The organism is Pantoea sp. Sc1 (assembly GCF_000255315.1).
Lineage (GTDB): Bacteria > Pseudomonadota > Gammaproteobacteria > Enterobacterales > Enterobacteriaceae > Pantoea > Pantoea anthophila.
Map to the genome: position 1 here is coordinate 113,972 of NZ_AJFP01000001.1, position 461,373 is coordinate 575,344.

The window sequence follows — 461,373 nt, forward strand, 5'->3', positions numbered from 1 at the left end:
CGGCAGCGGATGACCGGCCGCCATCAGGGCGTGCATCCGCGGAATCAGCACCCACTGAAGCCATTGCAGCGGCTCAAGCGTATCGACGCAGAAGGGTTCACGACTCTCCAGCGCCTCCACGGCAGGCGGCGTGCTCTGCCAGAGCTGGTATTCACGCATCACCGCTTCCAACTGCTCCAGCCGCTGCGTAATCAATTGTTCAGGCGTCATGCGCCACCTCCGGCTAGCCGTCAAAAAATGGGCGGCAAGCATATCACTTGTTGGCACAGGCACAAAAAAAGGGAGCACTGTATAAACAGTGCTCCCGGTTCGTTTGCAGCCATCCTGCTACGTTAATGCTCCCTGCTCTTCCGTGACAACTTGTCCAGTGCGAACTCCTGTCGCGCATCGTCCTGATGATTCCTAAGCATCCTGGCCCGCCACCTCGTCCGAGGGGCTCCCGTTCTCCATCCTGGAGGTGTCCCTGACTCAATCCTGAGCGATCCTGTTTCATCCTGAAACCTTCCGTGTGCCGTAAGCTCCGTTACGTTCCTGCCTCATGGCTTACCATCATCCTGACGATATCTTTTTCCTGAGCATCCTGCAGTGGGAAATATTTTGACAGAACTCGTTACGCGCACAAGTGACTTACAGCTGAACTTTACAAAATGTGCGGCACAAATTCAGATAATCGCCATTAAGTTGATGATTCACAATATTTTTACATTGCAGCCTTCCGGATGGCTCAGATTTTATATAGCGATCTCTCACACCACATGTAAGAGATCTCTCACAAGCGAGGCGGCAAATCACTGCAATTCAGATGATAACCGGTTGTAATGACTTAAGAAACATCTCAAGATTTTCCGCAATAATCTGGCGCTGTTTACGGCCAGGCTGCTCCAGAATCACCTCGCCAGTCAGGTTAGAGAGGGAGACGATCTCCTCGTCTGACGCCGTCGTGGCGATAAACAGCGTCGGTGACTGTCGGAGGCGGCGCTGCATAACCAGATGCCCAATCAGGTTCTCCTGAAGCCGCAGGAAATCCTCTTCACTCCACACCTGCAACAGCGTCAGCTGATTCTCACCATGACGCGCCAGCATGTCGCCGGCAAACTGGGTGGTATAGAAGGCAGTGACTGACGGCTGCAACTGCAGATCCACGGCCCGCTCTACTCCATCCAGTGTCGGCGGCAGACTAAAAGGCTGCGGCTGCCAGATGACCTGCTCCTCGCGCTCCTCCAGCGCGCAGGGCGACGCGACGCCGGCGAGATCGCGGCTGGCCGGAGCATGACCCCTCTGCGCCAGCCAGTGCTGGCAGTAACGGGTGGTAAAGTCGCGCAACGCGGCGGCAGTTTGCTGCATCATTCATATTCTCACTTCTGATGGGTTACACTTAGCCACTTTGATGAATTCTGGTGGTAACCGCAATGACTACACACGAACAGGATCAGGCACTCAGCAACCTGACGCTGGGCAAGCCCACAGCCTATCACGATCGCTATGACAATGGCTTATTGCAGGCGGTGCCGCGCAGCCTGAACCGCGAACCTCTTGGCCTGTTTCCTGAAAGTCTGCCGTTTACCGGCGGCGATATCTGGACGCTGTATGAGCTCTCCTGGCTGAACAGCAAGGGGCTGCCGCAGGTTGCCGTGGGTGAAGTGGTGCTGGATGCGCATAGCCGCAACCTCATCGAGTCGAAAAGCTTCAAGCTCTATCTCAACAGTTTCAACCAGACCCGCTTTGCCGACTGGGGTGAGGTGCGTCAGACGCTGGAGCGCGATCTCCGCGCCTGTGCTGAAGGTGACGTGCGGGTGGCGCTGTTCCGTCTGAATGAAATCGAAGGACAGCCGATCGGCCATTTTGAGGGGACCTGCATTGATGAGCAGGATATCGCCATCGAGGATTATCGCTTTAACGCTGACTATCTGGCCGATGCCGCAGGCAGCGAAATCGTGGAAGAGACGCTGGTCAGCCATCTGCTCAAATCAAACTGCCTGATTACCCATCAGCCCGACTGGGGCTCGGTGATGATCCGCTACAAAGGTCCGCGCATTCACCGCGAAGCGCTGCTGCGTTATCTGGTCTCCTTCCGCCAGCACAACGAATTTCATGAACAGTGTGTCGAACGCATCTTTAACGATGTGATGCGGTTCTGCCACCCGGAAGCGCTGACGGTCTATGCGCGCTACACGCGGCGCGGCGGGCTGGACATCAACCCATGGCGCACGAATGTGCCTTTCTCGCCCGGTTTTTCGCGTCTGGTGCGTCAGTAGTTTGCGAGAGCTCTCGCAGGCTGCATGAAGGAAGCGCAGTTCCGCTTGAGCTGGGCGGGCCGACAAGGCTACTCTGGTGATGGCGGCAATCTGCGGGTTGCCGACCAGGGATTTTCGTCACTGCCGTTGCAGTGCCAACACGCACCCAGGCGGGTGTAAAGGAGTTCATTTGATTACCCATATCAGCCCCCTTGGCTCAATGGATCTGCTCTCGCAGCTGGAAGTCGATATGCTCAAGCGCACCGCCAGCAGCGACCTCTATCAGCTGTTCCGCAATTGCTCTCTGGCCGTGCTTAACTCTGGCAGCCAGACTGACAGCAGCCACGAACTGCTCTCCCGCTTTGAAAACTTCGACATCAACGTGCTGCGCCGTGAGCGTGGCGTCAAACTGGAGCTGATCAACCCACCGGAAGAGGCCTTTGTGGATGGCCGCATCATCCGCTCCCTGCAGGCGAACCTGTTTGCGGTACTGCGCGACATCCTGTTTGTCAGCGGCCAGCTCGCCATGCCGGGGCGCTTAACCGCGGGTGAAGAGAATGACTCCGCCACGATCACCAACACCGTTTTCTCCATTCTGCGTAATGCGCGGGCACTGCACATCGGTGAGTACCCCAACACCGTGGTCTGCTGGGGCGGTCACTCCATTAACGCGGTTGAATATCAGTATTGCCGCAATGTCGGCACACAGCTGGGCCTGCGTGAGCTGAATATCTGTACCGGCTGCGGACCCGGCGTCATGGAAGCCCCGATGAAAGGGGCCGCCGTCGGCCATGCGCAGCAGCGCTACCGTGACAGCCGCTTTATTGGTCTCACCGAACCCTCAATTATTGCGGCGGAACCGCCCAACCCACTGGTCAATGAGCTGATCATCATGCCGGACATTGAGAAGCGTCTGGAAGCCTTTGTGCGTATTGCCCACGGCATTATCATTTTTCCGGGCGGGGTCGGCACCGCCGAAGAGCTGCTCTACCTGCTGGGCATTCTGATGAACCCGCAGAACAAGGACCAGGTGCTGCCGCTGATCCTGACCGGACCGGAAGAGAGTGCCGACTACTTCCGCGTGCTGGATGATTTCATTGTTAACACGCTGGGCGAGCAGGCGCGTAAGCATTATCAGATCATCATTAATGATGCAGCCGAAGTGGCGCGTCTGATGAAGAAAGCGATGCCGCAGGTCAAAGAGAATCGTCGCGAAACCGGCGATGCGTACAGTTTCAACTGGTCCATCCGCATCGAGCCCGATCTGCAGATCCCTTTCCTGCCGACCCATGAAAACATGGCGAACCTCAATCTCTACACCAACCAGCCTCCTGAAAAGCTGGCTGCTGACCTGCGCCGGGCCTTCTCAGGCATCGTAGCCGGTAACGTGAAAGAGATCGGGATCCGCGAAATCCGTGAGAAGGGACGTTACCGGCTGCATGGCGATGCCGACATCATGCACCGCATGGATGAGCTGCTGCAGGGCTTCGTTGCTCAGCAGCGTATGAAACTGCCCGGCACCGCCTACATCCCCTGCTACGAAATCATTAAATAAACCAGGAGGCAGCCCGTCGGGCTGCCCGGACTCTCATGGCTCTTCATCTTGTTATTGTTGATGCGCTGAACCTGATACGCCGTCTTCATGCGGTTCAGGGCTCCCCCTGTGTCGAAGGCTGCGTCGCCGCGCTGCGTCAGGTCTTAGGCCACACCCGCCCGACGCACGCCGTGGCCGTATTTGATGGCGACGCGCGTCATCAGGGCTGGCGTCATCAGCTGTTAGCCGATTACAAAAGCGGGCGCCCGCCGATGCCTGAGGATTTGCAGGCGGAGATGCCGGCGCTGCAGGAAGCCTTTCGTGCCGCCGGGGTAAGCTGCTGGATGGCGGGCGAGGATGAGGCAGATGATCTGGCGGCGACGCTGGCGGTCAAAATGGCCCAGGCCGGCCATCAGGCCACTATTGTCTCCACGGATAAAGGCTACTGCCAGTTGCTGGCTCCGGAAATCCGCATCCGCGATTACTTCCAGAAGCGCTGGCTCGACCAGCCCTTTATCGACGCCGAATTTGGCGTTCCCCCGCAGCGGTTGCCCGACTTCTGGGGATTGTGCGGGATCAGCAGCAGTAAGATCCCGGGTATCAGCGGTATCGGCCCGAAAAGCGCGAAACAGCTGCTCGCAGAGTTTCACACGCTGGAGGGGATCTATCAGCAACTCGATAAGGTGCCGGCTAAATGGCGGGAAAAGCTCGCGGAAGGACAGCAGATGGCTGAAATCAGCCGTCAGGTCGCGACGCTGAAACGGGATCTGCTGCTGGCAGGCAATCTGAACACGCTGCGTTATCGTGGCTGAGTGCCGCAACACTCAGCCCGACGATTAACGTTCGTCGCGACGCCCCCCTGTGGCGGCCCAGATGCGACGGACGTGCACCGTCACCTCTTCGCGATCGTGATAGAGCTGACGCGCCTGGATCTGAGCGTTGATGCCGTTCTCATTCAGCCTCTCCTGAAGCATCGCCAGATTCTGCGTTACCTCTTCATAACGCTTTTTCATCGGCAACTTGAGGTTGAAGATCGCTTCACGGCACCAGCCGTTGACCAGCCAGTCGGCCATCAGATTTGCCACGCGAACCGGTTTCTCCACCATGTCACACACCAGCCAGCTGATATTGGTGCGTGGCGGACGGAACTTAAAACCGTCCGCTTTTTCGTGCATCACCTGACCGGTTTCCATCAGGCTCGGGGCCATCGGACCGTTGTCGACCGCGTAAACCATCATGCTGCGTCTGACCAGCTGATAGGTCCAGCCGCCCGGACAGGCACCCAGATCTACGGCGTACATGCCGCTGGCTAAGCGCTCATCCCACTCATCGGCCGGAATAAAGACGTGAAATGCCTCTTCCAGCTTAAGGGTGGAGCGGCTTGGCGCATCCGATGGAAACTTAAGGCGCGGAATCCCCATGTAAAACGGCGAGCTGTTTTCCGGCAGGGAGTAGCCGACATAACAGGTGCCTGGCGCGATGAAGAAGACATGCACCACCGGCCGTTTCGGGCTTTCGTAGTTGAGCAGGATCTTACTTTCACGCAGGGCCGCACGCAGCGGCACGGTAAACTTACGGCAGAATTTGGTCAGCTCTTTGGCTTCGTTGGTGTCCGGCACTTCAACACGCAGTTCGCCGCCCTTCTCAACAACGCCGGTCAGCATACCGACAATCGGCGTAATGCGATCCTCCTGCGGCAGGTCACGCAGCAGTTCGCCCACGACCAGCATCTGCCGGGCAAAGATCAGCTCCTGAAACGGCAGTTCCCGCACCAGACGCTCAGCATCTTCAAACTGATAGCACTCAAAGAGCACATAGCCGGCATCCTCTTTAACCCGCGGAAAACCGTAGACTTCACGTTCTGCCGCTTTGGCGCTGATTTCCGCCGCGCACTCTTTTTCAAAACCGGGACGACAATAGAGTAAAACTTTATTCATGGCGTTCTGCCTTTCGTTTAAGACGCAGCGCGCCAATCAACATCAATACCCAACCGGCGAGGAAACAGATTCCGCCCACGGGGGTGATAAAAACCCAAAACTTCAGATGCGACAGCGCCAGACAGTAGAGGCTGCCGCTGAACAGCACGGTGCCGAGCGCCATCAGCGCACTGCTCCAGTAAAACCAGATATTGGCACGGCGCAACATCGCCGCCCCCAGGCCCATCACCGCGAGCGTATGATAAGCCTGATATTCCAGCCCGGTATGAATCCAGGCCATTTCAGCCGCGCCCAGCGACTGACGTAAAACGTGGGCACCAAATGCGCCAAAAGCCACCAGCAGAAAACCGCTGATAGCCGCAAAAACAAACATGGCACGACTGGACATTAACCGATCCTCAGGGTGCTTTTGCATCGTAATGCAAACAAATCAAGATGTTATTGTTGGTAACGAAAGCGGAATTTTTCTTGTTCGGTTGCGGCTTTTGCCAGGATCCACTGTCGGAAGGCCGCTATTTTACCCAGTTCTGCCTGACTGTCATGACAAACCAGATAAAAAGCATTTTTACTGACTAAGACGTCGTTAAACGGACAGATTAACCGCCCCGCTTCGATTTCGCTCTGCGCCATGACGTTATTTGCCAGCGCCACGCCCTGACCATGAATCGCCGCCTGCAGCACCATGGCGCTGTGGCTGAAGATCGGCCCCTGCTGCACATTAATATGCTGCAGGCCGAGCTGCCGGATATAGGATTGCCAGTCACGGCGGGAGGCGTCATGCAGCAGCGTAAAGCGCGACAGGTCTATCGGCGTTTTCAGCGGATTATCGCCGGTCATCAGCGACGGTGAACAGACCGGCAGCAGATATTCGGCATAGAGTTTTTCCACCCGCAGCCCCGGCCAGTTACCGCGTCCGTAAAAGATCGCCACGTCAACATCGTCGGCCAGTTTCTCTTCGTCGCGGTCTACGGCCTGGATGCGCACATCGATCCCCGGATAAGCCATATTAAAGCTGGAGAGACGGGGAACCAGCCACTGAATGGCAAAGCTCGGCAGTAAACTGACGGTCAGCGCCCCCTTGGCGCTGCGCGCCTGCAGCTTGCGGGTCGCTTCGTTTATCGCCGAGAAGATCTCTTTGATATCGAGGTAGTAGCTTTGTCCTTCTTCGGTCAGTAATAACGAACGATTCCTCCGCCTGAACAGCTTTAACCCGAGAAAATCTTCCAGAGACTTTATCTGATGGCTTACAGCTGCCTGGGTGACAAACAGCTCTTCAGCGGCTTTGGTAAAGCTGAGATGACGCGCAGCCGCGTCAAAAACACGCAGTGCATTAAGAGGAGGAAGGCGTTTCGACATGGTTTTCCGTATCCGGATCGGCGAAAAATACGCGGGCTTATACAAAGCGTTTACGTATTAGAATTTTTAATCCGAGGCATTATAATTTGTCCGTTGAGGAACCACCAGCAAATACCTATAGTTGCCGCACTTCCTGAGCCGGAACGAAAAGTTTTTAGATTTGTGAGTGAGTTCGCAGATTTTCTGAAAGCTTTTGGCTTGTGGTCGTGATGTTGTGTTTGCAATTTTTTGATCCGACGATTGCGGATCGAACTCTTAATTCCTGTAGATTTACCCTGTCTGTCCATAGTGATTTTAAATAGCACCGCAAATTGCGGTGCTTTTTTTTGCTGCTTACTGGCCCATCTCAACCATCTCTTTGACGTCAGTACGGTTAATCTGCTGCTCGTTGCCATTCGCATCTTTATAGCTGATCATACCGGTATCATCATCAACCTTAGGCTTGCCATCAGCAACAATGGTGCGTCCATCATTGGTATGCATCACGTAATTGCTTGAACAGCCCGCCAGGGTAAAAGCCAGAGTACACACGGCCAGCACTGCGGTAAGTTTATTCATCTGCTATCTCCTTGTAGATTGATTGCATCAAACCACCCGCGTTACGCTAACCAGAGGCAGCCGATAAGTGAGATCGACCAGTGAACGTCCGATCGTTATGCGGGTTTGGTTCAAACCTTGCAATATTCAGCATAACGCGCTTTTCCAGCTTTGCCAGACGCCGACCACGCTTTCAGTGTGGTCCTGATTATTCACACTATGGGCCAGGCATGACCGCATTTAATCCCACCGCATTTCGCCAGCAGTTTCCCGCACTCGCCGACGCCGGTGTCTATCTCGACAGCGCAGCGACTACGCTGAAACCCCAGGCTGTTATTGAGAGTACACAGCAGTTTTACAGCCTGAGTGCGGGCACGGTGCACCGCAGTCAGTTTACCGCCGCGCAGGCTTTGACCCAGCGCTATGAGCAGGCGCGATCGCAGGTTGCCCGCTGGCTTAACGCCGCGGACGATCGTGAGATCGTCTGGACACGCGGCACCACCGAAGCGATCAATCTGGTGGCAAACAGCTGGCTGCGTCCGCGCTTACAGCCCGGCGACGAGATTGTGGTCAGCGAAGCAGAGCATCACGCAAACCTGGTGCCCTGGCTGATGGCCGCCCAGGCCTGCGGTGCGCGCGTGGTGAAATGGCCCTTAGGGCCGGACCGGCTGCCCGATATCGGCCTGTTGCCCACCCTGCTGAACCGCCGCACCCGCCTGCTGGCGCTCGGCCAGATGTCGAACGTCACTGGCGGTTGTCCCGATCTCGCCCGGGCGATTCAGCTGGCGCACGATGTGGGTGCCAGAGTGATGGTCGATGGCGCGCAGGGGGTGGTGCACTGCCCGCCCGATCTGCAGGCGCTGGATATCGACTTTTATGCCTTTTCCGGCCATAAAATTTACGCGCCGATGGGCATCGGTGCGCTCTATGGTAAAGCTGAACTGCTGGAGGCGATGGAACCCTGGCAGGGCGGCGGCAAGATGATTACCGATGTCGATTTCACGGGCTTTACGCCGCAGCCGGTGCCGTGGCGCTTCGAGGCAGGGACACCGAATGTGGCGGGCGTGGTGGGCTTAAGTGCCGCGCTGAGCTGGCTGTCGCAGTACGACCTGACGCAGATGGAGCGCTGGAGCCAGCAGCTGGCAACGCTGGCCGAGGAGCAGCTGGCGGAGCTGCCGGGTTTCCGCAGCTTCCGCTGTGGCAGTGCCAGCCTGCTGGCCTTTGATCTTGCCGATCAGCATCACAGCGATCTGGTGACGCTGCTGGCCGAACAGGGCATCGCGCTGCGGGCCGGTCAGCACTGTGCGCAGCCGCTGCTGGCGGCGCTGGGCGTCAGCGGCACGCTGCGGGCTTCTTTTGCCCCCTATAATAACCTGCAGGATGTTGATGCGCTGGTGCGCGCCATGAAGAGCGCCGTCGCGCTGTTATCGGAGTTTTGATTATGTGTTCATCGCTGTTAGCGCCACACCCGTTTGGCGAGCAGATTACCGTTGCCAGCCTGACAGAGCGTTTCAGCCACTTTCATCAGTGGGAAGATCGCTATCGTCAGCTGATTCAGCTGAGTCGTCAGCTGCCGGCTCTGCCGGAGGCGCTGAAAACCGCGGACATTGAGCTGAGCGGCTGTGAAAACCGGGTCTGGCTGGGCAGCCAGCTACGTGAGGATGGCGCGCTGCATTTCTACGGTGACAGCGAAGGACGCATCGTACGTGGCCTGCTGGCGGTACTGCTGACCGCCGTTGAGGGCCGGATGCCTGACCATCTGCTGGCAGACGATCCCCTGACGCTGTTTGATACGCTGGGACTGCGCGCTCAGCTCAGTGCTTCACGCAGCAGCGGCCTGCAGGCGCTGGCCGACGCGGTCCGGCAGGCCGCGCGTCAGGCGCTGACGGCATCCTGACGGGCTGCGCGCGCCAGAAATTTCTTCAGCGCGTGCGAAACGGCGACAAAGCCAAAGCTGGCGGTCACCATGGTGGCCGCACCAAAGCCAGACGAACAGTCCATTCTCTTTGGCCCTTCTGCCGTGGCGCGTGACGCACAGACGCTGCCATCCGCCTGCGGATAGACCAGCGCCTCGGTGGAAAAAACGCAGTCGATGCCCAGTTTTCCTTTGCTGTTTTTCACCACGCCCAGACCTTTCAGTCGCTCACGCAGCTTTGCCGCCAGCGGATCCTGGATGGTCTTCGCCAGATCGGTGACCTGGATCTGGGTGGGATCAATCTGCCCGCCTGCGCCACCGGTGGTGATCAGCGGGATCTTATTGCGGCGACACCAGGCGATCAGCGCCGCTTTAGGCCGCACGCTGTCGATCGCGTCAATCACGTAGTCGAAACCGGCTGCCATCAGTTCAGCGGTGTTATCAGGCGTAATAAAGTCATCAATGCAGATCACGTCACAGTCAGGATTGATGGCGCGCAGACGCTCAGCCATCACCTCTGTTTTCGCCTTACCGACGTTGCCCTGCAGCGCATGAAGCTGCCGGTTGGTATTGGTGATGCAGACATCATCCATATCAATCAGGGTAATTTTGCCAATGCCGGTGCGCACCAGCGCCTCTGCGGCCCAGGAGCCGACGCCACCGATACCGATCACGCAGAAGTGAGCGTCAGCAAACCGTTGCAGCGCATCCTGACCATAAAGACGCGCCGTGCCGCCAAAGCGCTGATGCCAGGCGTCGTTTAACACTTTCATAGTTGAACCTGTTACGTCGTGCGGGCCCGCAGGCCCGCAGAGAAGAAATCAGTTAGCGCCCAGAAGCAGTGAACCACTGTTGCCGTTTTGCGGGCTGGAGAACAGCGGCTGACCGGCCCCCGGCGCGGCTTTGAGCACCCAGACGCGTCCGTAGTGATTATAGAAGCCCGCCAGATGCGCCGCGTCCGGGCCGATACCCTGATAGATATCAAAGTGCTGCCCTTTAATCGCACCGCCCACGTCGAGGGCCACCATCAGACGCATCTCATACTTACCGTTGAATTTGCCCTTCTCATTCAGCTGTGGCACTTCAGCCAGCAGCACCGTGCCTGCCGGAATGATGGAGCGGTCAGAAGCCACAGAGGCTTTCGCCACCAGCGGCACCGCACTGGCACCGCGCACCGGCGTGAAAGGCTCCGCCTTAAAGAAGACGAAAGAGGGGTTTGTCTCCAGCAGCGCACGCACTTCCTGCGGCGAGTGCTCCTGCGCCCACTGGCGAATCGCCTGCATCGACATATCTTCGCGCTTCACTTCACCGCGATCGATCAGCTCCTTACCGATGCTGTGATAGCCCCAGCCATTTTTACCGGCGTAACCAAAGAAGCTCATCGGGCGACCATCGCCAAAGTCGACGTAGCCACTGCCCTGCACATCCATCATGAAGTTATCAATCAGCGAGTTGCTGTAGGCGATGATGTAGCGGTCATCGAGTGCGCCACTATAGATAGAGGCGCGGCTCGGGAGTTTTGCACCACGTTTACGCGGCGGCATGCGGTAAATCGGATACTGGAATTCACCCTGACGGGTGTAGCGCGCCTGCACCACCGGCGTATAGTAACCGGTAAACTGCACGTTACCGTAGTTATCCGTGCCCTCCATCTGCCAGGCGTTCAGCCCGTACTGACGAAGCTGGCGGGTGTCGGCGCCCGCCATCAGCCAGCTCTCAATCGCGCTGTAGGTGCCGTTCTGGCGGCCATAGAGCGCAGAGGAAGCGGACTGAATCTGACGAACCTGCTCGCCAAAGTCCCGGCCATTGACCGGCGCGCCTTTGGCATTGGGCTGATTCACCAGCGCCAGCGGCTGTTCCAGTTTGCCATCTTTATATTGCTGACCGCGATCGGTCGGTTTAGAGCTACAGGCCGCCAGCAGCGTAATCAACGCGCCAGTGAGTGCATACTTCACCCAATGTAATTTCATTCTCTTCTCTTTTTATAACTGTTCGCCCCGCGACGATAGCAAAGCCCCCGGCAGAATGAAATGCATCCGCTTTGACCTCGCGCGGAACAGTTCAATAATTAGCCAGATGGGGGAATCCTTCAGCAACTGGCTGTTAATTTGGCTTTTATCTGCAAAAAGGGGTTGCATCAATCAGCGCGGAGAGTATAGTGCGCTTCCACGGACGCGGGGTGGAGCAGCCTGGTAGCTCGTCGGGCTCATAACCCGAAGGTCGTCGGTTCAAATCCGGCCCCCGCAACCAATACTTCTGTAGCACTCTGGCAGAAGTGACAATGTGAAAAGTCGCAAAGCGCAAGACGGACGCGGGGTGGAGCAGCCTGGTAGCTCGTCGGGCTCATAACCCGAAGGTCGTCGGTTCAAATCCGGCCCCCGCAACCACATCTTTGCAGCGGTTTCACAGATGTCAGAAAATAAAAAGTCGCAAAGCGCATGACGGACGCGGGGTGGAGCAGCCTGGTAGCTCGTCGGGCTCATAACCCGAAGGTCGTCGGTTCAAATCCGGCCCCCGCAACCACTATTTAAACACCTGAAAGGGTGTTTTTTGTTTCTGCCCTTCCCCTTCTCTTCTGTTTTCTCTCTTTCCACGGCGAAAAGTCTGCGGATAACCGGGGCTACCCGCACGTTAATTAGCGATGCGCCAGCGCGGCCCCGCTCTCCACATAGGCTTTGATGCCGTTCAGAATCGCCTCCGCAACCTGATGCTGATAGCGGGTGGTGCGTAACTTCCGCTCCTCCTCCACGTTACTGATAAACGCCGTTTCCACCAGAATAGAGGGGATATCCGGAGCTTTCAGCACGGCAAATCCCGCCTGATCGACGGTGCGCTTGTGCAGATGGTTGATGCGGCCCATGCGATGCAGCACCTCTTTACCGAACTTCAGGCTGTCATGGATCGTCTGACGCTGCACCATGTCGAACATGGTGTGATCGAGATAGCGGTCACCGCTTTTGCTGACGCCGCCAATCAGATCGGATTCATTCTGCGTCTGAGCCAGAAAACGGGCCGCGGCGGAGGTTGCCCCGCTGGTGGATAAGGCAAAGACTGACGAACCGCGTGCCGCCCGGCTGGTGAAGGCATCTGCATGGATGGAAACAAAGAGATCGGCGCGCTGTTTGCGGGCTTTAGCAACCCTGACGCGCAGCGGAATAAAGACATCCTCATTGCGCGTCATGTACGCCTTCATGTTGGCCTCTTTATCGATCAGCGCTTTAAGCCGCCGTCCGATCTTCAGCACGATATCCTTTTCACGGGTCTTATATTTGCCGTGCGCGCCCGGATCCTCCCCGCCGTGCCCCGGATCGATCATGATGACAATCGGTCGATCGCGTCCCGCCCTGCCCGGCAGAGGGGCCTGAACCCCGGCGTCTTTCTCCAGCGCGCCCTGATTATAATCTTTCAGCAGCGCCAGCAGCGGATCGTCTTCCGCCTGGTTCTGGGTCGGATAGAGGTCCACCACCAGCCGGTGATTGATTCCGGCGACCGGGGCCAGATTAAAGATCTTCGGCGAAACGTTGCGCTTTAGTTCGAGAACGACGCGAACCGTGTCGCTGTCGAACTGGCCGACCCGGGCATGTTTAATAAAGGGATCATCGACCCGCACCAGTTTATTGACCCCTTTCAGGACCGGATTAAGGTGCAGGCCCTGAATATCTATGACCAGGCGTTCAGGATTGCTCAGCGCAAACTGCTTATATTTCAGCTCAACGCTGGACTCCAGCGTCATCCGTGAATAGGTCGATGAGGGCCAGATACGCACGGCCACAATGTGATTTTTTGCCGCCAGCCCGGTGCGGCTGACGCTTAACAGCAGTAAGGCGCCTGTCCCCTGTAAAAATCGTCTGCGTGAAAAATGGGAATTAACGTCTGACATGCCGCTCCAGCTGCTGAGTAATGTCTAAAAAAGCGCCAGTTAATAAAATGGCGGCGAAAACTTTATCCAATCCCCGGAATGATGTCACCCCGGAAAACCTAAATAATGCAGGCTGTTAGCGGCTTTGACACTCAGAAAAACGTAAATTTTCGTCAGGATTAAGGCTTGCAAAATGGCACGCAAAAGCATAAAAATACAAAAAATACGAATAAACATTCATTGAGGGTTGGCCGTGAAGGAACGTAGTACCGAGCTGGTTCAGGGGTTTCGCCATACCGTTCCCTATATCAATGCCCACCGGGGTAAAACCTTTGTCATCATGCTGGGTGGCGAGGCGATTGAGCATGAGAACTTCTCCGGCATCGTCAATGATATCGGCCTGCTTCACAGCCTGGGTATCCGTCTGGTGGTGGTCTATGGTGCCCGTCCGCAGATTGATGCCAGTCTGGCGCAGCAGCAGCTGGAGCCGGTTTATCATAAGTTTACCCGGGTGACCGACGCGCAATCCCTGGAGCTGGTAAAACAGGCGGCCGGCCGGCTGCAGTTAGATATTACGGCCCGCCTCTCGATGAGTCTGAACAACACGCCGCTGCAGGGTGCGCATATCAATGTGGTGAGCGGCAACTTCATCATTTCTCAGCCGCTGGGCGTGGATGATGGCGTGGATTACTGTCACAGCGGCCGCATCCGTCGTATTGATGAGGCGGCGATTCATCGTCAGCTGGATAACGACGCCATTGTGCTGCTTGGCCCGGTGGCGGTTTCCGTGACCGGCGAGAGCTTTAACCTGACCTCCGAAGAGGTCGCTACCCAGCTGGCGATCAAACTTAAAGCGGAAAAAATGATCGGCTTCTGCTCTGAGCAGGGCGTGCTGAACAGCGACGGCGAGATCATTTCTGAACTCTTCCCGAACGATGCGCAGGCCCGCATCGACGAGATTGAAAAGGAGGGTGACTACCTTTCCGGCACGGTGCGCTTCCTGAGGGGGGCGGTGAAAGCCTGCCGCAGCGGAGTCCGCCGCAGCCACCTGATCAGCTATCAGGAAGATGGCGCGCTGTTGCAGGAGCTCTTTTCTCGCGACGGTATCGGTACGCAGATCGTGATGGAGTCGGCAGAACAGATCCGCCGCGCCAACATCAACGACATTGGCGGCATCCTCGAACTGATCCGGCCGCTTGAGCAGCAGGGCATTCTGGTTCGCCGCTCACGCGAGCAGCTGGAGATGGAGATCGATAAATTCACCATCATTCAGCGAGATAACCTGACCATCGCCTGTGCGGCACTCTATCCCTTTATGGATGAGAAGATTGGCGAAATGGCCTGTGTGGCGGTGCATCCGGACTATCGCAGCTCTTCACGTGGTGAGATGCTGTTGCAGCGTGTGGCGCTTCAGGCACGGCAGATGGGGCTGGAAAAACTGTTCGTGTTAACCACCCGCAGCATCCACTGGTTCCAGGAGCGCGGCTTTACGCCGGTAGATATCGAGTCACTGCCGGAAAGTAAAAAAGAGATGTACAACTATCAGCGGCGCTCAAAAGTGCTGATGGCCGACCTCACCTGATTTTACCCCTCCGGGGGAGAGCGATCATGGATGTGAACTCTCCCCTCTCTTCTATCCTGCTGCGCTCAGTCGATCGACCAGACCACTGCGTCGCTGCGTCTGCAGCTGCACGGCGCGCTGAAACACACCCGGTTCGCTGTAGATGGTCAGCTGACGCCGCGCGCGCGTAATGGCGGTGTAAACCAGTTCGCGGGTCAGTACCGGCAGAGACTGGGTTGGCATGACCAGCGCAGTGTGGTCAAACTCCGACCCCTGTGATTTATGCACCGTCATGACCCAGGCGGTTTCATGTGAGGGTAAACGGCTCGGCTGAATCGCTTTGATCGTGCCATCCGGCAGCGGGAAAAAGACCCGGAGGTTGCCCTCATCATCACGCAGCGCAATGCCAATGTCGCCGTTAAACAGGCCGAGCGCGCTGTCATTGCGGGTGATCATCACCGGCCGCCCGGCATACCAGCGGCTACCGATGCCAGGCCGACGGAGGCGCTGCAACTGCATCAGCCGCTGTTCGATGCGCTGATTCAGCCCCTGTACGCCAAAGGGACCGTCTCGCAGTGCACAGAGCAGCTGATAACGGCCAAACGCCGCAATCACCTCTGCGGGTGAGGCCTGCTCCCTGATCAGCTGCAGGAAGGGCTGATAACCGGCGGCGACTTCATCCAGCATCGCCTGATAGGCTTCCGCACTGTCCAGCGGCTGATAGCTGACATCCTCATAGGCCTCAGCAAACACCGCCCTGACCTCCTCCGCGTTACCACGATTGATGGCTTTTGCCAGCAGACCGATGCCGGATGAGGCGTCAAAACGGTAACTTTTCTGCAGCAGGCAGATGCTGTCGCGCACCGTCGGTGCCTGCAGATCGTCACTGCCCTGCAGGGTGCAACCGGTCAGCAGGGCAAGCTGTTCTGCCCGCGCCTGGCTGTAGCCACTTTCGGTACAGCGGCAGATGTCGCCCAGTACCGCCCCCGCCTCAACCGAGGCCAGCTGGTCGCGATCGCCCAGAAACACCACGCGGGCATGCGGCGGCAGCGCGGCAATCAGTTTGGCCATCATCGGCAAATCGACCATCGAGGCTTCATCCACCACCAGCACATCGAGATGCAACCGGTTACCGGCATGATAGCGCAGGCGCTGGGTATCAGGTTGCGCGCCCAGCAGGCGATGCAGGGTCGTGGCTTCAGCAGGAAAACGCTGACGCTCTTCGTCACTCACGGCCAGATCCTGCAGTGCCCTGCCCAGGGATTCGGTCAGCCGCGCGGCAGCTTTGCCGGTCGGGGCCGCCAGCTGGATCCGCAGCGCGCCGGGATGCAGACGAATCAGCGCCGCGAGCAGTTTCGCCACGGTGGTGGTTTTCCCGGTGCCGGGGCCGCCGGAGATCACCGCCGTCTTGCGGGTCAGCGCCACCGCCGCCGCAATCTTCTGCCAGTTTTCCGGCTGGTCACCAAACAGGCTGTTGAGCACCTCACCGGCGGCACGCATATCCAGCGCGGAGGTCATCTCCTGAGCGGCAAAAAAGTCGGCAACCCGGCCTTCGCTGTGCCACAGGCGATGCAGGTAGAGACGCTGATTGCTCAGCACCAGGGGCGTCACCCGACTGCCGTCGCTGACCGCCGACCAGTCAGCAAGACGAGCTGACCAGTTATCGGGCGCACCAGCAGCCTGCCAGATCGCCTGAGCCAGTGCAGGCTGTCGGCCGGCGAACAGCCGGGCTTCACAGAGGTTGCTCAGCGGTAAACAGACGTGCCCCTCGCCCGCCTCGGCGCTGACGCAGGCCGCCGCGAGCAGCAGCGCAGGCTGTGATTCAGCGGCCACGAGGCGGGCAAACTGAATATCCAGCGGACGCAGGAGACGTTTGTCGACTGCCTGCAGCAGCAGACTCAGCATGTCACTCATCCTCTCTCTCCGTTCTTACCAAACAGTGCATCCATCTCCTCCACACACGCTGCGGAGGGGCGGGTAGCAAAAATGCCGTTGTCGGGCGAGCTGCCATCCATCCCGCGCAAAAACAGATAAAAGACGCCGCCAAAATCGCGATCGTAGCGGTAATCCGGCAGGCGATGGGTCAGATAGCGATGCAGCGCCAGCGTATAGAGCTGATACTGCAGATCGTAGCGGTGCCCGATCATCGCCTGCGCCATCGCCTCCTGGGTGTAAGCGCTGTGGCTTTCCCCCAGCCAGTTCGACTTGTAGTCGAGCAGATAATATTTTCCCTGCCAGCGGAAGACCAGATCGATAAAGCCCTTCAGCATGCCCCGCACCTGACGAAAGTCCAGGGAGGCAGCCTGCTGAGAGAGGCTGTCGTGCCGCCGCAGCAGCGCATCCAGCCCGGCTGCCGTCAGCAGATTATCGATCGGCAGATAGAACGCCATCTCGATCAGCCGTTCGCTGCTTTTGATCGCCGACAGCGTCAGCCCCTCCGCGTTGAGCGGGGTCTCTAACACCCGCGCGATCCACGCCTCCAGCACCGGCAACCAGCTCAGCGGGTAGCCATTGTGCTGCAGCTGATCTTCCAGCCAGATGCGGTCCGGCGGTTCAGTAAAGTCGATAGACTCAAACAGGCCGTGCAGAAACGTACCGGGTGCCGCACCGCGCGGAAAATGGTGCGGCGTCAGTGCCGTCTCTTCACCGCTCTCCTCTTCGCCCGCCGCGTCAATATCGAAGCTGGGCAATGCATCCAGCAGCGGGGAACTGTGGTGCTGCTGCAGGCCGGAATAACTGGTGACCCGCCAGACATCCGTTCGCGCCTGAGTCACGACGCGGCTGCTCAGGACGTCGTCGCCCGGCTGCGCATCCTGCCATCGTTCGCCGGGCAGCAGATCTGCCTCGACCAGCGCAATGCCCGTCCCGGTTAACGCCTGCAGAGAACGGCTGAGCTGCTGCGCATCGGCCGCCTCGCCTTTCTGAATCAGATAGCCGAGTGCGCTCTTGTGCAGGTCGCTTTCGCCCTCTTTTTTGCGCGTGCCTTTGATCAGCGGCGCAATCCCGACGCTGCAGTGATACACCGAGCGGGTCAGCGCCACATAGAGCAGGCGCAGATCCTCTGCCAGACGCTCCTCTTCCGCCAGCGCCAGGCTTTGTGCATCGCCCTGAACGTCCAGCAGAGCCGCAAAACTTTCGCGGTCGTGGTAAAGCGCACTGGCCGCTTCGCGGAATCCGGCAGCAAACGGCAGCCAGACCAGCGGGTATTGCAGCCCTTTCGATTTGTGGATGGTGATAATCTGCACCAGGTGGCGGTCGCTTTCCAGACGCAGCTGCTGGCTGGCGGCCTGGCTGTTCGGGCGGGCAATCTGCTGCGCCAGAAAACGCACCAGCGCGTGCGGGCTCTCCAGCTGCACTGAGGCTTCCTGCAACAGTTCCCCCAGATGCATCAGATCGGTCAGGCGCCGTTCTCCGTTCTCCGACGCCAGCATATTCTCCGCCAGCTGCCGTTTGATCATCACGTCGCGCAGCATCGGTAACACGCCGCGCTGGTGCCACAGCTGCTGCCAGACGGCAAACTGCTCGACCAGCGCATCCCAGTCGCGTTCATTCTGGCTCAGCGTTTCCAGCGTCGCCGCATCAATGCCAAAGATAGAAGTCGCCAGCGCGCTGCGCAGTAAGCGCTCCTGCTCCGGGGCCTGAATCGCCTGCAGCAGCCAGAGTAATTCACGCGCTTCCGGCGTGGTATAGACGCTGTCGCGGCTGGAGAGGTAGACCGAGGGGATCGCCAGCGCATTCAGCGCATCGCGGATTAAGGTGGCTTCATTGCGGCTGCGCACCAGCACCGTGATATCGGAAGCCCGCACCGGCTGCAGCGCCTCACCTTTTCCTGCAAAGGCGCGCCCCTGCTGTCCGGCCACCAGCCAGCGGCTGATGTCGGCGGCACATTGCTGCGCCATAAACTGCTGATAATCACTGCTGCCGACGCCCTCACCGGGTTGCAGCCAGAAGCGTAACGCCGGTTGCGGCTGCCCATCATAAATCAGTTTCAGTGACTGATTGGGTGCCGCAGGCTGCACCGGCTGAAAAGGGATTGCCGAGAACAGGAACGGTGACTCAAGCTGCGAGAAGAGGCGGTTAACGCTTTCGACCATTTCCGGCGAAGAGCGCCAGTTCGTATCCAGCGTGTAGTGAGCACTGACTTCGTTTCTGGCCCGCAGATAGGTAAAGATATCCGCGCCGCGAAAAGCGTAGATCGCCTGTTTCGGGTCACCGATCAGAAACAGCGCCTGCTCCGGCTGATTCACATAGAGCGTGCGGAAAATACGATATTGCTGCGGGTCGGTATCCTGGAATTCGTCAATCAGGGCGACCGGGAAACGCGCCCGGATGGTTTCCGCGAGCAGAACCCCGCCAGGCTGTTGCAGCGCCTCATCCAGCTTACTGAGCAGGTCGTCAAAACCTAACAGCGCCCGCAACCGCTTCTCGCGCTGAACCGTAGCGCGTACATCGATCAGCGCCTGAGCAATGATCACATCCCGCAGCGACAGCGGCTCTGCCAGAAACTGGTCGATGGCCTCAAACAGGGCGTGGCGTGGTGCTTCACCCTTTTTGGTTTTCTCCTCCAGCACCTGCTGGCCAAACCGCTCCAGCTCCTTCGGCAGCTGATAATCCAGCGTCTCACTGCTGGCCCACTGGGTGACTCTGGCGACCCAGTTGGGCAGATGTTTACTGCTGTAGCTGCGCTTATCCACGCCTGAGGCGCTGATGATGCCTTCAACGTCGCGACTCAGCGCCTGCCACTGCTGTTTGATGGCGTTGATGCGCGCCAGATTGCGGGCATGGCGGGAGGCCAGCGTCTCATCGGCCGCGGGCGGTCGTTTCAGTCCTGGCGTTTCGCCCTGGAGCCAGGGACGCAGCGTCTTCAGCAGGCTGTCCGGCCCGCTCCACTCTGCGGCGATAATCCGCGCTACATCCAGCGACAGCGGATAGCACTGGCGACGCCAGAAGTCGGCGGCGGACTGCTTCAGCAGCGCCTGCTCATCTTCGATCAGCTCCTGCTCAAACAGCATGCCCGACTCAAACGCATTCAGATTGAGCATCCGCTGACAGAAGCCGTGGATGGTAAAGATGGCGGCTTCATCCATCTGCCTTTCGGCGGCCAGTAGCTGCGCCGCGGCCTGACTCAGATCCGGCATCTGCTCCAGTAATCGCTGATGCATCGGATTGCTGCTTTTGCCGCGGATACAGGCCAGACGCAGCTGGTGGATGTTCTCGCGGATACGGCCGCGCAGCTCGGCGGTGGCGGCCTCGGTAAAGGTCACCACCAGAATCTCTTCAACCGAGAGCGGCCGGCTGTAGGCGTTTTCTTCGCCCAGCCCCAGCAGCAGGCGCAGATAGAGCAGGCCAATGGTAAAGGTTTTTCCGGTGCCGGCAGACGCCTCAATCAGCCGCTCACCCCTGAGCGGCAGCGTTAAAGGATTCAGCGATACGGGGGGTAACTGCGTCATTGGGTCTCACTCTTTACCGGCAGCGACTGCTGCAACTGCGCCACTTCATCCCAGGTTTTCCAGCCAGGCTGCCGGGCATAGTCAATTTTGCCATTGTTACTGCCCGCAATCTGCGAGGTCATGACCATGCCATTATGTTCGATAACCGCTTTACGGAAAAAGTCTGCCACGCTGGCCGGGGTGAGCAGCTGCACCTGCTCTATCACTTTCTGCCGGGTATCAAACGTCTCATTCTGACGATCGAAGTCACGGCTGTAACGATCGGCTTCTTCATCCAGCGTCTGGGGACGCTGCTGCAGGTCATTGATCATCGCCTGCTGATACTGCGCAAAATCGGCCTGGCTCATGTTGCGCAGACGTTTTTCCGCCTCGGGATAGAACGCCTGGTAACGCTGCAGCAGCCAGTCAGGTTGCCGGCTGTTACTCTGCAGCAGGAAGCCAACGCCCCACTGTCGGCCGACCGGCATCTGGAAGGCAAACACCGCATAGCCGAGCTGCTCTTTTGTGCGCAGCTGATTGTAGAACCACGGCTGCACGATCTGGCTCAGCATGGAGCTGTTGGCCATGCTCTGATATTCGCTGTAGCCCAGCGGAATATAGAGCGCGGCAAGCGCCGAGTCGGTACTGCTGCCCGGCTGCTGCAGATTGGCCTTCAGCGGTTTATCGAACGAGACATACTGACTCTGCCAGTCGCGGGTCGCGTGACTCTGCATCTGCTGTTTCAGTTCATGTCCCAGCTGCGTCACGCTGTCTGCACTGAGGTTGCCGACCACCAGCATCTCTGGCGTCGCATCGCGGAACAGCGCGTCGCGGTAAGCCGTCACCTCATCAAGCGTGATCGTGCTGACCAGTCTGCGGCGCGTCTCGCGCTGGGTATAAGGCAGCTGAGAGAGCATCTGCATCGGCTGAATCGCCTGTTCGAACGCCTTGCCCTTTTCCGCCGCCTCCAGCCGCTCCAGATACCAGGATTTTGCCTGCGCCAGTTGCTGCTCTGTCGGCTGGAAGTGGGCATACCCTTCGACCAGTTTCTTCAGCAGCACCGGCAGGCGCTGCGTGAAGCCGCTGGCATTGAACACCAGACCTTCATCTTCACCGGTTGAAAAGCTGATGCCGCCCACCGAAGCCTGCGAATTTAGCTCGTCCAGCGCCAGGCTGGAGAGGTAGTCATTCAGGCCGAACAGCACCTGCTGACGCGCATCGCTGATGGCGTGCCTGTTGCGTAAGGCCAGGGTGATCGCCGCCTTTGGCTCGCGGGCATAATAGCGGCTGGGCATCCAGTAAATGCGCATGCCGTCGTCGTTAGCCAGTCTGACCGGATGCTGCCAGGTTTTACCGTCAGCGGGCAGCAGCGTGAAGTCGTCCGGAATATAGGGGTTCAGCGCAGGCATTGCCAGCGCGATCTGACTGGCGCGCTGCTGCCAGTCAGCAAAGGTCTGCGGCGTGATTTTCTCTGCCTGATAAGGCGCGTCCACAAAGTAGGCTTTTTTGTTGTGCGGCTCCTGCGGGCTGATGTACCAGATACGCGCACGTTGCGGCGTCATCTCCTGCAGGCGGGCAGCGATCGCGGCGGCATCGTACTGATCGGCCAGGTAAGGCGCATCCAGCGTGTGTTCCACCGGCACCCGCAGCATGGTGTCGGCCAGCCACTCAATGTAATCCATATCGCGGGTGATGGAGGGATAGCGGAAGTCGAGTGCCAGTACGTGAGAGACCTCATCGAAATAGCGCTTATCGTCGCCCTGCTGACGCAGCAGATTGATGTAGCTGAATACCGCCGCCACCACTTCATCACGCTGCGCCAGGCCTTTATCCGTCAGGGAGACCGTAATGGCAAATACGCCGCTGTTACGTTCGGTCATCGGGTCGGCGCCGGCATTGACACCGTCCGCCAGCCCCTGCTTCTGCAGCCAGTCGGTCAGCGTATTTTTGCTGCGGTTACTGATTAAGTAGCTGATCAGCGTGTCCGTTTTACTGCGAAAACGATCGCTGTTGTTCCCGATGCGGAATTCAATTTTGAGCTGCTTGCGCGGCTGGGCGGGCACATAGTGAATGATGATGCCCTGCTGCGCATCGGTGACCACCGGCACGTTAATCTCCGGCACGCTGGCATGGTGATTTTTGATGCGGCCAAAGGTTCTGGCCGCAATCGACGCCATCTCCGGCAGCGGTTTGTTGCTGTAGATGACCGCCTTCATCAGGTTGGCGGAGTAATGCGTGTGGTAGAAGTCCAGTAGCGCCTGGTGCAGTTTACTGCCCGGCTTATCTTTCAGGGTCTCTAAATTACCGCCAGAAAAACGCGACGCCGGGTGTGCCGGGTTCAGGGTTTCGGCGCCGACCTGAGCCATGCGCAGGCCATCACGCGCGCGCGCCATGGTCAGCTCGGCATTGACGGCGTGACGCTCGCGGTCAGCGTTGACCGGATCCAGCAGCGGTGCCGCTACGGCATCCGCCAGGCGGTCGACCGCCGGTTCCAGCGCCGCATTTTCCACTTCCAGATAAAAGGCGGTGCGATAAGAGGCGGTGCTGGCATTGTGGCTGCCACCATGCTTTTTCAGGAACTCGGCCAGGTTGTCCGGCTGCGGGTAGCGCTTTGAGCCCATCAGCACCATATGTTCGAGGTAGTGAGCCAGTCCCGCCTGCTGATCGGGATCGTCCAGCGATCCAATCGGCAGCGTCAGCGCCGCCAGCGATTTCGGTGCCACCGGATCGGACACCAGCAATACCGTCAGTCCGTTATCGAGACGGATGGCCTGATAGCTTCGGGGGTCCTGGTCACTTTTGCGAATGGTATCGTTAACTGGCTGCCAGCCTGCAGATGTCTGCGCCAGGGCGGTGCAAGCCACCAGGCTCAACAGTAGTGCCGCTATCCAGCGTGCGTGTAGCCGCATGTAAACCCCTCTTGTTTCCCGATAAGCCGCCAATTACTGACGCGGCGGCTCAAAGCCAGGCAAAAATTTCTGTGTGTGTAGTCAGTCTGCAAAATGCGATCTGACCTGCTATTCATCATCCTGATGTGCGGCCAGCACCGGCAAATACCAGCGCTGCGCCGCCTCAGTGATCTGCTGCAGTTGCGCCTCATCCAGCACGCGGCAGAGCCGCTGCAGATAGGGGTCGCTGCCCTCTCCCTCCACCTGGTAGCTGCCAGACCAGGCCGTCAGCAGGCGATTGCGCGCCTTCAGCTGCGTGGCCTCATCCGTGAGTAACTGCTGGCTCTTTTTGTCGTAGCTGGCGGTCAGCCACGCACCGCCACTTTTGCTGAGCAGCATCAGCGGCTGACGCAACCCGTCGAGGTAACCGGCGATATAGTCATTCAGGGCGGCCATCGCCTCTGACTGCGGCACGGCAGGAAAACACCAGCGGCTCTGCTGGCGGCCATACATACGGCTGCTGCCGGTGCCGCCCAGCGCGCAGTAAATCAGATGCTCCAGCCAGAGCAGCAGGCCATCGTTCATGTTGAGGACGCCAGGCCGCCAGCGCAGGAGCCCGTCGCTCTGCACCTGCGTCAGCCAGCCGGTTAAGCTGACCTGCTCCAGTTGCAGATTCACTTCCCAGCTCTCGCCGTCGCTGCGCTGGTTTACCACTTCCGCCGCCACTTCCTGCATCTCATCACGCTGCGCCTGCCAGAAAAGTTCGCCAAATGCGCCGTAGGGCAGGTTACCGGCGGCGCGATGGTGCGCATAGAGCCGCTGGGTATCCTCACCTTCGACCAGGGCATTCAGCAACTGGGCATTGATCTGATAACGCTCCAGGTTGTCGAGCGCAAAAGGTTCGCTGTCGGGCAGCTCATCCTCCTCCAGCCAGAAGCTCACGCCGAGACGCTGGTGGAACCAGGCGCGAACCGGGTGCCGCCAGAAGCGCAGAAAGGCCTCTAAGGTGAGCGCATCAATGTCCGGGGCCGTCAGCGGCTGGACAAATTCGGGTTGCGGCTGCCCCGCCCCCTGGGCGGCAGGCAGCCACTCGCGGGCGAAGCTCTGCAGTCTGGCGGCAGGCTGGAAATTCTCAGCGGCAAACGGCATCCTGCTGTTGAGGTGCTGCAGATGCGCCCGCACCCGTCCGGCACTCTCATCCAGCTCCAGATGACCATCCCCCTCCAGGTAAAAACTCTGTCCAATGTAATCCAGCAGTTCTGTGACCAGCACCGAGGGATAGCGTTCCGTATTATCCTGAATCGCCCGGCCGATATAGCTGATATAGAGCTGCTGCTGAGCGGAGAGCATCGCCTCAAGAAACAGGTAACGGTCATCATCACGGCGGCTGCGGTCGCCTTTACGGGACTGCTGCTGCATCAGATCAAAGCCTAACGGCGCAAGCGTGCGCGGATAGACGCCGTCGTTCATCCCCAGCAGACAGACCAGCTGGAACGGTATTGAACGCATCGGCATCAGGGTACAAAAGTTGATCTGCCCGGCCAGAAAGCGCTGGCTGATGCGCTGCTGATCGAGCCGGCTGCGCAGGTCATCGCGCAGCAGCGCCACCGGGATCGCCTCCTCAAACCGCGCATCCATTCCGTACTGAATCAGTTGCTGCCACTGCTCTTCCACCAGCAGTAAAGCGGCCTCGGTTTCCGCGTCAGGCGTGAAGAAGGCGTTCAGCAGTTCCCGGCACATCGGCAGCCACTCCGCCAGCGGGCGGGGTTCCGCCAGCCGCTCACGCCAGTGATTCAGCCGCGCGAGCAGCTCAGCCAGATGGCCCGCCAGCTCCCCCACCAGGCCACTCGACTCGTCATAAGGCAGAATCCCCTCCCAGTCGCCATTGTGGCTCTCCATCGCATAACCCAGCAGCATACGCTGCACGCCAAAGCGCCAGGTGTGCTGGCCGGTAATCGGCAGTGAGAGAGCTTCAACGCTGGCATCATCCAGCCCCCAGCGAACGCCTGACTCGCTGACCCAGCGCCGCAGCAAACGCAGGCCGCTTTCATCAATGGCGAAGTGGGACGCCAGCGCCGGCACATCCAGCAGCGCCAGCACATCTTCTGAGACAAAACGGCTGTCCGGCAGCGCCAGCAGATGCAGAAACGCCACGATGGCCGGATGCGCCTGACTGGCCCGCCGGTCTGAAATCGCAAAAGGCAGATAGCGATCGGCGGGCGCATTGGCGAACACGGCCTGAATGAACGGTGCATAAGCGTCGATGTCGGCCACCATCACAATAATGTCGCGTGCTTTCAGCGTCGGATCAGCCTCCATCATCGCCAGCAGATGATCCTGCAGTACCTCAACTTCGCGCTGCGCACTGTGGCAGACCTGCACCACGATCGAACGATCCGCCGGATCGAGGAGGCGCTTGCGATCGCTGTGTGCCAGTTCCACCGCGTTCAGCCCGATGATGGCACTGTCCTGCAGATTGAGAAGATCGTACTGCATGCAGTGCAGCAGGTTGTCCGGCTCTACATCCACAAAGGCATCGATGTCGTCGCTGGCATCCATCTGGCTGAGCAGAAAGAGGTTGTCACGCCCCAGCTTGCCCCAGGAGGCCAGCAGCGGATTCGTCAGTTGCTGTTCACCGGCTTCGTTAAACAGCTGCGACGCCTGCTCTGCGTCCCGGAACAGTCCACGCGCCGCCTCAGCGTCATGGCGGCGGCGCTGACGGCTTTGCAGCTTCGCCAGGAAGGCATAGTCCTGAATGTCGCCCCAGTAGTCGCGGCAGGGATTGGTAAACAGCAGGTGGATGTCGATGTGACGTCCCAGCGCCTGCAGCGCCTGCAGATAGATCGGCGGCAGTGCGGAGATACCACAGATAAAGACCCGCCTGGGCAGGTTTTCCGGCGTGCTCTTCGCCTGCTCCAGCGTGCGGATAAATCGCGCATAGAGATTCGCGCGGTGCCATTCCGGCTGTCGCAGCGTGCGGGTGTAGCTCACCAGATCGCGCCACAGGGCGGCCTGCCAGCGCTGCGCTTCGCCCAGCCCGTCGATACTTTCGCCGCGCTCCCAGCTGTTGAGCCAGTCAGCACGATAGACCAGATACTGGTCAAACAGATCCGCCACACGGGAGCTGAGCTGAAACAGTTTGCGCTTGTCGCCGTCGTCATGGAGATAGTGACGTAAGGAGGTAAACTCCTCCTGCTCCAGCATCACCGGCAGCCGGTGCATCAGCTTCCAGCTCATGCTGGCCTTGCTGAAGGCACTCTCTACCGGGATGTCGGGCAGCACGCGCACGAACATCTCCCAGATGAAACTGGCGGGCAGCGGAAATTCGATGTTGGCTGCAATGCCAAAGGTCTGCGCCAGCTCCATCTGCAGCCACTGCGCCATACCCGGACTCTGCACCAGTATCATTTCTGACGCGAAAGGGTCATCCAGAGGATCATGTTTAATCACCGCAGCCGCGAGAATCTTCAGCACATCGAGCTGATTTGAGTGATAGACGTGAAACATGACAACTCCTGTGGTAACTCAGAACATGACTGCGGTATTGCGGCCCTGTCACTTTACCGCGTATCGCTGTTGAAACCCATCAAAAGGGCGTCCCGCAGGCGTTAACATCGCAGTCGGCTCAGGGAGGCATGACGCCCGAAGGGACCAGTGACGTCGGCCCGTTCCAGCATGCAGCCCGCGGGCCCCGGCTGCTGTTGCAGCGTGGATTGCCAGCCCGCAACCTCATGCCCCGCCAGGCGCTGTTCAGCCACGTACCAGGCCTCCTGCTGCGCCCACTGCTGACTGAATCCCCGCGCCAGAGCGCGATGATAGTGCAACAGCGTGCTGCTGCTTAATGCCATCAGCAACAGAGCAAATAACACCTCTGGCAGGGAGAAGCCTGCGCCTTTACAGACAGGCGGCGGGAGGTGTGAGCGGGCAGTAGTCAATCCAGCCGTGCGGCAACGCGCGGATCTGATTGTCCCGTAACCGGACCCACTGCCAGACCGCCATGCCACTGCCGCTGGCTTCCCCTTTAAGCAGACCTTCATCTTTTTCACTCCGTTGCAGGCAGCTGATCCAGCCCTGATGCGCCTCCTGCTGACAGCCTGAATCCGCATGTGCTGACCAGCTCAGCGTTAAGCCCCATTGCAGCGCAGACTGCGCCCGCCAGAAATCCTGGATAAACTGCTGTTCATCCGCCAGCACGCGCATACCCTGCTCTGACAGCCTGCGGCTGGCGTGCAGCGCCACGCTGCCCATCACCATGATCATCAGAACCATGCCCAGCGCGCTGCTGCCTCGCTGCTTCACAGGTTCTCTCCTTCTACCCAGCGCTCTGTCATTTCGTGCCAGCGTCCGGCCCGCCCCTGCAGCGTGATCCTGATCTGTCCGCCCTGTCGGCTGACGCTGAACTGCTCCACGCGCATAAACGCGGGGTCGGAGAGCCGCTCCCAGCCCGCAGCGTGACACTGGTCCACACCCCGCTGCATCTCCAGCTGCTGCTGTCGCAGGCGATAGCCGTAATAGTCACTTTCGGCATGGCCGACCCCTTCCCACTTTCCATTGCTGTTTTCATCCCAGCGCAGCAGCAGGCAGTTCTCCTGCAGAGTGAGTGCGCCACTGCCGCACTCGCCGTGACAGTAACCGGCACGCCGCACCGCCTTTTCCAGGGTAGCCATCATCTGCTGTAACTCCTGACGCAGTTGTGCCCGCTGCAGCATTGCGGCGTTCTCTGTCAGCAGCCGCGGCAGAAGCCGCCCGGCACTCAGCATCACGACCGCGCTGATGGCCAGGGCGACCAGCATCTCCGGCAGGCTGAATCCGGCGACTTTCAACGGCAGTTCTCCTCATCGTTCAGGCAAAGACGAATACGGGCTCTGGCGGAGATAATCAGCCAGATGCGCCCGGCAGCATTGCCCAGCTCAATGCTGCCCGCCCTGGCGACATTACGACGGCCATAGAAGCCCGGTTCACCGCGCAGCCCGTACAGCGTTACCCCGGCATGGGGAGCGATGAAATGGAGCCGTTTTCCCCCTTCACAACCGGCCGCAGGCAGGCGGCCTGCCCCGATACACCATGGGCTGCCCGGCTGCGACCACAGGATCAGGTCACGGTTTTGCCGGTTGGCCTGCGCACGCAGCCGCAACAGGAAGCCCTGCAGTTGCTGTGCGCTGTCGCGCAGTTGCTGCCGCTGTTGCCAGCGCTGCCAGCCATGCAGTGCGGCAAGGCTCAGCATGCCGGCAATCACCATCACCAGCAGCAGCTCCGGCAGGGTAAAACCCCGAACGTTTGCACTTTTCATGGCATCAGACTGGCGGGAATGAGCGGGTGAGACAAGGCGCAGCGTCACGGGCTGGAGAGGCTGTCGCAGAGAACCGGCGTGACAGACAGTCAATCTCAGGAAGCGTGCGCACGATGCCGCAGATGTTCAGGACAACAGGCAAAAAAAAGCCCCGGCGGAGTGCGCCAGGGCTTGATGTTTATCGCGGGTCAGATGGCGACGGGGGCTTTGATCGCAGGATGCGGATCGTAGCCTTCAATCTCAAAATCGTCGAACTGATAGTCAAACAGTGACGCCGGTTTGCGTTTGATAACAAGCTTCGGCAGCGGACGCGGTTCACGGGTCAGCTGCAGACGCGCCTGCTCCAGATGATTGCTGTAGAGGTGCGTGTCACCGCCGGTCCAGACGAAGTCGCCGACCTCCAGATCGCACTGCTGCGCCACCATATGCACCAGCAGCGCATAGCTGGCGATATTAAACGGCAGTCCCAGGAAGATGTCGCACGAACGCTGATAGAGCTGGCAGGAGAGCTTGCCGTTCGCCACATAGAACTGGAAGAAAGCATGGCAGGGTGCCAGCGCCATCTGGCTCAGTTCGCCGACGTTCCAGGCTGAAACGATGATCCGGCGGGAGTCGGGATCGCGCTTCAGCTGCTCCATCACCTGGCTTAACTGGTCAATTTCCTGACCGCTGGCCGTTCCCCAGCTGCGCCACTGTTTGCCATACACCGGGCCGAGATCGCCCTGCTCATCGGCCCACTCATCCCAGATGGAGACCTTGTTATCTTTCAGATAACCGATGTTGGTGTCCCCTTTCAGGAACCACAGCAGTTCATGAATGATCGAGCGGATGTGGCATTTCTTGGTGGTAACCAGCGGAAAACCATCCTGCAGATTGAAACGCATCTGGTGACCAAAAATTGAAAGCGTACCGGTGCCGGTACGGTCAGCTTTTGGCGTGCCTTCGTTCAGCACATGCTGCATTAAATCCAGATACTGTTTCATTTTTCCTCGCGAAATTGTGGCTGCGGGCGACGACGATACGCCCAGATCATCATAATTATACCGGCAATAATCATCGGCACAGAGAGGATCTGTCCCATACTGATACCGCCTTCAAACAGGCCCAGCTGAGCATCCGGCTGGCGGAAGAACTCAACGATAATGCGGAATGCGCCATAGCCGATCAGGAACAGGCCAGACACGCTGCCCATCGGACGGGGTTTACGGATAAACAGGTTCAGGATGATGAACAGCACTACGCCTTCCAGCGCCAGCTCATACAGCTGCGAGGCATGACGTGGCAGCACGCCGTAGGTGTTGAGCAGCGCCTGATATTGCGGATTGGTGGCGGCCAGCGCCACATCTTCGCTGCGGGAGCCGGGGAACAGCATCGCATAGCGGAAGTTCGGATCGACACGACCCCAGAGTTCGCCGTTGATGAAGTTACCGAGACGCCCGGCACCCAGACCAAACGGGATCAGCGGAGCTATAAAGTCGGAGACCTGGAAGAAATTACGTTTAGTCCGGCGGGCAAAAATCAGCATCACCACAATCACCCCGATCAGGCCACCGTGGAATGACATGCCGCCATCCCAGACTTTGAACAGATAGAGGGGATTTTCCAGGAAAAGCGGCAGGTTGTAGAACAGCACATATCCAATGCGTCCACCCAGGAAGACGCCCAGGAAACCCGCGTAAAGCAGGTTCTCAACTTCCTCTTTTTTCCAGCCGCTGCCAGGTTTGTTAGCACGGCGTACCGCCAGCCACATGGCGAAAACAAAGCCCACCAGATACATCAGACCGTACCAGTGAAGCGAAACCGGTCCAATCGAGAAGATCACCGGATCGAACTGCGGAAATGCAATATAGCCGTTATTCATCTTTCACCGTCTATTTTTCTACCCTGAAAAGGGGCGTTGTCAGGCACATAAATTAAGGCTGCGCATCATAGCACAGCCGGTTTTTTGAATTGTCGTGCAAATGTAAACACGAATAACGCGCAGAGGCAGAACGTGAAGAGCGTGAGCTCCCGTCCGGGACAGGACGAAAATTCAGCCTGTCAGGATGGCGCTTAGCGCCCGCCGCGAATCAGGCCACCCAGGCCGCGCCGCTCCATAAAGGCCGACACCAGATGGCGCACTTCGGTGGCGGTATGCGCATTCATTCCCTGCTCGCTGAGCTTCTGCGTTTCTTCGTGATCCAGATGACGCAGCAGATATTTCACCCGCGGGACGTTTTTACCGTTCATGCTGAGATGGCGATACCCCAGCCCGATCAGCAGTGCCACGCACATCGGATCGCCTGCCATTTCACCACACAAACACAGTTCAAGATTCGCGAGACGGGCTTCCTGCGCGATGGCATTCAGCGCGCGCAGCATCGCCGGATGCAGCGAGTCGTACAGGTTCGCGACGCGGGTATTGTTGCGGTCTACCGCCAGCAGATACTGCGTCAGGTCGTTGGTGCCGACCGAGATAAAATCGATCCGCGACGCCAGATGCGGAATCATAAACAGCATGGAAGGCACTTCGATCATCACCCCAATGCGCGGCGCGGGGATCGGGTAGCCCAGCATCTCCTCCACTTCGCGACCGGCGCGATCGATCAGCCGTTTCGCGTCGTCGATCTCATCGATGTGACTGATCATCGGCAGCAGAATGCTGAGATTGCCGGATGCCGCATTGGCACGCAGCATGGCGCGCACCTGCACCAGAAAAATTTCTGGCTGATCGAGCGTCAGGCGGATGCCGCGCCAGCCCAGGCAGGGGTTCTCTTCACTGATCGGCATATAGGGCAGCTGCTTATCCGCCCCGACGTCCAACGTTCGCAGCGTGACCGGCTTGTTGTGAAACAGCTGCAGCATGCCCTGATACTGCGCCACCTGCTCCTCTTCCGACGGGAAACCGTTCTGCAGCATAAACGGAATTTCGGTGCGATAGAGCCCGATGCCATCCACCCAGCTGCCGAGCGCCTGCTCATGCTCCGGGCTTAATCCGGCATTGAGCATCACCTGCACCCGCTCGCCACTTTTCAGTTCGCCCGGCTGATCGACAACCCCTTCCGCCATCCTGCTCAGCGCATTCTCTTCGCTGATCAGGCGCTGATACTCCTGCACCAGCACCGGCTCCGGATCGATCAGCAGCTCACCGCGATAGCCATCGACAATCAGCAGACGTTTGTTGAGCTGATGCGGCTGGATATCCGCGCCCATCACGGTCGGGATCCCCATCGCCCGGGTCAGGATCGCCGCATGGGAGTTGGCTGCACCATCCCGCACCACCACGCCTGCCAGCCGCTCCTGCGGCAGCTCAGCCAGCGTCGTTGCGGTCAGCTCATCGGCCACCAGTACGAAGCGTTCCGGCCAGGCGTTGGTGCCGACCAGCGAGTCATCAAGGTGAAACAGCAGACGCTGGCCCAGCACCCGCAGATCGCCTGCGCGTTCACGCAGATAGTTATCCGTCAGGCTGGCGAACTGCTTAGCAAACTTCTCGATCACCTGTCTGACCGCCCACTCGGCGACCGATCCGCGTTCGATCTCATCGAACAGATCTTTCTTCAGCCGGGCATCGGTCAGCAGGTGGGAGTAGAGATCGAAAATGGCCGCGCTCTCTTTCTGTGCGCTGGCGCTGAACCGTTTACTGAAGCGGCGAAATTCACTTGCGGCTTCGGTCATGGCGATCGACAGTCGCTCGCGCTCACGCTGCACATCCAGCGTGGAGGCGGCGGAAACCTGATCGAGCAGCGGCTGCGTCTCATCGACCCAGCCTGGTGCCACCGCCACGCCAGGCGCGGCCGCAATCGCGCGCACCCGCGTCTGCCGGAACTGACCAAACAGCTGGCCCATCTGAGACTGCGACAGCAACGCCGCCATCTGGGTCGCCAGGGTGACCAGAAACGACTCTTCGCTTTCATCAAACTGACGATGTTCGCGCTGCTGCACCACCAGCACGCCAAGAAGCTGACGGCGGCTGATAATGGGCACGCCGAGGAAGGAGCGATAGCGCTCCTCTTTCACTGCGGGGATATATTTGAAGCTGGGGTGGCTCTGGGCGTCCGCAAGGTTAATCGGCTCGGCCAGACGGCCCACTAAACCGACGATCCCCTCGTCAAACGCCAGCGTCACAGTGCGGCCACGCGGTTTTTTGAGTCCGCGCGTCGCCATCAGGTAATAGCAGCGACGATCGTGGTCGGCGAGGTAAACGGAACAGACTTCCGTTTCCATCGCCAGACAGATCTCATTGACCAGAATGTCGAGTGCTTCATTGAGACGCGGCGCACTCGCCACTTTTTCTACAATTTCGCGCAACTGAGTGAGCATAAAGGGCGTGGCCTATCCTCTCTTACGTCGATGGGCAGGATTGTTTCGCTGCCCCGCACTCTCCTGCATAGACATCACCACGCCAGCGAATTCCTTCATCACCCGGCGGTAGACGTCGCGTTTAAAGGAGACAACCTGACGCACCGGATACCAGAAACTGACCCAGCGCCAGCCATCGAACTCCGGCGTGCTGCTGTGCTGCACATTGATATCCGCGTCATTACACATTAACTGCAGAAGAAACCACTTTTGTTTCTGGCCGATACATACCGGCTTTGTGTCCCAACGCACCAAACGTTTTGGCAACTTGTAACGCAGCCAGTTACGGGTAGAGGCAAGTATTCGGACATCTTTCCGGTGCAATCCGACCTCTTCAAACAGTTCGCGATACATCGCCTGTTCTGCGGTTTCACCGGGATTGATGCCTCCCTGAGGAAATTGCCAGGAGTGCTGTCCAAAGCGCCTGGCCCATAACACTTGTCCCTGCCGGTTACAGATTACGATACCAACATTCGGGCGGTAGCCATCATCATCGATCACCGGACTACCTCAAAGCAAAATTTGAATAAGCTGATTGTTTCACACTCCTTACAGGCGGTAAACCACTGGATTCATGGGGGGTTGCGCCGTCTCTGTCGGGATAACTCACAGAAAATGGTAAAGTTATGAACAGTAATCAGAAAAATGATCGATCTTATTCACCTTTTCTGTGGATAGCTTTGTGCAGAACACGGGAGTTAACTGAATAACCTTTTCAGCGCACTCTGAACCGCTGAAAAGAGGCCGCATTTTATACCGTTGATTTAAAACATAATAACTTTAAGTTCGCCACGTTAAAGTGTTTCCAGTCAGGCGGATAAATTCACGCCCGCTGACAATTGGTTAAAATACCACCACACCGCTTTTTATCCACAGAGAATCGCTCAGGGTTAGGCCAGAGCGACGAAATTATGGTCAGATCGTGAAAAGTCAAGGCTGTAAATGGAACCAGTACCGCATCGGTAAGGGGGTTATCCCATTTTTCTGTGGATAAACGGGCTGGAGATCCTGTTCATTGTTGCGGGTAAGCCGGGATAACCCTGGCAGCCTGAGGGTGACATCCTGCGGATCCACTAAAAAAAGCACGATCTATCATGTTATTATCGAAGCCCGATAGGGTTTATTTCAGCCGCACAGGTTACCCTCTTTTTATTGTTCAAATTTTAACCAGCAAGAGTTATCAACATGAGTCACCCACCAGGCCCGCCTGAAAATGAAGCCAGCCTGCTGGCCCGGGCGCAGGAGTTAGCCGGATTAACACTGGAAACGCTGGCCGCTCACGCCGGGCTGCCTATGCCTGCCGATCTTAAACGCGATAAAGGCTGGGTCGGGATGCTGCTGGAGTGGCATCTGGGCGCCAGCGCAGGCAGCAAAGCGGAGCAGGACTTTGCCCATCTGGGTATCGAACTGAAAACCATTCCGATTGATGCACAGGGCAAACCGCTGGAAACCACCTTTGTCTGCGTCGCCCCCCTGACCGGCAACAGCGGCGTGACCTGGTCGAACAGCCACGTGCGGCACAAGCTGGCGCGGGTGTTATGGATCCCGGTGGAAGGCGAGCGTGAGATTCCACTGCGGCATCGCCGTGTCGGCGCGCCGCTGTTGTGGAGCCCGGATGCAGAGGAGGAGGAGATGCTGCGTCAGGACTGGGAGGAGCTGATGGATATGATCGTGCTGGGTCGCGTTGAGCAGATCACCGCCCGGCATGGCGCCTGGCTGCAGATTCGACCCAAGGCCGCCAACAGTAAAGCGCTGACGGAGGGCATTGGCGATCAGGGTCAGCCGATCATGACCCTGCCGCGCGGTTTCTATCTGAAGAAAAGTTTCACCGGCCCCCTGCTGGCGCGTCATTTTCTCCTCTGAACTGCCCCGCCCTGGCGTAAATGTCGCAATTTTGTGGGTGATCGGCGCAGCCATTGCGTATAATCGCCGTTTACTTTTCGTTTAGGATTGAATGTCGGTATGTTTGAGTGGATTTCCGATCCCAACGCCTGGCTGGCGCTGGGCACCCTGACCATCCTTGAGGTGGTGCTGGGTATTGATAACATCATTTTCCTGTCACTGGTGGTCGCGAAACTGCCTAAACACCAGCAGGCCAGCGCCCGTCGCATTGGCCTGATGGGCGCGATGCTGATGCGTCTGGCCTTACTGGCCTCAATCGCGTGGGTTGCCCGTCTGACTAATCCGCTGTTTACGCTGCTGGATCACCCCTTCTCGGCGCGCGATCTGATCCTGCTGTTCGGTGGCCTTTTCCTGCTGTGGAAATCGAGCATGGAGATCCATGAAACGATTGAAGGCAGCGAAGGGGAACACAATACCCGCGTTCACTCCTTCCTCGGCGCGATTGTGCAGATCATGATGCTCGACATTATTTTCAGCCTGGACTCCGTTATCACCGCCATCGGCCTCTCCGATCATCTCTTCATTATGATGGCGGCAGTCGTGATCGCGGTGCTGCTGATGATGTTCGCGGCGCGGGTTATCGGTGAGTTTGTCGATCGCCATCCGTCAGTGAAAATGCTGGCCCTCTCTTTCCTGATTCTGGTCGGTTTTACCCTGATTCTGGAGAGTTTTGCGGTCCACGTACCAAAAGGTTACATCTATTTCGCCATGTTCTTCTCAATGGCGGTTGAGTGCCTTAACCTGATGCGCAGTAAGAAAAAGCCCGCCTGATAAAGTCAAGGGCGAGCCTGCTCGCCCGGATATTTTCAGAATTCTGCGATTAATCCTGCCGGCAAAACCATTTATTACTACACTTTTTGCACTTGACGATTTGTGAGGGGAAGGCGTGATGAAAGGGCTGGCAGGATTAGCAGCGGTAGTGATAACCGCAGCGTTATTAAGCGGATGCAGTTCAGATTATGTGATGGCGACCAAAGATGGCCGCATGATTATGACCGAAGGCAAGCCGAGCATTGATAAAGAGACCGGCCTGGTGGAATACACCGATCAGTCAGGTCACGCAGTGCAGATTAACAGCGATGAGGTTTCAACGATCATTGAACGTTAAGTGCCTGATTTAATCATCTGCCACCCATTCTGCGCTGGCAGATGATTTCCCCGATTTTTCCCCCTTCCTTCCCCGCCATGGCTCGCGCTATAGTCCCTCAGGACACAACATTCCATTCGCTCTATTCCCGATAAAGAAAAGGAAGCTGGCAATGCACTATCATCGTATTCCCCACAGCACGCTGGAAGTGAGTCAGCTGGGGTTGGGCACCATGACGTTCGGCGAACAGAACAGCGAAGCTGACGCGCATGCTCAACTGGATTTGGCTATCCGTTCCGGCATCAACTTTATTGATACTGCCGAGATGTATCCGGTGCCACCGCGCCCGGAAACCCAGGGTCTGACCGAACAATACATTGGCAGCTGGCTGAAACAGCGCGGCAGCCGCGACAAAATCATTCTGGCCAGTAAAGTCGCCGGCCCTTCCCGTGGCAACGACGCCTCAATCCGTCCGGACATGGCGCTGGACCGTAAAAACATCCGTGCCGCCCTCGACGCCAGCCTGAAACGGCTGAACACCGACTATCTGGATCTCTACCAGCTGCACTGGCCGCAGCGCCAGACTAACTTTTTTGGCAAGCTCGGCTACCAGTACAGCGAAACCACCGCGCAGGTAACCCTGCTGGAGACGCTGGAGGCGCTGACCGAACAGGTGCGGGCAGGAAAGATTCGCTATATCGGGGTCTCGAACGAAACGGCGTGGGGGGTGATGCGCTATCTGCAACTGGCGGAGAAGCATGAGCTGCCGCGCATCGTCAGCATTCAGAACCCCTACAGTCTGCTGAACCGCAGCTTTGAAGTGGGTCTGGCCGAAATCAGCCAGCATGAGGGCGTTGAACTGCTCGCCTATTCGAGCCTGGCGTTTGGTACGCTGAGCGGTAAATATCTGAATGGCGCGCAGCCTGCGGGCGCACGCAACACCCTGTTCAGCCGCTTCACCCGCTACAGCGGTGAGCAGTCACAGCAGGCGATTGCTGAGTATGTGGCGCTGGCCCGACAGCATCAGATTGACCCGTCGCAGATGGCCCTCGCCTATGTGCGTCAGCAGCCGTTTGTCGCCAGCACGCTGCTGGGTGCCACCACCCTTGAGCAGCTACAGACAAATATCGACAGCTTCAATCTCACCCTGAATGCCGAGATTCTGGAAGGGATTGAGGCGATTCACCGTCGTTTTACCTACCCGGCTCCCTGAGTGCGACTGCCAGCTGCCGCAGAGGCGGCTGGCTTCTCTTACAGCGCGCGGCAGTAGAGCGAGACAGGCTTGTCGGGATACTCGAGCGCCTCTCCCGCCGCCTGCCAGCCAAACCGTTCGTAATACCCTCTGAACGCCGACCAGAGCCACAAGCGTGGAAAGCCCTGCGCCTTTGCATAGCCGATAACGTGCTGCTGCAGCGCCTCGCTGACTCCTCTGCCGCGCGCCGATTCATCCACATAGAGCGCCGCCAGCCAGGGGAAGAGATCCTGACGACTGATCAGATCGCAGCGCCAGAATCCCACTGTACCGATCGCCCTGCCCGCTTCCACGGCCACAAAGGTGACGGGAAACTCTGCCCCTGCCAGGCTGCTGTTAACTACGCTCGCAAAGAACGCCCGGCTGCTGGCCTCACCGAATGCCCGCCACTGCCAGTCAGTAACCTGATCGGCAAAGTGGGGCGCGTCGCTGAGCAAGACAATCTCCATCTCCCGCTCTCCTCTGAAAAACGCTGACGCGGTAAGCCCGCGTACAGGCCGTCCGGTCGTACTGTATCGCTTATTCGCCAATCTCCAGTGCCAGCAACGACTGAATGGTCTGCGCACGGCGGATTTCGCGCGGCTGGCCCTGTTCAAACAGCACTTCCGGGATTAACGGACGGCTGTTGTAGTTTGAGGACATCGAGGCACCATAAGCGCCCGTGTCGTGAAACACGAGGTAGTCGCCGACGCTGGCCGCCGGGATCGCACGCGGTTCTACCATACCGCCTTCCAGCTGGGTAAAGACATCGCCCGACTCACACAGCGGCCCCGCGACGACGGTGTCGATCGTCTGCCGATCATCAATCGCCCGCTCATCACCCGCCATCAGCGAGATGTGGTGATAGCTGCCATACATGGAAGGACGCATCAGGTCACTGAAACCGGCATCGACCAGCACAAAGTGACGGCTGCCCATCGATTTAACCGCCCTCACCTGAGAGACCAGCACACCTGACTCAGCCACCAGGAAACGGCCCGGTTCAATCTCCAGCTTGACCGCGTGCCCGAGATGCTGAGCAATCCGCTGCCGGGCCGCATCCCAAAGGCCGAAATAGTGATCGGTGTCGATCGCCTCTTCGCCATAGCGATAAGGGATAGAGAGGCCGCCGCCCGCAGAGATTGCCGTCAAATCCTGACCGGACGCCATAACCAGTCCGACCATCGCATCGCAGACCTGCTGCAGGTGCGCATAATCGACACCCGAACCGATATGCATATGGATGCCCACCAGTTGCAGGCCGTGCTGCTCAATGGCGGCCAGCGCCGCGGCTAAATCACCGTGCCAGATACCGTGCTTGCTGTTTTCGCCGCCGGTATTGGTTTTCTGGCTGTGACCATGACCAAAGCCAGGATTGACCCGCAGCCACACTGCGTGACCGGGTGAGACTGCGCCAAGCTGATGCAGCATATCGATTGAACCCGCGTTCACCGGAACCTTCAGCGCCGCAACCCGCTCCAGCGTCGGCTGGTCAAACAGATCGGCGGTAAAAACAATCTCATCGCCACCCGGCTGGTAGCCTGCCGCCAGCGCACGTTCGATTTCACCCAGCGAAACCGAATCCACTTTGACCCCCGCCGCCCGCATCAGGCGCAGGATATGAATATTTGAGCAGGCTTTCTGCGCAAAACGTATGACGTCAAACGCCTGCAGCTGCGCAATGCGCGCCTGAATAATCTGCGCGTCATAGGCCCAGAAAGGCCCGGCGTAACAGCGGGCCAGCGGCAGCAGATGAGCGGCGTTGAGGGCGGTTTCGGTACTCTGTAAGGAACGTGGCATAACAATTCTCCTGTGGCGATAGTTCCATTAAGCCAGAATCATGCCATAGCGAAAAATATCTGTTTTAATAGCGTCTATGCAGAATGGATATAGGGTGGCGACATGGCGAACATCAACTGGCGGCATATTGAAATTTTTCATGCGGTGATGACCAGTGGCAATCTGACTCAGGCCGCCACGCTGCTGCACACCTCTCAGCCGACGGTGAGCCGGGAGCTGGCGCGGCTGGAGCAGCAGCTGGGACTACAGCTGTTTGAACGGGTACGCGGCCGGCTGCAGCCGACGGTGCAGGGATTGCGCCTGTTTGAAGAGGTGCAGCGCTCCTGGTACGGTCTGGATCGCATTCGGGAAGCCGCAGAGGGACTTCGCCAGTTTCGTCAGGGCGAGCTGTCGATTGCCTGTCTGCCGGTTTTTTCTCAGTCGCTGCTGCCGCCGCTGTGTCAGCCCTTTTTAGCACGTTACCCCGATGTGAGCCTCAATGTGATCCCGCAGGAGTCGCCGCTGCTGGAGGAGTGGCTCTCAGCACAGCGCTACGATATCGGTTTAACCGAAACCCAGCACGCGCCGGCCGGTACCGATCGTCTCGCCCTGCTGACCTGCGATGAAGTGTGCGTTCTGCCACAGCACCATCCCCTGAGTCAGCGTGCCGTGCTGACGCCGCATGATTTCGCTGGCGAGCGGTATGTCAGCCTCTCGCGCAGCGACAGCTATCGTCAGCTGCTGGATGCGCTGTTTCAGGAGCAGGGGGTTGAACGGCGGCTGGTGATAGAGACGCATAGCGCAGCCTCGGTGTGCGCCATGGTCAGGGCGGGTACAGGCATTTCGATTGTTAATCCGCTGACGGCGCTGGATTACGCCGACAGCGGATTGGTGATGCGTAAGTTCAGCGTGGCAGTGCCGTTTACCGTCAGCCTGGTCAGGCCGCGGCACCGACCCGCGTCAGCGCTGGTCGATGCCTTTGTCAGCCATCTGCAGGAGCAGGTGACCGCCTTTCCGGCACGTATCGCCGCCCGCCTGGCTTAGGCGCGGACGCTGGCAGCCGGGCGGCCTGGTTTGCGGAAGGTCATCAGGCAGACCAGCAGGCCGATGAGCGCCAGCGCAGCCGCCGCGACCGGCACCGCCGTCAGGCCATAACCGTGACCGATGACCGCACCGCCGACCCAGGCACCCAGCGCATTGCCCACGTTAAAGGCCGCAATGTTCAGGGTGGAGACCAGATTAGGAGCCTCTTTACCGTGACGGACCACGTTGATCTGCAGGCCCGGTACCGTGGCGAAGGTGGCCATCGCCCAGAGGAACAGGGTAATCTCCGCCAGCCACAGCGCGTGGCTGGTCCAGCTGAAGAGCAGAGAGAAGATGGCGATCAGCGAAAAACTGAGGATCAGGCTGAATGAGACTTTCCAGTCGGCCAGTTTGCCGCCAAGGATATTCCCCACCGTCAGGCCCGCACCAATCAGGAACAGCGTCCAACTGACGCCGCGGTCGCTAATCCCGGTGATCTCTAACAGCAGAGGCGCGATGTAGCTGAACAGCGCAAACATCGCCGCCGCGAAGCAGACCGTCATCAGCAGAGAGAGCCACAGTTTTCCGTTAGCCAGCGCGCCAATTTCACTCGCCAGATGAACCGGCTTCTCCTGTTTGTTTGTCGGCAGGCTGACAATCAGGGCGATAAAGGCCAGCACACCGATCACCGCCACGCCCCAGAACATGGCCCGCCAGCCAAACATCTGACCGAAGCTGGTGCCCAGCGGCACGCCCAGCACGTTAGCCAGGGTCAGTCCTGTAAACATCAGGGCGACAGCGGAGGCCTGACGTCCGGCTGGCACCAGACTGGCGGCGACGACCGCACCGATACCGAAGAAGGCCCCGTGACAGAGCGCGGTGACGATACGTGCCAGCATCAGCAGGTTGTAGTTGTACGCCAGCGCGCAGAGCAGGTTGCCGACAATAAAGATCACCATCAGCAGAATCAGCGTTTTTTTACGCGGCAGTCTGGCGGTGAGCAGCGCCATAATCGGCGCACCGATCGCCACGCCCAGCGCATAGCCGCTGATCAGCCAGCCCGCCGACGGAATGGAAACCTGAAGGTCGCGCGCCACGTCAGGCAGCAATCCCATGATGACAAATTCGGTGGTTCCGATGGCGAACGCACTCAACGCCAGCGCCAGTAATGCAACAGGCATAACACTCTCCCAGTCTTATTTGCAGGTGAACCGCGCGGACACGCAGCCCCTCGACGCTTATTAAAATTTGATCTGCGTCACAGTGAGTATTACAGCACAGCCCGGATAAGCGACATAGCCTGCGTAGCGCAAAGGATTATTGCCGTTGCCGCAATAATCCTCGCCTCCTGATTCTCTCTCTCGCTATCTGAGGGGCAGCGGCTGTCCTATCTGCATCGCGTCAGGTTGCCATTTCCCGTTAACCGGTTACCTTTTTTATATGTGATTCATTAATTATTCCGCAACGTTGCCGATATATCCCTAATCAATTGCCAGGTGTAGTTATCAACTTCTGACGCAGGGAGAGAGAATGCAACGACTCATAGCCTTGATGGTCTTTGCTCTGACCGGCTGCTCGGTTGGTCATTATGAGTACAGTAAAGAAGCTGAAAAGCGGGTTGATATGACCGTGACCGGCATTCCGACCATACTGGGTATCGGCACGCTCGGCACCACCATCCCGCTGACGCCGGAGTACAGCCTGACCGCCGCCCATGTGGCGAAGTTTTCGCTTTATCGGGTCAAAGCCTGGCATCCGCAATGCGACCTGGCGGTGGTCTACCACAAAAACAGCGAAGCAAACCTGCCTCCCAGTTTCCGCAACAGCCATATCGGCGACAAGGTGAACCTCTACGGCTACAGCTTTATTTCGGCGATGCCGGTCAGTTCCAGCGGGCAGAACCTGATCAATACCACGCTGGCGAACAGCTGGAACAAGCCAGACTGCGTCGTGGTAGCGGCGAATGCAGGAGTGGTAAAAGGCATGTCAGGCGGTGCGGTTTATAACGCCTCTGACGATACGCTGGCGGGGGTGATTGTGGGCTACAGCAATAACATCGATGACAATGTCACCGGTAAGACGCTCTACAAGAACGTTGCGCTCTATGTGCCCTATTCCCGCTTTCAGACCTGGCTGGATCAGGCGATTAAATCCTAAGATTTTTTGTCGGGCAAACCAGGATGGTTGCCCATAGGATGTTCGGGCGGATTGAGCCATCTGTCTTCACGGGTTGCTTCGTAGTCCGGGTTAAGAGGGTAAGCAATACGATTTTCAGGCTTACTGGTCTCCCCCACCACTAAAAAGCGTGCCTCATGCTCACTGTTGTTTATAAAGGTGTGGCAAATACCAGTGCCCGCCGGAAAAGCCACGGCATCACCTGGCGACAACGGGTAAAGCTCACCGTTGATCCAGGCATCAGGATGACCTTCAAGCACAAAAATGAACTCTTCTTCTGCGCTTTCTGCGTGGGGATAAGACATGCGACGTCCGGGCAACAGCCTTTCATGATGAATGCCAAGGCGGGTTAATCCCAGCAACCTACCCAGTGGAGCACCAATCGACATGCGCTCATCGCTGTCGGCATAATGTTCGTTATCTTCACCTTCCAGCGCTTGCCAGTGGCGAATGCAGTCGGGACGTTGCATCATGTTTGCTCCTGGTTAAGGTATTCAGCCTGGCATAGGGAGCAGCACGGCTCAAGCATCGCGAGGCGAACAGCAGTGTCTGATTCTGGCATAGGTATAAAAAAAGCCGGGATATCCCGGCCTTTTCTGTTAACAGTCAGACTTACTTGCTGCCTGGACGCAGTGCCGGGAACAGGATGACGTCACGGATGGTGTGGCTGTTGGTAAACAGCATCACCATACGGTCGATACCGATACCCAGACCGGCGGTTGGCGGCAGACCATGTTCCAGTGCGGTAACGTAGTCTTCGTCATAGAACATCGCTTCGTCGTCACCGGCATCTTTGGCATTCACCTGCTGCAGGAAACGCTCAGCCTGATCTTCCGCATCGTTCAGCTCCGAGAAGCCGTTACCGATTTCACGACCACCAATGAAGAACTCAAAGCGATCCGTGATTTCCGGGTTCTCGTCGTTACGACGGGCCAGCGGCGACACTTCTGCCGGGTATTCGGTGATGAAGGTTGGCTGAATCAGATTCGCCTCTGCCGTCTCTTCGAAAATCTCCGTTACGACGCGACCCAGACCCCAGCTCTTCTCAACTTTGATGTGCAGTGATTGCGCAATCGCCACCGCTTTATCGAAGTCTTCCAGATCGGCCAGATCGGTTTCCGGACGATACTTTTTGATCGCTTCGCGCATGGTCAGTTTTTCAAACGGCTTACCGAAATCAAACTCCTGCTCACCGTAAGGCACCACCGTGCTGCCCAGCACATCCTGCGCCAGCGTGCGGAACAGGCTCTCGGTCAGCTCGATCAGATCTTTGTAATCCGCGTAGGCCATATAGAGTTCCATCATGGTGAACTCTGGGTTATGACGTGGCGAAATCCCTTCGTTACGGAAGTTACGGTTGATCTCGAACACGCGATCGAACCCGCCCACCACCAGACGCTTCAGGTAAAGCTCCGGGGCAATACGCAGATACATGTCGATATCCAGCGCATTGTGATGGGTGATGAAAGGACGCGCAGACGCGCCGCCCGGGATCACCTGCATCATCGGCGTTTCCACTTCCATAAAGTCGCGGCTCACCATGAACTGACGAATGCCGGCCATGATCTGCGAACGAATGCGGAAGGTATTGCGCGACTCATCGTTGGCGATGAGATCGAGATAGCGCTGACGGTAACGGGTTTCCTGGTCGGCCAGGCCGTGGAACTTGTCCGGCAACGGACGCAGGGCTTTGGTCAGCAGGCGCAGTTCAGAACAGTGAATCGACAGTTCGCCGGTTTTGGTTTTAAACAGCTTGCCGCGCGCGCCGAGGATATCGCCGAGATCCCACTTTTTGAACTGCTCGTTGTAGATCCCTTCCGCCAGGTCATCACGCGAAACGTACAGCTGAATGCGGCCACCCACATCCTGCAGGGTCACGAAAGAGGCTTTACCCATGATGCGACGGGTCATCATACGACCCGCAACACTCACTTCGATGCCGAGATCTTCAAGCTCTTCGTTGCTCTTCTCGCCATAGCTGGCGTGCAGCTGGTCAGAGAGGCTGTCACGACGGAAATCGTTAGGAAACGCCACGCCATTTGCACGCAGCACGCTCAGCTTTTCGCGACGCGTTTTCAGTTCGTTATTTAACTCAACGGCGGCGTCAGCGCTCTGCGGTTGTTGTTCAGACATGTCGGTTCCTTATAACCCTGCTTTTAAACTAGCTTCAATGAATCGATCCAGATCGCCGTCCAGTACCGCCTGGGTGTTACGCGTCTCTACGCCGGTGCGCAGATCTTTGATGCGGGCATCATCAAGCACGTAAGAACGGATCTGACTTCCCCAGCCGATGTCAGACTTGTTGTCTTCCAGCGCCTGTTTCTCAGCATTTTTCTTCTGCATCTCAAGCTCGTACAGCTTCGCCTTCATCTGCTTCATCGCCTGATCTTTGTTCTTGTGCTGAGAACGGTCGTTCTGACACTGAGTCACCGTTCCGGTCGGAATGTGGGTAATACGCACCGCAGATTCCGTCCGGTTAACGTGCTGACCGCCCGCGCCCGATGCGCGATAGACGTCAATACGCAGATCCGCCGGGTTGATGTCGATATCAATATCGTCATCCACTTCCGGGTAAATAAAGGCGGAGCTGAATGAGGTGTGACGACGGCCGCCGGAGTCGAACGGGCTCTTACGCACCAGGCGATGGACGCCGGTTTCCGTGCGCAGCCAGCCGAAGGCGTAGTCGCCTGACACGCGAATGGTCACGGATTTGATGCCCGCGACTTCACCTTCAGACTCTTCGATAATTTCGGTTTTGAAGCCTTTTGCTTCGGCCCAACGCAGATACATACGCATCAGCATGCTGGCCCAGTCCTGCGCTTCGGTGCCGCCGGAACCGGCCTGCAGATCGATGTAGCAGTCAGCGCTGTCATACTCGCCGGAGAACATGCGGCGGAACTCCAGTTCGCCCAGCTTGCCCTCAAGCACGTCCAGCTCGGCAACCGCTTCGTTGAAAGTCTCTTCGTCTTCCGCTTCGACGGCCAGCTCCAGCAGACCCTGCACATCTTCAAGGCCCTGCGCCATCTGATCCAGCGTCTGCACGATCGCTTCCAGCGAGGCGCGCTCTTTGCCCAGCGCCTGAGCACGCTCAGGTTCGTTCCAGACATCGGGCTGTTCCAGCTCGGCGTTTACTTCTTCGAGGCGTTCTTTCTTGGCATCGTAGTCAAAGATACCCCCGAAGAACGTCGCTGCGCTCACTGAGGTCCTGAATACGGTTTTTGACCGGGTTGATTTCAAACATGGCTTTAGCGTCTTTCTTATGTTCGATGGGACAGGAAATTTAACGCACAAGTTTACCCGAAACTGGCGGCAGTTTGTAGCGTTGAGACAGGGGGGATGCGGGAACGGCGTGACGCGCCGCATTTTCTTCCCGGCTGATGGCGCTGCAGCCCCGTCAGAGGAGACGACGGGAGGCAGTCAGGCATGCGCGCCTGCCATCATCGCAGAGGCGCAAACCTGACAGAACCTAGTTCAGCGGCCAGAGATGGTCGATGATCAGCTGTACCGAGCGGTTACCGCGATACTCGTTGATATCCAGCTTATAAGCCAGTTCGACCTGACGCACGCTGCTGTCGGGCCACAGTGTGGTATCGACATTAAAGGCGATACCGTCGATCAGCGGACCGCCGTCGAGCGGTTCGACCATTACTTTCAGATGCCGCTCGCCCACCAGCCGCTGTTGCAGCAGCTTAAACCGGCCGTCGAAGGCCGGTTCCGGGAACGCCTGGCCCCAGGGGCCCGCCTCACGCAGCATCTCAGCCGTCTGCAGCGAAAAATCCTGCGGTTGCAGGGCACCGTCAGACCAGATGATGCCCTGCAGCGATTCGCCGTCCAGCCACTCACCGACCAGGTCGGCAAAGCGCTGACGGAACTCCTCGTAGCGGTCCGTTTCCAGCGATAAGCCTGCCGCCATCGCGTGGCCACCAAACTTCAGCATCAGGCCGGGGTTCAGGGTATCCAGCCGCTCCAGCGCATCACGCAGATGCAGGCCGGCAATCGAACGTCCCGAGCCTTTCAGCGTGCCATCGCCCGCGGGCGCGAAGGCAATGACCGGACGATGAAAACGCTCTTTCAGTCGTGAGGCCAGAATGCCGACGACGCCCTGATGCCACTCAGGATGATAGAAGGCCAGTCCCAGCGGCAGATCGCGCTGCTCACGCTCCAGCGCCTGACACAGCGCCAGCGCCTCGCTCTGCATGCCCTGCTCGATCTCTTTTCGCGTCTGGTTGAGTGCGTCCAGCTCACTGGCTAACATCCGCGCCTGACTCAGGTCATCAGTCATCAGCAGCGCCACGCCCACCGACATGTCGTCGAGCCGCCCCGCGGCATTAAGCCGTGGCCCGAGCGCAAAACCGAGATCGCTGGCCGCCAGCTGACGCGCATCGCGATTCGCAATCTCCAGCAGTGCCCGGATGCCTGGCCGGCATTTTCCGGCCCGGATACGGCTCAGCCCCTGCCATACCAGAATACGGTTGTTAACGTCGAGCGGCACCACATCGGCGACCGTGCCGAGCGCCACCAGGTCCAGCATCCCGGCCAGATTTGGCTCGGCACGGGTAACGCCGAACCAGCCCTGGGTGCGCAGATGGGCGCGCAGCGCCAGCATCAGATAGAACGCAACGCCAACGCCCGCCAGCGCCCGTGAAGGAAAATCGCAGTCGGGCAGGTTAGGATTCACAATCGCCTCAGCGGCCGGTAAGGTCTCGCCCGGCAGGTGATGGTCGGTGATCAGCACTGGAATGCCGTGCTGATGCGCGTACTCCACCCCGGCGTGGGAGGAGATGCCGTTATCGACCGTCAGGATCATGGCGGCGCCCCGTGCACGCGCCTGCTCTACCACTTCCGGGCTGAGGCCATACCCATCTTCAAAGCGATTCGGCACCAGATACTGCACGTTACTGCCGCCCATACTGCGCAGCGCCATCACCGTCAGCGCGGTACTGGTCGCGCCATCGGCATCAAAGTCGCCGACCACCATGATGCGACGGCCATCCAGCAGCGCCTGATGCAGCAGCGCAACGGCGCTCTCAATCCCGCTTAAGGACTGAAACGGCAGCAGATTTTTTGCACCGCGCTCCAGCTCTGCGGCATCGCGCACACCGCGATGCAGATAGAGTCGCTTCAGCAGCGGCGGCAGGGTCGCCGGCAGCACATCGTCTACCGTCACCTCACGGCGACGGAGTTCCACATCCTGTTTTACCACCGATTAACCACCACGCTTCTGATTGTCCAGCACCTGCTTCAGCTCCTGCGGCGTCTGATAACCGGGGATCATCATGCCGCTGTCGGTGAGCATGGCCGGGGTGCCCTGAATGCCGAACAGCACGCCCAGTTTGTAGTGCTGAGCAATATCAATTTTGCAGCTGTCGGGCGCAGCCATCTTCGGCGCATTGCCTTTCATTGCCTCGTCAAAGGCTTTGTTGCGGTCGGCGCTGCACCAGATCGCTTTCATCGCCGGTGCGATCTGACCATTCAGCCCTTCCCGTGGAAACGCCAGGTAGCGCACGGTGATACCCAGTGCGTTGTAGTCCGCCATCTGCTCGTGCAGCTTGTGACAGTAGCCGCAGGTAATGTCGGTAAAGACGGTCACGACATGCTGCTCTTTAGGCGCTTTGTAGACGATCATCTCCGGCACCAGCGCCTCGACCTTTTTGTCGAGCAGCTTATTGGTGACGTTCACCGGCTGAGTGCCGCTGACGTCATACAGCGGGCCCTGAATCATATGTTTACCGTCGTCGGTCACGTAGAGCACGCCGCTCTCTGACAGCACGGTTTTGAACCCTGGCAGCGGGGACGGGCTGATCTCTGTCTGATTCAGCCCGAGCTTTTTCAGGGATTGCTGAATGGCGCTGTCATCGGCCTGAGCAAGACCGGAAAAGGCGCTGGCTAACAGGGCCAGCATGGCAAAATGCTTGTTCATCGTTGTCCTTATGGCCGCGGTTCAGGCTCGCGGATGGTGTTGTTGATGCAACTGACGCAGGCGCTCGGTGGCGACATGCGTATAAATTTGCGTGGTGGAGAGATCGCTGTGCCCCAGCAACATCTGTACGACACGCAAATCGGCGCCGTGGTTCAGCAGATGCGTGGCAAAGGCATGGCGCATCACATGGGGTGATAACTTTTCAGCGTCGATGCCCGCCAGCGTGGCGTAATGCTTAATACGATGCCAGAAGGTCTGCCGCGTCATCTGCTGCGCCCGATTACTGGGAAACATCACGTCCAGCGTCTGACCATTAAGCAGCCACGGGCGACCATGTTCCATATATTGCTCCAGCCAGTAAACCGCTTCTTCACCTAATGGCACCAGCCGCTCTTTATCACCTTTACCGATTACCCGGACGACGCCCTGACGCAGGCTGATGTCGCTGAGCGTCAGCCCCGTCAGTTCGGAGACGCGCAGGCCGGTGGCATAGAGCAGCTCCAGCATCGCCTTATCGCGCAGCTCCAGTGGGATATCGGTATTGGGTGCCTGCAACAGCCGCTCGACCTGCGCCTCAGTGAGATCTTTCGGCAGTCGCTGTGGCAGTTTGGGTGCCGAGAGCAGCGCACTGGGATCGTCGGGGCGCACTTTTTCACGGTACAGATACTGGAACAGGCGCCGCATGGCGCTGAGCAGCCGCGCTGAGCTGGTCGCCTTGTAGCCTCCTTCCAGCCGTTCAGCCAGAAACTGCTGCAGATCGGCTGGCGTCACGCTGAGCAGCGTCAGCTGGTGATGCGCCAGCCAGCCGGTCAGCGTCTGGAGATCCTGGCGATAGGAGGAGAGCGTGTTCTGCGCCAGATTGCGCTCAATCCAGAGCGCATCAAGAAACTGTTCTGTCAGTTCGCTGTCCTGCACGTTATCTCCGCCGTCTGGTGTAAAATCATGCTCATTATGCCTGATTCAGCAGCGCTTCTGGTACAATTGCGCCAAAGTCAGTATTTACAGAGTGTTATCTGCATGAAAATCGGTCTGTTTTACGGTTCCAGTACCTGTTACACCGAAATCGTGGCGGAGAAAATTCGCGATTTCATCGGCGACGAGCTGGTCACGCTGCATAACGTTAAGGATGATGACCCACGCCTGATGGAGCAGTACGATTTGCTGATCATGGGCATCCCCACCTGGGATTTTGGTGAGTTGCAGGAGGACTGGGAGGCGATCTGGACGCTGCTGCCCGCGCTGAATCTGCAGAATAAGATTGTGGCGCTGTATGGCATGGGCGATCAGATTGGCTACGGTGAATGGTTTCTGGATGCGCTCGGTATGCTGCACGATCTGCTGCAGCCGATGGGGGTACGTTTCGTAGGCTACTGGCCGCTGGAGGGCTATGAGTTCACCAGTCCCCGACCGCTTACTGCCGATGGCACACAGTTTGTCGGCCTGGCGCTGGATGACGTGAATCAGTTTGAGGTGACGGATGAGCGCGTTGAGCAGTGGTGCGAGCAGGTGTTAACCGAGACTGCCGGACTGCTGTAACCCTCTTCAGCCGTTGCGGCCGCCAGCCACCTACGGAGACGGCGCGGAATGCCCGGCAGAACCTGACCGGCCGCGGGTCAGTCGACATGCGCGCTTATGCCTCTTCGCCGTTAATGTCGCGCCCTGCTGAAGCAGCAGGCGCGCAACGCCCGCCATTCGTCAGGCTGCATAGCGTCCTGCATCAGCCACCAGCGCAGCCTGTCACCCTCTTCGCTCTTCGCCACCAGCAGCACGCCCGCCGGTAACCAGCGCAGTGGCTGAGTGGGACGCCAGCGTTTTCCCTGCCAGATCCAGCAATGGACACTTTCCCGCTCCAGCGTCCCGCGCCGCAGCCTCAGCCGCCGGCAGACACGACCGCCCTCCGCCAGCAACAGTAGGATCATTCCGCTCCGCATCAGCTCCCCACCCACGGGCAGCGCCATCAGCAGCACGCCCGAGATGGCAGCCACCAGCCAGACGCACAGCACCCCGCACGCCAGCCGGGAGGGCCGCAGCTTACATTGCCACCGGGCCGCGCTCATGGTTGCGCTGCTGGATGAGATTGACCATCCGCTTAAGCTCAGGATCCTTTGGCTCGCCGTGATTCATCAGCCAGTTGAACAGATCGGGATCGTCACTCTTCAGCAGCGCGACAAAGACCTGCTTATCGGTGTCGCTCAGCGTGTCATACTCAAATTTGAAGAACGGCATAATCGCCACATCCAGTTCCAGCATGCCGCGACGGCAGGCCCACTGAATACGTGATTTATCATTAATATCCATGCATCAGTTTCCACAGTTCACAACGTGGCGCTTAGTGTAACCTGGTTTAATACGGCTCGCAGGCGCTGCGTCGCATGCTGTGCAACCTGCCACATTTCAGGCGGCATATTTGCAGGGTTATCACGCCTTTTGTGCGACGTTTTCCGTAAACAGGTTGCATTGCCAGGCGGCTCTTTTAACATTGAAGACATTGTTCCGGATGAACCTTCTTACACAGGATATCTCCATGCCCACTTTTACTTTACCGCCGCGCCAGCCTGCCGCGTCGTCCCGTCTGCCGTTAACCCTGATGTCACTGGACAGCTGGGCACTGGTTTCGATTACCGGTGCGGACAGCACTGCCTACCTGCAGGGTCAGTTAACGCTGGATGTCGCGGCGCTGGATGCCGATCATCACTCCCCCGCCGCGCACTGCGACGCCAAAGGCAAAATGTGGAGCAATCTGCGTCTGTTTCATCGCGGTGAAGGGTATGCCTACCTGATCCGGCGCGAACTGCGCGACACCCAGCTGGCCGAGCTGAAGAAATATGCGGTGTTTTCAAAAGTCACGATGACGCCCGACGATGAAGCACTTCTGCTGGGTGTGGCTGGTTTCCAGGCGCGTGCTGCCCTGGCTAACCTGTTTGAGGCGTTGCCTGACAGCGAGAAGCCGGTGGTGCATCAGGGTGAAACTACCCTGCTGTGGTTTGCGCATCCGGCCGAACGTTTTCTGATTGTGACATCACCGGCCCAGGCCGACGTGCTGAAGCAGAAACTCAGCGAGGATGCACAGTTCAACGACAGCCAGCAGTGGCTGGCGCTGGATATCGAAGCCGGTATTCCGGTTATCGTTCCCGCCACCAGCGTGCAGTTTATTCCGCAGGCCACCAACCTGCAGGCGCTGGATGCCATCAGCTTTAAAAAAGGGTGCTATGCCGGACAGGAGATGGTGGCCCGGGCGAAATATCGCGGTGCTAACAAACGCGCCCTTTACTGGCTGGCGGGTAAGGCAAGCCATCTGCCTGAAGCCAACGCGCCGCTGGAGCTGCAGATGGGTGAGCGCTGGCGTCGTACCGGCAGCGTGCTGGCGGCTGTGCAGCTGGATGATGGCACCAGCTGGATTCAGGTGGTGCTGAACAACGATCTGGAGCCGGACAGCGTGCTGCGGGTTGAAGGCGATGAAGGTGGTCACCTGACGGTGCAGCCCCTGCCCTATTCGCTGGATGAGAGCTGAGTCACCTTCCGGCCCTGACGTCACGTCAGGGCCACATTCGCGAAGCGTCAGCGTACATAGAAGTAGATGGCGCAGAAATGACAGAGTGAGCCGCCCAGTACGAATCCATGCCAGATGGCATGATTGTAGGGAATGCGGCGTGCCACATAGAAAATCACCCCCAGCGAGTAGATTATCCCGCCTGCTGCCAGCAGCCAGATACAGGCTGGCGGCATAATCATGGCCAGCTGATAAACCACGATCAGCGACAGCCACCCCATACAGAGATAGGTCACCAGCGACAGCACTTTAAAGCGATGGGCAATGGTAAGCTTAAACAGAATACCGGCCAGCGCCAGCCCCCAGATTACCGCCATTAATCCATACGCCAGCGGCGTCCTGAGTCCCACCAGCAGAAACGGCGTATAGGTTCCGGCGATAAGCAGATAGATCGCGCAGTGGTCGAACGTTTTCAGCCAGGGCCGGACCGGGCCATCGGGAATGGCGTGATAGAGCGTCGAAGCCAGAAACAGCAGGATCATACTGCCGCCATAAAGGCTGTAGCTGACAAAGGTCAGAGTATCCGCCTGGCGCTCGATGGCCTGATGAAGCATCAGCACCAGGCCAGCGATGCCTGACAGACAGCCCAGACCATGACTGATACTGTTGGCAATTTCTTCGCCGAACCAGTCGTCCGCTGCGGGTCGTGGTTTGTGAGAAAGTATGGGGGTCATAAGTGTGTCCTGAACAGCGTAATCGCAGTGATAATATTCTCCAGCCGGGTTGATAACGATTTCAGTGTACACCTGTACGCTAAAATTATCTTATGAAATTCTGTAACCGTTAAACCGGCTGCTGAATCTGATAAACTGACCCCAGGTCAACCGTTCAACGAGTCATCCATGTTTTCGCACCGCGATCTCGCCCGTCTTAACGATCTGGAAATGCAGGTCTATCAGTTCATCATTAAACATCGTGAAGGCGTCAGTTATATGACCATCCGCGAACTGGCTGAGCAGGCGGGGGTCTCCACGACCACCGTGCTGCGCTTCTGCCGTAAGATGCACTGTGAAGGCTGGTCAGAATTTCGCATTCGTCTGCGCTTAGCCGAACAGCAGCATACGCCTCAGCTGAATACCGCCGGGGTGAGCGAGATGCTGAGTTTCTTTAACAGCATTAACAATCCGGCGTTTGAACAGCTCATCGCTCAGGCCGCACAGAAAATTGCTCAGGCTGAGCAGGTTTTCTTTATTGGCGTCGGCACATCAGGCAGCCTGGCGAAATATGGCGCCCGCTTTTTCTCTAACCTCGGTAAATTCAGCCACGCAATTGATGATCCCTATTATCCGATCAGTCCCGACCTCTATCAGAACGCGATTGCGATTATTTTATCCGTCTCCGGTGAAACCGAAGAGATCCTGCGTATTGCCAGCCAGTTCAGCCTGAACAAGTGCAGAATCATTGCGATAACGAATACGGAGAGCAGCTCGCTGGCGAAAATCGGCGATTTTACCCTCTGCTACCATGTGCCGATTATTCGTCTGGCAGACAATACGGACATTACGACACAGGTTCCGGTAACCTATATTATTGAGGCGATCGGCCGCCAGCTGCGAAAATAAAACAGCCTGTTTTTCACAGGTAACAAACGCCATTTCTCGCGCGGTGTTATATCGTGACTTTGATTATTGCCTTGCTACACTCATCGCAATTTCTTTATCCGGAACGGAGTGAAACATGAGTGCAGAATTGCAGTTACCCAAAGACTTTCTCTGGGGTGGCGCGGTGGCAGCGCATCAGGTTGAAGGCGGCTGGGATCAGGGTGGCAAAGGAGTCAGCATTGCAGACGTGCTGACCGGCGGCTCACATGGTGTTGATCGGGTCATCACCGATGGCGTGCAGCCCGGCCATTTCTATCCGAACCATCAGGGCGTGGAGTTCTACTCTCACTATAAAGAGGATGTCGCGCTGTTTGCCGAGATGGGCTTCAGATGTTTCCGCACCTCCATCGCCTGGACCCGCATCTTCCCGAACGGGGATGAGCAGCAGCCCAACGAAGCGGGTCTGCAATTCTATGACGATCTGTTTGATGAACTGCTGAAGTATGGCATTGAACCCGTCATCACTCTCTCTCACTTCGAAATGCCTTATCACCTGGTTAAAGAGTATGGCGGCTGGCATAACCGCAAAGTGGTCGACTTCTTTGTGCGCTTCAGTGAAGTGGTGCTGAAGCGCTATAAAGACAAAGTGAAATACTGGATGACCTTTAACGAGATCAACAACCAGCGCAACTGGCGTTATCCGCTGTTTGGATACTGCTGCTCAGGGGTGATCTTCACTGAACATGAGAAGCCTGAAGAGGCGATGTATCAGGTGATGCACCATCAGTTTGTTGCCAGCGCAAAAGTGGTGAAACTCGGACACGACATCAATCCGGACTTTCAGATTGGCTGCATGATCGCCATGGTGCCGGTCTACCCGTTCTCCTGCCATCCGGATGATGTGGCCCTGGCGCAGGAAGCGATGCATCAGCGCTACGTGTTCAGTGATGTGCAGATGCGCGGATACTATCCGGCCTATACCCTGAAAGAGTGGGCACGCAAAGGGTATGACATTCAGATGGACGCTGACGATGCCGAAACGCTGCGTCAGGGCTGCGCAGACTACGTTGGCTTCAGCTACTACATGAGCAACGCCGTGAAGACCGATGCCAGCGGCGTTGACGATCCGATTACCGGCTTTGAAGGCGTAGTGAAAAACCCGCATGTGAAAGCCTCCGACTGGGGCTGGCAGATCGATCCGGTTGGCCTGCGCTATGCCCTGAACGACCTTTATGAACGTTATCAGAAGCCGCTGTTTATTGTGGAAAATGGGTTTGGCGCGATCGATAAGCCGGGTGCCGACGGGATGATTAACGATGATTACCGCATCGACTATCTGCGCGCGCACATCGAAGAGATGAAGAAAGCCGTCAGCTATGATGGCGTCGAGTTAATGGGCTACACCCCGTGGGGCTGCCTGGACTGCGTCTCGTTCACCACCGGACAGTACGACAAGCGTTACGGCTTTATTCATGTGAATAAAAACGATGATGGCAGCGGCGACTTTTCCCGTGCGAAGAAGAAGAGCTTTGGCTGGTATCAGCAGGTTATCGCCAGCAACGGCGAAAACCTCTGACGCGGCCCGCCGCCGCGAAACGCCTCAGCGCCCACCGGCAGCGTCAATGATGCTGCCGGTCACGTATGAGGCCGCTTCACTGGCCAGCCAGACGATCGCTTCCGCAATTTCCTCCGCTTCTCCCCCTCGTCCCATCGGAATCGCACTGGCAAGCCGGTCTACTCTGCCCGGCTCGCCGCCGTCAGCATGCATCTCTGTATAGATGAAGCCCGGCCGGACACCGTTTACCCGGATGCCCTGCTGCGCCACTTCCAGCGACAATCCTCTGGTCAGGGTATCCATCGCCCCTTTTGAAGCGGCGTAATCGACATATTCGCCCGGTGCACCGGTGCGGGACGCCGCCGATGAAACGTTCACGATCGCCCCGCCCTGGCCGCCATGATGGGTACCCATCCGCTTAACCGCCTCCCGGCAGCAGAGAAAGGTGCCGATAACATTGGTGGCAAACACCTTTTGCAGACGCGCCGCATCCAGCTGTTCGGTGCGGCACTGCTGAAACAGAATACCGGCGTTGTTCACCAGCAGCGCCAGCGGTTCCGCCTGCTGATCGAGCTGCGCAAACATCGCCTTCACCGCCTCTTCATCCGCAATATCAGCCTGAATCGCAAAGGCTTCTCCGCCCTGCTGCCGGATTTGGCTGACCACCTCCTGCGCTTCTGCCTCGCGCTGGCGATAGTTCACCGCGACCCGATAACCGCGAGCGGCCAGCAGCCGCGACGTTGCCTGTCCGATGCCGCGGCTGCCTCCCGTAACCAGTGCCAGTTTCATACTGTTTCTCCATAAAAAAGGGCCGGAAACCGGCCCCTGGGGATGAGATTCTGCTGCCGCGATTTACTGATAGTCGCTGATCGGCACGCAGGAGCAGAACAGATTGCGGTCGCCAAAGACATCGTCAAGACGCTTCACCGTCGGCCAGTACTTATTGTGGCTGCCCGCCGGGAAGACCGCCAGTTCACGGCTGTAAGGGTGAGACCACTCACCGACAATTTCCAGCTGGGTGTGCGGTGCATTCACCAGCGGGTTATCGTCCAGCGGCCATTCACCGGCCGCCACCCGGTCAATCTCGATACGGATCGCCAGCATCGCATCAATAAAGCGATCCAGTTCGATTTTACTCTCCGACTCGGTTGGCTCCACCATCAGGGTGCCCGCGACCGGGAAGGACATGGTCGGCGCGTGGAAGCCGTAATCGATCAGGCGCTTGGCAATATCCAGCTCGCTGATGCCGGTCTGCTCTTTCAGCGGACGAATGTCGAGAATACATTCGTGCGCCACGCGGCCGTCGCGGCCGGTATAGAGTACCGGATAGGCGGACTGCAGGCGGCTGGCGATGTAGTTAGCATTGAGGATAGCGACCGAGCTGGCCTGTTTCAGCCCCTCGGCTCCCATCATACGAATGTACATCCAGCTGATAGGCAGGATGGAGGCGCTGCCAAACGGTGCAGCGGAAACCGCGCCCTGCTGCGTCAGCACACCGTCAATCTGCACCACGCTGTGACCCGGCACAAACGGAGCCAGATGCGCCTTGACGCCAATCGGTCCCATACCCGGACCGCCACCGCCGTGCGGGATGCAGAAGGTTTTGTGCAGATTGAGATGCGACACATCCGCGCCGATATATCCCGGCGTGGTGATGCCGACCTGCGCATTCATGTTTGCGCCATCCAGGTAAACCTGACCGCCATACTGATGAACAATCTGGCACACTTCCCGGATGGTCTCTTCGTAGACGCCATGGGTAGAGGGATAAGTCACCATGATGCAGGAGAGTTTATCACCTGCCTGAGCGGCTTTTTCGCGCAGGTCACCCAGATCAATGTTGCCCTGTTTATCACAGGCCACCACCACCACATCCATACCCGCCATCTGAGCAGAGGCCGGGTTAGTGCCGTGGGCCGAGCTGGGGATCAGGCAGAGATGGCGATCCCCCTCGCCGCGACTTTCATGATAGCGGCGGATCGCCAGCAGTCCGGCGTACTCCCCCTGCGCGCCGGAGTTGGGCTGCATACAGAGCGCATCATAGCCGGTGAGTTGCACCAGCCACTGTGAAAGCTGACCGATCATCTGCAGATAACCAGCGGCCTGTTCAGCCGGGCAGAAAGGATGCAGCTCAGCAAACTCCGGCCAGGTGATCGGGATCATCTCCGCTGCGGCATTGAGTTTCATGGTGCAGGAGCCGAGCGGGATCATCGCCTGGTTCAGGGCCAGATCTTTTTTCTCCAGGCTGTGCATGTAGCGCATCATCTCAGTTTCGCTGTGATGACGGTTGAAGACCGGATGAGTCAGAATGTCGCTCTGGCGCAGCAGGCCGGCTGGAATAGCGTGGCCTTCGCTGGCGACTTCGCTGTCGAGTTTGTCCAGGTCCGGACGCTGATCGTCACCCAGCAGAATAGCGAACAGCGTCAGAATATCTTCGCGGCAGGTGGTTTCATCCAGCGTGATGCCGACCGCGTTGTGAATATCGCTGCGCAGGTTAACGCCAAAGCTCAGGGCGCGGTTCAGCACGGCGGCTTTATCCGCCACCTCAACCGTTAGCGTATCGAACCAGTGCTGATGGCGCAGCGTCAGGCCGCCCTGCTGCAGGCCGGCTGCCAGAATCGTGGTGAAGCGGTGAATGCGTGAGGCGATACGTTTAAGTCCGGCCGGGCCGTGGAACACCGCATAGAGACCGGCAATGTTGGCCAACAGCACCTGTGAAGTACAGATGTTGGAGTTGGCCTTTTCGCGGCGGATATGCTGCTCGCGGGTCTGCATCGCCATGCGCAGCGCCGTGTTGCCTGCGGCATCGCGCGAGACACCAATGATGCGGCCCGGCATAGAGCGTTTATGCTCGTCACGGCTGGCGAAGAACGCCGCGTGAGGCCCGCCGTAACCCATGGGTACGCCGAAGCGCTGAGCCGAACCAAACACGATGTCCGCGCCCTGCTTACCTGGCGCTTCCAGCAGGACTAACGACATAAAGTCGGCGGCCACGCTGACGACCACTTTGCGCGCTTTGAGTGCGGCAATCAGAGCGCGGTAGTCGTGCGCTTCACCGGTGGTGCCCACCTGTTGCAGCAGCACGCCAAACAGATCGTCATGCTCAGGCGCTTTCTCTGCACGGTCGATAATCAGTTCAAAGCCGAACGTTTCTGCACGGGTTCGCACCACATCCAGCGTCTGCGGATGAATATCATCGGCAATGAAAAATTTATTCGCGTTTTTGAGCTTGCTGACGCGTTTTGCCATCGCCATCGCTTCGGCGGCGGCGGTCGCTTCATCCAGCAGTGAGGCGGAGGCGATATCCATGCCGGTGAGATCCAGCGTCAGCTGCTGGAAGTTCAGCAGTGCTTCCAGACGGCCCTGCGACACCTCAGGCTGATAAGGGGTGTAAGCGGTGTACCAGCCGGGATTCTCCAGCATGTTACGCAGGATCACCGGCGGGGTGATCACCGCACTGTATCCCATGCCGATCCAGGATTTGTAACGCAGATTCTGGCTGGCGATGGCTTTCAGTTCCGCCAGCGCCTGCTGTTCAGTGGCGGCTTCGCCTACCGCAGGCGGGCCTGGCAGTTGAATGTCGGCAGGCACAATGGTGCCGATTAACGCGTCCAGCGAACGGGCACCAATCGCGTCAAGCATCTGCGCCTGCTGCTCAGGTGAAGGACCGATATGGCGCTCAATAAAGGCACCGTTGTGTTCAAGCTGGCTGAGAGTCTGAGTCATTAGCAGTAAATCCTGAATCGGGCTGGGGAACCGGGGATCAAACAGAAGTCAGCGGCCTCTGCAGGAGGCCGCCTGACGATTACTCGTCGATGGAGGCTTTATAGGCATCCGCATCCAGCAGCGAGTCAAGTTCGGACGCGTCGCTGGCTTTCATTTTGAATAACCAGCCGCCGGCATAAGGCTCGCTGTTAACCTGCTCCGGTGAGTCGGTCAGCGCGTCGTTGACCGCCACAATTTCACCGCTGAGGGGCGCATAAATATCTGAAGCCGCTTTAACGGATTCCGCTACCGCACACTCTTCACCGGCTGCGAACGTCGCGCCCACTTCCGGCAGATCGACAAACACCATGTCGCCCAGTAGCTCCTGCGCATGTTCGGTAATACCCACGGTGTAGCTGCCATCCTCTTCTTTGCGCACCCATTCGTGGCTGTCGCGGTATTTCAACGTATTCGGCACATTGCTCATTGGCCATTTCTCCTGAATAAAATTTACTGAGCGACCGGCTTACCGGCGCGGACAAAAATGGGACGGGTGACCTGTACCGGCATCTGGCGGTTACGGATCTCAACGATGGCGGCGCTGCCGACGGAAGCGGGGACGCGCGCCAGGGCGATGCTGCAACCCAGGGTCGGTGAGAAAGAACCGCTGGTAATGATCCCTTCCTGCTGCTGTCCCTGCTCATCCGTGAAACGCACCGGCTGCCCGTGACGCAGCACCCCTTTTTCCGTCATGATCAGTCCCACCAGCTTTTCCGTTCCGCGTTCACGCTGTAGCTCCAGGGCTTCCCGGCCGATGAAATCGCGGTCTGCTGGCTCCCAGCAGACGGTCCAGCCCATGTTGGCGGCCAGCGGTGAGACACCTTCATCCATCTCCTGACCATAGAGGTTCATCCCCGCTTCCAGACGCAGGGTGTCGCGCGCGCCCAGTCCGGCCGGTTTCACCCCTGCAGCCAGCAGGCGCTGCCAGAACCCCGCAGCCTCGCCTGCGGGCAGCGCAATCTCATATCCCGCTTCACCGGTGTAACCCGTTGTAGCGATAAACAGATCGCCCGCCTGCACGCCGAAAAAGGGCTTCATCCCTGCGACGGCCTGACGCTGCTCTTCGCTGAACAGCGTCTGCGCTTTCTGCTGTGCCTGCGGACCCTGCACGGCAATCAGCGCCAGATCATCGCGTTCGGTCAGCGTAATGCCGTAGTGCTGCGCGTGCTGCGCTATCCAGTCGAGATCTTTCTCACGGGTCGCGGAGTTCACGACCAGCCGGAAGAACGTCTCGCTCATAAAGTAAACAATTAAATCGTCAATGACGCCACCCGAGGCATTGAGCATCCCGGTGTAGAGCGCCTTGCCGGGCTGGGTCAGTTTTGCCACATCGTTCGCCAGCAGGTAGCGCAGAAACTCGCGGGTGCGCGGACCGGTCAGATCGACAATGGTCATGTGGGAGACATCAAACATGCCGGCGTCACTGCGCACGACATGATGTTCATCCATCTGGGAGCCGTAGTGCAAAGGCATCATCCAGCCATGAAAGTCCACCATGCGGGCACCGCAGGCCTGATGCTGTTCAAACAGAGGTGTTTGCTGAGTCATAACCATCCTGTGCAGAAGCGAATGAGTACAAAAGCGCGCCGTCATACTGTGCCGACGCAAACGTTCTCCTGAGGCTGACGTTACCACCGAATCTGGCGATTAACCATAAGCAAATCGGGGTCGAAAGCAGAGGCACAGACTAACCAGGAATCGGAAGCGACAGGATAATAAACTGCATTTTTGTGATTAATCGCGCAATAAATGCAGGCTATTTAAATATACGCAGCAAATTTATGCGGCACGACGTCCAGGTTGTTAAAAAGATCCCGCCTTCTGCGCGCTTACGGATAAAAAAAGTAATGCGAAATCTCACGCAAAATTAGAATAAATCAAACGAGGAACCCTGCTGGTGCAGCGTTGCCTTTTTGTGGTGCAGAGGGGTTTGAGAAATAAAAAAAGCCAGCAGAAGCTGGCTTAGCAGAGCGGCAGATTCAGCGAAGCCAGGCGGGCAAATCGGTCAGGCCCATCGCCTGTTTCAGCATGATCGGTTTGACGCCCGGTAAACGGTCCGCCAGCTTCAGACCGACATCGCGCAGCAGTTTTTTCGCCGGGTTGTTGCCTGCAAACATTTCGCGGAAGCCCTGCATGCCCGCCAGCATCATGGCGGCGCTGTGTTTACGGCTGCGCTCATAGCGGCGCAGATAGAGGTGCTGACCGATATCTTTGCCCTGCTGATGGAGACGCCGGATCTCACCGATCAGCTCTGCCGCGTCCATGAAGCCCAGGTTAACCCCCTGTCCTGCCAGCGGATGGATGGTGTGAGCCGCATCCCCGACCAGCGCCAGACGGTGCGCCGCGAAGTTGCGGGCGTAGCGCGCCACCAGCGGAAACGTTTTGCGCTCGCTTTCCAGCTGGCAGAGGCCGAGGCGCATATCAAACGCCACGGAGAGCTGCTGGTTGAACAGCGCGTCCGGCATGGTTTCCAGCCGGCTGGCTTCCTGAGGCGACAGCGACCAGACGATAGAGCTGAGGTGTGGGTCCTGCATCGGCAGGAACGCCAGTATGCCGTCGCCGTGGAACACCTGACGCGCCACCGCGTCGTGAGGTTGTTCGGTGCGAACGTTAGCCACTAACGCATGGTGGTCGTAATCCCAGAAGGTCAGTGGAATATCCGCTTTGTTGCGCAGCCAGGAGTTTGCGCCATCAGCAGCAATCATTAAGCGCGCGCTTAGCATGCTGCCATCCTGCAACGTGATAAAGGCTTCGTTGTCACCAAATGCCACCTGCTGCAACTGCGAGGGCGCCATCAGCGTGACGTCACTGCAGGTGCTGGCACGTTGCCAGAGCGCGCTCTGGATCACCGGATTTTCGATAATGTGGCCAAGATGCGACAGGCCCTGCTGCTCATCATCAAACGCGATGGCTCCAAAACTGTCCTTCTCCCACACTTCCATACCGTGATAGGGGCTGGCGCGCAGGGAAAGGATTGTCGACCAGACATCCAGCTTCTGCAGCAGACGCTCACTGGCGGCATTAATTGCCGAAACACGGACGGAGGGTGACGCACTCAGCGCCAGGGGCGGCTCCGGCGATTTTTCCAGTACGGCGATGCGCAGTCCACTGCCCTGCAAGCCGCAGGCGACAGCCAGCCCCACCATTCCGCCACCGGCAATCACCACATCAAAAGTTTGCATCTGAGCCTCTTTGTTAACGATTAACCCAGCCAAGCGTGCGCTCAGCCAGTTGATTTCGTAGCCACGGCAGATGGTCCATCGCCAGCAGGCCCAGGTTACGTCCTGCCACCAGCGGGGCGTAACGATTGGCAAAGACGCGAACCAGCCCGTCTGTGATGCCAATGGTGGCGGCACGGTCGGACTGCCGGCGTTGCTGATAGTGATTCAGGACCGCATAGCTGCCAGGGTCCTGCTGTTGCCGATGGGCAGCGGCCAGCGTTTCCGCCAGCGACATCACGTCGCGCAGGCCCAGGTTAAAGCCCTGCCCGGCAATCGGATGCAGCGTCTGTGCCGCATTGCCCACCACCGCCACGCGATGCGTTACCGTCTGCACCGCCTGATGCAGCGCCAGCGGGTAGCATTCGCGCTGACCGGTGTGGGTGAATTTCCCCAGCCGCCAGCCAAAGGCGCGCTGCAACTCGCTGAGGAATTCAGCATCACTCCACTGCACTATTTTTTCGCGCTGCGACGCCGGATGGCACCAGACCAGCGACAGACGGTTCCCGGACATCGGCAACAGCGCCAGCGGGCCATGCTCGGTGAAACGTTCAAACGCCCGGCCCTGATGAGGCAGTGCGGTGGAGACGTTGGCGATAACCGCCAGCTGCTGATACGCCTCAGTCTGCCACTGGATGCCACAGGATGCCGCCAGTGCAGAGCGTGTGCCATCCGCCGCCACCAGCACTTTTCCGCTGAGTTGCTCGCCGTTGTCCAGCGTCACCTCAACCTGCTCATCACTGCGGGTTGCCTGGGTCACACGAGCCGGACAGCGCAACGTCACGCCCGGCGCTTTTTTCAGTTCAGCAAACAGTCGCTGACCGACGTCAAACAGCTCGACAACCTGCCCCAGCGCCGGAATCTCATAGTCAGCCGCCGCCATCGAGACAAAGCCTGCGTGGCCGCGGTCGGAGACATGGATATCAGTAATCGGCGTGGCACAGCTGGCGATGCGCTGCCAGAGGTTAATCGCCGCCAGCTGCTGGCAGGTGCCGGCTGAGAGCGCAATCGCCCGGCCATCAAAGCCGGGGTGCGCCCGGCTGGCAGGCTCGCTGCGCTCGATCAGCGTCACCGGCAGTTTGCCCTGAGTGAGATGGGAGATCGCCAGCGCCAGCGTGGCCCCGGTCATGCCGCCACCGGCAATCAGAATCGTCATGCCTGTTTAGCCGCCGCCATCAGCGCCTCAATCTCATCGGCCTCTTTCACGACGCTGTCGGTGAGATTTTCAATGCCCTCTTCGGTGATCACGATGTCATCTTCGATACGGATACCGATGCCGCGATACGCCACAGGGACATCCGCATCCGGTGCGATGTAGAGGCCCGGTTCAACCGTTAACACCATGCCCGGTTCCAGTATCCGGTCGCGGCTCGGCGTACCGTAGTGGCCAACATCGTGAACATCCAGCCCCAGCCAGTGGCCCAGACCATGCATGTAGAACTGACGATGCGCCTCTTCGGCAATCAGCGTATCGACGTCACCGTCGAGAATGCCCAGCTCAACCAGGCCGGTGATCATAATGCGTACGACTTCATCGTTGACTTCGCGAATGCTGATGCCAGGCCGGAACATCTCCAGCGCCCGGTTCAGTGAAGCCAGAACGATGTCATAAATCGCGCGCTGCGCCGGGCTGAATTTGCCGTTAACCGGGAAGGTGCGGGTGATATCACCGGCATAGCCGTGGAACTCGCAGCCGGCATCGATCAGCACCAGATCGCCGTCGCGCATTTCATTTTCATTTTCGGTGTAGTGCAGAATGCAGCCGTTTTCTCCGGCACCGACAATGGTGTTGTAGGCCGGGAAGCGCGCGCCATGACGGGCAAATTCGTGATGAATCTCTCCCTCCAGCTGATACTCAAACATGCCTGGCTGGCAGGCCAGCATGGCACGGGTATGGGCCAGGGCACTGATCTTCCCGGCGCGGCGCATCAGTTCGATTTCATCCGCATCCTTGAACAGGCGCATCTCATGCACCCAGGGACGCCAGTCGGTCAGGGTGGCAGGCGCGCTGAGGTTCTGGCGGAACCCACGACGCAGTTTTTCCAGGGCGCTGAACACCAGGGCATCGGCATGGCTGTAGTCACCCTGTGCGTGGTAGATCACATCCAGGCCGTTGAGCAGCAGGTGCAGCTGTTCGCCAATGTCGTCCCAGGGCAAGGCGCGATCCACGCCCAGTTTCGCAGGAGCCGCCTCCTGACCCAGCCGACGGCCAGACCAGATCTCTGCCGTGAGATCACGCACGCGGTTAAACAGCACGCTGTGGTTGTGATTCTCATCGCTTTTGATCAGGACCAGCAGCGCCTGTGGCTCGTTAAAACCGGTGAAATAGCTGAAATCGCTGCTCTGACGAAACGGATACTCGGTGTCATTACTGCGCGTCACTTCAGGCGCAGCAAAAATTAACGCGGCGCTGCCTGGCGCCATCTTCGCTAACAGCGCCTGACGGCGCTGCAGGAATCGTTCCAGTGAAATCATCTCTGCACTCCCTGTAAACTGACCGGTTAAACTCGTTGACCTGAAACGCCTGACTTAATGCAGCGTCGGCTTTTGCACTTCTGGCGCAGTGGGCTGTGGGCGGGTAAAGGTGTCATGACACAGCAGGGCTGCCACGCGCACATACTCAATCACCTCTTCCAGCGACTGCTCCAGCTCCTCCTGGTCTTCATCCTCTTCATAACCGAGCTGAGCGATGGTGCGCAGGTCATCAATGGCTTCGCCGGTTTCCCCGGTGACCTTATCCAGTTTAGGCTGTGTTACGCCCAGGCCGAGCAGAAAATGGTTCACCCAGCCCGCCAGCGCATCGGCACGGTCAAAGACGGTGATGTCATCATCAGCGGGCAGCAGCAGCTGAAACAGAAAGCCTTCATCTTCCAGCGTGGTCGCCGTGTGCGCGTGCAGTTCTGTCAGTGGCACTGCGAGAGAGTGAGAAAACGCCATGCCTTCGTTAGCCAGATCGTGGACCAGCGTCTTCCAGCTGGTGTCCTGGTTACCGCCGCAGAGGATCCCACTCAGCAGGCCGTGCATTTCTGCGGGCGTCATTCCAACACCCTGCTGTGAGAGCACCGCCGCAAGCGCGTTGTAATCGGGGGTTGCGTTCTGTAAGGACATAAGTTTTCATCGTCGTTGGCAGAATAAGTTCGTGTTATGCTACCACTAGCTGCCTCAAGGTTTCCAGAAAAGGGGTTGTATCTTATTTCGTGGGTCTATATAGTTGCCCGCCTCCCAAGCCATTGACTGCTAAGGGAGTTGCGAGCGAAGTAATCAGTCAGGAAGGTGGCATGTCTGCACAACCGGTAGATTTACAAATTTTTGGTCGTTCGTTAAGAGTGAATTGTCCGCCAGAGCAGCAAGATGCGCTCAATAGTGCGGCTGACGATCTCAATCAGCGGTTGCAAGATTTAAAAGTTCGCACTAGAGTCACAAATACAGAGCAACTGGTGTTCATCGCCGCGTTAAACGTCTGCCATGAGCTGGCGCAAGAGAAAGTGAAAACGCGCGATTATGCTGCTAATATGGAACAGCGTATCCGTATGCTGCAGCAGACGATTGAGCAGGCGTTAGTTGAGCAGGGTCGCATAACCGACCGCCAGGATGCGAAGTTCGAATAAAACTTCATGGTTGCTGTGCTACAGTAACGGTGAGGTAAATTTTCTCTGAGATGTTTGCAAGTGGGCCAGTCCCCTGAGCCGATATTTCGAAAAAACAGAATGTGACGCTCTGTAACCTGTGTGCATGCTCGGTCCGTCCGAGAAGCCTGATGGTTACGACGGCATGTTCACCTTGAACCAAGGGTTCAAGGGTTACAGCCTACGGCGGCATCTCGGAGATCTCCCTTTCAGCACTCCTGCTTTTTTCCCCCGACCGACATGTTATAGTCGCTGAACAGCGACTTATCCGGCGGGGAAATCATGTCTGAACCTTCCATCTCTGCACCTTCCATGTTACAGCGTCAGGAAATTCGCCAGCAGGTGCGTCATCTGCGCCGGGCGCTGACGGACGAGCAGCAGGCCCAGGCGGCCGAACAGCTTGCGGAGCTGGCCCTGAACTACGCCCCGCTCACTGCCGCACAAAACATTGCCCTGTTTCTGTCGGTGGATGGAGAGCTCAACACCCGTCCGCTGATTGCCCGGTTGTGGCATCTGAAAAAAACGGTCTGTCTGCCGGTTTTGCACCCCTTCTCTCCCGGTAATTTACTGTTTCTGCGCTATTCGCCCGATACCCCCTTGCAGACCAATAAGCTGCGTATTCCCGAACCGCCGCTGGATATCCGGCAATTGATCACTCTGGATCAGCTGGATCTGATGATGGTGCCGCTGGTGGCGTTTGATCACGCCGGACAGCGTCTGGGGATGGGAGGAGGCTTCTACGATCGCACGCTGCAGAACTGGCGGCAGCACGGCTTTTTGCCCGTGGGTCTGGCCCACGATTGTCAGCAGGTTGAAAGCCTGCCGGTGGCAGAATGGGATGTGCCTTTGCCGGCCGTAATGACGCCGTCAAAGCTGTGGCAATGGGAGTAGAGGAAGTAGTGTTACGGAATTTTCAGATGACTTAATCCCCTGTCCGGGCGCATATGTCTGCAATGAAACCTGAAGAGACGCGATTAAGCGCCTCTCCAGACGGGTAGCGCTTAGTAAAGTAAACGCGCGCGGATAGTCCCCGGAATAGCCTTCATCAGCTGCAGAGCTTTCTCCGCCACTTCCGGCTCAGCATCGATATCGATGACCACATAGCCCATAAATGGCGACGTCTGCAGATACTGAGCGGCGATGTTAATGCCCTGCTCGGCGAAAATCTGGTTGATCGCCGTCAGCACGCCCGGACGGTTCTCGTGGATGTGCAGCAGACGGCTGGCACTGATGCCGTGGATCGGCAGTGAGACTTCCGGGAAGTTGACCGCCGACAGGGTGGAGCCGTTATCGGAGTATTTCGCCAGCTTGCCCGCAACTTCAATACCGATGTTCTCCTGCGCTTCTTCTGTCGAACCGCCAATGTGCGGCGTCAGGATCACGTTGTCGAACTCACTCAGCGGAGAGATAAAGGGATCGCTGTTGGTGGCTGGCTCGACCGGGAAGACGTCGATGGCCGCGCCTCCCACATGCTTGCTGGCCAGTGCCTCGCACAGCGCCGGGATATCCACAACCGTGCCGCGAGAGGCGTTAATCAGCAGCGCGCCAGGCTTCATCTGCGCCAGCTGCTCCGCCCCGATCATATCCTGTGTCGACACGGTTTCCGGTACGTGCAGGCTCACAACGTCGCTCATGTTGAGCAGTTCCGCCAGATGGCGAACCTGAGTGGCATTACCCAGCGGCAGCTTGTTTTCAATGTCGTAGAAGAAAACGTGCATGCCCAGGCTCTCTGCCAGCACGCCCAGCTGCATCCCGATATGGCCGTAACCGATGATGCCGAGTTTTTTCCCACGCGCTTCGAATGAGCCTTTGGCATTCTTGTTCCAGATACCACGGTGCGCTTTGGCGTTCGCTTCCGGGATACCACGCAGCATCAGCAGCATCTCACCAATCACCAGTTCAGCGACCGAGCGGGTATTGGAGAATGGCGCATTGAAGACCGGAATCCCGCGGCTGGCGGCGGCCTGCAGGTCAACCTGGTTGGTTCCGATACAGAAACAGCCGACAGCGACCAGCTTTTCAGCTGCCGCAAAAATCTCTTCAGTGAGCTGGGAGCGGGAACGGATACCAATGAAGTGCGCATCACGGATGGAGGCTTTTAATGCGTCAGCGTCCAGCGCGCCCTTGTGAAATTCGATGTTGGTGTAGCCTGCAGCCCGCAGGTTGTCCAGCGCGCTCTGATGCACACCCTCCACCAGCAGGAACTTAATCTTATCTTTATCCAGTGATACCTTTGCCATTTCCCGATCCTATTCAGCATTCAATGAGGAGTACCATAAGCCAGCCTTCTGTCAAAATATCAAAAAAATCGCGTCGGGCAATACAAACGATTGCCCGGGAGCCAGCACGGCAACGGCTGGCAGCACCACAATGCCAGACAAAATCACGGGGTCAGGGTTGAAGAGAGAATGAAACCGTTGCGGATAACGGTTATGTGACATAAGTCACCAAATTTCACCCGGGCGAGAAAAGATGATTTGCAGGCAGAAATAAGCGGCGCCGTATCGACGCCGGACAGATCATTTTTTGATGGTTTTCACGCCATCCGGACCGCCTATCAGCGCAATATCGGCGCCGCGTGCGGCAAACAGGCCCACGGTGACCACGCCAGGCAAAGCGTTGATGCTCTTTTCCAGCGCAATCGGATCGAGAATAGTCAGATTATGCACGTCGAGAATGATGTTGCCGTTATCGGTGATGACATTCTGGCGATACTCCGGCAGGCCGCCCATTTTAACCAGCTCACGCGCAACGTAACTGCGCGCCATCGGGATCACCTCGATCGGCAGCGGGAAGCGGCCCAGCACATCGACCTCTTTAGAGGCGTCGGCGATACAGATAAAGGTCTGCGCCACCGCGGCCACGATCTTTTCACGCGTCAGCGCCGCGCCACCGCCTTTGATCATCTGCATCTGCGGGTTGATCTCATCCGCACCATCGACGTAAACCGACAGCAGATCGATCTCGTTCAGGTCAAACACCGGAATGCCCAGGTTTTTCAGTTTCAGAGTCGAGGCATCCGAGCTGGAGACGGCACCTTCGATCTGATGCCTGACTGTGGCAAGCGCATCGATAAAGTGGGCAGCGGTGGATCCGGTGCCTACGCCAACAACCGTCCCCGGCTGCACGTACTCAAGTGCAGCCCAGCCAACGGCTTTTTTCAGTTCATCCTGGGTCATGGTATGTTTAAAACCTGTGCGACAACGAAGTGCGCGTAGTATAAAACAAGGCTGGCTGAAAATGCTCGGCTGACCGACGCGGATTTAACGCTTTGGAAGCCAGCCCACAAAAAACAGGTGAGCCATCACAGGCGGCACTTTTGTGGCATAGTGACGTCCACCCTGAAGGAGAGAGAAGAATAATGAAACGCCCGGATTATCGAACGCTTCAGGCGCTGGATTCAGTGATCCGCGAACGCGGATTTGAGCGAGCCGCACAGAAACTCTGCATCACCCAGTCGGCGGTGTCTCAGCGTATCAAGCAGCTGGAGAACCTGTTTGGTCAGCCGCTGCTGGTGCGCACCGTGCCGCCGCGTCCGACCGAACAGGGCCAGAAACTGCTCGCATTACTGCATCAGGTCGAGCTGTTGGAAGAGGAGTGGCTGGGTGATGAGAACAGTGGAACCACGCCGCTGCTGCTGTCGCTGGCGGTCAACGCCGACAGTCTGGCGACCTGGCTGCTGCCCGCCCTGAAAGATGTGCTGGCCGACTCGCCCGTGCGCCTGAATCTGCAGGTGGAAGATGAAACCCGCACCCAGGAGCGTCTGCGCCGCGGTGAGGTGGTGGGCGCGGTCAGTATTCAGCCGCAGCCACTGCCCAGCTGCCTGGTGGACCAGCTCGGCGCGCTCGACTATCTGTTTGTGGCGTCGCGCGATTTTGCCGATCGCTTCTTCCCCAACGGGGTGACCCGCTCTGCCCTGCTGAAGGCGCCTGCGGTCGCGTTCGACCACCTTGATGATATGCATCAGGCCTTTCTGCAGCAGAATTTCGACCTCTCACCCGGGAGCGTGCCCTGCCACATCGTCAACTCATCGGAAGCCTTTGTGCAGATGGCGCGACAGGGGTCAACCTGCTGTATGATTCCGCATCTGCAGATTGAGCGCGAGCTGGCAAGCGGGGAGTTAATCGATTTGACGCCTGGCCTGTATCAGCGCCGGATGCTCTACTGGCATCGTTTTGCGCCGGAGAGCCGTCTGATGCGTCGGGTCACCGATGCGCTGATAGCGCATGGACATCGGGTGCTGCGTCAGGATGACGTGGCAGCCTGAAAACAAAAACGGGGCGAAAGCCCCGTTTTTGTTGCTGACAAATCGGGATAAAGAAGACTCTTACAACAACAGAAAAGTTAAACGCGCAGGGAGCAGGGTCAGAAGAGGAAAGCGTCCCGCGCCAGGGATGGTGCGGGCCGAGCGGCCAGAGATTGGCCTTAGCGACTTTCCGATCTGACCCTGTTTCCTGTGCAGGCACCGTCTCACAGCGAACCGGGCCAGGTTTTGTCAACAATTTCAAACGGGACATCAGCCCCGTTTTGCATTATGGCGCGTTGGGCTTGAGTTCAAACACCACATCGACCTGATCGTCAAAGTTAATGCTCTGCTGATCGTAGGTTTCCTGGGCTGAGGTATCGGCTGCTGCCGCCGCTTTATACATGCGGTTCATCGGCATCGGCTGATAGTTAGCGACCTGATAGCGGATGCTGTAGATCGGCCCCAGCTTCGCGTTAAAGCCTTCAGCCAGCTGTGAGGCCTGCTGAGTCGCATTCTTAATCGCCGCTTTACGTGCCTGCTCTTTGTAGCTCTCCGGGTTTGCCACGCCTAACTCGACGCTGCGCACCTCGTTCAGACCCGATTTCAGTGCGCCATCCAGCAGATCGTTCAGCTTGTCCAGCTGACGCAGAGTGACCTGAACCTGACGCACCGCGCGATAGCCTTTAAGGACAGATTTACCCTCTTTGGTGTAATCGTACTCTGGCTGGGTACTCAGGTTAGCCGCATCGATATCTTTCTTCTCAATGCCGTTTTTCTGCAGAAAATCGAAATATTGTGCAACCCGGCTGTCCGCCTGCTTTTTCGCATCGGCGGCATCTTTGGATGAGACATTCACCACGATAGAGAGCGTGGCGATATCGGGACGGGCATCGACTGTTGCCTTGCCTGAGGTCACCACGTGCGGCCCATTTGGTAACTCATCAGCGTGTACGCCAGGCAGTGCTCCGGCGCTCATGATTGCGGCCAGAGCCAATGCTTTCAGTTTCATGAAAGTCCTCCTTGAAAAGGTCACTATGACGGCTTCTAACCGGCGAAGCCCAGCAGCGCATCGGTATGCGCCATGCTTTGAGTGGTCATTATGGCAAAAGTTCGCCAGCGGTGCGGCAATAACCGCAGGCTGTTCGCGTTCTGTTCAGAAAGCGGCGATACCTTGGCGCGCCAGTTGCAGGGCAATAAACCACATCACTGCGCCGACCAGCAGGTTAATGATGCGCTGTGCCGTCGCAGTGCGCAGACGCGGTGAGAGCCACGCGGCCAGCAGGGCCAGGCCGAAAAACCACAGGACAGAGGCGCTGATGGTTCCCAGCGCGAACCACTGACGCGCCGCGGTGGTCGGCAACTGACCGCCAAGGCTGCCCAGCACCACAAAGGTATCAAGATAGACGTGCGGGTTGAGCCAGGTTACCGCCAGCAGCGTCGCCACGATGCGTCCCCTGCTCTGCCTGCGCGACGCCCCCTCAGCCAGATCGACATCGCCGCGAAAGGCGTGACGCAGCGCGCCCCAGCCGTACCAGAGCAGAAAGGCCACGCCCGCCCAGGTGATTGCCCCCAGCAGCAGCGGAGAGTGACTCAGGAGTGCACTTCCGCCGAAAATACCGCCGCAAATCAGCAGAATATCGCTCAGCGAGCAGAGCGCTGCCGTCATCAGGTGGTACTGCCGCTTTACCCCCTGATTCATGACAAAGGCGTTCTGCGGACCCAGCGGCAGAATCAGTGCGGCACCCAGGGCAAGTCCCTGAAAGTAGAGAGATATCACAGAATTATGTCCTCACATCGTCAGATGTGAAGCAGTATAAGAGGGGGCGATGATTAGCGGAAATTGAAAGAATTAATCTGCGATTAGCAAAATGAATGGGCGACCGGGGTCGCCCATAAAACGATTACTCCGGCTGGGCCTGTGGCGCGATTGTCTCTGGCGCGGCGGTCTCCGGCTTTTTAACACGGTGCAGATGCACATCCATCTGTGGATAAGGAATGCCAATCCCTTTTCCATCCAGCGCACGCTTAAAGTTCTTCAGCAGATCCCAGTAAACATCCTGCAGGTCTCCGCTGTTGCTCCAGCAGCGCACCACAAAGTTCATTGAGGAGGCCGCCAGCTCATTCAGACCCACCTGCACGCCTTTCTCCTGCAGAACACGGCTATCAGCATCAACTACTTCGCGCAGCAGCGTCAGCACCTGATCAACATCCGCATCGTAAGAGACACCAATGATAAATTCATTGCGGCGTACCGGCTCGCGCGAGAAGTTAACGATGTTACCGGTGATGATTTTACCGTTAGGCACCACCACCAGCTTGCCGTCAGCCGATTTGAGGGTCGTGGAGAAGATCTGTACGTTCATGACCGTCCCCATGATGCCGCCCAGATCGACAAACTCACCGGCCCGGAAGTGGCGGAAAATCACCAGCAGCACACCCGCCGCGAGGTTTGACAGGGAATCTTTTAATGCCAGGCCTACAGCCAGACCGGCTGCACCCAGAATAGCAATGACCGAGGTGGTCTGGACGCCGATACGCCCCAGTGCGGCGATAAGCGTGAACGCGATAATGCCATAGCGTACCAGCGCAGACAGGAAGTCAGCGACCGTGGTATCAATGTGACGCGCGCGCAGCAGACGATTGACCGCATTGGCGATGATGCGCGCAATCATCAGCCCTACCACGATAATCGCAATCGCGGCGACGATGTTTACCGCATAGCTAATCAGGAGTTCCTGATTTCGTATAATCCAGTTTCCCGCGTTGTTGATTTCATCGATCATGCCCGTATCCTGCATGTAACCATCCTGTAATTAAATCCCAAAGGGAATGAGACCAAATTGTCAGAACCGCTCTGACAATCCCTGACAAAAGGGTAAACAATAAATGCCGGTGTGCCAAACCTGCATGACCTTTGACATAAATCTGCTGAAAAAAAGGCAAAAAAAAGGCCCTTTCGGGCCTTTTTTATACGGTAACCACCAGAGTGTTACAGTACGTCAACAGCGTTAAGCTCTTTGAAAGCCTGCTCCAGACGGACCACCATAGACGCCTGGGCAGAACGCAGCCAGACGCGTGGGTCGTAGTATTTTTTGTTTGGCTTGTCGTCGCCTTCCGGGTTACCCAGCTGCGACTGCAGATAGCCTTCGTTCTTTTTGTAGTACTGCAGAATGCCGTCCCAGGTTGCCCACTGGGTATCGGTATCGATGTTCATCTTGATCACGCCGTAGCTGATAGACTCTTCGATCTCTGCTGCTGAAGAACCTGAACCGCCGTGGAAAACGAAGTCCAGCGCGTTGTGCGGCAGGCCATGTTTTTCACACACAAACTTCTGCGAATCACGCAGAATGGTCGGGGTCAGTTTTACGTTGCCTGGCTTGTACACGCCGTGAACGTTACCGAATGACGCCGCAATGGTGAAGCGCGGGCTGATCGCATGCAGTTTTTCGTACGCGTAGTTCACATCTTCTGGCTGGGTGTAGAGTGCAGATGCGTCCATGTGGCTGTTATCAACGCCATCTTCTTCACCGCCGGTGCAGCCCAGTTCAATCTCCAGGGTCATGTCGAGTTTCGCCATGCGCGCCAGGTATTTGCTGCTGATTTCGATGTTCTCTTCCAGAGACTCTTCTGACAGGTCGATCATGTGAGAAGAGAACAGCGGTTTACCGTTTTTCTGGTAGTACTCTTCACCCGCGTCCAGCAGACCGTCGATCCACGGCAGCAGTTTCTTGGCACAGTGGTCAGTGTGCAGAATTACCGGCACGCCATACTGCTCAGCCATCAGGTGAACATGGTGTGCACCCGAGATTGCACCGAAAATAGCGGCGCCCTGTGGTTTGTCAGTCTTGAAACCTTTACCCGCGATGAAAGCCGCACCACCGTTAGAGAACTGAATGATGATTGGTGCTTTAACTTTCGCAGCAGCTTCCAGTGCGGCATTGATAGAGTCGGTGCCGACGCAGTTTACGGCTGGCAGTGCGAATTTGTTCTCTTTCGCGACTTTGAAGATCTTCTGTACGTCATCACCAGTGACAACGCCGGGTTTTACGAAATCAAAAATTTTAGACATGATTGTGTCCTGTTTCGTGACCGTTGTTCCCCTTAAGGAACGTCGATTTAAACGCCCAGACGGGCAAGACTTCAGGCGATGCCGCAGGGCATCACCCCCAAAGGTTTACTGCTTCGCACGCTCTTCCAGCATGGCAACGGCAGGCAGTTTCTTGCCTTCCACGAACTCAAGGAACGCGCCGCCACCGGTAGAGATGTAGGAAATTTTGTCTTCGATACCGAACAGGTCGATCGCCGCTAAGGTGTCGCCGCCGCCAGCCACAGAGAACGCCTCACTGTCTGCAATAGCGTTCGCCACGATTTCGGTGCCTTTACGGAAGTTAGGGAACTCGAATACGCCCACCGGGCCGTTCCACAGGATGGTTTTCGCATCCTTCAGGATGGCAGCCATCGCCTGTGCGGTTTCGTCACCGAAGTCCATAATCTCTTCGTTATCCGCCACTTCCGAAACCTTTTTCACGGTCGCTGGTGCAGTTTCGGAGAATTCCGTGCCGACACGTGAGTCAGTCGGCACCGGAATACCGTGCTGATCGCGCAGGCCTTTCGCTGCTTCAACGAAGTCTGGCTCATACAGGGATTTACCGACTTTATTGTCGATAGCCACGAAGGTGTTCGCGATGCCGCCGCCGACAATCACGGTGTCCGCGATTTTCACCAGCGACTGCAGCACATCAAATTTGGTTGAAACTTTAGAGCCGCCTACGACAGCGACCAGCGGACGCTCAGGGTTGGTCATCACCTTGCCCAGCGCTTCCAGTTCAGCGGAGAGCAGCGGACCGGCACAGGCAACAGGCGCAAATTTGCCGACGCCGTGAGTAGAGGCCTGCGCGCGGTGTGCAGTACCAAACGCGTCCATCACAAAGACGTCGCACAGGGCAGCATATTTTTTAGACAGCGCTTCGTCGTCTTTCTTCTCGCCTTTGTTAAAGCGAACGTTTTCCAGCACCACCAGTTCGCCAGCGCCCACTTCCACGCCGTCGAGGTAATCTTTTGCCAGGGTCACATTGGTGCCGCTCAGCTTCTCTTTCAGGTAGTTCACAACCGGCAGCAGCGAGAACTCTTCGTTGTATTCACCTTCGGTCGGACGACCCAGGTGAGAGGTAACCATTACTTTCGCGCCCTGTTTCAACGCCGCTTCAATGGTGGGCAGAGAAGCACGGATACGTGCATCAGACGTCACTTTACCTTCTTTAACCGGTACGTTGAGATCTGCACGGATCAGCACGCGTTTGCCAGCCAGATCCAGATCGGTCATCTTAATTACAGACATGGTGAACCCTCTCGTTGATTCTCATAAGTTTTGCCAGACGCAAACCGCGTCTTACCTGAAACCGCTTGCGGCCATGGCTAACGTCGTGTCGAGCATTCGGTTAGCAAAGCCCCATTCGTTGTCACACCAGACCAGGGTCTTGATAAGGTGTTGACCGCTGACCCGCGTTTGCGTTCCGTCCACAATGGCGCTGTGCGGATCATGGTTAAAATCTACTGAGACTAACGGTAATTCCGTATAGTCAACTATACCACGAAATGCCCCCTCTGCCGCGCTTTGCAACAGGGTGTTAACCTCGCACGCCTTCACTGCCTGACGAACAGAAACGCTAAGATCAATAGCAGTCACGTTGATCGTCGGGACGCGAACCGCTATCGCCTCAAAGCGATCGTTGAATTTCGGAAAAATGCGGGTGATGCCCGCCGCCAGCCGGGTGTCGACCGGAATGATCGACTGGCTGGCTGCTCGGGTGCGGCGCAGATCGCTGTGATAAGCGTCGATCACCTGCTGATCGTGCATCGCCGAGTGAATCGTGGTGACGGTGCCGGATTCGATGCCAAACGCATCATCCAGCAGTTTAATCACCGGAATAATGCAGTTGGTGGTACAGGAGGCATTGGAGACGATGCGGTCGCTGGCGCTCAGATCCTGCTGATTAACGCCATACACCACGGTCGCGTCGAGATCGTTTCCGCCGGGATGAGAGAACAGCACTTTTTTGGCACCCGCCTGAAGATGCGCTTCGCCATCCGCGCGCGAACCGTAAACGCCGGTGCAGTCCAGTACCACATCAACGTCGAGTTCACGCCACGGCAGATCGGCAATCTCTGCACGGTGCAGAATGCGCAGGGTATCGCCCCCCACCCACATCACATCGCGCTCCTGCCGCACATCAAAAGCAAAACGGCCATGGCTGGTGTCATATTTCAGCAGGTGCGCCATCCCGGTGGCTTCCGCCAGCTCGTTGATCGCCACCACCGTAATCTCCGCCCGCCGGCCCGTTTCATATAACGCGCGCAGAACGTTGCGTCCAATCCGGCCAAAACCATTTATTGCTACCCGTACCGTCATTTCTCTCCTGCCACGTCAGACTGAAAAAAACGTGCCGTTAGCCTGAGCGTTTCACTGCATTTTGTACAGGAGATTCTTACCCGGCATTGTCCGAAACCAGGGCAAGTTGCCTGGCGACTGAAACGGTTCAGCTACAATAATGGAAGGAAGGAATAACGGGAATGACTGTGATCAATCTGACTGCTTATATTTAGATCTGCGTCACAAATTGAGGCGAAAACAGGTTATTACTACAGGAATAAAAGAGCGAGAGGGACGAAAAAGTCGTCCCTCTGCGTTTAGCGCCAGGCGGGTTCAGGCCCGCCTGACCGGTTTTTACGCCAGCAGCGCTTTGGCTTTCGCCACAACGTTGTCGACGGTAAAGCCAAACAGTTCAAACAGCTGATCCGCAGGCGCTGATTCGCCGAAGCTGGTCATGCCGACGATGGCCCCATTCAGACCGGTGTATTTGAACCAGTAATCTGCGATGCCCGCTTCGATAGCCACGCGCGCGCTGACCGCTTTTGGCAGAACGGCTTCGCGATACGCATCGCTCTGCTTGTCGAAGGCATCCGTTGAAGGCATAGAGACGACACGCACCTTACGACCTTCGCTGGTGAGTTTGTCCCACGCACCGACAGCCAGTTCTACTTCTGAACCGGTGGCGATCAGGATCAGCTCAGGCGTGCCGTCGCAATCTTTCAGCACATAGCCGCCGCGCGCCACGTTAGCCAGTTGCTCAGCGTCACGCGCTTGCTGCGCGAGGTTCTGACGGGAGAAGATCAGTGCCGTCGGGCCATCCTGACGTTCAATCGCGTATTTCCACGCCACGGCAGATTCAACCTGGTCACACGGACGCCACAGGCTCATGTTTGGCGTGGTGCGCAGGCTGGCCATCTGTTCAACCGGCTGGTGCGTCGGGCCATCTTCGCCCAGACCGATGGAGTCGTGGGTGTAGACCATGATCTGACGGATCTTCATCAGTGCCGCCATACGCGCAGCGTTACGCGCATACTCAACGAACATCAGGAAGGTGGCCGTGTAAGGCAGGAAGCCGCCGTGCAGCGCCAGGCCATTAGCGATAGCGGTCATACCGAATTCACGCACGCCGTAATGGATGTAGTTACCTGCCGCATCTTCATTGATCGGCTTAGAGCCCGACCAGACAGTCAGGTTGCTCGGCGCCAGGTCAGCTGAACCGCCCAGGTATTCCGGCAGAATTTTACCGAAGGCTTCAATCGCATTCTGTGAGGCTTTACGGCTGGCGATCTTCGCCGGGTTCGCCTGCAGCTGCTCAACAAATTTCTGAGACTCTTCCTGCCAGTTAGCAGGCAGCTCATTGCTGATGCGACGCTTAAACTCAGCGGCCAGTTCCGGGTGAGCCTGCGCGTAAGCCGCGAATTTCTCATCCCAGGCGGACTCTTTCGCCTGACCCGCTTCTTTCGCGTCCCACTCAGCGTAGATCTCTGACGGGATAACGAACGGTGCGTGGTTCCAGCCCAGCTGTTTACGGGTCAGCGCCACTTCGTCATCACCCAGCGGTGCGCCGTGTGAATCATGGGTGCCCGCTTTGTTCGGCGAACCGAAGCCGATGACGGTTTTGCACATCAGCAGTGATGGCTTGTCGCTGACGCTTTTCGCTTCGTCGATCGCTTTAGCAATCGCATCCGCATCGTGACCATCAACGCCGCGCACAACGTGCCAGCCGTAAGCTTCAAAGCGCTTAGCGGTGTCATCGGTGAACCAGCCATCAATGTGACCGTCGATAGAGATACCGTTGTCATCATAGAAGGCCACCAGTTTGCCCAGCTTCAGCGTACCCGCCAGTGAGCAGACTTCGTGCGAGATGCCTTCCATCATGCAGCCATCACCCATGAAGACATAGGTATTGTGGTCTACGATGTCATGACCCGGACGGTTGAACTGCGCGGCCAGGGTGCGCTCAGCGATAGCGAAACCGACCGCATTAGCGATGCCCTGCCCCAGCGGACCGGTGGTGGTTTCAACGCCGGCGGTGTAGCCATATTCCGGGTGACCTGGAGTTTTTGAGTGCAGCTGGCGGAAGTTTTCCAGTTCGCTCATCGGCAGATCGTAGCCGGTGAGGTGCAGCAGGCTATAGATCAGCATGGAGCCGTGACCGTTGGAAAGCACGAAACGGTCGCGGTCAGCCCACTGCGGGTTGGTCGGGTTGTGGTTCAGGTAACCGCGCCAGAGTACTTCAGCGATGTCCGCCATACCCATTGGGGCACCCGGATGTCCCGATTTCGCTTTCTGTACTGCATCCATACTTAACGCACGAATGGCGTTGGCAAGCTCTTTACGAGAGGGCATTTTCTACTCCAGGTCGGATTAATGCTTCGCGCCTTAACTTATTGTTATTAATGAGTTACCGGGCAAAACAAGGAAAAAGTTGCCCATCAATGTACATGAAAATCGGGGCAAAAGTACATGCTGTAAAACGCTAAATGTCACCGCTTCGTATGGCTTTTCCGGCCAACTCTGCTAGCAAAGTGCAGACTGGCAGGCTATAACCAAAACGTTTATTCACCTGGCACGGTTTCAGGTGTTTGTTTTTCTTACCTTGTTATGAATGGGATAGAGCATGAAAATCCAGAAAACGGTATTAGCGCTTGGACTGGCGACGCTGCTGAGCGGCTGTCAGGGGCTGGACAATAACGCGCTGATGCAGTCAGGCGCACAGGCCTATCAGGCTTACACGCTGAGCGACGATCAGGTTAAGCAGCTGAGCGATAAGTCCTGTGATCAGATGGACAAAGAGAATCAGATCGCGCCGGCTGACAGCCAATATCAGCAGCGTCTGAACAAGATTGCTGCCGCGCTGGGCGACAACATCAATGGCGTTCCGGCTAACTACAAGGTTTACCAGACGAAAGATGTCAACGCCTGGGCGATGGCAAACGGCTGTATCCGTGTCTACAGCGGACTGATGGATATGATGACCGACAATGAAGTCGAAGGGGTACTGGGCCATGAGATGGGTCACGTTGCGCTGGGCCACACCCGTAAAGCGATGCAGCTGGCGTATGCCACCACTGCGGCCCGCACGGCTGCCGCGTCGGTTGGCGGGGTGATCGGTTCGCTGTCGCAGTCGCAGCTGGGCGAACTGGGTGAGAAACTGGTCAACGCGCAGTTCTCCCAGTCGCAGGAGTCACAGGCGGATGACTACTCCTATGACCTGATGAAGAAGCGCAACATTAACCCCATGGGGCTGGTCACCAGCTTTGAGAAACTGGCGAAGCTGGAACAGGGCCGTCAGAGTTCAATGTTTGACTCCCACCCGGCTTCAGAAGCGCGCGCTCAGCATATCCGCGATCGCATTGCTGCCGACGCGAAATAAGAGACAATCAGGCGCATCATCCTTCAGGGCGATGCGCCTGATAACTTCCGGCTCTGGCTGATTCAGCGCTTAAATATCTGATCCACCATTGAGCCTAAATCGAGTTTATTCTCATGCAGTGACGCCTCATCCATGCGCCCCTGCGGTGACATCCTGTCGATCAGCTGCGGCAGAATCACCGCCAGCGTGCCTGCTGCGCCCTTAACGTCGGTTCCCAGCTTATCCGCCAGTGACTGCAGTTCCGCCTGACCAAACGCCGAGTGGATATCGCTGTGCGCGACCGGCTGATTGCTGCCGGTGCCAATCCACGAGCTAAAGACTTCACCCAGCCCGCCCTGCTGAAATTTTTGCAGCAGCACTTCAATGCCGCCCTGCTCCTGTACCCAGTGCCACACCGCCTGCAGCTGGCCGGGCAGATGCCCGTCACTCTGACTGCCCTGCAGTGAGCCCGCCAGTTCATCAAGAAAGCCCATGATTGCCTCCACGTCGAAAATTGATGTCACTAAGTTTAGTTGCTGATGTGCAGTTGCGCCTGAACCGCATGGCCGAGGCCAGCAGCCGGTCAGACAGGGTATTCGTCAGGAAAACGCAGAGGGGGAATGGCGGGAGACGGCAGCAAAGCCTGCCGGATTATCCCGGCAGACTTATCAGAGGGGTGCGGCAAATCAGCCCTTGTTGGCCGCCTGAACATGCAGCATATCCAGGGCCAGCGTCGCCGCGGCCAGCGCAGTTAAATCTGCATGGTCATAGCCCGGTGCCACTTCCACCAGATCCATACCCACGATGTTCATGCCCTGCAGGCCACGGATCAGTTTGGTCGCTTTATCGGTGGTCAGGCCGCCAATGACCGGCGTACCGGTGCCAGGTGCATGAGCCGGGTCCAGACAGTCGATATCGAAGGTGAGATAGACCGGCAGATCGCCGACGGTGCGTTTTACTTCAGCGAGGATATCGTCAACGCTGCGGTCATTGACCTGCGCCGCATCCAGCACGTTAAAGCCCAGGCTCCGGTCAAATTCAGTTCGGATACCGATCTGCACCGAGTGCTGAGGATCGATCAGCCCCTCTTTCGGCGCGGTAAAGAACATGGTGCCGTGGTCAAAGGTCGGGCCGTTGGAGTAGGTGTCGGTGTGGGCATCAAAGTGCACCAGCGCCATCTTGCCGAAATGTTTCGCATGCGCGCGCAGCAGCGGCAGCGTCACGTAGTGGTCGCCGCCAAAGGTCATCATGCGCTTGCCACTGGCCAGCAGTTTTTCGGCGTGCGCCTGTAATTTATCGGAGAGATCCTGTGAGTCACCGAAGGCGTAAACCAGATCGCCGCAGTCGACAACGTTCAGACGCTGACGCAGATCGAAATCCCACGGCCAGCGGCAGCCTTCCCAGGCCAGGTTGGTGGAGATCTGGCGGATGGCGCCCGGCCCCAGGCGGCTGCCCGGACGACCAGAGGTGGCAGCATCAAACGGTACACCGGTAATCACCCACTCTGCGTCGCTGTCATAAGGCTGGAAGTTCAGCGGAAAGCGCATGAAGCCGAAGGCGTTAGAGACCAGGGAGTTGTCGTACTGATTGCCAAGCGTGTTATACATAATTGCTCTCTCTATGCGTAAGTCGGGCCAGGCCCGCAAGCCATTAAGGTTGAGATAAAAAAAATCCCCTCCGCGTCGTTAGGCCCGACGAGGAAGGGATTGAGTGAGTCAGATTATCGGCATAGTCAGCGGCAACTGCAATATACGATTGCGGGCTGAACGATGCGATTACTCATCTTCTAAATAGGTGTATCCGTAGAGGCCGCTCTCAAACTCTTCCAGGAACTGGGCACGAAGCTCTTCGTCGAGATCGGACGCCTGCACCTGATTGCGGAACAGCGACATCAGCTGGTTAGGATCAAGCTGCACATAGCGCAGCATGTCTGCCACGGTGTCACCCTCATCCGACAGCTGCACTTCCACTTCGCCATTTTCGCGCGCGTAGACATCCACCGCCTCGGTATCACCGAACAGGTTGTGCATGTTGCCCAGAATTTCCTGATAAGCCCCGACCATGAAGAAGCCCAGCATCGGCGGGTTATCCAGGTCATATTCCGGCATCGGCATGGTGGTGGCGATACCGTCGCCATCCACATAGTGATCGATGGTACCGTCAGAGTCACAGGTGATGTCGAGCAGCACAGCGCGGCGTTCCGGCTTCTTATTCAGCCCTTCCAGCGGCAGAACCGGGAAGAGCTGATCGATACCCCATGCATCCGGCATCGACTGGAACAGCGAAAAGTTAACGTAGATCTTATCCGCCATTCGCTCCTGCAGTTCGTCGATGATCGGACGATGCGCACGGTTGCTCGGATCAAGATGCTGCTGAATATAGTGACAGATGCTCAGATAGAGCTGCTCAGCCCATGAACGCTGCTTAAGATCGTAAGTGCCGGAAGAGTAACCGGTATGGATATCGAACAGGTCCATCTGGCTGTCGTGCAGCCACTCACGCAGCGAACGGCGGGTATCCGGCTCATGCATCTCCTGCCAGGTTTCCCACATGCTGAGAATCGGGCGCGGCGCATCGGCATCCGGCGTTTCAGGTTCGCTGAACTCATTACGCTCCACGCCGATGATGTTAGAAACCAGCACCGTATGGTGTGCGGTCACGGCGCGACCGGACTCGGTGATCACCGTCGGATGCTCCAGGCCGTGCTCATCACAGGCGGCCCCGATGCCCCAGATCACGTTGTTAGCATACTCATTGAGGCCATAGTTGACCGAACAGTCAGACTGCGAGCGCGTGCCTTCATAATCGACACCCAGACCGCCGCCGACGTCGAAACATTTGATGTTTACGCCCAGCTTCGCCAGTTCGACATAGAAACGCGCCGACTCACGCACACCGGTGGCGATATCGCGGATATTGGACATCTGTGAACCGAGATGGAAATGCAGCAGCTGCAGGCTGTCGATGCGGCCCGCTTCGCGCATAATCTCAACCAGCTTCAGCACCTGCGTCGCTGACAGGCCAAACTTCGACTTTTCGCCGCCGCTCGACTGCCACTTGCCGGAGCCCTGTGACGCCAGGCGAGCACGGATACCCAGACGCGGCACCACGTTCAGACGCTCCGCCTCTTCCAGCACCAGCCGCACTTCGGTCATTTTTTCCAGCACCAGATAGACCTTGTGGCCCATCTTCTCGCCAATCAGCGCCAGACGAATATATTCCCGGTCTTTATAACCGTTACAGACGATCACCGTGCGGGTCTGACCCGCATGTGCCAGCACCGCCATCAGCTCCGCTTTCGAGCCAGCCTCCAGGCCCAGCGGTTCACCGCACTGGGTCAGGGATTCAATGACGCGTTTATGCTGGTTGACTTTAATCGGGTAAACCAGGAAGTAGTCACCGGTATAGCCGTAGGATTCACGCGCACGTTTGAACGCGCCGTTAATAGAGCGCAGACGATGTTGCAGGATCTGCGGGAAGCAGAACAACGCGGGCAGACGCTGGCCCTGTGCTTCGCGCTCTTTCACCAGCCGGGCTAAATCGACGCGCACATCCGGGCGATCCGGATCCGGGCAGACACTGATGTGGCCCAGTTCGTTGACGTCGTAATAGTTGTTGCCCCACCAGGCGATGTTGTACGTCCGCAACATTTTGCTCGCGTCCTGATCGTTCATTGCAACCTCCTGCATGGAGCGGAGTGCACCCTGTTCGCCAGCTGACGAACCTTTGATATTCTTCATGTCGTCAGACATCGCGAACCTCAATTTTCCGTTGAAAGATGAAACTGTTAACCGGCTTTATGGCCGCTAATCTGAAACGCAGATACCCCATTAAACGTCATGTCCTGTTCACCTGACGTTGCCGTCAGCGCGCTTCACGCATATGAGTTAAGTGTAAAACACCCTGGCCAGATCCGTTTAAACAGAGAACATTTACCCGATCTTTATTGACCATAGATAACCGGTCTCGTTCCACTGCGTGGACGCAGAGAAGAGACAAAGCCCTGAGAACAGAGGTAAAGATTAGCCAGCGCTCGTGTCGGTAAAATTACCGCATCGCAGATATTGTCGGCTGGAAAGAGAAACAGAGGGGAGGCAGGAGCGCGCCAGTGTTGCGCCAGAGCGCAGAGAACCGGGAGAAGAAAAAGCGTGGTTCATTACTTGTATCACCTCCGCATATGCCAGGGGCACATGGAGAACAACCAGGGTGAAAGCCAGAGCGGTGTCTGACGGGCGCGACGCACACAGTGGCGTCATCCTTGCTGCGGCTAGCGAAGCAGCGGCGTTTTATACCGTTTACGGCGCTAAAAAGCAAAAAGATTATCGGGTAATTCCGTGGAGTGTCAGCAAATTATGCCGATAAAGCTGACAGGTAAAATGCCGAAACAGAAAAAGGGCTGGTAATTGGTTTATCCTCTATCCTAAAATAGCCGTCCAGATGGTTTTCCATCTAAACAGGTTAATATCCAGGCGGTGTTGGCCTGCTGTGCTGACACAACCTCACTGCTCGCGGCTTTGCCTGAAGGGGCGTCAGGTCAGATAACCTCACTGGCGCTATGCAGTCGAATTCAAACCATATTTAAGGTAAAGAACAGAATGGCTAAACACCTTTTTACGTCCGAGTCCGTATCAGAAGGACATCCCGATAAAATCGCCGACCAGATTTCCGATGCCGTGCTGGATGCGATCCTGGAACAGGATCCAAAAGCGCGTGTGGCCTGCGAAACCTACGTTAAAACCGGTATGGTACTGGTTGGTGGTGAAATCACCACCAGCGCCTGGGTCGATATCGAAGAGATCACCCGTAACACCGTTCGCGAAATCGGCTATGTTCATTCCGATATGGGCTTTGATGCCAACTCCTGCGCCGTATTGAGCGCAATTGGCAAACAGTCTCAGGATATCAATCAGGGTGTTGACCGCACCGATCCGCTGGAACAGGGCGCGGGCGACCAGGGCCTGATGTTCGGTTATGCGACCAACGAAACCGACGTTCTGATGCCTGCACCGGTGACCTATGCACACCGTCTGGTTCAGCGTCAGGCAGAAGTGCGTAAAAACGGCGCCCTGCCGTGGCTGCGTCCGGATGCCAAGAGCCAGGTCACTTTCCAGTATGACGATGGCAAAATTGTCGGCATCGATGCGGTCGTGCTGTCAACGCAGCACGCGGAGTCCATCAGCCAGAAAGATCTGCAGGAAGCGGTGATGGAAGAGATCATCAAGCCGGTTCTGCCTGCCGAGTGGCTGAACGCCTCAACCAAATATCACATCAACCCGACCGGTCGCTTTGTGATCGGCGGCCCGATGGGCGATTGCGGTCTGACCGGTCGTAAAATCATCGTCGACACCTACGGCGGCATGGCGCGTCACGGTGGCGGTGCGTTTTCCGGTAAAGATCCGTCAAAAGTTGACCGCTCTGCGGCCTATGCAGCGCGTTATGTCGCGAAAAACATCGTCGCAGCCGGTCTGGCTGACCGTTGTGAAATTCAGGTCTCTTATGCGATCGGCGTTGCTGAACCGACCTCCATCATGGTGGAAACCTTTGGCACCGAGAAAATTGCGACCGAACAGCTGACGCTGCTGGTACGTGAATTCTTCGACCTGCGTCCCTATGGTCTGATTCAGATGCTGGATCTGCTGCACCCTATCTACAAAGAGACCGCCGCTTACGGTCACTTTGGTCGCGAACATTTCCCATGGGAAAAAACCGATAAAGCCGCCCTGCTGCGTGAAGCGGCTGGCCTGTAAGTTTTCCGGCTGATCATGAAACCCTGCCACGCCGGCAGGGTTTTTTATTGCCTTTTCAGTGGCTTTGCCTGCGTGCAGCACGGGCAGATTGTTCTCAGTTTTGCACTCTCTGCCCGCTCTCTCCTGACCGGATAAAACGCTTCTGCCCGACCTTCCCGCCGCTCCTCAGCAGGTTTTCTAATCTCAGCTACACTTCATTGCGCTTTTTCTGACAACAAAATGTTAACGATTACAAATTGAAATGCTTTGTTTATCTGACATTTAAGATTTAACGCACGTGGTTATTCTGTTCAAAATGCGTTATTTTCAGCGTCGTCTGATAGCCAATAAATAGAGCATTGTCAGAAACTTAATAAGTGCTATACCTCACTGGTTAATTAATCTTTACGGGTAAAATATGCTGAATTTCAGGGTTTCAGCGTGTGTAAGCGATTACACTGATGTGATCAGACTCACTTTTTTCCCGTAAAAGGTTTTTTAACATTGATAAAAACAATGATGGATAAACCTGGAGGCTAAAATGCCTGGCAATACACACAAAAGCAGAACTTCAAATAAGGCGATGACCTTATTTGTCTGCTTTCTGGCAGCCCTTGCGGGTCTGCTGTTCGGTCTGGATATCGGCGTGATTGCCGGTGCCCTGCCGTTTATCGCAAAGGACTTCAACGTTACCGCTCATCAGCAGGAGTGGATCGTCAGTTCCATGATGTTTGGTGCTGCGGTGGGGGCTATCGGCAGCGGCTGGATGTCCTCCCGCCTGGGCCGTAAAAAGAGCCTGATGGCCGGTGCGATTCTGTTCGTTATCGGTTCTCTCTGGTCGGCGATGGCGCCAAACCCGGAGATGCTGATCAGCGCCCGCGTATTGCTGGGTCTGGCAGTCGGTGTCGCCTCTTATACCGCCCCGCTTTATCTTTCTGAAATCGCTCCAGAAAAAATTCGCGGCAGTATGATTTCGCTCTATCAGCTGATGATCACCATCGGGATTCTGGGTGCTTACCTGTCTGATACCGCCTTCAGCTTTACCGGCAACTGGCGCTGGATGCTGGGCGTCATCACCATCCCTGCCCTGCTGCTGCTGATCGGTGTCTTCTTCCTGCCTAACAGCCCACGCTGGCTGGCAGCGCGTGGCAACTTCCGCGATGCACAACGCGTACTGGACCGCCTGCGCGACACCAGTGAGCAGGCAAAACGTGAGCTGGATGAGATTCGTGAAAGCCTGAAGATCAAGCAGTCTGGCTGGGGTCTGTTTACCAGCAGCAGCCACTTCCGTCGTGCCGTCTACCTCGGCATTCTGTTGCAGGTTATGCAGCAGTTTACCGGTATGAACGTCATCATGTACTACGCACCTAAAATCTTTGAAATTGCCGGCTTCGCCAACACCACGCAGCAGATGTGGGGTACGGTCATCGTTGGTCTGGTCAACGTGCTGGCGACCTTTATTGCCATTGGCCTGGTGGATCGCTGGGGCCGTAAACCGACCCTGATTCTGGGCTTTATGGTGATGGCTGCCGGTATGGGCGTGCTGGGAACGATGCTGCACTTTGGCATTACCTCGCCGGGCGCACAGTACTTCGCGGTAGGCATGCTGCTGATGTTCATCGTTGGCTTCGCGATGTCAGCCGGTCCGCTGATCTGGGTACTCTGTTCTGAAATTCAGCCGCTGAAAGGCCGCGATTTCGGTATCACCGTCTCGACCACCACCAACTGGATCGCCAACATGATCGTGGGTGCGACCTTCCTGACGATGCTGAATACCCTGGGCAACGCCAACACCTTCTGGGTCTACGCGCTGCTTAACCTGTTCTTCATTCTGCTGACGCTGATGCTGATTCCGGAGACCAAAAACGTCTCGCTGGAACACATCGAACGTAACCTGATGGCCGGTAAAAAACTGCGCGACATCGGTGCACGCGACTAACCGTTAAGCAATAAAAAAAGGGCGGGGTTTCTCAGGAAACCCCGCCCTTTTTATTGGTTCAGCCCCTTATCATACCGGGGTGACCCGCACGTCCGGCCGGGGCCGCGGCAGGCAGCAGATCGCCAGCGCCATGATAAAGATGGTAGCAGTCTGGTTATAGGGCAGCACCGAATCGGTCAGCCCGGTGATAAACAGCGCCAGCATCGGCAGCGCCGCCCCGCGCAGATCGCACTTCTTCAGCCAGCCCGCCAGCGTCGTCAGATAGAGCAGCGCCAGCGACAGCGTCCCCAGCCATCCCTGTAACGTCGTCACTTCGAGAAACTCGTTGTGCATGTTGTATTTGACGTTGGTGTAGCCTTCCACATTGAGCGGATAGTGTTTGATGATGAACTGGCGCGCCTCCGTAGTGCGCGCATCCGGCGTTGCGAAGCCGCCGTGATGCTCAATAAAGTTCATCGCTCCGCCCCAGATCGCCACGCGTGCACCCAGCGAGGTCGAGCTGTTGGAGCCAAAGTTCTCAATATCCTGCACCCCTTCCACCCAGCGGTTACTGGTCATCAGGATCAGCAGCGCCACGACGCCCACCGCCAGCGTGCCGACGCGCCAGTTAGTGAGCAGCGACAGCCGGTAACTCTGCACCACAAACAGCAGGCCTGTGGCGATCAGCGCAATCAGCGTCACGCGGGTCGCACACAGGTAGAGCAGCGCGAAGGTGACAGCCAGCACCACCACATCGGCAACCTTCCAGTAGCGATGCGTCTCAAAACGACTCAGCCACAGCCAGGCGCAGTAGATAAACAGAATCATGTAGGAGGACATCGACGCCGCTTCAGTCGTGAGTTTGATGCGGATGTTCGCGGTGTAGAGATGCTCATGAATACCGAAGCCCAGCGTAATCAGCAGTCCGATCAGAATGAGCACTTTCCCGATACGCAGTGTGGTCAGGGAAACCCGATCGCCATAAATAGCCAGGCTGAGGAGAATAAACGCGCCCAGCAACAGCCGCTTAGCGCCCAGCAGGTAGTTGCCGATATTGGTTATCGCATCGGTTGAGGGGGCGGTCTCAATCCCCTTAACGTGAAGGGCCCAGAACAGACGGATCAGGGCAAAGATAACCAGAACAGCGAACAGCGCGAGATAAAAACCCGCTCCCCTGAAGTCGATCCGTCTGCGCACCAGACCATAGAGTATGGAGGCAACGGAGAGATAGGAGACGAAGTAGAATATTTTTTGCGGCAGACCGGTAACAAACATATTCAGTGAGAGTGCCAGGCAGAGCGCAATCACGGAGAAATTAACCAGTAACGTTAATCCATTGCGTTCGGTTTTATTCGTCATGCTTAACCTCAGTAAGGCGATTAAGCACGGTCATCAGGTGCTTCATATAATTTTCCTCATAAAAACCGGTGATGCTCGCTTTAATAACCTGATGGTCAGGGAAACGGAAATCCCCGCTCATGGCGTTGAGAATAGCGGCCAGCGCCATGCTGTCATTGACAGGGTAGAGCTGACCATTGTGACCGTTCTGAATAATTTCCGCCGGACCGCTGATGCAGTCGGATGAGACGCAGTAGACGCCGCGCGACATCGCCTCCAGCAGGATCAGCGGGAACCCCTCAAAGTTGGAGGTCATGAGCAGACAGCTGACCTGTCTGATGTGGTGGAGGACATACTCCCAGGCGTTCTCCTGCCAGCCATGCCAGGTAATGCGATCCGCAATCCCAAGCTGCGCCGCGTAGTGCTGGCACTGCGCCAGATCCTCGCCATCTCCCACCATCTCCAGCGTCCAGGGGACGCTGACCTGCTGCAGGGCATCAAACAGATCTTTCAGCTGTTTCTGTCGCTGGAAGTGGATGCGCCCGATATAGAGAAACTTCAGCCCCTGCGGGCGGCCAATGACCACCTCAGTGCGCTTTACCGGGTTATAGATCACATCAACGTCTGTATCGCGCGCGCCCAAATCCACCAGCTGCTGTTTAATCTGCTGGCTGATGGCGAAATGGTGATCGGCCCGCAGCAGATAGTGGGGACGGTAACGTTCACGCGGGGGCAGATGCATCCAGCTCGACAGCATGATTTTACGGCCGGAGAGGCTGATGGCGCGGCGCGTCATCAGGCAGGGAATCGTATTCAGGGTCAGGACATGATCGGGCTGATAGCGGCGAAAAAAGGCGGCCATTCGCAGCGTATGAATCAGATTTTTTATCTTTTTGTTGCGCAGCGTGCAGACGCTCTCGGCTAAAACAGCGTTGGCGGTCCAGGCACGGGAGTGGCTCTCTTCGCCGCTGTTGATAATAAACAGCCCCGCTTCCGTTCCGGCCTCCGCATTCAGCGCGGTAATCAGCTGACCGGTCACATTCTCCATACCGCCGCGACCTGCCATCAAATCGGTCACCAGCACAATGCGCTGCTTCCTGATGTTATTATTTTTCATTGCGTTGTCCGTACACTGTGCCTGTCGCATCTCATCGGTTCACGCTGCAGTGAACCTTATCAATAGGATATTCTAAAAACGCCGATAACCATATTTAATCCGGAAATTTCCGCCGCTGCCGCGCCGGGTCTGCCCCCCCCTGTGGCCGCCGCCTGCCGTGCCGGAAACGGGGCGGCAGATTATAGCCACGCTGCTGCCATTTTCGCGGGTCAGGTTGAGTTCCCGGGCAGCGATGATTATCCTGAACGCCATGAAAACACCTCGTCTCCCTATTGCCCTGCAGCAGGCCGTGATGCGCTCGCTGCGCCAGTCGCTTGCGCGTGCCAATCAGGCCCTGAAAACGGACTACCCGGAACCTGCCCTGCTCTACCAGCAGCGCGGCACGGCGGCGGGCACGGCCTGGCTGGCCGCCTGGGAAATCCGCATTAATCCGGTGCTGCTGCTGGAAAATCAGCAGGCGTTTATTGATGAAGTGGTGCCGCATGAGCTGGCGCATCTGCTGGTCTGGAAACAGTTTGGTCGCGTTGCGCCGCACGGCAAAGAGTGGAAGTGGATGATGGAGCAGGTGCTGGGCGTGCCGGCGCGGCGCACCCATCAGTTTGAGATCGCTTCCGTGCGCAGCAAGACCTTTGCCTATCGCTGTCAGTGCCAGCAGCACCAGCTTACGGTGCGGCGCCACAATCGGGTGGTGCGCAAAGAGAGTGAGTATCGCTGCGTGCACTGCGGAAGCCTGCTGACCGCGGGCGAGTTTGTGCCAGCCTGAGACTAATCCCCATTCCGCCCTATTGGACATTCTGTTAACCTGCCGCCCTTTTTTGTACTGAACAGAAGCTGGAATATGTCTCGCATTTTAAGTCTGGCGGTGGCGTTGCTGTTTGCCCCTGCCGCTGACGCTATCAACCTGAATAACTATCATCAGAATAACTTTCAGCAGGCCAAAACCTTTGCTGCGGCGATTAACGCCGATGCACCGGGCTCCTTTTACTGTGGCTGTAAAATTACATGGCAGGGAAAAAAGGGCATTCCCGATCTCAACAGCTGTGGCTATCAGGTGCGCAAAAATGCGAATCGCGCCGCACGCATTGAGTGGGAACATGTGATGCCTGCGTGGGAGTTTGGACATCAGCGCCAGTGCTGGCAGGACGGTGGCCGCAAAAACTGCAACAAAGACCCCGACTATCGCCGCATCGAAACCGATCTGCACAACCTGCAGCCTGCGGTGGGTGAAGTAAATGGCGACCGCGGCAACTTCGCCTACAGTCAGTGGAACGGCAGCGAGAAGCAGTATGGTCAGTGTGAGATGAAGATCGACTTTAAACTGAAGCAGGCGGAGCCGCCTGCGCGGGCGCGGGGCGCGATTGCCCGCACCTATTTCTATATGCGCGACCAGTACCATCTGCGCATTTCACGCCAGCAGACGCAGCTGTTTACTGCCTGGGATAAGCTCTATCCTGTCACGCCGTGGGAGTGCGAACGCGACCAGCGGATTGCCAGGGTGCAGGGCAATCACAATCCTTATGTGCAGCAGGCTTGCCAGCGCTAAAATCCCTGCCCTACACTAGCTCTTTTCCCATGACGCCGCTGCAGCGCGGCGTCCGGTCTCAGGAACCTTATGCGCATACCTCGCATCTATCACGCCGCGCCTCTGAACATCGGCAGTGAAATTACTCTGGATGAAGATGCATCCAACCATGTGGGCCGGGTCCTCCGGATGACGGCAGGCCAGCGTCTGGAACTCTTTGATGGCACTAATCTGACTTTTGCAGCAGAGATCACGCATGTTGATAAAAAGCGTGTAAAAGTATCGGTCACAGAGAGCCAGCCGGACGATCGCGAGTCACCTCTGCATCTGCATTTAGGTCAGGTGATGTCGCGCGGTGAAAAAATGGAATTCACTATCCAGAAATCAATTGAACTGGGCGTGAACGTCATTACACCCTTGTTTTCCGAGCGCTGTGGCGTAAAGCTTGATGCTGAACGTCTGGCGAAGAAGATCCAGCAGTGGCAGAAAATTGCGATTGCCGCCTGCGAGCAGTGTGGCCGCAATCGCGTGCCGGAAATTCGTGAAGCGATGACGCTGGAAGCCTGGTGTGCGGAAGCGGACAGCGGTCTGAAGCTCAACCTGCATCCGCGTGCCAGCCAGAGTATTAACACGCTGCCACAGCCTGTGGAGCGGGTCCGGCTGCTGATTGGCCCGGAAGGCGGCCTGTCAGCGGACGAGATTGCGATGACGGCGCAGCACGATTTTACGGACATCCTGCTTGGCCCACGGGTTCTGCGAACCGAAACCACCGCGCTGACCGCCATTACGGCACTTCAGGTGAGGTTTGGCGACCTGGGTTAAGCGATACTTTCGGCGGTGAGAGAGCAGGCATAGTGTCCTGACTGTTCGGCCCACTGCAGACCGAACCGAACGAGGCGATCAACGCCTTACCGAGGAGATAATAATGATTAAGCTTGGCATCGTGATGGACCCTATTTCGTCCATCAATATTAAAAAAGACTCCAGCTTCGCCATGTTGCTGGAAGCACAGCGCCGTGGTTATGAAATTCACTACATGGAGATGCACGATCTCTCGATGCGCGGTGGCGTCGCCTCTGCCCGCACCCGCCTGCTGAGCGTTGAGCAGAATGCGGATAAGTGGTATCAGTTCGGCAGCGAGCAGGAGATCCCGCTGGCTGACCTGAATGTGATCCTGATGCGTAAAGATCCCCCTTTCGACACCGAGTTCATCTATGCGACCTACATTCTGGAGCGCGCAGAAGAGCTGGGAACGCTGATCGTGAACAAACCGCAGAGCCTGCGTGACTGTAACGAAAAGCTCTACACCGCCTGGTTTGCGGAGTTCACGCCTGAGACCCTGGTGACCCGCCGCAAAGAGCAGCTGCGCGCCTTCTGGCAGGAGCATGGCGACATCATCATGAAACCGCTGGATGGCATGGGCGGCGCCTCTATCTTCCGCGTGAAGCAGGACGATCCTAACTTTGGCGTCATCACGGAAACCCTGACCGAGCACGAAAGCCGCTTCTGCATGGCGCAGAACTATATCCCGGCTATCAAAGAGGGTGACAAGCGTGTGCTGGTCGTGGATGGCGAGCCGGTTCCTTACTGCCTGGCGCGTATCCCGCAGGGCGGTGAAACGCGCGGCAATCTCGCCGCCGGTGGGCGCGGTGAAGCCCGCCCACTGAGCGAAAGCGACTGGGAAATTGCGCGCCGTGTTGGCCCGACGCTGAAAGCAAAAGGACTGATTTTTGTCGGTCTCGACATCATCGGTGATAAACTGACTGAAGTTAACGTGACCAGCCCGACCTGCATTCGTGAAATTGAGGCTGCGTTCCCGATCTCCATCACCGGCATGTTGATGGATGCCATTGAGAAACGCCTGGGCTGAGCAAGACGCCGGGGCGAGGCTCCGTGATCAACCCAATACCGGTGCGGCCGTCGCGTGCCGGTTATTTTTTTGGTACATCGTGTGAGAATGAATTTACAACATCACTTTTTGATTGCCATGCCTTCATTGCAGGACCCTTTCTTCAAGCGTTCCGTGGTCTATCTCTGCGAACATAACGAAGAAGGTGCAATGGGACTGATCATCAATAAACCCATGGAAAACCTGACGGTTGAAGGCATTCTGAAGAAGCTGAAAATCTCTGCTGACGATCGCGACCCGGCCATCAGGCTGGATAAGCCGGTTTTCACCGGTGGCCCGCTGGCGGAAGATCGCGGCTTTATTCTGCACTCAGCGCAACGGACTTTTACCTCCAGTATTCGTGTCTCCGACAACACCGTCATCACCACATCCCGTGACGTGCTGGAGTCGATTGGCACCGCCTCTCAGCCCACAAATGTGCTGGTGGCACTGGGGTACTGCGCCTGGGAAAAAGATCAGCTGGAGAATGAGCTGATGGAAAATGCCTGGCTCACGACCCCAGCCAACAGCAATATCCTGTTCCAGACGCCTATCGCAGAGCGCTGGCGCGAAGCGGCGCGCAGTATCGGCGTCGATATTCACAACATGGCCAGCGACGCCGGACACGCCTGATGTCAACGCAAACACTGTTAGGTTTCGACTTCGGCACCAAAAGCATTGGTGTCGCCGTCGGTCAGCAACTCACCGGCAGCGCCCGTCCCCTGGCGGCGCTGAAAGCCCAGGATGGTACGCCAGACTGGCTGCTCATTGAAAAGCTGCTGAAAGAGTGGCAGCCCGATTTCGTGGTGGTGGGTCTACCCCTCAATATGGATGGCACTGAACAGCCGTTAACGGCCCGGGCACGAAAATTTGCCAATCGCCTGCACGGTCGGTTTGGCATCCGGGTCGAGCTACAGGATGAGCGCCTCAGCACCGTTGAAGCGCGTGCGGGTCTCTTCGAACGTGGCGGTTATCGTGCGCTCAGTAAAGGGTCGGTGGATTCACAGTCGGCCGCCATCATTTTGCAGGACTGGTTCGAGAACCACTACTGACCTGACGCGATCAGTCCGGCAGCCTCACGTGCCAGCCTGCTCTGCTCAAAGGTTTGCATACCGGCCTGTGCGCCGGTCTGCAACAGAGCAGGGATCTGGTGCATCTTGCCCTCCCGAATCAGATGAGTGATGCCCGGTGTCGCAACCAGGATCTCGAACAGCCCGATGCGCGATCCGGCAACGGCAGGCACCAGCCGCTGCGCAATGACCGCTTTCAGGCTGCCCGCCAGCTGCGTTCGCACCAGCGGTTTCTCCTCCGCCGGAAAGACATCCACCAGCCTGTCCACCGCCTGCGCCGCGCCGCGGGTGTGCAGCGTTGCCAGCACCAGATGCCCCGTTTCCGCCGCCGTCAGCGCCTGCCGGATGGTGTCGCTGTCGCGCAGCTCGCCCAGCAGAATCACGTCGGGATCTTCCCGCAGCGCCGCTCTGATGCCCAGTGAGAAAGAGGGGCAGTGCAGGCCGATTTCACGCTGCTGTATCAGCGACTGCTGGCTGTGGTGGATAAATTCAATGGGATCTTCCAGCGTGATGATATGGCGTGCATGCTGGCGATTCAGCGCATCCACCAGCGCCGCCAGCGTGGTGGATTTGCCGCTTCCGGTCGCCCCGGTGACCAGAATCAATCCATCCTGCTGCTCCAGCAGCGTCGGCACCACGGCGGGAAGCTGCAGGCTCTCCAGCGTGGGGCAGACCGCAAAGATAAGGCGCAGCGCCAGCGACAGGCCGTTGCGCTGCATAAACAGACTGGCACGCAGACGCTGGCCGTCGGCGAGACTCAGGGCGAAATCGATCTGCCCGTCACGCGCCAGCTGCTGGCGCTGGGGTTCACTGAGCCAGCGGGCCATAAACTCCGTCATCCAGGCGGCCGAGAGCGGGCCCTGCTGCGGAATCGCCTCCAGCCTCCCCTGCCGCCGCCAGTAGGGCAAATGTCCGCTGCAAAGGTGCAGATCGGCCGCATTATGCTTTACACTAAGCGCCACCATTTCATCCAGATTCATAATGTCTCCTGACTATGACCTCAATCCAGCACAACCTACAGCAAGTCCGGCAGCGCATTGCGGCCGCTGCCGCGCGTTGCGGCCGCGCACCAGAAGAAATTACCCTGCTTGCCGTCAGTAAAACCAAACCTGCGAGCGCGGTCGAAGAAGCCTTTACCGCGGGTCAGATTGCCTTTGGCGAAAATTACGTGCAGGAAGGGGTTGAAAAGGTTCAGGCGCTGGCCGCACATCCGGAACTGGAGTGGCACTTCATCGGTCCGTTGCAGTCCAATAAGAGCCGGCTGGTGGCGGAAAATTTTGCCTGGTGCCACACCCTTGACCGTCTGCGCATTGCCCAGCGGCTCAACGATCAGCGTCCCGCCTCACTGCCACCGCTGAATGTGTTAATTCAGGTAAATATCAGTGACGAGACGAGTAAATCTGGCATCATGCTGGAGGCCGTTTCCGGGCTGGCAGAGGCGATAGCGGCCCTGCCGCAGCTGCGACTGCGGGGATTAATGGCGATTCCGGCGGCGGAGAGTGACTACACGAAGCAGCTGGCGGTGTGTCAGCAGATGGCGGAAGCATTCCGTCAGCTGCAGCAGCACTATCCGCATATTGATACGCTTTCGCTGGGAATGAGCGATGACATGGAGGCGGCCATCGCCGCAGGCAGTACGATGGTGCGCATCGGCACCGCCATTTTTGGCGCACGCGATTATGCGCACAACTCACAACAATAACAGAGGAACTTCATGTTAACACTGACGTTTTTAGTAAAAACGCTGATCGATCTCTACGTCATGGTGCTGCTGCTGCGCATCTGGATGCAGTGGTCACGCTGCGATTTTTATAATCCCGTGGCGCAGTTCGTCGTCAAAGTCACGCAGCCGATTGTTAAACCGCTGCGCCGCATCATTCCGGCACTGGGGCCGATTGATACCGCCTCGCTGCTGCTGGCCTTTGTCCTGACGACGCTGAAATACCCGATTTTACTGCTGATTCAGGTGGGCGTATTCTCGGTTGATCCGACCAACCTGCTGGTCGGCCTGCTGTCGCTGATTAAATCGGCCGGTTATCTGGTCTTCTGGGTGATCATCATTCGCTCACTGATGAGCTGGATCAGCCAGGGTCGCGGCCCGGTCGACTACCTGCTGGTGCAGCTGACCGAACCGATGATGGCACCGATTCGCCGTATTCTGCCTGCCATGGGCGGTATCGATTTCTCCGCGATGATCGTCATTCTGGTGCTGTATGCCCTGAACTTTCTCGGCATGGACCTGTTCCCGGGTCTCTGGTACCTGCTGTAAATGAATCAAACTGGAACTGTTATGCAAAAAGTTGTGCTCGCCACCGGTAATCCCGGCAAAGTGCGTGAACTGGCGGAGCTGCTCTCCGCCTTTGGTCTGGATATCGTCGCTCAGAGTGACCTGGGGGTTGAGTCGGCGGAAGAGACCGGCCTGACCTTTATCGAGAATGCCATTCTCAAGGCGCGTCACGCGGCGCAGATCACCGGACTGCCGGCGATTGCCGACGACTCCGGCCTGGCCGTGGATGCGCTGGGTGGCGCGCCTGGTATCTATTCGGCGCGTTACGCCGGAGAAGATGCCAGCGATCAGCAGAATCTGGAGAAGCTGCTGCAGGCGCTGGAAAACGTGCCGGACGGTCAGCGTCAGGCGCAGTTCCACTGCGTGCTGGTCTATCTGCGTCATGCGGACGATCCTACGCCGCTGGTGTTCCACGGCAGCTGGGAGGGGGAAATTACCCGTTCCGCTGCGGGTGCCGGTGGCTTTGGATATGACCCGATTTTCTCTGTTCCGGCGCTGGGTAAAACGGCCGCTGAACTGAGCAAAGCGGAAAAAGGTGCCGTTTCTCACCGGGGTAAAGCATTGACGCTGCTGCTGGAAGCGATGCGTAATGCCTAATCTGCCGCCGTTAAGTCTCTATATCCATATTCCGTGGTGCGTTCAGAAGTGTCCCTACTGCGATTTTAACTCCCATGCGCTGAAGGATGAGGTGCCGCACGTTGAATACGTGCAGCACCTGCTGCGCGATCTGGAGATCGATCTACCGCTGATTCATGGCCGCGAAGTGCGCACCATCTTTATTGGTGGCGGCACCCCCAGCCTGCTGAGCAGCAGCGCGATGCAGATGCTGATGGATGGGGTGCGGGCGCGTCTGACGCTGGCTGCCGATGCGGAGGTGACCATGGAGGCCAACCCGGGCACCGTGGAAGCCGATCGCTTCAGCGCCTATCAGCGCGCCGGCATTAACCGTATTTCGATTGGGGTTCAGAGTTTCAGTCCGCAGAAGCTGCAGCGCCTTGGCCGCATTCACGGGCCTGACGAGGCGACCCGTGCCGCCCGGCTGGCACAGTCGCTGTCACTGCGCAGCTTCAACCTCGACCTGATGCACGGCCTGCCGGACCAGTCGCTGGAAGAGGCGCTCGACGATTTGCGTCAGGCGATTGCGCTCAATCCGCCGCACCTCTCCTGGTATCAGCTGACCATCGAACCCAACACCCTGTTTGGTTCCCGTCCGCCGGTGCTGCCGGATGATGATGCGCTGTGGGATATTTTCGAACAGGGCGATCAGCTGCTGCGGGAGGCCGGTTATCAGCAGTATGAAACCTCCGCCTACGCGAAGCCGGGTTATCGCTGTGAGCACAACCTTAACTACTGGCGTTTCGGCGACTATCTGGGGATCGGCTGTGGCGCACACGGCAAGCTGACGCAACCGGATGGCCGCATTTTACGCACGGTGAAAACCCGTCATCCGCGTGGATTCATGCAGGGAAATTACCGCGAGAAGCAGTATGAGGTGGCCGACAGCGACAAGCCGTTTGAATATTTCATGAACCGCTTTCGCCTGCTGGAAGCGGCACCGCGCGACGAGTTCAGCCGCTACACCGGTCTGTCAGAGCAGGCGATCCGTCCGCAGATGGATGCCGCGATCGCTGCGGGTTATGTGATGGAAACGGCGGATCAGTGGCAGATTACAGAGAAAGGAAAACTGTTTCTGAATTCGCTGCTGGAGCTGTTTCTGGCGGAAGAGTAACAAAGGCGCCTCAGCCCGGCAGGCTGAGGCGTGACACTATTTTTTCAGGGCGCCCGTAAGCTGCTTACGCTGATCTTCCAGCGAAATGACGCGATTACAGACCTCGTGACCGAAGTTCTGGAAATCCTGCTCCTGTTTGCTCCACTCAGCCTGAATCGACTGCTGCAGACCGCCAAGATTTCCCATAATCGCCTGCAGCGGATTGCTGCCGCCACTGCCCTGCTTACTGCCCATCTCATTCAGGCTATCCTGCATCACGCCGCCCAGCGTCGACTGAACCAGCCGCTCCCCTTCCGCGCGCACCTTATCGATCGCCTGATGGTGGAACGTCAGCCCGTCGTCACGGTGCTCGATGATGCGGTTCATCTGCTGTTTCAGCTGGCCATTCAGCGTGCTCAGGCGATTGCGGACGTTGCTGTCGGTGCCCAGTTTCTCCACGATCACCCGATCCAGTGCCGCACGTCCTTTCTCCAGACGTGAGGTCGCCCCGCTGTCGATCCACGGCAGATCGCGACGCAGCGCGTTCTGGTAATCGATCGCTTTCTGGCGTTCCGCTGTGCTCAGCGACACCTTCTGCCCGTTGAACTGAACGTCGCCCTGCGGCGAGATCTCAAGATTGCCATTGGCACCGACCACCTGCACGCTCTGCGGCTTAATCACCACATCATCCTGCGGCTTAACGCTGCATTCATAGGCTGCCTGAGCCTGGGTCGCTGCTGCCAGCAGCACAGCAAGAAGCGCTTTACGCATCATATCTACTCCCTAACATCTGGTGCGGAACCGTTCAGCAATCGGGCCTCAGCCCGACATCGTGTTTTTTAAAACCGGGCCGGCGGCCTGGCGTTCTGCCCCATCCGGGATGGCAGACCAGCAGCCTGACCGACCTGACCTTTAGTCCCACCAGACGTCGAAGAGTTCCGTCATCTGCACATCCTGCAGCTTGTGATCTTCCAGCCATTTGCGGACCAGAGCGCGATGCTCCTCGGTGCATTTGCCGGTTTTCTGCAGGCAGACCAGACCTTCCCACACCAGGTAACCGCTGCCATCAAAAGCCAGACCGTTAGGATCGATCGCTTCGTTGATGAACTGGTTGAGCGTCTCATCAATTTCACTTTCGCTGGTGCCTTCCGGGAAGCGCCAGGCAACCGAGAACCCCAGCTCCTGAAACTCATCAATGTGCAGTTTTTTGCGTAAACGGCGGCTGCGTTGTGTGGCCATTATTTCACCCTCTCAAACATTAAATCCCATACGCCGTGGCCTAAACGCTGCCCGCGCTGCTCAAACTTGGTCAGTGGACGCGTCTCAGGACGCGGCACATAATTCTGTTGCTCTGACTGGTTGCGGTAACCATCAATACTGTTCATCACTTCCAGCATATGCTCCGCGTAGGCTTCCCAGTCGGTCGCCATGTGGAAAACGCCGCCCAGCTTCAGTTTACGCATCACCAGTTCGGCGAAAGGCACCTGGACGATACGGCGTTTGTTATGACGCGCTTTGTGCCACGGATCGGGGAAAAAGAGCTGAACCATGCGCAGCGAGTTATCCGGGATCATCTTCTCCAGCACTTCCACCGCGTCATGACACATCACCCGCAGGTTCTGTACATCCGCCTCTTTCGCGGCGGCCAGACAGGCTCCCACGCCTGGCGCATGCACTTCAATACCCAGGAAGTTCTGATGCGGCGTGTTCTGCGCCATGGTGACCAGCGACGCGCCCATACCAAAGCCAATCTCCAGCGTCACCGGTGCCTCGCGGCCAAACAGCGCGACTAAATCGACCGGCTCCGGCTGGTATTCTACCCCCATGACCGGCCACAGGGTGTCCAGCGCCTGCTGCTGGCCTTTGGTTAAGCGACCCTGGCGGCGCACAAAGCTGCGGATCCGGCGCAATGGCCGCCCGTTCTCATCAAATTCTGGGGTGATGACGTCATTAATCATGTAAAAGCCTGCTGGTTAGCCTGTTCCGGGAAACGGGCATTATGCAAAGTTCATAAGCAGAAGCAAGCCTTTGCAATCTTCCGGTTTACACCCAGGTGCGCATGTGCTGGAATTCCTGCCTGAGTGTAGAGTAAACACGGAAATTTTCCTTCTTATGATGCAAGCGCCGCAGTTCGCGCAACAGGTGCTGGACTGGTATCAGCGCTTTGGCCGCAAAACCCTGCCCTGGCAGCTGGAGAAAACACCTTACAAGGTGTGGCTGTCTGAAGTGATGTTACAGCAGACCCAGGTTGCCACGGTTATTCCCTACTTCGAACGCTTTATGGCGCGCTTCCCCACGGTCAGCGATCTGGCGGCGGCACCGCTGGATGAGGTTCTGCATCTCTGGACCGGCCTCGGCTACTACGCCCGTGCGCGTAACCTGCACAAGGCGGCAAAACAGATTGTCGATGTTCATCAGGGCGAGTTCCCTGTGAATTTCGATGATGTCTCTGCCCTGCCCGGCGTAGGCCGCTCGACGGCGGGGGCGATCCTGTCGCTGTCACTGGGACAGCACTTCCCGATTCTGGATGGCAACGTCAAGCGCGTGCTGGCCCGCTGTTATGCCGTCAGCGGCTGGCCGGGTAAAAAAGAGGTCGAGAAGCGGCTCTGGCAGATCAGCGAAGAGGTCACTCCTGCTGCGGGTGTCAGCCAGTTTAACCAGGCGATGATGGATCTGGGCGCCCTGGTCTGCACCCGCTCGAAACCAAAGTGCGAAATCTGCCCGCTGAACAGCGGCTGTGAAGCCTATGCCAGCAGCAGCTGGGCCAGCTATCCCGGTAAGAAGCCTAAACAGGTGCTGCCGGAGCGCAGTGGCTGGTTCCTGATGATTCAGGATGGCGATGATGTCTGGCTGGAGCAGCGTCCCCCGGTGGGTTTATGGGGAGGGCTGTTCTGCTTCCCGCAGTTCACCACCGAAGCGGCGCTGAACGACTGGCTGGCGGCGCGCGGCATCCACGCCAGACCGCAGCAGATGACGGCCTTTCGTCACACCTTCAGCCATTTCCATCTCGATATTGTGCCAATGTGGCTGGCATGGCCTTCTGTCGGGGCGGCGATGGATGAAGCAGGCGGTCTCTGGTATAACTTAGCGCTGCCACCATCTGTGGGATTAGCTGCACCCGTTGAGCGCCTGCTGCACGAGCTGCGCCATCCCCGACAACTGGCTTTGGACAGTTGTGAGATTAATGAGGAAGAAGAATGAGCCGCACCATCTTTTGTACGTTTTTACAGCGCGACGCGGAAGGACAGGATTTTCAGCTCTATCCGGGCGATTTGGGTAAGCGCATTTACAACGAGATTTCGAAAGAAGCCTGGCAGAAATGGATGGCGAAGCAGACCATGTTGATCAACGAGAAGAAGCTCAACATGATGAATCCTGAGGATCGTAAAGTCCTGGAGAAGGAGATGGTCAACTTCCTGTTCGAAGGCAAAGACGTTCACATCGAAGGCTATACACCGCCAGAAGCGTAAATTTTCGGGCCTCATCGCTGGGGCCGGTTATCCAGGTCAGGCTTGCATTCCCAATGAATAAAAAATTAATCGCCCTGCTGGTGATAGCACCACTTTTGGTTTCCTGTTCCGGGTCGAAAAAACAGCAGTTCCACGAAGAGTGGGTAAAAGACACTAACGGCTTTGATATTCTGATGGGGCAGTTTGCTCACAATATTGAGAATATCTGGGGTATCAATGAGGTCCTGATCGCCGGGCCCAAAGATTACGTCAAATACAGCGACAACTATTACACCCGCAGCCACATCAACTTTGAAAGCGGTAAGCTGACTATCGAGACGATTTCGGGCACCGATCCCATGGCCAGCCTGCGTCAGGCGATCGTGACCACCCTGCTGATTGGCGACGATCCGGGCAATGTCGATCTCTACTCCGATGCCAACGATATCGTGATCAGTAAAGAGCCACTGCTCTATGGTCAGGTGCTGGATAACACCGGGCAGCCGATCCGCTGGCAGGGCCGCGCTGAAGCCTTTGCTGACTATCTGATCCAGCACAAACTGCAGCGCCGCACGTCGGGTCTGCATGTGATTTACACCATTACAATTCCGATGGTGCCGAACCACCTGGATAAACGTGCCCACAAATACCTGCCGATGGTGCGCAAAGCCGCCGAACAGTATGGTGTGGATGCGTCACTGATTCTGGCGATTATGCAGACCGAATCGAGCTTTAACCCCTACGCCGTGAGCCACTCCGATGCACTGGGCCTGATGCAGGTGGTGCAGCACACCGCCGGTGTTGACGTGTTCCGCATGAAGGGGAAATGGGGCAAGCCAAGCCGCAGCTATCTGCTGGACCCGGAGAACAATATCGATGCGGGCACCGCCTATCTGTCGCTGTTGCAGCGCAGCTATCTGGGCGGCATTCAGGATCCGCTGTCCCGCCGCTATGCGGTGATCACCGCCTACAACGGTGGTGCAGGCAGTGTTCTGCGCGTCTTCTCCAGCGATAAAGATCGGGCATTCGCGATGATTAACGACCTGCCGCCGAACAGGGTCTATCAGATCCTGACCAGCCAGCATCCGTCGGCGGAGTCGCGCCGTTATCTGTATAAGGTGAGTACCGCACAGCGGAGTTATCGCGGGTTCTGATTGGATCCGGGGGTGTTCGCTGCGCGAGCGGGCTATGAGAAGGTTTCGTTCGCCCAACAGGTTGGGCAGTTTCAGCTTCGCCTCTGCAGGCGACCGACAAGAGGGCGCCAGTCGCCGCGCCCCCTTGACCCCAGGCTCCGGCCTGCCTCAACGCCGCTTCGCGGTCCCTTCGCTTCTTCCGGATTTCTCACGGACCGGCAGGACGCGCCATCCCTGGCGCGACCCTGCCTCTTCGCGACATCCCTGTCGCTCGTCCTGAAATCCCTCATCCGCTCAGCGGCTCAGACGGCCTCCCTCCCCGCTGTTATCTCTTCTTCTACTGTTAAGAACTTTACTGCGGTGAGTTTTAAAGAATGTCTTTGGCTTCGGTGCAAACAGACAACGCTCCATTCAGGAGAAACGAAGATATCAAAGCCGGGGGTGTGGGAGAGGCATCCGGCGCGCTGAGGAGCAACCGGAGGCCAGGATGAGCCGACAGGACGTCGGCGAAAGGACGGCACGAGCCAGGGATGGCGAGTCCGGACGGTCCGTCGGCCGCAGGGCGTGACGAAGGTACCCCGCAACGCGGGGCGCAAAGGCTGCCGGACGCCGGGATTGTTAAGGGGCGGGCGTCCGCCCCTTGACGCGTCCGCCTGCACGGGCAGGCTGAAACTCTCTCACGCATGGCGGGCGAAACCTTCTCAGAGCCAGCCCACCGCCAGGCGGGCGAAAGAATCTCATAGCCCCTTCGCGCAGCGAAACTACCCCCTCACCATCATATTGGCCACCAGATACTTACGTCCCTGCTCATCCTCTTCGGTGTAAACGCCCTGCAGCTCTGGCGAGAAGCCTGGCAGCAGGTTCAGCCCCTCTTCCAGGGCCAGGAAGTAGCGCTGCACCGCGCCGCCCCAGATCTCTCCCGGCACCACGCAGAGCACGCCCGGCGGATAAGGCAGCGCGCCCTCGGCGGCAATCCGTCCTGCGGCCTCGGCTATCGGCACCAGCTCGACCTCACCGCGAATATACGCCTGATGGGCATCCTGCGGATTCACCCTGACCGGCGGGAACTCCGCGGCGCGGAACATCAGACGCTGCAGATCCTTCACATTGTGACTGACGTAAAGATCGTGCATCTCCTGACAGAGGCGACGCAGAGTGTAACCGGCATAGCGTTGCGCATTTTTACGGTAGATCGTCGGCAGCACTTCGGCCAGCGGCGCATCATCCCTGACGTGCTGCTCGAACTGCGCCAGCATCGCCACCAGATTCGCCATCTTCTCCGGGCTCTCTGCTGGCGTCAGCAGGAACAGGATCGAGTTGAGGTCGCACTTCTCCGGCACAATGCCGTTTTCGCGCAGATAGTTCGCCAGAATCGTGGCCGGGATCCCGAAATCACTGTACTCCCCGCTGGCGGCATCGATCCCCGGTGTGGTCAGCAGCAGCTTGCAGGGATCGACCCGATACTGATCGCGTGCATAACCGGCAAAACCGTGCCACTTTTCCTGTGGTTCGAAGCTGAAGTAGCGCAGATCGCGGGCGATCGTCTCCGTGGGCGCATCCTGCCAGCGCTGCCCGGCCACGTGCTCCGGCACAAACGGCAGGATCATTTCGCAACGCTCCAGGATCGCTTTACGCGCATCGATCCCCAGCGTGACGCACTCATCCCACAGGCGACGCCCCGCCTCGCCCTGATGCATCCGGGCGTTAATATCCAGCGCGGCAAACAGCGGATAAAACGGACTGGTTGAGGCGTGCAGCATAAAGGCGTTATTCAGCCGTTTGTGCGGGCAGAAGCGGCGCTGTCCGCGAATGTGATTATCTTTTTTGTGGATCTGCGAGGTCTGTGAAAAACCCGCCAGCTGCTTGTGCACCGACTGCGTGACAAAAATGCCGGGATCGTTCTCGTTCAGTTCTAACGTCAGCGGCGAACAGCCTTCCATCAGCGGGATAAACTGCTCATAGCCGAGCCATGCGGAATCAAACAGGATGTAATCACACAGATGACCGATGCGATCCACTACCTGACGCGCGTTGTAGACCGTGCCGTCGTAGGTGCCCAGCTGTATGATCGCCAGACGGAAAGGCCGCGCCTCTTCTGCGCGCTGGGGCGCAACCGCCGCGATCTGCTCGCGCAGATAGGCCTCATCAAAGCAGTGCGCATCAATGCCGCCAATAAAGCCGAAAGGATTGCGTGCCGCCTCCAGATAAACCGGCGTGGCCCCCGCCTGGATCAGCGCGCCATGGTGGTTCGACTTATGGTTGTTGCGATCAAACAGCACCAGATCGCCCCGGGTCAGCAGCGCATTGGTCACCACTTTATTGGCGCTTGAGGTGCCGTTGAGCACAAAGTAGGTTTTGTCGGCGTTAAATACCTTTGCCGCATACTTTTGTGCATCTTTAGCCGATCCTTCGTGGATCAGCAGATCGCCCAGTTTAACGTCGGCATTGCACATATCCGAGCGGAAAACATTTTCGCCATAGAAGTCATAGAACTGTTTACCCGCCGGATGTTTCCTGAAGAACGCGCCGCCCTGATGACCGGGGCAGGCAAAGGTACTGTTCTGCATATCAACATAGCGGGAGAGCGTCTCAAAAAAGGGCGGCAGCAGCGCCGCTTCATAGGCCTGCGCGGCCGCCTCCAGCGCAATCCACTCCTGCGGATCGCCATTCAGTTCCCCGCTGACGCCGGGCAGGTGCATCACCTCCTCTTCAAAGGCGTTGGCGACAAATACCGGCAGGTCGAACCCGGTATGACGCAGCAGTGTCAGTATGCCGCTGCGGGTATCCGCCAGCGAGACGACAACCGCCGCGACATCGGTAAAGTCGGTGTTATCCAGCGTCACCACGTCGCGCGCGGTGTTCAGAGTCAGACTGGGCGCCACAGCGGCGCTGGCAGCAATTTTCAGTGGAGTCATAAAGCGTCCCTAACGGCAGGGAGGACGTGCCCGTGGCACAATCATGGGGACAGCGCCCCGGCGAAGAATGTCAGTGAAAACCGTCAGAAGGCATTGTGCAGCCGTTGAAGAGCAGATAACCGGCCGCTGCCAGGCTGGCCTCACCGCATGGGGAACCGCAGCGTGTTCAGGAAAGAGGAAAAACCGGTGCGCGCCGGAAAGAGCGAACGGTAATCCGGGCGGGTGCGCGGTGAACCGGACATGGCGACGTCCTCTGTGATGTATAAACAGGGCCAAAAAGTGGCGGTCATGATGTCATCTTTTTTTACGTGGACAACCCGAGCCAGGCAATTATCCGGCAGGCCACAAAAAAGATAACACACTGTTTTTAATAAATAATTTATAGATAAAAATTAACAGCACGACTAATTATATGAAATATATGCAGATTTATGCAGAGAACGATCGGCGGCTGACGATGCGCGTGAGCGGGATTCACTGCCCCCTGGTCTGACCCTTGCCCTACCGCATTGCCTCTGCCGGGCGTACACTCATCCTCACTGTCACACTCCTGGAGGATGCATGTTCAAGGCACTGATCATTGAAAATGACGAGCAGGGTTACCGCGCCCTGCTCAAAGATCTCCCCGAATCGCAACTGCCCGACCACGATGTCACGCTCGACGTCAGCTACTCATCCCTGAACTACAAAGATGCCCTGGCTATCTGCAACAAAGGCCCGATTGTGCGCCAGTTCCCGATGGTGCCGGGTATCGACTTTGTGGGCCGGGTCACCGCCAGCCGCCATCCCGACTGGAAAGAGGGAGATATGGCCCTGCTGACAGGCTGGGGGGTGGGCGAAAAACAGTGGGGCGGCCTGGCACAGAAAGCCAGCGTCAGCGGCGACTGGCTGGTGCGCGTTCCCGCCTCTCTCACTCCGCTGCAGACGATGGCAATGGGCACGGCGGGACTGACCGCGATGCTCTGTGTGATGGCGCTGGAGAAACAGGGCATCACGCCTGACCACGGGCCGGTGCTGGTGACGGGTGCCAGCGGCGGCGTCGGCAGCTACAGCGTCAGCCTGCTGGCGCGTCTGGGATATGAGGTTATCGCCTCCAGCGGACGCGCCAGCGACCATGCCTACCTGATCGACACCCTGGGGGCGACCTCAGTCATCGATCGTGATGAGCTGTCACAGCCAGGCAAGCCGCTGGCAAAAGAGCGCTGGGCTGCCGCGATAGACAGCGTGGGCAGCCACACCCTGGCGAACGTGCTGGCCGCCACCCGGCGGGACGGCGCGGTAGCTGCCTGCGGTATGGCGCAGGGTCTCGACCTTCCTGCCAGCGTCGCCCCCTTTATTCTGCGCGGCGTCACGCTTGCCGGTGTGGACAGCGTGCTCTGCCCGGCACCGCTTCGCCAGCAGGCGTGGCAGCGGCTGGGTGAACTGCTGGATGGCGAACGGCTCAGCCGGCTGAGCCGGGTCATCCCGCTGAGTGAGGCGAAACAGGGCGCGCAGGATCTGCTGGACGGAAAAGTGCAGGGCCGGCTGATTGTCGACTGCCGCTGACGGCTTCTGAAGGCGCGCTTCGCGCCTTCAGAGCGTGCTTTGCTGCAACCGTCTGATAAGCCCCTCCAGCGCGAACTGCGTGCCCTGCTCCATCACCGATTTCGGATCGCCACTGAACTGGTGGCACTCCGCCTCATCCCGGCCGTCGGGCAGGACCCAGCCAAACCAGATGGTGCCTGCCGGGGTGCCATCTTCACCGCCATCCGGCCCGGCATAGCCGGTAATCGACAATCCCACCGGCTCACCCGAGCGTGCGCAGGCACCCTGTACCATCTCCCGCGCCGTCTGTTCGCTCACCGCCGTGTGCTGTTTCAGCGTGGCGGGATGCACACCCAGCAGACGGATTTTGGCATTATCGCTGTAGGTCACGAATCCGCTGGTGTAGAAGTCACCGCTGCTTTCCACCGCCGCCAGCGTCATGCTGATGAGCCCGGCGGTACAGGATTCGGCGGTCGCCAGATGCAGTCCGGAAGAGAGTAAAAGTGTGCCCAGTTGTTCAGCCGTTTGCGCTAATGATTTTGCCATTATGGTTTCCTTAATCGTCAGTCCGGAACTCCAGGTATAGCGCAAAATCCGTGAACAAATAGACGCAAGGCAATGTTTTTAAAGCGAAACGGTCAGATTGCCCGGCAGAAAACCAGGCCTTCAGTTGATCAAAGCGTCCTGCTGCGAAACAGGATGAGAGTAGTCCGCCAGCCTTCGTAAATCGGTGTTTATTCCTGTCGTGATGTCTCTCAGAGCCGCGATAAATAGCGGCGCGGATGAGCACCTGCTACGCCAGCGTCGTTACCTCCCTCGCCAAAAATGAGGTAACAGAGCAGCGAATCCTTTGATTACTTGTTAGTATTCACTTGCTTGCTGACATGCCAAAGACGGCGCTGCATAAAAGCCGCAAAAAAGCAGAACAGCACATTGAGCGAGACGCTGACCCGAGAAAATTGAATTAAAATACTGTTTTAAATAGCTTTATGAGTTCATAAACAACCACAGCGCACACTTTTTTAACCTGAATGCACTGGCATTTATCAATACGTAAGGAAGAGAGTTATGGCGCAAAAACCTGTGGTAGTTATTCACTACTGTATGCAATGCAACTGGCTGATGCGGTCAGCGTGGATGGCACAGGAACTTCTGCATACCTTTGCTGAGGATCTGGCGGAGGTGACGCTGAAACCCGGCACCGGCGGTGTGTTTGAGATCATGCTGGATGAGCATCTGCTGTGGGAACGTAAGCGGGATGGCGGCTTTCCTGATGCGACCACGCTGAAACAGCGGGTGCGCGACATCTGTTTCCCGGATCGCACGCTGGGTCACATCGATAAAAACAAAACGGAGATCGGCTAAGCTATCCGGCTCAGCTGTGAGTAATTTTCTCTGCCGCGTCGTGCAGGGCCGCAATCAGCGTCTGCAACGCGGCATCAGAGATATCTTCCTGCGCCAGCCGCTGGTTCAGGGCGACTTTCAGTCCGTAAATCGCCTGCTCGACGGCGGGAATGCTGCGATTGTTGACCAGAATCGCCAGCGTGGAGAGACGCGTGATCAGGCGGGAGACCGTTTCGCGGTTATCTGCCAGCAGCGCCTTACCGGCCGCCGTCAGGCGATACGCTTTGCGCGCGGCCTGAGCATCCAGTACCTCAATCGCCTCCATCTCCTCCAGCAGCGTCAGGTTGGGATAGATGATCCCCGGGCTGGGGGTGTACTCCCCTTTTGACAGCTCCTCAACCGACTTAATCAGCTCATAACCGTGCGCCGCATGCTGCGACAGAAAGTGCAGCATTAGCAGACGAATCTCACTCGCTTCCAGCATTTTTTCACGGCGTTTTCGCCGCCCGCTACAACCGCCTGTGCGGGCACTCGGGTCGTCAGCGGAAAAGGGCGTGGGGTGCTGTTTCATAGTCTGGCCTGCGAAAAAAGGAGCCTGATGGTAGTCTGCCGCCAGGCAAAACTCAATTGTCAGCGCCGGTTACTTCTGGTGCCAGTAGGCCACCGCCCGCACGAAGTCACTGTTGATACCGCGCTGCATCGTGAAGTAGTCGCAGAGCACCTTCACAAACTCACCTTCACCGGTCAGCCAGATAAAGTAATCCTCCGCCGGGAATGTCACCTGATCCAGCCGGGCAATCAGCTGGCTGAGCTGCGCGGTCTGCATCTGACCGCTGCCGAGCCAGTTCAGCGTCACGCCGGTGGTGTCCGGCAGGTAGTCACGGCCCGTTGCCTCATCGGTAAAGGCGTAAAGATGCAGGGCCTGCGCCCGGGCGTCGCGCTGACGACGTGAAAAGGCGGGCAGCCCGGTTTCGTCGCAGACATAGAGCTGGAAGGCGTAATCGGTCGGCACCACCAGCGAACCGCGTGGCCCGCCGATCACTAAGCGGTCGCCCGGCTTCGCCTGGGTTGCCCAGTCACTGGCGACACCCTGCTGATGAATATAGAAGTCGAGCGTCAGTGACGACTCGCCATCAAATTCCAGCGGCGTGTAGTCGCGGGCCGGTGGACGCTCGCCCTCGGGCCAGACAATCGCTCCATCGGTGATCTGCGGCAGCGCCAGTTCGACCCCTTCTGCCGTCGGGAAGAAAACCTTGATATGGTCATCGAAGCCAGGTGAGGTAAAGCCCGCCAGATCGCTGCCACTGAAGCGGATGCGCCAGAAGTGCCCGGCAATCTGAGTTTTGCTTTCGACCTGAATATGACGGAAACGCAGTTCGTTTCGTACGCGCTGCGGCACGCGCGGATTCGTTGATGCTGGCAAAATGTCTCTCCTGGAACGGGACAGATACCCGTTATTCAAAGGGTTGGCGATGATTAGTTAATAACAATCATTCTCATCTGAAGCCAGAAGATAAGCGATGATATATCTTGAGCACAATGACGAAAAATGCGATCCGACGGTTTAAGATATATTTTATACCGACGCGATGAGTGCAGGCCCTGGATTAAACAGAGAGCGGGAAGGCGTTAAGAACAAAGGTCAGCCGCAGAGCAGGCCTCGCCGGACGCGCAGCAGAGACGGCCGGAAACGAAGCGTCAGACGCGGCAGCGGCAAATCAGAGAAGAGCGGATGTGAACAGAAAGGGGTCAGGCTGTCCGGCTCCTGATGAGCCGGGCAACGTCTGCGCCGCCGGGGCTGGCCGCGCATTCACAGTTACAGGGTATCGCCGAATCCGGAGAAGCAGTGATTACTGCTGTTCTGTTCCGGCAGCTCACCATCACCCACAATTTCATGCCCGGCGCTCTGAGAGTGCGGATGCAGTCCGGCTGGCGGTGAGAAGGGTTCAGCCTGTTGTGCCATTGCCATAACGGGCAATGCCAGAATCAGTGAGATTATTAAGCGTCGCATAGGTGTCTTCGTTTGTGTTCTGGCCGTGAACGGCCTGAAATGCAGATGATTATTCCAGCCCTGCTACAGATGCACGATGATTAAAGTACGGCAGGGTTTCGGAAGAGAATTTTACGCCAGAACGGGGAGTTATTTTATAAAATCGTGCGGTTTATCACGGTTCACCGCACGAAAGATGCATCCGGCACGCCGCTGGCAGTGTGCCCTGCTCCACTGACTACGCCCGGGTGACCGGAATGGAAAAAACGCCGCTCAGCCAGTCGGGCTGACATTGCGTAAAATCGAGACTCAGCAGATCTTTGCCCTGACGGCGTGACACGCTCAGTCCGGGCAGATGCTGATAGTAGATATCTTCAATAAAACGCGTCAGCTGCTCCGGCCTGCCGCTCCAGCGGATACGCGCATAGAGGCCCCGCTCTTCGCGCCAGCTGACGGTATGCTCGCCCAGTAGCGCCGCATGCTGCGGCTCCAGCGCCTGAAACAGGCTGATATTCTGCTGGTCAGCCGAGCTGTGGCCGGGACCGTACTGAAAGCCTAACCACCCCTGCTTCACATGACTGCCCGCCAGCGCCACCAGCTGCCGCGCCTGATCGGCTACCCGGTGTTCGCGGTCGGCGATGTAATTACCGAACTGACACTCCCACTCCAGCGTCTCGCCGCAGAGAGGCAGTTCTTCCTCTCGCTCCACCAGCGTCGCGCGCTCATCCAGCGAACGCGCCAGTATACGGCCGTGAAAGTTTTTAACCGGCAGATGAGGAAAACGGCGAAACGCGCCGGGCGTCAGCGAGAAGTGCCCTTTGAATACGCGGGTGAAGTTTTGCTGGTTATCGAAGCCAAAGCGAACGGCGATATCAATAAGCGTCATGCGCGTCAGCCGGAGCGCCATGGCGGCCATTGTCAGACGCCGTTTGCGGGTATAGGCCGCCAGCGTCTGTCCGGTCATCTCCTTGAACATGCGCTGCATGTGCCATTTGGAGTAGCCCGATTTCAGGGTGATCTGATCGATATTGAGGTCGTCGGTAAGATTGGCTTCTATCCATTCGACTAAGTCGTGAATGTGCTGTTTTTTGATGGCCTGGCTGAGCATGATGGCGATTTACGACGCGGGTTAAGACTGAGAATTTCGTTACAAAAGAATAACAAAAATCGCGAATCGGTGTAAGGAAAGGGTATGGCGAACACGCCCATGCGGGGCGATTTCGCATTAATTGCTTAGGTTACTAACTAAAAAAGGCTGGCTCCCGCCAGCCTCCTGATGATTGAAAAAATCTGCGCCGCACTGAGCCTGCGCGTTAGCAGCACCCACCGCCGTTACCGGGACAATTAATGGCTGCGCATCCCCGCCGCCGTCATCATCATCCGGAACAGAGAGGCAACAACACCCAGCGCCAGTACGCTGGCGGCATAGATAAACACCAGCCACATGACGCGCTTCCACCAGGGCGCTTTCGCGTCATTGTCAGCTTTCGTTTCGTTGTGGCTTTTCATGCTGCTGAGACTTTTCATATCAATGATATCCTGCGTCTGCTTTGATTTTTCCACGGAACACGTAGTAGCTCCAGAAGGTGTAGCCCAGGATCATCGGGATGATCAGCAGGCTACCCACCAGCATAAAGGCCTGACTCTGTGGCGGTGCCGCGGCGGCCCAGATGGTCACTGACGGTGGAATAATATTTGGCCAGATGCTGATGCCCAGCCCGGAGAAGCCCAGGAAGATCAGCGCCAGCGTCAGCAGGAACGGAGAATAGTGCGCTTCACGTTTGATGGCGCGCACAATGCCCCACGAGCAGAGCAGCACCAGCACCGGAACCGGCAGGAACAGGAAGAGGTTTGGCGTACTGAACCAGCGATGCGCGATGTCGCCATGGGCAAACGGCGTCCACAGGCTGACAATCCCGATAACCACTAACAGGGCGATGACCAGCGGTGTCGCCAGCGCGGACATTTTGCGGTGCAGCTCATTTTCGGTCTTCATGATGAGCCAGGTGCAGCCCAGCAGCGCGTAGGCCACCACCAGACCGACGCCGCAGAACAGCGGGAACGGTGCCAGCCAGTCCATGGCGGAACCGGCGAAACGGCGTCCCTCAACCGGAATGCCATCCAGCAACGCGCCCACGGCCACACCCTGACTGAAGGTAGCGATGATCGAACCGGCAATAAATGACTTGTCCCAGAAAGCGCGATGACCTTCGACCGCCTTGAAGCGGAATTCAAAGGCGACGCCGCGGAAAATCAGACCAATCAGCATGGCGGTCAGCGGGATGGTCAGTGCATCGGCAATCACCGCGTAGGCCAGCGGGAACGCGCCGTAGAGGCCTGCCCCGCCCAGCACCAGCCAGGTTTCATTACCATCCCAGACCGGCGCGACGGTGTTCACCATCATGTCGCGCTCACCGGCATCTTTATTGAACGGGAAGAGCAGACCGATACCCAGGTCAAAGCCATCCATCACGATATACATCAGGGTTGCGAAGACGATAATCACAAACCAGATAATAGAAAAATCGATCATCTTAGTGGTCTCCATCCTTAAAGGTGGCAGCCGAAAGCGGACGCGCCGGCGTTTTCTTCTGACCGGGTCCACCCTCTTCGGTGATATGACCTTCGCCAGTAACCGGTCCCTGCTTAATCAGACGCATCATGTAGTGGTAGCCCACCCCAAACACCGAGCTGTAGACCAGAATAAAGGCCAGCAGACTGATGCTCATGTGAATGTCACCATGCGCCGACACCGCATCGATGGTGCGCTGCACGCCATAAACCACCCACGGCTGACGACCAATTTCGGTGGTGAACCAGCCAGCCAGAATCGCAATCAGACCCGATGGCCCCATCAGCAGCGCAAACCACAGGAAAGGACGCGACTCATAGAGACGTCCTTTGAAACGCAGCCAGAGGCTGACCACGCCCAGCGTAATCATCAGCAGGCCCAACGCCACCATCACGCGGAAGGACCAGAAAATGACGGTTGAGTTAGGACGGTCCTCTTTCGGGAACGACTTCAGCGCCGGAACCTGCTTGTCCAGGCTGTGCGTCAGGATCAGGCTGCCAAGGTACGGCACCTCCAGCGCATACTTCGTCCGCTCCTGCTCCATATCGGGAATACCAAACAGGATCAGCGGTGTGGCTTCACCCGGCGGGTTTTCCCAGTGCCCTTCAATCGCTGCAATTTTGGCAGGCTGATGTTCCAGCGTGTTCAGGCCGTGCGCATCACCGATCATCGCCTGAATCGGCGCGACAATCAGTGCCATCCACAGCGCCATTGAGAACATACGGCGGATAGCCGGATTGTTGTTGCCCTTCAGCAGATGCCAGGCCGCCGACGATCCCACGAAAAACGCGCTCGCGAGGAATGCTGCCACCGACATATGGAACAGCCGGTAAGGGAAAGAGGGGTTAAAGACGATTTTGAACCAGTCCTGCGGAACCACGATGCCATTCTGAATGATGTAGCCCTGTGGCGTATGCATCCAGCTGTTAGAGGCGAGGATCCAGAAGGTTGAAATCAGTGTTCCGAGGGCAACCATACAGGTGGCAAAGAAGTGCAGACCCGGCCCCACGCGATTCCAGCCAAACAGCATCACGCCCAGGAAACCCGCTTCCAGGAAGAACGCCGTCAGCACCTCATAGGTCAGCAGCGGGCCGGTGATACTCCCGGCAAAAGCCGAGAAGCCACTCCAGTTAGTCCCGAACTGATACGCCATAACCAGCCCTGAGACCACACCCATACCGAAGTTAACGGCAAAGATTTTGGACCAGAAATGGTAGAGATCGCGATAAGACTGATCGCGGGTTTTGAGCCACATACCTTCGAGTACGGCCAGGAAACTGGCGAGACCGATAGTGATGGCGGGAAAGATAATATGGAAGGACACAGTAAATGCGAACTGAATCCTGGCCAGATGAAAGGCATCTAATCCGAACATTGCTTACCTCTTTGCCACATAGAACACCATGTATTTACTTATAATTAACAACTTAAGCCTGATGCGCGGGTTTCTCTGCGCTTATTGAAATTCCCGCCGCAAATTTAAAACTATTTGCGACGCGGAAACAGAAACAGTGGGATGAATGAAAACTATAACAGTATTTGTTGATTCTGATCATTGTTTTTAGCAGGAATTACTTATTTAAAAATAAGGCTTAAAGGTTAATTTAAGCGCACTTATGTGTCGCTAATGTTACAGTAACACCACCCGTAAAAAGAGAGACTGGCCTGAGTCAGGCCTGCATGAAAAAAGGCTTCAACAGCCTGTTTTCAGGCACTATTTTGTTATAAACCCCACTCAGGTAAAGGTCAAAAATGAGAGAGGGAAAATTAAATCGCTTGGTTTTTTAACAGGTTAAAACCGCAAGCTTTTATCTCTGCCGCTTTGTTTGCTTTTTCGCATAACCCTGCTAATACCGCCATTAAAACCGCATAGAAAAACCGGGAAGAAAGCGATTTAAGCGCAGCTGTAAATGTTAATAAAATGAGTCAAAAAGCAGAGCTGAATTAAACGTCACACGCAGGCCGACGATTATTCCGGACCCGCGCGAGAAAAAACGGTTTAATAAGCGGCAACGGGCCGCTGGGGTTATTTGTGCCGCCGTTGCGCTCTGCCGTTCTGGCACAGAAGAGAATCCTTCACAGCGGATGCAGCCGGAGAACTGCGCGAGCGCCTGAAGAGTGAGTCGTCGCGTGGAGACGGAGGCCGGAAAACAGAGGGGAACTACTCTGCGGCGGATTTTTCGCGCTGCGCCAGAATCCGGCTCACGTTCAGCTCCAGCCAGTCAGCCAGCCCGACAACCTGCTCACCGACTTCGCGACCCAGCGGAGTCAGGCAATATTCCACATGCGGCGGCACCACGTCATAGGCGATACGCTGCACGAAGCCATCCTCTTCCAGATAGCGCAGGTTCTGCGCCAGCATCCGCTCACTGACGCCACCCACCGTCCGGCGCAGCGCACTGAAGCGCAGCGTCTGGCCCTGCAGCGCTAACAGGATCAGCACACTCCAGCGGCTGGTCACGCGCTTCAGCACGTCACGGGACGGGCAGTTGACGTTAAGCAGCTCACCCCGGCTAAATCTTTCACTCAGTTTTTCAGACATTTACTCCGCTCCGTGCAAACTAACAATTCTGTAAGTACTTACTAAAAATTAGTCTATCCCGTAGTCTGATTTTCACCAACCGTCACAGGAGAGATAACATGATTGCCGTAACAGGAGCTACCGGCCAGCTGGGCCGGTTCGTGATCGATGCCTTACTGAAAAAAGTCCCGGCGGGAGAGATCATCGCTGCGGTGCGTACGCCCGCCAGAGCGGCGGATCTTGCGGCGCAGGGTGTCACTGTCCGTGAGGCTGACTACAGTAAGCCAGAGACCCTCAGGGCCGCGTTTTCGGGCGTGGATAAGCTGCTGCTGATCTCCGGCAGTGAAGTGGGCCAGCGTGAAGCGCAGCACAAAGCCGTTATTGAGGCGGCGCAGGCGGCGGGTGTGGGTTTTATCGCTTACACCAGTCTGTTACATGCCGACAGCTCACCGCTGGGGTTAGCGATTGAGCACCGCGCGACCGAGGCACTGCTGCAGGCCTCTGGCATCCCCTTTGCGCTGCTGCGCAACGGCTGGTACAGCGAGAACTATGCAGCCAGCATTCCTCCGTCGCTGGCGCACCACGCTTTTATCGGTGCGGCAGGCGAAGGCCGTATCGCCTCGGCAGCCCGTCAGGACTATGCGGAAGCGGCGGCAGAAGTCATGATCCGTGACGATCAGGCCGGTAAGGTTTACGAACTGGCCGGTGATGAGAGCTACACCCTGGCGCAGTTCGCTGCGGAGATTGCCGCCCAGAGCGGCGAGAAGGTCGATTACGTCAATCTTTCACAGAGTGACTTCGCCGCAGCGCTGAAAAATGCCGGTCTGCCAGACGGCCTGGCGGAGATGCTGGCAGATTCCGACGCCGGCGCAGAGAAAGGCGGCCTGTTTGATGATTCCCGCCAGTTGAGTCAGCTAATCGGTCGCCCGACGACCACCTGGCAGGCGGTGATTGCCGCGACGCTGGCGAAACAGTAATGTTGATGGCAGGGGGCGGACAGCCTGGTCCGCTCCCTGCCCGTTTCCCTCCTTCTTCCGTTGGGTATGCCACTTTTTGCACCCTGCCAGGGCCTCTGGTTTCTTTACAAAATGTAAACAGACGCCTGTTTTCTTCAGCTTAAATTTTTTTCTTTAGTTACCTAAGAGATTCATCTGAAATGCGTTTTTTGTGAACAGCAGCATATTTGGTTGAATTGTCTGGAATTTATTCAAAAACCTCAATTAATAGACAATTTTTATTACGTTCATAGGCAATCTGCATTGTTGTTCCGCAGATTGAGAGGTCTATAATTTGTCCTTTGTGCAACCATGACCGCTCAGGAGGCCGCTATTAATACTTATCGCCAGCAACAAAATGCACTTGAAGAGGTTCGTGCCGGGGCGGAAGTTGAGTATCAATACGATCCCCATGAACTGAAACTGGATCGCATGCAGGATTCTGAACCGGAACCGGAGCTGATCGAAGGCCTGCCGGCGCCGGATGCGCTGACGCCTGCCGATCGTTATCTGGAACTGTTTGAACATGTCCAGATGTCGCGAATTTTCGAGGACAGCAAAACCTTCCCCGACTGTTCGCCAAAGTACGATCCGCTGGATGTGCTGATGCGCTATCGTCGGCAGAAACGCAGCAGCGACTTCGACCTGTCGCGTTTTGTCGCCGATCACTTTTATCTGCCTGGCGTAAATGAAAGCTTCTATGTCTCCAACCCGGATAAAACGCTCAACGAGCATATCGATGACCTGTGGCCGGTTCTGACCAAAATGCCACAGCAGCATATGCCGCACTCATCGCTGCTGCCGCTGCCTAAACCCTATGTGGTCCCCGGCGGACGCTTTGGTGAAACCTACTACTGGGACTCCTACTTTACGATGCTCGGCCTGGCAGAATCGGGCCGCGACGATCTGCTGCGTCATATGGCGGACAACTTTGCGTGGCTGATCGATAACTACGGTCATGTGCCTAACGGCAATCGCACCTATTACCTGAGCCGCTCTCAGCCGCCGGTATTTGCCCTGATGGTCGAGCTGTTTGAAGAAGATGGCGTGCGCGGTGCCAAACGCTATCAGGAACAGCTGATGAAGGAGTATCAGTTCTGGATGGACGGCGCCGGTTCACTGATGCCGAACCAGGCCTATCGTCATGTGGTGCGCATGCCAAACGGCTCACTGCTCAACCGCTACTGGGATGACCGCGATACGCCGCGTGATGAATCCTGGAGCGAAGATGTGGAAACCGCGCGTGAATCTAAACGTCCGGCCAGCGAGGTCTATCGCGACCTGCGCGCCGGGGCGGAATCGGGCTGGGATTACTCCTCGCGCTGGCTGCGTAACCCGAAACGGCTGTCGAGCATCCGGACGACGCAGTTCATCCCGATCGATCTCAACGCGTTTCTCTACAAGCTGGAACTGATGATTGCCACGCTTTCGCATGCCAAAGGCGAAGAGCTGACGGCGCTGGCGTGGCAGAAAAAAGCGGAAGCGCGTAAACGCGCCATCACCCGCTACCTGTGGGACAGCACCGCAGGCGTTTTCCGCGACTATGACTGGCGGCGTGAGCGTTTTGGGGCCTTTACGGTGGCGTCAGTCGTGCCGCTGTTTGTCGGGCTGGCTACACCGCATCAGGCACATCTGCAGGCAATCTCGCTGCGCCATCTGCTGCTGAGCAACGGCGGTCTGCTGACCTCTATGGTTGAAAGCGGCGAGCAGTGGGACCGTCCAAATGGCTGGGCGCCGATGCAGTGGATGGCCGTGGTTGGCCTGAATAACTATGGCGAAGAGACGCTGGCGAGTGAAGTGGCGGTTAACTGGCTCAACACGGTCAACAACTTTTATCAGCTGCACCATAAGCTGGTCGAGAAATATGACATCAGCGGCGATCGCGCCCGTCCGGGTGGCGGCGGTGAATATCCGCTACAGGATGGCTTTGGCTGGACCAACGGGGTAACCCGCAAGTTGATGACGATGTATGGTCATCTGATGGCAGACTGACACACAGAACAACATTGACGCAAAAAAGCCGGGGCATCCCGGCTTTTTTATGCAGACTGTTTCTGCGCTATTTCTTCGCTTCCGTGCCTGGCTGTGACGCCCGCTGCAGGAACTGCTGCGTCACTTCAGGCAGATGCTGCAACAGCCACTCCGCCATTGCCACTTCCTGGTCACGGATTTCGCTAAGGATCCGTACACCCTGGGTATCCCCTACCTGTTCTGCCGCCGCAATCAGGCTGGTATAGCTGGCGATCTCGGCATTCTCAAACACATAGCCGCTGATGGCGCCTTTCACCACTTCATCAGAGTTGAACATGCCGCCCACGGCCTGGCCGGTGGCGGCCATTTTGCCCATCGCATCTTTCATCACGGAATGATCGATACCGTGGCTGTCGAGCAGCTGTTCCAGCAATGTCAGCTGATGTTTTGTCTCGTCCAGATGCTGGGCCAGGCGCTGTTCCAGCGCCGGATAATGTTCAAGACGGCCCGACATTTTGCTCAGCATGCTTTCCGCTTGTTTTTCCATGGCATGCGCATCGCGCAGCCAGTCATGATAATGCTCAATTGCAGTCATGTGTCACTCCTTAAGAGACGGTAATCGACTCAGCGACCGAGGTCAGCTTTTCATCCGTTTGTTTTTCTTCATTCAGTGTCGCTTCCAGCAGCTCGGCGGCTTTGGTGTAGCCCAGCTTTAACGCCAGCGCATGCAGGGTGCCGTAAGTCGCAATCTCATAGTGCTCAACTTTCTGCGCTGCCCCGATCAGCCCCTGATCGCGGACTTCTCCCTTCTCGACCGAGTCGATGATCTCCTGCGCTTCCTCAACCAGACCTTCAAGCGCATGGCATTTCATACGTTTAATTTTAACTTCAGGTGTTACCTCTACCAGTTCGTCGAGGCGTTCAATCTGCACCCGGGTCTCTTCCAGGTGTTGATTAAACGCAGCAACAAGCGTTTCGTCACTGGCAGCACGCGCCATTTTAGGCAATGCACGGGTTATCTGTTTCTCAGCGCTGTATACATCGGATAAGTCATGGATGAACAGATCGTTTAACGTTTTCACTGTCATAAGATAGCCTCATTGATTAAAAAGCTGCGTCGGTAATAACGCAACGCCAGTCATATCGTTGACACATGGAAAGTCTAGTGGAGATTCTTAATATCGCACGCTTCGGTAGTATGAATTTGAGACAAAAGTGGCATGTAAAATGCATTTTCCTTTTTGCAGCAGCATGTTAGCTGAAAAGCATTTTCCACGTTACGGCTTCGCTCGCGACATCGGAATTTGTACAAGGTTATAAATCACTGTATACATTTCCGGAATCCGGCGCATAAAAAATGCACCAGGCAAAACTTCATCTGTACAAACTTTTATTAAACCGTATAGCTTTAACGAAACGGAAATAAAAAACCGGACAGGTAAACCCATCCGGTTTAATTAAGGATATCTGTTGCTGCCAGTCATTAAGCAGCGACATAATTCAGGGGGTAATTATCTTTAAGGAAAATTAAAGAGAATCTCTGTGGCCCGCTTAACCTGTTAACCTGCTGTGATGACAGCGCTTAAGGGTTTAGCTGCGGCGACTGACCTTACCTCCTTTGCGCCCTGCCTCAATAGCCCGCTCGGGGTCATTCTTAAAGTTCCCGCCGCTTTTCTGGCCGCCTTTGCGCCCGGCTTCAGCCGCACGCTCTTTGTCAGCCGCAAAGTTTCCGGCCCCACCACGATATTGAGTCATTCTGTGTTCCTCTTTGAATTAAAAATCAGAATTTGCACAGTTAATGCTTCATCAGGCCGATTCAGCAATCTAAATGTAGACAGAAAATCGGACCGATCAAGCGAGCCAAATAAAAATCCGTCATCGCTCTGGTTTATTGGTAGCTCTGCCCTCATCCGGATTGATAACGCATTTCAACTATCGCCTTTTCCTATTCAAAAAAGCGCACCGGCGTGTCAAAACTTTATAACCAAATTCGCCGCGCCCTATTAATCGATCTTTTTCGAAAAATGTCCAATTGAAAAAATCGTAAGCGAAGCGGCTGCAACATAACTTCTTCAATATCAGGTGGTGAAGATGATCAACAAACGATCAATTTCCCTAAGCGAAGCGCGAAATAAATCCAGGCCGCGTCTTTTCAGGATCAGAATTAAGCGAAGCGCACGGCATTATGAGCATCAGGTTTAAAATGGTGAATTTGATCAATAAATGATCAATTATCATGGTTTAACGAGAATTTTAATTAAAATCATAGGCCATTTCCGGCCCTGAAATTAATGACTAAGCGAAGCGGTATAATTTAAGCATGTGGACAGTGAAGGTGAGGCTTTCGGAATAGTACTAAAAAGTGTTTTCTGCGGAGGCTGGCATCAACCCTGCCGCTCTGCGACACAGGCAGGAGTGTGATGAAGTGTGAAAAGAGAAGATCAGGTGGGGTGTGCCGTTACGCCTGATGGAGAGCGCGCACAGCCGGGTATATCAGGTCACAGTAGTCGGGTAATGTCAGGATCAAAAGCCACACCGCGTTTGCCGTTTTTCTTGATGCGGTACATCGCTTCATCCGCGCGCGCCAGCGCGGTGTCGAAATCATCGCTGGCCTGCACCTGAGATACGCCCACAGAAGCCCCAATCATGGCGTGTCCGTTTGCCATCTCAAACGGCGTCAGAACGGCATCCAGGCAGGCATGGGCCAGCGCTCTGACCTGCGGATGAATGATGGCAAAGGGCAGCAACAGGACAAACTCATCCCCACCAAGCCGGCCGGTGATGACCGCTTCCGGAACGCTTTGCGTCAGCCGCTGACTCAGCTCAATGAGTACTTCGTCACCGCTGCGGTGACCCAGCGTGTCATTGACGTGCTTGAAGTTATCCAGGTCAATAAAGACGACACAGAGCGGCCCCTGCGCTTTGAGTTCGCAGAAGGCGCTTTGCAGTGCATGACGATTGTTGAGTAATGTCAGGGGATCGTGCAGCGCCAGCAGCGCGAGCTGCTCTTCATATTGCTTCTCTTTGGTCATGTCGATATGCGTGCCGATTACTTTGACCGGCTGCCCCGCGTCATTCCACTCGCTGACCCGGCCACGATCCAGTACCCAGGCGATGCTGCCGTTTTTGGCGATCATGCGATGCAGAGCCTCGTAGTAGGGCGCTTTCCCGGTGATGTGGTCGTAAAACGCGCGCAAAACCTCGTCTGCATCATCGGGATGCAGGCTCTCTTTCCAGGATTCAAACGTGGCGTCAGTCTCTTTCGGCTGGAAGCCCAGCATGGCCCCCCAGCGCCGGTTGAAGATCACCAGCTTGCCGCTGGGAATGTCCAGTTGCCACAGAAACAGCCCGGTGCCATCCAGCGCCGCATTGAGTTTTGTCCGGGCGTCATGCGCTATACGCTTCAGCCGCGCATTATGCTTTTTCAAATTCTGTATCTGCAGACGCAGCGCTTCTTCTGACATGACCGTAAGACAGGATTGAGAAAGGGGTATTGTGCCTGTCAGAGTGATTCTGTAAAGAGAGGCGTATAAAACACGATTAGTCGCGGCCAATTGCAGGCTGGGCAGAATATCAGGCGGTGGCAGTCTGGCATTACAGCACAGAGGCAAGACGGTAAATTAGTTTCGCCGTAAAATCTTTCTTGCGGGTGACCGGGTGAGTAAGGGAACGCGGGCAAATCAGTGGAGGGTTATGAGGTGGGATGTGGCGCTAAAAAGCAAAAACCCGCCAGAGGCGGGTTCTTTAAAGATGGTGCCCGAACCCGGAATCGAACCAGGGACACGGGGATTTTCAATCCCCTGCTCTACCGACTGAGCTATTCGGGCAACGGGGCGCATTAAACCAAAGCGGCCCGGCAGCGTCAAACGCTTTTCGCCAAAATCAGATCGACTGCCCGCTTTTCCATCAACCCGCCCGCTGTGGCTCTCCTGACACCAAAAACGTGACGGTCGTCAGGATAAATAGTCGTCAGCGAACCGGTAAAGACTCCATTGTGCCGCGCGGATGCCGATAAATAAGGCGAATCCCACACTAATAATAAGGATCGCTATGTTTTCCACCATTACATCAGGAATCGCTGCACGTCACAGCTGGCAGAAACGCGCACACTCAGCAGCCACGCTGAGCTCGCTTAACGGATCTATCGCCATGATCGAATTTTCGCCTGACGGCACCATTCTCAGCGCCAATACGCTGTTTCTGGCGCGTATGGGCTACACGCTGGCAGAGATAGAAGGCCAGCACCACAGCCTGTTCTGCACCGCAGAGCAGTTACAGTCGAAAGATTATCAGGATTTCTGGCTGCGACTGAACCGGGGAGAGAGCTTCAGCGACAAGTTCCTGCGCGTAGCCAAAAACAGCCGCCCTGTGTGGCTCGAAGCCAACTATGTCCCGGTGCAGAACCGACATGGCCGGGTGATCAAAATCGTTAAGCTGGCCACCGACATTACCGGCCATATCAACGACGCCCAGGAGCAGCGCGCCATCACGACCGCCATTGAGCGCTCTATGGCAGTGATCGCCTTTAACCTTAAGGGCGAGGTGCTCAAAGCCAATGATAACTTTCTGAAAACTATGGGCTACCGCCGCGAGGAGATCGAAGGTATCCATCACAGCCACTTCTGCTCGCAGGCGCTGCGCGACAGCCGGGAATACAGCGAATTCTGGCAGCAGCTCAACCGGGGTGAATTTGTCTCCGGTCAGTTTCCCCGCGTCAACAAAGCCGGTGAGACCATCTGGCTGCGCGCAACCTACAACCCGGTGTTTGACGAACAGGGCCGGCTCTACAAAATCGTCAAATTCGCGACGGATGTCACCGCTCAGGTGGAGAAGAATCAGCAGGAGCATGACGCGGCGCAGCAGGCTTATCACACCGCGCTGCAGACGGATGAGAGTACACGGCTGGGTGCCGATGTGATTGCCAGCAGCGTTCAGACCATGAATGCGCTGGCGGGGGAACTGCAGGGCATCTCCGGCGACATTACCGGCCTGAGCGAGTCATCAGATCGTATCGGCGCGATTGTCGAAGGGATCCGGCGCATTGCCGATCAGACCAACCTGCTGGCACTGAATGCCGCCATTGAGGCCGCAAGAGCGGGCAGCCATGGCCGCAGCTTTGCGGTCGTGGCAAACGAAGTGCGCACGCTGGCGGCAAACATCAACCGCGCGACTACCGACATCGAAAACCGGATCCAGCAAAACCACGTGCTGGCGAGCCGCGCGCTGAAGGGGATCGAATCGAACCTGAAGCGCGCGGATCAGGGCGTGCAGCTGGCCCAGGAAGCGGGCGGCGTCATCGCCGAAATCCGCGAAGGCGCAACCGATGTGGTGCGTGCCATCGGCCAGGTCGCCAGAACGCTTAAGGCCTGAGTGGCTGCGGGGGCTGTTGCCCCCTTTTACTGCGCGGTCTGCGCGGTCTGGGTGGCGGACACCGTCGCCTCTGGCGCGGGCGGGATAAAGATATGGTCCAGAATATCCCGCATCACCGGCGCAGCCGTCACCCCTTCCCCGCCGCCGTTTTCCAGAATCAGGGCCACCGCGACCTTCGGGTCGTTAAAGGGGGCAAAGGCGGTGTAGAAGATATGGTCACGCAACCGGACCGGGATCATCTTCGCGTTATAGGTCTGGTTCTGGCGCAGGCTGAAAACCTGCGAGGTGCCACTTTTCGCGGCGATGCCATAAGGCGCCGTGTGGAAATATTTATAGCCGGTGCCGTTAGGTGAGTTCGCCATGCCAAACATCGCACGGCGCACCAGCGCCCAGTAGGGAGAATGGGGATCGCCAATCTGCGTTTCGCGCAGCGGTGGATGGTAGTTCTCTACCAGGGTGCCGCGCTGGGTTTTCTCCAGCAGATGCGGCGCAATCACCCTGCCGTTGTTGATCAGCGCCACCATCGCTTTCACCATCTGAATCGGCGTCGCGATCCAGTAGCCCTGGCCAATGCCGACGGAGACCGTATCGCCCTGATACCACGGCTTTTTATGCACCTTCTGTTTCCACTCGCGGCTCGGCAGCAGGCCGTTATACTCCTCATTCAGATCGATACCGGTCGATTTGCCATAGCCGAACTGGCTGAGCATGGTGTGAATGCGATCGATGCCCATCATAAACGCCACCTGATAGAAAAAGGTGTCGGCAGACTCTTCAATGGCGCGCGTCACATCCAGCATACCGTGGCCCGTCTTTTTCCAGTCGCGATAGCGCCGGTCGGTGCCCGGCAGCGTCCAGGTCGGCGCGCCAAAGAATTGCGTCTGCGGCGTAATCACATGGGTCAGCAGTGCTGACATCGCCATGTAAGGTTTTACCGTCGAGGCGGGCGGATAGAGTCCCTGCGTGACGCGGTTAATCAGCGGCAGGTTTTTATCCTGCAGCAGCTTTTTGTAGGCCTGATAGCTGATGCCTTTGACAAACGGATTGGGGTCATAGCTGGGGCTGGAGACCATCGCCAGCACCGAACCGTCGTGCGGATCCTCAATCAGCAGCGCCGCACGCTGCCCCGCCAGGCGGCTTTCCACATACTGCTGCAGATGGAGATCCAGCGTCAGCGTCAGGTTCTTGCCTGCCACCGGCGGCACCTCTTTCAGCACCCGGACAATGCGGCCGTGGTTATCCACTTCCACTTCCTGATAGCCCGGCTTGCCGTGCAGCAGCGCTTCGTAATAGCCCTCAATGCCCTGCTTGCCGATATTATGGTCCGCCGCATAGTTTTCGGCGATCCCCTCTTCATTCAGGCGCTTGTAGTCGCTGTCGTTGATTTTCGAAACATAACCGACCACATGTGCCAGATCGGCCCCGTAGGGATATTCCCGATCCTGATAGGTCTCAAGGCTGGCACCGGTGAAGCGAAACTGATTCACCGCAAAGCGGGCGACCTCCTCTTCGGTCAGCTCCTCTTTCAGCACCACCGGCTTGTAGCGGCTGGTCTGCTTCAGCGCATGGCGGAAGGTGTCGATCTCATCGGGCGTCAGATCCACGAGCGGCGTCAGCTCGCGCAGCGTCGCTTCCATGTCGCTGATTTTATACGGCGTCAGCGTGATGGCGTACCAGCTGACGTTACGCACCAGCGGAATGCCGTTGCGGTCATAGATCAGCCCGCGCGTCGGCGCGATGGGGATCATCTTGATGTCGTTCTGATTGGAGCGCGTCTGGTAATAGCCGTGATCGCGCACCTGCAGACGGAAAAGGTTCACGCCAAGAATAGTGAAACAGAGACAGACCAGAGCAAAGGCAACTGCAGCACGGCGGGCAAAGAGCTTCTCTTCAGCTTCGAAGTTACGAAAATTCATCAGGGGGCATTATCAGGCGATTAATTATTATCTGTTGTTGCGCACCATAATAAAGCGCGTTCGCGGCGGTGCCAGCACGAAGATGCACAAGCCTCGGCAAAAGTGTGTCATTTGATGTGAATGTTACGGGACAGCGCGGGGGAGTGAGGCAGATCCTCCGGTTAAAGAGGATCTGAACAGATGGCGGACGACAGCGCCCGCCAGAGGGATTAATCACCCAGCAGGACAGATTCCAGTGCGATTTTAATCATGTCGTTGAACGTCGTCTGACGCTCAGCCGCTGTGGTCTGCTCATGCGTACGGATGTGGTCTGATACCGTGCAGATGGTCAGGGCTTTGGCACCAAACTCAGCGGCCACACCGTAGATGCCTGCCGCTTCCATCTCGACGCCGAGGATGCCATATTTTTCCATCACGTCGAACATCTGCGGATCCGGGGTGTAGAAAAGGTCGGCAGAGAAGATATTACCGACGCGCGCTTCAACACCCAGGTTTTTCGCCGCATCCACCGCGTTGCGCACCATGTCGAAGTCAGCAATCGCCGCGAAGTCGTGATCTTTGAAACGCATACGGTTCACTTTGGAATCGGTGCAGGCACCCATACCAATCACGATGTCACGCAGTTTGACGTCAGGACGCACGGCACCACAGGAGCCAACACGGATGATCTTCTTCACGCCGAAGTCAGTGATCAGCTCTTTGGTGTAGATGGAGCAGGAAGGGATACCCATTCCGTGACCCATGACAGAGACTTTGCGGCCTTTGTAAGTGCCGGTGTAGCCCAGCATGCCACGCACATTGTTCACTTCAACCGGGTTTTCCAGGAAGGTTTCTGCGATGTGCTTTGCACGCAGCGGATCGCCGGGCATCAGAACAACATCGGCAAAATCGCCCATTTCAGCATTGATGTGAGGAGTAGCCATGGTTTAAATCCTTATTAAAGTGCTGATTTACAGCATGTTCTTGCCATAGTCCATGTCGGACAGGCCAAAGTAGTGTGCAATTGTCTGACCAATATCGGCGAACGTCTCGCGGTAGCCCAGTGAGCCCGGCTCCACCTTTGGTCCGTAGATCAGAATCGGAATGTGCTCACGCGTATGCTCGGTGCCTTGCCAGGTCGGGTCACAGCCGTGGTCCGCGGTGAGGATCAGAATGTCATCTTCGCCGACCAGCTCCATCAGCTCAGGCAGGCGACGGTCAAACAGCTCCAGGCCGCCAGCATAACCGGCGACATCGCGGCGATGCCCCCAGGTGGAGTCGAAATCAACGAAGTTGGTGAAAACAATCGCCTGATCCGGCGCCGTTTTCATCTCCTGGATCGTCGCGTCAAACAGCGCATCCAGACCGGTCGCTTTGACCTTTTTGGTAATGCCCTGCTCCGCATAGATATCGGCGATTTTACCCACTGAAATCACATGGCCGCCTTTCTCATCCACCAGCTTTTTCAGCATGGTGGCTGAAGGTGGCTCAACCGCCAGGTCGTGACGGTTACCGGTGCGCTCAAACTGCCCCGCTTTGTCGCCCACAAACGGACGGGCAATCACGCGGCCGATGTTATAGCCCCCTTCCGTCAGCTCTTCACGGGCGATTTCACACAGCGCATAAAGGCGGTCGAGGCCAAAGGTCTCTTCATGACAGGCGATCTGGAACACCGAGTCTGCCGAGGTATAGAAAATCGGCTTGCCGGTTTTCATATGCTCTTCACCCAGCTGATCGAGGATCACGGTGCCTGATGAGTGGCAGTTTCCGAGGTAGCCCGGCAGGTCAGCGCGCTCCACCAGCTTGTCCAGCAAATCCTGCGGGAAGCTGTTCTCTTTGTCGCTGAAGTAGCCCCAGTCAAACAGTACCGGCACACCGGCGATTTCCCAGTGGCCTGACGGCGTATCTTTGCCCGACGACAGCTCGCTGGCGTAGGCGTAGGCGCCGGTGATCGTCGCCTCAGGGTCCAGACCGGCCGGGAAGCGACCGGTCGACAGCTCCGCGGCTTTACCCAGACCCAGCGCGGTAAGATTAGGCAGATGCAGAGGGCCTTTACGTCCCTTGTCTGCTTCACCTTTAAAACAGGCTTCAGCGATGTGACCCAGGGTATCTGAACCTGCGTCACCGAACTTATCGGCATCTTTACTGGAGCCAATTCCAAAGGAATCGAGAACCATAATAAAAGCACGTTTCATGCAAGTCTCCTGCGCATTGGCGCGTGACAAGTCAAAAAAAAGCGATCAGATCAGTATACCTGAATGCATCGCGGCTGGCACGGGTTACGGGCCAGTTAGCGGATATCGCTCACACGGCGATAGACAACCGGCGTCTCAGCCGGGGCGCTGTCACCCAGCACCAGCGCGGCTTTCACCGCGGCGGCGGCCTGCAGCCACTGCTCTTCGCTGCTGGCGTGAATCATCGCCAGAGGACGCTGTGCGTCGGCCCGTTCGCCCAGGGTGATCATGTCGCTCAGGCCGACGCTGTAATCAATGCTGTCGCTGGCACGCTGACGTCCGCCGCCCAGCGCGACCACAGCCAGCCCCAGCGCACGGGTATCCATACGGCTGACGATGCCTGGCTGGTCGGCATATACCGGTCTGCTCAGCATCGCCTGTGGCAGATAGGTGTCGTAGCGTTTGACAAAATCGGCCGGCCCCTGCTGAGCCGCAACCATGCGCCCGAAGCAGTCGGCCGCGCAGCCGTTGTCCAGCACTGCCATCAGCTTCTGACGCGCTTCGGCGTCGCTGGCAGCCAGTTTACCGGAGATCAGCATTTCACTGCAGAGCGCCAGCGTCACCTCGAGCAGGCGCGGATTGCGCTGCTCGCCAGTGAGGAAACGCACCGCTTCACGCACTTCCAGCGCATTACCTGCGGAGGAGGCGAGCACCTGATTCATGTCGGTCAGCAAAGCTGTGGTCTGACAGCCTGCGCCATTGGCGACGCCCACGATCGACTGCGCCAGCTGCTCAGAAGCGTCATAGGTTGGCATAAACGCGCCAGAGCCGACTTTCACATCCATCACCAGTGCATCCAGTCCCTCGGCCAGCTTCTTCGCCAGAATCGAGGCGGTGATCAGCGGAATGGAATCAACGGTGGCGGTGATGTCACGCGTGGCGTAGAAACGCTTGTCCGCCGGGGCCAGCGAACTGGTCTGGCCGATAATCGCCACACCCACCTGCTTAATGATCTCGCGAAAACGGTCATCGCTGGGGAAGATGTCGAAGCCCGGAATCGCCTCCAGCTTATCCAGCGTGCCCCCGGTGTGGCCCAATCCACGCCCGGAGATCATCGGCACATAGCCGCCGCACGCCGCCACCATCGGTCCTAACATCAGTGACGTCACATCGCCAACGCCGCCGGTAGAGTGCTTGTCCACCACCGGGCCGTTGAGATGGAGTGATTGCCAGTTGAGCACCGTACCGGAGTCGCGCATCGCCATCGTCAGCGCCACCCGCTCAGGCAGGGTCATATCGTGAAAATAGATGGTCATCGCCAGCGCAGCAATCTGGCCTTCCGAAACGCTGTTATCGCGCACGCCGTTGATGAAGAAGCGAATCTCCTCTTCAGTCAGCGCATGGCCGTCACGTTTTTTACGAATAATTTCTTGTGGCAGGAACACGAAAGCCCCCTGGTTCAGAAAAGATGCGGTGGGGAAAGGCGGTCAGCGACCGCCAGAAGGATCAGTAACCGGCTTTGCTGGTGTCGCTGTCGTGACCCAGGGTATTCAGCAGGCTCGCCAGCAGGCTGGAGGCACCAAAGCGGAAATGGCGCGCATCGGCCCAGTCGGCGCCCAGCGTCTCTTCCGCCATTTGCAGATAGATTGCGGCATCTTCCGCGGTGCGCACGCCGCCCGCAGGTTTAAAGCCAACCTGCTCACTGACGCCTTTATCCCGGATCACATTCATCATGATCTGCGCCACTTCGGGCGTCGCGTTGACCGGCACTTTGCCGGTAGAGGTTTTGATAAAGTCGGCACCGGCGTCGATGGCGATTTCTGACGCCTGACGAATCAGCGCTTCCTGCTTCAGCTCACCGGTTTCGATGATCACTTTCAGCAGCACATTCGCTTCTGCACAGGCCGTTTTACAGGCTTTGACCAGATCGAAGCCGACCTGACTGTTCCCGGCGATCAGCGCGCGATAGGGGAACACCACATCCACTTCATCGGCACCGTAGGCGATTGCGGCACGGGTCTCGGCCAGCGCAATGTCGATGTCATCATTGCCGTGCGGGAAGTTCGTCACCGTGGCGATACGAATCTCCGGCGTGCCCTGCTCGCGCAGCGTTTTACGCGCAATCGGAATAAAACGCGGATAGATGCAGATTGCGGCGGTGTTGCCAGCCGGGGATTTGGCCTGATGGCACAGGGCGATCACTTTTGCATCGGTGTCGTCCTCATTCAGGGTGGTCAAATCCATCAGTTTCAGGGCGCGCAGGGCGAGGTGTTTGATATCGGTCATGAGGCTCTCCAAAGAATCGGGGTGCAACCCACCGGCTCGCCGGCGGAATGTTATAATAATAACACTCTGAAGCGGCCTGATATGTGCCAGCAGTCACATAGAAATAAGAAATTGGTGCAAAATTACCACGCAGGCTGTGACAAAAATCGCAGATAACGCGGATTAATGGCCATTATACGTCACGCGATGCGATGTTACTATTATCACATTTATGGGCGCAGCGCCGGAAAGGCGGGATCGAGCCGGAACAGCTGCTGGCTGTTGTGCCACAGGGCATCGGCAATTTCTTCAGGTGACTCGTCACGCAGGCTGCAGAGCACCTCCCACACCCGACGCGCCCGTTCAGGACGATTGGGCTGGCCCTGAAAGCCCTGCAGCGGCATATCAGGGGCATCGGTTTCCAGCAGCAGCGAAGAGAGTGGCAGCTGCGCCACGGTCTGACGGGTTTTGCTGGCGCGCTCATAGGTAATGGTGCCGCCAACGCCAATCGCATAGCCCAGCCGGATAAAAGCCTGCGCCTGCTGCAGGCTGCCAGCAAAACCATGCACCACGCCACGGCGCGGCAGATCGTGACGACGCAGGATCTGCGCGAGTTTGTCATGCGTGCGCCGTGAATGCAGGATCACCGGCAACTGATAGGTTTTCGCCAGCTTAAGCTGCGCCTCAAGAAAGCGCTGCTGCTTATCAAACTGCGGATCGTCGCGATAGAGATCCAGCCCGATCTCGCCGATCGCCACCAGCTTACGCGGTCGCTGTTGCAGCAGCGTTTCAAGCTGGTCGAGATGGGAGGCCTGATGCGCTTCGATCACAATCGGATGCAGCCCCAGCGCGGCATATAAGGCCGGATGCGCTGCGGCCAGCGCAGAGACCCGCTCAAAGCGGCTGGCATCAATCGCCGGAACGATGATCTTCTCCACGCCCGCCTCAGCGGCGCGCGCCAGGCTGGCGGAAATGTCCCCCTCAAACGGCGGAAAGTCGAAGTGGCAGTGCGTGTCGATAAACTTCATGCCAGCGATCCTTTGTCGTAATGCTCATCGTTATCCGCCAGCGGCGGCGTGATAATCTGGCGGGTATCGGGCGCGTTCGCCACCGGGGCAGCGGGCGTGACGATGCGCGGCGAGGTCAGCGGTTCCGCATCGCTCAGCCACTGCCCCAGCGTCGCGAGGAAATAGCGGCCGCAGCGCCGTCCCAGATGATAATCCTGATTCAGTGAGCTGATGCGGCTGCCAAGCGCACTGCTGGCCAGCGCATGCGGCGGAAAGATTTCGATGATACGCAAATCATCGGGGGGATTCTCAATGAACTGCTGAATTTCCCGATAGCTCTGCTCGTGCCGGTTGACCACATTCACCATTGGCTGCAACGCGCCGGTACTGAGCCAGCGCTCCATCCGCCTGAACCATTTCGGCGTGTAGAACATCTGCGACGGCACGGTGCGGATCACCACGATGGTGTCAGCCCCGCGACGGGCCGCCTCCCGCACCGGAATGGCATCGCTGATGCCGCCGTCGAGATAGCTGATCCCCTCCAGATTGACCCCCAGCCGGTAAAAGCCGGGGATAGCGCTGGAGGCTTTGATCAGATCCAGCCAGTTGTCGGCAGTGGGCGTAAAGTAGCTAGGGGTGTAATCGTCACTGCGGCAGGCGCACATATAAAATTCGCGGCCGCTGGAGAACATCTGCTCTGCACTGCTCATCGCCAGCGGAAATTCACTGCGGGTAATCTCAATCAGCCAGTCGAGATCGATCAGATTTCCCCCGCGCACAAAGCGCAGCGGATCGAAAAAGAGTTTGCTGGTGGTATATCGGGTAATGACGCGCCGCGCATAGCCGGGCTGACCACAGACATAGGCAGAGAGATTTTGTGCACCGGCAGAGGTGCCAAGCATCAGATGAAACGGGTTAAATCGGGCGCGCTGAAACTCATCCAAAACACCGGCGGTAAAAATACCGCGCTGACCGCCGCCTTCACACACCAGGGCAATCTTCTGCGATTTAAAGGGGATCAGTGCCAGAGGTTCAATGGCACCAAGCGTGACAGGAATGCGTATACCCACTGTGCGAACCTCAGAAGGGCTCCGGGCAGGCTGGGGGAGCAATCCGCTTGCAGCGGCAGCATTCCGGAGAACCAGTCCTCTATTCCTTTAACCGGTAAACCTGCCAGGCAGGCTTACCACCGTCGCGATATGAAGGTGTCCCTCTCTTCACGTCTGTCGCTGACGATGACTGGTCTCCGCTCTATGCTTTGCGTTGCATTACACTGCAGGACTCATCGGCTAAAGCTTTTTACGGCCGGTAAACAGGCTGATGAGGAACAGGATAATACCAACAACGAAGACAACTTTAGCTGCCCATGCTGCTGTACCCGCTAAACCGCCAAAACCTAACGCTGCAGCAATCAGTGCGATCACCAGAAAAATAATGCCCCAACGAAACATAAGCCTCTCCTTACCCTATTTAAATTCGAACTGCTTATTTCATCCCCGGATGGGTCTCTTTTATTCGTGCGGCCACAACCGTGACCGCACTGCAGCCATTAAGATTTAACCGTCAGGTCATTCTTAACGCTTTTCACGCCTTCAATGGCTTTAGCGATGCTTTCAGCACGGTCTGACTGTGCCTTACTCGCCACATGCCCTGAAAGCTGAACAACGCCGTCGGTGGTTTCAACTTTAACGTTGCGCGACGGAACAATGTCATCCGCTAATAGCTTAGCTTTAATTTCGCTGGTCGTTGCGGCATCGCCCGCATAACCTTTCACAGAAGTGGTTTTGCTGTCTCTGACGTGTAGTTTGTCGCTGACGGATTTAACACCTTCGATTTTCTGCACCACAGCCACAGCCTTTTCAGCCTGATCCTGTGAGGTGACGAAACCGCTTAAGGTCACGACGCCCTGATGCGTTTTTACCGAGATATCCGTGCTTTTAATGGCGTCGTCATCCACCAGTGCCGCTTTGGCTTTGGCGGTGATGCCGCTGTCATCCATATAACCATCGACTTTTTTCATAGAACTATCGATTTTCGAACCCGCGCTGTCGGCAGTCTGAGACGCTTTCTGAGAAAGTGATTCGTCAGCCAGGGCGCTGCCGCTGATCAGTGTTGAGCCAATCATGGCAGCCATCAGGGTTTTAGCAATCTTAGTCTTGTTCATCGATATCTTCCTTCTATCAGTTAACTCACCCAAAACTGTGGGCGAAACAGCAGCACAGGTGCCGCTGCGTTACAGGACGTAAGGACAAGAGAAGTCTCTTTCGCCGTCCGATAGAATAATCATAGTCGGCATTTTGCGATTTGCCTGGCTAACTGGTTGATCGCACGTTAAAACAGCAGAAAAACAGGGTTTTTAGGAGGAGTCTGTAGCGGGGAAAACAGGGCCATTCCCTGCTGGAATGGCCCGGAAACAGCGCGATCAGTGCTCGCGCGTTTTGCGGAAACGAACGTCCGGATAACGTTCCTGGGTAATATTGAGGTTGACCATGGTAGGCGCGATATAGGTCAGATTATCGCCGCCATCGAGCGCCAGGTTAACTTCGTTTTTACGCTGGAAGTCATCAAACTTTTTCACGTCGTCGCACTCAACCCAGCGCGCCGTAGAGACGTTGATCGCTTCGTAGATCGCTTCGACGTTATATTCGCTCTTCAGGCGTGCGACGACCACGTCGAACTGCAGCACCCCGACCGCACCCACGATCAGATCGTTGTTGTGCACCGGGCGGAACACCTGCACGGCGCCCTCTTCCGACAGCTGAACCAGCCCTTTCAGCAGCTGTTTCTGCTTCAGCGGATCGCGCAGGCGGATACGGCGGAACAGTTCTGGCGCGAAGTTCGGAATCCCGGTGAACTTCATATTTTCACCCTGAGTAAAGGTGTCGCCGATCTGAATGGTGCCGTGGTTATGCAGGCCGATGATGTCGCCAGGATAGGCTTCTTCCACATGGGAACGGTCGCCCGCCATGAAGGTCAGCGCATCGGAGATCATCACATCTTTGCCAGTTCGCACCTGACGCAGCTTCATCCCCTTTTCATACTTCCCGGAAACCACACGCATAAAGGCGACGCGGTCACGGTGTTTCGGGTCCATGTTTGCCTGGATCTTAAAGACAAAGCCGGTGAACTTCTCTTCCTGTGCTTCTACAGTGCGGGTGTCGGTCTGACGTGGCATCGGACGCGGCGCCCAGGAGACCAGGCCATCCAGCATATGATCCACGCCAAAGTTACCCAGCGCGGTGCCGAAGAAGACCGGCGAGAGTTCGCCGCTCAGGAACGCTTCCTGCTCAAACTCGTGCGAGGCACCCTGCACCAGCTCCAGCTCTTCACGCAGCTGCGTCGCCAGATCTTCACCGACGGCGCTATCAAGTTCCGGGTTATTCAGCCCCTTCACGATGCGCACGTCCTGAATGGTGTGCCCTTTACCGGACTGGTAGAGATAGGTCTCATCTTTGTAGAGGTGATAAACCCCTTTGAACAGCTTGCCGCAGCCAATCGGCCAGGTGATCGGTGCGCAGGCAATTTTCAGCTCGCTTTCCACCTCATCCAGCAGCTCCATCGGATCGCGGATGTCACGGTCAAGTTTGTTCATAAAGGTAAGGATCGGCGTATCGCGCAGGCGGGTGACTTCCATCAGCTTACGGGTACGATCCTCGACGCCTTTCGCGGCATCGATCACCATCAGACAGCAGTCCACGGCGGTCAGGGTGCGGTAGGTGTCTTCCGAGAAATCTTCGTGACCTGGGGTATCCAGCAGGTTCACCAGGCTGTCACGGTAAGGGAACTGCATCACCGAGGTCGTAATGGAGATACCACGCTGTTTCTCCATCTCCATCCAGTCCGACTTAGCGTGCTGGTTAGAGCCGCGGCCTTTTACCGTACCGGCGGTCTGGATAGCCTGTCCGAACAGCAGCACTTTTTCGGTAATCGTGGTTTTACCGGCATCCGGATGCGAAATAATCGCGAAGGTGCGGCGGCGTGCCACCTCTTCTAAAAAGGGATTAGACATGAATTCTTCTCAATGGAGCAGCGCGGGTCACAGGCGCTGCTGATAAATCACGGTGGCCGGCAGAACCTTACCGGCGGGTAAACGGTGCCAGGACGATATTTTATCGTTGGCGGGTCAGCGCGAAGTTACATTGGCGTGAATTCCGGTTACCTGGTCAGCTTTAAGGCGGCATAGCATACAATATTTTGCGCGCGCGGCCTACAGGGGAAGGGGCGGGATTTAGCGGAGATAGCGCGCTGAAGAGTGGCTCTGGGCGGGGCTGACCCGCGCCCGCCCTGTTTTCGTTATCCCAGCACCTTTCTGACGCAGGCTTTGAAGATCTGCACGCCGATCTCCAGTGAGCTGAGGTCAAATCGCATATCGGGATGGTGCAGTCCTGGCGTCAGGTTGGTACCCAGCCCCCAGAACCCCGCTTTCACTCCCGGACGCTTCACCGGATAGTAGAAAAAGTCCTCGCTGCCTGGCGTCGTGCGGGCCGGCAGTGCACCCGCTTCGCCCAGTACCTCAACGATAGCGGCGCGGATCACCGCCGTGGCTTCATCATCGATCTCGGCCGCAGGCATCTCTTTCAGCACCCGGACCTCGGCGCTGGCCCCCAGCGCCGCCACGCTGTGGGTAATAGCGCGCGTGACCTGCTCTTTGAGCTGGGTCATCGGTCCATTCTCCTGAGAGCGCAGATCCCACACCACACGGGCTTCATCCGGCACCGAGTTCGTTACCCCGGCGTCACACAGGAAACGGGTCGCTTTAACGCTCCAGGTCAGGCCGGGAGAGAGATGCAGGGCGTTGACCGCCTGCACCGCCTGAACGGCGGCATCGAGCGCATTCACGCCCAGATGCGGACGTGCCGCGTGGGCAGGCTGGCCTTTAATCGTCGCTTCCAGCGTGCTGCAGGCGGAGTAAAGCACCGCAGGCACCGCCTGCCCCACGACGCACTCCTCCAGCGGACGCAGATGGAAGCCCAGAATCATCTCTACATCATCCAGCGCGCCCCCCTCGATCATCGACAGCGCACCGGCGCCCAGCTCCTCGGCGGGCTGAAACAGGATCTTCAGCCGGCCACGTTTCACTGTGCCCTCCTGCAGCAGAGCCGCGGCCGCCGTCAGCACCACCGACGAGTGACCATCGTGACCGCAGGTGTGCCGCGCGCAGGGGACACCGTCGATCACGTGTCCCAGTGCATCCATATCCGCCCGCAGCGCCAGCACCGGCCCCGGGACACCGCTGTCAATCTCCGCCACGATACCGGTGGTGTTGTTAATGTTGCGCGTCACCTTCAGGCCCGCTTTCTCCAGCTGATCAGCGATATAGGCCGAGGTTTTGAACTCCTGAAAACCGAGCTCCGGGATTTCATGCAGCGTGTGATAATGCTCCAGTACCTTAGTCAAAACGTTACTCCTGAATAAACAGACGCATAACAGACATGGCAATCAGCGCGTTGATGATGCTGACCAGCATCAGCAGCGGCCAGTATTTTTTGGGTACATCGGCCACACCCAGCAGCCGTCCCATATATTGCAGTTGCGATCCCATCAGAAAAATCGCCGGCGCCAGGATGGTGATATCTGCCCCGGTCAGCAGCCCTTTGGTCAGCAGGCTGACCGCCACGCCGGTTCCCGCCGACGACGAGAGCCAGGCCGTCAGCAGCACCGTGATCGCTTCACCTGGCAAGCCGAACAGCCCCATCACCGGCGCAAAAACATGGCCAAGGAACTGCATGATGCCCAGCAGATTCAGCACCTCCGCCAGCACATAGGCCATCACCACATTCGGCATCAGGTTGTGGATGGCGATATGAAAACCTTTCCGTGCGCCGGTAACAAATACGTCAAACGGATTGCTGCTGGCAGTAACGCTTTTATTTTCCATCGATAAAATCCTTCTTATAAACACTGTTTAGCACAGCGCGCGTGATGGCCGCACCGACAAATTTCAGCGCGAACATGACTAACAGCGGAATGATGATCGGCAGCGTCATTGAGGCAAAGAGTGCGGAACCGATGGCGAAGTAGTTATTGATTAACCCGGCCCCGGAATATTGCCAGGCGCTCATGACCACCACCTCTTTCTTACCGATCTGCTTCTGATCGGCCATCTCTTTCGTTAACGCTGCACCCGCGTCGGTGCTTTGCAGGTCGGTGATGAGTGCCAGCCCGCAATGCCCCGGCAGCCCCATCAGAGGTCTGAGTAAGGGCGTCAGCAGCCTGTGCGCCGCCCGAATCGCGCCGTAGTGGGTAAAGATCTCCAGCACGCCCAGCGCCAGCATGACGGTAGGCGTCAGCGACAGGGCGAACAGGAAGCCGGCTTTGGCACTCAGCCCGCCTGCGCCGAGAAAGGTGTTACTGGCGGGATCTTTCATGGTGCCAAAACTGCCGCCCAGCGTGGTGAAATCAAACGCGCCAAGCCATTTCAGACCGTCGACGTTATAAAAGAGCCCGGAAAAAAACAGAATGGCAAAAATTAACGCGACATAACTGCCTCTTGTCGCCGTCATTTTCATCGGTGTAACGCGGGTTTCATCTGACATGATTTTCTCCTGATCACCTGACCTGCCCCTGTTCCCTGTCGGGGCAAGTTTCAATATATGGAACTGAGTTCTAAGCAGGATTTATGCCAGTGCTGACGCAGTCAGCCTTTATTCCTGCCCTGTTTCGCCTCTCCGGCTCTCCCATCCCCGCGATATGCGCGACTGCACGGAAATTTATTTTGTTTCCGCTGCGAATGCGTGCCTGCTGGCCGTATCCGGTAGCCGCGCTCGTATGCCGCCATCAGGGCGATTGCACCAGCAGGATGCTGTACAGGTGCACTAGCGTGGTGCCATCCTCTCTGTTTCAGGCCGATAACCTGTAATACAAAATGAGAATTGGTCGCATTCAAATTGCTGAATAATTCTATTTAAATCAAACAGATAAATTTCCCCATTTTGCGAAAAAGGCTTCACATTACTAACATATCTGATGCATAATTCGCCGCATCTGCCTGTTTAATTAACATCTTCGTAAAAAGGACTCGGCCATGCTGACTGCTGAAATGACTGGACGTTTAAACGACCAGCTGAACCTGGAATTTTTCTCTGCCAATCTTTATCTGCAAATGAGTGCCTGGTGCTGTGACAAAGGCTTTGAAGGCGCCGCGTCCTTCCTGAAAATGCACTCACGTGAAGAGATGCAGCACATGCAGCGTCTGTTTGACTACCTGAGCGACACCGGCGCAATGCCGGTCCTGGGAACCATCGCGGCACCGCCGGTTTCCTTCAACTCACTCAATGAGATCCTGGAGCAGGCGCTGGAGCACGAGCAGCTTATCACCCGTAAAATCAATGAGCTGGCACATGCCGCCATGACCTCACAGGATTACTCCACCTTCAACTTCCTGCAGTGGTATGTTGCCGAGCAGCACGAAGAAGAGAAGCTGTTCAAAACCGTGCTGGATAAACTGGCGCTGGTCAGCAACAGCGGCAACGGTCTCTTCCTGGTCGACAAAGATCTGGGCCGCATGAGCACCGAGAACCACGCAGAGTAATCTCTGTAGGGACCACGGAGTCAGAAGACCGGGTCGCTGTGAGATCGTGCTTTCACAGGGAACAGGGTCAGATCGGAAAGACGCAAAAGCCGCCATCCCTGGCACGCTCGGCCCGCGCCATCCCTGGCGCGGGACGCTTTCCTCCTCTGACCCTGTTCCCTGCCAGCTGAACTTTAGCGTTGCTGTGCAGAAACTGATTGATTCGGCTTTGCCACCTCAACACAGCTACTGCAACCGGTAACTCGCCGCTTTCTCGCCATTCACCCACAGTTCACGATCTTCACCCGCAGGCAGTAACAGCGCGATCTCCTGCCAGGCAGGCTGATAATCACCGCGTTTTTCCACCGTCAGATCGATGCGCGTGGCGCTGCTGCACAACGTCCAGCTGAGCCACAGGGCGTTCCCCTGCTGCCAGCCGTGACTCTCACCATCATCGTCAAAGGTTTGCCCCTGCGTTGTTACCCCTTCAGGTGCAGGCCATATCTGCCACTGCCGCACCGTGTCGCGCCGCGCATCGGTCGTGCTTTCACACTCACCCAGCGGAATGACCGCACCGGCCCGCACCAGCAAAGGCAGCCGATCGAGCGGCGCATCCAGTGTGATCGTCTCGCCGCCTGCAAACGCCCTGCCGCTGTGCCAGTCATACCAGCCACCGGCATGACGGGGCAGATAGACCTGACGGCTGCGCGCGCCCTGCTCCACCACGCTGGCGACCAGCAGATCGCGACCCAGCATAAAATCATCACACTCCTCATAGGTTCGCGGGTCCTGCTCGTGGTCGAGGAAGGTCGGACGCAGCATCGGCTCATCTTCCGAACTGGCCAGCCAGGCCAGCGTGTAGAGATAAGGCATCAGACGATAGCGCAGCCGGATCGCCTCGCGGATCATCGGCGTCACCTCCGGGTACATCCAGGGTTCGTTCACCGTGTGGTCATCATTCCATGAGTGAATGGTAAAGCGCGGATGCATCACGCCATTCTGGACCCAGCGCACAAACAGCTCGGCATCGGGCTTATCGCCCGAGAATCCGCCGACATCGTGTCCGACGTTAAACAGCCCCGACAGGCTCATGCCCAGCCCCATGCGGATGTTGTAGCGCAGGGTTTGCCAGCTGGTGCGGTTATCCCCGCTCCAGGTCTGCACGTAACGCTGCATCCCGGCGCAGCCGGAACGCGAGATGAGATAGGGACGCTTGTTCGGGGCGAACTGCTGCTGCGCTTCCATGGAGGCGCGCATCATCAGCAGCGGCATCACCGGCCGGATATGCTTGATGGCGATCGGCTGACCAAAGCCGTGACAGCGTGCTTCGCCATCCCACACCTCATATTCGTTATTGTCGTTCCAGGTGGCGTCGATACCCTTTTCCAGCAGCTGCCGGGTGACGTTCTCCTGCCACCAGCGCACCGCTTCCGGATGGGTAAAATCGAGGTGCGAGCCCTCATCATCCCAGAACACCGAGCGCTCAGGGCGATCCTGCTCAGAGTCCCGAATAAACAGCCCCCGGGCCGCCACTTCCTGATAGCGCGGGTGATCCTGCAACAGACAGGGCTTGATGTTAGCCGCCAGCTTCATCCCGGCATCGTGAAACGCCGCGCTCAGGCCGTCGGGATTCGGGACTTTGTCATAGTTCCAGTGGAACACGTAGCGCTTGTTATTGATCGAGGTATAGCCGGAAGAGAGCTGGAACGAGTCGCAGGGGATCTCATGCTCGTGACACAGGCGGATAAAGGATTGCAGCTGCTGCTGCGCATCCGGCGCGTCGGTGTAGTGCATGGTCGAGCCGCTGTAGCCCAGGCTCCATTTCGGCTGAAACAGTGTCCGTCCGGTCAGGCGGACAAAGGCTTTGGTGACGTCGAGCAGCGTCGGGCCCAGCATCATATAGTAATCAAGGTCGCCCGCCTCAGCGCGGTAGCGGCGGTAAGGCAGATGGTAGTTATCCAGTTCGTTACCGAGATCCAGCCAGCTGCTGCTGAGGTTGTCATAAAACAAACCGAAGCTGACGCCATCGCGCTGCGTCAGGGTAAAGGGAATATGTTTATAGAGCGGGTCGGTGCTGGCGGCGTTGTAGCCCATCGCGTCGAGGTTGCGCATCTCAAAGCGCCGGTTGACGCGGTTCAGGTCGCCGCTCTTCTCGCCCAGACCGTAAACCCGATCCTGGGGCTGACGACGCTGATAGTGCTCCACCCCATCCCCGTGCGCATTGAGCAGATAGGCGCCGGTGTGACGGTCGGCGGTGAGCGGCTGCCAGCTCTCACCATCAAACTGCTCCCAGCTCAGGCAGAGCGGCTGATGCACCGTAACCCGCAGCCGTGACGTGCTGAGGCGCAGCTGCTGGGCATCGTGCTCAACCTGAAAGGGCGGCAGCGTAAAGCCGTCCAGCGCCTCACGATCCCGTCCCTGCCAGGGCACATCCGTAACCGGCGCAATGCTCCAGGTGCGGTCCAGCGCCAGCTCGCCATCGCGCTTCAGCAGAACGCGCATCAGCTTCTCCTCCAGCACGTAAAGCCGCAGGTGATGCCGCTCTTCGACCTTGAGTTCAACAAAGTGGTCGGCCTGCTGATGCAGCGTCCAGTTCTTCAGGGTTTTCATCTCGATATCCTTATGGGTTAGCCGGGCGCTGGCGTCGTTCGGCGATCAGCATCACCAGGAAAACGGCACCAATCAGGTCAAAAAAGCCCATCGCCACAAACAGCGGATTAAAGCCGATGGTGTCGGCGGTGACGCCGATAATCAGCGAGAAGATAAAGCTGGCAATCCAGGCGCAGGAGCCGCGCATGCCGTTGACCGTCGCCATCTGACGGCGATCGAACCGCTCTACCACCAGCGCACTGAGCATGCAGGAGATGACCTGATGCCCGAAGCCCCCGATGGAGATGAGCGCGATAGCCAGCAGGGGATCTTTCACCAGCGTCATCAGCGCCAGCGAAACCATTAACAGCGCGCCCGTCACCGAACTGGCGACAATCGAGTTGACGCGGGTAAAACCGAACCAGCGCACATAAATGCGGGTGAGATAACCGCTGGCGACGCTGCCAAGGTCAGCTGCGAGAAACGGCAGCCAGGCAAACATCACGATCTGCTTCAGATCCATGCCGCGCTCATTGGCGAGATAGAGCGGCACCCAGAAGCTCAGCACCGCCCAGGCGGGTTCAGCCAGAAAGGCCGGAATCGCAATACCGTAAAACTTCTTCTCTTTACCAATCACTTTCAGCGCTTTGAAGAACGGCAGCTTCTCGCCGATGGCTTCGTTGTCCTGATTGATAAAATCGCGCTCCTCAGCAGAAAGGCGCGGATGGCTCTGCGGAGCGTGATAGCCCCACCACCAGAAGAGCACCCACAGCAGCCCCAGGCTGCCTGTCAGCAGGAAGGCACCCTGCCAGCCAAAGTTGATGTGGGAAACGTAGATGATGGGCGGTGCCAGCATCGCCCCGATGGAGAAGCCGACGCCCGCCCAGCCTGCTGCCACCGGCCGCTCTTTTTTCGGGAACCAGTCACCAATCGCTTTGGCGTTGGCTGGCGTGGCGGCCGCTTCAGACGCCCCCATGACAAAGCGCAGCAGCGCCAGATGCAGCCAGCTTCCGGCCCCGGCGTGCAGCAGACAGGTGACCGACCAGACCAGCGCACAGATCAGGAAGCCCATTTTCAGGCCGATCACATCGATCAGCCAGCCGCAGACCGGCTGAAACAGGGTGTAGGCCAGCTGGAACGCCGCCACCACCCAGGAGTACTGTTCGGTACTCATGTTGAGGCTGGTTTTGAGTTCCGGTGCCAGAATGCCGAGTGAGTTGCGGGTGATGTAGTTAACGGTCACACCCAGCAGGAACATCCCCAGCATCCACCAGCGTAAATTTTTAATCACGCGCACCGTGCGTGAAGCACTGACGGGTTTGGTTGTCGATTCGAGGCTCATAGTGCCACTCCTGATTTCCATTGATAAATCACACCGCCTGCTGGCGTACCGCGTGTCCTTTTAGCGAACTTAGAAAAGTGCGAAACGTGGGTACAGCCTCTTTTTTGCAACTCTTTTCATGGCAGGCTGATTACCGGCAGGAAATGACACTGAAACGCCCATCTGACGCGATTCAGCAGGTTATGAAAAATTTTTCACTGGCAGATTTGAAGGCGATCACAGAATGAAACAAAGGCTGAAAGTAAGCGAAATTGCGGCGCTGAGCGGCGTTTCGATCAGCACGGTGTCACGGGTACTGGCGGGCAAAGCCAATACCCGCCCCGCCACCCGCGACAAGGTGATGGCCGTGGCGCAGCAGCAGGGTGTGCTGGATAACCTGCACAGCGGTCGCCTGCTGCTGAATAATCTGATGGTCTTCGCGCCGCCGCGTGCCTTCGACGTGCGCAGTGACATCTTCTACTACAAAGTGATTCAGGGGATAAGCCAGGCGGTGGAGCCGCACGAGGTACGGCTGCGCTACTCTCCGCTGGAAGAGGTGGAGAGTGACGCGGCGCTGTTTATCGACAAGATGCAGCAGACCGAAGCGGCAATACTGATCGGCATTGATGATGAGCACATTCATCAGCTGGCGGCGGAGATGAACAAACCCTGCGTGCTGATTAACGCCCGCGATCGCCGTATGCGGCTGCCTTCGGTTTCGCCGGATCATCAGCTGATTGGGGAGTTTTCAGCCCGCTACCTGTTTGAGCAGGGGCACCGGCAGATCCTGTCGCTGCACTGCCTGCGCCGCTACACCATGGAGCAGCGGCTGCAGGGCGTGCGTGACGCCTGGCATGCGATGAATCTGCGCTTCGACAGCCGTCAGCATCTGCTGACGCTGAACAGCTTCAGCAGCAATGAAGCGGCGGAACGGCTCGGTGAATATCTGCGCCACTGCCCGGACGTGCTGCGCCCGACCGCCATTCTGGCCAGCGGTGATTACATTGCCGCAGGTGCGGTCAGCGCGCTGGAGCAGGCGGGCCTGCGGGTGCCGCAGGATATTTCGGTCATGAGCATGGATGGCTTTAACCTGGCCGCCATCCACGATATTCCCCTGACCTCAGTGCAGGTGCCGCGTGATGAGCTGGGGGCCGCCGCCGTGAAAGTGCTGCAGGAGATGCGACTTAATCCTGCCACCCCGGCCGGCACCCTGCTACTGAATGGCCGGCTGGTGGTGCGCGAATCGGTGCGCCGCATCCGCGACAACCTCAGCCATGCGCCGGTTCAGCAGCATGGCCTTTACGACTGACCCAGCGTTTTCAGCCGCAGTTCCGACGGCTGAGGACGCCCGAACAGGAAGCCCTGGAACAGCGTACAGCCCTCATCGCGCAGCTTCATAAACTGCTCATCGCTCTCCACCCCCTCGGCCGTAATCTGGATATCCAGACTGCGACTCATGCCGGTAATGGCCCGGATAATCGCCAGCGCCTCACGGCTGTCCCCCATGTCGTTAATAAAGGATTTGTCGATTTTGATTTTGTCGAACGGGAAGGATCGCAGATAGCTCAGCGACGAATAGCCGGTACCAAAATCATCCAGCGCAATCTGCACGCCCAGCGCCTTGAGATTCTGCAGGGTACGGATATTTCCCAGCGAATCATCCAGCAGCACCGATTCGGTGATCTCCACCTCCAGCCGCGCCGGATCCAGCCCGGACTCCTGCAATGCGCCCTCTACCACCGGCACCAGCGAGCTGTTTTTAAACTGCAGCGGTGAGAGGTTAACCGACACCGACTGATTGCCTTCCCAGCTCGCCGCTTCGCGGCAGGCTTCATAGAGCGCAAACGCGCCCAGCATATGAATCAGGCCGGTCTCTTCCGCAATCGGAATGAAGTCATTGGGCATGATCAGGCCACGGATCGGATGATGCCAGCGCATCAGCGCTTCATAGCCAATGATGGTGTGGTGGTCGCCATTGGTGATGGGCTGGTAGTAGAGCCGCAGATGCCCGCCGCTGATCGCATCGCGCAGGTCATTTTCAATCAGGCGGCGGCTGCGTGCCACGTCGTCCATCTCCAGCGTGAAGTGTTCAAAGCGGTTACGGCCGTTGCGTTTGGCCTCATACAGCGCCATGTCGGCACAGCGCAGCAGCTGTTCCGGCGTGTTGGTGATGGTGGTGCTGAGCGCAATACCGACGCTGAGCCCGACCGAGAGGTTATGACCTTCGATGTTGACCGGCGGACGAATGGCCTCGATCAGCCGCTGCGCGACCACGCTCGCCTCGTCGCCGCTGGCAACCGACGGCAGCACGATGGCGAACTCATCACCGCCAATACGCGCCAGGGTATCCTGATCGCGCAGCACGTTGCGCAGCCGCTTCGCCACGCTGCGCAGCAGCTCATCGCCAATCTGGTGGCCCAGCGCATCGTTCACATTCTTGAAATTGTCCAGATCCAGGCAGAGCGCGGCGGTCTGACGCGGCGTCTGACCGGCGTTGCGCAGCGCTTCACTCAGGCGCTGGCGGAACAGGATACGGTTCGGCAGGCTGGTGAGGTTGTCATGGTGCGCCATGTGGTGAATGCGGGCATCTGCGGCGCGCTGGTCGGTCACATCTTCCACCAGCAGCATCAGATAGTTACGCCGTGCATCCTGACCATTAATCGCGGTGGCGCGGGTGTGCAGGATGCGCTCACCGCTGGCGGTCATCAGCAGCTGTTCACGCTCATGCATCCCCTCGCTGCGCAGCGCCACATCCGCCAGATTGTTGAAATAGTCGCTTAACTCAGGCGACATACACTCGTGCGGCCGTTTGTTGACGATCAGCGATTTCGACAGGCCAAACAGCTGCTGAGTACGGTCGTTGACCAGCAGAATCTCACGGGTAATGGCATCTTCGACAATCACGCAGGAGGGGATGTTGGCGATGATGTTATCCAGAAAGCGGGAGAGCGCCGTTTTCTGGGTACTCTGGGCTTCCGCCAGATCGCGGGCGCGCAGCACCTGCTGCTCCTGCTCACGGCGTTCCGTCCGGTCGCGGGTAATCTTGGCGAAGCCGATCAGCTTGCCGTCATCGTCGTGGATCGCGTCGATCACCACATGCGCCCAGAAGGCGCTGCCATCTTTGCGGTAGCGCCACCCCTCATCTTCGAAGCGGCCGGTTTTCAGCGCAATGCCGAGGTTGGCTTCCGGCGTTCTGTTCAGCCGCTCCTGAGCGCTGTAAAACAGCGAGAAGTGCTGACCCACGACCTCTTCCGCCCGGTAACCTTTGGCGCGCTCGGCACCGGCGTTCCAGTTCACCACCACGCCGTCAATATCCAGCATATAGATGGCGTAATCCGTGACGCCCTCCACCAGCAGCCGGAAGCGTCGCTCCTGCTCGCGCTGCTCATTGCGTACGCGCTGCTGTTCGGTACAGTCGCGGGTGATCTTGGCGTAACCCAGCAGCTTACCCTGATCGTCACGAATCGTGTCGATCACCACGTGCGCCCAGAAGGCGCTGCCATCTTTGCGGTAGCGCCAGCCCTCATCTTCAAACCGGCCGGTGCGATAGGCGATCTGCAGGTTCTGGCTGGGAACGTGATTCAGACGATCCTGCGCGCTGTAGAAGCGGGAAAAATGCTGGCCGACAATCTCTTCGGCTACATAGCCTTTGGCGCGCTGGGCGCCGGCGTTCCAGTTCACGACGTTGCCGTCGATATCCAGCATATAGATGGCGTAATCGGTAACGCCCTCCACCAGCAGACGGAAGCGCGCCTCCTGTTCCCGCTCTTTGCGCTGCTGCTCCTGCTGCCGGGTACAGTCGCGGCAGACCACAGCGAAGCCAACCAGCTGCGCCACATCATTGCGGATGGGATAGATCACCACATGCGCCCAGAAGGTGCTGCCATCTTTACGGCAGCGCCAGCCTTCGTAATCATAACGTCCCACGGTGGCGGCAATATCGAGTTCCCGCTGCGGCAGGCCGCGACGACGATCCTCTTCGTTGTAAAACACGGCGGCATGCTGACCCATAATTTCTTCTGGCCTGTAACCCAGAACGTTCAGCCCGCCTTCATTCCAGCTGGCGACGGTTCCGTCCGGTTTGAGCATGGCGATCGCGTAGTCGATCACGCTTTGTACCAGCATGCGATAGATGACATCAGAGTTATTATCCATTGTTATTTGCCTGCTGCTCGGTAGCCTGGTCATGGCTTAGGAATGTTCTTAATACATCTGCGGAGACTACAGCGGAAATGGGCTGTGAAGACAAGTGTATTAAGAAGAATAACTAATCTTAACAGGGGAGTTATCGGCAGCGGCGAGCAAATGTTCAATGGTGTCGCGATCGGGGCGAGCGCGCGCGGTTAAGGCGCAGAGCGGGATTCCGGGAAGAGGGGGGGAAAAGCGCGAGACGGGCTCGCGCGTCGTTATTCAGCAGCGTGTCTGATGCACCTTCCCTTATGGCTGCGGCTGCATGGCGGCAATCGGCTGCCAGATTTCTGTCAGTGCGCCCTCTTTACCGGTGAAGGGATCCTGGGTCGGCAGAGGCACTTTTTTCACCTGCTCCTGCGCCATTTTCAGTTTCGCTGGCTCATCGCGCAGTGTCTCGGGCGACATGCCACGCGGATAGGCTCCGACAACCATAAAGTCTTCACTGGCGCTGACCTGCCGGTGGCCGACGCCTGCCGGGATCAGCACCGCATCGCCGGCGCGCAGCGTCACCATCCGGCCACTGTCACCGCCAAACAGCACTTCCGCCCAGCCTTCAGCCACACCCAGCAGCTCATGGGTGTTGGGGTGGTAGTGGGTGTAAGGAAAAATCGGATAGCGCCAGGCGGGTGGCCAGCCGTTTTCTTCGAAGGTTTTCTCAAACCATGCGGCGATCTCCTCCTCTTCCGGCACCACGCGTGGCCAGATAATCAGAGGTAACGGGTTATTCGGCACGCCGCCCGACGGAATGGCGAGCATCAGGTGCTGAGGATTGTCAGACGCCCCGGCCGAAAAGGTGCCAGCGGCAAAAGACATCATCAATAACAGACTGGAGGATGGGGTACGCATGCAGGTTCTCCGCTTTTTTATCAGTGTGGCAAACCTGCGCCATAATGCAATGTGCGCCAGGCGACAGAATTGAGATAATTGACTGATATTGCTGACTAAAGCCAAATGCGGCGTTAACTACAGGGTGTTACCCGCCCTGCACCACCACGGGAAGCGGTTCTGACTACGGTAAAATGTTGCAAAATGTCAGGCCGCCCGGAGCAGGACTCTGGTCACGGTTCAACTGTTATATAAAAATCGCACAGATCTGTTTCTGATATCCTTGACTGTTATCTGTTCTAATCGCTAGCAGATCACAGAGAGGTAACCAATGGACGCTATTAAACAAATCCTGATTGACGAGATCGCCACGCTTAACCGCGAAGAACGTCGCGACAATTTGCCGCGCTTCAGCCTCTCGTTTCTGAAAAACCATCCCGGCCTCTGGGCGGTGATGTACCTGTGCTATGGCCTGTGCGTTGCGCTGATTTTCACGACCGAGATGCTCGGCTGGCCCGCCTTCTGGTTTGCGACCATCTTTGTCCTGGTGATGAGCCTGCTGATGCTGATGGACATCAACCCGAAATATCGCTTTGAGGATATCGACGCACTCGATCTGCGCGTCTGCTACAACGGTGAATGGTATTACGTTCAGCCGGTGCGCGAGCAGGCCGTTTCGCGGATTCTGTCGCTGCCTGAGACGCCGGAACGGGTGAAGAGCGGCATCCAGCGTCTGCTGTCGCAAAAAGGCGAAGTCGATTTTTATGATGTCTACTACCTGACCTGGGGCCATCAGGAAGCGGCGCGGGTTTAATCTGCCCCGCTTTCCGCCATTAACCGACCCAGCGTTTCGATTGCCGCCTCGGCCCGGCTGTCCCACGGCCAGGCGGTATTCAGCCTGAAGCAGTGACTGAACTGCTCGCCTGCCGAAAATAACTGTCCCGGTGCAATACTGATCCCCTGTGCCAGCGCGCGCTGATAAAGCCGGGTGGTATTGATCCGCTCCGGCAGCGTCACCCAGAGAAAATAACCGCCGAGCGCCTCGCTGAGTGTGGCCTGGGGTGGCAGCACCTTCAGGAGCGCCTGGCGCACCATCTGCTGTCGCTTCGCCAGGATCTGCCGCAGGCGCTTCAGGTGGGTGTCATAACGCCGTGTCGCCAGAAAATCCGCCAGCGCCAGCTGCATGGGCGCGCTGGTCGAGAGCGTGCTCATCAGTTGCAGCCGCTGAATGCGCTGCGCATGCTGTCCCGCCGCCACCCAGCCAACGCGAAATCCCGCCACCAGCGATTTTGAAAATGACCCACAGTGCAGCACGTTGCCCTGACGATCCCAGGCTTTGGCCGGCAGCGGCGCGACATCGCCTGTCCAGAGTTCGGCATAGACATCATCTTCAATCATCGGCACCTGATAGCGCGCCAGCAGCGCCACCAGTTGCTGTTTGCGTTCCGGGGTCAGGGTGACGCTGAGCGGGTTCTGCAGGGTGGTCATCAGCCAGCAGGCTTTTACCGGCCAGCGCTGCAGCGCCTCCTCCAGCTGGACGAGATCGATGCCCTGTTTTGCATCCACCGGGATCGCCAGCGCTTTCAGCTTGAGCCGCTCAATCGCCTGCAGCGCGCCATAAAAACCGGGATGCTCAATCACCACGTAGTCGCCCGGCTCGGTAAGGGATTGCAGGCTGAGATTCAGCGCCTCCAGCGCCCCGCTGGTGATGACAATTTCATCCGGTGACAGCGTGATGCCCTGACGCGCATAGCGCTGCGCCAGCAGCTGTCGCAGCGTGGCGTTACCGGGCGGCAGGTTATGCAGCGCATCGGTTGGCGTGAGGTGATGGGAGACATTCGCCAGCGAGCGCATCAGCTGACGCTGCGGAAACAGCGCGGGGTCGGGAAAGGCGGAGCCAAACGGCACAATCGCCGGATCGCGCGTTGCCTGCAGGACATCAAATACAAAGTCGTTGATATCCACCTGCTCGCTGATCGCCACGCTCATGGGCGCGGGTGCCAGCGCGCGGGGTGCGACGTAGTATCCCGACTGGGGACGGGAGACGATCCAGCCCTGGCTCTCCAGCAGCTCATAGGCGTGCAGCACCGTCATCAGGCTGACGCCCTGCTGCGCCACCTGCTGGCGCAATGAGGGTAAGCGTGTACCCGGCAGCCAGATGCCGGCCTCTATCTGCTGCTGAATCTCATCCATCAATCGCTGGTATTTCGCCACGGCTCATCTCTCCTTGTCTGACCGCGTGACTTTACCACGCGCGGCGGCCAATGACAGGCGGCATGAACCGCTTATACAGCCCCATTGCACTGATGCAACGCGCACGGGACGCTTTTTCAGCCCCGACGCGCGCGTCAGACCGCTGCCACCTCGGGCGTCAGCGGCCGATCGACATCCGCAATCAGGCCCGTGCTGGCCACCGTTTCTTCAGTTTCTGCCGCGACAAAGTCGGTCAGCTCCGGCACCCGCTCCGGCGGAACCGGCTTGCCCAGCAGATAGCCCTGCAGCGTATTGCAGCCCAAACTGGTCAGAAATGCCTGCTGTTCGGCGGTTTCTACCCCTTCAGCCACCACTTTGAGTTGCAGCGACTGCGCCAGCGCCACGATGGCCGACACGATGGTGGCATCCTCTTTCTGATGCTGCAGCTCGTTCACAAAGGCCCGGTCGATCTTCAGTTCGCTGGCCGGTAATCGCTTCAGATAGAGCAGGCTCGAGTAACCGGTGCCGAAATCATCAATCGAGGCTTTCACGCCCAGCCGGGTCAGCTCGGTCAGGATACGCACGCTCTCATCGGGATCGCGCATCGCGGTGGTTTCTGTCACCTCCAGGGTCAGCAGCTCGGCCGGAATCTGATGTTTTGCCAACGCCTCAACCACCGTCTCCACCAGATTCGACTGCTCAAACTGCAACGCCGAGAGGTTAACCGCCACCGACCAGTGCGGGTGCCCCTGAAGATGCCACAGGCGCAGCTGGCGGCAGGCTTCCTGAATCACCCAGTTGCCGATATTGACAATCATCCCGGTCTTTTCCGCCATCGGCAGGAATTTGTCGGGCGACAGCAGGCCGTGCTGCGGATGCTGCCAGCGCAGCAGCGCCTCAAAACCGAGGATCGGACCGCGCGGGGCGCAGAATTTTGGCTGGTAGAACAGGCGCAGCTCATCATTATCCAGCGCCTGCCAGAGATCGTTATTCAGCTGCAGCTGACTCTGTGCCTGAATATTCATAGAGGGCTGAAAGAAGGTATAGCCGTTGCGGCCATTATTTTTGGTGTGGTACATCGCCGCATCCGCATTGAACATCAGCTCCCGCTCATCCACCCCGTCACCGGGATAGACGGCAATGCCGAGACTCAGGGAAACCACCAGTTCATAGCGGGAGATATCAAATGGGCGGTCCACCGCTTTGACCAGCTTATCGGCGACGGCCGCGGCATCATTGGGATCGTCAATCTCCACCAGCAGCACGAACTCATCGCCGCCAAGCCGCGCCAGCGTGTAGTAGCCGGTCATCTGCTGGCTCATTCTCTCGGTTACGCCAACCAGCAGACTGTCACCAATATGGTGACCAAAGGCGTCGTTAACCGCCTTGAAGCCATCCAGATCCATAAACATCAGGGCGAACTGCGTCTGTTCACGGTTCGCTTTGTTGATCGCCTGCTCCAGCCGATCTTCCAGCAGGATGCGGTTTGGCAGCCGCGTCAGGTTATCGTGCAGCGCCAGCTGGGCCAGCTCGCGATTCGCCTCCGCCAGAGAGCTGGCGAGAATCGAGGTGCGCGCCTGCATCCGCGCATCCAGCATGGAGACCAGCAGCGTAATCCCCAGGATAGAGAGGGTGACCACGGTGACCAGAATCGCCAGCCAGTTACTGTTGACGCCCTGCCCCACCGAATGACTGTGCGCGGGAAACTCAGCGGCCATCATGCCGGTGTAGTGCATGCCCGCAATGGCAAACCCCATCACCACTGCGGCGCCAATCCGCAGCAGCGTGACCCGGCTGGTCTGCCCTTCGCGCAGGTTAAAGGCGAGCCACAGCGCCGCGCCAGAGGCCGCCAGGGCGATGATTACCGACAGCCCCACCCAGCCCCACTGCCAGACGATACCGGGCGAGAACATCAGGGCCGCCATGCCGGTGTAGTGCATCGCCACCACGCCGCTGCCGAGGATCAGCGCGCCGCCCGCCAGCCGCGGCCAGGGCAGATCGCTATGGCAGACCAGCCACAGCGCAAATATCGACGCACACACCGCGATGGCGGCAGAGAGCGCGGTCAGTGAGGCGTTGTAGCTCATCACCATATCCATGTTCATCGACAGCATGCCGATAAAGTGCATCGCCCAGATGCCGATCCCCATGGAAAAACCGCCGCCGAACAGCCAGACCAGCGCGACTTTGCCGGTCGAATGCACCACCCGCCCTGCCATATCCAGCGCGGTAAACGAAGCCAGCATCGCGACCAGAATCGAGACGATAACAATAAAAGAGTCGTATGAGGTCACTAACATAGTGCATTCCCGCGAAAAGCCGTGCTTGTGGTTAGACAGAGGAGAGTGTTCTTTTTGTTATCGGCACCGCCCGGCGGTTAATGAGCCGCGCAGGCTGCGTGCTTTCACTTACTCTGATTGCTAAAAACTATCATGACGTTCAGCCCGAGAGTGACGCCACCGGCTGCCGCCGTGAGGCGAAACGGAACGTGTCAACCCGGTCCGCCGGGGTCGGTTTACCCAGCAGATACCCCTGCAGGGCATCAAAGCCTAAGCTGGTGAGTAAATGCTGCTGCTCTTCGGTTTCCACCCCTTCCGCCACCATCCGCAGGTTGAGACTCTGCGCCAGCGTCAGCATGGCGCTGACCACCGTTGCATCTTCACTGCCGGGCCGCAGGCAGTTGATAAAGCTGCGGTCGATTTTGAGTTCGCAGGCATCCAGATCTTTGAGATGCAGCAGGTTGGCATAGCCGATGCCAAAATTATCAATGGCGACGCTGATACCCGCCTGCTGCAGTTCGCGGATGCGCTGCTGGCTGAACAGCGGGTCGCGCATGGCTATCGTTTCGGTGATCTCCAGCATCAGCGCGCTGGCTGGCAGCTGGAAGTGCGCCAGCGTCCGGGTCAGCGTGGTCAGCAGATCGCGCTGATGAAACTGCAGGGCGGAGAGGTTCACCGACACCGTCCAGTCACTGTGGCCCTGATTGTGCCAGCTTCTCAGCTGGCGGCAGGTCTCCTCGATCACCCAGTTGCCAAGCGCGACGATCTGGCCGGTCTTTTCGGCGCGCGGCAGAAACAGCTCCGGCGTCAGTAACCCGCGCAGCGGATGCTGCCAGCGCAGCAGCGCCTCGAATCCCAGTAACAGGGTGCCGCCGGAACTGAATTTGGGCTGATAGAACAGGCGCATCTGCTGGCGCTCTATCGCCTCCCACAGATCGTTCGCCAGCTCCAGCTGATGCTGGGTCGCATCGCTCATCGCCGGCTCAAACAGGCACCAGCCATTGCGCCCGTTGTGTTTGGTGTGATACATCGCCGCATCCGCATTGAACAGCAGCTCATGCCGGTTTCGCCCGTGCAGCGGAAAGATTGCAATGCCAGCGCTGAGTGATACGTGCAGCACATAGCGGTCAAGTTCAAAGGGGGTGCTGATCACCTTAACCAGCTTTTGCGCCAGCTGACGGGCCGGCGTGATATCCAGCGCCTCTGCCATCAGCACAAACTCATCGCCGCCCAGACGCACCAGCAGCATCGTGGTCGTGAGCTGGCTGCGCAGCCTCTCCGCGACTGCAACCAGCAGGCGGTCACCGACGTGATGTCCCCAGGTGTCATTCACCGCTTTGAAGCCATCCAGATCCATATAGAACACGGCAAAGCGGCTCTCCTGCAGCATCGCCTGCTTAATCGCCAGATCGAGCTGCTGCTCCAGCATGACCCGGTTCGGCAGCGCGGTCAGGTTGTCGTGCATCGCCAGCTGGCGCAGCTCCTGGTTGGCGCGATTGAGCCGCGCCGCCAGCCGTGCCGCGCGCAGCTGAGCGTCCAGCATGGAACTCAGCAGCGTGACGCTCAGAATAAGCAGGGTAATCAGCGTTACCCATACCGCCAGCCCCGGATTGCTGAGGCCATGCGGCTGCATGGTGCTGCTCGGGCTGAACCGTGCGGCGGCCATGCCCACGTAGTGCATACCGGCGATGGCGATCCCCATCACCAGGGAGGCCAGGCTGCGCATCAGCAGCAGATGCTGCTCCCCCTGGCGCAGATGAAACGCCAGCCATAACGCCAGCGCAGAGGCCACAAAGGCGATCAGCACAGAGAGGGCGACCAGCAGAGGATTCCAGTCAGGTCCCGGTTCAATCAGCAGCGCAGACATGCCGAGATAGTGCATGACCACCACCCCCGCGCCCAGGATCAGACTGCCGCGCAGCAGCCGGAAACGGGTGAGATGTACGCCTCCCACCGTCTGTCCGAAAGCCAGCATGGCGGCCAGAATCGCCACCAGCAGCGAGCCTGCCGTCAGTTGCACGTCATAGCGCATCGTCATCGGCATCATCATCGCCAGCATGCCGATAAAGTGCATGGCCCAGATGCCAATTCCCATAGCGGTGCCGCCGACCAGCAGCCAGAATCGGGCAGGCCAGCCCTGGGAGACCGCCACCCGTCCGGCGGTATCTAGGGCTGTAAAAGAGGCAACAAACGCCACGATCAGCGAAATGCCGATCAGGACGTTATCCCAGGTGATATGCAGCATGTGCCACTCCTCACCACCCGTGCTGAACGGGTGCTGTGTAAAGTCTGATAAGTCATCTGAAAACCCCCGCGGGGGTGAAAGTTATTTAATGCCGGTATTTCGCCAGGGATTATTTCCGGCAAAACCCGCCCGCCAGCGCAGGAGAACGATGCGCAGCATCCTGTTCCCGCATCCGCTAAGCGAGCCGGTAAATCGTTATTATGTCTGATTGATACAGCAACATATTACCGAAGCGGAAAGCCTGTACGCGAGGAAAAAAGCAGGGATTTCTGCTTTCCCGTTACGCTTACACGCCTTGCTATTACTGGGTTATCGGCTGAAGTGACCATTAGATTAGTGAAAAATAATCAGGAGCACTTCGCCAGACGCGTTAACTGTTCTATAGTAAGTAAAACTGATATAAATCAGCACCCTTAAGTCTGAGATTTTCTTAAGACAGCCCCGTTGCGGGCACAGCTTTATTTATTTCTTATTTTTGGGCCGAATCGTTAATTAATACCAGGTGAAAAAGCACTGACTCCTGATAATCCGTAAGGAAATATTATGAAACTCAAGCTTTTTCTGTGTGCTGCTGCGGGATTAACGCTGTCACTTCCGACCTTAACCCAGGCGGCAACCACCTCCGGGACCATCAATGCCACCCTCACGCTGACCACCGGTTGCCTGGTCAACGGTCAGTCCGCCACGGCAGGCGTTAACTTCGGTACGCTGAACTTTGGTAGCAGCGCCGCCACCTTTGATACGCTGAACGCCACCCTGGTGGGCGCCGCCGGTAACGGCATCTACGTGCGCTGCACCACCGGTCAGGACTATAACGTGGTGGTGACCAGCAGCAACGCGGCGCCAGCGACCATCTATGGCACCGCCTCTGCGTCACCGCGCTATTTGCTGCTGGGATCGGACAATGCGCAGGGCATCGCCTATACCCTCTACAGCGATGCCTCCTTCACTACCGCGATTGCCAACAATACGCCGATTGCCGCCAGCGGCACCAACGATCCGACGCTGGGCACCAACTACGCCATCTATGGCCGGGTGGTCGGCGGCGGCTTTAACCCGCTGATTCCGGCCGGAACCTACACCGATACCATTAACGTCGCCGTGAATTATTAACTGCTGCCGCAGGTCAATGAGGGTGGTTCTCTGGCGATCCTGCCTGATGATCGCACGTGCTTTGCCTCTGCTGACAGGGAGCGTCAGCGCCTGGGGGCTGCCCACCAGCACCTTTCAGGTCTCCGCATCGATCGTGGCAGGCTGCGTGATATCCGGTACTAATACCGGCGTTTTCGGCACGCTCAATTTCGGCACGCAGTCTGGCGTGGCGACAGCGACCGTCAACGCCAGCTTTCTGCAGAGCACGACCATCAATCTCGCCTGCACACCCGGCACTACGCTGAGCATGAGCATCAATCAGGGCAACAACTACACCACCACCCGCAACCTGAAGCTGCCCAATTTCAGCAATACCGTTCCCTATACGCTCTTTAGCAATGCCAGCCGCACCACGGTGATCCCGGTCAACCAGGCCGTGCCGCTGAGCTACAGCAATGCCGGTAACATTACGCTGCCGATCTATGGCCAGCTGCAACTTCCCGGCACCGCGCGCGCCGGCGTTTATACCGACACGCTGACCGTCACCCTGAGCTGGTGAGGCGATAAAAAACAAGGATATGATCATGAAGTCACTGTGCGCTCTGCTGCTGCTGAGCCCCACCCTGCTCTCTCCGGCCTTCGCCGCTAACTCGGTGATGATCTGGCCCATCGATCCCGCCATTAATCCTGACGAGAAAGCCAGCGAACTCTGGCTGGAAAATCGCGGTAACAGCACTACGCTGATGCAGATCCGCGTCTTCAGCTGGCAGCAGGTCAGCGGCCAGGAGCAGTATCAGACTCAGCAGCAGGTGGTAGCCAGCCCGCCGATGGTGCGGATGGAGCCGGGCCAGAAGCAGCTGGTCAGGCTGATTAAACAGACGCCGCCTGCGGCCGGTAAAGAGCTGGCCTATCGGGTGGTGCTGGATGAGATCCCGGCGCCGCGCAATCCCGGTGAGAATCAGGCCGGGCTGACGTTTCAGATGCGCTATTCCGTGCCATTGTTTGTCTATGGCTCCGGGCTGAACACCGACAGCGCCCGGCCGGAGTTGCGCTGGCAGCAGGTCAGCGACGGCGGCAAGCGCTGGCTTCAGCTGACTAACAGCGGCAGCGGCCACGCCCGGCTGAGTAATGTCACGATTGGCGGTCGCCGGCTGGGGGAAGGATTGTATGGCTATGTGCTGGCGGACAGCATGCATCGCTGGCCGCTCACCTCCCCGGTCAGCGGCGAGCTGAGCGCTGAGGTCAACAAGCGCCCGTGGCGCAGCGCGGCTCAGAAGTAAGTGCTGAATGAGACGCTACCCGCTTCATCCCTGTGCGCTGGCGGTTGCCAGCCTCTGCTACGCCTGCTCGCCGGATAGCGTGCTGGCGGAGACTTACTCCTCCCTGCCACCGCCGCCGAGCCTGCAGTCCCGCGACAGTGGCCAGCAATATATGCTGGAGCTGGTGGTGAATCAGCAGGCAGAGGGCAATATCGTACCGGCAGAGCAGCGCGACGGTCACTTCTGGCTGCGCAGCGGCGATCTGCAGCGTGCCGGTCTGCCGCGGGAAAAGCTGGGCCAGCAGCCGCAGGTCGATGTCAGCAGCCTGCCTCTGGTCAGGGTGGATTATGATGCTGCGCGGCAGCGGCTGCTGCTGACCGTGCCGCCAGAGTGGCTGCCCGGCCAGGTGATTGGCGAGGCGAAAAACGGGCCGCGCTATCCGGGACGGACCAGCAGCGGCGCGCTGCTTAACTACGATCTTTACGCCAGCCGCACCGACAACAGCGGCACCCGCCTCTCCGCCTGGAATGAGCTGCGGCTGTTCGGGGAGGCCGGACACCTCTCCAGCAACGGCGTCTGGCAGCAGCAGCTGGAAGGCAGTTCCTCTTATCAGGATGATGGCTACATCCGCTACGACACCTGGTGGAGCAACGAAGATGAAAATGCGGCGGTGAGCTGGCGGGTCGGGGATCTGGTCAGCGACTCGCTCGCCTGGGGCAGCAGCGTGCGGCTCGGCGGCATCCGCATCGGTCGCGACTTCAGCATCCGGCCCGATCTGGTCACCTACCCGCTGCCCGCCTTTTCCGGCCAGGCCGCCGTCCCCTCCACCGTGGATCTGTTTATTAATGGCTATCGCTCCAGCCAGGCGAACGTGCAGCCTGGCCCCTGGTCGCTGACCAATGTCCCGTTCGTCAACGGCGCGGGTGATGCAGTGATCACCACCACCGATGCAACAGGCCGACGCGTCACCACGACCATGCCCTTTTACGTCTCCAGTAACCTGCTGAAAGCGGGACTGTCGGATTACGCCTTTTCCGCCGGGGCGATCCGCGAGAACTACGGCATTAAAAATTTCGATTACGGACAGGCCGCCGCCAGCGGCGCGTATCGTTATGGCATGACCGACTGGCTGACGCTGGAGAGCCAGGCCGAAGGCAGCGAAAACCTGGCAATGGGCGGGCTGGGCGGCCAGCTGCGCGTCGGCAGCTGGGGGGTGGTAAACGGCGCGGTGGCGCAGAGTCAGCTGGATGGCGAGCGCGGCGGGCAGTACAGCTGGGGTTATCAGTACAACAACCGCTGGTTCAATTTCGGCACGCAGCAGACCCGGCGCAGCCGCGACTTTGGCAACCTGGCACTGGTCGGCAGCCGCGCCGGAAGTCAGGCAGATAGCCGCTTCGCGCTGTCGCGCCGCAGTGCGCAGTACAGCGCCAGCGTCTCACTGAACCGCTTTGGCAGCGTCGGCGCCGCCTTTATCGATATTACCGACGGTCAGGGCGACCGCACCCGCCTGTGGAATCTCTCCTGGAGTAAAAACCTGTGGGGCAACAGCAGCCTCTACGTCTCCGCCAGTCGCGATCAGCAGGAGAAGAGCTGGACCGGCGCGATCTCGCTGGTGATCCCCTTTGGTGAACAGGGCAGCGCCGCGATCAGCACCGAACGCGACCGGCGCGGCCGCAACAGCCAGCGCGTCTACGCCTCACGCGCCATGCCCAGCGACGGCGGATTCGCCTGGGATGCCTCCTGGGCGAATCAGAGCGGTGACAGCGGCGATTACCGTCAGGGCAGCCTGCGCTACCGCAACAACCAGGTTGACGCCTCGGGAGGCTTTTATGGCGACGACGACAACCTCACGCAGTGGGCCGATCTCTCCGGCGCGCTGGTGCTGATGGACAACAGCGTCTTTGCCGCCAACGCCATCAACGACGCCTTTGTGCTGGTGAAAACCCGCTACCCCGACGTCAACGTCCGCTACGAGAATCAGTCGATGGGACGAACCAACCCGCAGGGCTATCTGCTGGTGCCCACCATCAGCAGCTACTACCCGGCTAAATATGATATCGACACCCTGGATCTGCCCGCCGATATGACCACGCCGCAGGTTGAGCAGCGCGTTGCCGTCCGGCGTCAGAGTGGCTATCTGCTCAACTTCCCGGTGGAGAAGCTGCGATCGGCCAGCGTGATTCTGGTCGATGCGCAGGGCCAGCCACTGCCGGTCTCAAGCCAGGTCGTGCGGCCCGATCATCCTACAGAGTATGTGGGCTGGGATGGGATTGCCTGGATGGAGGCGCTGACGGTCAGCAATCCGATCGCGGTGGTCACGCCCGACGGCCGCCGCTGTGAAACCGAACTGCACATCGCCAGCGGTCAGCCGCAGGCGCTGAAAACCTATGGCCCGCTGACCTGTCCGCTGCCTGCACCGGCCGCGGGCAGCGCCGCCACGCCCGCTGATACTTTCTCTTCCGGAGCGCGACCATGATAAAAATTCTGCTGAAATGGCTGATCCCTGCGGGCCTGCTGCTCTGTCTGCCATCGCTGGGTTATGCTGCCTGTACCCTTCCCGCCTCCACCACCAGCTTCGGCTCCCTCACGACATTTGTGGCGAATACCACCGTGAATGCCACCACCACCAACGCCAACGTCAACTGTGGCTCGGGCAGCGCGCTCTCGCTGCTGGGTAATAACCAGATTACGTTTCAGCTGACCGGCGCGACGAATGTCAGCAGCACGCGCGGCACCCTGAAACGCAGCGGTGACACTGGCAGCGATAATGTGCCGGTGCGGCTCTGCACCGACAGCGCCTGCGCCAGTGAACTGACGATTGGCGGCGCGGCCTATGTCTATGGGTCACAGACGCTGGTCAATCTGGCGGGGTTACTGGGCAGCCTCAACTTCGCCATCCCGGTTTACCTGCGCACCGTTCCCGGTCAGGTGGTGGCCGCCGGCACCTACCAGGTAACGCTGAACATGGCCGTGACGTATCGCGTCTGTACCAGTGTCAGCGTGGGAAACGTCTGCTTAAGCGAACAGAACGGCAGTGGCGTGATCCCGATAACCGTAACCGCTACGCTCACCAATGACTGCACCACCATTACCTCGCCCAACATCAGCTTCGGCAGCGCGCCGCTGGTCGGCAGCTTCTCTGCGGTGTCGCAGACCATCAATGTGCTGTGCAGCAAAGGCAGCACCTATACGGTCGGCCTGAGTAACGGCAGCTATCCGGTGAGCAGCGTGAGGAATATGGCGAGCGGAACGAATCGTCTGAGCTATGAGATCTACAAAGGCACGACCAGCAATCGCTGGGGAGCCTCAGGGACGGAGCGCTGGAGCAGCACGACCTCGACTGCGGTCTCTGCGGATGGGCTGACGCGCGGCTTTAACTACACCGCGCGCATCCTGACGACGCAGGCCACGCCGCCCGCCGGAAACTACAGCGACAGCGTGGTGGTCGATTTAGCCTTTTAGAGCGAGGCGCTGACCGGCGTACCGCTGTGGCGCAGCTGATACTGCTTCACCATCCGGCCAATCAGCAGGGTGCCGATCAGCCCGCAGATGGCCGCAAAGGTCAGCCAGACGCCCGGCATCGCCTTGTCGCCGGTGGCGTGGATCAGGTAGCTGGAGATGGCAGGGGTAAAGCCGCCAAACAGCGCCGTCGCCAGGCTGTACGCCATGGAGAAACCGGCCGCGCGCACCTCAGCAGGCATGATCTCTGCCAGATAGACCACCATCGCCCCGTTGTAGCTGGCATAGAGAAACGACAGCCACAGCTCTGCTTCCAGCAGATGGGCGAAGCTGGCTGAACCGACCAGCCAGTGCAGCACCGGCCAGGTGGTGACAATCATCAGCAGGGTACAGGCGATCAGCAGCGGACGACGCCCGATGCGGTCCGACAGCGCGCCCATCAGCGGCAGCCAGAAGAGATTGGAGATGCCGACGCAGAGCGTCACCATGAACGCCTGCTTATCACTCATCATCAGCACGGTTTTGCCAAAGGTCGGGGTAAAAGCGGTGATCATGTAGAACATCACCGTGGTAGTGACCACCATCAGCATCCCCGCCAGCACCAGCGCCCAGTTGCTGGCGACCGAGCGCATGATCTCCGTCATGCGCGGATGATGCTTGCGTTTGCTGAACGCTTCGGTCTCTTCCAGCGTGCGGCGGATATAAAACAGGAACGGCACAATCAGACAGCCCACCACAAACGGGATACGCCAGCCCCACTCCGTCACCGCCTCTTTCGCCAGCAGATGGTTCAGCATCAGACCCAGCAGAGCGGCGAAGATCACCGCAATCTGCTGACTGCCCGACTGCCAGCTGACGAAAAAGCCTTTGCGCCCTTTCGGCGCCACTTCGGCCAGGTAGACCGACACGCCCCCCAGCTCAACGCCCGCGGAGAAGCCCTGCAGCAGGCGTCCCAGCAGGATCAGAATCGGCGCCGCAGCGCCCAGCGTGGCGTAACCCGGCACCAGCGCGATAGTCAGGGTGCCAATCGCCATCAGGCCCAGCGTCAGTAGCAGGCCTTTGCGGCGACCATGATGGTCGATGTACGCGCCCAGAATAATCGCCCCCAGCGGGCGCATCAGAAAGCCTGCGCCAAAGGTCATCAGGGTCAGCATCAGGGAAGCGAACGGGTCATCGCCGGGGAAGAAGGTTTTAGCAATGGCCGTGGCGTAGTAGCCAAAGACCATGAAATCGTACATCTCCAGGAAGTTACCACTGGTGACGTTGAAGATGATTCGGGCGGCGCTTTTCGGGGGCTTTTGTAAAGACGGGGCGTGACTCATAACGGCTTCCTGTTGTTTTTTAGCCGTTTTAGCCTGCCTGCCGCGAGAATAATGTGACCTGGCTCACCATTGCACTTTACAATTCTATGTACATAAGTAACAACAAATTAACAATACAGACCAGCCAGCATAAGTGATCGGTGTCACGGCGGATCGGCCAGATATCATCTGGTCAGCAGAGGGCCATAAAAAAAGGCGACTGCCTCAGTCGCCTCTTTGTCGTGCCGGATAACCCGCTATTTCTTCACGGTTTCCATACCCATCAGACCAATTTTCAGGTAGCCCGCCGTGCGCAGCTTATCCATCACGCTCATCAGCGTTTCATAATCGACCGACTTGTCGGCCTGGAAGAAAATGGTGGTCTCTTTATTGCCCTGGGTCTGGCTGGTCAGCACATTCACCAGTGAGTCCGGCGTCACCGCGTCATTACCGACGTAAAGCTGCTTATCCGCTTTAATCGACAGGTAAACCGGTTTTTCCGGACGCGGCTGCGGCGCGCTGGTAGAGGCGGGCAGATTGACGCGCACGTCGACCGTGGCCAGTGGCGCGGCCACCATAAAGATGATCAGCAGCACCAGCATGACGTCGATAAACGGCGTCACGTTGATCTCGTGCATTTCACCATCGGTTTGCAGATCGTCGTTTAATCGCATTGCCATAAGAACTTACCCTAAGCGCAGTTTCTGAGCCGCTGCAGGACGCGGAACCTCAGTGGCCACGGTGCCCAGGTCGATGTCACGGCTCTGCAGCAGCATCACCTGCGCAGCGACATCACCCAGCGAGGCTTTGTAGTTGGCGATCATGCGGGCAAAAACGTTGTAGATCACCACCGCCGGGATCGCCGCGACCAGGCCAATCGCGGTCGCCAGCAGCGCTTCGGCGATACCCGGTGCCACCACCGCCAGATTGGTGGTCTGGGTTTTGGCGATACCGATAAAGCTGTTCATGATGCCCCAGACGGTGCCGAACAGACCGATAAAGGGCGCGACAGAACCGATGGTCGCGAGGAAGCCATTTCCGCGTCCGGCGTGGCGGCTGAACGCAGCAACGCGGCGCTCCAGGCGGAAGCTGGTGCGATCTTTAATGCCGTTGGTATCTTCCACACCCGCCGACAGCGTCAGTTCATTCTGCGCATCGTTCAGCAGTACGACGCTGTGACTGTGATCGGTAAACGACTGGGCAATGCGGGCGGCGTCATTCAGACTGCGCGCTTCGCCCAGCGCCAGCTGCTCGCGCTTCAGGCGGCGCTTCGCGGCACTGAGTTCGGCATATTTGCCAAAGAATATCGCCCAGGTCACTACGGAGGCCAACAACAGGCCAATCATGACCACCTTTACCACGATATCGGCATGCTGATACATGCCCCAAACGGAGAGATCCGTTTGCATCAAATCACTGGCTACCACGCTGCTTCTCCAACTTCATATACAGGGATGCGGGACAAGCGCGAATAATAGCAAAATAATGGCGAATTGATAGTAGTTCTCATTACTATTTACAAACTCTGACCGCCCGCTTTGCCGTGACCCGCGCGGCTTTCAACCCGCTTTTTATCCTGCTCTCTGTTCTGATAATCGCCATTGAGTCTCAACCCTGCTGGCCGTTTCGTGGTAACGTGAGAGCTTAGTCAGAAGCGGCAAGGGCGACTCATGACCACCAGAAAAATTGATACCACGCTCGTCAGTGCAGGACGCAGCAAGCGTTATACCCAGGGTTCGGTGAACAGCGTGATTCAGCGCGCTTCCTCGCTGGTTTTTGATACGGTCGCGGAGAAAAAACGCGCGACCGCAGGACGGGCAAAAGGTGAACTCTTTTATGGCCGTCGTGGCACCCTGACGCACTTCGCGCTGCAGGATGCGATGACGGAGCTGGAAGGCGGCGCGGGCTGCGTGCTCTACCCCTGCGGTGCGGCAGCGGTGGCGAATGCGATACTGGCCTTCGTCGAAGCGGGCGATCATCTCCTGATGAGCGGCGCGGTCTATGAACCGACGCAGGATTTCTGCACCAGAATTCTGGCGAAGATGAATGTCTCGACCAGCTGGTTCGATCACAGCATCGGCAGCGAAATCGGTGCGCTGGTCCAGCCCAACACCCGCGTCGTGTTTCTGGAGTCCCCCGCCTCAATTACCATGGAAGTGCAGGATATTCCGGCGATTGTGGCGGCGGTGCGCGCCATCGCGCCAGAGGCGATCATCATGCTCGATAACACCTGGGCAGCCGGTATCCTGTTTGATGCGCTGGCGCACGGCGTCGATATCTCGATTCAGGCTGGGACCAAATATCTGATTGGACACAGCGATGCGATGATCGGCACGGCGGTCGCCAATGCGCGCTGCATCGATCAGCTGCGCGAAAACTCCTATCTGATGGGCCAGATGGTCGATGCCGATACCGCCTATATGGCGAGCCGCGGCCTGCGCACTCTGGGCACCCGTCTGCGTCAGCATGAAGAGAGCGCCCTGCAGGTCGCGGAGTGGCTGGCAGCACGGCCCGAGGTGGCCCGCGTCAACCATCCTGCGCTGGCGCAGAGCAAAGGCCATACGTTCTGGCAGCGCGACTTTAACGGCAGCAGCGGCCTCTTCTCATTCATTCTGCAGGAAAAATTGAGCGCCCCGCAGCTGGCGGAATATCTCGATCACTTCCATCATTTCAGCATGGCTTACTCCTGGGGCGGCTATGAATCGCTGATCCTGGCCAATCAGCCTGAAGAACTGGCCGCGATTCGTCCGGCGGGCGGCGTGGATTTTACCGGTACGCTGGTCAGGCTGCACATCGGTCTGGAGCATGTGGATGACCTGATCGCCGATCTGGAGGCCGGTTTTGCGCGTCTGACGCGCTGAGCAAAGAAAAAAGTAAACAGAAGATAAACCGGGTCGCGGCTGACCAGTGAGTTTGCCGGGCTATGATGGATTTGTTGTTAACATTTATCCCGTATCGTTCAGCGCGTCAGTGCAGTCACTGCGCGCGCGGAATGCAGACGAATAGTTCCTTGTGACGTGATGGAATCGCTAATGGGTGTTTTACACGAGATTGTCCAGGCGCTCTGGCATCAGGATTTTGCCGCGCTGGCAAATCCGGATGTGGTATGGGTGGTGTATGGCGTGATGTTTCTGACGCTGTTTCTGGAAAATGGTCTGTTACCTGCCTCCTTCCTGCCGGGCGACAGCCTGCTGTTACTGGCGGGTGCGATGGTGGCCAAGGGGGTCATGGATTTTGTCCCCACAATGGTGATCCTCACGACCGCCGCCAGCCTCGGCTGCTGGCTGAGTTATCTGCAGGGGCGCTGGCTGGGCAATACCCGTCTGGTGAAGAGCTGGCTGATGCATCTGCCCGCGCAGTATCATCAGCGTGCCTGGAATATGTTTAACCGTCACGGCCTGATGGCGCTGCTGGTCGGCCGCTTTCTCGCCTTTATCCGCACCATTCTGCCCACCATGGCGGGAATTGCGGGCCTGCAGAACAGTCGCTTCCAGCTCTTTAACTGGCTCAGCGGCGTGCTGTGGGTCGGCATTGTGGTCGCCTTTGGCTATGGCATCAGCCAGGTGCCGTTTATCAAGCGTCATGAAGATCAGGTGATGGCGATCCTGATGGTGCTGCCGATGGTGTTGCTGGTGGTCGGCCTGTTTGGCAGCATTCTGGTGATCTGGAAAAAGCGTCGGCAGAAACAGGCCTGATCGCAGCACGCGGTGCCGGGATCTGCCGCCTCTCAGGCGGACGGATCCGCGACCGTCTGCCTGACCCGACTCACCTCTTCCCCCGGCGTTACGCCAAAGTAGCGCTTAAACTCCCGCGAAAACTGTGAAGGGCTTTCATAGCCAACCCGCACCGCCGCCGCGCTCGCTTTCAGCCCATCGTGCAACATCAGCAGCCGCGCCTGATGCAGACGATAGCGCTTGAGGTACTGCAACGGCGACGTCTGGGTGACCGCTTTAAAGTTATGGTGAAAAGCGGAAACGCTCATGTTCACTTCTGCCGCCAGTGCATCGACGCTGAGGTTATCCGCATAGTGATTCTCAATCCGGCGCAGCGCACGCGCGATCTGGCTGAACTGGGTCTGCCGGCTCACCAGTGAGAGCAGCGCGCCGCCAATCGGGCCGGTCAGCACGTAATAGATAATCTCCCGCACAATGTGCGGTCCCAGCACCCGCGCTTCGCGCGGCTGAGTCATCACATCAAGCAGGCGTTCGGCGGCACAGAGCATCGGCTCCGTCAGCCACGCCGAGTGAATACCGGAGGTCAGCGGCTGCGGCTGAAACTGGTCGTCATCGCCGATTTCGATCAGCAGATCCTGCAGGCTGGCGGTGTCCACATTGAGACACAGCCCGGCAATCGGGGTTTCCGGCGACGCCCAGGTTTCGCACTCCGCCGGCAGCGGCACGGTGAGCATCAGATATTTGCTGGCGTCATACTGAAAGACGGTGCTGCCAAGGTAGCCGGTTTTGCTGCCCTGAAACAAAATGACAATGCCGGGCTGATACATCATCGGCGTCCGGGGACGATACTGATTTGCGTAGATCAGCGACACATTTTCGACCTGACAGAGCCGGTCGCGACCCTGAGTCATTAAGTTAACTACCTGCTGTGCCAGCCGGTGACACAGTGCATCGTGCGCCATAGCGACTCCTTTACGGGTAAAAATCCAGTGTGCCGCGCGGATGTGCAAATCACCAGCGGGCTGGAGAATCAGGCAAGAATTTTACCGAATCAGGCAGGGCTTCAGAACGCGGGCGGAGCGCTTCACTGAGCAGGCTGAAAATTGTTGGCTAGACTTAAGCACAGTGAAATCTCACGGGTTAACCGCAACGGAAAGGAGCAACTATGGCAGACCAGCCCATTATTAAACTGCGCGATGGCAATATGATGCCGCAACTGGGACTCGGCGTGTGGCAGGCCAGCATTGAAGATGCACGTCATGCGGTGCTGAAAGCGCTGGAAGTCGGCTATCGCTCAATCGACACCGCCGCGGCCTACAAAAATGAAGAGGCGATTGGTCAGGCACTGCAGGAAACCGACGTGCCGCGTGAAGAGATTTTTGTCACCACCAAACTGTGGAATGACGATCAGCAGAACGTTCAGCAGGCGATGGAAACCAGCCTGCAGAAACTGCAGCTGGAGCAGGTCGATCTCTACCTGATGCACTGGCCCTGCCCGGAAAAAGATCACTATGTGGATGCCTGGAAGAAGATGATTGAGCTGCAGCAGCAGGGACTGACCAAAAGTATCGGCGTCTGCAACTTCCATGAAGCGCATCTGAAGCGACTGATGGATGAAACCGGTGTTACCCCGGTGGTCAATCAGATTGAGCTGCACCCGATGCTGCAGCAGCGCACCCTTCACGCCTGGAACGCAATGCACCAGATTCAGACCGAATCCTGGAGTCCGCTGGCGCAGGGCGGCAAAGGGGTGTTCGATCAGGAGATCATCAAGTCGCTGGCGAAGAAGTATGGCAAGACCCCGGCCCAGATCGTCATCCGCTGGCATCTGGACAGTGGCCTGGTGGTGATCCCGAAATCTGTAACCCCAGCCCGTATCGAAGAGAACTTTAAGGTGTTCGACTTCCGTCTGGATAAGCATGAAGTGAGTGATATTGCGAAGCTGGACAGCGGCAATCGTCTGGGGCCGGATCCGGAAACCTTTAACTAAGCCCGGTAACGCACTGACCCTCTGCGGCTGCAGAGCAGAAAGCGTAGGTCAGGTGGGGTCTCCCCGCCTGACCCTGTGCGTTATGCAGAAGGCTGTACCACCAGCTGACCGGCCGTGCCACGATCGGCCAGTTCCAGCGTCTGGCTGTAATAGACGAACGGGAAATGGTCTGACGAACTCTGCGGGAAGCTGACCATCAGTTCCACACTGCCATCGACCCACACCGTATCTTTCCAGCCACGATCTTCGCCCATCGGCTGTGCGCCATTAACACTTTTAATCAGGAACATGACGCCCTGAATATGCAGCGCCTGTGGCCGGTCGGCGTGCAGGATCCAGCGCTCAAAGGTGCCCTGCTGCGCGGTGGTATCAATCCGGTTCATATCCCAGAGCGCGCCGTTGATGCCCGGCATCGTGTCGCCGATACGGAATTCGCGGGTGCGAACCGACGCCCCATCCAGAATCTGATCGGCCAGCAGCCGCATCGGCAGGTTATCGGTCACCAGCGGCAGTAAACCAGTGGGCCGCAGGGTCAGAATCAGGGTGGAGGTCAGAATCGATGAGGGCTCGAAGAAGCCGCGCAGCCGATCCATGATGCCCGCCGCCGTTCCCGCCGTAATCGACACCTCATCGCCCTGCGACATGTCTATCAGCACCTCCCGGCGTTCACCAGGTGCCAGCGAGAGACGCTGCACCGCCACCGGGGCAGAGAGAAAACCCTGATCGCTGGCAATAACCATAAACGGACGATTATCGCTGAGCACCATCTCGTAGCGTCGCGCATTTGAGGCGTTCAGCAGACGCAGACGCACCCAGCCGCGTGACACCTCGACGTACGGATTGCGGACGCCATTCACCAGCAGCGTATCGCCCAGAAAACCGCCATCCTGCGGCGGGTCGTAGACCGGCGTAGCAAAGTTATCGAGCCGCTTGTCCTGAATAATAATCGGGAAGTCATCCACGCCGTAGTGCTTTGGCAACGGCAATTGCTTGCTGACGTCATCCTCCACCAGCCACATGCCCGCCAGTCCATTGTAGATATGCGGAGCCATGCGGTTTGGCGTGTTGGCGTGATACCAGCAGGTCGAGGCGGCCTGACGAATCGGCAGAACCGGTGCCCAGTCAACCCCGGCCGACATCATGCGCGGCGCGCCGCCCATCAGGGCGCCTGGCAGCTGCAGGCCGCTGACGGTCATGGAGACCGGTTCATTCAGCCGGTTGCTGTAGATCAGCTTAACGTCATCGCCGCTGTAAACCCGGACGGTCGGACCCAGGTAGAGACCATTGATGCCCCAGACCGGTACTTTATTGTTGTCGCCATTAAACGACCAGTGGCTGCGCTGCATCGTCAGGAACAGCGGCTGGCCGCGACGGGACTCCAGCAACGGCGGAACCGGAAGCGGTGTGTCGCCACTGGCAGAAGACGCGGCACGGGCCGCATGAGGGATGATACCGGCGCTAAGCGCCACTCCGGCAGAAAGCTGGATGAACTGACGTCTGCTGAAAGACATAAAACTTCTGACCCTTTACGCGTGGCGCTAACGCGCCGACCCTGTTTTTATTGCTCTGTTTTTGCTGTGCTGCGTTCACGACGGCGGGCAGTCACTGCCACGCCGTGTGGCATCCATGCAGGATAGTTCGGCGAACGGCTCGCCGGTCAGATTTTCCGTTTTTTTCGCGCTCGGCCACTTCGGCGTTCAGCTCTTCCAGCTTCGCGGCCATCAGTTCGCGACAGTGGGTAGCCAGCTTACGCACCGAAACCGATTCGAACGCCTTTACGTCAACCGGTGGCAGCATCTCAACGATGACCAGGCCATTTTTCAGGCGGTTAAGGTTGATCTTGTCATGGGTGTTGGAGACCACAATCGGAATGATTGGCACGCCCGCCGCGACAGCAGCGTGGAATGCCCCGGTTTTAAACGGCAGCAGGCCACGGCCCCGACTGCGCGTGCCTTCCGGGAACATCCAGATGGAGATGCGCTTGCGGTTGAACTGATCCACCAGCTCACCGATGGTGCCGCGCGCTTTAGCACGGTCATCACGGTCAATCAGCAGGTTGCCGGTCAGCCAGTAGAGCGGGCCAAAAAACGGCACCCACAACAGGCTCTTTTTACCGACCGTGACCGTCGAGGGCTGCACAATTTTGGCGGCGGTGACCATGTCATAGTTGTTCTGGTGGTTCGCGATGTAGATCGCATTCCCGTAGTTCTCCGCCCCTTCCGGTTTACGCAGTTCGACTTTCAGGCCAAACACCGTCGATAAGCGGCCAAACAGATGGCCAAAGGTGGCGACGTGACGCGGATCGCGCGGTGAAAAAAGACACCAGACAGAGCCAAAGACACAGATCAAAATCGAATAGATGATGACAATAATGGTACGCAGAATCAGTAGCATAGTTCCCTCATTGAGCCACGGCTGACGCGGGGTCAGCCGGGTTGTTTACGCTTCGCTATCCGGGCTCGCCGGACGCGCAGGCGCATCCAGTTCAACACGATCAATTTTTTGCAGGCCGCGCGGTAACAGCGTGCCGCGACGTCCGCGATCGGCGCGGAATTTCTGAAGCTCTTCACTGCGCAACAACATTTTACGCTTGCCGACGTGCAGCGTAATCGCGCTGCCCGGTGGCAGAATCATCAGCCAGGCCAGTCTGTCCTGACCGCCGGCCGCTTCCGCGGAAGGAATGGAGATGATTTTGTTGCCCTTGCCTTTCGACATCTGCGGCAGCTCTCCAACCGGGAACATCAGCATCCGTCCCGCCTGCGTGATCGCCAGCAGCATGTCATCTTCATGATGCACAGCCATCGGTGTCATCACGCGGGCGTTGTCCGGCAGCGTCAGCAGCGCTTTACCGGCGCGGTTGCGCGACACCAGGTCGCTGAAGGTGCAGATAAAGCCGTAACCCGCATCCGAGGCCATCAGCAGACGCTGGTCATCAGCTTCCATCAGCACCTGTTCAACCACTGCGCCCGGCGGTGGCGTCAGCTTGCCGGTCAGCGGCTCGCCCTGTCCGCGTGCAGAAGGCAGCGACGTCGGGTCCAGGGTGTAGCTGCGGCCGGTGGAGTCGATAAAGGCCACCGGCTGATTGCTCTTGCCGCGTGCGGCAGCCAGATAGCTGTCACCCGCTTTGTAGCTCAGGCCCGCCGGATCAATATCGTGCCCTTTGGCACTGCGTACCCAGCCCATCTGCGACAGCACAATGGTGACCGGCTCAGACGGCACCAGCTCGGTTTCACTCAGGGCTTTAGCTTCTTCACGCTCACGCAGCGGCGAACGGCGCTCATCGCCGTAGCTGGCGCTGTCAGCCTGCAGCTCTTTCTTCAGCAGGGTGTTCATCTTGCGCTCAGAGGCCAGCGTAGCCTGCAGCTGATCGCGCTCTTTTTCCAGATCCGCCTGCTCGCCACGGATCTTCATCTCTTCCAGTTTTGCCAGGTGGCGTAACTTCAGTTCGAGAATCGATTCGGCCTGAGTTTCACTGATGCCAAAACGCGACATCAGCACCGGCTTCGGCTCATCCTCCGTCCGGATGATTTCGATTACCTCATCGATGTTGAGGAACGCCACCAGCAGCCCTTCCAGGATATGCAGGCGACGCAGCACGCGATCCAGTCGGTAGTTAAGACGGCGTTTTACCGTTTCGCGACGGAACACCAGCCATTCGGTCAGGATCTCATGCAGATTTTTCACCGCCGGACGGTTATCCAGCCCGATCATGTTGAGGTTAACGCGGTAGCTTTTTTCCAGATCGGTGGTAGCGAACAGATGGTTCATGACCTGATCGAGATCGACGCGGTTGGATCGCGGCACGATCACCAGCCGGGTCGGGTTCTCATGATCCGACTCATCACGCAGATCCTCGACCATCGGCAGCTTTTTATTGCGCATCTGGCTGGCGATCTGCTCCAGCACGCGCGCGCCTGAAACCTGATGTGGCAGCGCGGTGATAACCACCTCGCCCTCTTCCTTTTTCCAGACCGCGCGCTGGCGGATGGAGCCACGCCCGGACTGATAGATTTTGCGGATTTCGTCACGCGGCGTGATGATCTCCGCCTCGGTCGGATAATCAGGCCCCTGAACAATATCGAGCAGCTGTTCCAGCGTGGTTTTTGGCGAGTCGATCAGGGCAATCGCCGCCTGCGCCACTTCGCGCAGGTTGTGCGGCGGGATGTCGGTCGCCATACCGACTGCAATACCGGTGGTGCCGTTGAGCAGAATGTTCGGCAGGCGCGCCGGCAGCATCTTCGGCTCCTGCAGCGTACCGTCGAAGTTCGGCTGATAATCGACCGTCCCCTGCCCCAGCTCGCTCAGCAGCACTTCAGCATATTTTGACAGGCGCGATTCGGTGTAACGCATCGCGGCAAACGACTTGGGATCGTCCGGCGCCCCCCAGTTTCCCTGGCCATCAACCAGCGGATAGCGGTAGGAGAAAGGCTGCGCCATCAGCACCATCGCTTCATAGCAGGCGCTGTCGCCGTGCGGATGGTATTTACCCAGCACGTCACCGACAGTACGCGCCGATTTTTTAAATTTTGCGCTGGCGTTCAGTCCCAGTTCGGACATGGCGTAGACAATACGGCGCTGGACCGGCTTTAACCCGTCGCCAATATAAGGCAGGGCGCGGTCCATGATGACGTACATCGAATAGTTTAAGTACGCGTTCTCGGTAAACGTATGCAGGGCAAGACGCTCTGCACCATCCTGAGTCAGTTCACTCATTAATTTCTCATCCTCACATCGTGGCCCACAACGGCGGGACACCCGGCGGTGGTTTGGCGAGGATAGTACCTTATTCGCTGGTGTTAGTCACAGGGGAAGCGCGGGTCTGCGCGCCGTGCACCCGCGCGATTTCAGTCGCCCGAGGCGTGCCAGTCAGCGACCGGCACGCCTCGCGTCGTCAGGCAGGAGCAGGTCAGCGCGCGGCACCCATCCACCGGCGGGCAATATCACGGTATTCCCCGGTCGCGGTGCTGAGATGCAGCCACTGATCGACATAGAGCTTCCAGCTGATGTCGTCACGCGGAATCATGTACGCCTTCTCACCATACTGCAGCGGCTTGTCAGCATTCAGGGCACAGAGCGTCGGATAGTGCTGCTGCTGATAGCGCGCTTCGGAGGCGTCAGTGATCATGACATCCGCCTTGTTGTCCACCAGCTGCTGAAAGATGGTGACGTTATCGTGGAACAGCGTCAGTGATGCGTTGGGCAGATGACTGTGAACAAAGGCTTCGTTGGTGCCGCCTGCCGGTTCAATCAGGCGCACATCGGGACGGTTGAGCTGCTCAATCGTCTGAAAGCGCGTTTTATCGGCGCAGCGCACCAGCGGGATTTTGCCATCAACATCCAGCGGCTGGGCGAACCAGGCGGTCTGCTGGCGTTTCAGGGTGACCGAAATGCCCCCGACGGCGATATCACACTGCTTCGCCAGAAAGTCGGGCATCAGGGTTTTCCAGGTGGTCGGCACCCACTGCACCTTAGCGTTCAGCGAGGTCGCCAGCGCGTCAGCCATCGTGATATCCAGGCCCTCATACTGACCATCGGGACGCAGGAAGCTGTAAGGCTTGTAGTCGCCGGTGGTACAGACCTTCAGGACTTTAGAACTGAGGATAGTGTCGAGATGAGATTGAGCCTGGACAGCACCGCTGGCCAGCAGCAAAGCGAAGACGATTTTTTTCATTGGTGTTTTTTTTCATGATGAGTTTGCCCACTCATCGTGCCATAGACGGGCCGATTATTGCTGTCATAGCAAAAGTCTTGTGATCAACGTCCCATTTTTCTGCGGCCGCAGCGCGCGTAAGCTGAGCCCCATATTCAGACAATGAGGTAAACAGTTGATGAGCAAAATTTTAATTATCGATGGCGGCAAAACCTTTGCCCACTCTAAAGGCGAACTGAACCACACCCTGACCGATGTGGCGGCCAGTCAGCTGCGTGACATGGGACATGAGGTTTCTGTCACAGTCGCGGACAGCGACTACGTGGTAGCGGATGAAGTACAGAAGTACGTTGAGAGCGATGTGGTGATTTATCAGATGCCGGGCTGGTGGATGGGTGAGCCCTGGACCGTGAAGCGTTACATCGACGAAGTCTTCACCGAAGGCCACGGCTCGCTCTACGCCAGCGATGGTCGTACCCGCTCCGATGCCGCGAAAAAGTATGGTTCCGGCGGCCTGCTGCAGGGCAAAAAATATATGCTGTCACTGACCTGGAACGCGCCGCTGCAGGCCTTTACCGATCCGGAGCAGTTCTTTGAAGGCGTTGGCGTGGATGGTCTCTATCTGCACTTCCACAAAGCGAATCAGTTCCTGGGAATGGAAGCGCTGCCGACCTTTATCTGCAACGACGTGATTAAAGCCCCGGACGTGCCACGCGACATCGCCGCTTATCGGAACCATCTTAGCCAGGTTTTTGCCTAAGATAGAGGGTGGAGACTTACACTTTTCCCACGAAAGAGGAATTCGCGAATGTTAACTGTCGTAGCAGAAATTTGTGTCAAACCCGGACGCCGTCAGGCCGTGCTTGATGCCGTGAACAAGCTGATCCCGCAGGTGCTGGCAGAAGATGGCTGCCATCAGTATGACGCGCTGCTGGATCATCAGGCTCAGGTGCCGTGGAAGCAGAACTCCCCCGACTCTATTTTTATGCTGGAACAGTGGGAAACGCTGCGCCATCTGGAGCAGCATCAGCAGATGCCGCACATGGATGCCCATCGCGCGCTGATCAAAGATGACGTGGTGGATGTGAAGATTCTGGTGCTGGAACCCAGCGCCTGATTGTTGCCGATCTTTCTGCTCCGGGTCGTCAGATGTTGTAAAGACCGCAGAAAACGTAAACCAGAGAGCCTCTGGCAGCAACAGATTAGCGCAACACGCAGGGAACAGGGTCAGAAGAGGAAAGCGTCCCGCGCCAGGGATGGCGCGGGCCGAGCGTGCCAGGGATGGCGGTTTTTGCGTCTTTCCGATCTGACCCTGTTCCCTGTGCAGGCACGGTATCACAGCAAATCCGGCCAGATTTCTCATCTGAACCCCTGTCCCGCGACAGGGGTTTTTTATTTCTGACAGACGGCTCAGAGCAGCTGTCGACGATCGATCTCGCTGCGGAGAAAATCCAGGAAGCAGCCAATGCGCGAAGAGAGCGTGGTGTTTCGGTAGTAGACCGCATGTACCGGCAGCCGCAGCTCGCGGGTTTCCGCTGCCAGCACCGGCACCAGTCGCCCGGCGGCGCAATCTTCCCGACTGACAAAGTCGGAAAGGCGCGCAATCCCCTGTCCTGCCAGCGCCAGCTGCCGGATGGTCTCTCCGCTGGAAGCCGCGATCGTCGGCTTAACCCGCATAAACTCCCCTTCCGCCTGCCAGACCGGCCAGAGGTTATGGATCTCAGGATGACTGAAGCCAATGGTCTGATGCTGCGCCAGATCGGCAACGCTCTGCGGTGTGCCCGCCTTCGCCAGATAAGCCGGACTTGCCATCAGCCGGATCGCGCTGCTGCCCAGCATTCGGGCACGCAGCGTGGAGTCGCGCAGTTCACCAATGCGAATGGCCACGTCGGTCTGCTGCTCCAGCAGATCGATCAGAATATCGTCGGTGTTCAGCTCGAGCTGTATCAGCGGATAGCGGGCGCGGAAATCCTCCACCAGCGGCACGATCACATGCAGCATAAAGGGCGTCGCTGCGTTGACCCGCAGCCGTCCTGACGGCATTTCACGCCGCAGGGCAATCTGCTCTTCAGCCTGTTCAACCGAGGCCAGAATCTGGCGCGCATGCTCCAGAAAGACCTGCCCCTCTTCGGTCAGTGCCAGCCGTCGGGTGGTGCGATGCAGCAGCGTGGTCTGCAGTTTACTCTCCAGCCGCGACAGTGCCCGACTGATACCGGAACTGGTCTGCGCCAGCTGAGAGGCCGCCGCCGTAATCGAGCCGCTGTCCACCACCGCCACCCAGGCGCGTAGCTCTTCCAGGGTAATTTTCACAAGGGTTACTGTCTCTGCTGAGTGGACTGGCTTTCCGGCCACCGTTCACGGGTGATGCGTCGGGCATAAAAGAACAGGACGCTTTCGCGTCCTGCTTTTACACTTCGATGTCGGCCATATCGCCTTTTTCCTGCAACCAGTTGCGCCGGTCTTCGGAACGTTTTTTCGCCAGCAGCATATCCATCATGCGCAGGGTCTGATCCGCATCCTCATCGCTGATGGTCAGCTGCACCAGACGGCGGGTATTGGGATCGAGCGTGGTTTCACGCAGCTGCAGCGGGTTCATCTCACCCAGCCCTTTGAAGCGCTGTACGTTAGGCTTACCCTTTTTGCGTTTCAGCTGCTCCAGCACGCCCTCTTTCTCATCTTCGTCCAGCGCGTAGTAAACCTCTTTGCCGAGGTCGATACGGTAAAGCGGCGGCATGGCGACGTAGACGTGCCCGCCTTTGACCAGGGAACGGAAATGCTTCACGAACAGCGCACAGAGCAGCGTGGCGATGTGCAACCCATCCGAGTCCGCATCCGCCAGGATGCAGATCTTGCCGTAACGCAGCTGAGAAAGATCTTCGCTGTCGGGATCGATACCGATCGCCACCGAGATGTCATGCACTTCCTGCGACGCCAGCACCTCATCGGACGAGACTTCCCAGGTGTTCAGGATCTTGCCTTTCAGCGGCATGATCGCCTGATATTCACGATCGCGGGCCTGCTTGGCCGATCCGCCTGCCGAGTCCCCTTCGACCAGGAACAGTTCTGTCTTATTCAGATCCTGGGCGGTGCAGTCCGCCAGCTTGCCCGGCAGCGCCGGCCCGCTGGTGAGTTTCTTACGCACCACCTTTTTGGCGGCCCGCATACGCCGCTGGGCGCTGGAGATCGCCAGTTCAGCCAGCAGTTCTGCCGTCTGGATGTTCTGGTTCAGCCACAGGCTGAAGGCATCCTTCACCACGCCCGACACAAAGGCGGCACACTGACGTGATGACAGGCGCTCTTTGGTCTGACCGGCAAACTGTGGATCCTGCATCTTCACCGACAGCACATAGGCACAGCGATCCCAGATATCTTCCGCAGAGAGCTTCACGCCACGCGGCAGGATATTGCGGTATTCGCAGAACTCACGCATCGCATCCAGCAGCCCCTGACGCAGACCGTTAACATGGGTTCCGCCCTGCATGGTCGGGATCAGGTTGACGTAGCTCTCCGTTAACAGCTCACCGCCTTCCGGCAGCCATAACAGTGCCCAGTCCACCGCCTCCACATCACCGGCAAAACTGCCGACAAACGGTTTTTCAGGCAGCGTAGGCAGGCCGTTCACGGCTTCACACAGATAGTCGGTCAGGCCATCTTCATAGCACCAGCGCTGTTCGGTGTTGTTGAGCTTGTCTTTAAAGATTATCTCAACGCCCGGACAGAGCACCGCTTTGGCTTTCAGCAGATGTGAAAGGCGCGAAACCGAGAAACGCGGGCTGTCGAAGAAGCTCTCATCGGGCCAGAAGTGGACGCGCGTACCGGTGTTGCGTTTCGCCACCGTGCCGGTTACGGTCAGATCCTGAACTTTGTCGCCATTCTCAAACGCCATGTCATAGATCTCGCCATTACGGCGCACCGTGACTTCGACGCGTTTAGAGAGGGCGTTAACGACCGAGATCCCGACGCCGTGCAGGCCGCCCGAAAACTGGTAGTTCTTGTTGGAAAACTTGCCGCCCGCATGCAGGCGGCAGAGGATCAGCTCGACGGCTGGCACGCCCTCTTCCGGGTGAATATCCACCGGCATGCCGCGCCCGTCATCAATGACTTCCAGCGACTGATCGGCGTGCAGAATCACTTCAACCCGCTTCGCGTGGCCGCCCAGCGCCTCATCGACGCTGTTATCAATCACTTCCTGACCCAAATGGTTGGGCCGCGTCGTATCGGTGTACATCCCCGGGCGACGGCGAACAGGCTCAAGGCCAGTCAGGACCTCAATGGCATCCGCGTTATAATTTGATTGACTCATCGTAAATGTCTGTCAGATGGGTGAAATGGGGTGCGATTTCCGCGTTACTCAGGTGTGATTCAGACCAAGAAAGTCCAGAATCTGCGGGAAATGGCGCTCGAATCCAGTAAATGCATGATTTCCGCCCTCTTCTACCGTGTGGCGACACGCGCTGTAGTAGTCGAGCGCCTGACGGTAATCGAGAACTTCATCGCCGGTTTGTTGCAGCAGCCAGAGTAAATCGGGCGCTTCCAGCGGTTCGATCTGCATCACTTTCAGATCGTAAATGTGGCGTGACTCTAACACATATTGCTGGCCGGTGTAGGGATTCTGATTGTCGCCGAGGAAATCGGCCAGCAGCTCAAAGGGGCGTACCGCAGGGTTGACGACAACCGCCGGCAGCATAAAGCATTGTGACAGCCAGGTGGCGTAATAGCCCCCCAGCGACGAGCCGACCAGCCCCAGGGTTTCACCGCTGTGGCTCAGGACCAGCTCTTCCAGCAGGGCGGCAGCGTCCGCCGGAAAGGTTGGCAGTTGCGGCACAATCATCTTAATCGACGGATGATGCGTCTCTAACCATTGCCGGAACTGCGTCGCCTTCGCCGACTGCGGCGAGCTGTTAAAACCGTGCAGATAGAGCAGTGCCGCCACGCGTCAGTATCCTTCTGAGTCTAAATCGGGACGAAAAGCGTCGGTGTCGAGCCGGTTAACCTCGGTCTCTACGCCGCCATCCGGATGCAGGGTAAACCAGCGCCAGCCTGGCGCGACGGTATCAATCGCAAAGCTGGTGCAGTGGGGTTTGAACTGCACGCAGGTCGATGGCGTCGCCAGCACCCGGCGGCCATGCCACAGCAGATCCAGCTCCTGATGAATGTGACCACATACCAGCGTCCGGGCCAGCGGATAGCGCTGTAGCACCGCGTCAAGCTGATGGGAATTGCGCAGGCTGTGCTGGTCGAGCCAGGTGCAGCCTGAGGCCAGCGGATGGTGATGCAACAGGACCAGCGTGTGTCGTTGTGGAAAGCGAGCCAGCGCGTTATCGAGCCACTCCAGCTGGTAGTCGCTCAGCATGCCGTGCGGCACACCGGGCACCTGGCTATCGAGCAGGACGATCTGCCACTGATCGCCCAGCAGCACCTGCTTGTGGGCATTGATGTGGGCGGCTGCCAGCGTATCGACCATCGCGGGCTGGAAATCGTGATTTCCCGGCAGCCAGACGCAGGGGCGGGGCAAACGTGAGATACCCTCAGCAAAATGCTGATAGGCCTCCACTGAGTGGTCCTGAGCCAGATCGCCGGTGGCAATGATCAGGTCGTAGTCGCGCTGCTGCGCAGTAATTGCCTCCACGACCGCTTCATAGCTCGACCAGGTATTCACCCCAAGTAGCGACTCATGTTTTCCAGCGAACAGGTGGGTGTCCGTGATTTGTAAAATCCTGATTTCGGAACCGTTCGCCACAGGAAGAGTTAGCAGGCTATCCAAAGCGTTTCCTTCGTCTCCACGCCATTTACTGCATTATACGCATCAGCAGACCGGAACTGCCATTGCGCCATGTGCCAGGCAGTAGCGCAGCCAGTCTGCGAGAAACTGGTTTATCTGATGTTTTTCATCGCGCTGATGCAATTTTTTATTAGGATAATCATAGCGCGCTTTAAAGCGATAGATCTGTTGAGTTGAACACACTTCAGCGACCATCGCATCGTGATAGAGCCGTACCGACATCGAAGGCAGGCTCCAGTAACTCACGGCAGGCGCGACCTGGCGAATCTCCACCAGCGTGGTGTAGCGGGTCGACTCCTGGATGGTCAGCTGATAACGGGCGCCACTCACCTGATAGATCACCGATGCACCCGCCTCATCGCTGCGCGGCAGCAGGCGGCGTAACTGGGCGAAATTGGTTTCGCAGAGCCGCATCATTTCGGGGAAATCAGGGGTATAGCGCTGTTTCATTTTTGTATCCACTCTTCACGTAGTTTTTCATGGTGCAACGCCAGCCATTGCAGGGCGATGACAGACGCCGCATTATCGATAATCCCCTCTTCCACCCAGCGATAAGCCTGTTCGCGGCTCACCACATGGACAAGAATATCCTCATTCTCTTCCTCCAGACCATGGCATCCCTCTGCCAGGCTGGCATCCACTTCCCCAATCAGCACCGACAGTCGTTCGCTGGTGCCGCCAGGGCTGGCCAGATAGCTCAGCATAGGCTTAATCCGGCCGACCTCTAATCCTGCTTCTTCCACGGCTTCACGACGCACGACCTGCTCAACAGACTCCCCCGGCTCGATAATGCCGGCGACCATCTCCAGCAGCCAGGGCGAGGCACTGCTGTCATAAGCCGGGATGCGGATCTGTTCAATCAGCACCACTTCATCACGTAAGGGATCATAAGGTAGCAGCACGGCGGCATGTCCGCGCTCAAAAACTTCGCGCTGCACTTCGCCGCTCATTTCGCCATTAAACTGGCGGTGGCGGAAGCGGTAACGTACAACGGAAAAAAAACCATCATAGACGGTTTCGCGTGTAATAATTTCTACATCGTTTTTTGTGAAAGTCACGGGGGATTTTTTTTCTTCCGGCATCATCAGGTTCCTTATGCAGATTGGGTGGAGCGAAAAAAGCCTCTGACCGTGCTCCATGTAGGGTGTTCTTTCTGAATTATTTACGTAAATTAGAGGGAGAAGGCACGTTCAGCCAACTTATCTCACAGTTGCCCTCTGCTAGAATCGGCGATAATTTTTGGCTTACCCGGCAGCGCACGCACTGCAATTTGCTGCAACAAAAGGAATGCAAATGAAAAAACTGCTCCCATTTTTTATTGGGCTGAGCCTGGGCGGTTTCAGCTTTACCGGCCAGGCCGAAGATCTGCTGCAGGTTTACCAGCAGGCACGTCTGAGCAACCCGGATCTGCGCAGCGCCGCAGCCGATCGCGATTCTGCTTTTGAGAAAATTAACGAAGCGCGTAGCCCATTATTACCACAGCTCGGCCTGGGTGCAGATTACACCTACAACAGCGGTTATCGCGATAACAGCGGACTCCATTCCAACACGACCAGTGGCTCGCTGCAATTAACCCAGACCATTTTCGATATGTCGAAATGGCGCGCGCTGACCCTGCAGGAAAAAGCGGCCGGTATTCAGGATGTGACCTATCAGGTTGCACAGCAGGATCTGATTCTGAACACCGCCACCGCCTACTTCAACGTGCTGAAAGCGATTGATACGCTTTCTTACACCGAAGCGCAGAAACAGTCCATCTATCGTGAGCTGGACCAGACGACTCAGCGCTTTAACGTCGGCCTGGTGGCCATCACTGACGTTCAGAACGCCCGCGCGCAGTATGACAGCGTGCTGGCTAACGAAGTGACCGCGCGAAACAATCTGGATAACAACGTAGAGACGCTGCGTCAGATCACCGGCATGGACTACCTGTCGCTGGCGTCGCTGAACATCGACCGTTTCAGAACCGATAAGCCGGAAGCGGTCAGCGCGCTGCTCAAGCAGGCCGAGAGTCGTAACCTGTCGCTGCTCTCTGCACGTCTGAACCAGGATCTGGCCCGTGAGCAGATCCGCTCCGCGGAAACCGGTCATATGCCGACGCTGGATCTGACCGCCTCTACCGGCATGTCGAACAGCAAATATGGCGGCAGCCGTGCTAACCAGAGCGCAGGCTCTACCGACTCCATCACCGGTTCAAACCAGGTGGGTCTGAGCTTCTCCCTGCCGCTTTACAGCGGCGGCGGCGTGACCTCTCAGGTGAAACAGGCGCAGTACGGTTTCGTCAGCGCCAGCGAACAGCTGGAAAGCGCTCACCGCACTGCGGTGCAGACCGTGCGCTCATCGTTCAACAACGTGAACGCCTCGATCAGCAGCATCAACGCCTATAAACAGGCTGTTGTCTCTGCGCAGAGTTCACTGGATGCGTCAGAAGCCGGTTATCAGGTGGGTACACGTACTATCGTCGACGTGCTGGATGCGACCACCGTACTCTACAATGCCAAGCAGCAGCTTTCTGATGCGCGCTACAGCTACCTGATTAACCAGCTGAACATCAGCTATGCGCTGGGCACGCTCAACGAGCAGAACCTGCAGAAACTGAACAGCCAGCTGGGTAAAGAGATCCCGACCTCTCCGGAAACCGTGGCACCGGAAAACGCGCAGCAGACCGCGCGCGTGGACAACGGTCCGGTCGCGACGGGCTCAGCAGAGGCTGCGCGTCCTGCCGCTGCCCGCCAGAAAAGCGGTAACCCTTTCGGTAACTAATCAGCACTGACGGGCTGCTTTGCGGCCCGTCTCTCTGTTGAACGTATAACTAAGTAAAGATCCCTGCGGCATCAGGCCTTCAGCTTCAATTTTACCCCCCCATCCCCTATTCTATGCGCTACCTTTGGGCACAGGATAATCATAATGAAACGCACAAAATCTATTCGCTATGCCGCTTTTCGTAAGAGCTGGCAGGCGCGCCATTTAACGCCTGTTGCTATCGCGGTTTCAGCGGTATTTATGCTGGCAGGCTGCGAGCAGAACGATGAAACGGTTTCGATGTATCAGAACGCCGATGACTGTTCTAAAGCCAATCCGGGTCAGAGTGCGCAATGTACCACCGCCTTCAATGAAGCCAAAAAAGAGGCGGAGCGCACCGCGCCAAAATATGCCACACGTGAAGATTGTGTCGCTGAATTTGGTGAAAACCAGTGTCAGCAGACCCCGGCTCAGGCGGGCGCCGGCACCACCAATGCTGAAGCCCAGCAGAGTGGCGGCAGTTTCTGGATGCCGCTGATGGCCGGTTACATGATGGGTCGCATGATGGGCGGTGGCGCAGGCTTCGCACAGCAGCCGCTCTTCTCGTCGAAAAACCCGCGCAGTCCGGCAAATGGCCAGTTTGTGGATGCTTCCGGCCGTAATTATGGTGCCGCGACCTCCGGCAAAACCATGAACGTGCCGAAAACGGCGCTGGCCCCTAAACCGGCCACGACCTCCACCATTACCCGTGGTGGCTTCGGTGAAACCGTGGCGAAGCAGAACAGCATGCAGCGCAGCAGCGCCAGCGGTACCTCCAGCCGCTCAATGGGAGGCTAATCCCCGATGGAACGCATTGCCATTTCAGAGCGTCCGGGCTGGCGCGAAAAAGCCACCGAGTTCGGTTTTCGTTTTCACACCATGCATGGCGAGCCCTACTGGTGCGAAGAGGCGTACTACCAGTTCACGCTGGCGCAAATCGATCATCTGGAAGAGGTGACGGCTGAGCTGCACCAGATGTGTCTGCAGGTGGTGGAAAAAGTGGTCAACAGTGAAGCCCTGCTGACCCGCTTCCGCATTCCCCGGCACACCTGGGATTTTGTGCGGGATTCGTGGCGTCAGCGTCAGCCCTCGCTCTATTCGCGCCTCGATCTCGCCTGGGATGGCAAAGGCGACATCAAGCTGCTGGAGAACAATGCCGATACGCCGACCTCGCTGTATGAAGCGGCCTTTTTCCAGTGGCTCTGGCTGGAAGACCAGCTAAATGCCGGACAGCTCCCGGCTAGCAGCGATCAGTTCAACAGCCTGCAGGAAAAACTGATCGAGCGCTTTGCCACCCTGCATCAGCAGCATGGGTTTAACCTGCTGCATTTCGCCTGCTGCCGTGACACCGAAGAAGATCGCGGCACGGTGCAGTATCTTCAGGACTGCGCGACCGAAGCGGGTCTGCCGGTTGAATTTCTCTACATTGATGAAATTGGCCTGGGAGAAAAAGGCGAGTTTACCGATGCCCAGGATCAGGTGATCAGCAACCTGTTTAAGCTCTATCCGTGGGAATTCATGCTGCGTGAGATGTTCTCCACCAAGCTGGCTGATGCTGGCGTGCGCTGGCTCGAACCGGCCTGGAAGAGCATTCTGTCGAACAAAGCCCTGCTGCCGATGCTCTGGGAGATGTTCCCGAATCACCCTAATCTGCTGCCCGCCTGGTTTGCGGAAGATGATGTCCCGCCGATAGAAAAGTATGTGGTTAAGCCGCTGTTTTCCCGCGAGGGCGCGAACATCCGCATCATCGAGAAGGGTCAGGAGATCGCCCGCGTCGACGGGCCTTACGGTGAAGAGGGAATGATCGTCCAGCAGTTTCATCCGCTGCCTAAGTTTGGTGACAGCTACACGCTGATCGGCAGCTGGCTGATTGACGATCAACCCGCCGGTATCGGCCTGCGTGAAGATCGCGAGCTGATCACTCAGGATCTTTCGCGTTTCTATCCGCACGCGTTTGTCGGTTAACGCAGCGCGACAAGAACAGGCCAGCCTCTGGCCTGTTTCCTCTCAGCGTCGACCTAACCTGCCTGAACCGACAACATGCTGATGGCACCCATCTCCATACCCTCAACCGGAAGGGTGATGGCGTCATCTGGCTGACGCGCACCCAGCACATAGAGCAGCGGCAGATAGTGCTCAGGCGTCGGGTTCGCCAGCGCCGCATCAGGATGCGTCATAAAGTTCACCAGCGGATGGGAAGCGGCATCGCTCTGCACCTCAAGGTTATCGCGGACAAACTGCTCAAAGCGGCTGGCCCAGGGATAGACCTCGTCTCCGCCTCCCCAGCGCACCTTACGCAGGTTATGCACCACGTTACCACTGGCGACGATCATCACACCCTGATCGCGCAGCGCGGCCAGTTTCTGCCCCATCTCAAAGTGAAATGCAGCAGGTTTTGTGCCGTCGATGCTGAGCTGCACCACCGGAATATCGGCCTGCGGGTACATCTTAATCAGCACGCCCCAGGAACCGTGATCGAACCCCCATTCATGATCCAGCGTTACCGCCACCGGTGCCAGCTGCTCCACCAGCTGCTGCGCCAGCTCAGGCGAGCCCGGTGCGGGATAGCGGGTGTCAAACAGCGCCTGCGGAAAGCCGCCAAAATCATGAATGGTTCTGGGGGAGGCCATCGCCGTTACCGCCGTCCCGCGCGTATACCAGTGCGCAGAGACCGCCACAATCGCCCGCGGGCGTGGCAGAGTCTCACCTGCATGGCGCCAGGCGGCCGTATAACGGTTCTCTTCAAGGGCATTCATTGGGTTGCCGTGGCCCAAAAACAGCGCCGGCATGCGTAACTGGCTCATTCGTGATCCCCCGGGATCGGTTAGGTGATAGCCACTACGATACGCGCATTCCCGACGTTAGCACGCTGATAAGCGTGATGATGATGATCAGAAAATTTGAATAACTCAGAAAGGAAAACAGGTCACGCTGCGTGACCTGTTTTTGACTGTCGGTGATTAGCTGGCGTGACGCGTCTCGTGTTCACGACGCCAGGCAATCAGATCTTCAATGGTCACCACCGGCATGTTGTGCTGACGCGCGAACGCAATCGCCTCAGGCGCATGCGCCATAGTGCCGTCGTCGTTGGTCAGTTCACACAGTACGCCTGCGGGCTTAAAGCCGGCCAGCGTCACTAAATCGATGGTCGCTTCGGTATGACCGCCACGGCTTAAGACGCCACCTTCACGCGCACGCAGCGGGAAGACATGGCCAGGGCGATGCAGATCGGTGGGTTTAGCGTCATCAGCAATCGCCGCACGGATCGTGGTAATACGGTCCTGAGCAGAAACGCCGGTGGTAACGCCCTCTGCAGCCTCGATGGTCACCGTGAAGCCGGTGCCAAACGAGCTGGTGTTGTTCTCCACCATCATTGGCAGGTCGAGCTGCTGACGACGTTCTTCGGTCAGGCAGAGGCACACGATGCCGCTGCCGTGACGAATCGTCAGAGCCATCTGTTCAACGGTCATGGTTTCTGCGGCGAAGATCATATCGCCTTCGTTTTCACGATTTTCATCGTCGAGCACCATCACACCGCGTCCCTCACGCAGGGCGGCGATAGCACGTTCTACACGCTGTTGAGGCGTGCCAAATTCAGAAAGTAGCGTCTGATTCATGGTAATAAAAACCTTAAAATGTATGGGTTACCAGAATCAGGGCATGCTTAGGAGTGACGTCAAAAAGACGTGGCAATAACGTGATGCAGACACAATTGTCCGACAGGTGTCGTTACCCTCTCCCATCCGGACTGTAACCGTCGGCCCCGGAATTGCACCGGATCTGCTGTCCTTTACCCCGCTTTTCAGTGGAATAAAGCGCTCGCGGGCTTTCAGCCGAGGCTGATTTACCGCCGGTGGGGAATTGCGCCCCGCCCTGAGAATAAGCAAATCAACTATAACGCTGATCGTTTGTAGCGGCAATCATCAATAGCGCAATTGCTTTTGCATTTTCTGCGTTACCGATTTGAGGTTTATCCTTTTCATTTCTGGCATTACACTTAACACTTATTACGTTGGTAAACACGCTGACACAGCTCCCGTAACCAGGAAATCATCATGATCGACACGAAAAAAATTGAACAACTTGCCCGCCAGGTTCACGACGCGATGCCTAAAGGCGTTCGCGAGTTTGGCGATGATGTCGAAAAGAAAATTCGTCAGGTTCTCCAGGCGCAGCTGACCCGGATGGATCTGGTTAACCGTGAAGAGTTTGATGTGCAGACGCAGGTGTTACTGCGTACGCGTGAGAAAATGGCGGCACTGGAGCAGCGTCTGGCCCAGCTGGAAAGTCAGGGTTCATCAGCAGGTACGCCGCCGACCGCGACCGCACCGGTTGCCCCTGCTGCGCCGGTTACCCCGCCGTCATCCGTAGCAACTTCCCCTGCAGCAGCACCGGTATCAACACCGGCTGCCGATGTGGTTAAACCTGCTGCGGATAACAAGCCAGAATAAGCCGTTAAGCGGGAGCACGGCTCCCGCTTAACGCCGCTGTCAGCTGCTGCGGATGGTTTTGATGATGTTGGTGGTTGAGATACCGTCTTCGAAGTTCAGCACCTGTACGTCGCCGCCATTTGCCCACACCTCTTTGCTGCCCGCGATATCTTCCGGCTTATAATCGCCGCCTTTGACCAGCAGGTCAGGCAGAATGCTGGCGATCAGCCGCTGCGGGGTATCCTCTTCAAACAGCACCACCCAGTCGACCGCTTCCAGCGCACCGAGAACAATCATGCGGTTTTCCTGCGGATTGACCGGACGGCTCTCCCCTTTCAGACGTTTGGTTGACGCATCGCTGTTAACCGCGACAATCAGCCGATCGCCGAGTTTGCGGGCGTTCGCCAGGTAAGAGACATGGCCGGCATGCAGAATGTCGAACACCCCGTTGGTCATCACCACTTTTTCACCGCGGCGGCGCGCCATCTCAACGGCGGCTTTTAACTGCGCTTCCGTCATGATGCCGAACCCCTGCTCCGGTCGGGCATGAATGGCGTTTTCCAGCTCAACGGTACTGACCGTCGAGGTTCCCAGTTTGCCGACCACGACACCAGCTGCTGCATTGGCGAGGAAACAGGCTTCTTCCAGTGAATCGCCTGCCGCCAGCGCCGCCGCCAGTACGCCAATGACCGTATCGCCGGCACCGGTCACGTCATAGACCTCCTGCGCCTGAGTCGGCAGATGCAGCGGCGCTTTGCCTGGCTGCAGCAGCGTCATGCCATTCTCGGAGCGGGTCACCAGCAGCGCAGAGAGATCGAAATCGGCAATCAGCTGCATGCCGCGCGAGACAATCTCCTCTTCGCTTTTGCATTTGCCGACCACGGCTTCAAATTCTGAAAGGTTTGGCGTCAGCAGCGTCGCGCCACGGTAGCGGGCAAAATCGGTGCCTTTCGGGTCGATGAGAACCGGCACACCGGCGTCACGCGCCAGAGTAATCATGGTCTGCACGCTTTCCAGCGCGCCTTTGGCGTAATCGGATAGCACCAGCGCACCGGCAGCCACCAGGGATTCGCGCATCTTCTGATGAATCGGTTCCGGATCGACCTGATCAAAGCCCTCTTCAAAGTCGAGGCGGATCAGCTGCTGATTGCGGGAAAGCACGCGCAGTTTGGTGATGGTTGGATGGCTTTTAACCGCCACGAAGTCACAGTGTACGTTGACATCTTTCAGCGTGCTGCTTAACACGCGCGCCGCATCATCTTCGCCGGTCAGGCCAATCAGGCGTGACGCGGCACCGAGTGCTGCAATGTTCATCGCCACGTTTGCTGCGCCGCCAGGACGCTCTTCAACCGTGTCCACTTTCACCACCGGCACCGGTGCCTCAGGGGAGATACGGCTGGTTGGGCCATACCAGTAGCGGTCCAACATTACATCGCCGACGACCAGCACTGAGGCTTGACCGAACGCGGGCAGAGTCACTTTCATTCCAGACACTCCAGACTGCATTAAAAATAGTGCGCGGATGATAGCACAGTTGCGATTTGTGCTATCAGCATCACGCCAGGATAGACGCAGGCGTTACCAGCCAGCGCTGCCAGCTGCTCAGCACCGTCTGCTGCTCCGCGCCATAGGCCTCTGGCTCCACGTGGCCAGGCAGCTCCTGCAGCGCGCGATGGTGCAGGGCGTCGCGCAGGGTAACGTAAGCCTGCGTCAGCGCCTCCGCTTCATCGGCGGCCATTTTGTGGTACGTCGCCATCAGCTCAAAAATGCGCACATTATCTGACCAGCGGGTGAGTTCAGGCTGCTCAGCGGCGTAGCGTAAGACAAGATATTGCGCGATGAATTCAATATCGGTGATGCCGCCCGCGTCCGTTTTAATATCCCAGCGACCTTTGTGCTTGTTGCTGAGGTGAGTGCGCATCTTTTCACGCATCTCACGCACTTCGGTCTGCAGGGCTTCCGCGCTGCGCGACTGCGAGAGGATCGCCCGGCGAATGGCATTGAAGCGTTCCCCCAGCGCCGCCTCGCCAAATACCACGCGCGCCCGGACCAGTGCCTGATGCTCCCAGGTCCAGGCTTCGTTGCGCTGATAGTCGTCAAAGGCGTCAAAGGTACTGACCAGCATGCCCGCCGCACCGGAAGGACGCAGCCGCGCATCCACCTCATAGAGAATGCCGGAGGCGGTGCGGGTACTGAACAGATGCATGATGCGCTGAGCAAGCCGCAGATAGAACTGACGGCCATCGATGCTGCGCTCGCCGTCCGTCACCGCGTCTGCCGGGCAGTCATGCAGGAAGACCAGATCGAGGTCAGAACTGTAACCCAGCTCCCAGCCCCCCAGCTTGCCGTAGCCCAGCACGGCAAAGCCGCGCTCATGTTCGCTGGTCAGGTGCGAGGGGCGGCCGTAGCGCTGCACCATCATCGTCCACGCCTGCCGCACCACGGAGTCGATAATCGCCTCCGCCAGCCAGGTCAGGTGATCGCTCACTTTCATCACCGGCAGCGTGCCCGCGATGTCGGCGGCGGCAATACGCAGATGCTGAGCCTGTTTAAACTGCCGCACCGCTTCCAGCTGCTGCTCTTCATCCTCAGTGGGAATACGCAGCAGATACTGTCGCAGTTCGTCACGATAGGCGTCGGTGGCGGTGGGCTGATAGAGCGTGGCGGGATCGAGCAGCTCATCCAGCAGCAAGGGGTGACGTGCCAGCTGGCTGGCCACCATCGGTGAGGCGGCACACAGCCGGATCAGATGACGCAGCGCGCCATGATATTCGGTGAGCAGCTCCAGATAGGTGCTGCGGGTCAGCACGCCAAGCAGCAGCGGCGTCACGCGGCTGAGCGTGACCGCCGCATCTTCGCGCAGGCAGACTTCGCTCAGCAGCCGCGGCATCAGCTGATCCAGCGCCTGACGGCCACGCGGGCCGATGGTGCGCCGGCTGATGTCCTGACGAAAAGCTTCCAGCGTCTGATGCAGCGACAGCCGCTGATCGTCGCTGAGCTGCGGCACCAGCGGAGCCAGCTCGCTGTCCTCCAGCTGGTCCTGCCACAGAACCTGAAACTCCGCCATCTCACGCTGGTCGTCAATGTCCGGGGTATCCTCACCAATCAGCTCGTCAAAGATAGTGCGTACGGCCGCCATCTGGCTGTCGAGCTGCGTCATCAGCGTCGCCCAGTCGGCACAATCCATTGCCCATGCCAGCCGGGCGCGATGCAGCGCATCCTCCGGCAGGGTCTGTGTCTGCTCATCGCCCAGGCTCTGCAGCAGATTCTCAAGCCGCCGCAGAAACAGGTAGGCCTCGCGCAGCGCATCGACCTGTTCAGCAGGGAGCAGAGCCAGCGTTTTAATCGCCTCCAGCGTTGGCAGCAGCGCACGCAGCTGAAGTGAGCGCTCACGTCCGCCCCGAATCAGCTGAAACACCTGCACGATAAATTCGGTTTCGCGAATGCCGCCCGCGCCCAGCTTGATGTTGTTTTTCAGTCCGCGTCGCCGCACTTCGCGGCTGATCATCCCTTTCATGTTACGCAGCGACTGAATCACGCTGAAGTCGATATAGCGCCGGTAAACAAAGGGCCGCAGCATCTGCTGCAGCTCAAGGCTCCAGCGATCCTGGTCATCGCCCATCAGCCGCGCCTTGACCATGGCATAGCGCTCCCAGTCGCGCCCCTGCTCCTGGTAGTAATCTTCGAGCGCGGCAAAGCTCATCACCAGCGGGCCGCTGTCGCCAAAGGGGCGCAGCCGCATATCCACCCGATAAACAAAGCCATCCATGGTGGGCTGATCGAGCACTTTGATCAGCCGCTGCCCCATACGGGTAAAGAACTGCGCGTTGTCGAGTTCACGCCGTCCGCCACGCGTGGTGCCGTTTTCTGGCCAGGCAAAAATCAGGTCGATATCAGAGGAGAAATTGAGTTCGCCGCCGCCCAGCTTGCCCATCCCCAGGATCAGCAGCGGCTGTGCCTCGCCATCAGCATTGCAGGGTGTGCCGAAATCATGACAGCAGGCCTGATAAACCCAGTCACGCGCCCGGCTGATCAGCACTTCCGCTAACACGCTGAGCTGCTGCAGGCTCTGTACGGTCGAGGCCTGTTGCAGGGCCTGCATCCAGGCGACCCGCACCAGCATACGACGACGAAACAGCCGCAGTTCCCGCATCAGGCTCGCTTCACTGTCAACCGTACTCAGCGCCTGATTCAGCCACGCGGCATAGTGTTGCCACTCATCAGGCTGCGGCGGCTGGTCGCGTATCGCCTGCCACCAGTCGGGATGTTGTTGCAGGTTTTCCAGCACGAAATCACTGAAAGCCAGCCCGGCAGCCTCCTCCGGGCTGAGCGAGGCCAGCGGCACCCCAAGCTGTCGGGCGGCCTCTTCGGCCTGATTGCGTAACAATGCGGGAAGTGCTGACAACATAACGCCCTCCTTGATGGCGTGACCTGAAAGCGGTTAGCGGCCTGTGCCGCTGGTGAGCCAGAACGGCGACTGTTTCATTGCCTGCGAGGCCAGCCAGGCTAAGCCCGACTCCTGCTTTTCATGAATGGCTGACAGCAGCTGCTGCCAGGGTTCCAGCCAGCTGGCGACGGTTTCAGGCGCGTAGGATCCGGCCAGCAGGTGAACCGTCAGCAGCTGACGCGCCAGACGGGTCGCCTTGTCCTGATATTCGTTCGGCTGTTTCACCGTGCTGAAGGTCTCTCTCAGATCGGCATTCACGCGGCTCAGCATGATGTCGCTGAAGCGTTTAAAGGAGCCCTGTAGCTTGGCTTCCCCTTTGGCGTCGATCCACTGACGCCACTGAGATTCCGCCAGCCAGTGCGTCAGAGCCAGCTGGGTCTCAACGGAGAGTGAAGAGAGACAGAAGGCAGCAGCGGCCTGCTCTTCATTCACCAGCGTCTCTTCCAGCGTGGTCAGTTGCTGACGCAGCGCGCTGCTGGCTTTGCGTGGCACCAGCGCACCAAACAGGCTGAACGCCTGGCGCAGCAGATCCAGCGCTTCGCGCACCGCATCCTGTGCTGCCGCGTTGCCCCGCAGCCAGACCTCTTCATGATATTGCCAGTGGCTGAGGCCAGCCGACATGGCGGCGACCATCCCCTGCTCCACGGTGGCTTTCGCCCCCGCTTTGAGCAGCGGGAACGGTTTGATCAGGCGCGGCGGATTCCCCTGCGCCAGCTGATAACCCCGGGCGGCTTTACTCAGGCTGCCCATCCGCAGTCCTCCCTGCTCCACCAGCTGCTGTGCAAAGGTCAGCAGATCCTGACGTTCGCCACGCTTCAGCTCAAGCTCTACCTCGCACAGCGGTTCGCTGAACTCACCGGCCGACACCTCGCCCTGGTCAAACGCCACTTCAATTTCGCTGTTTCCAGCGGTAATCAGCCAGATCTCGCGCTGGAAATGGGTGGTGAAAAGCGGCTGTAAGCGCGACTGGAGCGCCGCGACATCGGTGCCCTGCGGCCAGATCGTGGCGGGCAGGCGCGCAATATCGAGCACCGGTTCGCTGAGTTCAACGTTGTATTCCGGGCGCTGATGCAGTCCGCCCAGCGTCTGCCCCGCGGCCTTCAGGGTCATCTCATACTGTTTATCGATGCCACGAATGCGTAAGCCCATGTCCCAGCGTCGCAGCTGGTTGTCATCGGTCTCAAAGTAGATGTTGGTCAGTTCACGGGCCGCCTGATGCTGATGCGGCAAAGTGGAGAAGTACTCAGCCAGTTTCCCGGCCGCTTGTGGAGTTGCAATGAACTTTAGTTCGATTTCGATGGTCATAATTTTTTATTCACTACGCCGCTGGCACTTAAGAGGGTTTTTCCTGCATATTTCAGGCGATTATCAGCAGGCTGGTTACGCTGTCGCCTGAGGGCAAGGGGTTATGAGGCGAAGATTAATGCACAGAAGCGGCGCTGTCTCTGCTTTCTTTGCGCTTTGCAGACCTTTTCGCACTCCCATGAGACCAGGATAGTTCTCATTCAGATTTATGCGGGGCCTCTCCAGACTGTGCCGGTAAATTTTTAGTCAGATTAAGCCAAACGAAATCGAATGAAAAAAATCACACTCGCTGGAATCACTTTGCTGGCCCTCAGCACCCTTGCACCTGCCCACGCCGACGAAAAACGCTATGTCTCTGATGAACTCTCGACCTGGGTGCGCAGCGGCCCCGGCGACCAGTTCCGCCTGCTCGGTAAGCTGAACGCCGGGGAAGAGGTGCAGCTGTTACAGACCAACAATGATACTCATTATGGCCAGATCCGCGATTCGGAAGGCCGCACCACCTGGATCCCCCTGTCGCAGCTCAGCGCAAATCCGAGCCTGCGCACCCGGGTGCCGCAGCTTGAGCAGCAGGTCAAAGATCTGACCGCCAAGCTGGATAACATCGACAACAGCTGGAACCAGCGCACCGCCGAGATGCAGAACAAAGTCGCCAGCAGCGACGGTGTCATCAACGGGCTGAAAGACGAAAATCAGAAGCTGAAAAATGAGCTGATCGTCGCGCAGAAGAAAGTCAGCGCCGCCAACGTTCAGCTGGATGACAAGCAGCGTACCATCATCATGCAGTGGTTTATGTATGGCGGCGGCGTGCTGGGCGTCGGCCTGCTGCTGGGTCTGTTACTGCCGCACATGCTGCCGCGCCGCAAGAAAAGCGATCGCTGGATGAACTGACCGCATTCTGCCGGTTTTAAAGGGGGGATCAGACGATCCCCCCTTTGGCATGTCTGCAATCCGGGCAATCTGTGCAACAATAAAACCAGATGCACCGCTGATTTCAGGCGCGGGATGCGCCCGGCGTGCCGATCATTTCTTTTTCTCTGGAGTTTTACGTGAAGACGTTTCTTGTTGGCGGTGCGGTGCGTGATGCGCTGCTTAATCTGCCGGTTACAGACAAAGACTGGGTGGTGACCGGTGCCACGCCTGAAGCCATGCTGGAGCAGGGCTATCAGCAGGTCGGTCGCGATTTTCCCGTTTTCCTGCATCCTGTCAGCCGCGAAGAGTATGCGCTGGCACGAACCGAGCGGAAAAACGGGAAAGGCTATACCGGATTTGTGACCTGGTCTGCTCCCGACGTGACGCTGGAGCAGGACTTACAGCGGCGCGATCTGACGATTAACGCTATTGCGCAGGATGAGCATGGCAAACTGGTCGATCCCTACGACGGCCAGCGTGATATCGCTCAGCGCCTGCTGCGCCATGTCTCTGCGGCTTTCAGTGAAGACCCGCTGCGGGTTCTGCGGGTCGCGCGCTTTGCGGCGCGTTTTGCTCACCTCAACTTTCGTATCGCCCCTGAAACCCGGCAGCTGATGCAGCAGATGGCGGAGAGCGGAGAGCTGGCAAATCTTACGGCTGAGCGGGTGTGGAAGGAGACGGAAAAAGCCCTCAGCACCCGTAATCCGCAGGTCTATTTTCAGGTACTGCGCGACTGCGGTGCGCTGAAGGTGCTTTTCCCCGAACTGGACAATCTGTTTGGCATCCCGGCCCCTGCGAAGTGGCACCCGGAGATCGACACCGGCGTCCACACGCTGATGACGCTGGCGATGGCTGCCGCGCTCTCCGGAGAGATCGAGGTGCGCTTCGCCACGCTGTTCCATGACGTCGGTAAGGCACTGACGCCGCCTGAGCGTTGGCCCAGCCATCATGGTCATGGTCTGGCGGGTGTGCCGCTGGTTGAGGCGCTGTGTCAGCGGCTGCGGGTGCCCAACGCGATTCGCGATCTGGCCCTGATCGTGACCGAGTTTCATGATGTGGTGCACACCATTGAGCGGCAATCCGCGGCGTCGCTGGTGGCGCTGTTCGACCGGATTGATGCGTGGCGTAAGCCGCAGCGCGTCGAACAGATGGCGCTGACCAGTGAAGCGGACGCACGCGGGCGTGCCGGGCTGGAGAGTATGGCCTATCCGCAGGGTGACTATCTGCGTCGCGCTTTTGCGCTGGCGCAGGCGGTTCCCACTAAAGCCGTGATCGAGGCGGGGTTTAAAGGTGCGAAAGTGCGGGAGGAGTTAACGCGACGACGGGTTGACGCCGTCGCGCAGGGTCTGGCGATCGGGCAGACTGACTAGCAGTCTGCCTGCGGTTTACATGAAGACCATGTAGACCGCTGCCGCGACGATAAAGCGGTAGATGGCGAACGAGACAAAAGAGATGCGTTTGATCAGCTCAAGGAAGGCTTTAATCGCAATCAGCGCCACGATAAATGCCGTCACAAAGCCCACCGCGAACATCGGAAAATCGGCCATCGTCAGGAAGCCGATGCTCTTGTACATATCCAGCACGGTCGCGCCCATCATCATTGGCACGGCCAGGATGAAGGAGAACTCCGACGCGGCATAACGGCTCACGCCCATCAGCATCCCGCCAGAGATAGTGGCACCGGAACGGGAGAAGCCAGGCCACAGCGCCAGGCACTGGAAGCAGCCAATCATAAACGCCTGACGATAGGTAATATCATCGACGCCCACGGCTTTCGGCTGTTTTGGCTTCAGGAACTCGGCGGCCAGCAGCAGCACACCCCCAACCACCAGCGCGTACATCACGTTGATCGGATTAAACAGCGTTTTAATCTGATCGTGCAGCACCAGACCCACAACCACCGCCGGTACCATGCCCAGCAGAATATGGATCAGCGACAGACGACCGCTGCCGACGCCCTCATGTTTCACTTCGCCAAAGTGGATGCCGATCAGCCCGAACAGACGGCGCCAGAACATCACCACTACGGCCAGAATCGATCCTAACTGGATCACAACTTCAAAGGTCTCGGCTTTTTCACCCTCAAAGCCCAGCAGGTGACCCACTATAATCATGTGCCCTGTGGAAGAGACCGGTAAAAATTCGGTCAGCCCTTCCACAACGCCCAGGATTGCAGCTACCCAAAGCTGATGAATATCTGCCATCAAATGTTCCCTCTATCCGTTTCAAAACCATTAAAAAGGCGGTAGCGCGCTGCTATCGCCTGAAATCATGCCGCTGTTAGCCTGAAGTAAACCTTAAGGTCTAAACCGATTCGCCTGCTGTAACGCATCGGTACAGGCTATGACAGACAGTAATTTGGTTTGGTTTCATTGTGATGGCAATCACATCGTATTTATTTAGGAATAGTCCCGCGCTCGATTCGCACGCCAACCTGCGCCGCCTGGGCCACCGCGCCCGGTTTGCTGACCTTTATGCGTACGCCAGGCGAATTGAAACGGTTCATCAACAGATCCGCAATTTCTTCAGCAACCCGTTCCACCAGAGCGAAACGGCTGCCGGTCAGGTGCGTCAGAATGGCCGAGGAGACATCGGCATAGCTGAGGCAGTCCTTCACATCGTCGCTGCTGGCCGCCAGCCGGTTATCCCAGGCCATTTCGACATCGAGCACCAGCTTCTGCTGCATGCCCTGTTCCCAGTCGTAAACGCCAATGGTGGTGAACACCGTGAGTTGTTCTATAAATACGATATCCATGATAAGACTCTCTGTTTTTGGCTAAGCCGGATACCACTTCCGGCGGATTATGCGTATTATCCACGGTTGAAGAGATCAAAACGACCCTGAAGGGAACGGTACGGTGTTATGAGTGCTTTCGCGCTTGGTATGATTATTTTCGCGTATCTTTGCGGTTCGATTTCCAGTGCCATTCTGGTCTGTAAAGTCGCTGGCCTGCCCGATCCCCGCACGCACGGCTCCGGCAATCCGGGGGCGACCAACGTGCTGCGCCTGGGCGGTAAAGCCGCAGCCGCCACCGTATTAGTGTTTGATGTGCTGAAAGGGATGGTGCCGGTCTGGCTGGCCTGGCTGATGCACGTTCCCCCGCTGTATCTTGGCCTCACCGCGATTGCCGCCTGCCTGGGTCATATCTATCCGGTGTTCTTTCGCTTTCGCGGCGGAAAAGGGGTGGCGACGGCATTTGGTGCCATCGCGCCCATTGGCTGGGACCTGACCGGCCTGGTCACCGGCACCTGGCTGTTAACGGTTCTGCTCAGCGGCTACTCGTCACTGGGCGCTATCGTCAGCGCGCTGATCGCGCCGTTTTACGTCTGGTGGTTCAAACCGCAGTTCACCTTCCCGGTTTCCATGCTCTCCTGTCTGATCCTGCTGCGTCATCACGATAATATTCAGCGGCTGTGGCGGGGACAGGAAGGCAAGATCTGGAAGCGTAAAAAGAAATCTCAGCCATAAAAAAAGCCGGCAAGCCGGCTTTTTTCACATCAGATGGCAGGCAGTTCCGCCAGCGGCCAGCGCGGTCGCACGCTGACGCCTAACCCCCCGCGCGTTCCTCCTTTCAGTCGCACCATGCCCGCATACGCGATCATCGCACCATTGTCGGTACAGAACTCAGGACGGGCGTAGAAGACTTCGCCGCCGCGCTTTTGCATCATGACCGCCATCTGCTCGCGCAGCGTCCGATTGGCGCTGACGCCGCCCGCAATCACCAGACGCTTAAAACCGGTCTCATCCAGTGCGCGCTTACATTTGATCGCCAGCGTATCCACCACCGCATCCTCGAAGGCGCGGGCGATGTCGGCTCGGGTCTGATCGTCATCCGGATTAGCGCGAATGGTGTTCGCGGCAAAGGTCTTCAGCCCGGAGAAGCTGAAATCCAGCCCCGGACGATCGGTCATCGGACGCGGGAAGGTGAACCGCCCCGCCGTGCCCTGCTGCGCCATTTTCGACAGCATCGGCCCACCCGGGTAATCGAGACCCAGCAGCTTCGCCGTTTTATCAAAGGCTTCACCTGCCGCATCATCAATCGACTCACCCAGCAGGAGATATTCCCCGATGCCGGTGACGCTGATCAGCTGAGTATGTCCGCCCGACACCAGCAGCGCGACAAACGGAAATGCCGGTGGATTCTCTTCCAGCATCGGTGCCAGCAGATGACCTTCCATATGGTGAACCGGTACTGCCGGCACTTTCCAGGCAAATGCCAGTGCGCGACCGATTGTCGCCCCGACCAGCAGCGCACCGACCAGTCCTGGCCCGGCGGTGTAGGCCACCGCGTCGATCTGCTGTGGTGCCAGACCGGCTTCTTTCAGCGCCGCCTGAATCAGCGGCACGGTTTTACGCACGTGATCGCGTGAGGCCAGTTCCGGCACCACACCGCCATAATCTGCGTGCACTTTAACCTGGCTGTAGAGCTGGTTAGCCAGTAATCCGGCCTCGTCATCATAGATTGCGATGCCGGTTTCATCGCACGACGTTTCAATACCCAGAATTCGCATTGCATCACCTCATTCTTGCGGCGCGCAGTTTATCACAGCAAAGGGAGATGCAGCGCGGCCATCCCGCGTAAAAAGTCATTTTCTGTCGGCTAAAGAGTGCGCTATACTCCCGCCCCTGGAAAAACCGGCAGCCGCACAGGCAAACGCTCCTGTTGGTTTCAAATTGTCCATGGTGCTTTACAAACCAACCTGGGTTGGAGTAAAATGCTGCACCATTTTGAAATGTGCTGGCGCCGCAGTCAGCAGCAAAACCGAATTTTATCGAGGTGAGAGTTACATGCCGGTAATTAAAGTACGTGAAAACGAGCCATTTGACGTAGCACTGCGTCGCTTCAAACGTTCTTGCGAGAAAGCAGGCGTTCTGGCTGAAGTTCGTCGTCGTGAGTTCTATGAAAAACCGACTACCGAACGTAAGCGCGCTAAAGCGTCAGCAGTTAAGCGTCACGCCAAGAAACTGGCTCGCGAAAACGCACGCCGCACTCGTCTGTACTAAGTCGTTCCGGAGGTCCGCCTCCACCGCGTGATTCACGCAGACAGAGTCAAGTAAAAGGCCGTGCTTTCCGAAAGGAAGCGCGGCTTGTTGCCGTTTATGAGCTGAAAAACCGGGGCGTATGGCTGGACGAATTCCACGCGTATTTATCAACGATTTACTTGCCCGCACGGATATCGTGGACCTTATCGATGCCCGCGTTAAGCTGAAAAAGCAGGGTAAGAATTTCCACGCGTGCTGTCCTTTCCACAATGAAAAAACCCCCTCTTTCACCGTAAACGGCGAAAAACAGTTTTATCACTGTTTCGGCTGTGGCGCACACGGCAATGCCATCGACTTTTTAATGAACTTTGATCGTCTGGAGTTTGTTGAGAGTATCGAAGAGTTAGCCACCGCCCACGGTTTAGACGTGCCTTATGAAGCAGGCAGCGGGCCCAGCCAGATGGAACGCCATCAGCGCCAGAGCCTGTATCAGCTGATGGAGAGCCTGAACGGTTTTTATCAGCAGAGCCTGCAGCAGTCCAGCGCGCAGCCAGCCCGCGACTATCTCGATCGTCGTGGTCTCAGCGCCGAAATCATCGATCACTTTGCGATAGGGTATGCCCCCGCCGGCTGGGACAACGTTCTCAAGCGTTTTGGCAAGCAATCCGAAGACCGCGAGTCACTGATGGAAGCGGGCATGCTGGTCAGCAATGACAAAGGCCGTACCTATGACCGGTTTCGCGACCGCGTCATGTTTCCGATTCGCGATAAGCGTGGCCGCGTCATCGGTTTTGGCGGACGTGTCCTGAGTAACGAAACGCCGAAATATCTGAACTCGCCGGAAACACCGATTTTCCATAAAGGCCGCCAGCTCTATGGCCTGTATGAAGCAGTAAAAAATCATCCTGAACCCGCCCGCCTGTTAGTGGTCGAGGGATACATGGACGTGGTTGCGCTGGCGCAGTATGGCATCGATTATGCCGTTGCGTCGCTGGGCACCTCCACCACGGCTGAACACATTCAGTTGCTGTTCCGCAGTACCGACACCGTGATCTGCTGTTACGACGGCGACCGGGCCGGACGTGAAGCAGCATGGCGTGCGCTTGAGACCGCATTGCCTTACATGAATGATGGTCGTCAGCTACGCTTTATGTTTTTACCCGATGGCGAAGATCCGGATACGCTGGTCCGCAAAGAGGGTAAAGCCGCTTTCGAGGCGAGGATGGAGCAGGCAATGCCGCTCTCTTCGTTTCTGTTTGATAGCCTGCTGCCGCAGGTGGATCTGAGCTCACGCGACGGTAAAGCGCGCCTGAGCACGCTGGCTTTACCGCTGATTACGCAGATCCCTGGTGAGACCTTACGTATTTATATGCGTCAGGAGCTGGGGAATAAACTGGGTATTCTCGATGACAATCAGCTTGAAAAGCTGATGCCAAAGCTGGCCACAAGCGGAACGGCGCCGGTTGCCCCGCCGCTTAAGCGTACCACCATGCGCGTGCTGATTGCGTTACTGATTCAGAACCCGCAGTTGGCGTCGATGGTGCCTTCGCTTGACGGGCTGTCTGAGTCAAAAATGCCGGGTTTACCGCTGTTTATTGAATTAGTCGGTCGCTGTAATGAGAATCCTGGATTGACCACCGGACAGCTACTAGAGTTATATCGCGGAACAAATTTTAGTCAGACGCTTGAAACGCTGGCGATCTGGAACCACATGATAGTAGATGAAGAAGCCGAAGCGGTGTTTCAGGACTCGCTGGCCAGCGTCTACGACTCAGCTCTGGAAGAGCGTCTTGAGTTTCTGATAGCGCGTGAACGCACCCAGGGACTGAGCGCCGACGAGCGCCGTGAGCTCTGGACACTCAGTCAGGCGTTTGCCCGAAAATAATTTAGCACGCTGCCCGTTCTGATGGAGGGCGGCGTGGCTGTTTTAAGGCCGTGGGCGTTAAGCCAGGCCTGTACTACCAACGATTTATACACGCGGCTTAAGTGCCGATTACTGATGGGCAAAGCCCACGCCGCGACGAAGGCAGCGGCAAGAATTAAAGGCCTTCACTGCTATTGTTGGCTCGCTGCCGACCGACACCAATCTAATTAACAGAAGTGTGGATACCGTCTTATGGAGCAAAACCCGCAGTCACAGCTCAAGCTTCTTGTCACCCGTGGTAAGGAGCAAGGCTATCTGACCTATGCTGAGGTCAATGACCATCTGCCGGAAGATATCGTCGACTCCGATCAGATCGAAGACATCATCCAGATGATTAACGACATGGGTATTCAGGTGGTTGAAGAAGCCCCTGATGCCGACGATCTGATGCTGAACGAAAACAGCTCCGATACTGACGAAGATGCCGCGGAAGCTGCCGCTCAGGTGTTATCCAGCGTTGAATCTGAAATCGGGCGTACGACTGACCCGGTTCGCATGTACATGCGTGAAATGGGTACCGTTGAACTGCTGACGCGCGAAGGCGAAATCGACATCGCGAAGCGTATCGAAGACGGTATCAACCAGGTTCAGTGTTCCGTTGCCGAATACCCTGAAGCGATTACTTACCTGCTGGATCAGTACGACAAAGTTGAAGCAGGTGAATCACGCCTTTCCGATCTGATTACCGGTTTCGTCGATCCTAACGCAGAAGAAGATCTGGCCCCAACGGCTACGCACGTGGGCTCTGAGCTGTCTGAAGCCGATCGTAACGACGACGAAGATGAAGACGAAGACGAGGACGACAACTCCGAGGACGATAACTCCATCGATCCGGAACTGGCGCGCGAGAAGTTCTCCGATCTGCGCAAGCAGTACGAAACCACCCGCAGCGTGATCAAAAGCAAAGGCCGCAGCCATGCCGCCGCCGTTGCTGAAATCCAGAACCTCTCTGACGTCTTCAAACAGTTCCGCCTGGTACCGAAGCAGTTCGATTACCTGGTAGGCAGCATGCGCACCATGATGGAACGTGTCCGTACCCAGGAACGTCTGATCATGAAGCTCTGTATCGAGCTGTGCAAAATGCCGAAGAAAAACTTCATCACCCTGTTCACCGGCAACGAAACCAATGAGAGCTGGTTCAAAGCGGCGCTGGCGATGAACAAGCCGTGGTCTGAAAAGCTGCTGGAAGTGCAGGATGACGTTATGCGTTCCCTGCAGAAGCTGGCACAGGTCGAAGAAGAGACCGGCCTGACCATTGAGCAGGTTAAAGATATCAACCGTCGCATGTCGATCGGTGAAGCCAAAGCGCGTCGCGCCAAGAAAGAGATGGTGGAAGCGAACCTGCGTCTGGTTATTTCGATTGCCAAGAAATACACCAACCGCGGTCTGCAGTTCCTCGACCTGATTCAGGAAGGTAACATCGGCCTGATGAAAGCGGTCGATAAGTTTGAATATCGCCGTGGTTACAAGTTCTCGACCTATGCGACCTGGTGGATCCGTCAGGCGATTACCCGCTCTATCGCGGACCAGGCACGTACCATCCGTATTCCGGTGCATATGATTGAGACCATCAACAAGCTCAACCGTATTTCGCGCCAGATGCTGCAGGAGATGGGTCGCGAGCCGACGCCGGAAGAGCTGGCTGAACGCATGCTGATGCCAGAAGATAAAATTCGCAAAGTGCTGAAAATCGCTAAAGAGCCGATCTCGATGGAGACGCCTATTGGTGATGATGAAGATTCACATCTGGGCGATTTTATCGAAGACACCACGCTGGAGCTGCCGCTGGATTCTGCTACCTCAGAGAGCCTGCGTTCTGCCACCCATGACGTGCTGGCTGGCCTGACCGCGCGTGAAGCGAAAGTACTGCGCATGCGTTTCGGTATCGATATGAACACCGACCATACGCTGGAAGAAGTGGGCAAACAGTTTGACGTAACGCGTGAGCGTATTCGTCAGATTGAAGCGAAAGCCCTGCGTAAACTGCGCCATCCGAGCCGCTCGGAAGTGCTGCGTAGCTTCCTCGACGATTAAGTCCGACAAAAACCCCGGTTCGCCGGGGTTTTTTATGCCTGCTATTTATCCGCCCTGCTCTCCCCCGGATGCAGCTCCCGGTAAAGCTGATGATAGGCTTCGACCATCTCCTCCAGTGAGGCGCGATTAAGGCCGCTGGGATTCGGCAACACCCACACCTGGGTTTTCCCCATAAAGACGGGCTGCTTACCCCATTCCACTTTGCGCTGCTGAAAGGCATGACGAAACGCATCCTTACCCAGGATGGCGAGCGCGGCGGGCTGATAATTCAGCACCTTTTCCATCAGACGCATGCCGCCTTCACGTAGTTCATCCGTGGCAAGCTGACTCGCCTGCACCGTGGGTCGCTCAACCAGCATGGTGATGCCGCAGCCGGTTTCGGTTAAGCGCTGCTCCTCTTCCGGCTTTAGCTGCTCACAGGTGAATCCGGCCTGATGGATGACTTTCCAGAACCGGTTACCGGGATGCGCAAAGTGAAAGCCCTGATGGGCGGTAGACTGGCCGGGATTAATGCCGCAGAACAGCACATCAAGCCCCGGAGTGATAATGTCGCGGATAGCGTGTTCACTCATGCCTTTCCCGCCCTGCTGTCGCTACGCTGTGGCGTAAGCGCTCTGCTGCTCTGCTTCTCCATAGAACGTCCTGTGCTCTCTGCCACGTGATCTCTGGCTAAGATAGTAGTGATTACGCTCAGTACATTCCAGCCTTCAGGACTCAACGCGTTCCGCTATCGACGTGACAGAGGCAGCACACGGCTACTGCAGCCTGATGTCCAGTTTCGCTAAAGGCACGGCGTCGCATTTTCCACGCTGTTTTAAAACTTCGCTAACGCCGTTCGCCAGTTTTGTTATAGAAATCAGCAGGTAAATCGCTGCTGTTTATTTCAGCAACCGATGGCGGAGTGCTGGATCGCCCTGAAGAGATACTTTATAATCCCCGCTCCGCTGGCCCCTTAGCTCAGTGGTTAGAGCAGGCGACTCATAATCGCTTGGTCGCTGGTTCAAACCCAGCAGGGGCCACCAAATTTTAGCTGTTAAATCAGCAGATTAGAGCCACCTTTCAGGGTGGCTTTTTTGTTTCTGCAAATTAATGCCCCCCTTTTTGTCCCCCCACATTTTTTATTTAACTTCACAATTGCATGTAAGAACGCCAAACTCAGTGAAACTGAAACACAGCTCTTCGAATCCGCATCCTGTAACCTCATCATTCCCTTGCTCGTTATCGAGCCTTGCTGAACTGTTCAATTTTTTTGCTTAACTCTATCCGAGGAGTGTGCATTAAGACGTTCGGCAGATACCTCATCCGACCTTTTTAGAAGGGTGATTTCTTTAGGAAGAAATTCACTTCCTCCTTCTGTTTTGTCAGTTAATACCAGGTTTTCCCCTTCTAACTTTACGTCAACAACTGCAAATAAATATTTTTACCCATAATAATTTCATAGACATATCCAACGCCCGAATTTCTAAAGATATGTTTGTATCCTTTCAATAAGAATTAATCAGTAACTTGTGGTGTTGCTCGAATGAAATTCCTGATAGCTGGAGTTGAAATTACTCCATCGAATTTACCATTATAAACATTCAAATCCATTGTTGTTTGATCATCGTTTTCTAACCATTCATTTTCTGAAATTGAACCTTCATTGTCACTTTCAGTTCGTGATGGCCAAGAGCCACTCATTGATGGCGTAGATAAATACCACTACTCAACCAGATTATAATTTTCTTAACAAAATCTGAGTCTACTGTCGAAATTGTAAAATAGCCCCAACAATAGAAGATGATCAACGCGATAGGCATTGTGCTCGGTGAGGCGGATAAAGAGAGTAAGCAGGCCAGTGTTTATGTGACTCATTATCTTCAGCCTCAGGTGGCTCAGCGTGAACAGTCGCGCATGCTGCTGGCCGGCTCTGCAGATCAGCAGGTAATGACAAGTGGAGAGATGCTGCTGATACATGTTGGCCCAAACGAGGAGCCAGAAGATCATGATCGTTCGCTTTTTCACGAGTCCTGGCGCGATCAGAGCAAAACCCTCACTATCCTGCCACTGGGTTTTACCCTAAAACGCTAGGGGTGCTGAAACTGGTTCAGTGCCAGTTCAACAATTTTACTGCAGCCAATCTGTGGGTGTTGCAGCAGATTGCTGAGCGTATTGCGATTGCGGTAGATAATGCGCTCGCCTGTCAGCAGATTAAGAGCCTGAAAGAGAAGCTGCTGTATATTTTACTGGAGCAGGAGTTCGAGCGTGTCGGGGGAAACAGGCTGATCCCGGTGGATGTAAGACTGATCGCCGCCACCAATCGCGATCTTCGGCAGATGGTGGCAGACAGAACGTTCCACGCGCCCTGGGGGCTGGCCTGCCAGCGAATTTCAGCACATCTGTAATAAGTCATCATGCATGACGCGCTGATTTTTCTATTACACCGATTAATTCACAGAACATCGGATTAAATCTGACTGATTCCGTGAAGCTCTTCTGTTAACAGATGCCATGCTCCCTTTTTTCCGGTGATATTCACTGGGGACCGACAAGACGGCTGGTCCTATAACCTGACGGCGCCCTGTTTAAAAAAGAGACCCATAGCCTACTTATTATGCTTAATACTCCAGTTTATCCGCGGTGATAGTGGTTATGAATTATTGATACAGAAAAAGGCAAATCAAACTCTAAATAAAAACCCTGACATCAGACAGTTACTCAGATGAACAGGCAGCCATTTTAGCCAGATGACGATGAATCGACTTGATTATAAAATGTAAAAATAAAAAACAAATGATGCAAAATGAGGACAAATAAGTGATTCCAGTCATCAGAAAAAACTTTATTTATGCATAAAAAAATATATTGTTACATTCCGCAAAACAGATTATTACAGAGAGCAGAATTTTCCTTTATTCATCGCCAGGCCAGCCCGATAAAACTCAGTGAGCCGGGGTACAGTTTTAAAGATGATTCAATTCACCACGATTTTCAGTCAGGCAACGTTTCCCGCTGCAGGCATAGGCGGAAGGATTTCCGCAGTATGGTAAATGGTATTATTTAACAGGCCCTCTTTTCGTCCATGTAGCATTAGTCGCTTAAGGTGTCGGCCTGGAGGTAAAGAACTCAGCGTAATGCAGTGGCGCGCTTTTGAAAGGCATCAGCTTCATAACGCGGGTATAACAGCAGTAAAGATGCTTTAACTAACCGAAAATACATTAAAAGGAATTGAAATATGCGTGATTTAACTCTGTGTGAAATTGAAACCGTAAGCGGTGGTGAATTTGTCTCTACCATTGAAGGGGCGCTTGAAGGGGCTATCTGGGGCTTTATCGAAGGTCTGGCAACCGGTGTCACGGTCGGTGGAAGTGCAAGCCGCAGTGCTGTATTCGGACCTATTGCTCAGCTCTGTGGTGCGGTTCTGGGCGGCGTCATTGGCCCGGCCGTATGCGTCATTATGGGTGCCTTGTGGGGAAAAGATGCTGTCGCCGCATACGCTGCTGACTTCCGCGTCAACTACGGTACCAGCGGTTCACAGTTGCTGGTATAACAGCACAGCCCGTTATCACCGATCAAATAAATGCTGACGTAAATCCTTACCCCTCCCGGATAAACTCAGCCTTTAAGTTTTGCCGTAGCGAATGGCAGAAATTGACCGCTAAAATAACGGACTTCAAAAATCCCCGCCCTTATGCTGGCATTCGTTGTGATCGAATCTATCGAAAACAAGCGCGTTAAACGCCGCTGATAATGATGCTGATTTAAGGGCGGGGGTGGCATGATGCCGATTAACGTTATCCCCGACACCCCGATCGCTGACAGCCGCGTTCACCACTCACCCAGAGCATACCTCACCTTTTGCGCATTAGCAGGCAGGATTGCTTACGCTCCCCAAAACTGTCCGCGCTTAGACATCTTGTTTTTAAAAGAGATCTATTTCAGAGGAGGTTGTTATTACCATTTTCTCCCTGCCGTTAATTTTCAATTATAAATATAAGCTTAAACAGAAAAAACTATAACGCATCAAACATGCTATAAACACTCACCTTCAAATGAAGCCACTTTTACTTATTCATTAACTAAACCATTAATAAACTTCTATGTTAGCCTGACCTTCCTGAATCAAAATTAAAAATCAGGAGAAGGCGATTAATCAGCGCGCTCAGTTTAAGGGATAAGAATATTATGCGCCTCATATCTCTTATTCATTATCACTTTGCACGCTGATTACTCCGCACAGCAAAGAGAGCGTTCCGTCTGTTCAGAACTGCTCATTTATAACAAATCTGATAAGAGAGATAATATGAGAAAATTATTATTAAGCACCGCTATTATTGCCGCGATGGCGTCCGTCAGTTTTGCGGGTCAGGCTGCAGAATCTGCGACCCTTTCCATCACGGGTACCATCACTCCAGCCGCCTGTGGTGTGGCATTAAGCTCTGCAAGCATTGATCTTGGCACCATCGCCGCAGCGACCCTGCTAAAGGACAGCAATGTTAAACAGGGCAACACCGTTACCCTGAATGTGGATTGTGAAGCGCCTGTCGCGATTGCCGTTCAGACCACAGATAACCGTGCGGCAAGTGCCATGACGCTGGCGAACATGTCTGAAGAGATGAAAGCAACCGTTTCAGGCTTATCAGATGCACACATTTTCGGCTTAGGGACAGACAGCGCTCAGGGACACGTGGGGGCGATGGCACTGGCGATTACCGACGCAACCGCCGACGGTGCAGCGAATACCAATGTGCTGACCAGTAGCGATAAAGCGGCATGGTCTCTCACTCATGTGACGGCTACAGCACCCGCAACGCTGACCAAAAACGGCTATTTTACCCTGGCGGCGGATGCCAATAGCACCACCCCGGCAGCCATGACTAAAGCCTCCTATTCCATTGCGTCAAGAATGATTCTGAAGAAAGCGGATGCCTACCCGAGCGGTGAAGAAGTGCCTATTGACGGTAACGTCACTTTCTCTGTGGTTTATCTGTAATTGTTAATGATTGTCAGCGAAGGCCGTCCGGCCTTCGCGTTTTAAATACAGGGTAAAAATAAAATGAAAATAATTCTCTCTGTTGCCATTCTCTTTTCCTTGTCTGTACCCGGCATATTTGCAGCCGGCATGAAGCCTGAAGTACCGGCTTTATTTCTCGATGACCAGAATCGTGAAGTGACGGTTAATGTACTGAACACAGACAGGGATACGGCGCTGCTGCACAGCAGCCTGCAGACAATTCCTGAAGACCCTGAAAACCGGCTGATTATTACCCCTCAACTGGTTCGTGTCGATGGAGGGAAAAACCAGCAGATCCGGGTGGTGTTAAAAGAGGGTGTCAGGCTGGATACCCAGAAGATGCAGCGAATTAATTTTGTCTCTATCCCGCAGGACGATGGTAAAAAGAATCGCGCTCGCATTCTCATTGGCCAGAATATTCCGGTCATTATCTCCCCCGCCAGTCTGCCGGTAAACACCGCGCCCTGGACAGGGCTGACCTTCCATCTTTCAGGTGCCTCTCTGCACATTGAAAATCCGACACCTTATATCGTCAGGCTCACCAGAGAGATTAATTTACTGCCCGGCAAAGGGTCGGTTGAACTGAAAAATTCCTACATTCTTCCGGGTGAAAAGTTTGATGTGGCTCTGCCTGCTGCCTCCGCGAATAAGGTGAAAGCCCTGCTTCTGCACCCCGTCACCCGATATGGAATTTTAACCGCCCCTTTTAATGTGCCGCTCTGAGCCCGTTCACCTTTATCCATGAAACAATTTCTGATACTCAGCCTTGTGGTCAGTTCAGCCTGTGTGCAGGCGGCAAACCGCTATGACAAAGAGATGCTCAAAGCGCTCGGCTACGACGCGAGTGCCGCTGAACTGCTTGATGCAGGTACGCACTTTCTGCCGGGGAAACAGCCCGTTAATATCGTCGTTAACGGTCAAAGCAAAGGGGTGCATATCCTGACGTTTGATCAGGCCGGTAATCCCTGCTGGCCAGCCGATCTGCCAGAAAAGCTGGGGATCATCCCCGATCGTTTTCGGCAGGCAGAGGATGCGCGCTGCCTGCAGCTGCCATCCGACAGCCCGATTCTGCTGGAGCAGCAGGTTGACCGCAGCAGCCTGCTGCTCAAGGTCCCGGCAGGCGACCTGTCTGCGCATCCGCGCTTCTCCAGCGGGGGAAATGCGCTGGTGATGAATTACGATGGCCGACGCTATCAGTACCAGACGCGCGCCGGACAAAATCACCACTCGCAGACGCTGACCTCCGAGATTGGGGGCAATATCAACAACTGGGTACTCCGCAGCGGGCAGAGCTATACCAGCCAGAATGAACACCACCAGCTGACCCGACTCTACAGTTATGCCCAGCGCTCCCTTCCCGGCTGGGCGTCGGTCGTGCAGATAGGTGAGATCACCGCGGGCGACACCCTGTTTTCCGGCATCAACCTGCTGGGCGCACAACTCATGCCAGAACGCAGTGCAGAAAATAGCGGAAAAAGCGGCGTGTCACTGAATCTGCTCTTCTCACAAGCCGGTACTGCCGAGGTCTGGCAGGCAGGCATCCTGCTGAAGACCTATCAGGTCACAGCAGGCATGAACACACTGGCTGACATCCCGGCGATCAATCAGTCCGATGATTTTGAGATCATCAGCCATGACCAGTCCGGTCATCGTCAGCAGCAGACGATCCCCTATATTCAGGCTCAGACCACGGTTTCTCTGACGAATGCCGGACTCTCTCTGGCCGCCGGACGTCTGCGCCTGACCGATGAGTCGTTCCCGGTGTTCGTCGGTTCCGCCGGGCTTTATCAGAATGGTTTCATGGCCGTGACGGCAGGCGGGCTGATGAGCGAGCACTATCAGGCCGCCTCCTGGCGCACCACGCTGCGGCTGACAGAACGCCTTATCGCTTCCCTGACCCAGACCGCCTCGCAGGTGCAGGATTCGGCCGGGGAGCGAGGCAACATGCAGGGCCTCAATCACCAGCTCAGCATCAGCGCAGGCGTGACGCCCCGATTATCACTGACCTCTTCCGCCAGCTTTCGCAGCCGTGATTTCAGGGATCCCGGCAGTTCATGGCGCGCCGGAGACGCCCGTCAGGAGAATGGACAGATCCGTTCACAGTACGCCGCGGGGATAAGCTATAGCCAGCCGCAGCTCGGCGTACTCGCCTTTTCCGGCAGCCTGTCACAGAGCTGGCAGAATGCAGAAAGTCTGGGCTACCTGTTCAGCTGGGGCCGCACCTTCGGAAAAGTGAACGTCAATCTTGGCATCCAGAAAAACCGGCTCACGCAGGATCAGCGCCACACTGATGACCATTACGTTTACCTCAATTTTGCGGTTCCGCTCGGCAGCCGCAGCAGCGTGCGCAGCTGGGTTAGTGACACCCGGGGAAAAACACGCGCCGGCATGGGTGTTGACAGTACCCTGAATGATAAATTTGCCTGGAGCGTCTCCGGGGAGAAAAGTCAGCGTGAGGATGCGTCAGTTGCGGGTTCCGCAACCTGGACCACCAAATACAGTCAGCTGAGCGGCGGCGTTTCGCATAATGAAAACAGCACCAGTTACAACGCGGGCGCGCGCGGCAGCGCCGTCCTGCATAGTGAGGGAGTGACCTTTTCGCCCCGCAAAACAGGCGATACCTTTGGTATTATTTCCCTTAACAGTCCCCAGCCTGACGTCAGCATCCACACCCCTGGCGGCGTGGTGTGGAGCGACTACACGGGTCATGCCATCACCTCCTGGACACCGTGGCAGAAGAATACCGTACAGATCGAAAACCAGAGCCTGCCTGACAACGTTCAGGTCATCAGCGGTATTGCAGACATCACGCCTTACCGCGGCGCGGTAGTGCCGGTGATTCTGCCCGCCTATACGGTTCGCCGGGCGCTGGTGAGCTTCCCGCCAGAGGAAAGTCCGGCACCGGGTGCCCCTGTCAAAAATAGTAAAGGTTACCTGATCGCCTTTGTGAATGAGGATGGCACGCTCTTTTTCGACGACCTGCCGGACGAGCCGCTATTCAGCCTCGACCGCAATGGCAGCCAGTGTGCCATCGATATGCTTACGCCCTGGTATAACCAGCCCGGCACCCTTTATGCCTCACTTTCCGCGAGATGCGTCCCATGAAACAGCTCTCTGTTCTGCCTCTGCTGCTGGCTTTCAGTGGCCTTTTTGCCGCACTCCCTGCCCGTGCGGCGTGCGAAATTCAGCTCAGCGATCCACGGATTGATTACGGTGAAATGACACGGGGCGAGCTGCTCGGCCGCCCGGGCAATGCGCTGACTGCCGTCGAACTGCGGATGGGTGACCCGCGAGAGTCAGAGATCACGGTCATCTGTGACCGCCCGACACCGCTGAAACTGATGTTCAGCGGGCCCGCGAAAGATGCCGACAGCTATCTGTTTGGCGAACAGGGCCGGGCGACACTGACCCTGCATGATGTGACGCTCGACGATCGTCCGGTCACGATCGAACGAGCCGGAACAGAGGCGGCAGCGATGGCGTTCAGCGCCGGTCAGCCTCTGCAGTTCCGCAAAGAGGGCCAGATCGCCTCCGGCAGCACGCTGCGTGCAAAAGTGACGATAGTCACCTGGCTGGCTGCCGATGCCACCCGGGTGAGTGAGCGGAAACAGTGGCAGCTTAACGGCAGCTTTATCGTCAGTGATGAGGGTTAACGGCCGCTGAAAAATTATCTCGCGCCTTACCCTGTTTTCCCGCGCAAACCCCATGCTATCTTAAGGTTTTGATTTTTCAGTGGGCAAAATTGATGACTAAGTTGCGGGTAGGGATCGTGTTTGGCGGGAAATCGGCTGAGCATGAAGTGTCGTTGCAGTCGGCCAAAAATATCCTTGAGGCGATAGACAAAACCCGGTTTGACGTGGTGCTGCTGGGCATCGACAAACAGGGGCACTGGCGTCTTAATGATGCGTCCAACTTCTTACTGAACGCTGAGAATCCGTCACTGATCGCCCTGAATCGCGCGGCTGACGATGTGGCGCTGGTACCTGGTCATACTCAGCAGCAGGTTATCACCCGTCACAACGCACATCCGCTGTCGCAGATCGATGTCATCTTCCCTATCGTTCACGGCACGCTGGGTGAGGATGGCTCTCTGCAGGGCCTGCTGCGGATGGCTTCGTTACCCTTTGTCGGCTCCGACGTGCTCGGTTCTGCGGTCAGCATGGATAAAGATTTCACCAAACGTTTGTTACGCGATGCCGGTCTGAAGGTCGCCCCGTGGCTGAGCGTCACCCAGGCGCAGCGCGCCCAGCTGGATGCAGAGGCTGTCATTGCCCGCTTTGGCCTGCCGCTGTTTATTAAACCCGCCAATCAGGGTTCATCGGTCGGGGTCAGCAAAGTGGACAGCCCGGCGGAATTTGACGCCGCGCTGGCGCTCGCCTTCTCCTTTGACCGTAAGGTGCTGATTGAACAGGGCATTAAAGGACGCGAAATTGAGTGCGCGGTGCTGGGCAACGATGCGCCCGAAGCCAGCCCCTGCGGCGAAGTGGTGGTGCATGATGCCTTCTACTCCTACGACACCAAATATATCTCGGAAAGCGGCGCGCAGACGGTGGTGCCCGCCGCCCTCTCCACGGAAACCAGCGATGCCATTCGTGAGGTCGCCATTAAAGCCTTCACGGCACTGGAGTGTTTTGGTATGGCGCGCGTCGATGTGTTTTTAACCGACGGTGGCGAGATTATTGTCAACGAAGTGAATACCCTGCCCGGCTTCACCAATATCAGCATGTACCCGAAATTATGGCAGGCAGCCGGACTCAGCTATCAGGATCTGATCAGCCGCCTGATCGACCTGGCCATCGAGCGCCACCAGCAGGCCTGCACCCTGAAAAGCAGCGTCAGCTGAGTGCATCCGCGGCGTGGCGCGTCAGGCCACGTCGCTGGTGAAGGTGCGGTAGTTAACCGGTGAGGTCTGGTTGCGGCCGTTGCGTTTCGACAGATAGAGGTTTTTATCTGCCGCTGAGATCAGCCGGTTGATGACGGGGGGCCACTCCGTCGCCTCAGCGGCGCTGTCATGCGCCAGTCCCAGACTGACGGTCACCGTCACGGTATTCCCCTGCAGCCAGAACTTCTCTTTCGCCATCGTCTGCCGGATATTCTCAGCCAGAAAATAGAGTCTCTCCGGGTTCTGATCGAACAGCACCACCACAAACTCCTCGCCGCCAAAACGGCAGATGCGTCCCGCTTTGCCCACCACCCGCTGCATCCGGCGCGCGATCTCTTCCAGCACGCTGTCGCCCGCGTCGTGACCGAAATTGTCGTTAATGGCTTTGAAGTAGTCGACATCCAGCAGGATAACGCCCGCTTTGCGTTCAGGGAAGATGGGTTCACTGCGCAGGCTTTCATAGAGACCGGAACGCGACAGCAGCCGGGTCAGGAAGTCGTAATTCGCCCGCAGCGCCAGGCGCTGGTTAAGCTGACGGATCGCATCCATACTCGCGGCCACGATCAGCGGGCTGATGGAGATGGTGGCCACCCCCAGCCGGGCCGAGGTGAGATGGTTAAGCGGCAGCATCGCGTCGCTGCCCTGAATGTTCATCACGCCGTGCGACACCAGGATAATTTCGGTAATGCCGGTCAGTAAAATCACCAGGCTGGTCAGCGGCATGGGCAACACCACCGCACACCAGATCAGCGCAGGAACCGGGAACGTCAGGCTGCCCGCGCCACCCATCATCGCCCCGATTGTCAGCGAACCCGCCACGGCGATAACCGGGAGCAGCTTGCGGATGTGCAGAAACTGGCGGGGCGACAGCGACGACCAGTCGCGGGTCAGCAAAAACGGCAGCAGCATCAGCCCGGTGGAGAACTGCTCGCTGAACCAGTCAGCCCATGCCACCGCCAGCCCGGTATCAAAATCAGCCTGCTGCGCCAGCGCGCCCCAGCTGGCACAGGTGAACGCCGCCAGCAGGCAGGCCGGGAAGATTCGCAGCACGCTGGTAATCCGCTCACTGCCGGAATCGTGCTGAAGATGCCTGACCAGCAGCGTCACCGCCACCAGCACAAACAGCACATTCGCCACGTTAAGGGTTAACGCTGAGAACGCCCAGCCCGAAAAAACCGTGTCGTTGAACACCATGGCGGCCAGGATAGCCAGGTAGTAGCGGCCCCGGTGCAAAAAGGGATTGCGGACGATGACGCCCGTCACGATCGCATTGACCGGCCAGAAGAGAGAGAGCTCTTTGGGAAAGCGCAGATGTCCGCCGATAAAACAAAACAGCAGCGTGATTAAAAACAGCAAAACTGCGTTCTTCTTTGCGTTGTGCTCTTCAAACAGCGGTGTGCGCATGCGTCCGGACCTTATCGCGGTGAGGCTGGCTCTCCACGCCAGCGCGTGGTGTCAGAATGATTAAATCCTGAATGCCCTCAATGTCATCCTGCGATAAAACCCCACTTCATGGGCTAACTCAATAAAATGCCCCGGCGCCGGGTAAGCACAGCAGATGACAGCAGAAAACGGGGCTTTATTATGCCCCGCCAGTAAAAAAATCGGCTATCCGAGATATCCGATTTTTGCTCTTCTGCTGATGCTGCCGTTGCGCTTCAGGCTATTTTACGGCCACCGGCCACTGACTCAGGCGGATGCCGCGCTTGTCCGCGTTGTCGCCAAAATCTTTCAGCACCGCTTTCACATCGGGATCGATATATTCCGCATTGTCATTATCGATAATCACCACGCTGTTCTCCGGGATCTCATCCAGCAATCCCTGCAGCTTTGGGTTGTGCATGAAAGTCAGGTTCTGCTGAAAGCGCAGGACGTAGTGGTCGTCATAACGGGTAAGCTGCAGCGCGTTGCGATGGCTTTTATAGATGCTGTAGAGGATCTGCGTGGCGATACCGATGCCGATACCGACCAGCATCCCCAGCGTAATAATGCCGACGATGGTCGCCAGGAACGGCACGTACTGCTGGGCCCCCATCCGGAACTGTTCGACAAAGAGTTTAGGGGTCGCCAGTTTATAGCCGGTGTAGAGCAGCACCGCGGCCAGGCTGGCCAGGGGAATGGCGTTCAGCATCTCACTGAACCACATGCCGCAGATCAGCAGCAGCACACCGTGAATGAAGATGGAGAGCTTTGTCTGCGCCCCCGCGCTGACGTTGACCGAACTGCGCACAATCACCGCCGTTATCGGCATTGCGCCCAGAAAACCGGCGGTCAGATTACCGATACCCTGAGCGAACATCTCTTTGTTGGGCGACGGCGCGGGCGTCTGCGGACGCAGCTTTTTCAGCGCTTCCTGACTCAGCAGGGTTTCCAGGCTGGCAACCAGAGCCAGCGTCACGGCGACGACCCAGACCTGCGGATTCTGCCAGGCCATCCAGTCAGGCGTTTCCAGCTCAGCCACCAGCGCAGAGACGCTGTCGAAGGCGGGCAGCGAGATGCGTGCCAGCCCCTGCGCCATCTCCGGAAACAGCCTTCCGCCTGCCACCGTGGCGACGCAGCCAACCAGCACCGCAATCAGCGGCCCGGGGATCCACGCCAGCGCCTTAATGCGTTTGATCGGGGCGGTTGTCCAGAGGCATAGAATGGCTAAACCGACCGCCGCCACGACAATCGACGGCAGTGAGAAGGTCATCTGCCCATTCACCAGCGAAACCAGCTCCGCATCGCCCGCCGCGCCCAGCGCCACCGGGATCTGCTGCATGATCAGCAGCAGGCCAATCGCCGCCAGCATGCCTTTAATCACACTGCCCGGCACCAGCGAGATAAACCGTCCGGCGCGCAGCAGACCCAACAGGCACTGCAATGCCCCGGCAATAATCAGCGCGGTGAGGAAGGCGGAGAAGCTGCCCAGCGTCGCCATCGAGGCGACAACGATAGTGACCAGCCCCGCCGCCGGACCGCTGACGGCAAAGCGCGAGGGACTTAACGAGGTGACGACCAGACCGCCAATCACCCCGGTCAGCAGACCGGCAAACGGCGGCAGCCCGCTGGCCTGAGCGATACCCAGACAGAGCGGTAAAGCCACCAGGAAAACCACCAGACCTGCCGGGATGTCGCGGCGCAGGGTATCAGAATTCATCATGAAGGCTCCTCTGAAGATTGATGAATCAGCTCTTTGAGATGGCCGGAGCGCAGGTCATAAACACAACCAAACACCTCCAGTTCCTGGCCCGATTGCCAGATTTGCCTGACCGGCTCAGACTTCACCAGCCTGGCGAATTGCGCTTTAACGTTGGCTTCAACCAGCCGATCGCGTTGTTCATCGGGGGTCGCGTCTGCTGGCCCTTCCTCGGCCAGCCCCTGCTGAATGTCATCACGCAGCCGCTGAATACGCCTTCCCAGTGCGGTGTCCTGCCCTTCCAGCACGCTGCCTGGCAGGTTCTGTGCGGCTTCAACCCCGCCGCAGCCGTAGTGGCCGCTGAGCACGATGCGTTTCACGTTGAGAAAGAAGAGCGCGTATTGCAGCACGCTCAGCAGATTGTCATCCTCCTCCAGCACCATGTTGGCGATATTGCGATGCACAAAGAGTTCGCCTGGGTGGGAGCCGGTCAGCACTTCGGCCGGAACACGGCTGTCTGAACAGCCAATCCAGAGCGAGTGCGGTTTTTGCTGATGAAGGGATTTTTTGAAATAGTCTGGATTACGCTGGCGGCGCTGTAATGCCCAACTGCGATTTTTCGCTAATAAGGGTTTAAGTGTCGTCACATTCATCTTCTCTCTACTACCGGGATGTCGCATCCTGGCTGATCACAAAGTGTATCGGCTCACAAATAGCGTGAGAGCCGCCAGGTAAATAAGAACAAGGTCACAGAAAAAGGTTATAGACGTTAACCATTGCCAATGCACGAGCAATATTTCACAACGCTTTAACATGGCGTGATTTGTCAATTAAACGTCAGCAAAAGTCAGAGGAAAGTAAATTTAATTCAGCAGGAGAAAAATGAGGAAACATAAGCAGCGCAGATTAAGGCAAGATATATCAGGTAGTTAAAAACTTTAAAATAAAAGACTTAATTTATTGCTGACAAATAAATACAAACACTAACCGCATGGCTTTTTCTTGCCCTGCCCGTTCGCCCCACTTTTACCAGGATTACTCTTAATTAAAAAATTAACCATTAGCACAATCAACCATCTTAATAGCAGAGAGCCAGTTAAATACGCCTGCTTTGAGATAAGAATAAAGCGAGAGATGATTAATTTAATTCGCAGCAAAATAGTGACAGCTGAAAGTAAATCAGGACCAGAATTTAACAGAGCCTGAACGGGTCAGGCTCTTTTTCTTGACGAATTATTTACCGTTCCAGCTTTGCAGGCGCGATTCCCGCACGGAGAGCTGCTGTTCCGGCGTCAGCTTATTGTAATTCTCCGCCATACCGCTCTCCCAGTCGCCGTAAAGCGGGTTCGGCAGCACGATGAACTGCGTGCCAAACTGCTGATGATTGAGATTCACAAAATCGCGACGCTGCTGATTGCCCTGATGCCAGGTCGCCCCGCCGAAATCGTTGAGGTTATCGCCCACGTAGAGCACCACGTTGTAGCCCGCATTTTTGATGGCATCGAAACGCGCCTGCTTGTTGGAGCTGTCGGTATTCAGACGCACCGTTTTTTCACTGACGTCAGGAAAACCGAGCTGCTGCATATTCGCCACCGTGGCGGCGTAATCTTTCTGATCGCGGTTCGACACGTAGAACAGCGTGCCGCCGTTCTGGGTGACGTGGCGTGCAAACTCAACCGCGCCGGGCACCGCTTTCGCCTGTCGCGCCTGGGTCCAGGCTGACCAGCTCTTGCTGCTGAACGGCTGACCGTTTTTCGCCTGCCAGGCGCTGTAGGCGCTGTTATCCAGCATGGTTTCGTCCAGATCGACAATTACGGCTTTCGGTTTGCCGGTCAGCGACGGCGCCTGATCGAACGCCATGCGTGCGGTGTTGAATGCCTGCCAGGTCAGCGCCTGATATTCGCCGGACTGCTGGAACCAGTTGACCGCCAGCACCGACTGCTGCCCGAGCTGCTGCTGAGCGCTCTGATGTGACGAGGAGGCGCAGCCGGTCAGCAGCAGGGCAACCAGTCCGGAGGCGGCAAGTTTTGCGGAGGTTTTCATCATTTCATCCTTAAGGTGAGAAAGGGCTGAGGAGACGCTTCAAAAATGTAGCAGTTAACGTAAGCTGTTGGCAGCCCAATGCACGCTGTTATCACAGGAGATTCCTATGGCCGTTATCCCGCGCTCGCCGTTGCTCGACTCGCTGGACTGGGTGGATTATGCCTTTCAGCCCGCCGGTGAGCCACCGCCCGCCGACGGCGCCTGGGGGCATCAGCGCCACAGTGCCACGGTCGTCTTCGACGTCGAAAACACCCCATCCAAAAGCTGCGAGTCGGATGGCATTATCAGCAGCGGGACGCGCCCGGTGGCGGTGTATACCGCTGACTGCCTGCCGGTGCTGATCGCCGATCCTCAGCAGCGCATCGTGGCGGCGGTGCATGCCGGACTGAAAGGCACGCTGGCGGGCGTGCTGATCCGCGCCGTGGAAAAACTGTGCGAACAGGGTAGCGAGCCAGAGAATCTGCTGGTGGCGATCGGTCCGGCACTCGGCCCGTGCTGTTATGAGCTGGCCGAACCTCAGCTGGCGGAGATCGCCCGGAATCCGGCGCTGGCCCGCGGGCTGCGCTGGCACAGGCAGCAGCCGGTCAATGGTGAGGCTCAGCGCCCGCAGGCGACGGCGCGTCAGCAGGGTCTCTGGTTCGATCTGCCGGCTCTGGCAACGCAGATGCTGGTCGATGCGGGCGTTCCGGCTGCGCAGATCGATAATGTCGGCGTCTGCACCTACTGTATGGCCGAGGGCGGTTCAAGCTACCGCTTCAACACCCATACGGGCAGCGGCTATCACTCCCGCTACTCCTGGATCCGGCGGCGATAATCGCGCCCGCCCTGAAAATCGGCCACGGCGGACGCACGGCCTGTCGCGGCTGATGTTGATTTCACTCACACCCTGACACTCTTTCACTTTTTTTTAACACAGAAATGACTAGAGTTAACTCATCCGACCACTTTATCGTGAGTGATGATCATGGCCGTCCATTCCGACTATCCCACGCTGTTCAGGCCGCTGGACCTGGGTTTTACCCGACTGAAAAACCGTTTCCTGATGGGCTCCATGCACACCGGCCTGGAAGAGCACCCGGATGGCGCAGCCCGGCTGGCGGCTTTCTATGGCGAGCGCGCGCGCGAAGGCGTCGCGCTGATTGTCACCGGCGGCATTGCCCCTAATGCGCAGGGCGTCACCACCGCCCACGGCGCGATGCTGACAGAGGAGGCGCAGTGTCACTGGCACCGGCAGATTACCGATGCCGTTCATCAGCATCAGGGCAAAATCGCCCTGCAGATCCTGCATACCGGCCGTTACAGCTATCAGCCCGATCTGGTCGCGCCCTCAGCCCTTCAGGCGCCGATCAATCCGTTTACGCCCCAGGCGATGAGCGAGGCGGCGATTGAACAGACTATTGATGACTTTGCGCGCTGCGCCCGCCTGGCCCGCCAGGCCGGCTACGACGGCGTGGAGATCATGGGCTCTGAAGGCTACCTGATTAATCAGTTCCTGGTGAAGCACACCAATCAGCGCAGCGACCGCTGGGGCGGCGACTTCCGCCAGCGAATGCAGTTTGCCCTCGCAGTCACCCGCGCGGTGCGTGCCGCTACCGGCGACCGTTTTATCATTATCTTCCGGCTGTCGATGCTCGATCTGATCAAAGAGGGCAGCACGCTGGAGGAGACGCTGCTGCTGGCGGGCGAGCTGGAGCAGTGTGGAGTCACGCTGTTCAATACCGGTATCGGCTGGCATGAAGCGCGCATCCCGACCATCGCCACCTGCGTGCCGCGCGCGGCCTTTGCCTGGGTCACGCAGCGCCTGCGTGCTCACGTGTCGGTGCCGGTCATCGCCACTAACCGCATCAACCACCCCGCCGTCGCCGAAGAGCTGCTGCAGTCAGGCTGCGCCGATATGGTGTCGATGGCGCGCCCTTTCCTCGCCGATGCCGCCTTTGTCAGCAAAGCGCAGCGCGGCGAACCGGACAGCATTAACACCTGCATCGCCTGTAATCAGGCCTGCCTTGACCAGGTGTTCGCCGGAAAGATCACCTCCTGCCTGGTCAATCCGCGCGCCTGCCACGAGTCGCTGATGCCGGTGATCCCCAGTCGCGCTCCGCGCAGGCTGGCGGTGGTCGGGGGTGGCCCGGCCGGAATGGCCTTTGCCCTGCAGGCGGCCGGGCGCGGACATCAGGTGACGCTGTATGAAGCCGCCGCCGATATCGGCGGCCAGTTCAATATTGCCCGGCTGATCCCCGGCAAAGCGGAGTTCAGTGAAACCCTGCGCTATTTCCGCCACCAGCTGGCGGCCGCCGGGGTGACGGTCAGGACCGGCTGCCGGGTCACGGCCGAGGGGCTGGGTGATGCCGATGAGGTGGTGCTGGCCACCGGCATTCAGCCACGCACGCCGGATATTCCGGGCATCGATCACCCCAGCGTCCTGAGCTACCTTGAGGTGCTGCGCGATGGGCGTCCGGTGGGGAAAAGCGTGGCGATTATCGGAGCCGGTGGCATCGGTTTTGATGTGGCTGAGTTTCTGTCGCAGCCTTCGCATGACGCGGATCGCGCGGCCTTTTACGCTGAGTGGGGTATCGATCAGAGCCTGACGCAGCGCGGCGGTGTGGTGGCCCCCGAGCCGCCCGCCGCATTACGGCAGATCTGGCTGCTGCAGCGCCGCACAGGCAAACCCGGCGCCGGGCTGGCAAAAACCACCGGCTGGATCCACCGGGCCAGTCTGCAGGCGCGCGGCGTGGAGATGTGGGGCGGCGTGGAGTATCTGGCGATTGACGATCGCGGGCTGCACCTGCGGCGCAACGGTGAAACCCTGCTGCTGGCGGTCGATAATGTGATTATCTGCGCCGGACAGGAGCCGCAGCGCGAACTGGAAGCGGCGCTGCGTGCACGGGGACAGAAGGTGACGGTGATCGGCGGTGCCGATGTGGCGCAGGAACTGGATGCGCGCCGCGCCATCGCACAGGCGACCGCGCTGGCGCTGCGTGTCTGACTAGCGCATTTTCACTGCGCGCAGCACTACAAACTTCTGGTTAGAGGCGACCAGCGTGCAGTTGCCGAACAGCTTTTTCAGCTTCTGGTGATAGTCGAGGTGGCGGTTGCCGACGATGCGCAATTCGCCGCCATATTGCAGACAGCGTTTGGCATCACGGAACATCTGCCACGCCAGGTGATCGGTGACGGCGTGCTGCTGGTGAAACGGCGGGTTGCACAGCACCGCGTGCAGCCGGTCCGAGGGATAGCCGCTCAGCACGTTGTTGACCAGGAACTGACAGCGTGACAGATCCTCCGGACGGTTCACTTCCACGTTAAGCTGGCTGGAGGCGACCGCCATGTAGGACTCATCCAGAAAATGCACCTCAGCCTGTGGGTTCTGTGCCAGCGCCATCAGCCCCACCACGCCGTTACCGCAGCCCAGATCGACAATCTCGCCTTCGATATTTTCCGGCAGATGCTGCACAAACAGGCGTGCGCCGATATCCAGCGAGCTGCGTGAGAAAACGTTGGCGTAGTTGTGGATCTGATAAGGGGTGCCATCCAGCGGCCAGACCTCCGTGGGACGGGCTTCGCGCAGGGCAGGCTGGCTGAACTGACTGAAGATCAGCCGCGCTTTTTTCCACGCCAGCGAGGTTTTCGTCTCGCCGATGATCTGTTCAAACAGCTGCAGGGTGGAGTTATGGATCTCTTTGGCGCGGGCCGCCGCCAGAATCACCGTCTCCGGCGTCACCACTTCACGAATCGCGCGCAGCTGATGCTCCAGCAGCGCCAGCGTCTTCGGCACTTTAATCAGCACCGCTGCCGGGGAAGCAGGCAGCGCCGCCAGGCTGTCAATAAAGTGGACGTCGCTGTCATCCATCCCGTTGAAAGAGAGGTTCTGCCGGGCGGCCTGCTGGCTCAGCCAGGAGTCGCTGACGTGCCAGACGGGACGCGGATTGAGACCACAGGTTAAGGCACCAAAACTGTCGTTGAATACCAGCACCGGCCCCTCTGGCAGCGCCTGCTGCAACAGATACTCATCAGCCGCATCCCAGGCTTGTAATGGACTTTCGTCACGCATCTGCGGGAAGCGATGCAGGATCAGTGTGCGATCGTTCAGTTCAAGTTGGCTCATGAATTCTCCGGCGTGGTACACTTTGATTAATTTTCGCCCCGATAAAAAGGGCGCGCAGTATACTCTTTTTCGCCTGGAATCCCTAATGTCCTCACTCATCTACCTTCAGGGTTATCCTGCTCCCCTTCTTGAGCAGGTGCAGACCCTGATTACCCATCAGCGCTTAGGCGCGTTTCTGCAGGAGCGCTATCCCGATACCCACGATGTCGTGAGCGATAAGGCGCTTTATGACTACACCCAGGCGCTGAAAAACCGCTTTATGCGCAACGCGCCGCCGATCAGTAAGGTGGTGTGGGACAACAAAATTAAAGTGATGAAGCACGCGCTGGGGCTGCACACCGCCATCTCGCGCGTGCAGGGCGGCAAACTGCGGGCAAAAGCGGAAATCCGTATCTCCACCTTTTTCCGCCTCGCGCCGGAGCCTTTTCTGCGCATGATCGTGGTGCATGAGCTGGCTCACCTGAAAGAGAAAGATCACGATAAGGCGTTTTACCAGCTCTGCTGCCATATGGAGCCGGATTACCACCAGCTCGAATTTGATGCGCGGCTCTGGATGACCGACCAGGCGATGCGCGGCAACGCGGCTTAAAGAAACTCCTGCGCTTTCTGGATCAGACTGGTTTTGGTCAGCGCGCCCTCAAAATGGCGCTCAGCAGGATTGTTCAGCACCGGCAACCGCTCCAGCGTGACGGCGGCAAAGGCTTCCCACCCTTCACGCATGCTCTGGTTCTGATAGATCACCGGGAAATCCTGATCCATCACGCACTGCACCGGCGAGTCGAGGGTGATCTCCTGCGCCAGCACCCGGCGTGAAATCTCATGAATGGAGACCACGCCGAGGAAAGCCCCCTCAGCGTTGATCACATAGACGTAGCGTTCGCGCTTCAGTGAACTGACCGCCAGCGCCTGCCCCACCGACGCTTCCGGCTGCAACGCCGCGCCGGGAATAATCAGCTCGGCAATGCGCATGTTATCGAAATCATATTTCGCTTCTGAACGGGTGAAGTGATGGCTTACTACCGGGTAGGTGCTGGCCGATTGCAGCCGATAGACCACCATGGAGGCCAGCACCGTGGCGATCATCAGCGGAAACAGCAGGCTGCTGTTGAGGGTCATCTCCAGCACCATCAGCATCGCCATCAGCGGGGCCTGGCTGACCGCCGCCAGCACCGCCGCCATGCCAATAGCGGCATAGAGCAGCACATTGCCGAGCGGCAGATGCAGCATCGCCCCCAGCGTCGCCAGGATCACGCCGAGCAGCGCGCCAATCAGCAGTGACGGCGTAAACAGCCCGCCGACCGCATTCGAGCCCACCGAGAGGCTGGTGGCAACGGTTTTCAGCAGCAGCAGCAGCAGCAGGCCCGGCAGCAGATAGTGGCCCGCCATCACCTTCACAATCACTTCGTAGCCGTTGCCGAGAATATCGGTTGAGAGCAGTGCCAGTAAGCCCACGGCCAGTCCGCCTGCACCGAGGCGCAGCGGCAGGGAGGCGACCCGGCTGAACAGCGCTTTACTGCGGGCAATGCACTTAATCAGCAGCCAGCCCGCCAGCCCGGCGCACAAACCAATCAGTACCGTCATCAGCAGGCTGCTGAGATCCATGGCAAAGTTCGCCTCCGCCAGCGGGTAGAGCGCGCTGCGAAAGCCCAGCGTCCACATGGTCATCACCGCCGTGGCGGAGGCGATAATCAGCGGGATCAGCCGCTGCAGGGCGGAGATGCCGAAGGCGATTTCGGCGACGAAGATCGCCGAAGCCAGCGGCGCATGGTAGACCGATGAAAGCCCCGCCGCCGCCGCCATCGCCACCACGTCACTGTTTTTCAGATTAAGCGAGGCGGGCAGCAGGCGGCCAATCGCGCTGCCGCACAGCGCCGAAAGCTGCACCATCGGCCCCTCTTTCCCTATCGACGCGCCGCTGCCGATACTGGCGATGGAGGACAAGGCGCGGAATAGTGAGGTTCGGGTCGGCACCGCATCGAGCCGGGCATTGATCACCTCAAGATAGTCGGTTTTCACCGTCTGCTGCTGCTCAATGGCGACCGCATAACGCAGAAAAAAGCCCGCCAGCACACCACCAGCCCCCACCAGCAGCGGCCAGAAAATCCACGGCCAGAGCGGCAGTAACCCGCTAATCTCCCCGCTGCGGGCAAACAGCAGATGGTTGATCAGTTCAATCACGCCGCGAAAAGCCAGCGTCACCAGCGATGCGGCACATCCGACCGGAATGGCGATCAACAGTGTGGTCCAGTTTAATGCGTGCTTACTTGCTTTCACCTGCGCTCCCTGGTTGGTGCCTGACATTCATCGCTCCCGCATAGTATTGGAATCGGGATCGCAGGATCAATCCCTGCCCGCCCCTCCCCATTGCACCGCGCCGGAGAGATGTTACTCTGCCGCTTTACCGCTGCCGGAGAGAAAACGTGATTCGTTTTGCCATTGTGGGAACAAACTGGATAACACGCCAGTTTATTGATGCCGCGCATGAAACCGGCGGGATGCAACTCTGTGCGGTCTATTCGCGCAGTCAGCAGCAGGCGGACGCCTTTATCGCCGACTATCCCTGCCAGGCAACCTTTACCTCGCTGGAGGCCCTGGCCGCCAGCCCGGCGATCGATGCGGTCTATCTTGCCAGCCCTAACGCCCTGCACTGCCAGCAGGCACTGCTGTTTATGTCGCACGGCAAGCATGTCATCTGTGAAAAGCCGCTGGCTTCCAATCTGGCCGAGGCGGAGCAGATGATCGCCTGCGCCCGGGAACATCAGGTGGTGCTGTTTGAGGCGTTCAAAACAGCCAGCCTGCCCAATTTCCTGCATTTAAAAGCGGCGCTGCCCGCCGTGGGGCGGATGCGGAAAGCCCTGCTGAGTTACTGTCAGTATTCATCGCGCTACCCGCGCTATCTCAATGGTGAAAACCCCAACACCTTTGATCCGCGCTGGTCGAACGGCTCAATCATGGATATCGGTTATTACTGCCTGGCCTCGGCGGTGGCACTGTGGGGCGCGCCGCAGCGGGTGCAGGCCAGCGCCACGCTGCTTGAGAGTAGTGTGGACGGACATGGGGTGGTGGTGCTCGACTACGGCGATTTTGACGTGACGATTCTGCACTCGAAAGTCAGTGACTCCAGCCTGCCCAGCGAGATTCAGGGAGAAGCCGGATCGCTGCTTATTGAGAAGTTATCGGAGTGTCAGCAGCTGACCTTTATGCCCCGCGGCGGAGAAAAGCAGGTGTTAAGTCAGCCGCAGCATAGCAACACGATGCGTTATGAGGCGGCCGAATTTGCCCGGCTGGTGGCGCAGCGTCAGGTGGCGCATCCCGGGCTTGCGATCTCACGCACCACGGCGGCACTGCTGACTGAAATCCGTCGACAGACCGGTGTTATCTTCCCGGCCGATCGGGCGGTTGTGTAAATATTTCTAAATATGTCTGCGAGCTGTTGCTTCCTGGGCGGTGAAACCGTAACGTAGCTTTCTGCAAAGGGGAGTAACTTGTAATCTGATTGATCGTCACTACGTTGCGCAAGCATCCGGTCGTCAGGCAACCCGGAATCGATTTCTGTGTTGTAAGTGAGACCTTGCCGGAAGGCGAGGTTTGCTTACACAAAAATAAGCGGCTGATGTCTTCTGACTTCAGCCGTTTTTTTATTTTTCAGACAGGATACGAATATGCAAACTGTGGGGACACCTTTACTCTGGGGCAGCTTTGCGGTTGTGGTGCTTATCATGCTGGCTATCGACCTGCTGTTGCAGGGACGCCGCGGCGCGCAGACCATGTCTTTCAAACAGGCGGCAATCTGGTCGCTGATCTGGGTTTCCGTCTCACTGCTGTTCAGCGCCGCTTTCTGGTGGTATCTGGAAGGCAGCGCAGGACGCGAAGTGGCAAACACCCAGACGCTCGCCTTCCTGACCGGTTACGTGCTGGAAAAAGCACTGGCGGTGGATAACGTCTTTGTCTGGCTGATGCTCTTCAGCTACTTCTCTATTCCGGCCAACCTGCAGCGTCGCGTGCTGATCTACGGGGTATTAGGCGCTATCGTGCTGCGTACCATCATGATCTTCGCCGGTAGCTGGCTGGTGACCCAGTTCAGCTGGATCCTCTATGTGTTCGGTGCCTTCCTGCTGTTTACCGGGGTGAAAATGGCGCTTGCGAAAGAGGATGATGGCGCAGTAGGCGACAAGCCGGTGGTGCGCTGGCTGCGTAAGCATCTGCGCATGACGGACGATCTCGACGGTGAGAAGTTCTTTACCCGCAAAAACGGCGTGCTGTTTGCGACACCGCTGCTGCTGGTGCTGATCATGGTGGAGCTCAGCGACGTGATCTTTGCGGTCGACAGTATTCCGGCGATCTTCGCCGTCACCACCGACCCGTTCATCGTCCTGACCTCCAACCTGTTTGCCATTCTGGGTCTGCGTGCCATGTACTTCCTGCTGGCGAATGTGGCAGAGCGCTTCTCGATGCTGAAGTATGGCCTGGCGATTGTGCTGGTGTTCATCGGCTTTAAGATGCTGATTGTCGACCTCTACCACATCCCGGTCGGCATCTCGCTGAGTGTGGTCGGTCTCATTCTGGCATCAACCCTGCTGATTAATGCCTGGGTTAACCGCAAAAGAGACCAGAAAAAGCTCGCACCATAATTACCTGCGGGGGCAGCGGATGCCCCTGTTTTATTTTGTGGCAGCCTGCCGCGCCGTTTCATCCCTCTGTCACACTTCCGCTATCCAGCATAATAAAAATCCGACGCGCGCCACAGCGGCAGAACTTTCTCTTTTCTCGTCCGATCTTTTCCTTATACTCCGCCGGGCAAACCGTTTTAGCCGATGCAAAACATCGCGCCTGAAACTACATTCGCGACAAAATATAGAAACTATTATGCAGAAAACTCTCTCCGCACGTCTGGGTACGCTGCTCGCCGGTAGCCTGGTGAAGCAAATCATGATTGGGCTGGTCGCCGGTGTCGCGCTCGCCTGGATCTCACACGATGCCGCGTTAGCGGTCGGCCTGCTGGGCGAACTGTTTGTCAGTGCGCTGAAAGCGGTGGCCCCCTTACTGGTTCTGGTGCTGGTCATCGCCTCGATTGCGAACCACCAGCAGGGCCAGAAAACCAATATCCGGCCGATTATCATGCTCTACCTGCTGAGCACCTTTTTTGCGGCAGTGGTCGCGGTGCTGTTCAGCCATCTGATCCCGCAGACGCTGACGCTGGCGGTCGGGAGTACCGAAATCGTTCCCCCTTCCGGCATCACGGAAGTCCTGCACGGGCTGCTGATGAGCATGGTGTCGAATCCGATCACCGCGCTGATGCAGGCGAACTATATCGGTATTCTGGTGTGGGCGATTGGTCTGGGTCTGGCGTTCCGTCACAGCAGTGACACCACCGGCGCCTTTCTTAATGACGCGTCCGAAGCCGTGACCTGGCTGGTGCGCTGCGTCATCCGCTGTGCGCCTGTCGGTATTTTCGGTCTGGTGGCGTCAATTCTGGCCTCCACCGGCTTTGGTGCGCTGTGGCAGTATGCGCATCTGCTGGCGCTGCTGCTGGGCTGTATGGTGCTGATGGCACTGGTGGTGAACCCGCTGCTGGTGTTCTGGAAGATCCGCCGTAACCCTTATCCGCTGGTCTTCACCTGCCTGCGCGAAAGTGGCGTCACCGCCTTCTTTACCCGCAGTTCTGCCGCCAACATTCCGGTGAATATGGCGCTGGCGAAACGTCTGAAGCTGGATGAGGATACCTATTCGGTGTCGATTCCGCTGGGCGCGACCATCAGTATGGCGGGCGCGTCAATCACCATTACCGTGCTGACGCTGGCGGCGGTGCATACGCTGGGGATCAGCATTGATGTGCCGACTGCCATTCTGCTGAGTCTGGTGGCCTCCCTCTGTGCCTGTGGCGCATCGGGTGTGGCGGGCGGTTCGCTGCTGCTGATCCCGGTGGCCTGCAACATGTTTGGTATTCCGAATGACCTGGCAATGCAGGTGGTGGCTGTCGGCTTTATTATCGGCGTCCTGCAGGATTCGGCAGAAACCGCGCTGAACTCGTCAACGGATATTCTGTTTACCGCCGCTGTCTGTCAGGCAGAAGCGGAGCGCGAAACCAGCCGGGCTTAAGATCGTTATCACCGTCGGTTAATCCTCTGCCCTTCGCGAATGGCAGAGTCCGATCGCAAAGTCGCTTTACGCATCCCTGCTCGCTCGGCCCGCGCCTTCCCTGGCGCGGGACGCTTTGCTCTTCGGACTCAGCCATCCGCTCTCTGAGCTTTTGAGCGTTCTGAACGATCAGGATCGCTTGTTGATTTCAGAGCGTCACCCCGCTTTTGAAAATCGCCAGCTCGCGGAAGTCGTTCTTTTCGTTGTTGGTGGGCTGACCGCTGGCAATCGCCACGATGGTATCGACAAAATCTTCCAGCATCGCCTCCATGCTCATTCCCTCAATCAGCCGTCCGGCATTAAAGTCGATCCAGTGCGGTTTTTTCTCCGCCAGCGGCGTATTCGTTGCCAGTTTCACCGTAGGCACAAACCCCCCATAGGGCGTGCCGCGTCCGGTACTGAACAGCACCATGTGGCATCCGGCACCCGCCAGGGCGCTGGTGGCGACCGCATCGTTGCCCGGTGCACTCAACAGATTCAGCCCCGGTGTGGTTAACCGCTCGCCATATTTCAGGACATCGACCACCTGGCTCTGCCCCGCTTTCTGGGTGCACCCCAGCGACTTTTCCTCCAGCGTAGTAATGCCACCCGCCTTGTTGCCCGGCGAGGGGTTCTCGTAGATCGGCTGCTGGTGATCGATAAAGTACTGCTTGAAGTCATTGATCATCGCGACCGTTTTATGGAAGGTCTCCTCGTCGCGACAGCGGCTCATCAGAATCCGCTCCGCGCCAAACATCTCCGGCACCTCGGTCAGCACGGTGGTGCCGCCGTTGGCGATCATCTGGTCGGAGAAACGTCCCAGCAGCGGGTTGGCCGTGATGCCGGAGAAGCCGTCCGAGCCGCCACACTCCAGCCCGAACTTCAGCTCGCTGAGCCTGCCCGGTTCACGCCGGTCATGACGCATCTTCTGATAGAGCGCATGCAGACGTTCCAGTCCGGCTTCCACCTCATCGTCATGCTGCTGACACACCATAAATTCCACCCGGTCACTTTCAAAAGCACCGAGGGTGTCACGGAAGACATCGACCTGATTGTTCTCACACCCCAGACCAATCACCAGCACCGCGCCCGCGTTGGGATGCCGCACCATGTTTTGCAGCATGGTGCGGGTGTTGTCGTGATCCTGCCCCAGTTGCGAACAGCCAAAGGTGTGGCTGAACAGGAACGCGCCATCGATATCTTCCGCCTGCTGCGTCTCCTGCAGGAAACGCTGCAGGATCTGACGCGCAATGCCGTTGACGCAGCCGACGGTGGGCAGGATCCACAGCTCGTTGCGGATGCCGACCTCGCCACTGGCGCGCCGGTAGATCTGCACCTCCCGATCGCCACGCTGCGGCGGCAGCGTCACGACGTCGGGCTGATATGCATAGTGGTCCAGATCGCTGAGATTGGTGCGGGCATTCTGCGAGTGGATCAGCTCTCCGGCCGCCACCGGCTGCGTGGCATGGCCAATCGGCAGGCCATATTTGATCACTGGCTCATTCTGCCCGACAGGCTGCAGGGCAAATTTATGCCCGCGCCCGACGGCTTGGTGCAGCACCACACGCTGTGGTGGCAGCTCAACCGTCGCGCCCGCGGCTAAGTCACGTAACGCCACGGCGACATTGTCGCGGGGATCGATTTTAATTGCGTCTTGCATCGCGTGACCTCAGTTGACTCAGCGCCTCACGAACGCCGTGGACGGTAATGTTTTGCAGGTGCCGGGTAACCGTCTCAGCCAGCCCGGGCTGACGGGTTAAATCTTCGCCCCAGTGCTGCGCATCGCTGAGCACGTTCTCCACCAGCTGCTGCAGCGACATCGCCCCGCTCTCCTGCGCCTGCCAGGCATCGGCATAGCGCTGTAACCAGTGGGGATCATCCTGCAGCGGCCACGCTTTTCCGGCCAGCTTGCCGCGATAAAAGGCGATCAGCGCCGCCAGCGCAAAGGTAATGTGCACCGGCCACTGCCCGGTTTGCTGATGTGCGGTAAGCAGTGGTGTCAGCAGGCGGGTGCGGAATTTGGTCATGCTGTTCAGGGCAATCGACAGCAGCGCATGGCGAATAAAGGGATTACGGAAACGGCGCAGGACCGCATCGGCAAAGGCATGGAGCTCCGCAGCAGGCAGATCCAGCGTTGGGATGACATCCTCGCGCAGTAACGACGCCACAAACCCGGCGATAGCCGGATCGGCCATCGCCTCGCCCACGCTCTCCAGACCGGCCAGAAACGCCACCGGCACCATCGCGGTATGGGCACCATTCAGGATCGCCACCTTCTGCGCTTTATAGGGCGCGATGTTATCCACATGCCGCACCTGCGGCGACAGCGCCTCCAGCTTCAGTTCACTGAACAGCGCCGACGGCCCCTGAATCACAAACTGGTAGTAGACTTCGCCCGCCACCAGATAGCGATCTTCATAGCCCAGTTCGCTTTGCAGCTGCGCACTCTCCGCCGGGAACCCGGTGACGATGCGGTCGACGAGGGTGTTATAGAAAGCGCAGTGCTGATGCACCCAGCTTTTAAATTCGGTCGGCAGATGCCAGTGATCGGCGTAGCGCAGCACCTGCTCACGCAGCGTGTCGCCGTTGTGGTCAATCAGCTCGCACGGCACCACCAGCCAGCCGCGGTCGCTGGCCCCACTGAAGTGGGAGTAGCGCGCCCACAGCAGCTGCGTCAGTTTTCCCGGGAAGCTGCTGGCGGGCTGGTCGGTGAGCTGGTCCGCCTCCGCAAAGGCGATACCCGCCTCGGTGGTGTTCGAGAAAACCATGCGCAGGTCAGGATTTTGCGCCAGCGCCATAAAGTCGCCGAACTGCTGATAAGGGTGGATCTCACGGTTCAGACTGCGGATGAGACGGGTTTCGCTGACCGGCTCACCCTGCGCGTTCAGCCCGCGAATCAGCGTGGTGTAGAGTCCCTCCTGCTGATTCAGCGTATCGCTGACGTCCCGGTTACGAGGCCGCACCACCACGATCCCGGCATCGGTGCCCTGATGCTCGTTCAGCCAGTCGATCTGCCAGTCGATAAAGGCGCGCAGGAAATTGCCTTCGCCAAACTGGATCACCCGGTCACGATAGCGCGCGCCCGGAAAGTCGCGGCGGTTCAGCCTCTGCATCATCAGGCTCCCAGCTCAATGCCGAAGTAATCGCGGGCGTTGTTAAAGCAGATGTTCTGCACCATCTGCCCTAACAGGGCTTCATCGCCCGGCGCCTCACCCTGCTCTACCCAGCGACCGATCATCTGACACAGCAGGCGGCGGAAATATTCGTGGCGGGTGTAGGAGAGGAAGCTGCGGCTGTCGGTCAGCATTCCGACAAAGCGACTCAGCAGTCCGATCTGCGACAGCTGGGTCAGCTGGCGCTGCATGCCATCCAGCTGGTCGTTGAACCACCAGGCGGAGCCGAACTGCATTTTGCCCGCCTCTCCTTCACCCTGGAAGTTGCCCGCCATCGTAGCCAGCACTTCGTTGTCGCGCGGGTTCAGGCAGTAAAGAATGGTTTTCGGCAGCGCGTTATTGAGGTTCTGTGCGCCCAGCAGGCGTGCCAGCGGTTCGGCCAGCGGCTGATCGTTGATCGAGTCAAAACCGACGTCCGGCCCCAGCAGCTGATACTGACGCGGGTTCGTGTTGCGCAGCGCGCCAATGTGATACTGCTGCACCCAGCCGCGACGGGCATATTCGCTACCCAGCCAGACCAGCACTGCGGTTTTGAACTGGGCCGTCTCGTGTGGCGTGGGCGTGGTGCCGCTGCGGCGGCGCGCCAGAATGTTATCCAGCGTGACGTCATCGGCGTCGGCATAACAGACCACGTCCAGTGCGTGATCGGACACCTTACAGCCGTGCGCCGCAAAGTGATCCAGCCGCTGATGCAGCGCCCGGCGCAGGTCATCAAAACGCTGCACGCTGATGTCGGTCAGCTGCTCCAGCGCACCGATCCACGGCAGGAAGGTTTCGGCTTCAATGTTAAAGGCTTTGTCCGGCCGCCAGCTCGGCAGCACCTTCACGCTGAAGCTGGCATCTTCTGCCAGGGCGCGATGATGGCGCAGGTCATCCAGGGGATCGTCCGTGGTGCCGACCATTTTCACCTTCATCTGCTGCATGATGCCACGCGCGGTAAAGGCGTCCTGCGCCAGCAGCTCGTTGCAGCGATGCCAGATGCTGTCGGCGGTTTTTTCAGACAGCAGGGTATCGGTGATGCCGAAAGGACGACGTAGCTCCAGGTGCGTCCAGTGATAGAGCGGATTGCCGATGGTGTGCGGTACGGTCCGTGCCCACGCATCAAACTTCTCGCGATCGCTGGCGTTCCCGGTACAGAACGCCTCAGCCACACCGTTGGCGCGCATCGCCCGCCACTTGTAGTGATCGCCCTTCAGCCAGATGTCATAAAGGTTGGCAAAGCGATAATTTTCGGCAATCTGCTGCGGCGGTAAGTGGCAGTGATAGTCGAAAATCGGCTGATCCTTCGCATAGTCGTGGTAGAGACGACGGGCGAATTCACTATCCAGTAAAAAATCCTCGGTCATAAAACGCGACATAGAGACATCCTCATCAGCTGAACCACGCATGGCTCAAAGTTATCATACCAATTCTGGTCCGTGACGGAATTATTTGCGATCCTGCTCACATAAACCGCGGCCACTCACCACCTTCATGGACATTTCTGTCGCCCACAGCGCGCTAAATGGCTGTCATCTGTCAGGTTTCCAGTATCCCACAGCGCAGAAAGGGTTTTTGTGATGGCTCTCAACTTTTAAAGTTGTATAACAAGTTAGGCTCTGGCCCCATCGTGAGGTCGCAGGCGACCCACACATGGCAGGGTAAAACGGGGTTGCTGACACAGAACCTGCGGGCGTGAGCCGAGCAGTATCACGTGCTGTCCCGCTCCAGATAACAACAGCGGCATGACCGCATACAGAACTGGAAGAGGTAGAGGATGCGTAAGATCAAAGGGTTACGCTGGTACATGATTGGGCTGGTGACGCTCGGCACGGTACTGGGCTATCTGACCCGCAACACGATTGCGGTGGCGGCACCGACACTACAGACCGAGCTGCATATCACCACGCAACAGTACTCCTATATCGTGGCGGCCTACTCGGCCTGCTACACACTGATGCAGCCGGTGGCAGGCTATGTGCTCGATCTGCTCGGCACCAAAATTGGCTATGCGGTGTTTGCCGTGCTGTGGGCGATCTTCTGCGCGGCCACGGCGATGGCGGGCAGCTGGGGCGGCTTTGCTCTGGCGCGCGGCGCCGTCGGGGCGGCTGAGGCCGCGATGATCCCGGCGGGCCTGAAGGCGAGCAGCGAATGGTTTCCGGCCAAAGAGCGTTCGGTGGCGGTCGGCTACTTCAACGTCGGCTCCTCCATCGGCGCGATGCTGGCTCCGCCGCTGGTGGTCTGGGCCATCATGGCGCACAGCTGGCAGATGGCCTTTATCATCACCGGCGTGCTGAGCATGGCCTGGGCGCTGTGCTGGCTGCTGTTTTATAAACACCCGAAACAGCAGAAGAAACTGAGTGAGGAGGAGCGCCATTACATTATCTCCGGTCAGGAGGCGCAGCATCAGACCGGCAATACCCGCAAAATGTCGGCGCTGGAGATTATCCGCAACCGCCAGTTCTGGGGGATTGCTCTGCCACGTTTTCTGGCCGAACCGGCGTGGGGCACCTTTAACGCCTGGATCCCGCTGTTTATGTTCAAGGTTTACGGTTTTAACCTCAAAGAGATTGCGATGTTCGCCTGGATGCCGATGCTGTTTGCGGATTTCGGCTGCATTCTGGGTGGCTACCTGCCGCCGCTGTTCCAGCGCTGGTTTGGCGTCAACCTGATCGTCTCCCGCAAGCTGGTGGTGACGATGGGCGCGGTCCTGATGATTGCGCCTGGCACCATCGGCCTGTTCACCAGCCCCTATGTCGCCATCGCGCTGCTCTGTGTGGGCGGGTTTGCTCATCAGGCGCTTTCCGGTGCGCTGATCACCCTCTCCTCTGACGTTTTTGGCCGCAATGAGGTTGCCACGGCCAATGGCCTGACCGGCATGGCAGCCTGGACCGCCAGTACGATGTTTGCGCTGGTGGTCGGCGCACTGGCTGATACGCTGGGCTTCAGCCCGCTGTTTGCCGCGCTGGCGGTGTTCGACCTGCTGGGTGCGGTGGTGATCTGGACCGTACTGAAAAACAAACCGGTTGCCGAACTGAGCGCTGAGGCCGCCCTGCCGCCTGCGAATGCCGTTCGCAGCTAACCCACCGGGCTGGCATACGCCAGCCCATTTCCTCCCGCCGCCTGAAGTGGTATAACAACTTATCTGTTTTGCTATCAGGACTGTGCCATGGACCTCACCGAATCCCGTCGACTCTACCAGAAGCTGGCCAGCGAGCTGAAAAGCCGTATTGAAACCGGGATCTACCCGGTCGGTGACAAGCTGCCCGCTGAACGTCTGATTGCCGAAGAGATGGAAGTGAGCCGCACCGTGGTGCGCGAAGCGATCATCATGCTGGAAGTGGAAGGCTATGTGGAGGTCCGTAAAGGGTCGGGCATCCACGTCATTGCCAGCCAGCAGCAGAATCGCATCGCGCCGACCAGCAGCCAGCTGGAGTTCGCGACGTTCGGTCCGTTTGAACTGCTGCAGGCACGTCAGCTGATTGAGAGTAACGTGGCGGAGTTTGCCGCCACGCAGGTGACGCGACAGGACATCATCGACCTGATGGCGATTCAGGAGAATGCCCGTAAGGAAGATCACTTCCGCGATTCAGAGTGGGATATGCAGTTTCATGTCCGCATCGCCCAGTCCACGCAGAACAGCGCGTTAGCCGCCATCGTTGAAAAAATGTGGCTGCATCGTCAGCACAATCCCTACTGGCTGAAACTTCACGAACATATCGACCAGCGCAGCATTCTCAGCTGGTGCGACGACCACGATCAGATCCTCAAGGCCCTGATGCGTAAAGATCCCGCCGCCAGCAAACTGGCGATGTGGCAACATCTGGAAAATACTAAACAGATGCTGTTTAACGCGACGGCGGATGATTTTGAATTTAATGTCGACCGATACATGTTCGGTGAGAATCCGGTCATCCTTCCTGACGGCTCCAGCCACGCCCGCTAAACAGCCTGAACGCGCCGGTGAGGGTCAGTTAATCTGCAATAGTGTCAGGTCATGTAAAGCTCCTTTTTACACGCCGTTTCACAAGGTAAAACTCCTGTTCGTCAGCGAGTTTTCCTGTCTCAGACAGGTGATTTTTGTTACAGTTATCGCCCTTTTATTACCCTTTGAGACAGGGGGTTATAAAATCGCTGATTTAACAATCAATTCTGGAAGGATCCGGAAAATCCCGCCCAGGCTGCGCTCCTAAAATTTATAACGACATGCCGGTCTGCGTTTAAGTCCCTGTGGGACATGTTTAACAATGATGTTCAGGAATGATTGATGGATATTCTGCAAGCGTTGCTGCATGCCCTGTGGCAACAGGATTACGAGACTCTTTCCGACCCCACGCTGGTATGGGCCATTTACGGCGTGCTGTTCATGATTCTGTTTCTGGAAAATGGCCTGCTTCCTGCCGCGTTTCTGCCGGGTGACAGTCTGCTGATTCTGGTCGGCGTGCTGATTGCCAAAGGCACCATGAGTTTCCCCTTAACGATTCTGGTTTTAACCACCGGGGCCAGTCTGGGCTGCTGGGTGAGCTATATCCAGGGTCGCTGGCTCGGCAATACCCCCACGGTACAGAAATGGCTCTCCCATCTGCCCGCCCAGTACCACCTGCGGGCACACAGCCTGTTTCACCGCCACGGCCTCTCTGCCCTGCTGATTGGCCGCTTTATCGCCTTTGTGCGCACCCTGCTGCCTACCATCGCCGGCCTGTCCGGTCTGAGCAACGCCCGCTTTCAGTTTTTCAACTGGGTCAGCGCGCTGCTCTGGGTCGTGATTCTGACCGTTATCGGCTTTGCACTGGGTAAAACACCGATTTTCCGGCGCTATGAAGATGAGATGATGTTCTTCCTGATGATGCTGCCGCTGGCGCTGCTGGTCTTCGGGCTGGTGGGCTCGCTGGTCGTTTTATGGCGTAAACGTCAGGCGAATCAGAACGGGAAAGCCGAGTGATGAAAGCGTTGCAGGCGATTCCAAAACGGTGGATGCCGTGGTTGATGGCGGGCGCGCTGGCGCTGATCGCGCTTTGCGTGGTTCCCGCCCTGATGCAGCACGAGACGGTGGTGCAGATCCGGGTTTCCCATGCGGGCGCGACTCTGCCCGATGGCTTTTATCTCTATCAGCAGCTCAGCGCGCAGGGTATACGTATTAAAAGTATTACCCCGGCGGGCGATGCACTGATTATTCACTTTGACAGCGAAGAACAGAGTCTGGCGGCACAAAAGGTGTTACGCCGCCTGCTGCCACAGGGCTTTATCGTGGCGCAGCACGATCACGCTCAGCACCTTTCCCTGGCCTGATACGCCCCGTCCCTGCTTTTCAGGCCGTCGCGGCATCGCGTGGCGGCCTGACAGACTCTCTATCTCCCGGTCTTCTTTGAACTTTTTACGTTGCGTGTCTATGCTTAACGGAGAGTCGATTCTCAGCATCCGCGATTTGCCTATGATCCCGCTGCTGAACAATCAGGTCGCAAAGGAAGGTACCCAAACGGATGAAATATCACCTATTACTGGGCGTCGCCCTCTTTTCGCTGTCTGGCTCACTGCTGGCCGCCGAATCGCTGTGCGAGCAGAAAGAGCAGGACATTAAGCACGAAATTGAGATGGCGCAGAAGCATAACAATCTGCGCCGGGTCAACGGCCTTGAGCGGGCGCTGACCGAAGTCCAGGCGGACTGTAGCGACAAAAAGCTGGAAGCCGCCCATCTGGAAAGAATTAATGCGCAGAAGCAGAAAGTGGCTGAGCGCGAGCACGAACTCAGGGAAGAGCGTGATGAGGGCCACGACAGGGAGAAGATTGCGAAGCGACAACAAAAACTGGATGAAGCGCGCCGGGAGCTGAAAAAGTTACAGGCGGAGCCCTATTAATCGGAATTAATCTACTGATGTTAAAGGAGTATTTTATGTCTAAAGACACATCATCGGAACATCTGCGTGCTGAACTGAAAAATCTGGCTGATACCCTGGAAGAGGTGCTGAGCAGCAGCACTGAAAAATCGAAAGGGGAGCTGGATAAGCTTCGTAATAAAGCGCGTGTGGCGCTGGACAGCTCACGTGAGCGCCTGGGTGAATCAGGCGAACGCCTCGCGGCGACAACCCGTGAAGCAGCGCAGAAGGCGGAAGGCTACGTGCGTGAAAATCCCTGGCATGGTGTGGGTATCGGTGCAGCGATTGGCGTCGCACTGGGCATGCTCATTTCGCGTCGCTGATTATGGCTGATTCACAGCAGAACCACGGCCCGGCTAAAGGGGTCATTAACATCGGCCAGCGTATTGTCACCACGCTGGTTGGCATGGTCGAGACGCGCGTTCGTCTGGCAGTGGTGGAACTGGAGCATGAGAAAGCCAACCTGATACAGCTGCTGTTGATGGTGGGCCTGACGATGCTGTTCACGGCGTTTGGTCTGATGAGCCTGATGGTGCTGATTATCTGGGCAGTGGATGCGCAGTATCGCCTGATGGCCATCGGGATCACCACCGGGACCCTGTTCCTGCTGGCGGTTATCTTCGGACTCTGGACCCTTCACAAATCCCGTCAGTCCACGCTGTTACGCCACACGCGTAAAGAGCTGGAGACTGACCGTAATTTGCTTGAGGAGCAGCGCTGATGAGTCGCCGCGAGCGTGAAGAACGCATCCATGAACTGCTTAAGCACGTGCAGCAGCAGCGGCTGGATTTAAGCGCGGCGCGGCGCGACTGGCTGGAAAGTACCGCCCAGTACGATCGGGGCTGGTTCACGTTCCTGAGCTTACGTCGCTATCTGGCGATTGGCAGCAGCGCGCTGGCCGTCTACTCGATTCGCAGTCCTAACCGGCTGCTGCGCTGGGCCAAGCGAGGATTTGGCGCCTGGAGCACCTGGCGCATGATTAAATCCGCCCTGCCTCCGCGTTAACTCTCTGAAAAGCCGGTCCTGAAAAGACCGGCTTTCTTCATCAGATTTTCTGAAAAACACTGACAGTTTTTCCTGCTTACAACCTTTTCACGCCGCGATTATCATCTCCAGCTATCAACCCAATGAAAGGCATCACTGCTTTCAGCGGGCACAAACCCTGCGGGCAGCCTGCCCTGCACTACTGATAACGCTGGAGTAAATGATGAAAAAATTCGAAGATACTGGTCTGTTACTGGCTCGCATCCTGATGCCAATCCTGTTCATTACCGCGGGCTGGGGCAAAATCACCGGTTATGCAGGCACCCAGCAATATATGGAAGCGATGGGCGTGCCCGGCTTTATGCTGCCGCTGGTTATCCTGCTGGAGTTTGGCGGCGGTCTGGCTATCCTGTTTGGTTTCCTGACCCGTTTTACCGCGCTGTTCACTGCCGGCTTCACCATCCTGACCGCGTTCCTGTTTCACAGTAACTTTGCCGAAGGCGTGAACCAGCTGATGTTCATGAAGAACCTCTCTATCGCCGGGGGTTTCCTGGTGCTGGGTCTGGTGGGTCCGGGCGCATACAGCATTGATCGCCTGATCAGCAAAAGAAAACCGCAGGCGATTGCGCACTAATCTCACATAACGTGTAATGCCACATATACTTAGCAGGGCGGGGACATTTCCCCGCCCTGTTTGCTTTGGAGCCATTATGGGACAGTTAATTGATGGTGTCTGGCATGACACCTGGTACGACACCAAATCGACCGGCGGACGCTTTAAGCGCTCAGAGTCCGCCTTCCGCAACTGGGTGACCGCCGATGGCAGCGCAGGCCCGACAGGCAAGGCGGGGTTTACCGCCGAACGCGACCGCTATCATCTCTATGTCTCGCTGGCCTGCCCCTGGGCGCACCGCACGCTGCTGATGCGTCAGCTGAAGGGGCTGGATAACCTGATCGACGTCTCGGTGGTGCATCCACTGATGCTGGAGAATGGCTGGACGTTTGACGATACGTTCCCGGAGGCAACCGGCGACAAACTCTATCAGAATGACTTCCTCTATCAGCTCTATCTGCACGCCGATCCGCACTACAGCGGTCGCGTCACAGTGCCGGTGCTGTGGGACAAGCAGCAGAACACCATCGTCAGCAACGAGTCTGCCGATATCATTCGCATGTTCAACAGTGCGTTTGATGCGGTGGGTGCGCGCGCCGGGGATTACTACCCGGTTGCCCTGCGTGAGAAGATTGATGAGCTGAACGGCTGGATCTACGATACGGTGAACAACGGCGTCTACAAAGCGGGGTTTGCGACCTCACAGAGCGCCTATGACGAGGCCGTCACCGCCCTGTTCCACTCGCTGTCGCGCCTGGAGCAGATTCTGGGCCAGCACCGCTATCTGACCGGCGATCAGCTGACCGAAGCGGATCTGCGGTTGTGGACCACGCTGGTGCGTTTTGATCCGGTTTACGTCACGCATTTCAAATGCGATCGTCACCGGATTGGTGATTTCCGGAATCTCAGCGGTTTCCTGCGCGACATCTATCAGATGCCGGGCATCGCGGAGACGGTCAGTCTGCCGCATATTCGTCATCACTACTACTGCAGCCATAAAACCATTAACCCGCACGGCGTTATCTCTCTCGGCCCGGCGTTTGACTGGAATGAGCCGCACGGTCGCGATTAAGCGGCATCAGCCCCACGCAGTGGCGCGGGGCTGAGTCTCACCCCGGCGGCGTCCCGCGCCCTCAGCGAAACCCCACCAGAATGTTGTTCACCGCGCTGAAGATCTCATTCATCTGATCCTGAAACAGGGTCGGAAGGTTATACATCAGCAGCAGCGCCCCCAATCCCAGGGTGATGGAGATGGGGAAGCCAATAACAAAGATAGAGAGTTGCGGTGTCAGGCGGTTAAGTAAGCCCAGCGTCAGGTTCAGCGCCAGCAGCAACGTCACCACCGGCATCCCAATCTGCAATCCACTGCTGAAGATCAGGCCCGCAGCCTCGGGTAACCGATAAATCGCGCTGGTCTATCGCCCGCTGACTGAACAGGCCCCGCTCAGTCAGTCCGGTGAAGCGGGTATGGAGGGCGAGCGCTAGCCGGGGCTGACCGACAGCGCCAGAAAGCAAAAACCCCGCCGGAGCGGGGTTTTGTAGTAAGACGTCGAAGCTGACCGTTAAGCCGCGCTCCTTTCATGAAAAGCGTCGTGGACAGTCATTCATCACCGAACGCACGTCGCCAGAAAGCAAAAACCCCGCCGGAGCGGGGTTTTTAGTAAGAAGTCGAAGCTGACCGTTAAGCCGGGTTCTGTCGTGGACAGTCATTCATCTAGGCCAGCAATCGCTCACTGGCTCAAGCAGCCTACCCGGGTTCAGTACGGGCCGTACCTTGTGAACCCCTATTTGGCCTTGCTCCGGGTGGAGTTTACCGTGCCACGAACTGTTGCCAGTCGCGCGGTGCGCTCTTACCGCACCCTTTCACCCTTACCTGATCCCATTTCTGGGCCATCGGCGGTTTGCTCTCTGTTGCACTGGTCGTAGGCTTGCGCCTCCCAGGCGTTACCTGGCACCCTGCCCTATGGAGCCCGGACTTTCCTCCCCTCTGCCCGTCTCCCCACAAGTGAGGACGACGACAAAGCGGCGACTGTCTGGTCAGCTTCGGCGCGGGATAATAGGGCATTCGCCCGCATTTGTCACGCCTCTTGCTGCTCCAGCGCATACTTATAAAGCGCATTTTTCTTTACGCCGTGGATCTCAGCCGCCAGCGCAGCCGCCCGCTTTAACGGCAGCTCTTTCTGCAGCAGCGCCAGCGTTCGCAGCGCATCCGCCGGAAGCGCGTCCTCGTCATCGGCCTTGTGGCCTTCAACGATCAGCACCATCTCGCCTTTGCGACGATTCTCATCTTCTTTTACCCACGCCAGCAGGTCGGCCACCGGCGCGCCGTGGATCGACTCCCAGGTTTTGGTCAGCTCACGCGCCAGCACCACATAGCGATCCCCGCCCAGCTCACTCACCATATCCTGCAGGCTGTCGATCAGGCGGTGGGTGGACTCATAGAAAATCAGCGTGCGCGGCTCCTGCACCAGCGCGCGCAGAGCGTCACAACGCCCCTTGGTTTTGGCCGGCAGAAACCCTTCGTAACAGAAACGATCGGACGGCAGCCCGGCGGCACTTAACGCCGCAATGGCGGCACAGGCGCCTGGCAGCGGCACCACCCGGATGCCCGCTTCGCGGCAGCGGCGCACCAGATGGTAGCCCGGATCGTTGATCAGCGGCGTGCCAGCATCCGAAACTAAGGCTATGCTTTGACCCTCCTCCAGCTTCGCAATCAGCAGTTCAGCCTTGTGCTGTTCGTTGTGGTCGTGAAGTGCGAAGAGTCGCGCATTGATGGCGAAATGTTGTAGCAACAGCCCGGTATGACGTGTATCTTCCGCAGCGACCAGATCGACGCTCGAAAGCACCGTCAGCGCCCGCTGGGTGATATCACCCAAATTACCAATCGGGGTTGGAACGATGTAGAGCGTGCTGGCAGAAATCTCTGCCCGATCGAGTTGTTTCATTGTTTCATCCGAATTGCCGATTTAATATTGAGCATCTTGAAAAAAACATCACTGGATACAGTATGCTTCCTTCAAAAGTCGTTCGTCATAAAGCAGGACGCTTTCTGCCTGTCATTCTTGCTGGGCTGATTTTAGCCGCGTGTAGCGGTCAGGGGCCGCAAACCTCAACCGTCAATATTCAGGGGCCTGCCACAGCCAGCTCCGCTTACTATCTGCAGCAGGCGCAGCAAAGCAGCGATGATAGCAAGACCGACTGGCAATTACTCGCAATCCGCGCCCTGTTGAAGGAAGGAAAGTATCCTGAAGCGACCCAGCAACTGAGTCAGCTGCCGCAGCAGCTCTCTGAGACGCAGCAGCAGGAATCGCTGCTGCTGAAAGCGCAGCTGCTGATTGCCCAGCAGAAGATCAAAGAGGCTGAGCCCCTGCTGGCTGACGTGAAAACCGGTGCATTATCGAAGGATCAACTGGCGCGTTTTTACAGCCTGCAGATCGCCAGTGCACAGGGTCGCCCTTCTCTCTCCCTGTTGCGCACCTATATTGCGCAGGAGCCGCTGCTGACCGGCAGCGACCATCAGGCCAACATCGATGCTACCTGGCAGGCGCTGACGCAGATGTCGCCGCAGGAGGCCAGCAACCTGGTCATTAACGCCGATGAAAACGTGCTGCAGGGCTGGCTCGACCTGCTTGCCGTCTGGCGGGCTAACACCCAGGATGCCGGGATGCTTAAGTCGGGCATCAAAGACTGGCAGACCCGCTATCCGCAGAATCCGGCGGCCAAAACGCTGCCGACGCAGCTGAGCCAGATGCAGAACTACACCAAAGCTTCAACCAGCATTATCGCGCTGCTGCTGCCCATGAATGGTCAGGCGCAGGTCTTCGCGAATGCGATTCAGAAAGGCTTTACTGACGCGAAGAATGGCGTCTCCGCCCCTGCCGCCCAACCGGCCGCCGCACAGCCCGCCGCGACGGATGGCACGGCCAGCACGCAACCGGCAGCCGTCGCCGGCTCGGCTTCCGACCCGATCAGCGCACCGCAACAGCAGGCGGCAGAGGCGACCCCGCAGGCGCAGCCTCAGTCTCAGCCTGCCGCCACCGCCGAACCGGCCAGCAGCGCTCAGATTAAGGTCTATGACACCAGCAGCCAGCCGATTGAGCAGGTGATGCAGCAGGCCCAGCAGGATGGTGCCACCCTCGTGGTGGGGCCACTGCTGAAGAGCAACGTGGAGAAAGTGGCTAACAGTCAGACGCCACTCAATGTTCTGGCGCTTAACGAGCCGGAAACGATCCAGAACCATCCGAATATTTGCTACTTTGCGCTTTCCCCTGAAGACGAAGCGCGCGATGCCGCGCACCATATCTGGGATCAGGGCAAACGCGAGCCGCTGTTGCTGGTTCCGCGCAGCGGTCTGGGCGATCGCGTCACCAATGCTTTCGCGCAGGAGTGGCAGACGCTGGGTGGCGGTACCGTGATGCAGCAGCGCTTTGGCTCGACCGCTGAGCTGAAGCAGGGCATCAACAGTGGCGCGGGCATCAGCCTGTCAGGCACGCCGGTGAATGCGGCCCCTGCCCAGCAGCAGCAGGGTGTGTCCATTGCCGGCCTGACCATTCCGGCACCGCAGCAGAGCACGCCAGAGGCCGTCAGCACCAGCAGCGGCGGAGGCGTCGATGCGGTCTATATCGTTTCCACCCAGGATGAGCTGCAGCTGATTAAGCCGATGATCGCCATGCGCACCGGCAGCCGCAGCAACATTTCGCTTTATGCCAGCTCGCGCAGCGCGCAGGCGGGTGCCGGTCCCGATTTCCGTCTGGAGATGGATGGCCTGCAGTTCAGCGATATTCCTCTGCTCTCCGGCAGCAATCCGGGCCTGATGCAGCAGACCTCGAAGTCATTCAACAATGACTACTCGCTGGTGCGCCTCTATGCCATGGGGATGGATGCCTGGACGCTGGCCAATCACTTTAACCAGATGCGTCAGTCACCGGGTTATACGCTGGATGGCAACACCGGTAAGCTCAGCGCCAACACGGATTGTGTGATCAACAGGAAGTTGACATGGAACCAGTATCGTCGGGGCGAAATCGCACCGGCCAACTGACCCGCCGTCAGACTGGCGCCCGGTATGAAGAAGATGCCCGGCGCTATCTGGAGCAGGCGGGCCTGAAATGGGTCGCCAGCAATGTTCACTTTCGCGGGGGTGAACTTGACCTGATAATGCGTGACGGGCACTGTTGGGTGTTTGTCGAAGTTCGCTACCGCCGCGATGCGCGCTACGGTGGCGCACTCGCCAGCATCACCCGCAGCAAACAGCAGAAGCTGCTGCGCGCTGCCGCTCTCTGGCTGGCGCAACGCGGCGGCAGTTTTGCAACGGTGAATTGCCGTTTCGACATCATCGCCATTACCGGCACGGCGCTCGAGTGGCTGCCGGATGCCTTTAATGCAGACGTTTAGAACCAGGTGGTTGTGTGCAGGAAAGAATTAAAGCGTGTTTTACTGAAAGTATTCAGACCCAGATTGCTGCCGCTGAGGCGCTGCCCGATGCCATCTCCCGAGCGGCCATGACGCTGGTACAATCTCTGCTGAACGGCAATAAGATCCTGAGCTGCGGCAACGGCGCCTCATCCGCCAATGCTCAGCACTTCGCCGCCAGCATGATCAACCGTTTCGAAACCGAGCGCCCCAGCCTGCCGGCGCTGGCGTTAAGTGCAGACAACGTGATGCTGACCGCGATTGGTAACGATCGCCTGCACGATGAAATTTATGCCAAGCAGGTGCGCGCGCTGGGCCATGCAGGCGATGTACTGCTGGCCATCTCAACCCGTGGCAACACCCGCGATATTGTGAAGGCCGTTGAAGCCGCGGTAACACGCGATATGACGATCGTTGCGCTTACCGGGTATGATGGCGGTGAGCTTGCCGGACTGCTGGGCCCGCAGGATGTGGAAATCCGCATTCCCTCACACCGCAGTGCCCGGATTCAGGAGATGCATATGCTCACCGTTAACTGCTTATGCGATCTGATCGATAACACCCTCTTTCCCCATCAGGAATGACCGAAGGAGCACGAATGAAAGCATTGAACGCTATCGCTATTCTGTTAACCGCCATGCTGCTGCAGGGCTGTGTCGCCGTGGTTGCCGGTGGCGCAGCGGTTGCCACCAAAACCGCCACCGACCCGCGTACGGTCGGCACGCAGGTGGATGACGGCACGCTGGAGCTGCGCGTCACCAATGCGCTGGCGAAAGATCAGCAGATCAAAACCGATGCCCGCGTCATCGCCACCGCCTATCAGGGCAAAGTGCTGCTGACCGGTCAGGCGCCGTCGCAGGAGATCGCCAATCGTGCCAAACAGATCACCATGGGCGTGGATGGCGCCACCGAGGTCTATAACGAGATCCGCATTGGTCAGAAGGTGACGCTTGGCACCACCTCGTCAGACACCTGGATCACCACCAAGATCCGCTCGCAGCTGCTGGGCAGCGATCAGGTGAAATCCTCCAACGTGAAGGTGACCACCGAGAATGGCGAAGTGTTCCTGCTGGGTCTGGTGACGCAACAGGAAGGGCAGGCGGCGGCCGATATCGCCAGCCGCGTCAGTGGCGTGAAGCACGTCACCACCGCCTTTACCCTACTGAAGTAACGCGTAAGACGCAAAAAAGGCGGCCATGGCCGCCTTTTTTATTGCCTGAGGATCAGACCGGGATGTCGATGACCAGTGCCCGGGTCGCCGTTTTCGCCGTCAGCGTCAGCAGCGACTCTTCCTGAAGAAAGGCACCGTCGCCGCACCCGAGCGCTTCCCGATGCGCTGCACCCGATCGGGCTTCCAGCGAACCGTGAATCGACTGCAGATAGGCGCGCGGCCCCTGCAGATGCAGCGCATGCTGCTCGCCCGGTGCCAGTTCGACCTGATGGATCCACACCTGCTGACGCAGTTGCAGGCTCTCATCCACGCCATCCGGCGAGGCGATCAGCTGAGAGGTGCGGCCCGCCGTAAGGGCCAGTTTCTGCATCCGCGGATTCTCACGCTCCGGGCAGGCGGCCAGCCACAGCTGCATACGGGTCAGCGGGCGCTCTTTGCTCAGGTTGATTTCGGTGTAACTGACCCCCGGCTGGGCTGAGAGCAGCAGCACCTCCCCTTCCTGCACGCTGATCGTGTTACCTTCGCTGTCGCGATACTCCGCTTCGCCCTGCAGCACGATGTTAAGCACATCGACCTGCGGATAGGTGCGCGGCTGAAAGGCGGCCCCTGGTGCCAGCACTTCCTGATTCAGTACGCGCAGTGACGCGTAGCCCATCAGTTTTGGATCAAAATAGTGGCCAAAAGAGAAACTGTAGCGAGCCTGCAACCAGCCAAAGTCGGCCTGGCCACATGCGGACGCACTGCGTGTCGTTATCATTATTTACCTCCGGCATCCGGTGACAAGGATCGGTCACGGACTCTATGCACACATGGTAAAAGTCTGGACGCCGGATTGTTAGCCAGTTAATCTGCCGGGCATGTTCAAATTTCCTGACAGAGAAACGCGATGGCTAAAGAGCGTGCGTTAACCCTTGAATCGTTACGCGTAATGGATGCGATTGATCGACGTGGTAGTTTTGCGGCAGCGGCCGATGAGCTGGGCCGTGTGCCCTCTGCACTCAGCTATACCATGCAGAAGCTGGAAGAGGAGCTGGATGTGGTGCTGTTTGACCGCTCCGGCCACCGCACCAAATTTACCAACGTGGGACGCATGCTGCTGGAGCGTGGCCGGGTGCTGCTGGAAGCGGCCGACAAGCTCACCACCGATGCCGAAGCGCTGGCGCGTGGCTGGGAAACCCATCTGACCATCGTGACCGAAGCGCTGGTGCCCATCGACGCCCTCTTTCCGCTGGTGACGCGCCTGGCCGACAAAGCCAATACCCAGTTTTCGCTGGTCACCGAAGTGCTGGCGGGGGCATGGGAGCGGCTGGAACAGGGCCGGGCCGATATCGTCATCGCCCCCGATATGCACTTCCGCGCCTCAACCGAGATCAACACCCGCAAGCTCTATACCATGATGAGCGTCTATGTCGCCAGTGCCGACCATCCGATCCATAACGAGCCGGAACCGCAGTCTGAAGTGACGCGGGTGAAATACCGCGGCATTGCGGTGGCGGATACCGCGCGTGAGCGCCCGGTGCTGACCGTGCAGCTGCTGGATAAGCAGCAGCGCCTGACCGTCAGCAGCATGGACGACAAGCGCCGTGCGCTGCTGGCGGGTCTGGGCGTGGGAACCATGCCCTATCCGCTGGTGGAGCAGGATATTGCGGAAGGCCGCCTGCGGGTCGTGAGTCCGGAATATACCCGCGAGGTCGACATTATTATGGCGTGGCGGCGGGACAGCATGGGCGAGGCCAAAGCCTGGTGCCTGCGTGAGATCCCGCGCCTGCTGGCGAAGAAAAACTGACGGCGGCAGAGCCTTGCGCTAAGAGCGGCTCAGGCAGTCCATCGCCACCGCTCTGAAACTGCTGAAGTCAGTGCTCTCCCGCAGGCGGATCATCGCCCTTTCCCGCAGAAACGTCACAAACAGATCGTAGATCGCCATCGCCTCTTCATATTCGCTTTTGCTGATCGCCAGCAGGAAAATCACATAGGCGGTGTCGTCGCCCCAGGCGATGCCCTGCGGGGCCAGCACGGTATAGACCACGGTTTTCTTCGCCAGCAGCCCCAGCGAGTGCGGCAGCGCAATGCCTTCGCCGAGCATGGTGCTGACAATCGCTTCGCGCTCCTCCACCGACGGATAGAAAGCAGCATCCACGAACCCCTCCGCCTCCAGCTGATCGCACAACTGCCGGAACAGTTCAGACTGGGTCATTGGCCTGTCGACGATATGAAAGTGCTGAGCATCAAAATATTTCGTCAGCATATAGGGACGGGTACGATCCACCAGCACCAGCTTGCCGATCTGCTCCAGCTGAAACCCGGTGGGAAACGGTGACATCACCACCACCGGTTTCTCTTTTTCGCTGAGCCGGATGGTCGAGATCACAAAGTCCTCATCGATGCGGCTGCGCGCCTCATATTCACGCTGAGAGAGGCGTGCCGTCACCTTCAGCTGCGGGTATTTGCGCAGCAGCATCGCCTCAATCATCCGCAGCGTCGAGTTACCGCTGTCGCAGACCAGCAGCACCTGGGGATGACGCTGATAGCCCACGTCATAGTGGCGCTCCAGCCCGACACCGATGTGCAGCACCAGAAAGCCAATCTCATTCTCGCTGATGACGTAAGGGGTATATTTCCCCCAACTGGTCACCGCCGCTAAGGTGACATCATAGGCCATGGGATAGTGCTGCTTGATGTTGCTGAGCAGCGGGTTAGGAATATGGATCTGGTAGCGCACCCGGGTGATCATGGTCTTGATATGGGTCAGCAGATCGGCACGCAGTTGCTGATCGTTCTGCAGATTAAAGTTGTAGTAGGTGTTGATGAAGCTGAGCAGGTAATCCACCAGCGCATCGGCGTCATCCGCATTGATGGCGCTGGGGGCGATAGCCTGAATGCGCCGTGCCGCAATGTTGACCCGCAGCCAGTTCTCTTCAGCCGGTGAGATCGGTTTACTGACCAGCGGGCGCATCAGCGTAATCAGCTGGTGCGCCGCTTCGCGCACATCATCCCCAATCTCCTCAGCGCCCGGATCGTTAAGCGGATAGCCTTCGCTGATACGGCGCACCGCCACCGCACAGTAGATCCGCAGATAGCGTTCTCCCTCATCGCTGAGGCGGATATTGTGTTCAGCAAAGCAGCGTTGCAGCAGCGGCTGGAGGGTTTCCAGCATACCGCTGTTGAGCGCTTCAATGGTCAGCAGCGGACTCTCCGGCTGTGACTGATCGATTTGCCACAGCAGATCGGTCAGGCAGGTTCGGATCGCCACTTCGCTGCCGAACAGCTTCATGCCGTAGTGGGGCTTGCTTTCAATCGTCAGGTGATAGCGTCCCAGCCACTCGCGCACTTCCGCCATATCGTTCTGCAGGGTGGCGCGGCTGACAAACCACTCCTCGGCCAGCTCTTCAAGTTTCAGCGAATAGGCCGCGGTGAGAAACCGGGTCAGCAGATAACGGATGCGGTCAGGCGACGTGCGCGGGATGCGCAGCGGTGAGGCGCTGTGTTGCTGCAGATGCTGAAAGCGCTGAGCATCCTCAATCTTCAGCTGATAGCCCGCGCCGCGGCTCAGGACGAACTGCGCACCATGTTCAGCCAGCAGCGCATTCAGCGCCGTGATGTCGGTGCGTACGGTGCGGGTCGAGACGGCAAAACGCCGCGCCAGTTCATCCTGAGGCAGCGTTTCGTTTTGCAGGGCATCAAACAGTTGCGCAAGGCGCTGATTGGGAAATCTCACGACAGTTACCTGTTTACAGAGAAAATCAGGGAAACGGAAACTCAGCCTACGGGGATCGTGACGCAACGTCCATGTTGCGTGCGCGGCCTGCCACCCGATCGGCCTGCCGCGCGGCGCGATCCTCAGGGCAGCAGCGTTTTACAGATCGCCAGCAACCGCTGCACATCCTCGATCCGGGTTTCACCACTCGCTTTGTCGATGATCGAACTGTAGACGTGCGGGATCACTTTGCTGACGCCCGCTTCCAGCGCAATGCGCACGATCTCGCCGACATTCTCCAGATCGATGCCGCCGGTGGGCTCCAGCCAGAAATCCATTTTTGCGCAGGCGTCTGCCACGGCGCGATATTCATCCACCGCCTGTAAACCGCCCATCGGAAAATATTTCACCGAGCTGCCGCCCATATCCTGCAGCATGGCAATCGCGGTTTCGATCGGAACGATCCCGTCAGGCTGTGTTGCGCTGCGCGGGCCGGTCGAGATTTTTACCTTACCCGGCGTGCCGGTGGGTGAGATCAGACCGTTGACGACGGTCTGTGACTGGCCCAGCAGCGCCCGGCTGGTGGCCACGCCGGTGAAGACCTGATTGACATGCTGGGGTTGCAGCACCTCCGCCAGCTCACTCACCATCTGTGACTGCCGGGGATCGCCCGCGCCCAAGCCAATTGAGAGTGCGTTGTCGATCAGCGCAGCGTACTCGCTCATGTCGGCGATGGCAGCGTCATTGCTGGCATAGTTTTTTGACAGCACGCCGACCAGCACATGCCCTTCGGCCGCCTGCCAGATGGCACGCGCATTCTCTTTTGATCCCGCCAGTACGTTAAGGCAGAGACGATCCTGATAGAAGTTGGGGGTCAGCGTCATGCGGTTTTCTCTCCGGTTAACAGCGTCTGAATACGGGTGAAAATGGTGTGCAGTTGATCGGCGCTGACGCTGCGTACGTCCGCCTCAATGATCCCTTCATTGGCTTTGTAGCCACGGAAATAGATCGCGACGTCGCCGTTTTTCAGCGCCTGCACCAGATCGCCGGTGCGCTGCCCGATCGCCGCTTCGTCAAATTTGATCTCTGCACGGGCGATGTCACGTCCGGCGGCATCCCACACCACGCGGGCCGTGACGCCATTCAGATGGTTCAGCTGTTCGATGAACGGTGTCATTTTTTCCACCATCTGCGCGCCGCTGATTTTTGGCTGAGTCAGATAGTTTTCAATTGCGTGGGTCAGGCCGAGAATGCCCTCTTTGCCGACTTTCATTGCACGGCCAATCCCGTTGGTCTGGCGTTTGACCCACTCAACGTAGTGGTGGCGGCCAATTACCAGGCCGCTGGTCGGGCCTTCCAGCGCTTTTGCACCGCTGTAGATCACCAGGTCGGCGCCCGCCTCGTAGTAGCACTGCAGATCCTCTTCCGCGGCCGCATCGACAATCAGCGGGACGCCGTGCTGGCGCGCAACGGCGGCAGCCTGCGCCACATCAAGGTGACTCTTCTGCACGCAGTGATGCGATTTCACATAGAGGATCGCCGCGGTCTGTGGGGTGATCGCTGCCGCCAGCTGCGCGGGCGAGCACTCATTGCTGTAACCCGCCTCCACCAGCTGGCCGCCTCCCAGCGCCACCATGCTGCCGACCGGTGCGCCGTAGTTCACGTTATGCCCTTTCGGCACCACAATCTGATGCGGGACGCTGAGCGGCGCGGCATGCAGGTTATCCAGCAGCCAGTCGTCATCTTTTACGATGACCGCCGCCACGCTCTGGGCGATGCCTGCCGAGGCACAGGATACCACCACCGCGTTCTCCACCTTCAGCAGACCGGCGATGTAAGCCCCGGTTTTATCGACCAGGTCTTTCATTTCGAAGTAGTGATCGAGGCCATATTTCACCGTGTCGATCACGTCGCTCGACGGCGTGGAAACGCCGAGAATCGTCATACGGCCAGAGGCGTTAATCACCGGCTTCAGGCCATACTTTTCATAAACCGAGGTCATGTGCTGCTCCTTCTTCTGTCGCGATCCACTGACCCGCGACGACTGCCGCCAGCGGGACCAGATGCTTCTCACCGGTCACCGTTTCACCTTCTGAATCGATGAAGGGCCGGTTTTCCTCTTTGACGCTAAAAATGGTCAGGTCGGCGTCATAGCCGACTTTCAGCTGCCCCTTGCGCGGCAGCCGCAGCCCTGCCGCCGCGTTGACCGTCACGCAGTCAATCACCTGCGGCAGCGTCATGCCGACGCTGAAGAATTTCGACATGACATGGGCCAGGCTGTGAACCGGGCCAGCCAGACGGTTACGGCAGTAAATGTCAGAGCTGATGGTATCGGGCAGAATGCCCTGCGCTATCGCCACCCGGGCGACCTCAAAACTGAAACTGGCGCCGCCGTGGCCGACATCAAGCTTCACGCCGCGCGCGATAGCCTGTTTAACGGCGGCCTTGAGTTCGCCCTGCGGCGTCAGAATGCGGTTGGGTTTGCCGTTAAAGCAGTGGGTGATGATGTCGCCCGTGGTAAGCAGATCCGCAATCTGGTCAAGATTGGGCGGATTGTTGCCAATGTGGACCATCAGCGGCAGCCCGCCGCTCTGCTGCTGAATCGCCTTCGCGCGGATCAGCGGCTGGATACCGTTTTCACCCACCACGCTGCTGCTGATGCGCGCCTTCAGCCCCACGATAAAATCGGGCAGCCGGGCCACCGCCTGCTGCACCGCCTCGCCATCGATCTGCCTCATGTCGGCCAGTTCGTTCTGGGTGACGATACCGGTGCGGGCGATGTTGATCAGGGCATAGACCTGGGTTTGAGCTGCGCGGGTCAGCTGGTAAAAGTCATCAATATGATCGGCACCGGTGCTGCCCGCATCGACTACCGTCGTCACGCCGTGGGCCACGCCTATCGCATCGGCTTCATCATGGTAGATGGGGGATTTGGGATAGCAGTGAACGTGGGAGTCGATCCAGCCTGCGCTGAGGTAGTAGCGACCCGCCAGATCGCGTTCCTGGCGTGCGCTGCCCTGCACCCGGCCAACGGCGGCGATGCGGCCATCCTGCACCGCGATGTCGACCACCTGCTCATCGCTGAGTCGTGCAGCGCGGATAATCAAGTCGTACATGGTTTCTCCTTAACGGCAGCCCGCTACCGGGCTGCCGGTGAGATCAGAGCGCGATCGGGAAAATCGCACCGAGGATCATGGCGCCGAGGATGGCGCCACCGGTGATCGGCTTGTTCCAGAGATAGAACAGCAGCGCCCCCAGCAGTGAACCCAGACCAATCGGAATCGACGCCGTCATGGCTGACAGGATAATCAGCGGGCCGAGGAAGCGTCCGGAGGCATTACCCGCACCCATCATGACGTCTGCGCCGTAGGTGGAGTCGCTCTGATTGATGGTGAATTTACGCGCCAGGATAATGACGTAGCCAATCGCCACCCCAATCACCAGACCCGTCGCCAGCGAGGCGGCAAAGTTCGCCACCGGGAAGACGATACCCGCGCCCAGCAGCAGGGCCGGAACGCCCAGGCCGACACCGGTCTGAATCGCGCCGCCGATATCCAGAATCCCCACCAGCGACCCTTCGATAATGCGGGCGAACAGGAAGCTGGCGCCAAAGGCGGCGACCGCGCCGTAGACGCCGGTCTCCATGCCAGAGCGCAGCATCGACACAAACGCCACTTCATTGAACGCGCCGATGCCATAGAGGTAGTACATGTGGGTTCCGGCAAACACGCCGGCGGAGAGCAGGCCAACAAAGATCGGGAAAGACCAGTCGGCGTACCAGAAGCCTTTATTTTCGTTCATTGCATCGCCTCCTATTTGCCGCTGACGGAGTTATGGATCATGTCGAGCCAGCCGGGAATGCCGAGCTGGAAGGACTGCAGCAGTTTCATATCGAAACCGCGGAAGAAGCCGCTCAGCACAAACAGCAGGACGATGGCGGTCATCATCACTTTGGTGACCCGGTTCCAGCCGCTCTCTTCGACCCCTTTGCCGATCAGAATACCCAGCACCAGGCCCGGCACGGCATTGCCCATGATCAGCTGTGCCAGACCGCCGAAAATGGTGGCCCAGAAGCCTGACTTTTTGCCCGCGTCGATGGCCGCCAGCCAGAAGATGACCGGCATGACGGTGTTAACCAGCAGGTTAGCCGCCGGCACCAGCACTTTAACGGCCGTGACCTGAAGCGCCGCCGGAACGGCCGAGGCGGTGGAGTTGAGGAAGGCGACCACGACCATGCCGATAATGCCGCAGGCGATGGCCATTTTTTTCGGATTGTGCAGCGTTTCCGCCACGTTGCGGTTTTTGACCATCAGTGCCGCCGCACCCCAGTTTGGAATGATGCGGTGATCCACATCCTGGGTGAATGAACCGGCTGCAACAGAGGATGCCCAGGCGTTGAAAAAGAAGCCGAGACCAAAGGAGAAGTGGGAAGCGGGATCGCCTTCGCATGAGTTCAGCTCGCCCAGCGTACGAAAGGCGCCCATCCCCTGGGTGGTTGGCGCATGAAACATGCGTGCGGCACCCGCGCCGACGCCGACGCCCACCAGCCCGCCAATGATCAACGACTTAAACAAAATGATTAAAAACATGTTGTTGTACCTTGTTGTCGTTTTTTTAATCCCGTCAGACTTCAGCCGCCGCCGCCTCACTCCGGCCTGCCCGCCGCGCGTGCGCGACAGCAGAGAAGCGGGCTACAGACAGGCTGACGTTAACAGGCGCTGTTTTATGATGCCGCCGTAAACGTCACCTGTTCGGTGTCGAAAACGGTGACGCTGACGGTGATCTCCAGCGTGACGCTGTAGTTCCGCCGCTGGCGCGCCAGAAAGAAGAAGAGAAACTTCTCAGTCCTGACGCTCTCCTGCGCGCGCAGCACCCGGACATCCTGAGGTTCAATGCGCAGCAGAATTTTTTGTGTCGCGCGCAGAACCTGGTTCTGCACACGACTCAGGGCATCGGCGAAGGCTTTCGCTTTGGTGTCGCCTTTGCCCTCGACCGTCACCTGGGTAACGTAGTGTTCTTTCATAATCAGCTGCCGTGCTTCTTGTTCCAGGCCTGCACCAGCCGCTCACCCAGCTCTTCTTTGTCCATAAAGCCGAAGCCCAGTACGGTGGCCCCTTCGTTGATGGCGGTCACCCCTTCATCGATAGAGCGCATGCCATGCTTCGCTTTGTAGCCATATTTGTTCTGCGCGGTGATGGCGCCTGCGCCGCCGCTGCCGCAGAACGAGATGCCGAAGTCGGCGTTTTCTGCCTTCATGACGTCACCCAGTTTCATGTCCGCCGCCACACCCGGCACCACCACCGCACGGCCGCCCGCTTTTTCGATACCTGCGGCTACTTTCTGTCCTTTCCCTAAACGATCGCCAATCACGACTGTCACCATGTTCTTTTCCTCTTCAGTTGTTGGATCGTGCGACTTCAATGTGAACCGACAGCAGCCAGGCCTCTTCACGCGGCAGATTGCCAAACAGATCCACCACCTGCTGCGCCAGCGCGACGGTTTCCGGCGGAATATCCTCAAACAGCTCCGCTTCCACTTCCGGCAGCGGCTCGCCACTCAGAGAGCGTGATGCCATGGCCCGGACGTGGGATTCCAGCATCTGCTGCTGAACCGCGTTGGGCTGGATACCATGCTGCTGATAGATCGCCGCAATTTGCGTCATGACACGTTCTGCCAGTTGCTGCACTTTCTCCGGTGGCGCTTCATACACCGGGATGCCGTTATTGCTCACCTTGTTACTCCTGTTGAACCGGATAATTCGCGTTGAAAATAAATTAACCGTCCCGGCTCCCGCTGTGGAGAGGCAACATTTCCAGCAGCAAGCGGAAATTGAGGTGAAGGCTGTGCGTCAGATCGCAGAGTGCACACTTCGTGCGAAAAATGACTCTTTGTGCGCAAAATAATGAATTTAACCGTGCCGGATCTTGATGTTGTGCAACATCACGGCAGGTCCGATACGTTTTAAGGCGCGGTGATAAGCAGAAGTGATGGAAAAAACCGCCGGTCGGGCTGACCGGCGGTCTGATTAGCGGAATTTCTTATGGTTGGTATTGCGGATCTCATCAAACTTCGCGGCTTCGCGCTTTGCGCCCTCCACGTTGTTCGCTTTCGCCAGCGTGCTGACCACGTCGATCTGCGCAATCAGCGAGTCGAGACCGGCGTGATAATCTTTGATCTGCGTGCTGTCAGCAGGCTGACCTTCCAGCTTTTCGGGCGTGGACTGCTTCGCATCCTGCGCTGCCGCACGCATCCGGGTTAATGCCTGCTGCATCTCCCGGGCATCGTCCGTTTTTTTGACGATTTTCAGGTTCGCATTCAGCGTGTCCATATCCTGCTCCAGATCCGCCGCACAGAGGCTGACGCTGGAGAACATCAGAGAAGCCGACAACATTGCAATTAGCTGCTTACGCATCATTACTTCCTTTTTATTGTGACGAAAAAAAAGCAGCCAACAGGCTGCTTCAGGAATGCGTCGTTATTGTCCCGCTATCTTCATTTCAGGCAGTAAGACTGAACCGCACTGAATATTGCTGCGGGTTTCGATATCGTCGCCGATGGTCACCATATTGCGCCACATCTCTTTGAGATTACCGGCGATGGTAATTTCACTGACCGGATACTGAATCACGCCATTTTCGACCCAGAAACCGGCCGCACCGCGCGAGTAGTCACCGGTGATGGCGCTGACACCCTGTCCCATCAGTTCGGTGACCACCAGACCGGTGCCCATCTGCTTCAGCAGATCGTCAAAGCTGTGGCCCTGACCGGCAATGCGCCAGTTGTGAATGCCACCCGCGTGACCGGTGCTGGTCAGGCCCAGTTTACGGGCGGAGTAGCTGGTTAACAGCCAGGTCTGCAGGACGCCCGCCTGAATAATGTCGCGCGCCTGGGTGCGCACCCCTTCGCTGTCGAATGGCGTCGAGGCGAGACCTTTCAGCAGGTGCGGCTGCTCACTGATGGTGAGCCACTCCGGCAGGATCTGCTGACCCATCGCATCCAGCAGGAAGGTTGATTTCCGGTAAACGCTGCTGCCGCTGATCGCCCCGACCAGATGACCAAACAGGCCGGTCGCCACTTCAGAAGCGAAAATCACCGGCGCTTTCATGGTCGGAAGTTTGCGCGGGGCAAGACGGGAGAGCGTGCGACGCGCGCACTCTGCACCGACCCACTCCGGGCTTTTCAGATCCTCAAATGCGCGGCCGATGGTGTAGGCGTAGTCGCGCTCCATGTTGCCATCCTGCTCGGCGATCACGCAGCTGGAGAGTGAATGACGGCTTGAACAGTAGCTCTGCAGCATGCCGTGGCTGTTACCAAACACCTTAATGCCGACATGACTGTTAAAGCTGCCGCCTTCAGTGTTGGTGATACGCTTGTCTGCGCGCAGTGAAGCCTCTTCAGCCTGCGCGGCCAGTTCAATAGCGCGGTCGGCATCGATCTCCCACGGGTGGTAGAGATCCAGATCTGGCGCATCATAGGCCAGCAGCGCCGCATCCGCCGGGCCGGCAAAGGGATCGGGCGAGGTGTAGCGCGCAATATCGATCGCCGCCTGCACGGTACGTTTGATCGCGTCCGGGCTGAGGTCGGTCGATGAGGCGCTGCCTTTACGGTTCTGATGATAGACGGTGATGCCCAGCGCACCGTCGCTGTTGAATTCGACGTTTTCCACTTCGCCATAGCGGGTGCTGACCCCGATGCCGGTGGTTTTACTGACCGCTACTTCCGCGCTGTCAGTGCTTGCTTTAGCCAGTTCAAGTGCCTGCGCAATCGCCTGCTCCAGTACTTTTCGCTGTTCTGCAACCTGAGTAGATACGTTCATCGACCTGCCGTCTAATCTTATGTGTGAATGATTTGAGTCTATCAGAGTCAGAGAACAATTTCGCAGTCACCCGATAAACTGGTAGGATTAGCCTCTTTTTTTGGGAGCCCGGAAATGACCAGACAGCCCGATGAGTGGCTCGACGATGTGCCAGATAATGACGAACAGGAAGATGAAGAGATTATCTGGGTCAGTAAGAGTGAAATTAAACGCGATGCCGAAGAGTTAAAACGCCTGGGCGCCGAACTGGTAGAACTGGGTAAAAACTCGCTGGATAAGATCCCGCTGGATGAGCGCCTGCGCACCGAGATCGAACTGGCGCAACGTATTAAGAAAGAGGGCCGTCGCCGTCAGCTGCAGCTGATCGGTAAACTGCTGCGCAGTATTGATGTCGAGCCGATCCGCGTTGCGCTGGACAAGCTCAAGAACCGCCACAACCAGCAGGTTGCGCTGTTCCATAAACTGGAAATGCTGCGCGATCGTCTGATTGAACAGGGCGATGAGGCGATCAGCGACGTGATTGCACTCTATCCTGACGCCGACCGTCAGCAGCTGCGCAGTATGATCCGCAACGCGCAGAAAGAGAAAGCGGGCAACAAGCCGCCGAAGTCAGCCCGTCAGATTTTCCAGTACCTGCGCGAACTGGCCGAAGCCTGATAGCCCGGATAGCCGGTCTGTCGTGGCCGGTAGCAGGAAGCACGTCAGAACGTCACCGGAAAATGAGCGCCCGTTACGGGCGCCCGTCATCTCAGGCCAGTCTGTCCAGCAGCTTCTGGTGAATGCCGCCAAACCCGCCGTTGCTCATCACCAGAATCGAGTCGCCTGGCTGTGCGGCTTTCGCCACCATCTCGACCAGCGTATCGATATCTGCGCTCCAGTGCGCAGGCGGAATGCACGCTTCGGCGACGTCAGAAACCTGCCACGGAATGTGGTGCGGCTGGAACAGAAAGACCTCATCCGCCCGCGCCAGTGACGGCGCCAGATCGTTTTTGCTGACGCCCATCTTCATGGTATTCGAGCGCGGCTCCAGAACAGCCAGAATGCGCGCTCTGCCGCCAACCTTGCTGCGCAGGGCCGCCAGCGTTGCCAGAATCGCGGTCGGATGGTGCGCAAAGTCATCATACACTTTGATGCTGTTCACTTCGCCACGCAGCTCCAGCCGGCGACGCGCATTGATAAAGCTGTTCAGTGCCTGGCCTGCATCTTCCGGTTTCACACCCACATGACGCGCGGCGGCAATTGCCATCAACCCGTTATGCATATTGTGTTCGCCGACCAGCGCCCAGTTCACCTCGCCGACCTTCTCGCCGTCGAGCCAGATTTCCCAGTGCGAGGCATCGGGCGTCAGCTTCTTCGCCTGCCAGCGCCCGTGGTCGCCCACGCTCTCCTGCTCGCTCCAGCAGCCCATCGCCATCACCTGCCTGATGTTGGCGTCATGCTCCGGCAGCAGGATCTTGCCCTGGCCCGGCACGATCCGGACCAGATGGTGGAACTGCTTCTGGATCGCCCGCAGGTCGTCAAAGATATCGGCGTGATCGAACTCAAGGTTGTTGAGGATCAGGGTTCGCGGGCAGTAATGGACAAACTTGGAACGCTTGTCGAAAAAGGCGCAGTCATACTCATCCGCCTCAATGACGAAGAATGGACTTTTTCCTAATTTTGCCGAGACATCGAAGTTTCCTGGCACCCCACCAATAATGAAGCCGGGTTCCAGGCCGCAGGCCTCGAGAATCCACGCTGCCATGCCGGCTGTGGTGGTTTTCCCGTGGGTTCCCGCCACCGCCAGCACCCAGCGGTCGCGTAACACGAAATCGTGCAGCCACTGCGGGCCGGAGAGGTAAGGAATGTTGCGTTCCAGCACCGCTTCCACACAGGGATTACCGCGCGTCATCGCATTACCGATAATCACCAGGTCAGGGGCCGGGTCGAGCTGGCTCGCATCGTAACCTTCTGTTAATTCAATGCCTTGCTGTTCGAGCAACGTGCTCATTGGCGGGTAAACGTTGGCGTCTGAACCGGTCACCTGATGACCAAGTGAACGGGCCAGCACGGCCAGACCGCCCATAAAAGTGCCACAAATCCCGAGGATGTGAATGCGCATAACGTGATCCATTACTCTAAAGTTCGGCGCACAGTGTAACCCTGCTCGCAGACGGAAGAAACGGATTAGGACTATGGTTTTTGAAGTTCAATCGGCTAAACTGCGTACGCATCCGTTGGCAGACTGTTACGCGTGCTGCCACTCCATCGCAGATTCAGGGAATGTGTTATGAAAACGTTGGGCGAATTTATCGTCGAGAAGCAGCACGACTTTCCGCACGCCACAGGGGAACTGACGGCGCTGATCTCAGCTATCAAGCTGGGTGCCAAAATTATCCACCGCGACATCAATAAAGCCGGTCTGGTGGATATCCTCGGTGCCAGTGGTGTGGAAAATGTTCAGGGTGAACAGCAGATGAAGCTCGATCTGTTTGCCAACGAAAAACTGAAGGCCGCACTGAAAGCGCGTGGCATCGTCGCCGGTATCGCGTCTGAGGAAGAAGACGAGTTCGTCATCTTCGAAGGTGAGGAGAACGGCAAGTATGTGGTGTTAATGGACCCGCTGGATGGGTCATCTAACATCGACGTTAACGTCTCTGTCGGCACCATTTTCTCTATCTATCATCGCGTCAGCGAACCGGGCACCCCGGTGGTTGAAGCGGATTTCATGCAGCCCGGCAACAAACAGGTCGCGGCCGGTTACGTGGTTTACGGCTCCTCCACCATGATGGTTTACACCACCGGTGCAGGCGTGCATGCCTTTACCTACGATCCGTCGCTGGGTGTCTTCTGCCTCAGCCATGAACGTATGACCTACCCGGAGACTGGTTACACCTACTCCATCAACGAAGGTAACTACATTCGTTTCCCGCAGGGCGTGAAGAAATATCTGAAGTTCTGTCAGGAAGAGGATCTGCCAACGCACCGTCCTTACACCTCACGTTACATCGGATCGCTGGTCGCGGATTTCCATCGTAACCTGCTGAAAGGTGGCATCTACCTCTACCCAAGCACCGCCAGCCATCCGCAGGGCAAGCTGCGTCTGCTCTATGAGTGCAACCCGATGGCGTTCCTGGCGGAGCAGGCAGGCGGTAAAGCCAGCGACGGTCAGAGACGTATTCTGGACATTCCACCGGTCACGCTGCATCAGCGCTGCCCGTTCTACTGCGGCAATGAGGCGATGGTCAACGACGTTGAGCGTTTCCTGGCTGAGTTCCCGGATTGCCGTCAGGGCTAAAACCCTTCACGATCTTCTAGTAGTAGAAGCCTGCTTTAAGCAGGCTTCTTTTTTCCAGCGTCGCGCCTGCCTTCCGTTTCACAATATTGATAATAATTTTCTATCTCTTTTTCTGCCTGCTTGCGTATCCTCCGGCCCACCGGGAAATGGCCTAATCCGGCAAAATAGAAAATTAATCCGCACAAGCATACGGCCAATCCTAATACGAGGCTTGCATGAGACAATAACAAACCTAAAAACAGCGCAACCAGACCAATGATTGAAAGTGCAACTGCCTCACAAATTCTGTTTTTTATCTTACGCTTATTAACATAGATTCGCCCTTCACGATTGATACTGAGCGCGTACTGTTGAGCAGCAAAATAGTTAAAGTTGTTTATTTCACTCGAGTTATCGATAATATTAATAACTTCACGCTGAATAAAACTATTTTTAACACCATAAATTTTCTGGTTTAACAGGGTGGCATGGCGCTTTTCCAGCTCAAGCCTTTGCTGTTCATCAATTACCCCCTCCTTAAGCACGTCCCCAATAAAACGTATCTTGTTACTAAGTGTATGCTGAAAAAGATGTTCGACTTTAATATTTTTTGCCAGCCAACGGAGGAATCCCACTATAAAAACAAAAGAAATAATCGCAATAACAGATAGGGGGTTATGTTCATAGGCTGTAGTAATTTTATCGATATTATTAATAACAGAGGATTGCATCATTCACTCCTGAATATCCATCTAGTCAGACGAATAGCCATCTTAACGAATTCATAAATGCATGAAAATCATTCAGTCAGAGCAAATCGAAAAATTAGGTCTTGCAGAAATTAAAAAAAGAAAATGAGCGCATTAAAATGCGCTCACCTTTATTACGCTGGCTGCAGTCTGAACTGCGCCATGGTTGCCTGAAGCTGATCGGACTGCGCTTCCAGCGACTCGGTCGCGGCCTTCGCCTGCTCCACCAGCGCCGCATTCTGCTGCGCCGCCACGTCCATCTGCGTGACCGCCAGATTCACCTGCTCGATGCCACGACTCTGCTCGTCAGACGCCATGGAGATCTCCTTCATCAGGGAGGTCACGCGCATCACCTCACCGGAAATCTCATCCATGGTTTCCCCGGCGCGCGTCGCCATCTCACTGCCCTCTTTGACCCGCGACTGTGAATCGCTGATCAGCGTGCGGATCTCTTTAGCTGCGTTAGCACTGCGCTGCGCCAGCGTACGCACTTCATTCGCCACCACCGCAAAGCCACGGCCCTGCTCGCCCGCACGTGCCGCTTCAACGGCAGCGTTGAGCGCCAGGATGTTGGTCTGGAACGCGATGCCGTCGATCACGCTGAGAATATCGCCGATGCGATTGGCGCTGTCGGTAATCTCATGCATTTTTTCCATCACATAGCAGACCACCTCCGCGCCGCGGTCGGCGGTATCGGAAACCGCATTCGCCAGCTGATGGGCCTGCTGGGCGTTGCTGGCGTTAAGCCGCACCGTTGCCGTCAGCTGCTCCATGCTGGCCGCCGTCTGCTCAAGCGAAGCGGCAGACTCTTCCGTACGCTGTGACAGGTTGACGTTGCCGGCGGCCAGTTCACGGCTGCCGAGGTCGATCTGCATACTCGCCTCACGCACCTGACTGACGGAGTGACGCAGCGACTGCTGCATCCCGGTCAGTGCATGGTTAAGGCGTCCCAGCTCGTTGTTGCTGGACGGCGGCAGCACCTGAGAGAGATCGCCCGCTGCGATCTGCTCAAGATGCACAATCGCGCTATCCAGCGGCTGCAGCAGCATCCGGCGCAGCAGTTGCCAGGCGAGCACCAGCAGCAGCAGGGTTAAGGCCACCGCCACGGCGATCAGGATTTTCATTTTGGTTTCGTTATGGGCCGCCTGCACCAGCTGCGCCGCCGTGACCTGATCGGCGAACTGGCTGAAGTCCGTGACCGCCTTGTTGTAGCTGGCCGCCAGCGTCGCCAGGTTGCCTTCCAGCAGCTGGTAATACTCGTCGGTGTATTGCTTGTCCAGGGCGCTCATCATCGGCTTGATGCCCTGGTCGAGATAGGCCTTGTAGCTGGCTGAAATCGCATCCGCCAGCATTTTACCGTGTGCCGTTACCGTTCCGGCATCGATAAAGCGCTTGAGCTGTTGCTGGGAGGAGTCGACATCCGCCTGCGACAGTCGGGTGACGGCGGCGCCCTCTTCCAGCATGCCGATTTCAATTTTTCGTACCGCCAGCGCCGCGTTAGCGCGGGCCCGCATTAAATCTGCATTGCTCTGATAAAGACTGTTCAGCTCGATCCCCTGAATGCGGTTGATCACATCCAGCGAGCGGTTCCCTTTGTTAATTGCCACAATACCCATAAAACTCACCGCCAACAGCAGCAGTGTCATAAATGCCAGCAGTGCCAGCAACCCCGTGCGAAGTGATAACTGTTTCATCTTGATCGTTTCCGTTTATGAGAATAGGCGAAATGTCCAGCGGCCCTAAAACGGAACAGATATCGGCAGTAACGGACCGAAACTTTAACCCTGATTGAGTGTTAACAGCTTGATCATCACGGAAACATCAATCAAGCTAATCGCCGCTTAGCCCCGACCCGGAGAAACACGATGAAAGCAGGCCTGTTTCTGATGCTGCTGCTGACCAGCACGGTGACGATAGCGGGGGATCTGCCGTCAGATGCCTCGCTCGACCGCTGCCTGAATAACGCCCGGACCACGCTGGACATAAACCAGTGTTACGCTGCTGCCACTCAGGCCTGGGATCAGGCGATGAATAAGGAGTACGGCAGGCTGATGAAAACCCTCACCGGCGAACCCCGGGATAAACTGCGTGCCGCTCAGCGCGCCTGGCTGAGCTATCGGAACAGCTGGCTTGAGGCGGGCTACAGCCAGCTCAGTTCACAGGGCTCTCTGGGCAGCGTGGCGCTGAGCGCCCAGCGTCTGAGCCTGGTGCGCAATCAGGCGCAGATGCTGCAGGCGATGGCAAGGGGCAGTTGCGCTAACCCCGACGACTGCTGATCTGACCCGATTTTGCGCTGGCTGAGGCTGGCGCGTTTACTGACCTTCAGGGAGAAACCATGGCCGCTTACGCTTCAACGCTTATTCTGATTGGCCTCGCCGTGCTGAGCTATTTCGTGCACAACAACGCGGTCACCCTGTCGATTCTGGTGCTGCTGGCGATTAAAGTGACCCCGCTGGCACAGTTCTTTCCCTACGTGGAAAAACAGGGCATTACCTTAGGTATCATTATCCTGACGGTGGCCGTGATGGCCCCGCTGGCCAGCGGCTCTCTGCCGGCCGCTGCGCTGATCAAATCCTTTGCCAGCTGGAAGTCGATTGTGGCTATCCTGGTGGGCATTTTTGTGGCCTGGCTCGGCGGTCGTGGCGTCAGTTTTATGAGCGTTCAGCCGTCGGTTATCGGGGGCCTGCTGATTGGTACGGTGATTGGCGTGGCGTTCTTCCGTGGCGTGCCGGTAGGGCCACTGATAGCCGCAGGAATCGTTTCGCTGTTGGTGTCGGCGAAGTAGCCTTAGGGCGCATTCCGAAACGCCAAAAAGAGGGCATACTTTCAGAGTCAGTTGGCTATAATAGCCGACACTCAACATACGACTACTGAAGGAATACCCGATGAGTTTGAACCAGGTGCCAGCAGGTAAAGACCTGCCAGAAGATATCTACGTTGTCATTGAGATCCCAGCGAATGCTGATCCGATCAAATATGAAGTTGATAAAGAGTCTGGTGCCCTGTTTGTAGACCGTTTCATGTCTACCGCGATGTTCTATCCGTGCAACTACGGCTATATCAACCACACCCTCTCTCTGGATGGTGACCCGGTTGACGTACTGGTTCCGACCCCGTACCCACTGGTACCGGGCTCCGTGATCCGCTGCCGTCCGGTTGGCGTACTGAAAATGACCGACGAGTCTGGCGAAGATGCCAAACTGGTTGCCGTGCCGCACACCAAACTCTCTAAAGAGTACGATCACATCAAAGATGTGAACGACCTGCCAGAGCTGCTGCGTGCGCAGATCACCCACTTCTTTGAGCACTACAAAGATCTGGAAAAAGGCAAATGGGTGAAAGTGGATGGCTGGGACAACGCCGAAGCCGCGAAAGCCGAAATCATCTCCTCTTTCGAGCGCGCACAGAAGAAATAAGCCTGCTGCCCGTTTGTGAGTCGAAAAAAAACACCGTCCATCAGGACGGTGTTTTTGTTCAGGCCTCTGGCTCCGCATCGCGCTTCAGCCAGTCGCCGCTCGTAATGCGCTGGCGTCCTGCCACTGAGCGTTGATAGACATAAAGCCATGCACTGCCAAACGGCGTCTGAGTCAGAAAACGTTTGTACTCTCCCCCTTTGGTGCGAAGCGCATCCAGCTCCGCAAGGGTTGAGGCATCAATGCGGTACACTTCACACTGTACCGCGCCGTTGCCCTCAATAACGCCGGGATAATGGCCCAGACTGTAAAGCTCAAAGCCTTCAATCTGGTGATCACCCAGCCACTGCGCATTCGTCATCCAGTGACTGTTTCCCTGTTTGCGCCGTAAACTGCCGTAGACAATTATTCGCATTGCTAAAACTCAAACTGATAGAGCAAATCGAGAGCCTGATCCACACCGGACACGGCTTCCAGATAGAGTTTGGGCATGAGGCGGTAACGCAAGGTTAACGTCGCCAGTGAATCAAATATGCCAACACCGTATTTTACCTGCAGACCCGGCAGTACATAGCCGCTGACCTGCACCTGCTGGCTGTCGCCAACACCCGCAGTATCAAGAGCCAGATTACTGACACCGAAAGTCTCCCCGATTTTACCCACAACCTGCCCACTTTGTGCAACCCCTAAGCCCACAAGCGCAGAAGTGAGGGCATTACTGTCGCCATCTTTGCCGAGCCCCTGACCGCGCAGCAGGTAAGAAAGCGCCTCCTGCTGCGACATCGCCGGGTCGGAGAAGACTTCCGCTTTCGGCTCATCCGCCAGGCCGGTGACGCGCAGACCCGCGGTGACGCCATCTTCGGTGGCATCCGGGTTACGAATCGCCTCCAGGTTGATGTAGGGCTGATCCGGCGGGCCGGCGAACTGCAGTTCACCTTTACGCACGATCAGATCCTGACCGTAAGCGTGGAAGCGGCCGGACGGGATGTTGATCTGACCGTTTAAGCCGAGGCCCGACCGATCCTGCACCAGCTTCAGGTCGCCATTCAGTCGCGCTTTCAGACCGAAGGCGGAAAGGCGCACATCGTTGCCGACATGGATCACCAGGTTACTGTTGATCGGAATCGCCGCGGTCTGTGGCGCAATCGGCTTCAGCTGTTTATCCAGCATCACCTCATCCGACGAAACGCCCGTGGCGCTCTCCGGCACTTCCTGCACCGTGATGCGCGCCCATGGAATATCGACCCGTCCATCGAGGTTAAAGGCGGCAGGCGTCGCTTCAAAGACCAGATCCGGCGAGACATCCATGCGCACCATCGGCGGCACCGTGACGCGAACCCGGCTGCCCTGCGCGGCGACGCGGGCGCGCCAGTTGTCGAGCTGGCTCCAGTCCGCATTACCGCTGAGGTTGATGTTGCCCTGGCTGGTCTGCACCAGCCCGTTCAGGGTGGAGCTCATGCCATTGAACACCAGGTTAAGGCTGGCGGCCGTGAGGTCAACCGGCATAAAGTTGCCATCCACATCCACCCCGGTCAGGCCAAGCTGGCCATAGACCTGCGGCTGCTGCACGCTGCCGCCAAGACGCAGGCTGCTGTTGAGGCTGCCTTTGATCTTCTCGCCCTGCATCAGCGCCGGGTTGAGCATCGCCAGTGAGACGTTGCGGATGTTGACGTTACCGCCCAGCGTGCGGCGGCTTTGCGGATCGTCGATCTGCACGTTGCCATCCAGCTGCCCGTTACCGGCAATGCGGATCAGCCAGTCCAGCTGCGCGCGACCGTTTCGCAGTGCGGCATTGAGGTTCAGCGTATCAAAGGCGATCGGCAGGTTATTGCCCTGCACATCCTGCACCACCTTGACGCCGTTACCCTTCAGCGCGACCGTTCCGGTCGGCAGCGCCCCGTCAGCCGTCCAGTTGACGCGCACGTCGCCGCTGAACAGGCCGCTGAGCTGGGTGGCATCCGGCATAAAGGGTTTCACCATCGCCAGGTCAAAGCGGTTCAGCACCACATGGGCATGACCTTCCGGGCCCGCTTCAACCGGTTCCGGTACGCAGAGGCGGGCATTGGGGTTCTGCCAGCAGTGCGGTCCGATGGTCGCCGTCTGACGGCTGTTGAGATAGTCGATGGCCATCGCACGGGTCAGTCGCCATTCGCCCACCGGCGTATCAAAGTGGGTGTCGTTCAGCGACCCTCGCCAGCGCTGCGTCTGGCGATCAAAGCTGCCGTTGAGCGCCAGCTGGCCGGAGACCGGTTTGCCCTGCACGTTGAGTTTCAGCTGATGCTGCTGCTCATTGCCGTCGGCATTCAGGGTCAGCAGGCTGATGTTCAGCGCATCCTGCTGCAGCTGTTCGACGCGCAGCTGCAGTTTGCCCGCCACCTGTTCGTCAGAGCGCACGTCGCCCTTGAGCGTAACGCGATTAATCCGCATCTGCTGCCAGCGCAGGCCCCGGCCATTGAGATCGGCCAGCAGCTGCGGTGCCTTCAGGGTGCCGCGCGCTTTGATGGCCCCGTTGACGACGCCGCCCAGACCGGGAAGCGCATTGTCGAGCTGCGGCGCATTGATGCTGGCATCCAGATCCAGACGGTCGCCCAGCGACCCTTTGACATCCAGCTGGTTGCGTCCCAGTGCCAGCTTAATGCCCGGCACTGTCCACTGGTTGTAGCTGTTGCCGGTCAGGGAGCCATCTGCGGTGACGGCGTTCTGTTTCACATTCCCTTTCAGCTGCAGCTGCGGCACGCTCAGCTGCCAGCTGCCGCCATAGAGACTGCCGCGCGTGGTGATTTTGCCATCCAGCCGCGCCGGCCAGTCGGGATACTGTTTAGCCGTATTGATCCCCGCCAGCGTCAGTTCGCTGCGCCAGCTGATCGCCTTGCTCCAGTCCACCAGCGCAGTGAGGTCGATGTTGCCCTGCAGCGCAGCCACGCGCAGGCGATCGAGACTGAACTGCTCAACGTTGCCTTTACCGGTCAGTGAGACGGTCGCCGGTGGCACCGACTCCCCCTTCACGGCGGTCTGCAGTGACATCACATAGTCGGTGGCTTTGCCTTTGAACTGATAGTCCAGATTATCGGCCTGATAGGCGACCGGGCCTGTCAGCGGCCAGCGCAGTTTCGGGCTGGTCAGCTGCAGCGACAGCGGCAGCCCCGCCACCGCCAGCTGGGTCGCGGCGCTGAGCTGTGCATCCACCGGGCCGGAGAGGTTCAGCGCCAGCTTCAGCTCGTCGCGCATCGCGCCGTTAAGTTTCAGCGCAATCTTTTCGCCTTTGACCGGATCGGTGTTGACCGTGCCGTTCAGGGCAAAATCGACCGGCCAGTTATCGGCCAGCGTCGCCTGCCCGCTGCCTCTGAGATTGCCGAGGTCAGAGTCAACCTCCAGCGTGGTCAGCTGCATCTGCCGGTCGGCAGTTTTCGCTTTCATCAGCAGGCGGCTGACCGAAATATCGGTGTCGCCGGTGATGCGCAGCTGTTCTCCCAGGATCTGCTGAATGTCGATATCCAGCGGCAGACGGAAATCGGGCAGCGCAGGCAGCAGCGGTTGTGCAAACATCGCCTGCAGCGTTTCACCCAGCGGCTTCTCAGCCGGATGCGGCTGCTGAACTTTCGGCTCCACCACCTGTTCGTTCACGACTTTGGCTGCTTTCGGCAGCGCAATCAGCAGGCTTTGAATATGAGTAGGATTGAGCGTCAGCGCACGATCCTGCCACTGCAGACCGGTGGTAAAGTCGAGCAGCGAAATCGCGGTGTCATCCACTTTGACATTGATATTGTGCAGGCCAAGATGGCGCAGCGTAATCGGATAGGGCGTGCTGAGGTTGGTCGAGCCGCTCTCCTCTTCCGGCGCTGGCGCGGCAGGCGTCATCTTTTTACTGTCGACCACCACGCTGATATCACGCAGGGAGATATCATTCACGCAGACCGACGAATGCAGCAGGCAGTTAAGGTTCACCGCCAGATGGATCTGCCCGGCATCCACACTGACGCCAGGCATTTCGTAACGCAGACCGCTCAGGGTCAGGTTACGCCAGCCGCCCTCGACCTGTTTGATTGACAGGCCCGGTACCCAGCGCGACGCGCCATTCAGCACCAGATGCAGCCCCGGCGTGGTGCCGATTAAAAATGCCACCCCACCCAGCAGCAGCACCAGAAAGATCAGGATGCCGATGAGGACCTTTTTCCACAGCTTCATAGTTCTGGCCCCAGTCCTATATAAAATTGCAGTCCATGTGCATCGTCATCCCCGATAGGTCTGGCGATGTCTAATTTGATGGGACCCACCGGTGACGACCAGCGCACGCCGACGCCCGCACCGGTTTTCACGTTACTCTGTTTGATGTCGTTGACCGCTTCACCGGAGTCGACAAATACCGCTCCCCACCATTTGCCGCTGACGTTGTACTGATACTCCAGCGAGCCGGTGGCCAGTTTTGACGCACCGGTGAGTTTGCCATCCTCATCACGCGGTGAGATGTTCTTATATTTGTAGCCACGAATACTGCGGTCACCACCGGCAAAGAAGCGCAGATCCGGCGGGACTTTTTCAAAGTCGTTGGTTTCAATCCAGCCAAGATTGCCGCGCGCCACAAAGCGGTGGCTGTCGCCGAGGGTACGGATCCAGACGTTCTGCGCCTGCAGAATCAGGAAGTCAACGTCTGAACCCCAGGTGGTTTCGGAGACGTCCGCTGAGTAGCGCTGAGAGTCGCCCCAGGTCGGCATCAGGCCGCCACGCGAGCGGGTGCGGTTTACGCTGACGCCGGGATAGAGCAGCATGGTGGTATTAGTCACGCTGCCCTGAGTAAAGTGATCCAGGCTCCAGCGCAGGTTGACCGCTTTCTGCCAGCCGCTGCTGCTGTCCCAGTTGCGCGACATCGCCAGCGTCGTGGTGTCGGCTTTGGTGTCATTGAGGTCGGTGCGCTTCAGGCCGCCGGAGAAGGTGTAGTACTGCTCCAGCGGGCTTTTCAGCAGGGGCACTTTGTAGCTGAGATCGACCTGCTGTTCCGGCGCGGAAATGTAGGCGCTGGCCGCCAGGCTGTGGCCTCTGTCGTTAACCCACGGCTTTTTCCAGGTGCCTTTCAGGCGCGGGCCGACGTCGGTGGAGTAGCCGACCCCGGTTTCGATGGTGTTTTCGGTGCGCGGGGACATCACGGCATTCAGCGGCAGCACTTTTGTTTTCCGGCCTTTGCTGAACTCCGGTGCAACGACCACGGAGTTAAACCAGCCGGTGGCGGAGAGGCGACGGTTCAGTTCAGCCAGATCGCGCGAGCTGTAGTAGTCGCCCTTTTCAAACGGCACCAGGTTCTGCAGGTACGCTTCGCGAATCTGCGAGCCCTGAAACGTCACGTCGCCAAAACGGTAACGCTCGCCGCTGTCGTAGTCGATATCCCAGAACGCTTCATGCCGCTCGACCGACACCCCCAGCTGGCTTTTTTTAAAGGTGCCATCGAAGTAGCCGTTGCGCAGCGCGAGATTCGAGAAGCCGCTTTTAAAGCGATCGTACTGCCCGTGGTTAAGCTGCGTGCCGACTTTGGGACGCCCCTGGGCTATCCACTCTTTGTAGTCGGCATCATTGCGGGCATCCCCTTCCAGCACGATGGTGCTGCCGCCGATTTTAACCGGCGGACCCGGTTTCACGTGCGCAATCAGCACCGGCCGTCCCCCCTGCGCGGGGGCAGGACGGGATTCAAAGTCGATCTCAGGTTCGTAGTAACCCAGCGCGCGCAGGCCTTCTTTTATCGCGACAGAGACGCGTGCACGAAAGCGACCATCATTGGAGACTTCATCGCTGCCGATGGTGGAGAGGCGTGCTCTGACATTTCGCTGCAGATCCCCGGTTAAGCCGTCTACCTGTAATCGCACAGTCGCCGCCTCAAGGGCAGGCGCAGCAAGCAGCAGGCCAGCCATGCAATAAATATGAAATCGTGGCACCTGTACTCCTGTTAATCATGCCGGCCCCTTTTCCGCGGGGCGCTTATTAATCATCTTTGCCCGCACTACCGCAACGGCAACACCCCTATCATAGCCGCACTTTATGCCAAATGGCGGCGTAGCAGTAACATCTAAGTCAAATATCCGGGCTATTGTCGGTAAATGAGGAGATCGATACAACTCCTGCGACGGGGATTGATCCCGCCTGATGGAGTCACTCAGAGAAATCTGAGCGGGCTACTGACCGCCCTGACCGTGAATGCCGCCCGAACCGGCGGTTTGCCCTCTGGCGGCCAGATAAGCGCTCCTGCTATAATCTGCAGCCACAGGCATCCCGCCTGTTTTCATTTCTGCCCCGGCAGCGTTCAGCCTGTCGAACTGGCGCAGACATTTTTGGCACGGATAGCCCTGTTTAACGAGTAACCGCCCCGTTCGCGCTTGCTCACGCTGCCCAGGCCAAAAATGACAAGTGGATAACCCTTTGGATCACTTATGTTAGATAGCTTACTTGTCATTCTTTTACTGATTGTCGTCAGTGCTTTTTTCTCTCTGTCGGAGATCTCGCTGGCAGCCGCCCGCAAGATCAAACTGAAACTGCTCGCCGATGAAGGCAACGTTAACGCGCAGCGCGTCCTGAAAATGCAGGAAACGCCGGGTATGTTTTTTACCGTCGTCCAGATTGGCCTTAACGCCGTCGCCATCCTCGGCGGTATCGTCGGTGACGCTGCCTTTTCACCGGTCTTCAGCGGCCTCTTCAGCCGCTTCGTCCCGCCGGAACTGGCTGAGCAGCTCAGCTTTATCTGCTCCTTCACCATCGTGACCAGCCTGTTTATCCTGTTCGCCGACCTAACCCCAAAGCGGGTTGGAATGGTCGCCCCCGAAACCATCGCGCTGCGCATCATCAATCCGATGCGTTTCTGCCTGCTGGTGATGCGTCCGCTGGTCTGGCTGTTTAACGGTCTGGCTAACGTCTTCTTCCGCCTCTTCAAGCTGCCAATGGTGCGTAAAGATGACATCACCTCCGATGATATCTACGCGGTGGTGGAAGCCGGTGCGCTGGCGGGCGTGCTGCGTAAGCAGGAGCATGAGCTGATTGAAAACGTGTTTGAGCTGGAGTCGCGAACCGTTCCCTCTTCCATGACCTCGCGTGAGAACATCGTCTGGTTTGATCTGCATGAAGATGAGGCCAGCCTCAAGAGCAAAATCGCCGAACATCCGCACTCCAAGTTTTTAGTCTGCAGCGGGGATATCGACCATATCGTCGGCTATGTCGACTCCAAAGAGCTGCTGCTGCGCGTGCTGGGCAATCAGAGTATGGCGCTGAACAGTGGCCTGCAGATTCGTTCTGCGCTGATTGTGCCGGATACGCTGACCCTCTCTGAAGCGCTGGAAAGTTTCAAAACCGCCGGTGAAGATTTTGCGGTAATCATGAACGAATATGCGCTGGTGGTGGGCATCATTACCCTGAACGACGTGATGACCACGCTGATGGGAGATCTGGTCGGTCAGGGCATGGAAGAGCAGATCGTCGCGCGTGATGAGAACTCGTGGCTGGTTGAAGGCGGCACGCCGATTGATGACGTGATGCGCGTGCTGGACATCGACGATTTCCCGCAGTCAGGCAACTACGAAACCATCGGCGGCTTTATGATGTATATGCTGCGTAAGATCCCGAAGCGAACCGACTTTGTGAAGTTTGCCGGCTACAAGTTCGAGGTGGTGGATATTGACAGCTACCGCATCGACCAGCTGCTGGTCACCCGCATCGATGAACGACCGCCGGTGCTGAGCATGACAAAAAGCGAAGACGAGCAGGGATAGCGAAGGGTCTGGCTTATAAAACACTCAGGGCGCCATCGGCGCCCTTTTGATTAGTTGAACTCAAGCTTGAGACGAACGACCTGGCGGTTAATTTCTGACATCACGCTCAGGTGCTGTTTGTCTTTGACGCGCGGGATTAACACTTTCCCTTTATCGAACTCGAACGCGCCAACGTCCTTGATATACAACCTTCCTTTGAACAGCGTTTTGACATATTTCGCTATTTGCAGCGGATTATAGCGCTGGAAGATTTTCATACTGACTGACTCCTGTACATTTTTAAAGCACGCTTCGCCGTTTCCAAAGTAGGTACCAGCCCATGAAGCGCGAATTCGCGATAACTATAGAACACCGAACACTACTGGTGTTCCGAAAAATGAATTTTTTTACTGAGTTGACACATCATTACAGAACAGTCTGTTATGACTCTCATATGACACAGTATAAACCTTCGTTGGTTAAGTAATTGTGGCGGGCATAACAAACCTGACACCTTTCCACGACAGGCGCATCATCCCTGCTTACTATTGCAGTAAAATGACTGACTGGTCTGATCACTTAAGGAAAGTGCGATGCGAAATATTCTGGCAGCCGTGGCGCTGTCATTACTCATACCGGCGGGCGTCATGGCCCACGACCTCAGGCTCGATTCCCGCGTGCCCGCCACGGGCGTCAACGACAAAGGCGAGCTGATACTGCAGCAGGAGAAGTTTAGCTATAAAAACTGGAATAGCGCGCAGCTGAGTGGAAAAGTTCGCGTGATCCAGCACATTGCCGGGCGCTCCTCCGCCAAAGAGATGAACGCCGCGCTGATAGAGGCGATTAAGGCCGCGAAGCTGCCGCATGACCGCTATCAGACCACTACCATCGTTAACACCGATGATGCCATCCCCGGCACCGGCATGTTTGTGCGCAGCAGTATTGAGACCAATAAGCAGCAGTATCCCTGGTCGCAGTTTATCGTCGACAGCAAGGGCAATGTGCAGCACGCCTGGCAGCTGCAGCCAGGCAGCTCCGCCATCGTCGTGCTGGATAGACAGGGTACGGTGAAATTTGTGAAGGATGGCCCGCTGACGCAGGATGAAGTGACAAGAGTGATTGCTCTGGTCACCTCACTGCTGAAGGCGAAATAGCAGATGCCCCGGCGGGCGCGAGGCTCGCCGGGGCATCAGAAGGCAGACGCTCAGCCCGCGTTAAAACAGCGACACGCGGAAGCCGGGGTTCAGGAAAGATTCGCGCGGCGCGTAATCCAGGGTTTTACCCTGCCAGTCATGCACATGCGCGCCTGCGGCCATCGCCACCGCATGACCTGCACCGGTGTCCCAGATATTGGTGGGTCCGAAACGGGGATAGAGCTGAGCTTTCCCTTCCGCTACCAGGCAGAATTTCAGTGAGGAGCCGGTTGCAACGGTCTGATGCTCGCCCAGCTGCTTCAGGTACTCTTTCATCTCCTCATCGTCGCCATGGGAACGGCTCACCACCACCAGCGGTGGTCGTGCGTCACGCACATGAATCTGTTCACGATGACCACCCTCCTCTTTCCACGCCTTTCCCTCCGCCGCAGAGTACATCACACCCAGCGCCGGGGCATAAACCACGCCCATAATCGGCTTGCCCGCCTCAATCAGCGCAATGTTGACCGTAAATTCGCCGTTGCGTTTAATGAACTCTTTGGTGCCATCCAGGGGATCGACCAGCCAGTAGCGCTGCCAGTGCTGACGCTCTGTCCAGGCGGGCGGATCTTCTTCTGACAGCACCGGCAGATCGGGGGTTAACTGCTTCAGGCCAGAGAGGATGACCTCGTGCGCAGCGATATCCGCGGCGGTCACCGGCGAATCATCCGATTTGTGAGAAACGTCAAGCGGCGCGGCACCGTTATAGACCTGCATAATCGCGTCGCCTGCTTCGCGTGCCAGTTGGCAGATTTGCTCTAACATTTTTCACCTCGTTGTGTCTTTCTGCTGCAGGATCAGCTTTCCGTCAGACAGTGACATTTTAGCAGTTTCGCCTGACCTGCCCATTTACAGGCTGACCAGCGCGCCAATTTATAGATATATCAATATCATAGTTACCCGTTTATCGCCACGCCTGCGCCACTTTGCGCGCCCGCCGGAATCCGGTGCCGCCTCCGATGCGCCAAAACGTTATATCCATCACGATTTAAAATGACCCACCGGCAGGCTTTTACATTATTTTGAGATCCCCAATTATTTTGCAGCAGGAGCAGGCATGTTTAAGCCCGGCATAGTCTTACTGGCACTTGGCGTTTCCGCCGCCGCACAGGCCGCAACGGTCGATCTACGCATACTGGAAACCACCGATCTTCATAGCAACATGATGGATTTCGACTACTACAAAGACACCCCAACCGAAAAGTTTGGCATGGTGCGCACCGCCACGCTGATCCACGCCGCGCGTCAGGAGGTGAAAAACAGCCTGCTGGTCGACAACGGCGATATCATTCAGGGCAGTCCGCTGGGCGACTACATGGCGGCAAAGGGATTGCGTGAGGGGGAGATCCACCCGGTCTACAAGGCGCTCAACACCCTGGATTACAGCGTCGGCAACCTCGGCAATCATGAATTTAATTATGGCCTGCCCTACCTGAAGAAAGCGCTGGCCGGTGCCCGCTTTCCCTACGTCAATGCCAACGTCATTGACGTGAAGAGTGGCAAGCCGCTGTTTACGCCTTACCTCATCAAATCCACCACGCTGGTTGATCGTGAAGGCAAAACCCGGACCCTGAAGATTGGCTATATCGGCTTTGTGCCGCCGCAGATCATGGTGTGGGATAAAGCCAATCTGCAGGGCAAGGTGCGGGTCGATGACATCACGGAAACGGCGCGCCGCTATGTGCCGGAGATGCGTGCGCAGGGCGCGGATCTGGTCATCGCGATTCCGCACTCCGGCCTGAGCAGCGAGCCGTATCACACCCTGGCGGAGAACTCGGTTTACTATCTCAGTCAGGTTGAAGGCATCAACGCCATCCTGTTTGGCCATGCCCACGCCGTCTTCCCCGGTAAAGATTTTGCCGCGATTAAAGGCGCAGACATTAAGAACGGTACCCTGAACGGTGTGCCTGCGGTGATGCCCGGCATGTGGGGCGATCACCTGGGCGTGGTCGACCTGGTGCTGAACAATGACAACGGCAGGTGGCAGGTCACGAGCGGCAAAGCTGAGGCGCGCCCGATCTATGACATCGCAGCGAAAAAGTCTCTCGCCGCAGAAGATCCCGCGCTGGTGAAGGTTCTGGCTGAGGATCACCGCGCCACGCGCGACTTTGTGGCGAAACCCATCGGCAAGTCCGCCGACGTGATGTACAGCTATCTGTCGCTGGTACAGGACGATCCTACCGTGCAGATCGTCAACAACGCCCAGCGCGCCTATGTCGAGCACTTCATTCAGGGCGATCCCGATCTGGGCCGTCTGCCGGTACTCTCAGCGGCGGCGCCTTTCAAGGCGGGCGGGCGTAAAAACGATCCGGCCAGCTATGTCGAAGTGGAGAAAGGGCCGTTGACCTTCCGCAACGCCGCCGATCTTTATCTCTACCCCAATACGCTGGTGGTCATGAAGGTCAGCGGGGCGCAGGTTAAAGAGTGGCTGGAGTGCTCTGCAGGCCAGTTTAACCAGATCGATCCGCACAGTACGAAAACCCAGTCGCTGATTAACTGGGATTTCCGCACCTATAACTTCGATGTGATCGACGGGGTCACCTATCAGATCGATGTGACCCAGCCAGCGCGCTACGACAGCGAGTGCCAGCTGATCCATCCTGATGCCTCCCGTATCCGTCAGCTGAGCTGGCAGGGTAAGCCGATCGACCCGCAGGCGACCTTCCTGGTGGCAACGAACAACTATCGTGCTTATGGCGGCAAATTTGCCGGCACCGGCGATAACTATGTCGCCTTTGCCTCGCCGGATGAGAACCGTTCGGTGGTGGCAGCCTATATCAGTGCAGAGACTAAGGCGCACGGGGAAGTCCAGCCACAAGCGGACAATAACTGGCGGCTGGCCCCGATTAACGCATCCACGCCGCTGGACATCCGGTTTGAGACGGCACCGGGGGAGAAAGCGACCGGGTTTATTAAGCAGCATGCGCAATATCCGCTTCAGCCCAAAGGGACCGATGCGACTGGCTTCGCGTTGTGGCAGGTGAATTTACAGCAGAAGTAAGGCAGGATAAAACGCTGCAACCGGGCGGTTGCAGCGTCCGGCAATTACAGAATTTCCAGCAGTTCCACTTCGAAAATCAGGGTGCTGAACGGTGGGATGGAGGCACCCGCACCGCGCTCGCCATACGCGAGGTTCTGTGGGATCACCAGTTCCCATTTTGAGCCAACCGGCATCAGGGTCAGGGCTTCGATCCAGCCTGGGATCACACCGCTCACCGGGAACTCTGCCGGTTCGCCACGCGCCACCGAGCTGTCGAACACGCTGCCGTCGATCAGTTTGCCGGTGTAGTGCACGCGTACGCGATCCTGACGCGATGGGATAGGACCTTCGCCCTGAGTAATCACGCTGAACTGCAGACCGGATTCGGTGCTGTTCACGCCTTCACGCTGCGCATGTTCCTGCAGGAACGCCTGACCTTCTGCTGCCATGGCTTCGGTGCGCTCACGACGCACGCCTTCAGCACGTTCATGAACTTCACGCAGTGCGCGATGAACGACATCAACCGGTACGGCAGGCGAGTTCCCTTCCAGCGCGTCGCGCAGGCCCGCGAGCAGTGCTTCTGGCTGCAGCCCCTGCAGACCAGATTCCAGCAACTGCTGGCCAACCTGTAAACCAATACCGTAACTTGCTTGTGCTTCGACGCTGTCGAAAGAAGGGGTAGTCATCTTCGTTCCTTTCACTCTCGGATAAATTCGAACCGGCAGCATAGCAGCGCAGGCCGCTGGCGTAAAATGCCCTGCATCGCAGATGACTTTTCCCGGCGAAAGAGAAACAATAGAGCCGTCAGATTTATCAATGCTGGCAGGCACTTCGCGCCAGTATTGCCCATACTATAACTATCGACGGAATACCCCCCGTCTGTGGCACACGAAGAAGAGAGCAACTATGGGCCAGATCGCCCCACGACGCCGCCGGACGCGCGCAACACATATGATATCCCGGCTGCAGACCTGGCTGGCCGCACGCAGGCCAGCGCAGCCTGCCGGAGAGGAGGAACCCCGCATGGCTTCTGAGACGTCATCCCGCCTGCCGACATGGCTTCAGCGAATCTGGCATTTTACCGACGACATCCGCTGGATGGCACCGCTGCCTGCACCGCACCGTCGCGGCATTGTGGCGGCGCTGCTGGTTATGCTGGTGGCGTTTCTCTGGCCTGCCACGACGCCGCGCTATCCGGTCGAACAGCCGGTTACGCCTTCCGCAGAGAAAGAGGTGCCGATGCAGGCCGATATCTACGATAACACCCGCTCCGGGCAGGCCTCCTCATCACAGCAGACGCCAAAAGCAGATTCTCAGGGCGCGTGGCGCAGTCTGACCATCGCGTCCGGCCAGACGCTGGCGCAGCTGTTTCGTGACAACAGCCTGCCGGTCAATGATGTGTTTGCGATGGCGCGGGTGGAAGGCAACGACCAGCCCCTCAGCTCACTGAAAAGTGGTCAGCAGGTCAAAATCCGACAGGATGCACAGGGTGTGGTAACGGGACTGACGGTGGAGGGCGCAGAGGGCCCGGTGCTGTTTACCCGTCAGACAGACGGCAGCTTTATCCGCGCGCAGTAGCTGAGCAAGGCATAAAAACAAAAACGCCGGCACAGGGCCGGCGATTTTGTTGTGCTCAGTTAATAAAATTAACCAGCAACAACCTTCACGGTCAGTTTAGCGAATACATCGCTGTGGACCTGGAAGTCTACTTCATGCTCACCGATAGTACGCAGAACGCCGTTCGGCAGACGAACTTCGCTCTTCGCTACGTCAACGCCAGCTGCAGTCACTGCATCAGCGATGTCGCGGGTACCGATTGAACCGAACAGCTTACCTTCATCGCCTGCTTTAGACGTGATGGTCACGGTGCCCAGTGCATTGATTTTCTCAGCGCGTGCAGTCGCTGCAGACTGAACGTCAGCCAGTTTGGCTTCCAGTTCAGCACGGCGTGCTTCGAAATACTCAACGTTTTTCTTGGTAGCAGGAACAGCTTTGCCCTGTGGAACCAGGAAGTTACGAGCGTAGCCCGCTTTAACGTTAACCTGATCACCCAGGCTGCCCAGGTTTGCTACTTTATCAAGCAGAATAACTTGCATTACCTTATCCTCTTAAAGTCGTTAATGGACAGTTGCCGATTACTGATGACGATCAGTGTACGGCAGCAGAGACAGATAACGCGCGCGCTTGATGCAGCGAGCCAACTGACGCTGGTATTTTGCACGAGTACCGGTGATACGGCTCGGGACAATTTTACCGCTTTCGGTAATGTAGTTTTTCAACGTTGCGATGTCTTTGTAATCGATCTCAACAACGCCTTCCGCGGTGAAACGGCAGAACTTGCGACGACGGAAATAACGTGCCATTAGGCTAGTCTCCAGAATCTATCAATTCAATCTGCTCGGCATGGAACACCACTTTGCTCTGGCCATTGCGTGCCTGATGGCAACTAATGAAACCGTCCAGTGTGAGTTGCGTGCCGACCGTTATATGTTGAGTAATCACCTGATGGGTGCTGCCGCTGATAATCACCGGCATACGACACCAGGCTTGCCGGTGAAACCCGGCCTCCTCCTGCACTGAGCGGTGCTCTAGCACAAACTGACAGTGAGGAATTCCTGACGGGCTAATTTTTCGAACCGGCGTCCTGCACACAGTGCCGGACAAGCGCAGTCGATTAACCGTCACGATGGATTACTCTTCAGAATCCCCAGCATCTGACTCATCAGCGGATTCGTTAGCAAAATCTTCGCGACGATCACGACGCTCATCTTTCGCTTTAACCATCGGTGATGCTTCAGTTACCGCGTGTTTAACGCGCATAACCATGCTACGGATAACGGCGTCGTTGAAGCGGAAGTTCGTTTCCAGCTCATCGATCGCTTCCTGCGGCGCTTCAACGTTCATCAGAACGTAGTGAGCTTTGTGCAGTTTGTTGATCGGGTAAGCCAGCTGACGGCGGCCCCAGTCTTCCAGACGGTGAATCGTGCCCTGTGCACCAGTGATAGCACCAGTGTAACGCTCGATCATGCCAGGAACCTGTTCGCTCTGGTCAGGATGAACCATAAATACGATTTCGTAATGACGCATCGAAATTGCTCCTTACGGATTATTCAGCCTCCTGTCGGGGTCAGCCGCGGCCCATGGAAGCAAGGAACGTTATAGGCTGTGTCCCACAACCGTTCGCCGTAACGAGCCTTTGTGGGACACAGCCTGAGAATGCGGCTGAAAAATTGACGCGTAATCATACTGGCGACCGTGGCTAAACTCAAGCGCACATTTCAATAAAATGCGGCTGGGGACGCGGAGTCGGTGGGTCAGGAAGGGAACGGTGTAAAAACAGCGGGTTAACGCGGAATCGTTCAAAAACGCTGACAGAGAGGTTCAGCGGGACGATCTGGCGTTCGCAGGGGCAGTGGCTAAAATTAAAGCAGACGTCACGACAGGATCGCTGGCGTCACACAGAGTGTCTTCCCTGAAGTGAGGAGTCGGGCATGAAAACGTTCGTCATCGCCACTTTCCTGGGTCTCTTCCTGTCTCCACCCGCCCTTGCCAGCCATGCTGACTGTGCGCAGCAGATAAGAAGTCACAGCAGCGAAGCGGCATCCGGTTATGTCTACGTTAACCGGCTGGACAGGCCGGAACGAAACCCGGTCAGCGCGCCTGTCAGTCCTGCTGAGAAATCGGCTGCGCGCTGGTAAGTACCGGTCGCGTCACGGGCGGCGGCATCCTGCTCCGCCCGTTCATCGTTTACAGCTGATGACGAAAGAAGCTGACCAGCGCCGTCAGGGCGGAGGGGGTGATCTTATGCCCAATCCCCTTTTCCGACAGCGACGTCAGATGCTGATCCAGGCCATTGTCACGCAGGGCCCTCTCCAGCCGCTCGGTTTCCGCCCAGGGCACCACCTCATCCGCCTCACCATGCCACAGCAGCAGCGGCCGGTCTGCCAGTGCCGTGAGCCGGTTGCAGGGGTCATACTCCGCCAGAGGCGCAATACGGGCATCAAATTTCGCCTGCCGGTCGGGCGAATCGGGGAGCCGCGGCGGAAACAGTGAGTGACTGAGCTGCATAAAATAGCCCGATCCCATCATGCAGGCGACGCTGTGAATCTGTGGGTAGCGCGCCATGGCCCCCAGGGCGGTCATGCCGCCCATTGAGGCCCCCGCCACCGCAAAACGCGAACCGGCGATCAGATTTTCATCTCGCAGCGCCGCTTCCAGCTGCGGCAGCTCATCAATGTTCTGCTTCAGGATCTCCCAGAAGCGGTCCAGGCGTGTCCCGGCATCACCGTCATAGCGCGCGCCGTGTCGCGCCGCATCGGGCATCACCGCGCGAAAACCTGCCTGCGCCAGCGCCACCGCAAAGTAGGCGTAGACCTCTTTCGACGAGGTAAAGCCGTGATAAAACAGCACCGTGGGCAGCGGTGCCTGGCGCTGTCCGGCAGGCGTGGCGTGCAGGCATTCAATACCAGCCAGCGTTTCTGTCGTGAGTTCGATCATCGTCTCTCCTGATGGGGTGAAAGCGTGCCGCTTCAGTGTACGTGCTATGGATGATTTAACGAAACGTGCCGCTGCGCTTAGCGGCCGGATTTCGCCCTAAACTTTTCCCCCTCCCTGCCGTTGATGGTGTACCCCCATAACTTGTTCAAAGGTAATTTATGACGCGTCTCTCTCTCAGCGGCCTGAGTCTTGGAGTTAAGCTGTCTGTACTGACGTCTCTCAGCGTTGCGCTGCTGTTGCTGGTACTCACCCTGACTCAAAGCCACAACGCCTCACGCCAGCTGGAAAATCTCGCCATCGATGACATACACAATCAGGTGCAGGGCATTAATGAAATGGCCTCCATGTTCAACGCCACCCTCACCGAAGAGGTGAGCCACTATACCAATCTGTTTATCAGCTTTTTACCCAGGCGTTTCAGCCTTGATGACAGCGCCAGAATTCAGGTGGGCGCATTTTCAACGCCCGTGCTGCGCGCCGGATTAAAAACGCTGAACCTCGATCAGGTCGCCGTCGACGATTTCACTGACCGCACCGCGGCGGTGGCGACGATTTTTGTGCGCGATGGCGATGATTTTATCCGCATCTCCACCTCGCTGAAAAAGGAGGATGGCAGTCGGGCTATCGGTACTCAGCTTGATCGCACCGGCGCCGCCTGGAAAAGCGTTCACGAAGGCAGGACATATCAGGGCCTGGCCACGCTATTCGGCCACCGCTATATCACGCAGTACCAGCCGGTAAAGGATGAGAGTGGCAGGGTCGTTGCCATCCTCTTCGTCGGCGTCGGCATTGACAAGCAGTATGCGCTGATGCGCGAAAAAATCCTGGCTCGCCGGCTGGGTGACAGCGGTCATTTCTTTGTGCTCAACGGCACGCCCGGTAAGACGCAGGGCAACTATCTGTTTGACCAGCACAACGAAGGAAAACAGCCCGGCTGGGATAGCGCTATCCTGCAGCCGCTATTGACGCAGCCACAGGGCATGCAGCAGGTGGAAATTGACGGTGAGCAGAAAATCCTGGCCTGGCAGCAGCTGCCGGGCTGGAACTGGGTGATCACCGGCGAAGTTAACCGTGCCAGCCTGCTGGCTCCGATTACCCACAGCCGTAACCTGTTCCTGATGACCGGACTGATTCTGGTGATGATCTTTGCGCTGGGGTTTGTCTGGTACAGCCGCCGGGCCATTACCCATCCGCTGCAGCAGGTGATCCATCTGGCGGAGCAGTATGCCGCCGGTAATCTGCAGGTCAACCTGAAGACCACCCGCTCTGATGAGGTGGGCCAGCTGATCGTGGCAATTAACGGCATTGGAAACGGTCTGGAAAAAATCGTCAGCCAGGTGCGCGTTGCTGCACAGGAGATCAGTGACGGTACGGATACCATCGCCGTCAGCAGCCATAATATCAGCGAGCAGATTGGACGTCAGGCCAGCAGCGTCGAGCAGACCTCCGCCAGCATGGAGCAGTTTGGCGCAACGGTGGAACACACCGCCGACAGCCTGCGTCAGGCGATGTCCCTGGTGGCGGAAGCCAGCGGAATCGTCAGCCACGGCAGCCAGACGGTGGAGCGCTCGGTAAACACCATGTCAGCGATTAAAGTGTCGTCACAAAGCATTGCGGACATTACCCATGTGATTGAGTCGATTGCCTTCCAGACCAACATCCTGGCGCTGAATGCCGCCGTTGAAGCGGCGCGAGCCGGTGAACAGGGTCGCGGTTTTGCCGTGGTCGCGGCAGAAGTGCGGGCACTGGCACAGCGGTCGGCGCAGGCGGCCAAAGAGATCGATGGGCTGATTGCCACCTCCATCGGCAACGTGGCACAGGGACATCAGCTCTCTGAACAGACGCGCGATGCGATGAGTGACATCGTGACGCACATCGAGCAGGTGCAGGCGCTGATGGGCGAGATCAACGTAGCGGCGCAGCAGCAGGCGGCGGGCATTGGTCAGGTTAATCTGGCGATGAATCAGATCAGTCAGGCGACCCATCAGAACAGCGAGCTGGTGGCGCAGGCGGAAAACAGTGCGCAGACGCTGAGTGATAAAGGTCATCATCTCACCCAGCTGGTCAGCGTATTCAGCCTTAAAGCCTGACCGCCTTCAGGACGATGACATACACTTACTGTCTCGTCCTGAAAAAGGGTTTTGCTATGCGTTCCGCTTACTTACTGATCCTGAGCCTGCTTCTGGCAGGCTGTTCCGCCCTTCAGACAACGCCAGAAGCGCCGCCTGCCCCAACGCAGCAGGCACAGGAGATTTCACGGTCGCAGAGTGGTGGCTTACCGAAGCTGGGTAATATCACCGTGAATGTGCACGGCTCGCCGGATGACGCCCAGCGGGCGGTGGCCGCCCGGGCCAATCAGGCCGGAGCGGTTTACTATCAGATCGTGGCGCTGAGTGAAACGGTGATGCCTGGCTTGTGGTACGCCAGTGCGATTCTTTATGGTGCGTCACCGGCCACAGGCGCGGGCCAGTAAACGATCGGTCACTGCGGCTTCCAGCGGGCGTGAACCGCGCGGGTCGAGCCACTGCTGGCACCAGGCATCGGCCAACGGCGGCTCGGCATATTTCAGCAGCTGAGCGCCTGTCGCCAGCAGCAGCAGCGTGCGGGTGACCTCGCGCGCCTGCTCTTCAGGGATGTGGCTGAGTCTCAGCCGCAGCTGACGCCAGCGCGCATCAAAATGCCGGTTACATCCTTTTACCGCCTCAAACTCCTGATTCAGCATCTCAGTCACCTCCGCCTGGCGGGCGAGCACGCGCAGGACGTCCAGACACATCACGTTGCCCGACCCCTCCCAGATACTGTTGACCGGCATGTCACGATAGAGACGCGGCAGCTCACTCGCTTCGCAGTAGCCAATGCCGCCCAGCACCTCCATCGACTCCGCTACAAACGGCGCGCCCGCTTTGCAGATCTGATACTTAGCGGCTGGGGTAAATAAGCGGGCAAAGGTGACCTCATGCGGTTTCGCCGGCTGGGACCAGGCGCGCGCCAGGCGCATCAGCAGCGCAGTCTGCCCCTCCAGCTGCAGCGCCTGCTGAGCCAGCACCTGCCGCATCAGCGGCAGATCCACGAGGTTTTTCCCCTGCACCTGACGCTGGTGAGCATGCCAGAGTGCCACCGAGAAGGCCCGCCGCATCTGCCCGTGACTGCCGAGTGCACAGTCGAAGCGCGTCATCCCGGCCATCTTCAGGATCAGCCGCACCCCTTCACCCTCTTCTCCCAGCAGCCAGCCCGTCGCCTCGCGAAACTCCACTTCGCAACTGGCGTTCGAGCGATTGCCCAGCTTCTCTTTGAGCCGTTCAAGCTGAATGGCATTGCGGGTGCCGTCGGGCAGCAGTCGCGGCAGGAAGAAGCAGCTTAATCCGGCGGGCGTCTGCGCCAGCACCAGATGCGCATCACTCTGCGGCACGGAGAAGAACCATTTATGGCCGGTCAGCCGCCAGGCTTCGCCGGGGCCGCGCGCCTCAAGCGGTTCAGCAAAGGTGGTGCTGGTAAGCAGATCGCTGCCCCCCTGCTTCTCTGTCATTCCCATGCCGATCAGCAGGCCGCGTTTCTGGTCGCCGGGCTGCGCATGGGTATCGTAGCGGTCGCTGAGCAGCGGATCGAGCCAGCCCTCAAATGCGGCGGGCAGCCAGGTCTGCAGCAGCGGAATGGCAGCATGTGTCATGGTCATCGGGCAGAGCGTGCCCGCTTCAACCTGTGCATGCAGGATAAAGCGCGCGGCGCGCGCCACGCTCGCCTGTTCCCGAACCGCAGGCTGCCAGCTGAGGTTGTGCAGGCGGCTGGCGCAGACGCCCTGCATCAGCAGGTGCCAGGCGGGGTGAAAACGGACCTCATCCAGCCGCACGCCACGGGCGTCATAGCGCTGCAGCTCAGGGGGTTCAGTATTGGCAAGCCGGCCAAGCTCCAGCGACTCGGCCCCGCCAAGCTGTGAGCCAACGGAGGTCAGCCATTCCCGATCCCACCCGGCCCCCTCACGGGAAAGGGCTTCGCTGAGCGGCGTATCAGAAAGAAACAGATTACTGTTGCTGAGAGGATGGGGCTGATTAAAAACGGTGTGTGTTGTCCAGGTCATAACCACTCCTCGCGGATGTCACTCCGTAAGTATGCGAAGGACGCGGGGTTATGCCTGGTACAGAAACTAATTTGTGGCGAGGATCACATCGGGGATCAGGCGTTGCGCTGGCGCACCGCTTCAAACAGGCAGACGCCGGTGGCCACCGAGACGTTGAGCGACGAAACGCTGCCCGCCATCGGAATGCTGATCAGCTCATCGCAATGTTCACGGGTCAGGCGACGCATGCCCTCACCCTCTGCGCCCATCACCAGCGCCATCGGGCCGGTCATTTTGCTCTGGAAGACGGTATGGTCAGCTTCACCTGCGGTGCCGACAACCCAGATGTTGTACTCCTGCAGCAGACGCAGCGTACGCGCCAGGTTGGTGACGCGGATCAACGGCACATTTTCCGCCGCGCCGCTGGCCACTTTTTTGGCGGTGGCGTTCAGAGGGGCAGAACGATCTTTCGGCACGATAATCGCGTGCACACCGGCCGCATCCGCGCTGCGCAGACAGGCGCCCAGATTGTGCGGGTCGGTGACGCCATCCAGCACCAGCAGGAACGGTTTGTCCAGGCTCTGCAGCAGATCCGGCAGATCGCCCTCCTGATACTGACGGCCGGGTTTTACCCGAGCCACGATGCCCTGATGCACCCCGCCTTCGACCTGACTGTCGAGCCATTTACGCTCCGCCAGCTGAATGACGATCCCCTGAGCTTCCAGCGCGGCGACCACGGGTTGCAGGCGACGATCGTCGCGGCCTTTGAGGATAAAGACTTCCTGAAAACGTTGTGGAGCACGTTCCAGCAGCGCCTGCACGGCATGGATACCAAAAATAATTTCGCTCATCAATCTGCTCAGTGGTTGGAAATGAAAAGAATGACCGCCCTTTCTCCGGAGAGAAAAGGCGGTGACGCGCCTCAGTCAGACTCGGCCTTTCTTCTGGCGCGCTTCGCCTTTGTGGCGGCGGCGATTTTACGGGTTTTTTCCGAGACGTTTTTACTTTTTTTCTCGCTATTTGCCCCGGCAGATTTGCCTTTGCCTCCCCGGAAGGCGGCGTCCGGCTCGAAGTTAGACTTACGGCTCGCATCGCGACGGCGCTTCGCTGGCGCTTTATCGTCACGTTTTGCGCGGTCGCGCGCAGTTTTTCCTTCGCCACGCACCTGACGCTGACTGGAGATCAGGGCAAAGTCGATTTTACGCTCGTCCATATGCACGGCTTCCACCCGCACTTCCACGGTGTCACCCAGGCGATAGGTGCGCCCGCCCGATTCACCAATCAGACGCTGTCCTACCGGGTCAAAACGGTAGTAGTCATTGTCGAGTGAGGAGACATGCACCAGACCATCAATGAAGAGATCGTTTAAGCGCACAAAGAAGCCAAATCCGGTGACGCTGGAGATGACGCCGTTGAACACGTTACCGACCTGATCCTGCATGAAGTCACACTTGAGCCAGTCCGCCACGTCGCGCGTCGCTTCATCTGCGCGGCGCTCGGTCAGGGAGCAATGCAGGCCCAGTTGCAGCATCTGCGGCATGTCATAGTGATAGCCACCGGTCGCGGTCGTCAGATCTTTGGCGACGCTGCGATCTTTCGGCATCAGATACTTAATGGCGCGCTGAACCAGCCCTTTGCCTTCATCCTGCTCTTTTGCCAGCAGATATTTGATGGCGCGGTGCAGCGTCAGATCCGGGTAGCGACGGATCGGCGAAGTAAAGTGAGCATAGGAGGAGAGGGCCAGACCGAAGTGGCCGCGGTTCTCCGGATCGTACACCGCCTGCTTCATGGAACGCAGCAGCATGGTCTGCAGCATTTCCGCATCCGGACGATCGGCCACCTGCTTCAGCAGCGCCGCATAGTCAACAGGCTGCGGTTTGTTGCCGCCTGGCAGGCTCAGTCCCAGCTCATTGAGCACGGTACGGAAGCTCTTGATGCTCTCGTCGGTCGGACGATCGTGGTCGCGGAACAGCGCCGGTTCCTGATTTTTCTCCACAAAGCGTGCCGAGGCGATGTTCGCCAGGATCATGCACTCTTCGATCAGCTTGTGGGCGTCATTACGGGAGACGCGTTCCACCCGCTCAATACGGCGCTCGGCGTTGAAAATAAACTTCGCCTCTTCCGTCTCAAACGAAATACCGCCGCGCTCTTCGCGGGCAGCATCCAGCGCCTGATAGAGGTTATGCAGCTCTTCAAGATCTTTAACCAGCGGCGCGTACTGCTGACGCAGCTCTTTGTCGCCCTGCAGGATATTCCAGACCTTGTTATAGGTCAGACGCGCATGGGAGTTCATTACCGCTTCATAATGTTTGAAGCCGGTCAGTTTACCCTTGGTCGAAATGGTCATCTCGCACACCATACACAGGCGATCCACCTGCGGGTTAAGCGAACAGAGGCCATTCGACAGCACTTCCGGCAGCATCGGCACCACCTGTGACGGGAAGTAGACCGAGGTGCCGCGTTGATGCGCCTCATCATCCAGCGGCGTGCCCGGACGAACGTAGTAGCTCACATCGGCAATCGCTACCCACAGACGCCAGCCACCCCCGCGCTTTTTCTCACAGTAGACGGCATCATCGAAGTCACGGGCATCTTCACCATCAATGGTGACCAGCGGCAGTTTGCGCAGATCGACGCGACCTTTTTTCGCCTCTTCCGGCACCTCTTCTTTCAGCTGGCTGATCTGGGCTTCAACCTGCGGCGGCCAGGTGTGCGGAATTTCATGGGTGCGCAGCGCCATATCCACGGCCAGGCTGGTGCCCATATCTTCGCCAAGAATTTCAATCACTTTACCGATCGCTTTGCTGCGACGGTTCGGGCGCTGCACCAGCTCCACCACCACCACGGAACCCATACGGGCCTGCATCGTCTCTTCTGGCGGGATGAGAATATCGAAACTCAGGCGACTGTCATCCGGCACCACGAAGCCGGCACCGGCATCGGTAAAGTAGCGGCCAACGATCTGATTGTTGCGGGGTTCCTGCACCCGGACCACACGCGCTTCGCGACGGCCTTTGCGATCGGCACCCAGCGGCTGCGCCAGGATCACGTCACCGTGCATGCAGAATTTCATCTGTTCAGCGGAAAGATAGAGGTCATCTTTCTGACCTTCCGCCCGCAGGAAGCCGTAGCCATCACGATGGCCGATAACTTTACCGCGCAGGAGATCGAGGCGTTCTGGCAGGGCATAACACTGACGGCGGGTGAAGACCAGCTGACCATCACGCTCCATGGCGCGAAGGCGGCGACGCAGCGCCTCAAGCTGCTCTTCATCGTGCAGATTCATCTCTTCAGCCAGCTCTTCACGGCTGGCCGGTTTTTCACGTTTTTCTAATAAAGCCAGGATAAATTCACGGCTTGGAATAGGGTTTTCGTATTTTTCAGCTTCTCTATCCTGAAAAGGATCTTTTGACATAACGGTTCCTCCGATGTCATTTAATATTTATATCCGCCGGCGATTTGGACAGTATGATTTCATAAAGTGGCGTATTGCCTTCGACCAAATCGGCCAGCGTATAGTTATCCAGCTCCTGCAAAAATCGCTGTACTGCATCATGCAGCGCCTGTTTAAGACGGCAGGCGGGCGAAATGGAGCAGGAGGGGCAATCGACTAATTGTAGCGGCTCCATCCTGCGGACCACTTCACCAATCACAATCTGATGCGGCGGCATACCCAGACGAATACCGCCATTTTTACCCCGTGTTGCAGCGACATAGCCCGCCCGGCTCAGCTGATTAATGATTTTGACCATATGGTTACGCGACAAACCGTACGTGTCGGTTACCGCAGTAATATTGGTCTGCTGGCCTTCAGGTAACGAGGCCAGATAAATCAGGGCCCGTAAGCCATAATCAGTAAAACTCGTGAGCTGCACAGTAACCTCAGTGAACCTTCAGGCGTGGCATGACATTGTTCGCCTTACAATGGGTGTCGGGATTAAATCGGATCGCCATTCGATTAACTACGATGATAAACCAGAGTGTGATTGGCCGTGCGTTTTTTTCAGTCAGCACCGGGTTTGACAAGCGAAGGGAAGATAAGTGGCATCAGAGAGTGGAAAAACAAGGGCCGGACAGCGTCCGGCCTCAATCATTATGCGTCGAACGGATCGCGCAGAATCATTGTTTCACTGCGATCGGGACCGGTTGAAATAATATCAATCGGCACACCCGTTACCTCTTCAACGCGCTTGATGTAATCACGCGCCGCCTGAGGTAAACCTTCCAGCGTCTTAACGCCAAACGTTGTCTCGCTCCAGCCTGGCAGCGTTTCGTAGATCGGCTCAATGCCTTCCCAGTTCTCTGCTGCCAGCGGCGTAGAGGTCACTTCGCGGCCATCCGGCATACGGTAAGCGACACAGATTTTCACCTCTTTCAGGCCATCCAGCACGTCCAGCTTGGTCATGCAGAAACCTGACAGGGAGTTGATCTGAACTGCACGGCGAACGGCTACCGCATCCAGCCAGCCGGTACGACGACGACGTCCGGTGGTCGCACCAAACTCGTTGCCCTGTGCACACAGGAACTCACCGGTTTCATCGAACAGCTCGGTCGGGAACGGGCCTGCACCTACGCGGGTGGAGTACGCTTTCACAATACCCAGCACGTAGTCGACATAACGCGGACCGATACCTGAACCGGTCGCCACGCCACCTGCGGTGGTGTTGGACGAGGTCACGTAAGGATAGGTCCCGTGGTCGATATCCAGCAGGGTACCCTGCGCGCCTTCAAACATGATCAGATCGCCACGCTTACGCGCGCTGTCCAGCAGTTCAGAGACGTCAACCACCATGCCGGTCAGGATGTCAGCGACTTCCATCACATCGCTCAGCACTTTGTCGAAATCGACGGCTGGCTCTTTGTAGTACTCCACCAGCTGGAAGTTGTAGAAATCGACCACTTCCTTCAGCTTGGCAGCAAAGGTTTCTTTGTTGAACAGGTCGCTGACGCGCAGTGCGCGACGCGCCACTTTATCTTCATAAGCCGGTCCGATGCCACGGCCGGTGGTACCAATCGCTTTGGCACCGCGCGCACGTTCACGCGCCATGTCCATCGCAACATGATATTGCAGGATCAGCGGACAGGCTTCAGAAATCAGCAGACGTTCACGTACCGGAATCCCGCGCGCTTCCAGACCTTTCATCTCCTTCATTAAGGCTTCAGGAGATAGCACAACACCGTTACCAATGATGCTGGTCACGTTATCGCGCAGAATGCCAGAAGGGATCAGGTGGAGGACGGTTTTTTCACCGTTGATGACAAGCGTGTGGCCCGCATTGTGGCCGCCTTGATAACGCACAACGTAATTCGCGCGTTCAGTCAGAAGGTCTACAATCTTACCTTTACCTTCGTCACCCCATTGGGTGCCCAGTACGACGACGTTCTTACCCATTTCTCAAAATCACCGATTGCTTAAAAAAGGATTCTACCATCTGATCCCGCTGTTTTCAGCACTTTTAGCATACGATTGCGCGCTTTTTTGCCTGAGTTTTGATCACTACAACATGTTGGGGATTCTGGCGCAAAAAGGCACAATTTAGCCGGTTTCAGCCACGGTTTCAGACGTTGCCGTGCAGACTCAGCATGCAGTAGATGACCATGCCGGCCACCACCAGTCCGCCGCCGAAACGGTGCAGCAGACGATCCGGTAAGCGGGTCATCGACAGGATCATGCGTCGCCAGAGGCGTGGCATAAACATCGGCCCCAACCCTTCGAGCACCAACACCAGCGCCAGTGCCATCCAGATGCTTGTTTTCATTCTGATACCTAAAAAAAAGGCCGACAACATTGCGGCCTGTAGGTTATATCAGTTCTTAGCGTGTCGCGTTAGAGGGCGCCTTCATATATCGGAAGAAGTCGCTATCCGGGCTTAACACCATCACGTCCTGATTTTCGCTGAAGCTGTTTTCATAAGCGCGCAGGCTACGAATAAAGGCGTAGAAGTCAGGATCTTTGCTGAACGCATCGGCAAACAACCGGGCCGTTTCCGCATCACCATCACCGCGGGTGATCAGCGCTTCACGCTGCGCTTCGGCCAGCGTACGCGTGACCTGATAATCCGCCTGGGCGCGCAGTTTTTCCGCCTCTTCCTGACCCTGTGAACGCTGGCTGCGTGCAACCGCTTCACGCTCAGCGCGCATACGGTTGAAGATCGCATCAGACACTTCGGTCGGCAGGTTGATCTGCTTGATGCGCACATCAACGACCTGAATACCTAACGCGGCCATACTGTTCGGATTCGGAGCGGGCTCGTTGCTGTTGGTTTCACGCTCAACACGGGCCGCTGCGCTGGCAATCGCGTCATCCGCCGCTGGCGTCGCCACTTCATCATCGCTGCCGACAGAACCGGTGTTCAGCGCGTCACGCACGTCCGTGGTCAGGCGACCGCGGGAATCCGTAACGATATCTTTCACATCCAGACGGCCCATTTCAGAACGCAGGCGGTCACTGAACTTACGTTTCAGCAGCACTTCCGCCTGAGAGACATCCCCGCCACCGGTGGCCAGGTAGTAACGACTGAAGTCGCTGATACGCCACTTGATGTAGGAGTCCACGATCAGATCTTTCTTCTCTTTGGTGACGAAGCGATCGGCCTGATTGTCCATGGTCTGGATACGTGCATCCAGCGTCTTAACCGTTTCCAGGAATGGGATCTTGAAATGCAGACCCGGCTCAAACACCTGCGGCTTGTTTTCGCCGTCGCGCAGGACTTTACCGAAGCGCAGCACGATGCCGCGCTCGCCTTCCTGCACCACAAACAGCGACGCATAGAGCGCCACCAGCACGACGATAATTAAAAATATTATTGGCTTACGCATCGATTACTCTCTCCCTTCGCGCTGGCTGTCGCTGCGCTGAGCATTCGCCCGGCGCTGATCCATGATGTTGTCCGGACTGTATGACGACGTGTCATTGCGGCTGGCATTGCGATCGGAGAGCGCAGGCAGTGACGAGCTGGTTCCGCCCTTCTGACCGTGCTGGCCGGATGCCGCCTGACCGCCACGCATCAGCTGGTCCAGCGGCAGCATCATCAGATTATTACCGCGATCGTTAACCAGGACTTTGCGGGTATGGCTCAGTACGCGTTCCATGGTCTCAATATAGAGACGCTCCTTGGTGATCTCTGGCGCCGCTTTATACTCCGGCAGAATCTTAGCGAAACGCGCCACTTCACCCTGCGCTTCCAGAACGGTTCGCTCTTTGTAAGCGCGCGCCTCTTCCAGAATACGCTGCGCCTGGCCATTCGCACGAGGCTGAACTTCGTTAGCGTAGGCTTCCGCTTCACGGACGTACTGCTCGCGGTTTTCACGTGCGGCAATAGCGTCATCAAACGCAGATTTCACCTCTTCTGGCGGACGGGCCGCCTGGAAGTTGACGTCCAGTACCGCGATGCCCATGTTGTACGGGCGAATCGTCTCGTCAATTTCACGCTGGGTATCGCTACGCACCACGGTACGGCCTTCGGTGAGAATGCGATCCATGGTAGAACGGCCAATTACGCCACGCAGCGCGCTGTCGGTCGCCTGACGCAGGCTGTCGTCGGCGCTGGTGACCGCATAAAGATAGCGTTCCGGATCGGTCACGCGGTACTGCACGTTCATCTCTACGCGCACTACGTTTTCGTCGGAGGTCAGCATGACGCCAGACGCCGCCAGTTCACGCACCGACTCGACGTTGACCGCACGAACCTGATCGATAAAGGTCGGCTTCCAGTTCAGACCCGGTTCGACCAGGTGACTGAACTTACCGAAACGCGTGACCACGCCTCGTTCCGCTTCTTTGATGGTGTAGAAACCGCTTGCAGCCCAGATGACGACCGCCGCTACCGCGACGATGCCAGCCAGTTTGCCACCGCTGCCGGAGCCGCGCTGACCGTTATCGCTCTGTTTGCCACCGCCCAGTCCGCCAAGCTTCTTGCTCAGTTTACGGAAGATATCATCCAGATCAGGAGGCCCGGATTCCCGTCCTCCCTTATTCCCCCCAGAGTTGCCGCCTTGATTATTGCTGCTTCCCCACGGGTCGCGGTCCTGTCCGTTATTTCCGGGCTGATTCCACGCCATGTTCTACTCCATTTATTGTAATTACGGTTTTTACCCTTCATTTTTCGGATGCGACAATCGTCGAATGTTAAGGTAAATGCGTTTTGGCAATATCAAACAATGTAACTGGTCAGCGACGGTTCCTGCTTACATAAACGCATCCATTCAATAATGGGCATACGTATCTGCAATCCTACACTGCCGTCTTCTTCATTCCACTCTTTCTCAATCGCCTGCAACTGATAGAAGCGACTGCGAAGTCGCCCCGCTTCCGGTGGCAGACGTAATGCATGCTGAGCAATCTCCCCGGACAGCCGCTCAGAGAGCGCCTGCCAGAGCAACGGAAGGCCTGCACCGGTCTGGGCAGAGAGCCAGACACGAATCGGCAGATTCTCTTCGTTGCGATCGATACGCGGCTCAAATCCGTCGAGCATATCGATTTTATTCATCACCAGTAACGTCGGGATCTCATCCGCCTCAATCTCTTCGAGGACGGCATCGACGGCGGCCATATTATCGGTGACGCGAACATCGGCGCCATCAACCACGTGCAGCAGCAGCGTCGCCTGGCGTGTCTCCTGCAGCGTGGCTTTAAACGCGGCAACCAGGTCGTGAGGAAGATGGCGAATAAACCCGACCGTGTCCGCCAGCACGACTTCCCCGACATCAGCCACATTCAGACGGCGCAGCGTAGGGTCGAGCGTCGCAAACAGCTGGTCTGCGGCAAAGACGTTGGCCGAGGTCATGGCATTAAAGAGGGTCGATTTGCCGGCGTTGGTATACCCCACCAGCGAAACGGTCGGCACATCCGCTTTGGCACGTGACTGACGCCCCTGTTCGCGCTGCTTTTCAACCCGCTCAAGGCGAGACAGAATCTGGCTGATGCGTCCGCGTAACAGACGGCGGTCTGTTTCTAACTGGGTTTCACCCGGACCCCGCAAACCAATCCCGCCCTTCTGGCGTTCAAGGTGGGTCCAGCCGCGCACCAGACGTGTGGCGAGATGGCGAAGCTGTGCCAGCTCGACCTGCAATTTACCTTCGTGGGTGCGTGCCCGTTGGGCAAAGATATCCAGAATTAAACCGGTGCGATCAATGACCCGGCATTCGCACAGGCGCTCGAGGTTTCTTTCCTGAGCGGGCGTAAGGGCATGATCGAATAAGACGACCGATGCTCCTGTTGTTTTTACCGCATCGGCAATTTCAACGGCTTTTCCTTCACCGACAAAATACTTGGGGTGTGGCGCTTTACGGCTGCCAGTTACCACTTGCAGCGCCTCAACGCCAGCAGAAGAGACCAGGGTTTCGAACTCCTGCAGATCTTCTACTTCTTTGTCTTGGGAGAACCAGATGTGTACCAGTACGGCCTGCTCACCGGCATCATAACGGTCAAACAAGCTATAACCTCGCTAAAATAAAAGACCAGGACGGAAAACCACTGTTCTCCGATCCTGGCTGTACGGCGACGCGTTACTCTGCGTTATCACCGTCTTGTTGTGGCTGTGGCTGCGCAGATGTGTTGCTGCCACCATGATGGTAATTGTTGCTGCCGCCACCGGTATTATTGCTATGGTGAGAAACCGGGCGTGAAGGAACAACGGTAGAAATGGCATGTTTATAAACCATCTGACTTACCGTGTTTTTCAACAAAATGACGAACTGATCAAATGACTCAATCTGACCCTGCAGCTTAATACCGTTAACCAGATAAATCGAAACCGGAACACGTTCACGACGCAGTGCGTTCAAAAACGGGTCTTGTAATGATTGCCCCTTAGCCATTCTATCTTTTCCTTATATGCTTGTTGTTTGTTGCTCGTAGAACCTATGGTTCTGAAAAAAACTGCGTAAAAATTTGCGCACGATAACTCATCAATTGTACACAATCACCCATGCTTCGCACTAAGAACCTGTAACACCGTATCACGCGCCAGCCGGGGCTCGTCACTGTCAAGCCAGTGAACGTTTTCCCAGCCACGTAACCAGGTCATCTGTCTCTTAGCGAGCTGCCGGGTTGCGCAAATTCCCCGATAAACCATCTCGCTGTAATCGATTTCGCCTGATAAATAAGACCACATCTGACGATAGCCAACACAACGAATGGAAGGCATGTCCGTATGCAAATCACCTCGTGCAAACAGGGCCCGAGCCTCCGCTTCAAATCCTGACGCCAACATCTGCTCAAAACGTAACGCGATGCGCTGGTGCAACAGTTCACGGCTCGCGGGGGCGATGGCAAACTGATGCACGTCGTAGGGTAACGCTTCACCGGAGGTTTTTGTCAGTTCCGTTAAAGTTTTACCCGAAATAAAAAAACTTCCAGTGCTCGCGAAAGTCTCTGCGGATCATTCGGATGAATACGACTACCAGCAACCGGGTCGATCTCACACAGCTGGCGGTGCAAAGCTTCCCAGCCTTTTTCACGCGCCGTTTGCTCTATCTGCTGACGAACGTCGGGATCGGCCGAGGGCAACGGCGACAATCCTTCAAGTAACGCCTTGAAGTAGAGCATGGTTCCACCAACAAGCAACGGAATTCGTCCAGCCTGAACGATATCCGCCATTTCTGCTAAAGCATCGCGCCGGAACTCCGCAGCCGAATAGGCTTCTGCGGGGTCGCGGATGTCGAGCAGACGATGGGGGGCCACTGCTAACTCCTCAGCCGACGGTTTTGCCGTACCAATATCCATCTGACGATAGATTAAGGCAGAATCGACGCTGATTAGTTCCACCGGTAACTGCCTGCGCAGTTCAATGGCTAATGCGGTTTTACCCGATGCAGTGGGTCCCATCAAAAAAATCGCCTTTGGCCGGCCAGCCTGGTTCAGTTCACTCATGCTTCAACGCGTTAATCGCGCTCTCAATCTCTAAGGGCTGTAACAAGCCTGAAGGTGGCGATTTCAGTAGCTGTGGACAAAGCCGTTCGAGCTCTGCCAGCAGGTTGATCGCCTGTGAGTGATTCCAGTCGGAGGACGCTGCATCCTGACGCCGTGCCAGCCACTGGGCCAGCTGCGTCGCAGAGTTCTCCTGCTGCCGGGCGAGATAGCCTAACAGTTCAGGAATCAAGATTTGTAAATTTTGTGTTCGTAACGGTAAAGGCACCGCACGCAGGGTCACGTGGTCACCGTCAGGCTGCAGATCGATACCCATCTGACTGAGCAGACTGCTGTTTTCTTTAGCGGCCTGACACTCCTCCCGCGCCATTTTCAGGCGCACCGGAATTAGAAGGGGCTGCGGTTTAAGCCCCTCGTCACCCGGTTCGAGCTGCGCCTGCTTCAGCCAGCGCGCCGCGACCGGCAGCGCCATCAGGAACAGTTTCTGGTCCTGTTCCAGCAGCGCATAGTGGTTCTGCAGGACGGTCAGCACCCGGCCAAAACTCTGCGCATGGGCCGCCAGCGGCGTGGCTTTCTCCGGCTGACGCCGCGCAGCCGGTTCGCGGGCTTCAGGCGCCGCCGCACTGGCGGCAGGCGTTTTCAGCAGCTGCTGATAAACCGCGCCTTCACGCTGACGATAGACGTTCTCTTTGTTTTGCCATGCGGGGGCTGGCTCACGGGCGGGCGCGGCCGGCCGGTTCTCACTGGCGGAGGTCGCAGGCTGGGCAAAATGGTTGCCCCCGGCGGCCTGACGATTCTCCGGCTGCCAGCGTGGGGCCGGTTCTTCTGCTTTCAGCGCGGGCAGCGCTGGTGCGGCAACCGCCTGAAGCGCGCTGACCACGCCCTGATAAATAAAGTCATGCACCAGACGTGACTGATGAAACCGCACTTCATGTTTGGCCGGATGGACGTTGACATCCACCTGATGCGGATCGATCTCCAGATAGAGCACGTAAGCGGGTTGCTGCTCATCCTGCAGCTGGTCCTGAAAAGCCTGGCGGATAGCGTGGTTGATCAGCCTGTCACGCATCATGCGCCCATTGACGTAGCAATATTGCAGCTCGCTGACCTGACGCGACCCGGCCGGATCGGCGACCCAGCCTCGCAGCGAAAGATCGTCATGTTGCCAGTCGATGCGCAGCGCATGCTGCATAAAGGTGGTGCCGCAGATGGCGGCCAGCCGCCGTTCTCGCTGACTCTCCTCGCTGACGGCCCGATACTGGCGCATCATTTTGCCGTTGTGGCTGAGTGAAAAGGCGACATCAAACCGCGCCAGCGCAATACGACGAATCACCTCGTCGATGTGACCAAATTCGGTTTTCTCGGTGCGCATGAATCTGCGCCGCGCGGGGGTGTTATAAAACAGGTCCAGCACTTCCAGCGTGGTGCCGCAGGGGTGCGCAGCCGGTTTGACCGTCACCGCCATCTCACGCCCTTCGGCATAAGCCTGCCAGGCTTCGGTTTGATCGGCGGTACGCGAGGTTAAGGTCAGGCGGGAGACCGAACTGATACTGGCCAGCGCTTCCCCCCGGAACCCCAGACTCATGATCGCCTCCAGGTCATCCAGCGAGGCAATTTTACTGGTGGCGTGCCGGGCGAGCGCCATCGAGAGTTCGCTTTTCACGATGCCGCAGCCGTTGTCACGGATGCGGATAAGCTTTGCGCCCCCTTTTTCAATATCAACGTCAATGCGCGTTGCGCCAGCATCAAGGCTGTTTTCCACCAGCTCTTTTACAACCGATGCAGGACGCTCAACCACTTCCCCCGCCGCAATCTGGTTTGCCAGCTGAGGCGGTAAAATTTGTATCGGCATGGTGGATATCCTTTTGGCTGACAGCCCGGCGCGTGGCCGGGCGAACAATCAGGATGCAGGGATTTTCAGGTTCTGCCCCAACATTACGTTGGTCGACTTCAGATTATTGGTCTGCATTATCGCTTTCGGGCTGACGCCATAGTGTGCGGCGATACCGGTCAGGGAATCCCCGACGACCACTTTGTGCCGCACAACACCCCGGGCGCGGGTCGTGCGGCTGGCCGTGGCACTGGCGGGCACCTTCAGCCGCTGTCCGACCCAGACCACATCCCGCTTCAGCGTATTCAGCTCACGCAGCGTCGCCATGCTGACGCCATACTTCGCGGCAATACCGGAAAGCGTCTCACCGCGCGTCACCGTATGACGCTGCGTTGCCCCGGTATATTGCGTCACCCCGGTCGCCGGGTTGCTGGCGACGCTAACCGCCGGCGACGAGCCCAGCGGCCGGTTTTCCTCCTTTGGGATGGATTGCAGCGGGTGCGCCAGGAAATAAGTGCGCAGACCTTTGTAGATCGACTGCGCAATCTTATCCTGGTGTGCGCTACTGCCAAGCAGTCGCTCCTCCGAGGAATTACTGATGAAGCCGGTTTCCACCAGCAGAGAAGGAATGTCAGGTGAACGCAGCACGCCCAGGCTGGCATGTTCAGGCAGCCGTTTATGCAGCGAGGTGACGCCGCGCAGCTGCTGCAACACTTTCTGCGCGATGTCATATCCGACGCGCTGCGAGTGACCAAACTGCAGGTCCAGCACCGCCTGGCTGAGGTAGGGATCCGCCTGGCTGTTAGCCAGCAGGTCGCCTGCGCCGCCCAGCAGCTCAGACTGTTTCTCTTTCTGCTCCAGCCAGTTAGCCATCTCGTTATTGGCACGGCGGTTGGATAAGACCCAGACCGATGCACCGGTGGCTGCGTGGCTCGGCGCCGCATCCGCATGGATTGACACCAGCACGTTCGCATTAGCTTTACGCGCTACGTCAGAACGGCCCATCACCGAGATAAAATAGTCACCATCGCGGGTCAGAACGCCTTTAAACATCGGATCGTTGTTCAGCAGCACCCGCAGTTTACGCGCAATCGCGATAGTGACGTTCTTCTCCTGCAGCCCGCGCTGTCCGATGGCGCCCGGGTCCTGACCGCCATGCCCGGCGTCAATCGCCACAATCACCGTGTCATTGTGGCTGACCGCCGCGCCAGGGCGTACCGTGCTGGCAGAACTGCTCACTGAGGTAACCGGATTGGCGTTAAATGGATTGGCAGCGGCACTCTGGACGGGCGCTCGCGACGGGGCTGTCACCGGAGCGGGTGCACTGCGCGTCACCGCCGGCGCTTTACCGGTAATCGTGAAGACCACGCTGTAGCTGTTGCCATTGCGCTGGGTAACCGCACGGGTTTTCCCCGCCTGCGTCAGCTCAAACACCAGCCGCACGCTCTGTTTATCTTTCGGGGTACTGGTCCGAATCCGCTTTACGATATTTTCCCCGCTGAAGTTCAGCGGCAGCCCCTGAACCACGCCGCTCTGGCGCACATCAAGCACCACACGATCGGGATTGCGCAGCGGGAAGAAGCCGTAAACAGGCTGTCCGGCAAAGTTCAGGGTAATGGTGGCCTGGCTGTCGCCGTTAGCCACTTTAATATCGGATAACGTAGCGGCAAACAGCGGTGTACAGACCAGCAGCAGCAGTGTCACCAGCGCGATTTTCATCCGTGACATCATGCCTGATCCCTGCCCTGATCAACGTGTTCAATCCATTGCTGTCCGGCTGCGGATTGTGCCGTCAGCTCCGCTTCCCGTGCCTCACCCACATAGCGCAGCGTCAGTGTGACATCGGGCGACGGCAGAAAACCAGCGCCCTGCTGCGGCCATTCGACCAGACAGATTGCCTCGCCGCTGAAATAGTCGCGGATCCCCATAAACTCCAGCTCTTCGGGATCGGCCAGGCGGTAGAGGTCAAAATGATAAAGGGTGCGATCACCCAGCGCATAAGGCTCCACCAGCGTGTAAGTGGGGCTTTTAACGTTGCCCTGATGGCCGAGCGCCTGAAGAAAGCCGCGGCTGAAGGTGGTTTTACCCGCCCCCAGATCGCCATAGAGATAAATCACTGCCGCGCTGCCACAGGCGCGCGCCAGCTGAGCGCCCAAACTGAGCGTAGCCGCCTCATCGGGCAAAGAGATAACACAGGTCTTCATGCTTCTTTATTCATCTCAGGATTAACAAACTGCCACAGTAGATCCAGTAAATCTGTTGCCAGCATACCGCGCGTGCCGCGTTGTGCCGCCACCGCATCGGCTGCGGCACCATGCGCCACACAGCCAGCGCAGGCCGCCCCGAACAGCGGCAGTTGCTGACCCATCAGCGAGGCGATGATGCCACTCAACAGGTCGCCCATACCGCCGGAGGCCATACCGGCATTGCCTACATCAGCAAAGGCCATTTCGCCCTGCTCGCTGGCAATAATCGTACCGGCACCTTTCAGTACCACTACGCCACCATATTGCTGCGCCAGTCTCTGCGCTGCATGTAAGCGGTCACTCTCAATTTCACTGGTCTCGATATTCAGCAAACGTGCCGCTTCGCCAGGATGCGGCGTAATGATGCGATTCTGACGTTTCTCCGCACTGATTGCCAGCAGGTTAAGTGCATCTGCGTCCCAAAGCATCGGCTTTTCACTGCCTGCCACTGCTTTCAGCGCCTGCTTACCCCACTCGCGCTGTCCTAATCCAGGCCCGACCGCGATGACATCGGCCCACTCCAGCGCCTCTTTCAGGCGTTCATCGGTCAGTTCATCGACCATCACTTCGGGGCGGGCTGTCAGGATCGGGATAATGTTATCTTTGTGAGTGAGTACTCGCACCAATCCACTGCCGGTGCGCAACGCGGCCTCAGCCGTCATGCGCACTGCCCCGGCCGTTCCGGCATCGCCCCCGATGACCAGCAGACGGCCATGGTTGCCTTTATGCGAGGTGGGTTTGCGCGGCTTGAGCCAGCGGGTCAGTGCGCTGGCATCATAACGCGCCATCGGCGCGGTTTCTCCCGCGAGAAACGTCGCCAGGCCAAGGTCGGCATAATAGAGCGCGCCGATGACGTCGCGGGCTTTGCCGGTAAGCTGGCCCGGCTTCAGCGCCACGACGCTCAGGGTATGTGTGGCGTTAATCACCTCACCGGGCGTCGTGCCGTTTCGCGCGTATAAGCCGGACGGCATGTCGATGGCGAGGATCGGTGCCGCGTGGGCGTTTGCCTGCTGAATCAGCGTGGCATAGGGTTCCGCAGGCGCGCGCTGTGTGCCGGTGCCCAGCAGCGCATCGACAATCACATCCACCTGCTCTGGCCAGGCTGCACCAGCCGCATGGATTTCGCCGCCCGCATCCAGCCAGGCGTCCCGGGCGCGCTGCGCCTCTTCCGGTAACGCTTTTTCACTGTCACACGCCAGCAGCGTGATGGTTTTACCCGCGGCCTGTCCCAGTCGGGCCAGCACATAGCCATCCCCGCCGTTGTTACCGTGGCCGCACAAAATCAGCCAGTGGCGGGCATCAGGCCAGTGCCGGTTCAGATGCTCATAGGCAGCCTGCCCGGCGCGCAGCATCAGTTCATAGAGGGTAATGCCAAGGGCATCGGCTCCCTGCTGCTCAAGCTGCGCCACCGCCTGCGCAGGCCAGACAGAATATGGTAAACTGCGGTCGTTTCTCTTCGAATCCTGGTCACTCATGTCATACCCTCTCGATCTTCATCAGTTCGCACAACAGATTAAACAGTGGGGATTAGATCTCGGCTTTCAGCAGGTCGGCATCACCGATACCGATCTCAGTGCGGAAGAGCCGCGCCTGCAGGCGTGGCTGGAGAAGCAGTATCATGGCGAGATGGAGTGGATGGCGCGACATGGCATGATGCGGGCGCGTCCGCATGAACTGCTTCCCGGCACGCTGCGCGTCATCAGCGTTCGCATGAACTACCTTCCGGCCAAAGCCGCCTTTGCCAGCACGCTGAAAAATCCCCGACTGGGCTATGTCAGCCGTTATGCATTAGGCCGCGATTACCACAAAGTATTGCGCAATCGCCTGAAAAAGCTCGGAGAAATGATCCAGCAGCATTGCAGCGAGCTTAACTTCCGGCCCTTTGTAGACTCGGCCCCGCTGCTTGAGCGGCCGCTGGCAGCTAAAGCAGGACTGGGGTGGACCGGCAAACATTCGCTGATTCTGAATCGTGAAGCTGGCTCGTGGTTTTTCCTTGGCGAGCTGCTGATCGATATACCCCTGCCGATTGATACGCCGCAGCAGGAGCAGTGTGGCCGCTGTGTCGCCTGCATGACCATCTGCCCGACCAGCGCTATCGTTGAGCCTTACGTCGTGGATGCCCGCCGCTGTATTTCCTATCTCACTATCGAGCTGGAAGGGGCGATCCCGGAAGCGTTTCGCCCGCTGATGGGCAACCGGATTTATGGCTGTGATGACTGCCAGTTGATCTGTCCGTGGAATCGTTACGGGCAACTCAGCGATGAAAGTGACTTCTCTCCCCGCGCGGCCCTGCATGCACCGGAGCTTATCGATCTGTTTCAGTGGGATGAGGCGAAATTTTTGCGTATCACCGAAGGCTCGGCAATTCGACGGATTGGTCATTTGCGCTGGCTGCGTAATATTGCGGTGGCGCTGGGTAATGCGCCCTGGTCAGCGGATATTGTGCCAGTACTGGAACAGCGGCTCGGAGAGAGTGAACTGCTGGATGAACATATTCTGTGGGCGGTCGCCTGTCAGCAGCAGAAACGCCAGCAACTCGTCGTGGACGTGCAGCCTGCTCAGCAGAAACGTCTGGTGCGTGCCATTGAAAAAGGTTTACCCCGTGATGCGTGATTAACCAGCCAGCCGGCAGTTTATCGTTTTCCACACGCTGTGAATAAAAATAAAAACCTGTTGTCATTCAACTGCAATAACGGGCGTTTCACGCTGGAATAACAAATTGAAATATACTCATAATCAATAATATCAACAACTTAAGAAAAAGTTGTGTTTATTTAATAATGAGTCTACCGCTTCGTTTTAACGATAAAGCTGTGGATAACTCTGTTCAGAAACATTTTACAGATCGCCGTAAAAGGTGCAGACGATGGGGTGCCGTGCTGTGGATAACCTTAGGCTGACAATCAAAATCAGACGACGATAAACCGTCGGATAACTGATCACAATGAGGTTGATGTTAAATCTGGAGCGGGAAACGAGACTCGAACTCGCGACCCCGACCTTGGCAAGGTCGTGCTCTACCAACTGAGCTATTCCCGCATAGAAGGGCACTGCTAAACAAAACTGGAGCGGGAAACGAGACTCGAACTCGCGACCCCGACCTTGGCAAGGTCGTGCTCTACCAACTGAGCTATTCCCGCAAAGAGGGTACTGCTGATTAAAACTGGAGCGGGAAACGAGACTCGAACTCGCGACCCCGACCTTGGCAAGGTCGTGCTCTACCAACTGAGCTATTCCCGCGCCTTGTACCGACACTAAATTCTTCACCGGTACGGGGTGCGCATTATACGAGAAATCATTGCTGCTGCAAGCGTCTGAAAGCAGAATTTTTCGTTTTCAGCGCGTTTGCCGATTAAATCGGCAACCTGGCGATTTCATGCGCACCCTTCGCGGATTAAAGCTGCAAAAAGTGTTCGCGGTAGTAAGCCAGCTCCGCCACTGACTCGCGGATATCATCCAGCGCCTGGTGTGTGCCGCCTTTTTTGAAGCCTGGCAGGATAGAGGGTTTCCAGCGGCGGGCCAGCTCTTTCAGGGTGCTGACATCCAGATAGCGATAGTGGAAGTACGCCTCCAGCTCAGGCATGTACTTAAACAGGAAGCGCCGATCCTGCCCGATGCTGTTGCCGCAGATAGGTGAGGTGTTCGCCGGCACCCACTGCTTCAGAAATTCCAGGGTGGCCAGCTCCGCCGCGCGATCGTCAATCGTGCTCGCCTTCACCCGCTCAACCAGACCGCTGTTGGTATGGGTGCGGACATTCCACTCATCCATCAGCGCCAGCTGCGCGTCAGACTGATGAACCGCGATAACCGGCCCTTCTGCCAGAATATTCAGGTTGGCATCAGTCACCAGGGTCGCAATCTCAATAATACGGTCGTGAGCCGGATCAAGCCCGGTCATCTCAAGATCAATCCAGATCAGGTTCTGTTCATTTCCAGTAGCCATGCTGTTTCCTGCGGTTGCTATAGTCGTCATTCACGATGAATAAGGTGTATCATAGACGTTTTGCCCAGCCGGGCGAAATCTGGCTAATGCTGTGAGGGTGAGTGAGTAAAAATAAACTGTCGAAGGGCCAACAACGCCGCGTAAGCGCTAACCACGATCGCCGTCTCAATCAGCGTAAAGAGCGCCCGGAAGCGGACGACAACCTGTTTGGGGAAGCCGCAGATGGGGTTGTTGTCAGCCGTTTCGGCATGCACGCTGACGTTGAGGATAGCGCAGGCGTTGCCCACCGCTGCAATATCCGCCGCACGATCCGTTCGCTGGTGACCGGCGATCGGGTGCTGTGGCGTCCGGCAACCAGCGGCGGCAAAGGGATTGTGGAAGCGGTGCATGAACGCACCAGCGTGCTGACCCGTCCCGATTTTTATGACGGTGTGAAGCCGATGGCGGCCAACATCGATCAGATCATTATTGTCTCTGCGATCCTGCCTGAGCTGTCGCTTAACATCATCGATCGCTATCTGGTGGCCAGCGAGACCCTGGAGATCGAGCCGCTACTGGTCCTCAACAAAACCGATCTGCTGGATGAGCGCGCGCGCGCCGTGGTCGATGAGCAGATGGATATCTACCGTGCGATTGGCTATCGCGTAGTGATGGTCTCCAGCCGGGCGAAAAATGGCCTGGACGATCTCGAAGCCGCCTTAACCGATCGCGTCAGTATCTTTGCCGGTCAGTCCGGCGTCGGCAAGTCGAGCCTGCTGAACGCCCTGCTCGGCTTCGACAAAGAAGAGCAGCTCGCGATTCTGACCAACGAGGTGTCAGACGGCTCCGGCTTAGGTCAGCACACCACCACCGCCTCACGGCTCTATCACTTCCCGCACGGCGGAGATGTTATCGACTCCCCCGGCGTGCGCGAGTTCGGCTTATGGCATCTGGAGCCGGAACAGATCACCCGTGGATTTGTCGAATTTCGCGCCTTCCTGGGTGCATGCAAATTCCGCGACTGCAAACATGGCAGCGACCCGGGCTGTGCGATTCGCGAAGCGGTGGAAGCCGGTAAAATTCATCGCTCCCGTTTCGACAACTACCACCGTATCCTGGAGAGCATGGCGCAGGTAAAAACGCGTAAAAATTTTCCTGACGGTGAGAGTTAACCGGTATAACCGCGTGATCCGGTCTGACCAGAAGATTTTGCGAGGTGGCTTCCGTTCGTCGATCCAGACCGTGCAGCATGCGCGGAATCAGGTATAGTCGCCATCAGAACGGGGCACTGCTACAATCCGCTTCCTTTTTTCAACGTCATAAAATAGCCAGGAGGCTAAGGTGTTTGATCGTTTAAAACTCGGCTTGAATCATATTCTCCCGAAGAAATGGCTGACTGAACTCGCCGGTTGGGGCGCCAGTCGCCGCGGTGGTTGGTTGACCAAACTGGTCATTGACATCTTTGTCTGGTTTTACAAAGTCGACATGGCGGAAGCACGAAAGCCCGACACCGCCAGCTATCGGACGTTTAATGACTTTTTCGTGCGTCCGCTGAAAGAGGATGCGCGTCCGGTGGATGCTGACGCCAGCCTGATCGCCCTGCCCGCAGATGGCGCTATCAGCCAGCTCGGCCACATCGACGGTGACCAGATTTTCCAGGCCAAAGGTCATCACTACTCGCTTGAAGCACTGCTGGCGGGTGATGAGCGGATGGCGGCCCGGTTTGTGGAGGGCGAATTCGTCACGACCTATCTGGCCCCGCGTGATTATCACCGCGTTCATATGCCGTGCAACGGTATCCTGCGTGAGATGATCTATGTGCCTGGCGATCTCTACTCGGTCAATCCGCTGACCGCGCGTAACATCCCGAATCTGTTCGCCCGTAACGAACGCGTCATCTGCTACTTTGAAACCGATATCGGGCCGATGGTGCAGATCCTGGTGGGCGCCACCATTGTTGGCAGTATCGAAACCGTCTGGGCAGGCACGATTACGCCACCGCGTGAAGGCGTAATTAAGCGCTGGCACTATCCGGCAGCGGATGATGAAGGCGCCGTGGTCCTGCTGAAAGGTCAGGAGATGGGTCGCTTCAAACTCGGCTCTACCGTCATCAACCTGTTCGCACCGGGTCGCGTTAAACTGGCTGAAAGCCTGGAAGCGGAAAGTAAAACCCGTCTGGGACAACCGCTGGCCCTGGCGCTGCCGGTCGCGACAGACCTCTCCGACGTCATCGTCGACTAAATTGAGTGTCCTCCGTGCGTTCGATTCTCCTCCTGCTGCTGAGCCTCTGGCTCAGCAGCTCGGCCTTTGCGGCCAGCCTTCCTGACGCCAGCCAGCTCAAACAGCAGCTGGAAGAGATAAAATCGGCCAAAAGCTCGCCCGCGCAGGCAGAGCAGATCCAGTCGATTGAAGCCGCCCTGAATTTCCTCTCTGAACGTGATGACTCCCTGGAGCGCGCAGCGCAGTATCAGCAGGTCATTGATGATTTTCCGCGTCTGGCGCGGGAGCTGCGTCAGCAGATCGCCACGCTCAGCGACAGCGGAAAAACAGTGCGCAGTAATATGAGCAGCGCCGAACTGGATCAGGAGATCCTGCAGGTCAGCAGTCAGCTTCTGGAAGAGGGGCGGCAGGCGCGCCAGGAGCAGGATCGGGCGCGGGAAATCAGTGATTCGCTGTCGCAACTGCCGCAGCAGCAGACGGATGCCCGCCGGGCGATGACGGAGAGTGAGCGTCGTCTGCAGAGTGCCAGCAACAGCAGCTCGCCGCAGGGGCAGCTCCAGCTGGCGGCTCGCCAGGCGGAAAATGCGGCGAATAAAGCACTCGTCGATGAGCTTGACCTGGCACAACTCTCTGCCAATAACCGTCAGGAACTGGCGCGGATGCGGGCGGAAGCCCATCAGCGTAAAGCAACGCAGCTGGATAACTACCTGCAGGCGCTGCGCAATCAACTCAATGACCAGCGGCAACGCGAAGCCGAAGTTGCGCTGGCCCGCACCGAGCAGCTGGCAGAAAACAGCGGTGATTTGCCGCAGGACATCAGCGATCAGTTCCGGGTTAACCGTGAACTCTCTGTCGCCCTGAATCAGCAGGCGCAGCGGATGGATCTGGTCGCATCGCAACAGCGTCTCGCCACTAACCAGATCATTCAGGTTCGTCAGGCTCTCTCGACGCTGCGTGAGCAGTCGCAGTGGCTGGGTGCCTCTAACCTGCTGGGTGAAGCGCTGCGGGCGCAGGTTGCGCGACTGCCCGAGATGCCAAAGTCCCAGCAGATTGACAGCGAGATGGCGCAACTTCGCGTGCAGCGTCTCTACTACGAAGATCTGATGGCGCAGCAGGAAACCCTGCGCAAGGGGCATCAGGCCAATGGTCAGCCCTTTACCGCCGAGCAGAAGCGTATCCTCGATGCGCAACTCCGCACCCAGCGTGAACTGCTCAATTCGCTGATCTCCGGCTGTGACACGCTGATTCTGGAGATCACCAAGCTGAAGGTCAGCAATACTCAGCTTCAGGATGCGCTCAGTGAAGTCAAAGATGCGACGCACCGCTATCTCTTCTGGACCGCCGACGTCAGCCCGATTGGGCTGAGCTATCCGCTGGACCTGGCGAGAGATCTTTCCCGGCTGCTGTCGCTGGATACGCTGGGTCAGCTTGGGAAAGCGATAGCAATGATGTTTACCAGTCGCAACACGGTGCTGCCAATTATTGGTGCGCTGCTGCTGGTTGGCTTCAGTATCAGCTCGCGACGCCACTTCAATGCTTTTCTGGATCGTTCTGCCAGCAAAGTCGGCAAAGTGACACAGGATCGCTTCCGTCTGACCATCCGCACCGTGTTCTGGTCGATTCTGGTGGCGCTGCCGCTGCCCGTATTGTGGGGTACGCTGGGGTATGGCCTGCAGAACGCCTGGCCCTACCCTATCGCAGTGGCGATTGGTGATGGCATTACCGCCACGCTGCCGCTGCTGTGGGCATTCATGATCAGCGCCGCCTTTGCCCGCCCCAACGGATTGTTCATCGTCCATTTCCGCTGGCCGCAGAACCGGGTCGCGCGCGCCATGCGCTACTACTCGCTGAGTATCGGGCTGATTGTGCCGCTGATCATGTTGCTTATCGCCTTTGGTAATCTTGAAGACCGGAAGTTCTCAGCATCGCTGGGCCGCCTCTGTTTCATCCTGATCTGCGGGGCCATCAGCATCGTCACCGTCAGCCTGAAGCGTTCCGGCATCCCGCTCTATCTCGATAAAGAGGGAAACGGCGATAACATAGTGAACCGGATGCTCTGGAACATGATGATCGCCATGCCGCTGATGGCAGCCCTCGCCTCTGCCGTAGGGTATCTGGCGACCGCGCAGGCGCTGCTGGCCCGTCTGGAAACCTCAGTCGCTATCTGGTTCCTGCTGCTGGTCATCTATCACATCATTCGCCGCTGGATGCTGATTCAGCGGCGGCGTCTGGGCTTTGATCGCGCCCGTCAGCGCCGTGCCGATATGCTGGCGAACCGGGCGCGCAGTGAAGAAGAGAAAGAGCAAGGCACCCAGAACACCGACGCGATTGAAGTCGAGGAGCCGGTGATCGACCTGGATGCGATCAGTGCGCAGTCGCTGCGGCTGGTGCGCTCCCTTCTGACATTGATCGCCCTGGTCTCGGTGATTGTCCTGTGGTCGGAAATTCACTCGGCCTTCGGCTTCCTGGAAAATATTCAGCTGTGGGATGTCAGTACCTCCGTGCAGGGCGTGGAGTCGATTCAGCCGATTACCCTGGGGTCGGTACTGATTGCTATTCTGGTGTTTATCATCACGACTCAGCTGGTGCGCAACATGCCAGCCCTGCTCGAGCTGGCGCTGTTACAGCATCTTAATCTGACGCCGGGCACCGGCTACGCCATCACCACACTGACCAAATATCTGCTGCTGCTGATTGGCGGACTCATTGGTTTCTCCATGATCGGCATCGAGTGGTCGAAGCTGCAGTGGCTGGTTGCCGCATTAGGTGTGGGACTGGGGTTTGGTTTGCAGGAGATTTTTGCCAACTTTATCTCAGGCCTGATCATTCTGTTTGAAAAACCGATTCGTATTGGCGACACCGTGACGATTCGCGACCTGACCGGCAGCATTACGCGGATTAACACCCGTGCCACCACCATTACCGACTGGGACCGCAAAGAGATTATCGTGCCGAATAAGGCCTTTATCACCGAACAGTTTATTAACTGGTCGCTCTCCGATTCCGTTACGCGTGTAGTGCTTACCATCCCGGCCCCGGCCAAAGTGAGCAGCGAACAGGTCACCACCATCCTGACGCAGGCGGCGGAACGCTGCAGTTATGTGCTGGATACACCTCAGCCGGAAGCCTTCCTGGTCGATTTGCAGCAGGGGATTCAGCTGTTTGAACTCCGGGTGCATGCCGCTGAGATGGGACATCGTATGCCCCTGCGTCACGAGCTGCATCAGCTGATCCTGCGTGGATTTGAGCAGCACGGTATTGAGATGCCGTTCCCGCCGTTCCAGATGCGAATGGAGACCCTGGGTAAGAAGCTGCCTGCCAGTAACGGGACACCGGCGGCCCGTGCCTATAAATCGGGTGGCCTGTAAGAGAGCATGCCTGGCAGAGTCGGGGAAGTGAAGTACAGGGGGAGTCGCGGCAAGATCGAGCCTGCACAGGGAACACGGGCAGATCGGAAAGGCGCTAAAGCCAATCCCTGGCCGCTCGGCCCGCGCCGTCCATGGCGCGGGACGCTTTCCTCTTCTGCCCGTATTCCCTGTACTCTGAACGTCTCAGTGGCGGTCAGAGGCTTCTGATTTGATATTGTCATGAATGCAAAACGCCCGGCCAAAGCCGGGCGTTTTCAGTCAGTGACGTCTGCTACTGCTTAACGAACGCCTCTCCCTGTTCGATATCTTTCTTCAGGGTTTCCAGCATGCCTGACAGCGCCTGCTGCTCATACGCACTGAGTGTGCCGATCGGCTTGCGTTCAGCAATCCCGTTTTTACCCAGCAGCAGCGGCTGTGAGAAGAAGCGCGCATGTTCGCCCTCGCCTTCCACATAGGCACACTCCACCACGTTCGCTTCGCCATTCAGCGCGCGTACCAGTGACAGCCCGAAACGCGCAGCTGCCTGCCCCATCGACAGCGTGGCCGAACCGCCACCGGCTTTGGCTTCCACGACCTCAGTGCCGGCGTTCTGAATACGTTTGGTCAGATCCGCTACCTCCTGATCGCTGAAGCTCACCCCTTTAACCTGAGAGAGCAGCGGCAGAATGGTCACGCCAGAGTGGCCGCCAATCACCGGCACTTCAACCTGGTCAGGCTGCTTGCCTTTCAGTGCCGCGACAAAAGTATTGGCGCGAATGATATCCAGCGTGGTGACGCCAAACAGACGGTTCTTATCGTAGACGCCATGCTTTTTCAGCACTTCCGCCGCGATAGCAACGGTGGTGTTGACGGGGTTAGTGATCACCCCGATCAGGGCTTTCGGCGCGGTTGCCGCCACCTGTTCTATCAGGTTACGGACGATACCGGCGTTAACATTAAACAGGTCCGCACGATCCATACCGGGTTTGCGTGCGACACCTGCTGAAATCAGGACCACGTCGGCACCTTTCAGGGCTGGCGTCGCGTCTTCTCCGCTGAACCCTTCAATAGTGACGGCAGTGGGAATATGGCTGAGATCAACGGCAACACCCGGTGTCACCGGGGCGATGTCATACAGTGAGAGTGCTGAACCTGCCGGAAGCTGGGTTTTGAGCAGAAGTGCGAGCGCCTGGCCTATGCCGCCAGCGGCACCGAGAACGGCAACTTTCATTCTTGACTCCTTATTAAGGTGGGGCAGAGATGGGCCGAAATTCTATCTGTGTCAGACCTTAATCAACTGCTCAGGCGATAATGATAATCCGCTGTTAATTCTACGTGTTTTCACACTTAATCGCCGGATTCAAAAGTTACTTATCATGTCGCCTGAATGACCGACAACCGTGCCGTCGTCAGACAGAGAACGGCTATGTTCGTTTTCTGTTACTACACCACCAATAGTATAACAACTTTGCAACCTTCGCCTTTCGGGGCTGTGACAGGGGTTTTGGTCTGAAGGGATTTATTTGCTATTATCGCCGCCCGCTAGCCGCCCGAACCCTGCTCATCAATCGACCGATTGCATAAAAATGCATTTAAATGCATAATCACCACTCTGCCGCGGGCGGATGCGCGGTTATTCTTTCTATTTATTGGTAACCTATGCGAAACCCATCGAAACAAGACGATCTGATCAAGGCTTTCAAGGCCTTATTAAAAGAAGAAAAATTCAGTTCCCAGGGCGAAATTGTTCAGGCGCTTCAGGATGAGGGCTTTGAAAATATCAACCAGTCCAAAGTCTCGCGGATGCTGACCAAGTTTGGCGCAGTGCGCACCCGTAATGCCAAAATGGAAATGGTCTATTGCCTGCCTGCCGAGCTGGGTGTGCCGACGACCACCAGCCCGTTAAAAAACCTGGTGCTGGATATCGACTACAACGATGCGCTGGTGGTCATTCACACCAGTCCGGGCGCAGCACAGCTGATTGCACGCCTGCTGGATTCATTAGGAAAGTCGGAAGGAATTCTTGGCACCATTGCCGGGGATGACACCATCTTTATTACCCGTGCGCGTGACTTCACGGTCAAGCAACTGCATAGCGCGATCCTCAACCTGTTTGAACAGGAACTCTGATCGCTGACTGGCGGCCGGCCATCCTGCGCCTGGTCGTCAGTTCATCTCTCTGCCCGCGCTTTCTCTGCGGTTTGCGCTTCTCCTCTTCCCGTTACGCGCTCCTCTCGTGACTGCCGTTCTGCGAGGCTTGCCCCCGTTTTCAGGCAGCAGGCTGGTGGTCAGATAGCGTCGTCTGCTTCACATTTTGCGCTATTTTACACTGCTTTACATCACTAATCCGGCCGCATTGCCCGGATCCAGATCAAACACCAGCCCGATATACCACCTTCTTTCGCACGAAACGTTAAAGTCATTTATCCCCTTGTTTCTGCTGTTAAAACACGCTCAAAGCTCATTTTTCACCCTGTTTTTATAACGTCCGGTTATTAAAAGTAGCCATAAGGATAAAGAATCACAAAAAAACATTATTAGCGAGGTATTAATTTCTGACGTTATTAGTCCTATACTTCTTTTCGTGATGCAAATCACACTAACTAAAAAGATAAAAACAGACGACGAGGAAAATTTCATGAACGTAAAAACTACCATCGCTGCTCTTAGCGTGCTCTCTGCCCTGTCATTCGGTGCTGTGGCAGCAGAATCTATCACCGCCTCTCAGGCACAGGATCTGCAGGCTGTCGGCACCATCAGTGTCAGCGGTGTAGCGGGCTCACCGATGGATATCCGACAGAAACTGAGCGACAAAGCCGATCAGCAGGGCGCAAAAGCCTATCGCGTCATTGAGGCTTACAACAACGGCAATTATCACGCGACCGCCGCGCTCTATAACTAAGGCGTCGCCCCACTCCGGCTGATGCGATAAGCCGCGTGCCGGAGAGCGTAAGCAGAATTTCAGGAGAGCAGAAAATGAAAACCAAACTTGCCATCGCTGCACTGAGCATCGCCCTGTTTTCAGCAGGTGCCAGTGCCGCCAGCCTGGTTTCTAATGAACAGGCGCAGGGTTTGCAGTCAATGAACCAGACCATCAGCATTGCGGGCCGTAACGGCGACCAGACGCATATCCGTCAGGTTCTGTCGGAGAAAGCGGATGCGCAGGGCGCAAGCCACTATCGCATCATCGAAAACAACCAGGACAACACCTGGCATGTGACCGCTGAGCTGTATAAATAATTCACTGTGATGACGCCTTATGGCGTTGAAAATATCGACGACCCGCACCAATGATTAACCGCAGGTTGTTGAATGTAATGAGGAGACGAACATGAACATCAAAACAACCATCGCTACAGTCAGTCTGCTTTCCGTTATGGCTTTCGGCGCTTCCGCCGCGCAGCTGGTAACCGGCGATCAGACGCAGAACCTGCAGCCTGCGGGCACCGTAACCATCAGTGGTACTGCGGGCGCACCGATGGATTATCGCGCTGAACTGTCTCAGAAAGCCGATGAACAGGGTGCCAGCGCCTATAAAGTGATCGAGGCGCGCACCGGTGATAACTACCACATCACCGCACAGCTTTATAAGTAATTCCTCGTCACTATCATGACGAACCCTTTGGCCCCGCTCGCCGGGGCCTTTTTTCATCTGACGTTAAAGTGAAGCTGACCTTCCAGCTCCTCTTCAGCTTCATCAAAGAGTAAAATCAGGGCCCCATAACGCCGTCGCTGTCCTCTGCCCAGATTGATGAACTCAATCTCCAGCGGCATCGGGAGCAGATCCCCCGTCACCACATCCCATAACCCATCCAGATCGCAGATGCGACGCTCATCCAGCGCAAATCGCTCGCTGAACTGGCGGAAAAAATGGGCCTGGTCGACAATCTCATTAAAATCAAAACGCTCGGTTTTCATGCTGACGGCTCCCATGCTCCGTCTGCGGGCGACCCTCGCCGCCCGTGCCCTTCTGCTAGCCCAAACCGCCCAGATGCAGCGCTTTGACCTCCAGATACTCTTCCATGCCGAGTACCGACCCCTCACGGCCCAGACCCGACTCTTTGACGCCGCCAAAGGGTGCCAGCTCGGTTGAAACGGCACATTCGTTAATGCCGATCATGCCGCTTTCCAGCGCCGCTGAAACGCGGAACACCCGCTGCAGATTCTGCGTGTAGAAATAGGCGGCCAGGCCAAATGGCGTATCATTGGCGCGGCGGATCACCTCATCTTCATCATCGAAGCGGAAGCAGGCGGCAACCGGGCCAAAGGTCTCTTCCTGCGCGAGCTGCATCCCTTCGTGTGCTTCGGCAATTACGGTTGGCTGCCAGAAGTTGCCGCCCAGCGCATGGCGCTCGCCGCCTGCCAGCAGTTTGCCGCCTTTTGCCAGCGCGTCATTGACGTGCTGCTCCACTTTCTCCACCGCCGACGCTTCAATCAATGGCCCGACAATCACGCCCTCGTCCAGACCATTACCCACCTTAAGCTTGTTCACCTCTGCGGCCAGCTGCGTGGTAAAACGATCGTAGACACTGTTGTGGATGTAGAAACGGTTTACACTGACGCACACCTGACCCGCATTGCGGAATTTGTTCGCAATAGCACCCTGTACGGCGGCATCGATGTCGGCATCGTCAAAGACGATGTAAGGCGCGTTACCGCCCAGCTCCATGGACACTTTCTTCATGGTTTCGGCGGCATTGCGCATCAGCAGCTTGCCCACCTGGGTTGAACCGGTGAACGAAATCTTCCGCACCGCTTTGCTGGCCATAATGGCGTCGCTGATGGCATGGGTGTCACCCGCTACGGCGTTCAGCACGCCATCCGGGACGCCAGCCTGTTTCGCCAGGGCCAGCAGGGCAAAGGCGGAGAGTGGCGTGTTGTTGGCGGGTTTGATGATGCCGGTACAGCCCGCGGCCAGTGCGGGTCCCAGCTTGCGGGTCAGCATCGCCATCGGGAAGTTCCACGGTGTAATGGCGGCCACAACGCCAATCGGTTCGCGGGTGGCCAGGATGCGGGAACCCGCTTTGGCGGGCGGAATGATCTCGCCATTGGCTCGCTTCGCCTGTTCGGCAAACCACTGGATAAAACTGGCGGCATACTCCACTTCGCCCTCCGCCTCTTTCAGCGGCTTGCCCTGTTCCGTCGTCATCAGTTCGGCCAGCCAGCGTTTGTTCTCAATGATGAGCTGGTACCAGCGAGTGAGAATCTCAGCACGCGCTTTTGCCGTCTGCGCACGCCAGGCGGGAAAGGCGCGTTCTGCTGCGGCAATCGCCTGTTCCGTTTCAGCCTTGCCCGCTTTTGCGACCTGTGCAATGACCTCGCCGGTTGCCGGATTGGTTACGTCAAAGGTGGATGTCGCCGGGTGCCACTGGCCGTCTGCCAGATAGCCGGTCTGAAACAGCTCGCTCTGTTGCAGTGATGTCATTGATTCGCTCCTGTCAGTTTTACGCTTCCGTCTGAAGAGTATAGTTGGCAAAAGCGACAGATTTTGTGACGGGCGGGGATTGCGCAGGCCGCTGCCGATCGCAGCGGCCAGATTCAGATTTGGATGAGCGTGTTCTGGTACTTATCCAGCATCACGGCCAGGCGTTTTACCGGTTCCGTAACGCTGACAGGCGCCTCGTAATGGACCAGTTTCTCCTGATAGAGATCCAGCTCTTTCAGCAGGCGTTCAAAATAGTAGCGCCGCTTGTCATCGCTGCTGGCAGAGATGACCCGGTCAGCGGTATAGCGCAGCTGCCGGTGATAAGCAGAGAGATCCGCGTTGATCGGGATGTCTGCGTCACGCAGCCGCTGATGACCGATGATCAGCGTCAGGGCAATACGGTATTTATTGATATCGCCCGGAAACAGGTTCAGCAGCAGAAACAGTTGCTGATAGAGGGCCGGCAGATGGTTTTCACGCCGACGCGCCTGATTAGTCGTCATGGCCGAAACCGCTGCGTACATGAAGCGGTTCAGCAGCTTACGGCCGGTACGGGCCTTCGATTTATCTCGAATCAGCAGGATAACCATCATCGCCACAAAGCAGCCGATGACCTGGCCGAGCACATTGTCGAGAAAGACATTGATGTGGAACTGCATCGGATTATCGAGAACCAGCACGTTAAGCGTGCCAATCAGCGCCCCCAGCGTGCCGAGCTGACGCCGCTGAATGAAGATGCCACCGATAAAGCCCAGCAGGCCGATGGCGATGCAGAGCAGCAGTGCGCTCTGCTGGGTCGAGGGAAGCACATACATAAAGTAGAGCGCGCCCAGCGGCACCGCAACCGTCATGCCGTAGAGAAAATCTTTTGCCATCATCAGTGGATTAGGCATCCGCATCGCCAGTGCAGTGATAACCGCCAGCATGACCATACAGCCGCTGCCCGACGTCCAGCCGGTGTAGAGCCAGAACAGAGAGCCCAGCGCGGTCGCCACAAAGGTGCGGATACCGTTGATCATCGCATGGTGTGTTTCGGCGGAGCGCGCCTGAATCACCACCTCGCGCTGCAGGATCTCCTCCTCCAGCGACGTGATCCGGCTGTTACTTCGGATGCCTTTCAGCAGCAGCAGATATTCCGTCGCGGCACCCACCCAGCTGCTCAGCGTCACCGGGGCCGTTTTGTCTCTGGCCCCCATCACCCGCCGCATCACCTTCATCCGCTTGTGCACCTCGTCAACCGTTGTGGCAGGCTTCTCAATCATCAGGCGATACTGAGGGGGGATGTAGTCCGGACGCGAATTCTGGATCAGAAAGGTTTCGGCTGCCTGCGTAATCAGGGTCAGCGACAGGGTATTAAGCATCTGCAGCCGGCGGTTACTGTTCTTCCAGCGTGACGACTCCATCATCAGCTGGCTGCGCATGCTGTTAAGGGCAGTGGTGCGCCGGACCAGCGCGCTCCAGGCTTTATCGACCTCCTCTTTGTCACCGTGGGCGACGCAGAGCTGCAGCAGCTGATAGTGCGCCACCAGCAGCGAGTCGACCTCCGCATCGATCACTTTTTTGATCGAGCGCGGTGAGAAGATCATGTCGGCCAGAATGGCACACAGAATGCCGAGCACGATTTCACTGCAGCGCTCGACCGCATATTGCGGCACCAGGGTCAGACCGCCGCTGGCGTCAGCGGTCACCACGATAATCAGCGCGGTGTAGCCCGCCAGTCCCAGTGCGTAAGAGTTTTCAACTTTAATCAGTGAAGAGAGCCAGACGCAGAGCCCTGCCCAGATGCAGCACAGCAGCAGCATCACAACCGGCGCACGAACGGTGGCAATCATGATGGTCAGCGCGGCGATACAGCCGATAAAGGTCCCGATAATACGCAAAACGCCACGATAGCGAAGCGCCCCCGAATAGGGATCGCCCCCCGCTGCAAACGCGGTGCCGCCCGCCACAATACCGGCAGTCATCACCGCCCAGCGCGGCGTTTCGAGGTTGAAGTGAAAGCCGACCATCAGCGCTAACACCAGCGCAAAGGTCAGCTTTACCGGGAACCGCAGGAACTCAATCATATCGCCCTCTTAACCAAACTCACGCAGGCGATTAAACAGGCGGACCATCGGTGAAACCTGCTCAGGCTGACGATCAGCCTGACCGGTAATGACCACGGTAGCCGTTGTCCCGGCCGGGAAGCGGTTGCCGGGCTGCTGATCCAGACGGATGCGCACCGGAACACGCTGCGCCAGACGGACCCACTCCAGGTTGGAATCGACCGTTGCCATACCTTTACTGTCAACCGAGCTGCTGCTGTTGGTGACACCGGCCGCCACACTATCTACGGTCCCCCGCAGCACAATGTTGCTGCCAAGTGGCGTCACTTCCGCACGGAAGCCCTTCTCTACGCCATGCAGCTTGGTCTCTTCCAGATAGGCCAGCACATAGTAGGAGTGCTGCTGCACCAGGGCGACCGCCACAGAGCCGCGGGTAATGAACTCGCCCTGATAGACATTCAGGTTGGTGACCCAGCCATCGGAGGGCGCTTTCACGGTGGTGCGCTCCAGATCGATCTTCGCCAGATCGCGTGTCGCCACCGATTTCGCCAGCTGATGTTCGCTGGTCTGCAGATCGTTGTTGGACTGCTCAATCGCCTCGCGCGACATCGCCGAAGTGCCGAGCTGGTTACGGCGGCCAGCTTCGCGCCGTTTCTCACTCACCAGCGCCTGGTAATATTCCACGTCTGCCTGAGCCTGCTCGAGCGCCTTTTGATAGCGTGGACGGTCAACCACAAACAGCGTGTCGCCCTTCTTCACCAGCTGGTTGTCGTGCACCGGAACATCAGTGATCAGGCCGGTCACGTCAGGTGAGATCGCCACTACGTCTGCCGCGAAGCGCGCATCACGCGTCCAGGGGGATTCGGTATAGAACACCCAGGCACGGAAGATGATAACCACAGCAATGATAACCAGCAGGAGTGTAATCGCGTAACGCGCGATTTTTCTTATGAGTGCTTTCACTTAAACCTCAGACTAATAAACGGGAGACAAGGTAAAACACACAGCAGTAAAGCGCTGTATTAAAAAGTGCCGGATGCCAGACAAGATCGTAAATACCGCTCGGCGTCAGCACACGTTTCACTAACCAGAACAGCATCAGTGAGAGAATAAGTTCGATGAATACGGGCGGAAACGAGAGCCCAAACATGACAAATACCGGAAGCACACTCATCAGAAATCCTTAGTTCAACCTTGCCGGGAGTCTCCTTTGCCTTTTCAGCTGTCACAGCAAACCCAGCTGACAGCGCGATACAAACCGCAGCTGGCTTAATAATAGCGTATCATCACAGGGCATCAGGCAATGAAGAGTCACCGGGAGATACCCCGGCGCGCTTATAATAACGCGCCTGACTATAAGTTTTCTACAGAATGTGATCTAAATCACTTTTAAGCCAGAGTAAATAATGGAACGACTGAAGGGCATGTCTGTCTTCGCCAAAGTGGTCGAACTTGGTTCGTTTACCGCTGCGGCGCGTCAGCTTCATCTGAGTGTCTCCTCAATCAGCCAGATCGTCGCAAAGCTGGAAGATACGTTACAGGTTAAGCTGCTGAATCGCAGTACCCGCAGTATCGGGCTCACCGAAGCGGGCAAAATCTACTATCAGGGCTGCCGCCGTATGCTGGCGGAAGCGACGCAGGTGCATGAACAGCTTTATGCGTTTAACAACACGCCCATTGGGGTGCTGCGTATCGGCAGCTCCTCAACCATGGCACAGAACGTGTTAGCGGGCATGACCAGCGATATGCTGCGCGACTATCCGGGGCTGAGCGTAAACCTGGTGACCGGCGTCCCCGCTCCGGACCTGATCGCGGACGGTCTGGACCTGGTGATTCGGGTCGGGGCCTTAAAAGATTCCAGCCTGTTTTCACGTCGCCTTGGCGCGATGCCGATGGTGGTGTGCGCCGCCAGGAGCTATCTGGCGCAGCATGGCACGCCGGAGAAACCGGGGGATATTGATAACTTTTCCTGGCTGGAATACAGCGTTCGGCCCGACAACAACTTCGAGCTGATTGCGCCAGAAGGCATCGTCACCCGGCTGGCACCGCAGGGACGGTTTGTCACCAATGATTCGCTGACGCTGTTACGCTGGCTGAAGTCCGGTAACGGCATCGCCTATGTGCCGATGATGTGGGTGATTGATGAGATCACCGCAGGTGAGGTCGATATTCTCTTTCCGCAATATCAGTCCGATCCGCGACCGGTCTATGCGCTCTATACCGAGAAGGATAAGTTGCCGCTCAAGGTACAGGTCTGTATCGACTATCTGACCGGCTATTTTGAGCAGGTTGCGGAACAGTATCAGCTGCACCGCAAAAGCTGACAACCCGCCAGCGGGCGGGTTGTCGGGGTCACATCAGGCGGTGCCGCCGATGGTGAGTTTGTCCAGCTTCAGCGTTGGCTGACCCACACCGACCGGCAGGCTCTGCCCCTCTTTGCCGCAGACGCCCACGCCTTTATCCAGCGCCAGGTCATTGCCGACCATCGAGATCTGCTGCATCGCTTCAATACCGGAGCCGATCAGGGTTGCACCTTTAACCGGTTTGGTGATCTTGCCCTTCTCAATCAGATAGGCCTCTGAGGTGGAGAAGACAAACTTGCCGGAGGTGATATCCACCTGACCGCCACCAAAGTTGGGCGCATAGATGCCATATTCAACGCTTTCGATGATGTCCTGCGGCGTTGATTTGCCGGCCAGCATATAGGTGTTGGTCATACGCGGCATGGGCAGATGCGCATAGGATTCGCGGCGACCGTTACCGGTCGGGCTGACGCCCATCAGTCGCGCATTCAGCTTGTCCTGCATGTAGCCTTTCAGCACGCCATTCTCAATCAGCATGTTGTACTGACCCGGCACGCCTTCGTCATCGACCGCCAGTGAACCCCGCAGCCCTTCAAGGGTGCCGTCATCCACCACGGTGCAGAGTTCTGACGCGACCTGCTGACCGATTTTACCGCTGAACACGGAGGTGCCACGGCGATTGAAGTCGCCTTCCAGACCGTGCCCCACCGCTTCATGCAGCAGCACGCCAGGCCAGCCCGCGCCCAGCACCACCGGCAATGCGCCCGCCGGGGCCGCCACGGCAGAGAGATTAACCAGCGCCATGCGAACGGCTTCACGCGCCCAGGCGTCTGCACGCACTTCGCCATTCTCATCGGCCAGGAAAAACGCATAACCGGTGCGTGCACCGCCGCCGCTGGCGCCGCGCTCACGCTTACCCTGATCTTCCACCTGGACGCTGACAGAGAGACGCACCAGCGGACGGACATCCGCCGCCAGCGTGCCATCCGTCGCAGCCACCAGCACCTGCTCGTAAACGCCGGTCAGACTGGCATTGACCTCCTGCACGCGCGGGTCCGCCGCACGGGCCACCTGGTCAACGCGATGCAGCAGCGCAATTTTCTCTTCACGCGTCAGGCTGTTTAGCGGATCGACCGCCGGGTAAAGCGAACGGTTCATGACGGCAGAAAGTGTATGTGCCTTGCCGTTGCCCTGTTCACGGACAATGCTGCGAGCGGCGTCAGAGGAGAGACGCAGCGCATTCAGCGTAATCTGGTCTGCATAGGCGAAGCCGGTTTTTTCACCGCTGACCGCGCGAACGCCCACGCCCTGGTCGATATGGTAAGAGCCATCTTTAATGATTTTGTCTTCCAGCACCCAGGATTCGTGGAAGCTGGACTGAAAATAGAGATCGGCATAATCCAGACGACGTTCTGAAAGCTGCCCTAACAGGGAAAATAGGTCCTGCTGATTAATGCCGTTAGCAGTCAGTAACTGCTCACTTACCAGGTTCAGAGTCATCGTTTCTCACTCATTATGTGCTCAGATAATCATAGCCTGCGGTAATTCCGGTACGGCGTCAAATTCACTTGTTGTCTGTTTCACGCGATTTACGCAGCACTTCATTGATTTCCGGTTTATCCAGCGGCCCGCTGATGTGATAACGCAGCAACGATATCCTGTTCCACAAGGGAGCCAGCACCTTACTGGCGGCGAAAACCGCCGCGCCCACCACCGGGTTAATCGCGAAGGCGGTCGCGACACCCACGGAGGCGGAGATCTCCGGCGCCACCACCGCTTCCATATCGATCTGACGCTTCACCAGGTCGAGATTGCCCTGCATAGCGATGTCAGCTTCCAGCCCATCCACCAGCAGATTATCGGTGCGCATCACGCCATTCTCGATCCAGGCCGTGCCATTAATCGAATCGAAGTAGAACGCGTTGGTAAAGGTGTCGCTGAAATCGAAGCGCAGCTTGCGCAGCAATGCATCAAAGCTCACCAGTCGCAGGATCTTGCCAGCCGTGCCGGTGTCCACATCCGCAATCTGGCCTTTACCAAAGTGTGTTTTCAGGGTGCCACTCAGCGTCTCTGCGGAGGGCTGCCAAGGCGCCGACCGCCAGTGCAGGTCATAGGCAATGTCGAATGGCGCATCACGCAGCGGCGTATTCACACCAAACCAGTTGGTCGCATTATTGATGTTAGGACCTTTCAGCGTGCCCTTCAGCGAGGTGCGCGGGTCGTTCGGGCGATTTACCCACTCCCCGCTGATTTTCAGCTGTGAACTGCCGGTATCCACCTTGCCGTTAGTAAGCGCTAACGTATCCCCTTTGGGTTGCAGCATCGCAGAGACCTGACCATATTTCTGCCCCAGTACCCAGCACTCTTTACAGCGCAGTTGCAGAGCCGGCCACTGACTGAAATTAATATTACTGGCCTGCTGAGTGCTCGCTTTGCTGCCTCTCGTCGTCTCGCTGTTCCACTGCGGATTGTAATAAAGGTAATCCAGATTCACCTGCCACGGGGATTGTGGTGCCATCGACAGCTCACCACGCAGCTCCTGCGCCCTGACGCTGACGTTGCCACTGCCGGCTGAACGCTGTGCCAGCGTCGCCTCAACCTCATGCCACTGCTGCCCCGCCAGCGTGACCGCCGGACTGCGCAGCGTGATATTGCCGGGCAGCGTCACGCCGCCGGTCTGGAAATCGCTGCCGCCACCTGACGACCTGCCGCCCGTTGCGCCTCCGGCTGCCAGCATCCCGACCCAGTCTTCGCCATCCAGCGCAGGCAGATTCAGCACCATTCCGGCATGGTCAGGCAGCGCGGGTTTCTTCTGGGCATCATTCAGCCAGATGCCGCGATCCACGCGCAGCGTCGGCTCCAGCAGCCAGCGGCTGTTAAAACGGTGGTTTGCGCTGACGCTGCCGCTGAGATCGAAGTGGTTCAGGTCGCCGCTGGCCTCAATGGTAACCGGCATCGTCTCACCGGCTTTCTTGTCGAGCGGTGCAGGTAAGCGACTACTCACTTCTTTTGCATTGCCGTTCAGGGCAACTTCATAGCGCGCTCCGCCATGATGGGGTAGCGTGATATCGACGTTCCCCTGCCAGGGCAGATGTCCGCCCAGCTGCTTACTGACGGCGGCCGGAATCGGGCTGATTCTGGCCGGTTGCCAGTCGCCCTGCAGTTTAACGTTAACGCCAAAATCATCCGGGTTCTCGGTAGTGCTGAACCGGACGCCCAGGGGCTGACCAAACCAGTTCGCCTGCAAATCTTCACTGGCCAGATTGCCGTTATCGTAACGGAAGCGGCCAGAGAGGTTAGCGATAGTCGTTTTTAACGGTTTGATAAACAGAGAGTTGTTATGCAGATCGACATTGCCGCGCGCGTGTACCTGCTTACCGTCCAGCGGAATATCGAGATTCAGATGCCCCCCTACGCCGCCCGTGATTTGCAGCTGCTCCAGTGCGGCACCCAGCGACGACTTCAGCGGAGTCTGCTGAAAATAGTCCGCGACCTGCGGGCCTTCGCCATGGATATCCCCATCGATGATCAGCTTCTCTTTCAGATAGTCAGGGATGACCGCGCTGACGTTGTGCGCTTCGACGTCACCCAGCCGGGCGACCGGAGCATGCATCCACAATCCGTCATTCAGGAAGTTGAGGTCGATATCCAGATTGCTGATCGCCGGCCATTTGGGCTGAAACGCGTAGGTTGCCTGGCGCAGCGGCACCCAGACCTGGAACATGCCATCGTTGTGTTTAAACGGGAACAGCGCCGGGTTACCGGCAAACAGCAGCGTGGCGTTGTCGACTTTGCCCCCCTTCACGGCCCCGCTCAGATAGTGCGTGAGTCCCCTGCCCATCAGCGGCACCGGGAAATAGCGCCAGGCATCGCCTGCATCCGTGACCCGGATACCGGCCAGAATATCGAGACGCGGCTCCGCGCCACGGTTCTGCTGATAACTGAAGTCGCCCCGCGCCCGGAGTGAGCGCGCCTGCAGATCCAGATCCTCACCCGCCAGCGTCAGGCCATGTTCATCGCGCAGCCAGCGCAGCGCCCCGGTGACCCGTTTAATCTCCAGCGGTGCCTGGAACATGTCACCATAGGGGACGGTGGCTTTTCCCATCGCCACACTGACCTGACCATTGCTCAGACTGCCGCGAGCCTCCCCGCTCAACCGACTGATGCCCGGCAGCAGCTTCCACTGCTGCCAGCTGAAATCGTGCCATTTCACCTGCAGGCGGGTCTTTTCTGGCTGATCTAACAGGATATCCAGCGCCAGTCCCTCAACGGTGCCCTGTGGCTGTAACTTCTGCCAGTTTTCAAACAGCGCCGGAGAGAGCGGTGCGAAAAGGGGAATAACAGGGGCAAGATGACGCAGCACCAGCTGTGTGGCGCGCACCCGGACCTCAGGCTGGCCGTCAGTGCCCGACATCTGCTTATCCTCAGGACGCCAGAGCAGGGAGAAGTGACCGGCGGGCCAGGTCTGGCCGTCGGTGCTGAGGCGGGTCTGCGGCACATTGACCACCCAGCCATTCCGGAAGCGCGACAGATGCGCGGTCAGCCCGTCAACCTCAATCCGGTGTGGTCCGCTTTCGCCCTGCCAGCTGGCACCGCCCTGACGCAACAGCAGATCGCCGGCATAGATGTCGCCATCGCGCAGGTTCACCCACGCCGCCAGACTGAAGCGGGCGCTGTCGAGCCGGGTATTGTCGCGCATCCAGCGACCCAGCCACGGACGCACATCGACATCGTCGGCCTGCATCCAGATACGCCCGTCATTCAGTAAACCGTTGCTGTCGTTGAGATCGAGCCGCACCTGAACCACACCGTGCTGGCCGGTAAAGCTCGACAGGCTCACTTCCCCTTCTGCCCGGTGGCGGGTTTTCTCATTCAGCCAGGTCAGGCGCGGAATGGCCAGCTCGGCATGCTGACCGGATGGCGTGCGGAAACCGATGGTGCTGTCGCGCAGGTCAAAGTGGTCAAACTGCTGCAGGAAAAGTTCGTTGATTTGCGCCGGACGGAAGCTGTTTTTCTCTTTATCGTTGTCGAGTAAGGGACGATTCGTGTCGAGATGCAGCTGCCAGAAAGTGAGGTCGCGGAACTGCCAGCGCCAGTGCAGCAGGGATTGCCAGACGTCGAGGGCAAGATTGATGCGTGAAATGGTGAGTTTGCCGTTCTCGTGGAGATCGACGCTGAGATCGCGAACCTGCAGGGTGGGACCGAAATTTTCCCATTTGCCCTGCAGCTGACTGGCGCTGACCGGAACGCCGCTGCGATCGGAGATAAATTGCAGAAGGTTGCTGCGATAGCTGTCGAGATGCGGCATCACCAGACGCAATCCGCTGACCAGCAGCGCGACAATCACGATGATTGCCGCGACCAGCAGTAACAAAATCCTCGGCAACTGCCTCACTCACGCCTCTCCTTGTGTTCCGCAAACGACGGATAGTTGGCTCTCGTACCCGACCGTCTTCAGACAAAAGCGGTAAAACACGCATTTTATCCCAAACAAGGGCGTTTTTTCAGCCCGGCAGCCGGAGAAACCAGTGCGCGGGCCGGCGTTACATCATGACAACGTCGAACTGCTCCTGAGTGTAGAGCGCTTCGACATGCACTTTAACCTGCTTGCCGACAAAGATTTCGACCTCCGCCAGGGCATGAGACTCATCGCTTTTCAGCGCCTCCCCCACCGTCGGCGAAACATAGACCAGGAAGCGATCGGAATCGTAGGCGTGATGAACGCGGACAATCTCACGCATAATCTCATAGCAGACCGTCTCAACCGTTTTCAGCGTGCCGCGTCCCTTACAGACCGGGCAATCCTGACAGAGGATATGCTCGATGCTTTCACGGGTTCGCTTGCGCGTCATCTCTACCAGCCCCAGCGCCGAGAAACCATTAATCCCGGTTTTCACCCGATCCTTGCTGAGTGCGCTCTCCAGCGAATGCAGCACCCGGCGCCGATGATCTTCATTATTCATATCAATGAAGTCGATGATGATGATGCCACCCAGATTACGCAGTCGCAGCTGGCGGGCAATCGCCTGCGTCGCTTCCACATTGGTGTTAAAGATCGTCTCATCCAGATTGCGGTGGCCGACGAAGGCACCGGTGTTGATGTCGATGGTGGTCATCGCTTCGGTCTGATCGATGATCAGATAGCCACCCGACTTCAGTTCAACCTTACGATCCAGCGAACGCTGAATTTCATTTTCGACATCAAACAGGTCAAAGATAGGCTGTTTGCCATTGTAGAGCTCCAGCTTACCTGCCATCTCCGGAATATATTCCGCAGTAAACTCCACCAGCATTTCACAGGTCAGACGGGAGTCGACCCGGATGCGATCCAGGGCGGCCCCGGCAAAATCACGCAGAATACGCTGCGCCAGCGCCAGCTCACCGTAGAGCAGGCAGCGGGTCTGGTTACGCTTTTTGCGTTCGCTGACTTTGGTCCAGAGACGCTTGAGAAACGCGGCGTCCTGCGCCAGCTCCTCTTCTCCAATCCCCTCTGCGGCGGTACGGATGATAAAGCCGCCCAGGTCGTCACAGTAGTCTGCCACCACCGCTTTGAGCCGCTCGCGCTCTTTTTCACTCTCAATGCGCTGAGAGACACCCACATGCGATGCCCCCGGCATAAAGACCAGATAACGTGACGGCAGCGTGATGTCGGTGGTCAGCCGGGCCCCTTTGGTACCCAGCGGATCTTTGACCACCTGCACCACCAGATCCTGCCCCTGGCGCACCAGCTCGGCGATGTCGCGAACAACAAAATTTTTCTTTTCGTCACCCGCGACACACTCGGTGTGCGGCATGATGTCTGAGGCGTGCAGAAAGGCGGCTTTTTCCAGGCCGATATCGACAAAGGCGGCCTGCATGCCGGGCAGTACACGGCTTACTCGTCCCTTGTAAATATTGCCCACAATGCCGCGCCGCGCCTCACGTTCAATGTGAATCTCCTGAAGGATGCCGCCGTCGATATAGGCAACCCGCGTTTCAGAAGGCGTGACGTTAACCAGTAATTCAGCCGTCATGGTGACCCCTTACGGCACGCAGTGACTGGAAATGGCTGAGTAACTCCGCTGTCTCAACCAAAGGTAATCCGACCACCGCGTGGTAGCTTCCATTAATTTTGCGGACAAAATTTCCGCCCCTGCCCTGGATTCCGTAGGCTCCCGCTTTATCCATCGGTTCGCCGGTCGCAATATAGTCGTCGATGTCGGTGGCGGTCAGGGTGCGGAAGGTCACATCCGTCGTCACCACGCAGTCCAGCGCCTGCTGACGATCGGCCAGCGCCACCGCCGTCATCACCTGGTGCGACTGTCCGGAAAGTTTGCGCAGCATCTCGCGGGCATCCTCAGCATCGCGCGGCTTCTCCAGCACGCTGCCATTCAGCACCACGATGGTATCGGCGCCCAGCACCGGCAGATCCTGCGCGGCCAGTCTGACGCCAGCCTGTGCTTTGTCATTGGCCAGACGGCGCACATAGGCCTCTGCCGCTTCATCCGGCTGACGCTGCTCTTCAACGTCCGTCACAAGGCGCTCGAAGGTCAGCCCAAGCTGAGTTAACAGCTCACGCCGACGCGGTGAACCGGAAGCAAGATAAAGGGTTACCATAAATTTCCTTATTGAACAGCGAACTGACGACGAATTTTTCTCATTAACAAGAATAGCCAAGGCCAGAGAATACCGTCGACAACACTGCTCCAGAAAATTTCAGGTCGGAATGAAACGTTGATTACCAGGAATTCAGCCCAGAAGACGATGACATCCATCGCCAGTGACAGCACCATAACCATTAACGCTTGCTGCCACAACGCTAAGTTGCGGAATAACTGGAACTTAAAGGCGATAAGGTAGGCGATGATGCTGAGCGCCAGGGCACGCACGCCGAGTGTGGACCCGGCGATCAGATCCATGATGGCACCAAGCATAAATCCGGTGCCGACATTGACCCGGTGCGGCAGTGCCAGCACCCAGTAGATCAGAATCAGCAGCAGCCATGAGGGGCGGAACATGTAGATCTCATCCGGCCACGGCATGATCTGCAGGATCAGCGCAACCAGGAAAGAGAGCCAGATGACCCAACGTCCCTGGCTGCGATATCGACTCAAGGCTGGCCCCCGCGTGAACGCGTGGTGCTGCTGCTCTGTCCGCTGCTGCTACCGGAAGGGGCCGGCGGGCCCATCTGTGCAGAAGGCGCAGGCGGACCCATCTCCCCGGCAGGCGGTAACACCTGCGGCATCATCTGCATCAGACGCTCGTTCGCGACGCGATGCACTTCATCCTGCGGTAACGGCATATCGCCATTGCGATCCGCTCCCCACAGCAACAGCAGGTAGCGCAGACGCTGCAGACCGGCAGTCGGATGCGCCTGAATCACCGTGTAAGCGCGCTGGGTATCCACTTTAACAGAGGAGACCACACCCACCGGATAACCTTCAGGGAAACGTCCCCCGATGCCGGAGGTGACCAGCACATCACCGACGCGAATGTCTGTGTTGCCCGGCAGATGCTCAAGCTGAAGATCTTCAGTACAGCCGTTACCGGCGGCGATCACACGGATATCATTCCGCAGCACCTGAATCGGCAGCGCATGGGACGCATCACAGATCAGCAGAACGCGGCTGGTCAACTGCCCGACGGCGATGACCTGCCCCACCACGCCCTTATCACTGATGACCGGCTGACCTTCGTAGACACCGTTTACGCTGCCTTTATCGATCACCACCTGGTCGGTGTAAGGGTCGGTGCCGGTAGAGATCACCTGCGTGACCATCTTTTGCTCATCCTGACGCAGCGGTGAACCCAGCAGTTCACGCAGGCGTGCATTTTCCTGCTTATATTGCCCCAGCATTAGCAGGTTACTGTTTTTCAGGAAGAGCTCACGACGTAACGCTTTGTTTTCCTGCTCCAGTTGCTGACGGGATGCCAGCGACTCTGAGACGCCGTCCAGCAGCTGACGTGGCCCATTCGCCAGGAAGTAAAACGGACTGACCGACGTATCCAGATAGTTGCGTATTTGGGTAAAAGACCCCACACGACTGTCGGCGATAATGATGGCAATCGCCACGACAACCGCCAGGAAAAGACGCAACTGCAGGGAAGGCCCCCTGCTAAAAATCGGCTTCATATAATCTGCGTGATCCTCGACAACGGGTAAGGAAGCGGCGGCTGACCACCGCGCTTCCCTGGGCTGAACGCACTGTACCGGCCAGATTTCGCCGGTTCACATGCTACTCCCCTGCATGATCGTTGCGTTCTTAACCGGTTGAGGCAATTATTCTTCGCTGAACAAATCGCCGCCGTGCATGTCGATCATTTCCAGCGCCTTACCGCCACCGCGAGCCACACAGGTCAGTGGATCTTCAGCAACCACAACCGGAATGCCCGTCTCTTCCATCAGCAGGCGATCCAGGTTGCGCAGTAACGCACCACCACCGGTCAGCACCATGCCGCGCTCGGAGATATCCGAGGCCAGCTCAGGCGGACACTGCTCAAGGGCAACCATCACCGCGCTAACGATACCGGTTAACGGCTCCTGCAGCGCTTCAAGAATTTCGTTGGAGTTCAGCGTGAAGCCACGCGGTACACCTTCTGCCAGGTTACGGCCACGCACTTCAATTTCGCGGACTTCATCGCCCGGATAAGCTGAACCGATCTCATGCTTAATACGTTCTGCCGTCGCTTCACCAATCAGTGAACCGTAGTTACGACGCACATAATTAATAATAGCTTCATCGAAGCGATCGCCACCAATACGGACAGAGGAGGAGTAAACCACGCCGTTCAGTGAGATCACCGCCACTTCGGTGGTACCGCCACCAATATCGACTACCATTGAACCGGTCGCTTCGGAAACAGGCAGGCCTGCACCGATTGCGGCAGCCATAGGCTCTTCAATCAGGAAGACTTCACGCGCACCTGCACCCTGAGCGGATTCACGAATCGCACGACGTTCTACCTGGGTGGCACCGACGGGAACGCAGACCAGCACGCGTGGGCTGGGACGCATAAAGCTGTTGCTGTGAACCTGCTTGATGAAGTGCTGCAGCATTTTTTCGGTAACGAAAAAGTCAGCGATAACGCCATCTTTCATCGGGCGAATAGCGGCGATATTGCCTGGCGTACGGCCGAGCATCTGTTTGGCGTCATGACCTACGGCCGCGACACTTTTCGGCGAACCGGCACGATCCTGGCGAATAGCGACCACGGAAGGCTCGTTCAGCACGATGCCCTGTCCTTTTACGTAAATCAGGGTATTCGCGGTACCCAGGTCAATGGACAAGTCATTGGAAAACATGCCACGAAATTTTTTAAACATACTAAGGGATAATCCTGCAAGCTGGGGGCGGAAAATAAAATCCGCTTACTTTACCAACCACACGAAGCTGCCACAAGGCGCAAAAACGTTCTGCTTCGGTGAAAAAAGAGGCCTGATTGCGTTTAAGTCATCTGAACCCGTAACAGAAATCGGCAGAATGGCGACCAGACGCCATCACTCCTGCTTTTCTCCGCCTTTCGCCTTTCCATTCCCGACATAAAATTTAACATTTCCGGCAGTCGGGTTATGGGTGCAGACGAGACTTAACATGACAAAAAAGCGCTAATTGCCGTCATCAGGACGGCAATTCATCAAATACGGTAACGTTGGGAATACTTCTTCACGTTACTGTTAACCGGAAGCGAAGGGGCAAAAAAGTCACCCTGCCCGCCTGCTATACCCAGCGACACTAATGTTTGCCACTCCGATCGGGTGCGAACACCGGTGGCAAACACCTGAATGCCGGTGGATTTACAGACTTCCAGCAGACTCTGCACAAACAGCTGATTTTCAGTGCGCCGCTCAATGTTGCGCACCAGGCCGGCATCGAGCTTGATCAGCTCCAGCGGCAGCTGCCGGATATAGGCGCTGCTCACCACGGTTAAACCGGCCTGATTCACCGCCACCCGACAACCAAACGCCTTAAGCGCACGGAATACTGGTGTTAAGCGGTTGATGTGTTGACAGACATCTGCCTCGGCAAGTTCAAATAAAAATCGTTTTCTTTGTCCTTTCGGGCACTGCAGCAGCATGTTCTGCAGCCAGAGCACAAAGGATCGTTGCAGGAGTGAGGACATCGTCAGCGGGATGACCAGGGTCTCTTCCGGCCAGAGTTCAGACAGGGCCGCAATGCGGGTCATCAGCTGGCGATCCCAGGCATCCGCCATACCCAGCTGCTGCACCAGCGGCATATATTCGGCGGCCAGCACCTCTTTGTCGCCGTCGAAGATGCGGGTCAGCATCACCCGGTGCTGCACCTTGCCTTCAATATTGACGGCAGGTTTGTGATAGAGCCGCGGACCACCCCGGCTGAGCGTATTCTCCAGCAGGGTACGCCAGCGTACACTCCCCCGCCCGGCGTCCTGCGGATTGCCTGCACCGTTGGTCCAGTTGTTGCCGCCCAGTAAAGCTGCGCGGCGGGTGGCCATTTCGGCATTCTCCATCACCTGCGGCACGGTCTGCCCGCTGTGCCACGCGCTGATGCCGATGTGAATCAAATCATCACGGTTAACCTGACGCATCGGCGGCAGTGAATCCACCGCGTTGATCAGCTGGTCGGCAATGCTGTTCGCCTCTTTAAGGCTGCGATGCGGCAGCAGCACGGCAAAATCACTGCGGAAATAGCGCGCCAGCAGCGCCCCTGGGTAGCGCAGCACAAAGGTAGAGAGCATGTTGACGAAGTTAAAGAGATACTCGTCGACCAGCGCGGGCTCCAGCGTTTCCTGCAGGGTATCCAGATCGGGCAGCCGCACCATCATCACCACGCCGTGGGTGCCCACATCTTCCTGATCTTCCAGCAGCGTCGCCAGCTGATTGTCGAAAAAGAGTCGGTTGTTGAGGCCGGTCCGGCCATCCTGAGCGGCAAAGGTGCGGATAAGCGTGTCGATACGCACGCGCTGTTCGGCGGCTTCCTGCACATCCACCAGCAACAGATCCAGCGCGCGGCTCGCCCTGGGCGGCCACTCATCCACGCCGCGCTTCGGCATGACGCCGCGTTCGCCGTTGATAATCGCCTCGGCCCGCACTTCGAGATGCTCCATGCCACGCCACTGACGGCTGAGCCAGCGATGCATCATCAGCAGCATCAGACTCATGACCAGTATGATGGTAAACAGAATGCCCAGCGTCGAGGTGCCGGTGATGGAGCGTAGCCAGGTTTTGGCAGGATCGAGAGTGACAACCCGCAGCTGTAAGCCGGTCTGATGCATCAGCGGCACCTCGAACTGGATAAAGCGGTTGGGTTCATCTTCCAGCATCGGGTTTTCATGGCGGGAGAGCGTCAGGAGCGTCTGCCTGCCGTTGTGCAGTAAAATCTGCTCCGCATTCATGATTGGCATGATCGACGTGAGCCAGGTATGCAGCTGATCCGGGGTCTGGGTGAGCATCGCCTGATCCACCTGGACCGCCAGGATCTGTGCCCGATGTTCCACGCGCTGATGACTGAACCAGAAAAAACTGAATGCGCAGCCAGCCAGCATCAGTGACATGGCCAGCAGGCTAAGAAAGGTAATAAACGCAGATAATTTTGTGGTTAATCGCATCCCTGTGCCTGTATTACTGCGGTGATAACCGGATCACCCAACCTTGTACCGTCAGCCTGACGAAAACGCGAGCAAAATAGCATAATTTACCGCTGACGGCAGTGCCCGGACGCCAGAAGCCGAAGTATATCGTCGGGATTGTCTCGCTGACGTGAACCCCGGCACTTTTCAGTGCATTCTCATCGCCCCGCCCAGCCAGGAAATTTCACATTTTCGCAGCGAAAGTGGCCGACATCAGCGATAGTCATCATGCTGGTCGATAAGAATCTGTCTGGAGAAGGCCCATGAAACGTACACCCTGCCTGACTGAAGCCGACGTTACGCCGGAAAGCATCTTTAATATGAAGCGCCGCCAGGTGCTGAAAACGCTGGGGCTGAGCGCCGCGGCCATCGGCGTGCCTGGCGTGGCAAACGCCGACATTCTCAGCTGGTTCAAGGGAAACGATCGCCCGCCAGCGCCGGCAGGCCGCCCGCTGGACTTTACTAAACCGGCGCAGTATCAGGCCGAGCTGACCCTGACCCCGGCGGATAAGGTCTCCGGCTATAACAACTTCTATGAGTTTGGTCTGGATAAGGCCGATCCGGCCGCCAATGCCGGCACGCTGAAAACCGAGCCCTGGAAGCTGACCATCGATGGGGAAGTGGCGAAGCCCGTGACCCTGGATATGGATGACATCTTTAAACGGTTCGCCATGGAGCAGCGGATCTATCGCATGCGCTGCGTGGAGGCCTGGTCGATGGTGGTGCCCTGGATTGGCTTCGAACTGAACAAACTGATTTCGCTGGCCGAACCCACCAGCAAAGCGCGTTTCGTCGCCTTTCAGACGCTTTACGATCCTGAGCAGATGCCGGGCCAGAAAGATCGCTTTATTGGCGGTGGTCTCAACTATCCCTATGTCGAAGGTTTGCGTCTGGATGAGGCGATGCATCCACTGACGATACTGACGACCGGCGTCTATGGCAAAGCGCTGCCCCCGCAGAATGGCGCACCGATTCGCCTGACGGTGCCGTGGAAATATGGCTTTAAAGGGATCAAATCGATCGTAAAAATCACGCTGACCAGCAATCAGCCGCCGACGACCTGGAACCAGATTGCCGCTGATGAGTATGGTTTTTACGCCAACGTGAATCCTCACGTTAATCATCCGCGCTGGTCGCAGGCCACCGAGCGCTTTATCGGCCCTGGCGGCAGCCTGAAGGTCGAGCGTCAGCCGACCCTGCTGTTTAATGGCTATGGCGAACAGGTCGCCTCGCTCTATCGCGGTCTCGATTTACGGGAGAACTACTAGGTGGTGCGCCTGTCGTTAAAACAGATAACCAGTTTAAAGGTGATCCTGCATCTGGCGGCCCTGCTGCCGCTGGTTTATCTGATTTTTGCCGCGATGCAGGGCGGGCTGAGTGCCGATCCGGCGAAAGATATTCAGCATTTTACCGGACGAATGGCGCTGAAACTGCTGCTGGGAACGCTGCTGGTCTCACCGCTGGCGCGTTACGGCAGACAGCCGCTGCTAATCCGCACCCGCCGCCTGCTGGGCGTCTGGACATTTATCTGGGCCTCTCTTCATCTGCTGAGCTATTACCTGCTGGAGCTGGGTGCGGACAATCTGCGTCTGCTGGGCAGCGAGCTGATCTCCCGTCCCTATCTCACGCTGGGCATCATCAGCTGGTTTATCCTGCTGGCCCTGGCGGTGACCTCGTTTCAGCGCGCGCAGCGCAGGCTGGGAAAACGCTGGCAAACCCTGCACAACGCGGTCTATCTTGTCGCGATCCTGGTGCCGGTTCACTATATCTGGTCGGTAAAAATCCTGTCACCCCAGCCACTTATCTACGCCCTGCTTGCTGCAATACTGTTAGCCTGGCGTTACAAAAAGTTTCTCAAATGGTGGCCCCGCTAGGCTCTCACCCGTTGTTTTCCGCTGCTGTTTTCTGATAAAAGATGTGGCCCGCAGGCCACATCCGATCATCTTCGCAGATAAGACCAGTATTTTGCTGCGAAATGACACGAAACGGATATAATGCCCGGCTTTATTGCTCGTCGGGTCTTCTTTTTCACCGTGAAAGGTGACAAATGGAGATTCGCAAGGTATTTTACGCGATGCCTCAATGATTGCGGGAGATGGCAGCAAGATGGCGCATAAATTACATATTCTGCTTTTAAACGGACCCAACCTGAACCTGTTGGGAACGCGTGAACCTGAGAAGTATGGTCATACCACGCTGCGTCAGATCGTTGACGATTTAACGCATCAGGCAGACCAGCTGAATGTGGAGTTGAGCCACCTGCAAACCAACGCTGAATTTCAGCTTATTGATCGCATTCATGAGGCCAAAGGCAATGTGGATTACATCATCATTAATCCTGCCGCGTTTACCCATACCAGTGTCGCACTGCGTGATGCCCTGTTAGCGGTAGAAATACCGTTTATCGAGGTTCATCTCTCCAATGTGCATGCACGCGAGCCCTTCCGTCATCACTCCTATCTTTCTGATGTCTCTGCTGGCGTGATTTGCGGGCTTGGCGCTGACGGCTACACATGGGCTTTACAAACGGCAGTAAAACGCCTGTCTCAAACTAATTAATCAAACTGAGTACGGAACCCCACTCATGGATATTCGTAAAATTAAAAAACTGATCGAACTGGTTGAAGAGTCTGGCATTTCTGAGCTGGAAATCTCTGAAGGTGAAGAGTCCGTTCGCATCAGCCGCGCACCTGCAAACGCAGGTTACCCGGTTATGCAGCAGGCTTACGCTGCACCGGTACAACAGCCTGCGCTGGCCACCGCTGTGGCCCCTGTTGCAGCCGTTGCCGAAGCCGCACCGGCTGAGATCAGCGGTCACATCGTGCGTTCACCCATGGTAGGCACCTTCTACCGCACGCCGAGCCCGGATGCGAAAGCCTTTGTGGAAGTCGGTCAGAAAGTGAACGCGGGCGATACGCTGTGCATCGTCGAAGCCATGAAAATGATGAACCAGATCGAAGCTGACAAATCCGGCGTGGTGAAAGCCATTCTGGTTGAAAGCGGTCAGCCGGTCGAATTTGACGAGCCACTGGTTATCATCGAGTAACGGGGCAGATCATGCTGGATAAAATTGTTATTGCTAACCGCGGTGAGATCGCGCTGCGCATTCTTCGTGCCTGTAAAGAACTGGGCATCAAGACTGTTGCGGTTCACTCAAGCGCGGACCGTGACCTGAAGCACGTGCTGCTGGCAGACGAAACCGTCTGCATCGGCCCGGCGCAGTCAGTCAAAAGTTACCTCAACATCCCGGCGCTGATCTCTGCTGCAGAGATCACCGGCGCAGTGGCGATTCACCCAGGCTACGGCTTCCTTTCTGAGAATGCCGATTTTGCCGAGCAGGTTGAACGTTCTGGCTTTATCTTTATCGGTCCGAAAGCGGACACCATTCGCCTGATGGGTGACAAGGTTTCTGCGATCAACGCGATGAAGAAAGCGGGCGTCCCGACCGTCCCAGGCTCTGACGGTTCGCTGACTGATGATATGGAAAAAAACCGTGCCTTTGCTCAGCGCATCGGTTATCCGGTCATCATCAAAGCGTCCGGCGGCGGCGGCGGTCGTGGTATGCGCGTTGTGCGCAGCGACAAGGATCTGGAACAATCCATCAACATGACGAAAGCGGAAGCCAAAGCGGCTTTCAACAACGACATGGTTTACATGGAGAAGTATCTGGAGAATCCTCGCCACATCGAGATTCAGGTACTGGCCGATGGTCAGGGCAACGCCATCTATCTGGGCGAACGTGACTGCTCCATGCAGCGTCGTCACCAGAAAGTAGTCGAAGAGGCGCCAGCGCCAGGCATTACGCCGGAACTGCGCAGCTTTATCGGCAACCGCTGTGCCAAAGCCTGTATCGAAATTGGCTATCGCGGCGCAGGTACCTTCGAGTTCCTGTATGAAAACGGTGAATTCTACTTCATCGAGATGAACACCCGTATTCAGGTGGAACATCCGGTGACCGAGATGATCACCGGTGTCGATCTGATCAAAGAGCAGCTGCGCATTGCGGCTGGTCAGCCACTGTCGATCAAACAGGATGATGTGATCATTCGCGGACATGCGGTCGAGTGCCGTATCAACGCCGAAGATCCGGTAACCTTCCTGCCAAGCCCGGGTAAAATCACCCGCTTCCACGCGCCAGGCGGTTTTGGCGTGCGCTGGGAGTCGCACATTTACTCCGGTTACACCGTGCCGCCTTATTATGACTCCATGATTGGCAAGCTGATCACCTATGGCGAAACGCGTGACGTGGCGATTGCCCGCATGAAAAATGCCCTGGCGGAACTGATCATCGACGGTATCAAGACCAACGTCGACCTGCAGATGAAAATCATGTCCGACGAGAATTTCCAGCACGGTGGAACCAACATCCACTATCTGGAGAAAAAACTCGGCTTGCACGAGAAGTAATTGCAACGCTGAGTCAGTCAGAGGCCGGTTAATCCGGCCTTTTTCTTTTGCCGCTGGGCGTTAAGGTTGAATCATGGATGCTCGTTTTATACAGGCACATAAAGAGGCGCGCTGGTCGCTCTATCTCACCCTGCTCTGGCTCGCTGTCTGGGGGCTTTCCGCCTGGCTGGGTGGCAATGACACCGGTATCACCGGTCTGCCGCGCTGGTTTGAACTCTCCTGCCTGTTTGCCCCCCTGTTCTTCATTTTTTTGTGCTGGCTGATGGTGCGGGTGATTTTTCGCGACATGCCGCTGGAGGAGAAAAATGAACAGTGAAATTATCCTGCCGCTGCTGATTTATCTGGTGCTGATCGCCGCACTGTCGGTATTTGCCGTTCGCAAACGGCGTGAAGGCAGTTTCCTGACGGAATATTTCCTCGGCAGCCGCTCCATGGGCGGTTTTGTGCTGGCAATGACCATCACCACGACCTATATCAGCGCCAGCTCATTTATAGGCGGGCCCGGTGCCGCCTATAAATATGGGCTGGGCTGGGTGCTGCTGGCGATGGTGCAGGTGCCCGCTGTCTGGCTTTCGCTGGGGGTGCTGGGGAAAAAGTTCGCCATCCTGGCGCGTCAGCACAATGCGGTCACGCTGAATGACATGCTCTATGCGCGCTATCGGAGCCCGCTGCTGATCTGGCTGGCGAGTCTGAGCCTGCTGATCGCGTTTATCGGCGCCATGACGGTACAGTTTATTGGCGGTGCGCGGCTGCTCGAAACCGCTGCCGGTATCCCGTATGACACCGGCCTGCTGATTTTTGGCGGAACGATCGCCCTCTACACCGCGTTTGGCGGCTTTCGCGCTAGCGTGCTTAATGACGCCATGCAGGGCGTTGTGATGCTGATTGGCACCTTCCTGCTGCTGTTTGCGGTGATTCATCAGGCGGGCGGCCTGAGCACGGCGGTTCAGAAACTGCATGACATCGACCCCGCACTGCTCTCACCGCAGGGGCCGGGAGAGGTTATCACCCCAACCTTCCTCAGCTCATTTATCGTGCTGGTCTGCTTTGGCGTTATCGGGTTGCCGCACACGGCGGTGCGCTGTATCTCCTACAGGGATAGTAAGGCTGTCCATCGGGCGATCATTCTGGGCACCATTGTGGTGGTGGTGCTGATGCTGGGCATGCATCTGGCCGGTGCGCTTGGCCGGGCGGTACTGCCAAATCTGACCGTGCCGGACAGCGTCATTCCGACCCTGATGATTACCGTGCTGCCGCCGTTAGCGGCCGGACTATTTCTGGCCGCGCCCATGGCTGCCATTATGTCGACGATTAATGCCCAGCTGCTTCAGGCGTCGGCGACGCTGATCAAAGACCTCTATCTGCGGGTCGCCCCGCACCAGATGGAAAATGAGGCGCGGCTGCGACTGTTATCTGGCACCATTACTTTCGCCCTGGGTCTCCTGCTGCTGATCGCGGCATGGAACCCCCCCGATATGATTATCTGGCTTAACCTGCTGGCCTTTGGTGGTCTTGAAGCGGTCTTCCTCTGGCCGCTGGTTCTCGGTCTCTACTGGGAACGCGCCAATGCCGCAGGTGCCATCACCGGCATGGTGGTGGGTGGTGGCTGCTATACGTTTCTGGCGAGCCTGAAACTGCAGATTCTGGGCTTTCACCCCATCGTGCCCTCGCTGCTTCTGAGCCTGCTGGCATTTTTAGTGGGCAACCTGTTTGGACGCGCGCCGCAACCGGTCGACGCGCCGCAACATTGACGGAAAGAGAAACGTTATGCCGTGGATTCAAATCAAAATTAACAGCTCAGGTGAACACGCGGAAACGCTGAGCGATGCCCTGATGGATATCGGTGCGGTCTCAGTGACCTTCCAGGATACGCACGATACCCCGGTTTATGAGCCGCTGCCGGGTGAGACCCGCCTGTGGGGCGACACCGATGTTATCGGCCTGTTCGATGCTGAAACCGATATGAGCCTGATTACCGCCGAGCTGGCGCAGCATCCGCTGTTAGGCGCCGATTTTCGTCACCGGATCGAGCAGATCGAAGACAAAGACTGGGAGCGCGAGTGGATGGAAAACTTCCATCCGATGCGCTTCGGTGAGCGCCTCTGGATCTGTCCGAGCTGGCGCGATGTGCCGGATCCGGACGCGGTCAACGTCATGCTCGATCCGGGCCTGGCGTTTGGCACCGGCACGCATCCGACAACCTCCCTCTGCCTTACCTGGCTTGACGGGCTGGATCTGGCGGGCAAAACGGTGATCGATTTTGGCTGTGGTTCGGGGATCCTGGCGATCGCGGCGCTTAAGCTCGGCGCGGCTCAGGCAATCGGTATTGATATCGATCAGCAGGCGATTCAGGCCAGCCGCGACAACGCTGAGCGCAACGGCGTGTCCGATCGTCTGTCGCTCTATCTGCCCCACCAGCAGCCTGAAAACCTCCAGGCGGATGTGGTGGTCGCCAACATCCTGGCCGGTCCGCTGCGTGAGCTGGCACCGCTGATCAGCGTGCTGCCTAAGTCTGGCGGTCACCTCGGCCTGTCAGGCGTGCTGGAGAGTCAGGCGGAGGGTGTCTGCGAAGCCTATGAAAGTCAGTTCACGCTTGACCCGGTTGCGGTGAAAGAGGAGTGGTGCCGGATTACCGGCATCAAATCCTGAAGTCAGCCTCCGCCGTAGCTCACGGGGATGCCGCTAGCCGACACAACGCGGCTAAACAGCACAATCAGCCAGCCCGCAGCGTAAGTTGCGGGCTTTTCCAGACAGGCATGGAGAGTTGTACCGTTAATCACGGCATGTGACGTTTTTTATCTGGCGAATTGCCGTACTTTTCTGGAAAAACTTTTGTTCACAATTTCAGCATAAATCAGTAAATCATTGATATTAAAGTGTAATTAAAAACACACCCGATCATCACCCGGATTTCATTGATCTTTCTTGCTGATTGTTCAAAGTTTGGCCTTTCATCTTCCTGCAAAAATGCGTAATATACGCCGCCTTGCAGACACAGTATGGCCATTCTGACTTCATGCGTATTGGAAACCTCCAGCTGAGAAATCGACTGATTGCGGCGCCTATGGCCGGTATTACCGACAGGCCATTCAGGACGCTGTGTCACGAAATGGGCGCAGGTATGGCAGTTTCTGAGATGTTGTCTTCGAACCCCGAAGTCTGGGCCAGTGACAAATCTCGTTTGCGCATGGTTCACAGTGATGAGCCAGGCATTCGCGCCGTGCAGATTGCCGGTTGCGATCCCAGCGAAATGGCGCAAGCTGCACGCATTAATGTCGAGGCTGGTGCACAGGTTATCGACATTAATATGGGATGCCCTGCCAAGAAGGTTAACCGCAAAATGGCGGGGTCAGCCTTACTGCAATATCCCGCCGTGGTGGAGTCCATTCTCTCCGCAGTGGTTAATGCAGTGAACGTGCCGGTTACGCTGAAAATTCGTACTGGCTGGGATCCTGAAAACAGGAACTGTGTCGCGATTGCCCAATTGGCTGAACGCTGCGGTATACAGGCTCTGACGATACATGGCCGCACTCGTGCCTGCCTGTTCAACGGAGAAGCTGAATATGACAGCATTCGGACAGTTAAGCAGAGTGTTTCCATTCCGATTATCGCGAATGGAGACATAACTGACCCGCATAAAGCCAGAGCGGTGCTCGACTATACAGGGGCCGATGCTCTGATGATAGGACGCGCTGCTCAGGGAAGACCGTGGATCTTCCGGGAAATCCAGCATTATCTGGACACTGGGGAGCTGCTTGCTCCGCTGCCACTGGCAGAGGTCAAGCGCTTGCTTGTTTCGCATATACGTGAGCTGCACGACTTTTACGGTTCAGGCAAGGGATACCGTATAGCGCGAAAGCACGTCTCCTGGTATCTGCAGGAGCACGCCCCGAATGACCAGTTTCGGCGCACATTCAACGCCATTGAGGATGCCAGCGAACAGCTGGAGGCGTTGGAGGCATACTTCGAAAATCTTGCGTAACGAAATAAAGAGCTGAAAGAACTATGTTCGAACAACGCGTAAATTCTGACGTACTGACCGTTTCTACCGTTAACTCACAGGATCAGGTAACTCAAAAACCTTTGCGTGATTCGGTTAAACAGGCACTGAAGAACTATTTTGCTCAACTGAATGGTCAGGATGTGAGCGACCTGTATGAGCTGGTTTTGGCTGAAGTCGAGCAGCCTCTGTTGGACATGGTGATGCAGTATACCCGTGGCAACCAGACCCGCGCTGCCCTGATGATGGGTATCAACCGCGGTACGCTGCGTAAGAAATTGAAAAAATACGGCATGAACTGATTCTGAGTTCTGTCTGTTAATCACGCCAGCCTTCGGGCTGGCGTTTTTATTTGTGCGGTATGGCACAAAGCGGTGACCTCAGGGATGAAACAGTTGCCTCTCATATGGTAACTATAGTTGCAATCGCAGACGTGATATTTCGCCCTCTCTTCTTCCTCCTCCCAGCCGGGATTACAGGCTGATCTGAATGCCCTGCCCCCTGACAGCGCCCTTCCGCTCCGGGTGTGTGACTTTCCGCGCATTAAAAAAGTAACGTGTCTCCTTCATACATGCCTGCCTGCGCGAAGGCTCACATTGCTTCCATATAGTGAAACTATTTGCACTAAATGTGATCGGGTCGACTCGCTTTGCTTCCTTTTGGTGCGCCATATTAGCGGAACTTTCTAAGTGCTTCCGATTATTAACCGTTCTTTCATACAAATTCAGGCTCCTGCAAACCTGGCATCAGCTTTGCAGAGTCGTGAATGGCTGACCGCCACAGACAGGAAAACGCACACTAAAGTGCGCAAACATAACAATACGATCCCGCCACACAGGATGCTTTATGAAAAAGATGATGCTCTCTACGCTGATCGCTGCCGCCTCGCTGGTTGCCGTTACTCAGCAAGCACACGCCGGCGCCACACTGGATGCAATTAAGAAAAAAGGTTTTGTTCAATGTGGGATCAGTGACGGCTTGCCGGGCTTCTCCTATGCGGATGCCAGCGGCAAGTTCACCGGTATCGATGTGGATGTGTGTCGGGCAACGGCTGCTGCTGTGTTTGGCGATGCAACCAAAGTGAAATACACCCCACTGACCGCGAAAGAGCGTTTTACCGCGCTGCAGTCAGGCGAAGTAGATGTGCTTTCTCGTAATACCACCTGGACCTCCTCACGTGATGGCGGCATGGGCTTCCTGTTTGCGGGCGTGAACTACTACGACGGCATCGGCTTCCTGACTCACCAGAAAGCGGGCCTGAAAAGTGCGAAAGAGCTGGATGGCGCGACCGTCTGTATTCAGGCAGGCACCGATACCGAGCTGAACGTCGCGGACTTCTTTAAAGCCAACAAAATGCAGTACACGCCGGTCACCTTCGACCGTTCAGATGAATCAGCCAAAGCGCTGGACAGCGGCCGCTGTGATACCCTGGCTTCTGACCAGTCTCAGCTTTACGCACTGCGCATTAAGCTGGGCAAACCGGACGAATTCATTGTGCTGCCAGAAGTGATCTCCAAAGAACCCCTGGGGCCACTGGTGCGTCGTGGTGATGATGACTGGTTCACCATCGTGAAATGGTCGCTCTTCGCTATGCTGAATGCGGAAGAGATGGGTATCAACTCGAAGAATGTTGATCAGATGACAGCCAAGCCGACCACGCCAGATATGGCGCATCTGCTGGGTGCTGAGGGTGACTTTGGTAAAGATCTGAAGCTGGATAATAAGTGGGCCTACAACATCATCAAGCAGGTGGGCAACTATCAGGAAAGCTTTGATCGTAACGTCGGTAAAGACAGTGCTCTGAAGATCGCACGCGGTCAGAACGCGCTGTGGAACCAGGGCGGTATTCAGTACGCTCCGCCGGTACGTTAACAGACCTCGCCAATCGGGCACCGCCTTCTGCGGTGCCCTGCCACAGCTTTCGTTACTGAGGTTTCAACATGTCACAACGCCCAACCGTGAAAAGGGATTTTTCATTTGGTAATCCCACGGTTCGCGCCTGGATTTATCAGTTCATTGCCGTTATCGCAGTGCTTGGTGTGGTGGGTTATCTGGTGCATAACACCATTATCAACCTTGCCAATCGCGGCATTACATCAGGATTTGGCTTTCTCGAGCGCACTGCCGGTTTCGGTATCGTTCAGCATCTGATTGAGTACACCGAGGACGACACCTACGCGCGCGTGTTTCTGGTTGGCTTAACCAACACACTGCTGGTCTCGGCACTCTGTATCGTTTTCGCCTCCATTCTAGGATTCGCGGTGGGATTATCCCGCCTTTCTGACAACTGGCTGCTGCGGAAGCTCTCGACCATCTATATCGAAACCTTCCGTAATATCCCGCCACTGCTGCAGATCTTCTTCTGGTACTTTGCGGTATTGCGCAATCTGCCTGGCCCACGACAGGCGCTGAATGCGTTTGACCTGGCCTATGTCAGTAATCGCGGGCTCTATGTGCCGTGGCCGACCTATGCTCCGGGGAGCTGGCCGTTTGTTATCGCGCTGCTTCTGGCCGTAGCCATCAGCTATGGTCTCTACCGCTTCAACCGTCAGCATCAGCTGAAAACCGGCGAGTTACGTCGCACCTGGCCTGTCGCCGTTGCGATGCTGATTCTTTTTCCGGTTCTGGCGCATCTTGGGTTTGGCGCCGCAACGCACTGGGATGTGCCGCAGCTGCGCGGATTCAATTTCCGTGGTGGCTCGGTAATGATACCGGAGCTGGCGGCACTGACGCTGGCCCTGTCGATCTATACCTCGTCGTTTATTGCGGAAGTGATTCGCTCCGGCATCCAGTCGGTACCGCACGGTCAGCACGAAGCCGCACGTTCGCTGGGTCTGCCGAATCCGGTGACGCTGCGTCAGGTAATCATTCCTCAGGCCATGCGCGTGATTATTCCCCCGCTGACCAGTCAGTACCTGAACATCGTGAAGAACTCCTCACTGGCCGCGGCTATCGGATATCCCGATATGGTGTCGCTGTTTGCCGGCTCGGTCCTGAACCAGACCGGCCAGGCCATCGAAACGATTGCTATCACGATGGGCGTGTACCTGATCATCAGCCTGCTGATATCACTGCTTATGAACGTCTACAACCGCAAAATTGCGCTGGTTGAGCGTTAAGAGAACGGGATGACTATGTCTGTAACTACGCATGAAACGACCCCCGTCCCGACGACGCCGGTCAGTCGCGCCTGGCTTTGGGCGCGTAAAAATCTCTTTTCCAGCTGGTTTAACACGTTACTGACGCTGTTGTGCATCTGGATAATCTGGCATGTGATCCCGCCTGCGCTGAACTGGCTGGTCTTTCAGGCTAACTGGATCGGCTCCACCCGCGCCGATTGTACGAAAGAGGGCGCCTGCTGGGTCTTTATCCATGCCCGTTTCGGTCAGTTCATGTATGGCCTCTATCCGCATGAGTTGCGCTGGCGTATCAACCTGGCGCTGATCATTGGCCTGGTGTCGATTGTGCCGATGTTCCTGAAGAGCCTGCCCTTCCGCGGGCGCTATATTGCTGCCTGGGCCGTCATCTATCCGGTGATTGTCTGGTTTCTGCTGTATGGCGGCTATCTGGGACTGGAGCGCGTTGAGACACGCCAGTGGGGTGGATTAACGCTGACGCTGATTATTGCATCGGTTGGGATCGCGGGCGCACTGCCGCTGGGGATTCTGCTGGCTCTTGGCCGTCGCTCCCGTATGCCTGTGGTGCGCACGCTGTCGGTCATCTTTATTGAGTTCTGGCGCGGCGTGCCGCTGATTACCGTACTGTTTATGTCGTCGGTGATGCTGCCGCTGTTTATGTCTGAAGGCACCACCATCGATAAGCTGGTGCGCGCCCTGGTTGGCGTCATTCTGTTTCAGTCCGCCTATGTAGCGGAAGTGGTACGCGGGGGATTGCAGGCGTTGCCGAAAGGTCAGTATGAAGCGGCTGAGTCTCTGGCGCTGGGTTACTGGAAAACCCAGATGCTGGTGATCCTGCCACAGGCACTGAAGCTCACCATCCCCGGGCTGGTAAATACCATCATCGCTCTGTTTAAAGATACCAGCCTGGTCATCATCATTGGTCTTTTCGATCTGTTCAGCAGCGTTCAGCAGGCCACGGTGGACCCCACCTGGCTGGGCATGTCGACCGAAGGTTACGTCTTCGCTGCACTGGTCTATTGGATCTTCTGTTTTAGCATGTCGCGCTACAGCCAGTATCTGGAAAAGCGCTTTCACACCGGGCGTACATCGCACTGAGGTTTTACATGACTGACTCTATGACACACTCTTCCGACGCGTTGATGATTTCGCTTGAGAACGTGAATAAATGGTACGGACAATTCCATGTACTGAAAGACATTAACCTGCAGGTTAAGCCGCGTGAACGCATTGTGCTTTGCGGGCCTTCTGGTTCCGGCAAATCGACCACGATCCGCTGTATTAACCATCTGGAAGAGCATCAGCAGGGACGTATTGTTGTTGACGGTATTCACCTTAACGATGATATCCGTAACATTGAACGCGTGCGCACCGAAGTAGGAATGGTCTTTCAGCACTTTAATCTGTTTCCGCATCTGACGGTCCTGCAGAACTGCACACTGGCCCCGACGTGGGTGAGAAAGATACCTAAAAAAGAAGCCGATGAGCTGGCTATGCACTATCTGCAACGCGTGCGCATTGCGGAACATGCACATAAATTCCCCGGTCAGCTTTCGGGTGGTCAGCAGCAGCGCGTTGCTATTGCCCGTTCACTCTGCATGAAGCCGAAAATTATGCTGTTTGATGAGCCAACCTCGGCACTGGATCCGGAGATGGTAAAAGAGGTACTGGATACCATGATTGGTCTGGCAGAGGATGGGATGACCATGCTGTGCGTGACGCATGAGATGGGCTTTGCCCGCACCGTTGCGGACCGGGTGATCTTTATGGATCGCGGTGAGATCGTTGAAATGGCTCCGCCGCAGGAGTTCTTTGCGAATCCTAAATCGGAGCGGACCCGGGCGTTCCTGTCTCAGGTTATTCACTGACCGGCACTACCCCTCGCTATTTTACAACCCGGCCTGGTGCCGGGTTTTTTATGGCCCGAATAAAGGTCAGTAAAGGGGTTTCGGGCTGGGCTGGGCTGGGTAGCACAGGAGCACAGGCGCACAGGCTGAGGCGACGACACTTTTTCTTCCTAATGATAACCGGAAAAGGCGCTACTCCGTTTTCTGCAGCCACAACGAAAAAAGCCCTTCGCATACGCGAAGGGCTCTCTCTTATTTGATGCCTGGCAGTTCCCTACTCTCGCATGGGGAGACCCCACACTACCATCGGCGCTACGGCGTTTCACTTCTGAGTTCGGCATGGGGTCAGGTGGGACCACCGCGCTACAGCCGCCAGGCAAATTCTTTTCTTTACCGAACTCGTGTCTTAACTGGTGCTGATACCCAGAGTCGAACTGGGGACCTCACCCTTACCAAGGGTGCGCTCTACCAACTGAGCCATATCAGCACACTAAATTTGTCCCGTTTCAGAGCACAACCCTTTTTTTGGATCTTTTTTCTGAACGGTTATAAATGATCCAGATTGATGAGATCACCAGCGATCCAGGCCAGAATAGGCTTGTCAGCTGGCTAAAATCACATCAGGCTGCTGAGAAAACAGAATAAAGGAGAACACAATGACTTCCGCCTTACGTCCTTATAAAGATCGCTTTCCACAAACTGGCCAGCGCGTCATGGTCGATCCAGCTAGTGTTGTGGTGGGTGATGTCATCATGGCCGATGACGTGAGCATCTGGCCGCTGGTCGTCATCCGGGGAGACGTGAATCAGGTTCGCATCGGTGCCCGTACTAATGTGCAGGATGGCAGTGTTCTGCATGTCACGCATAAATCTGCCGCTAACCCGGAAGGCTTCCCGCTGATTATTGGCGAGGATGTCACGGTCGGGCACAAAGCGATGCTGCATGGCTGCACTATCGGCGATCGTGTGCTTATCGGGATGGGCTCGATTCTGCTTGATGGCGTAATAGTAGAAGAAGAGGTCATGATTGGGGCAGGCAGTCTGGTCCCTCCAGGTAAACGGCTGGAGAGCGGCTATCTCTATCTGGGCAGTCCGGTCAGACAGATCAGGCCGCTGAACGACCAGGAGAAGGAAGGATTACGCTATTCGGCGAATAACTATGTCGGCTGGAAAAATGATTACCTGGCGGGAGATAACCAGACCCAGCCCTGAGCATCAACACGCTCCTGACGAATGGCCGCTTCGGCTTCATCTTCGAGATCCCAGCGATGGTGCTGAAACAGCGCCATCGCCTCCCCTTCGCCAAAGCGTGACGTCAGCGACATACGGCTGATCGCACAGATCAACCGCATACCGTTAACCAGTACCGGGAAGCAGACGGCATCCCGTTCAGCGTCATAGGTTTCATCGTCAGGAAACTGAATCGCCTGATTCATGGCTGCATAGCCTGTTTCAGCTGAGCAATGACCGGCGCAACTTCCGGCATCACGCCATGCCATATATAGAAGGCATGCGCCGCCTGCCCCACCAGCATTCCCACACCATCCGCCAGAGCGTGCGCTCCCTGCGTCTGACACCAGAGCAGGAAAGGCGTCAGCCCGCTTTGATAGAACATGTCATAGCAGCGTACGCCGGGATGGATCAGCTCTGCAGGTAAAGGGGGTGTTTTCCCCTCTACACCGCTTGAAGTCGCATTGATGATAAGGTCGAAACGCTGTTCCGCCAGTTGATTAAACGCAGCTGCACGGATAGTGCCGCTCTTTGCGAACAGGCCAGCCAGCTCCTCTGCCCGTCCGGCGGTACGGTTTACCACGGTGAGCGTCACCCCTGACGAAAGCAAAGGATGAATCACACCGCGCGCCGCTCCACCTGCGCCCACCAGCAGAACATTGTCGCCCGCATTGATCATCTTCAGCCGTTCAAGATCGCTTAACAGGCCGATACCATCCGTGTTGTCACCCAGGATCTGCCCGTCGCTGAGCTTTTTTACCGTATTAACGGCGCCGGACAGGGCCGCGCGTTCACTGAGTTGATCGGCAAACTCCCAGGCCTGCTGTTTAAAAGGCAGGGTCACGTTGGCGCCACGACCGCCCTGTGCAAAAAAGGTTGTCAGCGCATCGCGAAATCCGTCAACCGGCGCACAGATCCGGCCATATCGATGATCGATGCCAGTCTGTTCAGCAAAAGCCTGATGGATCAGCGGAGATTTACTGTGGCTGATCGGATTACCGAAAACGGCGAATTGATCCATGAGTTAACCCTGACGTATAAGTTCGCCGCTGATTACATCGCGGATTTCTGAAGGATTGAGTCGTCCCCCCGTTTTCCCGGACAGAACCGGGAAGTCCTCACCAAACTGCTTATACACTTCTTCTGCCGTACGGCAGGGAGGCTGTCCTGACAGATTGGCGCTGGTTGAAACCAGTGGTTTACCAAATGCGCGGCAAAGCGCCTGCACATCCGGATGGTCACTGACCCGTATCGCCAGCGAGTCGAACTGTCCGGTCAGCCAGCGGGGCGTCTGGGGAGGAACCGGGACGACAAAGGTCACCGGGCCGGGCCAGCAGGCGAACATACGCTCACGCTGGATCACAGAGAGTTCGCGATCGGAGATATAGGGTTCTAGCTGGGAATAATCAGCTGCGATCAGAATGAGTCCCTTTTCTACCGGGCGTTGTTTCAGCGCCAGCAGCGCCATGACGGCAGATTCACTGTCAGGGTCGCAGCCCAGACCAAATACGGCTTCAGTGGGATAGGCGATGACCGCCTGACGATTCAGCTCTGCTACGCAGCGCTCAAGTGAATCGGCGAGGTGTTGATTTTCCATGATCTATTCATTCTCTTCAGCAATGGCTTTGCCACAACTTTTCCTGGCGCAGAAGCGTTTAACCCCCTGCGCTGTCTTTTTTTCAACCAGCAACGGAAACTGACACCAGGCACAGACCCCGGCCACGGGCGTCAGGTTGACGACAAACTGGCAGGCGGGATAACGATCACAGGAGTGGAACGTTTTGCCATAACGGGAACGCCGCTGAACCAGCCGGCCTTCGTGGCACTGTGGACACGCCAGCGTCGTTTCGTCCGGTTTGTCGATGGTTTCACTGTAGCCGCATTCAGGATAGTGGCTACAGCCAATAAACATGCCATAACGGCCCTGCCGCAACACTTTATCGGCCCCGCATTCAGGACAGGCGTGGCCCTCCAGCACTTTAACCACATGGCCATCGGCCTGCCCTTTTAAGGGCCGGATGTAGTCACATGCCGGATAGTTGGCGCATCCCAGAAAAGGGCCATGTTTACCCGAGCGGATAACCAGTTCTGCCCCGCAAGCGGGGCAGGGATCCTGTTTACGCACGGTGAAGAGTGCAGCTTTACTCATAGCGATAAATGCATGAAAGGAAATTTAATGCAGCATACCTTCATTGACGTCGAATAGCAGTTCTTCCATCTGCTGATAGGCATTTTCACATCCCGGGATGTTGAACAACACCATCAGCACCACCCATTTGAGGTCCTCCAGATCAAACTCAGAGGTATCCAGCGCCATGACACGTTCGATGACCATCTCACGGGTTTCCAGATTCAGCACCTGAATCTGCTCCAGGAAGAGCAGGAAACCGCGGCTTTCGGCATCTAAACGTTTACTCTCTTCGTCGGTATAAATACGCATAGAGAGCGGATCGTTGGTCAGTAAAATTGGCGCAACCAGTCCTTCCTGATAATCCGCCAGTCTTTCCAGCCAGTTAAGCGCACTGTAAATATCTTCACGATGGAACCCGGCATCCGTCAGGTCATCTGTCAATCTGTCCTGATCAACACCCATTTCTGCTTCGTTGTGGATATAGGTCTCAAACAAGTACATGAGTACGTCGAACATGGCATGCCCTCCTCAATCGGACATAGCCGCCGGGTACAGCTGCGATCCATCCTGCTAACTCCAGTTCCAGCAATTGAGCTGAGATAACTGGCACAGATTGGCCGGCACGTTCAGCGACAACGTCAACAGGTGTAACCTCATCACCTACGTTAGCCAACACATCAGCAAATGGCAATGGAGCATCGTCACCTGGTTCAGAATAAATTTCGTCATCCTGTGTCACAGGCAGCCAGTTCAGTGCCCCAGCCAGATCCTCCAGAATGTTGTTGGGATGTGCCACCAGCAGGGCGCCCTGCTGAATCAGCCAGTTGACCCCTTCGCTTAACGGGTTGCCGAGCGCGCCAGGTAGTGCATAAACATTGCGGTTTTGCTCCAGCGCATAGCGAGCGGTCACCAGTGAACCACTCTTCAGCGAGGCTTCCACCACCAGCACGCCCAGACTCAGGCCGCTGATGATCCGATTGCGACGCGGAAAGTTGAGCGGATGAGGAATGGTGTTCAGCGGAAACTCAGACACCACGGCACCGCCCTGCTCAACAATCTCTGCGGCAAGGCGGACATGCTGTCGGGGATAGAGCCGCTGCAGCCCGCTGCCTAATATGGCTACCGTTTTGCCGCCGGTACTCAGTGCCGCCTGATGCGCAACGCCATCAATCCCCCGCGCCAGTCCGCTGGTGATGGTCAGCCCGCTGAGGCTCAGGTGCCGGGTAAACCATTCGCCCCAGTAACGGCCATTGGGTGAGCCGTTCCGGCTGCCCACGACTGCCAGCTGTGGGGTAGTGATGACGGCCGGATCGCCGTGGATGTAAAGCAGCGGCGGAAAGCGACTGGTTTCCCTGAGCCGGGCAGGATAGGCGGCGTCCAGCGCAGTGATCAGATGATGGGCAGGACTGCGCGCTAACCAGTGCTGCACATCGGTGATCGTTTTTTCAGGCAGATCAGCGTATTGCTGACACTGCGCAGCGTCTAACCCCAGCCGCATAAGTTTCCCACTGTCTGCCGGTGCATCGCCAAGCTGCTGCGCCACGGTCAGCCAGCGCTTTCCTGTCATTCCACACACCGCGGCCAGCCGCAGATACTGCGCTATTTTGTCCATTTGCTGCTCCCTGATTGCCCCGGCTTCCTGCCGCACAATGCTGTCAATCAGGTCTCAGAAAGTCTACAATATGAGGCAGTAATCTTTTCCTAAACGAATACAGATCTGGATATTTATGTCAGTTTTGCAGGTATTACATTTTCCTGACGAGCGCCTTCGCAAAGTCGCCGCGCCCGTTAAAGAAGTTAACGCAGACATTCAGCGTATCGTTGATGATATGTTCGAGACAATGTATGCCGAAGAGGGCATCGGTCTTGCGGCGACGCAGGTCGATATTCATCAGCGCATCATCGTGATTGATGTCTCTGAAAGTCGTGAAGAGCGTTTAGTCCTGATCAACCCTGAGCTGCTGGAAAAAAGCGGTGAAACCGGTATTGAAGAGGGCTGCCTGTCGATTCCGGAGCAGCGTGCATTTGTCCCGCGTGCTGAGCGCGTAAAAGTTCGCGCGCTGGATCGCGACGGTAACAGTTTCGAACTGGAAGCCAGCGACTTACTCGCCATCTGTATCCAGCATGAGATCGATCATCTGGAAGGCAAACTGTTTATTGATTATCTGTCGCCTCTGAAGCGTCAGCGGATCAAAACCAGATTAGAGAAACTGGCGCGTCAGAACGCCCAGGCTTCCTGAGATCTTAAAAAGGGATAAACGTGTCTGCCCCGCTAAAAATCATTTTTGCCGGCACTCCTGACTTTGCAGCGCGTCATCTTGACGCGCTGCTTGCTTCTGAGCATCAGGTTATCGGTGTCTTTACTCAGCCCGACCGCCCTGCGGGTCGCGGCAACAAACTCACGCTTGGCCCGGTCAAAACGCTGGCGCTGGCTCATGACATTCCGGTGTTTCAGCCAAAGTCACTGCGACCTGAAGAGAACCAGCAGCTGGTTGCTGACCTGCAGGCCGATGTGATGGTTGTCGTGGCGTATGGATTAATTCTGCCCAGGGCGGTGCTGGATATGCCGCGTCTGGGCTGCATCAATGTCCACGGTTCGCTGCTCCCCCGCTGGCGTGGTGCCGCGCCGATTCAGCGTGCGCTCTGGGCTGGCGACAGTGAAACTGGCGTCACCATCATGCAGATGGATGTGGGTTTAGATACCGGCGATATGCTGCATAAACTGGCCTGCCCGATTACCCCCCAGGACACCAGTGCCACTCTGTATGACAGACTGGCCCAGCTCGGCCCGCAGGGGCTGCTGGATACGCTGACGTTACTCAACACGCAGCAGGCCTCACCCGAAAAACAGGATGAAGCACTCGCCAGCTACGCTGAGAAGCTGAGCAAAGAGGAGGCGCGTCTTGACTGGAGACTGCCCGCAGAACAGCTTGAGCGCTGTATCCGCGCCTTTAATCCCTGGCCGATGAGTTTTTTCACGGTTGACGACCAGCCGGTGAAAGTCTGGCAGGCTACCGTACTGCCTCATCGCGACCATGCACCGGGTGAAATTATCGCTGCAGACAAGCAGGGCATCCAGGTCGCGACCGCCGAGGGCGTATTGAATCTGGTGCAGTTACAGCCCGCCGGTAAAAAACCGATGTCGGCTCAGGATCTTCTCAACTCGCGTCGGGAGTGGTTCGAACCTGGAACCCTTCTGGACTGACTCTCTGGCCCGGTGACTTACCGGGCTTTTTGTTTGATGACAAAACCCTATGACTAAATCAACCAACCTGCGTAGCCTCTCCGCCCAACTGATTGAGCGCGTTGTGGACAAAGGCGAATCCCTGAATACGGTTCTGCCTGCCGCCCAGAAAAAACTCACCGACAAGGATAGCGCATTAGTACAGGAGATCTGTTTTGGTGTTCTGCGCACATTGCCGCAGCTGGAAGCGCTGATTGGCAAACTGATGGAACGTCCACTGACCGGTAAACAGCGGGTTCTTCACTATCTGATCATGGTCGGACTTTATCAGCTGGAATATACCCGGGTGCCAGCTCACGCTGCACTGGCTGAAACCGTCGCGGGCGCAGAGGTGCTGAAGCGCACCAGCCTGAAAGGGTTATTAAACGGGGTATTGCGCCAGTTTCAGCGCCAGCGTGAAACGTTACTCGCCAGCATCCAGGATGGCCCACAACGTTATCTCCATCCGGGCTGGCTGCTTAAGCGATTGCAGCACGCCTGGCCGGAACAGTGGGAGCATATCGTCGAAGCAAATAATCTGCGTCCGCCGATGTGGCTGCGGGTTAACCGTCAGCATCATTCACGTGACGCCTGGCTGACCATGCTGACTGAAAGCGGCAGAAATGCACAGCCGGCTGCCGATGTTCCGGATGCGTTGCGGCTTGATGTCCCCGCCCTGGTCAGCCAGTTGCCCGGCTTTGATCAGGGCTGGGTGACCGTACAGGATTTATCAGCCCAGCGCTGCGCTCTGCTGCTCGAACCTCAGAATGGCGAGCAGATTCTGGATTTATGTGCGGCACCTGGTGGTAAAACGACCCATATCCTTGAGATTGCGCCGGACGCCGACGTGCTGGCTGTCGATGTGGATGCTCAGCGTCTTAAACGCGTTGATGAGAATCTGCAGCGACTGGGCATGAAAGCGGAGGTCAAACAGGGGGACGGACGGACACCGCAGCAGTGGTGTGGCGATCGGCAGTTTGACCGTATCCTGCTGGATGCGCCCTGCTCTGCAACCGGCGTTATCCGCCGACATCCCGATATTAAGTGGCTGCGCCGCGATCGCGATATCGCTGAGCTGGCAAAGCTGCAGCGTGAGATTCTGGACGCTATCTGGCCGCACCTGAAACCTGGCGGCACGCTGATTTATGCCACCTGCTCCATCCTGCCTGAAGAGAACCACCAACAGATTGAGGCTTTCCTGCAGCGACAGCACGATGCGCAGGCGGAGCCGCTCAGGGATGCACCGGCGAGCGGGTTACAGGTCTTTCCGGATGCTGAAGGCGGAGATGGTTTCTTCTACGCTAAGCTGATAAAAAATTCGGGTTCACACTGATATGAGTATTGATAAGCGATGAAAATAATCATTCTGGGCGCAGGTCAGGTAGGCGGAACGCTGGCAGAGAATCTGGTGGGTGAAAACAACGATATCACAGTCGTTGATACCGATTCGGCACGCCTGCGTCATCTGCAGGATAAGTTCGATCTGCGTGTAGTTCAGGGGCACGGTTCACATCCGCGGATCCTGCGTGAGGCGGGCGCTGAAGACGCCGACATGCTGGTTGCCGTTACCAGTTCGGATGAAACCAACATGATTGCCTGTCAGATTGCTTATTCGCTTTTCAATACGCCCAACCGAATCGCCCGTATTCGTGCGGCGGACTATCTGCGCGATGCAGATAAGCTTTTTATGCCGGAAGCCGTTCCTATCGACCATCTGATCTCACCAGAGCAGCTGGTTATCGATAATATCTACCGTTTGATCCAGTATCCGGGCGCCCTGCAGGTGGTGAATTTTGCTGAAGGCAAAGTCAGCCTGGCCGTAGTCAAAGCGTATTATGGCGGGCCTCTGGTCGGAAATCCGCTTTCTATCCTGCGTGAGCACATGCCGCACATTGATACCCGTGTCGCCGCTATCTTCCGTCAGGACCGTCCCATTCGTCCCCAGGGTTCGACCATCGTCGAGGCAGGTGATGAAGTGTTTTTCATCGCGGCCAGCCAGAATATTCGTGCAGTTATGAGCGAAATGCAGCGGCTGGAAAAGCCTTACAAGCGCATCATGTTAGTGGGAGGCGGCAATATCGGTTTTGGTCTGGCACAGCAGCTGGAGAAGCACTACAGCGTGAAGCTGATCGAGCGTAATCCCCAGCGGGCCGCAGAACTGGCGGAACATCTCCATGATACCGTCGTCTTTTATGGCGATGCGTCAGACCAGGAGTTGCTTGCGGAGGAGCATGTCGAGCAGGTTGATCTGTTCATTGCAGTCACCAATGATGATGAAGCCAATATCATGTCAGCCATGCTGGCGAAAAAGATGGGCGCCAAAAAAGTCATGGTGCTGATACAGCGTCGTGCTTATGTCGATCTGGTGCAGGGCAGTGTTATCGATATCGCGATTTCTCCTCAGCAGGCCACCATCTCTGCCCTGCTGGGCCATGTCCGTAAAGCGGACATCGTGGGTGTTTCCTCGCTGCGTCGCGGCATCGCTGAGGCGATCGAAGCGATAGCGCACGGTGACGAATCGACATCACGGGTGGTGGGCCGCGCGATTGATGATATCAAACTGCCCCCGGGTACCATCATTGGTGCGGTGGTGCGCGGCGATGATGTGATGATTGCCAATGACAACCTGCGTATCGAGCAGGGTGACCATGTAATCATGTTCCTGACCGATAAGAAATTCGTGTCGGATGTTGAGCGGCTCTTCCAGCCAAGTCCTTTCTTCCTGTAAATCCTGTATTGATTTTCAGTCGGGGGGAGCTATGCAAAACAGCCACCTGTTTGGCTGCGCTTATGGAAAAAACAGCAAGGTTTGTTAGACTTTATGACACTGGCAAGGAGAGGAGTTAAGTATGAGTTTAATCAAAGAGTTTCGTGATTTTGCAATGCGCGGGAATGTGATGGATCTGGCCGTCGGTGTTATCATCGGCGCTGCGTTTGGTAAGATCGTCTCATCATTAGTGGCTAACATCATTATGCCACCGTTGGGTTTATTGATCGGTGGTGTCGATTTTAAATCGTTTGCCTGGGTGCTCAAGCCTGCTGTTGGCGACACGCCTGCCGTCGTTATGCAGTACGGTATCTTCCTGCAGAGTATCTTCGACTTTGTCATCATTGCCTTTGCCATCTTTATGGCGATCAAACTGATGAACCGTCTCTACAAGAAAAAAGAAGTTGAGAAGCCTGCACCTAAACCTTCAAACGAAGAAGTGCTGCTGACTGAAATTCGCGACCTGCTTAAACAGCAGAATACCCGCGTGTAGTAAACAAACCGCCGCTGAGGCGGTTTTTTAATGGTAAAGAAGAAGGGCAGTGATAAGACGCTTTCTTATCACTGCCCTCCCATCCCTGCCCCTTGTTGTGTTTTTCCTTTCGTCTGAAGCTGCCCTTACCCTTTTGTTTCTGCTCAATGCGCTGACGGAAAAGCGGGTCGTGTAACAGAGCCTCAATCGCGTTATCGCGGATTTGCCCCCTGGTATGCTGATATTTACTCATAATGCCTCCTGTTGAGATGGTCTGATACTCTATTCCTTTGCGGTAAAATCACAAGACCCTTGTTTGTCTGAAGCCTCTCCCCGCTCCAGTGCCTCAAGAATTGAGCACGAAATGCTACTGTGGCTGTGACCACAACAGGCGTCCGAAAGAATACGCAGAGAGCGCTGCATCGACTCAAGTTCCGCTATCATCTGCGCCACTTCATCCAGCCGTTTCTCAACGATCGCTTTTGACTCCTGGCAGGTGTGATGTGCCGGATCGACCCGGATTGACAGAAGTTCCCGGATCGCTTCCAGACTGAAGCCGAGCTTACGACCGTGGCGAATAAATTTCAGACGCTGCAGATCGCCTTCGCTGTAGAGGCGAAAACCACCTTCGGTACGCTCTCCATGGTCCATCATCTGCTGCTTTTCATAAAAACGGATGGTGTCAGGCGTTACCTCAGCAAGCTTTGCTAACTGACCAATGCGGAACATCTACTCCTCCTCGCGGAAATGGTGGCGTATCGCGGTAGCATAGTTTCCATGAAGAAAATCGGTACTCATGCCCGCCTGTCGCAAGCGCAGTTCCAGCACCTGAAGCCGGTGACAATGATTCTGATAGTCACGATCCGCAGGATCCAGCTGGCGAATCAGATCGTTGACTTCCATCGCCTCACGCCTTAACTCCAGCTCGGGTGGCAGAAAGCCAGAATTTTTCAGCAGTCGATACCCTGCCCTTAACTCCTGAGGGACATGACTGTCATCATCCAGCTGTAGCGGTTTGCCAGAGCCACGAAGGTTACTGAGTTCGCCTTTTTCCAGTGCCGCTTTGATGTGCTGTTCAGCAAGTTCGTCTACCAGCCACATAACAGATGCCCTCAAAAATAGAAGCGTCATTCTAAGGTAGCGAATTTCAGGCAATAAAAAACCCGCCGAAGCGGGTTTTTTACGTTGCTGCAGATTACTCTGCGGCTGCTTCTGCTTGAGCTTCTGGACGATCAACCAGCTCGATGTATGCCATCGGAGCGTTGTCACCAGCACGGAAGCCACACTTCAGAATACGAGTGTAACCACCAGCACGGCTCGCAAAACGCGGGCCCAGCTCATTAAACAGTTTTGCCACGATCTCGTTATCACGAGTACGGGCGAATGCCAGACGACGATTAGCTACGTTGTCGGTCTTGGCAAGAGTAATCAGCGGCTCAACTACGCGACGCAGTTCTTTGGCTTTCGGCAGAGTCGTTTTGATGATCTCATGACGAACCAGAGAACCGGCCATGTTGCGGAACATAGCCTGACGATGGCTGCTGTTGCGGTTCAGTTGACGACCACTCTTACGATGGCGCATGACCTTATCCTTCTCAGTGAAACCTTAACCTGTGATCGGTTTATTCATCAGCAATGCTTGCCGGTGGCCAGTTCTCAAGGCGCATGCCCAGAGACAGACCACGTGAAGCGAGCACATCTTTAATCTCAGTAAGAGATTTTTTACCCAGGTTAGGCGTTTTAAGCAGCTCAACCTCGGTACGCTGTACCAGATCACCGATGTAGTGGATAGCTTCTGCCTTAAGGCAGTTAGCAGAGCGGACAGTCAATTCCAGATCGTCAACAGGGCGCAGCAGGATCGGATCGAATTCTGGTTTCTCTTCTTTAACTTCCGGCTGACGTACATCACGTAAGTCAACGAAAGCTTCAAGTTGTTCAGCCAGAATGGTCGCCGCACGACGAATCGCCTCTTCAGGATCGATTGTGCCGTTGGTTTCCATTTCGATGACCAGCTTGTCCAGGTCGGTGCGCTGCTCTACACGCGCTGCTTCAACATTGTAGGCGATACGGTCTACAGGGCTGTAGCAAGCGTCAACTAACAGGCGGCCGATTGGGCGCTCATCTTCTTCCGAATGAATTCGGGCAGAAGCCGGCACATAGCCACGACCACGCTGAACTTTGATACGCATGCTGATAGCCGCGTTCTCATCGGTCAGATGGCAGATGACATGCTGAGGCTTGACGATTTCGACATCACCATCATGGGTAATGTCGGCTGCAGTCACAGGGCCAATGCCAGATTTATTCAGGGTCAGAATAACTTCATCTTTACCCTGAACTCTTACCGCCAGCCCTTTCAGGTTGAGCAGGATTTCCAGGATATCTTCCTGTACGCCCTCTTTGGTGCTGTACTCATGAAGTACACCATCAATTTCAACCTCGGTCACCGCGCAACCCGGCATGGATGAAAGCAGAATACGGCGCAGTGCGTTACCAAGAGTATGGCCAAAGCCACGCTCTAAAGGCTCAAGGGTCACCTTGGCGTGCGTCGAACTCACTTGCTCGATATCTACCAGGCGCGGTTTTAGAAACTCTGTCACAGAACCCTGCATTGTGTCCTCTCTTTGGTACTAAGCTTTACTTGGAGTAAAGCTCGACGATCAGGTGTTCGTTAATGTCCGCAGACAGATCAGTACGTTCAGGAATACGCTTGAACACACCTTCCATCTTAGTCGCATCAACTTCCAGCCAGGTTGGCTTTTCACGCTGCTCAGCCAGCTCCAGAGCGGCCTTCACGCGAGATTGCTTTTTGGCTTTCTCACGGATGCTAACGACATCATTCGGAGATACCTGATAAGAAGCGATGTTAACAACGCGGCCGTTTACCAGAACAGACTTGTGGCTAACCAGCTGACGTGCTTCTGCACGTGTGGCACCGAAGCCCATACGATAAACTACGTTGTCCAGACGACCTTCCAGCAGAGCCAACAGGTTTTCACCGGTGTTGCCTTTCAGACGAGCTGCTTCTTTGTAATAGTTACGGAACTGACGCTCCAGCACGCCGTAGATACGACGAACTTTCTGCTTCTCACGTAACTGACCGCCGTAATCAGACAGACGCGGTTTACGCGCACCATGCTGACCAGGGGCTTGTTCAATTTTACACTTGGAATCAATCGCGCGAACGCCAGACTTAAGGAATAAGTCAGTGCCCTCACGACGGCTCAGCTTGAGCTTAGGACCCAAATATCTTGCCATTTTCTTTCTCCAACTATCCTAAAAAAACGGGCGTTATACGCGACGTTTTTTCGGCGGACGACAACCGTTATGAGGGATCGGAGTCACATCAGTAATATTCGTGATGCGGAAACCAGCGGCGTTCAAAGCACGAATCGTAGATTCGCGACCTGGACCCGGACCCTTTACCATAACTTCCAGATTCTTAATTCCGTAATCTTTTACCGCTTCTGCACAGCGCTCTGCAGCGACCTGAGCAGCAAACGGAGTGGATTTACGTGAACCGCGGAAACCGGAACCACCGGCGGTTGCCCAACCCAGTGCGTTACCCTGACGATCAGTAATGGTAACGATGGTGTTGTTAAAAGAAGCATGGACATGAGCCACGCCATCTGAGACTTGTTTTCTTACACGCTTGCGTGCACGAACTGGTGCCTTTGCCATTATTTACTCACCCCGATTATTTCTTGATCGGTTTACGCGGACCCTTACGGGTACGTGCGTTGGTCTTGGTACGCTGACCGCGAACCGGAAGACCACGACGATGGCGCAAACCACGGTAGCAACCAAGGTCCATAAGACGCTTGATGCTCAGGGTGATTTCACGGCGCAGATCACCTTCAACAACGAATTTAGCAACTGCATCACGCAGCTGATCAATTTGTTCTTCAGACAGCTCACTGATCTTAACATTTTCAGCAATGCCCGTTGAAGCGCAGATGGCTTTTGAACGGGTTTTACCGATACCGAAGATCGAAGTTAATGCGATAACGGTATGTTTTTGATCAGGAATGTTAATGCCTGCTATACGGGCCACTATGCACTCCTATAATTAAACAAGCACGTCCCATGCTGAAAAGCCCGTTTTCAGGATACTCAAATGGAAACGTACTGACATACAAAAGATTGGCTGGCTAATCTAGCCAGCTCAACCCGACTTTGCAAGAAAAATATGTGACAAAATCAGCCTTGGCGCTGTTTATGCTTTGGCTCGGCGCTGCAGATCACACGTACGACACCGTCGCGACGAATGATTTTGCAGTTACGACATAATCTCTTGACGGAAGCACGAACTTTCATTTTTACTCTCCGTAACTTCTCAACCAACTGAATTAACGGCCGTAGCCTTTCAGGTTAGCTTTCTTCAGTGCCGACTCGTACTGACTGGACATCATCAGAGTTTGCACTTGAGCCATAAAGTCCATGATGACGACAACTACGATAAGCAGTGATGTACCGCCAAAGTAGAAGGGAACCTTCATCGCATCACGCATGAACTCCGGGATAAGGCAGATAAAGGTAATGTACAGGGCGCCGATTAAGGTCAAACGCGTCATTACTTTATCAATATACTTCGCCGTTTGCTCTCCCGGACGAATTCCCGGTACGAATGCACCAGACTTCTTCAGGTTATCTGCTGTTTCACGTGGGTTGAAAACCAACGCCGTATAGAAGAAACAGAAGAAGATGATTGCAGTCGCATAGAGTAGCACATAAAGCGGCTGTCCTGGCTGCAAATACAGCGAAATTGTTGTCAGCCAGTTCCAACCGGTACCGCCCCCAAACCACGATGCAATCGTTGCCGGGAACAGAATAATGCTGGAAGCAAAAATAGCCGGGATAACACCCGCCATATTCACTTTCAACGGTAAATGTGTGCTCTGTGCAGCGTAAACGCGACGACCCTGCTGACGTTTTGCGTAGTTCACCACAATGCGGCGCTGTCCACGTTCAACGAAGATAACAAAGTAGGTCACTGCGAATACGAGTACTGCAACCAACAGCAACAGAAGGAAGTGCAGGTCGCCTTGCCGCGCTTGCTCGATGGTATGGCCAATGGCCGGCGGAAGACCCGCAACAATACCTGCGAAGATAATGATCGAAATACCGTTACCGATACCCCGCTCAGTAATCTGTTCGCCCAGCCACATCAGGAACATTGTTCCTGAGACCAGACTCACAACAGCGGTAAAGTAGAACGCAAAGCCCGGATTCATCACCAGACCCTGCATCCCTGGCATATTCGGCAGACCGGTAGCAATACCGATCGACTGGAATATGGCCAATACCAACGTACCGTATCGGGTGTACTGGCTAATCTTACGACGGCCAGCCTCCCCTTCTTTCTTGATTTCCGCTAACGCTGGATGAACCACCGTTAATAACTGGATAATGATCGATGCCGAGATATACGGCATGATGCCCAGTGCGAAAATAGAAGCACGGCTGAGAGCACCACCAGAGAACATGTTAAACATTTCAATGATGGTGCCACGCTGTTGCTCAAGCAGTTTGGCAAGTACAGTGGCATCAATACCAGGGATTGGAATAAAAGAGCCAATACGGAAGACAATCAGTGCGCCGATGACAAACAGAAGTCTGCGTTTCAGCTCACCAAAGCCGCCTTTGGCGCTTTGAAAATCTAATCCCGGTTGTTTAGCCATCTGCTACTTATTCCTCGATTTTACCGCCAGCAGCTTCGATTGCAGCACGAGCACCTTTGGTGACACGCAGGCCGCGAACCGTTACCGGTGCAGAAACTTCACCAGACAGAATTACTTTAACGAATTCAATCTGAACACCGACAATGTTGGCTGCTTTCAGCGCGTTCAGGTCGACGATACCGCCTTCAACTTTCGCCAGATCAGACAGACGAATCTCTGTAGTGATCATTGCTTTGCGAGAGGTGAAACCGAACTTCGGCAGACGACGGTACAGAGGCATCTGACCACCTTCGAAACCGCGACGTACGCCACCGCCAGAACGTGAGTTCTGACCTTTGTGACCACGACCACCGGTTTTTCCGAGGCCAGAACCGATACCACGACCCAGACGCTTAGTAGCGTGCTTAGACCCTTCGGCCGGAGACAGAGTATTTAAACGCATCTCTTACTCCTCCACTTTAACCATGTAGGAAACCGCGTTGACCATGCCGCGTACAGCTGGCGTGTCTTCACGCTCTACGGTATGACCAATACGACGCAGACCCAGGCCAACCAGAGTGGCTTTATGCTTAGGCAAGCGGCCGATTGAACTACGGGTTTGAGTGATTTTAATAGTCTTAGCCATCGTGATTACCCCAGAATTTCTTCAACGGATTTACCACGCTTAGCAGCGACCATTTCCGGAGATTTCATATTGCCCAGGCCGTCGATAGTTGCACGAACCACGTTGATCGGGTTAGTAGAACCATAGGCTTTTGCCAGTACGTTATGAACTCCAGCGACTTCCAGAACGGCGCGCATTGCACCACCGGCGATGATACCGGTACCTTCTGAAGCCGGCTGCATGAACACGCGGGAACCCGTGTGTGCACCTTTAACAGGGTGCTGCAGGGTGCCGTTGGTCAGCGCGACGTTAACCATGTTGCGACGGGCTTTCTCCATCGCTTTCTGGATCGCTGCTGGAACTTCACGCGCTTTACCGTAACCAAAACCTACGCGACCGTTACCATCGCCTACCACAGTCAGTGCTGTGAAGGAGAAAATACGACCACCTTTAACAGTTTTAGAAACACGGTTTACCGCGATCAGTTTTTCCTGCAGTTCGCCAGCTTGTTTCTCGATGTGTGCCATCTTAGACCTCTACCTTAGAACTGAAGGCCAGCTTCACGGGCAGCATCTGCCAGTGCCTGGACGCGACCATGATATTGGAAACCGGAACGGTCGAAAGAAACACCTGTGATGCCTTTTTCGATTGCGCGTTCTGCGATAGCTTTACCTACTGCAGCTGCGGCTTCTTTATTACCGGTATACTTCAGTTGTTCAGTGATAGCTTTTTCTACAGTAGAAGCAGCGACCAGAACTTCGGAACCGTTCGGGGCGATTACCTGTGCGTAAATATGACGCGGGGTACGATGTACCACCAGGCGAGTAGCACCCAGCTCTTTGAGCTTGCGACGTGCACGGGTCGCACGACGGATACGAGCAGATTTCTTATCCATAGTGTTACCTTACTTCTTCTTAGCCTCTTTGGTACGCACGACTTCGTCGGCGTAACGGACACCCTTGCCTTTGTAAGGCTCAGGACGACGGTAGGCGCGCAGGTCTGCTGCAACCTGACCAATCAGCTGCTTATCAGCGCCTTTCAGCACGATCTCAGTCTGAGTTGGGCATTCTGCAGTGATACCCGCGGGCAGCTGGTGATCGACTGGATGAGAAAAGCCCAGTGACAGGTTAACCATATCGCCTTTAACGGCAGCACGATAACCTACACCAACCAGCTGCAGCTTCTTAGTGAAGCCTTCGGTAACACCGATAACCATTGCGTTCAGCAGCGCGCGAGAAGTACCCGCCTGCGCCCAGCCGTCAACGAAACCTTCGCGCGGAGCGAAAGTCAGAGCGTTGTCAGCATGCTTAACTTCAACAGCATCATTGATAGTACGAGTCAGCTCGCCGTTTTTACCTTTAATCGAAATTACCTGACCGTCGAGTTTTACCTCTACGCCGGCAGGAACAACGACAGGTGCTTTAGCAACACGAGACATATGTATCCTCCGATTACGCTACGTAGCAGATAATTTCGCCACCAAGACCAGCCTGGCGCGCTGCACGATCAGTCATGACACCTTTGGATGTAGAAACTACAGCGATGCCCATACCAGCCATTACCTTTGGCAGCTCATCTTTTTTCTTATAGATGCGCAGGCCAGGACGGCTTACTCGCTGAATGCTTTCTACAACAGCTTTACCCTGGAAATACTTAAGAGTCAGTTCCAGTTCCAGCTTGATGTCGCCTTCGATTTTGAAATCTTCAATATAACCTTCTTCCTTCAGAACGTTGGCAATTGCCAATTTCAGCTTGGAGGAAGGCATGGTGACCGCAACTTTGTTCGCGGCCTGACCGTTACGGATACGGGTCAGCATATCCGCGATCGGATCTTGCATGCTCATCTGTGTTACTCCCGTGATTCAATTGGTGACAATTACCAGCTAGCCTTTTTCAGGCCCGGGATTTCACCGCGCATGGCGGCTTCGCGGACCTTGATACGGCTCAACCCAAACTTCCGCAGGAAACCGTGCGGACGACCTGTTTGACGGCAGCGGTTACGCTGACGTGAAGGGCTGGAATCACGCGGCAGACTCTGCAGCTTCAGAACAGCATCCCAACGGTCTTCGTCGGAAGCGTTCACATCAGAGATGATCGCTTTCAGTTCAGCGCGTTTAGCGAAGAATTTGTCTGCTAATTTTGCACGTTTAACTTCACGTGCTTTCATAGATTGCTTAGCCATTAAGTAACCCTACCTTACTTACGGAACGGGAAGTCAAAGGCAGCCAGCAGAGCACGGCCTTCATCATCAGATTTCGCAGTAGTGGTAATGGTGATATCCAAACCACGAACGCGATCGACTTTGTCGTAGTCGATTTCTGGGAAGATGATCTGCTCACGTACACCCATGCTGTAGTTGCCACGACCATCGAATGACTTAGCGGACAAGCCACGGAAGTCACGGATACGTGGAACAGCAATGGTGACCAGACGCTCAAAGAACTCCCACATGCGCTCGCCACGCAGAGTTACTTTACAGCCGATCGGATAGCCCTGACGGATTTTGAAGCCTGCAACTGATTTGCGTGCTTTGGTGACCAGCGGTTTTTGACCGGAGATTGCTGCCAGGTCAGCTGCTGCGTTATCCAGCAGTTTCTTGTCAGCGATCGCTTCACCAACACCCATGTTCAGGGTGATCTTCTCGACCCGAGGGACTTGCATGACAGAATTGTAGCCAAACTCTGTCATGAGTTTCTGGACTACTTCGTCTTTGTAGTAATCATGCAGTTTCGCCATCGTACTACTCCAAATTACTTGATAGTTTCGCTGTTAGACTTGAAGAAACGGACTTTTTTGCCGTCTTCGAATCTAAAGCCTACACGGTCAGCCTTACCAGTTGCCGCGTTGAACAGTGCAACGTTAGAAACCTGAATAGCAGCTTCTTTTTCAACGATGCCACCTGGCTGGTTCAGAGCCGGAACCGGCTTCTGATGTTTCTTCACCAGGTTGATACCTTCAACGATGACCTTACCAGAAGACAGGACATTCTTTACCTTACCGCGCTTACCTTTATCTTTACCGGTCAACACGATAACTTCGTCGTTACGACGGATTTTAGCTGCCATTGTTCGCTCCTTAGAGTACTTCTGGTGCCAGAGAGATAATTTTCATGAACTTTTCAGTACGAAGTTCACGAGTTACCGGCCCAAAAATACGCGTACCGATAGGCTGCTCACTGTTATTGTTCAGAATAACGCATGCATTACCATCGAAGCGAATGACAGAACCGTCCGGGCGACGAACACCCTTCCTGGTGCGCACCACTACCGCCTTCAGGACATCACCTTTTTTGACTTTACCACGAGGAATTGCTTCCTTGATGGTAACTTTGATGATGTCACCGACGCCTGCGTAGCGACGGTGCGAGCCACCCAGAACCTTGATACACATTACGCGACGTGCACCGGAGTTGTCGGCGACGTTCAGCATAGTCTGTTCTTGGATCATTTTAGTGCTCCGCTAATGTCAACTACTACTTCGGGACCTAAACCTCAGGTCGTTAGAAAGCCCCATAATTGAGGGCGCGGCATTGTAACACCGGTTCTCACAGATGGGTAGAAAAAATAAACGGCTCTCAATCGAGCCGCTGATTTTCCCTGATGACAGGGAGGGCGTATTCTAGGGAATAGTGCGAACAGTAGCAAATGTAATCTGCCTTATTTTTCGTCGATCCCCAAATAAAGTGCCCTTCTGTCTCAGCCTGCCAGTTTTGTGGCCAGTTGGTTGTGCTGACGCAGCAGCACTGGCAGTTCAATTCCGGCCAGTTCTCCTTTACGTACCCGAACTTGTCCGTTAATGATGCTGTAAGCCACCTGTCCCGGATTACAGAACACCAGGGCGGCAACCGGATCGTGCCCTGCCCCAGCCAGGCCTGGCCGATTCAGATCAAACACCGCCAGGTCAGCCATCATGCCAGGCGCGATAGCCCCCACATCATTACGGTTAAGCACTTTTGCACTTCCCAGCGTTGCCAGCTCCAGGGCCTGCCGTGCGGTCATGGCATCCGGGCCAAACCCGACACGCTGCAGCAGCATCGCCTGACGAACCTCGGCCATCATATCTGAGCTGTCATTGGAGGCGGAGCCATCCACACCAAGACCGACATGCACACCGGCATCACACATATGGCGTATCGGGGCGATGCCTGAGCCGAGCCGCATATTTGAGCAGGGACAATGAGCAATGCCGGTTCCGGTGCGGGCAAAGAGTTCAATACCCTGTGGATCGAGTTTGACGCAGTGAGCATGCCAGACATCCGGGCCAACCCAGCCGAGGTCCTCCACATACTGCGCAGGGGTCATATTAAATTTTTCGCGACTGTAGCGGATGTCGCTGTCGTTCTCTGCCAGATGCGTGTGCATCGAGACGCTGAAACTGCGGGCCAGTGCGGCGGACTGCTTCATCAGCTCACGGCTGACGGAGAATGGCGAACAGGGAGCCACCACGATGCGTAGCATCGAACCGTGGCTTTCATCGTGATAGCGTTCAATGACCCGCTGCGTATCTTTCAGAATTGCCGATTCATTCTCCACCAGGCTATCGGGCGGTAAGCCGCCCCGTGATTTCCCCACGCTCATACTGCCCCGGCTTGCATGGAAACGCATTCCCATGACAGCAGCAGCCTCAATACTGTCATCAAGCTGACAGCCATTGGGATAGACATAGAGATGATCACTGGTGGTCGTGCAGCCAGAGAGTATCAGTTCAGCCATCGACATCTGCGTTGAGATACGAATCATCTCAGGTGTCAGGTTCTGCCAGAGAGGATAGAGGTGAGTCAGCCAGTTAAAGAGTTCACCATTCTGCACAGCCGGAATGGCGCGGGTCAGGCTCTGATACATATGGTGATGCGTATTGATCAGACCCGGAATCACAATGTGCCCACGCAGGTCGATAACTTCATCCGCGCTATCGGGTAGTGTTCCGGCTTCTCCGACCGCCACGATCTGATTTCCTTTGATCAGAACAGAGGCGTTGCGAATTTCCCGACGGTCAGCATCCATGCAAACTACACAGTCGGCGTTCTTCAGTAACAGAGTTCGTTCCATGCTATTGCCTGTAGGTTGATGTTGTGTGCTTTCCGATAATAGCGGCAAGCTTTTGGCAGAGCTAATAGCAGGCAACGCAGCAAACAAAGGTAATTTCAGCAGTGACCGCCGTAAGCGATCGGGACTCTCCATTTTCACGGCACATTTCCTTGTACAGTTATGACGACACCGGCCTGTTCAGCACGGTGCATTCAGGCCAGACCGCCTGAAGAGTCGCAGCTTACCGCCAGGAAACTGTCGAATTTGTGCGCACTATCAAATCTGCATGGCCGGGGACACAAATGGATCAATACCGGGGCAGAGGCAAAAAAAAACCCCCTGCCGAAGCAGAGGGTTTCCTCAGAAAAAACGGTTCTTATTACAGAACGGCTTTCTCAATTACGCGAACCAGGGTCCAGGATTTAGTCTTGGACAGTGGACGGCATTCGCGGATTTCTACCACGTCGCCGATTCCACATTCATTGTTCTCGTCATGGATGTGCAGCTTGGTCGTACGCTTAATGAATTTGCCGTAGATCGGGTGTTTCACGAAACGTTCGATAGCAACAACTGCAGATTTCTGCATTTTGTCACTTACTACACGACCCTGCAGAGTACGGATTTTATCGGTCATTACGAACCCGCCTTCTCAGTCAGTAAAGTCTTAACGCGTGCAACATCACGGCGAACCTGTTTCAGCAGATGAGTCTGCTGCAGTTGGCCAGATGCTGCCTGCATGCGCAGGTTAAATTGCTCACGCAGCAGATTAAGCAGCTCAGTGTTCAGCTCTTCAACGCTTTTTTCACGCAGCTCAGTTGCTTTCATTACATCACCGTCTTAGTTACAAAGGTGGTTTTGATAGGCAGTTTTGCTGCTGCCAGCTTGAATGCTTCACGGGCCAGCTCTTCTGGTACGCCGTCCATTTCATACAGGACTTTACCAGGCTGGATCAGGGCAACCCAATACTCAACGTTACCCTTACCTTTACCCATACGCACTTCCAGCGGCTTCTCGGTGATCGGTTTGTCCGGGAATACTCGGATCCAGATCTTACCTTGACGCTTAACTGCACGGGTCATAGCACGACGTGCTGCTTCGATCTGACGAGCAGTCAGACGACCACGGCCAACAGCTTTCAGACCGAAAGTACCGAAGCTAACATCCGTACCCTGCGCCAGACCGCGGTTGCGGCCTTTGTGCACCTTACGGAATTTTGTACGCTTTGGTTGTAACATCAGCGACTCTCCTTACTTACGGCCTTTACGCTGCTGCTTTTTAGGTTGAGCAGCCGGTTCCGGTTGTTCAACAGCAGCCATACCACCCAGGATCTCACCTTTGAAGATCCATACCTTAACGCCGATTACACCATAAGTGGTGTGCGCTTCAGAGGTGTTGTAGTCAATGTCAGCACGCAGTGTGTGCAACGGTACGCGACCTTCACGATACCATTCGGTACGTGCGATCTCGGCGCCGCCCAGACGGCCGCTAACTTCGACTTTAATACCCTTCGCGCCAAGACGCATGGCGTTCTGAACCGCACGCTTCATAGCACGACGGAACATCACACGACGCTCCAGCTGTGAAGTGATGCTGTCAGCAACCAGTTTTGCGTCCAGTTCCGGCTTGCGGACTTCGGCGATATTGATCTGTGCAGGAACGCCAGCGATGTTCGCGACGACCGTGCGCAGTTTTTCTACGTCTTCGCCTTTCTTACCGATAACGATGCCAGGACGAGCGGTGTGAATAGTCACACGGATGCTCTTAGCTGGACGCTCGATAACGATACGAGAGACAGACGCTTTAGCCAGTTCTTTAGTCAAAAACTGACGGACTTTAAAATCGCTGTCCAGGTTGTCAGCGAATTCTTTGGTGTTCGCAAACCAGGTAGAGTTCCATGGTTTTACAATACCCAGGCGAATACCATTAGGATGTACTTTCTGACCCATTGCTAGTCTCCAGAGTCTCAGCGATCGGACACAACCACAGTAATGTGGCTGGTGCGCTTCAGGATGCGATCTGCACGACCTTTGGCACGCGGCATAATGCGTTTCATGGTCGGACCTTCATCAACGAAAATTTTCGTGATTTTCAGATCGTCGATATCAGCGCCATCGTTGTGTTCGGCGTTAGCAATGGCAGATTCCAGAACTTTCTTGACCAGTACAGCCGCTTTCTTGTTGGTGTAGGTCAAAATGTCCAGTGCCTGCGACACTTTCTTACCGCGAATCAGGTCAGCAACAAGGCGAACCTTCTGAGCAGAAGAACGAGCGTGGCGATGTTGAGCTAAAGTTTCCATCTCTTCCTCCTACTTATTTCTTCTTGGCTTTTTTATCAGCCGCGTGACCGCGATAAGTACGTGTCGGCGCGAATTCACCCAGTTTGTGACCAACCATTTCGTCGGAAACAAAGACAGGAACGTGCTGACGACCATTATGGACAGCGATGGTCAAACCGATCATGTTAGGAAAGATCGTTGAACGACGGGACCAAGTGCGCAAAGGCTTCTTGTCACCGCTTTCCACCGCTTTCTCTACCTTCTTCAGCAAGTGCAGGTCAATAAAAGGACCTTTCTTGAGAGAACGTGGCATGGCTTATCCTCTAATATTATTTGCTACGGCGACGTACGATAAATTTATCAGTACGCTTGTTGCTACGGGTCTTCTTACCTTTGGTCTGAACGCCCCACGGAGAAACCGGGTGCTTACCAAAGTTACGACCTTCACCACCACCGTGCGGGTGATCAACTGGGTTCATCGCGGTACCACGAACGGTCGGACGAACACCACGCCAACGGGCTGCACCAGCTTTACCCAGAACGCGCAGCATATGCTCAGCGTTGCCGACTTCGCCCAGTGTTGCGCGGCAGTCAGACTCGACTTTACGCATTTCACCTGAACGCAGACGCAGGGTAACGTAAGAACCTTCACGCGCAACGATCTGCACGTAAGCACCGGCTGAGCGAGCAATCTGACCGCCTTTGCCTGGTTTCATTTCTACGTTATGCACGGTTGAACCCACCGGGATGTTACGCATCGGCAGTGTGTTACCTGCTTTGATCGCAGCATCAACGCCAGACTGAATCTGGTCGCCGGCTTTCAGGCCTTTAGGGGCCAGGATGTAACGGCGTTCGCCGTCTTTGTACAGAACCAGTGCGATGTTCGCAGAGCGGTTCGGATCGTACTCAAGACGTTCAACAACTGCCGGGATACCGTCTTTGTTGCGTTTGAAGTCAACAATACGATAAGCCTGCTTGTGACCACCACCGATATGACGGGTAGTGATACGACCATTGTTGTTACGGCCACCGGATTTGCTGTTTTTTTCTACCAGCGGGGCAAATGGTTTGCCCTTGTGCAGCTCCGCGTTTACCACTTTAACTACATGGCGACGACCCGGAGATGTCGGTTTACATTTAACAACTGCCATTGTCTTTCTCCTCCGACTTACTCAGCGCCGCCAGCGAAGTCCAGATTCTGGCCTTCTTTCAGGGTGACGTAAGCTTTTTTCCAGTCGCTACGACGACCGATACGCTGTCCTTGACGCTTAACTTTGCCCTTAACAACCAGGGTGTTTACGTCTTTAACTTCTACTTCGAACAGTTTCTCAACAGCAGCAACGATCTCTGCTTTGGTCGCGTCATTAGCAACTTTGAGAACGATGGTATTGGTTTTTTCCATCGCGCTAGATGCTTTTTCAGATACGTGCGGCGCGCGCAGTACTTTCAGCAGACGTTCTTCACGGATCATGCCAGCATCTCCTCAACTTGCTTAACTGCATCAGCAGTCATAACGACTTTGTCGAAGGCGATCAGGCTAACTGGATCGATACCAGATGCATCACGCACGTCAACCTTGTACAGGTTACGCGCAGCCAGGAACAGATTCTCATCCAGTTCGCCGGTGATGATCAGCACGTCTTCCAGCGCCATGTCTTTCAGTTTCTGTACCAGCAGCTTGGTTTTCGGCGCTTCTACAGCAAATGATTCGACAACGATCAGACGGTCCTGACGTACCAGTTCGGACAGAATGCTTTTCAGCGCGCCGCGGTACATCTTTTTGTTAACTTTTTGACTGTGGTCTTGTGGCTTAGCAGCAAAGGTCACGCCACCTGAACGCCAGATCGGGCTCTTTACAGAACCTGAACGCGCACGGCCGGTGCCTTTCTGACGCCATGGCTTTTTGCCTGAACCGGTTACTTCAGCGCGAGTTTTCTGCGCGCGAGTTCCCTGGCGGGCGCCTGATGCGTAAGCAACAACAACCTGGTGAACCAGCGCTTCGTTGAAATCACGACCGAAGGTAGTTTCGGAAACAGTCAGCGCGCTCTGCGCGTCTTTCAATACTAATTCCATTGCTATCCCCTTACGCCTTCACAGCTGGTTTAACGATCAGGTCGCTACCGGTAGCACCGGGAACTGCACCTTTAACCAGCAGCAGGTTGCGCTCAGCGTCAACACGTACTACGTCCAGGCTCTGAACTGTTACGCGCTCATTACCCAGCTGACCTGCCATTTTCTTGCCTTTGAACACTTTGCCCGGAGTCTGGTTCTGACCGATAGAACCCGGAACGCGGTGAGACAAGGAGTTACCGTGAGTAGCGTCCTGGGTACGGAAGTTCCAGCGCTTAACGGTACCGGCGAAACCTTTACCTTTAGAGGTGCCAGTTACGTCTACTTTTTTAACGTCAGCGAAAATTTCAACGCTGATGCTCTGACCTACAGAATACTCGTCACCTTCAGCGGTGCGGAATTCCCACAGGCCACGGCCAGCTTCAACGCCAGCTTTAGCAAAATGACCAGCTTCAGGTTTGGTCACACGGTTTGCTTTTTTAGCACCGGTGGTAACCTGAATTGCCTGGTAACCATCGTTCTCCAGGCCTTTGACCTGAGTAACGCGGTTCGCTTCAACTTCGATTACGGTTACTGGGATAGAAACGCCATCTTCAGTGAAGATGCGGGTCATACCCACTTTTTTACCGACTAAACCAATCATTGTTTCAACCTCTCAATCGCTCGATGACCTGATTAACCCAGGCTGATCTGCACGTCAACACCGGCAGCCAGATCCAGACGCATCAGAGCATCAACCGTTTTTTCGGTTGGCTCAACGATGTCTACCAGACGCTTGTGAGTGCGGATTTCGTACTGATCACGCGCATCTTTGTTGACGTGCGGAGAGATCAGAACGGTAAAACGCTCTTTGCGGGTTGGCAGCGGGATTGGACCACGAACCTGCGCACCAGTGCGCTTGGCAGTCTCAACGATTTCCGCGGTTGATTGATCGATCAGACGATGATCAAACGCTTTAAGACGGATACGGATTCTTTGGTTCTGCATGAGACCAGAGCTCCAAACTTTTTATAGACGAAAAAAATTACTACTCGAACCCATTACGATTGATGGGAGAGTGTAATCGTTCAGCATATAACTCCCCAATTGGGAGTATTGTCAGGCGGCCTAACGGTCAGCCGTCTGCGATTCTGCTCGAATCGCGCCTGCAATATCTGCAGGCCCGCGCATTATACGTAATTCTGTTCAGGAAGCAACCCGTGCTGGCATTTTCGCTGTTAATTAGTGGCCGGGTCCTGAGGCATACATCGCACAGACCTGCCTTATGACTGACAGGGGGTGAATCAGGTTGTGAACAGGGTTCCGCAAGCTGGCATACACGGGCGACATAGAGTGTAAAAGCGGTGAAAGTTTGGCCGACCGTTTAGCCGGAGCCCGAAGATGACCTTAATCCTGATTCAGTTAGCCGCCCTGGCTGGGGGAGGTGCGCTGGGCAGCTTTCTTTCGCTGGCCTGCGCGCGCTTTACCCCTGCCCTTTCTCCCACCCGGTGGTGTGCCGCCCTCTGTTTTCCCGGTTCGCACTGTCCCCACTGCCGCCAGCCTCTGTTATGGCGCGATACGCTGCCGCTGATCAGCTGGGCTGCCTTAAAAGGCCGTTGTCGCTTCTGCTCCTACTCATTTGGTGCAGAGAGTGTGGTCATGGAATGGCTGGTTGCCAGCCTGAGCCTGCTTGTACTGCTAAGCTTCGACAGCCTGACTGATGCGCTGTTTATTCTCACGGCGGCCTCTCTGTTGATGATGGTGGCCCTGATTGACCGTCGCCATCTCTGCATACCTGACCCGCTCAATTATCTGTTGCTCTGGCTGGGGTTAATTCATGCGACACTGACAGGCACCGAAACCGCGGCGATATGGGGTGCACTGTCGGGCTATAGTGCACTGTGGCTGCTTGCCCAGGGCTACCGACTGGTCAGGGGGTATGAGGGATTAGGATATGGTGATATGAAGCTTTTCGCCGCGCTGGGGGCCTGCTGTGGCTGGCAGGGATTGCCCTGGATTGCACTGGGTGCCACTCTGCTGGCGCTGGCAGGCGTGTTGATGCTGCAATTGCGTGGCCGGACGCAGGGCGTCAGCCCGCTGCCTTTTGGCCCTTTCCTGGCCATTGCGGGCTGGGTCACTCTCGTCCTGCAGACGCGGTTCACGCTTCTTTGATCTGAGCCTGCAGGTAGTTCTGGATCCCCATCATCCTGATGAGCTCCAGCTCCGTCTCGATCCAGTCGATGTGATGCTCCTCATCTGCCAGGATTTCAATCATCATGTCACGGCTGACATAGTCATGAACTTTGTCCGCATAGGCGATCGCTTCACGCAGATCTTTGGCGCCTTCCAGCTCCAGATTAAGATCTGAACTCAGCATTTCCTCAACGTCCTCACCGATGCGCAGCCGGCCCAGATCCTGCAGATTCGGGATCCCTTCCAGAAAAAGAATGCGCTCGATGTATTTGTCGGCATGCTTCATCTCATCGATCGATTCGTGATACTCCACATCATTGAGGCGCATCAGCCCCCAGTTTTTAAACATCCGCGCATGCAAAAAATACTGGTTTATAGCAACCAGTTCATTTCCAAGCAGTTTATTGAGATGACTGATAATTTTGATATCGCCCTTCATTGTTAACCCTCCACGTCTGCTTTATCAGATCGTAGATGTGATTAAAAAGAAGTCAAAAAAACGCGACAGATATTGTGGGTATTCGCACACGCGGTGTGTCAGGCGATCTCTTTATAGAGTGGTGGATGCTGCATCTCTTCATCCATGATTTCCCGCGCGGCGCGCAGACATTTGCCGCACTGTTTGCCGACCGGTACAAAATGACGCAGTTGCTGGATGGATTTGGGCTGATAGCGCCGTACTACTTCACGAAGGGTTTTATCACTGATGGCATTACACAGGCAGACGTACATTCTTTCATCACTCGAGACCATTTTCTGTACACAGTGTAAATGCGAATCGTTTTTATTACAAACCCACCCTTTGCAGGGTTATGGCGCTCTTCAGGCAAAAAAAAAGAGCACCGAAGTGCTCTTTTCTTTGTGTTGCAGTGGCCGTTTGCACGACCACAGCAGATATCACAATTAAGCGATAACTTTAGCAACAACACCCGCGCCAACGGTACGGCCGCCTTCGCGGATTGCGAAGCGCAGACCTTCGTCCATTGCGATTGGGTGGATCAGGGTAACAACCATTTTGATGTTGTCGCCTGGCATTACCATTTCAACGCCTTCTGGCAGCTCTACTGAACCGGTCACGTCAGTGGTACGGAAGTAGAACTGTGGACGGTAGCCCTTGAAGAACGGAGTATGGCGGCCACCTTCGTCTTTAGACAGAACGTATACTTCTGACTCGAACTGGGTGTGTGGCTTGATGGTGCCTGGCTTAGCCAGAACCTGACCACGCTGGATGTCTTCACGCTTGATACCGCGCAGCAGAACACCACAGTTTTCGCCTGCCTGACCCTGGTCCAGCAGCTTACGGAACATCTCAACACCGGTACAGGTTGATTTCGCAGTATCTTTGATACCTACGATTTCAACTTCGTCGCCGACTTTAACGATGCCGCGCTCAACACGACCGGTAACAACGGTACCACGGCCAGAGATTGAGAATACGTCTTCGATTGGCAGCAGGAACGGCATGTCGATCGCACGCTGTGGCTCTGGGATGTAGTTGTCCAGGTGCTCAGCCAGCTCGATGATTTTCGCTTCCCACTCAGCGTCGCCTTCCAGCGCTTTCAGAGCAGAACCACGAACGATTGGAGTGTCGTCGCCTGGGAAGTCATAGGCTGACAGCAGGTCACGCACTTCCATCTCAACCAGTTCCAGCAGCTCTTCATCATCAACCATGTCACACTTGTTCAGGAACACGATGATGTAAGGAACGCCAACCTGACGACCCAGCAGGATGTGCTCACGGGTCTGTGGCATTGGGCCATCAGTCGCAGCAACAACCAGGATCGCGCCGTCCATCTGCGCAGCACCGGTGATCATGTTTTTCACATAGTCGGCGTGGCCTGGGCAGTCAACGTGTGCATAGTGACGAGTCGGGGTTTCATACTCAACGTGTGAAGTGTTGATGGTGATACCACGTGCTTTCTCTTCTGGTGCGTTATCGATCTGATCGAATGCACGCGCCTGGCCGCCGTAAGTCTTAGACAGTACGGTGGTGATAGCTGCGGTCAGGGTGGTTTTACCGTGGTCGACGTGACCGATGGTGCCCACGTTTACGTGCAGTTTGTTACGCTGAAATTGCTCTTTCGCCATGGCGATAATTCCTTACGTTGTGCCTTCACCACGTGGGTGAAGGCATCAGTTCAAATTTAAACCGTAGCTTATTTGCTACGAGCTTCAATAACGGCCTGCGCTACGTTGTTCGGCGCATCGTCATACTTCAGGAACTCCATGGAGTAAGAAGCACGACCTTTGGTCAGAGAACGCAGCTGAGTTGCGTATCCGAACATTTCAGACAGCGGAACTTCAGCGTGAATCTGAACGCCAGTAGCGTTAGATTCCTGCCCTTTAAGCATACCACGACGACGGCTAAGGTCACCGATGACATCACCCGTGTTCTCTTCCGGAGTCTCTACTTCAACCTTCATGATAGGCTCAAGCAGAACCGGCTGCGCTTGTTTAAAGCCTTGTTTGAAGGCGATTGACGCGGCCAGTTTAAACGCCAGCTCAGAGGAGTCGACATCATGGTAAGAACCGAAGTGCAGACGCACGCCCAGATCCACAACCGGATAACCAGCCAGTGGGCCTGATTTCAGCTGCTCCTGGATACCTTTATCAACCGCAGGGATGTATTCACCAGGAATCACACCACCTTTGATGTCGTTGACAAATTCGTAGCCTTTCGGGTTCGAACCTGGCTCCAGTGGGTACATGTCGATAACAACATGACCGTACTGACCACGACCACCAGACTGCTTGGCGTGTTTACCTTCAACGTCGGTAACTTTAGTGCGGATCGCTTCACGGTAAGCAACCTGTGGTTTACCCACGTTTGCTTCCACGTTGAATTCACGCTTCATACGGTCAACGATGATGTCGAGGTGCAGCTCACCCATACCGGCGATGATGGTCTGGTTAGATTCTTCATCAGTCCATACGCGGAATGATGGGTCTTCTTTCGCCAGACGGCCCAGAGCCAGACCCATTTTTTCCTGGTCAGCTTTGGTTTTCGGCTCAACAGCGATTGAGATCACTGGCTCAGGGAATTCCATGCGCTCAAGGATGATGACGTTATCCGGGTCACACAGGGTATCACCAGTGGTCACATCTTTCAGGCCGATCGCAGCGGCGATATCACCCGCACGGACTTCTTTAATTTCTTCACGCTTGTTAGCGTGCATCTGAACGATACGGCCCAGACGCTCACGGTTTGACTTAACCGGGTTGAACACGGTGTCACCAGTGTTAACAACACCAGAGTAAACGCGGAAGAAGGTCAGGTTACCTACAAACGGGTCGGTAGCGATTTTGAACGCCAGTGCAGCAAACGGCTCGTTGTCGTCTGAGTGACGAACAGCCGGCGTGTCTTTACCGTCGTCCAGCATACCGTTGATCGCGGTAACGTCAGTCGGTGCTGGCAGATATTCAACAACGGCATCCAGCATCGCCTGAACACCTTTGTTCTTAAATGCAGAACCACAGGTTACCAGGATAATTTCGTTGTTCAGAACGCGCTTACGCAGAGCAGTTTTGATCTCTTCTTCGCTCAGCTCTTCACCGCTGAAGAATTTCTCCATCAGCTCTTCAGAGGCTTCTGCTGCTGCTTCGATCAGCTTGCCGCGCCATTCTTCAGCCAGTTCCTGCATATCAGCCGGGATATCTTCGTAAACAAAGGTTACACCCTGGTCTTCGTCGTTCCAGTTGATTGCTTTCATTTTCACCAGGTCAACAACACCGGTGAATTTCTCTTCTGCGCCGATAGCCAGCTGCAGAGGAACTGGAGTTGCACCCAGACGAACTTCCATCTGATTAACAACTTTCAGGAAGTTAGCACCCATGCGGTCCATTTTGTTAACGAACGCAATGCGTGGAACTTTGTATTTGTTAGCCTGACGCCATACGGTTTCAGACTGTGGCTGAACGCCACCAACTGCACAGTAAACCATTACCGCGCCATCAAGAACACGCATAGAACGTTCTACTTCGATGGTGAAGTCAACGTGTCCTGGGGTGTCGATGATATTGATGTGGTGTGGTTCGAACTGCTTAGCCATACCAGACCAGTAACAGGTGGTCGCAGCGGAGGTGATAGTAATACCACGTTCCTGTTCCTGCTCCATCCAGTCCATGGTTGCTGCGCCGTCGTGTACTTCACCGATTTTGTGGTTTACACCGGTGTAGAACAGAACACGTTCGGTAGTGGTAGTTTTACCGGCGTCGATGTGCGCACTGATACCGATGTTACGGTAGCGAGCAATGGGTGTTTTACGAGCCATTTTATTCCTCGGTTTTTCGGACGTTCAAAATTAGTCAACCCCAGCGGGTTGGCCGTTTGGGCGCCCGCTGGTTTAACAATAACTACGCGACTGTTACCAGCGGTAGTGTGCGAACGCCTTGTTGGCTTCTGCCATGCGGTGAACGTCTTCACGTTTCTTAACTGCAGTACCTTTGTTCTCTGCAGCATCAGAAAGTTCGTTCGCCAGGCGAAGAGCCATTGATTTATCACCACGTTTACGAGCAGCATCTACGATCCAGCGCATTGCCAGGGCATTACGACGAACCGGACGGACTTCAACTGGTACCTGATAGGTAGAACCACCAACGCGACGTGACTTAACTTCGACAGTCGGGCGCACGTTTTCCAGTGCTACTTCAAAGGCTTCCAGGGAGTTTTTACCTGAACGCTGAGCCAGGGTCTCAAGCGCGGTATAAACGATAGATTCTGCAGTAGATTTTTTACCATCTACCATCAGGATATTTACAAATTTGGCCAGCAGCTCTGATCCGAACTTAGGATCTGGCAGAATTTTACGCTGACCAATGACGCGACGACGTGGCATGGAAATACTCCGTTGTTAATTCAGGATTGTCCAAAACTCTATGAGTTTATTTTGACATTTAATTTAAAACGTTTGGCCTTACTTAACGGAGAACCATTAAGCCTTTGGCTTCTTCACGCCGTACTTGGAGCGAGCCTGCTTACGGTCTTTAACACCTGAGCAGTCCAGCGCGCCACGAACGGTGTGGTAACGCACACCTGGCAGGTCTTTTACACGACCGCCACGGATCAGGATCACGGAGTGCTCCTGCAGGTTGTGACCTTCACCACCGATGTAGGAAGTCACTTCAAAACCGTTGGTCAGACGCACACGGCAAACTTTACGCAGTGCGGAGTTAGGTTTTTTAGGAGTGGTGGTGTACACACGAGTACAAACGCCACGTTTTTGCGGGCAAGCTTCCAGCGCCGGCACGTTGCTCTTTGCAACTTTGCGGACGCGTGGTTTGCGAACCAGCTGGTTAACTGTTGCCATTAAATAGCTCCTGGATTTGCTTTTGCTTCGTAAACACGTAATAAATCGCCTCGTAGAATTACGAGGAGGCAGAATTTTAGGGCTGCGTCAAAAGGGTGTCAAGAAATAACCAGGTTTTAGCCGATTACCAGACCATTTGTTGCGGATGCCTGATCGTTAGCGTGACAAAGCCATTATAGTCTACGGACCGCACAGTGGTCGAAATTTGTCCAGCCAGCCCGCGCGCCTGGACATCTTCGTCCAGAACCCACAGCGTCGCTTTGCAGGCTGACAGCTGAACCCATGCCCGACTGCCAGCCACGGCAGCCAGCACACCATCCTGTAGCAGCAGCAGATCATCACCGGCTTCCGCCATTAATAACAGCGTGTCGAGGTCGCTGTGCGACGGAGAGTGCATCAGAGTATGCAGCATTTGCGCCTCTTAAAAAGTCAGAATGCGATCGAAGCTGGCCAGCTGCTGGCGCAGTTCCGGCGCGTCCAGTAGCGTCACGTCCAGCAGCCGCCCGGCGTCAGCGTCCAGTCCGCGCGCAATCAGTGATGTCCGGCAGAGATAGCACTGCTCAATGTCATAGAGTGCCAGCACGCCAAACGTCGCGGCATAGTGACGGCTCTTTATGCGTTCAGGTTGCTGATGCAGATTAAGCTGCAGCACCCCATCGCCGATAAAGAACAGGCCGATATCGTCGCTGAGTGCGCCCGTTGCCAGTGCGGCATCCAGCCCCTCACGCCCTGCGCTGCTGCCATGGGGCGCACGGGTAAAGACAAAGGCAACCCGATTCATCAGAACTGCACCATGCGTTCACAGCTCAGCGCCGCTTCTGCCAGCGCACCCAGCCCGCTCAGGGTAAATCCCGGCTGCAGATTACTGGCCGCCAGGTGCAGACGAGCTGCCTCCTGCGGGTCGCTGATTCCACGCCGCAGTGCGGCCGCCACACAAATATTCAGTTCGACCCCCTGCTCCTGATGCAATGCCTGCCATGCCCGCACCAGATCAAACTCGTCGCTGGCTGGTGCCGTCAGCTGGTTAGCATTGAGCACCCCTTCACGATAGAAGAAAACGCTTTCAAGCTGATGACCCGCCGCCAGCAGTGCCCGGGCAAACAGCCAGGCACTGGTTGCCTGTTGCGTGCCGTAGGCCGGGCCGGTCACCAGCAGGGTGTAACGCATCAGCGATCCTGTCCCTGAAAATCGCCATTTTTAAACTGGCGGATGTAGAGATAGACGGTGTGCTTCGAGATGTTCAGCCGGTCAGCGACCTGGTTGATGGCATCCTTAATGTCGAAGATCCCCTTCTCATACAGGTTGAGCACAATCTGACGGTTCTTGGCGTTGTTGGAGACATTGCGGTCAGCGCTGACCTCTTCAATCGTAAACTCCAGGGTCTGCATAACCAGGTCATCGACCGAACTGGCGAAGTTAACGCTGGAGTCAACCTGCTGCATCTCGGGCGGCATAAAGGTCGACATAATCTGCGAGAACGGCACATCAAGATTCATGTTGATACAGAGCAGGCCGATAACCCGCTGCTGACGGTTACGAATCGCGATGGTCACGGACTTCATCAGCACGCCGCTTTTGGCGCGCGTGAAGTAGGCACGGGAAACATTACTGTCCGCGCCATGCATATCATGCAGCATCCGCAGGGCCAGATCGGTGATAGGCGAACCGACCTTACGGCCCGTGTGCTCTCCATTGGCGATGCGAACGGCTGAACACTTAAGATCTTCCAGTGAATGCAGGACGATTTCACAGTGCGAACCGATCAACATCGCCAGGCCATCCACGACAGCCTCGTACGATTTCAGAATATCGTAATCAGTTTGTTCGAACGGGCGCTGCTCCAGAAGATCGAAGTCGCTCAGTTCACCCGGATTGAATGGATTAGACATTGAAGAGTATCACCCTGAATGGCTGGAGCCTGTCACAGCGGCTTATGGGCAGACTCAATGTTGGGATAATTAGGCAGGCATTAGTCTGGCAAATGTCGTCGGCTTATGCCAGAGGTTTGTCGTGAAGGCGAAATGAAACCGCCGCCCGGAGGCGGCGGTCAGCAGATTACTGCGCTTTTTCTGCGGCAGCAGGCGCAGGCGCCTGTGCTTTTTCATCGGCTTTTGGGGCCGGTTTGATATCAAGCAGCTCAACATCAAACACCAGCGTGGAGTTAGCCGGAATACCCGGAACGCCATTTTTACCGTAAGCCAGCTGCGGTGGGATGACCAGCTTGATCTTGCCCCCTTTCTTCACGTGCTTCAGGCCTTCGGTCCAGCCCGGGATGACGCCATCCAGACGGAAAGAGAGGGGCTCGCCACGGGTGTAAGAGTTGTCAAACTCAGTACCATCAATCAGGGTACCTTTGTAGTTAACCACCACAGTGTCGCTATCTTTTGGTGCGTCGCCGCTGCCCTCTTTCTCAACTTTATAGAGCAGGCCGGTTTCCGTTTTCTTCACGCCGCTCTCTTTGGCGAATTTGGTCGCGTAACCCGTGCCCTTTTCAGCATTCTCTTTCGCATCTTTTTCCATTTTCGCAGAGGCAGCGCCTTTCACGCGGCCTTCGAACGCCTGCAGTGTCTGCTCAATCTCTTCATCAGAGAGTTTGCTCTTGCCACCGAATGCATCCTGGACGCCCGCGATCAGCTGCTGCTTATCCAGTTTGATGCCCAGTTTTTCCTGCTCCTTCAGGGAGTTGTCCATGTAGCGACCCAGTGAAGCACCCAGTGCATAGGCTGACTGCTGGTCTTCATCTTTGAAAGCCGCATTTTTCGGTGCCTGAGGCGCAGACTGTGGCGCAGCAGCCGGGGCAGCCTGAGGAGCCGCAGCGGTTTCAGCCGCCATAGCCAGCGGAGCATTCAGCGCAACAGCCATGGTGGTAGCTAACAATGTGACTTTAAACAGTGATTTCATCCATTCTCCAAAACCGAAGCGTCTAACCTCGGGAAACATTGCGGACTTCAGGGTCCACACTATAACTTTACGTGGCAGTGTCGAACACTCCCACAATGTAATTACCCGGTTAACCTCCGACCTTTATAACAGCGGGAAGTTTCATCAGAGATGATGCCGCGCCACCTTTTTTCAAGCGCAACGTCTTCGGGCATGAAAAAAACAGGTGATTCCTGGCGTTCAGGTCGTAGAATCACGCCCTGAGTCGCACCTTAACAGAGGAACAGGTCATGCAACAGTCTGAGTGGGAACAGCGTCTGGAGACGTTAGAGAGCAAACTGGCCTTTCAGGAGATGACCATTGAGCAGCTGAACAGCGCCGTTGTTCAGCACGAGCTGGAGATGAGTAAAATGCGTGAGCAGATACGCCTTTTAACCGACAAGCTCAAAGCGAACGCAACCTCACTGGTGGCCTCACAGTCTGAAGAGACGCCGCCGCCACACTACTGATCGCGCGCTGTCGGCCCCTGTCCGTCCGGACCAGCGCCGGATAGCCGCCAAAAGAAAGGCCACCCGAAGGTGGCCTTAACCGATTGTCAGACTTAGTGGCTGCAGCCGCAACCGCCAGTGCCACAACCGCCTTTACCGTGATCGTGGTCGTGATCATGGCCGTGATCGTGGTCATGATGATGACCGTCTGCACCGTGAACATGGCCGTGAGCCAGTTCTTCCGGCGTCGCTTCACGAATCGCAACCACTTCAACGTTAAAGTTCAGGTTCTGACCCGCCAGCATGTGGTTACCATCAACCACGACGTGATCGTCTTCCACTTCGGTGATTTCAACCGGAACCGGACCCTGATCGGTTTCTGCCAGGAAGCGCATGCCAACCTGCAGTTCGTCGACGCCCATGAAGACATCTTTAGGAACACGCTGCACCAGGTTATCGTCATACTGACCGTAAGCGTCGTTTGCCGGGATATGCACGTCAAATTTGTCGCCGGCAACGTGGTTTTCCAGCGCATTTTCCAGACCAGAAATCAGGGAACCATGACCGTGCAGATAGTCTAACGGTGCGCTCACCGGTGACTCGTCAACTAACACGCCGTCTTCTGTACGTACCTGATAGGCCAGGCTTACCACCAGGTCTTTTGCTACTTTCATGATATCTCCTAACCGTTGAGAACTAAGATCCCGTCTCATTGGTCTATTCTTGCGTGCAATAACACCAACCAGAAAGGTTCGGGGCTGAGTGCAAGAGGGGTTTCACTTTCTCTTGCGACCACAGCGTTAATGGCGTCAATTGTAACGGAATTCAATCCCGCTGTAAGTTTAAGCGTAAAAAAAGCTGCGTCACTTCGCTACTCGGGATGGAAAATCCCGATAACCTGCTCGTTAGTGCGAACCTGATCGCGCGCCTGTTTATCCGCCTCGCGCATCTGATGTCCACACTTCACACACTCCACGACATCGACACTATTTTCACACCACATCGCCAGCGTGTCCTTCTCCTGGCAGTGCGGGCATGTCGCACCAGCAATAAAACGTTTACGCATGAGCTTCAGCCTGTTTTAAAAGGTTATTGATCATCGTCCCAGCCATCGATCTGCCGCTTTTCGCGCTGCATTTCGCGCTGGAAGATATCTTCCAGTTCCCGCCGCGCTTCACGCACGCGCGACGCCTGCGCACTTTCAGAGAGGCTGGGCATCAGTTCACGCAGCATCCGCATATCGAGCCGGCGGAAATGCTGCTGGGCGCGATGCGCCTGATGCGGATGCATCCCCAGTGACATCAGCGTCTTGCGTCCCAGCTCCAGCGCACTGGAGAAGGTTTCACGTGAGAACTGCGTCACGCCGGCCTGCAGCAGTTCGTGTGCCTCGACACGGCCCCGGGCGCGCGCCTGAATCTGCAGCTGCGGGAAGTGCTGCTGACATAAGTGCACGATGGTCATCACATCTTCCGGTTCATTACAGGTGATTACAATCGCCTGCGCGCTGGCTGCGCCCGCCGCGCGCAATAACTCCAGCTCGGTGGCGTCGCCGTAATAGACCTTGTAGCCATATTTGCGCATCAGGCTTACCGCACTGATGTCGCGCTCCAGCACGGTGATACGTTTGTTGTTCGCCATCAGCAAGCGGCCAACCACCTGGCCGAAGCGACCAAAGCCCACCACAATCACCTGTGGCTGATCGTCTTCAACAAAGTGCTTCTCTGCTTCTTCATCGGGCTCATTGAAGCGATGCGCCAGCAGACGATCAATGCCCTGCATCAGCAGGGGCGTGGTCATCATCGACAGGGTGACGGTCACCAGCAGCATCGGCAGCTGATCGCCGGAGAAGAGCTTCGCCGAAGAGGCCGCGGAGAAGAGCACAAAGGCGAACTCCCCCCCCTGACTCAGCACGCCGGCAAACTGCTGCCGCTCGGAACTGCGTAAGCCATAAATACGCGCCAGCAGATAGAGCACCAGCGTTTTCACCGCCACCAGCGTCACCACGCCCAGCAGGATGGTCACAATATGGGTATAGAGCACACCGAGGTTGAGCGCCATGCCAACGGAAATAAAGAACAGGCCCAGCAGCAACCCTTTGAAAGGGTCAATCGCCACCTCCAGCTCATGCTGGTATTCACTCTCTGCCAGCAGGATCCCCGCGATAAAGGTGCCCAGCGCCATCGACAGACCCAGCGCATCCATAAACAGCGCGGAGCCCAGCACCAGCAGCAGCGAGGCGGCGGTAAAGACCTCACGGACACCTGATGCGGCGATATAGCGGAAGATAGGCCGCAGCAGATAGCGTCCCCCCACCAGCATGCCTGCGAACGCCAGCACCTTCATGCCGACTTTCATCCAGTCAATATGGCCACTGTCGGTGCCCGCCAGCAGCGGAATCAGCGCCAGGGCCGGGATCACCGCGATATCCTGAAACAGCAGCACCGAAAAGCCCAGCTGCCCCGCTTCGCTGCGGTTCATGCCTTTATCCATCATCAGCTGCAGCGCCATCGCGGTTGAGGACATCGCCAGACCGATGCCGCCGATGACCGCCGCCTGCCAGCTAAAGTCGGTCAGCCACAGCAGGCCGCCCAGAATCGCCGCAGAGAAGATGACCTGCGCCGCGCCGACACCAAAAATGGAGCGGCGCAGCGCCCACAGCTTTGCCGGGTTCAGCTCCAGGCCAATAATAAACATCAGGAAAACCACGCCCAGTTCCGAGAAATGGAGAATCTCATCGACGTCGCTGATAAAACCTAATCCCCACGGGCCGATAGCGATCCCCGCCACCAGATAGCCCAGTACAGCACCAATCCCGAGGCGAGCCGCCACCGGTACAATTAATACCGCCGCGACCAGATAAATCACCCCGGCGGTCAGCAGCGTTTGCCCTTCCATCTATATCCCTCCATTCGGCAGCGGAGCTGCCAGCCACTCGCCATAGGCGCGGGCATAATTTTTCATCAGTTCAGGACTCTGCCGACGCGCCCAGTAGACGATCATCGGCGGCATCCAGTGCATGCGGCACATCTGTGCGGTCAGCTCAAAGGGCCGCATGATGTCATTGAGTGAATAGCGGTTCAGCCCCTGCTGTTTAAAGGCGCTCTCCGGCTCCCCAGTCGTCACAACGCTGCGCCAGTATTTTCCTTCCAGCGCATTGCCATCCACGCCACTGGCAAAACCGCGCGACAGCACCCGGTCCAGCCACTCTTTCAGCAGGGCCGGACAGCTATAGGTATAGAGCGGATGCTGAAAAATGATGACATCATGTTCGCGCAGCAGCTGCTGTTCATGATGAATATCGATAAAAAAATCCGGATAGGTGGCGTACAGATCGTGTACGGTGACGTGTTCCAGCGCCTGCGCCGACTGCAACAAAATCCGGTTAGCGACGGAATCCTGTAATTCCGGATGAGCAAAAAGCAGTAACACGCGGGGTGGCTGCGACATCCTTTCCCTCCAAAGCGTCGTCATTGGTGCGGTTTTCGGCTACCATGCACGACGCAGCAAAATCTCATTATGTTGCCAGTAAATTAACATATTCTGACGATACGGCGCTTACATGATTGTCTTCTCTGCCTTACAAATTCGCCGCGGCATCCGCGTCCTGCTCGACAATGCCACCGCCACCATTAATCCCGGTCAGAAGGTCGGGCTGGTGGGTAAAAACGGCTGTGGAAAATCCACGCTGCTGTCGCTGTTAAAAGGTGAGATCACCAGCGATGCCGGCACCGTCACCTTTCCTGCTCACTGGGCGCTGGCCTGGGTTAACCAAGAAACCCCCGCGCTGGACAAAGCCGCGCTGGAGTATGTGATTGATGGCGACCGCGACTATCGCCAGCTTGAGGCTGAACTGGCGGAGGCGAACCGGCGGGACGACGGCAATGCGATCGCCCTGCTGCACGGCAAGCTTGATGCGGTGCAGGCGTGGAGTATCCATGCGCGCGCCGCCAGCCTGCTGCATGGTCTGGGCTTCAGTCAGGAGCAGCTGCAGCGCCCGGTCAGCGACTTCTCCGGTGGCTGGCGGATGCGCCTCAATCTGGCACAGGCGCTGATCTGCCGCTCCGATCTGCTGTTGCTGGATGAACCGACCAACCACCTCGATCTTGATGCGGTGATCTGGCTGGAGCGCTGGCTGAAGAGTTACGAAGGTACCCTGATCCTGATCTCGCATGACCGTGACTTTCTCGATCCGGTGGTCGACAAAATCATTCATATCGAACAGGCGTCGATGTTCGAATATACCGGCAACTACACCTCCTTTGAGCGGCAGCGCGTCGCCAAACTGGCTCAGCAGCAGTCGCTGTATGAGAGTCAGCAGGAGAAGGTGGCGCATCTGCACAGCTACATTGACCGCTTCCGTGCCAAAGCCTCCAAGGCGAAACAGGCGCAGAGCCGCATCAAAATGCTGGAGCGCATGGAGATGATCGCGCCTGCCCATGTCGATAACCCGTTCAGCTTCACCTTCCGCAAGCCGGAAAACCTGCCTAACCCGATTCTGAAGATGGAGAAGGTCACGGCGGGGTATGGCGATCGCATCATTCTCGACGCCATCAAGCTCAACCTGGTGCCGGGTTCGCGCATCGGTCTGCTGGGCCGCAACGGGGCGGGTAAATCGACCCTGATTAAGCTGCTGGCGGGTGAGCTGGAGGCGATGGAGGGCAGGATTGGCCTGGCGAAAGGGATCAAGCTCGGTTACTTCGCCCAGCATCAGCTCGAGTACCTGCGGGCCGACGAGTCCCCGCTGCAGCATCTGGCGCGCATTGCGCCGAACGTGCTGGAGCAGCAGCTGCGCGACTATCTGGGCGGCTTTGACTTCCGCGGCGATAAAGTCACGGAAATCACCGAACGCTTCTCCGGCGGTGAGAAAGCGCGCCTGGTGCTGGCACTGATTGTCTGGCAGCGCCCTAACCTGCTGCTACTGGATGAACCGACTAACCACCTTGATCTGGATATGCGCCAGGCGCTGACGGAAGCGCTGATCGACTTCGAAGGCGCGCTGGTGGTGGTGTCGCACGATCGCCATCTGCTGCGCGCCACCACGGACGATCTCTATCTGGTGCACGACGGCAAAGTGGATGTCTTTGCCGGCGACCTCGAAGATTATCAGCAGTGGCTGAGCGATCTGCAGAAGCAGCAGGCGCAACAGGAGGCCGCGCCAAAGCAGGACAACGGCAACAGCGCCCAGGCGCGAAAAGATCAGAAGCGCCGCGATGCCGAACTGCGTGCGCAAACTCAGCCGCTGCGTAAAGAGATCGAAAAGCTGGAAAAGCAGATGAGCAAATGGCAGAGCCAGCTGGCCGATGCCGAAGCTCAGCTTTCGGACAGTGCCATTTATGATCCTGGCCGCAAAGCGGATCTGACCACCGCGCTGCAGCGTCAGGCAGAGAGTAAATCGGCGCTGGAAGAGGTGGAGATGGCGTGGCTGGAGGCGCAGGAGCAGCTCGAACAGATGATGGCGTCCTGACGGGCTGGCCTTCTCCCTGCCCGCAGGGAGAAGGCTGTGCGCTTAACGGGGTCTGTCGCCCAGGACGGTGGCCCGCTGCATAATCCGGCGCGCCGGATAGTAGTCGGCATTAGCGTAGTGTTGTGTAACCCGATTATCCCAGATAGCCAGATCGTTGGGCTGCCAGCGCCAGCGCACCTGAAACTCCGGTTTGGTGGCGTGAGCGAACAGAAAGCGCAATACCGCCTCACTCTCCTTCTCACTTAACTCCACGATCCGCGTCGTGAACCCCTCATTCACAAACAGGGCTTTTTTGCCGCTGACCGGATGGGTGCGGATCACCGGATGCTGCACCGGCGGATGTTTATCGACCGCCTGCTGCCAGCGCTGATGCTCCTCCGGGGTTTTGCGGTACTTATACTCCTGGAAGGACTTTTTAAAATCGTGTTCCGCACTCAGGCCCGTCAGCAGTTGCTTAAAGGGTTCAGAGAGCGCCTCGTAAGCCGCTATCCCGCTGGTCCAGAGCGTATCGCCGCCCGCCGCCGGTAGCACCTTGGAAGCCAGCAGCGCAATCGCAGGCGGCGTGTCGATAAAGGTGACGTCGGTGTGCCAGTTATCATTATCCGGCGGGTTATCCTGGTGGGTATCCAGCACGATAATCTCCTCCACGCCTTCCGCATGCGGATAGACCGGATGAATATGCAGGTCACCGAAGCGCACTGCCAGCGCGCGATGCTGCTCCGGCGTAATCTGCTGATCGCGCAGAAACAGCACCTGATGCCGCAGCAGGCCGTGATAGAGCTGCTCAAACTGCGCATCGCTCAGGGGGCGCGAGACATCCAGGTCAGAAACCTGTGCGCCAATATAGGGGCCAAGCGGGGTAAAACTGAGACGTTCACTCATGATTGTTCTCCACTCCAGGGCGTCAGACGGCGCTGCAATGCGCGGAGCCCGAGTTCTAAGCTAAAAGCGATAACGGCTATCACCGCGATACCTGCCAGCACCACATCGGTGGCAAGAAACTCTCCGGCCGACTGCACCATAAACCCCAGTCCTCGCGTGGCGGCAATCAGTTCAGCCGCCACCAGCGTCGACCAGCCCACGCCCAGACCGATGCGCAGTCCGGTCAGGATCTCCGGCAGCGCACCCGGCAGAATCACCCAGCGCAGCAGCTGCCAGCGGTTAGCCCCCAGCGAGCGGGCCGCCCGCAGCCGCACCGGCTGTGTGTTTCGTACCCCGGCCAGGGTGGAGAGCGTCACCGGTGCGAAGATGGCCAGATAGATCAGCAGAATTTTTGAGGTTTCACCGATGCCGAACCAGATCACCATCAGGGGCAGATAGGCGAGAGGCGGAATCGGGCGATAAAGCTCAATCAGCGGATCGAGCAGTCCACGCGCAACCGGGCTGAGGCCCATCAGAATGCCGGTCGGAATACCGATGGCGGCAGCAGCGGTCAGCGCAATCAGCATGCGCGTCAGGCTGGCGGCCAGATGCTGCCAGAGCGTGGCATCCATAAACCCCTGTGCGCTGGCAATCAGCAGCAGCTTGCTGAACACCTGCTGCGGCGATGGCAGAAACAGCGGCGCGATCAGGCCCAGTGCGGTCACGCCCCACCAGAGCAGTAACAGCAGAGAGAGACTCAGCAGGCTCAGCGTCAGGGCAGTTGAGAAAGGCCAGCGCAGCCGACGGCGCACCGGCAGAGATTTGTCGTTGATAAGCGCGCTCATGCAAATGCCTCCCGCTGATCAAACACCCGGCTCAGCACATACTCGCGCTGGGCGATAAACTGCGGATCGGATTTGATGCTGCGGCACGACTCGCCCGCGGCAAAGCGCCGGCCAAAATCGGGGCGCAGCCGCTCGACAATGCGGCCCGGTCCGGGTGAGAGCAGAATCAGTTCGCTGGCGAGGAAAATCGCCTCTTCAATGTCGTGCGTAATCAGCAGGATCTGTTTACCGCTGTCACGCCACAGCGTCAGCAGCAGGGTCTGCATCTGTTCGCGGGTAAACGCATCCAGCGCACCGAAGGGTTCATCCAGCAGCAGCAGTTGCGGATCGGTCGCCAGCGCGCGTGCGATGCCCACCCGCTGACGCTGACCGCCAGAGAGCTGCCAGATGGCGCGCTTCTCCGCCCCTTCCAGCCCCACCTGTCTGATCAGGCGGCGCGCCACCGCCTCACGCGGCTGGCGGGGCATCCCGGCCAGCTGCAGGCCAAACGCGACATTATCCAGGACGTTGCGCCACGGCAGCAGCCCCTCATTCTGAAACACCACGCCGCGCTCCGCGCCCGGTCCGGTCACCGGCTGGTTATCCAGCGTAATGGAGCCCGACTCAACCGGCAGGAATCCGGCGACCAGATTCAGCAGCGTGGTTTTGCCGCAGCCGGAGGGGCCCAGTACCACCAGCAGTTCCTGGCTGTCCAGTTGCAGGTTGATATCCTGCAACACCGGCTGCCCGGCATACCGTGCATTAAGGTGAGCGATGCGCAGCATAGTGCCTCCTTACTGTTTAACGAGTGGCGCGACGAAGCGGGAAGTGACGTAGCTGCTGTAGTCGTTATCGGCCTGTGGCACTCGGCCCTGCGCTTTCAGAAACTGCGCGGTATCGACAATCGCTTTATTGACCGGTTTGCCCAGCTGCTCAACCTGCTGCTGCGCCGTCAGATAGGTATTCCCCTTCACCAGGTCCGGCACCTGCGCTTCCGGCACCCCGCTCAGGCGTGACAGTTTGCTGAGGTTTTCGGGCTGCTTCAGCCAGCTGTCAGGACTCTTCAGGTAGGCCTGTTGCGCCTCGATAGCGCTGCGGGCAAAGGCAGTGACGATCTCCGGATGCTGTTCGGCAAAATCTTTGCGTACGACCCAGACATCCAGCGTCGGTGATCCCCAGCTCCCCACCTGCGAAGAGTCGGTTAATACCCTGCCCTCTTTTTCCAGCTCATTCACCGCGGGTGCCCAGACATAGGCCCCGTCAATATCGCCGCGCTGCCAGGCAGCAATAATCGCGGGCGGCTGCAGATTAACCAGCTGAACCTGCGACGGCTTAATGCCCCAGTGTTTCAGCGCAGCCAGCAGGCTGTAGTGGGTGGTGGAGATGAACGGCACCGCGATGCGCTTGCCGATAAGATCTTTCGGGGAGGTGATGCTCTTTTTCACGACCAGGGCTTCCGAATTACCCAGCTGCGACGCGAGTAAAAAGGCTTCAATCGGCAGCTTCTGCGCCGCGGCCACTGCTAACGGACTGGAACCGATATTACCAATCTGGACGTCACCGGAGGCCAGCGCACGTAATACGCCCGCGCCGCTGTCAAACTTACGCCAGTCGACGCTGGCCCCGCTATCTTTGGCAAAACTGTTGTCCGCCTGCGCCACTTTTGCCGGTTCGGCGGAAGTCTGGTAGGCCACGGTGACATTCACCGCATCAGCCCGGAAAGCCAGCAGCGCCAGCGCGGCGGCTAAAAGTGTGAAACGTGTTGTTGCCATGATCGTTTTCCCCCCTGTTTTTTTATCGTGGGGGCAGTGTCTCTGCGCACTATAGTTTCATAAAGGAATTAAAAATTATCCCTAATAGAAATAAGTTCTTAGATCACTATCTGCAAAACTAAGTCAGAAATCGCAAATGCTGAAAATAGCTAAAGTAAGCAAAAATGTCAGGCGCTCACATTGTCCCTGTGTTATTGATATGTGTTCCCATTCATTGCCTGTTAAGGTCTCTGTAACCCGATGTCGATTGAGAAAGTCGCTCAGCTGGCTGGCGTCTCCAAAGCCACGGTATCGCGGGTACTCAACGCGCATCCTGGCGTCAAGCCCGATACGCGTGAGAAAGTGCTGGCGGCGATCTCTGCCTGCGACTATCAGCCCAACTTACTGGCACGTCAGCTGCGTACGGCGCAAAGCCACATGCTGCTGGTGCTGATCTCAGATATCACCAATCCCTTCTGCTCGCGCGTGGTGCAGGGGATAGAGGCAGAAGCCGAACTGCATGGCTATCACATCCTGCTCTGCAACTCCGCTTCGCAGCTGCAGCGGGAAGCCGCCTATCTGAGTTTGCTGACCGGAAAAGTGGTGGATGGCGTGATTACCATGGATGCCGCGTCGGGCTTGCAGGATTTGCAGGCGCTGATCGCCGGTGCGCCGTGGGTGCAGTGCTGCGAGTTTGATCCGACGATCCCCGCCTCCTCGGTCACCATCGATCATCTTGAAGCTGCGCGTGACACCGTCCATTACCTGGCCGGTAAAGGACGTAAACGCATCGGGCTGGTGAATGGCGATATGCGCTACCTCTATTCACATCATCGTGAAAAGGGCTACCGGCAGGCACTGGAAGAGCTGGAGTATCCCTGGTCTGGCGTCGCTTATACCGATGAAATTTCCCCTGAGGCGGGCAGTCAGGCCGTGAAGGAGCTGCTGGCGCTGCCGGAACCGCCGGATGCGGTGTTTGCGGTTTCCGATGTGCTGGCGGTGGGCGTGGTGCATGCGGCACTGGAGGCAGGTCTGCGCGTACCGGAAGATCTGGCGGTGGTCGGTTTTGATGGGATTCCGTTCACCCGCAGCCTGAATCCGCCGCTGACCACCATCGAACAGCCGATGAACCAGCTGGGCGCTCGCAGCGTGCAGCTGCTGTTGCAGAAGATCCGTAATCCGAACGCGCCAGTAGTTCGCGAAGTGCTGCCCTGGACGCGCGTTGAACGCGCATCCAGTTAACTCAGTGCCAGATTAACAGCACGCAGGCGGCAGTCAGCAGCCCCATGGCGAGGTTGAAGATTTTCCAGGCGCGACGGCTGCGCAGAATGCGGCCAATCATCGCGCCGAATCCCATCCAGATTGCGCCCGACAGCAGATTGACCATAAACATGCCGATGCTTATCGCGGCAATCGAATGGCGATAAGCGTCCCCTGCCAGGCTGAAGCTGGCGACCGCACCCAGCGCCATCAGCCAGGCTTTGGGGTTGATCAGCTGCAGCACGCCCCCCTGCCAGAACGGCATCGGCGCGTCCGGGCCCTGGTCAGTTTCCAGCTTTTCATAGCTGGCTGTGGCGATTTTCCACGCCAGCCAGAGCAGATAGAGGCTGCCGGCGATTTTCAGCATCAGATGCAGTGACGGATAGAGCAGGATCAGGCCACCCACTCCAAAGGCCACCATCAGCAACATCACCTGCATGCCGATCATGATGCCAATCATCAGCGGAATGGTGCGCACAAAGCCAAAATTAGCGCCCGAGGCGGTGAGTAACATATTATTAGGGCCTGGCGTAATGGCAGCGACCCAGAGAAACCCTAACATCGATAAGAAAAGACTCAGTTCCATGGCAATCGGGTACTCCTTACCCCTGCAAGAAAAAACCTTTCGAAGCTAACAGTGTGATATGGAACAGACAAGCTTTTACCCCATGAAATTTACCGGACCCGGAAATGAGCGCTTTATCCCGCCGGGCTCACTGCGTAATGCGCATCTGCAGACCGTGCTGCCGCGCCTGTTGCGGCGCCATGTCACTCTCCAGCCCCACTGGCAGCGTCTCGATCTGCCGGATGGCGATTTTGTCGACCTCGCCTGGAGCGAAGATCCGCACACGGCGCAGCATAAACCGCGTGTGGTGCTGTTTCACGGTCTGGAGGGGAGTTTTCACAGCCCCTATATCCATGGCCTGATGGCCATCTGCCGTGCGCGCGGCTGGCTGGCGGTGGTGATGCATTTTCGCGGCTGCAGCGGCGAGCCTAACCGGCTGAACCGGATCTATCACTCCGGCGAAACTGACGATGCCCGCTTTTTCCTGCAGTGGCTGCACCACCGCTGGGGACGCGTGCCCACCGCCGCCGTAGGCTTCTCGCTGGGCGGCAATATGCTGGGCTGCCTGCTGGGTCAGCAGGGTGCAGACGCCGGGGTTGATGCGGGCGTGATCGTCTCCGCCCCGCTGCAGCTGGAACCCTGCAGCCTGAGACTGGAGCGCGGCTTTTCCCGCGTCTATCAGTACTATCTGCTGGCGCAACTGAAGAAAAATGCCCGCCGCAAGCTACACGCCTGGCCGGATACGCTGCCGGTCAACCTGGCGCAACTGAAAGCCCTGCGGCGACTGCGTGATTTTGATGACGCGATCACGGCCCGTGCCCACGGGTTTGCGGATGCGACCGACTACTATCAGCGTGCCAGCGCCATGCCGTGGCTGAAGCAGGTCGAAACACCGCTGCTGATCATCCATGCGAAAGACGATCCCTTTATGAGCGATGAGGTGATCCCGCACAGCAGCCAATTATCTGCCACTATTACTTATCAACTGAGCCCACACGGCGGCCATGTCGGCTTTGTCGGTGGGACGTTACGTCAGCCCGAAATGTGGCTGGAACAGCGCATCCCCCAGTGGATCGCCCCTATTCTGGATAACTGATCGCGTGATTATTCCCTGGCAACAGGTCTCCCCGGAGACCCTCGAAAACCTGATTGAAACGTTTGTGCTGCGCGAAGGCACCGACTATGGCGAACAGGAGCGCAGCCTGGTCGACAAGGTCGCGGATGTGCGTCGGCAGCTGGAGTCTGGCGAAGTGGTGCTGGTATGGTCGGAACTGCATGAGTCGGTCAATATTATGCCGCGCAAAGAATTTCGCGGCTGATGCACCGGCGGGCATTTCATGATAACAATGCTCATTGCCCGACCACACAGGGAGCTTTTCTATGTCTGCTCGTCATCCCATTATCGCGGTGACCGGTTCCAGCGGCGCAGGAACCACCACCACCAGCCTCGCGTTTCGCAAAATCTTCCAGCAGCTAAATCTGCATGCGGCGGAGCTGGAAGGCGACAGCTTTCACCGCTTTACCCGTCCTGAAATGGATATGGCGATTCGTAAAGCGCGCGATTTAGGACGTCACGTCAGCTATTTCGGCCCGGAGGCCAACGACTTTGGCCTGCTGGAGCAGAGTTTCAAAGAGTATGGTCAAAGCGGACAGGGCCAGTCGCGTAAATATCTGCACACCTATGATGAGGCGGTGCCGTGGAATCAGGTGCCTGGCACCTTTACGCCGTGGCAGCCGTTGCCGCAGGACACCGATATTCTGTTCTACGAAGGCCTGCATGGCGGCGTGGTTACCGCGCAGCATAACGTCGCAGAGCAGGTGGATCTGCTGGTGGGCGTGGTGCCGATTGTTAACCTTGAATGGATTCAGAAGCTGGTGCGGGACACCAGCGAGCGCGGCCACTCCCGCGAGGCAGTGATGGATTCGGTGGTGCGGTCGATGGAGGATTACATCAACTTCATTACGCCCCAGTTCTCCCGCACCCATATTAACTTTCAGCGCGTCCCGACCGTGGATACTTCGAACCCGTTTGCCGCCCGCGCTATCCCGTCACTGGATGAGAGCTTTGTAGTGATCCACTTTCAGGGACTGGAGGATATCGACTTCCCCTATCTGCTGGCGATGCTGCAGGGGTCGTTTATCTCGCATATCAATACGCTGGTGGTGCCCGGCGGTAAAATGGGGCTGGCGATGGAGCTGATCATGGGGCCGCTGGTGAAGCGGCTGATGGAAGGTAAACGGATAGAGTAAGAGGTCAGCAAAAAACCCTCAGATAGCAGATGCCTTTTGCAAAAATGTAAAACCGGTTTTTCTGCGGATTAAGGCTTACTGCTGAGCAGGCTTCAGGGAGAATACGCCTTTCGTAAAGACGCAAAACCGCCATTCCTGGCCCGCTATGCTTTGCTACAGGCGTATGCTCCCTTCGCTTCATGTCCGGTAGCCGCATCCGGTTTCAGTAAGGCCGCTACAAACAAAACCTGCATACAAAGAATCTGACAGCAACACGAAAGCTCATCATGCAGGGAACCGGGTCAGAAGAGGAAAGCGTCCCGCCGCCCGGATAAAACGCCGGGAGCGTTTTTGAACAACGCAACGTGTTGGCCCGGCTACGGGCGCACCTCAGGGATGAGGTGCGTAATCGCGCGGGCCGAGCGGCCATGGATTGGCTCAAGCGACTTTCCGATCTGACCCGGTTTCCTGCGCAGGCACGGCCTGACAGCGAACCACCACAAATCGATCCGACCCGGTTTTCTGCGCAGGCACAGTCTCAAAGTGAATTCCCCCATCCAGGCACGGCCTCACACCGGACAGCCAGCAACTTTAAAAAAACCTGCGGCTATTACAGCTCAACCACCTCATAGCTGTGCGTCATCGTCACCCCTTTCCCCAGCATGATGGCCACCGAACAATATTTTTCAGCAGAAAGATCCACCGCGCGTGAGACCGCTTTATCCTGGAGTGCTTTGCCACTCACGATAAAATGCAGGTTGATGTGCGTAAAGATTCGCGGCGCCTCTTCACGACGTTCTGAGGTCAGTTTTACTTCACAATCAGCCACATCGTTGCGGCCTTTTTGCAGAATTGATACCACGTCGATCGCGCTGCATCCGCCCGCCGCCATCAGCACCATCTCCATTGGGCTGGGCGCTTTATCCCCTGAATTGCCATCCATAAGGATCTGATGGCCGGAGGATGACTCACCAAGGAATGTCATCCCTTCTACCCATTTCACTCTTGCCTGCATGATTTTTGCTCCGGAATACGCTGTTTTGTCGCCAGAGTACGCTTTCGCCTGATAAACAGCAATCCAGAGAAATCCGCCCTTAGCTGAAGCGAGACAACAGAAGACAGTCGGCAAAAGCTGTGCTACAAACAGAGCTGAAAATATTTTTCGTCACCCGATGGCGAAGCCGGGAAGAATGATGCGCACTGCGCCTGATGCGGCCCGAATAATTTCCTGAAAAGGAAACGCTTGAAGCTTTCACCGCCTGACAGGGAAAACTGCCCCCTGTATTTTGGGCACGATTACAACAGAGGATAATAGCGAATGGTTCTCGGCAAACCGCAAACAGACCCTACACTCGAATGGTTCCTGTCCCATTGCCATATTCACAAGTATCCATCCAAAAGTACGCTGATTCACCAAGGTGAAAAAGCTGAAACGCTTTACTACATCGTGAAAGGTTCCGTCGCGGTTCTGATTAAAGATGAAGAAGGCAAAGAGATGATTCTTTCCTACCTCAATCAGGGGGATTTCATCGGCGAGCTTGGCCTGTTTGAAGAAGGTCAGGAGCGCAGCGCCTGGGTACGTGCAAAAAGCGCGTGCGAAGTGGCGGAGATCTCCTACAAGAAATTCCGCCAGCTGATTCAGGTGAACCCTGACATCCTGATGCGACTCTCGTCGCAGATGGCGCGTCGCCTGCAGGTGACGTCAGAAAAAGTGGGTAACCTCGCTTTCCTCGACGTGACCGGACGCATTGCACAGACGCTGCTTAACCTGGCGAAACAGCCAGATGCCATGACGCATCCCGACGGCATGCAAATTAAAATTACCCGTCAGGAAATTGGCCAGATTGTAGGTTGTTCACGCGAAACCGTGGGCCGTATTCTGAAGATGCTGGAAGATCAGAACCTGATCTCTGCACACGGCAAAACCATCGTCGTTTACGGCACCCGCTAATTCCTGTCATCCACGGCGTGATGTTCGCATCACGCCGTTATTGTTTGTGCTGAGCCGATGTGGCGTCGAATTATTTATCACCCTGAAGTGAACTATGCCCTGCGGCAAACGCTGGTGCTCTGCCTGCCGGTCGCGCTGGGCTGGCTGGCTGGCGACCTGCAAAAAGGTCTGCTGTTCTCGTTAGTCCCCGCCTGCTGCAACATTGCCGGTCTCGATACCCCGCATAAACGCTTCTTCAAACGTCTGATTGTGGGCGGCAGCCTGTTTGCGCTTGGCAGCTTCCTGATCCAGTGGCTTACCCTGCATGCGGTTCCGCTGCCGCTGATCCTGTTTGCGATGCCCCTGTTGCTGGGCGTCACCGGGGAGATCAGCCCGCTGCATGGCCGCCTGCTCTCCGGCACCCTCATCGCCGCTATTTTTACCCTGAGCCTGACGGGCCGCATGCCCATCTATGTGCCGCCGCTGCTCTATATCGGCGGCACCCTCTGGTATGGCGTGTTTAACTGGTTCTGGTTCTGGCTGTGGAAAGAGCAGCCGATGCGCGAAAGCCTGAGCCTGATCTACCGCGAGCTGGCGAACTACTGCGATGCCAAATATACCCTGCTGACGCAGCTGACCGATCCGGAGAAGGCCCTGCCGCCGCTGCTGGCTCGCCAGCAGAAAGTGGTCGATTTGATCAACACCTGTTATCAGCAGATGCATATGCTGTCGGCGAGCCGCGACAATAGCCATAAACGGCTGACGCGCGCCTTTCAGGTGGCGCTGGATCTGCAGGAGCACATCTCGGTCAGCCTGCACCGGCCGGAAGAGGTGCAGAAACTGGTTGAGCAGAGCCATGCTGAAGCGGTGATCCGCTGGAACGCCAAAACCATCTCAGCCCGGCTGCGGGTGCTGGCCGATACCATTCTCTACCACCAGTTAGCCGATCGTTTTGCGATGGATAAACAGCTTGGCGCGCTGGAGAAGATCGCCCGTCAGCATCCCGACAATCCGGTGGGCCACTTCTGCCTTTATCACTTCAACCGCATTGCGCGGGTGCTGCGCACCCAGAAGCCGCTTTACCAGCGCGATCTGATGGCTGACCGCCAGCGCCGTCTGCCGCTGCTCCCGGCACTGCGCAGCTACCTCTCATTTCGCTCCTCAGCGCTGCGCACTGCCGGTCGCTTTGCGGTCATGCTGATGCTGGGCAGCGCGCTGGCGCTCTTCTTCAACATCCCTAAGCCCTACTGGATTCTGATGACGATCATGTTCGTCAGCCAGAACGGCTACAGCGCCACCCGCGTCCGTATCCAGCACCGTGCGCTCGGCACCTTTGCCGGCCTGGTGGTCGCGGCGGCCACACTGCGTCTGGCGGTGCCGGAACCTGTCGTCCTGCTGGTGATGCTGGCGATTACCTTCATCAGCTATCGCTTTACCCGTCAGTTTTATGGCTGGTCGATGATTGGCTTTACGGTCACTGCGGTTTACTCGCTGCAGCTCCTCTCACTGAATGGCGCGCAGTTTCTGCTGCCGCGACTGATGGATACGCTGATGGGCTGCCTGATCGCCTTTGGCGGCATGATCTGGCTCTGGCCGCAGTGGCAGAGTGGCTTACTGCGGCAAAATGCCCATGACGCGCTGGAAACCTATCAGGATGCGCTGCGCCTCCTGCTGGGAGAGGAACAGGCACCCGGCAAGCTGGCTTATCAGCGCGTGCAGGTGAATCAGGCGCACAATGCGCTGTTTAACTCGCTGAATCAGGCGATGCAGGAGCCGGGTTTCAACGCCCAGTATCTGAAAGATATGCGGCTCTGGGTCACGCACAGCCAGTTTATCGTCGAGCACATCAATGCGATGACCATTCTGGCGCGTGAGCACACCATGCTGACCCCCTCGCTGGCGGAACGTTACCTGCAATCCTGTGAGATCGCGCTGCAACGCTGTCAGCAGCGGCTGGAATATGAGGGTGCCAGTTCGCAGGTTAATCTGCTGGATGAGCTGGGGAATATCAGTGAAGGACCGGTAACGGTGGTAGAGCAGCATGTGCGACGCATTCTCGATCATCTCAGCGTCATGCACACCATCTCCTCGCTGGCGTGGAGCCAGCGACCACAACATGGCCGCTGGCTGATCAGACACTTACGGAAAAAATCCGCTAGCCGTTGAGCACTTTGCCGACAGCCGTGGCAAAGCGGCTCATGCCCTCTTCGATGTCAGCAGGCTCGATGATCAGCGACGGGGCAAAACGCATCACGTCGGTGCCGGCGACCAGCACCATCACGCCTTCAGCGGCCGCGGCATTGAGGATATCGCGCGACCGTCCGGCATGCTGCGGTTTCAGCGCCGCGCCAATCAGCAGCCCCTTGCCGCGAATATCGCTGAACAGATCGTACTTCGCATCGATAGCCTGTAAGGCGTTCACAAAGTGCTGACGACGCGCCTCAACGCCTGACAGTACCTCTGGCGTATTGATGATATCGAGTGCGGTTTCGGCAATCGCACAGGCCAGCGGGTTGCCGCCGTAGGTAGTGCCATGCACGCCTGGCGCCATCGTCGAGGCGATCTCATTGGTGGTCAGCATGGCGCTGACCGGGAAACCGCCGCCCAGCGCTTTGGCTGAGGTCAGGATATCGGGCTGAACACCATAGTGCTCATAGGCGAACAGCTTGCCGCTGCGGCCCATACCGCTCTGCACTTCGTCCAGCACCAGCAGCGCCTGATGCTTATCGCACAGCTCACGCAGTCCCTGCATAAAGGCCTGCGTCGCGGGCATCACGCCGCCTTCGCCCTGAATCGGTTCCACCACGATGGCACAGGTGTGATCGTCGATAACCGCTTTTACCGCCTCCAGGTCATTGAACGGCACATGCACGATGTCCGCCGGTTTCGGGCCGAAGCCGTCTGAATATTTTGGCTGACCGCCAACCGTGACGGTAAACAGCGTCCGCCCGTGGAAGGCGTTATGAAAGGCGATGATCTTACTTTTGAAAGGGCTGTGACGTTTGCAGGCGTAGTAACGCGCCAGCTTAAAGGCGGCTTCGTTCGCTTCGGCACCGGAGTTAGCAAAGAAAACGCGCTCCGCAAAGGTGGACTGGATCAGCTTACTGGCCAGGCGCAGGGCCGGTTCGTTGGTGAAAACGTTGCTGGTATGCCACAGCGTTTCGCCCTGGCTTTTCAGCGCCTCCACCAGCGCCGGATGGCAGTGGCCCAGTGCGGTGACGGCGATCCCGCCGGAGAAATCGATATACTCTTTGCCCTGCTGATCCCATACACGACTGCCTTTGCCTTTTACCGGCACAAACTGCGCAGGTGCATAAACAGGCAAAATAACGTTATCGAACGTCTCCCGGGTAACCGCAATTTTTTCCGCCGCCATTGATGACCCCATTTGAATGATAGTTGTGCAACATTGAAATAATAATCACAAAATATGCATAAAAAATCACTCAAAGGCAACTTATTGCGTCAGGAAATTGCGCAGCAGCTGATGACCCTGCTCGCTGAGAATGCTCTCGGGATGAAACTGCACGCCTTCCAGCGCCAGCGTTTTATGGCGGAAACCCATGATCTCGTCGGGCTCACCGTCGCGCAGACTCCAGGCGGTGACCTCGAACGCATCGGGCAGCGTCTCGCGCTGCACGATCAGCGAATGGTAACGGGTAACCGTCAGGGGATTGTTGAGATTGCGGAACACGCCTTTGCCGGTGTGCTGAATGGCGGAGGTTTTGCCGTGCATCACCTGACGGGCGCGCACCACCTGCGCACCATACGCCTGCGCGATAGCCTGATGACCCAGACAAACGCCCAGCACCGGCAGCTGCCCGGCAAAGTGGCGGATGGCCGCCAGTGAGATCCCCGACTCCGAAGGCGTACAGGGGCCAGGGGAGATCACCAGATGGGTCAGCGGTAAGGCAGCCATCTGCTCCAGCGTGATGGCGTCATTGCGCACCACCTTAACCTGCGCATCCAGTTCGCAGAAATATTGATAAAGATTCCAGGTAAAGGAGTCGTAGTTGTCGATAAGCAGCAGCATGACTGATCCAGAATGATAAACCGCGCCGCTATTCTACGTGGTTAAGCCGCCTCACTCACCACTTTCGCAAAAACCGCCTCCAGCGGAGCCAGATCGCCCGCCACACCAGCCTGATTAGCCGCTTTCCAACTCTCCGCATCGGTCTCTTCCCACGTCAGCAGATACCCGGCATGCAGCGCCAGCTGTTCGAAGAAGATGCGCTGGGCCCGCCCGTTGCCATGGCGGAACGGATGCAGCATGTTGATTTCACAATAGTAGTGGGCGATACGCGGGATAAAGGCGTCACGCGGGAGGTCAGCCAGCCCCTTCTCCTCTTCCAGCGCGGCCATCAGGGCGTTGCCCTCTTTTTCGATATATTCGAAATGACAGAACGGCGTCTCATCGCGCCAGATATCGATGGTGCGCAGTTCACCGGCCCAGCTGTAGAGATCCTGGAACAGGGTGCGGTGAATCTGACGCAGCCAGGGCAAACCGGGGTTGCGGGGCCCCAGTTCCAGCGTGGCGAGACGCGCCGCACTGAAGCTCAGCTCCGCCTTACGCAACTGGGCGGCATCGTGGATTTCGGCCAGATTTTTCAGCACATTGTCGTGCTGCCACAGGTAGGGGTCCTGGCTGACGGCGCTGTTAGAGTCCATATTGCCTCCTCAGTGACGCCAGACGCGTTTCCGCATCGTCACTCTTCACGCTGATCTCATTCGGTGTGAAGCCCTCCAGCCGACAGCTGGCCTGATAGCTGGCGCTGCGCCGCTGTTGCCACAGTGTGACCTTCTGTTTTTCGGTGAGTTTGTTCGCCATGCCGCCTCCTGCTCAGGTTTTTGCCCTAAGTATAAGAGCAAATTCTGGCTTTGCCGGAGGCGGCGGGCGATCGCCATCCGCAGATGGCGACAAAAGGCGTTAAGGCAGGACTTTCGCGGAGAGGATAACGACCGGTTTAGACGGGACATTCTGGTAAGGGCCAACATCTTTGGTCGGCACCTGAGAAATTTTTTCAACCACATCCTGGCCTTTCACAATCTTACCGAAAACGGCGTAGCCAAAATCGCGCTGTCCATGGTCGAGGAAGGCGTTATCCGCCACGTTGAGGAAGAACTGGCTGGTCGCGCTGTCTTTATCCGCAGTACGCGCCATCGAGATGGTGCCACGCAGGTTGCGCAGGCCATTATCGGCTTCATTTTTGATCGGCGCGTTGGTCTGCTTCTGCTGCATATCGGTGGTGAAACCGCCGCCCTGCACCATAAAGCCCGGGATCACGCGGTGAAAAATGGTGTTGTTGTAAAAACCGCTGTTAACGTAATCAACGAAGTTTTTTACGGTAATCGGCGCTTTCTGGTTATTCAGTTCGAGTTCGATATTACCGGCGGAGGTGGTAAGCAGAACGTGCGTGTCGCCTTTTGCGGCCAGCGCCTGGGCGGAAACAGATGAGAGCGCTAACAGGGTAATGGCCGCTGTTAAAGTACGTTTGAACATGAAAGGTTCCTTACCCTGGAGAGTGGGGATCGAAAAAAGTGATTAAGTGTAAAGAGCATGGAATACAAGAGCCAGCGTTTTACCTATATTTACGCTGCCTGCGCAAAAGCGAGACGCAAACGTTAACCCTCAGCAATTACGTGATTAAAATCACACAACACATGAAATTTGGATCTGTAGTTTCACTGCTTGTTTATTAAGATCACAGTTCCGTTTACACTTTCTGACACTTTTTGGCACCCGGTCCCTAACAGGTTCAGAACATGACAAACCGAAATCGTATTGGCCTTACCTGGATAAGCTTTTTCTCCTATGCGCTGACGGGCGCACTGGTAATCGTTACCGGCATGGTAATGGGCGATATCGCAAAAGATTTCCAGATCCCTGTCTCCAGCATGAGTAACACCTTCACCTTCCTCAACAGCGGCATCCTGGCTGCGGTCTTCCTGAATGCCTGGCTGATGGTGATTGTGCCCCTGAAGCGCCAGCTGATTTTCGGCTTCGTTCTGATGGTCCTGGCGATCGTCGGATTGATGACCAGCCGCGATCTGACCATCTTCTCGCTCTGTATGTTTGTGCTGGGCGTGGTCAGCGGCATTACCATGTCGATCGGCACCTTCCTGATCACCCATCTGTATGAGGGTCGTCAGCGTGGTTCCCGCCTGCTCTTCACGGACTCCTTCTTCAGCATGGCGGGCACGCTGTTTCCGGTCCTGGCCGGGATCCTGCTGGCGCGTCAGCTGCCGTGGTACTGGGTCTACGTCTGCATCGGCTTCATCTACGTCGCAATCTTCATCATGACGCTGTGTGTGGAGTTCCCGGTGCTGCGCAAGCCTGAAAACAGCCCGACGGTGGAAAAAGAGAAATGGGGTGTGGGCGTGCTGCTGCTGGCAGTGGCGGCTCTCTGCTACATTCTCGGCCAGCTGGGCTTCATCTCCTGGGTGCCGGAATATGCCACCAAAGTCATGGGCATGAACATCAATGATGCCGGACAGCTGGTGGGCAGCTTCTGGACAGCCTATATGGTCGGCATGTGGGTCTTCAGCTTCCTGCTGCGCTTCTTCGACCTGCAGCGCATTCTGATGGTGCTGGCGGGTCTGGCCACGGTGCTGATGTACTGGTTCGTCAGCAGCAACGATGCCGGCATGCTGAAATGGATCATCATGATTCTTGGCTTCAGCTCCAGTGCGATCTACACCACCATCATCACGCTGGGTTCGCTGCAGACCAAAGTCGCCTCACCGAAGCTGGTGAACTTTATCCTGACCTGTGGCACCGTCGGCACCATGCTGACCTTCGTAGTGACGGCGCCTATCGTTGAGAAAAGCGGAGTGCACACGGCGCTGGCGACCGCCAACGCGCTTTACGCGGTGGTGTTTGTCATGTGTGCGCTGCTCGGCTTTGTCAGCCGTCATCGTACGCACGGTCACATCACGCATTAATGCTTCAGGGCGGCGATTCATCGCCGCCCTGCTCGTTAACGCCGGAAATCTACGCGCTCCCGCTCCCGCCAGTAAATTTCACTTTCCGCTGGTTTTGTCTCCGCCACCACCACACCACGCCGCACCGAGTAGCGCACCGGAACCTGCCTTCTCACCGCATCAAAGCCACTCTCAGCCGGCAGAATGATCAGGCTCGCCTCGTTGCCGCTCTGAATGCCATAGCCTGCAAGCTGCATCGTCTTCGCGCTGTTATGGGTAATCAGATCCAGCCCCGCATCAATCTGCTCGTAGCCCATCAGCTGACAGACATGTAAGCCCATGTGCAGCACCTGCAGCATGCTGGCGGTGCCCAGCGGATACCAGGGATCAAACACATCGTCGTGGCCGAAGCAGACGTTGATCTCCGCCTCCAGCATCTCTTTCACCCGCGTAATGCCGCGCCGCTTAGGATAGGTGTCGAAACGCCCCTGCAGATGAATATTGACCAGCGGGTTCGCGACAAAGTTAATGCCCGACAGCTTCAGCAGGCGGAACAGCCGCGAAGTGTAGGCACCGTTATAGGAGTGCATGGCGGTGGTGTGGCTGGCGGTCACGCGTGCGCCGTTGCCGTCGCGGTGGGCCAGCGCCGCCACGGTTTCCACAAAGCGCGACTGCTCATCATCGATCTCATCGCAGTGAACATCGATCAGCCGGTCGTAGCGGTTCGCCAGCGCAAAGGTCTTATGCAGCGACTCCACGCCATATTCGCGGGTAAATTCATAGTGCGGAATCGCCCCGACCACATCAGCACCCAGCCGCAGCGCCTCCTCCAGCAGCGCCTCCCCGTTGGGATAGGAGAGGATCCCCTCCTGCGGAAAGGCGACGATCTGCAGGGTTATCCAGGGGGCCACCTCCGCCTTCAGCTCCAGCATCGCTTTGAGCGCCGTCAGGGAGGGATCGGAGACGTCAACGTGGGTGCGAACAAACTGGATGCCGTTGGCGATTTGCCACTTCAGCGTCTGCATCGCCCGCTGTTTAACATCCTCGTGACTGAGCATCGCCTTGCGTTCCGCCCAGCGCTCTATGCCTTCAAACAGGGTGCCGGACTGATTCCACGCGGGCTGACCCGCGGTCTGGGTGGTATCCAGATGAATGTGTGGCTCAATAAAGGGCGCACAGGCCAGACCGCCCTCGCCGTCCAGCGTCTGATCGGCCGGTGTCGCCTGCTGGGGCTGGGCCGAGAGGCGGACAATGCTGCCGTCGGCAATTTCGATCTGCCACAGACCTTCCCGCCAGGGTAAACGCACGTTGTTAATCCACTTGGGTGACCGCATTGCCATCTCCTTATCCGGGTTTTGGTTAAAACTAGCACGAATCGTCGTCCCGGCGGCAATACCGGATTATCAGCGGGTTAGCTCTTCCGGATAAAATCAATTCAAATCAAACACCTAACTCTAAATAGGTATATGGACGGGTGGTTGATGTACATCAATAAGCGCCAGAAAGGGCGCGCTATTGTAGCCGCAGAAATCGCAAATCTGAGGCAAAAATGAGCAAGCACAATGTCGTCGTTATCGGTAACGGCATGGTCGGCCACCGCTTCATAGAAGAGTTAATGGAGAAAGCGGAACCTGACCAGTTTTCGCTGACCGTCTTTTGTGAAGAACCGCGCGTCGCCTACGATCGTGTCCACCTCTCGGCTTACTTCTCCCACCACACCGCAGAAGAACTCTCGCTGGTGCGTAAAGGGTATTACGAGAAACATCAGGTCACGCTGCTGCTGGGCGAGCGCGCCATCACCCTTAACCGTGATGAGAAACTGATCCACTCCAGCACCGGTCGCACGGTCCGCTACGACACGCTGATTTTTGCCACCGGCTCTTATCCCTGGGTCCCGCCGATTAAGGGAGCGGACGGCAGCGACTGCTTTGTCTACCGCACTCTTGAGGATCTTGATGCGATTGAGGCCTGCTCACGCCGCAGCACACGTGGCGCGGTGATTGGCGGGGGTCTGCTGGGCCTGGAAGCGGCGGGTGCCCTGAAAAATCTGGGCATAGAAACCCACGTTATAGAATTTGCCCCCGTGCTGATGGCAGAACAGCTGGATCAGCAAGGCGGAGAGCAGCTCCGTCGCAGGATCGAAGAGATGGGTGTACGGGTTCACACCGGCAAAAATACCCAACAGATTGTGCATCATGCACAGGGCGGCAAAACGCTGCAGTTTGCCGATGGCAGCACGCTGGCGGTCGATTTTATCGTCTTCTCCACCGGTATCCGTCCGCAGGACACACTGGCGAAGCAGTGTGGCTTAACGCTGGGGTCGCGCGGCGGCATCGCGATTGATGACCAGTGCCGCACCAGCGACCCGGCCATCTACGCGATCGGCGAGTGTGCCGCCTGGCAGAACCGGGCCTATGGCCTGGTAGCACCGGGGTACAAAATGGCCCAGGTTGCCAGCGACCATCTGCTGGGCCGCGACAATGCCTTTACCGGCGCGGACATGAGCGCGAAGCTCAAGCTGCTCGGGGTCGATGTCGGCGGGATTGGCGATACACGCGGCACCACACCGGGCGCCCGCAGCGTGATCTGGCTGGACGAAGGCAAATCGATCTATAAACGCCTGATTCTCAGCGAGGATCAGAAAACCCTGCTGGGGGCCGTGCTGGTGGGCGACACCCGCGACTATGGCAACCTGCTGCAGCTGGTGCTGAACGCGATTCCGCTGCCTGACCAGCCGGAAGCGCTGATTCTGCCCACAGGCAGCGGCGAAAAACCGGCTATCGGCGTCGACTCTCTGCCGGAGAGCGCGCAAATCTGCTCCTGCTTCGACGTCACTAAAGGCGATATTGTGCAGGCGGTCCAGGCGGGCTGCGACACCGTGGCTGCACTGAAAACCACCACCCGTGCAGGCACCGGCTGCGGCGGCTGTATTCCGTTGCTCACACAGGTGCTCAACAGTGAGCTCAGCCGCCAGGGGATTGCGGTCAACGACCATCTTTGCGCCCATTTTGCGTATTCCCGTCAGGCGCTGTATCACCTGATTCAGGTAGAAGAGATCAAAACCTTTGATGAACTGCTGGCTCGCTATGGCCAGGGCTACGGCTGTGAAGTCTGCAAGCCCACGGTAGGTTCGCTGCTCGCCTCCTGCTGGAATGAGTATGTGCTCAAACCCCAGCACGCCCCGCTGCAGGACAGCAATGACCTCTGCCTTGGCAATATTCAGAAGGATGGCACCTACTCCGTGATCCCGCGCTCCCCCGGTGGGGAAATCACGCCGCAGGGACTGAAAGCGATAGGTGAGATCGCCGGGCGCTACCAGCTCTACACTAAAATCACCGGCTCACAGCGCATCGGCCTTTTCGGGGCGCAAAAAGACGATCTGCCCGCCATCTGGTCACAGCTGATCGACGCCGGATTCGAAACCGGCCAGGCCTACGCTAAGGCACTGCGAATGGCGAAAACCTGCGTCGGCAGCGCCTGGTGCCGCTATGGAGTCGGCGACAGTCTCGCTCTGGGCGTGATGCTGGAGAACCGCTACAAAGGCATCCGCACCCCGCATAAGATGAAATTTGGCGTCTCCGGCTGCACCCGAGAGTGCGCGGAAGCCCAGGGGAAAGATGTCGGCATAATCGCCACCGAAAAAGGCTGGAACCTTTACGTCTGCGGCAACGGCGGCATGAAGCCGCGGCATGGCGACCTGCTGGCCGCCGATCTGGATCAGGAGACCCTGATCGCCGCGCTTGACCGCTTCATGATGTTCTATATCCGTACTGCCGATCGTCTGCAGCGCACCTCGCTGTGGCTGGAGAGCATGGAGGGCGGCATCGACTATCTGCGTTCGGTGATCATGGATGACCGGCTCGGCCTCAACAGCCAGCTGGAGCAACAGCTGGCTGCGCTGCGCGCCACTGTCCGCTGCGAATGGAAAGTCACGCTGGAAGAGGAACCGTCCCTGTCGCGCTTCGCCCACTTTATCAACTCGCCGCAGCGCGACCCTGGCATACAGCGGGTGGCCGAACGCGACCAGCACCGTCCGGCCCGCGCCGATGAGCGTATTGCCATCACCCTGACAGAGGAGACGAAATCATGAGCCAGTGGCATCCGGTGTGCGCGCTGACGCAGATCCTGCCCGCCACGGGCGTCTGTGCGCTGGTCAACGGCGAGCAGATCGCCATCTTCCGTCCACGCGATGATGAACAGCTCTATGCCATCAGCAACATCGATCCCTTTGCCGGGGCCAGTGTGCTGTCGCGCGGCATCATCGCGGAACATCAGGATGCGCTCTGGGTGGCCAGCCCGCTGAAAAAGCAGCGTTTTCGTCTCAGCGATGGTGTCTGTATGGAGGATGCCTCGCGCAACGTGGCCGCCTGGCCGGTGCGGGTCAATGCCGGACAGGTCGAAGTCTGCCTGTAACTCTCTTCACAGCCCGCTTCGGCGGGCATTTTTAAGGATCGCTGATGGACTACTTCCCCCTCTTCTGCCGCCTGCAGGGCCGGCGCTGTCTGCTGGTGGGTGCGGGTGATGTGGCGGAGCGCAAAGCCCGCCTGCTGCTGGAAGCCGGTGCCGAACTCCGGGTGGGTGCCCCTGATTTTTCGCCCGCCTTCCGGGCGTGGGCACAGCAGCGTGCGGTTACGCTGCTGCCGGGACATTTCGATCCGCACTGGCTGAACGGCTGCTGGCTGGTGGTGGCCGCCACCAGCGACAACGTGGTCAATCAGCAGGTGGCGGAAGCGGCGGAAAGGCAGCAGATCTTCTGCAACCTGGTGGATGCACCGCAGCAGGCCAGCGCGATTGTGCCATCGATCATTGATCGTTCCCCGCTTATGGTGGCGGTGTCGTCCGGCGGACGGGCGCCGGTGCTGGCGCGCCTGCTGCGGGAGAAGCTGGAGGCGAGGCTGCCGCAACATCTCGGCCAGCTGGCGCAGCTGGCCGGTCACCTGCGCGCGCGGGTGAAAAAGCAGTATGGCGCGCCAGATGCCCGCCGCCGCTTCTGGGAGCGCTTTTTTCACAGCGAGCGACTGGCGCAATCGCTGGCGAACGGCGACAGGCCGCGTGCAGAGCAGATCGCTGACGCGCTTTTTGACGCCGACCCGGCCCGCCAGGGGGAGGTGGCGCTGGTCGGTGCCGGGCCGGGCGATGCCGGACTACTCACCCTGAAGGGCTTACAGCTTATTCAGCAGGCGGACGTCATCGTCTATGACCGCCTGGTCTCCGATGCGGTCCTGAAGCTGGTGCGCCGCGATGCCGAGCGTATCTTCGTGGGTAAACGCGCCGGACATCACTGCGTGCCGCAGGCGTCGATTAATCAGCTGCTCTGCGAACAGGCGCAGCGCGGAAAGCGGGTGGTACGGCTGAAAGGGGGCGATCCCTTTATCTTTGGACGGGGCGGCGAAGAGCTGGAGGCGCTGGCGCAGCAGCAGATCCCCTTCAGCGTGGTGCCGGGGATCACCGCCGCGTCAGGCTGTGCGGCCTACAGCGGCATTCCGCTGACCCACCGCGATCATGTGCAGAGCGTCAGGCTGGTTACCGGCCATCTGCAGAAAACGGGCACCCTCGCCTGGCAGACGCTGGCGGCGGAACAGCAGACGCTGGTCTTTTACATGGGGCTGACGCAGGCCGGAGAAATTCAGCAGCAGCTGATAAAACATGGGATGCGCAGCGATATGCCGGTGGCGCTGGTGGAAAACGGCACCAGCACGCGTCAGCGCGTGGTGACCGGAATACTGAATGAGCTTGAAGCGTTAGCCGGTCAGGTGAGCAGCCCCAGCCTGATGATCATCGGCAGCGTGGTGAGTCTGCGCGACAGCCTGCGCTGGTTCTGAATGAGCAAATAAAAACGGCGGGCACAGTGCCCGCCGTTTTTTATCTGCTCAGCCGTTACGGCATCGCAACGAAGCCCACCGCCTCATACACCTTTTTCAGGGTTTCCTGCGCCTGTGCGCGTGCCTTCGCCGCGCCATCACGCATCACCTGCTCCAGCAGCGCTTCGTCGTTGCGGAAGGTGTGATAACGTTCCTGCAGCTCAGAGAGCATGCCCGACACCGCATCCGCCACCGCGCCTTTCAGATGGCCATACATCTTGCCCTCAAACGCCTGCTCAAGCTCGGCGATACTCTGACCGGTCACGCCCGACAGAATATCCAGCAGGTTAGAGACGCCCGCCTTCTCTTTCACGTCGTAGCGCACCACTGGTGGCTCTTCAGAGTCGGTGACGGCGCGTTTAATCTTCTTCACCACCGCTTTCGGATCTTCCAGCAGGCCGATCACGTTGTTGCGGTTGTCGTCAGACTTGGACATCTTCTTCGTCGGTTCCAGCAGCGACATTACGCGCGCGCCAGACTTCGGAATGAACGGCTCCGGCACCTTGAAGATGTCGCCATACAGCGCATTGAAACGATGCGCGATATCACGGCTCAGCTCCAGATGCTGTTTCTGATCTTCACCGACCGGCACCTGATGGGTCTGATAGAGCAGAATGTCCGCCGCCATCAGCACCGGATAGTCGAACAGACCGGCATTGATGTTCTCTTCGTAGCGTGCGGATTTATCCTTGAACTGCGTCATGCGGCTCAGCTCACCGAAATAGGCGTAGCAGTTCAGGATCCAGCTCAGCTGCGTATGCTCCGGCACATGGGACTGAACAAAGATGGTGCTTTTTTGCGGGTCGATGCCGCAGGCAAGATAGAGCGCCAGCGTGTCCAGCGTCGCTTTACGCAGTGCGGCAGGGTCCTGACGCACGGTGATAGCATGCAGATCAACGATGCAGTAAATGCAGTGGTAATCATCCTGCATCTGCACCCACTGACGCAGCGCACCCATATAGTTGCCGATGGTCAGTTCGCCGGACGGCTGTGCGCCGCTGAAAACGATGGGTTTCATACTTAAGTCCTGATATTTACAGCCCCAGAGCGGGCAAAAGTTCGTCGAAAGAGTCGAGAGTTAAATCGGGCTGGCTGGTGGCAATCGGCTCGCCATAGTTATAGCCATAGGTCATGGCCACATTGGGCACGCCTGCCGCCTGCGCCGCCTGGATATCATTGCGGGAGTCGCCGACAAACAGCAACTGATCCTGCAGCACCCCAAAGGTGCCAAGCACCATAAAAATGGCGGCCGGATGCGGTTTTTTAACCGGCACATCATCGCCACCAATAATCAGCGAAAACGCATCGGCAATCCCCAGCGATTCCAGCAGCGGCGCCACAAACGGCGTCGGCTTGTTGGTGACAATCGCCATTGGCAGTCCGGTCGCCTTAAGGGCTGCCAGCGTCTGCTTCACGTGCGGAAACAGCGTACTGCCCGCCTCAACGGTATCAGCATAGTGCCGGTCAAACAGCGCCCGCGCATCGCGCTGCTCTTCCGGCTGCGGTTCGCGGCCCAGCGCAAAGGTCAGCGCGCGCGCCATCATGATATCGGCACCGTTGCCAATCCACGTGGAGACCCGCGCCAGGCCCGCCTGCGGCAGACGCAGGTCGTTCAGCGTGCGGTCGATAGCCTCGGCAAGGCCGGGTGCGCTATCCACCAGGGTGCCATCCAGATCAAACGCCAGCGCGCGAATATCAGTGAAATGAGCCATTGGCCTTCTCCAGTTCGTTGCGCATGTCGTCGATGACTTTTTTATAGTCGGGATGACCGAAGATGGCGGAACCGGCAACAAACATGTCGGCACCGGCGGCGGCAATCTGGCCAATGTTGTCGATCTTCACACCGCCATCCACTTCCAGACGGATGTTGTAGCCGCTCTGATCGATACGCCGGCGCGCTTCACGCAGTTTATCCAGGGTGCCCGGGATAAATGACTGACCGCCAAAGCCCGGGTTTACGGACATCAGCAGAATGATATCCAGCTTATCCATGACGTAATCGAGGTAGCTCAGCGGGGTCGCCGGGTTAAAGACCAGACCGGCTTTGCAGCCATGCTCTTTAATCAGCTGCAGGGTGCGGTCAACGTGTTCGCTGGCTTCGGGATGAAAGGTGATATAGGTGGCACCCGCTTTGGCGAATTCCGGGATCAGCGCATCAACGGGTTTCACCATCAGATGCACATCGATAGGGGCGGTGATGCCATAGTCGCGCAGGGCTTTCAGCACCATCGGACCCATGGTCAGGTTTGGCACGTAGTGGTTGTCCATTACGTCGAAGTGAACCACGTCACCTCCGGCCGCCAGCGCTTTGGCTGTATCTTCGCCCAGGCGGGCAAAGTCCGCCGACAGGATTGAAGGGGCCAGCAAATATTGTTTCATCCGATTCTCCCACTGTTGTGCGCCAGCCATGCGGCTGGCGTAATGCGTTGGTCGCGGACGAAACAGACTAGCGATAAAGTGCCAGCAGTTCGTCGACCTTGGTGCGACCGGTTATGCTCCGGCTGATAGAACGCCGGGCTTTGACCACATGTAACACTGCATCCTGATACCACAGACGCGTCAGTGCAGTGTCGTGGTTAGAAATCAGTACCGGAATCCGGTGCTCTGACGCGGCCAGCTGTGCCGCCAGCATCGCCAGATTCTCCTGCTCACGCAGGCTGAAGCTGTTGGTGTGATAAGCCGTAAAGTTGGCCGTTGCCGACAGCGGCGCATAAGGGGGGTCACAATAGACCACCGAGCCTTTGCCGGCACTGGTCAGGGTAACATCGTACGATTCACAGACAAACGTCGCTTTTTGCGCTCGCTCGGCAAACCATAACAGTTCAGCTTCCGGAAAATAGGGTTTGCGATAGCGGCCAAACGGCACGTTGAACTCACCACGCAGGTTATAACGGCAGAGGCCGTTATAACAGTGGCGGTTCAGATAGAGGAACAGCAGCGCGCGCTGGTAGGCATCCGTGCTGAGGTTAAATTCGGTGCGACGCTGGTAGTAACAGGCTTCAGTGTTTCCTTCCGGCGTGAACAGCAATTGCGCGTCACGAATGAAATCCGCGGTGCGCAGTTTGACGATGTTATAGAGATTAATCAGGTCGCTGTTGATGTCAGCGAGATGATAGCGATCAAATTCGGTGTTCAGAAACACCGAACCCGCGCCAACAAATGGCTCGACCAGGCAGTCGCCTTGCGGCAGATGGCGATGGATCTCTTCGACTAAGGGAAATTTTCCCCCTGCCCATTTCAGGAAAGCGCGATTTTTTTTCATGCTGTCGTGGTAATTACATCTTATTGTGAGGCTGTGGCTGGACCGACAGCAGATCTGCGCTTAAAACGGGGCCAGAGACTGGCCCCCTGTCCGCTATTGACTGGCTTCTTTCTTCACCTGGCTGACCGGTTTTACCCACGGATTTTTCGCGCGTACGTCTGCAGGCAACGAGGCGACAGCGCGTTTGGCATCAGCCGGTGTGGCATAGGAGCCGCTCACCAGCACATACCACGCCTGACCATTACGGGTGGTTTTGTAGACGTGATAGCCGCTCAGATTCTGCTGCTTCGCCCAGGCATTCAGGCTTTCTGCTTTAGACGCGCCGCTCAGCTGCAGGGTGTAGCTGCCGCCTGGCAGTGATTTGCTGGCCGTGCTGCTGCCTGCTGCCGATGTAGCGGGCGCAGAACTGACGGGTGACCGTGCTGGCGTCGTGTGTGTTTTGCTGTCGCGGGTTGCCGGCTTCGCCGCCGCTTTGTGCGCGGTGTCGTGCGCCGGACGGGAGGCCGCGTTTGAGCGGGCTGGTGTCTGACGCGTCACCGGTGCGGTAACGGGATTTGCCGCCGTTCCGGCATTGCCGCTGACGGTGGCAGGCGCGGTCGGCAGTGAGCTGCCGCCCTGCGAGCCCATTGCCGCACTGTCGACCTGCTGCTGCTGATTGCTCAGCGCACTGTTCAGATCGCCTGGCAAGGTGACGCGCTGCTGATTCGCTGGGGCGTCAACCGGTGCAGCCTGGGTCGGCGTAGAGGCAACAGGCGGCATTGAGACGTCACGCGCCTGGCCGGACGCCGCCTCACCGCTGGCCGCCGCGTTATTGTCGGTAGTGGCCGGCGTGTTCTGAGCGCCAGACATGGAAGAGGAGCCGGTCAGGTCGATGTTCTTCTCACTGCCGGTGCTGCCACCCGCAGCAGGCGTAGTGCCCGCTGACGCGGTTTTTTTCTCATCAGGGCCGTTCAGCGCGGAACCAATCCCCAGAACCAGTAACAGCAGAACCAGAATCCCGACGCCCATCATGATGCGCTGGCGCGAAACCGGTATTCTGGCTGCGGTAGACGACTTACGAGGGCGCGAGGGACGGCGGTCGCTGGCGTCAGGTTTTAACTCATCTTCCGGTTTAAACTCATCCATTTTGCCTCCTCCGTAAAGCGGCATTCCGCACTGCGCACCCTGCGCGCCGCGTCACCACTCAACTGCTTATTCTCAGGGTTGCTGACAATCGTTAATTGCAGCCAGCACCATATCATGTGCCACGCCGCCACGCACTTCAGAGCGGCCGATCGACAACGGCAGAACCAGCCGCAGTTCGCCCGCCAGAACTTTTTTATCGCGCATCATGTGCGGCAGGTACATCTCTGCACGCATCGCCTGTGGGCCATGCACCGGTAAACCGGCACGCTGCAACAGGGCAATGAGGCGTTCCGTCTCGTGCGGCTGGAACTGCCCCAGCCGTTCCGCCGTGCGGGCCGCCATCACCATACCTGCGGCAATCGCTTCACCGTGCAGCCAGTTGCCGTAGCCCATATGCGCTTCAATCGCATGGCCAAAAGTGTGCCCCAGATTGAGCAGCGCCCGCTGACCGTTTTCACGCTCGTCAGCCGCCACCACCTCGGCTTTCAGCTCACAGCAGCGACGAATGCAGTAGGCCAGCGCCTGTTCATCCAGCGCCAGCAGCGCATCAATATTCTGCTCCAGCCACTGGAAAAAGGCGCCGTCGAGAATAACGCCATACTTGATCACTTCTGCCAGACCGGAGGCCAGCTCACGCGCCGGCAGCGTCTGCAGACAGGCGGTATCGATCACCACCGAGGCAGGCTGATAAAAGGCGCCGATCATGTTTTTGCCCAGCGGATGGTTCACCGCGGTTTTGCCACCCACCGACGAGTCCACCTGCGACAGTAAGGTGGTCGGAACCTGAATAAAGCGCACGCCACGCTGATAGCTGGCCGCAGCAAAACCGGCCAGATCGCCAATGACGCCGCCGCCTAAGGCAACCAGCGTCGTATCACGACCGTGCGGCTTCTGCAGCAGTGCGGTAAAAACCTGATCCATCACCGCCAGCGTCTTATATTGTTCGCCATCGGGTAAGATCACCTGATCAACTTTTACGCCTGCCGCCGTCAGCTGCGCCGTTATCCTGTCAAGATAGAGCGGTGCCAGCGTCTGGTTGGTCACCACCATGGCGTTTTCGCCCGCGGTCAGCGGCCAAAAAGAAGCCGGATCGTTAAACAGTCCGGCGGCGATAGTGATGGGGTAACTGCGTTCCCCCAGTGAGACGGTGATCTTCTCCATGATGCTCAATACCTGTCAGAGAGCCTTCGAACGTTGGATCAACTTTTTTCCAACATGTGGATAATCTGATTCGCCACGACTTTCGCACTTTGGTCGTCTGTACGAATGGTCACATCGGCGATCTCTTCGTAGAGCGGGTTACGTTCGCCAGCCAGCGCTTCAAGCACCTCACGCGGCGGGGAGTCCACCTGCAGCAACGGACGTTTTTTATCGCGCTGAGTGCGCGCCAGTTGCTTCTCGATCGTGGTTTCAAGATAAACCACAACACCACGGGCGGAGAGACGATTACGCGTTTCCCGGGATTTGACGGAACCACCCCCTGTCGCCAGGACGATGCCTTGCTTCTCGGTCAGTTCGTTAATGATTTTTTCTTCGCGATCGCGAAAGCCAGCTTCGCCTTCGACATCAAAAACCCAGCCCACATCCGCTCCGGTGCGTCGCTCAATTTCCTGATCGGAATCGAAGAACTCCATGTTGAGTTGCTGAGCCAACTGACGGCCAATAGTGCTTTTGCCGGCACCCATCGGCCCAACCAGAAAGATATTGCGTTTCTCTGCCATTTTGTCGGTATTACTAAGAATTCGTTAATGATACCCCGCGTTCAGCTTTTGCTGGCGGGACAGGAACTGAGACCTCATGAGCGTTAGCAAGAGTCAGATGAAAAATTATCTCAACACTCAAGGCTGTTTGGCAACCGATTATATTGCCTTCAGCACATCCATTTCTGAATTGGCCTGTGTTCGCGAAACTGTAACGCGCCAGCGCTGCGTCTTTTACCACGCTGCTTACAGAGGAGTTGTCTGATCTGTTAACCGGGATTTATCCGGTTCAGACGGTTACACCGTATTGAAAATCGCTAAACCTTGTAAGCTAATTCCTCTTCTGCGTCAACGCAGATGACCCCGAGGGCCTCATTTTCCGTTTTATCCCGTCGTAAGCGCTGCTTCCCTGACCAATCGCGGCGTAATAAAGATAACCAGCTCTCTTTTTTTGCGCTGCGCCGATTGCTGGCGAAACAGTCCGCCAATCAGCGGCACCTTTCCCAGCAGCGGCACCCTGTTCTCTCCCCGGTTTCGCTGCTGCTGAAAGATGCCGCCTAAGGCCAGCGTTTGTCCGTCGCTGACCGTGACCTGAGTCTCTATTTCCTGTTTATCAATGGATAAGATGTCGCTGTCACCGGTCCGGATGCTGCGCCCCGGCATATTCTGACTGATATGGATCTTCAGCCGGATACGGCCGTTTCCGGCGATAGTGGGCGTCACCTCCATGCCCAGCACCGCTTCTTTAAACTCAATCGAGGTGGCGCCGCTGTTGCCTGCCGACACTTCATAGGGAATTTCAGTGCCCTGCTTAATCGAGGCGGTCTGCTGGTGCGAGGTGAAGAGGCGCGGACTGGCGATGATCTCAATCTGGTTCTCCTGCTCCAGAGCGCTCAGCTCCAGATCCAGCAGGGCGCCGCCGATACGCGCCAGCGCCATCCCTGCACTGATACCAGGTGAACTTACCGCCAGCGGAGCAGCGAGCCGGGGATGATGCAGGCTCTCTGTCACCGCTGCATCTCCCGCCAGCATGCCCCACTGCACCCCCAGCTCCTGCAGATGCTCCTCACTGATGGTGACGATATGGGCAGAGAGTTCAATCTGCTCCAGTGGCCGATCCAGCCCCTGAATCCAGCGCGCCGTCTCTTTCAGTGCCGCGGCGGTATCGCGCAGAAGCAGCGCGTTGGTGCGTTTATCCACCGTCACGCTGCCACGCGGCGTCATCAGTGACTGGCGTTCACTCAGCAGGCTGGCATGAACGTCGCTGGCGCTGGCATAACGGAGTGTGACCGTGCGCTGTTGCAAAGGTGTCTGCTGTAACTGCGCCTGCCGCTCCGCCTCCCGGGCCGCGTCCTGCGCCTGCTGCCAGCGCAGCGGATAGACCAGCAGAACATTATCCTGCTCAATAACCGTCAGTTTTGCTATCCGCGCCACCAGCGCCAGCGCCTGACGCCACGGCAGGTTATCCAGCCGCAGCGATAGCGTCCCCTCAACCTCAGGCGCGATCAGCAGATTGACCTGCTGATAGTCAGCCAGCGCCTGCAGAATCTGCTCTACCGGTGCGTGGTCAAAAGCGAGGCTGAGCGGCGCCTCGTCAGCGGCGTAAGCCGGCTGCAGGCTGCTGATGAGGAGCAGGATCGCTATCCTTAACATGCGCATATCCTTTTAAATAAAATGTGGTTTGCTGAGCGTGACAGCTCGCTGGCACGGCAAGCGTGAGGCTGCGGAAGGTGATCGTCACCAGTTGCCAGGGCGTCAGCGGAAAAGGCTTGTCGCTACCCACCGTGACGCGCTCTCCCTGCGGGGTAAGCAGCCAGGCCTGATAGCGGGTTTCCCGCCCGGCAATCCCCTGCAGACGCCAGCCGGTGAGCGGGGCTACCGCCTCCTGACACAGGGAACCGGCAACAGGCCGGAAGGGATCGCGTGCCAGCACATCACCCCAGCACAGCAGCAGAATCAGCAGGCTATGGCGCATCGGCTGGCTCCAGCCAGAGTTGCGCCTCCAGATCGTGCGGCTGCGCCAGCAGCAGGAAATGCACAGGCAATGGCGCAGAGGCCTGGGCAAACTCAGCAAAGAGTGTCCGGAACGCCTGCCAGGGCAGATGCAGCGTCAGCAGGCGGGCGGGGCCATCCGGCTGCCACGCCTCCAGCTGGTGAGGGCGGCCCGCCAGAATATCGTCGATAGCCCCCTCCGATGCGGCTGCGCGAGTCAGAGCGAGCTGCATCGCCTCCCGCTGCGCCTGCAGCTGCGCGATGGCGGGATGCTGACGCCACTGCTGCTGGCGCTGCTGCAGAGTACGGGTTAACTGTGACAGCGCCGCCCGTTCAGCGGCCAGTGCCTGCTGCTGAGGCCGTAAGCCCGGCAGCCAGATAAGCAAAAGCAGACCCAACGCGAGAAGGAGCAGCAGGCCGTAGCGCGGAACAGCCGCCATCTGACACCAGCGATCAATCATCGCGTCCCCCGGCTATCTGCGCCCGTAGCGAAAAATGGTAGCGGCCATCCGCCTGACGCCGGACCCCACCCTGCTGCACCTGACCCAACAGGGCGGCGGTAGCGAGCTGCTGGCGAAACTGCCGGATTGCTGCCATATCCTGCGCCTGCCCCTCCAGGATCAGGCGGTTATCGCGCTTCTCCAGCCGGGTCAGCCAGGCGGTATCGGGCAGCATGCCGGGCAGATCGCGCCAGAACTGTTGCCACCCGGCCAGCTGCGCAGCCTTTTCACGCTGCTTCGCCTGCTGTTTTTGCAGAAGTGCGAGCTGTTCCAGCAGCTGCTTCTGCTGCGCTAAACGCGCAGCCAGTGTCTCCAGCGCCTGCTCCTGCATCCTGCTCTCCTGGGCTATCTGCTGGCGCGCCTCATGGACCCGGTACGCCTGCTGCATCACCAGCAGCAGCAGACCGCCCATCACCAGTGCCAGCACCAGCAGGCTCTGCCGTCGCTGCCGTTGCCGCCGTTGCTGCCGCCACGGCAGCAGATTTACCGCCACGCCGGGTCATCTCCGCTGGTCAGTGCCAGCCCGGTCGCCAGTGCAAAGGCTCCCGGATTCGCGGGCAACGGGGGCTGCTGATAACGAAGCAGATCAAAAGGGGAAAACGCGACAGTGTCAGCGGGCAGCGCGGCTGGCGTGGCGGCACACCAGGCGATGGCCGTTGCCTGGGGAAAGGCCTGCTGTTTCAGTGCATCCAGCGTGGTGGCGTCATCACACTCCGCTGCGGTCTGCGCATCACTCCAGAGCCAGCGCCCCTCCTGCTGCAGCACCAGCACCGTGCCGCCCGGCAGCCGCGCCTGCCGGGCCAGCCGCTTCAGCGCGTCGGTGGTCAGTTCCAGCACCTGCGGCCTGAATCCCGCCTGTAACAGGGGCGTCATCCACTGATCAACACTCTCCCGCCGGGCCGCCGTGACGCAGAGCTGACGGCTCCCGGCCTCCTCGTGATAGTCCAGCGCCAGCGTGTCAGGCTCCAGCGGAAAGAGACGACGCGCGGCCACCTGCACGTAGTGCCCCAGCGCAGGCTCTCTGAGTGACTGTGCGGGCAGCGGAAGCGGCCGCTGCAGCACCAGCCGGGCGGGGAACCCGACCCTCAGCGAGTAACGGCGCGGCAACTGCTGACGCCAGGCTGTCAGGACCGCCTGTAATTCAGGCGAAGATTGCAGCACGCCGTTTCTTAACGTATCTTGCGGCAGCCGTTGCAGCCACCAGTGGCGTAGCTGCCAGCCATCACGACGACGCTGGAGGGCCAGGCCACACATCTGCCTGTTCTGAATATCCAGCCCGATTTGCCAGGTATGAAAAGCCATGCGCGCGATCTCCTTATCGTCCGGGAAAATGGACATATCAAAGCGTCTGGCTTGCCTTTATACTACCGCGCGGTTGTTTATAAACTGCTCAAACGACAATAGATGGGAAACTCCAGGTGAAGTTCGTAAAGTATTTATTGATCCTTACAGTGTGTTGCATCCTGTTGGGAGCTGGCTCGATTTATGGCTTGTACAAGTACATCGAGCCACAGCTGCCTGACGTCAACACGCTGAAAGATGTGCGTCTGCAAACCCCTATGCAGGTTTACAGCGCCGACGGCGATCTGATCGCCCAGTATGGCGAAATGCGCCGTATTCCTTTGACCCTGCAGCAAGTGCCACCTGTGATGGTGAAAGCGTTTATTGCAACCGAAGACAGCCGTTTTTATGAGCACCACGGTGTGGACCCGGTGGGGATTTTCCGTGCGGCCAGCATCGCGCTGGTCTCCGGTCACGCCTCCCAGGGGGCAAGTACCATCACTCAGCAGCTGGCCCGTAACTTCTTCCTGAGTCCGGAACGCACCCTGATGCGTAAAATAAAGGAAGCGTTTCTGGCAATCCGCATTGAGCAGTTACTCAATAAGGATGAAATTCTTGAGCTCTACCTGAATAAGATCTACCTCGGCTACCGGGCTTATGGCATCGGTGCGGCTTCGCAGGTCTATTTTGGTAAGCCGGTTGACCAGCTGTCGCTGAGTGAAATGGCGATGATTGCCGGTCTGCCGAAAGCGCCGTCCACCTTTAACCCGCTCTACTCGCCGAGCCGCGCCCTGTCGCGTCGCAACGTGGTGCTGGCGCGTATGCTGGATCAGCACTACATCACGCAGCAGCAGTATGATGAGGCACGCAACACGCCGCTGGTGGCGAAGTATCATGGCCCGGAAATCGCCTTCTCTGCCCCTTATCTCAGCGAGATGGTGCGTCAGGAGATGGTGAAGCGCTACGGCGACAACGCCTACACCGACGGCTATAAGGTTTACACCACCGTGACCCGTCGCCTGCAGGAAGCGGCTCAGACTTCAGTGCGTAACAACGTCATCGCCTACGATATGCGTCATGGCTATCGCGGCCCGACCAGCGTGCTGTGGCGGGTGGGCGAGCCCGCCTGGGATCAGACTAAGATCGAGAAAGCGCTGAGTGCGCTGCCGGTCTATGGCCCGCTCTATCCGGCGGTGGTCACGGAAGCACGCAGTGATGAAGCAACCGTGATGATGAAAGATGGCAGCAATGTGTCGCTGGCCTTAGCGGGTGTGCGCTGGGCGCGTCCTTATAAGTCTGACACCGTGCAGGGCCCGACGCCGAAAAGCGTGACGCAGGTGCTGCAGCCAGGCCAGCAGATCTGGGTGCGCAAAGTGGGTGATGCGTGGTGGCTGGGCCAGGTACCGGATGTGAACTCGGCGCTGGTCTCACTGGATCCGAATGATGGTGCGGTGCGGGCGCTGGTAGGCGGCTTCGCCTTTAACCAGAGCATGTTTAACCGTGCAACCCAGGCACTGCGCCAGGTCGGCTCTAACATCAAGCCGTTCCTTTACACCGCCGCGATGGATCGCGGACTGACGCTGGCGTCGATCCTGAACGACGTACCGATTTCACGCTGGGATGCCGGTGCGGGTGCCGACTGGCGTCCGAAAAACTCACCGCCCACCTACGATGGACCGATTCGCCTGCGTCAGGGACTTGGCCAGTCGAAAAACGTGGTGATGGTGCGTGCGATGCGTGCCATGGGCGTGGATTATGCCGCTGAGTATCTGCAGCGCTTTGGATTCCCGGCGCAGAACATTATTCATACCGAGTCGCTTGCCCTGGGGGCGGCCTCGTTCACCCCGTTACAGGTGGTGCGCGGCTACTCCGTGATGGCGAATGGCGGCTTCCTGATTGACCCTTACTTCATCACCCGGATTGAGAATGAACAGGGCGGCATTGTCTTTGAAGAGAAACCGAAGATCGCCTGTCCGCAGTGCAATCTGCCGGTAATCTACGGCGAAACGAAGAAAGCGCTGGCGCTGAACGAAGAGAGCGTTGAGAACGTGGCCGCGTCAGACAGCAATCAGAACCAGGCGGTGCCACAGCCGGCACTGGAGCAGGTTCCGGCCCAGGCACAGCAGGGCGAACAGCAATATGCCCCGCATGTCATCAACACCCCGCTCAGCTTCCTCATCAGGAGCGCACTGAACAGCAACATCTTCGGTGAACCGGGCTGGATGGGAACCGGCTGGCGTGCCGGTCGTGACCTGAAGCGTAATGACATTGGCGGAAAAACCGGTACCACGAACAGCTCGAAAGATGCCTGGTTCTCGGGTTATGGCCCTGGTGTCGTGACCTCCGTCTGGATCGGTTTTGATGATGCGCGCCGCAATTTAGGCCGCAGCACCCTTTCCGGCGCGATTCCCGATCAGATTTCAGGCTATGAGGGCGGCGCTAAGAGTGCGCAACCGGCATGGGATGAATATATGAAGAGTGCGCTGGAGGGGGTACCGGTGCAGCCGTTAACTCCGCCGGATGGCGTGGTCACGGTCACGATTGACCGCAGCACCGGCAAGCTGGCAAATGGCGGAGGCAATACGCGTCAGGAATACTTCATCAACGGCACCCAGCCGACCGAGTATTCCGTTCATGATGTGGGCACCACCATTATGGACAACGGCGAGAGTCACGAGCTGTTCTGATGTGACCCGCACACCTACCCTGTTAAAAGGCCGACATCAGTCGGCCTTTTTTATTCAGTAGCGCAGACGCCCCTGCTTCACCAGCCATTCGCGCGCCATAAAGAGCGCACTGACGTTGCGCGCCTCGCGAAAATCGGGCTCCTCCAGCAGCGACAGCATATCGCTCAGCGGCCAGCGGTGAACAATCAGCGGCTCCGGCTCGTCACCTTCCAGCTTATCGGGATAGAGGCTTTCTGCCACCACGATATTCATTTTGCTGGAAAAGTAGGAGGGGGCCATCGTGAGCTTGCCCAGCGGCGTGAGGTGCTCGGCCCCAAAACCGACCTCTTCTTTCAGTTCCCGCACCGCCGCCTCATTCACGGTTTCGCCTGCATCGATCAGCCCTTTGGGAAACCCGAGTTCATAGGTTTCCAGTCCGACGGCATACTCCTGAATCAGGATCAGATGGTCATCAATAATGGGCACAATCATGACCGCTTCACGTTCTGACGGCTTCATCCGCTCATAGACGCGACGCGCCCCATTACTGAAGGCGAGATCGACCGATTCGACGGTAAACAGCCGCGAACGCGCCACGGCGGTGATATTGAGGATGTCAGGTTTTTTTGGAATTTTCATATCAGCCTCAAAAGTTTCTGCGCCGGCTATCAGGAACGAATTAGCATACCTAACCCCAGGCAATTGTGCGACAGTCTCACCATAACGATATCGTTACATAGATTCCGGCAATTGAATAACAGCCTTTGGTTATCAGTTAAGACTAAATTTGCATTAGTCAATATGCTGCGATAAGTTTCAGATAATACCGATATTTAATCCAGTCTGAGCCGGTTACCATTCGGACAAGGCAGGGTTTAATAAATGCTAATCAGATATTCCCTGGCACTATTTAATCGGGTGTCTGACTCCTCAGGATTATATAATCTTCCGGAATGCCTCTTCAGAAGTGAGCATCCCCCGGAGCGTACGTTTAAAGTGAAGGCAGCATTTTGGCTGAATTGAGCAGAGCATGAGCACAATCTTTATGATCCTGGCCATAGTGCTGACCTGTTCAATCCTGGCAGGTATTGGGTTCTGGTACGCTATGCGGCATCGTCCGCCGTTGGCGAAACCGCTGCCATTTATCAGTCCGCCCTGCCGTAAGCTTTCCCCTCAGGAGCGCGAGGCGGTAGACAAATATGTCGCCGCACTGGCAAAACAGCCCCGCACCGCCGTGACGACCGACAAGCGCAGCGCGTCTGAACGTCTGACGCTGACCGCGCAGAGCAACAACGTCTATCCGGTGACCCGCGCCATTACCCGCTACGGCCTCTCAACGGACGATCCCCATAAATGGCGTTACTATCTGGATGAAGTCGAAGTTCATCTGCCGCCGCTGTGGGAGCAGTACATCACCGACGAAAACTACGTCGAGTTAATCCGCACCCAATCCATTCCGCTGGTGATTTCGCTCAACGGCCATTCGCTGGTGGATTACGCGGTGGATCAGCAGTCCCTGCCGACGCTGATGCGTCCGGTGTCGACCAACGCCTCGATCCGCAAAGCAGAAACGGAAAACGTTGAACTGCTGCAGGTGCGTAAAGAGACCCCGGAAGAGTATCGCCTGTCGCGGCCAGACGGCACGCGTGAAGGGGTCATCATCTCGCTTGCTTTCTTACTGTTCTTCTTCAGCCTGCTGGTGCCCACGACTCTGATGATCTGGCTGGTGCTGGCCGGTGCGGGAATGATCGCAGCCAGCCTGTGGCTCCTCTATCGCATTCCGGGTGAGCGCGGCCTGCGTGACATCCACTGCCTGCGCGGCGCGCCGAAGCGCTGGGGTCTGTTCAGCGAATCGAACCAGGAGCAGAGCAACATCACGCTGGGAATTATCGATCTCGCCTATCCGGCGCACTGGCAGCCCTATGTCGCGCACGACCTCGGTCAGGTGACCGACGTGGAGATCTACCTTAATCGTCAGGTGGTGCGTCAGGGCCGCTTTTTATCCCTGCAGGATGAGGTCAAAAATTTCCCGATTCAGCGCTGGCGGAAAAATGTGGTGCTGGCCTGCGGCTCGCTGCTGGTGCTGACCCTGCTGGTCACCTGGATCCCGCTCGGGATGCCGATCAAGCTCAGTCTCGCCTGGGCCAGAGGCACCGACAGCCTGGAGGTCAACAGCGTCGATAAACTCAGCAGCGTGGCCCTGAATATTGGCGACAGCCTGAAGGTGAGCGGTACTGGCATGTGTTCAGTGCCGGATAACTACCAGAGCAACCGGAGTTACGCCTTTATGCCGTTCGACTGCTCGGCCATCTACTGGAATAACGCGAAGCCGTTGCCGCAGCCGCAATCTGACATTATTGATAAAGCCGCCGCCCTGCTGGATACCACGACCCGGCAGCTACACCCGGAAACCAATACCGATCCCAAACTGAACCCGCAGCTGGCGTCAGCGATCCAGAAGTCCGGGATGATTCTGCTGGATGACTTCTCCGATCTGGTCATGAAGACCCAGGATCTCTGTAATCAGCCGCAGGATTGCGTGCGCCTGAAAAACGCGCTGGTAAACCTGGGCAACGCCAAAGACTGGGAGGCGCTGATGCGCCGCGCCGACTCCGGCCAGCTAAACGGCATGAACGTGCTGCTGCGGCCGGTCAGTGCAGAAGCGCTGGAGAACCTGGTGAATACCGCCACCTCGACCTTCTTTTTCCGCGAAACCCGCCGTGCGGCTGAAAACCTCAATAGCCCGCCGCCGGGAGGATTCCTGATCGTCAGTGACGAGGGTCGCCAGCTGGTCAGTCAGCCTCAGCCTGCCGTGTCACTGTTCGATCTCGATCCGCCCGCTCAGTGGCATGAGCTGCAGCGCATCTCCGCCATGCTGCTGCATACGCCTTTCAGCGCCAGCGGCATCATCACCAGCATCACCACCGATGCCAATGGCACGCGTCACATCGCACTGCACAATGAACCGGATGCCATGGCGCAGTGGCGCTATCTCGGCACCGTACTGCTGCTGATGGTGCTGCTGGCCTGCGGCGTGATCAACGGACTGCTGGCCCTGCGCCGCATGCACCGTAATCGCCAGCGCATGATCGACATCCAGCTCTACTACGACAAGTGTTTCAACCATAACCTCAGCACTTTGCAGAGCGTGCGCTCGATATTCTGAGCCCTGCCCTTCTGTGCTACCCTGTCGCCCGGTTTTTTTACAGGGTGAGAGCCACGATGCTCAACTGGTCTGAAATTGACACCGTGCTGCTCGACATGGATGGCACGCTGCTGGATCTGGCGTTTGATCGTCATTTCTGGCTGGAGCATGTGCCCGCGGTGCTCAGCCAGCAGCGCGGCATCACTCTGGCTGACGCTGACCGGATCATCACGGAAAAGTATCAGGCCGTCGCCCATACGCTAAACTGGTATTGTCTGGATTACTGGGCAGAGGCGCTGGCGCTGGACATCCGTGCTATGACCTGGGCGATGCGCAGCCGGGTCGCACTGCGTGACGACACCCTGCCCTTTTTGCAGGCGCTGCGTCGCGCTGGCAAGCGCACCATCCTGCTGACCAACGCGCATCCCTATAATCTCGACGTCAAACTGGCGCAGACAGGTTTAGCGCCACACCTTGATTTATTACTTTCCACCCATACCTTTGGGTATCCGAAAGAAGACCCGCGTCTGTGGCAGGCGGTACAACAGCACACCGGCTTTTCTGCGCCGCGCACGCTGTTTATCGACGACAGCGAAGTGATTCTGGATGCTGCGGCGTCATGGGGCATCGGCTGGTGCTTAGGCGTAAAAAATCCCGATTCGGGTCGTCCTGAGCAAATCTTTCAGCGTCACCGCGCCACCGGCGACTACCGGACGCTGATCTGAGTCAGGAGCAGCAATGAAAGAGAAAAGCAGCGAAGAGGTTCGCCTCGACAAATGGCTGTGGGCGGCGCGCTTTTACAAAACCCGGGCGATTGCGCGGGAGATGATTGAAGGCGGCAAAGTGCACTACAACGGTCAGCGCAGTAAACCCGGCAAGATCGTCGAGCTGAATGCGGAACTGACCGTGCGTCAGGGCAACGATGAACGCACCGTGGTGGTGGCGAATATCAGCGCTCAGCGCCGCCCCGCCAGCGAGGCACAGCAGCTCTACCGCGAAACCGATGCCAGTATTGAGAAACGCGAAAAAATGGCGCAGGCACGCAAACTTAATGCGCTGACTATGCCCCATCCCGATCGGCGACCTGACAAAAAAGAGCGTCGCGATTTGATGAAGTTTAAATTATCGGGCGATGAGTAATGCCGTCTTCGCGGACGCGCCATCGCCCCGTTCCAGTGAGAGAAAAAATATGTCAGTTCAGGATCAACTGCACCGTTATCTGTTTGAAAATGCCGCTGTGCGCGGCGAGCTGGTGAACGTCTCCGACACCTGGCGTGAAACCGTGAAGAACCACGACTATCCGGCTCCGGTTAAGACGCTGCTGGGTGAGATGCTGGTCGCCACCAGCCTGCTGACCGCCACGCTGAAGTTTGACGGTGAAATTACCGTGCAGCTGCAGGGTGACGGTCCGCTCTCTCTGGCGGTGATCAACGGTAACAACAATCAGGAGCTGCGTGGCGTGGCGCGCATTAAAGGCGACATCCCGGCCGACAGCACCCTGAAAAGTATGGTGGGCAACGGCTACCTGGTGATCACCATTTCCCCTGAAAAAGGTGAACGCTATCAGGGCGTGGTGGGACTGGAAGGTGAAACGCTGGCGGAATGTCTGGAAGATTACTTCATGCGTTCTGAGCAGCTGCCTACGCGGCTGTTTATCCGCACCAGCGACCAGGGTGCCGCCGGTATCCTGCTGCAGGTTCTGCCGGCACAGGAGACAGAGAAAGAGGCGTTCGACCACCTGGCGACCCTGACGGAAACCATCAAGACCGACGAGCTGATCACCCTGCCGGCCAATGAGGTGCTGTGGCGTCTCTACCATCAGGAAGAGGTCACCCTCTATGATCCGCAGCCGGTCATCTACAAATGCACCTGTTCGCGTGAACGCTGTGGTGAAGTGCTGACCACGCTGCCGAAGGAAGAGGTGGATGAGATCATCGCGGAAGATGGCAAAATTGACATGCACTGCGACTACTGCGGTTCAGACTACGTGTTTGACGCGGTCGATATCGCGGCGATTCGCAGCCATTCTCACGGGAATGACGAGCGTCTGCACTGATTCACCGGGCGGCGTCTGCCGCCCCGTTTTCCTCTCCCCCTCCTATCCCCATAATTTCTCAGACAAATTATCTTTTTTTACTTTCATAACATCTTTAAAACGTTCGAAACATAGCCTTAACGCGCCCTGAGTCGCATTTTTAGATCGCTGCCCTTTTTCCCTCAACGCAGAAGAGTAAACTGCGCGCGATCGTGCAGCCGCCCGGAAGGCAGAGGCAGAAGCCCTGATAAGCCTGGTTGTGCCTGCAGGCTGAGGTGACGACGCGCTGTGACTTTTCAGTGCGTCGTCGCATCAGTGCAACAGCCGGCCGTACGATCCCAACCTATCTCTGCTTTGCAGAACAGACACCGATTTAAGGAGCAGTAAAATGCGCGTTAACGGCCTGACCTCGCAAGACCTTGCCGCTTTGGGCATCGTGGATACCACGGAAGTGGTTTACAACCCTGATTACGACACGCTCTTTCAGGAAGAGACGCGCCCGGACCTCGAAGGTTTTGCACGTGGCACCCTGACGCAGAGCGGTGCGATTGCAGTAGACACCGGGATTTTCACCGGGCGATCGCCAAAGGATAAGTACATTGTGCGTGACGACACCACGCGCGATACCCTGTGGTGGAACGACCAGGGCACCGGCAAAAATGACAACCAGCCCCTGTCGCAGGAGACCTGGAACGCGCTGAAAAGCTGCGTCACCCGGCAGCTCTCCGGCAAGCGCCTGTTTGTCGTGGATGCCTTCTGCGGTGCCAATGCTGACTCCCGTCTGAGCGTGCGTTTCGTCACCGAAGTGGCCTGGCAGGCCCACTTCGTCAAAAATATGTTCATCCAGCCGACCGACGCTGAGCTGGCCGACTTCACGCCCGATTTTGTGGTGATGAACGGCGCGAAATGCACCAACCCGGACTGGCAGGCGCAGGGTCTGCACTCTGAGAACTTTGTCGCCTTCAATCTGACGGAACGCATGCAGCTGATTGGTGGCACCTGGTACGGCGGCGAGATGAAGAAAGGTCTGTTCGCCATCATGAACTACCTGCTGCCGCTGAAAGGCATCGCTTCGATGCACTGCTCTGCCAACGTTGGCAAAGCGGGCGACGTGGCGGTCTTCTTTGGCCTGTCGGGCACCGGGAAAACCACACTCTCGACCGATCCTGACCGCCAGCTGATTGGCGATGATGAACATGGCTGGGACGATGACGGCGTGTTTAACTTCGAGGGCGGCTGCTACGCCAAAACCATCAACCTCTCAGAGCAGGCTGAGCCGGAGATCTACCGCGCCATTCGCCGTAATGCGCTGCTGGAAAATGTGGTGGTGCGCGAAGATGGCAGCGTGGATTACGCCGACGGCAGCAAAACCGAAAACACCCGCGTCTCTTACCCGATCAATCACATCGACAACATCGTGCAGCCGGTCTCAAAAGCGGGCCATGCGAAGAAGGTGATTTTCCTGACCGCCGATGCGTTTGGGGTGTTGCCACCGGTTTCTCGTCTGACGCCTGAGCAGACACAGTATCATTTCCTGTCCGGTTTTACCGCCAAACTGGCCGGAACCGAGCGTGGTGTGACTGAGCCGACACCGACCTTCTCTGCCTGTTTTGGCGCCGCATTCCTGACCCTGCACCCGACGCAGTATGCCGAAGTGCTGGTGAAGCGGATGGAGGCGTCCGGTGCGCAGGCGTATCTGGTCAATACCGGCTGGAACGGCAGCGGCAAGCGCATCTCGCTGAAAAATACCCGTGCCATCATCAATGCGATCCTGGCGGGTGAACTGGATGATGCGCCGGTAGAAACCCTGCCGATCTTCAATCTGCAGATGCCGGTGACACTGGGTGAGCTGGACAGTGAGACGCTCGATCCGCGTCGCAGCTGGGAGAGTGAAGAGAAGTGGACTGCCGCCGCCGAAGGTCTGGCGCAGCGCTTTATTGATAACTTCGATAAGTACACCGATAACGCAGCCGGTGCGGCGCTGGTAAAAGCGGGCCCGCAACGCTGACGGAACGGGCGCGGCAGTCCTCCTGCCGCGCCGGTTTTATCCGCCGGAGACGCTGTTGCTGCCGTTGTTATGGCTCAGCGCCATATTTTCCGTCAACGGCAACCAGGCGCGAATACGCAATCCCCCGCGCTCGCTCTCGCCAATCTCCAGCGACCCCTGATGCGCATCAATAATACGCTGTACAATCGCCAGGCCGAGACCGGTTCCGCTGGTGCTGCGGGCACTGTCGCCGCGCACAAATGGCTGGAAGAGATGCGCCAGCTGATCGGGCTTAATACCCGGCCCGTCATCTTCCACCTGAAACCAGGCGCGATGCAGTTCCCGTCCGCTGCTGACTTTAATCCAGCCATTGCCGTATCGCGCGGCGTTGACCACCAGGTTAGCCAGTGCGCGTTTGATCGACAGCGGGTTGATATCCAGCATTAACTCTTCCGGCATCACCGCATTTTCGATCTCACGTTCGTAGCCACTCTCTGCGGCCACCACCTCGCCCAGCACGCTGTTCAGGTCGGCGCGCTCGGTCTGCATCTCCTGACCGGTGCGCAGGTAGTCGATGAACTGTTCGATGATGGCGTTGCACTCTTCGATATCTTTGTTAATCGATTCGGCCAGATAGCCATCCTGCTCGCTCATCATCTCGGTGGCGAGACGAATACGGGTCAGCGGCGTGCGCAGGTCGTGACTGACCCCCGCCATGAGCAGCGTGCGGTCATCCGCCAGCTGTTTTACCCCGGCCGCCATCTGGTTAAAGGCCCGGGTCACCGATCGGACCTCGGACGCGCCATACTCGCGCAGCGGCGGCGGAATAATCCCGCGCCCGACCTGCAGAGCGGCGTGCTCCAGATCCACCAGCGGCCGGTTCTGGATGCGGATAAACAGCCAGGCGCCGCCAATCGCCAGCAGCATTATCGCCAGGGTATAGCGGAACAGCGGCGAGAAGTCGCCCTGATGGATTTCCGTCAGGGGCACCCGCACCCAGATATCAGGCGACAGCCAGGTTTTCAGCCAGACCACAGGCGAGTTTTTGTTGACCTCGACCCGCACATCGGTGGGCCCGCCCAGCTGCTGCCCCATCTGTTCACTCAGGAATTCATAGTGCTGCGCCCAACGCAATCCGCTCTCCTCTGCTGCTGCATTGGTGTAGAGCGAGATCCCCAGTTCGCGGTAGATTTCCCGGCGAAACGCCGGAGGCACTTCCAGCTGCGTACCATCCTCCAGCTGCAGCCGGTCGGTCATCAGCATACGCACTTCGTATGCCAGCACCTTATTGAACTGCTGCAGGCTGGGAAGGATGGCAAAGTTCAGCACCACCAGATAGGTCGTGACCAGGCTGACAAACAGCAGGGTCACGATCAGCAGCAGGGTGCGCGCAAACGAACTGCGTGGCGAGAAGCGCAGTCGCCTCATGCTTTACTGCCGTCCGGCACGAAGACGTAGCCCAGACCCCAGACGGTCTGAATGTAACGTGGATGCGCCGGGTCCTCTTCCACCATGCGACGCAGGCGGGAGATCTGAACGTCAATCGAACGCTCCATGGCGCTGTATTCACGGCCACGCGCCAGGTTCATCAGCTTGTCGCGCGACAGCGGCTCACGCGGGTGGCTCACCAGGGCTTTCAGCACGGCGAACTCACCGCTGGTCAGCGGCATCGGCTCATCTTCACGGAACATCTCGCGGGTGCCGAGGTTAAGTTTGAATTTACCAAAGGCGATAATCGCCTCTTCCTGCGACGGTGCGCCTGGCAGTTCATTGGCCTGACGACGCAGCACCGCGCGGATACGCGCCAGCAGTTCACGCGGGTTAAAGGGTTTAGGAATGTAGTCGTCCGCGCCGATCTCCAGCCCGACGATACGATCGACCTCTTCGCCCTTGGCCGTCACCATAATGATAGGCATCGGGTTGCTCTGACTGCGCAGACGACGGCAGATAGAGAGGCCATCTTCACCTGGCAGCATCAGGTCGAGCACCATCAGATGAAAGGATTCACGGGTTAACAGACGATCCATCTGCTCGGCATTAGCGACACTGCGCACCTGAAAGCCCTGCTCGGTGAGATAGCGTTCAAGCAGAGCACGCAGACGCATATCATCATCGACGACCAGAATTTTGTAGTTCTCTTGCATTTTCAACTCCCAAAGGCGCTATTGCCTGAGCCAACATTGTTAAAAAAAGATGCCTTATAGTGACAGTCATTAATGGTTTATATTCTAGCCAAAATTGTTACAAAGCATATTAAACAGGAGCTTATATTTAATTTCGGGTCAGTTTCGGGGCCAGGCTCACCCTTTTTACCGGCGACAGGGCAGGATACGGCAAATCTGAAAAAACGGCCCTGTTTCTCAGAATCGCTGGCGTCAGAAGCGGACCGGCATTTATTCGATGAAGAAATTCAGCGGCTTAGCAGTTAATTTGGCTTAAAACGGAGTCATCATTATGGATAAGCTCCAGATAATCTACCCTGCCCGCATTCAGACAGCATAATATTCCAGCAAAAGCGCCCGGGACGCCATCCTCATCTCGGATTAATTTCAGTGCTTCTCACAGCAAGGCCAGTTGAAATTAAAGTCCCATAAATCAATCAGTAAAGCCAACTTTTCGCCTTCTCCGTTTTCAACCAGACTGCTCAGGCACCATTCGACGTCTCAACGGGGATTACACAATGAAAAAAACGATTTTACTGCTGAGCGCGCTGGCATTAGGCAGCGTTAGCCCAGGTTATGCTGCCACAGCGACCGGTGAAGCGGCCGGTGCAGCGGCAACCTCAACCGCTAAAGGTAACTCTGACGCCATTGGCGTTGGCGCAGTCGCAGCCCTGCTGGGCGTTGCGCTGGCGACCATGGGCGGCGGCGGTGGTGACGGACATGGCACCGGCACCTCGACCACCACGGCGACTCACGCCGGAAAATAAGTCTGTTTTATTGGCCAGCGTCCTGTGACTGGCTTCAGATTACGCTTCAGCAGCACCCCTTTCGCCGCCGGGGAAGTCAACGCGGGTTTTTAGCTTTAAAAACCCCTTCCCCGACTCTTTTTTGCCGCGCCCTGTTTGCCTTACACTGTTTCTCTTTTGATTTGGCTGGCCGGATTAGCATGAAAACCCGACTGATTACCCGCGAAGGCTTCGATAAGCTGAAAGCGGAACTCGACTACCTCTGGCGTGAAGAGCGACCGGAAGTGACCAAAAAGGTGACCTGGGCTGCCAGCCTTGGCGATCGCAGTGAAAATGCCGACTATCAGTACAACAAGAAACGGCTGCGGGAAATTGACCGTCGCGTTCGCTACCTGACCAAAAGTCTTGAGCAGCTGCGCATCGTTGACTACTCGCCTCAGCAGGATGGCAAAGTCTTCTTCGGTGCCTGGGTGGAAATTGAAAACGATGCGGGTGACCTCAAACGCTTCCGCATCGTGGGCTACGATGAGATTTTTGGCCGCAAGGATTACATCTCCATCGACTCGCCGATGGCGCGGGCACTGCTGAAAAAAGAGGTGGGCGATGCCGCCACCGTCGAGACGCCAGTGGGTCCGGCGCTCTGGTATGTCAACGCGATTGATTACCCGCAATAACGTTTCAGATTATGGCTGAAAGCCGCCCGCGTCTCTGGCAATTTTGACCATCAATCCGTATAACTGTCCGCTATTTCTCAACCCGGAAAGCAAGACAGTCCTGATGATGAACGTTCTGAGCCAGATAATAGCCAGTGAGCTGCAGGCGCGTCCCGAACAGGTTGACGCCGCCGTTCGCCTGCTGGATGAAGGGAATACCGTGCCGTTTATCGCACGCTATCGTAAAGAGGTCACCGGCGGGCTGGATGATACCCAACTGCGCCAGCTGGAAACCCGCCTCAGCTATCTGCGTGAACTTGAAGAGCGACGCCAGTCGATTCTGAAGTCGATTGACGAGCAGGGAAAACTCACCGACGACCTCGCCCGCGCGATCAACACCACCCTCAGCAAAACCGAGCTGGAAGACCTTTACCTGCCCTACAAACAGAAGCGCCGTACGCGTGGACAGATCGCGATTGAAGCGGGTCTTGAGCCGCTGGCGGACACCCTGTGGCAGGATCCGTCTCACACTCCTGAGCAGCTGGCTGCACAATATGTCGATGCCGACAAAGGGGTGGCTGACGTGCGTGCCGCGCTGGATGGCGCCCGCTACATTCTGATGGAGCGTTTCGCTGAAGATGCGGCGCTGCTGGCGAAAGTGCGTAACTATCTGTGGAAAAATGCTCACCTGGTGTCGCGCGTGGTGGAAGGGAAAGAGGAAGCGGGCGCGAAGTTCCGTGACTACTTTGACCACCATGAAGCGCTGAGCAGCGTGCCGTCACACCGTGCACTGGCGATGCTGCGCGGCCGCAACGAAGGCGTTCTGCAACTCTCGCTGAATGCTGACCCGCAGTTTGATGAAGCGCCGCGTGAAAGCCACGGCGAAACGCTGATTGCGGAACACCTGAGCCTGCGTCTGAACAACGCCCCGGCAGACAGCTGGCGTAAAGCGGTCGTGAGCTGGACATGGCGCATCAAAGTGATGCTGCATCTGGAAACCGAGCTGATGGGCACGGTGCGCGAACGCGCAGAAGATGAAGCGATCAACGTGTTTGCCCGTAACCTGCACGATCTGCTGATGGCCGCGCCTGCGGGCATGCGGGCCACCATGGGACTGGACCCGGGCCTGCGCACCGGCGTTAAGGTCGCCGTCGTTGATGCCACCGGCAAGGTGGTCGCGACCGATACCGTCTATCCGCACACCGGTCAGGCCGCGAAAGCCGCCGCCGCCGTTGCGGCCCTCTGCGTTAAGCATCAGGTGGAGCTGGTGGCGATTGGTAACGGCACCGCATCCCGCGAAACTGAGCGCTTTTTCCTCGATCTGCAGAAGCAGTTCCCACAGGTCACGGCGCAGAAAGTGATTGTCAGTGAGGCGGGCGCGTCCGTCTACTCCGCCTCTGAACTGGCGGCGCAGGAGTTCCCGGATCTGGATGTCTCTCTGCGCGGCGCGGTGTCGATTGCCCGACGTCTGCAGGACCCGCTGGCTGAGCTGGTGAAAATCGATCCGAAATCGATCGGTGTCGGTCAGTATCAGCATGATGTCAGCCAGAGCCAGCTGGCGAAGAAACTCGACGCGGTGGTGGAAGACTGTGTGAACGCCGTCGGCGTGGATCTGAATACCGCCTCGGTGCCGCTGCTGACCCGCGTCGCGGGCCTGACGCGCATGATGGCGCAGAACATTGTCGGCTGGCGGGATGAAAATGGCCGCTTCCGCAACCGCCAGCAGCTGCTGAAAGTGAGTCGCCTGGGACCAAAAGCCTTTGAACAGTGCGCGGGCTTCCTGCGTATCAATCACGGCGATAACCCGCTCGACGCCTCCACGGTCCACCCGGAAGCCTATCCGGTGGTCGAGCGCATTCTGGCCGCTACCGAGCAGGCGCTGAGCGACCTGATGGGTAATGCGGGCAGCCTGCGCAATCTCAGCCCGCGCGATTTCATCGATGACCGTTTTGGTCTGCCGACCGTAACCGACATCATGAAAGAGCTGGAGAAGCCGGGCCGCGATCCGCGTCCTGAATTTAAGACGGCGCAGTTTGCCGAAGGCGTCGAGACGCTGAGCGACCTGACGCCGGGCCTGATCCTGGAAGGCAGCGTTACCAACGTCACCAACTTCGGGGCGTTTGTGGACATCGGCGTGCATCAGGATGGCCTGGTGCATATCTCCTCGCTCTCTGACCGCTTCGTGGAAGATCCTCATCAGGTGGTAAAAGCGGGCGATATCGTCAAAGTCAAAGTGATGGAAGTCGATCTGCAGCGCAAACGTATTGCCCTGACCATGCGTCTCGATGAGCAGCCAGGCGAAGGCAATGCGCGTGGCGGCGCGAAAAATGGCGCGCAGCGTGACGAGAAACGTCCGGCTGCCGCGAAAGGCCGTGCGCGTCCGGTCAGCGCCTCTGCGGGTAACAGCGCGATGGGTGATGCCCTGGCCGCCGCGTTCGGTAAAAAACGCTAAGCTTATCAGGGGGCCGCACGCTGGCCCCCTGTTCCCGCCGCTTTCCCCGGTTGAAAATCCTCGCCATAACGCTACGCTAAAAAGACGCCTGTCATAAAAACAACATCTGCTGTGGCATCCAACTCACGATGGAAACGATCACCGATCTGATTGATAAGATTTATGCCGGCACCTTTCCCCAGGCTACCCTGACGCGCCTGCTGAGTGAGATCGCCACCGCCCGCGACGCCATCAAGCTGCCGCGCAAGGCGCACTGGGACGAGCAGGATGTGGTGCTCATCACCTATGCCGATCAGTTTCGGGAAACCGGCAAGCCTACGCTCACGACCTTTTCCCGCTTCTATCAGCAGCATCTGCAATCTCTCTTTCCGCTGGTTCACCTGCTGCCTTTCTTTCCCTGGTCGTCTGACGACGGCTTTTCTGTCATTGATTACCATCAGGTTGATCCGCTGTGCGGTGACTGGCAGGATGTTGCCCGCCTGCATCAGGAAACCCGGCTGATGTTCGATTTTGTCTGCAACCATATGTCGTCGCGGAGCGCCTGGTTCCGTCACTTTCTGGCGCAGGACCCCGGCTGGGACGATTTCTTTATCAGCATGCCGCCCGCCACTGACCTCAGCGCCGTCACCCGTCCGCGAACTTCGCCGCTGCTGACCCCTTTTCAGATGGCCGATGGCGACACCCGCTTTATCTGGACCACCTTCAGCGCCGATCAGATCGACCTGAACTTTGCCAATCCTGAGGTGCTGCTGCGCATGGTCGGGGTCCTGCTTGACTACCTGATACGCGGCGCGGACTACGTGCGGCTCGATGCGGTCGGCTACATGTGGAAAACGCCCGGCACGCGCTGTATTCACCTGGAAAAAACCCATCAGCTGGTGAAGCTCTTTCGCGCCATTGCCGACCAGGTCGCCCCTGGCACGGTGATTATCACGGAGACCAACGTGCCACATCGGGACAACATCAGTTACCTGGGCAACGGCCACGATGAGGCGCAGATGGTTTATCAGTTTTCGCTGCCGCCGCTGGTGCTGCATGCGATTCATACCGGCTCGGCGCGCGCGCTGCGGCAGTGGGCCAGCTCGCTGGATCTCAGCAGCAATGACACCACCTTTTTTAACTTTCTGGCGTCCCACGATGGTATCGGCCTGAATCCGGCGCGCGGAATTTTGTCGGAGGTGGAGATCGTGGCGCTGGTGCGCGACCTGGCACTGGAGGGTGCGCTGGTCTCCTACAAAAATAATCCGGACGGCACCACCAGCCCGTATGAAATCAACGTCACCTATCTGGATGCGTTAAACCGTGAGGCGGACGACGACGCCACGCGGCTGAAACGTTTTTTACTGGCCCATGCCATTCTGCTGGTGTTCCCTGGCGTGCCGGCCATCTATATCCAGAGCATTGTGGGCGGGCGAAATGATTACGATGGGGTACGTGCCGCCGGACACAACCGGGCGATTAATCGCCAGAAGTATGATCTGCAGACGATAGAAGCGGCGCTGGCGGGGGAAGAGTGGCTGCGTCAGCAGATCTATACCCGGCTCGGTCAGCTGATCCAGCTGCGCCGTCGCCAGCCTGCTTTTCATCCCGATAATCCGATGACGATCTCAGAGAGCGAAAATGCCCTGCTGGTGCTCAGACGTCATTCGCCGGACAGCGATGAAGGATTGCTCTGCGTGTTTAATCTCAGTGGACGGCCGGTGGAGACACCGCTACCGGAGGCACGTATGTGGCAGGATCTGATAAGCGGAGAGAAGATGGATGGCACCCAGCCGGTTAAGCTGGATGCCTGGCAGTTCATGTGGCTACGCTGATTACTTGTAGACTTCAGCGGTGGCGCTGAATTTACCGTGTTCGCGACCCGCGATCACCAGGTAGTATTTACCGCCTTTCTCGTCAGCAAGCTGAGACAGCACTTTTTTAGCATCCATTGGCGAGGTGGTTTCCGCTGTGGTGTTAACAGTGCCAATCTTCTGCAGGTTCATTGATTTAACTTCTTCTTTGGTGACTTCTTTCGCTGCCATCGCAGAAAATGAAATCGCGCCCATCATCATTGAAGCCACAACCCATTTAAAAACCTTCATTATGTTTACCCTCATTCATGATCCATTGTGAGATGTAAGCAGCCGCTAAACGCGTAAGGCAGTATGGAACGGCATAGTCATTTCCGTGACTAATCACATAAATTTGCAGCGGCCTTGCTCACAGAGAGAAGTATTGCTGCTGCCAGCGATTTTGCCAACTTAAAGCCTCATTATCCCGGCAAATCACTGATAAAGTTAATAATATGCTGACAAAAGATGTCTGGATGGGAAATAAAAGGTGCATGTGCTGCCTTGTCGATAACGACTGAAGGCGAGGCTGGCAACATTTCATCAATCTCTGCAGCAATCCGGCGCGGCACCAGCCCATCGAGTGCGCCATAGAGACGCAGGAACGGCAGCCCGATCTGCGGTAACGCGCTGCGCAGATCGACCTGGCGCAGAATCTCCAGTCCGCCATCCAGCACCGCCACTTCCGGCATCGGTTGCGACAGCACCACCTCTTTCAGCTGCCGTGCATCGGCGCGCGCCGTTTCGGTGCCCAGCGTCTGCAGCGCCAGAAAGCGCTCCACCGTGCGCTGAAAATCGTTGCTGAGCATCTGCTGAAAGTTCTGCAGCGTCTCGGGTTTAATGCCGGGCCAGTGCTCTGTGGCGGTGAAACAGGGCGACGACGCAACGGTGATCAGGGCACCCAATCTGTCTGGCGCGGTCAGCGCCAGCTGTGTCGCCACCAGTCCGCCCAGAGACCACCCCATGACGATCGCCTGTGCGGGCAGCGCAGGCAGCAGCGCCTCTGCCATCTGTGTCAGCGTCAGGGCACCCGCATCCTGACTGCGGCCATAGCCCGGCAGATCGACCAGATGCAGGCGGTAATGCGGGCTGAGTCGCGGAATAATGCTTTGCCAGACTTCGGCATTCAGCCCCCATCCGTGCAGCAGCACAAGATCGCGTTTTCCTTCTCCGCAGGTGTGCCAGTAGAGCGACGTCATCAGTTACTATCCCGAAAATGATAAGGAGGTCGCTATGCTAGCAATGCCTGCCCTGTGTTGGCTATGCCAGATGCCGTTACAGATCGCCCGTCACGGTCTGTGCAGCTTATGTCTGCGTGAATTACCGCCGCTGCCCCTGCTCTGTCCACGCTGCGGATTACCCGCCGGGACGACGCGGGTCGCCTGTGGCCGCTGTCAGCGCAAACCGCCCGCCTGGCAGGCGCTGGTCTGCGTCAATGACTATCGCCCGCCATTCAGTGAGTGGGTTAATCAGCTTAAGTTTTCTCACATAACCGCACTCAGGGTGATGCTGGCGCGGCTGCTTTTGCTAAGCTGGCTGGATGTCTGGCGGCACGGTCGTGTGGTGCGTCCCGACCTGCTGCTGCCGGTGCCGCTGCACTGGCGGCGACGCTGGCGGCGCGGCTACAACCAGAGCGCCCTGCTGGCCGCCCCGCTGGCGCACTGGCTGCGGTGCGAATGGCGTGACGGCCTCTCCCGCCAGCGAAGGGGAGCGTTGCAGCATCAGCTCACTGCCCGCCAGCGCCGCACTAACTTACGGGATGCCTTCCGCCTTGAAATGGCGGTGCAGGGTCGCCATATCGCCCTGCTGGATGACGTCATCACCACCGGCAGTACGGTCGACGAAATCAGTCGTCTGTTACTGGCGCAGGGCGCGGCCAGCGTGCAGGTCTGGTGCCTGTGCCGTACCTTGTAGAGCGTCATTGATGGGCGTATTATAACCAACTAAATTAGTCAACTATTGAGCAATCGACATGATCCGAATTACTGACTCTGCCCAGGAACATTTTTCTAAACTGCTATCCAAACAAGAAGATGGCACCCAGATTCGCGTATTCGTGATTAACCCGGGTACGCCAACAGCGGAGTGCGGCGTCTCTTACTGTCCGCCTGATGCCGTTGAAGCGACTGACACCGAGCTGAAGTTCGAAAAGCTCTCTGCGTATGTTGATGAACTGAGCAAGCCTTATCTGGAAGATGCGGAAATCGACTTCGTGACCGACAATCTCGGCTCACAGCTGACGCTGAAAGCGCCGAACGCCAAAATGCGGAAAGTGTCTGACGATGCGCCGATGGTGGAGCGCGTGGAGTATCTGCTGCAGGCGCAGATCAACCCACAGCTGGCCGGTCACGGCGGACGCGTGTCACTGATGGAGATCACCGATGACGGTTACGCCATTCTGCAGTTTGGCGGCGGCTGTAACGGCTGTTCGATGATCGACGTCACCCTGAAAGATGGTATCGAGAAAGAGCTGCTGGCTGCCTTCCCGGAACTGAAAGGCGTGCGGGATATTACCGAGCATCAGCGCGGCGAACACTCCTTCTACTGATGTTAACGCGGGGATGAGCAGTAATAAGCTGCTCTCTTCGCTGTGAGATTGAGGCGGCTCAGGAAACACGGGCAGATCGGAAAGACGCAAAAGCCGCCATCCATGGCATGCTCTGCCCGCGCCATCCATGGCGCGAGACGCTTTCCTCCTCTGCCCATGTTCCCTTCGTGTTGAGTAGAGACGTTGCTGCCAGCTTTCCTTTGAGTCAGTTTTTAATCAGTCAGAAACGCGGCAGTCAGACTGCCGCGCTCTTGTTACTTCTCTTTCCTGCCTGACTGACGCTGCTGGCTGACCACCTTCAGCAGTGCATTCACTTCCCTGTCGGCAAAGATCGCCTCCAGCGTTTTGCTCAGCTTACGTCGCCAGTTGGGATATTGATCTACCGTGCCCGGCACGTTGACCGGCGTGGTCATGCCGAGCCAGTCCTCCGGTTGCAGCCCCAGCAGCGCACTGTCGGTGTCGGCCAGAAAACGGTGGATTGCCCGGTTCAGTGCAGGCGTCATCGCCAGCTTCTCCGCCTTTTTCTGACTGCGAGCCGGCAGGGCCCCCGCCTGATGCAGGGCATCCAGCAGCGCCTGCTTCTGCGTCGCCCGCTGCTCATGCAGTGCCTTCACCGCGTCGCCCGGATAGAGGCCCAGTTTCTCGCCCAGCGCCAGGTCGCCCTGCTCCCAGAAACCGGTGAGGGTGGGCAGATCGTGCGTGCTGGCACTGGCAATCGACTGATGCGGATAGTCCTGCGGCGCGCGATAGCGCTGATCTTTCTCCTGCTCGAACCAGAGCACCTTCCATGAAAAGACGCCGCTTTTGCGCAGCAGGCTGACTATCGCCTCCGGCACGGTGCCCAGATCTTCGCCAATCACCATGCAGCGCAGCCGGTGGCTCTCCAGCGCCAGAATCCCCAGCAGATCGTCGACCGGATAGGCAACATAAGCGCCTTTATCCGCCGTCTCTCCGGCGGGCACCCACCACAGACGCAGCAGCGACATCACATGATCGATGCGCAATGCACCGCAGTCACGCATGTTGGCTCGCAGCATGTCGATAAAGGGCTGATAGCCACGCGCCTGCATCACATGCGGGTCCATTGGCGGCAGGCCCCAGTTCTGCCCCAGCGGACCGAGGCGGTCGGGCGGTGCGCCGACAGAGGCTTTAAGGCGGTAGAGCTCCGGGTCGTGCCAGGTTTCGGCGCTGCCTTCCGCCACGCCAACCGCCAGGTCACGGTAGAGACCCACGCTCATGCCCAGCGCCTGGCTGTGCGCCCAGCAGCCTGAGAACTGCTGCTGCGCCAGCCATTGCAGCCACTGCCAGAAGGCGATCTCCTCTTCGTGCTCCTTACACCACTGCTGCACCTCCGGCTGCTGACTGTTGCGCCACCCTTCCGGCCACGCGGGCCAGCCCCACTGTTTTGCATTCTCAGCCCGTCGGGCCTGCTGTATGCCGTCGTAGGCCGCCTGATAACGCAGGCTGTCACCGCCTTCACGCACAAACTCAGCCCAGGATTGCTGCTCGTCGCTGGCGCGCTCACGGGTCTGAAAGTGTGCCCAGGCGTGGCGCAGTGCGGCGAGCTTCAGCGCCATCACCGCTGCGTAATCGACATGCTCCGCCTCGCGGGCTTTGGCCAGCGCCTTCTGCGTTCTGGCACTTTTCCACCACTTCTGTGCCGCCGCGCTTTGCTGAAAATCGGCCACCTGGCTGACATCGATATAGATGATGTTCAGCCAGCGGCGTGATGACGGACTGTAGGGACTGGCGAAATCGGCGCTGGCGGGATAGAGCGCATGCAGCGGATTCAGCCCGACGAAATCGCCTCCGCGTGCGGCCAGCTGCACCAGCAGCTGGTCGAGATCGCCGAAGTCACCGATGCCCCAGTTCTGTTCAGACCGCACGGTATAGAGCTGCACCAGTGCGCCCCAGCGTTTCTCTCCCGCCTCCAGCGCCGGCGGCAGATAGCAGCGGCGCGGGGCAACAATGACCCGCGTCTGCCAGCTTTTCTTCCCTTTGCTGAGCGTCAGCTGGTGATACCCCTGCGCCAGCGGCGTGGGCAACGTAAAGGGTTCGCCCGCGGTTAGCTCGCCGCTGAGCAGTCTGCCCTTCTCTGTCTGCAGCTGCCAGCGATAGACGCCACGGCCCTGCGGCGTCAGCTGACGTTTGCCTCTGCCGCTGAAGACGGCGACCGGCGGCAGCGGCGATTTACCCGCCTCCTGCGGATCGCCCATTACCGCCAGCAGCGCACGTTTGGTTTCGTCGCTGATCGCCTCTTTCTCGCCGTTGACGTTGATGTAATCCAGTGAAATACCCGCAGCACGGGCGGCCTGATCAAGTGAATCCTGTTTCATTGCTGCTCCTTAGCGGGGTGCCTGCCAGATACGTTGCTGATAGTCACGAATGGAACGGTCCGAACTGAACATGCCGGTCCGGGCCGTGTTGAGGATGGCGGCGCGGGTCCAGCCTTCCGGGTCGCGCCACAGGGCTTCCACCCGTTGCTGCGCCTCGATGTAAGGCTGGAAATCGGCCAGCACCAGCCAGGGATCGCCGTGTTTCGTCAGGCTCTCCAGCATCAGGTTAAACGCGTGCTTGTCCCCGTCGCTGAATTTGCCCTTCTCCAGCGATTTCAGTAAATCATCCAGCGCCTTGTTCTGCCTGCGCACCTTCTTCGGGTTGTAGCCTTTGGCCTTCAGCGCTTTCACCTCCTCCACGGTGTGACCGAAGATAAAGATATTCTCCTCGCCCACCTGCTCAGCGATTTCGACATTGGCCCCGTCCAGCGTGCCGATGGTCAGCGCGCCGTTCAGCGCCAGCTTCATGTTGCCGGTGCCCGAGGCTTCATAACCGGCGGTAGAAATCTGCTCAGAGAGATCGGCCGCCGGGATCATCATTTCGGCGACGGTGATGCGGTAGTCGGGGAGAAAAACCACTTTCAGCCGGTCGCCGATGCGGGGATCGTTGTTGACCACCTCCGCCACCCGGTTTATCGCGTAGATAATGTTTTTCGCCAGGTAGTAACCCGGTGCGGCTTTTGCCCCGAACAGGAAGACCCGTGGCGTGAAGGTGACATCCTCCGGGTTATTGCAGAGCTGCTGATAGCAGTAGAGGATATGCAGCAGGCTGAGGTGCTGGCGTTTGTACTCATGCAGTCGCTTGATCTGCACATCGAACAGGGCCGCCGGGTTGACGATAATCCCGGTGTGCCGGGCGATATAGTCGGTCAGCTGCGCTTTGTTCTGCTGCTTGATGCTGCGATAGCGCTGACGAAACGCCGGGTCGTCGGCGTAAGGTTCCAGGCCGATCAGCGCGTCGAGATTGCTGGCCCATTCGGTTTTCAGGGTCTCATCAATCAGCCCGGCCAGCGCCGGATTGCACTGCTTCAGCCAGCGGCGCGGGGTAATGCCGTTGGTGACGTTATGGAATTTTTGCGGCCACAGCTGGTGATATTCCGGGAAGAGATCGCTGACCACCAGCCGGGAGTGCAGCGCCGCGACGCCGTTGACCGCAAACCCGCTGACGACGCAGAGATTCGCCATCCGCACCTGACCGTCCGCAATCACCGCCAGCTTATGCCACAGCGCTTTGTCATCCGGCCAGCGCTGCTTCACCACCTTTTTCAGCCGCTGATTGATCGTTTTGATGATCAGCAGATGACGCGGCAGCAGCGAGCGCATCAGCTTCTCATCCCAGCGCTCCAGCGCCTCCGGCATCAGGGTGTGGTTGGTGTAAGCAAACAGCCGGCTGGTGATCTGCCACGCCTCATCCCAGCCGAGCTGGTGCTCATCCAGCAGCACGCGCAGCATCTCCGGGATGGCGATGGTGGGATGAGTATCGTTGAGCTGAATCACTTCGAAATCGGGCAGGCTGTGAATGCTGCGTCCCGCCTGATGGTGGCGGCGCAGGATATCGGCCACCGCACAGGCGCACTGAAAATATTGCTGCATCAGGCGCAGCCGCTTGCCCGCCTGATGATTGTCGTTGGGATAGAGCACTTTGGTCAGCTTTGCCGCCTCGATGCCGGGCTGCTCCGCCTGCAGGAAGTGACCGTCATTAAACGCCGTCAGGTCAAAAGGGTGCGCGCTCACCGCCTGCCACAGACGCAGCGGCAGCGTGACGCCATTGCGGTAGCCGGTGACCGGCAAATCCCAGGCTTCACCGCGTAGCGTAAACCCGGGCTGCCAGCGCACCTCGCCGTTCTCCTGCTTTTCGACCCGACCGCCCATCGCCACCTCCACATCCAGCGCCGCGTTGTGGCGGAACCAGGGATAGTGCTCGCGCTGCCAGTCGTCGGGCGCCTCCTTCTGCTGGCCCGCCTGAAAAGACTGGCGGAACAGGCCGTACTGGTAGTTAAGTCCGTGACCGGTTGCAGACTGACCGACCGTTGCCATCGAATCCATGTAGCAGGCAGCCAGTCGCCCCAGTCCGCCATTGCCGAGTGCCGGATCGACCTCCTGCTCCAGCAGCGCCGTTAAATCGAACTGCTGCTCTGCCAGCGCCGCCTGCACCTCGTCATACCAGCCGAGATTAAGCAGATTGTTGCCGGTCAGCCGGCCAATCAGAAACTCCATCGAGAGATAGTTAACGTGACGCTGCTGCTGCGCCGGACGCGGGGCCGGTTGCGCGGCCAGCAGTTCCGCGAGGGCCGCACTGACCGCCTGCCACGCCTGGTGCGGGGTCATCTGCTGAGCGGAAGAGAGGCCGAGGTGTTGCCACTGGCGGGTAAAGGCGGCGTTAAAACGGGCTTTATTGAATTTCTGCTGCGGCATATCACTCCCTTCTGTTACGCAATGAGGTGAAGCAAAAATGGCAAGCGCACGGGCTGGCAGGCGGAGCCAGCAATCGTTAAGTAAAGACGGGAGTGGGGAAAAAAGCGACAGCAATCAAATAAAAACGCCAGCCCGGAGGCTGGCGTGGCAGGAATCAGCAGAGTTCGAGGTGCACCTCATGCTGTTCAATCACCTTCATGACGCTGGCAGGCGGCATCTTGTCGGTGTAGATGTAATCCAGCAGACTCATATTGCCGAGGTTAACCATGGCGTTGCGGCCAAACTTCGAGTGGTCCACGACCAGCAGCGCACAGCGGGAGTTTTCAATAATCGCGCGCTTGGTCCGCACTTCGTGATAGTCAAACTCCAGCAGCGAGCCATCCATATCGATGCCGCTGATGCCGAGAATGCCGTAATCCAGCCGGAACTGCGAAATGAAGTCGAGCGTCGCCTCTCCCATTACCGCCCCATCGCGGGTGCGCACTTCGCCCCCGGCAATAATCACCCGAAAATCGGGTTTGCCCATCAGCAGCATCGCCACGTTGAGGTTGTTCGTCACCACACGCAGATCGCTGTGGTTGAGCAGCGCATGCGCCACCGCTTCCGGCGTGGTGCCGATGTCGATAAACAGCGTGGCCCCATCCGGGATCTGGCTGGCGACCCGCTGAGCAATGCGCGCTTTTTCCGCCGACCACATCATTTTACGATCGTGCCAGGCGGTGTTCTCAGAGCTGGAGGGGAGCGCCGCGCCGCCGTGGTGGCGCTGAATTTTGTTCTGATCGGCCAGATCGTTAAGATCGCGACGGATGGTCTGCGGGCTGACCTCAAAATGATCCACCAGCTCCTCAGTACTGACATATCCCTGACGACGGACCAAATCGATAATCGCGTCATGACGTTGCGTCTGCTTCACATTCCTCTCCTGTTAACCCGCAAAATCTCTTTACCGACGCGTAACGTTACGCGTATCCACCAGCGCCATCGCCAGCCCGACCAGCAGACCGGCGACGTGCGCTGCGTTGGCAATGGCCAGGCCAAAGACGCCGAACCAGCCAATCACCAGCCAGACCAGCGCAAAACCGATCAGGCCACGTTCAAGATAGACGCCGCTGTCGGGATCGCGCTCGCCGCGCAGCCAGCAGTAGCCCATCAGGGCATACACTACGCCCGACAGGCCGCCAAACCAGATGCCGCTGAATTTCGCCTGCAGCCAGCCGCTGAGCAGCGCGGAAATCAGCATAATGACAAAGAGTTTGCCGCTGCCGAGCCGCTTCTCAACCGCCCCGCCCAGATACCACCACCACATCAGGTTAAACAGAATGTGCAGCAGCGAGAAGTGCAGCAGCGCATGGCTGAACCAGCGCCAGACCTGAAAATGCTGGTCATCGTCCGGCCAGGCGAGCCAGGCCATCACGGTCTGATCACCCATCACCTGCATCAGGATAAAGACGGCGATACAGAGCACCATCACCGTCATCGTCAGCGGCCCGGCGCGCTCACGAATGTTTGCCCAGATGTTACTGCGCTCATAGCGCAGCCCGCTGTCGGTTTTGCCGCTGTGCCAGCTGGCCGCCTGATAGCGTGGGTGATTAGGGTCATGCAGAAACTGCTGAAGTTCGTTTTCGACCACGGAAAACTGGCTCTCATCATCCAGCATGATGACATAGTGCTGGTCATGCTCAATACGCAGCGTCACGCCGCGCGTTGCCATGTAGTCCACAAACGCCTGCGCCATGCGCGGCTGATTAAATTGGGTAATGCGCATCAGTAACTCTCCGTGTGACAGGCGGCCACTTACTCACTGCCCAGGGCAACCTGCTGCGGAAAGGCCGCGCGCCAGGCATCGAAACCGCCATCAATACTGTAGGCCGCACTGAAGCCCTGCCCCAGCAGATATTGTGCTGCACTTTTACTGCTGTTGCCGTGATAGCACATTACCAGCACCGGCAGGCTGTGGTCTGCACGACTGATAAAGTCGCTGAGGTTGGTGTTGGTCAAATGCAGCGCACCCGCCGCATGGCCCATCGCAAAGCTTTGCGGATCGCGGATATCGACCAGCAGTGCCCCCTGCGCCAGACGCGCCTGCGCCTGCTGCACATCAATACATTCGAACGTTTCCATGGGATCTCTCAAAGTCGTCACAATAGCGCGTAGTGTAACCCGAGAAGCCACGCCGATAACCTGACAATCGTTACGGGTATCTGTTTTTTTGGTGGACATAATGTTAGCTATATCACGCAAAAATGTTTTTAGCGGGTTAAAAGCTGGCGCTAATGTTGGTTTGCGACTATGATAATGCTCGAAAACGAACATTAGTGAACTATTCCGAACATCGGAGGAGATGACGTGGAAACCAAAGACCTGATCGTGATCGGCGGCGGCATCAACGGTGCCGGCATTGCAGCAGACGCTGCAGGACGCGGACTGTCGGTGTTAATGCTGGAGGCGCGGGATCTGGCTTGCGCGACCTCCTCTGCCAGCTCGAAACTGATTCACGGCGGCCTGCGCTACCTTGAACATTATGAATTCCGTCTGGTCAGCGAAGCGCTGGCTGAGCGCGAAGTCCTGCTGAAGATGGCGCCGCACCTGGCCTTCCCGATGCGCTTCCGTCTGCCGCACCGTCCACACCTGCGTCCGGCGTGGATGATCCGCACCGGCCTGTTTATGTATGACCATCTGGGCAAACGCACCAGCCTGCCAGGCAGTAAAAGTCTGCGCTTTGGCGCAGATTCGGCCCTGAAGCCGGAGATCACGCGCGGATTCGAATATTCTGACTGCTGGGTTGATGACGCCCGTATGGTCGTGCTCAACGCGCAGGAAGTGGTGAAGCGCGGCGGCGAAGTGCGAACCCGCACCCGCGTGACCCGCGCCTGGCGTGAAGGCGGTCTGTGGAAGGTGGAAGCGGAAGATGTCGACAGCGGCAAAACCTACACCTGGCAGGCGAAAGGCCTGGTCAACGCCGCAGGCCCATGGGTCAAGCAGCTGTTTGACGACAGCCTGAAGCTCAAATCCCCTTACGGTATCCGCCTGATCAAAGGCAGCCACATCGTGGTGCCGCGCGTGCACACCGAAAAGCAGGCTTATATCCTGCAGAACGAAGATAATCGCATCGTGTTTGTGATTCCGTGGATGGATGAGTTCTCCATCATCGGCACCACCGACGTGGAGTACAAAGGCGATCCGAAAAACGTCAACATTGATGACAGCGAAACCGACTACCTGCTGAAGGTGTTCAACGCCCACTTCAAAAAGCAGCTGACCGCTGACGACATCGTCTGGTCTTACTCCGGTGTGCGTCCTCTGTGTGATGACGAATCGGACTCACCGCAGGCGATCACCCGCGATTACACGCTGGATGTCCGTGATGACAACGGCCAGGCGCCACTGCTGTCGGTATTTGGCGGCAAGCTGACCACCTATCGCAAGCTGGCCGAGCACGCGCTGGAAAAACTGGCGAAGTACTATCCGAACGCCGGTCCTGCCTGGACGAAGAACTGCGTGTTGCCGGGCGGGAACATCTCCGGCACCCGTGAAGATTATGCGGCCAGCCTGCGTCGTCGCTATCCGTTCATCAGTGAAAACATGGCGCGTCACTTCTCACGCACCTACGGCAGCAGCACCGAAACCCTGTTAGCCGGGGCGAAAAGCCTGAACGATCTGGGTGAGAACTTCGGTCACGAGTTTTACGAGGCGGAGCTGCGCTACCTGGTGCAGCATGAGTGGGTTCGCGAGCTGGATGATGCTATCTGGCGTCGTACCAAACAGGGTATGTGGCTGACGAAAGAGCAGCAGGCCCGCGTGGCAGAGTGGCTGGCCGCGAAAGCAAAACCGGCACTCTCGCTGGCCTCTTAAGCAGGCCGCAGAAAGCAGAAAGCAGGCTCCGGCCTGCTTTTTTTATGGGTGGCCGACCGCGAACTGAACCGGTTAAATCGTGCCGCGGCCCTTCCCCTCGCACGCTCTCCCCCAGTCACCCTGCCGTTTCTCCCTCCCCGCCTGCCTGCAGCGCCTCGGGTTTCGCCTGCCGCCAGGCCGCTCACCATCGTTACCTTAAATCTAACGTTTCGCTTTTTTGCTTAATTGAACGCCGTATGCAGAACGCGCAGACTTTCTTCAGCAAAAACGTCAGTACCGCGATTCTAATCAGGAGGTTGAAATGAACACAGGCCAAACGCCTGCCCGGGAGTGGAACACACGCCGCAGTGAAAAAGCGCGTCGTATGGCCGCCTTCCCCCTTGATGGCAAAGTCATTCCTGTTGAACGAGCCACAGAAGCCCTCGAACACTTAATTGCCCCAGGCGACCGCGTGGTGCTGGAGGGGAATAACCAGAAACAGGCTGACTTCTTATCCCGCACCCTGGCGCAGGTGAATCCGGCAAAGATTCACGACCTGCACATGATTATGCCCAGCGTCGGCCGCAGTGAGCATCTCGATATTTTTGAAAAAGGCATTGCCCGCAAACTCGACTTCTCTTTTTCCGGTCCGCAGAGTCTGCGCATGTCGCAGCTGCTGCAGGATGGCCAGCTGGAAATCGGCGCTATCCACACCTATATCGAACTCTACTCCCGCCTTTATGTTGACCTCTGCCCGAATGTGGCGCTGATTGCCGGTTACAAAGCTGACCGCAAAGGCAACCTCTACACCGGTCCGGGCACCGAGGATACCCCGGCGCTGGTGGAAGCCGCCGCGTTCCGTGACGGTATCGTGATAGCCCAGGTCAATGAACTGGTCGATGACGAAACCGACCTGCCGCGCGTCGATATTCCCGGCTCCTGGATCGACTACATCGTGGTGGCTGACAAACCGTTCTTTATCGAACCGCTGTTTACCCGCGATCCGCGCCTGATTAAGCAGGAACATATCCTGATGGCGATGATGGCGATTAAAGGCATCTACGCCGAACACCAGGTGCAGTCACTCAACCACGGCATCGGATTTAACACCGCCGCGATTGAGCTGCTGCTGCCCACCTACGGCGAACAGCTCGGCCTGAAAGGCAAAATCTGTAAACACTGGGCGCTGAACCCGCATCCGACGCTGATCCCGGCCATTGAGAGTGGCTGGGTGGAGAGCGTGCACTGCTTCGGCGGCGAGCTGGGGATGGAAGAGTATATCCGCGCCCGTCCCGACATCTTCTTTACCGGCAGCGACGGCTCGATGCGCTCTAACCGCGCCTTCTGTCAGCTGGCCGGCCAGTACGCAGTCGACATGTTTATCGGGGCCACCCTGCAGGTTGACGGGCTGGCCAACTCCTCGACCGTGACCCGTGGCCGCCTCTCCGGCTTTGGTGGCGCCCCGAATATGGGCCACGATCCGCACGGCCGCCGCCACGCAACCCCCGCCTGGCTGAACATGATCACCGAGCCAGACCCGATGCAGCGCGGGAAAAAACTGGTGGTGCAGATGGTCGAAACCTTCCAGGCCGGCGCAAAACCCACCTTCGTTGAAACCCTTGATGCGGTTGATGTCGCGAAATCCGCCGGGATGCCGCTGGCTCCGGTGATGATCTACGGCGATGACGTCACCCACGTGCTGACCGAGGAGGGCATCGCCTATCTCTATCGCGCAGAGAGCCTGGAAGAGCGTCGCGCCATGGTCGCCGCCGTGGCGGGCATTACCGACATCGGTCTGGGTGTGGATGCGGCGCGCGTCGCGGCCCTGCGTAAAAGCGGCAAAGTGGTCTACCCGGAAGATATGGGCATCCGCCGTTCCGACGCCACCCGTTCACTGCTGGCCGCGGGCAGCGTGGCTGACCTGGTCGAATGGTCCGGTGGTCTGTACAACCCGCCTGCTAAATTCCGGAGCTGGTAAATGAAACTCCTGTCCCAGACTCAAGCCGAGGCGCAGGCCAGCCTGCTGGCGACGATGGCGCGCGATTGCCTGATCGATGAAGCACGTCTGAGCCCTAAGCCGGGTCTGGTCGACAGTCGGGGTAACGGCGCGCATCAGGATCTGACGCTGGCGCTGATGGAGCGCTCCGCTCACAGCCTGGCACCGACCTTTCTGGCGCTGGCCCGTCACAGCTGGCTGCGTCCCGCCGATATCGCCCTGCGCGAAACGGTCGGGCGCCTGGGCCGTGACGGCGAGCAGCAGATGATGGCGGCCACCGGTGGCGTGAATACCCATCGGGGAGCGATCTGGGCGCTGGGCTTACTGGTGAGTGCTGCGGCCATGCATGGCGGTGCTGCCAGTGCCGATCAGCTGACCCGCACCGCCGCCGCCCTGGCCAGCCTGCCCGACCGGGCAGCGCCGAAACTGTTCAGCAAAGGGTTAAAAGCGACGCACCGCTATCGGGTGCCCGGCGCACGCGAAGAGGCGCAACAGGCGTTTCCTCACGTGATGAAGCTGGCGCTGCCGCAGCTGCTGATCAGCCGGGCGGTGGGGGCCAGCGAAAGCGAAGCCCGCCTGGATGCGCTGATGGCGATCATGACTTCGCTCAGCGATACCTGCGTGCTGTCACGGGCAGGGATGGCGGGGCTGACGGCGATGCAGCACGGGGCACAGGCCGTACTGCTGGCGGGCGGCTGCCGCACCGCAGGCGGAAAGCTGGCGCTGGCGCAGCTTGATCGCCGGATGCTGGCGCTCAACGCCTCGCCGGGCGGAGCCGCCGATTTGCTCGCGGCGACGCTGTTTATCGATCGGGTCTGTTCGCCTGAACACACATATTTTTAGAGGCCATTATGGAACACATCACATTATCTTTACCCGCTAACCGCCTGCTCAGTGGCAGAGCGCTGGCCGGGGTCGTGGGTTCCGGTGATATGGAAGTACTGTACACCGCAACCCAGGGCGACACGCTGAACGTTGATATCACCACCTCACTGGATAACAGCGACGCCCGCTGGAAGGCGCTGTTTGACCGCCTGAATTTGATCAACGGCCTGCCGGCCGGCGAACTGATTATCCACGATTTCGGTGCCACACCCGGTGTGGCTCGTATCCGTCTTGAACAGGTTTTTGAAGAGGTGAGCCATGCGTAACGACGCCAGTTTTATTGAATTACGGGCGCGTGAACGCGCCCGTACGCTGCTGGATGCCGGCAGTTATCGCGAACTGCTTGACCCCTTTGAAGGCATTATGTCGCCATGGCTGGCCCCGCAGGGCGTGGTGCCGCAGTCCGATGATGGCATGGTCGTCGCGCGTGGCACGCTGAACGGCCAGCCTGCGGTGGTTATCGCCATCGAAGGCACCTTCCAGGGCGGCAGCATGGGCGAAGTCTCCGGGGCGAAAATGGCGGCGGCGCTGGAGCTGGCGGCGGAAGACAACCGCAACGGCATTCCGACGCAGGCGGTGCTCTGTTTGGAAACCGGTGGCGTGCGCTTACAGGAAGCGAATCTTGGCCTGGCGGCGATTGCGGATATTCACGCAGCGATTGTCGATCTGCGTCGCTACACCCCGGTGATCGGCATCATCAGCGGCACCGTTGGCTGCTTCGGCGGAATGTCGATTGCCGCCGCGCTGTGCAGCTACCTGATCGTGACACGGGAAGCGCGCCTGGGCCTGAACGGCCCGCAGGTCATTGAGCAGGAGGCGGGCATTGAAGAGTATGACTCGCGCGATCGGCCCTTTATCTGGAGCATGACCGGCGGCGAAATCCGCTACGCCAGCGGACTGGTGGATGCGCTGGTGAATGACGGCATCAACGCGGTAAAAACCGCCATGAATGACTTCATTGCCAGAGGCGTACCGGCGCAGCACCGCAGCGACAACTATGCCGACTTCCTGTCACGTCTGACGCAGTTCGACACCCGCCAGCAGGCGGACACCGCCCAGATCAAACAGCTTTTCGCCCGGGAGGAGAAATAATGACCCAGACAAGCAGCCGCGGTGCAACCTGGCTGGAAAAACTCGCACCTCATGCACAGCGTCTCAGTGGCCTGTGTGCCTCTGTTCAGGTGGCTGATGGCCAGCTGAATGGCGAAAACGTCCGTTTCATTGCCGTGGTGCCCGATGCTCAGAACCACTATCCGCGCGCCGCGCAGGGGGAAGTGGGTCTGCTGGAGGGCTGGACGCTGGCGAAAGTGGTGAATGAAACGCGGGAAGAGGATAAAAACAGCGCCGTGAAACGCCCGATTGTGGCGGTCATCGATGTGCCGAGTCAGGCCTATGGTCGCCGTGAAGAGGCATTTGGTATTCATCAGGCGCTGGCGGGCGCAGCGGGAGCCTATGCTAACGCGCGCCTGGCCGGCCATCCGGTCATCGGGCTGATTGTCGGCAAGGCGATGTCCGGTGCGTTCCTGGCACACGGCTATCAGGCTAACCGCCTGATTGCGCTTAATGATCAGGGCGTACTGGTTCACGCCATGGGCAAAGCATCGGCGGCGCGTATTACGCTGCGTTCGGTGGAGTCGCTGGAGAAACTGGCCGCCACCATCCCCCCCATGGCCTATGACGTGAGCAACTTCGCCACGCTGGGTCTGCTCTCCGATCTGCTGAACGTGGGCAATCCCGATGCCCCTTCTGATGCCGACGTGGCGATGGTGGAAATCGCGCTGCACAAGGCGATCGGCGATGCCCGCCAGGACCCGAGCCTGAAAAACCGTCTGGGTGCCTCCAACCGTCACAGCTCTTCCCTGGTGCGCGAGCGTATGCGCGCGACCTGGTAAACCGATAAAAAAAATAAACCTGCCGAATCCGGTCTGACGGGGCGTGTCACAGCGCCCCGGCGCAGTGGCCGTGTTCAGAATTATAAACATCGCTGTTTTTTGGAAAATTCTTTCTTAATAACAGGTGATTTATGATTTATATAATTGTGCATGCCCTTGCGCCTATTTTTGTCATTATGCTGCTGGGTTTCTGGGCCGGTAAATGCGGAATGGTCAATAACAAAGACGTTTCGCTGCTGAATATTTTCGTGATGGATTTTGCGCTGCCCGCCGCGCTGTTCAGCGCTACGGTGCAGACACCGTGGGCCGGGATTGTGGCGCAGTCGCCGCTGATTGTGGTCCTGACCGGGGCGATGTGGTTCACCTATGCGGCGATCTATTTCCTGGCCACCGGCGTATTTAAAAAGTCGCCACAGGATGCGGCGGTGCTGACGCTGACCGTCGCCTTACCCAATTACGCGGCGCTGGGCCTGCCGATTCTGGGCAGCGTGCTGGGCGAAGGCTCATCCACCTCGCTCTCGGTCGCTGTCTCTATCGCCTGCGGTTCGGTGCTGATGACGCCCTTCTGCCTGCTGATTCTGGAGCGGGAAAAAGCGCGCAGTGCAGGTGAGAATGTGGGGTCGACGCTGACCATGCTGCCGGTGCTTATGTGGCGCTCCGTTAAAAAACCGATCGTCTGGGGTCCGCTGCTGGGCGTGGTGCTCTCTGCGCTGGGTGTCAGAATGCCGGAGCTGGTGCTTTCGGCTATTAAGCCGCTGGGCCTGGCCGCCACCGCGGCGGCGCTGTTCCTGACCGGTGTGATCCTTTCTGCCCGTCAGCTGAAACTCAACGCCGTCGTGGGCGTCGGTACGGTGGCGAAACTGCTGATTCAGCCCGTGATTGCCTGGGGTCTGGTGCTGGCGCTGGGGCTGAACGGCCCGGTGGCGATCACCGCGATCCTGATGATTGCGCTGTCGGCCGGTTTCTTTGGTGTGGTGTTCGGCAACCGCTTTGGCGTTCAGTCGCCGGATGCTGAAGCCGTGCTGCTGTTAAGTTCGGTGCTCTCTATTCTGTCGTTGCCCCTGTTCATTACGCTGACATCAGGAATGTAATATGACCGCGCCCTGCCCCCACGATCTGCTCTGGCTGCGTGACCGCAGCGCATTAGCCACGATCTCAGCGTGCTGGGTCGGGACGTTCTGGCATCCCGGCCTGCCGGTGGTGGTGCGGCGCGATCATCGCGAATCCGGCCTGATCCCGATTGGAGTGCGCGGTGAACGGCGGGAGCAGCGTGCCGCCGGATGGGTTCATCCGGACGATATTGTCCGGGTGATAACGCCGGAGAGGCTGGCCGATCGCCCCCTGCTGCAGGCTTCCCCTTTCAGCGCCTTTGCCCCGGTTCGCGCGGCGATCGTGCTGAGTGAGGCGGAGTGGCCGTGGCGCTGGGGGATCACCGGCAGCACCGGTTATGCGCTGGCGACGCAGCAGCCCACGCTGCACGCCGCCAGCGATCTCGATCTGGTGATCCGCGCCCCGCACCCTCTGGACCGGGCTGCGCTGCAACGGTGGCAGAATCAGACCGACGCGCTGGCGTGCCGGGTGGATACCCAGGTGGAAACGCCTGCCGGTGCGTTTGCCCTCAACGAGTGGCTGCGCGAGGAACAGGTGCTGCTGAAAACCGACACCGGCCCCCTGCTGACCGCTTCACCCTGGAGCAGAGAAACCTCATGAAAATACTCTTTACCTTTCCCGGCCAGGGCACCCAGCGAGCCGGCATGCTGCAGCATCTGCCTGACGGCGAGGCGCTGTTAGCCCGCGTGCGGGCGGTACTGGGCGACGAAACTGACAGGCTCGACAGCGACGACGCGCTGCAGCACACCCGCGCCGTCCAGCTCAGCCTGCTGATCAGCGGGGTCGCCTGGGCGCGCGAACTGATACGTCGCGGGGTGAAGCCGGATATCGTCAGCGGTCTGTCGATTGGCGCATTTCCAGCGGCAGTGGTGTCAGGTGCGCTCGATTTCAGCGACGCCCTGCGGCTGGTGGCGTTGCGCGGCGACCTGATGGAGCAGGCTTATCCGCAGGGATATGGCCTGACGGCGATCACCGGTCTGACGCTGACGCATCTGGAAACGCTGCTGCCTGGCAGCCACACTTACATTGCCAATCTGAATGCCGAAACGCAGATAGTGATTGCCGGTCGTGATGAGGATATGGCACGGGTGGCGCAGAAGGCGCTGGAGGCAGGCGCCAGTAAGGCGATCAGACTGGCGGTGAGCGTGCCGTCGCACTGCGCGCTGCTGGACAAACCGGCGGCAGAACTGGCGCGTGCGTTTGAATCCGTGCGCCTCTCCCGTCCCGATTGTGCTTACCTCAGCGGCTCAACCGCACGGGTGATCCACGACCCGGAGAAGATCGCGGAGGATCTGGCGTTCAATATGGCGCGGACCGTGCAGTGGTATGACACCATGGTCTCGGCTAACCAGCGCGATGCCCGTCTGGCGATTGAGATGCCGCCAGGCAATGTGCTGACCGGCCTGACCCTGCAGGCGGGCTGGCAGGGCGATGCAATCAGCCTGGAACGCAACGGCGTCGATGTGGCAGGTCATCTGGCTAAACGGCTGGAACGGTAAGGTTACGGGCATACATGCGCCCTTCTGCCGCCAGGGCCAGCAGGTCATTGTCGCGTTCGCGGCGATGCGAATAGACAATCGCAACCTGCTGCCGCATCTGGTAAGGCGCTGCGAGCGTCAGCAGCTGGATATTGTTTTCATAGACTTTCCGCATCCTTCCCGGGATCAGCGCCAGGCCGACGCCCGCCTGCACCAGACTGATCATGGAGAAGATGTCATTCACCTTCGTCACCATGCGTGGTTCAAATCCCGCGATCTGAAACGCCTCCTGCGAACCGGCATAGGTGGCAAACCCCTCGGCCAGTGAGACAAAATCGCGGTCGGCATAGTCACGCAGATCGACCGGCGCGTCGCCGCTGCCCGTTTCGCCAGCCGGTGCCGCCAGACAGATCGTGTCCTCGAACAGCGGGATCACATCAAACCGGGCCTCGCTGAGTTCGCCCTCATGGGTGGCAATCAGGATCGCGTCCAGCGCATCATCTTCCAGCATATTCAGCAGCATCTGGTTAGAGCCCATGGTCAGATCCAGCTCCAGCGTCGGCCGGCGCAGTTTCATGCCCATGATCAGCCGGGGAATGGTTTCAAGCGTCAGCGAGTAGAGTGTGCCAAGCCGCAGCCGTCCTCCGCCGATACCCGCCACTTTGCGGGCCTCCTCAATGCCTTTGCCCATCAGGGCCGTGACGTCGCGACAATAGTCCAGCAGCGTCCAGGCGGCGGGCAGCGGCACCAGATTGCGCCCTTTGTGGATAAACAGCGGGCAGTCGATGCCCTCTTCCAGCGTGTGCAGCGCGCGGTGCACGCTGACGCTGCTCAGCTCCAGCGCTTCCGCCGTGCGGGCGATATTGCCTTTCGTCATAAACATCATGAAGACACTGAGCTTCCGGAAGGTAATTTCCTGATTGATATTGTCACTCATGGGCTGCTGTTGCCTGTAAGGTCATTTTGCTTTTCCGCATAGTAGCGATTCTCCGCCAGCCTGTAATGATCTGGCTCGCAGCCGGATGATTTACTGCGGCTGAAGGCGGAATCTGCGGAGGTCAGGGAGGAGCGGAACGGGCAGAAAAAAGTGCGGCCGGTTTCCCGGCCGCAGAGCAGATGAATGGACGGCGCGCGCCTTACAGTCTTATCGGTGAAATGTTCCAGATCTCATCGGCATACTCCTGAATCGTCCGGTCAGACGAGAAGTAACCCATGCCGGCGATATTTTTCGCCGCACGGCGCTGCCACTCTTCCGGTTTACGGTAGAGCGCATCCACCTTGTCCTGGGTATCCACATAGCTGCGATAATCGGCCAGTAACTGGTAGTGGTCGCCGAAGTTCACCAGCGAATCGAACAGGTTGCGGTAGCGACCCGGATCCTGCGGGCTGAAGACGCCCGACGCGATCTGCGTCAGCACCTGATGCAGCTCTTCATCGCCTTCGTAATAGTCACGCGGGTTGTAGCCGCCCTGACGCAGGGCTTCTACCTGCGGCGTGGTATTGCCGAAGATGAAGATGTTCTCTTCACCGACGTGATCCAGCATCTCCACGTTGGCACCATCCAGCGTACCGATCGTCAGCGCGCCATTCAGGGCAAACTTCATGTTACTGGTGCCGGACGCTTCCGTTCCGGCGGTCGAGATCTGCTCAGAGAGATCGGCGGCCGGAATGATGATCTGCGCCAGACTCACGCTGTAGTTCGGGATGAAGACCACTTTCAGTTTGTTCTTCACCTGCGGATCGTTGTTGATGATGTTGGCGACATCATTGATCAGATGGATGATGTGTTTGGCAACGTAGTAGGCGGAGGCCGCTTTACCGGCAAAAATATTGACGCGCGGCACCCAGTCCGCCTGCGGATCGGCCTTGATACGGTTATATCGGGTGATCACATGCAGCACGTTGAGCAGCTGACGCTTGTACTCGTGAATACGCTTGATCTGCACATCAAACAACGCGTTCGGGTCGAGCACCACGTCCAGGTTTTTTGCCACCCACTCGGCCAGCCGGCGCTTGTTCTGATGCTTGGCAATCGCCACTTTCTCGATAAACGCCGGGTAGTCGATCTGCGCTTTCAGCTCATCCAGCTGGCTGAGATCGGTGCGCCAGTTGCGGCCAATCTCTTCATCCAGCACCTCTGACAGCGCCGGGTTAGCCAGCGCCAGCCAGCGACGCGGAGTGACGCCGTTGGTTTTGTTGCAGAAGCGGCCCGGGAACAGGCGGGAGAAGTCTGCAAACAGCGACTGCACCATCAGGTTGGAGTGCAGCTCTGAGACGCCATTCACTTTATGGCTGACCACCACCGCCAGCCAGGCCATGCGTACCCGGCGACCGTCGTTCTCGTCGATGATCGAAATGCGCGACAGCAGATCCAGATCGTCAGGATAGTGATCCTGAATCGTCTTGAGGAAGAAGTCGTTAATTTCAAAAATAATGCTGAGATGACGCGGCAGGATCTTGCCGATCATATCCACCGGCCAGGTCTCCAGCGCTTCGGTCATCAGCGTATGGTTGGTATAGGAGAAGACCTGACAGCAGACGTCAAAGGCGCTGTCCCAGCTGAATTTATGCTCGTCTATCAGCAGGCGCATCAGTTCGGGGATCGCCAGCACCGGGTGCGTGTCATTCAGGTGGATGGCGATCTTATCCGCCAGGTTGTCCCAGGTCTGATGCATGCGCCAGTGACGATTCAGAATGTCCTGCACCGTGGCAGATACCAGGAAATACTCCTGACGCAGACGCAACTCGCGCCCGGAATAGGTGGAGTCATCGGGATAGAGGACGCGTGAAACGTTTTCGGAGTGGTTTTTATCTTCCACCGCCGCAAAGTAGTCGCCCTGGTTGAACTTACCGAGGTTGATTTCGTTACTGGCCTGCGCGCCCCAGAGGCGCAGCGTGTTGGTGGCGTCGGTGTCGAAGCCCGGGATGATCTGGTCATAGGCCATCGCCAGGATCTCTTCGGTCTCCAGCCAGCGCACTTTCGCCCCTTCGTGCTGGACGCGGCCGCCGAAACGCACCTTGTAGCGGGTGTTGAATCGCTGAAATTCCCACGGATTGCCATACTCAAGCCAGTAATCGGGCGACTCTTTCTGCTCACCTTCCACAATGTTCTGTTTGAACATGCCGTAATCGTAACGGATGCCATAGCCGCGGCCCGGCATACCCAGCGTCGCCAGCGAATCGAGGAAACAGGCCGCCAGACGGCCCAGACCGCCGTTGCCCAGGCCCGGATCGTTCTCCTCCTCCATCAGCTCGGCCAGATCCAGCCCCATCTCGTCGAGGGCCTGGTTGAGATCGTCATAGATCCCCATCGCCAGCAGCGCATTCCCCAGGGTGCGCCCCATCAGGAACTCCATCGACAGGTAGTAAACCTGCCGCACATCCTGCGACAGCTGAGCGCGGCTGGAGCGCAGCCAGCGCTCCACCATCCGATCGCGAACCGCCAGCAGTGCAGCGTTCAGCCACTCATGCTTGTTGGCAATAGAGGGGTCTTTGCCGATGGTAAACATCAGTTTGTACGCAATCGAATGCTTTAAAGCATCCACCGTCAGCGTGGGTGAAGCGTAAGTGAAAGGTGCATTCATATCCGGTTTTCCCCATCCGTTACATCAGACGCTGGTAGAGATCGCGGTAGGCCTGTGCGGCCACCTGCCAGCTGAAATCCATGCCCATCGCCTGTCGCTGAACATAACGCCACAGTGAAGGGCGAGACCACAACACAAACGCGCGGCGAATCGCCCGCAACAGCGACCAGGCGTTAGCATCTTCAAAGCTGAAGCCACTGGCAATCCCATCCGCCAGGTTTTCCAGTGAGCTGTCGTTAACCGTATCCGCCAGTCCGCCGGTGCGGCGCACCAGCGGCAGCGTGCCATATTTCAGGCCATACAGCTGCGTCAGGCCGCAGGGCTCAAAGCGGCTCGGCACCACGATCACATCGGCACCACCGACGATGCGGTGTGAAAACGCCTCGTGATAGCCAATCTGCACACCCACGCTGCCCGGATGCTCTGCTGCCGCGGCCAGGAAGCCCTGCTGCAGTTCGGCATCGCCCTGTCCCAGCAGCACCAGCTGACCGCCCTGCGCCAGCAGGCCCGGGAGCGCCTCCAGCACCAGGTCCAGGCCTTTCTGTTTGGTCAGGCGGCTGATCACGCAGAATACCGGCGCTTTGTCATCAACCTTCAGCCCCATCGCCACCTGCAGCTGCCGTTTGTTTTCCGCTTTGGCTTCCAGCGTGTCGCGGTTGTAGCGCGCGCTGAGCAGCAGGTCGTGGGCCGGGTCCCAGATGGTCGGGTCGACACCGTTGAGGATCCCGCTCAGCCGCCCTTCCCGCATCCGCTGCGCCAGCAGCGTTTCCATGCCGTAACCAAACTCCGCAGAGGTAATTTCATGGGCGTAGGTCGGGCTGACCGCCGTCACGTGATCGGCGTAGAAGAGTCCCGCCTTCAGGAAGGAGATCTGCCCGTAAAACTCCAGCCCATGCATGTTAAAGAACGACCACGGCAGGCCAATCTGATCCATGTGGTGCGCCGAGAACAGTCCCTGATAGGCCAGGTTGTGCACGGTAAACACCGATTTGGCTGGCCGGCCGCGCGCTTCCAGATAGGCGCAGGTAAGGCCTGCGTGCCAGTCATGGGCATGGACAATATCGGGACGCCACATCGAATCCATACCGCACGCCAGTTCGCAGCCGACCCAGCCCAGCAGCGCGAAGCGCAGGTAGTTATCGACATAGGCAAACTGCGACTCGTCATGATAAGGGCTACCGGGACGGTCGTAGAGGTCAGGGGCATCGATCAGATAGATGCCCACACCGTTAAATTCACCATATAACAGACGTATATGACCGGCAAATGTCTCTCGCTCTGTCACCATCTGGAGATCAGGTATGCCTTTGCGCAATGCAGGAAACGCTGGCAGCAGCACCCGCGTGTCTGTGCCGCCCGCAATCTGCGCCTGAGGTAATGCCCCGACTACATCAGCCAGTCCGCCCGTTTTAAGCAGCGGGAAAAGTTCTGAACAGACATGTAAAACCTGCATCCTCGACCTCATTAAGTTATCCGGCACGCTCCGCGTGCCGATTGCGTAAGTTCCGCTTATCGCTTACAGCCCCGCTTTGGCCAGCCTGGCCAGCATGGCGCGGGTGACCAGTACGATCCCTTCATCCGAACGGTGAAACCGGCGACTGTCTTCATCCGGATTTTCACCAATCACCATGCCTTCCGGTAACTCACAGGCGCGATCAATCACGCAGCGGCGCAGACGACACGAGCGACCCACCACCACATCCGGCAGCAGAACGGTTGAATCAATATTGCAAAACGAGTTAACCCGAACCCGGGGAAACAGCACCGAGTTGACCACGACCGAACCGGAGATAATGCAGCCGCCCGACACCAGCGAGTTCATCGTCATCCCGTGACTGCCGGAACGATCCTGAACAAATTTCGCGGGGGGCAGCGGCTCCATGTGGGTACGGATAGGCCAGGTGACGTCATACATATCCAGCTCAGGCATCACCGAGGCCAGATCGAGATTGGCGCGCCAGTAAGCTTCCAGCGTCCCGACGTCGCGCCAGTAAGGCGGCGCGTTGTCATCATTCTGGACGCAGGAGAGCGCAAAGGAGTGCGCATAGCCTTCGCCGCTTGCCACCACTTTCGGCAGGATATCTTTGCCGAAGTCGTGGTTAGAGCCTGGCGTCTGCAGATCCGCTTCCAGCAGCTCATAGAGATAATCCGCGTTGAAGACGTAGATCCCCATGCTGGCGAGCGACTGCGTGTCATCACCCGGCATGGTGGGCGGCTTCGCGGGTTTCTCCACGAAGTCGATCACCATGTTCTCCTCATTCACCGCCATCACGCCAAACGCCGTGGCTTCATGCACCGGTACCGGTAAACAGGCGATGGTACATTTCGCCTCGTTCACCACGTGGTCCAGCAGCATGCGTGAATAATCCATCTTATAAATGTGGTCCCCGGCAAGGATCACGATGTACTGCGCCTGATAGCGGCGAATCACATCAAGGTTCTGCGTCACGGCATCGGCCGTGCCGCGATACCACTGTTCGGTCGAAAAGCGCTGCTGCGCTGGCAGCAAATCGACAAACTCATTCATCTCTTCATTGAAGATCGACCAGCCACGCTGGATATGCTGAGTCAGGGTATGGGACTGATACTGTGTAATGACGCCAATCCGCCGGATACCGGAGTTGACGCAGTTGGAGAGGGCAAAGTCGATAATGCGGAACTTGCCGCCGAAATGCACCGCCGGTTTGGCACGTTTGGCCGTTAAATCGACCAGCCGCGTGCCGCGTCCGCCGGCGAGGATCAGAGCAACCGTCTGTGTAGGGAGCTGGCGGGCCAGCATCAGGTGTTCTGTTCTATCTAACTTAACCATGTCTGACTCCTTATGATTGCTTTTGGAACACGCACACACCGTGTGCGGGACCATGCCAGACAGTTAGCAGGATGGGGTTGTCGTCCCCGGCGAAAGGAGGAAGGGCACGCCATTCTCCGTCTGGTAACACGATGTCATTCACCGTATCCGTGGCGTTTATTGTTATTAACCAGCGGCCAGACAGCAGGATCTGCAATCTGTGCAGCCCCTGTGCCCATTCATCGTGCTGCAGTGGCTGGCCACCGGCATTGAGCCACTGCACATTGCCATCACCCTCCTGCCACCAGCGATCCGCGGTCAGCGCCGGTATGCGCTGGCGCAGACGAATCAGTGCGGCGGTGAATCCGACCAATCCCTTCTCATCCGCCTGCCAGTCAAGCCAGCTGAGGGCGTTGTCCTGACAGTAAGCATTATTATTGCCGCGCTGCGTGTGGCCGCGCTCATCGCCCGCCAGCAGCATCGGCGTGCCCTGTGACAGCAGCAGCGTGGTGAGCAGTGCCCGCACGCTGCGGCGGCGACGTTCCGTGACGTCAAAACTGACGTTCAGCCCCTCTTTGCCGTGATTGTGGCTGTAGTTATCGCCGTGACCGTCGCGGTTATCTTCCCCGTTGGCTTCGTTGTGTTTGCGTTCGAAGCTCACCACGTCCCACAGCGTAAAGCCGTCATGCGCGGTGATCAGGTTAACCGTGGCGTGGGGCGGCCGGTCGTCGTGCTGGTAGAGATCGCTGGAGGCGGCAAAGCGACGGACAAACTCGCCGTTGCTGAGTGCGCCATGCAGCCAGTAGCGACGCGCGGTGTCGCGAAACTGATCGTTCCATTCGGCAAAGGGTGGCGGAAAACGGCCAACCTGATAGCCGTCAGGGCCGATATCCCAGGGTTCCGCAATCAGCTTGACCTGAGAGAGCAGCGGACAGGCGCGTATTGCATCGAAAAAAGGGGCATCACGCCGGTAATCGGGCGTGCGGCCCAGCACCGGCGCAAGGTCAAAGCGGAAGCCATCAACGTGACAGACCCGCACCCAGTAGCGCAGCGCCTCTAAGGTCCACGCCATCACCTGCGGATGGTGGATATTCAGCGTGTTGCCACAGCCGGTCCAGTTCTGATAGCCGCCCTGCTCATCCAGCCAGTAGTAGCTGGCGTTGTCGATGCCGCGCATCGAGATCGTCGGGCCAATCTCATCCAGTTCGGCGGTGTGGTTGAACACCACATCCAGCAGCACTTCGATACCGGCGGCGTGCAGGTTTTTTACCGCCTGCTGAAATTCCTGCAGCGGCGTGACGCCTGGCTGACCAGAGGCGTAACGCGGATCGACCGCCCAGAGCGCAAAGGGGTTGTAGCCCCAGTAGTTACTCAGGCCGAGCTGGAGCAGGCGCGGCTCGCTGGCAAAATGGGCCACCGGCAGCAGTTCCAGCGCCGTAATGCCCAGATCGCGCAGGTAGTTCACCATAACAGGATGACCCAGCGCCGCGTAAGTCCCGCGCAGCGTTTCCGGAATTTCCGGATGCTGCTTCGTCAGCCCGCGAACGTGCGCTTCGTAAATCACCGTGTTACCCCACGGCGTGCGTGGGGCGGCATCGTCCTGCCAGTCGAAATCTTCCGCCACCACCCGTGACTTCGGCGCGATGGCCGCGTTGTCATGCGGATCGGGTTGCGCCTCGCCGCCCTGAAACAGCGAGTCATCCGGGACGTCACCCTCAACCGCGCGGGCGCAGGGATCGACCAGCAGCTTCGCCGGATTAAAGCGGTGTCCCTGCTGTGGCGCCCAGGGGCCATGCACCCGGTAGCCGTAACGCTGCCCCGGCTTCAGCGCCGGAACATAACCATGCCAGATATCCCCGCTGCGGC

Annotated in this window: 440 protein-coding genes, 9 tRNA genes, 1 rRNA gene, 2 other RNA genes, 2 pseudogenes and 1 riboswitch (2 of these 455 only partly in view); of the genes and pseudogenes, 171 read left to right on the forward strand and 283 right to left on the reverse strand. The window is 57.4% G+C overall.

Translation table 11 applies throughout. The features are described 5' to 3' along the window. Together S7A_RS00555 and syd are read right to left on the reverse strand one after the other, a co-directional pair. On the reverse strand, positions 1–210 hold the 5' portion of the coding sequence (locus S7A_RS00555; RefSeq protein WP_009086993.1) for a YqcC family protein. It extends 120 nt beyond the left edge of the window; 210 of the gene's 330 nt are visible here — the first part of the coding sequence; the start codon lies at positions 208–210; its stop codon lies off the left edge, out of view. A gap of 588 nt (positions 211–798) precedes the next feature. After that, a complete protein-coding gene (gene syd / locus S7A_RS00560) occupies positions 799–1,347 on the reverse strand; it encodes a SecY-interacting protein (protein WP_009086995.1) in 549 nt (182 codons plus the stop codon). A 62-nt stretch (positions 1,348–1,409) separates the two neighbouring features. Between syd and queF the strand changes: the two genes are divergently transcribed. The 3 genes from queF (at position 1,410) to xni (ending at position 4,580) form a co-directional block, all read left to right on the forward strand. Continuing rightward, a complete protein-coding gene (queF, locus tag S7A_RS00565; protein ID WP_009086996.1) occupies positions 1,410–2,255 on the forward strand; it encodes an NADPH-dependent 7-cyano-7-deazaguanine reductase QueF in 846 nt (281 codons plus the stop codon). A 169-nt stretch (positions 2,256–2,424) separates the two neighbouring features. Further along, positions 2,425–3,789 carry a nucleotide 5'-monophosphate nucleosidase PpnN gene (gene ppnN / locus S7A_RS00570; protein ID WP_009086997.1) on the forward strand — a complete coding sequence of 455 codons (1,365 nt, stop codon included), beginning with the start codon at positions 2,425–2,427 and terminating at the stop codon, positions 3,787–3,789. Between the two features lie 35 nt (positions 3,790–3,824). Next, positions 3,825–4,580 (forward strand): flap endonuclease Xni, encoded by a 756-nt coding sequence (xni, locus tag S7A_RS00575; protein ID WP_009086998.1) that lies wholly within the window; start codon positions 3,825–3,827, stop codon positions 4,578–4,580. A gap of 24 nt (positions 4,581–4,604) precedes the next feature. On the opposite strand, the gene rlmM is transcribed toward xni, so the two are convergent. The 4 genes from rlmM to S7A_RS00595 form a co-directional block, all read right to left on the reverse strand. Next, entirely contained in the window at positions 4,605–5,705 is a 1,101-nt protein-coding gene (gene rlmM / locus S7A_RS00580) for a 23S rRNA (cytidine(2498)-2'-O)-methyltransferase RlmM (RefSeq protein ID WP_009086999.1), read from the reverse strand. Next, on the reverse strand, positions 5,698–6,093 hold the full coding sequence (locus tag S7A_RS00585; protein WP_009087000.1) for a DUF423 domain-containing protein: 396 nt from the start codon (positions 6,091–6,093) through the stop codon (positions 5,698–5,700). The genes rlmM and S7A_RS00585 overlap by 8 nt, the downstream gene beginning before the upstream one ends. 50 nt (positions 6,094–6,143) lie before the next feature. Next, positions 6,144–7,061 carry a transcriptional regulator GcvA gene (locus S7A_RS00590; RefSeq protein WP_009087001.1) on the reverse strand — a complete coding sequence of 306 codons (918 nt, stop codon included), beginning with the start codon at positions 7,059–7,061 and terminating at the stop codon, positions 6,144–6,146. 333 nt (positions 7,062–7,394) lie between these two features. Next, a complete protein-coding gene (locus S7A_RS00595; RefSeq protein ID WP_009087002.1) occupies positions 7,395–7,619 on the reverse strand; it encodes a YgdI/YgdR family lipoprotein in 225 nt (74 codons plus the stop codon). 209 nt (positions 7,620–7,828) lie between these two features. Here S7A_RS00595 and csdA point away from each other — a divergent pair, with 209 nt between their 5' ends. Together csdA and csdE are read left to right on the forward strand one after the other, a co-directional pair. Beyond that, entirely contained in the window at positions 7,829–9,037 is a 1,209-nt protein-coding gene (gene csdA, locus S7A_RS00600) for a cysteine desulfurase CsdA (protein ID WP_009087003.1), read from the forward strand. Positions 9,038–9,039: 2 nt separating this feature from the next. After that, a complete protein-coding gene (gene csdE / locus S7A_RS00605) occupies positions 9,040–9,495 on the forward strand; it encodes a cysteine desulfurase sulfur acceptor subunit CsdE (protein ID WP_009087004.1) in 456 nt (151 codons plus the stop codon). Here csdE and tcdA read toward each other — a convergent pair. Both tcdA and mltA read right to left on the reverse strand, forming a co-directional pair. Next, positions 9,474–10,286 (reverse strand): tRNA cyclic N6-threonylcarbamoyladenosine(37) synthase TcdA, encoded by an 813-nt coding sequence (tcdA, locus tag S7A_RS00610; RefSeq protein WP_009087005.1) that lies wholly within the window; start codon positions 10,284–10,286, stop codon positions 9,474–9,476. The genes csdE and tcdA overlap by 22 nt on opposite strands. A 48-nt stretch (positions 10,287–10,334) precedes the next feature. Next, positions 10,335–11,483: a murein transglycosylase A gene (mltA, locus tag S7A_RS00615; RefSeq protein ID WP_009087006.1), complete on the reverse strand. Its 1,149-nt coding sequence runs from the start codon at positions 11,481–11,483 to the stop codon at positions 10,335–10,337. Between the two features lie 203 nt (positions 11,484–11,686). Between mltA and S7A_RS00620 the strand changes: the two genes are divergently transcribed. The 3 genes from S7A_RS00620 (at position 11,687) to S7A_RS00630 (ending at position 12,036) form a co-directional block, all read left to right on the forward strand. Beyond that, positions 11,687–11,763 (forward strand) — tRNA-Met (locus S7A_RS00620). A 60-nt stretch (positions 11,764–11,823) separates the two neighbouring features. Then, positions 11,824–11,900: transfer RNA gene (locus tag S7A_RS00625), tRNA-Met, on the forward strand. 59 nt (positions 11,901–11,959) lie between these two features. Then, positions 11,960–12,036: transfer RNA gene (locus S7A_RS00630), tRNA-Met, on the forward strand. Between the two features lie 112 nt (positions 12,037–12,148). Here S7A_RS00630 and amiC read toward each other — a convergent pair. Continuing rightward, a complete protein-coding gene (gene amiC, locus S7A_RS00635; protein WP_009087009.1) occupies positions 12,149–13,393 on the reverse strand; it encodes an N-acetylmuramoyl-L-alanine amidase AmiC in 1,245 nt (414 codons plus the stop codon). Between the two features lie 232 nt (positions 13,394–13,625). On the opposite strand from amiC, the gene argA reads away from it, so the two are divergent. Then, positions 13,626–14,954 (forward strand): amino-acid N-acetyltransferase, encoded by a 1,329-nt coding sequence (gene argA, locus S7A_RS00640; protein ID WP_009087010.1) that lies wholly within the window; start codon positions 13,626–13,628, stop codon positions 14,952–14,954. Between the two features lie 51 nt (positions 14,955–15,005). Here argA and recD read toward each other — a convergent pair whose 3' ends face one another. The 12 genes from recD to rppH form a co-directional block, all read right to left on the reverse strand. Next, positions 15,006–16,847 carry an exodeoxyribonuclease V subunit alpha gene (recD, locus tag S7A_RS00645; RefSeq protein WP_033736035.1) on the reverse strand — a complete coding sequence of 614 codons (1,842 nt, stop codon included), beginning with the start codon at positions 16,845–16,847 and terminating at the stop codon, positions 15,006–15,008. Further along, the gene (gene recB / locus S7A_RS00650) at positions 16,844–20,383 is read right to left on the reverse strand and encodes an exodeoxyribonuclease V subunit beta (protein WP_009087016.1); all 3,540 of its coding nucleotides are present in this window, start codon (positions 20,381–20,383) and stop codon (positions 16,844–16,846) included. The genes recD and recB overlap by 4 nt, the downstream gene beginning before the upstream one ends. Beyond that, on the reverse strand, positions 20,380–23,271 hold the full coding sequence (ptrA, locus tag S7A_RS00655) for a pitrilysin (protein ID WP_033736038.1): 2,892 nt from the start codon (positions 23,269–23,271) through the stop codon (positions 20,380–20,382). The genes recB and ptrA overlap by 4 nt, the downstream gene beginning before the upstream one ends. 108 nt (positions 23,272–23,379) lie before the next feature. After that, positions 23,380–26,757 (reverse strand): exodeoxyribonuclease V subunit gamma, encoded by a 3,378-nt coding sequence (gene recC / locus S7A_RS00660; protein ID WP_009087026.1) that lies wholly within the window; start codon positions 26,755–26,757, stop codon positions 23,380–23,382. A gap of 101 nt (positions 26,758–26,858) precedes the next feature. Beyond that, positions 26,859–27,098 (reverse strand): prepilin-type N-terminal cleavage/methylation domain-containing protein, encoded by a 240-nt coding sequence (locus tag S7A_RS00665; protein WP_033736452.1) that lies wholly within the window; start codon positions 27,096–27,098, stop codon positions 26,859–26,861. 46 nt (positions 27,099–27,144) lie between these two features. Further along, positions 27,145–27,549: a DUF2509 family protein gene (locus tag S7A_RS00670; protein WP_009087030.1), complete on the reverse strand. Its 405-nt coding sequence runs from the start codon at positions 27,547–27,549 to the stop codon at positions 27,145–27,147. After that, entirely contained in the window at positions 27,546–28,073 is a 528-nt protein-coding gene (locus S7A_RS00675) for a prepilin peptidase-dependent protein (protein ID WP_009087032.1), read from the reverse strand. Before S7A_RS00675 ends, S7A_RS00670 begins: the two co-directional genes overlap by 4 nt. Next, complete coding sequence (locus tag S7A_RS00680; protein ID WP_009087033.1) at positions 28,070–28,540, reverse strand: prepilin-type N-terminal cleavage/methylation domain-containing protein; 471 nt, start codon at positions 28,538–28,540, stop codon at positions 28,070–28,072. Before S7A_RS00680 ends, S7A_RS00675 begins: the two co-directional genes overlap by 4 nt. A gap of 188 nt (positions 28,541–28,728) precedes the next feature. After that, positions 28,729–29,523 (reverse strand): thymidylate synthase, encoded by a 795-nt coding sequence (gene thyA, locus S7A_RS00685; protein WP_009087035.1) that lies wholly within the window; start codon positions 29,521–29,523, stop codon positions 28,729–28,731. Beyond that, complete coding sequence (gene lgt / locus S7A_RS00690) at positions 29,520–30,401, reverse strand: prolipoprotein diacylglyceryl transferase (protein WP_009087037.1); 882 nt, start codon at positions 30,399–30,401, stop codon at positions 29,520–29,522. Before lgt ends, thyA begins: the two co-directional genes overlap by 4 nt. A 191-nt stretch (positions 30,402–30,592) precedes the next feature. Further along, a complete protein-coding gene (gene ptsP, locus S7A_RS00695; protein WP_009087039.1) occupies positions 30,593–32,839 on the reverse strand; it encodes a phosphoenolpyruvate--protein phosphotransferase in 2,247 nt (748 codons plus the stop codon). Between the two features lie 12 nt (positions 32,840–32,851). Then, positions 32,852–33,379, reverse strand: a complete 528-nt coding sequence (rppH, locus tag S7A_RS00700) for an RNA pyrophosphohydrolase (RefSeq protein ID WP_009087042.1) — start codon at positions 33,377–33,379, stop codon at positions 32,852–32,854. A 684-nt stretch (positions 33,380–34,063) separates the two neighbouring features. On the opposite strand from rppH, the gene mutH reads away from it, so the two are divergent. From mutH to S7A_RS00720, 4 genes are all read left to right on the forward strand, one after another. Then, positions 34,064–34,741, forward strand: a complete 678-nt coding sequence (mutH, locus tag S7A_RS00705; RefSeq protein WP_009087043.1) for a DNA mismatch repair endonuclease MutH — start codon at positions 34,064–34,066, stop codon at positions 34,739–34,741. A 99-nt stretch (positions 34,742–34,840) separates the two neighbouring features. Next, positions 34,841–35,551, forward strand: coding sequence for a TerC family protein (locus S7A_RS00710; protein WP_009087045.1), 711 nt, complete (start codon positions 34,841–34,843; stop codon positions 35,549–35,551). A 118-nt stretch (positions 35,552–35,669) separates the two neighbouring features. Next, positions 35,670–35,888 carry a YgdI/YgdR family lipoprotein gene (locus S7A_RS00715; RefSeq protein WP_009087047.1) on the forward strand — a complete coding sequence of 73 codons (219 nt, stop codon included), beginning with the start codon at positions 35,670–35,672 and terminating at the stop codon, positions 35,886–35,888. Positions 35,889–36,039: 151 nt separating this feature from the next. Beyond that, positions 36,040–37,080 carry an NADP(H)-dependent aldo-keto reductase gene (locus tag S7A_RS00720; RefSeq protein ID WP_009087049.1) on the forward strand — a complete coding sequence of 347 codons (1,041 nt, stop codon included), beginning with the start codon at positions 36,040–36,042 and terminating at the stop codon, positions 37,078–37,080. Between the two features lie 38 nt (positions 37,081–37,118). Here the strand turns inward: S7A_RS00720 and S7A_RS00725 are convergent, their stop codons facing one another. Both S7A_RS00725 and lysA read right to left on the reverse strand, forming a co-directional pair. After that, positions 37,119–37,568: a GNAT family N-acetyltransferase gene (locus tag S7A_RS00725; protein ID WP_009087052.1), complete on the reverse strand. Its 450-nt coding sequence runs from the start codon at positions 37,566–37,568 to the stop codon at positions 37,119–37,121. Positions 37,569–37,638: 70 nt separating this feature from the next. Next, positions 37,639–38,898 carry a diaminopimelate decarboxylase gene (gene lysA / locus S7A_RS00730; protein WP_009087054.1) on the reverse strand — a complete coding sequence of 420 codons (1,260 nt, stop codon included), beginning with the start codon at positions 38,896–38,898 and terminating at the stop codon, positions 37,639–37,641. Positions 38,899–39,000: 102 nt separating this feature from the next. Here lysA and S7A_RS00735 point away from each other — a divergent pair, with 102 nt between their 5' ends. Further along, on the forward strand, positions 39,001–39,921 hold the full coding sequence (locus S7A_RS00735; protein ID WP_009087056.1) for a LysR family transcriptional regulator: 921 nt from the start codon (positions 39,001–39,003) through the stop codon (positions 39,919–39,921). Here S7A_RS00735 and S7A_RS00740 read toward each other — a convergent pair. Then, positions 39,918–41,081, reverse strand: a complete 1,164-nt coding sequence (locus tag S7A_RS00740; RefSeq protein ID WP_009087058.1) for an MFS transporter — start codon at positions 41,079–41,081, stop codon at positions 39,918–39,920. The two genes, S7A_RS00735 and S7A_RS00740, sit on opposite strands and share 4 nt — an antisense overlap. A 349-nt stretch (positions 41,082–41,430) precedes the next feature. On the opposite strand from S7A_RS00740, the gene S7A_RS00745 reads away from it, so the two are divergent. Then, complete coding sequence (locus S7A_RS00745; protein WP_033736042.1) at positions 41,431–42,057, forward strand: serine protease; 627 nt, start codon at positions 41,431–41,433, stop codon at positions 42,055–42,057. Here the strand turns inward: S7A_RS00745 and S7A_RS00750 are convergent. The 6 genes from S7A_RS00750 to xerD form a co-directional block, all read right to left on the reverse strand. Next, on the reverse strand, positions 42,054–42,548 hold the full coding sequence (locus tag S7A_RS00750) for a cupin domain-containing protein (RefSeq protein ID WP_033736044.1): 495 nt from the start codon (positions 42,546–42,548) through the stop codon (positions 42,054–42,056). The genes S7A_RS00745 and S7A_RS00750 overlap by 4 nt on opposite strands. A gap of 139 nt (positions 42,549–42,687) precedes the next feature. Further along, complete coding sequence (gene lysS, locus S7A_RS00755; RefSeq protein ID WP_009087062.1) at positions 42,688–44,208, reverse strand: lysine--tRNA ligase; 1,521 nt, start codon at positions 44,206–44,208, stop codon at positions 42,688–42,690. A gap of 9 nt (positions 44,209–44,217) precedes the next feature. Continuing rightward, positions 44,218–45,316, reverse strand: a protein-coding gene (gene prfB, locus S7A_RS00760) for a peptide chain release factor 2 (protein ID WP_111208374.1) whose coding sequence is annotated in 2 segments (ribosomal slippage) — positions 44,218–45,240 and positions 45,242–45,316 — 1,098 coding nt in all. Because the reading frame shifts where the segments join, the coding sequence is not laid out codon by codon here. 225 nt (positions 45,317–45,541) lie between these two features. After that, positions 45,542–47,278, reverse strand: coding sequence for a single-stranded-DNA-specific exonuclease RecJ (recJ, locus tag S7A_RS00765; protein ID WP_009087066.1), 1,737 nt, complete (start codon positions 47,276–47,278; stop codon positions 45,542–45,544). 3 nt (positions 47,279–47,281) lie between these two features. After that, on the reverse strand, positions 47,282–47,995 hold the full coding sequence (gene dsbC / locus S7A_RS00770) for a bifunctional protein-disulfide isomerase/oxidoreductase DsbC (protein ID WP_009087068.1): 714 nt from the start codon (positions 47,993–47,995) through the stop codon (positions 47,282–47,284). A 21-nt stretch (positions 47,996–48,016) separates the two neighbouring features. Beyond that, positions 48,017–48,910 carry a site-specific tyrosine recombinase XerD gene (xerD, locus tag S7A_RS00775; RefSeq protein ID WP_009087070.1) on the reverse strand — a complete coding sequence of 298 codons (894 nt, stop codon included), beginning with the start codon at positions 48,908–48,910 and terminating at the stop codon, positions 48,017–48,019. Between the two features lie 102 nt (positions 48,911–49,012). Here xerD and fldB point away from each other — a divergent pair, with 102 nt between their 5' ends. Next, the gene (gene fldB / locus S7A_RS00780) at positions 49,013–49,531 is read left to right on the forward strand and encodes a flavodoxin FldB (RefSeq protein WP_009087073.1); all 519 of its coding nucleotides are present in this window, start codon (positions 49,013–49,015) and stop codon (positions 49,529–49,531) included. 110 nt (positions 49,532–49,641) lie between these two features. Here fldB and S7A_RS00785 read toward each other — a convergent pair whose 3' ends face one another. Together S7A_RS00785 and sdhE are read right to left on the reverse strand one after the other, a co-directional pair. Further along, positions 49,642–50,052 carry a protein YgfX gene (locus S7A_RS00785; protein ID WP_009087076.1) on the reverse strand — a complete coding sequence of 137 codons (411 nt, stop codon included), beginning with the start codon at positions 50,050–50,052 and terminating at the stop codon, positions 49,642–49,644. Next, a complete protein-coding gene (gene sdhE, locus S7A_RS00790; RefSeq protein ID WP_009087078.1) occupies positions 50,027–50,293 on the reverse strand; it encodes an FAD assembly factor SdhE in 267 nt (88 codons plus the stop codon). The genes S7A_RS00785 and sdhE overlap by 26 nt, the downstream gene beginning before the upstream one ends. Before the next feature lie 226 nt (positions 50,294–50,519). Between sdhE and ygfZ the strand changes: the two genes are divergently transcribed. Beyond that, the gene (gene ygfZ, locus S7A_RS00795; RefSeq protein WP_009087079.1) at positions 50,520–51,506 is read left to right on the forward strand and encodes a tRNA-modifying protein YgfZ; all 987 of its coding nucleotides are present in this window, start codon (positions 50,520–50,522) and stop codon (positions 51,504–51,506) included. 47 nt (positions 51,507–51,553) lie between these two features. Here ygfZ and S7A_RS00800 read toward each other — a convergent pair whose 3' ends face one another. After that, the gene (locus S7A_RS00800; protein WP_009087081.1) at positions 51,554–52,219 is read right to left on the reverse strand and encodes a hemolysin III family protein; all 666 of its coding nucleotides are present in this window, start codon (positions 52,217–52,219) and stop codon (positions 51,554–51,556) included. A 168-nt stretch (positions 52,220–52,387) separates the two neighbouring features. On the opposite strand from S7A_RS00800, the gene S7A_RS00805 reads away from it, so the two are divergent. Both S7A_RS00805 and S7A_RS00810 read left to right on the forward strand, forming a co-directional pair. Then, complete coding sequence (locus tag S7A_RS00805; protein WP_009087083.1) at positions 52,388–53,107, forward strand: MurR/RpiR family transcriptional regulator; 720 nt, start codon at positions 52,388–52,390, stop codon at positions 53,105–53,107. A 115-nt stretch (positions 53,108–53,222) separates the two neighbouring features. Next, entirely contained in the window at positions 53,223–54,662 is a 1,440-nt protein-coding gene (locus S7A_RS00810; RefSeq protein WP_033736045.1) for a 6-phospho-beta-glucosidase, read from the forward strand. Between the two features lie 24 nt (positions 54,663–54,686). Here S7A_RS00810 and S7A_RS00815 read toward each other — a convergent pair whose 3' ends face one another. The 8 genes from S7A_RS00815 to S7A_RS00850 form a co-directional block, all read right to left on the reverse strand. After that, on the reverse strand, positions 54,687–55,430 hold the full coding sequence (locus tag S7A_RS00815; RefSeq protein WP_009087086.1) for an SDR family oxidoreductase: 744 nt from the start codon (positions 55,428–55,430) through the stop codon (positions 54,687–54,689). Positions 55,431–55,493: 63 nt separating this feature from the next. Next, on the reverse strand, positions 55,494–58,367 hold the full coding sequence (gene gcvP / locus S7A_RS00820) for an aminomethyl-transferring glycine dehydrogenase (RefSeq protein WP_009087088.1): 2,874 nt from the start codon (positions 58,365–58,367) through the stop codon (positions 55,494–55,496). Positions 58,368–58,446: 79 nt separating this feature from the next. Further along, positions 58,447–58,833 (reverse strand): glycine cleavage system protein GcvH, encoded by a 387-nt coding sequence (gene gcvH / locus S7A_RS00825; RefSeq protein WP_009087090.1) that lies wholly within the window; start codon positions 58,831–58,833, stop codon positions 58,447–58,449. Positions 58,834–58,856: 23 nt separating this feature from the next. Continuing rightward, positions 58,857–59,954, reverse strand: a complete 1,098-nt coding sequence (gcvT, locus tag S7A_RS00830) for a glycine cleavage system aminomethyltransferase GcvT (RefSeq protein WP_009087092.1) — start codon at positions 59,952–59,954, stop codon at positions 58,857–58,859. Positions 59,955–60,385: 431 nt separating this feature from the next. Continuing rightward, the gene (gene ubiI, locus S7A_RS00835; protein ID WP_009087093.1) at positions 60,386–61,588 is read right to left on the reverse strand and encodes an FAD-dependent 2-octaprenylphenol hydroxylase; all 1,203 of its coding nucleotides are present in this window, start codon (positions 61,586–61,588) and stop codon (positions 60,386–60,388) included. Between the two features lie 13 nt (positions 61,589–61,601). Further along, the gene (gene ubiH, locus S7A_RS00840) at positions 61,602–62,780 is read right to left on the reverse strand and encodes a 2-octaprenyl-6-methoxyphenyl hydroxylase (protein ID WP_009087095.1); all 1,179 of its coding nucleotides are present in this window, start codon (positions 62,778–62,780) and stop codon (positions 61,602–61,604) included. Beyond that, positions 62,777–64,099: a Xaa-Pro aminopeptidase gene (gene pepP, locus S7A_RS00845; RefSeq protein WP_009087097.1), complete on the reverse strand. Its 1,323-nt coding sequence runs from the start codon at positions 64,097–64,099 to the stop codon at positions 62,777–62,779. The genes ubiH and pepP overlap by 4 nt, the downstream gene beginning before the upstream one ends. Positions 64,100–64,153: 54 nt before the next feature. Next, positions 64,154–64,732: a YecA family protein gene (locus S7A_RS00850; protein WP_009087101.1), complete on the reverse strand. Its 579-nt coding sequence runs from the start codon at positions 64,730–64,732 to the stop codon at positions 64,154–64,156. 170 nt (positions 64,733–64,902) lie between these two features. On the opposite strand from S7A_RS00850, the gene zapA reads away from it, so the two are divergent. The 3 genes from zapA (at position 64,903) to S7A_RS00860 (ending at position 66,141) form a co-directional block, all read left to right on the forward strand. Beyond that, entirely contained in the window at positions 64,903–65,232 is a 330-nt protein-coding gene (gene zapA / locus S7A_RS00855) for a cell division protein ZapA (RefSeq protein WP_009087102.1), read from the forward strand. Between the two features lie 39 nt (positions 65,233–65,271). Continuing rightward, positions 65,272–65,455, forward strand: a non-coding RNA gene (gene ssrS, locus S7A_RS20635) — 6S RNA. A gap of 77 nt (positions 65,456–65,532) precedes the next feature. Next, complete coding sequence (locus S7A_RS00860; protein ID WP_141629799.1) at positions 65,533–66,141, forward strand: 5-formyltetrahydrofolate cyclo-ligase; 609 nt, start codon at positions 65,533–65,535, stop codon at positions 66,139–66,141. A 110-nt stretch (positions 66,142–66,251) separates the two neighbouring features. Here the strand turns inward: S7A_RS00860 and serA are convergent, their stop codons facing one another. Next, positions 66,252–67,490 carry a phosphoglycerate dehydrogenase gene (gene serA / locus S7A_RS00865; RefSeq protein ID WP_009087106.1) on the reverse strand — a complete coding sequence of 413 codons (1,239 nt, stop codon included), beginning with the start codon at positions 67,488–67,490 and terminating at the stop codon, positions 66,252–66,254. 279 nt (positions 67,491–67,769) lie between these two features. Further along, a complete protein-coding gene (gene rpiA, locus S7A_RS00870) occupies positions 67,770–68,429 on the reverse strand; it encodes a ribose-5-phosphate isomerase RpiA (RefSeq protein WP_009087109.1) in 660 nt (219 codons plus the stop codon). A gap of 182 nt (positions 68,430–68,611) precedes the next feature. On the opposite strand from rpiA, the gene S7A_RS00875 reads away from it, so the two are divergent. Then, a complete protein-coding gene (locus S7A_RS00875; RefSeq protein ID WP_009087111.1) occupies positions 68,612–69,517 on the forward strand; it encodes a LysR family transcriptional regulator ArgP in 906 nt (301 codons plus the stop codon). A 265-nt stretch (positions 69,518–69,782) separates the two neighbouring features. On the opposite strand, the gene S7A_RS00880 is transcribed toward S7A_RS00875, so the two are convergent. The 7 genes from S7A_RS00880 to tkt form a co-directional block, all read right to left on the reverse strand. Beyond that, positions 69,783–70,505 (reverse strand): oxidative stress defense protein, encoded by a 723-nt coding sequence (locus S7A_RS00880; protein ID WP_009087113.1) that lies wholly within the window; start codon positions 70,503–70,505, stop codon positions 69,783–69,785. Between the two features lie 144 nt (positions 70,506–70,649). Then, the gene (argO, locus tag S7A_RS00885) at positions 70,650–71,273 is read right to left on the reverse strand and encodes an arginine exporter ArgO (protein WP_009087115.1); all 624 of its coding nucleotides are present in this window, start codon (positions 71,271–71,273) and stop codon (positions 70,650–70,652) included. A 124-nt stretch (positions 71,274–71,397) separates the two neighbouring features. Further along, a complete protein-coding gene (gene mscS, locus S7A_RS00890; protein WP_009087117.1) occupies positions 71,398–72,294 on the reverse strand; it encodes a small-conductance mechanosensitive channel MscS in 897 nt (298 codons plus the stop codon). Between the two features lie 191 nt (positions 72,295–72,485). After that, positions 72,486–73,565 carry a class II fructose-bisphosphate aldolase gene (gene fbaA / locus S7A_RS00895; RefSeq protein ID WP_009087119.1) on the reverse strand — a complete coding sequence of 360 codons (1,080 nt, stop codon included), beginning with the start codon at positions 73,563–73,565 and terminating at the stop codon, positions 72,486–72,488. Between the two features lie 105 nt (positions 73,566–73,670). Continuing rightward, the gene (pgk, locus tag S7A_RS00900) at positions 73,671–74,834 is read right to left on the reverse strand and encodes a phosphoglycerate kinase (protein ID WP_009087121.1); all 1,164 of its coding nucleotides are present in this window, start codon (positions 74,832–74,834) and stop codon (positions 73,671–73,673) included. A gap of 51 nt (positions 74,835–74,885) precedes the next feature. Beyond that, positions 74,886–75,905 (reverse strand): erythrose-4-phosphate dehydrogenase, encoded by a 1,020-nt coding sequence (epd, locus tag S7A_RS00905; RefSeq protein WP_009087123.1) that lies wholly within the window; start codon positions 75,903–75,905, stop codon positions 74,886–74,888. 315 nt (positions 75,906–76,220) lie between these two features. Beyond that, positions 76,221–78,215: a transketolase gene (tkt, locus tag S7A_RS00910; protein WP_009087124.1), complete on the reverse strand. Its 1,995-nt coding sequence runs from the start codon at positions 78,213–78,215 to the stop codon at positions 76,221–76,223. Positions 78,216–78,486: 271 nt separating this feature from the next. Here tkt and S7A_RS00915 point away from each other — a divergent pair, with 271 nt between their 5' ends. Beyond that, complete coding sequence (locus tag S7A_RS00915; RefSeq protein WP_009087126.1) at positions 78,487–79,242, forward strand: M48 family metallopeptidase; 756 nt, start codon at positions 78,487–78,489, stop codon at positions 79,240–79,242. Positions 79,243–79,304: 62 nt separating this feature from the next. On the opposite strand, the gene S7A_RS00920 is transcribed toward S7A_RS00915, so the two are convergent. From S7A_RS00920 to speA, 3 genes are all read right to left on the reverse strand, one after another. Continuing rightward, the gene (locus S7A_RS00920) at positions 79,305–79,715 is read right to left on the reverse strand and encodes a YidB family protein (protein ID WP_009087128.1); all 411 of its coding nucleotides are present in this window, start codon (positions 79,713–79,715) and stop codon (positions 79,305–79,307) included. 192 nt (positions 79,716–79,907) lie between these two features. After that, entirely contained in the window at positions 79,908–80,828 is a 921-nt protein-coding gene (gene speB, locus S7A_RS00925; RefSeq protein WP_009087129.1) for an agmatinase, read from the reverse strand. Positions 80,829–80,996: 168 nt separating this feature from the next. After that, the gene (gene speA, locus S7A_RS00930) at positions 80,997–82,973 is read right to left on the reverse strand and encodes a biosynthetic arginine decarboxylase (RefSeq protein ID WP_009087130.1); all 1,977 of its coding nucleotides are present in this window, start codon (positions 82,971–82,973) and stop codon (positions 80,997–80,999) included. A gap of 843 nt (positions 82,974–83,816) precedes the next feature. Between speA and metK the strand changes: the two genes are divergently transcribed. Beyond that, positions 83,817–84,968, forward strand: a complete 1,152-nt coding sequence (gene metK / locus S7A_RS00935) for a methionine adenosyltransferase (RefSeq protein ID WP_009087131.1) — start codon at positions 83,817–83,819, stop codon at positions 84,966–84,968. A gap of 520 nt (positions 84,969–85,488) precedes the next feature. Further along, on the forward strand, positions 85,489–86,886 hold the full coding sequence (locus S7A_RS00940) for a sugar porter family MFS transporter (protein ID WP_009087132.1): 1,398 nt from the start codon (positions 85,489–85,491) through the stop codon (positions 86,884–86,886). Between the two features lie 69 nt (positions 86,887–86,955). On the opposite strand, the gene S7A_RS00945 is transcribed toward S7A_RS00940, so the two are convergent. Together S7A_RS00945 and S7A_RS00950 are read right to left on the reverse strand one after the other, a co-directional pair. Further along, the gene (locus S7A_RS00945; RefSeq protein WP_009087133.1) at positions 86,956–88,224 is read right to left on the reverse strand and encodes an O-antigen ligase; all 1,269 of its coding nucleotides are present in this window, start codon (positions 88,222–88,224) and stop codon (positions 86,956–86,958) included. Then, positions 88,214–89,320: a glycosyltransferase gene (locus S7A_RS00950; protein ID WP_009087134.1), complete on the reverse strand. Its 1,107-nt coding sequence runs from the start codon at positions 89,318–89,320 to the stop codon at positions 88,214–88,216. The genes S7A_RS00945 and S7A_RS00950 overlap by 11 nt, the downstream gene beginning before the upstream one ends. 250 nt (positions 89,321–89,570) lie before the next feature. Here S7A_RS00950 and S7A_RS00955 point away from each other — a divergent pair, with 250 nt between their 5' ends. The 6 genes from S7A_RS00955 to ruvX all read left to right on the forward strand — a co-directional run bounded on the left by S7A_RS00955 (position 89,571) and on the right by ruvX (position 93,782). Continuing rightward, entirely contained in the window at positions 89,571–90,083 is a 513-nt protein-coding gene (locus S7A_RS00955) for a SprT family zinc-dependent metalloprotease (protein ID WP_009087135.1), read from the forward strand. Between the two features lie 75 nt (positions 90,084–90,158). After that, positions 90,159–90,863, forward strand: a complete 705-nt coding sequence (gene endA, locus S7A_RS00960; protein WP_009087136.1) for a deoxyribonuclease I — start codon at positions 90,159–90,161, stop codon at positions 90,861–90,863. A gap of 69 nt (positions 90,864–90,932) precedes the next feature. After that, positions 90,933–91,664 carry a 16S rRNA (uracil(1498)-N(3))-methyltransferase gene (rsmE, locus tag S7A_RS00965; protein WP_009087137.1) on the forward strand — a complete coding sequence of 244 codons (732 nt, stop codon included), beginning with the start codon at positions 90,933–90,935 and terminating at the stop codon, positions 91,662–91,664. Between the two features lie 103 nt (positions 91,665–91,767). Further along, the gene (gene gshB, locus S7A_RS00970; RefSeq protein WP_009087139.1) at positions 91,768–92,712 is read left to right on the forward strand and encodes a glutathione synthase; all 945 of its coding nucleotides are present in this window, start codon (positions 91,768–91,770) and stop codon (positions 92,710–92,712) included. A gap of 87 nt (positions 92,713–92,799) precedes the next feature. After that, the gene (locus S7A_RS00975) at positions 92,800–93,363 is read left to right on the forward strand and encodes a YqgE/AlgH family protein (RefSeq protein WP_009087140.1); all 564 of its coding nucleotides are present in this window, start codon (positions 92,800–92,802) and stop codon (positions 93,361–93,363) included. Next, positions 93,363–93,782 (forward strand): Holliday junction resolvase RuvX, encoded by a 420-nt coding sequence (ruvX, locus tag S7A_RS00980; RefSeq protein WP_009087141.1) that lies wholly within the window; start codon positions 93,363–93,365, stop codon positions 93,780–93,782. The genes S7A_RS00975 and ruvX overlap by 1 nt, the downstream gene beginning before the upstream one ends. Here the strand turns inward: ruvX and S7A_RS00985 are convergent. Further along, complete coding sequence (locus S7A_RS00985) at positions 93,776–94,780, reverse strand: type IV pilus twitching motility protein PilT (protein WP_009087143.1); 1,005 nt, start codon at positions 94,778–94,780, stop codon at positions 93,776–93,778. The genes ruvX and S7A_RS00985 overlap by 7 nt on opposite strands. Before the next feature lie 14 nt (positions 94,781–94,794). Between S7A_RS00985 and S7A_RS00990 the strand changes: the two genes are divergently transcribed. The 4 genes from S7A_RS00990 to hemW are packed head-to-tail and all read left to right on the forward strand — an operon-like array spanning position 94,795 to position 97,816. Then, complete coding sequence (locus S7A_RS00990; protein WP_009087144.1) at positions 94,795–95,502, forward strand: YggS family pyridoxal phosphate-dependent enzyme; 708 nt, start codon at positions 94,795–94,797, stop codon at positions 95,500–95,502. A gap of 12 nt (positions 95,503–95,514) precedes the next feature. Next, positions 95,515–96,069: a YggT family protein gene (locus tag S7A_RS00995; protein WP_009087146.1), complete on the forward strand. Its 555-nt coding sequence runs from the start codon at positions 95,515–95,517 to the stop codon at positions 96,067–96,069. A gap of 21 nt (positions 96,070–96,090) precedes the next feature. Then, positions 96,091–96,684 (forward strand): XTP/dITP diphosphatase, encoded by a 594-nt coding sequence (locus S7A_RS01000; protein ID WP_009087148.1) that lies wholly within the window; start codon positions 96,091–96,093, stop codon positions 96,682–96,684. Beyond that, positions 96,677–97,816 carry a radical SAM family heme chaperone HemW gene (hemW, locus tag S7A_RS01005; RefSeq protein ID WP_009087149.1) on the forward strand — a complete coding sequence of 380 codons (1,140 nt, stop codon included), beginning with the start codon at positions 96,677–96,679 and terminating at the stop codon, positions 97,814–97,816. Before S7A_RS01000 ends, hemW begins: the two co-directional genes overlap by 8 nt. Before the next feature lie 36 nt (positions 97,817–97,852). On the opposite strand, the gene S7A_RS01010 is transcribed toward hemW, so the two are convergent. The 3 genes from S7A_RS01010 to trmB all read right to left on the reverse strand — a co-directional run bounded on the left by S7A_RS01010 (position 97,853) and on the right by trmB (position 99,753). Next, positions 97,853–98,569, reverse strand: a complete 717-nt coding sequence (locus tag S7A_RS01010) for a DUF2884 domain-containing protein (protein ID WP_009087151.1) — start codon at positions 98,567–98,569, stop codon at positions 97,853–97,855. Positions 98,570–98,707: 138 nt separating this feature from the next. Further along, on the reverse strand, positions 98,708–99,034 hold the full coding sequence (locus tag S7A_RS01015) for a YggL family protein (protein WP_009087152.1): 327 nt from the start codon (positions 99,032–99,034) through the stop codon (positions 98,708–98,710). Continuing rightward, the gene (gene trmB, locus S7A_RS01020) at positions 99,034–99,753 is read right to left on the reverse strand and encodes a tRNA (guanosine(46)-N7)-methyltransferase TrmB (protein WP_009087154.1); all 720 of its coding nucleotides are present in this window, start codon (positions 99,751–99,753) and stop codon (positions 99,034–99,036) included. The genes S7A_RS01015 and trmB overlap by 1 nt, the downstream gene beginning before the upstream one ends. A gap of 154 nt (positions 99,754–99,907) precedes the next feature. On the opposite strand from trmB, the gene mutY reads away from it, so the two are divergent. From mutY to mltC, 3 genes are read left to right on the forward strand one after another with little or no spacing between them, the layout of a single operon-like run. After that, on the forward strand, positions 99,908–100,996 hold the full coding sequence (gene mutY, locus S7A_RS01025; RefSeq protein ID WP_009087156.1) for an A/G-specific adenine glycosylase: 1,089 nt from the start codon (positions 99,908–99,910) through the stop codon (positions 100,994–100,996). Then, positions 100,993–101,265, forward strand: coding sequence for an oxidative damage protection protein (locus S7A_RS01030; protein WP_009087157.1), 273 nt, complete (start codon positions 100,993–100,995; stop codon positions 101,263–101,265). The genes mutY and S7A_RS01030 overlap by 4 nt, the downstream gene beginning before the upstream one ends. 53 nt (positions 101,266–101,318) lie before the next feature. Further along, entirely contained in the window at positions 101,319–102,398 is a 1,080-nt protein-coding gene (gene mltC / locus S7A_RS01035; protein WP_009087159.1) for a membrane-bound lytic murein transglycosylase MltC, read from the forward strand. A gap of 740 nt (positions 102,399–103,138) precedes the next feature. On the opposite strand, the gene S7A_RS01040 is transcribed toward mltC, so the two are convergent. Beyond that, complete coding sequence (locus S7A_RS01040) at positions 103,139–105,292, reverse strand: ornithine decarboxylase (RefSeq protein WP_009087161.1); 2,154 nt, start codon at positions 105,290–105,292, stop codon at positions 103,139–103,141. A gap of 561 nt (positions 105,293–105,853) precedes the next feature. Here S7A_RS01040 and S7A_RS01045 point away from each other — a divergent pair. Beyond that, positions 105,854–106,837: an MDR family oxidoreductase gene (locus tag S7A_RS01045; protein WP_009087164.1), complete on the forward strand. Its 984-nt coding sequence runs from the start codon at positions 105,854–105,856 to the stop codon at positions 106,835–106,837. Positions 106,838–106,864: 27 nt separating this feature from the next. On the opposite strand, the gene S7A_RS01050 is transcribed toward S7A_RS01045, so the two are convergent. Next, positions 106,865–107,362, reverse strand: coding sequence for a CinA family protein (locus tag S7A_RS01050; protein WP_009087165.1), 498 nt, complete (start codon positions 107,360–107,362; stop codon positions 106,865–106,867). A gap of 522 nt (positions 107,363–107,884) precedes the next feature. On the opposite strand from S7A_RS01050, the gene S7A_RS01055 reads away from it, so the two are divergent. Further along, entirely contained in the window at positions 107,885–108,181 is a 297-nt protein-coding gene (locus S7A_RS01055; protein WP_009087166.1) for a SelT/SelW/SelH family protein, read from the forward strand. A 10-nt stretch (positions 108,182–108,191) separates the two neighbouring features. Here S7A_RS01055 and S7A_RS01060 read toward each other — a convergent pair whose 3' ends face one another. The 8 genes from S7A_RS01060 to S7A_RS01095 all read right to left on the reverse strand — a co-directional run bounded on the left by S7A_RS01060 (position 108,192) and on the right by S7A_RS01095 (position 115,264). Further along, complete coding sequence (locus tag S7A_RS01060) at positions 108,192–108,731, reverse strand: PadR family transcriptional regulator (protein ID WP_033736051.1); 540 nt, start codon at positions 108,729–108,731, stop codon at positions 108,192–108,194. Positions 108,732–108,800: 69 nt separating this feature from the next. Beyond that, on the reverse strand, positions 108,801–109,583 hold the full coding sequence (locus tag S7A_RS01065) for a siderophore-interacting protein (protein WP_009087170.1): 783 nt from the start codon (positions 109,581–109,583) through the stop codon (positions 108,801–108,803). A gap of 393 nt (positions 109,584–109,976) precedes the next feature. Then, positions 109,977–110,171, reverse strand: a complete 195-nt coding sequence (locus S7A_RS01070; protein WP_033736052.1) for a hypothetical protein — start codon at positions 110,169–110,171, stop codon at positions 109,977–109,979. A 217-nt stretch (positions 110,172–110,388) separates the two neighbouring features. Then, complete coding sequence (locus S7A_RS01075) at positions 110,389–111,258, reverse strand: helix-turn-helix domain-containing protein (protein WP_009087173.1); 870 nt, start codon at positions 111,256–111,258, stop codon at positions 110,389–110,391. 236 nt (positions 111,259–111,494) lie between these two features. Beyond that, on the reverse strand, positions 111,495–111,659 hold the full coding sequence (locus S7A_RS01080) for a DUF2474 domain-containing protein (RefSeq protein WP_369750596.1): 165 nt from the start codon (positions 111,657–111,659) through the stop codon (positions 111,495–111,497). Positions 111,660–111,678: 19 nt separating this feature from the next. Beyond that, positions 111,679–112,683: a cytochrome d ubiquinol oxidase subunit II gene (gene cydB / locus S7A_RS01085; RefSeq protein WP_009087177.1), complete on the reverse strand. Its 1,005-nt coding sequence runs from the start codon at positions 112,681–112,683 to the stop codon at positions 111,679–111,681. Position 112,684: 1 nt separating this feature from the next. After that, on the reverse strand, positions 112,685–114,097 hold the full coding sequence (locus tag S7A_RS01090; protein WP_009087179.1) for a cytochrome ubiquinol oxidase subunit I: 1,413 nt from the start codon (positions 114,095–114,097) through the stop codon (positions 112,685–112,687). 786 nt (positions 114,098–114,883) lie between these two features. After that, a complete protein-coding gene (locus S7A_RS01095) occupies positions 114,884–115,264 on the reverse strand; it encodes a helix-turn-helix domain-containing protein (RefSeq protein WP_009087181.1) in 381 nt (126 codons plus the stop codon). A gap of 98 nt (positions 115,265–115,362) precedes the next feature. Between S7A_RS01095 and S7A_RS01100 the strand changes: the two genes are divergently transcribed. Further along, the gene (locus S7A_RS01100) at positions 115,363–116,220 is read left to right on the forward strand and encodes an SDR family oxidoreductase (RefSeq protein WP_009087183.1); all 858 of its coding nucleotides are present in this window, start codon (positions 115,363–115,365) and stop codon (positions 116,218–116,220) included. Between the two features lie 330 nt (positions 116,221–116,550). After that, complete coding sequence (gene treF, locus S7A_RS01105) at positions 116,551–118,230, forward strand: alpha,alpha-trehalase TreF (RefSeq protein ID WP_009087184.1); 1,680 nt, start codon at positions 116,551–116,553, stop codon at positions 118,228–118,230. Between the two features lie 67 nt (positions 118,231–118,297). Here the strand turns inward: treF and S7A_RS01110 are convergent, their stop codons facing one another. The 5 genes from S7A_RS01110 to S7A_RS01130 form a co-directional block, all read right to left on the reverse strand. Further along, on the reverse strand, positions 118,298–118,804 hold the full coding sequence (locus tag S7A_RS01110; RefSeq protein ID WP_009087185.1) for a ferritin-like domain-containing protein: 507 nt from the start codon (positions 118,802–118,804) through the stop codon (positions 118,298–118,300). A 10-nt stretch (positions 118,805–118,814) separates the two neighbouring features. Continuing rightward, positions 118,815–119,297: a ferritin-like domain-containing protein gene (locus S7A_RS01115; RefSeq protein ID WP_009087186.1), complete on the reverse strand. Its 483-nt coding sequence runs from the start codon at positions 119,295–119,297 to the stop codon at positions 118,815–118,817. A gap of 502 nt (positions 119,298–119,799) precedes the next feature. Continuing rightward, complete coding sequence (locus S7A_RS01120) at positions 119,800–119,964, reverse strand: general stress protein (protein WP_004571242.1); 165 nt, start codon at positions 119,962–119,964, stop codon at positions 119,800–119,802. Positions 119,965–120,707: 743 nt separating this feature from the next. Then, on the reverse strand, positions 120,708–121,673 hold the full coding sequence (locus S7A_RS01125; protein WP_009087187.1) for a sensor domain-containing diguanylate cyclase: 966 nt from the start codon (positions 121,671–121,673) through the stop codon (positions 120,708–120,710). Between the two features lie 287 nt (positions 121,674–121,960). Further along, positions 121,961–122,036, reverse strand: a tRNA-Phe gene (locus tag S7A_RS01130). Positions 122,037–122,259: 223 nt separating this feature from the next. Between S7A_RS01130 and S7A_RS01135 the strand changes: the two genes are divergently transcribed. Then, positions 122,260–123,579, forward strand: coding sequence for a PAS domain-containing methyl-accepting chemotaxis protein (locus tag S7A_RS01135; protein WP_009087189.1), 1,320 nt, complete (start codon positions 122,260–122,262; stop codon positions 123,577–123,579). Positions 123,580–123,605: 26 nt separating this feature from the next. On the opposite strand, the gene mrdA is transcribed toward S7A_RS01135, so the two are convergent. The 13 genes from mrdA to S7A_RS01195 form a co-directional block, all read right to left on the reverse strand. Further along, positions 123,606–125,495 (reverse strand): penicillin-binding protein 2, encoded by a 1,890-nt coding sequence (gene mrdA / locus S7A_RS01140; RefSeq protein ID WP_009087190.1) that lies wholly within the window; start codon positions 125,493–125,495, stop codon positions 123,606–123,608. Between the two features lie 209 nt (positions 125,496–125,704). Then, positions 125,705–126,418 carry a purine-nucleoside phosphorylase gene (gene deoD / locus S7A_RS21150; protein WP_009087192.1) on the reverse strand — a complete coding sequence of 238 codons (714 nt, stop codon included), beginning with the start codon at positions 126,416–126,418 and terminating at the stop codon, positions 125,705–125,707. Between the two features lie 27 nt (positions 126,419–126,445). Beyond that, positions 126,446–127,669, reverse strand: a complete 1,224-nt coding sequence (gene deoB / locus S7A_RS21155; RefSeq protein ID WP_009087193.1) for a phosphopentomutase — start codon at positions 127,667–127,669, stop codon at positions 126,446–126,448. 95 nt (positions 127,670–127,764) lie between these two features. Further along, positions 127,765–129,093: a thymidine phosphorylase gene (gene deoA, locus S7A_RS01155; RefSeq protein ID WP_009087194.1), complete on the reverse strand. Its 1,329-nt coding sequence runs from the start codon at positions 129,091–129,093 to the stop codon at positions 127,765–127,767. Positions 129,094–129,154: 61 nt separating this feature from the next. Next, the gene (gene deoC / locus S7A_RS01160) at positions 129,155–129,934 is read right to left on the reverse strand and encodes a deoxyribose-phosphate aldolase (protein WP_009087196.1); all 780 of its coding nucleotides are present in this window, start codon (positions 129,932–129,934) and stop codon (positions 129,155–129,157) included. A 209-nt stretch (positions 129,935–130,143) separates the two neighbouring features. Further along, a complete protein-coding gene (locus tag S7A_RS01165; protein ID WP_009087197.1) occupies positions 130,144–130,941 on the reverse strand; it encodes a TatD family hydrolase in 798 nt (265 codons plus the stop codon). Further along, on the reverse strand, positions 130,938–131,990 hold the full coding sequence (locus tag S7A_RS01170; RefSeq protein WP_009087200.1) for a patatin family protein: 1,053 nt from the start codon (positions 131,988–131,990) through the stop codon (positions 130,938–130,940). Before S7A_RS01170 ends, S7A_RS01165 begins: the two co-directional genes overlap by 4 nt. Positions 131,991–132,209: 219 nt before the next feature. Beyond that, positions 132,210–132,371 (reverse strand): DUF1328 domain-containing protein, encoded by a 162-nt coding sequence (locus S7A_RS20645; protein WP_003848537.1) that lies wholly within the window; start codon positions 132,369–132,371, stop codon positions 132,210–132,212. Positions 132,372–132,469: 98 nt separating this feature from the next. Then, entirely contained in the window at positions 132,470–133,084 is a 615-nt protein-coding gene (gene osmY, locus S7A_RS01175) for a molecular chaperone OsmY (RefSeq protein ID WP_009087205.1), read from the reverse strand. A 258-nt stretch (positions 133,085–133,342) separates the two neighbouring features. Next, on the reverse strand, positions 133,343–134,929 hold the full coding sequence (gene prfC, locus S7A_RS01180; RefSeq protein WP_009087207.1) for a peptide chain release factor 3: 1,587 nt from the start codon (positions 134,927–134,929) through the stop codon (positions 133,343–133,345). Between the two features lie 284 nt (positions 134,930–135,213). Continuing rightward, positions 135,214–136,317 carry a M20 peptidase aminoacylase family protein gene (locus tag S7A_RS01185; protein WP_009087209.1) on the reverse strand — a complete coding sequence of 368 codons (1,104 nt, stop codon included), beginning with the start codon at positions 136,315–136,317 and terminating at the stop codon, positions 135,214–135,216. Positions 136,318–136,321: 4 nt separating this feature from the next. After that, positions 136,322–136,798 (reverse strand): YjiG family protein, encoded by a 477-nt coding sequence (locus tag S7A_RS01190; protein WP_009087211.1) that lies wholly within the window; start codon positions 136,796–136,798, stop codon positions 136,322–136,324. Beyond that, positions 136,788–137,456, reverse strand: a complete 669-nt coding sequence (locus tag S7A_RS01195) for a nucleoside recognition domain-containing protein (protein ID WP_009087213.1) — start codon at positions 137,454–137,456, stop codon at positions 136,788–136,790. The genes S7A_RS01190 and S7A_RS01195 overlap by 11 nt, the downstream gene beginning before the upstream one ends. A 488-nt stretch (positions 137,457–137,944) precedes the next feature. On the opposite strand from S7A_RS01195, the gene ftnA reads away from it, so the two are divergent. Further along, positions 137,945–138,451 (forward strand): non-heme ferritin, encoded by a 507-nt coding sequence (gene ftnA, locus S7A_RS01200; RefSeq protein ID WP_009087216.1) that lies wholly within the window; start codon positions 137,945–137,947, stop codon positions 138,449–138,451. Between the two features lie 225 nt (positions 138,452–138,676). On the opposite strand, the gene S7A_RS01205 is transcribed toward ftnA, so the two are convergent. Both S7A_RS01205 and S7A_RS01210 read right to left on the reverse strand, forming a co-directional pair. After that, positions 138,677–141,040, reverse strand: coding sequence for a TIM-barrel domain-containing protein (locus tag S7A_RS01205; protein WP_009087218.1), 2,364 nt, complete (start codon positions 141,038–141,040; stop codon positions 138,677–138,679). A 10-nt stretch (positions 141,041–141,050) separates the two neighbouring features. Beyond that, on the reverse strand, positions 141,051–142,361 hold the full coding sequence (locus tag S7A_RS01210) for an MFS transporter (RefSeq protein ID WP_009087221.1): 1,311 nt from the start codon (positions 142,359–142,361) through the stop codon (positions 141,051–141,053). 223 nt (positions 142,362–142,584) lie between these two features. Between S7A_RS01210 and S7A_RS01220 the strand changes: the two genes are divergently transcribed. After that, on the forward strand, positions 142,585–143,649 hold the full coding sequence (locus S7A_RS01220) for a LacI family DNA-binding transcriptional regulator (RefSeq protein WP_009087223.1): 1,065 nt from the start codon (positions 142,585–142,587) through the stop codon (positions 143,647–143,649). Here the strand turns inward: S7A_RS01220 and S7A_RS01225 are convergent. Both S7A_RS01225 and S7A_RS01230 read right to left on the reverse strand, forming a co-directional pair. Beyond that, positions 143,640–146,495 carry a bifunctional diguanylate cyclase/phosphodiesterase gene (locus S7A_RS01225; RefSeq protein ID WP_009087225.1) on the reverse strand — a complete coding sequence of 952 codons (2,856 nt, stop codon included), beginning with the start codon at positions 146,493–146,495 and terminating at the stop codon, positions 143,640–143,642. The genes S7A_RS01220 and S7A_RS01225 overlap by 10 nt on opposite strands. Before the next feature lie 282 nt (positions 146,496–146,777). Then, positions 146,778–147,377, reverse strand: a complete 600-nt coding sequence (locus S7A_RS01230; RefSeq protein ID WP_009087226.1) for a cupin domain-containing protein — start codon at positions 147,375–147,377, stop codon at positions 146,778–146,780. Between the two features lie 310 nt (positions 147,378–147,687). Between S7A_RS01230 and S7A_RS01235 the strand changes: the two genes are divergently transcribed. Continuing rightward, on the forward strand, positions 147,688–148,170 hold the full coding sequence (locus tag S7A_RS01235; protein WP_009087228.1) for a YlaC family protein: 483 nt from the start codon (positions 147,688–147,690) through the stop codon (positions 148,168–148,170). On the opposite strand, the gene S7A_RS01240 is transcribed toward S7A_RS01235, so the two are convergent. The 3 genes from S7A_RS01240 to S7A_RS01250 all read right to left on the reverse strand — a co-directional run bounded on the left by S7A_RS01240 (position 148,167) and on the right by S7A_RS01250 (position 154,073). Beyond that, entirely contained in the window at positions 148,167–149,570 is a 1,404-nt protein-coding gene (locus S7A_RS01240) for a PLP-dependent aminotransferase family protein (protein WP_009087230.1), read from the reverse strand. The two genes, S7A_RS01235 and S7A_RS01240, sit on opposite strands and share 4 nt — an antisense overlap. Positions 149,571–149,704: 134 nt before the next feature. Further along, positions 149,705–151,849 (reverse strand): bifunctional diguanylate cyclase/phosphodiesterase, encoded by a 2,145-nt coding sequence (locus S7A_RS01245; RefSeq protein WP_009087232.1) that lies wholly within the window; start codon positions 151,847–151,849, stop codon positions 149,705–149,707. A gap of 139 nt (positions 151,850–151,988) precedes the next feature. Then, positions 151,989–154,073, reverse strand: coding sequence for a bifunctional diguanylate cyclase/phosphodiesterase (locus S7A_RS01250; protein ID WP_009087235.1), 2,085 nt, complete (start codon positions 154,071–154,073; stop codon positions 151,989–151,991). A gap of 543 nt (positions 154,074–154,616) precedes the next feature. Here S7A_RS01250 and S7A_RS01255 point away from each other — a divergent pair. The 5 genes from S7A_RS01255 to S7A_RS01275 are packed head-to-tail and all read left to right on the forward strand — an operon-like array spanning position 154,617 to position 159,886. Further along, the gene (locus S7A_RS01255) at positions 154,617–155,186 is read left to right on the forward strand and encodes a spore coat protein U domain-containing protein (protein ID WP_009087237.1); all 570 of its coding nucleotides are present in this window, start codon (positions 154,617–154,619) and stop codon (positions 155,184–155,186) included. Positions 155,187–155,232: 46 nt separating this feature from the next. Then, a complete protein-coding gene (locus S7A_RS01260) occupies positions 155,233–155,724 on the forward strand; it encodes a spore coat U domain-containing protein (RefSeq protein ID WP_009087239.1) in 492 nt (163 codons plus the stop codon). A gap of 25 nt (positions 155,725–155,749) precedes the next feature. Further along, positions 155,750–156,445, forward strand: a complete 696-nt coding sequence (locus S7A_RS01265) for a molecular chaperone (protein WP_009087242.1) — start codon at positions 155,750–155,752, stop codon at positions 156,443–156,445. A gap of 7 nt (positions 156,446–156,452) precedes the next feature. Then, positions 156,453–158,900 carry a fimbria/pilus outer membrane usher protein gene (locus tag S7A_RS01270; RefSeq protein ID WP_009087244.1) on the forward strand — a complete coding sequence of 816 codons (2,448 nt, stop codon included), beginning with the start codon at positions 156,453–156,455 and terminating at the stop codon, positions 158,898–158,900. After that, positions 158,897–159,886 (forward strand): spore coat U domain-containing protein, encoded by a 990-nt coding sequence (locus tag S7A_RS01275; protein ID WP_009087246.1) that lies wholly within the window; start codon positions 158,897–158,899, stop codon positions 159,884–159,886. The genes S7A_RS01270 and S7A_RS01275 overlap by 4 nt, the downstream gene beginning before the upstream one ends. Here the strand turns inward: S7A_RS01275 and S7A_RS01280 are convergent. The 3 genes from S7A_RS01280 to exbB all read right to left on the reverse strand — a co-directional run bounded on the left by S7A_RS01280 (position 159,883) and on the right by exbB (position 162,593). Next, positions 159,883–161,205, reverse strand: a complete 1,323-nt coding sequence (locus S7A_RS01280; protein ID WP_009087247.1) for an MFS transporter — start codon at positions 161,203–161,205, stop codon at positions 159,883–159,885. The genes S7A_RS01275 and S7A_RS01280 overlap by 4 nt on opposite strands. Positions 161,206–161,441: 236 nt before the next feature. Then, positions 161,442–161,864 (reverse strand): TonB system transport protein ExbD, encoded by a 423-nt coding sequence (exbD, locus tag S7A_RS01285; protein ID WP_009087249.1) that lies wholly within the window; start codon positions 161,862–161,864, stop codon positions 161,442–161,444. A 6-nt stretch (positions 161,865–161,870) separates the two neighbouring features. Beyond that, on the reverse strand, positions 161,871–162,593 hold the full coding sequence (exbB, locus tag S7A_RS01290) for a tol-pal system-associated acyl-CoA thioesterase (protein WP_009087251.1): 723 nt from the start codon (positions 162,591–162,593) through the stop codon (positions 161,871–161,873). Positions 162,594–162,854: 261 nt separating this feature from the next. Between exbB and metC the strand changes: the two genes are divergently transcribed. Both metC and S7A_RS01300 read left to right on the forward strand, forming a co-directional pair. Beyond that, on the forward strand, positions 162,855–164,045 hold the full coding sequence (gene metC / locus S7A_RS01295) for a cystathionine beta-lyase (protein WP_009087253.1): 1,191 nt from the start codon (positions 162,855–162,857) through the stop codon (positions 164,043–164,045). Positions 164,046–164,216: 171 nt separating this feature from the next. Continuing rightward, positions 164,217–164,879 carry a DedA family protein gene (locus tag S7A_RS01300; protein WP_009087255.1) on the forward strand — a complete coding sequence of 221 codons (663 nt, stop codon included), beginning with the start codon at positions 164,217–164,219 and terminating at the stop codon, positions 164,877–164,879. Between the two features lie 32 nt (positions 164,880–164,911). Here the strand turns inward: S7A_RS01300 and S7A_RS01305 are convergent, their stop codons facing one another. Continuing rightward, positions 164,912–165,820, reverse strand: coding sequence for an AraC family transcriptional regulator (locus S7A_RS01305; protein ID WP_009087257.1), 909 nt, complete (start codon positions 165,818–165,820; stop codon positions 164,912–164,914). Positions 165,821–166,023: 203 nt separating this feature from the next. On the opposite strand from S7A_RS01305, the gene dkgA reads away from it, so the two are divergent. Further along, a complete protein-coding gene (dkgA, locus tag S7A_RS01310) occupies positions 166,024–166,848 on the forward strand; it encodes a 2,5-didehydrogluconate reductase DkgA (RefSeq protein WP_009087259.1) in 825 nt (274 codons plus the stop codon). A gap of 80 nt (positions 166,849–166,928) precedes the next feature. Here dkgA and ftsP read toward each other — a convergent pair whose 3' ends face one another. From ftsP to S7A_RS01330, 4 genes are all read right to left on the reverse strand, one after another. Then, positions 166,929–168,359 (reverse strand): cell division protein FtsP, encoded by a 1,431-nt coding sequence (gene ftsP, locus S7A_RS01315; RefSeq protein WP_009087261.1) that lies wholly within the window; start codon positions 168,357–168,359, stop codon positions 166,929–166,931. A 91-nt stretch (positions 168,360–168,450) separates the two neighbouring features. After that, positions 168,451–169,242: a 1-acylglycerol-3-phosphate O-acyltransferase gene (locus S7A_RS01320; RefSeq protein WP_009087263.1), complete on the reverse strand. Its 792-nt coding sequence runs from the start codon at positions 169,240–169,242 to the stop codon at positions 168,451–168,453. Positions 169,243–169,287: 45 nt separating this feature from the next. Beyond that, positions 169,288–171,561, reverse strand: coding sequence for a DNA topoisomerase IV subunit A (gene parC / locus S7A_RS01325; protein WP_009087268.1), 2,274 nt, complete (start codon positions 171,559–171,561; stop codon positions 169,288–169,290). A gap of 193 nt (positions 171,562–171,754) precedes the next feature. Continuing rightward, a complete protein-coding gene (locus S7A_RS01330) occupies positions 171,755–172,519 on the reverse strand; it encodes a transporter substrate-binding domain-containing protein (protein ID WP_009087270.1) in 765 nt (254 codons plus the stop codon). A gap of 157 nt (positions 172,520–172,676) precedes the next feature. Between S7A_RS01330 and S7A_RS01335 the strand changes: the two genes are divergently transcribed. After that, positions 172,677–173,258, forward strand: a complete 582-nt coding sequence (locus S7A_RS01335; RefSeq protein WP_009087272.1) for an NAD(P)H-dependent oxidoreductase — start codon at positions 172,677–172,679, stop codon at positions 173,256–173,258. Positions 173,259–173,306: 48 nt separating this feature from the next. After that, positions 173,307–173,615, forward strand: coding sequence for a putative quinol monooxygenase (locus S7A_RS01340; RefSeq protein WP_009087274.1), 309 nt, complete (start codon positions 173,307–173,309; stop codon positions 173,613–173,615). A 293-nt stretch (positions 173,616–173,908) separates the two neighbouring features. Here S7A_RS01340 and S7A_RS01345 read toward each other — a convergent pair whose 3' ends face one another. The 6 genes from S7A_RS01345 to nudF all read right to left on the reverse strand — a co-directional run bounded on the left by S7A_RS01345 (position 173,909) and on the right by nudF (position 179,362). Beyond that, positions 173,909–174,808: a LysR substrate-binding domain-containing protein gene (locus tag S7A_RS01345; protein ID WP_009087276.1), complete on the reverse strand. Its 900-nt coding sequence runs from the start codon at positions 174,806–174,808 to the stop codon at positions 173,909–173,911. 97 nt (positions 174,809–174,905) lie between these two features. Next, positions 174,906–176,801: a DNA topoisomerase IV subunit B gene (gene parE, locus S7A_RS01350; RefSeq protein ID WP_009087278.1), complete on the reverse strand. Its 1,896-nt coding sequence runs from the start codon at positions 176,799–176,801 to the stop codon at positions 174,906–174,908. Between the two features lie 48 nt (positions 176,802–176,849). Then, on the reverse strand, positions 176,850–177,431 hold the full coding sequence (gene yqiA, locus S7A_RS01355; protein WP_009087280.1) for an esterase YqiA: 582 nt from the start codon (positions 177,429–177,431) through the stop codon (positions 176,850–176,852). A 3-nt stretch (positions 177,432–177,434) separates the two neighbouring features. After that, a complete protein-coding gene (cpdA, locus tag S7A_RS01360) occupies positions 177,435–178,262 on the reverse strand; it encodes a 3',5'-cyclic-AMP phosphodiesterase (protein WP_009087282.1) in 828 nt (275 codons plus the stop codon). Between the two features lie 42 nt (positions 178,263–178,304). Beyond that, positions 178,305–178,730: a DUF1249 family protein gene (locus tag S7A_RS01365; protein ID WP_009087284.1), complete on the reverse strand. Its 426-nt coding sequence runs from the start codon at positions 178,728–178,730 to the stop codon at positions 178,305–178,307. Continuing rightward, positions 178,727–179,362, reverse strand: a complete 636-nt coding sequence (nudF, locus tag S7A_RS01370; RefSeq protein WP_009087285.1) for an ADP-ribose diphosphatase — start codon at positions 179,360–179,362, stop codon at positions 178,727–178,729. The genes S7A_RS01365 and nudF overlap by 4 nt, the downstream gene beginning before the upstream one ends. Positions 179,363–179,573: 211 nt before the next feature. On the opposite strand from nudF, the gene tolC reads away from it, so the two are divergent. From tolC to S7A_RS01385, 3 genes are all read left to right on the forward strand, one after another. Beyond that, a complete protein-coding gene (gene tolC, locus S7A_RS01375) occupies positions 179,574–181,043 on the forward strand; it encodes an outer membrane channel protein TolC (RefSeq protein ID WP_009087287.1) in 1,470 nt (489 codons plus the stop codon). A 144-nt stretch (positions 181,044–181,187) separates the two neighbouring features. Further along, complete coding sequence (locus S7A_RS01380) at positions 181,188–181,859, forward strand: DUF1190 family protein (RefSeq protein ID WP_009087289.1); 672 nt, start codon at positions 181,188–181,190, stop codon at positions 181,857–181,859. A 6-nt stretch (positions 181,860–181,865) separates the two neighbouring features. After that, positions 181,866–183,026 (forward strand): glutathionylspermidine synthase family protein, encoded by a 1,161-nt coding sequence (locus S7A_RS01385; RefSeq protein ID WP_009087291.1) that lies wholly within the window; start codon positions 181,866–181,868, stop codon positions 183,024–183,026. 53 nt (positions 183,027–183,079) lie between these two features. Here the strand turns inward: S7A_RS01385 and ygiD are convergent, their stop codons facing one another. The 3 genes from ygiD to S7A_RS21720 all read right to left on the reverse strand — a co-directional run bounded on the left by ygiD (position 183,080) and on the right by S7A_RS21720 (position 185,084). Beyond that, entirely contained in the window at positions 183,080–183,865 is a 786-nt protein-coding gene (gene ygiD, locus S7A_RS01390; protein ID WP_009087292.1) for a 4,5-DOPA dioxygenase extradiol, read from the reverse strand. A 156-nt stretch (positions 183,866–184,021) separates the two neighbouring features. Beyond that, positions 184,022–184,678, reverse strand: coding sequence for a 3,4-dihydroxy-2-butanone-4-phosphate synthase (ribB, locus tag S7A_RS01395; RefSeq protein ID WP_009087293.1), 657 nt, complete (start codon positions 184,676–184,678; stop codon positions 184,022–184,024). Positions 184,679–184,788: 110 nt separating this feature from the next. After that, positions 184,789–184,946: riboswitch (FMN riboswitch) on the reverse strand. A 3-nt stretch (positions 184,947–184,949) separates the two neighbouring features. After that, positions 184,950–185,084, reverse strand: a complete 135-nt coding sequence (locus S7A_RS21720) for a hypothetical protein (protein WP_255348906.1) — start codon at positions 185,082–185,084, stop codon at positions 184,950–184,952. A 32-nt stretch (positions 185,085–185,116) separates the two neighbouring features. Here S7A_RS21720 and S7A_RS01400 point away from each other — a divergent pair, with 32 nt between their 5' ends. After that, entirely contained in the window at positions 185,117–185,512 is a 396-nt protein-coding gene (locus S7A_RS01400) for an accessory factor UbiK family protein (RefSeq protein WP_009087294.1), read from the forward strand. Between the two features lie 39 nt (positions 185,513–185,551). Here the strand turns inward: S7A_RS01400 and hldE are convergent, their stop codons facing one another. The 3 genes from hldE to S7A_RS01415 form a co-directional block, all read right to left on the reverse strand. Beyond that, positions 185,552–186,976 (reverse strand): bifunctional D-glycero-beta-D-manno-heptose-7-phosphate kinase/D-glycero-beta-D-manno-heptose 1-phosphate adenylyltransferase HldE, encoded by a 1,425-nt coding sequence (gene hldE / locus S7A_RS01405; protein ID WP_009087295.1) that lies wholly within the window; start codon positions 186,974–186,976, stop codon positions 185,552–185,554. Between the two features lie 70 nt (positions 186,977–187,046). Beyond that, entirely contained in the window at positions 187,047–189,899 is a 2,853-nt protein-coding gene (gene glnE, locus S7A_RS01410) for a bifunctional [glutamate--ammonia ligase]-adenylyl-L-tyrosine phosphorylase/[glutamate--ammonia-ligase] adenylyltransferase (RefSeq protein WP_009087296.1), read from the reverse strand. A gap of 33 nt (positions 189,900–189,932) precedes the next feature. Then, positions 189,933–191,243, reverse strand: coding sequence for an inorganic triphosphatase (locus S7A_RS01415; protein WP_009087297.1), 1,311 nt, complete (start codon positions 191,241–191,243; stop codon positions 189,933–189,935). 270 nt (positions 191,244–191,513) lie between these two features. On the opposite strand from S7A_RS01415, the gene S7A_RS01420 reads away from it, so the two are divergent. Beyond that, the gene (locus tag S7A_RS01420) at positions 191,514–192,134 is read left to right on the forward strand and encodes a TIGR04211 family SH3 domain-containing protein (protein WP_009087298.1); all 621 of its coding nucleotides are present in this window, start codon (positions 191,514–191,516) and stop codon (positions 192,132–192,134) included. Between the two features lie 158 nt (positions 192,135–192,292). Beyond that, positions 192,293–193,525, forward strand: coding sequence for a multifunctional CCA addition/repair protein (locus tag S7A_RS01425; RefSeq protein ID WP_033736460.1), 1,233 nt, complete (start codon positions 192,293–192,295; stop codon positions 193,523–193,525). A 15-nt stretch (positions 193,526–193,540) separates the two neighbouring features. Here the strand turns inward: S7A_RS01425 and bacA are convergent, their stop codons facing one another. Together bacA and folB are read right to left on the reverse strand one after the other, a co-directional pair. Continuing rightward, the gene (gene bacA / locus S7A_RS01430; protein WP_009087300.1) at positions 193,541–194,359 is read right to left on the reverse strand and encodes an undecaprenyl-diphosphate phosphatase; all 819 of its coding nucleotides are present in this window, start codon (positions 194,357–194,359) and stop codon (positions 193,541–193,543) included. Positions 194,360–194,550: 191 nt separating this feature from the next. Then, positions 194,551–194,910: a bifunctional dihydroneopterin aldolase/7,8-dihydroneopterin epimerase gene (gene folB, locus S7A_RS01435; RefSeq protein WP_009087301.1), complete on the reverse strand. Its 360-nt coding sequence runs from the start codon at positions 194,908–194,910 to the stop codon at positions 194,551–194,553. 108 nt (positions 194,911–195,018) lie between these two features. Here folB and plsY point away from each other — a divergent pair, with 108 nt between their 5' ends. Next, the gene (gene plsY, locus S7A_RS01440) at positions 195,019–195,624 is read left to right on the forward strand and encodes a glycerol-3-phosphate 1-O-acyltransferase PlsY (RefSeq protein WP_009087302.1); all 606 of its coding nucleotides are present in this window, start codon (positions 195,019–195,021) and stop codon (positions 195,622–195,624) included. Positions 195,625–195,653: 29 nt separating this feature from the next. On the opposite strand, the gene tsaD is transcribed toward plsY, so the two are convergent. Further along, entirely contained in the window at positions 195,654–196,667 is a 1,014-nt protein-coding gene (gene tsaD, locus S7A_RS01445; RefSeq protein WP_009087303.1) for a tRNA (adenosine(37)-N6)-threonylcarbamoyltransferase complex transferase subunit TsaD, read from the reverse strand. A 277-nt stretch (positions 196,668–196,944) separates the two neighbouring features. Between tsaD and rpsU the strand changes: the two genes are divergently transcribed. From rpsU to rpoD, 3 genes are all read left to right on the forward strand, one after another. Beyond that, entirely contained in the window at positions 196,945–197,160 is a 216-nt protein-coding gene (gene rpsU / locus S7A_RS01450) for a 30S ribosomal protein S21 (protein WP_001144069.1), read from the forward strand. Between the two features lie 118 nt (positions 197,161–197,278). After that, complete coding sequence (gene dnaG / locus S7A_RS01455) at positions 197,279–199,024, forward strand: DNA primase (protein ID WP_009087304.1); 1,746 nt, start codon at positions 197,279–197,281, stop codon at positions 199,022–199,024. Positions 199,025–199,255: 231 nt separating this feature from the next. After that, a complete protein-coding gene (gene rpoD / locus S7A_RS01460; RefSeq protein ID WP_009087305.1) occupies positions 199,256–201,097 on the forward strand; it encodes an RNA polymerase sigma factor RpoD in 1,842 nt (613 codons plus the stop codon). 41 nt (positions 201,098–201,138) lie between these two features. On the opposite strand, the gene mug is transcribed toward rpoD, so the two are convergent. After that, positions 201,139–201,669 carry a G/U mismatch-specific DNA glycosylase gene (gene mug, locus S7A_RS01465; RefSeq protein ID WP_009087307.1) on the reverse strand — a complete coding sequence of 177 codons (531 nt, stop codon included), beginning with the start codon at positions 201,667–201,669 and terminating at the stop codon, positions 201,139–201,141. Positions 201,670–202,043: 374 nt separating this feature from the next. Between mug and S7A_RS01470 the strand changes: the two genes are divergently transcribed. The 8 genes and pseudogenes from S7A_RS01470 to ddlA all read left to right on the forward strand — a co-directional run bounded on the left by S7A_RS01470 (position 202,044) and on the right by ddlA (position 210,933). Beyond that, a tRNA-Ile gene (locus tag S7A_RS01470) sits at positions 202,044–202,119 on the forward strand. A 760-nt stretch (positions 202,120–202,879) separates the two neighbouring features. Further along, positions 202,880–203,439 (forward strand): annotated as a pseudogene (locus S7A_RS21765) (sigma 54-interacting transcriptional regulator); the annotation flags it as partial. 872 nt (positions 203,440–204,311) lie between these two features. Next, positions 204,312–204,626 carry a hypothetical protein gene (locus S7A_RS01485; RefSeq protein ID WP_009087309.1) on the forward strand — a complete coding sequence of 105 codons (315 nt, stop codon included), beginning with the start codon at positions 204,312–204,314 and terminating at the stop codon, positions 204,624–204,626. Between the two features lie 753 nt (positions 204,627–205,379). Beyond that, entirely contained in the window at positions 205,380–206,069 is a 690-nt protein-coding gene (locus S7A_RS01490) for a DUF1120 domain-containing protein (RefSeq protein ID WP_009087311.1), read from the forward strand. Between the two features lie 63 nt (positions 206,070–206,132). After that, complete coding sequence (locus tag S7A_RS01495) at positions 206,133–206,813, forward strand: fimbria/pilus chaperone family protein (protein ID WP_082668162.1); 681 nt, start codon at positions 206,133–206,135, stop codon at positions 206,811–206,813. An 18-nt stretch (positions 206,814–206,831) separates the two neighbouring features. Further along, entirely contained in the window at positions 206,832–209,195 is a 2,364-nt protein-coding gene (locus S7A_RS01500) for a fimbria/pilus outer membrane usher protein (protein ID WP_083837624.1), read from the forward strand. Then, on the forward strand, positions 209,192–209,743 hold the full coding sequence (locus S7A_RS01505) for a hypothetical protein (RefSeq protein ID WP_009087317.1): 552 nt from the start codon (positions 209,192–209,194) through the stop codon (positions 209,741–209,743). Before S7A_RS01500 ends, S7A_RS01505 begins: the two co-directional genes overlap by 4 nt. 92 nt (positions 209,744–209,835) lie before the next feature. After that, positions 209,836–210,933, forward strand: coding sequence for a D-alanine--D-alanine ligase (gene ddlA / locus S7A_RS01510; protein ID WP_009087319.1), 1,098 nt, complete (start codon positions 209,836–209,838; stop codon positions 210,931–210,933). Between the two features lie 21 nt (positions 210,934–210,954). Here ddlA and S7A_RS01515 read toward each other — a convergent pair whose 3' ends face one another. The 4 genes from S7A_RS01515 to S7A_RS01530 form a co-directional block, all read right to left on the reverse strand. Continuing rightward, a complete protein-coding gene (locus S7A_RS01515; RefSeq protein WP_009087321.1) occupies positions 210,955–212,376 on the reverse strand; it encodes a GGDEF domain-containing protein in 1,422 nt (473 codons plus the stop codon). Between the two features lie 259 nt (positions 212,377–212,635). Next, positions 212,636–214,111, reverse strand: a complete 1,476-nt coding sequence (locus S7A_RS01520; protein ID WP_009087324.1) for a SulP family inorganic anion transporter — start codon at positions 214,109–214,111, stop codon at positions 212,636–212,638. Continuing rightward, positions 214,111–214,743, reverse strand: a complete 633-nt coding sequence (locus S7A_RS01525) for a carbonic anhydrase (RefSeq protein ID WP_033736060.1) — start codon at positions 214,741–214,743, stop codon at positions 214,111–214,113. The genes S7A_RS01520 and S7A_RS01525 overlap by 1 nt, the downstream gene beginning before the upstream one ends. Positions 214,744–215,323: 580 nt before the next feature. Then, positions 215,324–216,133 (reverse strand): 5'-nucleotidase, lipoprotein e(P4) family, encoded by an 810-nt coding sequence (locus S7A_RS01530; RefSeq protein ID WP_009087329.1) that lies wholly within the window; start codon positions 216,131–216,133, stop codon positions 215,324–215,326. A gap of 106 nt (positions 216,134–216,239) precedes the next feature. Between S7A_RS01530 and S7A_RS01535 the strand changes: the two genes are divergently transcribed. Both S7A_RS01535 and S7A_RS01540 read left to right on the forward strand, forming a co-directional pair. Next, a complete protein-coding gene (locus S7A_RS01535) occupies positions 216,240–216,947 on the forward strand; it encodes a polyphenol oxidase family protein (protein ID WP_009087331.1) in 708 nt (235 codons plus the stop codon). A 150-nt stretch (positions 216,948–217,097) separates the two neighbouring features. Continuing rightward, on the forward strand, positions 217,098–219,116 hold the full coding sequence (locus S7A_RS01540) for an NADPH-dependent 2,4-dienoyl-CoA reductase (protein ID WP_033736462.1): 2,019 nt from the start codon (positions 217,098–217,100) through the stop codon (positions 219,114–219,116). Here the strand turns inward: S7A_RS01540 and rlmG are convergent, their stop codons facing one another. After that, positions 219,117–220,235, reverse strand: a complete 1,119-nt coding sequence (rlmG, locus tag S7A_RS01545) for a 23S rRNA (guanine(1835)-N(2))-methyltransferase RlmG (RefSeq protein ID WP_009087335.1) — start codon at positions 220,233–220,235, stop codon at positions 219,117–219,119. It abuts the gene before it with no gap. Positions 220,236–220,320: 85 nt separating this feature from the next. Between rlmG and S7A_RS01550 the strand changes: the two genes are divergently transcribed. Then, positions 220,321–220,824, forward strand: coding sequence for a M48 family metallopeptidase (locus S7A_RS01550; RefSeq protein WP_009087337.1), 504 nt, complete (start codon positions 220,321–220,323; stop codon positions 220,822–220,824). Here S7A_RS01550 and S7A_RS01555 read toward each other — a convergent pair. Then, on the reverse strand, positions 220,821–222,509 hold the full coding sequence (locus S7A_RS01555; RefSeq protein ID WP_033736464.1) for a chloride channel protein: 1,689 nt from the start codon (positions 222,507–222,509) through the stop codon (positions 220,821–220,823). The genes S7A_RS01550 and S7A_RS01555 overlap by 4 nt on opposite strands. A gap of 146 nt (positions 222,510–222,655) precedes the next feature. On the opposite strand from S7A_RS01555, the gene S7A_RS01560 reads away from it, so the two are divergent. From S7A_RS01560 to sstT, 3 genes are all read left to right on the forward strand, one after another. Further along, on the forward strand, positions 222,656–223,642 hold the full coding sequence (locus tag S7A_RS01560) for a Gfo/Idh/MocA family protein (protein ID WP_009087342.1): 987 nt from the start codon (positions 222,656–222,658) through the stop codon (positions 223,640–223,642). 255 nt (positions 223,643–223,897) lie between these two features. Further along, the gene (locus S7A_RS01565; RefSeq protein WP_009087344.1) at positions 223,898–224,866 is read left to right on the forward strand and encodes a TerC family protein; all 969 of its coding nucleotides are present in this window, start codon (positions 223,898–223,900) and stop codon (positions 224,864–224,866) included. 235 nt (positions 224,867–225,101) lie between these two features. Then, positions 225,102–226,334, forward strand: a complete 1,233-nt coding sequence (sstT, locus tag S7A_RS01570) for a serine/threonine transporter SstT (RefSeq protein WP_009087345.1) — start codon at positions 225,102–225,104, stop codon at positions 226,332–226,334. Positions 226,335–226,521: 187 nt separating this feature from the next. Here sstT and S7A_RS01575 read toward each other — a convergent pair whose 3' ends face one another. From S7A_RS01575 to uxaC, 3 genes are read right to left on the reverse strand one after another with little or no spacing between them, the layout of a single operon-like run. Next, positions 226,522–228,012: a UxaA family hydrolase gene (locus S7A_RS01575; protein ID WP_009087348.1), complete on the reverse strand. Its 1,491-nt coding sequence runs from the start codon at positions 228,010–228,012 to the stop codon at positions 226,522–226,524. After that, complete coding sequence (locus tag S7A_RS01580) at positions 227,996–229,465, reverse strand: tagaturonate reductase (protein WP_033736465.1); 1,470 nt, start codon at positions 229,463–229,465, stop codon at positions 227,996–227,998. The genes S7A_RS01575 and S7A_RS01580 overlap by 17 nt, the downstream gene beginning before the upstream one ends. 2 nt (positions 229,466–229,467) lie before the next feature. Continuing rightward, entirely contained in the window at positions 229,468–230,883 is a 1,416-nt protein-coding gene (gene uxaC, locus S7A_RS01585) for a glucuronate isomerase (RefSeq protein WP_009087351.1), read from the reverse strand. Between the two features lie 398 nt (positions 230,884–231,281). Here uxaC and S7A_RS01590 point away from each other — a divergent pair, with 398 nt between their 5' ends. The 10 genes from S7A_RS01590 (at position 231,282) to S7A_RS01635 (ending at position 238,046) form a co-directional block, all read left to right on the forward strand. Then, the gene (locus S7A_RS01590; RefSeq protein ID WP_009087354.1) at positions 231,282–232,586 is read left to right on the forward strand and encodes an MFS transporter; all 1,305 of its coding nucleotides are present in this window, start codon (positions 231,282–231,284) and stop codon (positions 232,584–232,586) included. Between the two features lie 87 nt (positions 232,587–232,673). Beyond that, positions 232,674–233,450, forward strand: a complete 777-nt coding sequence (gene exuR, locus S7A_RS01595; protein ID WP_009087356.1) for a transcriptional regulator ExuR — start codon at positions 232,674–232,676, stop codon at positions 233,448–233,450. 321 nt (positions 233,451–233,771) lie between these two features. After that, the gene (locus S7A_RS01600) at positions 233,772–234,446 is read left to right on the forward strand and encodes a DedA family protein (protein ID WP_009087358.1); all 675 of its coding nucleotides are present in this window, start codon (positions 233,772–233,774) and stop codon (positions 234,444–234,446) included. Beyond that, positions 234,446–234,793, forward strand: a complete 348-nt coding sequence (gene mzrA / locus S7A_RS01605) for an EnvZ/OmpR regulon moderator MzrA (RefSeq protein WP_009087359.1) — start codon at positions 234,446–234,448, stop codon at positions 234,791–234,793. Before S7A_RS01600 ends, mzrA begins: the two co-directional genes overlap by 1 nt. 191 nt (positions 234,794–234,984) lie before the next feature. Then, positions 234,985–235,359, forward strand: coding sequence for a DUF1090 domain-containing protein (locus S7A_RS01610; RefSeq protein ID WP_009087362.1), 375 nt, complete (start codon positions 234,985–234,987; stop codon positions 235,357–235,359). A 35-nt stretch (positions 235,360–235,394) separates the two neighbouring features. Continuing rightward, entirely contained in the window at positions 235,395–235,700 is a 306-nt protein-coding gene (locus tag S7A_RS01615) for a YqjD family protein (RefSeq protein WP_009087364.1), read from the forward strand. 2 nt (positions 235,701–235,702) lie between these two features. Continuing rightward, complete coding sequence (locus tag S7A_RS01620; RefSeq protein WP_009087366.1) at positions 235,703–236,098, forward strand: phage holin family protein; 396 nt, start codon at positions 235,703–235,705, stop codon at positions 236,096–236,098. Continuing rightward, on the forward strand, positions 236,098–236,382 hold the full coding sequence (locus S7A_RS01625; RefSeq protein WP_009087368.1) for a YqjK-like family protein: 285 nt from the start codon (positions 236,098–236,100) through the stop codon (positions 236,380–236,382). The genes S7A_RS01620 and S7A_RS01625 overlap by 1 nt, the downstream gene beginning before the upstream one ends. Before the next feature lie 202 nt (positions 236,383–236,584). Beyond that, complete coding sequence (locus S7A_RS01630; RefSeq protein WP_009087370.1) at positions 236,585–236,995, forward strand: DoxX family protein; 411 nt, start codon at positions 236,585–236,587, stop codon at positions 236,993–236,995. A gap of 76 nt (positions 236,996–237,071) precedes the next feature. Beyond that, positions 237,072–238,046, forward strand: coding sequence for a glutathione S-transferase family protein (locus S7A_RS01635; RefSeq protein ID WP_009087372.1), 975 nt, complete (start codon positions 237,072–237,074; stop codon positions 238,044–238,046). A 61-nt stretch (positions 238,047–238,107) separates the two neighbouring features. Here the strand turns inward: S7A_RS01635 and S7A_RS01640 are convergent, their stop codons facing one another. From S7A_RS01640 to rsmI, 3 genes are all read right to left on the reverse strand, one after another. Next, complete coding sequence (locus tag S7A_RS01640) at positions 238,108–238,335, reverse strand: flagellar biosynthetic protein FliR (RefSeq protein WP_050544646.1); 228 nt, start codon at positions 238,333–238,335, stop codon at positions 238,108–238,110. 305 nt (positions 238,336–238,640) lie between these two features. Next, an RNA gene (gene rnpB / locus S7A_RS20590) (RNase P RNA component class A) lies at positions 238,641–239,019 on the reverse strand. A gap of 33 nt (positions 239,020–239,052) precedes the next feature. Further along, positions 239,053–239,919, reverse strand: coding sequence for a 16S rRNA (cytidine(1402)-2'-O)-methyltransferase (rsmI, locus tag S7A_RS01645; RefSeq protein WP_009087377.1), 867 nt, complete (start codon positions 239,917–239,919; stop codon positions 239,053–239,055). 62 nt (positions 239,920–239,981) lie between these two features. On the opposite strand from rsmI, the gene S7A_RS01650 reads away from it, so the two are divergent. The 4 genes from S7A_RS01650 to dolP are packed head-to-tail and all read left to right on the forward strand — an operon-like array spanning position 239,982 to position 243,557. After that, complete coding sequence (locus S7A_RS01650; RefSeq protein WP_009087379.1) at positions 239,982–242,015, forward strand: penicillin-binding protein activator; 2,034 nt, start codon at positions 239,982–239,984, stop codon at positions 242,013–242,015. Continuing rightward, the gene (locus S7A_RS01655) at positions 241,973–242,368 is read left to right on the forward strand and encodes a YraN family protein (protein ID WP_009087381.1); all 396 of its coding nucleotides are present in this window, start codon (positions 241,973–241,975) and stop codon (positions 242,366–242,368) included. The genes S7A_RS01650 and S7A_RS01655 overlap by 43 nt, the downstream gene beginning before the upstream one ends. Positions 242,369–242,382: 14 nt before the next feature. Further along, positions 242,383–242,970 carry a DnaA initiator-associating protein DiaA gene (gene diaA, locus S7A_RS01660; protein WP_003855538.1) on the forward strand — a complete coding sequence of 196 codons (588 nt, stop codon included), beginning with the start codon at positions 242,383–242,385 and terminating at the stop codon, positions 242,968–242,970. 14 nt (positions 242,971–242,984) lie between these two features. Further along, entirely contained in the window at positions 242,985–243,557 is a 573-nt protein-coding gene (gene dolP / locus S7A_RS01665) for a division/outer membrane stress-associated lipid-binding lipoprotein (RefSeq protein ID WP_009087383.1), read from the forward strand. A 52-nt stretch (positions 243,558–243,609) separates the two neighbouring features. Here dolP and S7A_RS01670 read toward each other — a convergent pair whose 3' ends face one another. After that, the gene (locus S7A_RS01670) at positions 243,610–244,314 is read right to left on the reverse strand and encodes a pirin family protein (protein ID WP_009087384.1); all 705 of its coding nucleotides are present in this window, start codon (positions 244,312–244,314) and stop codon (positions 243,610–243,612) included. A gap of 129 nt (positions 244,315–244,443) precedes the next feature. Here S7A_RS01670 and S7A_RS01675 point away from each other — a divergent pair, with 129 nt between their 5' ends. After that, entirely contained in the window at positions 244,444–245,343 is a 900-nt protein-coding gene (locus S7A_RS01675) for a LysR family transcriptional regulator (RefSeq protein WP_009087386.1), read from the forward strand. Between the two features lie 18 nt (positions 245,344–245,361). Here the strand turns inward: S7A_RS01675 and S7A_RS01680 are convergent, their stop codons facing one another. From S7A_RS01680 to pmbA, 11 genes are all read right to left on the reverse strand, one after another. Next, the gene (locus S7A_RS01680) at positions 245,362–247,272 is read right to left on the reverse strand and encodes a transcription antiterminator (protein WP_009087389.1); all 1,911 of its coding nucleotides are present in this window, start codon (positions 247,270–247,272) and stop codon (positions 245,362–245,364) included. 122 nt (positions 247,273–247,394) lie between these two features. Next, positions 247,395–248,135, reverse strand: coding sequence for a KDGP aldolase family protein (locus S7A_RS01685; RefSeq protein WP_009087391.1), 741 nt, complete (start codon positions 248,133–248,135; stop codon positions 247,395–247,397). Beyond that, entirely contained in the window at positions 248,132–249,253 is a 1,122-nt protein-coding gene (locus tag S7A_RS01690) for a DgaE family pyridoxal phosphate-dependent ammonia lyase (RefSeq protein WP_009087393.1), read from the reverse strand. The genes S7A_RS01685 and S7A_RS01690 overlap by 4 nt, the downstream gene beginning before the upstream one ends. Continuing rightward, positions 249,237–250,367, reverse strand: a complete 1,131-nt coding sequence (locus tag S7A_RS01695; RefSeq protein ID WP_009087395.1) for an amidohydrolase/deacetylase family metallohydrolase — start codon at positions 250,365–250,367, stop codon at positions 249,237–249,239. Before S7A_RS01695 ends, S7A_RS01690 begins: the two co-directional genes overlap by 17 nt. A gap of 43 nt (positions 250,368–250,410) precedes the next feature. Then, complete coding sequence (locus S7A_RS01700) at positions 250,411–251,052, reverse strand: DUF4310 family protein (protein WP_009087397.1); 642 nt, start codon at positions 251,050–251,052, stop codon at positions 250,411–250,413. A gap of 11 nt (positions 251,053–251,063) precedes the next feature. Beyond that, positions 251,064–251,840 carry a DUF4311 domain-containing protein gene (locus S7A_RS01705; protein WP_009087399.1) on the reverse strand — a complete coding sequence of 259 codons (777 nt, stop codon included), beginning with the start codon at positions 251,838–251,840 and terminating at the stop codon, positions 251,064–251,066. A 134-nt stretch (positions 251,841–251,974) separates the two neighbouring features. Further along, complete coding sequence (locus S7A_RS01710) at positions 251,975–252,274, reverse strand: DUF4312 family protein (RefSeq protein ID WP_009087401.1); 300 nt, start codon at positions 252,272–252,274, stop codon at positions 251,975–251,977. Positions 252,275–252,276: 2 nt separating this feature from the next. Then, positions 252,277–252,633: an SFCGS family glycine-rich protein gene (locus tag S7A_RS01715; RefSeq protein WP_009087404.1), complete on the reverse strand. Its 357-nt coding sequence runs from the start codon at positions 252,631–252,633 to the stop codon at positions 252,277–252,279. Positions 252,634–252,646: 13 nt separating this feature from the next. Next, positions 252,647–252,982, reverse strand: coding sequence for a glycine dehydrogenase (locus S7A_RS01720; RefSeq protein WP_009087405.1), 336 nt, complete (start codon positions 252,980–252,982; stop codon positions 252,647–252,649). A 294-nt stretch (positions 252,983–253,276) separates the two neighbouring features. Then, positions 253,277–253,663, reverse strand: coding sequence for a cytochrome b562 (cybC, locus tag S7A_RS01725; protein ID WP_009087408.1), 387 nt, complete (start codon positions 253,661–253,663; stop codon positions 253,277–253,279). A 63-nt stretch (positions 253,664–253,726) separates the two neighbouring features. Next, positions 253,727–255,067, reverse strand: coding sequence for a metalloprotease PmbA (gene pmbA, locus S7A_RS01730; RefSeq protein ID WP_009087411.1), 1,341 nt, complete (start codon positions 255,065–255,067; stop codon positions 253,727–253,729). A 114-nt stretch (positions 255,068–255,181) separates the two neighbouring features. Here pmbA and yjgA point away from each other — a divergent pair, with 114 nt between their 5' ends. Next, a complete protein-coding gene (gene yjgA, locus S7A_RS01735; protein WP_009087413.1) occupies positions 255,182–255,724 on the forward strand; it encodes a ribosome biogenesis factor YjgA in 543 nt (180 codons plus the stop codon). Positions 255,725–255,815: 91 nt separating this feature from the next. Here the strand turns inward: yjgA and mpl are convergent, their stop codons facing one another. Next, on the reverse strand, positions 255,816–257,168 hold the full coding sequence (gene mpl, locus S7A_RS01740) for a UDP-N-acetylmuramate:L-alanyl-gamma-D-glutamyl-meso-diaminopimelate ligase (RefSeq protein ID WP_009087414.1): 1,353 nt from the start codon (positions 257,166–257,168) through the stop codon (positions 255,816–255,818). 168 nt (positions 257,169–257,336) lie between these two features. Here mpl and fbp point away from each other — a divergent pair, with 168 nt between their 5' ends. After that, positions 257,337–258,344, forward strand: coding sequence for a class 1 fructose-bisphosphatase (gene fbp, locus S7A_RS01745; protein ID WP_009087416.1), 1,008 nt, complete (start codon positions 257,337–257,339; stop codon positions 258,342–258,344). A gap of 35 nt (positions 258,345–258,379) precedes the next feature. Here fbp and S7A_RS01750 read toward each other — a convergent pair whose 3' ends face one another. Further along, complete coding sequence (locus S7A_RS01750) at positions 258,380–259,057, reverse strand: hypothetical protein (protein ID WP_141629800.1); 678 nt, start codon at positions 259,055–259,057, stop codon at positions 258,380–258,382. Between the two features lie 149 nt (positions 259,058–259,206). Continuing rightward, on the reverse strand, positions 259,207–260,766 hold the full coding sequence (locus S7A_RS01755) for a methyl-accepting chemotaxis protein (protein ID WP_009087420.1): 1,560 nt from the start codon (positions 260,764–260,766) through the stop codon (positions 259,207–259,209). A gap of 171 nt (positions 260,767–260,937) precedes the next feature. On the opposite strand from S7A_RS01755, the gene S7A_RS01760 reads away from it, so the two are divergent. The 3 genes from S7A_RS01760 to ppa all read left to right on the forward strand — a co-directional run bounded on the left by S7A_RS01760 (position 260,938) and on the right by ppa (position 262,488). Then, positions 260,938–261,348, forward strand: a complete 411-nt coding sequence (locus tag S7A_RS01760; protein WP_009087422.1) for a lysozyme inhibitor LprI family protein — start codon at positions 260,938–260,940, stop codon at positions 261,346–261,348. A 59-nt stretch (positions 261,349–261,407) separates the two neighbouring features. Continuing rightward, positions 261,408–261,857: a DUF441 domain-containing protein gene (locus tag S7A_RS01765; protein ID WP_009087425.1), complete on the forward strand. Its 450-nt coding sequence runs from the start codon at positions 261,408–261,410 to the stop codon at positions 261,855–261,857. 100 nt (positions 261,858–261,957) lie between these two features. Continuing rightward, positions 261,958–262,488, forward strand: coding sequence for an inorganic diphosphatase (ppa, locus tag S7A_RS01770; RefSeq protein WP_009087427.1), 531 nt, complete (start codon positions 261,958–261,960; stop codon positions 262,486–262,488). Between the two features lie 58 nt (positions 262,489–262,546). Here the strand turns inward: ppa and S7A_RS01775 are convergent, their stop codons facing one another. Genes S7A_RS01775 through S7A_RS01785 form a run of 3 tightly spaced genes read right to left on the reverse strand, consistent with a single transcriptional unit; the run spans position 262,547 to position 268,382 of the window. Continuing rightward, positions 262,547–262,900, reverse strand: a complete 354-nt coding sequence (locus tag S7A_RS01775) for a gamma-glutamylcyclotransferase (RefSeq protein ID WP_009087429.1) — start codon at positions 262,898–262,900, stop codon at positions 262,547–262,549. 2 nt (positions 262,901–262,902) lie between these two features. Further along, positions 262,903–266,670, reverse strand: coding sequence for a translocation/assembly module TamB domain-containing protein (locus S7A_RS01780; RefSeq protein ID WP_009087430.1), 3,768 nt, complete (start codon positions 266,668–266,670; stop codon positions 262,903–262,905). Beyond that, on the reverse strand, positions 266,667–268,382 hold the full coding sequence (locus tag S7A_RS01785) for an autotransporter assembly complex family protein (protein WP_192810377.1): 1,716 nt from the start codon (positions 268,380–268,382) through the stop codon (positions 266,667–266,669). The genes S7A_RS01780 and S7A_RS01785 overlap by 4 nt, the downstream gene beginning before the upstream one ends. 516 nt (positions 268,383–268,898) lie before the next feature. On the opposite strand from S7A_RS01785, the gene S7A_RS01790 reads away from it, so the two are divergent. Continuing rightward, positions 268,899–270,227, forward strand: a complete 1,329-nt coding sequence (locus S7A_RS01790) for a hemolysin family protein (protein WP_009087434.1) — start codon at positions 268,899–268,901, stop codon at positions 270,225–270,227. Positions 270,228–270,277: 50 nt separating this feature from the next. On the opposite strand, the gene S7A_RS01795 is transcribed toward S7A_RS01790, so the two are convergent. After that, entirely contained in the window at positions 270,278–270,484 is a 207-nt protein-coding gene (locus S7A_RS01795; protein WP_003855513.1) for a DUF1107 domain-containing protein, read from the reverse strand. Between the two features lie 315 nt (positions 270,485–270,799). On the opposite strand from S7A_RS01795, the gene S7A_RS01800 reads away from it, so the two are divergent. Beyond that, the gene (locus tag S7A_RS01800) at positions 270,800–271,360 is read left to right on the forward strand and encodes a YtfJ family protein (RefSeq protein ID WP_009087436.1); all 561 of its coding nucleotides are present in this window, start codon (positions 270,800–270,802) and stop codon (positions 271,358–271,360) included. 60 nt (positions 271,361–271,420) lie between these two features. Here the strand turns inward: S7A_RS01800 and cysQ are convergent, their stop codons facing one another. Beyond that, entirely contained in the window at positions 271,421–272,164 is a 744-nt protein-coding gene (gene cysQ / locus S7A_RS01805) for a 3'(2'),5'-bisphosphate nucleotidase CysQ (RefSeq protein WP_009087438.1), read from the reverse strand. Between the two features lie 292 nt (positions 272,165–272,456). Between cysQ and S7A_RS01810 the strand changes: the two genes are divergently transcribed. Continuing rightward, positions 272,457–274,400: a bifunctional 2',3'-cyclic-nucleotide 2'-phosphodiesterase/3'-nucleotidase gene (locus S7A_RS01810; protein ID WP_009087440.1), complete on the forward strand. Its 1,944-nt coding sequence runs from the start codon at positions 272,457–272,459 to the stop codon at positions 274,398–274,400. 44 nt (positions 274,401–274,444) lie between these two features. On the opposite strand, the gene fklB is transcribed toward S7A_RS01810, so the two are convergent. After that, positions 274,445–275,065: an FKBP-type peptidyl-prolyl cis-trans isomerase gene (fklB, locus tag S7A_RS01815; RefSeq protein ID WP_009087442.1), complete on the reverse strand. Its 621-nt coding sequence runs from the start codon at positions 275,063–275,065 to the stop codon at positions 274,445–274,447. Positions 275,066–275,285: 220 nt separating this feature from the next. Between fklB and S7A_RS01820 the strand changes: the two genes are divergently transcribed. Beyond that, positions 275,286–275,957, forward strand: a complete 672-nt coding sequence (locus S7A_RS01820; protein ID WP_150030241.1) for a LysM-like peptidoglycan-binding domain-containing protein — start codon at positions 275,286–275,288, stop codon at positions 275,955–275,957. Between the two features lie 68 nt (positions 275,958–276,025). Here the strand turns inward: S7A_RS01820 and rplI are convergent, their stop codons facing one another. Genes rplI through rpsF form a run of 4 tightly spaced genes read right to left on the reverse strand, consistent with a single transcriptional unit; the run spans position 276,026 to position 277,466 of the window. Then, entirely contained in the window at positions 276,026–276,475 is a 450-nt protein-coding gene (gene rplI, locus S7A_RS01825) for a 50S ribosomal protein L9 (RefSeq protein ID WP_009087446.1), read from the reverse strand. A 39-nt stretch (positions 276,476–276,514) separates the two neighbouring features. Beyond that, positions 276,515–276,742: a 30S ribosomal protein S18 gene (gene rpsR / locus S7A_RS01830; RefSeq protein WP_002210155.1), complete on the reverse strand. Its 228-nt coding sequence runs from the start codon at positions 276,740–276,742 to the stop codon at positions 276,515–276,517. Positions 276,743–276,746: 4 nt separating this feature from the next. After that, positions 276,747–277,064: a primosomal replication protein N gene (gene priB, locus S7A_RS01835; protein ID WP_009087448.1), complete on the reverse strand. Its 318-nt coding sequence runs from the start codon at positions 277,062–277,064 to the stop codon at positions 276,747–276,749. A 6-nt stretch (positions 277,065–277,070) separates the two neighbouring features. Next, a complete protein-coding gene (rpsF, locus tag S7A_RS01840; protein WP_009087450.1) occupies positions 277,071–277,466 on the reverse strand; it encodes a 30S ribosomal protein S6 in 396 nt (131 codons plus the stop codon). A gap of 404 nt (positions 277,467–277,870) precedes the next feature. On the opposite strand from rpsF, the gene S7A_RS01845 reads away from it, so the two are divergent. Then, positions 277,871–278,077 carry a hypothetical protein gene (locus S7A_RS01845; protein WP_009087452.1) on the forward strand — a complete coding sequence of 69 codons (207 nt, stop codon included), beginning with the start codon at positions 277,871–277,873 and terminating at the stop codon, positions 278,075–278,077. A 49-nt stretch (positions 278,078–278,126) separates the two neighbouring features. Here the strand turns inward: S7A_RS01845 and yjfP are convergent, their stop codons facing one another. Next, positions 278,127–278,876: an esterase gene (gene yjfP, locus S7A_RS01850; RefSeq protein WP_009087454.1), complete on the reverse strand. Its 750-nt coding sequence runs from the start codon at positions 278,874–278,876 to the stop codon at positions 278,127–278,129. A 158-nt stretch (positions 278,877–279,034) separates the two neighbouring features. On the opposite strand from yjfP, the gene S7A_RS01855 reads away from it, so the two are divergent. Together S7A_RS01855 and bsmA are read left to right on the forward strand one after the other, a co-directional pair. Beyond that, positions 279,035–280,966, forward strand: a complete 1,932-nt coding sequence (locus S7A_RS01855) for a methyl-accepting chemotaxis protein (protein ID WP_009087456.1) — start codon at positions 279,035–279,037, stop codon at positions 280,964–280,966. Between the two features lie 56 nt (positions 280,967–281,022). After that, positions 281,023–281,349, forward strand: a complete 327-nt coding sequence (gene bsmA, locus S7A_RS01860; protein ID WP_009087458.1) for a biofilm peroxide resistance protein BsmA — start codon at positions 281,023–281,025, stop codon at positions 281,347–281,349. Here bsmA and S7A_RS01865 read toward each other — a convergent pair. From S7A_RS01865 to nnr, 15 genes and pseudogenes are all read right to left on the reverse strand, one after another. Next, a complete protein-coding gene (locus S7A_RS01865; protein WP_009087459.1) occupies positions 281,323–282,951 on the reverse strand; it encodes an isovaleryl-CoA dehydrogenase in 1,629 nt (542 codons plus the stop codon). The two genes, bsmA and S7A_RS01865, sit on opposite strands and share 27 nt — an antisense overlap. 95 nt (positions 282,952–283,046) lie before the next feature. Then, on the reverse strand, positions 283,047–283,781 hold the full coding sequence (gene rlmB / locus S7A_RS01870) for a 23S rRNA (guanosine(2251)-2'-O)-methyltransferase RlmB (protein WP_009087460.1): 735 nt from the start codon (positions 283,779–283,781) through the stop codon (positions 283,047–283,049). Between the two features lie 71 nt (positions 283,782–283,852). Next, entirely contained in the window at positions 283,853–286,345 is a 2,493-nt protein-coding gene (gene rnr / locus S7A_RS01875; protein ID WP_009087461.1) for a ribonuclease R, read from the reverse strand. A gap of 16 nt (positions 286,346–286,361) precedes the next feature. Then, positions 286,362–286,805: a nitric oxide-sensing transcriptional repressor NsrR gene (gene nsrR / locus S7A_RS01880; RefSeq protein WP_009087462.1), complete on the reverse strand. Its 444-nt coding sequence runs from the start codon at positions 286,803–286,805 to the stop codon at positions 286,362–286,364. 218 nt (positions 286,806–287,023) lie between these two features. Continuing rightward, on the reverse strand, positions 287,024–288,322 hold the full coding sequence (locus S7A_RS01885) for an adenylosuccinate synthase (protein WP_009087463.1): 1,299 nt from the start codon (positions 288,320–288,322) through the stop codon (positions 287,024–287,026). A 166-nt stretch (positions 288,323–288,488) separates the two neighbouring features. Continuing rightward, complete coding sequence (locus S7A_RS01890) at positions 288,489–288,689, reverse strand: DUF2065 domain-containing protein (protein WP_009087464.1); 201 nt, start codon at positions 288,687–288,689, stop codon at positions 288,489–288,491. A 55-nt stretch (positions 288,690–288,744) separates the two neighbouring features. Then, the gene (hflC, locus tag S7A_RS01895) at positions 288,745–289,749 is read right to left on the reverse strand and encodes a protease modulator HflC (protein ID WP_009087465.1); all 1,005 of its coding nucleotides are present in this window, start codon (positions 289,747–289,749) and stop codon (positions 288,745–288,747) included. A 3-nt stretch (positions 289,750–289,752) separates the two neighbouring features. Next, positions 289,753–290,991 (reverse strand): FtsH protease activity modulator HflK, encoded by a 1,239-nt coding sequence (gene hflK, locus S7A_RS01900; RefSeq protein WP_009087466.1) that lies wholly within the window; start codon positions 290,989–290,991, stop codon positions 289,753–289,755. Between the two features lie 92 nt (positions 290,992–291,083). Further along, entirely contained in the window at positions 291,084–292,364 is a 1,281-nt protein-coding gene (hflX, locus tag S7A_RS01905) for a ribosome rescue GTPase HflX (RefSeq protein ID WP_009087467.1), read from the reverse strand. Between the two features lie 73 nt (positions 292,365–292,437). Continuing rightward, on the reverse strand, positions 292,438–292,749 hold the full coding sequence (gene hfq, locus S7A_RS01910) for an RNA chaperone Hfq (protein WP_009087468.1): 312 nt from the start codon (positions 292,747–292,749) through the stop codon (positions 292,438–292,440). A gap of 104 nt (positions 292,750–292,853) precedes the next feature. After that, positions 292,854–293,803, reverse strand: a pseudogene (gene miaA / locus S7A_RS01915) (tRNA (adenosine(37)-N6)-dimethylallyltransferase MiaA). After that, entirely contained in the window at positions 293,796–295,652 is a 1,857-nt protein-coding gene (gene mutL, locus S7A_RS01920; RefSeq protein ID WP_009087469.1) for a DNA mismatch repair endonuclease MutL, read from the reverse strand. Before mutL ends, miaA begins: the two are co-directional and overlap by 8 nt. Before the next feature lie 48 nt (positions 295,653–295,700). Next, a complete protein-coding gene (amiB, locus tag S7A_RS01925) occupies positions 295,701–297,362 on the reverse strand; it encodes an N-acetylmuramoyl-L-alanine amidase AmiB (protein WP_009087470.1) in 1,662 nt (553 codons plus the stop codon). Next, entirely contained in the window at positions 297,359–297,835 is a 477-nt protein-coding gene (gene tsaE / locus S7A_RS01930) for a tRNA (adenosine(37)-N6)-threonylcarbamoyltransferase complex ATPase subunit type 1 TsaE (RefSeq protein WP_009087471.1), read from the reverse strand. The genes amiB and tsaE overlap by 4 nt, the downstream gene beginning before the upstream one ends. Further along, positions 297,832–299,352 carry a bifunctional ADP-dependent NAD(P)H-hydrate dehydratase/NAD(P)H-hydrate epimerase gene (gene nnr, locus S7A_RS01935; protein ID WP_009087473.1) on the reverse strand — a complete coding sequence of 507 codons (1,521 nt, stop codon included), beginning with the start codon at positions 299,350–299,352 and terminating at the stop codon, positions 297,832–297,834. The genes tsaE and nnr overlap by 4 nt, the downstream gene beginning before the upstream one ends. On the opposite strand from nnr, the gene queG reads away from it, so the two are divergent. Next, positions 299,351–300,490 (forward strand): tRNA epoxyqueuosine(34) reductase QueG, encoded by a 1,140-nt coding sequence (queG, locus tag S7A_RS01940; RefSeq protein WP_009087474.1) that lies wholly within the window; start codon positions 299,351–299,353, stop codon positions 300,488–300,490. The genes nnr and queG overlap by 2 nt on opposite strands. 350 nt (positions 300,491–300,840) lie before the next feature. Here the strand turns inward: queG and S7A_RS01945 are convergent. The 4 genes from S7A_RS01945 to orn form a co-directional block, all read right to left on the reverse strand. Further along, positions 300,841–300,916: transfer RNA gene (locus S7A_RS01945), tRNA-Gly, on the reverse strand. A 25-nt stretch (positions 300,917–300,941) separates the two neighbouring features. Next, positions 300,942–301,017, reverse strand: a tRNA-Gly gene (locus S7A_RS01950). A gap of 24 nt (positions 301,018–301,041) precedes the next feature. Next, a tRNA-Gly gene (locus tag S7A_RS01955) sits at positions 301,042–301,117 on the reverse strand. 154 nt (positions 301,118–301,271) lie between these two features. Next, complete coding sequence (orn, locus tag S7A_RS01960; protein ID WP_009087476.1) at positions 301,272–301,820, reverse strand: oligoribonuclease; 549 nt, start codon at positions 301,818–301,820, stop codon at positions 301,272–301,274. 101 nt (positions 301,821–301,921) lie between these two features. Between orn and rsgA the strand changes: the two genes are divergently transcribed. The 3 genes from rsgA to mscM all read left to right on the forward strand — a co-directional run bounded on the left by rsgA (position 301,922) and on the right by mscM (position 307,387). After that, positions 301,922–302,971: a small ribosomal subunit biogenesis GTPase RsgA gene (gene rsgA, locus S7A_RS01965; protein ID WP_009087478.1), complete on the forward strand. Its 1,050-nt coding sequence runs from the start codon at positions 301,922–301,924 to the stop codon at positions 302,969–302,971. 169 nt (positions 302,972–303,140) lie between these two features. Continuing rightward, positions 303,141–304,040 carry an archaetidylserine decarboxylase gene (asd, locus tag S7A_RS01970; RefSeq protein WP_009087480.1) on the forward strand — a complete coding sequence of 300 codons (900 nt, stop codon included), beginning with the start codon at positions 303,141–303,143 and terminating at the stop codon, positions 304,038–304,040. 14 nt (positions 304,041–304,054) lie between these two features. Continuing rightward, a complete protein-coding gene (gene mscM, locus S7A_RS01975) occupies positions 304,055–307,387 on the forward strand; it encodes a miniconductance mechanosensitive channel MscM (protein ID WP_009087481.1) in 3,333 nt (1,110 codons plus the stop codon). A gap of 271 nt (positions 307,388–307,658) precedes the next feature. Here mscM and mdh read toward each other — a convergent pair whose 3' ends face one another. Next, complete coding sequence (mdh, locus tag S7A_RS01980) at positions 307,659–308,597, reverse strand: malate dehydrogenase (RefSeq protein WP_009087483.1); 939 nt, start codon at positions 308,595–308,597, stop codon at positions 307,659–307,661. 428 nt (positions 308,598–309,025) lie between these two features. On the opposite strand from mdh, the gene argR reads away from it, so the two are divergent. From argR to yhcN (S7A_RS02000), 4 genes are all read left to right on the forward strand, one after another. Then, the gene (gene argR, locus S7A_RS01985; protein WP_009087485.1) at positions 309,026–309,496 is read left to right on the forward strand and encodes a transcriptional regulator ArgR; all 471 of its coding nucleotides are present in this window, start codon (positions 309,026–309,028) and stop codon (positions 309,494–309,496) included. Between the two features lie 508 nt (positions 309,497–310,004). Further along, a complete protein-coding gene (gene yhcN, locus S7A_RS01990; RefSeq protein ID WP_009087487.1) occupies positions 310,005–310,268 on the forward strand; it encodes a peroxide/acid stress response protein YhcN in 264 nt (87 codons plus the stop codon). Positions 310,269–310,342: 74 nt separating this feature from the next. After that, entirely contained in the window at positions 310,343–310,606 is a 264-nt protein-coding gene (locus tag S7A_RS01995) for a YdgH/BhsA/McbA-like domain containing protein (RefSeq protein ID WP_009087488.1), read from the forward strand. Positions 310,607–310,697: 91 nt separating this feature from the next. After that, complete coding sequence (gene yhcN, locus S7A_RS02000; RefSeq protein ID WP_009087490.1) at positions 310,698–310,961, forward strand: peroxide/acid stress response protein YhcN; 264 nt, start codon at positions 310,698–310,700, stop codon at positions 310,959–310,961. Between the two features lie 53 nt (positions 310,962–311,014). On the opposite strand, the gene S7A_RS02005 is transcribed toward yhcN (S7A_RS02000), so the two are convergent. From S7A_RS02005 to aaeX, 5 genes are all read right to left on the reverse strand, one after another. Next, positions 311,015–311,284 carry a hypothetical protein gene (locus S7A_RS02005; RefSeq protein ID WP_009087492.1) on the reverse strand — a complete coding sequence of 90 codons (270 nt, stop codon included), beginning with the start codon at positions 311,282–311,284 and terminating at the stop codon, positions 311,015–311,017. Between the two features lie 55 nt (positions 311,285–311,339). Then, positions 311,340–312,791 (reverse strand): NAD-dependent succinate-semialdehyde dehydrogenase, encoded by a 1,452-nt coding sequence (locus tag S7A_RS02010; protein WP_009087495.1) that lies wholly within the window; start codon positions 312,789–312,791, stop codon positions 311,340–311,342. Positions 312,792–312,904: 113 nt separating this feature from the next. Beyond that, positions 312,905–314,857: a p-hydroxybenzoic acid efflux pump subunit AaeB gene (gene aaeB / locus S7A_RS02015; protein ID WP_009087497.1), complete on the reverse strand. Its 1,953-nt coding sequence runs from the start codon at positions 314,855–314,857 to the stop codon at positions 312,905–312,907. Positions 314,858–314,866: 9 nt separating this feature from the next. After that, positions 314,867–315,799: a p-hydroxybenzoic acid efflux pump subunit AaeA gene (gene aaeA / locus S7A_RS02020; protein ID WP_009087499.1), complete on the reverse strand. Its 933-nt coding sequence runs from the start codon at positions 315,797–315,799 to the stop codon at positions 314,867–314,869. A 7-nt stretch (positions 315,800–315,806) separates the two neighbouring features. Next, entirely contained in the window at positions 315,807–316,010 is a 204-nt protein-coding gene (aaeX, locus tag S7A_RS02025) for a p-hydroxybenzoic acid efflux pump operon protein AaeX (RefSeq protein ID WP_009087501.1), read from the reverse strand. Between the two features lie 232 nt (positions 316,011–316,242). Between aaeX and aaeR the strand changes: the two genes are divergently transcribed. After that, positions 316,243–317,160 (forward strand): HTH-type transcriptional activator AaeR, encoded by a 918-nt coding sequence (gene aaeR, locus S7A_RS02030; protein ID WP_009087503.1) that lies wholly within the window; start codon positions 316,243–316,245, stop codon positions 317,158–317,160. A gap of 33 nt (positions 317,161–317,193) precedes the next feature. Here aaeR and tldD read toward each other — a convergent pair whose 3' ends face one another. The 8 genes from tldD to csrD form a co-directional block, all read right to left on the reverse strand. Next, entirely contained in the window at positions 317,194–318,639 is a 1,446-nt protein-coding gene (tldD, locus tag S7A_RS02035; protein WP_009087505.1) for a metalloprotease TldD, read from the reverse strand. Between the two features lie 64 nt (positions 318,640–318,703). Continuing rightward, positions 318,704–322,534 (reverse strand): AsmA2 domain-containing protein YhdP, encoded by a 3,831-nt coding sequence (gene yhdP / locus S7A_RS02040; RefSeq protein WP_009087507.1) that lies wholly within the window; start codon positions 322,532–322,534, stop codon positions 318,704–318,706. Positions 322,535–322,682: 148 nt separating this feature from the next. Continuing rightward, positions 322,683–324,152, reverse strand: a complete 1,470-nt coding sequence (gene rng / locus S7A_RS02045; RefSeq protein WP_009087509.1) for a ribonuclease G — start codon at positions 324,150–324,152, stop codon at positions 322,683–322,685. After that, positions 324,142–324,735, reverse strand: a complete 594-nt coding sequence (locus tag S7A_RS02050; RefSeq protein WP_009087511.1) for a nucleoside triphosphate pyrophosphatase — start codon at positions 324,733–324,735, stop codon at positions 324,142–324,144. Before S7A_RS02050 ends, rng begins: the two co-directional genes overlap by 11 nt. An 8-nt stretch (positions 324,736–324,743) precedes the next feature. Then, on the reverse strand, positions 324,744–325,232 hold the full coding sequence (gene mreD, locus S7A_RS02055; protein WP_009087513.1) for a rod shape-determining protein MreD: 489 nt from the start codon (positions 325,230–325,232) through the stop codon (positions 324,744–324,746). Further along, positions 325,229–326,251: a rod shape-determining protein MreC gene (gene mreC, locus S7A_RS02060; protein ID WP_009087515.1), complete on the reverse strand. Its 1,023-nt coding sequence runs from the start codon at positions 326,249–326,251 to the stop codon at positions 325,229–325,231. The genes mreD and mreC overlap by 4 nt, the downstream gene beginning before the upstream one ends. A gap of 147 nt (positions 326,252–326,398) precedes the next feature. Further along, positions 326,399–327,442: a rod shape-determining protein MreB gene (gene mreB, locus S7A_RS02065; RefSeq protein ID WP_003855260.1), complete on the reverse strand. Its 1,044-nt coding sequence runs from the start codon at positions 327,440–327,442 to the stop codon at positions 326,399–326,401. Positions 327,443–327,753: 311 nt separating this feature from the next. Further along, a complete protein-coding gene (csrD, locus tag S7A_RS02070; RefSeq protein WP_009087516.1) occupies positions 327,754–329,703 on the reverse strand; it encodes an RNase E specificity factor CsrD in 1,950 nt (649 codons plus the stop codon). 284 nt (positions 329,704–329,987) lie between these two features. On the opposite strand from csrD, the gene msrP reads away from it, so the two are divergent. The 14 genes from msrP (at position 329,988) to S7A_RS02145 (ending at position 343,136) form a co-directional block, all read left to right on the forward strand. Next, positions 329,988–330,992, forward strand: a complete 1,005-nt coding sequence (gene msrP / locus S7A_RS02075) for a protein-methionine-sulfoxide reductase catalytic subunit MsrP (RefSeq protein WP_009087517.1) — start codon at positions 329,988–329,990, stop codon at positions 330,990–330,992. A gap of 3 nt (positions 330,993–330,995) precedes the next feature. Beyond that, positions 330,996–331,598: a protein-methionine-sulfoxide reductase heme-binding subunit MsrQ gene (gene msrQ, locus S7A_RS02080; RefSeq protein ID WP_009087519.1), complete on the forward strand. Its 603-nt coding sequence runs from the start codon at positions 330,996–330,998 to the stop codon at positions 331,596–331,598. 232 nt (positions 331,599–331,830) lie between these two features. Next, positions 331,831–332,283 carry a type II 3-dehydroquinate dehydratase gene (aroQ, locus tag S7A_RS02085; RefSeq protein ID WP_009087521.1) on the forward strand — a complete coding sequence of 151 codons (453 nt, stop codon included), beginning with the start codon at positions 331,831–331,833 and terminating at the stop codon, positions 332,281–332,283. Between the two features lie 25 nt (positions 332,284–332,308). Further along, positions 332,309–332,770 carry an acetyl-CoA carboxylase biotin carboxyl carrier protein gene (gene accB, locus S7A_RS02090; protein ID WP_009087523.1) on the forward strand — a complete coding sequence of 154 codons (462 nt, stop codon included), beginning with the start codon at positions 332,309–332,311 and terminating at the stop codon, positions 332,768–332,770. 11 nt (positions 332,771–332,781) lie between these two features. Next, positions 332,782–334,131, forward strand: coding sequence for an acetyl-CoA carboxylase biotin carboxylase subunit (gene accC, locus S7A_RS02095; RefSeq protein WP_009087525.1), 1,350 nt, complete (start codon positions 332,782–332,784; stop codon positions 334,129–334,131). A 73-nt stretch (positions 334,132–334,204) separates the two neighbouring features. After that, a complete protein-coding gene (locus S7A_RS02100) occupies positions 334,205–334,447 on the forward strand; it encodes a YhdT family protein (RefSeq protein WP_009087527.1) in 243 nt (80 codons plus the stop codon). Further along, a complete protein-coding gene (panF, locus tag S7A_RS02105) occupies positions 334,437–335,882 on the forward strand; it encodes a sodium/pantothenate symporter (protein ID WP_009087529.1) in 1,446 nt (481 codons plus the stop codon). The genes S7A_RS02100 and panF overlap by 11 nt, the downstream gene beginning before the upstream one ends. Positions 335,883–335,898: 16 nt before the next feature. Continuing rightward, positions 335,899–336,780, forward strand: a complete 882-nt coding sequence (prmA, locus tag S7A_RS02110; protein ID WP_009087530.1) for a 50S ribosomal protein L11 methyltransferase — start codon at positions 335,899–335,901, stop codon at positions 336,778–336,780. Between the two features lie 367 nt (positions 336,781–337,147). Then, the gene (dusB, locus tag S7A_RS02115; protein WP_009087532.1) at positions 337,148–338,113 is read left to right on the forward strand and encodes a tRNA dihydrouridine synthase DusB; all 966 of its coding nucleotides are present in this window, start codon (positions 337,148–337,150) and stop codon (positions 338,111–338,113) included. 23 nt (positions 338,114–338,136) lie between these two features. Further along, positions 338,137–338,433, forward strand: a complete 297-nt coding sequence (fis, locus tag S7A_RS02120; protein ID WP_003855228.1) for a DNA-binding transcriptional regulator Fis — start codon at positions 338,137–338,139, stop codon at positions 338,431–338,433. Between the two features lie 544 nt (positions 338,434–338,977). After that, on the forward strand, positions 338,978–340,003 hold the full coding sequence (locus tag S7A_RS02130) for an amino acid ABC transporter substrate-binding protein (RefSeq protein WP_009087536.1): 1,026 nt from the start codon (positions 338,978–338,980) through the stop codon (positions 340,001–340,003). A gap of 68 nt (positions 340,004–340,071) precedes the next feature. Beyond that, complete coding sequence (locus S7A_RS02135; RefSeq protein WP_009087538.1) at positions 340,072–341,250, forward strand: amino acid ABC transporter permease; 1,179 nt, start codon at positions 340,072–340,074, stop codon at positions 341,248–341,250. Between the two features lie 15 nt (positions 341,251–341,265). Further along, entirely contained in the window at positions 341,266–342,366 is a 1,101-nt protein-coding gene (locus tag S7A_RS02140) for an amino acid ABC transporter permease (RefSeq protein WP_009087540.1), read from the forward strand. An 8-nt stretch (positions 342,367–342,374) separates the two neighbouring features. Beyond that, positions 342,375–343,136: an amino acid ABC transporter ATP-binding protein gene (locus S7A_RS02145; protein ID WP_009087542.1), complete on the forward strand. Its 762-nt coding sequence runs from the start codon at positions 342,375–342,377 to the stop codon at positions 343,134–343,136. 240 nt (positions 343,137–343,376) lie between these two features. Here S7A_RS02145 and rrf read toward each other — a convergent pair. Together rrf and S7A_RS02155 are read right to left on the reverse strand one after the other, a co-directional pair. Continuing rightward, a 5S ribosomal RNA gene (gene rrf / locus S7A_RS02150) occupies positions 343,377–343,492 on the reverse strand. Positions 343,493–343,526: 34 nt separating this feature from the next. Continuing rightward, positions 343,527–343,602, reverse strand: a tRNA-Thr gene (locus S7A_RS02155). Between the two features lie 169 nt (positions 343,603–343,771). Between S7A_RS02155 and S7A_RS02160 the strand changes: the two genes are divergently transcribed. After that, positions 343,772–344,326: a gamma carbonic anhydrase family protein gene (locus S7A_RS02160; protein WP_009087543.1), complete on the forward strand. Its 555-nt coding sequence runs from the start codon at positions 343,772–343,774 to the stop codon at positions 344,324–344,326. Here the strand turns inward: S7A_RS02160 and S7A_RS02165 are convergent. Genes S7A_RS02165 through dprA form a run of 6 tightly spaced genes read right to left on the reverse strand, consistent with a single transcriptional unit; the run spans position 344,293 to position 348,087 of the window. Then, a complete protein-coding gene (locus S7A_RS02165; RefSeq protein WP_009087545.1) occupies positions 344,293–344,550 on the reverse strand; it encodes a DUF1488 domain-containing protein in 258 nt (85 codons plus the stop codon). The genes S7A_RS02160 and S7A_RS02165 overlap by 34 nt on opposite strands. After that, complete coding sequence (gene aroE, locus S7A_RS02170; protein WP_009087547.1) at positions 344,547–345,365, reverse strand: shikimate dehydrogenase; 819 nt, start codon at positions 345,363–345,365, stop codon at positions 344,547–344,549. Before aroE ends, S7A_RS02165 begins: the two co-directional genes overlap by 4 nt. Before the next feature lie 3 nt (positions 345,366–345,368). Next, complete coding sequence (gene tsaC / locus S7A_RS02175; RefSeq protein WP_009087549.1) at positions 345,369–345,941, reverse strand: L-threonylcarbamoyladenylate synthase type 1 TsaC; 573 nt, start codon at positions 345,939–345,941, stop codon at positions 345,369–345,371. A gap of 3 nt (positions 345,942–345,944) precedes the next feature. Next, positions 345,945–346,493, reverse strand: a complete 549-nt coding sequence (locus tag S7A_RS02180) for a topoisomerase DNA-binding C4 zinc finger domain-containing protein (protein ID WP_009087550.1) — start codon at positions 346,491–346,493, stop codon at positions 345,945–345,947. Positions 346,494–346,517: 24 nt separating this feature from the next. Beyond that, positions 346,518–346,991: a DUF494 family protein Smg gene (smg, locus tag S7A_RS02185; RefSeq protein ID WP_009087552.1), complete on the reverse strand. Its 474-nt coding sequence runs from the start codon at positions 346,989–346,991 to the stop codon at positions 346,518–346,520. Then, positions 346,963–348,087: a DNA-protecting protein DprA gene (dprA, locus tag S7A_RS02190; RefSeq protein WP_009087554.1), complete on the reverse strand. Its 1,125-nt coding sequence runs from the start codon at positions 348,085–348,087 to the stop codon at positions 346,963–346,965. Before dprA ends, smg begins: the two co-directional genes overlap by 29 nt. 115 nt (positions 348,088–348,202) lie before the next feature. Here dprA and def point away from each other — a divergent pair, with 115 nt between their 5' ends. The 5 genes from def (at position 348,203) to mscL (ending at position 352,958) form a co-directional block, all read left to right on the forward strand. Further along, entirely contained in the window at positions 348,203–348,715 is a 513-nt protein-coding gene (def, locus tag S7A_RS02195; protein ID WP_009087556.1) for a peptide deformylase, read from the forward strand. 20 nt (positions 348,716–348,735) lie between these two features. Next, a complete protein-coding gene (fmt, locus tag S7A_RS02200) occupies positions 348,736–349,680 on the forward strand; it encodes a methionyl-tRNA formyltransferase (protein ID WP_009087558.1) in 945 nt (314 codons plus the stop codon). Between the two features lie 49 nt (positions 349,681–349,729). Further along, a complete protein-coding gene (rsmB, locus tag S7A_RS02205) occupies positions 349,730–351,031 on the forward strand; it encodes a 16S rRNA (cytosine(967)-C(5))-methyltransferase RsmB (RefSeq protein ID WP_009087560.1) in 1,302 nt (433 codons plus the stop codon). Between the two features lie 18 nt (positions 351,032–351,049). After that, the gene (gene trkA, locus S7A_RS02210) at positions 351,050–352,426 is read left to right on the forward strand and encodes a Trk system potassium transporter TrkA (RefSeq protein WP_009087562.1); all 1,377 of its coding nucleotides are present in this window, start codon (positions 351,050–351,052) and stop codon (positions 352,424–352,426) included. Between the two features lie 121 nt (positions 352,427–352,547). Beyond that, entirely contained in the window at positions 352,548–352,958 is a 411-nt protein-coding gene (gene mscL / locus S7A_RS02215) for a large-conductance mechanosensitive channel protein MscL (RefSeq protein WP_009087564.1), read from the forward strand. On the opposite strand, the gene S7A_RS02220 is transcribed toward mscL, so the two are convergent. From S7A_RS02220 to rpsJ, 32 genes are all read right to left on the reverse strand, one after another. Then, the gene (locus tag S7A_RS02220; RefSeq protein WP_009087565.1) at positions 352,933–353,190 is read right to left on the reverse strand and encodes an alternative ribosome-rescue factor A; all 258 of its coding nucleotides are present in this window, start codon (positions 353,188–353,190) and stop codon (positions 352,933–352,935) included. The genes mscL and S7A_RS02220 overlap by 26 nt on opposite strands. 29 nt (positions 353,191–353,219) lie before the next feature. Continuing rightward, positions 353,220–353,666, reverse strand: a complete 447-nt coding sequence (gene zntR, locus S7A_RS02225) for a Zn(2+)-responsive transcriptional regulator (protein WP_009087570.1) — start codon at positions 353,664–353,666, stop codon at positions 353,220–353,222. After that, the gene (locus S7A_RS02230) at positions 353,667–354,038 is read right to left on the reverse strand and encodes a DUF1992 domain-containing protein (protein ID WP_009087573.1); all 372 of its coding nucleotides are present in this window, start codon (positions 354,036–354,038) and stop codon (positions 353,667–353,669) included. A 94-nt stretch (positions 354,039–354,132) separates the two neighbouring features. After that, positions 354,133–354,519, reverse strand: a complete 387-nt coding sequence (gene rplQ, locus S7A_RS02235) for a 50S ribosomal protein L17 (RefSeq protein WP_009087575.1) — start codon at positions 354,517–354,519, stop codon at positions 354,133–354,135. Between the two features lie 40 nt (positions 354,520–354,559). Next, positions 354,560–355,549, reverse strand: a complete 990-nt coding sequence (rpoA, locus tag S7A_RS02240; protein WP_003850179.1) for a DNA-directed RNA polymerase subunit alpha — start codon at positions 355,547–355,549, stop codon at positions 354,560–354,562. Between the two features lie 25 nt (positions 355,550–355,574). Then, on the reverse strand, positions 355,575–356,195 hold the full coding sequence (rpsD, locus tag S7A_RS02245) for a 30S ribosomal protein S4 (RefSeq protein WP_008927131.1): 621 nt from the start codon (positions 356,193–356,195) through the stop codon (positions 355,575–355,577). 33 nt (positions 356,196–356,228) lie between these two features. Further along, positions 356,229–356,618, reverse strand: a complete 390-nt coding sequence (gene rpsK / locus S7A_RS02250; RefSeq protein ID WP_004160563.1) for a 30S ribosomal protein S11 — start codon at positions 356,616–356,618, stop codon at positions 356,229–356,231. Positions 356,619–356,634: 16 nt separating this feature from the next. Beyond that, positions 356,635–356,991 carry a 30S ribosomal protein S13 gene (gene rpsM, locus S7A_RS02255; RefSeq protein WP_003850176.1) on the reverse strand — a complete coding sequence of 119 codons (357 nt, stop codon included), beginning with the start codon at positions 356,989–356,991 and terminating at the stop codon, positions 356,635–356,637. Positions 356,992–357,137: 146 nt separating this feature from the next. Then, on the reverse strand, positions 357,138–357,254 hold the full coding sequence (gene rpmJ / locus S7A_RS20655) for a 50S ribosomal protein L36 (protein ID WP_010252805.1): 117 nt from the start codon (positions 357,252–357,254) through the stop codon (positions 357,138–357,140). Between the two features lie 32 nt (positions 357,255–357,286). After that, positions 357,287–358,618, reverse strand: a complete 1,332-nt coding sequence (gene secY, locus S7A_RS02260) for a preprotein translocase subunit SecY (RefSeq protein WP_009087577.1) — start codon at positions 358,616–358,618, stop codon at positions 357,287–357,289. A 7-nt stretch (positions 358,619–358,625) separates the two neighbouring features. Further along, positions 358,626–359,060: a 50S ribosomal protein L15 gene (gene rplO, locus S7A_RS02265; protein WP_009087579.1), complete on the reverse strand. Its 435-nt coding sequence runs from the start codon at positions 359,058–359,060 to the stop codon at positions 358,626–358,628. 3 nt (positions 359,061–359,063) lie between these two features. Then, entirely contained in the window at positions 359,064–359,243 is a 180-nt protein-coding gene (gene rpmD, locus S7A_RS02270) for a 50S ribosomal protein L30 (protein WP_003850166.1), read from the reverse strand. A 5-nt stretch (positions 359,244–359,248) separates the two neighbouring features. Further along, entirely contained in the window at positions 359,249–359,749 is a 501-nt protein-coding gene (gene rpsE / locus S7A_RS02275; RefSeq protein WP_003850164.1) for a 30S ribosomal protein S5, read from the reverse strand. A 14-nt stretch (positions 359,750–359,763) separates the two neighbouring features. Then, entirely contained in the window at positions 359,764–360,117 is a 354-nt protein-coding gene (rplR, locus tag S7A_RS02280; RefSeq protein WP_003850163.1) for a 50S ribosomal protein L18, read from the reverse strand. A 9-nt stretch (positions 360,118–360,126) separates the two neighbouring features. Further along, the gene (gene rplF / locus S7A_RS02285) at positions 360,127–360,660 is read right to left on the reverse strand and encodes a 50S ribosomal protein L6 (protein WP_009087581.1); all 534 of its coding nucleotides are present in this window, start codon (positions 360,658–360,660) and stop codon (positions 360,127–360,129) included. Positions 360,661–360,673: 13 nt separating this feature from the next. Next, entirely contained in the window at positions 360,674–361,066 is a 393-nt protein-coding gene (rpsH, locus tag S7A_RS02290; RefSeq protein WP_003850158.1) for a 30S ribosomal protein S8, read from the reverse strand. 32 nt (positions 361,067–361,098) lie between these two features. Then, on the reverse strand, positions 361,099–361,404 hold the full coding sequence (gene rpsN, locus S7A_RS02295) for a 30S ribosomal protein S14 (RefSeq protein ID WP_008927132.1): 306 nt from the start codon (positions 361,402–361,404) through the stop codon (positions 361,099–361,101). A 14-nt stretch (positions 361,405–361,418) separates the two neighbouring features. Next, positions 361,419–361,958, reverse strand: coding sequence for a 50S ribosomal protein L5 (gene rplE / locus S7A_RS02300; RefSeq protein WP_003850155.1), 540 nt, complete (start codon positions 361,956–361,958; stop codon positions 361,419–361,421). 14 nt (positions 361,959–361,972) lie between these two features. Beyond that, complete coding sequence (gene rplX, locus S7A_RS02305) at positions 361,973–362,287, reverse strand: 50S ribosomal protein L24 (RefSeq protein WP_003850150.1); 315 nt, start codon at positions 362,285–362,287, stop codon at positions 361,973–361,975. 10 nt (positions 362,288–362,297) lie between these two features. Next, positions 362,298–362,669: a 50S ribosomal protein L14 gene (gene rplN, locus S7A_RS02310; protein WP_006120590.1), complete on the reverse strand. Its 372-nt coding sequence runs from the start codon at positions 362,667–362,669 to the stop codon at positions 362,298–362,300. 248 nt (positions 362,670–362,917) lie between these two features. Then, positions 362,918–364,270: an 8-oxoguanine deaminase gene (locus S7A_RS02315; RefSeq protein WP_033736069.1), complete on the reverse strand. Its 1,353-nt coding sequence runs from the start codon at positions 364,268–364,270 to the stop codon at positions 362,918–362,920. 358 nt (positions 364,271–364,628) lie between these two features. Next, positions 364,629–364,883 (reverse strand): 30S ribosomal protein S17, encoded by a 255-nt coding sequence (rpsQ, locus tag S7A_RS02320; protein WP_003850147.1) that lies wholly within the window; start codon positions 364,881–364,883, stop codon positions 364,629–364,631. Then, positions 364,883–365,074 (reverse strand): 50S ribosomal protein L29, encoded by a 192-nt coding sequence (rpmC, locus tag S7A_RS02325; protein WP_003850146.1) that lies wholly within the window; start codon positions 365,072–365,074, stop codon positions 364,883–364,885. Before rpmC ends, rpsQ begins: the two co-directional genes overlap by 1 nt. Further along, the gene (gene rplP / locus S7A_RS02330; protein ID WP_002438716.1) at positions 365,074–365,484 is read right to left on the reverse strand and encodes a 50S ribosomal protein L16; all 411 of its coding nucleotides are present in this window, start codon (positions 365,482–365,484) and stop codon (positions 365,074–365,076) included. Before rplP ends, rpmC begins: the two co-directional genes overlap by 1 nt. 12 nt (positions 365,485–365,496) lie before the next feature. Then, positions 365,497–366,195, reverse strand: a complete 699-nt coding sequence (gene rpsC / locus S7A_RS02335) for a 30S ribosomal protein S3 (protein WP_009087585.1) — start codon at positions 366,193–366,195, stop codon at positions 365,497–365,499. 17 nt (positions 366,196–366,212) lie between these two features. Beyond that, complete coding sequence (gene rplV, locus S7A_RS02340; RefSeq protein WP_008927136.1) at positions 366,213–366,545, reverse strand: 50S ribosomal protein L22; 333 nt, start codon at positions 366,543–366,545, stop codon at positions 366,213–366,215. Positions 366,546–366,558: 13 nt separating this feature from the next. Further along, positions 366,559–366,837 (reverse strand): 30S ribosomal protein S19, encoded by a 279-nt coding sequence (gene rpsS / locus S7A_RS02345; protein ID WP_001138115.1) that lies wholly within the window; start codon positions 366,835–366,837, stop codon positions 366,559–366,561. A gap of 16 nt (positions 366,838–366,853) precedes the next feature. Beyond that, positions 366,854–367,675: a 50S ribosomal protein L2 gene (rplB, locus tag S7A_RS02350; protein ID WP_009087588.1), complete on the reverse strand. Its 822-nt coding sequence runs from the start codon at positions 367,673–367,675 to the stop codon at positions 366,854–366,856. A gap of 17 nt (positions 367,676–367,692) precedes the next feature. Further along, complete coding sequence (gene rplW, locus S7A_RS02355; RefSeq protein WP_003850708.1) at positions 367,693–367,995, reverse strand: 50S ribosomal protein L23; 303 nt, start codon at positions 367,993–367,995, stop codon at positions 367,693–367,695. Next, positions 367,992–368,597, reverse strand: a complete 606-nt coding sequence (rplD, locus tag S7A_RS02360) for a 50S ribosomal protein L4 (RefSeq protein ID WP_009087590.1) — start codon at positions 368,595–368,597, stop codon at positions 367,992–367,994. Before rplD ends, rplW begins: the two co-directional genes overlap by 4 nt. A 10-nt stretch (positions 368,598–368,607) precedes the next feature. Beyond that, a complete protein-coding gene (gene rplC, locus S7A_RS02365; protein ID WP_006120583.1) occupies positions 368,608–369,237 on the reverse strand; it encodes a 50S ribosomal protein L3 in 630 nt (209 codons plus the stop codon). Positions 369,238–369,269: 32 nt separating this feature from the next. After that, positions 369,270–369,581 carry a 30S ribosomal protein S10 gene (gene rpsJ, locus S7A_RS02370; RefSeq protein ID WP_001181005.1) on the reverse strand — a complete coding sequence of 104 codons (312 nt, stop codon included), beginning with the start codon at positions 369,579–369,581 and terminating at the stop codon, positions 369,270–369,272. Between the two features lie 393 nt (positions 369,582–369,974). On the opposite strand from rpsJ, the gene S7A_RS02375 reads away from it, so the two are divergent. Beyond that, positions 369,975–370,745, forward strand: a complete 771-nt coding sequence (locus S7A_RS02375; RefSeq protein ID WP_009087593.1) for an A24 family peptidase — start codon at positions 369,975–369,977, stop codon at positions 370,743–370,745. Here S7A_RS02375 and bfr read toward each other — a convergent pair. From bfr to fkpA, 11 genes are all read right to left on the reverse strand, one after another. Further along, positions 370,732–371,205 (reverse strand): bacterioferritin, encoded by a 474-nt coding sequence (gene bfr / locus S7A_RS02380; protein WP_009087595.1) that lies wholly within the window; start codon positions 371,203–371,205, stop codon positions 370,732–370,734. The two genes, S7A_RS02375 and bfr, sit on opposite strands and share 14 nt — an antisense overlap. Before the next feature lie 98 nt (positions 371,206–371,303). Beyond that, on the reverse strand, positions 371,304–371,498 hold the full coding sequence (bfd, locus tag S7A_RS02385) for a bacterioferritin-associated ferredoxin (RefSeq protein ID WP_009087597.1): 195 nt from the start codon (positions 371,496–371,498) through the stop codon (positions 371,304–371,306). Between the two features lie 171 nt (positions 371,499–371,669). After that, positions 371,670–372,854, reverse strand: coding sequence for an elongation factor Tu (gene tuf / locus S7A_RS02390; RefSeq protein WP_009087599.1), 1,185 nt, complete (start codon positions 372,852–372,854; stop codon positions 371,670–371,672). A 68-nt stretch (positions 372,855–372,922) separates the two neighbouring features. Beyond that, positions 372,923–375,037: an elongation factor G gene (gene fusA / locus S7A_RS02395; RefSeq protein ID WP_009087601.1), complete on the reverse strand. Its 2,115-nt coding sequence runs from the start codon at positions 375,035–375,037 to the stop codon at positions 372,923–372,925. 93 nt (positions 375,038–375,130) lie between these two features. Further along, entirely contained in the window at positions 375,131–375,601 is a 471-nt protein-coding gene (gene rpsG / locus S7A_RS02400; protein ID WP_009087603.1) for a 30S ribosomal protein S7, read from the reverse strand. 96 nt (positions 375,602–375,697) lie between these two features. Next, positions 375,698–376,072, reverse strand: coding sequence for a 30S ribosomal protein S12 (gene rpsL / locus S7A_RS02405; protein ID WP_003852912.1), 375 nt, complete (start codon positions 376,070–376,072; stop codon positions 375,698–375,700). Between the two features lie 124 nt (positions 376,073–376,196). Beyond that, the gene (tusB, locus tag S7A_RS02410) at positions 376,197–376,484 is read right to left on the reverse strand and encodes a sulfurtransferase complex subunit TusB (RefSeq protein WP_009087606.1); all 288 of its coding nucleotides are present in this window, start codon (positions 376,482–376,484) and stop codon (positions 376,197–376,199) included. Positions 376,485–376,493: 9 nt separating this feature from the next. After that, positions 376,494–376,853: a sulfurtransferase complex subunit TusC gene (tusC, locus tag S7A_RS02415; protein WP_009087608.1), complete on the reverse strand. Its 360-nt coding sequence runs from the start codon at positions 376,851–376,853 to the stop codon at positions 376,494–376,496. Continuing rightward, positions 376,853–377,239, reverse strand: a complete 387-nt coding sequence (gene tusD, locus S7A_RS02420) for a sulfurtransferase complex subunit TusD (RefSeq protein ID WP_009087610.1) — start codon at positions 377,237–377,239, stop codon at positions 376,853–376,855. The genes tusC and tusD overlap by 1 nt, the downstream gene beginning before the upstream one ends. After that, entirely contained in the window at positions 377,239–377,961 is a 723-nt protein-coding gene (locus tag S7A_RS02425; protein WP_009087612.1) for a transcriptional regulator, read from the reverse strand. Before S7A_RS02425 ends, tusD begins: the two co-directional genes overlap by 1 nt. Positions 377,962–378,127: 166 nt before the next feature. Beyond that, the gene (gene fkpA, locus S7A_RS02430; protein ID WP_009087613.1) at positions 378,128–378,973 is read right to left on the reverse strand and encodes an FKBP-type peptidyl-prolyl cis-trans isomerase; all 846 of its coding nucleotides are present in this window, start codon (positions 378,971–378,973) and stop codon (positions 378,128–378,130) included. 269 nt (positions 378,974–379,242) lie between these two features. On the opposite strand from fkpA, the gene S7A_RS02435 reads away from it, so the two are divergent. Beyond that, a complete protein-coding gene (locus S7A_RS02435; protein WP_009087615.1) occupies positions 379,243–379,461 on the forward strand; it encodes a SlyX family protein in 219 nt (72 codons plus the stop codon). A 92-nt stretch (positions 379,462–379,553) separates the two neighbouring features. Here the strand turns inward: S7A_RS02435 and slyD are convergent, their stop codons facing one another. The 4 genes from slyD to kefG form a co-directional block, all read right to left on the reverse strand. Continuing rightward, the gene (gene slyD, locus S7A_RS02440; protein ID WP_009087618.1) at positions 379,554–380,114 is read right to left on the reverse strand and encodes a peptidylprolyl isomerase; all 561 of its coding nucleotides are present in this window, start codon (positions 380,112–380,114) and stop codon (positions 379,554–379,556) included. Positions 380,115–380,311: 197 nt separating this feature from the next. Further along, the gene (locus tag S7A_RS02445; protein ID WP_009087620.1) at positions 380,312–380,506 is read right to left on the reverse strand and encodes a YheV family putative zinc ribbon protein; all 195 of its coding nucleotides are present in this window, start codon (positions 380,504–380,506) and stop codon (positions 380,312–380,314) included. A 23-nt stretch (positions 380,507–380,529) separates the two neighbouring features. Beyond that, positions 380,530–382,335: a glutathione-regulated potassium-efflux system protein KefB gene (gene kefB / locus S7A_RS02450; protein ID WP_009087622.1), complete on the reverse strand. Its 1,806-nt coding sequence runs from the start codon at positions 382,333–382,335 to the stop codon at positions 380,530–380,532. After that, positions 382,336–382,887: a glutathione-regulated potassium-efflux system ancillary protein KefG gene (gene kefG / locus S7A_RS02455; RefSeq protein ID WP_009087624.1), complete on the reverse strand. Its 552-nt coding sequence runs from the start codon at positions 382,885–382,887 to the stop codon at positions 382,336–382,338. Between the two features lie 112 nt (positions 382,888–382,999). Between kefG and S7A_RS02460 the strand changes: the two genes are divergently transcribed. After that, positions 383,000–384,904: an ABC transporter ATP-binding protein gene (locus S7A_RS02460; RefSeq protein ID WP_009087627.1), complete on the forward strand. Its 1,905-nt coding sequence runs from the start codon at positions 383,000–383,002 to the stop codon at positions 384,902–384,904. A 42-nt stretch (positions 384,905–384,946) separates the two neighbouring features. On the opposite strand, the gene tauD is transcribed toward S7A_RS02460, so the two are convergent. The 4 genes from tauD to tauA are packed head-to-tail and all read right to left on the reverse strand — an operon-like array spanning position 384,947 to position 388,361. Beyond that, complete coding sequence (gene tauD / locus S7A_RS02465) at positions 384,947–385,786, reverse strand: taurine dioxygenase (protein ID WP_009087629.1); 840 nt, start codon at positions 385,784–385,786, stop codon at positions 384,947–384,949. Next, positions 385,783–386,610, reverse strand: a complete 828-nt coding sequence (tauC, locus tag S7A_RS02470) for a taurine ABC transporter permease TauC (protein WP_009087631.1) — start codon at positions 386,608–386,610, stop codon at positions 385,783–385,785. Before tauC ends, tauD begins: the two co-directional genes overlap by 4 nt. Next, a complete protein-coding gene (gene tauB / locus S7A_RS02475; protein WP_009087632.1) occupies positions 386,607–387,374 on the reverse strand; it encodes a taurine ABC transporter ATP-binding subunit in 768 nt (255 codons plus the stop codon). Before tauB ends, tauC begins: the two co-directional genes overlap by 4 nt. Positions 387,375–387,383: 9 nt before the next feature. Beyond that, complete coding sequence (gene tauA, locus S7A_RS02480; protein ID WP_009087634.1) at positions 387,384–388,361, reverse strand: taurine ABC transporter substrate-binding protein; 978 nt, start codon at positions 388,359–388,361, stop codon at positions 387,384–387,386. Positions 388,362–388,601: 240 nt separating this feature from the next. Between tauA and S7A_RS02485 the strand changes: the two genes are divergently transcribed. Next, a complete protein-coding gene (locus tag S7A_RS02485) occupies positions 388,602–389,582 on the forward strand; it encodes a LacI family DNA-binding transcriptional regulator (protein ID WP_009087636.1) in 981 nt (326 codons plus the stop codon). A 1-nt stretch (position 389,583) separates the two neighbouring features. Here S7A_RS02485 and S7A_RS02490 read toward each other — a convergent pair whose 3' ends face one another. After that, positions 389,584–390,186, reverse strand: coding sequence for a LysE family translocator (locus S7A_RS02490; RefSeq protein WP_009087637.1), 603 nt, complete (start codon positions 390,184–390,186; stop codon positions 389,584–389,586). A gap of 58 nt (positions 390,187–390,244) precedes the next feature. Between S7A_RS02490 and S7A_RS02495 the strand changes: the two genes are divergently transcribed. The 3 genes from S7A_RS02495 (at position 390,245) to S7A_RS02505 (ending at position 392,415) form a co-directional block, all read left to right on the forward strand. Continuing rightward, positions 390,245–391,261, forward strand: a complete 1,017-nt coding sequence (locus tag S7A_RS02495; protein ID WP_009087639.1) for a hydrolase — start codon at positions 390,245–390,247, stop codon at positions 391,259–391,261. 4 nt (positions 391,262–391,265) lie between these two features. Further along, positions 391,266–391,484 carry a YheU family protein gene (locus S7A_RS02500; RefSeq protein WP_009087640.1) on the forward strand — a complete coding sequence of 73 codons (219 nt, stop codon included), beginning with the start codon at positions 391,266–391,268 and terminating at the stop codon, positions 391,482–391,484. A gap of 61 nt (positions 391,485–391,545) precedes the next feature. Continuing rightward, positions 391,546–392,415, forward strand: coding sequence for a phosphoribulokinase (locus S7A_RS02505; protein WP_009087643.1), 870 nt, complete (start codon positions 391,546–391,548; stop codon positions 392,413–392,415). A 589-nt stretch (positions 392,416–393,004) separates the two neighbouring features. Here S7A_RS02505 and S7A_RS02510 read toward each other — a convergent pair. Then, positions 393,005–393,409: an OsmC family protein gene (locus tag S7A_RS02510; RefSeq protein ID WP_009087644.1), complete on the reverse strand. Its 405-nt coding sequence runs from the start codon at positions 393,407–393,409 to the stop codon at positions 393,005–393,007. Positions 393,410–393,712: 303 nt separating this feature from the next. Here S7A_RS02510 and crp point away from each other — a divergent pair, with 303 nt between their 5' ends. Together crp and S7A_RS02520 are read left to right on the forward strand one after the other, a co-directional pair. Beyond that, a complete protein-coding gene (crp, locus tag S7A_RS02515; RefSeq protein WP_003852956.1) occupies positions 393,713–394,345 on the forward strand; it encodes a cAMP-activated global transcriptional regulator CRP in 633 nt (210 codons plus the stop codon). Positions 394,346–394,402: 57 nt separating this feature from the next. Further along, positions 394,403–396,490 carry a YccS/YhfK family putative transporter gene (locus S7A_RS02520; RefSeq protein ID WP_009087646.1) on the forward strand — a complete coding sequence of 696 codons (2,088 nt, stop codon included), beginning with the start codon at positions 394,403–394,405 and terminating at the stop codon, positions 396,488–396,490. Here S7A_RS02520 and S7A_RS02525 read toward each other — a convergent pair. From S7A_RS02525 to ppiA, 5 genes are all read right to left on the reverse strand, one after another. Then, a complete protein-coding gene (locus S7A_RS02525; protein ID WP_009087648.1) occupies positions 396,480–397,700 on the reverse strand; it encodes an aspartate aminotransferase family protein in 1,221 nt (406 codons plus the stop codon). The genes S7A_RS02520 and S7A_RS02525 overlap by 11 nt on opposite strands. 81 nt (positions 397,701–397,781) lie before the next feature. Beyond that, a complete protein-coding gene (locus S7A_RS02530) occupies positions 397,782–398,357 on the reverse strand; it encodes an aminodeoxychorismate/anthranilate synthase component II (protein WP_009087650.1) in 576 nt (191 codons plus the stop codon). Between the two features lie 41 nt (positions 398,358–398,398). Further along, a complete protein-coding gene (locus S7A_RS02535) occupies positions 398,399–398,992 on the reverse strand; it encodes a putative adenosine monophosphate-protein transferase Fic (protein WP_009087652.1) in 594 nt (197 codons plus the stop codon). Next, positions 398,982–399,152, reverse strand: coding sequence for a YhfG family protein (locus S7A_RS20660; RefSeq protein ID WP_009087653.1), 171 nt, complete (start codon positions 399,150–399,152; stop codon positions 398,982–398,984). The genes S7A_RS02535 and S7A_RS20660 overlap by 11 nt, the downstream gene beginning before the upstream one ends. A gap of 99 nt (positions 399,153–399,251) precedes the next feature. Continuing rightward, a complete protein-coding gene (gene ppiA / locus S7A_RS02540; protein ID WP_009087654.1) occupies positions 399,252–399,824 on the reverse strand; it encodes a peptidylprolyl isomerase A in 573 nt (190 codons plus the stop codon). Positions 399,825–400,087: 263 nt separating this feature from the next. Here ppiA and tsgA point away from each other — a divergent pair, with 263 nt between their 5' ends. Continuing rightward, on the forward strand, positions 400,088–401,266 hold the full coding sequence (tsgA, locus tag S7A_RS02545) for an MFS transporter TsgA (protein WP_009087656.1): 1,179 nt from the start codon (positions 400,088–400,090) through the stop codon (positions 401,264–401,266). A gap of 35 nt (positions 401,267–401,301) precedes the next feature. Here tsgA and S7A_RS02550 read toward each other — a convergent pair whose 3' ends face one another. Continuing rightward, complete coding sequence (locus S7A_RS02550) at positions 401,302–402,579, reverse strand: cytosine deaminase (protein WP_009087658.1); 1,278 nt, start codon at positions 402,577–402,579, stop codon at positions 401,302–401,304. Between the two features lie 215 nt (positions 402,580–402,794). Here S7A_RS02550 and nirB point away from each other — a divergent pair, with 215 nt between their 5' ends. The 3 genes from nirB to cysG are packed head-to-tail and all read left to right on the forward strand — an operon-like array spanning position 402,795 to position 407,067. Then, positions 402,795–405,335 (forward strand): nitrite reductase large subunit NirB, encoded by a 2,541-nt coding sequence (nirB, locus tag S7A_RS02555; RefSeq protein ID WP_009087660.1) that lies wholly within the window; start codon positions 402,795–402,797, stop codon positions 405,333–405,335. Next, positions 405,332–405,658: a nitrite reductase small subunit NirD gene (gene nirD, locus S7A_RS02560; protein ID WP_009087662.1), complete on the forward strand. Its 327-nt coding sequence runs from the start codon at positions 405,332–405,334 to the stop codon at positions 405,656–405,658. The genes nirB and nirD overlap by 4 nt, the downstream gene beginning before the upstream one ends. Before the next feature lie 44 nt (positions 405,659–405,702). Further along, entirely contained in the window at positions 405,703–407,067 is a 1,365-nt protein-coding gene (gene cysG, locus S7A_RS02565) for a siroheme synthase CysG (protein WP_009087664.1), read from the forward strand. Between the two features lie 55 nt (positions 407,068–407,122). Here cysG and trpS read toward each other — a convergent pair whose 3' ends face one another. The 12 genes from trpS to pilM all read right to left on the reverse strand — a co-directional run bounded on the left by trpS (position 407,123) and on the right by pilM (position 416,987). Further along, positions 407,123–408,124 (reverse strand): tryptophan--tRNA ligase, encoded by a 1,002-nt coding sequence (trpS, locus tag S7A_RS02570; RefSeq protein ID WP_009087666.1) that lies wholly within the window; start codon positions 408,122–408,124, stop codon positions 407,123–407,125. Between the two features lie 16 nt (positions 408,125–408,140). Further along, the gene (locus tag S7A_RS02575; protein WP_009087668.1) at positions 408,141–408,818 is read right to left on the reverse strand and encodes a phosphoglycolate phosphatase; all 678 of its coding nucleotides are present in this window, start codon (positions 408,816–408,818) and stop codon (positions 408,141–408,143) included. Next, positions 408,802–409,485 (reverse strand): ribulose-phosphate 3-epimerase, encoded by a 684-nt coding sequence (rpe, locus tag S7A_RS02580; RefSeq protein ID WP_009087670.1) that lies wholly within the window; start codon positions 409,483–409,485, stop codon positions 408,802–408,804. The genes S7A_RS02575 and rpe overlap by 17 nt, the downstream gene beginning before the upstream one ends. Positions 409,486–409,552: 67 nt before the next feature. Next, positions 409,553–410,368: an adenine-specific DNA-methyltransferase gene (gene dam / locus S7A_RS02585; RefSeq protein ID WP_009087673.1), complete on the reverse strand. Its 816-nt coding sequence runs from the start codon at positions 410,366–410,368 to the stop codon at positions 409,553–409,555. A 93-nt stretch (positions 410,369–410,461) separates the two neighbouring features. Beyond that, positions 410,462–411,493 carry an SPOR domain-containing protein gene (locus tag S7A_RS02590; RefSeq protein WP_009087676.1) on the reverse strand — a complete coding sequence of 344 codons (1,032 nt, stop codon included), beginning with the start codon at positions 411,491–411,493 and terminating at the stop codon, positions 410,462–410,464. Positions 411,494–411,565: 72 nt separating this feature from the next. Continuing rightward, positions 411,566–412,654, reverse strand: coding sequence for a 3-dehydroquinate synthase (aroB, locus tag S7A_RS02595; protein WP_009087678.1), 1,089 nt, complete (start codon positions 412,652–412,654; stop codon positions 411,566–411,568). 38 nt (positions 412,655–412,692) lie between these two features. Beyond that, positions 412,693–413,214, reverse strand: a complete 522-nt coding sequence (gene aroK / locus S7A_RS02600; protein ID WP_003852989.1) for a shikimate kinase AroK — start codon at positions 413,212–413,214, stop codon at positions 412,693–412,695. Positions 413,215–413,577: 363 nt separating this feature from the next. After that, positions 413,578–414,846: a DNA uptake porin HofQ gene (gene hofQ / locus S7A_RS02605; RefSeq protein WP_009087686.1), complete on the reverse strand. Its 1,269-nt coding sequence runs from the start codon at positions 414,844–414,846 to the stop codon at positions 413,578–413,580. Beyond that, a complete protein-coding gene (locus S7A_RS02610) occupies positions 414,788–415,168 on the reverse strand; it encodes a HofP DNA utilization family protein (RefSeq protein ID WP_009087687.1) in 381 nt (126 codons plus the stop codon). Before S7A_RS02610 ends, hofQ begins: the two co-directional genes overlap by 59 nt. Next, a complete protein-coding gene (locus S7A_RS02615; RefSeq protein ID WP_009087688.1) occupies positions 415,158–415,646 on the reverse strand; it encodes a hypothetical protein in 489 nt (162 codons plus the stop codon). Before S7A_RS02615 ends, S7A_RS02610 begins: the two co-directional genes overlap by 11 nt. Further along, positions 415,639–416,178 (reverse strand): PilN domain-containing protein, encoded by a 540-nt coding sequence (locus S7A_RS02620; RefSeq protein ID WP_009087690.1) that lies wholly within the window; start codon positions 416,176–416,178, stop codon positions 415,639–415,641. The genes S7A_RS02615 and S7A_RS02620 overlap by 8 nt, the downstream gene beginning before the upstream one ends. Next, a complete protein-coding gene (pilM, locus tag S7A_RS02625; protein ID WP_033736472.1) occupies positions 416,169–416,987 on the reverse strand; it encodes a type IV pilus biogenesis protein PilM in 819 nt (272 codons plus the stop codon). The genes S7A_RS02620 and pilM overlap by 10 nt, the downstream gene beginning before the upstream one ends. A 116-nt stretch (positions 416,988–417,103) precedes the next feature. On the opposite strand from pilM, the gene mrcA reads away from it, so the two are divergent. Next, complete coding sequence (gene mrcA / locus S7A_RS02630) at positions 417,104–419,653, forward strand: peptidoglycan glycosyltransferase/peptidoglycan DD-transpeptidase MrcA (RefSeq protein WP_009087693.1); 2,550 nt, start codon at positions 417,104–417,106, stop codon at positions 419,651–419,653. A 54-nt stretch (positions 419,654–419,707) separates the two neighbouring features. Here the strand turns inward: mrcA and nudE are convergent, their stop codons facing one another. Further along, complete coding sequence (nudE, locus tag S7A_RS02635; RefSeq protein ID WP_009087694.1) at positions 419,708–420,271, reverse strand: ADP compounds hydrolase NudE; 564 nt, start codon at positions 420,269–420,271, stop codon at positions 419,708–419,710. Between the two features lie 391 nt (positions 420,272–420,662). Here nudE and S7A_RS02640 point away from each other — a divergent pair, with 391 nt between their 5' ends. The 5 genes from S7A_RS02640 (at position 420,663) to pckA (ending at position 426,820) form a co-directional block, all read left to right on the forward strand. Continuing rightward, positions 420,663–422,798 (forward strand): intracellular growth attenuator family protein, encoded by a 2,136-nt coding sequence (locus S7A_RS02640; RefSeq protein ID WP_009087696.1) that lies wholly within the window; start codon positions 420,663–420,665, stop codon positions 422,796–422,798. A 56-nt stretch (positions 422,799–422,854) separates the two neighbouring features. After that, complete coding sequence (gene yrfG, locus S7A_RS02645) at positions 422,855–423,502, forward strand: GMP/IMP nucleotidase (RefSeq protein WP_009087698.1); 648 nt, start codon at positions 422,855–422,857, stop codon at positions 423,500–423,502. Between the two features lie 13 nt (positions 423,503–423,515). Continuing rightward, complete coding sequence (gene hslR / locus S7A_RS02650) at positions 423,516–423,917, forward strand: ribosome-associated heat shock protein Hsp15 (RefSeq protein ID WP_009087700.1); 402 nt, start codon at positions 423,516–423,518, stop codon at positions 423,915–423,917. 49 nt (positions 423,918–423,966) lie between these two features. Beyond that, on the forward strand, positions 423,967–424,833 hold the full coding sequence (gene hslO / locus S7A_RS02655) for an Hsp33 family molecular chaperone HslO (RefSeq protein WP_009087701.1): 867 nt from the start codon (positions 423,967–423,969) through the stop codon (positions 424,831–424,833). Positions 424,834–425,200: 367 nt separating this feature from the next. Continuing rightward, on the forward strand, positions 425,201–426,820 hold the full coding sequence (pckA, locus tag S7A_RS02660) for a phosphoenolpyruvate carboxykinase (ATP) (RefSeq protein ID WP_009087703.1): 1,620 nt from the start codon (positions 425,201–425,203) through the stop codon (positions 426,818–426,820). A 36-nt stretch (positions 426,821–426,856) separates the two neighbouring features. On the opposite strand, the gene envZ is transcribed toward pckA, so the two are convergent. Both envZ and ompR read right to left on the reverse strand, forming a co-directional pair. Continuing rightward, a complete protein-coding gene (gene envZ / locus S7A_RS02665; protein WP_009087704.1) occupies positions 426,857–428,227 on the reverse strand; it encodes a two-component system sensor histidine kinase EnvZ in 1,371 nt (456 codons plus the stop codon). Further along, positions 428,224–428,943, reverse strand: a complete 720-nt coding sequence (gene ompR, locus S7A_RS02670; RefSeq protein ID WP_003853014.1) for a two-component system response regulator OmpR — start codon at positions 428,941–428,943, stop codon at positions 428,224–428,226. The genes envZ and ompR overlap by 4 nt, the downstream gene beginning before the upstream one ends. 536 nt (positions 428,944–429,479) lie before the next feature. Between ompR and yjbE the strand changes: the two genes are divergently transcribed. The 4 genes from yjbE (at position 429,480) to S7A_RS02690 (ending at position 434,626) form a co-directional block, all read left to right on the forward strand. After that, entirely contained in the window at positions 429,480–429,728 is a 249-nt protein-coding gene (gene yjbE / locus S7A_RS02675) for an exopolysaccharide production protein YjbE (protein WP_009087705.1), read from the forward strand. 179 nt (positions 429,729–429,907) lie between these two features. Continuing rightward, entirely contained in the window at positions 429,908–430,381 is a 474-nt protein-coding gene (gene greB, locus S7A_RS02680) for a transcription elongation factor GreB (RefSeq protein ID WP_009087707.1), read from the forward strand. A gap of 103 nt (positions 430,382–430,484) precedes the next feature. Further along, complete coding sequence (locus S7A_RS02685; RefSeq protein WP_009087708.1) at positions 430,485–432,812, forward strand: Tex family protein; 2,328 nt, start codon at positions 430,485–430,487, stop codon at positions 432,810–432,812. 128 nt (positions 432,813–432,940) lie between these two features. Beyond that, positions 432,941–434,626 (forward strand): alpha-amylase family glycosyl hydrolase, encoded by a 1,686-nt coding sequence (locus tag S7A_RS02690; protein ID WP_009087710.1) that lies wholly within the window; start codon positions 432,941–432,943, stop codon positions 434,624–434,626. Here S7A_RS02690 and S7A_RS02695 read toward each other — a convergent pair whose 3' ends face one another. Both S7A_RS02695 and bioH read right to left on the reverse strand, forming a co-directional pair. Then, positions 434,627–434,896 (reverse strand): YdgH/BhsA/McbA-like domain containing protein, encoded by a 270-nt coding sequence (locus S7A_RS02695; RefSeq protein ID WP_009087712.1) that lies wholly within the window; start codon positions 434,894–434,896, stop codon positions 434,627–434,629. Between the two features lie 170 nt (positions 434,897–435,066). Then, on the reverse strand, positions 435,067–435,843 hold the full coding sequence (gene bioH / locus S7A_RS02700) for a pimeloyl-ACP methyl ester esterase BioH (RefSeq protein WP_009087714.1): 777 nt from the start codon (positions 435,841–435,843) through the stop codon (positions 435,067–435,069). Positions 435,844–435,877: 34 nt separating this feature from the next. On the opposite strand from bioH, the gene gntX reads away from it, so the two are divergent. Together gntX and nfuA are read left to right on the forward strand one after the other, a co-directional pair. Then, a complete protein-coding gene (gene gntX, locus S7A_RS02705) occupies positions 435,878–436,558 on the forward strand; it encodes a DNA utilization protein GntX (protein WP_033736076.1) in 681 nt (226 codons plus the stop codon). A 58-nt stretch (positions 436,559–436,616) separates the two neighbouring features. Next, entirely contained in the window at positions 436,617–437,192 is a 576-nt protein-coding gene (nfuA, locus tag S7A_RS02710; RefSeq protein WP_009087718.1) for a Fe-S biogenesis protein NfuA, read from the forward strand. Positions 437,193–437,446: 254 nt separating this feature from the next. On the opposite strand, the gene malQ is transcribed toward nfuA, so the two are convergent. From malQ to glpE, 5 genes are all read right to left on the reverse strand, one after another. Beyond that, entirely contained in the window at positions 437,447–439,528 is a 2,082-nt protein-coding gene (gene malQ / locus S7A_RS02715; RefSeq protein ID WP_009087719.1) for a 4-alpha-glucanotransferase, read from the reverse strand. A gap of 9 nt (positions 439,529–439,537) precedes the next feature. Continuing rightward, complete coding sequence (gene malP / locus S7A_RS02720; RefSeq protein ID WP_009087721.1) at positions 439,538–441,943, reverse strand: maltodextrin phosphorylase; 2,406 nt, start codon at positions 441,941–441,943, stop codon at positions 439,538–439,540. Positions 441,944–442,097: 154 nt separating this feature from the next. Beyond that, complete coding sequence (locus S7A_RS02725) at positions 442,098–442,856, reverse strand: DeoR/GlpR family transcriptional regulator (protein ID WP_009087722.1); 759 nt, start codon at positions 442,854–442,856, stop codon at positions 442,098–442,100. 30 nt (positions 442,857–442,886) lie between these two features. Continuing rightward, positions 442,887–443,708, reverse strand: a complete 822-nt coding sequence (gene glpG, locus S7A_RS02730) for a rhomboid family intramembrane serine protease GlpG (RefSeq protein ID WP_009087724.1) — start codon at positions 443,706–443,708, stop codon at positions 442,887–442,889. Positions 443,709–443,737: 29 nt separating this feature from the next. After that, positions 443,738–444,064, reverse strand: coding sequence for a thiosulfate sulfurtransferase GlpE (gene glpE, locus S7A_RS02735; protein ID WP_009087726.1), 327 nt, complete (start codon positions 444,062–444,064; stop codon positions 443,738–443,740). 225 nt (positions 444,065–444,289) lie between these two features. Here glpE and glpD point away from each other — a divergent pair, with 225 nt between their 5' ends. From glpD to mdcH, 9 genes are all read left to right on the forward strand, one after another. Further along, positions 444,290–445,795 (forward strand): glycerol-3-phosphate dehydrogenase, encoded by a 1,506-nt coding sequence (gene glpD / locus S7A_RS02740; RefSeq protein WP_009087728.1) that lies wholly within the window; start codon positions 444,290–444,292, stop codon positions 445,793–445,795. A gap of 301 nt (positions 445,796–446,096) precedes the next feature. After that, positions 446,097–447,752, forward strand: coding sequence for a malonate decarboxylase subunit alpha (gene mdcA / locus S7A_RS02745; protein ID WP_009087730.1), 1,656 nt, complete (start codon positions 446,097–446,099; stop codon positions 447,750–447,752). Beyond that, positions 447,753–448,613, forward strand: coding sequence for a triphosphoribosyl-dephospho-CoA synthase (locus S7A_RS02750; protein ID WP_009087732.1), 861 nt, complete (start codon positions 447,753–447,755; stop codon positions 448,611–448,613). Positions 448,614–448,621: 8 nt separating this feature from the next. Then, the gene (gene mdcC / locus S7A_RS02755) at positions 448,622–448,921 is read left to right on the forward strand and encodes a malonate decarboxylase acyl carrier protein (protein ID WP_009087734.1); all 300 of its coding nucleotides are present in this window, start codon (positions 448,622–448,624) and stop codon (positions 448,919–448,921) included. Continuing rightward, positions 448,914–449,747: a biotin-independent malonate decarboxylase subunit beta gene (locus S7A_RS02760; RefSeq protein WP_009087736.1), complete on the forward strand. Its 834-nt coding sequence runs from the start codon at positions 448,914–448,916 to the stop codon at positions 449,745–449,747. Before mdcC ends, S7A_RS02760 begins: the two co-directional genes overlap by 8 nt. Continuing rightward, a complete protein-coding gene (gene mdcE / locus S7A_RS02765) occupies positions 449,747–450,547 on the forward strand; it encodes a biotin-independent malonate decarboxylase subunit gamma (RefSeq protein ID WP_009087737.1) in 801 nt (266 codons plus the stop codon). Before S7A_RS02760 ends, mdcE begins: the two co-directional genes overlap by 1 nt. 131 nt (positions 450,548–450,678) lie before the next feature. After that, positions 450,679–451,638, forward strand: a complete 960-nt coding sequence (locus S7A_RS02770; protein ID WP_009087739.1) for an AEC family transporter — start codon at positions 450,679–450,681, stop codon at positions 451,636–451,638. A gap of 1 nt (position 451,639) precedes the next feature. Then, a complete protein-coding gene (locus S7A_RS02775) occupies positions 451,640–452,257 on the forward strand; it encodes a malonate decarboxylase holo-ACP synthase (protein ID WP_009087740.1) in 618 nt (205 codons plus the stop codon). Next, positions 452,254–453,156: a malonate decarboxylase subunit epsilon gene (gene mdcH / locus S7A_RS02780; protein ID WP_009087742.1), complete on the forward strand. Its 903-nt coding sequence runs from the start codon at positions 452,254–452,256 to the stop codon at positions 453,154–453,156. The genes S7A_RS02775 and mdcH overlap by 4 nt, the downstream gene beginning before the upstream one ends. Here mdcH and S7A_RS02785 read toward each other — a convergent pair. The 5 genes from S7A_RS02785 to glgX form a co-directional block, all read right to left on the reverse strand. Further along, positions 453,137–454,072 (reverse strand): LysR family transcriptional regulator, encoded by a 936-nt coding sequence (locus S7A_RS02785; RefSeq protein ID WP_009087744.1) that lies wholly within the window; start codon positions 454,070–454,072, stop codon positions 453,137–453,139. The two genes, mdcH and S7A_RS02785, sit on opposite strands and share 20 nt — an antisense overlap. A 199-nt stretch (positions 454,073–454,271) precedes the next feature. After that, positions 454,272–456,719, reverse strand: a complete 2,448-nt coding sequence (gene glgP / locus S7A_RS02790; protein WP_009087747.1) for a glycogen phosphorylase — start codon at positions 456,717–456,719, stop codon at positions 454,272–454,274. A gap of 19 nt (positions 456,720–456,738) precedes the next feature. Further along, positions 456,739–458,172, reverse strand: a complete 1,434-nt coding sequence (gene glgA / locus S7A_RS02795; protein WP_009087749.1) for a glycogen synthase GlgA — start codon at positions 458,170–458,172, stop codon at positions 456,739–456,741. 63 nt (positions 458,173–458,235) lie between these two features. Then, positions 458,236–459,528, reverse strand: coding sequence for a glucose-1-phosphate adenylyltransferase (gene glgC / locus S7A_RS02800; RefSeq protein ID WP_009087751.1), 1,293 nt, complete (start codon positions 459,526–459,528; stop codon positions 458,236–458,238). A 10-nt stretch (positions 459,529–459,538) separates the two neighbouring features. Continuing rightward, positions 459,539–461,373, reverse strand: the 3' portion of a protein-coding gene (glgX, locus tag S7A_RS02805) for a glycogen debranching protein GlgX (RefSeq protein ID WP_009087752.1). Its footprint extends 148 nt past the window's final position; the window shows 1,835 of its 1,983 coding nt (coding positions 149–1,983); its start codon lies beyond the right edge, outside the window; the stop codon is at positions 459,539–459,541.

Coding starts and splice junctions, on each gene's coding strand:
- S7A_RS01300 (WP_009087255.1), top strand. CDS start 164,217: ATGGGTGTTTTACACGAGATTGTCCAGGCGCTCTGGCATCAGGATTTT.
- S7A_RS01075 (WP_009087173.1), bottom strand. CDS start 111,258: ATGCTCAGCCAGGCCATCAAAAAACAGCACATTCACGACTTAGTCGAA.
- S7A_RS01670 (WP_009087384.1), bottom strand. CDS start 244,314: ATGATAACGACACGCAGTGCGTCCGCATGTGGCCAGGCCGACTTTGGC.
- S7A_RS01500 (WP_083837624.1), top strand. CDS start 206,832: ATGAAACAATTTCTGATACTCAGCCTTGTGGTCAGTTCAGCCTGTGTG.
- S7A_RS01535 (WP_009087331.1), top strand. CDS start 216,240: ATGGCCGTTATCCCGCGCTCGCCGTTGCTCGACTCGCTGGACTGGGTG.
- S7A_RS02550 (WP_009087658.1), bottom strand. CDS start 402,579: ATGCGGTCACCCAAGTGGATTAACAACGTGCGTTTACCCTGGCGGGAA.
- S7A_RS02140 (WP_009087540.1), top strand. CDS start 341,266: ATGTCTGTAACTACGCATGAAACGACCCCCGTCCCGACGACGCCGGTC.
- serA (WP_009087106.1), bottom strand. CDS start 67,490: ATGGCAAAGGTATCACTGGATAAAGATAAGATTAAGTTCCTGCTGGTG.
- S7A_RS01550 (WP_009087337.1), top strand. CDS start 220,321: ATGTCCTCACTCATCTACCTTCAGGGTTATCCTGCTCCCCTTCTTGAG.
- trpS (WP_009087666.1), bottom strand. CDS start 408,124: ATGAAACCCATCGTTTTCAGCGGCGCACAGCCGTCCGGCGAACTGACC.
- slyD (WP_009087618.1), bottom strand. CDS start 380,114: ATGAAAGTAGCAAAAGACCTGGTGGTAAGCCTGGCCTATCAGGTACGT.
- fis (WP_003855228.1), top strand. CDS start 338,137: ATGTTCGAACAACGCGTAAATTCTGACGTACTGACCGTTTCTACCGTT.
- recB (WP_009087016.1), bottom strand. CDS start 20,383: ATGACGCAGTTACCCCCCGTATCGCTGAATCCTTTAACGCTGCCGCTC.
- S7A_RS01690 (WP_009087393.1), bottom strand. CDS start 249,253: ATGACCTCGGTTTATGAAAAGTATGGCCTGAAGCCGGTGATTAACGCC.
- sdhE (WP_009087078.1), bottom strand. CDS start 50,293: ATGGATATTAATGATAAATCACGTATTCAGTGGGCCTGCCGTCGCGGC.
- queF (WP_009086996.1), top strand. CDS start 1,410: ATGACTACACACGAACAGGATCAGGCACTCAGCAACCTGACGCTGGGC.
- S7A_RS02770 (WP_009087739.1), top strand. CDS start 450,679: ATGATTTATATAATTGTGCATGCCCTTGCGCCTATTTTTGTCATTATG.
- trkA (WP_009087562.1), top strand. CDS start 351,050: ATGAAAATAATCATTCTGGGCGCAGGTCAGGTAGGCGGAACGCTGGCA.
- S7A_RS01400 (WP_009087294.1), top strand. CDS start 185,117: ATGATCGACACGAAAAAAATTGAACAACTTGCCCGCCAGGTTCACGAC.
- accB (WP_009087523.1), top strand. CDS start 332,309: ATGGATATTCGTAAAATTAAAAAACTGATCGAACTGGTTGAAGAGTCT.
- bfd (WP_009087597.1), bottom strand. CDS start 371,498: ATGTACGTCTGCCTGTGTAATGCCATCAGTGATAAAACCCTTCGTGAA.
- tauB (WP_009087632.1), bottom strand. CDS start 387,374: ATGCTGCGCATCGCTCACCTTAATGCACGGTATGCCGGGCAGCCGGTG.
- hfq (WP_009087468.1), bottom strand. CDS start 292,749: ATGGCTAAGGGGCAATCATTACAAGACCCGTTTTTGAACGCACTGCGT.
- mug (WP_009087307.1), bottom strand. CDS start 201,669: ATGAGTGAACACGCTATCCGCGACATTATCACTCCGGGGCTTGATGTG.
- S7A_RS02510 (WP_009087644.1), bottom strand. CDS start 393,409: ATGCAGGCAAGAGTGAAATGGGTAGAAGGGATGACATTCCTTGGTGAG.
- yjfP (WP_009087454.1), bottom strand. CDS start 278,876: ATGATCGAACTCACGACAGAAACGCTGGCTGGTATTGAATGCCTGCAC.
- aroB (WP_009087678.1), bottom strand. CDS start 412,654: ATGGAGAAGATCACCGTCTCACTGGGGGAACGCAGTTACCCCATCACT.
- csdE (WP_009087004.1), top strand. CDS start 9,040: ATGTGTTCATCGCTGTTAGCGCCACACCCGTTTGGCGAGCAGATTACC.
- parC (WP_009087268.1), bottom strand. CDS start 171,561: ATGAGTGAACTGACTCAGGATGGTGCAGAGCGTCTTGCCCTGCATACG.
- zapA (WP_009087102.1), top strand. CDS start 64,903: ATGTCTGCACAACCGGTAGATTTACAAATTTTTGGTCGTTCGTTAAGA.
- S7A_RS01495 (WP_082668162.1), top strand. CDS start 206,133: ATGAAAATAATTCTCTCTGTTGCCATTCTCTTTTCCTTGTCTGTACCC.
- csdA (WP_009087003.1), top strand. CDS start 7,829: ATGACCGCATTTAATCCCACCGCATTTCGCCAGCAGTTTCCCGCACTC.
- S7A_RS00665 (WP_033736452.1), bottom strand. CDS start 27,098: ATGGCATTAAGCAGCAGCACGCTGTTGCACTATCATCGCGCTCTGGCG.
- rsmE (WP_009087137.1), top strand. CDS start 90,933: ATGCGCATACCTCGCATCTATCACGCCGCGCCTCTGAACATCGGCAGT.
- S7A_RS01615 (WP_009087364.1), top strand. CDS start 235,395: ATGTCTAAAGACACATCATCGGAACATCTGCGTGCTGAACTGAAAAAT.
- S7A_RS00735 (WP_009087056.1), top strand. CDS start 39,001: ATGGCGAACATCAACTGGCGGCATATTGAAATTTTTCATGCGGTGATG.
- speB (WP_009087129.1), bottom strand. CDS start 80,828: ATGTATAACACGCTTGGCAATCAGTACGACAACTCCCTGGTCTCTAAC.
- S7A_RS01320 (WP_009087263.1), bottom strand. CDS start 169,242: ATGCTACTGATTCTGCGTACCATTATTGTCATCATCTATTCGATTTTG.
- mzrA (WP_009087359.1), top strand. CDS start 234,446: ATGAAAGCGTTGCAGGCGATTCCAAAACGGTGGATGCCGTGGTTGATG.
- glgA (WP_009087749.1), bottom strand. CDS start 458,172: ATGCAGGTTTTACATGTCTGTTCAGAACTTTTCCCGCTGCTTAAAACG.
- S7A_RS00805 (WP_009087083.1), top strand. CDS start 52,388: ATGTTTTCGCACCGCGATCTCGCCCGTCTTAACGATCTGGAAATGCAG.
- S7A_RS01750 (WP_141629800.1), bottom strand. CDS start 259,057: ATGATGCAATCCTCTGTTATTAATAATATCGATAAAATTACTACAGCC.
- S7A_RS00740 (WP_009087058.1), bottom strand. CDS start 41,081: ATGCCTGTTGCATTACTGGCGCTGGCGTTGAGTGCGTTCGCCATCGGA.
- S7A_RS01590 (WP_009087354.1), top strand. CDS start 231,282: ATGCGTAAGATCAAAGGGTTACGCTGGTACATGATTGGGCTGGTGACG.
- S7A_RS00680 (WP_009087033.1), bottom strand. CDS start 28,540: ATGAAAAGTGCAAACGTTCGGGGTTTTACCCTGCCGGAGCTGCTGCTG.
- S7A_RS00800 (WP_009087081.1), bottom strand. CDS start 52,219: ATGACCCCCATACTTTCTCACAAACCACGACCCGCAGCGGACGACTGG.
- S7A_RS01335 (WP_009087272.1), top strand. CDS start 172,677: ATGAGCAAAATTTTAATTATCGATGGCGGCAAAACCTTTGCCCACTCT.
- deoB (WP_009087193.1), bottom strand. CDS start 127,669: ATGAAACGTGCTTTTATTATGGTTCTCGATTCCTTTGGAATTGGCTCC.
- rpsU (WP_001144069.1), top strand. CDS start 196,945: ATGCCGGTAATTAAAGTACGTGAAAACGAGCCATTTGACGTAGCACTG.
- dam (WP_009087673.1), bottom strand. CDS start 410,368: ATGAAAAAAAATCGCGCTTTCCTGAAATGGGCAGGGGGAAAATTTCCC.
- malQ (WP_009087719.1), bottom strand. CDS start 439,528: ATGAAACAGGATTCACTTGATCAGGCCGCCCGTGCTGCGGGTATTTCA.
- S7A_RS02785 (WP_009087744.1), bottom strand. CDS start 454,072: ATGAGTGACAATATCAATCAGGAAATTACCTTCCGGAAGCTCAGTGTC.
- glpG (WP_009087724.1), bottom strand. CDS start 443,708: ATGCGCATTACCCAATTTAATCAGCCGCGCATGGCGCAGGCGTTTGTG.
- S7A_RS02640 (WP_009087696.1), top strand. CDS start 420,663: ATGAGCACAATCTTTATGATCCTGGCCATAGTGCTGACCTGTTCAATC.
- mscL (WP_009087564.1), top strand. CDS start 352,548: ATGAGTTTAATCAAAGAGTTTCGTGATTTTGCAATGCGCGGGAATGTG.
- rplX (WP_003850150.1), bottom strand. CDS start 362,287: ATGGCAGCTAAAATCCGTCGTAACGACGAAGTTATCGTGTTGACCGGT.
- S7A_RS01060 (WP_033736051.1), bottom strand. CDS start 108,731: ATGAAACAGCACCCCACGCCCTTTTCCGCTGACGACCCGAGTGCCCGC.
- glpE (WP_009087726.1), bottom strand. CDS start 444,064: ATGGAAACGTTCGAATGTATTGATGTGCAGCAGGCGCAGGCGCGTCTG.
- S7A_RS02590 (WP_009087676.1), bottom strand. CDS start 411,493: ATGGATGAGTTTAAACCGGAAGATGAGTTAAAACCTGACGCCAGCGAC.
- S7A_RS01700 (WP_009087397.1), bottom strand. CDS start 251,052: ATGAACGAAAATAAAGGCTTCTGGTACGCCGACTGGTCTTTCCCGATC.
- rpmC (WP_003850146.1), bottom strand. CDS start 365,074: ATGAAAGCAACTGAGCTGCGTGAAAAAAGCGTTGAAGAGCTGAACACT.
- nnr (WP_009087473.1), bottom strand. CDS start 299,352: ATGAGTGACCAGGATTCGAAGAGAAACGACCGCAGTTTACCATATTCT.
- S7A_RS01280 (WP_009087247.1), bottom strand. CDS start 161,205: ATGAGTCACGCCCCGTCTTTACAAAAGCCCCCGAAAAGCGCCGCCCGA.
- S7A_RS02145 (WP_009087542.1), top strand. CDS start 342,375: ATGACTGACTCTATGACACACTCTTCCGACGCGTTGATGATTTCGCTT.
- speA (WP_009087130.1), bottom strand. CDS start 82,973: ATGTCTGACGACATGAAGAATATCAAAGGTTCGTCAGCTGGCGAACAG.
- S7A_RS01820 (WP_150030241.1), top strand. CDS start 275,286: ATGGGCCAGATCGCCCCACGACGCCGCCGGACGCGCGCAACACATATG.
- tusC (WP_009087608.1), bottom strand. CDS start 376,853: ATGAATCGGGTTGCCTTTGTCTTTACCCGTGCGCCCCATGGCAGCAGC.
- S7A_RS01245 (WP_009087232.1), bottom strand. CDS start 151,849: ATGTTAGTGACCTCATACGACTCTTTTATTGTTATCGTCTCGATTCTG.
- epd (WP_009087123.1), bottom strand. CDS start 75,905: ATGACGGTACGGGTAGCAATAAATGGTTTTGGCCGGATTGGACGCAAC.
- S7A_RS01040 (WP_009087161.1), bottom strand. CDS start 105,292: ATGACTCCACTGAAAATTGCTGCCAGCGCCGCTGTGGCGCCCAGTCTG.
- S7A_RS01755 (WP_009087420.1), bottom strand. CDS start 260,766: ATGAAACAGTTATCACTTCGCACGGGGTTGCTGGCACTGCTGGCATTT.
- gshB (WP_009087139.1), top strand. CDS start 91,768: ATGATTAAGCTTGGCATCGTGATGGACCCTATTTCGTCCATCAATATT.
- nfuA (WP_009087718.1), top strand. CDS start 436,617: ATGATCCGAATTACTGACTCTGCCCAGGAACATTTTTCTAAACTGCTA.
- ftsP (WP_009087261.1), bottom strand. CDS start 168,359: ATGTCTTTCAGCAGACGTCAGTTCATCCAGCTTTCTGCCGGAGTGGCG.
- S7A_RS01380 (WP_009087289.1), top strand. CDS start 181,188: ATGAAACGCACAAAATCTATTCGCTATGCCGCTTTTCGTAAGAGCTGG.
- S7A_RS01715 (WP_009087404.1), bottom strand. CDS start 252,633: ATGGTGACAGTCGTGATTGGCGATCGTTTAGGGAAAGGACAGAAAGTA.
- S7A_RS01505 (WP_009087317.1), top strand. CDS start 209,192: ATGAAACAGCTCTCTGTTCTGCCTCTGCTGCTGGCTTTCAGTGGCCTT.
- cysG (WP_009087664.1), top strand. CDS start 405,703: ATGGACTACTTCCCCCTCTTCTGCCGCCTGCAGGGCCGGCGCTGTCTG.
- S7A_RS00985 (WP_009087143.1), bottom strand. CDS start 94,780: ATGAATCTGGATGAAATGGTGGCGCTTAGTGTAAAGCATAATGCGGCC.
- S7A_RS02530 (WP_009087650.1), bottom strand. CDS start 398,357: ATGCTGCTGCTTATCGACAACTACGACTCCTTTACCTGGAATCTTTAT.
- kefG (WP_009087624.1), bottom strand. CDS start 382,887: ATGTCGCAGCCACCCCGCGTGTTACTGCTTTTTGCTCATCCGGAATTA.
- S7A_RS02485 (WP_009087636.1), top strand. CDS start 388,602: ATGTCGATTGAGAAAGTCGCTCAGCTGGCTGGCGTCTCCAAAGCCACG.
- rpmD (WP_003850166.1), bottom strand. CDS start 359,243: ATGGCTAAGACTATTAAAATCACTCAAACCCGTAGTTCAATCGGCCGC.
- rpsS (WP_001138115.1), bottom strand. CDS start 366,837: ATGCCACGTTCTCTCAAGAAAGGTCCTTTTATTGACCTGCACTTGCTG.
- crp (WP_003852956.1), top strand. CDS start 393,713: ATGGTTCTCGGCAAACCGCAAACAGACCCTACACTCGAATGGTTCCTG.
- S7A_RS02610 (WP_009087687.1), bottom strand. CDS start 415,168: ATGCGCCATAGCCTGCTGATTCTGCTGCTGTGCTGGGGTGATGTGCTG.
- tauA (WP_009087634.1), bottom strand. CDS start 388,361: ATGGCAACAACACGTTTCACACTTTTAGCCGCCGCGCTGGCGCTGCTG.
- S7A_RS01795 (WP_003855513.1), bottom strand. CDS start 270,484: ATGAAAATCTTCCAGCGCTATAATCCGCTGCAAATAGCGAAATATGTC.
- S7A_RS01705 (WP_009087399.1), bottom strand. CDS start 251,840: ATGTTTTTAATCATTTTGTTTAAGTCGTTGATCATTGGCGGGCTGGTG.
- S7A_RS01885 (WP_009087463.1), bottom strand. CDS start 288,322: ATGGGTAAGAACGTCGTCGTACTGGGCACCCAATGGGGTGACGAAGGT.
- S7A_RS00860 (WP_141629799.1), top strand. CDS start 65,533: ATGTCTGAACCTTCCATCTCTGCACCTTCCATGTTACAGCGTCAGGAA.
- S7A_RS01210 (WP_009087221.1), bottom strand. CDS start 142,361: ATGAGCCTCGAATCGACAACCAAACCCGTCAGTGCTTCACGCACGGTG.
- mdcC (WP_009087734.1), top strand. CDS start 448,622: ATGGAACACATCACATTATCTTTACCCGCTAACCGCCTGCTCAGTGGC.
- S7A_RS01340 (WP_009087274.1), top strand. CDS start 173,307: ATGTTAACTGTCGTAGCAGAAATTTGTGTCAAACCCGGACGCCGTCAG.
- S7A_RS01540 (WP_033736462.1), top strand. CDS start 217,098: ATGGCCGTCCATTCCGACTATCCCACGCTGTTCAGGCCGCTGGACCTG.
- rpsQ (WP_003850147.1), bottom strand. CDS start 364,883: ATGACCGATAAAATCCGTACTCTGCAGGGTCGTGTAGTAAGTGACAAA.
- fusA (WP_009087601.1), bottom strand. CDS start 375,037: ATGGCTCGTAAAACACCCATTGCTCGCTACCGTAACATCGGTATCAGT.
- hflK (WP_009087466.1), bottom strand. CDS start 290,991: ATGGCGTGGAATCAGCCCGGAAATAACGGACAGGACCGCGACCCGTGG.
- secY (WP_009087577.1), bottom strand. CDS start 358,618: ATGGCTAAACAACCGGGATTAGATTTTCAAAGCGCCAAAGGCGGCTTT.
- S7A_RS01780 (WP_009087430.1), bottom strand. CDS start 266,670: ATGAAGCTGTGGAAAAAGGTCCTCATCGGCATCCTGATCTTTCTGGTG.
- S7A_RS00810 (WP_033736045.1), top strand. CDS start 53,223: ATGAGTGCAGAATTGCAGTTACCCAAAGACTTTCTCTGGGGTGGCGCG.
- tldD (WP_009087505.1), bottom strand. CDS start 318,639: ATGACTCTGAACCTGGTAAGTGAGCAGTTACTGACTGCTAACGGCATT.
- tkt (WP_009087124.1), bottom strand. CDS start 78,215: ATGCCCTCTCGTAAAGAGCTTGCCAACGCCATTCGTGCGTTAAGTATG.
- S7A_RS01625 (WP_009087368.1), top strand. CDS start 236,098: ATGAGTCGCCGCGAGCGTGAAGAACGCATCCATGAACTGCTTAAGCAC.
- tolC (WP_009087287.1), top strand. CDS start 179,574: ATGAAAAAACTGCTCCCATTTTTTATTGGGCTGAGCCTGGGCGGTTTC.
- S7A_RS01765 (WP_009087425.1), top strand. CDS start 261,408: ATGGCCGCTTACGCTTCAACGCTTATTCTGATTGGCCTCGCCGTGCTG.
- S7A_RS01095 (WP_009087181.1), bottom strand. CDS start 115,264: ATGTCTGAAAAACTGAGTGAAAGATTTAGCCGGGGTGAGCTGCTTAAC.
- rplQ (WP_009087575.1), bottom strand. CDS start 354,519: ATGCGCCATCGTAAGAGTGGTCGTCAACTGAACCGCAACAGCAGCCAT.
- S7A_RS02005 (WP_009087492.1), bottom strand. CDS start 311,284: ATGAAAACCGAGCGTTTTGATTTTAATGAGATTGTCGACCAGGCCCAT.
- rpsL (WP_003852912.1), bottom strand. CDS start 376,072: ATGGCAACAGTTAACCAGCTGGTTCGCAAACCACGCGTCCGCAAAGTT.
- rplI (WP_009087446.1), bottom strand. CDS start 276,475: ATGCAAGTTATTCTGCTTGATAAAGTAGCAAACCTGGGCAGCCTGGGT.
- ubiH (WP_009087095.1), bottom strand. CDS start 62,780: ATGACGATTCTGATTGCCGGTGGCGGCATGACCGGGGCCACGCTGGCG.
- S7A_RS00595 (WP_009087002.1), bottom strand. CDS start 7,619: ATGAATAAACTTACCGCAGTGCTGGCCGTGTGTACTCTGGCTTTTACC.
- S7A_RS01415 (WP_009087297.1), bottom strand. CDS start 191,243: ATGACCATCGAAATCGAACTAAAGTTCATTGCAACTCCACAAGCGGCC.
- ygfZ (WP_009087079.1), top strand. CDS start 50,520: ATGCCCACTTTTACTTTACCGCCGCGCCAGCCTGCCGCGTCGTCCCGT.
- S7A_RS01365 (WP_009087284.1), bottom strand. CDS start 178,730: ATGAAACAGCGCTATACCCCTGATTTCCCCGAAATGATGCGGCTCTGC.
- S7A_RS01610 (WP_009087362.1), top strand. CDS start 234,985: ATGAAATATCACCTATTACTGGGCGTCGCCCTCTTTTCGCTGTCTGGC.
- recC (WP_009087026.1), bottom strand. CDS start 26,757: ATGTTTCACGTCTATCACTCAAATCAGCTCGATGTGCTGAAGATTCTC.
- mltC (WP_009087159.1), top strand. CDS start 101,319: ATGAATAAAAAATTAATCGCCCTGCTGGTGATAGCACCACTTTTGGTT.
- S7A_RS02750 (WP_009087732.1), top strand. CDS start 447,753: ATGAAACTCCTGTCCCAGACTCAAGCCGAGGCGCAGGCCAGCCTGCTG.
- S7A_RS01890 (WP_009087464.1), bottom strand. CDS start 288,689: ATGAAAACAAGCATCTGGATGGCACTGGCGCTGGTGTTGGTGCTCGAA.
- S7A_RS01695 (WP_009087395.1), bottom strand. CDS start 250,367: ATGTACGACTTGATTATCCGCGCTGCACGACTCAGCGATGAGCAGGTG.
- dnaG (WP_009087304.1), top strand. CDS start 197,279: ATGGCTGGACGAATTCCACGCGTATTTATCAACGATTTACTTGCCCGC.
- rsmB (WP_009087560.1), top strand. CDS start 349,730: ATGACTAAATCAACCAACCTGCGTAGCCTCTCCGCCCAACTGATTGAG.
- S7A_RS01855 (WP_009087456.1), top strand. CDS start 279,035: ATGACGCGTCTCTCTCTCAGCGGCCTGAGTCTTGGAGTTAAGCTGTCT.
- mrdA (WP_009087190.1), bottom strand. CDS start 125,495: ATGAATTTTCGTAACTTCGAAGCTGAAGAGAAGCTCTTTGCCCGCCGT.
- aaeR (WP_009087503.1), top strand. CDS start 316,243: ATGGAACGACTGAAGGGCATGTCTGTCTTCGCCAAAGTGGTCGAACTT.
- pilM (WP_033736472.1), bottom strand. CDS start 416,987: ATGGCTTTTCATACCTGGCAAATCGGGCTGGATATTCAGAACAGGCAG.
- S7A_RS02375 (WP_009087593.1), top strand. CDS start 369,975: ATGACCTTAATCCTGATTCAGTTAGCCGCCCTGGCTGGGGGAGGTGCG.
- S7A_RS02760 (WP_009087736.1), top strand. CDS start 448,914: ATGCGTAACGACGCCAGTTTTATTGAATTACGGGCGCGTGAACGCGCC.
- S7A_RS01485 (WP_009087309.1), top strand. CDS start 204,312: ATGCGTGATTTAACTCTGTGTGAAATTGAAACCGTAAGCGGTGGTGAA.
- S7A_RS01845 (WP_009087452.1), top strand. CDS start 277,871: ATGAAAACGTTCGTCATCGCCACTTTCCTGGGTCTCTTCCTGTCTCCA.
- dolP (WP_009087383.1), top strand. CDS start 242,985: ATGAAAGCATTGAACGCTATCGCTATTCTGTTAACCGCCATGCTGCTG.
- S7A_RS00850 (WP_009087101.1), bottom strand. CDS start 64,732: ATGTCCTTACAGAACGCAACCCCCGATTACAACGCGCTTGCGGCGGTG.
- S7A_RS01010 (WP_009087151.1), bottom strand. CDS start 98,569: ATGATGCGTAAAGCGCTTCTTGCTGTGCTGCTGGCAGCAGCGACCCAG.
- gcvP (WP_009087088.1), bottom strand. CDS start 58,367: ATGACTCAGACTCTCAGCCAGCTTGAACACAACGGTGCCTTTATTGAG.
- S7A_RS01995 (WP_009087488.1), top strand. CDS start 310,343: ATGAAAACCAAACTTGCCATCGCTGCACTGAGCATCGCCCTGTTTTCA.
- folB (WP_009087301.1), bottom strand. CDS start 194,910: ATGGATATCGTATTTATAGAACAACTCACGGTGTTCACCACCATTGGC.
- S7A_RS01490 (WP_009087311.1), top strand. CDS start 205,380: ATGAGAAAATTATTATTAAGCACCGCTATTATTGCCGCGATGGCGTCC.
- rplW (WP_003850708.1), bottom strand. CDS start 367,995: ATGATCCGTGAAGAACGTCTGCTGAAAGTACTGCGCGCGCCGCACGTA.
- S7A_RS02695 (WP_009087712.1), bottom strand. CDS start 434,896: ATGAAGGTTTTTAAATGGGTTGTGGCTTCAATGATGATGGGCGCGATT.
- trmB (WP_009087154.1), bottom strand. CDS start 99,753: ATGATTAATGACGTCATCACCCCAGAATTTGATGAGAACGGGCGGCCA.
- gcvT (WP_009087092.1), bottom strand. CDS start 59,954: ATGACTCAGCAAACACCTCTGTTTGAACAGCATCAGGCCTGCGGTGCC.
- S7A_RS01515 (WP_009087321.1), bottom strand. CDS start 212,376: ATGCGCACACCGCTGTTTGAAGAGCACAACGCAAAGAAGAACGCAGTT.
- bioH (WP_009087714.1), bottom strand. CDS start 435,843: ATGACGTCGCTCTACTGGCACACCTGCGGAGAAGGAAAACGCGATCTT.
- S7A_RS01250 (WP_009087235.1), bottom strand. CDS start 154,073: ATGCTGCATATCACCTGGGATAACGTCCTGATCGGCATTTCGCTGATC.
- S7A_RS01385 (WP_009087291.1), top strand. CDS start 181,866: ATGGAACGCATTGCCATTTCAGAGCGTCCGGGCTGGCGCGAAAAAGCC.
- S7A_RS00715 (WP_009087047.1), top strand. CDS start 35,670: ATGAAAGGGCTGGCAGGATTAGCAGCGGTAGTGATAACCGCAGCGTTA.
- S7A_RS01190 (WP_009087211.1), bottom strand. CDS start 136,798: ATGGAAAATAAAAGCGTTACTGCCAGCAGCAATCCGTTTGACGTATTT.
- bfr (WP_009087595.1), bottom strand. CDS start 371,205: ATGAAGGGCGATATCAAAATTATCAGTCATCTCAATAAACTGCTTGGA.
- amiB (WP_009087470.1), bottom strand. CDS start 297,362: ATGATGTCACGGATGAAAATCGCGCTGGTGACACTGCTGCTGCTGGTC.
- rlmM (WP_009086999.1), bottom strand. CDS start 5,705: ATGAATAAAGTTTTACTCTATTGTCGTCCCGGTTTTGAAAAAGAGTGC.
- rpe (WP_009087670.1), bottom strand. CDS start 409,485: ATGAAACAATATTTGCTGGCCCCTTCAATCCTGTCGGCGGACTTTGCC.
- S7A_RS01195 (WP_009087213.1), bottom strand. CDS start 137,456: ATGTCAGATGAAACCCGCGTTACACCGATGAAAATGACGGCGACAAGA.
- mdcH (WP_009087742.1), top strand. CDS start 452,254: ATGAAAATACTCTTTACCTTTCCCGGCCAGGGCACCCAGCGAGCCGGC.
- hflC (WP_009087465.1), bottom strand. CDS start 289,749: ATGCGTAAGCCAATAATATTTTTAATTATCGTCGTGCTGGTGGCGCTC.
- exbB (WP_009087251.1), bottom strand. CDS start 162,593: ATGCAAACGGATCTCTCCGTTTGGGGCATGTATCAGCATGCCGATATC.
- S7A_RS00915 (WP_009087126.1), top strand. CDS start 78,487: ATGAAAATCCAGAAAACGGTATTAGCGCTTGGACTGGCGACGCTGCTG.
- S7A_RS02435 (WP_009087615.1), top strand. CDS start 379,243: ATGCAACAGTCTGAGTGGGAACAGCGTCTGGAGACGTTAGAGAGCAAA.
- metC (WP_009087253.1), top strand. CDS start 162,855: ATGACCACCAGAAAAATTGATACCACGCTCGTCAGTGCAGGACGCAGC.
- S7A_RS01070 (WP_033736052.1), bottom strand. CDS start 110,171: ATGCGACGCTTAATAATCTCACTGATTCTGGCATTGCCCGTTATGGCA.
- dusB (WP_009087532.1), top strand. CDS start 337,148: ATGCGTATTGGAAACCTCCAGCTGAGAAATCGACTGATTGCGGCGCCT.
- S7A_RS20660 (WP_009087653.1), bottom strand. CDS start 399,152: ATGGCGAACAAACTCACCGAAAAACAGAAGGTCACACTGTGGCAACAG.
- S7A_RS02160 (WP_009087543.1), top strand. CDS start 343,772: ATGACTTCCGCCTTACGTCCTTATAAAGATCGCTTTCCACAAACTGGC.
- S7A_RS00585 (WP_009087000.1), bottom strand. CDS start 6,093: ATGTCCAGTCGTGCCATGTTTGTTTTTGCGGCTATCAGCGGTTTTCTG.
- dsbC (WP_009087068.1), bottom strand. CDS start 47,995: ATGAACAAGCATTTTGCCATGCTGGCCCTGTTAGCCAGCGCCTTTTCC.
- yhcN (WP_009087490.1), top strand. CDS start 310,698: ATGAACATCAAAACAACCATCGCTACAGTCAGTCTGCTTTCCGTTATG.
- S7A_RS01650 (WP_009087379.1), top strand. CDS start 239,982: ATGCTTCCTTCAAAAGTCGTTCGTCATAAAGCAGGACGCTTTCTGCCT.
- S7A_RS02520 (WP_009087646.1), top strand. CDS start 394,403: ATGTGGCGTCGAATTATTTATCACCCTGAAGTGAACTATGCCCTGCGG.
- S7A_RS00590 (WP_009087001.1), bottom strand. CDS start 7,061: ATGTCGAAACGCCTTCCTCCTCTTAATGCACTGCGTGTTTTTGACGCG.
- lgt (WP_009087037.1), bottom strand. CDS start 30,401: ATGAATAACGGCTATATTGCATTTCCGCAGTTCGATCCGGTGATCTTC.
- rng (WP_009087509.1), bottom strand. CDS start 324,152: ATGACGGCTGAATTACTGGTTAACGTCACGCCTTCTGAAACGCGGGTT.
- fbp (WP_009087416.1), top strand. CDS start 257,337: ATGAAAACGTTGGGCGAATTTATCGTCGAGAAGCAGCACGACTTTCCG.
- S7A_RS02535 (WP_009087652.1), bottom strand. CDS start 398,992: ATGGACTCTAACAGCGCCGTCAGCCAGGACCCCTACCTGTGGCAGCAC.
- S7A_RS01275 (WP_009087246.1), top strand. CDS start 158,897: ATGATAAAAATTCTGCTGAAATGGCTGATCCCTGCGGGCCTGCTGCTC.
- S7A_RS01135 (WP_009087189.1), top strand. CDS start 122,260: ATGTTTTCCACCATTACATCAGGAATCGCTGCACGTCACAGCTGGCAG.
- xni (WP_009086998.1), top strand. CDS start 3,825: ATGGCTCTTCATCTTGTTATTGTTGATGCGCTGAACCTGATACGCCGT.
- exbD (WP_009087249.1), bottom strand. CDS start 161,864: ATGGCAATGCGATTAAACGACGATCTGCAAACCGATGGTGAAATGCAC.
- pepP (WP_009087097.1), bottom strand. CDS start 64,099: ATGATTTCACTGGAACGATTCCTGCAGCGCCGTCAGGCGCTGTTAGCG.
- S7A_RS01015 (WP_009087152.1), bottom strand. CDS start 99,034: ATGGCCACACAACGCAGCCGCCGTTTACGCAAAAAACTGCACATTGAT.
- S7A_RS01260 (WP_009087239.1), top strand. CDS start 155,233: ATGATCGCACGTGCTTTGCCTCTGCTGACAGGGAGCGTCAGCGCCTGG.
- ygiD (WP_009087292.1), bottom strand. CDS start 183,865: ATGAGCCAGTTACGCATGCCGGCGCTGTTTTTGGGCCACGGCAACCCA.
- cysQ (WP_009087438.1), bottom strand. CDS start 272,164: ATGTTAGAGCAAATCTGCCAACTGGCACGCGAAGCAGGCGACGCGATT.
- kefB (WP_009087622.1), bottom strand. CDS start 382,335: ATGGAAGGGCAAACGCTGCTGACCGCCGGGGTGATTTATCTGGTCGCG.
- S7A_RS02130 (WP_009087536.1), top strand. CDS start 338,978: ATGAAAAAGATGATGCTCTCTACGCTGATCGCTGCCGCCTCGCTGGTT.
- parE (WP_009087278.1), bottom strand. CDS start 176,801: ATGAGTCAATCAAATTATAACGCGGATGCCATTGAGGTCCTGACTGGC.
- S7A_RS01800 (WP_009087436.1), top strand. CDS start 270,800: ATGCGAAATATTCTGGCAGCCGTGGCGCTGTCATTACTCATACCGGCG.
- S7A_RS01115 (WP_009087186.1), bottom strand. CDS start 119,297: ATGACAGTGAAAACGTTAAACGATCTGTTCATCCATGACTTATCCGAT.
- rsmI (WP_009087377.1), bottom strand. CDS start 239,919: ATGAAACAACTCGATCGGGCAGAGATTTCTGCCAGCACGCTCTACATC.
- mscS (WP_009087117.1), bottom strand. CDS start 72,294: ATGCAGGATACGGGCATGATCGATGAAATCAACAACGCGGGAAACTGG.
- endA (WP_009087136.1), top strand. CDS start 90,159: ATGTCTCGCATTTTAAGTCTGGCGGTGGCGTTGCTGTTTGCCCCTGCC.
- S7A_RS02445 (WP_009087620.1), bottom strand. CDS start 380,506: ATGCGTAAACGTTTTATTGCTGGTGCGACATGCCCGCACTGCCAGGAG.
- S7A_RS01565 (WP_009087344.1), top strand. CDS start 223,898: ATGCAAACTGTGGGGACACCTTTACTCTGGGGCAGCTTTGCGGTTGTG.
- S7A_RS02425 (WP_009087612.1), bottom strand. CDS start 377,961: ATGTCTAATCCATTCAATCCGGGTGAACTGAGCGACTTCGATCTTCTG.
- ruvX (WP_009087141.1), top strand. CDS start 93,363: ATGTCAACGCAAACACTGTTAGGTTTCGACTTCGGCACCAAAAGCATT.
- rlmG (WP_009087335.1), bottom strand. CDS start 220,235: ATGAGCCAACTTGAACTGAACGATCGCACACTGATCCTGCATCGCTTC.
- tsaC (WP_009087549.1), bottom strand. CDS start 345,941: ATGGAAAATCAACACCTCGCCGATTCACTTGAGCGCTGCGTAGCAGAG.
- S7A_RS01775 (WP_009087429.1), bottom strand. CDS start 262,900: ATGCGAATAATTGTCTACGGCAGTTTACGGCGCAAACAGGGAAACAGT.
- S7A_RS02220 (WP_009087565.1), bottom strand. CDS start 353,190: ATGAGTAAATATCAGCATACCAGGGGGCAAATCCGCGATAACGCGATT.
- rpoA (WP_003850179.1), bottom strand. CDS start 355,549: ATGCAGGGTTCTGTGACAGAGTTTCTAAAACCGCGCCTGGTAGATATC.
- ribB (WP_009087293.1), bottom strand. CDS start 184,678: ATGAATCAGACGCTACTTTCTGAATTTGGCACGCCTCAACAGCGTGTA.
- bsmA (WP_009087458.1), top strand. CDS start 281,023: ATGCGTTCCGCTTACTTACTGATCCTGAGCCTGCTTCTGGCAGGCTGT.
- ptrA (WP_033736038.1), bottom strand. CDS start 23,271: ATGCGGCTACACGCACGCTGGATAGCGGCACTACTGTTGAGCCTGGTG.
- S7A_RS00815 (WP_009087086.1), bottom strand. CDS start 55,430: ATGAAACTGGCACTGGTTACGGGAGGCAGCCGCGGCATCGGACAGGCA.
- S7A_RS01655 (WP_009087381.1), top strand. CDS start 241,973: ATGGAACCAGTATCGTCGGGGCGAAATCGCACCGGCCAACTGACCCGC.
- rnr (WP_009087461.1), bottom strand. CDS start 286,345: ATGTCAAAAGATCCTTTTCAGGATAGAGAAGCTGAAAAATACGAAAAC.
- S7A_RS02525 (WP_009087648.1), bottom strand. CDS start 397,700: ATGGCGGCGGAAAAAATTGCGGTTACCCGGGAGACGTTCGATAACGTT.
- S7A_RS00710 (WP_009087045.1), top strand. CDS start 34,841: ATGTTTGAGTGGATTTCCGATCCCAACGCCTGGCTGGCGCTGGGCACC.
- aroK (WP_003852989.1), bottom strand. CDS start 413,214: ATGGCAGAGAAACGCAATATCTTTCTGGTTGGGCCGATGGGTGCCGGC.
- rpoD (WP_009087305.1), top strand. CDS start 199,256: ATGGAGCAAAACCCGCAGTCACAGCTCAAGCTTCTTGTCACCCGTGGT.
- tauC (WP_009087631.1), bottom strand. CDS start 386,610: ATGAGCGCGCTTATCAACGACAAATCTCTGCCGGTGCGCCGTCGGCTG.
- yjgA (WP_009087413.1), top strand. CDS start 255,182: ATGACCAGACAGCCCGATGAGTGGCTCGACGATGTGCCAGATAATGAC.
- hldE (WP_009087295.1), bottom strand. CDS start 186,976: ATGAAAGTGACTCTGCCCGCGTTCGGTCAAGCCTCAGTGCTGGTCGTC.
- S7A_RS01030 (WP_009087157.1), top strand. CDS start 100,993: ATGAGCCGCACCATCTTTTGTACGTTTTTACAGCGCGACGCGGAAGGA.
- S7A_RS01235 (WP_009087228.1), top strand. CDS start 147,688: ATGGACGCTATTAAACAAATCCTGATTGACGAGATCGCCACGCTTAAC.
- zntR (WP_009087570.1), bottom strand. CDS start 353,666: ATGTTCCGCATTGGTCAGTTAGCAAAGCTTGCTGAGGTAACGCCTGAC.
- envZ (WP_009087704.1), bottom strand. CDS start 428,227: ATGAGGCGACTGCGCTTCTCGCCACGCAGTTCGTTTGCGCGCACCCTG.
- S7A_RS02100 (WP_009087527.1), top strand. CDS start 334,205: ATGGATGCTCGTTTTATACAGGCACATAAAGAGGCGCGCTGGTCGCTC.
- S7A_RS01055 (WP_009087166.1), top strand. CDS start 107,885: ATGGCGCAAAAACCTGTGGTAGTTATTCACTACTGTATGCAATGCAAC.
- hemW (WP_009087149.1), top strand. CDS start 96,677: ATGCCTAATCTGCCGCCGTTAAGTCTCTATATCCATATTCCGTGGTGC.
- rpiA (WP_009087109.1), bottom strand. CDS start 68,429: ATGACCCAGGATGAACTGAAAAAAGCCGTTGGCTGGGCTGCACTTGAG.
- glnE (WP_009087296.1), bottom strand. CDS start 189,899: ATGTTGTCAGCACTTCCCGCATTGTTACGCAATCAGGCCGAAGAGGCC.
- S7A_RS01305 (WP_009087257.1), bottom strand. CDS start 165,820: ATGGCGCACGATGCACTGTGTCACCGGCTGGCACAGCAGGTAGTTAAC.
- S7A_RS00920 (WP_009087128.1), bottom strand. CDS start 79,715: ATGGGCTTTCTTGATGAACTGGCGGGCTCACTGCAGGGCAGTCAGAGT.
- pgk (WP_009087121.1), bottom strand. CDS start 74,834: ATGTCTGTAATTAAGATGACCGATCTGGATCTGGCTGGCAAACGCGTG.
- S7A_RS02775 (WP_009087740.1), top strand. CDS start 451,640: ATGACCGCGCCCTGCCCCCACGATCTGCTCTGGCTGCGTGACCGCAGC.
- nudF (WP_009087285.1), bottom strand. CDS start 179,362: ATGCCGGAAGAAAAAAAATCCCCCGTGACTTTCACAAAAAACGATGTA.
- mutH (WP_009087043.1), top strand. CDS start 34,064: ATGAGTCACCCACCAGGCCCGCCTGAAAATGAAGCCAGCCTGCTGGCC.
- nirB (WP_009087660.1), top strand. CDS start 402,795: ATGAGCAAGCACAATGTCGTCGTTATCGGTAACGGCATGGTCGGCCAC.
- S7A_RS00720 (WP_009087049.1), top strand. CDS start 36,040: ATGCACTATCATCGTATTCCCCACAGCACGCTGGAAGTGAGTCAGCTG.
- rplE (WP_003850155.1), bottom strand. CDS start 361,958: ATGGCGAAACTGCATGATTACTACAAAGACGAAGTAGTCCAGAAACTC.
- aaeB (WP_009087497.1), bottom strand. CDS start 314,857: ATGATTGAGTTCCTGCGGTTCCCGGTAAAGCTGACCTTTGCGCTGGTG.
- S7A_RS01790 (WP_009087434.1), top strand. CDS start 268,899: ATGTTAGATAGCTTACTTGTCATTCTTTTACTGATTGTCGTCAGTGCT.
- S7A_RS01760 (WP_009087422.1), top strand. CDS start 260,938: ATGAAAGCAGGCCTGTTTCTGATGCTGCTGCTGACCAGCACGGTGACG.
- deoC (WP_009087196.1), bottom strand. CDS start 129,934: ATGACCGATATCAAACACCTCGCCCTGCGCGCCCTGAAACTGATGGAT.
- queG (WP_009087474.1), top strand. CDS start 299,351: ATGTCATACCCTCTCGATCTTCATCAGTTCGCACAACAGATTAAACAG.
- cydB (WP_009087177.1), bottom strand. CDS start 112,683: ATGATCGATTTTTCTATTATCTGGTTTGTGATTATCGTCTTCGCAACC.
- tsaD (WP_009087303.1), bottom strand. CDS start 196,667: ATGCGAATTCTGGGTATTGAAACGTCGTGCGATGAAACCGGCATCGCA.
- S7A_RS01685 (WP_009087391.1), bottom strand. CDS start 248,135: ATGACGCTGACCCCCAACTTCTATCAGGATCGTCTCTGCCTTAACGTA.
- hslO (WP_009087701.1), top strand. CDS start 423,967: ATGTCAGTTCAGGATCAACTGCACCGTTATCTGTTTGAAAATGCCGCT.
- deoD (WP_009087192.1), bottom strand. CDS start 126,418: ATGGCTACTCCTCACATCAATGCTGAAATGGGCGATTTTGCCGATGTT.
- metK (WP_009087131.1), top strand. CDS start 83,817: ATGGCTAAACACCTTTTTACGTCCGAGTCCGTATCAGAAGGACATCCC.
- hofQ (WP_009087686.1), bottom strand. CDS start 414,846: ATGTTAAGGATAGCGATCCTGCTCCTCATCAGCAGCCTGCAGCCGGCT.
- S7A_RS02690 (WP_009087710.1), top strand. CDS start 432,941: ATGGAAACGATCACCGATCTGATTGATAAGATTTATGCCGGCACCTTT.
- dprA (WP_009087554.1), bottom strand. CDS start 348,087: ATGGACAAAATAGCGCAGTATCTGCGGCTGGCCGCGGTGTGTGGAATG.
- rplP (WP_002438716.1), bottom strand. CDS start 365,484: ATGTTACAACCAAAGCGTACAAAATTCCGTAAGGTGCACAAAGGCCGC.
- S7A_RS00725 (WP_009087052.1), bottom strand. CDS start 37,568: ATGGAGATTGTCTTGCTCAGCGACGCGCCCCACTTTGCCGATCAGGTT.
- ubiI (WP_009087093.1), bottom strand. CDS start 61,588: ATGCAAACTTTTGATGTGGTGATTGCCGGTGGCGGAATGGTGGGGCTG.
- S7A_RS01630 (WP_009087370.1), top strand. CDS start 236,585: ATGAAAAAATTCGAAGATACTGGTCTGTTACTGGCTCGCATCCTGATG.
- prfC (WP_009087207.1), bottom strand. CDS start 134,929: ATGTCTAATCCCTTTTTAGAAGAGGTGGCACGCCGCCGCACCTTCGCG.
- S7A_RS02230 (WP_009087573.1), bottom strand. CDS start 354,038: ATGTGGCTGGTAGACGAACTTGCTGAACAGCACATCAAAGCGGCACTG.
- S7A_RS02505 (WP_009087643.1), top strand. CDS start 391,546: ATGTCTGCTCGTCATCCCATTATCGCGGTGACCGGTTCCAGCGGCGCA.
- S7A_RS02010 (WP_009087495.1), bottom strand. CDS start 312,791: ATGACATCACTGCAACAGAGCGAGCTGTTTCAGACCGGCTATCTGGCA.
- S7A_RS00750 (WP_033736044.1), bottom strand. CDS start 42,548: ATGATGCAACGTCCCGACTGCATTCGCCACTGGCAAGCGCTGGAAGGT.
- S7A_RS01600 (WP_009087358.1), top strand. CDS start 233,772: ATGGATATTCTGCAAGCGTTGCTGCATGCCCTGTGGCAACAGGATTAC.
- S7A_RS00875 (WP_009087111.1), top strand. CDS start 68,612: ATGAAACGCCCGGATTATCGAACGCTTCAGGCGCTGGATTCAGTGATC.
- nudE (WP_009087694.1), bottom strand. CDS start 420,271: ATGAAAATTCCAAAAAAACCTGACATCCTCAATATCACCGCCGTGGCG.
- S7A_RS02460 (WP_009087627.1), top strand. CDS start 383,000: ATGATTGTCTTCTCTGCCTTACAAATTCGCCGCGGCATCCGCGTCCTG.
- dkgA (WP_009087259.1), top strand. CDS start 166,024: ATGGCAGACCAGCCCATTATTAAACTGCGCGATGGCAATATGATGCCG.
- S7A_RS00940 (WP_009087132.1), top strand. CDS start 85,489: ATGCCTGGCAATACACACAAAAGCAGAACTTCAAATAAGGCGATGACC.
- lysA (WP_009087054.1), bottom strand. CDS start 38,898: ATGCCACGTTCCTTACAGAGTACCGAAACCGCCCTCAACGCCGCTCAT.
- rplD (WP_009087590.1), bottom strand. CDS start 368,597: ATGGAATTAGTATTGAAAGACGCGCAGAGCGCGCTGACTGTTTCCGAA.
- S7A_RS00745 (WP_033736042.1), top strand. CDS start 41,431: ATGCAACGACTCATAGCCTTGATGGTCTTTGCTCTGACCGGCTGCTCG.
- S7A_RS01620 (WP_009087366.1), top strand. CDS start 235,703: ATGGCTGATTCACAGCAGAACCACGGCCCGGCTAAAGGGGTCATTAAC.
- ptsP (WP_009087039.1), bottom strand. CDS start 32,839: ATGCTCACTCAGTTGCGCGAAATTGTAGAAAAAGTGGCGAGTGCGCCG.
- tcdA (WP_009087005.1), bottom strand. CDS start 10,286: ATGAAAGTGTTAAACGACGCCTGGCATCAGCGCTTTGGCGGCACGGCG.
- hslR (WP_009087700.1), top strand. CDS start 423,516: ATGAAAGAGAAAAGCAGCGAAGAGGTTCGCCTCGACAAATGGCTGTGG.
- S7A_RS01045 (WP_009087164.1), top strand. CDS start 105,854: ATGTTCAAGGCACTGATCATTGAAAATGACGAGCAGGGTTACCGCGCC.
- fbaA (WP_009087119.1), bottom strand. CDS start 73,565: ATGTCTAAAATTTTTGATTTCGTAAAACCCGGCGTTGTCACTGGTGAT.
- S7A_RS01330 (WP_009087270.1), bottom strand. CDS start 172,519: ATGAAAAAAATCGTCTTCGCTTTGCTGCTGGCCAGCGGTGCTGTCCAG.
- yrfG (WP_009087698.1), top strand. CDS start 422,855: ATGCTCAACTGGTCTGAAATTGACACCGTGCTGCTCGACATGGATGGC.
- rplO (WP_009087579.1), bottom strand. CDS start 359,060: ATGCGTTTAAATACTCTGTCTCCGGCCGAAGGGTCTAAGCACGCTACT.
- S7A_RS01635 (WP_009087372.1), top strand. CDS start 237,072: ATGGGACAGTTAATTGATGGTGTCTGGCATGACACCTGGTACGACACC.
- rplB (WP_009087588.1), bottom strand. CDS start 367,675: ATGGCAGTTGTTAAATGTAAACCGACATCTCCGGGTCGTCGCCATGTA.
- argR (WP_009087485.1), top strand. CDS start 309,026: ATGCGAAACCCATCGAAACAAGACGATCTGATCAAGGCTTTCAAGGCC.
- yhcN (WP_009087487.1), top strand. CDS start 310,005: ATGAACGTAAAAACTACCATCGCTGCTCTTAGCGTGCTCTCTGCCCTG.
- S7A_RS01580 (WP_033736465.1), bottom strand. CDS start 229,465: ATGCAGAGGCTGAACCGCCGCGACTTTCCGGGCGCGCGCTATCGTGAC.
- S7A_RS20645 (WP_003848537.1), bottom strand. CDS start 132,371: ATGTTTCGTTGGGGCATTATTTTTCTGGTGATCGCACTGATTGCTGCA.
- tusD (WP_009087610.1), bottom strand. CDS start 377,239: ATGCGTTACACCCTGCTGGTGACCGGCCCGGCCTACGGCACGCAACAG.
- smg (WP_009087552.1), bottom strand. CDS start 346,991: ATGTTCGACGTACTCATGTACTTGTTTGAGACCTATATCCACAACGAA.
- amiC (WP_009087009.1), bottom strand. CDS start 13,393: ATGTCAGACGTTAATTCCCATTTTTCACGCAGACGATTTTTACAGGGG.
- S7A_RS01810 (WP_009087440.1), top strand. CDS start 272,457: ATGTTTAAGCCCGGCATAGTCTTACTGGCACTTGGCGTTTCCGCCGCC.
- rplV (WP_008927136.1), bottom strand. CDS start 366,545: ATGGAAACTTTAGCTCAACATCGCCACGCTCGTTCTTCTGCTCAGAAG.
- csrD (WP_009087516.1), bottom strand. CDS start 329,703: ATGCGATTAACCACAAAATTATCTGCGTTTATTACCTTTCTTAGCCTG.
- rpsN (WP_008927132.1), bottom strand. CDS start 361,404: ATGGCTAAGCAATCTATGAAAGCACGTGAAGTTAAACGTGCAAAATTA.
- rpmJ (WP_010252805.1), bottom strand. CDS start 357,254: ATGAAAGTTCGTGCTTCCGTCAAGAGATTATGTCGTAACTGCAAAATC.
- lysS (WP_009087062.1), bottom strand. CDS start 44,208: ATGTCTGAACAACAACCGCAGAGCGCTGACGCCGCCGTTGAGTTAAAT.
- S7A_RS01165 (WP_009087197.1), bottom strand. CDS start 130,941: ATGAAGTTTATCGACACGCACTGCCACTTCGACTTTCCGCCGTTTGAG.
- S7A_RS01265 (WP_009087242.1), top strand. CDS start 155,750: ATGAAGTCACTGTGCGCTCTGCTGCTGCTGAGCCCCACCCTGCTCTCT.
- ppiA (WP_009087654.1), bottom strand. CDS start 399,824: ATGTTCAAACGTACTTTAACAGCGGCCATTACCCTGTTAGCGCTCTCA.
- S7A_RS02050 (WP_009087511.1), bottom strand. CDS start 324,735: ATGGTAACCCTTTATCTTGCTTCCGGTTCACCGCGTCGGCGTGAGCTG.
- S7A_RS02315 (WP_033736069.1), bottom strand. CDS start 364,270: ATGGAACGAACTCTGTTACTGAAGAACGCCGACTGTGTAGTTTGCATG.
- S7A_RS01050 (WP_009087165.1), bottom strand. CDS start 107,362: ATGGCAAAATCATTAGCGCAAACGGCTGAACAACTGGGCACACTTTTA.
- ppa (WP_009087427.1), top strand. CDS start 261,958: ATGAGTTTGAACCAGGTGCCAGCAGGTAAAGACCTGCCAGAAGATATC.
- rpsK (WP_004160563.1), bottom strand. CDS start 356,618: ATGGCAAAGGCACCAGTTCGTGCACGCAAGCGTGTAAGAAAACAAGTC.
- rpsD (WP_008927131.1), bottom strand. CDS start 356,195: ATGGCAAGATATTTGGGTCCTAAGCTCAAGCTGAGCCGTCGTGAGGGC.
- S7A_RS00975 (WP_009087140.1), top strand. CDS start 92,800: ATGAATTTACAACATCACTTTTTGATTGCCATGCCTTCATTGCAGGAC.
- cybC (WP_009087408.1), bottom strand. CDS start 253,663: ATGCGTAAGCAGCTAATTGCAATGTTGTCGGCTTCTCTGATGTTCTCC.
- S7A_RS02490 (WP_009087637.1), bottom strand. CDS start 390,186: ATGGAACTGAGTCTTTTCTTATCGATGTTAGGGTTTCTCTGGGTCGCT.
- S7A_RS01865 (WP_009087459.1), bottom strand. CDS start 282,951: ATGACCTGGACAACACACACCGTTTTTAATCAGCCCCATCCTCTCAGC.
- S7A_RS01420 (WP_009087298.1), top strand. CDS start 191,514: ATGAAAAAAATCACACTCGCTGGAATCACTTTGCTGGCCCTCAGCACC.
- rpsR (WP_002210155.1), bottom strand. CDS start 276,742: ATGGCACGTTATTTCCGTCGTCGCAAGTTCTGCCGTTTCACCGCGGAA.
- aroQ (WP_009087521.1), top strand. CDS start 331,831: ATGGCGCATAAATTACATATTCTGCTTTTAAACGGACCCAACCTGAAC.
- aaeX (WP_009087501.1), bottom strand. CDS start 316,010: ATGAGTGTGCTTCCGGTATTTGTCATGTTTGGGCTCTCGTTTCCGCCC.
- fldB (WP_009087073.1), top strand. CDS start 49,013: ATGAAAATCGGTCTGTTTTACGGTTCCAGTACCTGTTACACCGAAATC.
- rplC (WP_006120583.1), bottom strand. CDS start 369,237: ATGATTGGTTTAGTCGGTAAAAAAGTGGGTATGACCCGCATCTTCACT.
- rplN (WP_006120590.1), bottom strand. CDS start 362,669: ATGATCCAAGAACAGACTATGCTGAACGTCGCCGACAACTCCGGTGCA.
- S7A_RS02495 (WP_009087639.1), top strand. CDS start 390,245: ATGGAACAGACAAGCTTTTACCCCATGAAATTTACCGGACCCGGAAAT.
- gntX (WP_033736076.1), top strand. CDS start 435,878: ATGCTAGCAATGCCTGCCCTGTGTTGGCTATGCCAGATGCCGTTACAG.
- rpsH (WP_003850158.1), bottom strand. CDS start 361,066: ATGAGCATGCAAGATCCGATCGCGGATATGCTGACCCGTATCCGTAAC.
- mdcA (WP_009087730.1), top strand. CDS start 446,097: ATGAACACAGGCCAAACGCCTGCCCGGGAGTGGAACACACGCCGCAGT.
- mltA (WP_009087006.1), bottom strand. CDS start 11,483: ATGAAATTACATTGGGTGAAGTATGCACTCACTGGCGCGTTGATTACG.
- S7A_RS01520 (WP_009087324.1), bottom strand. CDS start 214,111: ATGAATTCTGATACCCTGCGCCGCGACATCCCGGCAGGTCTGGTGGTT.
- treF (WP_009087184.1), top strand. CDS start 116,551: ATGACCGCTCAGGAGGCCGCTATTAATACTTATCGCCAGCAACAAAAT.
- S7A_RS00785 (WP_009087076.1), bottom strand. CDS start 50,052: ATGAGCGCGGCCCGGTGGCAATGTAAGCTGCGGCCCTCCCGGCTGGCG.
- mutY (WP_009087156.1), top strand. CDS start 99,908: ATGATGCAAGCGCCGCAGTTCGCGCAACAGGTGCTGGACTGGTATCAG.
- panF (WP_009087529.1), top strand. CDS start 334,437: ATGAACAGTGAAATTATCCTGCCGCTGCTGATTTATCTGGTGCTGATC.
- gcvH (WP_009087090.1), bottom strand. CDS start 58,833: ATGAGCAATGTGCCGAATACGTTGAAATACCGCGACAGCCACGAATGG.
- S7A_RS01785 (WP_192810377.1), bottom strand. CDS start 268,382: ATGGCTGGCCTGCTGCTTGCTGCGCCTGCCCTTGAGGCGGCGACTGTG.
- nirD (WP_009087662.1), top strand. CDS start 405,332: ATGAGCCAGTGGCATCCGGTGTGCGCGCTGACGCAGATCCTGCCCGCC.
- orn (WP_009087476.1), bottom strand. CDS start 301,820: ATGGCTACTGGAAATGAACAGAACCTGATCTGGATTGATCTTGAGATG.
- S7A_RS01225 (WP_009087225.1), bottom strand. CDS start 146,495: ATGGATAATAACTCTGATGTCATCTATCGCATGCTGGTACAAAGCGTG.
- S7A_RS01080 (WP_369750596.1), bottom strand. CDS start 111,659: ATGAAAAGCCACAACGAAACGAAAGCTGACAATGACGCGAAAGCGCCC.
- S7A_RS01220 (WP_009087223.1), top strand. CDS start 142,585: ATGAAACAAAGGCTGAAAGTAAGCGAAATTGCGGCGCTGAGCGGCGTT.
- tauD (WP_009087629.1), bottom strand. CDS start 385,786: ATGAGTGAACGTCTCAGTTTTACCCCGCTTGGCCCCTATATTGGCGCA.
- pckA (WP_009087703.1), top strand. CDS start 425,201: ATGCGCGTTAACGGCCTGACCTCGCAAGACCTTGCCGCTTTGGGCATC.
- S7A_RS01255 (WP_009087237.1), top strand. CDS start 154,617: ATGAAACTCAAGCTTTTTCTGTGTGCTGCTGCGGGATTAACGCTGTCA.
- rpsG (WP_009087603.1), bottom strand. CDS start 375,601: ATGCCACGTCGTCGCGTCATTGGTCAGCGTAAAATTCTGCCAGATCCT.
- rpsF (WP_009087450.1), bottom strand. CDS start 277,466: ATGCGTCATTACGAAATCGTATTTATGGTTCATCCTGACCAGAGCGAA.
- recD (WP_033736035.1), bottom strand. CDS start 16,847: ATGAGTGACATGCTGAGTCTGCTGCTGCAGGCAGTCGACAAACGTCTC.
- S7A_RS01205 (WP_009087218.1), bottom strand. CDS start 141,040: ATGAAAACCCTGAAGAACTGGACGCTGCATCAGCAGGCCGACCACTTT.
- aroE (WP_009087547.1), bottom strand. CDS start 345,365: ATGGATCAATTCGCCGTTTTCGGTAATCCGATCAGCCACAGTAAATCT.
- S7A_RS01110 (WP_009087185.1), bottom strand. CDS start 118,804: ATGACTGCAATTGAGCATTATCATGACTGGCTGCGCGATGCGCATGCC.
- rpsC (WP_009087585.1), bottom strand. CDS start 366,195: ATGGGTCAGAAAGTACATCCTAATGGTATTCGCCTGGGTATTGTAAAA.
- pmbA (WP_009087411.1), bottom strand. CDS start 255,067: ATGAACGTATCTACTCAGGTTGCAGAACAGCGAAAAGTACTGGAGCAG.
- S7A_RS01125 (WP_009087187.1), bottom strand. CDS start 121,673: ATGTCAGAAGAAGCGCTGCGTCTGCAGATACAGAATTTGAAAAAGCAT.
- thyA (WP_009087035.1), bottom strand. CDS start 29,523: ATGAAACAGTATCTGGATTTAATGCAGCATGTGCTGAACGAAGGCACG.
- S7A_RS00955 (WP_009087135.1), top strand. CDS start 89,571: ATGAAAACACCTCGTCTCCCTATTGCCCTGCAGCAGGCCGTGATGCGC.
- S7A_RS01100 (WP_009087183.1), top strand. CDS start 115,363: ATGATTGCCGTAACAGGAGCTACCGGCCAGCTGGGCCGGTTCGTGATC.
- sstT (WP_009087345.1), top strand. CDS start 225,102: ATGCAGAAAACTCTCTCCGCACGTCTGGGTACGCTGCTCGCCGGTAGC.
- def (WP_009087556.1), top strand. CDS start 348,203: ATGTCAGTTTTGCAGGTATTACATTTTCCTGACGAGCGCCTTCGCAAA.
- mpl (WP_009087414.1), bottom strand. CDS start 257,168: ATGCGCATTCACATCCTCGGGATTTGTGGCACTTTTATGGGCGGTCTG.
- S7A_RS02575 (WP_009087668.1), bottom strand. CDS start 408,818: ATGGCTCATTTCACTGATATTCGCGCGCTGGCGTTTGATCTGGATGGC.
- S7A_RS01675 (WP_009087386.1), top strand. CDS start 244,444: ATGGCTAAAGAGCGTGCGTTAACCCTTGAATCGTTACGCGTAATGGAT.
- S7A_RS02180 (WP_009087550.1), bottom strand. CDS start 346,493: ATGAGTAAAGCTGCACTCTTCACCGTGCGTAAACAGGATCCCTGCCCC.
- S7A_RS02615 (WP_009087688.1), bottom strand. CDS start 415,646: ATGATTGATCGCTGGTGTCAGATGGCGGCTGTTCCGCGCTACGGCCTG.
- S7A_RS01525 (WP_033736060.1), bottom strand. CDS start 214,743: ATGAATGTGACGACACTTAAACCCTTATTAGCGAAAAATCGCAGTTGG.
- ompR (WP_003853014.1), bottom strand. CDS start 428,943: ATGCAAGAGAACTACAAAATTCTGGTCGTCGATGATGATATGCGTCTG.
- S7A_RS01090 (WP_009087179.1), bottom strand. CDS start 114,097: ATGTTCGGATTAGATGCCTTTCATCTGGCCAGGATTCAGTTCGCATTT.
- uxaC (WP_009087351.1), bottom strand. CDS start 230,883: ATGTCGCGTTTTATGACCGAGGATTTTTTACTGGATAGTGAATTCGCC.
- osmY (WP_009087205.1), bottom strand. CDS start 133,084: ATGAACAAGACTAAGATTGCTAAAACCCTGATGGCTGCCATGATTGGC.
- tuf (WP_009087599.1), bottom strand. CDS start 372,854: ATGGCGAAAGAGCAATTTCAGCGTAACAAACTGCACGTAAACGTGGGC.
- mdh (WP_009087483.1), bottom strand. CDS start 308,597: ATGAAAGTTGCCGTTCTCGGTGCCGCTGGCGGCATAGGCCAGGCGCTC.
- S7A_RS01000 (WP_009087148.1), top strand. CDS start 96,091: ATGCAAAAAGTTGTGCTCGCCACCGGTAATCCCGGCAAAGTGCGTGAA.
- S7A_RS01230 (WP_009087226.1), bottom strand. CDS start 147,377: ATGCGTACCCCATCCTCCAGTCTGTTATTGATGATGTCTTTTGCCGCT.
- tusB (WP_009087606.1), bottom strand. CDS start 376,484: ATGCTGCATACTCTGATGCACTCTCCGTCGCACAGCGACCTCGACACG.
- S7A_RS00950 (WP_009087134.1), bottom strand. CDS start 89,320: ATGAAAAATAATAACATCAGGAAGCAGCGCATTGTGCTGGTGACCGAT.
- tsgA (WP_009087656.1), top strand. CDS start 400,088: ATGACAAACCGAAATCGTATTGGCCTTACCTGGATAAGCTTTTTCTCC.
- S7A_RS00995 (WP_009087146.1), top strand. CDS start 95,515: ATGTTAACACTGACGTTTTTAGTAAAAACGCTGATCGATCTCTACGTC.
- syd (WP_009086995.1), bottom strand. CDS start 1,347: ATGATGCAGCAAACTGCCGCCGCGTTGCGCGACTTTACCACCCGTTAC.
- S7A_RS01530 (WP_009087329.1), bottom strand. CDS start 216,133: ATGAAAACCTCCGCAAAACTTGCCGCCTCCGGACTGGTTGCCCTGCTG.
- rpsJ (WP_001181005.1), bottom strand. CDS start 369,581: ATGCAGAACCAAAGAATCCGTATCCGTCTTAAAGCGTTTGATCATCGT.
- S7A_RS00945 (WP_009087133.1), bottom strand. CDS start 88,224: ATGACGAATAAAACCGAACGCAATGGATTAACGTTACTGGTTAATTTC.
- rpsE (WP_003850164.1), bottom strand. CDS start 359,749: ATGGCACACATCGAGAAACAAGCTGGCGAACTGCAGGAAAAACTGATC.
- S7A_RS02685 (WP_009087708.1), top strand. CDS start 430,485: ATGATGAACGTTCTGAGCCAGATAATAGCCAGTGAGCTGCAGGCGCGT.
- tsaE (WP_009087471.1), bottom strand. CDS start 297,835: ATGAAGACCTGTGTTATCTCTTTGCCCGATGAGGCGGCTACGCTCAGT.
- ddlA (WP_009087319.1), top strand. CDS start 209,836: ATGACTAAGTTGCGGGTAGGGATCGTGTTTGGCGGGAAATCGGCTGAG.
- S7A_RS01120 (WP_004571242.1), bottom strand. CDS start 119,964: ATGACTCAATATCGTGGTGGGGCCGGAAACTTTGCGGCTGACAAAGAG.
- rplR (WP_003850163.1), bottom strand. CDS start 360,117: ATGGATAAGAAATCTGCTCGTATCCGTCGTGCGACCCGTGCACGTCGC.
- mreC (WP_009087515.1), bottom strand. CDS start 326,251: ATGAAGCCGATTTTTAGCAGGGGGCCTTCCCTGCAGTTGCGTCTTTTC.
- fkpA (WP_009087613.1), bottom strand. CDS start 378,973: ATGAAATCACTGTTTAAAGTCACATTGTTAGCTACCACCATGGCTGTT.
- glgP (WP_009087747.1), bottom strand. CDS start 456,719: ATGAATGCACCTTTCACTTACGCTTCACCCACGCTGACGGTGGATGCT.
- mutL (WP_009087469.1), bottom strand. CDS start 295,652: ATGCCGATACAAATTTTACCGCCTCAGCTGGCAAACCAGATTGCGGCG.
- S7A_RS00990 (WP_009087144.1), top strand. CDS start 94,795: ATGACCTCAATCCAGCACAACCTACAGCAAGTCCGGCAGCGCATTGCG.
- mreB (WP_003855260.1), bottom strand. CDS start 327,442: ATGTTTAAAAAATTTCGTGGCATGTTTTCCAATGACTTGTCCATTGAC.
- S7A_RS00880 (WP_009087113.1), bottom strand. CDS start 70,505: ATGAAACTGAAAGCATTGGCTCTGGCCGCAATCATGAGCGCCGGAGCA.
- prmA (WP_009087530.1), top strand. CDS start 335,899: ATGCCGTGGATTCAAATCAAAATTAACAGCTCAGGTGAACACGCGGAA.
- S7A_RS02135 (WP_009087538.1), top strand. CDS start 340,072: ATGTCACAACGCCCAACCGTGAAAAGGGATTTTTCATTTGGTAATCCC.
- malP (WP_009087721.1), bottom strand. CDS start 441,943: ATGCCGCAGCAGAAATTCAATAAAGCCCGTTTTAACGCCGCCTTTACC.
- msrP (WP_009087517.1), top strand. CDS start 329,988: ATGAAACGTACACCCTGCCTGACTGAAGCCGACGTTACGCCGGAAAGC.
- plsY (WP_009087302.1), top strand. CDS start 195,019: ATGAGTGCTTTCGCGCTTGGTATGATTATTTTCGCGTATCTTTGCGGT.
- mdcE (WP_009087737.1), top strand. CDS start 449,747: ATGACCCAGACAAGCAGCCGCGGTGCAACCTGGCTGGAAAAACTCGCA.
- S7A_RS01575 (WP_009087348.1), bottom strand. CDS start 228,012: ATGCAAGACGCAATTAAAATCGATCCCCGCGACAATGTCGCCGTGGCG.
- S7A_RS01270 (WP_009087244.1), top strand. CDS start 156,453: ATGAGACGCTACCCGCTTCATCCCTGTGCGCTGGCGGTTGCCAGCCTC.
- S7A_RS01710 (WP_009087401.1), bottom strand. CDS start 252,274: ATGAAAGAACACTACGTTACCCAGGTGACGGTCGAGGGCAAAGGCGAC.
- exuR (WP_009087356.1), top strand. CDS start 232,674: ATGGACCTCACCGAATCCCGTCGACTCTACCAGAAGCTGGCCAGCGAG.
- bacA (WP_009087300.1), bottom strand. CDS start 194,359: ATGGCAGATATTCATCAGCTTTGGGTAGCTGCAATCCTGGGCGTTGTG.
- fklB (WP_009087442.1), bottom strand. CDS start 275,065: ATGACTACCCCTTCTTTCGACAGCGTCGAAGCACAAGCAAGTTACGGT.
- glgC (WP_009087751.1), bottom strand. CDS start 459,528: ATGGTTAAGTTAGATAGAACAGAACACCTGATGCTGGCCCGCCAGCTC.
- rlmB (WP_009087460.1), bottom strand. CDS start 283,781: ATGAGCGAAATTATTTTTGGTATCCATGCCGTGCAGGCGCTGCTGGAA.
- S7A_RS02165 (WP_009087545.1), bottom strand. CDS start 344,550: ATGAATCAGGCGATTCAGTTTCCTGACGATGAAACCTATGACGCTGAA.
- greB (WP_009087707.1), top strand. CDS start 429,908: ATGAAAACCCGACTGATTACCCGCGAAGGCTTCGATAAGCTGAAAGCG.
- accC (WP_009087525.1), top strand. CDS start 332,782: ATGCTGGATAAAATTGTTATTGCTAACCGCGGTGAGATCGCGCTGCGC.
- yjbE (WP_009087705.1), top strand. CDS start 429,480: ATGAAAAAAACGATTTTACTGCTGAGCGCGCTGGCATTAGGCAGCGTT.
- rplF (WP_009087581.1), bottom strand. CDS start 360,660: ATGTCTCGTGTTGCTAAAGCACCTGTCGTTGTTCCTGCCGGCGTAGAG.
- ftnA (WP_009087216.1), top strand. CDS start 137,945: ATGCTGACTGCTGAAATGACTGGACGTTTAAACGACCAGCTGAACCTG.